Origin of the sequence: Enterobacter adelaidei, from assembly GCF_041937165.1 — a bacterium.
Classification (GTDB): domain Bacteria; phylum Pseudomonadota; class Gammaproteobacteria; order Enterobacterales; family Enterobacteriaceae; genus Enterobacter; species Enterobacter adelaidei.
This window is the reverse complement of sequence record NZ_CP154353.1, coordinates 4233971-4634956: the sequence shown is the minus strand read 5'-3', so window position 1 is coordinate 4634956 and position 400986 is coordinate 4233971. Positions and strand designations below refer to the sequence as shown.

General features: G+C 53.9%; 342 protein-coding genes, 11 tRNA genes, 9 rRNA genes, 4 pseudogenes and 1 riboswitch. Of the genes and pseudogenes, 224 read left to right on the top strand and 142 right to left on the bottom strand.

Going from position 1 to position 400986, the window contains the following annotated elements; genetic code table 11:
- Nucleotides 1-600: 600 nt before the first annotated feature.
- The 9 genes and pseudogenes from rpmH (at nucleotide 601) to AAHF05_RS22440 (ending at nucleotide 8119) form a co-directional block, all read left to right on the top strand.
- The gene (gene rpmH / locus AAHF05_RS22480; RefSeq protein ID WP_000831330.1) at nucleotides 601-741 is read left to right on the top strand and encodes a 50S ribosomal protein L34; all 141 of its coding nucleotides are present in this window, start codon (nucleotides 601-603) and stop codon (nucleotides 739-741) included.
- A 16-nt stretch (nucleotides 742-757) separates the two neighbouring features.
- Entirely contained in the window at nucleotides 758-1117 is a 360-nt protein-coding gene (gene rnpA / locus AAHF05_RS22475) for a ribonuclease P protein component (protein ID WP_024907873.1), read from the top strand.
- Nucleotides 1081-1338: a membrane protein insertion efficiency factor YidD gene (gene yidD / locus AAHF05_RS22470; RefSeq protein WP_001307474.1), complete on the top strand. Its 258-nt coding sequence runs from the start codon at nucleotides 1081-1083 to the stop codon at nucleotides 1336-1338. Before rnpA ends, yidD begins: the two co-directional genes overlap by 37 nt.
- A 2-nt stretch (nucleotides 1339-1340) precedes the next feature.
- Complete coding sequence (yidC, locus tag AAHF05_RS22465) at nucleotides 1341-2984, top strand: membrane protein insertase YidC (RefSeq protein ID WP_028017778.1); 1644 nt, start codon at nucleotides 1341-1343, stop codon at nucleotides 2982-2984.
- Between the two features lie 72 nt (nucleotides 2985-3056).
- Nucleotides 3057-4421 (top strand): tRNA uridine-5-carboxymethylaminomethyl(34) synthesis GTPase MnmE, encoded by a 1365-nt coding sequence (gene mnmE / locus AAHF05_RS22460; RefSeq protein WP_028017777.1) that lies wholly within the window; start codon nucleotides 3057-3059, stop codon nucleotides 4419-4421.
- A 111-nt stretch (nucleotides 4422-4532) separates the two neighbouring features.
- A pseudogene (locus AAHF05_RS22455) lies at nucleotides 4533-5707 on the top strand (MFS transporter).
- The gene (gene yidZ / locus AAHF05_RS22450) at nucleotides 5676-6647 is read left to right on the top strand and encodes an HTH-type transcriptional regulator YidZ (RefSeq protein WP_129324384.1); all 972 of its coding nucleotides are present in this window, start codon (nucleotides 5676-5678) and stop codon (nucleotides 6645-6647) included. The pseudogene AAHF05_RS22455 and the gene yidZ overlap by 32 nt, the downstream one beginning before the upstream one ends.
- 122 nt (nucleotides 6648-6769) lie before the next feature.
- Entirely contained in the window at nucleotides 6770-7516 is a 747-nt protein-coding gene (locus AAHF05_RS22445) for a 4'-phosphopantetheinyl transferase superfamily protein (protein WP_028017774.1), read from the top strand.
- A 36-nt stretch (nucleotides 7517-7552) separates the two neighbouring features.
- Nucleotides 7553-8119 (top strand): NADPH-dependent FMN reductase, encoded by a 567-nt coding sequence (locus AAHF05_RS22440; protein WP_028017773.1) that lies wholly within the window; start codon nucleotides 7553-7555, stop codon nucleotides 8117-8119.
- A gap of 62 nt (nucleotides 8120-8181) precedes the next feature.
- Here AAHF05_RS22440 and adeP read toward each other — a convergent pair whose 3' ends face one another.
- Nucleotides 8182-9519, bottom strand: coding sequence for an adenine permease AdeP (gene adeP, locus AAHF05_RS22435; RefSeq protein WP_028017772.1), 1338 nt, complete (start codon nucleotides 9517-9519; stop codon nucleotides 8182-8184).
- 166 nt (nucleotides 9520-9685) lie between these two features.
- On the opposite strand from adeP, the gene yieH reads away from it, so the two are divergent.
- Nucleotides 9686-10351 (top strand): 6-phosphogluconate phosphatase, encoded by a 666-nt coding sequence (yieH, locus tag AAHF05_RS22430; protein ID WP_129324385.1) that lies wholly within the window; start codon nucleotides 9686-9688, stop codon nucleotides 10349-10351.
- Nucleotides 10352-10395: 44 nt separating this feature from the next.
- Here yieH and phoU read toward each other — a convergent pair whose 3' ends face one another.
- The 20 genes from phoU to asnC form a co-directional block, all read right to left on the bottom strand.
- Nucleotides 10396-11121 carry a phosphate signaling complex protein PhoU gene (phoU, locus tag AAHF05_RS22425; RefSeq protein ID WP_008500182.1) on the bottom strand — a complete coding sequence of 242 codons (726 nt, stop codon included), beginning with the start codon at nucleotides 11119-11121 and terminating at the stop codon, nucleotides 10396-10398.
- A 13-nt stretch (nucleotides 11122-11134) separates the two neighbouring features.
- On the bottom strand, nucleotides 11135-11908 hold the full coding sequence (gene pstB / locus AAHF05_RS22420; RefSeq protein WP_049007093.1) for a phosphate ABC transporter ATP-binding protein PstB: 774 nt from the start codon (nucleotides 11906-11908) through the stop codon (nucleotides 11135-11137).
- Nucleotides 11909-11955: 47 nt separating this feature from the next.
- On the bottom strand, nucleotides 11956-12846 hold the full coding sequence (gene pstA / locus AAHF05_RS22415; RefSeq protein ID WP_028017769.1) for a phosphate ABC transporter permease PstA: 891 nt from the start codon (nucleotides 12844-12846) through the stop codon (nucleotides 11956-11958).
- Entirely contained in the window at nucleotides 12846-13805 is a 960-nt protein-coding gene (gene pstC / locus AAHF05_RS22410; RefSeq protein ID WP_028017768.1) for a phosphate ABC transporter permease PstC, read from the bottom strand. Before pstC ends, pstA begins: the two co-directional genes overlap by 1 nt.
- Nucleotides 13806-13886: 81 nt before the next feature.
- Entirely contained in the window at nucleotides 13887-14927 is a 1041-nt protein-coding gene (pstS, locus tag AAHF05_RS22405; RefSeq protein WP_028017767.1) for a phosphate ABC transporter substrate-binding protein PstS, read from the bottom strand.
- Between the two features lie 321 nt (nucleotides 14928-15248).
- Nucleotides 15249-17078 (bottom strand): glutamine--fructose-6-phosphate transaminase (isomerizing), encoded by a 1830-nt coding sequence (gene glmS, locus AAHF05_RS22400; RefSeq protein ID WP_048990817.1) that lies wholly within the window; start codon nucleotides 17076-17078, stop codon nucleotides 15249-15251.
- Between the two features lie 178 nt (nucleotides 17079-17256).
- A complete protein-coding gene (gene glmU, locus AAHF05_RS22395; RefSeq protein ID WP_049006041.1) occupies nucleotides 17257-18627 on the bottom strand; it encodes a bifunctional UDP-N-acetylglucosamine diphosphorylase/glucosamine-1-phosphate N-acetyltransferase GlmU in 1371 nt (456 codons plus the stop codon).
- 138 nt (nucleotides 18628-18765) lie between these two features.
- Nucleotides 18766-19185: a F0F1 ATP synthase subunit epsilon gene (locus tag AAHF05_RS22390; protein ID WP_006177560.1), complete on the bottom strand. Its 420-nt coding sequence runs from the start codon at nucleotides 19183-19185 to the stop codon at nucleotides 18766-18768.
- Nucleotides 19186-19205: 20 nt separating this feature from the next.
- Nucleotides 19206-20588: a F0F1 ATP synthase subunit beta gene (gene atpD / locus AAHF05_RS22385; protein ID WP_003862362.1), complete on the bottom strand. Its 1383-nt coding sequence runs from the start codon at nucleotides 20586-20588 to the stop codon at nucleotides 19206-19208.
- A gap of 31 nt (nucleotides 20589-20619) precedes the next feature.
- Nucleotides 20620-21483 carry a F0F1 ATP synthase subunit gamma gene (gene atpG / locus AAHF05_RS22380; RefSeq protein WP_023333921.1) on the bottom strand — a complete coding sequence of 288 codons (864 nt, stop codon included), beginning with the start codon at nucleotides 21481-21483 and terminating at the stop codon, nucleotides 20620-20622.
- 51 nt (nucleotides 21484-21534) lie between these two features.
- Nucleotides 21535-23076 carry a F0F1 ATP synthase subunit alpha gene (atpA, locus tag AAHF05_RS22375; RefSeq protein WP_028017764.1) on the bottom strand — a complete coding sequence of 514 codons (1542 nt, stop codon included), beginning with the start codon at nucleotides 23074-23076 and terminating at the stop codon, nucleotides 21535-21537.
- A gap of 12 nt (nucleotides 23077-23088) precedes the next feature.
- Complete coding sequence (gene atpH, locus AAHF05_RS22370; protein WP_028017763.1) at nucleotides 23089-23622, bottom strand: F0F1 ATP synthase subunit delta; 534 nt, start codon at nucleotides 23620-23622, stop codon at nucleotides 23089-23091.
- 14 nt (nucleotides 23623-23636) lie between these two features.
- Complete coding sequence (atpF, locus tag AAHF05_RS22365; RefSeq protein ID WP_003862370.1) at nucleotides 23637-24107, bottom strand: F0F1 ATP synthase subunit B; 471 nt, start codon at nucleotides 24105-24107, stop codon at nucleotides 23637-23639.
- Nucleotides 24108-24155: 48 nt separating this feature from the next.
- Complete coding sequence (gene atpE / locus AAHF05_RS22360) at nucleotides 24156-24395, bottom strand: F0F1 ATP synthase subunit C (protein WP_000429386.1); 240 nt, start codon at nucleotides 24393-24395, stop codon at nucleotides 24156-24158.
- 49 nt (nucleotides 24396-24444) lie between these two features.
- The gene (gene atpB / locus AAHF05_RS22355; protein WP_023309789.1) at nucleotides 24445-25260 is read right to left on the bottom strand and encodes a F0F1 ATP synthase subunit A; all 816 of its coding nucleotides are present in this window, start codon (nucleotides 25258-25260) and stop codon (nucleotides 24445-24447) included.
- A gap of 8 nt (nucleotides 25261-25268) precedes the next feature.
- A complete protein-coding gene (atpI, locus tag AAHF05_RS22350; protein WP_008500194.1) occupies nucleotides 25269-25649 on the bottom strand; it encodes a F0F1 ATP synthase subunit I in 381 nt (126 codons plus the stop codon).
- Nucleotides 25650-26265: 616 nt separating this feature from the next.
- The gene (gene rsmG, locus AAHF05_RS22345; protein ID WP_049006043.1) at nucleotides 26266-26889 is read right to left on the bottom strand and encodes a 16S rRNA (guanine(527)-N(7))-methyltransferase RsmG; all 624 of its coding nucleotides are present in this window, start codon (nucleotides 26887-26889) and stop codon (nucleotides 26266-26268) included.
- A 108-nt stretch (nucleotides 26890-26997) separates the two neighbouring features.
- Complete coding sequence (gene mnmG / locus AAHF05_RS22340) at nucleotides 26998-28887, bottom strand: tRNA uridine-5-carboxymethylaminomethyl(34) synthesis enzyme MnmG (RefSeq protein WP_014072433.1); 1890 nt, start codon at nucleotides 28885-28887, stop codon at nucleotides 26998-27000.
- 374 nt (nucleotides 28888-29261) lie between these two features.
- A complete protein-coding gene (mioC, locus tag AAHF05_RS22335; protein WP_049006045.1) occupies nucleotides 29262-29711 on the bottom strand; it encodes an FMN-binding protein MioC in 450 nt (149 codons plus the stop codon).
- Nucleotides 29712-29801: 90 nt separating this feature from the next.
- Nucleotides 29802-30260, bottom strand: coding sequence for a transcriptional regulator AsnC (asnC, locus tag AAHF05_RS22330; protein WP_008500198.1), 459 nt, complete (start codon nucleotides 30258-30260; stop codon nucleotides 29802-29804).
- 151 nt (nucleotides 30261-30411) lie between these two features.
- Here asnC and asnA point away from each other — a divergent pair, with 151 nt between their 5' ends.
- Nucleotides 30412-31404, top strand: coding sequence for an aspartate--ammonia ligase (gene asnA / locus AAHF05_RS22325; protein WP_049006047.1), 993 nt, complete (start codon nucleotides 30412-30414; stop codon nucleotides 31402-31404).
- On the opposite strand, the gene viaA is transcribed toward asnA, so the two are convergent.
- Both viaA and ravA read right to left on the bottom strand, forming a co-directional pair.
- Nucleotides 31405-32856, bottom strand: a complete 1452-nt coding sequence (viaA, locus tag AAHF05_RS22320; RefSeq protein WP_129324386.1) for an ATPase RavA stimulator ViaA — start codon at nucleotides 32854-32856, stop codon at nucleotides 31405-31407.
- Nucleotides 32850-34346, bottom strand: coding sequence for an ATPase RavA (gene ravA, locus AAHF05_RS22315; protein ID WP_028017757.1), 1497 nt, complete (start codon nucleotides 34344-34346; stop codon nucleotides 32850-32852). The genes viaA and ravA overlap by 7 nt, the downstream gene beginning before the upstream one ends.
- Nucleotides 34347-34568: 222 nt before the next feature.
- Between ravA and kup the strand changes: the two genes are divergently transcribed.
- The 7 genes from kup to rbsR all read left to right on the top strand — a co-directional run bounded on the left by kup (nucleotide 34569) and on the right by rbsR (nucleotide 42486).
- Nucleotides 34569-36437 (top strand): low affinity potassium transporter Kup, encoded by a 1869-nt coding sequence (gene kup, locus AAHF05_RS22310; protein ID WP_028017756.1) that lies wholly within the window; start codon nucleotides 34569-34571, stop codon nucleotides 36435-36437.
- 196 nt (nucleotides 36438-36633) lie between these two features.
- The gene (gene rbsD, locus AAHF05_RS22305; RefSeq protein WP_003862392.1) at nucleotides 36634-37053 is read left to right on the top strand and encodes a D-ribose pyranase; all 420 of its coding nucleotides are present in this window, start codon (nucleotides 36634-36636) and stop codon (nucleotides 37051-37053) included.
- 7 nt (nucleotides 37054-37060) lie between these two features.
- Nucleotides 37061-38566 carry a ribose ABC transporter ATP-binding protein RbsA gene (rbsA, locus tag AAHF05_RS22300; RefSeq protein WP_129324393.1) on the top strand — a complete coding sequence of 502 codons (1506 nt, stop codon included), beginning with the start codon at nucleotides 37061-37063 and terminating at the stop codon, nucleotides 38564-38566.
- 4 nt (nucleotides 38567-38570) lie between these two features.
- The gene (gene rbsC / locus AAHF05_RS22295) at nucleotides 38571-39536 is read left to right on the top strand and encodes a ribose ABC transporter permease (RefSeq protein WP_047347401.1); all 966 of its coding nucleotides are present in this window, start codon (nucleotides 38571-38573) and stop codon (nucleotides 39534-39536) included.
- Nucleotides 39537-39563: 27 nt separating this feature from the next.
- The gene (gene rbsB / locus AAHF05_RS22290) at nucleotides 39564-40454 is read left to right on the top strand and encodes a ribose ABC transporter substrate-binding protein RbsB (protein ID WP_374936422.1); all 891 of its coding nucleotides are present in this window, start codon (nucleotides 39564-39566) and stop codon (nucleotides 40452-40454) included.
- A 106-nt stretch (nucleotides 40455-40560) separates the two neighbouring features.
- The gene (gene rbsK / locus AAHF05_RS22285; protein ID WP_129324394.1) at nucleotides 40561-41490 is read left to right on the top strand and encodes a ribokinase; all 930 of its coding nucleotides are present in this window, start codon (nucleotides 40561-40563) and stop codon (nucleotides 41488-41490) included.
- 3 nt (nucleotides 41491-41493) lie between these two features.
- Nucleotides 41494-42486, top strand: a complete 993-nt coding sequence (rbsR, locus tag AAHF05_RS22280; protein WP_075204538.1) for a ribose operon transcriptional repressor RbsR — start codon at nucleotides 41494-41496, stop codon at nucleotides 42484-42486.
- Here the strand turns inward: rbsR and mdtD are convergent.
- Nucleotides 42452-43885 carry a multidrug transporter subunit MdtD gene (gene mdtD, locus AAHF05_RS22275; protein WP_129324387.1) on the bottom strand — a complete coding sequence of 478 codons (1434 nt, stop codon included), beginning with the start codon at nucleotides 43883-43885 and terminating at the stop codon, nucleotides 42452-42454. The genes rbsR and mdtD overlap by 35 nt on opposite strands.
- Complete coding sequence (locus tag AAHF05_RS22270; RefSeq protein WP_028017749.1) at nucleotides 43882-44589, bottom strand: FadR/GntR family transcriptional regulator; 708 nt, start codon at nucleotides 44587-44589, stop codon at nucleotides 43882-43884. The genes mdtD and AAHF05_RS22270 overlap by 4 nt, the downstream gene beginning before the upstream one ends.
- Nucleotides 44590-45061: 472 nt before the next feature.
- On the opposite strand from AAHF05_RS22270, the gene AAHF05_RS22265 reads away from it, so the two are divergent.
- The 4 genes from AAHF05_RS22265 (at nucleotide 45062) to rrf (AAHF05_RS22250) (ending at nucleotide 50046) form a co-directional block, all read left to right on the top strand.
- Nucleotides 45062-46601: ribosomal RNA gene (locus AAHF05_RS22265) — 16S ribosomal RNA — on the top strand.
- A gap of 85 nt (nucleotides 46602-46686) precedes the next feature.
- A tRNA-Glu gene (locus AAHF05_RS22260) sits at nucleotides 46687-46762 on the top strand.
- A 192-nt stretch (nucleotides 46763-46954) separates the two neighbouring features.
- Nucleotides 46955-49858, top strand: a 23S ribosomal RNA gene (locus AAHF05_RS22255).
- A gap of 72 nt (nucleotides 49859-49930) precedes the next feature.
- Nucleotides 49931-50046, top strand: a 5S ribosomal RNA gene (gene rrf, locus AAHF05_RS22250).
- The 16S, 23S and 5S rRNA genes sit together here with 1 tRNA gene alongside, the layout of an rRNA operon.
- A gap of 86 nt (nucleotides 50047-50132) precedes the next feature.
- Here rrf (AAHF05_RS22250) and mobB read toward each other — a convergent pair.
- Nucleotides 50133-50636 (bottom strand): molybdopterin-guanine dinucleotide biosynthesis protein MobB, encoded by a 504-nt coding sequence (mobB, locus tag AAHF05_RS22245; RefSeq protein ID WP_129324971.1) that lies wholly within the window; start codon nucleotides 50634-50636, stop codon nucleotides 50133-50135.
- Nucleotides 50636-51217 (bottom strand): annotated as a pseudogene (gene mobA, locus AAHF05_RS22240) (molybdenum cofactor guanylyltransferase MobA). Before mobA ends, mobB begins: the two are co-directional and overlap by 1 nt.
- Before the next feature lie 68 nt (nucleotides 51218-51285).
- Between mobA and AAHF05_RS22235 the strand changes: the two are divergent.
- From AAHF05_RS22235 to dsbA, 3 genes are all read left to right on the top strand, one after another.
- Nucleotides 51286-51555 (top strand): YihD family protein, encoded by a 270-nt coding sequence (locus AAHF05_RS22235; RefSeq protein ID WP_003861904.1) that lies wholly within the window; start codon nucleotides 51286-51288, stop codon nucleotides 51553-51555.
- Nucleotides 51556-51630: 75 nt separating this feature from the next.
- Nucleotides 51631-52617 carry a serine/threonine protein kinase gene (locus tag AAHF05_RS22230; RefSeq protein ID WP_129324938.1) on the top strand — a complete coding sequence of 329 codons (987 nt, stop codon included), beginning with the start codon at nucleotides 51631-51633 and terminating at the stop codon, nucleotides 52615-52617.
- A 27-nt stretch (nucleotides 52618-52644) separates the two neighbouring features.
- Complete coding sequence (gene dsbA, locus AAHF05_RS22225; RefSeq protein WP_028018158.1) at nucleotides 52645-53268, top strand: thiol:disulfide interchange protein DsbA; 624 nt, start codon at nucleotides 52645-52647, stop codon at nucleotides 53266-53268.
- 23 nt (nucleotides 53269-53291) lie between these two features.
- Here the strand turns inward: dsbA and AAHF05_RS22220 are convergent, their stop codons facing one another.
- Nucleotides 53292-54200 carry an acyltransferase gene (locus tag AAHF05_RS22220; protein ID WP_028018157.1) on the bottom strand — a complete coding sequence of 303 codons (909 nt, stop codon included), beginning with the start codon at nucleotides 54198-54200 and terminating at the stop codon, nucleotides 53292-53294.
- 440 nt (nucleotides 54201-54640) lie between these two features.
- Between AAHF05_RS22220 and polA the strand changes: the two genes are divergently transcribed.
- On the top strand, nucleotides 54641-57433 hold the full coding sequence (polA, locus tag AAHF05_RS22215) for a DNA polymerase I (protein ID WP_129324939.1): 2793 nt from the start codon (nucleotides 54641-54643) through the stop codon (nucleotides 57431-57433).
- Nucleotides 57434-57743: 310 nt separating this feature from the next.
- Here the strand turns inward: polA and yihA are convergent, their stop codons facing one another.
- Entirely contained in the window at nucleotides 57744-58373 is a 630-nt protein-coding gene (gene yihA / locus AAHF05_RS22210; protein WP_129324940.1) for a ribosome biogenesis GTP-binding protein YihA/YsxC, read from the bottom strand.
- Nucleotides 58374-58950: 577 nt separating this feature from the next.
- Between yihA and yihI the strand changes: the two genes are divergently transcribed.
- Complete coding sequence (gene yihI / locus AAHF05_RS22205) at nucleotides 58951-59463, top strand: Der GTPase-activating protein YihI (protein ID WP_028018154.1); 513 nt, start codon at nucleotides 58951-58953, stop codon at nucleotides 59461-59463.
- A 188-nt stretch (nucleotides 59464-59651) separates the two neighbouring features.
- Nucleotides 59652-61025, top strand: coding sequence for an oxygen-independent coproporphyrinogen III oxidase (gene hemN, locus AAHF05_RS22200; RefSeq protein WP_129324941.1), 1374 nt, complete (start codon nucleotides 59652-59654; stop codon nucleotides 61023-61025).
- 73 nt (nucleotides 61026-61098) lie between these two features.
- Here hemN and AAHF05_RS22195 read toward each other — a convergent pair whose 3' ends face one another.
- The 4 genes from AAHF05_RS22195 to glnA form a co-directional block, all read right to left on the bottom strand.
- Nucleotides 61099-61209 (bottom strand): YshB family small membrane protein, encoded by a 111-nt coding sequence (locus AAHF05_RS22195; protein ID WP_125358805.1) that lies wholly within the window; start codon nucleotides 61207-61209, stop codon nucleotides 61099-61101.
- A 109-nt stretch (nucleotides 61210-61318) separates the two neighbouring features.
- Nucleotides 61319-62731 (bottom strand): nitrogen regulation protein NR(I), encoded by a 1413-nt coding sequence (gene glnG, locus AAHF05_RS22190; RefSeq protein ID WP_020883985.1) that lies wholly within the window; start codon nucleotides 62729-62731, stop codon nucleotides 61319-61321.
- Between the two features lie 11 nt (nucleotides 62732-62742).
- Nucleotides 62743-63792 carry a nitrogen regulation protein NR(II) gene (glnL, locus tag AAHF05_RS22185; RefSeq protein WP_028018152.1) on the bottom strand — a complete coding sequence of 350 codons (1050 nt, stop codon included), beginning with the start codon at nucleotides 63790-63792 and terminating at the stop codon, nucleotides 62743-62745.
- A gap of 170 nt (nucleotides 63793-63962) precedes the next feature.
- Entirely contained in the window at nucleotides 63963-65372 is a 1410-nt protein-coding gene (gene glnA, locus AAHF05_RS22180; RefSeq protein ID WP_008501856.1) for a glutamate--ammonia ligase, read from the bottom strand.
- A 378-nt stretch (nucleotides 65373-65750) separates the two neighbouring features.
- On the opposite strand from glnA, the gene typA reads away from it, so the two are divergent.
- The gene (gene typA, locus AAHF05_RS22175; RefSeq protein WP_023331638.1) at nucleotides 65751-67574 is read left to right on the top strand and encodes a ribosome-dependent GTPase TypA; all 1824 of its coding nucleotides are present in this window, start codon (nucleotides 65751-65753) and stop codon (nucleotides 67572-67574) included.
- Between the two features lie 157 nt (nucleotides 67575-67731).
- On the opposite strand, the pseudogene AAHF05_RS22170 reads toward typA, so the two are convergent.
- The 5 genes and pseudogenes from AAHF05_RS22170 to AAHF05_RS22150 all read right to left on the bottom strand — a co-directional run bounded on the left by AAHF05_RS22170 (nucleotide 67732) and on the right by AAHF05_RS22150 (nucleotide 72009).
- Nucleotides 67732-69849: pseudogene (locus tag AAHF05_RS22170) on the bottom strand (peptidase domain-containing ABC transporter).
- Nucleotides 69842-70534, bottom strand: coding sequence for an efflux RND transporter periplasmic adaptor subunit (locus AAHF05_RS22165; RefSeq protein WP_129324942.1), 693 nt, complete (start codon nucleotides 70532-70534; stop codon nucleotides 69842-69844). The pseudogene AAHF05_RS22170 and the gene AAHF05_RS22165 overlap by 8 nt, the downstream one beginning before the upstream one ends.
- 14 nt (nucleotides 70535-70548) lie before the next feature.
- Nucleotides 70549-70905, bottom strand: a complete 357-nt coding sequence (locus AAHF05_RS22160; protein WP_129324943.1) for a biotin/lipoyl-binding protein — start codon at nucleotides 70903-70905, stop codon at nucleotides 70549-70551.
- A gap of 40 nt (nucleotides 70906-70945) precedes the next feature.
- On the bottom strand, nucleotides 70946-71230 hold the full coding sequence (locus AAHF05_RS22155; protein ID WP_129324944.1) for a hypothetical protein: 285 nt from the start codon (nucleotides 71228-71230) through the stop codon (nucleotides 70946-70948).
- A 2-nt stretch (nucleotides 71231-71232) separates the two neighbouring features.
- A complete protein-coding gene (locus AAHF05_RS22150; RefSeq protein ID WP_108091217.1) occupies nucleotides 71233-72009 on the bottom strand; it encodes a hypothetical protein in 777 nt (258 codons plus the stop codon).
- Nucleotides 72010-72420: 411 nt separating this feature from the next.
- Between AAHF05_RS22150 and yihX the strand changes: the two genes are divergently transcribed.
- The 4 genes from yihX to fabY are packed head-to-tail and all read left to right on the top strand — an operon-like array spanning nucleotide 72421 to nucleotide 75315.
- Nucleotides 72421-73020, top strand: coding sequence for a glucose-1-phosphatase (gene yihX / locus AAHF05_RS22145; RefSeq protein WP_028018147.1), 600 nt, complete (start codon nucleotides 72421-72423; stop codon nucleotides 73018-73020).
- Nucleotides 73014-73895 carry a virulence factor BrkB family protein gene (locus tag AAHF05_RS22140; RefSeq protein ID WP_028018146.1) on the top strand — a complete coding sequence of 294 codons (882 nt, stop codon included), beginning with the start codon at nucleotides 73014-73016 and terminating at the stop codon, nucleotides 73893-73895. The genes yihX and AAHF05_RS22140 overlap by 7 nt, the downstream gene beginning before the upstream one ends.
- Nucleotides 73892-74329, top strand: a complete 438-nt coding sequence (dtd, locus tag AAHF05_RS22135) for a D-aminoacyl-tRNA deacylase (RefSeq protein ID WP_047345532.1) — start codon at nucleotides 73892-73894, stop codon at nucleotides 74327-74329. The genes AAHF05_RS22140 and dtd overlap by 4 nt, the downstream gene beginning before the upstream one ends.
- Before the next feature lie 44 nt (nucleotides 74330-74373).
- Nucleotides 74374-75315 carry a fatty acid biosynthesis protein FabY gene (fabY, locus tag AAHF05_RS22130; RefSeq protein ID WP_028018144.1) on the top strand — a complete coding sequence of 314 codons (942 nt, stop codon included), beginning with the start codon at nucleotides 74374-74376 and terminating at the stop codon, nucleotides 75313-75315.
- 11 nt (nucleotides 75316-75326) lie between these two features.
- Here fabY and AAHF05_RS22125 read toward each other — a convergent pair whose 3' ends face one another.
- The 5 genes from AAHF05_RS22125 to fdnG form a co-directional block, all read right to left on the bottom strand.
- Nucleotides 75327-76244, bottom strand: a complete 918-nt coding sequence (locus AAHF05_RS22125) for an alpha/beta hydrolase (RefSeq protein WP_129324945.1) — start codon at nucleotides 76242-76244, stop codon at nucleotides 75327-75329.
- Between the two features lie 159 nt (nucleotides 76245-76403).
- A complete protein-coding gene (gene fdhE, locus AAHF05_RS22120) occupies nucleotides 76404-77333 on the bottom strand; it encodes a formate dehydrogenase accessory protein FdhE (RefSeq protein WP_028018140.1) in 930 nt (309 codons plus the stop codon).
- Entirely contained in the window at nucleotides 77330-77965 is a 636-nt protein-coding gene (fdoI, locus tag AAHF05_RS22115) for a formate dehydrogenase cytochrome b556 subunit (protein ID WP_008501832.1), read from the bottom strand. The genes fdhE and fdoI overlap by 4 nt, the downstream gene beginning before the upstream one ends.
- A complete protein-coding gene (gene fdxH / locus AAHF05_RS22110) occupies nucleotides 77962-78864 on the bottom strand; it encodes a formate dehydrogenase subunit beta (RefSeq protein ID WP_028018139.1) in 903 nt (300 codons plus the stop codon). Before fdxH ends, fdoI begins: the two co-directional genes overlap by 4 nt.
- A gap of 12 nt (nucleotides 78865-78876) precedes the next feature.
- Nucleotides 78877-81927: a formate dehydrogenase-N subunit alpha gene (fdnG, locus tag AAHF05_RS22105; RefSeq protein ID WP_129324946.1), complete on the bottom strand. Its 3051-nt coding sequence runs from the start codon at nucleotides 81925-81927 to the stop codon at nucleotides 78877-78879.
- Between the two features lie 611 nt (nucleotides 81928-82538).
- Between fdnG and AAHF05_RS22100 the strand changes: the two genes are divergently transcribed.
- From AAHF05_RS22100 to AAHF05_RS22075, 6 genes are all read left to right on the top strand, one after another.
- Entirely contained in the window at nucleotides 82539-83243 is a 705-nt protein-coding gene (locus AAHF05_RS22100) for a DUF1120 domain-containing protein (protein WP_129324947.1), read from the top strand.
- A gap of 65 nt (nucleotides 83244-83308) precedes the next feature.
- Entirely contained in the window at nucleotides 83309-83992 is a 684-nt protein-coding gene (locus AAHF05_RS22095; RefSeq protein ID WP_129324948.1) for a fimbria/pilus chaperone family protein, read from the top strand.
- An 18-nt stretch (nucleotides 83993-84010) separates the two neighbouring features.
- Nucleotides 84011-86434: a fimbrial biogenesis usher protein gene (locus tag AAHF05_RS22090; protein WP_129324949.1), complete on the top strand. Its 2424-nt coding sequence runs from the start codon at nucleotides 84011-84013 to the stop codon at nucleotides 86432-86434.
- A 22-nt stretch (nucleotides 86435-86456) separates the two neighbouring features.
- A complete protein-coding gene (locus AAHF05_RS22085) occupies nucleotides 86457-87047 on the top strand; it encodes a hypothetical protein (protein ID WP_129324950.1) in 591 nt (196 codons plus the stop codon).
- A 114-nt stretch (nucleotides 87048-87161) separates the two neighbouring features.
- Nucleotides 87162-88010: a formate dehydrogenase accessory sulfurtransferase FdhD gene (gene fdhD, locus AAHF05_RS22080; protein ID WP_241697899.1), complete on the top strand. Its 849-nt coding sequence runs from the start codon at nucleotides 87162-87164 to the stop codon at nucleotides 88008-88010.
- Between the two features lie 114 nt (nucleotides 88011-88124).
- Nucleotides 88125-88337 (top strand): DUF1471 domain-containing protein, encoded by a 213-nt coding sequence (locus tag AAHF05_RS22075; RefSeq protein WP_014072382.1) that lies wholly within the window; start codon nucleotides 88125-88127, stop codon nucleotides 88335-88337.
- 41 nt (nucleotides 88338-88378) lie between these two features.
- Here the strand turns inward: AAHF05_RS22075 and AAHF05_RS22070 are convergent, their stop codons facing one another.
- Both AAHF05_RS22070 and AAHF05_RS22065 read right to left on the bottom strand, forming a co-directional pair.
- Nucleotides 88379-88702 carry an AzlD domain-containing protein gene (locus tag AAHF05_RS22070; RefSeq protein WP_028018135.1) on the bottom strand — a complete coding sequence of 108 codons (324 nt, stop codon included), beginning with the start codon at nucleotides 88700-88702 and terminating at the stop codon, nucleotides 88379-88381.
- The gene (locus AAHF05_RS22065; protein ID WP_129324951.1) at nucleotides 88702-89361 is read right to left on the bottom strand and encodes an AzlC family ABC transporter permease; all 660 of its coding nucleotides are present in this window, start codon (nucleotides 89359-89361) and stop codon (nucleotides 88702-88704) included. The genes AAHF05_RS22070 and AAHF05_RS22065 overlap by 1 nt, the downstream gene beginning before the upstream one ends.
- 102 nt (nucleotides 89362-89463) lie before the next feature.
- Between AAHF05_RS22065 and AAHF05_RS22060 the strand changes: the two genes are divergently transcribed.
- The 7 genes from AAHF05_RS22060 (at nucleotide 89464) to AAHF05_RS22030 (ending at nucleotide 100453) form a co-directional block, all read left to right on the top strand.
- Nucleotides 89464-90012 (top strand): helix-turn-helix domain-containing protein, encoded by a 549-nt coding sequence (locus tag AAHF05_RS22060; protein WP_049004916.1) that lies wholly within the window; start codon nucleotides 89464-89466, stop codon nucleotides 90010-90012.
- A gap of 184 nt (nucleotides 90013-90196) precedes the next feature.
- Nucleotides 90197-90817, top strand: a complete 621-nt coding sequence (gene sodA / locus AAHF05_RS22055) for a superoxide dismutase [Mn] (protein WP_004203668.1) — start codon at nucleotides 90197-90199, stop codon at nucleotides 90815-90817.
- A gap of 226 nt (nucleotides 90818-91043) precedes the next feature.
- Nucleotides 91044-96488 (top strand): Ig-like domain-containing protein, encoded by a 5445-nt coding sequence (locus AAHF05_RS22050; protein WP_129324952.1) that lies wholly within the window; start codon nucleotides 91044-91046, stop codon nucleotides 96486-96488.
- A gap of 79 nt (nucleotides 96489-96567) precedes the next feature.
- Nucleotides 96568-97242 (top strand): 6-hydroxyaminopurine reductase, encoded by a 675-nt coding sequence (yiiM, locus tag AAHF05_RS22045; protein WP_129324953.1) that lies wholly within the window; start codon nucleotides 96568-96570, stop codon nucleotides 97240-97242.
- Between the two features lie 173 nt (nucleotides 97243-97415).
- A complete protein-coding gene (locus AAHF05_RS22040) occupies nucleotides 97416-98120 on the top strand; it encodes a UTRA domain-containing protein (RefSeq protein WP_129324954.1) in 705 nt (234 codons plus the stop codon).
- Between the two features lie 8 nt (nucleotides 98121-98128).
- Entirely contained in the window at nucleotides 98129-99094 is a 966-nt protein-coding gene (locus tag AAHF05_RS22035; RefSeq protein ID WP_129324955.1) for a sugar phosphate isomerase/epimerase, read from the top strand.
- A 108-nt stretch (nucleotides 99095-99202) separates the two neighbouring features.
- Entirely contained in the window at nucleotides 99203-100453 is a 1251-nt protein-coding gene (locus tag AAHF05_RS22030) for an MFS transporter (protein ID WP_129324973.1), read from the top strand.
- Between the two features lie 44 nt (nucleotides 100454-100497).
- Here AAHF05_RS22030 and cpxA read toward each other — a convergent pair whose 3' ends face one another.
- A complete protein-coding gene (gene cpxA / locus AAHF05_RS22025) occupies nucleotides 100498-101871 on the bottom strand; it encodes an envelope stress sensor histidine kinase CpxA (protein ID WP_028018127.1) in 1374 nt (457 codons plus the stop codon).
- Nucleotides 101868-102566, bottom strand: a complete 699-nt coding sequence (gene cpxR, locus AAHF05_RS22020) for an envelope stress response regulator transcription factor CpxR (RefSeq protein ID WP_028018126.1) — start codon at nucleotides 102564-102566, stop codon at nucleotides 101868-101870. Before cpxR ends, cpxA begins: the two co-directional genes overlap by 4 nt.
- 150 nt (nucleotides 102567-102716) lie before the next feature.
- Between cpxR and cpxP the strand changes: the two genes are divergently transcribed.
- The 6 genes from cpxP to AAHF05_RS21990 all read left to right on the top strand — a co-directional run bounded on the left by cpxP (nucleotide 102717) and on the right by AAHF05_RS21990 (nucleotide 108763).
- Nucleotides 102717-103223, top strand: coding sequence for a cell-envelope stress modulator CpxP (cpxP, locus tag AAHF05_RS22015; RefSeq protein ID WP_114980026.1), 507 nt, complete (start codon nucleotides 102717-102719; stop codon nucleotides 103221-103223).
- Between the two features lie 152 nt (nucleotides 103224-103375).
- Nucleotides 103376-104269 (top strand): CDF family cation-efflux transporter FieF, encoded by an 894-nt coding sequence (fieF, locus tag AAHF05_RS22010; RefSeq protein ID WP_028018124.1) that lies wholly within the window; start codon nucleotides 103376-103378, stop codon nucleotides 104267-104269.
- A gap of 174 nt (nucleotides 104270-104443) precedes the next feature.
- Complete coding sequence (gene pfkA / locus AAHF05_RS22005) at nucleotides 104444-105406, top strand: 6-phosphofructokinase (protein WP_028018123.1); 963 nt, start codon at nucleotides 104444-104446, stop codon at nucleotides 105404-105406.
- 134 nt (nucleotides 105407-105540) lie between these two features.
- Nucleotides 105541-106530: a sulfate ABC transporter substrate-binding protein gene (locus tag AAHF05_RS22000; protein ID WP_114980024.1), complete on the top strand. Its 990-nt coding sequence runs from the start codon at nucleotides 105541-105543 to the stop codon at nucleotides 106528-106530.
- Nucleotides 106531-106641: 111 nt separating this feature from the next.
- Entirely contained in the window at nucleotides 106642-107385 is a 744-nt protein-coding gene (locus AAHF05_RS21995; protein ID WP_129324956.1) for a CDP-diacylglycerol diphosphatase, read from the top strand.
- A gap of 73 nt (nucleotides 107386-107458) precedes the next feature.
- Nucleotides 107459-108763 carry an SLC13 family permease gene (locus tag AAHF05_RS21990; RefSeq protein WP_028018120.1) on the top strand — a complete coding sequence of 435 codons (1305 nt, stop codon included), beginning with the start codon at nucleotides 107459-107461 and terminating at the stop codon, nucleotides 108761-108763.
- 44 nt (nucleotides 108764-108807) lie between these two features.
- On the opposite strand, the gene tpiA is transcribed toward AAHF05_RS21990, so the two are convergent.
- Together tpiA and AAHF05_RS21980 are read right to left on the bottom strand one after the other, a co-directional pair.
- A complete protein-coding gene (gene tpiA, locus AAHF05_RS21985) occupies nucleotides 108808-109575 on the bottom strand; it encodes a triose-phosphate isomerase (protein ID WP_014172206.1) in 768 nt (255 codons plus the stop codon).
- 111 nt (nucleotides 109576-109686) lie between these two features.
- A complete protein-coding gene (locus AAHF05_RS21980) occupies nucleotides 109687-110283 on the bottom strand; it encodes a DUF1454 family protein (RefSeq protein ID WP_049004908.1) in 597 nt (198 codons plus the stop codon).
- A gap of 112 nt (nucleotides 110284-110395) precedes the next feature.
- On the opposite strand from AAHF05_RS21980, the gene AAHF05_RS21975 reads away from it, so the two are divergent.
- A complete protein-coding gene (locus AAHF05_RS21975) occupies nucleotides 110396-110815 on the top strand; it encodes a DUF805 domain-containing protein (protein ID WP_129324957.1) in 420 nt (139 codons plus the stop codon).
- On the opposite strand, the gene fpr is transcribed toward AAHF05_RS21975, so the two are convergent.
- The 4 genes from fpr to AAHF05_RS21955 form a co-directional block, all read right to left on the bottom strand.
- Complete coding sequence (fpr, locus tag AAHF05_RS21970; RefSeq protein ID WP_128348437.1) at nucleotides 110816-111562, bottom strand: ferredoxin--NADP(+) reductase; 747 nt, start codon at nucleotides 111560-111562, stop codon at nucleotides 110816-110818.
- A 96-nt stretch (nucleotides 111563-111658) separates the two neighbouring features.
- Nucleotides 111659-112669: a class II fructose-bisphosphatase gene (gene glpX, locus AAHF05_RS21965; RefSeq protein WP_028018116.1), complete on the bottom strand. Its 1011-nt coding sequence runs from the start codon at nucleotides 112667-112669 to the stop codon at nucleotides 111659-111661.
- Nucleotides 112670-112768: 99 nt separating this feature from the next.
- Nucleotides 112769-114277 (bottom strand): glycerol kinase GlpK, encoded by a 1509-nt coding sequence (gene glpK / locus AAHF05_RS21960; protein ID WP_028018115.1) that lies wholly within the window; start codon nucleotides 114275-114277, stop codon nucleotides 112769-112771.
- A 21-nt stretch (nucleotides 114278-114298) separates the two neighbouring features.
- Nucleotides 114299-115144 (bottom strand): MIP/aquaporin family protein, encoded by an 846-nt coding sequence (locus AAHF05_RS21955; RefSeq protein WP_028018114.1) that lies wholly within the window; start codon nucleotides 115142-115144, stop codon nucleotides 114299-114301.
- 398 nt (nucleotides 115145-115542) lie between these two features.
- On the opposite strand from AAHF05_RS21955, the gene zapB reads away from it, so the two are divergent.
- Nucleotides 115543-115782, top strand: a complete 240-nt coding sequence (gene zapB, locus AAHF05_RS21950) for a septal ring assembly protein ZapB (protein ID WP_010436935.1) — start codon at nucleotides 115543-115545, stop codon at nucleotides 115780-115782.
- 566 nt (nucleotides 115783-116348) lie between these two features.
- On the opposite strand, the gene rraA is transcribed toward zapB, so the two are convergent.
- The 7 genes from rraA to priA all read right to left on the bottom strand — a co-directional run bounded on the left by rraA (nucleotide 116349) and on the right by priA (nucleotide 124320).
- A complete protein-coding gene (rraA, locus tag AAHF05_RS21945) occupies nucleotides 116349-116834 on the bottom strand; it encodes a ribonuclease E activity regulator RraA (protein WP_014172197.1) in 486 nt (161 codons plus the stop codon).
- A 92-nt stretch (nucleotides 116835-116926) separates the two neighbouring features.
- Nucleotides 116927-117853 carry a 1,4-dihydroxy-2-naphthoate polyprenyltransferase gene (gene menA / locus AAHF05_RS21940; RefSeq protein ID WP_164989120.1) on the bottom strand — a complete coding sequence of 309 codons (927 nt, stop codon included), beginning with the start codon at nucleotides 117851-117853 and terminating at the stop codon, nucleotides 116927-116929.
- Between the two features lie 62 nt (nucleotides 117854-117915).
- Nucleotides 117916-119250: an HslU--HslV peptidase ATPase subunit gene (gene hslU, locus AAHF05_RS21935; protein ID WP_049004905.1), complete on the bottom strand. Its 1335-nt coding sequence runs from the start codon at nucleotides 119248-119250 to the stop codon at nucleotides 117916-117918.
- 9 nt (nucleotides 119251-119259) lie between these two features.
- Complete coding sequence (gene hslV / locus AAHF05_RS21930) at nucleotides 119260-119790, bottom strand: ATP-dependent protease subunit HslV (RefSeq protein WP_014172194.1); 531 nt, start codon at nucleotides 119788-119790, stop codon at nucleotides 119260-119262.
- Between the two features lie 94 nt (nucleotides 119791-119884).
- Nucleotides 119885-120886, bottom strand: a complete 1002-nt coding sequence (ftsN, locus tag AAHF05_RS21925; RefSeq protein ID WP_028018111.1) for a cell division protein FtsN — start codon at nucleotides 120884-120886, stop codon at nucleotides 119885-119887.
- Between the two features lie 93 nt (nucleotides 120887-120979).
- The gene (gene cytR / locus AAHF05_RS21920; protein ID WP_049004903.1) at nucleotides 120980-122005 is read right to left on the bottom strand and encodes a DNA-binding transcriptional regulator CytR; all 1026 of its coding nucleotides are present in this window, start codon (nucleotides 122003-122005) and stop codon (nucleotides 120980-120982) included.
- Between the two features lie 119 nt (nucleotides 122006-122124).
- On the bottom strand, nucleotides 122125-124320 hold the full coding sequence (priA, locus tag AAHF05_RS21915; protein WP_108091201.1) for a primosomal protein N': 2196 nt from the start codon (nucleotides 124318-124320) through the stop codon (nucleotides 122125-122127).
- Nucleotides 124321-124520: 200 nt separating this feature from the next.
- Between priA and rpmE the strand changes: the two genes are divergently transcribed.
- Nucleotides 124521-124733, top strand: a complete 213-nt coding sequence (gene rpmE / locus AAHF05_RS21910; RefSeq protein ID WP_003862040.1) for a 50S ribosomal protein L31 — start codon at nucleotides 124521-124523, stop codon at nucleotides 124731-124733.
- A gap of 48 nt (nucleotides 124734-124781) precedes the next feature.
- Here the strand turns inward: rpmE and metJ are convergent, their stop codons facing one another.
- Nucleotides 124782-125099: a met regulon transcriptional regulator MetJ gene (gene metJ / locus AAHF05_RS21905; protein ID WP_003862042.1), complete on the bottom strand. Its 318-nt coding sequence runs from the start codon at nucleotides 125097-125099 to the stop codon at nucleotides 124782-124784.
- 276 nt (nucleotides 125100-125375) lie between these two features.
- Here metJ and metB point away from each other — a divergent pair, with 276 nt between their 5' ends.
- From metB to katG, 4 genes are all read left to right on the top strand, one after another.
- Entirely contained in the window at nucleotides 125376-126536 is a 1161-nt protein-coding gene (gene metB, locus AAHF05_RS21900) for a cystathionine gamma-synthase (RefSeq protein WP_129324959.1), read from the top strand.
- 2 nt (nucleotides 126537-126538) lie between these two features.
- On the top strand, nucleotides 126539-128971 hold the full coding sequence (locus tag AAHF05_RS21895) for a bifunctional aspartate kinase/homoserine dehydrogenase II (RefSeq protein ID WP_028018107.1): 2433 nt from the start codon (nucleotides 126539-126541) through the stop codon (nucleotides 128969-128971).
- A 203-nt stretch (nucleotides 128972-129174) separates the two neighbouring features.
- Nucleotides 129175-130065, top strand: a complete 891-nt coding sequence (gene metF / locus AAHF05_RS21890) for a methylenetetrahydrofolate reductase (RefSeq protein WP_028018106.1) — start codon at nucleotides 129175-129177, stop codon at nucleotides 130063-130065.
- A gap of 207 nt (nucleotides 130066-130272) precedes the next feature.
- Nucleotides 130273-132444, top strand: coding sequence for a catalase/peroxidase HPI (katG, locus tag AAHF05_RS21885; protein WP_332618376.1), 2172 nt, complete (start codon nucleotides 130273-130275; stop codon nucleotides 132442-132444).
- 50 nt (nucleotides 132445-132494) lie between these two features.
- Here the strand turns inward: katG and AAHF05_RS21880 are convergent, their stop codons facing one another.
- Genes AAHF05_RS21880 through ptsP form a run of 3 tightly spaced genes read right to left on the bottom strand, consistent with a single transcriptional unit; the run spans nucleotide 132495 to nucleotide 136789 of the window.
- Nucleotides 132495-133598, bottom strand: a complete 1104-nt coding sequence (locus tag AAHF05_RS21880) for a glycerol dehydrogenase (RefSeq protein WP_129324961.1) — start codon at nucleotides 133596-133598, stop codon at nucleotides 132495-132497.
- A gap of 12 nt (nucleotides 133599-133610) precedes the next feature.
- A complete protein-coding gene (gene fsa / locus AAHF05_RS21875; RefSeq protein WP_129324962.1) occupies nucleotides 133611-134273 on the bottom strand; it encodes a fructose-6-phosphate aldolase in 663 nt (220 codons plus the stop codon).
- 14 nt (nucleotides 134274-134287) lie between these two features.
- Nucleotides 134288-136789 carry a phosphoenolpyruvate--protein phosphotransferase gene (gene ptsP / locus AAHF05_RS21870; protein WP_129324963.1) on the bottom strand — a complete coding sequence of 834 codons (2502 nt, stop codon included), beginning with the start codon at nucleotides 136787-136789 and terminating at the stop codon, nucleotides 134288-134290.
- 306 nt (nucleotides 136790-137095) lie between these two features.
- On the opposite strand from ptsP, the gene AAHF05_RS21865 reads away from it, so the two are divergent.
- The 5 genes from AAHF05_RS21865 to AAHF05_RS21845 are packed head-to-tail and all read left to right on the top strand — an operon-like array spanning nucleotide 137096 to nucleotide 142057.
- Nucleotides 137096-138175 (top strand): PTS fructose transporter subunit EIIC, encoded by a 1080-nt coding sequence (locus AAHF05_RS21865; RefSeq protein ID WP_028018101.1) that lies wholly within the window; start codon nucleotides 137096-137098, stop codon nucleotides 138173-138175.
- A 14-nt stretch (nucleotides 138176-138189) separates the two neighbouring features.
- Nucleotides 138190-138510, top strand: a complete 321-nt coding sequence (locus AAHF05_RS21860; RefSeq protein ID WP_129324964.1) for a PTS fructose-like transporter subunit IIB — start codon at nucleotides 138190-138192, stop codon at nucleotides 138508-138510.
- Nucleotides 138511-138562: 52 nt separating this feature from the next.
- Nucleotides 138563-140857: a formate C-acetyltransferase gene (locus AAHF05_RS21855; RefSeq protein ID WP_129324965.1), complete on the top strand. Its 2295-nt coding sequence runs from the start codon at nucleotides 138563-138565 to the stop codon at nucleotides 140855-140857.
- Nucleotides 140823-141698: a [formate-C-acetyltransferase]-activating enzyme gene (locus AAHF05_RS21850; RefSeq protein ID WP_374936421.1), complete on the top strand. Its 876-nt coding sequence runs from the start codon at nucleotides 140823-140825 to the stop codon at nucleotides 141696-141698. Before AAHF05_RS21855 ends, AAHF05_RS21850 begins: the two co-directional genes overlap by 35 nt.
- Before the next feature lie 2 nt (nucleotides 141699-141700).
- Complete coding sequence (locus tag AAHF05_RS21845) at nucleotides 141701-142057, top strand: PTS fructose-like transporter subunit IIB (protein WP_108091193.1); 357 nt, start codon at nucleotides 141701-141703, stop codon at nucleotides 142055-142057.
- Here the strand turns inward: AAHF05_RS21845 and AAHF05_RS21840 are convergent.
- The 3 genes from AAHF05_RS21840 to argE all read right to left on the bottom strand — a co-directional run bounded on the left by AAHF05_RS21840 (nucleotide 142044) and on the right by argE (nucleotide 146997).
- The gene (locus AAHF05_RS21840; protein ID WP_129324974.1) at nucleotides 142044-142892 is read right to left on the bottom strand and encodes an AraC family transcriptional regulator; all 849 of its coding nucleotides are present in this window, start codon (nucleotides 142890-142892) and stop codon (nucleotides 142044-142046) included. The genes AAHF05_RS21845 and AAHF05_RS21840 overlap by 14 nt on opposite strands.
- Before the next feature lie 54 nt (nucleotides 142893-142946).
- Nucleotides 142947-145598 carry a phosphoenolpyruvate carboxylase gene (gene ppc / locus AAHF05_RS21835; RefSeq protein ID WP_129324966.1) on the bottom strand — a complete coding sequence of 884 codons (2652 nt, stop codon included), beginning with the start codon at nucleotides 145596-145598 and terminating at the stop codon, nucleotides 142947-142949.
- Between the two features lie 247 nt (nucleotides 145599-145845).
- Nucleotides 145846-146997 (bottom strand): acetylornithine deacetylase, encoded by a 1152-nt coding sequence (argE, locus tag AAHF05_RS21830; RefSeq protein ID WP_028018094.1) that lies wholly within the window; start codon nucleotides 146995-146997, stop codon nucleotides 145846-145848.
- Between the two features lie 88 nt (nucleotides 146998-147085).
- On the opposite strand from argE, the gene argC reads away from it, so the two are divergent.
- From argC to oxyR, 4 genes are all read left to right on the top strand, one after another.
- Nucleotides 147086-148090: an N-acetyl-gamma-glutamyl-phosphate reductase gene (gene argC, locus AAHF05_RS21825; RefSeq protein ID WP_108091192.1), complete on the top strand. Its 1005-nt coding sequence runs from the start codon at nucleotides 147086-147088 to the stop codon at nucleotides 148088-148090.
- A 6-nt stretch (nucleotides 148091-148096) separates the two neighbouring features.
- Nucleotides 148097-148873: an acetylglutamate kinase gene (gene argB / locus AAHF05_RS21820; protein ID WP_108091191.1), complete on the top strand. Its 777-nt coding sequence runs from the start codon at nucleotides 148097-148099 to the stop codon at nucleotides 148871-148873.
- A gap of 74 nt (nucleotides 148874-148947) precedes the next feature.
- Nucleotides 148948-150321, top strand: coding sequence for an argininosuccinate lyase (gene argH, locus AAHF05_RS21815; protein ID WP_129324967.1), 1374 nt, complete (start codon nucleotides 148948-148950; stop codon nucleotides 150319-150321).
- Between the two features lie 304 nt (nucleotides 150322-150625).
- The gene (gene oxyR, locus AAHF05_RS21810; RefSeq protein ID WP_028018090.1) at nucleotides 150626-151552 is read left to right on the top strand and encodes a DNA-binding transcriptional regulator OxyR; all 927 of its coding nucleotides are present in this window, start codon (nucleotides 150626-150628) and stop codon (nucleotides 151550-151552) included.
- Here the strand turns inward: oxyR and sthA are convergent.
- Nucleotides 151526-152926 (bottom strand): Si-specific NAD(P)(+) transhydrogenase, encoded by a 1401-nt coding sequence (gene sthA, locus AAHF05_RS21805; protein ID WP_129324968.1) that lies wholly within the window; start codon nucleotides 152924-152926, stop codon nucleotides 151526-151528. The two genes, oxyR and sthA, sit on opposite strands and share 27 nt — an antisense overlap.
- A 196-nt stretch (nucleotides 152927-153122) precedes the next feature.
- Between sthA and fabR the strand changes: the two genes are divergently transcribed.
- Together fabR and AAHF05_RS21795 are read left to right on the top strand one after the other, a co-directional pair.
- Nucleotides 153123-153761, top strand: coding sequence for an HTH-type transcriptional repressor FabR (fabR, locus tag AAHF05_RS21800; protein ID WP_028018088.1), 639 nt, complete (start codon nucleotides 153123-153125; stop codon nucleotides 153759-153761).
- A 9-nt stretch (nucleotides 153762-153770) separates the two neighbouring features.
- Nucleotides 153771-154130, top strand: a complete 360-nt coding sequence (locus AAHF05_RS21795; protein WP_008501783.1) for a YijD family membrane protein — start codon at nucleotides 153771-153773, stop codon at nucleotides 154128-154130.
- A 55-nt stretch (nucleotides 154131-154185) separates the two neighbouring features.
- On the opposite strand, the gene trmA is transcribed toward AAHF05_RS21795, so the two are convergent.
- Nucleotides 154186-155286 (bottom strand): tRNA (uridine(54)-C5)-methyltransferase TrmA, encoded by a 1101-nt coding sequence (trmA, locus tag AAHF05_RS21790; protein WP_129324969.1) that lies wholly within the window; start codon nucleotides 155284-155286, stop codon nucleotides 154186-154188.
- A 104-nt stretch (nucleotides 155287-155390) separates the two neighbouring features.
- A riboswitch (cobalamin riboswitch) is annotated at nucleotides 155391-155567 on the top strand.
- A gap of 65 nt (nucleotides 155568-155632) precedes the next feature.
- Here trmA and btuB point away from each other — a divergent pair.
- The 9 genes from btuB (at nucleotide 155633) to AAHF05_RS21745 (ending at nucleotide 164006) form a co-directional block, all read left to right on the top strand.
- The gene (btuB, locus tag AAHF05_RS21785; RefSeq protein WP_028018085.1) at nucleotides 155633-157486 is read left to right on the top strand and encodes a TonB-dependent vitamin B12 receptor BtuB; all 1854 of its coding nucleotides are present in this window, start codon (nucleotides 155633-155635) and stop codon (nucleotides 157484-157486) included.
- Entirely contained in the window at nucleotides 157431-158282 is an 852-nt protein-coding gene (murI, locus tag AAHF05_RS21780) for a glutamate racemase (RefSeq protein WP_028018084.1), read from the top strand. The genes btuB and murI overlap by 56 nt, the downstream gene beginning before the upstream one ends.
- Nucleotides 158283-158668: 386 nt before the next feature.
- A 16S ribosomal RNA gene (locus tag AAHF05_RS21775) occupies nucleotides 158669-160208 on the top strand.
- 69 nt (nucleotides 160209-160277) lie between these two features.
- A tRNA-Ile gene (locus tag AAHF05_RS21770) sits at nucleotides 160278-160354 on the top strand.
- Between the two features lie 42 nt (nucleotides 160355-160396).
- A tRNA-Ala gene (locus tag AAHF05_RS21765) sits at nucleotides 160397-160472 on the top strand.
- 180 nt (nucleotides 160473-160652) lie between these two features.
- Nucleotides 160653-163557, top strand: a 23S ribosomal RNA gene (locus AAHF05_RS21760).
- Between the two features lie 72 nt (nucleotides 163558-163629).
- Nucleotides 163630-163745, top strand: a 5S ribosomal RNA gene (gene rrf / locus AAHF05_RS21755).
- A gap of 55 nt (nucleotides 163746-163800) precedes the next feature.
- Nucleotides 163801-163877: transfer RNA gene (locus tag AAHF05_RS21750), tRNA-Asp, on the top strand.
- A gap of 53 nt (nucleotides 163878-163930) precedes the next feature.
- Nucleotides 163931-164006: transfer RNA gene (locus AAHF05_RS21745), tRNA-Trp, on the top strand.
- Between the two features lie 99 nt (nucleotides 164007-164105).
- On the opposite strand, the gene hdfR is transcribed toward AAHF05_RS21745, so the two are convergent.
- Nucleotides 164106-164927 carry an HTH-type transcriptional regulator HdfR gene (hdfR, locus tag AAHF05_RS21740; RefSeq protein WP_129325071.1) on the bottom strand — a complete coding sequence of 274 codons (822 nt, stop codon included), beginning with the start codon at nucleotides 164925-164927 and terminating at the stop codon, nucleotides 164106-164108.
- Between the two features lie 118 nt (nucleotides 164928-165045).
- On the opposite strand from hdfR, the gene AAHF05_RS21735 reads away from it, so the two are divergent.
- Nucleotides 165046-165384 carry a DUF413 domain-containing protein gene (locus AAHF05_RS21735; RefSeq protein ID WP_008501577.1) on the top strand — a complete coding sequence of 113 codons (339 nt, stop codon included), beginning with the start codon at nucleotides 165046-165048 and terminating at the stop codon, nucleotides 165382-165384.
- Nucleotides 165385-165409: 25 nt separating this feature from the next.
- On the opposite strand, the gene AAHF05_RS21730 is transcribed toward AAHF05_RS21735, so the two are convergent.
- Nucleotides 165410-166930: a YifB family Mg chelatase-like AAA ATPase gene (locus AAHF05_RS21730; protein ID WP_129325072.1), complete on the bottom strand. Its 1521-nt coding sequence runs from the start codon at nucleotides 166928-166930 to the stop codon at nucleotides 165410-165412.
- A gap of 340 nt (nucleotides 166931-167270) precedes the next feature.
- Between AAHF05_RS21730 and ilvL the strand changes: the two genes are divergently transcribed.
- The 7 genes from ilvL to ilvA all read left to right on the top strand — a co-directional run bounded on the left by ilvL (nucleotide 167271) and on the right by ilvA (nucleotide 173822).
- On the top strand, nucleotides 167271-167369 hold the full coding sequence (gene ilvL / locus AAHF05_RS21725; protein WP_001311244.1) for an ilv operon leader peptide: 99 nt from the start codon (nucleotides 167271-167273) through the stop codon (nucleotides 167367-167369).
- Between the two features lie 86 nt (nucleotides 167370-167455).
- A complete protein-coding gene (ilvX, locus tag AAHF05_RS21720; RefSeq protein WP_108091188.1) occupies nucleotides 167456-167506 on the top strand; it encodes a peptide IlvX in 51 nt (16 codons plus the stop codon).
- Nucleotides 167507-167508: 2 nt separating this feature from the next.
- Nucleotides 167509-169155: an acetolactate synthase 2 catalytic subunit gene (ilvG, locus tag AAHF05_RS21715; protein ID WP_129325073.1), complete on the top strand. Its 1647-nt coding sequence runs from the start codon at nucleotides 167509-167511 to the stop codon at nucleotides 169153-169155.
- Nucleotides 169152-169415 carry an acetolactate synthase 2 small subunit gene (gene ilvM / locus AAHF05_RS21710; RefSeq protein WP_129325074.1) on the top strand — a complete coding sequence of 88 codons (264 nt, stop codon included), beginning with the start codon at nucleotides 169152-169154 and terminating at the stop codon, nucleotides 169413-169415. The genes ilvG and ilvM overlap by 4 nt, the downstream gene beginning before the upstream one ends.
- 18 nt (nucleotides 169416-169433) lie before the next feature.
- Nucleotides 169434-170363: a branched-chain-amino-acid transaminase gene (gene ilvE, locus AAHF05_RS21705; protein WP_023309654.1), complete on the top strand. Its 930-nt coding sequence runs from the start codon at nucleotides 169434-169436 to the stop codon at nucleotides 170361-170363.
- A gap of 61 nt (nucleotides 170364-170424) precedes the next feature.
- A complete protein-coding gene (gene ilvD / locus AAHF05_RS21700; RefSeq protein WP_049008151.1) occupies nucleotides 170425-172275 on the top strand; it encodes a dihydroxy-acid dehydratase in 1851 nt (616 codons plus the stop codon).
- A gap of 2 nt (nucleotides 172276-172277) precedes the next feature.
- The gene (gene ilvA, locus AAHF05_RS21695) at nucleotides 172278-173822 is read left to right on the top strand and encodes a threonine ammonia-lyase, biosynthetic (RefSeq protein WP_108091187.1); all 1545 of its coding nucleotides are present in this window, start codon (nucleotides 172278-172280) and stop codon (nucleotides 173820-173822) included.
- On the opposite strand, the gene ilvY is transcribed toward ilvA, so the two are convergent.
- Nucleotides 173819-174709 carry an HTH-type transcriptional activator IlvY gene (gene ilvY / locus AAHF05_RS21690; protein ID WP_028018214.1) on the bottom strand — a complete coding sequence of 297 codons (891 nt, stop codon included), beginning with the start codon at nucleotides 174707-174709 and terminating at the stop codon, nucleotides 173819-173821. The two genes, ilvA and ilvY, sit on opposite strands and share 4 nt — an antisense overlap.
- Before the next feature lie 152 nt (nucleotides 174710-174861).
- Here ilvY and ilvC point away from each other — a divergent pair, with 152 nt between their 5' ends.
- The gene (gene ilvC, locus AAHF05_RS21685) at nucleotides 174862-176337 is read left to right on the top strand and encodes a ketol-acid reductoisomerase (protein WP_021242831.1); all 1476 of its coding nucleotides are present in this window, start codon (nucleotides 174862-174864) and stop codon (nucleotides 176335-176337) included.
- An 85-nt stretch (nucleotides 176338-176422) separates the two neighbouring features.
- Here ilvC and ppiC (AAHF05_RS21680) read toward each other — a convergent pair whose 3' ends face one another.
- Both ppiC (AAHF05_RS21680) and ppiC (AAHF05_RS21675) read right to left on the bottom strand, forming a co-directional pair.
- Nucleotides 176423-176704, bottom strand: coding sequence for a peptidylprolyl isomerase PpiC (gene ppiC / locus AAHF05_RS21680; RefSeq protein ID WP_023309650.1), 282 nt, complete (start codon nucleotides 176702-176704; stop codon nucleotides 176423-176425).
- 50 nt (nucleotides 176705-176754) lie between these two features.
- Nucleotides 176755-177036, bottom strand: a complete 282-nt coding sequence (gene ppiC / locus AAHF05_RS21675) for a peptidylprolyl isomerase PpiC (protein WP_049008154.1) — start codon at nucleotides 177034-177036, stop codon at nucleotides 176755-176757.
- Nucleotides 177037-177148: 112 nt separating this feature from the next.
- Here ppiC (AAHF05_RS21675) and rep point away from each other — a divergent pair, with 112 nt between their 5' ends.
- Complete coding sequence (gene rep / locus AAHF05_RS21670) at nucleotides 177149-179173, top strand: DNA helicase Rep (RefSeq protein ID WP_028018212.1); 2025 nt, start codon at nucleotides 177149-177151, stop codon at nucleotides 179171-179173.
- Between the two features lie 51 nt (nucleotides 179174-179224).
- Here the strand turns inward: rep and gppA are convergent, their stop codons facing one another.
- Together gppA and rhlB are read right to left on the bottom strand one after the other, a co-directional pair.
- Nucleotides 179225-180709: a guanosine-5'-triphosphate,3'-diphosphate diphosphatase gene (gene gppA, locus AAHF05_RS21665; protein WP_108091182.1), complete on the bottom strand. Its 1485-nt coding sequence runs from the start codon at nucleotides 180707-180709 to the stop codon at nucleotides 179225-179227.
- Between the two features lie 6 nt (nucleotides 180710-180715).
- Complete coding sequence (rhlB, locus tag AAHF05_RS21660) at nucleotides 180716-181981, bottom strand: ATP-dependent RNA helicase RhlB (RefSeq protein WP_028018210.1); 1266 nt, start codon at nucleotides 181979-181981, stop codon at nucleotides 180716-180718.
- A 143-nt stretch (nucleotides 181982-182124) separates the two neighbouring features.
- Between rhlB and trxA the strand changes: the two genes are divergently transcribed.
- The 17 genes from trxA to AAHF05_RS21575 all read left to right on the top strand — a co-directional run bounded on the left by trxA (nucleotide 182125) and on the right by AAHF05_RS21575 (nucleotide 197283).
- On the top strand, nucleotides 182125-182454 hold the full coding sequence (gene trxA, locus AAHF05_RS21655; RefSeq protein ID WP_006179218.1) for a thioredoxin TrxA: 330 nt from the start codon (nucleotides 182125-182127) through the stop codon (nucleotides 182452-182454).
- 345 nt (nucleotides 182455-182799) lie between these two features.
- Entirely contained in the window at nucleotides 182800-184059 is a 1260-nt protein-coding gene (gene rho, locus AAHF05_RS21650) for a transcription termination factor Rho (protein WP_001054528.1), read from the top strand.
- A gap of 241 nt (nucleotides 184060-184300) precedes the next feature.
- Complete coding sequence (gene wecA / locus AAHF05_RS21645; RefSeq protein ID WP_049008158.1) at nucleotides 184301-185404, top strand: UDP-N-acetylglucosamine--undecaprenyl-phosphate N-acetylglucosaminephosphotransferase; 1104 nt, start codon at nucleotides 184301-184303, stop codon at nucleotides 185402-185404.
- Nucleotides 185405-185417: 13 nt separating this feature from the next.
- Nucleotides 185418-186464: an ECA polysaccharide chain length modulation protein gene (wzzE, locus tag AAHF05_RS21640; protein WP_049008159.1), complete on the top strand. Its 1047-nt coding sequence runs from the start codon at nucleotides 185418-185420 to the stop codon at nucleotides 186462-186464.
- Nucleotides 186465-186520: 56 nt separating this feature from the next.
- Entirely contained in the window at nucleotides 186521-187651 is a 1131-nt protein-coding gene (wecB, locus tag AAHF05_RS21635) for a non-hydrolyzing UDP-N-acetylglucosamine 2-epimerase (RefSeq protein ID WP_049008161.1), read from the top strand.
- Nucleotides 187648-188910 carry a UDP-N-acetyl-D-mannosamine dehydrogenase gene (gene wecC, locus AAHF05_RS21630; RefSeq protein WP_049008163.1) on the top strand — a complete coding sequence of 421 codons (1263 nt, stop codon included), beginning with the start codon at nucleotides 187648-187650 and terminating at the stop codon, nucleotides 188908-188910. Before wecB ends, wecC begins: the two co-directional genes overlap by 4 nt.
- Nucleotides 188907-189584, top strand: coding sequence for a dTDP-4-amino-4,6-dideoxy-D-galactose acyltransferase (gene rffC / locus AAHF05_RS21625; RefSeq protein WP_332618397.1), 678 nt, complete (start codon nucleotides 188907-188909; stop codon nucleotides 189582-189584). The genes wecC and rffC overlap by 4 nt, the downstream gene beginning before the upstream one ends.
- A gap of 4 nt (nucleotides 189585-189588) precedes the next feature.
- Nucleotides 189589-190719 (top strand): dTDP-4-amino-4,6-dideoxygalactose transaminase, encoded by a 1131-nt coding sequence (gene rffA, locus AAHF05_RS21620; RefSeq protein ID WP_028018204.1) that lies wholly within the window; start codon nucleotides 189589-189591, stop codon nucleotides 190717-190719.
- Nucleotide 190720: 1 nt separating this feature from the next.
- Nucleotides 190721-191971 carry a lipid III flippase WzxE gene (gene wzxE, locus AAHF05_RS21615; RefSeq protein ID WP_129325076.1) on the top strand — a complete coding sequence of 417 codons (1251 nt, stop codon included), beginning with the start codon at nucleotides 190721-190723 and terminating at the stop codon, nucleotides 191969-191971.
- A complete protein-coding gene (locus tag AAHF05_RS21610) occupies nucleotides 191968-193047 on the top strand; it encodes a TDP-N-acetylfucosamine:lipid II N-acetylfucosaminyltransferase (RefSeq protein WP_129325077.1) in 1080 nt (359 codons plus the stop codon). The genes wzxE and AAHF05_RS21610 overlap by 4 nt, the downstream gene beginning before the upstream one ends.
- Entirely contained in the window at nucleotides 193044-194396 is a 1353-nt protein-coding gene (gene wzyE, locus AAHF05_RS21605; protein ID WP_129325078.1) for an ECA oligosaccharide polymerase, read from the top strand. Before AAHF05_RS21610 ends, wzyE begins: the two co-directional genes overlap by 4 nt.
- A 12-nt stretch (nucleotides 194397-194408) precedes the next feature.
- Complete coding sequence (wecG, locus tag AAHF05_RS21600; protein ID WP_028018200.1) at nucleotides 194409-195149, top strand: lipopolysaccharide N-acetylmannosaminouronosyltransferase; 741 nt, start codon at nucleotides 194409-194411, stop codon at nucleotides 195147-195149.
- Between the two features lie 197 nt (nucleotides 195150-195346).
- Nucleotides 195347-196732 (top strand): amino acid permease, encoded by a 1386-nt coding sequence (locus tag AAHF05_RS21595; RefSeq protein ID WP_028018199.1) that lies wholly within the window; start codon nucleotides 195347-195349, stop codon nucleotides 196730-196732.
- Between the two features lie 102 nt (nucleotides 196733-196834).
- Nucleotides 196835-196911, top strand: a tRNA-Arg gene (locus tag AAHF05_RS21590).
- 67 nt (nucleotides 196912-196978) lie between these two features.
- Nucleotides 196979-197054, top strand: a tRNA-His gene (locus AAHF05_RS21585).
- 21 nt (nucleotides 197055-197075) lie between these two features.
- Nucleotides 197076-197161 (top strand) — tRNA-Leu (locus AAHF05_RS21580).
- Between the two features lie 45 nt (nucleotides 197162-197206).
- Nucleotides 197207-197283, top strand: a tRNA-Pro gene (locus tag AAHF05_RS21575).
- 506 nt (nucleotides 197284-197789) lie between these two features.
- Here the strand turns inward: AAHF05_RS21575 and AAHF05_RS21570 are convergent.
- From AAHF05_RS21570 to hemC, 5 genes are all read right to left on the bottom strand, one after another.
- Complete coding sequence (locus AAHF05_RS21570) at nucleotides 197790-199001, bottom strand: MFS transporter (RefSeq protein WP_129325080.1); 1212 nt, start codon at nucleotides 198999-199001, stop codon at nucleotides 197790-197792.
- A gap of 171 nt (nucleotides 199002-199172) precedes the next feature.
- Nucleotides 199173-200372 carry a protoheme IX biogenesis protein HemY gene (gene hemY, locus AAHF05_RS21565; protein WP_129325094.1) on the bottom strand — a complete coding sequence of 400 codons (1200 nt, stop codon included), beginning with the start codon at nucleotides 200370-200372 and terminating at the stop codon, nucleotides 199173-199175.
- A gap of 2 nt (nucleotides 200373-200374) precedes the next feature.
- A complete protein-coding gene (gene hemX / locus AAHF05_RS21560; protein WP_129325081.1) occupies nucleotides 200375-201571 on the bottom strand; it encodes a uroporphyrinogen-III C-methyltransferase in 1197 nt (398 codons plus the stop codon).
- A 20-nt stretch (nucleotides 201572-201591) separates the two neighbouring features.
- Complete coding sequence (gene hemD, locus AAHF05_RS21555) at nucleotides 201592-202332, bottom strand: uroporphyrinogen-III synthase (protein WP_129325082.1); 741 nt, start codon at nucleotides 202330-202332, stop codon at nucleotides 201592-201594.
- The gene (gene hemC, locus AAHF05_RS21550; protein WP_164989121.1) at nucleotides 202329-203270 is read right to left on the bottom strand and encodes a hydroxymethylbilane synthase; all 942 of its coding nucleotides are present in this window, start codon (nucleotides 203268-203270) and stop codon (nucleotides 202329-202331) included. The genes hemD and hemC overlap by 4 nt, the downstream gene beginning before the upstream one ends.
- A gap of 350 nt (nucleotides 203271-203620) precedes the next feature.
- Between hemC and cyaA the strand changes: the two genes are divergently transcribed.
- On the top strand, nucleotides 203621-206164 hold the full coding sequence (cyaA, locus tag AAHF05_RS21545) for a class I adenylate cyclase (RefSeq protein WP_028018193.1): 2544 nt from the start codon (nucleotides 203621-203623) through the stop codon (nucleotides 206162-206164).
- A gap of 42 nt (nucleotides 206165-206206) precedes the next feature.
- Here cyaA and cyaY read toward each other — a convergent pair whose 3' ends face one another.
- On the bottom strand, nucleotides 206207-206527 hold the full coding sequence (gene cyaY, locus AAHF05_RS21540) for an iron donor protein CyaY (protein WP_129325084.1): 321 nt from the start codon (nucleotides 206525-206527) through the stop codon (nucleotides 206207-206209).
- 135 nt (nucleotides 206528-206662) lie between these two features.
- Here cyaY and AAHF05_RS21535 point away from each other — a divergent pair, with 135 nt between their 5' ends.
- The 8 genes from AAHF05_RS21535 (at nucleotide 206663) to corA (ending at nucleotide 213595) form a co-directional block, all read left to right on the top strand.
- Nucleotides 206663-206866 carry a lipoprotein gene (locus tag AAHF05_RS21535; RefSeq protein WP_028018191.1) on the top strand — a complete coding sequence of 68 codons (204 nt, stop codon included), beginning with the start codon at nucleotides 206663-206665 and terminating at the stop codon, nucleotides 206864-206866.
- Between the two features lie 35 nt (nucleotides 206867-206901).
- Entirely contained in the window at nucleotides 206902-207726 is an 825-nt protein-coding gene (dapF, locus tag AAHF05_RS21530; RefSeq protein WP_108091171.1) for a diaminopimelate epimerase, read from the top strand.
- On the top strand, nucleotides 207723-208430 hold the full coding sequence (locus AAHF05_RS21525; protein WP_129325085.1) for a DUF484 domain-containing protein: 708 nt from the start codon (nucleotides 207723-207725) through the stop codon (nucleotides 208428-208430). Before dapF ends, AAHF05_RS21525 begins: the two co-directional genes overlap by 4 nt.
- Nucleotides 208427-209329 (top strand): tyrosine recombinase XerC, encoded by a 903-nt coding sequence (gene xerC, locus AAHF05_RS21520; protein WP_028018188.1) that lies wholly within the window; start codon nucleotides 208427-208429, stop codon nucleotides 209327-209329. The genes AAHF05_RS21525 and xerC overlap by 4 nt, the downstream gene beginning before the upstream one ends.
- Entirely contained in the window at nucleotides 209329-210045 is a 717-nt protein-coding gene (yigB, locus tag AAHF05_RS21515; RefSeq protein ID WP_028018187.1) for a 5-amino-6-(5-phospho-D-ribitylamino)uracil phosphatase YigB, read from the top strand. The genes xerC and yigB overlap by 1 nt, the downstream gene beginning before the upstream one ends.
- A 79-nt stretch (nucleotides 210046-210124) precedes the next feature.
- On the top strand, nucleotides 210125-212287 hold the full coding sequence (uvrD, locus tag AAHF05_RS21510) for a DNA helicase II (protein ID WP_114979873.1): 2163 nt from the start codon (nucleotides 210125-210127) through the stop codon (nucleotides 212285-212287).
- Between the two features lie 149 nt (nucleotides 212288-212436).
- Nucleotides 212437-212493, top strand: coding sequence for a YsgD/CorL family protein (gene ysgD / locus AAHF05_RS21505; RefSeq protein WP_212743980.1), 57 nt, complete (start codon nucleotides 212437-212439; stop codon nucleotides 212491-212493).
- A 151-nt stretch (nucleotides 212494-212644) separates the two neighbouring features.
- On the top strand, nucleotides 212645-213595 hold the full coding sequence (gene corA / locus AAHF05_RS21500; RefSeq protein ID WP_008501540.1) for a magnesium/cobalt transporter CorA: 951 nt from the start codon (nucleotides 212645-212647) through the stop codon (nucleotides 213593-213595).
- Nucleotides 213596-213638: 43 nt separating this feature from the next.
- Here the strand turns inward: corA and rarD are convergent, their stop codons facing one another.
- Both rarD and yigI read right to left on the bottom strand, forming a co-directional pair.
- Nucleotides 213639-214535 (bottom strand): EamA family transporter RarD, encoded by an 897-nt coding sequence (rarD, locus tag AAHF05_RS21495; RefSeq protein WP_028018185.1) that lies wholly within the window; start codon nucleotides 214533-214535, stop codon nucleotides 213639-213641.
- Nucleotides 214536-214586: 51 nt separating this feature from the next.
- A complete protein-coding gene (yigI, locus tag AAHF05_RS21490) occupies nucleotides 214587-215054 on the bottom strand; it encodes an acyl-CoA thioesterase YigI (RefSeq protein WP_028018184.1) in 468 nt (155 codons plus the stop codon).
- 163 nt (nucleotides 215055-215217) lie between these two features.
- Here yigI and pldA point away from each other — a divergent pair, with 163 nt between their 5' ends.
- The 3 genes from pldA (at nucleotide 215218) to rhtC (ending at nucleotide 218689) form a co-directional block, all read left to right on the top strand.
- On the top strand, nucleotides 215218-216087 hold the full coding sequence (pldA, locus tag AAHF05_RS21485) for a phospholipase A (protein ID WP_028018183.1): 870 nt from the start codon (nucleotides 215218-215220) through the stop codon (nucleotides 216085-216087).
- Between the two features lie 90 nt (nucleotides 216088-216177).
- Nucleotides 216178-218007 carry an ATP-dependent DNA helicase RecQ gene (gene recQ, locus AAHF05_RS21480; protein WP_129325087.1) on the top strand — a complete coding sequence of 610 codons (1830 nt, stop codon included), beginning with the start codon at nucleotides 216178-216180 and terminating at the stop codon, nucleotides 218005-218007.
- 61 nt (nucleotides 218008-218068) lie between these two features.
- Nucleotides 218069-218689: a threonine export protein RhtC gene (rhtC, locus tag AAHF05_RS21475; protein ID WP_010426287.1), complete on the top strand. Its 621-nt coding sequence runs from the start codon at nucleotides 218069-218071 to the stop codon at nucleotides 218687-218689.
- Here rhtC and rhtB read toward each other — a convergent pair.
- Nucleotides 218686-219306: a homoserine/homoserine lactone efflux protein gene (rhtB, locus tag AAHF05_RS21470; RefSeq protein ID WP_028018181.1), complete on the bottom strand. Its 621-nt coding sequence runs from the start codon at nucleotides 219304-219306 to the stop codon at nucleotides 218686-218688. The genes rhtC and rhtB overlap by 4 nt on opposite strands.
- A 109-nt stretch (nucleotides 219307-219415) precedes the next feature.
- On the opposite strand from rhtB, the gene pldB reads away from it, so the two are divergent.
- The 3 genes from pldB to AAHF05_RS21455 all read left to right on the top strand — a co-directional run bounded on the left by pldB (nucleotide 219416) and on the right by AAHF05_RS21455 (nucleotide 222217).
- Nucleotides 219416-220408: a lysophospholipase L2 gene (gene pldB, locus AAHF05_RS21465; protein WP_028018180.1), complete on the top strand. Its 993-nt coding sequence runs from the start codon at nucleotides 219416-219418 to the stop codon at nucleotides 220406-220408.
- A gap of 26 nt (nucleotides 220409-220434) precedes the next feature.
- Nucleotides 220435-221235: a sugar/pyridoxal phosphate phosphatase YigL gene (gene yigL / locus AAHF05_RS21460; RefSeq protein ID WP_028018179.1), complete on the top strand. Its 801-nt coding sequence runs from the start codon at nucleotides 220435-220437 to the stop codon at nucleotides 221233-221235.
- A gap of 82 nt (nucleotides 221236-221317) precedes the next feature.
- On the top strand, nucleotides 221318-222217 hold the full coding sequence (locus AAHF05_RS21455) for a carboxylate/amino acid/amine transporter (RefSeq protein ID WP_032666884.1): 900 nt from the start codon (nucleotides 221318-221320) through the stop codon (nucleotides 222215-222217).
- Here the strand turns inward: AAHF05_RS21455 and metR are convergent.
- A complete protein-coding gene (metR, locus tag AAHF05_RS21450; RefSeq protein WP_028018178.1) occupies nucleotides 222105-223058 on the bottom strand; it encodes an HTH-type transcriptional regulator MetR in 954 nt (317 codons plus the stop codon). The genes AAHF05_RS21455 and metR overlap by 113 nt on opposite strands.
- 116 nt (nucleotides 223059-223174) lie before the next feature.
- On the opposite strand from metR, the gene metE reads away from it, so the two are divergent.
- The gene (gene metE, locus AAHF05_RS21445; RefSeq protein ID WP_129325088.1) at nucleotides 223175-225436 is read left to right on the top strand and encodes a 5-methyltetrahydropteroyltriglutamate--homocysteine S-methyltransferase; all 2262 of its coding nucleotides are present in this window, start codon (nucleotides 223175-223177) and stop codon (nucleotides 225434-225436) included.
- Nucleotides 225437-225483: 47 nt separating this feature from the next.
- Here the strand turns inward: metE and AAHF05_RS21440 are convergent, their stop codons facing one another.
- Entirely contained in the window at nucleotides 225484-226290 is an 807-nt protein-coding gene (locus AAHF05_RS21440) for a dienelactone hydrolase family protein (RefSeq protein ID WP_129325089.1), read from the bottom strand.
- A gap of 255 nt (nucleotides 226291-226545) precedes the next feature.
- Between AAHF05_RS21440 and udp the strand changes: the two genes are divergently transcribed.
- The 9 genes from udp (at nucleotide 226546) to tatD (ending at nucleotide 234460) form a co-directional block, all read left to right on the top strand.
- Entirely contained in the window at nucleotides 226546-227307 is a 762-nt protein-coding gene (gene udp, locus AAHF05_RS21435) for a uridine phosphorylase (RefSeq protein ID WP_003860792.1), read from the top strand.
- A gap of 143 nt (nucleotides 227308-227450) precedes the next feature.
- Complete coding sequence (gene rmuC / locus AAHF05_RS21430; RefSeq protein WP_128348549.1) at nucleotides 227451-228908, top strand: DNA recombination protein RmuC; 1458 nt, start codon at nucleotides 227451-227453, stop codon at nucleotides 228906-228908.
- 66 nt (nucleotides 228909-228974) lie between these two features.
- Nucleotides 228975-229730, top strand: a complete 756-nt coding sequence (gene ubiE, locus AAHF05_RS21425) for a bifunctional demethylmenaquinone methyltransferase/2-methoxy-6-polyprenyl-1,4-benzoquinol methylase UbiE (protein WP_129325090.1) — start codon at nucleotides 228975-228977, stop codon at nucleotides 229728-229730.
- Between the two features lie 13 nt (nucleotides 229731-229743).
- Nucleotides 229744-230349, top strand: a complete 606-nt coding sequence (ubiJ, locus tag AAHF05_RS21420) for a ubiquinone biosynthesis protein UbiJ (protein ID WP_128348548.1) — start codon at nucleotides 229744-229746, stop codon at nucleotides 230347-230349.
- Nucleotides 230346-231986, top strand: coding sequence for a ubiquinone biosynthesis regulatory protein kinase UbiB (ubiB, locus tag AAHF05_RS21415; RefSeq protein WP_128348547.1), 1641 nt, complete (start codon nucleotides 230346-230348; stop codon nucleotides 231984-231986). Before ubiJ ends, ubiB begins: the two co-directional genes overlap by 4 nt.
- Nucleotides 231987-232062: 76 nt before the next feature.
- Nucleotides 232063-232317: a Sec-independent protein translocase subunit TatA gene (tatA, locus tag AAHF05_RS21410; RefSeq protein ID WP_028018172.1), complete on the top strand. Its 255-nt coding sequence runs from the start codon at nucleotides 232063-232065 to the stop codon at nucleotides 232315-232317.
- A 3-nt stretch (nucleotides 232318-232320) separates the two neighbouring features.
- Nucleotides 232321-232863 carry a Sec-independent protein translocase protein TatB gene (gene tatB / locus AAHF05_RS21405; protein ID WP_129325091.1) on the top strand — a complete coding sequence of 181 codons (543 nt, stop codon included), beginning with the start codon at nucleotides 232321-232323 and terminating at the stop codon, nucleotides 232861-232863.
- A gap of 2 nt (nucleotides 232864-232865) precedes the next feature.
- Nucleotides 232866-233636, top strand: a complete 771-nt coding sequence (tatC, locus tag AAHF05_RS21400) for a Sec-independent protein translocase subunit TatC (RefSeq protein WP_028018170.1) — start codon at nucleotides 232866-232868, stop codon at nucleotides 233634-233636.
- Nucleotides 233637-233677: 41 nt separating this feature from the next.
- Nucleotides 233678-234460 carry a 3'-5' ssDNA/RNA exonuclease TatD gene (tatD, locus tag AAHF05_RS21395; protein WP_129325092.1) on the top strand — a complete coding sequence of 261 codons (783 nt, stop codon included), beginning with the start codon at nucleotides 233678-233680 and terminating at the stop codon, nucleotides 234458-234460.
- On the opposite strand, the gene rfaH is transcribed toward tatD, so the two are convergent.
- Nucleotides 234457-234948 (bottom strand): transcription/translation regulatory transformer protein RfaH, encoded by a 492-nt coding sequence (gene rfaH / locus AAHF05_RS21390; protein WP_028018168.1) that lies wholly within the window; start codon nucleotides 234946-234948, stop codon nucleotides 234457-234459. The two genes, tatD and rfaH, sit on opposite strands and share 4 nt — an antisense overlap.
- 170 nt (nucleotides 234949-235118) lie before the next feature.
- On the opposite strand from rfaH, the gene ubiD reads away from it, so the two are divergent.
- Both ubiD and fre read left to right on the top strand, forming a co-directional pair.
- On the top strand, nucleotides 235119-236612 hold the full coding sequence (gene ubiD / locus AAHF05_RS21385; RefSeq protein ID WP_028018167.1) for a 4-hydroxy-3-polyprenylbenzoate decarboxylase: 1494 nt from the start codon (nucleotides 235119-235121) through the stop codon (nucleotides 236610-236612).
- Between the two features lie 43 nt (nucleotides 236613-236655).
- Nucleotides 236656-237357 carry an NAD(P)H-flavin reductase gene (gene fre, locus AAHF05_RS21380; RefSeq protein ID WP_008501516.1) on the top strand — a complete coding sequence of 234 codons (702 nt, stop codon included), beginning with the start codon at nucleotides 236656-236658 and terminating at the stop codon, nucleotides 237355-237357.
- Nucleotides 237358-237539: 182 nt separating this feature from the next.
- On the opposite strand, the gene fadA is transcribed toward fre, so the two are convergent.
- Both fadA and fadB read right to left on the bottom strand, forming a co-directional pair.
- Nucleotides 237540-238703 (bottom strand): acetyl-CoA C-acyltransferase FadA, encoded by a 1164-nt coding sequence (fadA, locus tag AAHF05_RS21375; protein ID WP_028018166.1) that lies wholly within the window; start codon nucleotides 238701-238703, stop codon nucleotides 237540-237542.
- 9 nt (nucleotides 238704-238712) lie between these two features.
- Entirely contained in the window at nucleotides 238713-240902 is a 2190-nt protein-coding gene (gene fadB / locus AAHF05_RS21370) for a fatty acid oxidation complex subunit alpha FadB (RefSeq protein ID WP_129325093.1), read from the bottom strand.
- A 190-nt stretch (nucleotides 240903-241092) separates the two neighbouring features.
- Here fadB and pepQ point away from each other — a divergent pair, with 190 nt between their 5' ends.
- The 12 genes from pepQ to AAHF05_RS21310 all read left to right on the top strand — a co-directional run bounded on the left by pepQ (nucleotide 241093) and on the right by AAHF05_RS21310 (nucleotide 253640).
- Nucleotides 241093-242424, top strand: a complete 1332-nt coding sequence (pepQ, locus tag AAHF05_RS21365) for a Xaa-Pro dipeptidase (protein ID WP_028018164.1) — start codon at nucleotides 241093-241095, stop codon at nucleotides 242422-242424.
- Nucleotides 242424-243038, top strand: a complete 615-nt coding sequence (locus AAHF05_RS21360; protein WP_028018163.1) for an IMPACT family protein — start codon at nucleotides 242424-242426, stop codon at nucleotides 243036-243038. Before pepQ ends, AAHF05_RS21360 begins: the two co-directional genes overlap by 1 nt.
- A gap of 41 nt (nucleotides 243039-243079) precedes the next feature.
- Nucleotides 243080-244531: a Trk system potassium transporter TrkH gene (trkH, locus tag AAHF05_RS21355; RefSeq protein WP_023309600.1), complete on the top strand. Its 1452-nt coding sequence runs from the start codon at nucleotides 243080-243082 to the stop codon at nucleotides 244529-244531.
- A 10-nt stretch (nucleotides 244532-244541) separates the two neighbouring features.
- Entirely contained in the window at nucleotides 244542-245087 is a 546-nt protein-coding gene (hemG, locus tag AAHF05_RS21350) for a menaquinone-dependent protoporphyrinogen IX dehydrogenase (RefSeq protein ID WP_028018162.1), read from the top strand.
- Between the two features lie 355 nt (nucleotides 245088-245442).
- Nucleotides 245443-246982, top strand: a 16S ribosomal RNA gene (locus tag AAHF05_RS21345).
- A gap of 69 nt (nucleotides 246983-247051) precedes the next feature.
- Nucleotides 247052-247128: transfer RNA gene (locus tag AAHF05_RS21340), tRNA-Ile, on the top strand.
- Between the two features lie 42 nt (nucleotides 247129-247170).
- A tRNA-Ala gene (locus AAHF05_RS21335) sits at nucleotides 247171-247246 on the top strand.
- Nucleotides 247247-247426: 180 nt separating this feature from the next.
- A 23S ribosomal RNA gene (locus AAHF05_RS21330) occupies nucleotides 247427-250331 on the top strand.
- A gap of 72 nt (nucleotides 250332-250403) precedes the next feature.
- A 5S ribosomal RNA gene (gene rrf, locus AAHF05_RS21325) occupies nucleotides 250404-250519 on the top strand.
- Nucleotides 250520-250643: 124 nt separating this feature from the next.
- Nucleotides 250644-251672: a UDP-N-acetylmuramate dehydrogenase gene (murB, locus tag AAHF05_RS21320; protein WP_129324559.1), complete on the top strand. Its 1029-nt coding sequence runs from the start codon at nucleotides 250644-250646 to the stop codon at nucleotides 251670-251672.
- The gene (gene birA, locus AAHF05_RS21315; RefSeq protein ID WP_108091158.1) at nucleotides 251669-252640 is read left to right on the top strand and encodes a bifunctional biotin--[acetyl-CoA-carboxylase] ligase/biotin operon repressor BirA; all 972 of its coding nucleotides are present in this window, start codon (nucleotides 251669-251671) and stop codon (nucleotides 252638-252640) included. The genes murB and birA overlap by 4 nt, the downstream gene beginning before the upstream one ends.
- Before the next feature lie 7 nt (nucleotides 252641-252647).
- A complete protein-coding gene (locus tag AAHF05_RS21310; protein WP_129324560.1) occupies nucleotides 252648-253640 on the top strand; it encodes a glycosyl hydrolase family 8 in 993 nt (330 codons plus the stop codon).
- Nucleotides 253641-253684: 44 nt separating this feature from the next.
- Here AAHF05_RS21310 and bcsG read toward each other — a convergent pair whose 3' ends face one another.
- The 3 genes from bcsG to bcsE are packed head-to-tail and all read right to left on the bottom strand — an operon-like array spanning nucleotide 253685 to nucleotide 257110.
- Nucleotides 253685-255364: a cellulose biosynthesis protein BcsG gene (gene bcsG, locus AAHF05_RS21305; RefSeq protein ID WP_129324561.1), complete on the bottom strand. Its 1680-nt coding sequence runs from the start codon at nucleotides 255362-255364 to the stop codon at nucleotides 253685-253687.
- Nucleotides 255357-255554, bottom strand: coding sequence for a cellulose biosynthesis protein BcsF (gene bcsF, locus AAHF05_RS21300; protein ID WP_028018362.1), 198 nt, complete (start codon nucleotides 255552-255554; stop codon nucleotides 255357-255359). Before bcsF ends, bcsG begins: the two co-directional genes overlap by 8 nt.
- The gene (gene bcsE, locus AAHF05_RS21295; RefSeq protein ID WP_129324562.1) at nucleotides 255548-257110 is read right to left on the bottom strand and encodes a cellulose biosynthesis c-di-GMP-binding protein BcsE; all 1563 of its coding nucleotides are present in this window, start codon (nucleotides 257108-257110) and stop codon (nucleotides 255548-255550) included. Before bcsE ends, bcsF begins: the two co-directional genes overlap by 7 nt.
- A 172-nt stretch (nucleotides 257111-257282) precedes the next feature.
- On the opposite strand from bcsE, the gene bcsR reads away from it, so the two are divergent.
- From bcsR to AAHF05_RS21250, 9 genes are all read left to right on the top strand, one after another.
- Entirely contained in the window at nucleotides 257283-257471 is a 189-nt protein-coding gene (gene bcsR, locus AAHF05_RS21290) for a cellulose biosynthesis protein BcsR (protein WP_008503237.1), read from the top strand.
- A gap of 11 nt (nucleotides 257472-257482) precedes the next feature.
- Nucleotides 257483-258235, top strand: coding sequence for a cellulose biosynthesis protein BcsQ (gene bcsQ / locus AAHF05_RS21285; protein WP_129324563.1), 753 nt, complete (start codon nucleotides 257483-257485; stop codon nucleotides 258233-258235).
- Nucleotides 258232-260847 carry a UDP-forming cellulose synthase catalytic subunit gene (bcsA, locus tag AAHF05_RS21280; protein ID WP_129324564.1) on the top strand — a complete coding sequence of 872 codons (2616 nt, stop codon included), beginning with the start codon at nucleotides 258232-258234 and terminating at the stop codon, nucleotides 260845-260847. The genes bcsQ and bcsA overlap by 4 nt, the downstream gene beginning before the upstream one ends.
- Before the next feature lie 10 nt (nucleotides 260848-260857).
- Nucleotides 260858-263278 carry a cellulose biosynthesis cyclic di-GMP-binding regulatory protein BcsB gene (gene bcsB / locus AAHF05_RS21275; protein WP_108091155.1) on the top strand — a complete coding sequence of 807 codons (2421 nt, stop codon included), beginning with the start codon at nucleotides 260858-260860 and terminating at the stop codon, nucleotides 263276-263278.
- A gap of 6 nt (nucleotides 263279-263284) precedes the next feature.
- Entirely contained in the window at nucleotides 263285-264391 is a 1107-nt protein-coding gene (bcsZ, locus tag AAHF05_RS21270; RefSeq protein WP_129324615.1) for a cellulose synthase complex periplasmic endoglucanase BcsZ, read from the top strand.
- Nucleotides 264373-267870, top strand: coding sequence for a cellulose synthase complex outer membrane protein BcsC (bcsC, locus tag AAHF05_RS21265; protein WP_129324565.1), 3498 nt, complete (start codon nucleotides 264373-264375; stop codon nucleotides 267868-267870). Before bcsZ ends, bcsC begins: the two co-directional genes overlap by 19 nt.
- Before the next feature lie 119 nt (nucleotides 267871-267989).
- Nucleotides 267990-269996, top strand: coding sequence for a biofilm formation regulator HmsP (gene hmsP, locus AAHF05_RS21260; protein WP_028018355.1), 2007 nt, complete (start codon nucleotides 267990-267992; stop codon nucleotides 269994-269996).
- 159 nt (nucleotides 269997-270155) lie between these two features.
- Complete coding sequence (locus AAHF05_RS21255; RefSeq protein ID WP_028018354.1) at nucleotides 270156-271442, top strand: dicarboxylate/amino acid:cation symporter; 1287 nt, start codon at nucleotides 270156-270158, stop codon at nucleotides 271440-271442.
- 227 nt (nucleotides 271443-271669) lie between these two features.
- Entirely contained in the window at nucleotides 271670-273163 is a 1494-nt protein-coding gene (locus tag AAHF05_RS21250) for a pitrilysin family protein (protein ID WP_129324566.1), read from the top strand.
- A gap of 54 nt (nucleotides 273164-273217) precedes the next feature.
- Here AAHF05_RS21250 and AAHF05_RS21245 read toward each other — a convergent pair whose 3' ends face one another.
- Entirely contained in the window at nucleotides 273218-274147 is a 930-nt protein-coding gene (locus tag AAHF05_RS21245) for a sugar kinase (protein WP_129324567.1), read from the bottom strand.
- A gap of 229 nt (nucleotides 274148-274376) precedes the next feature.
- On the opposite strand from AAHF05_RS21245, the gene pdeH reads away from it, so the two are divergent.
- Together pdeH and AAHF05_RS21235 are read left to right on the top strand one after the other, a co-directional pair.
- Entirely contained in the window at nucleotides 274377-275150 is a 774-nt protein-coding gene (gene pdeH / locus AAHF05_RS21240) for a cyclic-guanylate-specific phosphodiesterase (RefSeq protein WP_028018351.1), read from the top strand.
- A 65-nt stretch (nucleotides 275151-275215) separates the two neighbouring features.
- Nucleotides 275216-277258, top strand: a complete 2043-nt coding sequence (locus AAHF05_RS21235; protein WP_129324568.1) for an AsmA family protein — start codon at nucleotides 275216-275218, stop codon at nucleotides 277256-277258.
- A 93-nt stretch (nucleotides 277259-277351) separates the two neighbouring features.
- Here the strand turns inward: AAHF05_RS21235 and AAHF05_RS21230 are convergent, their stop codons facing one another.
- The 3 genes from AAHF05_RS21230 to AAHF05_RS21220 all read right to left on the bottom strand — a co-directional run bounded on the left by AAHF05_RS21230 (nucleotide 277352) and on the right by AAHF05_RS21220 (nucleotide 280911).
- On the bottom strand, nucleotides 277352-278674 hold the full coding sequence (locus tag AAHF05_RS21230) for an MFS transporter (RefSeq protein ID WP_028018349.1): 1323 nt from the start codon (nucleotides 278672-278674) through the stop codon (nucleotides 277352-277354).
- A gap of 261 nt (nucleotides 278675-278935) precedes the next feature.
- Complete coding sequence (gene yhjD, locus AAHF05_RS21225) at nucleotides 278936-279961, bottom strand: inner membrane protein YhjD (protein ID WP_129324569.1); 1026 nt, start codon at nucleotides 279959-279961, stop codon at nucleotides 278936-278938.
- Between the two features lie 50 nt (nucleotides 279962-280011).
- Nucleotides 280012-280911, bottom strand: coding sequence for a LysR family transcriptional regulator (locus AAHF05_RS21220; protein WP_129324570.1), 900 nt, complete (start codon nucleotides 280909-280911; stop codon nucleotides 280012-280014).
- Nucleotides 280912-281030: 119 nt separating this feature from the next.
- Here AAHF05_RS21220 and AAHF05_RS21215 point away from each other — a divergent pair, with 119 nt between their 5' ends.
- Nucleotides 281031-281789, top strand: coding sequence for an SDR family NAD(P)-dependent oxidoreductase (locus AAHF05_RS21215; protein ID WP_129324616.1), 759 nt, complete (start codon nucleotides 281031-281033; stop codon nucleotides 281787-281789).
- 172 nt (nucleotides 281790-281961) lie between these two features.
- Nucleotides 281962-282564, top strand: coding sequence for a response regulator transcription factor (locus AAHF05_RS21210; protein ID WP_129324571.1), 603 nt, complete (start codon nucleotides 281962-281964; stop codon nucleotides 282562-282564).
- Here AAHF05_RS21210 and AAHF05_RS21205 read toward each other — a convergent pair.
- A complete protein-coding gene (locus AAHF05_RS21205) occupies nucleotides 282543-282881 on the bottom strand; it encodes a lysozyme (protein ID WP_129324572.1) in 339 nt (112 codons plus the stop codon). The genes AAHF05_RS21210 and AAHF05_RS21205 overlap by 22 nt on opposite strands.
- Before the next feature lie 71 nt (nucleotides 282882-282952).
- A complete protein-coding gene (locus AAHF05_RS21200) occupies nucleotides 282953-283492 on the bottom strand; it encodes a GNAT family N-acetyltransferase (RefSeq protein WP_129324573.1) in 540 nt (179 codons plus the stop codon).
- Nucleotides 283493-283640: 148 nt separating this feature from the next.
- Here AAHF05_RS21200 and AAHF05_RS21195 point away from each other — a divergent pair, with 148 nt between their 5' ends.
- On the top strand, nucleotides 283641-285230 hold the full coding sequence (locus AAHF05_RS21195; protein ID WP_129324574.1) for an STY4199 family HEPN domain-containing protein: 1590 nt from the start codon (nucleotides 283641-283643) through the stop codon (nucleotides 285228-285230).
- Here the strand turns inward: AAHF05_RS21195 and AAHF05_RS21190 are convergent, their stop codons facing one another.
- From AAHF05_RS21190 to AAHF05_RS21180, 3 genes are all read right to left on the bottom strand, one after another.
- Nucleotides 285231-286880 (bottom strand): alpha,alpha-trehalase, encoded by a 1650-nt coding sequence (locus AAHF05_RS21190; protein WP_028018341.1) that lies wholly within the window; start codon nucleotides 286878-286880, stop codon nucleotides 285231-285233.
- Between the two features lie 181 nt (nucleotides 286881-287061).
- The gene (gorA, locus tag AAHF05_RS21185) at nucleotides 287062-288414 is read right to left on the bottom strand and encodes a glutathione-disulfide reductase (protein ID WP_108091145.1); all 1353 of its coding nucleotides are present in this window, start codon (nucleotides 288412-288414) and stop codon (nucleotides 287062-287064) included.
- Between the two features lie 71 nt (nucleotides 288415-288485).
- Complete coding sequence (locus tag AAHF05_RS21180; protein ID WP_028018339.1) at nucleotides 288486-289328, bottom strand: 23S rRNA (adenine(2030)-N(6))-methyltransferase RlmJ; 843 nt, start codon at nucleotides 289326-289328, stop codon at nucleotides 288486-288488.
- 177 nt (nucleotides 289329-289505) lie between these two features.
- On the opposite strand from AAHF05_RS21180, the gene prlC reads away from it, so the two are divergent.
- Together prlC and rsmJ are read left to right on the top strand one after the other, a co-directional pair.
- Complete coding sequence (gene prlC / locus AAHF05_RS21175; protein ID WP_129324575.1) at nucleotides 289506-291548, top strand: oligopeptidase A; 2043 nt, start codon at nucleotides 289506-289508, stop codon at nucleotides 291546-291548.
- Nucleotides 291549-291555: 7 nt separating this feature from the next.
- The gene (gene rsmJ, locus AAHF05_RS21170) at nucleotides 291556-292308 is read left to right on the top strand and encodes a 16S rRNA (guanine(1516)-N(2))-methyltransferase RsmJ (RefSeq protein WP_049005596.1); all 753 of its coding nucleotides are present in this window, start codon (nucleotides 291556-291558) and stop codon (nucleotides 292306-292308) included.
- 97 nt (nucleotides 292309-292405) lie between these two features.
- On the opposite strand, the gene uspA is transcribed toward rsmJ, so the two are convergent.
- Nucleotides 292406-292843 carry a universal stress protein UspA gene (uspA, locus tag AAHF05_RS21165; protein WP_003861223.1) on the bottom strand — a complete coding sequence of 146 codons (438 nt, stop codon included), beginning with the start codon at nucleotides 292841-292843 and terminating at the stop codon, nucleotides 292406-292408.
- Nucleotides 292844-293125: 282 nt separating this feature from the next.
- On the opposite strand from uspA, the gene uspB reads away from it, so the two are divergent.
- Nucleotides 293126-293461: a universal stress protein UspB gene (uspB, locus tag AAHF05_RS21160; protein ID WP_028018336.1), complete on the top strand. Its 336-nt coding sequence runs from the start codon at nucleotides 293126-293128 to the stop codon at nucleotides 293459-293461.
- Nucleotides 293462-293504: 43 nt separating this feature from the next.
- On the opposite strand, the gene AAHF05_RS21155 is transcribed toward uspB, so the two are convergent.
- The 3 genes from AAHF05_RS21155 to pitA form a co-directional block, all read right to left on the bottom strand.
- Complete coding sequence (locus tag AAHF05_RS21155) at nucleotides 293505-293912, bottom strand: hypothetical protein (protein ID WP_129324576.1); 408 nt, start codon at nucleotides 293910-293912, stop codon at nucleotides 293505-293507.
- Entirely contained in the window at nucleotides 293890-294279 is a 390-nt protein-coding gene (locus AAHF05_RS21150; RefSeq protein ID WP_206737111.1) for a polymorphic toxin type 44 domain-containing protein, read from the bottom strand. The genes AAHF05_RS21155 and AAHF05_RS21150 overlap by 23 nt, the downstream gene beginning before the upstream one ends.
- Before the next feature lie 175 nt (nucleotides 294280-294454).
- Nucleotides 294455-295954 (bottom strand): inorganic phosphate transporter PitA, encoded by a 1500-nt coding sequence (gene pitA, locus AAHF05_RS21145; RefSeq protein ID WP_028018333.1) that lies wholly within the window; start codon nucleotides 295952-295954, stop codon nucleotides 294455-294457.
- Nucleotides 295955-296182: 228 nt separating this feature from the next.
- Between pitA and AAHF05_RS21140 the strand changes: the two genes are divergently transcribed.
- The 3 genes from AAHF05_RS21140 to AAHF05_RS21130 all read left to right on the top strand — a co-directional run bounded on the left by AAHF05_RS21140 (nucleotide 296183) and on the right by AAHF05_RS21130 (nucleotide 298978).
- On the top strand, nucleotides 296183-297376 hold the full coding sequence (locus tag AAHF05_RS21140) for an NAD(P)/FAD-dependent oxidoreductase (protein WP_129324577.1): 1194 nt from the start codon (nucleotides 296183-296185) through the stop codon (nucleotides 297374-297376).
- A 109-nt stretch (nucleotides 297377-297485) separates the two neighbouring features.
- Nucleotides 297486-297884 (top strand): potassium channel family protein, encoded by a 399-nt coding sequence (locus tag AAHF05_RS21135; protein WP_108091141.1) that lies wholly within the window; start codon nucleotides 297486-297488, stop codon nucleotides 297882-297884.
- 68 nt (nucleotides 297885-297952) lie between these two features.
- Nucleotides 297953-298978, top strand: coding sequence for a TerC/Alx family metal homeostasis membrane protein (locus AAHF05_RS21130; protein ID WP_028018065.1), 1026 nt, complete (start codon nucleotides 297953-297955; stop codon nucleotides 298976-298978).
- A 44-nt stretch (nucleotides 298979-299022) separates the two neighbouring features.
- Here the strand turns inward: AAHF05_RS21130 and AAHF05_RS21125 are convergent, their stop codons facing one another.
- The gene (locus AAHF05_RS21125; RefSeq protein WP_028018064.1) at nucleotides 299023-299682 is read right to left on the bottom strand and encodes an HAD family hydrolase; all 660 of its coding nucleotides are present in this window, start codon (nucleotides 299680-299682) and stop codon (nucleotides 299023-299025) included.
- 239 nt (nucleotides 299683-299921) lie between these two features.
- Between AAHF05_RS21125 and AAHF05_RS21120 the strand changes: the two genes are divergently transcribed.
- Nucleotides 299922-300449: an NlpC/P60 family protein gene (locus AAHF05_RS21120; protein ID WP_129324578.1), complete on the top strand. Its 528-nt coding sequence runs from the start codon at nucleotides 299922-299924 to the stop codon at nucleotides 300447-300449.
- Between the two features lie 5 nt (nucleotides 300450-300454).
- Here AAHF05_RS21120 and AAHF05_RS21115 read toward each other — a convergent pair whose 3' ends face one another.
- Together AAHF05_RS21115 and AAHF05_RS21110 are read right to left on the bottom strand one after the other, a co-directional pair.
- On the bottom strand, nucleotides 300455-301249 hold the full coding sequence (locus tag AAHF05_RS21115) for an SDR family NAD(P)-dependent oxidoreductase (protein WP_129324618.1): 795 nt from the start codon (nucleotides 301247-301249) through the stop codon (nucleotides 300455-300457).
- Nucleotides 301250-301281: 32 nt separating this feature from the next.
- Nucleotides 301282-302163 (bottom strand): LysR family transcriptional regulator, encoded by an 882-nt coding sequence (locus AAHF05_RS21110; protein ID WP_332617858.1) that lies wholly within the window; start codon nucleotides 302161-302163, stop codon nucleotides 301282-301284.
- A 99-nt stretch (nucleotides 302164-302262) separates the two neighbouring features.
- Between AAHF05_RS21110 and AAHF05_RS21105 the strand changes: the two genes are divergently transcribed.
- From AAHF05_RS21105 to arnF, 8 genes are all read left to right on the top strand, one after another.
- Nucleotides 302263-302769 carry a phenolic acid decarboxylase gene (locus AAHF05_RS21105; RefSeq protein ID WP_028018060.1) on the top strand — a complete coding sequence of 169 codons (507 nt, stop codon included), beginning with the start codon at nucleotides 302263-302265 and terminating at the stop codon, nucleotides 302767-302769.
- Nucleotides 302770-303219: 450 nt separating this feature from the next.
- Nucleotides 303220-304359, top strand: a complete 1140-nt coding sequence (arnB, locus tag AAHF05_RS21100; protein ID WP_028018059.1) for a UDP-4-amino-4-deoxy-L-arabinose aminotransferase — start codon at nucleotides 303220-303222, stop codon at nucleotides 304357-304359.
- A 1-nt stretch (nucleotide 304360) separates the two neighbouring features.
- Nucleotides 304361-305344, top strand: coding sequence for an undecaprenyl-phosphate 4-deoxy-4-formamido-L-arabinose transferase (arnC, locus tag AAHF05_RS21095; RefSeq protein WP_028018058.1), 984 nt, complete (start codon nucleotides 304361-304363; stop codon nucleotides 305342-305344).
- Entirely contained in the window at nucleotides 305341-307323 is a 1983-nt protein-coding gene (gene arnA, locus AAHF05_RS21090; RefSeq protein ID WP_134708531.1) for a bifunctional UDP-4-amino-4-deoxy-L-arabinose formyltransferase/UDP-glucuronic acid oxidase ArnA, read from the top strand. Before arnC ends, arnA begins: the two co-directional genes overlap by 4 nt.
- Entirely contained in the window at nucleotides 307320-308222 is a 903-nt protein-coding gene (gene arnD / locus AAHF05_RS21085; protein WP_028018056.1) for a 4-deoxy-4-formamido-L-arabinose-phosphoundecaprenol deformylase, read from the top strand. Before arnA ends, arnD begins: the two co-directional genes overlap by 4 nt.
- Nucleotides 308219-309874 (top strand): lipid IV(A) 4-amino-4-deoxy-L-arabinosyltransferase, encoded by a 1656-nt coding sequence (gene arnT, locus AAHF05_RS21080; protein ID WP_129324581.1) that lies wholly within the window; start codon nucleotides 308219-308221, stop codon nucleotides 309872-309874. Before arnD ends, arnT begins: the two co-directional genes overlap by 4 nt.
- Nucleotides 309874-310209 carry a 4-amino-4-deoxy-L-arabinose-phosphoundecaprenol flippase subunit ArnE gene (gene arnE / locus AAHF05_RS21075; protein WP_049005370.1) on the top strand — a complete coding sequence of 112 codons (336 nt, stop codon included), beginning with the start codon at nucleotides 309874-309876 and terminating at the stop codon, nucleotides 310207-310209. The genes arnT and arnE overlap by 1 nt, the downstream gene beginning before the upstream one ends.
- Nucleotides 310206-310610, top strand: coding sequence for a 4-amino-4-deoxy-L-arabinose-phosphoundecaprenol flippase subunit ArnF (arnF, locus tag AAHF05_RS21070; protein WP_129324582.1), 405 nt, complete (start codon nucleotides 310206-310208; stop codon nucleotides 310608-310610). The genes arnE and arnF overlap by 4 nt, the downstream gene beginning before the upstream one ends.
- Here arnF and acpT read toward each other — a convergent pair.
- Complete coding sequence (gene acpT, locus AAHF05_RS21065; RefSeq protein WP_129324583.1) at nucleotides 310561-311163, bottom strand: 4'-phosphopantetheinyl transferase AcpT; 603 nt, start codon at nucleotides 311161-311163, stop codon at nucleotides 310561-310563. The two genes, arnF and acpT, sit on opposite strands and share 50 nt — an antisense overlap.
- Nucleotides 311164-311267: 104 nt before the next feature.
- A complete protein-coding gene (locus tag AAHF05_RS21060; RefSeq protein WP_108091139.1) occupies nucleotides 311268-312317 on the bottom strand; it encodes an AI-2E family transporter in 1050 nt (349 codons plus the stop codon).
- Nucleotides 312318-312426: 109 nt separating this feature from the next.
- Here AAHF05_RS21060 and AAHF05_RS21055 point away from each other — a divergent pair.
- Nucleotides 312427-313679, top strand: a pseudogene (locus AAHF05_RS21055) (MFS transporter).
- A gap of 4 nt (nucleotides 313680-313683) precedes the next feature.
- On the opposite strand, the gene AAHF05_RS21050 reads toward AAHF05_RS21055, so the two are convergent.
- On the bottom strand, nucleotides 313684-314241 hold the full coding sequence (locus tag AAHF05_RS21050; protein ID WP_049005375.1) for a DcrB family lipoprotein: 558 nt from the start codon (nucleotides 314239-314241) through the stop codon (nucleotides 313684-313686).
- A 72-nt stretch (nucleotides 314242-314313) separates the two neighbouring features.
- On the bottom strand, nucleotides 314314-314979 hold the full coding sequence (locus AAHF05_RS21045; RefSeq protein WP_129324585.1) for a 7-cyano-7-deazaguanine/7-aminomethyl-7-deazaguanine transporter: 666 nt from the start codon (nucleotides 314977-314979) through the stop codon (nucleotides 314314-314316).
- A gap of 167 nt (nucleotides 314980-315146) precedes the next feature.
- Here AAHF05_RS21045 and tusA point away from each other — a divergent pair, with 167 nt between their 5' ends.
- Complete coding sequence (tusA, locus tag AAHF05_RS21040) at nucleotides 315147-315389, top strand: sulfurtransferase TusA (RefSeq protein WP_028018047.1); 243 nt, start codon at nucleotides 315147-315149, stop codon at nucleotides 315387-315389.
- 63 nt (nucleotides 315390-315452) lie between these two features.
- Here the strand turns inward: tusA and yhgN are convergent, their stop codons facing one another.
- Nucleotides 315453-316046 carry an NAAT family transporter YhgN gene (gene yhgN, locus AAHF05_RS21035; RefSeq protein WP_129324586.1) on the bottom strand — a complete coding sequence of 198 codons (594 nt, stop codon included), beginning with the start codon at nucleotides 316044-316046 and terminating at the stop codon, nucleotides 315453-315455.
- 177 nt (nucleotides 316047-316223) lie between these two features.
- Between yhgN and asd the strand changes: the two genes are divergently transcribed.
- The 6 genes from asd to glgP all read left to right on the top strand — a co-directional run bounded on the left by asd (nucleotide 316224) and on the right by glgP (nucleotide 326926).
- Nucleotides 316224-317327: an aspartate-semialdehyde dehydrogenase gene (gene asd, locus AAHF05_RS21030; RefSeq protein ID WP_129324587.1), complete on the top strand. Its 1104-nt coding sequence runs from the start codon at nucleotides 316224-316226 to the stop codon at nucleotides 317325-317327.
- 230 nt (nucleotides 317328-317557) lie between these two features.
- The gene (gene glgB / locus AAHF05_RS21025) at nucleotides 317558-319744 is read left to right on the top strand and encodes a 1,4-alpha-glucan branching enzyme (RefSeq protein WP_129324588.1); all 2187 of its coding nucleotides are present in this window, start codon (nucleotides 317558-317560) and stop codon (nucleotides 319742-319744) included.
- Nucleotides 319741-321714, top strand: a complete 1974-nt coding sequence (gene glgX, locus AAHF05_RS21020) for a glycogen debranching protein GlgX (RefSeq protein ID WP_129324589.1) — start codon at nucleotides 319741-319743, stop codon at nucleotides 321712-321714. Before glgB ends, glgX begins: the two co-directional genes overlap by 4 nt.
- A gap of 17 nt (nucleotides 321715-321731) precedes the next feature.
- Nucleotides 321732-323027, top strand: a complete 1296-nt coding sequence (gene glgC / locus AAHF05_RS21015) for a glucose-1-phosphate adenylyltransferase (RefSeq protein WP_374936420.1) — start codon at nucleotides 321732-321734, stop codon at nucleotides 323025-323027.
- Nucleotides 323027-324460 carry a glycogen synthase GlgA gene (glgA, locus tag AAHF05_RS21010; RefSeq protein WP_028018042.1) on the top strand — a complete coding sequence of 478 codons (1434 nt, stop codon included), beginning with the start codon at nucleotides 323027-323029 and terminating at the stop codon, nucleotides 324458-324460. The genes glgC and glgA overlap by 1 nt, the downstream gene beginning before the upstream one ends.
- Nucleotides 324461-324478: 18 nt before the next feature.
- Complete coding sequence (gene glgP / locus AAHF05_RS21005) at nucleotides 324479-326926, top strand: glycogen phosphorylase (RefSeq protein WP_049005380.1); 2448 nt, start codon at nucleotides 324479-324481, stop codon at nucleotides 326924-326926.
- 89 nt (nucleotides 326927-327015) lie between these two features.
- Here glgP and glpD read toward each other — a convergent pair whose 3' ends face one another.
- On the bottom strand, nucleotides 327016-328524 hold the full coding sequence (glpD, locus tag AAHF05_RS21000) for a glycerol-3-phosphate dehydrogenase (protein ID WP_028018040.1): 1509 nt from the start codon (nucleotides 328522-328524) through the stop codon (nucleotides 327016-327018).
- Nucleotides 328525-328712: 188 nt separating this feature from the next.
- Between glpD and glpE the strand changes: the two genes are divergently transcribed.
- Genes glpE through AAHF05_RS20985 form a run of 3 tightly spaced genes read left to right on the top strand, consistent with a single transcriptional unit; the run spans nucleotide 328713 to nucleotide 330698 of the window.
- Nucleotides 328713-329045, top strand: a complete 333-nt coding sequence (gene glpE / locus AAHF05_RS20995) for a thiosulfate sulfurtransferase GlpE (RefSeq protein ID WP_014885552.1) — start codon at nucleotides 328713-328715, stop codon at nucleotides 329043-329045.
- A 47-nt stretch (nucleotides 329046-329092) separates the two neighbouring features.
- The gene (gene glpG / locus AAHF05_RS20990; protein ID WP_028018039.1) at nucleotides 329093-329923 is read left to right on the top strand and encodes a rhomboid family intramembrane serine protease GlpG; all 831 of its coding nucleotides are present in this window, start codon (nucleotides 329093-329095) and stop codon (nucleotides 329921-329923) included.
- A 16-nt stretch (nucleotides 329924-329939) separates the two neighbouring features.
- Nucleotides 329940-330698, top strand: coding sequence for a DeoR/GlpR family transcriptional regulator (locus tag AAHF05_RS20985; RefSeq protein ID WP_008503060.1), 759 nt, complete (start codon nucleotides 329940-329942; stop codon nucleotides 330696-330698).
- An 82-nt stretch (nucleotides 330699-330780) separates the two neighbouring features.
- Here the strand turns inward: AAHF05_RS20985 and malT are convergent, their stop codons facing one another.
- Nucleotides 330781-333486: an HTH-type transcriptional regulator MalT gene (gene malT, locus AAHF05_RS20980; protein ID WP_129324590.1), complete on the bottom strand. Its 2706-nt coding sequence runs from the start codon at nucleotides 333484-333486 to the stop codon at nucleotides 330781-330783.
- A gap of 587 nt (nucleotides 333487-334073) precedes the next feature.
- On the opposite strand from malT, the gene malP reads away from it, so the two are divergent.
- Entirely contained in the window at nucleotides 334074-336467 is a 2394-nt protein-coding gene (malP, locus tag AAHF05_RS20975; protein ID WP_129324591.1) for a maltodextrin phosphorylase, read from the top strand.
- Between the two features lie 9 nt (nucleotides 336468-336476).
- A complete protein-coding gene (malQ, locus tag AAHF05_RS20970) occupies nucleotides 336477-338558 on the top strand; it encodes a 4-alpha-glucanotransferase (RefSeq protein WP_129324592.1) in 2082 nt (693 codons plus the stop codon).
- A 36-nt stretch (nucleotides 338559-338594) separates the two neighbouring features.
- Here malQ and gntT read toward each other — a convergent pair whose 3' ends face one another.
- From gntT to gntX, 3 genes are all read right to left on the bottom strand, one after another.
- Nucleotides 338595-339911 (bottom strand): gluconate transporter, encoded by a 1317-nt coding sequence (gene gntT / locus AAHF05_RS20965; protein ID WP_129324593.1) that lies wholly within the window; start codon nucleotides 339909-339911, stop codon nucleotides 338595-338597.
- Nucleotides 339912-340218: 307 nt separating this feature from the next.
- Nucleotides 340219-340794, bottom strand: coding sequence for a Fe-S biogenesis protein NfuA (gene nfuA / locus AAHF05_RS20960; protein ID WP_028018035.1), 576 nt, complete (start codon nucleotides 340792-340794; stop codon nucleotides 340219-340221).
- Between the two features lie 61 nt (nucleotides 340795-340855).
- On the bottom strand, nucleotides 340856-341539 hold the full coding sequence (gene gntX, locus AAHF05_RS20955; protein WP_128348361.1) for a DNA utilization protein GntX: 684 nt from the start codon (nucleotides 341537-341539) through the stop codon (nucleotides 340856-340858).
- Nucleotides 341540-341576: 37 nt separating this feature from the next.
- Between gntX and bioH the strand changes: the two genes are divergently transcribed.
- The gene (gene bioH, locus AAHF05_RS20950) at nucleotides 341577-342350 is read left to right on the top strand and encodes a pimeloyl-ACP methyl ester esterase BioH (RefSeq protein WP_129324594.1); all 774 of its coding nucleotides are present in this window, start codon (nucleotides 341577-341579) and stop codon (nucleotides 342348-342350) included.
- A 111-nt stretch (nucleotides 342351-342461) separates the two neighbouring features.
- The gene (locus tag AAHF05_RS20945) at nucleotides 342462-342731 is read left to right on the top strand and encodes a YdgH/BhsA/McbA-like domain containing protein (protein ID WP_129324595.1); all 270 of its coding nucleotides are present in this window, start codon (nucleotides 342462-342464) and stop codon (nucleotides 342729-342731) included.
- 33 nt (nucleotides 342732-342764) lie between these two features.
- On the opposite strand, the gene feoC is transcribed toward AAHF05_RS20945, so the two are convergent.
- The 5 genes from feoC to greB all read right to left on the bottom strand — a co-directional run bounded on the left by feoC (nucleotide 342765) and on the right by greB (nucleotide 348744).
- Nucleotides 342765-343001: a [Fe-S]-dependent transcriptional repressor FeoC gene (gene feoC, locus AAHF05_RS20940; protein ID WP_028018031.1), complete on the bottom strand. Its 237-nt coding sequence runs from the start codon at nucleotides 342999-343001 to the stop codon at nucleotides 342765-342767.
- A 10-nt stretch (nucleotides 343002-343011) separates the two neighbouring features.
- Nucleotides 343012-345330 (bottom strand): Fe(2+) transporter permease subunit FeoB, encoded by a 2319-nt coding sequence (feoB, locus tag AAHF05_RS20935; RefSeq protein ID WP_129324596.1) that lies wholly within the window; start codon nucleotides 345328-345330, stop codon nucleotides 343012-343014.
- Nucleotides 345331-345360: 30 nt separating this feature from the next.
- On the bottom strand, nucleotides 345361-345588 hold the full coding sequence (gene feoA / locus AAHF05_RS20930; protein WP_010436417.1) for a ferrous iron transporter A: 228 nt from the start codon (nucleotides 345586-345588) through the stop codon (nucleotides 345361-345363).
- Between the two features lie 265 nt (nucleotides 345589-345853).
- The gene (locus AAHF05_RS20925; RefSeq protein ID WP_028018029.1) at nucleotides 345854-348184 is read right to left on the bottom strand and encodes a Tex family protein; all 2331 of its coding nucleotides are present in this window, start codon (nucleotides 348182-348184) and stop codon (nucleotides 345854-345856) included.
- Between the two features lie 86 nt (nucleotides 348185-348270).
- A complete protein-coding gene (gene greB, locus AAHF05_RS20920) occupies nucleotides 348271-348744 on the bottom strand; it encodes a transcription elongation factor GreB (RefSeq protein WP_028018028.1) in 474 nt (157 codons plus the stop codon).
- 228 nt (nucleotides 348745-348972) lie between these two features.
- On the opposite strand from greB, the gene ompR reads away from it, so the two are divergent.
- A complete protein-coding gene (gene ompR, locus AAHF05_RS20915) occupies nucleotides 348973-349692 on the top strand; it encodes a two-component system response regulator OmpR (RefSeq protein ID WP_001157751.1) in 720 nt (239 codons plus the stop codon).
- Complete coding sequence (gene envZ, locus AAHF05_RS20910) at nucleotides 349689-351035, top strand: two-component system sensor histidine kinase EnvZ (protein WP_023309494.1); 1347 nt, start codon at nucleotides 349689-349691, stop codon at nucleotides 351033-351035. The genes ompR and envZ overlap by 4 nt, the downstream gene beginning before the upstream one ends.
- A 98-nt stretch (nucleotides 351036-351133) precedes the next feature.
- Here the strand turns inward: envZ and pckA are convergent, their stop codons facing one another.
- The 5 genes from pckA to AAHF05_RS20885 all read right to left on the bottom strand — a co-directional run bounded on the left by pckA (nucleotide 351134) and on the right by AAHF05_RS20885 (nucleotide 357270).
- Complete coding sequence (pckA, locus tag AAHF05_RS20905; RefSeq protein WP_114979347.1) at nucleotides 351134-352753, bottom strand: phosphoenolpyruvate carboxykinase (ATP); 1620 nt, start codon at nucleotides 352751-352753, stop codon at nucleotides 351134-351136.
- Between the two features lie 331 nt (nucleotides 352754-353084).
- Nucleotides 353085-353963 (bottom strand): Hsp33 family molecular chaperone HslO, encoded by an 879-nt coding sequence (gene hslO, locus AAHF05_RS20900; RefSeq protein WP_023309492.1) that lies wholly within the window; start codon nucleotides 353961-353963, stop codon nucleotides 353085-353087.
- Nucleotides 353964-353986: 23 nt separating this feature from the next.
- Nucleotides 353987-354388: a ribosome-associated heat shock protein Hsp15 gene (gene hslR / locus AAHF05_RS20895; protein WP_023333710.1), complete on the bottom strand. Its 402-nt coding sequence runs from the start codon at nucleotides 354386-354388 to the stop codon at nucleotides 353987-353989.
- The gene (gene yrfG, locus AAHF05_RS20890) at nucleotides 354385-355068 is read right to left on the bottom strand and encodes a GMP/IMP nucleotidase (RefSeq protein WP_049007368.1); all 684 of its coding nucleotides are present in this window, start codon (nucleotides 355066-355068) and stop codon (nucleotides 354385-354387) included. The genes hslR and yrfG overlap by 4 nt, the downstream gene beginning before the upstream one ends.
- A gap of 66 nt (nucleotides 355069-355134) precedes the next feature.
- Nucleotides 355135-357270, bottom strand: coding sequence for an intracellular growth attenuator family protein (locus AAHF05_RS20885; protein WP_129324597.1), 2136 nt, complete (start codon nucleotides 357268-357270; stop codon nucleotides 355135-355137).
- Between the two features lie 325 nt (nucleotides 357271-357595).
- Between AAHF05_RS20885 and nudE the strand changes: the two genes are divergently transcribed.
- Nucleotides 357596-358156 carry an ADP compounds hydrolase NudE gene (nudE, locus tag AAHF05_RS20880; protein WP_108091125.1) on the top strand — a complete coding sequence of 187 codons (561 nt, stop codon included), beginning with the start codon at nucleotides 357596-357598 and terminating at the stop codon, nucleotides 358154-358156.
- Nucleotides 358157-358233: 77 nt separating this feature from the next.
- Here nudE and mrcA read toward each other — a convergent pair whose 3' ends face one another.
- Entirely contained in the window at nucleotides 358234-360786 is a 2553-nt protein-coding gene (mrcA, locus tag AAHF05_RS20875; RefSeq protein ID WP_164989107.1) for a peptidoglycan glycosyltransferase/peptidoglycan DD-transpeptidase MrcA, read from the bottom strand.
- A gap of 120 nt (nucleotides 360787-360906) precedes the next feature.
- Here mrcA and AAHF05_RS20870 point away from each other — a divergent pair, with 120 nt between their 5' ends.
- From AAHF05_RS20870 to trpS, 12 genes are all read left to right on the top strand, one after another.
- Entirely contained in the window at nucleotides 360907-361683 is a 777-nt protein-coding gene (locus AAHF05_RS20870) for a DNA utilization protein HofM (RefSeq protein WP_129324599.1), read from the top strand.
- Complete coding sequence (locus AAHF05_RS20865) at nucleotides 361680-362174, top strand: PilN domain-containing protein (RefSeq protein ID WP_129324600.1); 495 nt, start codon at nucleotides 361680-361682, stop codon at nucleotides 362172-362174. The genes AAHF05_RS20870 and AAHF05_RS20865 overlap by 4 nt, the downstream gene beginning before the upstream one ends.
- 3 nt (nucleotides 362175-362177) lie before the next feature.
- Nucleotides 362178-362639, top strand: coding sequence for a HofO (locus tag AAHF05_RS20860; RefSeq protein ID WP_129324601.1), 462 nt, complete (start codon nucleotides 362178-362180; stop codon nucleotides 362637-362639).
- The gene (locus AAHF05_RS20855; RefSeq protein ID WP_129324602.1) at nucleotides 362629-363033 is read left to right on the top strand and encodes a HofP DNA utilization family protein; all 405 of its coding nucleotides are present in this window, start codon (nucleotides 362629-362631) and stop codon (nucleotides 363031-363033) included. The genes AAHF05_RS20860 and AAHF05_RS20855 overlap by 11 nt, the downstream gene beginning before the upstream one ends.
- Entirely contained in the window at nucleotides 362960-364183 is a 1224-nt protein-coding gene (gene hofQ / locus AAHF05_RS20850) for a DNA uptake porin HofQ (protein ID WP_374936475.1), read from the top strand. Before AAHF05_RS20855 ends, hofQ begins: the two co-directional genes overlap by 74 nt.
- Before the next feature lie 286 nt (nucleotides 364184-364469).
- The gene (gene aroK / locus AAHF05_RS20845) at nucleotides 364470-364991 is read left to right on the top strand and encodes a shikimate kinase AroK (RefSeq protein ID WP_003861630.1); all 522 of its coding nucleotides are present in this window, start codon (nucleotides 364470-364472) and stop codon (nucleotides 364989-364991) included.
- Between the two features lie 57 nt (nucleotides 364992-365048).
- Complete coding sequence (aroB, locus tag AAHF05_RS20840) at nucleotides 365049-366137, top strand: 3-dehydroquinate synthase (protein ID WP_129324604.1); 1089 nt, start codon at nucleotides 365049-365051, stop codon at nucleotides 366135-366137.
- A 92-nt stretch (nucleotides 366138-366229) separates the two neighbouring features.
- Nucleotides 366230-367531, top strand: a complete 1302-nt coding sequence (gene damX, locus AAHF05_RS20835; RefSeq protein WP_129324605.1) for a cell division protein DamX — start codon at nucleotides 366230-366232, stop codon at nucleotides 367529-367531.
- 67 nt (nucleotides 367532-367598) lie between these two features.
- Entirely contained in the window at nucleotides 367599-368411 is an 813-nt protein-coding gene (gene dam / locus AAHF05_RS20830; protein ID WP_028018014.1) for an adenine-specific DNA-methyltransferase, read from the top strand.
- A 41-nt stretch (nucleotides 368412-368452) separates the two neighbouring features.
- Complete coding sequence (gene rpe, locus AAHF05_RS20825) at nucleotides 368453-369130, top strand: ribulose-phosphate 3-epimerase (RefSeq protein ID WP_008503032.1); 678 nt, start codon at nucleotides 368453-368455, stop codon at nucleotides 369128-369130.
- Nucleotides 369123-369884, top strand: a complete 762-nt coding sequence (gph, locus tag AAHF05_RS20820; RefSeq protein WP_114979359.1) for a phosphoglycolate phosphatase — start codon at nucleotides 369123-369125, stop codon at nucleotides 369882-369884. The genes rpe and gph overlap by 8 nt, the downstream gene beginning before the upstream one ends.
- Entirely contained in the window at nucleotides 369877-370881 is a 1005-nt protein-coding gene (trpS, locus tag AAHF05_RS20815) for a tryptophan--tRNA ligase (RefSeq protein WP_129324606.1), read from the top strand. The genes gph and trpS overlap by 8 nt, the downstream gene beginning before the upstream one ends.
- 81 nt (nucleotides 370882-370962) lie before the next feature.
- On the opposite strand, the gene AAHF05_RS20810 is transcribed toward trpS, so the two are convergent.
- From AAHF05_RS20810 to nirB, 4 genes are all read right to left on the bottom strand, one after another.
- Nucleotides 370963-371133 carry a YhfL family protein gene (locus tag AAHF05_RS20810; protein WP_028018011.1) on the bottom strand — a complete coding sequence of 57 codons (171 nt, stop codon included), beginning with the start codon at nucleotides 371131-371133 and terminating at the stop codon, nucleotides 370963-370965.
- Nucleotides 371134-371275: 142 nt separating this feature from the next.
- A complete protein-coding gene (cysG, locus tag AAHF05_RS20805; protein ID WP_129324607.1) occupies nucleotides 371276-372649 on the bottom strand; it encodes a siroheme synthase CysG in 1374 nt (457 codons plus the stop codon).
- 109 nt (nucleotides 372650-372758) lie between these two features.
- Nucleotides 372759-373085 (bottom strand): nitrite reductase small subunit NirD, encoded by a 327-nt coding sequence (nirD, locus tag AAHF05_RS20800; RefSeq protein WP_028018009.1) that lies wholly within the window; start codon nucleotides 373083-373085, stop codon nucleotides 372759-372761.
- Complete coding sequence (nirB, locus tag AAHF05_RS20795) at nucleotides 373082-375625, bottom strand: nitrite reductase large subunit NirB (protein WP_129324608.1); 2544 nt, start codon at nucleotides 375623-375625, stop codon at nucleotides 373082-373084. Before nirB ends, nirD begins: the two co-directional genes overlap by 4 nt.
- Nucleotides 375626-375864: 239 nt before the next feature.
- On the opposite strand from nirB, the gene AAHF05_RS20790 reads away from it, so the two are divergent.
- The gene (locus tag AAHF05_RS20790) at nucleotides 375865-377166 is read left to right on the top strand and encodes a cytosine deaminase (protein WP_049007356.1); all 1302 of its coding nucleotides are present in this window, start codon (nucleotides 375865-375867) and stop codon (nucleotides 377164-377166) included.
- A 17-nt stretch (nucleotides 377167-377183) separates the two neighbouring features.
- On the opposite strand, the gene tsgA is transcribed toward AAHF05_RS20790, so the two are convergent.
- Entirely contained in the window at nucleotides 377184-378368 is a 1185-nt protein-coding gene (gene tsgA, locus AAHF05_RS20785) for an MFS transporter TsgA (RefSeq protein WP_129324609.1), read from the bottom strand.
- A 277-nt stretch (nucleotides 378369-378645) separates the two neighbouring features.
- Between tsgA and ppiA the strand changes: the two genes are divergently transcribed.
- The 4 genes from ppiA (at nucleotide 378646) to AAHF05_RS20765 (ending at nucleotide 381808) form a co-directional block, all read left to right on the top strand.
- Nucleotides 378646-379218, top strand: coding sequence for a peptidylprolyl isomerase A (gene ppiA, locus AAHF05_RS20780; RefSeq protein WP_023309471.1), 573 nt, complete (start codon nucleotides 378646-378648; stop codon nucleotides 379216-379218).
- 104 nt (nucleotides 379219-379322) lie between these two features.
- Entirely contained in the window at nucleotides 379323-379907 is a 585-nt protein-coding gene (locus AAHF05_RS20775; RefSeq protein WP_129324610.1) for a putative adenosine monophosphate-protein transferase Fic, read from the top strand.
- Nucleotides 379908-379937: 30 nt separating this feature from the next.
- Complete coding sequence (gene pabA, locus AAHF05_RS20770) at nucleotides 379938-380501, top strand: aminodeoxychorismate synthase component 2 (protein ID WP_129324611.1); 564 nt, start codon at nucleotides 379938-379940, stop codon at nucleotides 380499-380501.
- A gap of 86 nt (nucleotides 380502-380587) precedes the next feature.
- Nucleotides 380588-381808, top strand: a complete 1221-nt coding sequence (locus tag AAHF05_RS20765; RefSeq protein ID WP_028018003.1) for an aspartate aminotransferase family protein — start codon at nucleotides 380588-380590, stop codon at nucleotides 381806-381808.
- Here the strand turns inward: AAHF05_RS20765 and AAHF05_RS20760 are convergent.
- Nucleotides 381805-383886, bottom strand: a complete 2082-nt coding sequence (locus AAHF05_RS20760; RefSeq protein WP_129324619.1) for a YccS/YhfK family putative transporter — start codon at nucleotides 383884-383886, stop codon at nucleotides 381805-381807. The genes AAHF05_RS20765 and AAHF05_RS20760 overlap by 4 nt on opposite strands.
- A 57-nt stretch (nucleotides 383887-383943) precedes the next feature.
- Nucleotides 383944-384576, bottom strand: coding sequence for a cAMP-activated global transcriptional regulator CRP (crp, locus tag AAHF05_RS20755; protein ID WP_000242758.1), 633 nt, complete (start codon nucleotides 384574-384576; stop codon nucleotides 383944-383946).
- A 311-nt stretch (nucleotides 384577-384887) separates the two neighbouring features.
- Between crp and AAHF05_RS20750 the strand changes: the two genes are divergently transcribed.
- Nucleotides 384888-385292, top strand: a complete 405-nt coding sequence (locus tag AAHF05_RS20750) for an OsmC family protein (protein WP_049007351.1) — start codon at nucleotides 384888-384890, stop codon at nucleotides 385290-385292.
- 66 nt (nucleotides 385293-385358) lie between these two features.
- On the opposite strand, the gene AAHF05_RS20745 is transcribed toward AAHF05_RS20750, so the two are convergent.
- The 4 genes from AAHF05_RS20745 to AAHF05_RS20730 are packed head-to-tail and all read right to left on the bottom strand — an operon-like array spanning nucleotide 385359 to nucleotide 389423.
- The gene (locus AAHF05_RS20745; protein WP_028018000.1) at nucleotides 385359-386228 is read right to left on the bottom strand and encodes a phosphoribulokinase; all 870 of its coding nucleotides are present in this window, start codon (nucleotides 386226-386228) and stop codon (nucleotides 385359-385361) included.
- A 30-nt stretch (nucleotides 386229-386258) separates the two neighbouring features.
- Nucleotides 386259-386477: a YheU family protein gene (locus AAHF05_RS20740; protein WP_008503016.1), complete on the bottom strand. Its 219-nt coding sequence runs from the start codon at nucleotides 386475-386477 to the stop codon at nucleotides 386259-386261.
- A complete protein-coding gene (locus tag AAHF05_RS20735) occupies nucleotides 386474-387496 on the bottom strand; it encodes a hydrolase (protein ID WP_129324612.1) in 1023 nt (340 codons plus the stop codon). Before AAHF05_RS20735 ends, AAHF05_RS20740 begins: the two co-directional genes overlap by 4 nt.
- A gap of 22 nt (nucleotides 387497-387518) precedes the next feature.
- The gene (locus tag AAHF05_RS20730) at nucleotides 387519-389423 is read right to left on the bottom strand and encodes an ABC transporter ATP-binding protein (RefSeq protein ID WP_028017998.1); all 1905 of its coding nucleotides are present in this window, start codon (nucleotides 389421-389423) and stop codon (nucleotides 387519-387521) included.
- A gap of 135 nt (nucleotides 389424-389558) precedes the next feature.
- Here AAHF05_RS20730 and kefG point away from each other — a divergent pair, with 135 nt between their 5' ends.
- The 4 genes from kefG (at nucleotide 389559) to slyD (ending at nucleotide 392817) form a co-directional block, all read left to right on the top strand.
- Nucleotides 389559-390113, top strand: a complete 555-nt coding sequence (kefG, locus tag AAHF05_RS20725; RefSeq protein WP_065422678.1) for a glutathione-regulated potassium-efflux system ancillary protein KefG — start codon at nucleotides 389559-389561, stop codon at nucleotides 390111-390113.
- Entirely contained in the window at nucleotides 390113-391918 is a 1806-nt protein-coding gene (gene kefB / locus AAHF05_RS20720; RefSeq protein ID WP_129324613.1) for a glutathione-regulated potassium-efflux system protein KefB, read from the top strand. The genes kefG and kefB overlap by 1 nt, the downstream gene beginning before the upstream one ends.
- A gap of 13 nt (nucleotides 391919-391931) precedes the next feature.
- Nucleotides 391932-392132 (top strand): YheV family putative zinc ribbon protein, encoded by a 201-nt coding sequence (locus tag AAHF05_RS20715; protein ID WP_010436300.1) that lies wholly within the window; start codon nucleotides 391932-391934, stop codon nucleotides 392130-392132.
- 94 nt (nucleotides 392133-392226) lie between these two features.
- On the top strand, nucleotides 392227-392817 hold the full coding sequence (gene slyD / locus AAHF05_RS20710; protein ID WP_014833521.1) for a peptidylprolyl isomerase: 591 nt from the start codon (nucleotides 392227-392229) through the stop codon (nucleotides 392815-392817).
- Between the two features lie 51 nt (nucleotides 392818-392868).
- On the opposite strand, the gene AAHF05_RS20705 is transcribed toward slyD, so the two are convergent.
- Nucleotides 392869-393087 carry a protein SlyX gene (locus AAHF05_RS20705; RefSeq protein ID WP_008503009.1) on the bottom strand — a complete coding sequence of 73 codons (219 nt, stop codon included), beginning with the start codon at nucleotides 393085-393087 and terminating at the stop codon, nucleotides 392869-392871.
- Between the two features lie 238 nt (nucleotides 393088-393325).
- On the opposite strand from AAHF05_RS20705, the gene fkpA reads away from it, so the two are divergent.
- The 10 genes from fkpA to bfd all read left to right on the top strand — a co-directional run bounded on the left by fkpA (nucleotide 393326) and on the right by bfd (nucleotide 400978).
- Nucleotides 393326-394144 (top strand): FKBP-type peptidyl-prolyl cis-trans isomerase, encoded by an 819-nt coding sequence (gene fkpA / locus AAHF05_RS20700; protein WP_049007346.1) that lies wholly within the window; start codon nucleotides 393326-393328, stop codon nucleotides 394142-394144.
- A gap of 167 nt (nucleotides 394145-394311) precedes the next feature.
- Nucleotides 394312-395034 carry a transcriptional regulator gene (locus AAHF05_RS20695; protein ID WP_003861697.1) on the top strand — a complete coding sequence of 241 codons (723 nt, stop codon included), beginning with the start codon at nucleotides 394312-394314 and terminating at the stop codon, nucleotides 395032-395034.
- Complete coding sequence (gene tusD / locus AAHF05_RS20690; protein WP_028017995.1) at nucleotides 395034-395420, top strand: sulfurtransferase complex subunit TusD; 387 nt, start codon at nucleotides 395034-395036, stop codon at nucleotides 395418-395420. The genes AAHF05_RS20695 and tusD overlap by 1 nt, the downstream gene beginning before the upstream one ends.
- Nucleotides 395420-395779 carry a sulfurtransferase complex subunit TusC gene (gene tusC, locus AAHF05_RS20685; protein WP_028017994.1) on the top strand — a complete coding sequence of 120 codons (360 nt, stop codon included), beginning with the start codon at nucleotides 395420-395422 and terminating at the stop codon, nucleotides 395777-395779. Before tusD ends, tusC begins: the two co-directional genes overlap by 1 nt.
- A 7-nt stretch (nucleotides 395780-395786) precedes the next feature.
- Nucleotides 395787-396074, top strand: coding sequence for a sulfurtransferase complex subunit TusB (gene tusB / locus AAHF05_RS20680; protein ID WP_129324614.1), 288 nt, complete (start codon nucleotides 395787-395789; stop codon nucleotides 396072-396074).
- A 124-nt stretch (nucleotides 396075-396198) separates the two neighbouring features.
- Nucleotides 396199-396573 (top strand): 30S ribosomal protein S12, encoded by a 375-nt coding sequence (gene rpsL, locus AAHF05_RS20675; protein WP_000246815.1) that lies wholly within the window; start codon nucleotides 396199-396201, stop codon nucleotides 396571-396573.
- A 96-nt stretch (nucleotides 396574-396669) separates the two neighbouring features.
- On the top strand, nucleotides 396670-397140 hold the full coding sequence (gene rpsG / locus AAHF05_RS20670) for a 30S ribosomal protein S7 (protein ID WP_004106370.1): 471 nt from the start codon (nucleotides 396670-396672) through the stop codon (nucleotides 397138-397140).
- A gap of 95 nt (nucleotides 397141-397235) precedes the next feature.
- A complete protein-coding gene (gene fusA / locus AAHF05_RS20665; protein ID WP_114979380.1) occupies nucleotides 397236-399350 on the top strand; it encodes an elongation factor G in 2115 nt (704 codons plus the stop codon).
- Between the two features lie 69 nt (nucleotides 399351-399419).
- A complete protein-coding gene (gene tuf, locus AAHF05_RS20660; RefSeq protein ID WP_023326212.1) occupies nucleotides 399420-400604 on the top strand; it encodes an elongation factor Tu in 1185 nt (394 codons plus the stop codon).
- A 179-nt stretch (nucleotides 400605-400783) separates the two neighbouring features.
- Nucleotides 400784-400978 carry a bacterioferritin-associated ferredoxin gene (bfd, locus tag AAHF05_RS20655; protein WP_008503493.1) on the top strand — a complete coding sequence of 65 codons (195 nt, stop codon included), beginning with the start codon at nucleotides 400784-400786 and terminating at the stop codon, nucleotides 400976-400978.
- Nucleotides 400979-400986: the final 8 nt, after the last annotated feature.

The window sequence follows — 400986 nt, the reverse complement described above, 5'->3', positions numbered from 1 at the left end:
GGCGGACTCCACTCGAACAATAAAAGAAAACTATTGAATATTCATGATTGTTGGCGCACATCGACATGACCCTGTGCATAGGGGGATGTGCGAATTGCTATCTGCAATTTAATCCTGACCAGGATCCTGGGATCCCGATCGGGACCGCGGATCATAGCCTAAACTGAGCCAGAGATCTTCTGTTTCTCACAGATTCTTCCCGATTTATCCACAGGACGATCCGAAACCGGGTAAGTGTAAACGATCCTGGCACAAGTGCCCCACGATTTAGCCCGCATATTGGAAAAATTAATGAGCACAGACAATTTATTGCTTAAATGATCTAACGAAGATCCGGGACGATCCTTGCGCTTTGTCGACGAGCCCGTATAATCCTCGACCCGGCGCGTGATGCTCATCTTCCTGCGTCGTCCGTTGCTCATTTTCCACGCGAAAACGTGCGGAAATACGCGGGAAATAAGGAAAGAGAATTGACTCCGGAGTGTACAATTATTACAATCCGGCCTCTTTAATCACCCACGCTGAGGCGTTAGTCGTTCGAAATTCGTTCGGGTATACGCAAAAGTCAGTGAATTTATTCAAGTTTAGGTAGAAATCGCCATGAAACGCACTTTTCAACCGTCTGTACTGAAGCGCAACCGTTCTCACGGCTTCCGTGCTCGTATGGCTACTAAAAATGGTCGTCAGGTTCTGGCACGTCGTCGTGCTAAAGGCCGCGCTCGTCTGACCGTTTCCAAGTAATAAAGCTAACCCCTGAGTGGTTAAGCTAGCATTTCCCAGGGAGTTACGTTTGTTAACTCCCGCTCATTTCACTTTCGTCTTCCAGCAGCCACAACGGGCTGGCACGCCGCAAATCACCATCCTCGGCCGCCAAAATTCGCTGGGGCATCCCCGCATCGGTCTCACAGTCGCCAAGAAAAATGTTAAGCGAGCGCATGAACGCAATCGGATTAAACGTCTGACGCGTGAAAGCTTCCGTTTACGTCAGCACGAACTGCCTTCGATGGATTTCGTGGTGGTGGCTAAAAAGGGGGTTGCCGACCTCGATAACCGTGCTCTCTCGGAAGCGTTGGAAAAATTATGGCGCCGCCACTGTCGCCTGGCTCACGGGTCCTGATAGCCCTCATTCGGGTCTATCAACGCCTGATTAGTCCGCTACTCGGGCCACATTGCCGTTTCACACCAACGTGCTCAAGCTACGGAATTGAGGCATTGCGCAGGTTTGGAGTGATAAAAGGCAGTTGGTTGACGGTGAAACGCGTATTAAAATGCCACCCTTTACACCCCGGTGGAGACGACCCCGTCCCTCCAGGACCCTTTGATACCAGAGAACACTAACGATGGATTCGCAACGCAATCTTCTTATCATCGCTTTGTTGTTCGTGTCTTTCATGATCTGGCAGGCATGGGAGCAGGATAAAAATCCTCAACCCCAGCAGCAGACCACGCAGACCACGACCACCGCAGCGGGTAGCGCCGCCGACCAGGGCGTACCGGCCAGTGGCCAGGGGAAACAGATTACGGTTAAGACCGATGTGCTTGAGCTGACTATTAACACCCGTGGTGGTGATGTTGAGCAGGCGCTGCTGTTGACCTACCCGAAAGAGCTGAAGTCTAACGAACCGTTCCAGTTACTGGAAACCACGCCTGAGTTTATCTACCAGGCGCAGAGCGGCCTGACCGGTCGTGATGGCCCGGATAACCCGGCTAACGGTGCGCGTCCACTGTATAACGTCGAGAACGACACCTTTGTACTGGCTGATGGTCAGAACGAACTCGTTATCCCGATGACGTATACCGACGCTGCAGGCAACACCTTCACTAAAACCTTCACCCTGAAACGCGGTGAGTATGCGGTGAACGTGGGCTACACCGTACAGAACGCCAGTGCGAAACCACTGGAACTGTCGACCTTTGGCCAGCTGAAGCAGTCCATCAATCTGCCGTCTCACCGTGACACCGGAAGCAGCAACTTTGCGCTGCATACCTTCCGTGGCGCGGCGTACTCCACGCCTGACGCGAAGTATGAGAAATACAAATTCGACACCATTGCCGATAACGAAAACCTGAACGTCAGCGCTAAAGGCGGTTGGGTGGCAATGCTGCAGCAGTATTTCGCCACTGCATGGGTGCCTAATAACGACGGTACCAACAACTTCTACACCGCGAACCTGGGTAACGGTCTTGCAGCCATCGGCTACAAATCTCAGCCAGTTCTGGTTCAGCCGGGTCAAACCGGTAAAATGGCAAGCACCCTGTGGGTCGGCCCGGAAATCCAGGACAAAATGGCCGCCGTTGCGCCACACCTGGACCTGACCGTAGATTACGGTTGGTTGTGGTTCATCTCCCAGCCGCTGTTTAAGCTGCTGAAGTTCATCCACAGCTTCCTGGGTAACTGGGGCTTCTCCATCATCGTTATCACCTTCATCGTTCGTGGCATCATGTACCCGCTGACTAAAGCGCAGTACACCTCCATGGCGAAGATGCGCATGCTGCAGCCGAAGATTCAGGCCATGCGTGAGCGTCTGGGCGATGACAAACAGCGTCAGAGCCAGGAGATGATGGCCCTGTATAAAGCAGAGAAAGTAAACCCACTGGGTGGTTGCTTCCCACTGCTGATTCAGATGCCAATCTTCCTTGCGCTGTACTACATGCTGATGGGTTCCGTTGAGCTGCGCCATGCGCCGTTCGCGCTGTGGATCCATGACCTGTCTGCACAGGACCCGTACTACATCCTGCCGATCCTGATGGGCGTGACGATGTTCTTCATCCAGAAGATGTCGCCGACCACGGTAACCGACCCGATGCAGCAGAAGATCATGACCTTTATGCCGGTCATCTTCACCGTGTTCTTCCTGTGGTTCCCGTCAGGTCTGGTGCTGTACTATATCGTCAGCAACCTGGTGACCATCATCCAGCAGCAGCTGATTTACCGTGGTCTGGAAAAACGTGGCCTGCATAGCCGCGAAAAGAAAAAGTCCTGATTCGGTAAGTTAACGCTAAAATAAGGGCGGTCGATTGACCGCCTTTTTTATTTGTATTGAACGAGACCAACCATGAGCCATAACGACACTATCGTCGCCCAGGCAACCCCACCGGGACGCGGTGGTGTAGGCATTCTGCGTATCTCCGGCCTGAAGGCGCGCGAGGTCGCCGAAGCGGTACTGGGTAAACTGCCAAAACCCCGCTACGCTGATTACCTGCCGTTTAAAGATACCGACGGCACGCCGCTGGACCAGGGCATTGCGCTGTGGTTTCCTGGCCCAAACTCTTTTACCGGTGAAGACGTGCTGGAACTACAGGGTCACGGTGGCCCGGTTATCCTCGATTTGCTGTTAAAACGCATTCTGACCCTGCCTGGCCTGCGTATCGCAAAACCGGGTGAGTTTTCCGAGCGCGCGTTCCTGAACGACAAGCTCGACCTGGCGCAAGCCGAGGCAATTGCTGACCTGATCGACGCCAGTTCTGAACAGGCAGCCCGCTCCGCCCTGAACTCGCTGCAAGGGGCATTCTCCGCGCGCGTGAATCACCTTGTGGAAGCACTTACTCACCTCAGGATCTACGTCGAAGCCGCTATCGACTTCCCTGACGAAGAGATCGACTTCCTCTCTGACGGTAAAATCGAAGCCCAGCTCAACCAAGTGATGGCCGACCTCGACGCAGTGCGCGCCGAAGCGCGCCAGGGTAGCCTGCTGCGGGAAGGGATGAAGGTGGTGATCGCCGGGCGTCCTAATGCCGGGAAATCGAGCCTTTTGAACGCTCTGGCGGGCCGTGAAGCGGCGATCGTGACCGACATTGCCGGCACCACCCGCGACGTACTGCGCGAGCATATCCATATCGACGGTATGCCGCTGCATATCATTGATACCGCCGGTCTGCGCGATGCCAGCGACGAAGTCGAGCGCATCGGTATCGAACGCGCCTGGCAGGAGATCGAGCAGGCCGACCGCGTGCTGTTTATGGTGGATGGCACAACCACCGACGCTGTAGACCCGGCTGAGATCTGGCCAGACTTTATTGCCCGTCTGCCGGCGAAGCTGCCTATCACCGTGGTGCGAAATAAAGCAGACGTGACTGGCGAAACGCTGGGCATCAGCGATGTGAATGGTCACTCACTGATCCGCCTGTCGGCGCGTACCGGTGAAGGCGTTGACGACCTGCGTAACCATCTCAAGCAGAGCATGGGCTTTGACACCAGCATGGAAGGTGGCTTCCTGGCGCGTCGTCGTCACCTGCAGGCGCTGGAAGAGGCGGCACGCCATCTTGACCAGGGCAAAGCGCAGCTGATTGGTGCGTGGGCGGGTGAACTGCTGGCGGAAGAGCTGCGTCTGGCACAGCAGAATCTGAGTGAGATCACCGGGGAGTTTACGTCGGACGATCTGCTGGGAAGGATCTTCTCAAGCTTCTGTATTGGTAAGTAACACCCACGAAAACATGGTGATTTCCTTCCAGGAAATCACCTTTGTCCAAATGGCAACTCGCCTAATCCCTTCTCACCCCCTATCCTGCATGCCTGCATCTATGGGGGTTTTATGGCGCGTTTTCTGTTTTGTAGTTTCGCATTAGTTCTGCTTTATCCGTCTGGCATTGATATGTATCTGGTGGGATTACCGCACATCGCCCGCGATCTGGGTGCCAGTGAAGCTCAGCTGCACATCGCGTTTTCGGCCTACCTCGCGGGAATGGCGTCATCAATGGTGTTTGCCGGGAAGGTCGCAGATAAGGCTGGTCGTCAGCCCGTCGCCATAACGGGAGCCATCATCTTTGCGTTGGCTTCCGTGCTCTGTTCACTGGCGCAGGATAGTGCCCTGTTCCTGGCAGGCCGTTTTATCCAGGGCATCGGGGCGGGCGGCTGCTACGTGGTGGCTTTCGCAATTTTACGCGACACATTAAGCGCCCAACGCCGCGCCAAAGTGCTCTCTATGCTCAACGGCATCACCTGTATTATTCCGGTGTTGGCTCCGGTTGTTGGTTATCTGATCATGTTGAAATTCCCGTGGCAGAGCCTTTTCTGGACGATGGCAGCAATGGGGGGCTGGTCTTTGTGTTGTCCATTTCCGTGCTAAGAGAAACTCACCCAGGTTCGCAAAGTACGGCACACTCAGCAACGATTCACCCAGCAGAGAAGCTGCTTAACCGCTTTTTCCTCAGTCGTCTGGCCGTAACCACGTTAAGCGTGGCGGTGATCCTGACCTATGTAAACGTTTCCCCGGTTTTACTGATGGAGACCATGGGCTTCGATCGGGGTGAGTATTCAACAGTGATGGCATTAACCGCGATGGTCAGTATGGCCGTCTCGTTTTCCACCCCCTTTGCGCTAAATATTTTCAGCCAGCGCACGTTGATGCTGACCTCACAGGTGTTATTTCTTGCAGCAGGCGTGATTCTGGCAACCACCAGCTCACATGTGGTGATGCTGGTAGGCATTACCCTCATTTGCGCCGGATTCTCGGTTGGCTTTGGCGTGGCGATGAGCCAGGCGCTCGGCCCGTTCTCACTACGGGCAGGCGTGGCCAGCTCCGTGCTGGGTATCGCTCAGGTCTGTGGCTCGTCCCTGTGGATTTGGCTGGCAGCGGTAATCGGACTTAATGCGCTCAATATGCTGATCGGGATTCTGATTGGCTGTAGCATGGTCTGTATTACCTTACTTATGCTCATACAGCCCGCGGCAAATTATGAAGAAGCCCATCAGCAGTCTCGATCTTAACCTGTTGCTGTGCCTGCAGCTGTTGCTGCAGGAGCGCAGCGTCACCAAAGCGGCGAAGCGGATGAACGTGACGCCGTCTGCGGTGAGTAAATCACTGGCCAAGCTGCGCGACTGGTTCGACGACCCGCTGTTTGTCAAAACACCGTTAGGGTTACTGCCGACGCCACTGACGGTAAGCCTGGAGCAGGATCTGGCAGACTGGATGCAAATCGGCAACCAGATCCTCGATAAATTCCACCATGACGCGCCAGGCGGGCTGACGTTCGTGCTGGCCGCCGAAACGCCGTTGATGCTGATCCGCTTTAACGCCCTGCTGGAGCAGGTGAACCAGCGCTATCCGCAGGCTACGGTGAAGATACGTCACTGGGATTACGACTCTCTGGACGCCATTACGCGTGGGGAAGTGGATCTTGGTTTCACCGGTCGCGAAACACATCCACGTTCCCGCGAACTGCTGAAGCTGTTGCCGTGGTTTATCGACTACGAAATCCTGTTTAGTGACCGTCCGTGCGTCTATCTGCGTGAGGATCACCCGGCACTTCAGGAAGAGTGGAACCTGGAGACCTTCCTGCGCTACCCGCATATCAGTATCTTCTGGGAGCGCAGCGACACCTGGGCGCTTGATGAGGTGCTAAAGGAGATGGGACGTGAGCGTAATATCGCCATGTGCCTGCCGGGTTTCGAACAGGCGATGTTTATGGCGGCGCAGCCCGGCCATAATTATATCGCTACGGCTCCCCACTACTGCCACCACTACAATGAACTCCACCAGCGGAAGCTGATCGCGCTTCCTATTCCGATTGACGAAGCGCAGGCTGAAAAGTTGACCGTCCCCTTCACCCTGATCTGGCATAAACGGAACAGCCATAATCCGAAAATTCTCTGGTTGAGAGAGACTATTAAGGCGTTGTACGGTGGCAGCGATCCAATTTTTACCTAAGAAAATGTAAAGTTCGGTCCTCAGGCTTCTCTTACTCCCATTTACTGATTAAAACAGGAGTGAAGTTAAGCGATAATCATGTAACCGTTTAACCGATTACGACCATTATCAAGGAGCGAAAAATGGCAACGCACTTTGCAAGAGGGATACTTACAGAAGGACGCCTCGTATCGGCACGAATTTCTTCAGCCTGTCACAGTGAAGCACGCAAACTCCCGGAACACCGCAGGACGCGTTTTTTAGCGTCCAGAGCGCTTCTCGCAGAGCTGTTGTTTATGTTGTACGGCACCAGTGAACTGCCGGATATCATCACCCAACCTGAAGGCCGCCCGGTTTTTGCTAACCCGGATCTCCCCCGTTTTTCCATTGCCTATACGGGCAATATCATTGGGGTAGCACTCACCACCGAAGGGAATTGTGGGCTGGATATGGAACTTCAGCGCGCAACCCGGGGCATCCACGGCGCGAACCCACACGATGATTACCCGCTCTCCAGCAATGAAAAGCTGTGGGTGCGTAACCAGAACGATCCCAACGAGGCCAGAGCTCAGCTCATCACCCTACGCCAGAGCATTCGAAAGCTCTGTGGATGCGCCTCAGACGACGCCAGTATGCTGCAGCTGCTGCCAGGTTCCGGACGTCTTCGAGCCACCCAAGCTACGCTGGTAGAAGCGCTCAGTGACGCAGAGGATGTCCTCATTTGGTCCATTGCGGTTACCCCCGCTATCGAACGCATGAAAATCTGGGAATTTGACAGTCAACAGGGATGGCGTAGCCTTCCTGATGTGCCCGAACGCGCCAACGAGCCCGCCGCACGCCTGATGCGTTTAACCAGTTTACCGGCAGAAAAAGCATACACTCTTAGCTGATCCATTCAGGGTCATCATGATGAAACAGGAGTAATCATGTCTGATACGTTAAAAGTCGTTACGTTACTGGGAAGCCTGCGCAAAGGTTCATTTAATGGGATGGTTGCCCGCACGCTGCCACAGCTGGCACCGGCAGGTATGGAGATTAGTGCCCTTCCATCTATTGGTGACATCCCGCTCTATGATGCAGATGTCCAGCAGGAAGAAGGGTTCCCGCAGAGCGTTGAGGCGCTGGCGGCGCAAATCCGTCAGGCCGATGGTGTGGTTATTGTCACACCAGAGTATAACTACTCCGTCCCTGGCGGTCTGAAAAACGCCATTGACTGGTTATCCCGCCTCCCTGAGCAGCCTCTTTCAGGTAAACCCGTGCTGATCCAGACCAGTTCTATGGGTGCCATTGGCGGCGCGCGCTGCCAGTATCACCTGCGCCAGATTCTGGTGTTCCTGGATGCGATGGTGATGAACAAGCCGGAGTTTATGGGCGGAGTCATTCAGAACAAGGTCGACCCGCAGACGGGTGAAGTGGTGGATCAGAGCACGCGTGACCATCTGTCTGGTCAGCTGACTGCGTTTGGCGATTATATTAAGCGGGTGAAGGCTTAAGCTTATTGCGGCCTGATGCCCTCACCCTAGCCCTCTCCCACAGGGAGAGGGTACAAATATGTTTATTTGGCGTCAATAAACACAATCTTCAGCACAAACAGCAGCGCGACAACGATGACGCATGGGCTGAGGTCGCGGAAGCGACCCGTACCGATCTTCATTACGCAGTAAGAGATAAAGCCCAGCGCGATACCTTCGGTAATCGAGAAGCTGAACGGCATCATCACGGCGGTAATAAACGCTGGCACCGCTTCGGTTAAGTCATCCCACTTCACGCGTGACAGGCTGGAGGTCATCAGCACACCTACGTAGATCAGCGCGCCGGCTGCCGCATACGGTGGAACCATTCCCGCCAGCGGCGAAAGGAAGATCACCAGCAGGAACAGGATACCCACCACGACCGCCGTCAGACCAGTACGGCCTCCCACAGAAACACCGGAAGAGGATTCAATATAAGCGGTAACAGAAGAGGTACCGATAAAGGAGCCCGCAACAGACGAGATGCTGTCAACGAACAGCGCCTGCTTCATGCGTGGGAACTTCCCTTTCTCATCGGCCAGACCTGCTTTGTCGGTCACGCCAATCAGGGTACCGGAGGAGTCGAACAGGTTGACCAGCATAAAGGAGAAAATTACGCCCGCCAGACCCAGGTTCAGGGAACCCGCCAAATCAACATGACCAATAACGGTGGAAACACTCGGTGGCGCAGAAACGATACCGTTGTAGTGAACGTCACCCAGCAGCCAGCCCAGCAGCGTGGTCACCACGATGGATACCAGCACCGCCGCATGAATATTGCGGGAAGCCAGGATCGCGATGATAAAGAAGCCCAGCACGCCCAGCAGCACGTTGTGAGAGGTCAGGTGACCGATGCTTACCAGCGTATCCGGGTTAGCCACGATAACGCCGGCGTTTTTCAGCCCCATCATACCGATGAACAGACCAATACCGCTGGTAATGCCCACGCGCAGGCTCACAGGAATGTTGGCAATCATCCAGTAACGTACGCGGAAAATAGTGAGCAACAGCAGACCAATAGCGCCCCAGAAGATAGCGCCCATGCCCACTTGCCACGGCAGGCCCATCGCCTGAACGACCACGAACGCAAAGAATGCGTTCAGACCCATCGCCGGTGCCAGTGCAACCGGCAGGTTAGCGAACACGCCCATCAGGATGCTGCCAAGAGCCGCGATCAGACAGGTGGTCACGAAGACGGCGCTGGTATCCATGCCAGCAACGCCCAGAATTTGTGGGTTAACAAAAACGATATAGACCATCGTCAGGAAGGTGGTGAAACCGGCGATCACTTCGGTGCGTGCCGTTGTGCCGTGCTCGCGCAGTTTAAACACGCGCTCAAGCAGACCCTGACCAGATGCCTGGGTAGTGTGTTGTTGACTCATCATCAATTTCCGAACAAGGAGGGAAAATTCGTCGCTATCCTATACCAAAATGCGACAATAAGGGCGGTTGTAGGGTACTTTTTTTCATTGAATTTGCTTATACGGCAACGATTGCGTGTCGTAAAACCACATCACGTAAACGTTAAACTTGTTAAAAGGGAAAGACATGTCCGGAATTGAGGCGGTATTTTTCGACTGCGACGGTACGCTTGTCGACAGTGAGGTCATTTGTTCCCGTGCGTATGTCGCCATGTTCCAGGAATTTGGTATTACGCTCGATCTCGAAGAGGTGTTCAAACGCTTTAAGGGCGTAAAACTGTACGAGATTATCGACATCATTAACGACGAGCACGGTGTGGATCTGGCAAAAGGGGATCTCGAGCCGGTTTACCGCGCCGAGGTCGCACGCCTGTTTGATTCCGAACTGGAGGTCATCGCCGGGGCGAATACGCTTCTGGATGCGATGACGGTGCCAATCTGTGTGGTCTCTAATGGTCCGGTCAGCAAAATGCAGCACTCGCTGGGGAAACTGGAGATGTTGCATCATTTCCCGGAAAAACTGTTCAGCGGCTACGATATTCAACGCTGGAAGCCCGATCCGGCGCTGATGTTCCATGCGGCCAACGCAATGAACGTTAACGTAGAAAACTGCATTCTGGTGGATGACTCGTCTGCGGGCGCGCAGTCAGGGATTGATGCGGGAATGGAAGTGTTTTACTTCTGCGCCGATCCGCACAACAAACCGATCGATCATCCAAAAGTGACGACCTTTACCGATCTGGCGCAGTTGCCAGTACTGTGGAAGGCGCGTGGGTGGGATATTACGCGTTAAGTTAACGTAGGGCGGGTAAGCGCTAGCGCCACCCGCCTCAGGTATTACTCTTTCGGATCTTTACCCGCCAGCAGCTTATCCAGTTCATCGCCGCCCACGTGACGGAAGTCCTGACCCTTCACGAAGTAGAAGATGTATTCGCAAATATTCTGGCAGCGGTCACCGATACGCTCAATGGAGCGCGCGCAGAACAGGGCAGTCAGTACGCTTGGGATCGTACGTGAATCTTCCATCATGTAGGTCATCAGCTGACGCACGATGCCTTCGTATTCCTGGTCGACTTTCTTGTCTTCACGGTAAATACGTACTGCTTCGTCCAGATCCATACGCGCAAAGGCATCCAGCACGTCATGCAGCATCTGCACGGTGTGGCGACCCAGCGACTCCAGGCTCACCAGCAGTGGCTGGTGCTGCTGAGAGAATTTCTCCAGCGCGGTGCGGCAGATTTTATCCGCCACGTCTCCAATACGTTCCAGCTCGGCGATGGTTTTGATAATCGCCATCACCAGGCGCAGGTCGCTCGCTGTTGGCTGACGCTTGGCGATAATTCGAACGCAAGCTTCATCAATAGCGACTTCCATCATGTTGACGTTTTTGTCGCCTTCAATGACGCGCTTCGCCAGCTCGCTGTCCTGGTTGTGCATTGCCGTGATCGCATCGGAAAGCTGCTGCTCAACCATGCCACCCATGGTCATGACCTGCGTGCGAATGCTTTCCAGCTCTGCGTTGAACTGGCCTGAAATGTGTTTATTAAGATTAAGGTTGTCCATGGTTCACTCCAAATCAACCGTAGCGGCCAGTAATATAATCTTCAGTTTGCTTTTTAGCGGGTCTGGTGAACAGCGCATCCGTATCGCTGAACTCAATCAACTCGCCCAGGTACATAAACGCCGTGTAATCGGAACAACGTGCAGCCTGCTGCATGTTGTGGGTCACGATAACCACGGTGTAATCCTGCTTCAGTTCGGTGATCAGCTCTTCAATACGACCGGTTGAGATTGGGTCCAGCGCAGAACACGGTTCATCCAGCAGCAACACTTCCGGGCGAATGGCGATACCGCGCGCAATGCACAGACGCTGCTGCTGACCACCGGAGAGAGAGTACCCGCTCTGGTGCAACTTATCTTTGGTTTCGTTCCATAATGCGGCCTTGGTCAAAGCCCACTGCACACGCTCGTCCATATCGGCACGAGAGAGCTTTTCAAACAGGCGAACACCAAACGCAATGTTGTCATAAATGGACATCGGGAACGGCGTGGGTTTCTGGAACACCATCCCCACTTTGGCACGCAGCAGGGCGATATCCTGAGCCTGGGTCAGAATGTTTTCGCCGTCCAGGATGATTTCACCTTCAGCGCGCTGCTCCGGATAGAGCGAATACATCTTGTTAAAGGTACGCAGCAGCGTGGATTTACCACAGCCAGACGGACCGATGAATGCCGTAACCTGGTTCTTCGCGATATCCAGGTTGATATTCTTCAGGGCATGGAATTTGCCGTAGTAGAAGTTCAAATCACGAACCTGAATCTTACCCGGGGCAGTATCAACCATACTCATTGACTCATTTCCTCATTCGGCGCCGCGAGCTGCCGCGCCGTAAAAAATTAACCGTGTTTCTTCTTCGCGAAAATGACGCGCGCCAGAATGTTCAGCAACAGTACGCAAAGGGTAATGATCAGCACCCCGGCCCAGGCCAGCTGCTGCCATTCCGCGAATGGGCTCATCGCAAATTTAAAGATCGTCACCGGCAGGTTAGCGATCGGCTGCATCATGTCCGTGCTCCAGAACTGGTTGGAGAGAGAGGTAAACAGCAGCGGAGCCGTTTCACCCGCAATACGCGCAACCGCCAGCAGAATACCGGTCATGATCCCGGACACAGACGCTTTCAGCGTAATCGCAGAGATCATCTTCCATTTCGGCGTGCCCAGTGCATAAGCCGCTTCACGCAGGCTGTCCGGCACCAGTTTCAGCATGTTCTCGGTAGTACGAATGACGATAGGCACCTGCAGCAGCGCCAGCGCAATCACACCCGCCCAGCCGGAGAAGTGTTCCATCTGTGCCACCACGACGGTGTAAACAAACAGACCCACCACGATAGACGGGGCTGAAAGCAGGATGTCATTGATGAAGCGAATAACTTCCGCGAGCCAGGATTTACGGCCATATTCCGCCAGGTAGATCCCCGCCATAATGCCCAGCGGCGTACCAAATACCGTTGCCCACAGGATCAGCAACCCGCTGCCCGCCAGGGCATTCGCCAGACCACCACCCGCCGTATTTGGCGGTGGCGTCATTTCGGTAAATAGCGCCAGCGACATCCCGTCAATCCCGCGCACAACCGTCGAGAAGAGGATCCAGACCAGCCAGAACAGGCCAAATGCCATGGTTCCCATTGAGAGCGTCAGCGCGATACGGTTTTTAAAACGGCGTCGGGCCTGCATTTTGCGGCGGGATTCCGCCAGTTCAGCGGTAGCTTGCATTTCGAGAGTTGCCATTAGCGTGCCCCCTCATTTTTAGCGAGGCGCATAATCATCAGCTTGGAGATCGCCAGAACAATGAAGGTGATCACGAACAGAATCAGACCCAGCTCCATCAACGCCGCGACGTGCAGACCGGATTCCGCCTCAGCAAATTCATTCGCCAGTGCAGAGGTAATACTGTTACCCGGCATGAAGAGTGATGCGCTGTCGAGCTGGTAGGTGTTACCGATGATAAAGGTCACCGCCATGGTCTCACCCAGCGCACGTCCCAGACCCAGCATCACGCCGCCAATCACCCCATTTTTGGTGAACGGAAGGACAATGCGCCAGATAACTTCCCAGGTGGTACAGCCGATACCGTAGGCCGACTCTTTCATCATCACCGGCGTTTGTTCGAAGACATCGCGCATGACCGCCGCAATGTACGGAATAATCATGATGGCGAGGATCACACCAGCCGCCAGAATACCGATACCGAAAGCAGGGCCAGAGAACAGGGCACCCACAAACGGGATGGCAGAAAGTACATTACCCACGGGTTCCTGGAAGTACGTTGCGAACAGCGGCGCAAAGATAAACAGGCCCCACATGCCGTAAACGATACTCGGAATGGCCGCCAGCAGCTCGATGGCAATACCCAGTGGGCGACGCAGCCAGCCCGGTGCCAGTTCCGTCAGGAACAGGGCAATACCAAAACTGACGGGAACCGCGATTAGCAGGGCGATGAACGAGGTCACCAGCGTGCCGTAAATCGGCACCAGCGCACCGTAGATATCGTTCGGCGCGTCCCACTCTTTGGTCCACAGGAAGGAGAAACCGAATTTCTGGATGCTCGGCCAGGAGGAGAAAATCAGAGACACGATAATGCCGCCCAGCAGCAATAGCACAATCAGCGCAGCCAGTTTTACCAGCGCGCTGAAAATCATGTCACCTTTTTTACCCGGAGGGTTAAATGCAGGCTTGGTTGCAGCCATAAATCACTCTTCTGTTAAACGCGTTTACGAAATCGGCGGGTAAGCGCAAGCGCCACCCGCCATTTTCGTCAGAATGCTAAATTAATACAATGCTTTACCGCTGCTGTCTTTTACGTTGGTTTTCCATGCAGCACGAATCTGCTCAACCACGTTTTCTGGCAGGGTAGCGTAATCCAGTGCATTAGCCTGTTTGCCGCCGTTTTTGTACGCCCAGTCGAAGAACTTCAGCACTTCGGCGCCCTGCTCAGGTTTCTTCTGCTCTTTGTGAACCAGGATGAAGGTGGTAGAGGTGATTGGCCATGCACCTTCGCCTTTCTGGTTAGTCAGATCCTGAGCGAAAGATTTGCTCCAGTCAGCGCCTTTTGCCGCGTTGGCAAAGTTCTCTTCGGTCGGGCTGACAGGTTTACCATCAGCAGAAACCAGTTTGGTGTAGGACAGATTGTTCTGTTTAGCGTAGGCGTATTCTACGTAACCGATAGAGCCCGGCAGACGCTGTACGAAAGCGGCGATGCCGTCGTTGCCTTTACCACCCAGACCGGTTGGCCAGTTAACGGTAGAGCCAGAACCGACTTTAGATTTCCACTCTTCGTTCACTTTCGCCAGATAGCTGGTGAACACGAAAGAGGTACCAGAACCATCAGCGCGGCGAACCACAGCGATGTTCTGAGATGGCAGTTTCAGGCCAGGGTTGAGTTTGGCAATCGCCTCGTCATCCCATTTTTTGATTTTACCCAGGTAGATGTCACCCAGGGTTTTGCCGTCCAGCACCAGTTCACCAGACTTCACGCCCGGCAGGTTGATGGCCAGAACCACACCGCCGATCACGGTCGGGAACTGGAACAGACCTTCCTGAGCCAGTTTGTCATCAGACAGCGGAGCGTCTGATGCGCCGAAATCAACGGTATTAGCGGTAATTTGTTTAACGCCACCGGAGGAGCCGATACCCTGATAGTTAACCTTGTTACCGGTTTCTTTCTGGTAGGTATCCGCCCATTTGGCATACACCGGCGCAGGGAAGGTTGCACCAGCGCCAGTCAGGCTTGCTTCTGCAAATACAGAGAACGCGCTCAGAGATAAGGTCGCGGCGACAACAGTTGCGACAGTGGTACGCATAACTTTCATAATGTCTCCTGCAAGATTTTCGTAAATCGTTGTTTAGTGGCTACGATGAGCAAAATAGGACAAACAGGTGACAGATAAATGTACGAATTATGACAGTTTTATGACAATGGAAATTTCACTTAAAAACCAGCAGAAGAAAGCTTAATTTTCATCGTGTTAGCCACTTTTATGACAAGACGTTTTCAGAAATATTTTCTTTATGTGACACTGAAAAAAGTAGCTGAAGATGACAGATTGTCATAAATAAAAACGCAAAAGAGTTGATTAAAAACAAGCCAGGCGGGATAGAAAAGCTCCACCCGAAGGTGGAGCCTGAAGGGATTATTCTACGGTGACAGACTTCGCCAGGTTACGCGGCTGGTCAACGTCGGTGCCTTTGATCAGCGCAACATGATAAGCCAGCAACTGCAGCGGAACGGTGTAGAAGATCGGCGCAATCACCTCTTCCACATGCGGCATCTCGATGATGTGCATGTTGTCATTGCTGACAAAACCGGCATCTTTGTCGGCGAAGACGTACAGAACACCACCGCGGGCGCGCACTTCTTCAATGTTAGATTTCAGTTTTTCCAGCAGTTCGTTGTTAGGAGCCACAACGATGACCGGCATATCGGCGTCAATCAGCGCCAGTGGGCCGTGTTTCAGCTCGCCTGCCGCATAGGCTTCCGCGTGAATGTAGGAGATCTCTTTCAGCTTCAGCGCGCCTTCCAGCGCAATCGGATACTGATCGCCACGGCCAAGGAACAGCGCGTGGTGTTTGTCAGAGAAATCTTCCGCCAGCGCTTCAATGCGTTTGTCCTGAGACAGCATCTGCTCAATGCGGCTCGGCAGTGCCTGCAGGCCATGAACGATGTCATGCTCAACAGAGGCATCTTCGCCTTTCAGACGCGCCAGTTTCGCCACCAGCATCAACAGAACGGTCAGTTGAGTGGTAAACGCTTTAGTGGAGGCCACGCCAATTTCGGTACCCGCTTTGGTCATCAGCGCCAGATCGGATTCACGCACCAGCGATGAGCCAGGGACGTTACAGATGGCCAGAGAGCCAAGGTAGCCCAGCTCTTTAGACAAACGCAGCGCCGCCAGCGTATCCGCCGTTTCACCAGACTGGGAAAGGGTGATCATCAGGCTGTTACGACGCACAGCGGATTTGCGATAGCGGAATTCAGACGCGATTTCCACATCGCACGGCACGCCCGCCAGGGATTCAAACCAGTAGCGAGAAACCATACCGGAGTTGTAGGAGGTACCGCAGGCCACGATCTGAATATGCTCAACCTTGCTGAGCAGTTCGTTCGCGTTTGCACCCAACTCGCTCAGATCCACCTCACCGTGGCTGATGCGCCCGGTAAGAGTGTTTTTGATGGCGTTTGGCTGCTCGTAAATCTCTTTCTGCATGTAGTGACGGTAAGCGCCTTTGTCGCCCGCGTCGTACTGCAGGTTAGATTCGATCTCCTGGCGTTTCACCTGCTCGCCTTTGGTATCGAATACGGTCACGCTGCGACGAGTCACTTCCGCAATATCACCCTCTTCCAGGAAGATAAAGCGACGGGTAACTGGCAGGAGCGCAAGCTGGTCAGAGGCGATAAAGTTTTCACCCATGCCCAGACCGATAACCATCGGGCTACCGGAACGTGCGGCCAGCAGCGTGGACGGATCGCGTGAGTCCATGATCACCGTGCCGTATGCACCGCGCAGCTGAGGGATAGCACGCAGAACTGCGTCACGCAGTGTACCGCCCTGCTCCAGCTCCCAGTGCACCAGGTGAGCAATCACTTCGGTGTCAGTTTCAGAGACGAAGGTATAGCCGCGCGCTTTCAGTTCTTCGCGCAGCGGTTCGTGGTTTTCGATAATGCCGTTGTGCACGACCACGATGTGTTCAGACACATGCGGGTGCGCGTTGCCTTCAGACGGTTCGCCGTGCGTCGCCCAGCGGGTGTGCGCAATACCGGTACCACCATGCAGCGGATGTTCTTCCGCAGCCTGGGCCAGCATCTGCACTTTACCGAGACGACGCAGACGGGTCATATGACCTTCTGCATCGACCACGGCCAGACCAGCAGAGTCATAGCCACGGTATTCCAGACGACGTAAACCTTCGAGAAGGATTTCAGCAATATCACGCTGCGCAACTGCGCCAACAATTCCACACATAGTTTTAGATTCCGAATTTAGGCATAACGCCTGCGTTGTCGCTGACCTGTATTTGCCCTTTCCGGGCGCCCCGAGCCTTGTAGAGAGTGGGGTTATTTTTATGGGTACTGCTTGTGGGGGGAGGATTATGTTATCCCCTCACCCCGGCCCTCTCCCCAAAGGGGCGAGGGTAAATCTGTTACTTTTTCTTCACCGGGCGTTTCCAGCCCTGCTTGTGCACCTGTGGCACACGACTTAATACCAGCTCGTTATCGGCGATATCGCGCGTAACGGTTGTCCCGGCGGCAATCGTTACCCCGTTGCCCACGGTAACCGGTGCCACCAGCTGTGTATCGGAACCGACAAACACATCATCACCGATAATGGTTTTAAACTTGTTGGCACCGTCATAGTTGCAGGTGATTGTGCCTGCACCAATATTGACGTTATCGCCAATTTCCGCATCGCCCAGATAGGTCAAATGACCGGCTTTAGAGCCTTTACCCAGACGCGCTTTTTTCATCTCAACGAAGTTGCCCACGTGAGCCCCTTCCATCAGCTCAGCGCCCGGGCGCAGACGCGCAAACGGTCCAATGGTGCACGCCGCTTCAAGATGCGCATCTTCCACCACGCTGTAAGGGCTGATTTCGCAATCGTCACCGATGACGCTGTTTTTGATCACGCAGCCAGCGCCAATTTTGACGCGATTGCCCAGAGTGACTTTGCCTTCAAAGATAACGTTAGTATCAATTTCAACGTCACGACCGTGAGACAGGGAACCACGCAGATCGAAACGCGCCGGATCGCGCAGCATCACGCCTGCCAGCAGCAGTTTTTCGGCCTGTTCAGACTGATAAACTCGCTCCAGACGGGAAAGCTGAAGGCGGTTATTCACCCCTTCGGTTTCGCTAATGCGTGCCGGATGTACCGCCGCAATCTCACGTCCTTCCTGATATGCCATCGCAATGATGTCGGTGATGTAGTATTCACCCTGCGCATTGTTGTTGTTGAGCTTCGACAACCAGCGCTTCATATCCGCGCCATTGGCAATCAGGATACCGGTGTTGATCTCCTGAATCTGGCGCTGTTCGTCGCTGGCGTCTTTATGTTCAACAATCCCCGTTACGTTGCCGTTTTCACGGGTGATGCGGCCATAACCGGTTGGATCATCCAGCACGACGGTTAACAAACCGATGCCGCCCTGCGGTTTGGCTTCACGCAGGCGAGTTAGTGTTTCAACGGAGATCAGCGGAACATCGCCGTAGAGCATCAGAATATCTTCGTCATCGGCAAAGAACGGTGCTGCCTGCTGCATCGCGTGACCTGTACCCAGTTGCTCAGCCTGAAGCACCCAGTTGAGCTTGTCATCGCTCAGCGTCTTTTTAAGCAGATCGCCACCGTGGCCGTAGACCAGATGAACCTGACGGGCACCCAGTTCATTTGCTGCATCAATGACATGCTGCACCATCGGCTTTCCTGCCAGCGTGTGAAGCACTTTAGGCAGATCGGAATACATGCGGGTACCTTTGCCAGCGGCAAGGATCACCACGCTCATCGCACTGTTTGACATACGCATCCTGACGGTAGTTTGAGTGAGAAGTAAAAACGTTTGATGCCTAAAATTCTACATCTTTTTCATCATGAATTAAGGCCGAAAAAAAAAGCCAGCCTGGAACCCAGACTGGCTTTTGTGCTTTTCAAGCCGGTGTTACATCGCTTTTTTGGTCAACTCGATAACGCGCAGTTTCGCGATCGCTTTGGCCAGCTCCGCAGACGCCTGAGCGTAATCCACGTCACCATGAGAGCTGCTAATGTGCTCTTCAGCCTTACGCTTCGATTCCAGGGCTCGCGCTTCGTCGAGATCCTGGCCACGAATAGCGGTATCGGCCAGAACGGTCACACTGCCAGGCTGCACTTCAAGAATGCCGCCGGACAGATAGATAAACTCTTCGTGACCGAACTGTTTAACGATGCGGATCATACCAGGCTTAATGGCGGTGAGCAGCGGTGCGTGACCCGGGAAAATACCCAGCTCACCTTCACTACCCGTTACCTGGATTTTCTCGACCAGACCAGAGAACATTTGTTGCTCTGCGCTGACGACGTCCAGGTGGTAAGTCATTGCCATATCACCCTCCGATTAAGGCGTTAAAGTTTTTTGGCTTTTTCCACTGCTTCTTCGATGGAACCAACCATGTAGAACGCCTGCTCTGGCAGGTGATCGTATTCGCCTTCCATGATGCCTTTAAAGCCACGGATGGTGTCTTTCAGGGAAACGTATTTACCTGGAGAACCGGTGAATACTTCCGCAACGAAGAACGGCTGGGACAGGAAGCGCTGGATCTTACGCGCACGTGCTACCACCAGTTTGTCTTCTTCAGACAGTTCATCCATACCCAGGATGGCGATGATGTCTTTCAGTTCCTGGTAACGTTGCAGCAGGGACTGTACGCCACGCGCGGTGTCGTAGTGTTCCTGACCAACAACCAGTGGATCCAGCTGACGGCTGGTGGAGTCCAGCGGGTCAACGGCTGGGTAGATACCCAGAGACGCGATCTGACGGCTCAGTACCACGGTTGCATCAAGGTGCGCAAAGGTGGTTGCTGGTGATGGGTCAGTCAAGTCATCCGCAGGTACGTATACCGCCTGAACGGAGGTGATAGAACCGGTTTTGGTAGAGGTGATACGTTCCTGAAGAACACCCATCTCTTCCGCCAGAGTCGGCTGATAACCTACCGCTGAAGGCATACGACCCAGCAGTGCAGATACTTCCGTACCGGCCAGGGTGTAACGGTAGATGTTATCGACAAACAGCAGAACATCACGGCCTTCGTCACGGAATTTCTCAGCCATAGTCAGACCGGTCAGCGCAACGCGCAGACGGTTTCCTGGTGGCTCGTTCATCTGGCCGTAAACCAGGGATACTTTGTCCAGAACGTTGGAGTCGGTCATTTCGTGGTAGAAGTCGTTACCTTCACGAGTACGTTCACCTACGCCCGCAAATACGGAGTAACCGGAGTGCTCGATCGCGATGTTACGGATCAGCTCCATCATGTTTACGGTTTTACCTACACCCGCACCACCGAACAGACCAACTTTACCGCCCTTCGCAAATGGACACATCAGGTCGATAACTTTGATGCCGGTTTCCAGCAGTTCCTGAGAGCTGGACAGCTCTTCGTAGGAAGGTGCCGCGCGGTGGATAGCCCAACGCTCTTCTTCACCGATGTCGCCTTTCATGTCGATTGGTTGACCCAATACGTTCATGATACGACCCAGAGTTGCTTTACCTACCGGGACTTCGATCGGATGCTCAAGGTCTTTAACTTCCAGACCACGACGCAGACCGTCGGAAGAACCCATCGCGATGGTACGCACGATACCGCCGCCGAGCTGCTGCTGAACTTCCAGCACCAGGCTCTCGTTACCATTCTGTACCTCAAGCGCGTCGTACACGCGTGGTACGGCGTCCTGAGGGAACTCGACGTCCACCACGGCGCCGATTACCTGGACAATCTTTCCAGTAGCCATCTTGAATCCTCTACGTAATTCGTAAACCTGGTTAAACCGCGGCGGCCCCCGAGACGATCTCGGTGAGTTCCTGAGTAATGCTGGCCTGACGAGCTTTGTTGTAAACCAACTGCAGCTCTTTAATCAGGCTGCCGCCATTATCGGTCGCGGCTTTCATCGCCACCATTCGTGCGGCCTGCTCGCTGGCCAGGTTTTCTACAACGCCCTGATAAACCTGAGATTCAACGTAACGACGCAGCAGGGTATCCAGCAGCGGTTTCGGATCGGGTTCATACAGGTAATCCCAGGCTTTGTGCTTCAGCTCATCATCTTCTGATGCCGGTAAAGGCAGCATCTGAGTGAGCGTTGGAACCTGAGACATGGTGTTAATGAATTTGTTGCTGACAACGTACAGTCTGTCCAGACGGCCTTCATCATAAGCCTGCAACATCACTTTAACCGGGCCGATCAGTTCGGACAGGGACGGGTTATCACCCATACCGGTCACCTGAGCGACAATATTGCCACCAACGGAGTTAAAGAAAGAGACGCCTTTAGAGCCGATCATTGCGATATCGCACTGAACGCCTTTTTCAGACCATGCTTTCATATCCGCCAGCAGTTTTTTGAACAGGTTAATGTTCAAGCCGCCACACAGACCACGGTCGGTCGACACCACCAGGTAGCCCACGCGCTTAACGTCGCGTTCTTCCAGGTAAGGGTGCTTATATTCCAGATTACCGTTTGCAAGGTGACCAATCACTTTGCGCATGGTTTCTGCATAAGGACGGCTGGCCGCCATGCGATCCTGCGATTTACGCATTTTGGAAGCGGCGACCATCTCCATCGCTTTAGTGATCTTTTGCGTGTTCTGGACGCTTGCGATCTTACTACGTATCTCTTTTGCGCCGGCCATGAGCTTCTCCTCAATGCCAGGCGGCTTGTCCTGAGACAAGCCGCCGGACGATTACCAGGATTGGGTTGCTTTGAAGGAATCGAGGATAGCTTTCAGCTTGCCTTCGATTTCGTCGTTATAGCCACCGGTCTGGTTGATCTCTTGCATCAGCGGAGCGTGATCACGGTCGACGTAAGCCAGCAGAGCGGCTTCGAAGCTACCGATTTTCGCCAGTTCCACATCTTCGAGGTAACCGCGTTCAGCCGCGAACAGTACCAGGCCCTGCTGAGCAACAGACATTGGTGCGTACTGTTTCTGCTTCAGCAGCTCGGTCACTTTCTGACCGTGGCTCAGCTGTTTACGGGTTGCTTCGTCCAGATCGGATGCGAACTGAGAGAACGCAGCCAGTTCACGATACTGTGCCAGCGCGGTACGGATACCACCGGACAGTTTCTTGATGATCTTGGTCTGAGCAGCACCACCAACACGGGATACGGAGATACCCGGGTTAACCGCCGGACGAATACCGGAGTTAAACAGGTTGGTTTCCAGGAAGATCTGACCATCGGTAATGGAAATTACGTTGGTCGGAACGAACGCAGAAACGTCACCCGCCTGGGTTTCAATGATCGGCAGTGCGGTCAGAGAGCCCGTTTTACCCTTCACTTCACCTTTGGTGAAGTTCTCGACGTATTCCGCGTTAACGCGGGAAGCACGCTCCAGCAGACGAGAGTGGAGGTAGAATACGTCGCCAGGGAACGCTTCACGTCCAGGTGGACGACGGAGCAGCAGGGAAACCTGACGATAAGCAACAGCCTGTTTAGACAGGTCATCGTATACGATCAGTGCATCTTCACCGCGGTCACGGAAGTATTCGCCCATTGCGCAACCCGCGTATGGCGCCAGGTATTGCAGTGCAGCAGATTCGGAAGCAGTTGCAACAACAACAATGGTGTTAGCCAGTGCGCCGTGCTCTTCCAGTTTACGAACCACGTTAGAAATGGTGGACGCTTTCTGGCCGATAGCCACGTACACGCATTTGATGCCGGAATCACGCTGGTTGATGATGGCGTCGATAGCCATCGCGGTTTTACCGGTCTGACGGTCACCGATGATCAGTTCACGCTGACCACGACCGATTGGGATCATGGCATCAACGGACTTATAACCTGTCTGAACAGGCTGATCTACGGACTGACGATCGATAACGCCTGGTGCGATAACTTCGATTGGGGAGAAGCCATCGTGCTCAACCGGACCTTTACCGTCGATTGGCGCACCCAGGGTGTTAACTACGCGACCCAGCAGGCCACGGCCAACCGGCACTTCCAGAATACGGCCAGTACACTTAACCTTCATGCCTTCGGCGAGGTCAGCGTATGGACCCATCACAACTGCACCTACGGAGTCGCGCTCCAGGTTCAGTGCGATAGCGTAACGGTTACCCGGCAGGGAAATCATCTCACCCTGCATACAATCGGCCAGGCCGTGAATGCGGATAACACCGTCACTTACAGAAACAATAGTACCTTCATTGTGAGCTTCGCTCACAACATTGAACTGAGCAATGCGCTGCTTGATCAGTTCGCTGATTTCGGTGGAATTCAGTTGCATGCTCCAGTCCCCTTAAGACTGCAAGACGTCTGCAAGGCGCTCAAGACGGCCGCGTACGCTGCCATCAATGACCATATCACCCGAACGGATGATTACGCCTGCCATTACAGACTTATCGATTTTGCAATTCAGCTTAACTTTGCGTGACAGACGTTTTTCCATCGCGGCGGTAATTTTCGCAAGCTGTTCATTACTCAGTTCAGTCGCAGAAGTTACTTCAACTTCAGCAGTAGCTTCACTAAGGGCACGTAAGTGCTCAAACTGCTCGAGAACATCCGGGAGCACACGGAGACGACCATTTTCTGCCATTACCTTAATCAGGTTCTGGCCGTTGGCATCCAGTTGCTCTCCGCACACGGCGATAAACGACGCGGCGAGAGTTTCAGGTGCTAACGCACCGGAAAGCAACTCGGCCATTTGTTCGTTTTTCGTCACCTCAGCGGCAAACGCCAGCATATTCTGCCAGCGATCGACATTTTGGTGTTCGATAGCAAAGTCAAAAGCTGCTTTGGCGTAGGGGCGAGCTACCGTAACAAATTCAGACATCAGCCCCTCCCTCCTTACAGTTCAGCGACAAGTTTGTCCACGATGTCGCTGTTAGCAGCTTCATCCACGGAACGTTCGATGATCTTCTCGGCGCCAGCAACAGCCAGAATCGCAACCTGCTTACGCAGTTCTTCACGAGCACGTTTACGCTCAGCTTCAATTTCAGCCTGAGCCTGTGTCACGATCTTAGTACGTTCCTGTTCTGCTTCAGCTTTGGCTTCGTCCAGGATCTGCGAACGGCGTTTGTTAGCCTGTTCGATGATAACCTGAGCTTCCGCTTTCGCTTTTTTCAGCTGGTCTGTCGCGTTGGCCTGTGCAAGGTCCAAATCTTTCTTAGCGCGTTCTGCAGAAGCCAGACCGTCAGCAATTTCTTTCTGACGTTTTTCGATGGCAGCCATTAATGGCGGCCATACATACTTCATGCAGAACCAGACAAAGAGAATAAACGCGATGGCCTGGCCGAGGATTGTTGCGTTCATGTTCACAGCACAATACCTCTTTAATTTCTGTGGCTTAGGGTTTTAAAACAACTACTACGCGACAGCAAACATCACGTACAGACCCAGACCTACAGCGATCATTGGGATAGCATCCACCAGACCCATAACGATAAAGAACTGAGTACGCAGCAGAGGAATCAGATCAGGTTGACGCGCAGCGCCTTCCAGGAATTTGCCCCCGAGGATGCCGATACCGATCGCAGCACCGATAGCCGCCAGACCCATCATCACAGCGGCAGCCATGTACAGCAGATCCATATTCAGGTTTTCCATGACAGTCTCCAGTTTGTTTCAATTAAAACGTAGTAGTGTTGGTAAAAAATCAGTGCTCTTCAGACGCCATCGACAGATAGACGATCGTCAGAACCATGAAGATAAAGGCTTGCAGCGTAATGATCAGGATGTGGAAAATGGCCCATGGCACATTAAGAATCCACTGTGACCACCACGGCAGAAGACCCGCGATCAGAATGAAAATCAGCTCACCCGCATACATGTTGCCGAACAGTCGCAGACCCAGTGATACAGGTTTGGACAGCAGGCTAACGCCTTCCAGGATCAGGTTGACCGGAATAAACGCCCAGTGGTTGAACGGCTGCAAGGTAAGCTCTTTCACAAAGCCGCTTACGCCTTTCATTTTGATGCTGTAGAAAAGAATCAGGATAAACACGCCCAGCGCCATCGACAGGGTGATGTTCACGTCTGCGGACGGAACCACGCGCAGTGCAGGCAGGCCGAAGATGTGCTCGCCGATAAACGGCAGCAGATCGATAGGCAGCAGGTCCATCAGGTTCATCAGGAAGACCCAAACGAACACGGTCAGGGCCAGCGGAGCAATCAGCTTGCTCTTGCCATGGTACATGTCTTTGACGCTGCCATGGACGAAGCCGATGATCATTTCGATGAACGTCTGGAATTTCCCTGGAACACCGCTGGTCGCTCTTTTAGCAACACCGCGGAACATGGCCAGGAACAGAAGACCCAAAACCACCGAGAAGAACATGGAGTCGATGTTGATCGTCCAGAAGGTGGCCGGGGGGTTATGTGGATCCACCAGCGAGAATGTACGCAGGTCCAGCTGAAGGTTATTCAGATGGTGACCTATGTAATCCTGCGGCGTCATATTTTCTGAAGCCATGATGCCTTTTACCCTTTGTTATTGATTACAGCTGGAGCCAGAACTTGTACCACCAGCACCAAAACCCACGTAGCTATCAGCGGCATGAAGACCACTTTCAAAACCGCCAGCGCCATCACCAGTAGAGCAAAGGTCAGCAACACCTTACACACTTCGCCGAGGGCGAAGGACCAGGCCACGCGGCCTTTGGCGGGTGTATGCGCCTGATGACGCCAGGCAAAAATCATAAACAACACGTTTGGCAGTACAACCGCCAAACCCCCGCACACGGCGGAGATGCCCCAGAAGGGGTCTTTGAGGCTAAACAGCAGTCCACTTGCTATCACAGCCAGAAACTGAATGAACAGAAGCTTACGAGCAACGTTTCTACTCAAGAGCGACACAGACATCACGTTTTTACTCCTGCTCCCTTCGAGGTATGCCGCGTGTCGTATAAAACGTCCTTTAAGGCTCAGAGTCAAGCATCAAAAAGCGGTCAAATTATACGGTGCGCACCCGTGATTTCAAACATTAAGTAGCGAAAAGGTGAATAAATGTTTAAATATTTTTCCCCACCGCTATTTTTTAACTTTCTCAGAAAGCATCGACCTTCGACCAAAAGTGCAAACAGCGCGAAAACGTTGACAACAAAGCGTGCACGAGATCACAAAACACACATTTGCGATAAGGTTGTATTAATCAAAGACGCAAATCGCTTAAATATATCTTTATGAAATCAAACACAAAATGTCGTAACTATTTTCAAAACAGCCCCGTACACAATAAAAACCTTTCATTGACATTCTTAATAAATAATTAACATTGCGTTCTGGTTTCTGCCTTCCATTTTTAGCAGACTTATATTTTCGCCATTGACTATCTTCATAGTGAAGAATAACTGTCAAGTTAAACGTAAGAAAAACCTTAGTGAAAAAGAGGTTAAAAGCTGTCTGGTAAAACCCAAGTAGTTGTGCTGTTTTTTAACATGGTAAGAACAGCACAAATTCCACATTTTTTATTAATTTTTTAAAAATTGTTTGGCTTAATTATCACCAGGTGACGTTCCCCATCGAGTTGAGGAACATTTAATTTCTCGATGCATTCAACAGCAAAACCATCCGGAAGCTGTTCAATCTCATCACCAGGCAACTGCCCTTTCAGCGCATAAAAACGGCCATTATCTGCAGGCAAGTGCTTACACCAGCTCACCATATCATTGAGCGAAGCAAACGCGCGGCTGATAACACCATCAAACGGTGGCTCCGCCGGGAACTCCTCTACCCTGCTCTGCACGGGCGTGATGTTCTCAAGCTTCAGCTCATGCTGTACCTGACGTAAAAAGCGTACGCGCTTGCCAAGGCTGTCCAGCAACGTGAACTGGCTCTCAGGACGAACAATCGACAGCGGAACGCCCGGTAGACCAGGGCCTGTCCCCACATCAATAAAGCGTTCACCTTTCAGATAAGGCGCAACCACAATGCTATCGAGAATATGGCGTACCAGCATCTCGTTGGGGTCTCGTACTGAGGTTAGGTTGTACGCTTTATTCCATTTGTTCAGCATATCGACGTAGGCCACCAGCTGATTTTTCTGGTGATCGGTGAGCGAAATACCTGCCTGATCCAGCAGACGAGAGAGTTTGTTGAGCACGGTGAATACCTGTTGAGAAACTTAAGTGACGGGTGGCGCTTCGCTTACCCGCCCTATGGAATTCTGTAGGCCCGGTAAGCGCAGCGCCACCGGGCAATGTTCAGAGCATTACGCGCTGCGGCGCAGCATGCCCTGTTTTTTTAACCACACCAGCAGAATCGAAATCGCGGCCGGAGTAACGCCCGATATGCGGGATGCCTGGCCAATCGACACAGGTTTATGATCGTTCAGCTTGGCGATCACTTCGTTGGAAAGACCAGTGACCTGACGATAGTCCAGCATCTCCGGCAGCAGCGTGTTTTCGTTGCGCTGCTGTTTTTCAATCTCATCCTGCTGGCGCGCGATATAACCTTCGTATTTAACCTGGATTTCAACCTGCTCTGCCGCTTCAGCGTCTTCCAGGCCCGGTGCGAACGCGGTCAGTTTGACCAGGTTCTCATAGGTGACTTCAGGGCGACGCAGCAAATCTTCGCCGCTGGCTTCGCGCGACAGCGGTGCAGTCAAGTGAGCGTTCACTTCGGCTGCAGTTTCCGCCTGCGGATTCACCCAGGTGGTTTTCAGCCGCTGACGTTCCTGTTCAATACGCTCCAGCTTCTCGTTGAAACGCGCCCAGCGTTCGTCATCTACCAGACCCAGCTCGCGACCCATTTCGGTCAGACGCAGGTCGGCGTTGTCTTCGCGCAACATCAGGCGGTATTCCGCGCGCGAGGTAAACATACGGTACGGTTCTTTTGTGCCCAGCGTGCAGAGATCGTCGACCAGCACACCCAGATACGCCTGAGAACGGCCTGGTGCCCAGCCTTCTTTCTCAGCAGAGAAGCGCGCAGCGTTCAGACCGGCAAGCAGACCCTGTGCAGCCGCTTCTTCGTAGCCGGTGGTGCCGTTAATCTGCCCTGCGAAGAACAGACCGTGGATGAATTTACTTTCCAGGGTTGGCTTCAGGTCACGAGGATCGAAGAAATCGTACTCAATAGCGTAGCCAGGACGAACGATTTTCGCATTCTCCATCCCCTGCATTGAGCGAACAATTTGCATCTGCACATCGAACGGCAGGCTGGTGGAGATGCCATTCGGGTAAATTTCGTTTGAGGTCAGTCCTTCCGGCTCCAGGAAGATCTGATGCTGGTTGCGATCGGCAAAACGCATCACTTTGTCTTCGATCGACGGGCAGTAGCGTGGGCCGATCCCTTCAATCACGCCTGCGTACATTGGGCTGCGATCGAGGTTATTGCGGATCACGTCATGGGTTTTCTCGTTGGTATGCGTGATGTAGCACGGTACCTGCTGCGGATGTTGCGCCGCATTGCCCATGAACGAAAACACGGGCATTGGGTTATCACCGTGCTGTTGCGCCAGCACGCTGAAATCAATGGTGCGCGCATCAATACGTGGAGGTGTGCCTGTTTTCAGGCGGCTGACGCGTAGCGGCAGTTCACGCAGACGGCGAGACAGTGGAATCGACGGCGGATCGCCAGCACGGCCACCGCTGTAGTTATCCAGACCGATATGAATTTTACCGTCCAGGAATGTGCCCACGGTCAGCACCACAGCTTTCGCGCGGAACTTGAGGCCCATCTGGGTTACGGCACCCACGACACGATCATTCTCAACGATAAGATCTTCAACCGCCTGCTGGAAGATCATCAGGTTTGGCTGATTCTCCAGTGCAGTACGTACCGCCTGACGGTAAAGCACGCGGTCAGCCTGGGCACGGGTTGCTCGTACCGCAGGGCCTTTACTCGCGTTTAGTATCCTAAACTGAATGCCAGCATGATCGATCGCTTTCGCCATCAGGCCGCCAAGTGCATCCACTTCTTTTACCAGGTGTCCTTTCCCAATGCCGCCAATCGCCGGGTTACAGGACATCTGTCCAAGCGTGTCGATATTGTGTGTCAAAAGCAGGGTCTGCTGACCCATTCGCGCTGCGGCCATTGCGGCCTCAGTGCCTGCATGACCCCCGCCAATGATAATGACGTCAAAAGGATCCTGATAAAACATGGTGGTCTGCCTCGCGTAAAGCGGTATGAAAATGGATTGAAGCCCGGGCCGTGGATTCTACTCAACTTTAGTCTTTCGAGAAAGCATTGGGATCCTGGGCTATTAAAAAGAAGATCTTTTTATTTAGAGATCTGTTCTATTGTGATCTCTTATTAGGATCGCCGACCTTTGTGGATAAGTCCGATCCGGCAAATAAGATCATGCGGTTAGGAAGGATCGTTTGCTGTGAATGATCGGTGATCCTGGACCGTATAAGCTGGGATCAGATCGCCACTTTATGCACAGGTCAAAAACCATACCAGAGTTGTTATTTGGATAACTACGGCTTAATACGAGCTTTTAACCAGAGTTATCCACATCTGTTCGCGCGATCTTTAATCGTTTTTGAGTAAATTTTTCCATTCTGCCAGCCAGATCTCGGCTGGATCTTCCGGAATGTCATGATCGAGGATGTTGATCTTCAGCGTTTCACCCAGCTGTTTTGCACCACAGGTGGTAACAGCGGCCTCAACTTTCTCTATTGCGCCACAGAAGGTGTCATATTCACGACTTCCGATACCTACCGCACCAAAACGGACGTTGGACAGGTCTGGTTGTTGTTCCTGCAGTTCGTCATATAAAGGTTGCAGGTTATCCGGCAGGTCGCCTGCGCCATGTGTGGAGGTGATCAGCAGCCAGATCCCATCAGTCGGGAGATCTTCAAGCAGCGGTCCGTGCAGTGTCTCTGTGGAAAAACCTGCTTCTTCCAGCTTCTCAGCCAGATGTTCCGCAACGTATTCCGCACCGCCCAGGGTGCTGCCACTGATAAGAGTAATGTCAGCCATTGATCGCTCGCTCAGATAAAGAGGCGGCCATTGTACGCTGTGAACGAGCTGGGATCTACCTGTGGAAAATGTGGGAATGAATTTGACCGATCACGGGCGGATGGTACGCATGATCGGGTTTTGCAGAGAGATCAGGGTCTCAGTGGACTGAATTTCATCGATTGTTTGGATCTTGTTGATAAGTACCTGCTGGAGGGCGTCTATGGATCGACACATAACTTTTATAAAGATGCTGTAATGCCCGGTGGTGTAATAGGCTTCTGTGACTTCATCGAGTGCGTTCAGCTTTGCCAGGGCAGAAGGGTAGTCTTTTGCGCTTTTAAGAATGATGCCGATAAAGCAGCAAACGTCATAACCCAGCTGTTTGGGGCTGACGTCAATGCGTGCGCCGGTAATGATCCCCGCCTGCTTCATCTTCTCTACGCGAACATGGATTGTTCCCGGGCTGACACCAAACTGTTTTGCCAGTTCGGCGTAGGCGGTACGGGCATTAGCCATTAAGGCCTCCAGGATGCCGCGGTCGAGATTGTCGATCTGATAATTTTCCATAGCTTTTTCTTATGAAGATTAATGAATCACTCTATTCTAGCGGTTTATTTTATCGAATCAAAAGTGAAGGAGGCTTTTTGTTGATTGGTTATTGAATAAGGTGCCATTTCTGTTGCTTAATCAATAGCAACAGGACGCAGGAGTATAAATAATGAAAACCGCTTATATCGCAAAACAACGCCAGATCAGTTTCGTAAAATCCCATTTTTCACGCCAGCTGGAAGATAAACTTGGACTGATTGAAGTCCAGGCTCCCATTCTGAGCCGCGTGGGTGACGGGACGCAAGATAACTTATCTGGAAGCGAAAAAGCGGTGCAGGTGAAAGTGAAAACACTGCCAGATGCCCAGTTCGAAGTGGTTCACTCCCTTGCGAAATGGAAGCGTCAAACCCTGGGACAACACGACTTCAGCGCGGGCGAAGGGCTTTACACGCACATGAAAGCCCTTCGCCCCGATGAAGACCGCCTTACTCCAATTCACTCTGTCTACGTTGATCAGTGGGACTGGGAGCGCGTAATGGGTGATGGCGAGCGCCATGTCGGTACGCTGAAATCCACCGTTGAGGCGATCTACGCCGGGATCAAAGCGACCGAAGCGGCTGTAAGCAAAGAGTTTGGTCTGGCACCGTTCCTGCCGGATACGATCCACTTTGTGCACAGCCAGGAGCTGCTGAGCCGTTTCCCGGATCTGGATGCTAAAGGCCGTGAACGCGCAATCGCCAAAGAATTAGGTGCTGTGTTTCTGATGGGGATCGGCGGCAAACTGTCTGACGGCAAACGCCACGACGTTCGTGCGCCGGATTATGATGACTGGAGCACACGCGGTGAGAGCGAATACGCGGGTCTGAATGGCGATATCCTGGTCTGGAACCCGGTGCTGGAAGATGCGTTTGAGCTTTCTTCTATGGGGATCCGCGTGGATGCTGATGCGCTGAAGCGTCAGCTGGCCGTTACTGGCGACGAAGATCGTCTCAAATTAGAGTGGCACCAGTCGCTGCTACGCGGGGAAATGCCGCAGACCATCGGTGGCGGTATCGGCCAGTCCCGTCTGACCATGTTACTGCTTCAGTTGCCACATATCGGTCAGGTTCAGTGTGGCGTCTGGCCGCAGCAAGTACGCGAAAGCGTTGGCTCCCTTCTGTGATTAACGCCGCCAGCGTCTGAGCAGGCGGCTACGCAACCCGGTATCGAAGCGCCAGATATGATCGAAGATGCGCATGATGCCGGGTTTTCCATGGGCGGACATCGCCACCGCGTGGAAACGGTGCTGATGCACCCGCTGTAACTCCTTCACTTTATTCACCACATCATCCGGCAGACGCTGGGCAATAAAATCGGAAATTACCACCGCGTCAGCGTCGTACCAGTCGCCGCCCTGCATTCTCTCCACAATGCTACGAAAACAGCTGGCTAAATCCGTGCCGCCGCGAAAACGCTGGCTTAAAAAGCGGATCGCCTGTTCGATACCCTGCTGGTTCGTCAGCTCATAACCCACCACCTCGCTGGAGAAGAGCATGATGAAGCAGCGACGGCGATCGGCAAGCGCCACGCGCATCAAGGCCAGACAGAACGCCTTTGCACATTGCTCATTAAACCCGCCCATCGATCCGGACGTATCCACGCAAACAATAAAAGGTCCGCGCGGCTGCTCATCAAAATCCTGGTGGACGACTGGCCTCTGGCTGAGCTTCTCGCGCCAGGCTTCGCCGTGTAGCCGGTAAGTAAGAAGCTGCTTTTCCACCAGCCGACGGTAAAACTCATACTCTAGTTCAGTCATTCCCAGCGTGCTGAGTTCGGTGGGCAGCAGGCGCAAAATATCATCGCTTTGCTGAAGCCCGTCGACCTGCTCGGGAACGGTTGCCGGTTCGCGTACCAGGGTGCGGAAGGTTTCCATCGGGGCATCTTTCTTTGGGACTGACTTTGCCTCCCTTGAACGGCCCAGCTGTTCTGCGAGTTTCATCAGCTCGGGCTGCTGCGCCAGAAAATCGCCGTACTTAACGATCAGCTGATAATCCCCGCGCCGAAGCTGACCGGCGCTCATATCCCAGAGACGCCCGGCGGCGTTTTCATTTTCCACCAGTACCTGCTCGAGCTGACCGCTTAAGGTCATGCGTTCCTGAACTTCACTGAGCAGTTGTTCACGCTCCTCATCCAGCAGTTGCTGGTTCAATGTTGTGGCCTGAACGACAAGGCTGAGGCGCCAGCGCTGTAAAAAGAGAGTGTGCAACGCGGGCGTGAAGGTGGCGTTATCCGTGACCAGCGCCCGGGCCTGGCTGGCAAACGGGGAGTGGACGTTGTCGAGCAATGTCAGGGTTTGCGGAAGCTGAACGATAAACTGTGGCGTTGAGAGCCGCTGGCACTGCTGATAACAGGCCACCTCTTCCGTTAACTCAGGGGGGAGCTCGGTCTCTTTGAACCGCTGACGCAAGCTTTCACGCCAGCGTGGGAGATCGTCCGTCATCGCTTTTTTAAGCTTCGGAAATTTTTCAAAGAATGCGGCCAGCTGCGGCGACGCCAGAAGGGTAATGACCACCTCTTCGATCAACCCTTCTTCGCTGACGGCCAGCATGATGTTAAGCGTATCCAGCGTTAGCATTGACGCGCCTGTTTAATCTGTGTGCTCACATCCTGCAGGCTGGCTTCAATGCGACCTAACCAGTCGCTATGTATAAAGAGGCATTTTTGCTGCTCGCTAAAGCGGGTGTGTTGCTGGTGCCATTCGGTATCCAGCGCTTCCAGCTGCTGCTTAATCTCTTCAGGAACGCTGTCAGAGGCGGTGCCAGGCAGTGCAAGACGCGATCCCTGCAGGCTCACATCGCGGATCACCAGATGCTGGCTACTGTCCACTTCCATATTTAGCGGCTGCGCGAAACCGATGCCGTTGAGTTTTCCGCGGATTTCTCCACCTTTATCCAGCCATTGCGATAGCGGCTCGCGCTCAATCGTAACGTGTACAACCTGCATATCATGGAGCTTTAGCGGTTGCTGGAGCAGCAGGGTAAGCGTCGAGCTGGTCAGCTCGGCGGGTAATTCGTAGTGAGGTTTGCGGGCGAACATTCCACCCAGCCGGTTCACTTTCAGCGCCGTTTTATCACTTTGTTGCTGCTGTAACTGGATGCGTCGTTGGGCAATAGCACCAAGCTGGTTGAGCATCGCCTGTTGTCCCCAGGCGTGTCCGGTCATCAATATTTCAAGCTGTTGCTGCATCAGGTTCATGCCTTCTGCGTCGTGCCAGAGGCAATCTTTCAGCAGGATCAGATCGATTGGCGCAACGGCATCACGGCCGCTGAACAGGGCACTGGCCTGCAGCAGGCGGATTGCTTTTTTCCAGCGACGATCGGAGACATAGGGCGCTGAAGGGAGTAAATCGAGCTGCTGGCGCAGCATGAAGATCAGCTCGAAGACGGCATCTGGCAGTTTGATTTTGCCGATCTCCTGCTGCCACAGCTGATATTCCTCATCGGTAACCTGAAGCGAAGCAGAGACCGGGTTTTCATTCTCATCCTGCTGGCTCACCAGCATAGAGCGGAAGTTGGATTTATCCTGCACTTTGTCCAGCCACAGGCGGATCAACATGCGGTCATACAGCGCTTCCAGACTGCTGTCGGCTTCGGGTAGTTCGTTGGAGGCGGCCACCAGCAGGCGCATCGGGATTTTCTCTTCACTGGCGCCGTTGCGGAACCGACGTTCGTTTATCGCCGTGAGCAGGGTGTTCAGAATAGCCGGGCCTGCTTTCCAGATTTCATCGAGAAAAACAATTTCCGCTTCCGGAAGATAACCCTCCGTCAAGCGCTGATAACGTCCCTCATCTTTCAGCGCCTGAATGGACAGCGGGCCGAAAACTTCTTCCGGAGTGGAAAAGCGGGTCATCAGGTATTCAAACGCGCGGGCGTTCTGAAAGGCAAATTTCAGTCGGCGGGCAATCAGGCTTTTGGCGATGCCCGGTGGACCCAGCAGAAATACGCTTTCGCCGCTCAACGCCGCCAGTAAACAGAGGCGGATGGCGTGGCTACGCTCGAAAAGGCCTTTCTCCAGCGCGCTGCTGAGGCGGGAAATTCTTTCTGCTAATAAATGTGAGTGAGCCATAATAGTTTTGCATCCTTTCGCCGTCGTGGCGGCCAATTGAAGCGAGTATAGACGTTTCAGTCAGGGCTGGTAATAGACTGAAGTGCGGCGCAATTTTCTTTGCGCTACATTAATGCGGTTGCATTTAGGGGTACGATTTTGCAACGAATCAGGCATACTGTGCGCTTTTTGTGGACCAAGGGACCAGGAACACATTTGTTATTTAAACGAAAAGACTAGTCTATGAGCACTGACAATAAGCAATCATTACCCGCAATTACGCTTGCGGCGATCGGGGTTGTCTACGGTGATATCGGCACCAGCCCGCTTTATACGCTTCGAGAATGTCTGTCCGGCCAGTTTGGCTTTGGTGTTGAACGCGATGCCGTATTTGGCTTCCTGTCCCTCATCTTCTGGCTGCTGATCCTGGTAGTTTCTGTTAAATATCTCTCCTTTGTTATGCGCGCTGATAACGCAGGCGAAGGCGGTATCCTGACCCTGATGTCCCTTGCCGGGCGTAACACGTCAGCCAGAATGACGTCGGTGCTGGTCATCATCGGCCTGATTGGCGGCAGTTTCTTCTATGGGGAAGTCGTCATCACGCCTGCTATCTCAGTGCTTTCGGCGATAGAGGGGCTGGAGATTATTGCCCCGCAGCTTGATTCCTGGGTTGTTCCTCTGGCCATTATTGTCCTGACGCTGCTGTTTATGATCCAGAAGCACGGTACCGGGCTGGTGGGGAAACTGTTCGCGCCAATTATGCTGGCCTGGTTCCTGATCCTGGCGGCGCTTGGTTTACGCAGCATTATTGCTAACCCGGAAGTGCTGCAAGCGCTAAACCCCTACTGGGCCGTGAATTTCTTCCTCGAATACAAAGTGGTTTCCTTCGTGGCGCTGGGGGCGGTTGTGCTCTCCATCACCGGCGTTGAAGCGCTGTATGCTGACATGGGGCACTTCGGGAAACTGCCTATCCGCGTGGCCTGGTTTATTGTGGTACTGCCGTCTCTGGTGCTGAACTACTTCGGCCAGGGCGCGCTGTTGCTCAAAAATCCGGAAGCGATAAAGAACCCATTCTTCCTGCTGGCCCCTGACTGGGCACTGGTACCGATGCTGATTCTGGCGACGCTGGCGACCGTCATTGCCTCTCAGGCGGTGATTTCAGGCGTGTTTTCTCTGACGCGCCAGGCCGTGCGTCTGGGGTATCTCTCACCTATGCGCATCATCCATACCTCAGAGATGGAGTCGGGCCAGATCTACATTCCGTTCGTTAACTGGCTGCTCTATTTCGCTGTGGTGATCGTCATCGTCAGCTTCGAGCATTCCAGCAACCTGGCGGCGGCGTACGGTATTGCGGTCACCGGTACCATGGTGCTGACGTCGATCCTCTCCACAACGGTCGCGTACCGAAACTGGCACTGGAATAAATTCCTCGTGGCGATGATTCTGGTGGGCTTCCTGTGTATCGACGTGCCGCTGTTCTCCGCGAACCTCGACAAGATTGTTTCCGGTGGCTGGCTACCGCTGACGCTGGGTCTGGTGATGTTTATTGTCATGACCACATGGAAAAGCGAGCGCTTCCGTCTGCTGCGTCGTATGCACGAACACGGGAATTCTCTGGAGGCGATGATTGCGTCGCTGGAGAAATCCCCGCCAGTGCGTGTACCGGGAACTGCGGTGTACATGTCTCGTGCCTTGAACGTGATCCCGTTTGCGTTGATGCATAATCTTAAGCACAACAAGGTATTGCACGAGCGTGTGATTCTGCTGACGTTGCGCACCGAAGATGCACCGTATGTTCACAATGTGCGTCGTGTTCAGATTGAGCAATTGTCGCCTACCTTCTGGCGCGTGGTGGCAAGCTACGGCTGGCGTGAAACGCCAAACGTGGAAGAGGTCTTCCACCGCTGCGGCCTGGAAGGGCTGAGCTGCCGGATGATGGAGACGTCATTCTTCATGTCACACGAGTCACTGATTATTGGCAAGCGTCCGTGGTATCTGCGCCTGCGCGGCAAGTTGTACCTTATCCTGCAACGTAACGCCCTGCGTGCGCCTGACCAGTTTGAGATCCCGCCTAACCGAGTGATTGAGCTGGGTACACAGGTCGAGATTTAAGCCTGCATTAAATGCCGGGTGGCGCAGCGCTTACCCGGCTTACAACCCCCCCTGCCTACCCTCCATAATTGTCTCTACATTTCACTTAGCGAAACGTTTCGACGTCGATCACAAATCTGTTACGTCATGGTGGTTTTCTGAACACCGTTGAGACTAAACTGATTTTAGCGAAACGTTTCGCTAGTGGAGCAAGAAAATGAAGAAAGGCACTGTACTCAACTCAGAAATCTCGTCGGTTATTTCCCGTCTTGGGCATACCGATACGCTGGTGGTTTGCGATGCAGGCTTACCGGTTCCGCGTAGCACAACCCGTATTGATATGGCGTTAACGCAGGGTGTTCCTTCGTTTATGCAGGTACTGGAAGTCGTGACGGCGGAGATGCAGGTTGAGGCGGCCATTCTCGCGGCGGAAATCAAACAACATAATCCGCAACTCCACGAAACGTTGCTCAGCCATATTGAGCAACTGCAACAACACCAGGGAAACACCATAGAAATTCGTTACACAACGCACGAGCAGTTCAAACAACAAACCGCAGACAGTCAGGCGGTGATTCGCAGCGGGGAGTGTTCCCCGTATGCGAATATCATTCTCTGTGCTGGCGTCACCTTCTGAGGCCATCATGGACGCATTACTGCAACTCAAAGGGATCGATAAGTCGTTCCCGGGCGTAAAAGCCCTCTCCGGTGCGGCGCTGAACGTCTACCCCGGGCGCGTGATGGCGCTGGTGGGCGAAAACGGCGCTGGCAAATCCACCATGATGAAAGTGCTGACCGGGATCTACCAACGTGATGCCGGTTCACTCGTCTGGCTGGGTAAAGAGACCACCTTCAATGGCCCGAAATCCTCTCAGGAAGCGGGTATCGGTATTATTCACCAGGAGCTGAACCTGATCCCGCAGCTTACCATTGCGGAGAACATCTTCCTGGGCCGCGAGTTCGTAAACCGGTTCGGTAAAATCGACTGGAAAACCATGTATGCCGAAGCGGATAAACTGCTGGCGAAGCTGAACCTGCGCTTTAAGAGCGACCGACTGGTGGGTGAACTTTCCATTGGCGATCAGCAGATGGTGGAAATCGCGAAAGTGCTGAGTTTTGAGTCGAAGGTCATCATTATGGATGAACCGACTGATGCCCTGACCGATACCGAAACCGAATCCCTGTTCCGCGTTATCCGCGAGCTGAAATTTCAGGGGCGCGGGATTGTCTATATCTCTCACCGCATGAAAGAGATCTTCGAAATCTGCGATGACGTCACCGTTTTCCGCGACGGACAGTTTATTGCCGAACGTGAAGTCGCCACGCTGACCGAAGATACGCTCATCGAAATGATGGTGGGACGTAAGCTCGAAGATCAATACCCGCATCTGGATAAAGCGCCGGGTGAGATCCGCCTGAAGGTGGACAACCTCTGCGGTCCAGGTGTGAACGATGTGACCTTTACCCTGCGTCAGGGGGAAATCCTCGGTGTGGCGGGCCTGATGGGCGCTGGGCGTACCGAGCTGATGAAAGTGTTGTACGGCGCACTGCCGCGCACCAGCGGTTATGTCACCCTCGACGGTCATGAAGTGGTTACCCGCTCTCCGCAAGATGGTCTGGCGAATGGCATTGTCTATATTTCTGAAGACCGTAAGCGCGATGGCTTAGTGCTGGGCATGTCGGTGAAAGAGAACATGTCGCTTACCGCACTGCGCTATTTCAGTCACAGCGGCGGTACGCTGAAACACAAAGACGAACAGCAGGCGGTCAGCGATTTTATCCGTCTGTTTAACGTCAAAACACCGTCGATGGAGCAGGCAATTGGCCTGTTGTCCGGTGGTAATCAGCAGAAAGTGGCGATTGCGCGTGGTCTGATGACGCGCCCGAAAGTGCTGATCCTCGATGAACCCACTCGCGGTGTAGACGTCGGCGCGAAGAAAGAGATCTATCAGCTGATTAACCAGTTCAAGGCCGACGGTCTGAGCATCATTCTGGTCTCTTCCGAGATGCCAGAAGTATTAGGCATGAGCGATCGCATTATCGTCATGCATGAAGGGCATCTCGGCGGTGAATTCACTCGCGAGCAGGCCACCCAGGAAGTTCTGATGGCTGCCGCTGTGGGCAAGCTTAATCGCGTGAATCAGGAGTAAGAAGATGACTACCCAGGCTGTTTCTGGTCGCCGTTATTTCACAAAGGCATGGCTGATGGAGCAAAAATCACTGATTGCCCTGCTGGTGCTGATCGCGATTGTGTCGACCATGAGTCCGAACTTTTTTACCGTTAATAACCTGTTCAATATCCTTCAGCAGACTTCTGTAAACGCCATTATGGCGGTCGGGATGACGCTGGTGATTTTGACCTCAGGGATCGATCTGTCCGTCGGTTCTCTGCTGGCGCTCACCGGTGCGATCGCCGCTTCCCTTGTCGGTGTAGAAGTTAACGCGCTGGTGGCCGTGGCTGCTGCGCTGGCCGCTGGGGCGGCAATCGGTGCTGTGACCGGCGTGATTGTGGCGAAAGGCCGCGTTCAGGCGTTCATCGCGACGCTGGTGATGATGCTGCTGCTGCGCGGTGTGACCATGGTTTACACCAACGGCAGCCCGGTTAACACCGGCTTTACCGATAACGCCGATCTGTTTGGCTGGTTCGGTATCGGCCGCCCGCTGGGTGTCCCGACCCCGGTCTGGATCATGGCTATCGTCTTCCTGGCGGCGTGGTACATGCTGCACCACACCCGCCTGGGTCGTTATATCTATGCACTGGGCGGTAACGAAGCGGCAACGCGTCTGTCCGGTATCAGCGTCAATAAAGTTAAAATTATCGTTTATTCCCTGTGCGGCCTGCTGGCTTCTCTGGCAGGCATCATCGAAGTGGCGCGCCTCTCCTCCGCGCAGCCAACGGCGGGCACGGGTTATGAGCTGGATGCCATTGCGGCAGTGGTTCTGGGCGGTACGAGTCTTGCGGGTGGTAAAGGTCGCATTGTTGGGACATTGATCGGCGCACTGATTCTCGGTTTCCTGAATAATGGTTTGAATTTGTTAGGTGTTTCCTCCTATTACCAGATGATCGTTAAGGCAGTGGTGATTTTGCTGGCGGTACTGGTAGACAACAAAAAACAGTAACTGACGACACTACAGGACATCTTAGATATGAACATGAAAAAACTGGCTACCCTGGTTTCTGCTGTCGCGCTGAGCGCAACCGTAAGTGCAAACGCTATGGCGAAAGACACCATCGCGCTGGTTATCTCCACGCTGAACAACCCGTTCTTCGTCTCTCTGAAGGATGGCGCGCAGAAAGAAGCGGACAAACTGGGCTACAACCTGGTGGTGCTGGATTCCCAGAACAACCCGGCGAAAGAGCTGGCTAACGTTCAGGACTTAACCGTTCGTGGTACCAAAATTCTGCTGATCAACCCAACTGATTCTGATGCCGTAGGTAACGCCGTTAAAATGGCAAACCAGGCGAAGATCCCGGTGATCACCCTGGACCGTCAGGCCTCTAAAGGTGACGTGGTCAGCCACATTGCGTCTGATAACGTGCTGGGCGGTAAAATCGCGGGTGATTACATCGCGAAGAAAGCAGGTGAAGGCGCGAAAGTTATCGAATTGCAGGGTATCGCGGGTACCTCTGCTGCCCGTGAACGTGGCGAAGGCTTCCAGCAGGCCGTTGCTGCACACAAATTTAACGTCCTGGCCAGCCAGCCTGCCGATTTCGACCGTACTAAAGGTCTGAACGTGATGCAGAACCTGCTGACCGCACATCCTGACGTGCAGGCAGTATTCGCGCAGAACGACGAAATGGCACTGGGCGCGCTGCGAGCCCTGCAGACTGCAGGTAAATCAGATGTGATGGTTGTCGGATTTGACGGTACGCCGGATGGTGAAAAAGCAGTAAATGATGGCAAACTGGCTGCGACCATCGCTCAGCTGCCGGAGCAGATTGGCGCGACTGGCGTTGAAACTGCCGACAAAGTGCTGAAGGGCGAAAAAGTTCAGGGCAAATACCCTGTTGACCTGAAACTGGTCATCAAGCAGTAAAAGGCGAATCAGGCAGCCGCTGGCTGCCTGAGGGACACCAATAAAGAAAAGTGTGGCATACGCCACCGGGTAACACCGGTGGCGCTCTCAGATGGACAACCCAACCATGAAAACCGCAGGCAACCTCGTCGTCCTTGGCAGTATCAATGCCGATCACATTCTTAACCTTGAATCATTCCCAACACCGGGCGAAACGGTCACGGGTAACCAGTATCAGGTGGCATTTGGCGGTAAAGGTGCAAACCAGGCCGTCGCCGCCGGTCGCAGTGGGGCGAAAATTGCGTTTATCGCCTGCACGGGTGATGACGATACCGGTGAGCGCGTACGCAAACAGCTGGCGAGCGACAATATCGATATCGCACCGGTCAGCGTGGTTGCAGGGGAATCTACCGGCGTGGCGCTGATTTTCGTCAACGCAGAAGGTGAGAATGTCATCGGTATTCATGCTGGTGCCAACGCTGCTCTGACAACGGATCGCGTAGAAGCGCAACGTGAGATCATTGCGAATGCCGAAGCGTTGCTGATGCAACTGGAGTCACCGGTTGAAAGCGTGCTGGCCGCCGCCAAAATTGCGCATGAAAATCATACCACTGTCGTACTTAATCCCGCTCCTGCCCGTGTATTATCAGACGAGCTGCTGGCGCTGGTGGACATCATTACGCCAAACGAAACCGAAGCGGAAAAGCTGACGGGCATTCGTGTCGAAAATGATGACGATGCCGCGCTAGCTGCACGTGCATTGCATGATAAAGGCATCGGTACCGTGATTATCACCCTTGGTAGCCGTGGGGTGTGGGCAAGCGTCAATGGCGAAGGCCGTCGAGTGCCGGGCTTTAAGGTGAAAGCGATTGACACCATCGCTGCGGGAGACACCTTCAATGGTGCGCTGGTGACCGCGCTACTGGAAGGCAAGCGAATGGATGATGCGATCCGTTTTGCACATGCTGCTGCCGCGATTGCCGTGACGCGCAAAGGGGCCCAACCCTCCGTTCCGTGGCGTAAAGAGATCGATGAATTCTTAAGTCAGCAGGGGTAACGCTTGGCAACAATGAAAGATGTCGCCCGCATGGCGGGTGTTTCTACCTCGACGGTCTCTCACGTTATAAACAACGATCGCTTCGTCAGCGAGGCGATTCGGGAGAAAGTCGAAGCTGCGGTAAAAGAACTCAACTATGCGCCATCTGCGCTGGCGCGTAGTCTTAAGCTCAACCAGACGCGCACTATTGGTATGCTGATTACGGCCAGTACCAACCCTTTCTATTCTGAGCTTGTGCGAGGTGTAGAGCGTAGTTGCTTCGAGCGTGGCTACAGCCTGGTGCTGTGCAATACCGAAGGTGACGAGCAGAGAATGAACCGCAACCTGGAGACGCTGATGCAAAAACGCGTCGACGGGCTACTGCTGCTCTGTACCGAAACACACCAGCCCTCGAAAGAGATTATCCAGCGTTATCCCTCTATTCCCACGGTGATGATGGACTGGGCACCGTTCGACGGTACCAGCGATCTGATTCAGGATAACTCCCTGCTGGGGGGCGACATGGCCACCCAGTATCTGATCGATAAAGGTTACACCCGCATTGCCTGTATTACCGGTCCGCTGGATAAAACCCCGGCGCGTTTGCGTCTGGAAGGGTATCTCTCTGCTATGGCCCGGGCGGGGCTTTCTGTGCCCGAAGGCTACCGTATTACCGGTGATTTTGAGTTTCACGGTGGCTTTGAAGCGATGCAGACCTTGCTGGCGCAGCCGCAGCGTCCGCAGGCCGTCTTTATCGGTAACGATGCCATGGCATTTGGCGCCTATCAGGCGTTATATCAGGCAGGCTTGCACGTTCCGGATGATATGGCGGTAATTGGTTACGATGATATCGAACTGGCTAGCTACATGACCCCACCGCTGACCACGATTCATCAGCCGAAGGATGAACTGGGCGAGCTGGCCATCGATGTGTTGATCCACCGTATGGCGCAGCCCACGCTGCAACAGCAACGCCTGCAGCTTACTCCTGTTCTGATGGAACGCGGTTCGGTTTAGACTTTGCTTTATGGCGTTCTTTGATCAGGTTGCGTCCATCTTTCGGTTTTAACAGCATAAAGACCAGCGCCGAAACCACGGTGAGCGCACCCATGGTGATAAAGGTATAGTGGAACTGCTCAACGGTATTCGCGCTGTCAAAACCCTCATAAAACCGCAGCACCGCTGCACTCACGGCAACCCCTAAACTGATCGACAGCTGTTGCGTCACCGCCAGCACGCTGTTGCCGCTGCTGGCGTTCTCGTCCGTCAGGTCTGCCAGCGTGATGGTATTCATCGACGTAAACTGCGTTGACATCGCCATGCCCAGCACAAATAACGGCAGGATCAACATCCATACGGGAAGGGCGGCGGATTGCAAAGAGAACTGCGCAATCATCAGACCGATAAAGACCGTTACGCCAACCAGCGTCTTACGATAGCCAAACCAGCGCAGCACTTGTGTAACCGTTGATTTTGCCAGAATCGAGCCCATTGCCGTGGGCGCCATCATGCAGCCAGCAATCAGTGCCGGGTAGCCGAAACCGACCTGCAGCATCAATGGCATCAGAAACGGTACGCAACCCGTCCCCAGACGTGACGCAATGTTGCCTGCAATCCCTACGGAAAACGTTCGGGTGTTAAAGAGTCCGAGTGAGATTAACGGTGTCGGGTGACGGTGCGCGTGACGTATATAAAGAAGGAACAGCAGAATACCGCTGAGGATGACGGAGAGGGCAATCCATGTTGCTACGATCTTCTCACCAAACAGTTCCATCCCGCTTGAGAAGAGCACCAGGCTCAGGCCAAACAGGAAAAAGCCTCCCATGTCGAAGCTGCGTCTTGGCGTGGTGAAGTTCGGCATATATTTGCGGGCATACAGCAGCCCGGCAACGCCAATAGGAATATTAATCAGGAAGATCCAGTGCCAGCTTGCCCAGGTGACAAACACACCACCAAGTACCGGGCCAAGTATCGGACCAACCAGGCCTGGCATGGTGACGAAGTTGAGCACGGGAAGCAGTTCGCTTCGAGGATAGGCTCGCAGCAAGGCAAGGCGTGCCACGGGCATCATCATCGCTCCGCCAATACCTTGTAATACGCGGAAGATAACCAGCTCCGTTAAGGATGAGGAGAGCGCACAAGCCAGCGAGCCGAGCGTAAAGAGCGTCACGGCCAACATGAAAACTCTGCGGGTGCCGAAGCGGTCGGCCAGCCAGCCGCTGACCGGAATTAACATCGCGACCGTCAGGGTGTAGCTGATGATGGCGGACTGCATCGCCAGCGGGGAGCGGTTAAGGCTTTGCGCAATAGCGGGAAGCGCTGTGTTGAGGATGGTGGCATCCAGTGCCTGCATAAAAAACGCCATGGCTGCAATCCACGGCAATCCGGCCATGCTGCGCGCTTTTTTCTTTGTCATTTATTTACCTGCTGGTGGGTTGGCGCGGCCAGCAATGCCTGGCACGCACTCAGGGCTCGCTGCCCGTCGCTTTCCTGAATGGCATCGACTATCGCCTGATGCAAATCCAGTTTAACCACTTCGTCTTGTGTAATAGAGGTAAAGTAAGTGTGGTACACCGAATGAAATAAAGAAGCAAAAGAGGTGAGGAACGGATTGGCACTCATCATATAGATATGTTCATGCCAGGCCATATCGACCTCAACCCAGCGTTCCCGGTTGAAGTGCTTTTTCAGGAACACCATCTCTTCCATTAACGCGTTGAGCTGTGCTTTCTGTTCTGCCGTTCCAAGCGTGGCGGCAAGCAGGCACGCCTGTGGTTCAAGACTGCTGCGCATCACCAGAAAGTGATCGACAACCTGATGAAAGTTATCTTCCGTCATCCACCAGGAGAGCAGCTCCTGATCGAGAAAATTCCAGTTACTCTGTGGCATGACACGTGTGCCAATGCGGGGACGTGGAAGCACCATACCTTTTGCCGTTAGGGTTTTCACCGCTTCACGAACTGCTGTACGACTCACTCCAAACTGCTCACCCAGCTCCATTTCACCCGGCAGGATGCTGCCTGGGGCATATTTACCCGCTAAAATCCGCTGAGCCAGCTTCTCTGCCAGCACATACGACAGGTTTTTTTGGGCGGCCAGCTGTTGTGCGCTTAATGGCATCGCTTTTATTCCTTAAAGATTCATGCTGATAATTATGCCACCTCGAGTGTGATTGTGGTTGCAGATACATCAAATAGAACAATTTGTAGCTTGATTTCATCGCTGTTGGTGAAAAAAGACACGGATGAAAACTTTTTTTAAATTTCCTCTTGTCACGTCGGAATAACTCCCTATAATGCGCCTCCACTGACACGGAACAACGGCACACACGCCGCCGGGTCAGCAGAGAAAAGCAAAATAAACGCTTGACTCTGTAGCGGGAAAGCGTAATATGCACACCCCGCGCCGCAGCGAAAACGAAGCGGCACTGCTCTTTAACAATTTATCAGACAATCTGTGTGGGCACTCAAAGTGACATGGATTCTTAACGTCTTCGGACGAAAAATGAATACCAAGTCTCAACGAGTGAACACGTAATTCATTACGAAGTTCTTTTCTTTAGAAATAAAGAAACATTGAGCATCAAACTTTTAAATTGAAGAGTTTGATCATGGCTCAGATTGAACGCTGGCGGCAGGCCTAACACATGCAAGTCGAGCGGTAGCACAGAGAGCTTGCTCTCGGGTGACGAGCGGCGGACGGGTGAGTAATGTCTGGGAAACTGCCTGATGGAGGGGGATAACTACTGGAAACGGTAGCTAATACCGCATAACGTCGCAAGACCAAAGAGGGGGACCTTCGGGCCTCTTGCCATCAGATGTGCCCAGATGGGATTAGCTAGTAGGTGGGGTAACGGCTCACCTAGGCGACGATCCCTAGCTGGTCTGAGAGGATGACCAGCCACACTGGAACTGAGACACGGTCCAGACTCCTACGGGAGGCAGCAGTGGGGAATATTGCACAATGGGCGCAAGCCTGATGCAGCCATGCCGCGTGTATGAAGAAGGCCTTCGGGTTGTAAAGTACTTTCAGCGGGGAGGAAGGTGCTGAGGTTAATAACCTCAGCAATTGACGTTACCCGCAGAAGAAGCACCGGCTAACTCCGTGCCAGCAGCCGCGGTAATACGGAGGGTGCAAGCGTTAATCGGAATTACTGGGCGTAAAGCGCACGCAGGCGGTCTGTCAAGTCGGATGTGAAATCCCCGGGCTCAACCTGGGAACTGCATTCGAAACTGGCAGGCTAGAGTCTTGTAGAGGGGGGTAGAATTCCAGGTGTAGCGGTGAAATGCGTAGAGATCTGGAGGAATACCGGTGGCGAAGGCGGCCCCCTGGACAAAGACTGACGCTCAGGTGCGAAAGCGTGGGGAGCAAACAGGATTAGATACCCTGGTAGTCCACGCCGTAAACGATGTCGACTTGGAGGTTGTGCCCTTGAGGCGTGGCTTCCGGAGCTAACGCGTTAAGTCGACCGCCTGGGGAGTACGGCCGCAAGGTTAAAACTCAAATGAATTGACGGGGGCCCGCACAAGCGGTGGAGCATGTGGTTTAATTCGATGCAACGCGAAGAACCTTACCTACTCTTGACATCCAGAGAACTTTCCAGAGATGGATTGGTGCCTTCGGGAACTCTGAGACAGGTGCTGCATGGCTGTCGTCAGCTCGTGTTGTGAAATGTTGGGTTAAGTCCCGCAACGAGCGCAACCCTTATCCTTTGTTGCCAGCGGTCCGGCCGGGAACTCAAAGGAGACTGCCAGTGATAAACTGGAGGAAGGTGGGGATGACGTCAAGTCATCATGGCCCTTACGAGTAGGGCTACACACGTGCTACAATGGCGCATACAAAGAGAAGCGACCTCGCGAGAGCAAGCGGACCTCATAAAGTGCGTCGTAGTCCGGATTGGAGTCTGCAACTCGACTCCATGAAGTCGGAATCGCTAGTAATCGTAGATCAGAATGCTACGGTGAATACGTTCCCGGGCCTTGTACACACCGCCCGTCACACCATGGGAGTGGGTTGCAAAAGAAGTAGGTAGCTTAACCTTCGGGAGGGCGCTTACCACTTTGTGATTCATGACTGGGGTGAAGTCGTAACAAGGTAACCGTAGGGGAACCTGCGGTTGGATCACCTCCTTACCTTAAAGAACCTGCCTTTGTAGTGCTCACACAGATTGTCTGATGAAAAGTAAATAGCAAGGCGTCTTGCGATTGAGACTTATACGTCCCCTTCGTCTAGAGGCCCAGGACACCGCCCTTTCACGGCGGTAACAGGGGTTCGAATCCCCTAGGGGACGCCACTTGCTGGTTCGTGAGTGAAAGTCACCTGCCGTCATATCTCAAAACTGACTTACGAGTCATGTTTGAGATATTTGCTCTTTAAAAATCTGGATCAAGCTGAAAATTGAAACGACACATCTTAATGGTGTGTTCGAGTCTCTCAAATTTTCGCAAGTCGATGATGAATCGAAAGAAACATCTTCGGGTTGTGAGGTTAAGCGACTAAGCGTACACGGTGGATGCCCTGGCAGTCAGAGGCGATGAAGGACGTGCTAATCTGCGAAAAGCGCCGGCGAGGTGATATGAACCTTTGACCCGGCGATGTCCGAATGGGGAAACCCAGTGTGATTCGTCACACTATCGTTAACTGAATACATAGGTTAACGAGGCGAACCGGGGGAACTGAAACATCTAAGTACCCCGAGGAAAAGAAATCAACCGAGATTCCCCCAGTAGCGGCGAGCGAACGGGGAGCAGCCCAGAGTCTGAATCAGCTTGTGTGTTAGTGGAACGGTCTGGAAAGTCCGACGATACAGGGTGATAGTCCCGTACACGAAAATGCACAGGTTGTGAACTCGAAGAGTAGGGCGGGACACGTGGTATCCTGTCTGAATATGGGGGGACCATCCTCCAAGGCTAAATACTCCTGACTGACCGATAGTGAACCAGTACCGTGAGGGAAAGGCGAAAAGAACCCCGGCGAGGGGAGTGAAAAAGAACCTGAAACCGTGTACGTACAAGCAGTGGGAGCACCTTCGGGTGTGACTGCGTACCTTTTGTATAATGGGTCAGCGACTTATATTCTGTAGCAAGGTTAACCGTATAGGGGAGCCGAAGGGAAACCGAGTCTTAACTGGGCGTTAAGTTGCAGGGTATAGACCCGAAACCCGGTGATCTAGCCATGGGCAGGTTGAAGGTTGGGTAACACTAACTGGAGGACCGAACCGACTAATGTTGAAAAATTAGCGGATGACTTGTGGCTGGGGGTGAAAGGCCAATCAAACCGGGAGATAGCTGGTTCTCCCCGAAAGCTATTTAGGTAGCGCCTCGTGAACTCATCTTCGGGGGTAGAGCACTGTTTCGGCTAGGGGGCCATCCCGGCTTACCAACCCGATGCAAACTACGAATACCGAAGAATGTTATCACGGGAGACACACGGCGGGTGCTAACGTCCGTCGTGAAGAGGGAAACAACCCAGACCGCCAGCTAAGGTCCCAAAGTCATGGTTAAGTGGGAAACGATGTGGGAAGGCACAGACAGCCAGGATGTTGGCTTAGAAGCAGCCATCATTTAAAGAAAGCGTAATAGCTCACTGGTCGAGTCGGCCTGCGCGGAAGATGTAACGGGGCTAAACCATGCACCGAAGCTGCGGCAGCGACACTATGTGTTGTTGGGTAGGGGAGCGTTCTGTAAGCCGTTGAAGGTGTCCTGTGAGGGGTGCTGGAGGTATCAGAAGTGCGAATGCTGACATAAGTAACGATAATGCGGGTGAAAAGCCCGCACGCCGGAAGACCAAGGGTTCCTGTCCAACGTTAATCGGGGCAGGGTGAGTCGACCCCTAAGGCGAGGCCGAAAGGCGTAGTCGATGGGAAACAGGTTAATATTCCTGTACTTGGTGTTACTGCGAAGGGGGGACGGAGAAGGCTATGTTAGCCGGGCGACGGTTGTCCCGGTTTAAGCATGTAGGCGGAGGTTCCAGGTAAATCCGGTACCTTATTAACGCTGAGGTGTGATGACGAGGCACTACGGTGCTGAAGTAACAAATGCCCTGCTTCCAGGAAAAGCCTCTAAGCATCAGGTAACATCAAATCGTACCCCAAACCGACACAGGTGGTCAGGTAGAGAATACCAAGGCGCTTGAGAGAACTCGGGTGAAGGAACTAGGCAAAATGGTGCCGTAACTTCGGGAGAAGGCACGCTGATATGTAGGTGAAGCCCCTGCGGGTGGAGCTGAAATCAGTCGAAGATACCAGCTGGCTGCAACTGTTTATTAAAAACACAGCACTGTGCAAACACGAAAGTGGACGTATACGGTGTGACGCCTGCCCGGTGCCGGAAGGTTAATTGATGGGGTTAGCGGCAACGCGAAGCTCTTGATCGAAGCCCCGGTAAACGGCGGCCGTAACTATAACGGTCCTAAGGTAGCGAAATTCCTTGTCGGGTAAGTTCCGACCTGCACGAATGGCGTAATGATGGCCAGGCTGTCTCCACCCGAGACTCAGTGAAATTGAACTCGCTGTGAAGATGCAGTGTACCCGCGGCAAGACGGAAAGACCCCGTGAACCTTTACTATAGCTTGACACTGAACACTGGTCCTTGATGTGTAGGATAGGTGGGAGGCTTTGAAGCGTGGACGCCAGTCTGCGTGGAGCCGACCTTGAAATACCACCCTTTAATGGCTGGTGTTCTAACGTAGACCCGTAATCCGGGTTGCGGACAGTGTCTGGTGGGTAGTTTGACTGGGGCGGTCTCCTCCCAAAGAGTAACGGAGGAGCACGAAGGTTAGCTAATCCTGGTCGGACATCAGGAGGTTAGTGCAATGGCATAAGCTAGCTTGACTGCGAGAGTGACGGCTCGAGCAGGTGCGAAAGCAGGTCATAGTGATCCGGTGGTTCTGAATGGAAGGGCCATCGCTCAACGGATAAAAGGTACTCCGGGGATAACAGGCTGATACCGCCCAAGAGTTCATATCGACGGCGGTGTTTGGCACCTCGATGTCGGCTCATCACATCCTGGGGCTGAAGTAGGTCCCAAGGGTATGGCTGTTCGCCATTTAAAGTGGTACGCGAGCTGGGTTTAGAACGTCGTGAGACAGTTCGGTCCCTATCTGCCGTGGGCGCTGGAGAATTGAGGGGGGCTGCTCCTAGTACGAGAGGACCGGAGTGGACGCATCACTGGTGTTCGGGTTGTCATGCCAATGGCATTGCCCGGTAGCTAAATGCGGAAGAGATAAGTGCTGAAAGCATCTAAGCACGAAACTTGCCCCGAGATGAGTTCTCCCTGACCCTTTAAGGGTCCTGAAGGAACGTTGAAGACTACGACGTTGATAGGTCGGGTGTGTAAGCGCAGCGATGCGTTGAGCTAACCGATACTAATGAACCGTGAGGCTTAACCTTACAACGCCGAAGCTGTTTCGGCGAAGAGACAGACAATCAAATTTCAGCTCTGATACAGATTAACAGAATTTGCCTGGCGGCTTTAGCGCGGTGGTCCCACCTGACCCCATGCCGAACTCAGAAGTGAAACGCCGTAGCGCCGATGGTAGTGTGGGGTCTCCCCATGTGAGAGTAGGGAACTGCCAGGCATCAAACAAGTGAAGAGGCCATCCGGAAGGATGGCCTTTTTGCGTTTATATGCAAAAAAACAGGCGAAGTGCAGCCCGGCAAGTCGTCAGATCGCACTCCACTCCACAATAAACTCCGCAATCCTATCCACGTCATTTAAATCGAGCACCGGAACCTCAAGCGGCAACACAATATCACTGGCTACGGCAATCACATGCTCATCAAGCGTTAACTCGCTGACATCATGCCCGGCATCGCTTCGGAACAGCAGGATCTTAGGCACGGCCTCATGCTTAAAACCCTCAACCAGCACCAGATCCAGCGTGGAATGATCCATTCGACTGACCAGGTAAGCGAGATCCAGCGGTGCCTCATCTGGTGTTTCTGTCATCAGCGCCCAGCGCTGACTACTTGCTACCATCGTTTGCGCTGCACCCGCTTTACGCAACTCATAGCTGTCTTTGCCTGGTTTATCGACATCCGTATTATGGTGGGTATGCTTGATCAATCCTGGGCGTATACCTCTGACACAAAGGGCAGGTATGAGTTTTTTCAACAGCGTGGTTTTCCCGGTCCCACTCCAGGCGGAAATGGCCAGAACAGGTATCATCATTTCTCCTGCATCATCTGCAAATCTTCAGTTGTATTCACGTTCACAAACGCAGACTTCATATCACTGAAATCAATGGAATGGCCGCCAGACTGACGCATAAAGACCATCACCCTACGCTCTCCCGCCATCAGGTACTCCTGAAGAGCAGGTACTAATGATCTGTGCATCAACGCGATAGCAGGATGATCACGCTCACCGTCATGTACCCAGACCACGGGGGCTGCACCACGAAGTCGCACCAGACGCTCGACAAGACAGGACGGAATCAACGGGGTATCGCAAGGACAGAAAATAAACTACTCTCCGGGCGACTGCTGCATAACCGAAAGCATACCAGCCAGCGGTCCTGGGTAATTTGCCTGGTTATCCTGATAAACGGCGTAGCCGCTGCGCTGGTATGTCTCAATATGCCTGTTAGCACTGATGACCATTGTCGTCACCTGGCCTTTAAGCGCATCAGCGACACATTGCCACAAGGGTTTACCGTTCAAAAGCTGAAGCCCCTTATCTTTTCCCCCCATTCGCGTCGCTCTGCCACCCGCCAGAACGACCCCAGTGATTTCCTGGTTAAGATTCACGAATATCGCCTCTTTTATTGTGGGATTGACCCTGCTAACGTGTCACTCTAAATGAAAGGAGCACCACCATGAAATGTAAACGTCTTAATGAAGTCATTGAACTCCTCCAGCCAGCCTGGCAAAAAGAGCCAGAGCTGAATCTGATGCAATTTTTACAGAAACTGGCGAAAGAGTCAGGTTTTGACGGCGAACTGGCAGACCTTTCTGATGATATCCTGATCTACCATCTTAAAATGCGTGACTCAGCTAAAGATGCTGTTATTCCTGGTATTCAGAAAGATTATGAGGAAGATTTTAAAACCGCATTACTGCGCGCCAGAGGCGTAATTAAAGAGTAAAAGCTTGTAAGCGGCGGCACCGAAATCGCCACAAGATGATATCCTGAATCATTCGTATAATTTCCGGATGATCGGATGAACGACCAGGCTTTTACTTTCCAGACATTACACCCGGATACCATTATGGATGCCCTGTTTGAACAGGGTATCCGGGTGGATTCCGGGCTAACGCCGTTAAATAGCTACGAAAACCGCGTTTATCAATTTCAGGATGAGGAGCGTCAGCGCTTCGTCGTGAAGTTCTATCGCCCTAAACGTTGGTCAGCAGAACAAATTCAGGAAGAGCATCAATTTGCTCATGATCTGCTGGATGACGATGTACCTGTTGCCGCCCCGCTAAAATTCAATAACCAAACGCTCCTTATGCACGAAGGGTTCTACTACGCTGTCTTCCCAAGCCTGGGGGGTCGCCAGTTTGAAGCGGATAATATTGATCAAATGGAGTGGGTGGCCCGCTATCTGGGACGTATACATCAGACGGGACGTAAAAAATCCTTTATTGCTCGTCCGATTATCGGCATTCAGGAATACCTTCTTGAACCTCGCGAAGTATTCGAAACCTCTGCGCTGATCCCCACAGCGCTAAAGGATAGTTTCCTCAGCGCCACCGATAAACTTATTGGGGCAGTTAAAGCCATCTGGCGCGATGATATTTCCGTCCTGCGTTTGCATGGTGATTGTCACGCAGGAAATATTCTCTGGCGTGATGGCCCGCTGTTTGTCGATCTCGATGATGCGCGTATGGGGCCAGCGGTTCAGGACCTGTGGATGCTGCTCAATGGCGACAAAGCCGAGCAACGCATGCAGCTTGAAACCATTATTGAAGCTTATGAAGAATTTAGCCCGTTTAATTCAGATGAAATTGTCTTGATTGAACCTTTACGCGCGATGCGTTTTGTTTATTATCTCGCATGGTTAATCAGGCGTTGGGATGATCCCGCGTTTCCTAGAAATTTCCCGTGGCTTACCGGAGAGGATTACTGGCGCAGCCAGATATCTACATTTACTGAGCAGGTTAAGGTTCTTCAGGAGCCCCCTCTGCAATTAACGCCGATGTATTAATTGGACACACCCAGGAGAGAGTTAATCATGAAAAAAATTTGGCTGGCGCTGGCAGGTATGATTCTGGCATTTAGCGCTTCTGCTGCGCAGTTTACCGATGGCAAACAGTACATCACGCTGGACAAGCCTGTTGCTGGCGAGCCACAGGTTCTGGAGTTCTTCTCGTTCTATTGTCCACACTGCTATCAGTTCGAGCAGGTCTTGCATGTTTCCGATAACGTGAAGAAAAAGCTGCCAGAAGGCACCAAAATGACCAAGTACCACGTTGAGTTCCTGGGGCCATTGGGTAAAGACCTGACTCAGGCGTGGGCAGTTGCTATCGCGCTGGGCGTGGAAGATAAGATCACTTCCCCAATGTTTGAAGGCGTACAGAAAACCCAGACCGTTCAGACCACTGCGGATATCCGTAAAGTATTCGTTGATGCGGGTGTGAAAGGTGAAGACTATGACGCGGCATGGAACAGCTTTGTCGTGAAATCTCTGGTGGCCCAGCAGGAAAAAGCTGCTGCCGACCTGCAGCTTCAGGGTGTTCCGGCGATGTTTGTTAATGGCAAGTATCAGCTGAATATGCAGGGCATGGACACCAGCAGCATGGATATCTTCGTACAGCAGTACGCAGATACTGTGAAATACCTGGTTGAGAAGAAGTAAGATTGTTGATGTAAAAACGCCGGTCACTGACCGGCGTTTTTGTATGAAGATTTAATGTTGTCTATCTGTTCGTCTTTCTCTTTCCAGAGAGTATTAAGCCATAACTGGAAACGACGTTTAAAATTCTTATCGTTAACGTAGTCACCGTGTAATTCGGCCTCGATCGGTACCAGATCAACACGCACAACAATGCGCGTCAGCTTGCCGCTGAGCATATCGAAGAACGGCGTTTTATCGTTTTCCGGGTAGCAGAGGGTGACGTTAAGTAATTTATCGAACTGAGCACCCAGCACGTTAAGCGCCATCGCAATACCTGCGGCTTTTGGCGGCAGCAGGTTCTGAAAAGGAGAACGTGTTTGTTGACGCTTCTCTTCAGTAAACCTGGAGCCTTCAACAAAGTTCACGATGGTTGTTGGGTGCGCGCGAAACTTTTCACAGGAACGGCGCGTGGTCTCCACGTCCTTACCGCGATGTTCCGGATGACGGATCAAATAGCTGCGCGAGTAGCGTTTCATAAACGGCATATCAAGCGCCCAGCAGGCCAGACCGATGAAAGGAACCCAGGCGAGCTGCTGTTTCAGGAAGTATTTGTTCATCGGGATGTGCTTACGGAAAAGCACACATAACACCACGATGTCAGCCCAACTGTGGTGATTGCAAATTAGCAGGTACCAGTTCTTTTTGTTGAGGCTCTCTAGCCCTTCAACATCCCACTTCAGTTGCGGATTCAGGTACAACAGGATCGCCAGCCCTTCACACCAGCAATACATCATGAAATTACAAAATGTGGACACGGCTCGCCACACCACAGGCACAGGCAGCAACAGTTTAATCATTCCTGCGACAATGATCGGCACAGAACAGGCGATAGTCACCAGAATCGTTAAAATAATGCTTAACAGTAATGTTATTGCAGCGAGCAATCTCGACATGGTTAGCTTTTTCAAATAGTTAGCTGTAATTGAGCGACCGGCTATTCGGCGCTGGGCGCTGATTTTACCAGAAAACAGATGAAGTAATGGCGCTTTCACACGGAGAGTTGGTGGCTTTTTCCCAACTGCAGAAGATTTCGCTACGCTTCTGCACGAATCAGGGCTTATATCCACATAGACTAAATTGTCATCAGTGGGTAATACAGATGAGATCTAACAAAATAACATTATGATAATTAAGATCTAAATTATATCTCGTATGTATTTTTTGCGTCTGTTATTCATATGAAGTGAAAATATACACAAACTTATCCACAGTTTGTTTTTTGCGAGAGATCTTCACGATCGTAAAATCTTTTCCTGTATCTGGCGCTAATAACTGATGTTTTCATCCTTCTGTGGCATCCTTTAGCCATAAATTGATTAAAGGCACGGACATTATGGTTCAGATCCCAGAAAACCCTCTTATTCTCGTCGACGGCTCTTCTTACCTGTATCGGGCGTATCATGCGTTTCCTCCTCTGACCAATAGCGCAGGGGAACCTACCGGCGCGATGTACGGCGTGCTTAACATGCTGCGTAGCCTGATACTCCAGTATCAGCCAACCCATGCGGCGGTGGTCTTTGATGCCAAAGGCAAAACCTTCCGCGACGAGTTGTTTGAGCATTACAAATCTCACCGTCCGCCAATGCCTGACGATCTGCGTGCGCAGATTGAACCGCTGCACGCCATGGTGAAAGCGATGGGCCTGCCGCTGCTGGCGGTCTCTGGTGTTGAAGCCGATGACGTCATCGGCACGCTGGCGCGTGAAGCTGAAAAAATGGGCCGTCCGGTGCTGATCAGCACCGGTGATAAAGATATGGCGCAGCTGGTAACGCCAGGTATCACCCTGATTAACACCATGACCAACACCATTCTGGGGCCTGAAGAGGTTGTCACAAAATATGGCGTACCGCCTGAGCTGATTATCGACTTCCTCGCGTTGATGGGCGACTCGTCGGATAACATCCCAGGAGTCCCTGGTGTCGGTGAAAAAACGGCACAGGCGCTGCTTCAGGGGCTGGGCGGGCTGGATACGCTGTACGCGGAATCGGATAAAATCGCCGGGCTCTCCTTCCGTGGTGCAAAAACCATGGCCGGAAAACTTCAAGATAACAAAGAGGTGGCTTACCTCTCTTATAAGCTGGCAACGATTAAAACCGATGTCGAACTGGAACTGGGTTGTGAGCAACTGGAAGTGCAGCAGCCTTCTGCTGACGATCTGCTGAACTTGTTTAAGCAATACGAATTCAAGCGCTGGATCACCGACGTCGAAAGCGGCAAGTGGTTACAGGCAAAAGGGGCTAAGCCAGCAGCAAAACCGAAAGAGACGATAGTGGTTGATGCTGAAGAACAAGCCGAAGAAGAAGCCGTAACCTTGTCCTTCGACAACTACGAAACGATTCTTGAAGAGTCGCAGCTGATCGCCTGGATTGAGAAACTGAAAAAAGCGCCGGTCTTTGCCTTTGACACGGAAACCGACAGCCTCGACAACATCTCTGCCAATATGGTGGGCCTGTCATTTGCCACTGAACCGGGGATGGCGGCTTATGTCCCTGTTGCACACGATTACCTGGATGCGCCGGCGCAGATCTCCCGTGAACGCGTGCTTGAGCTGCTGAAGCCGATTCTGGAAGACGACAAGGCGCTCAAAGTCGGACAAAACCTGAAGTACGATCGCGGTATTCTGCAAAACTACGATATTGAGCTGCGCGGTATTGCATTCGACACCATGCTGGAATCCTACATTCTGGACAGTGTTGCAGGTCGCCATGATATGGATTCCTTATCAGACCGTTGGCTGAAACATAAAACCATCACTTTCGAAGAGATTGCCGGTAAAGGGAAAAATCAACTTACCTTCAACCAGATTGCACTCGAAGAGGCGGGTCGCTATGCGGCGGAAGACGCGGATGTCACCCTGCAATTGCACCTGAAGATGTGGCCAAAACTTCAGAAAGAAGCAGAGCCGCTGAACGTATTCCAGCATATTGAGATGCCACTGGTGCCTGTGCTTTCACGTATTGAGCGCAATGGCGTTAAAATCGATCCAACCGTATTGCATAACCACTCCGGGGAGCTCGCGCAGCGTCTGACCGAGCTTGAGCAAAAAGCGCATGAGCTTGCTGGAGAACCGTTTAACCTCTCGTCGCCGAAACAGCTACAAACCATCCTGTTTGAAAAGCAAGGCATCAAGCCGCTGAAGAAAACGCCTGGTGGTGCGCCGTCGACGTCTGAAGAGGTGCTTGAAGAGCTGGCACTGGATTACCCCCTGCCAAAAGTGATTCTGGAGTATCGGGGTCTCGCGAAGCTGAAGTCCACTTACACTGATAAGCTCCCGCTGATGATCAACCCGAAAACAGGCCGTGTGCATACGTCGTATCATCAGGCTGTGGCGGCGACGGGTCGACTCTCTTCAACCGATCCAAACCTGCAGAACATTCCGGTACGTAATGAAGAAGGCCGCCGAATCCGTCAGGCTTTTATTGCTCCAGATGACTACCTGATCGTCTCTGCTGACTACTCGCAAATTGAGCTACGTATTATGGCGCATCTGTCCCGCGACAAAGGCTTGCTAACCGCTTTTGCCGAAGGGAAGGATATCCACCGTGCAACCGCGGCGGAAGTCTTCGGTTTGCCGCTGGATAGCGTAACCAACGAACAGCGCCGTAGCGCCAAAGCGATCAACTTTGGTTTGATCTACGGTATGAGCGCATTTGGTCTGTCACGCCAGCTCAACATTCCACGCAAAGAGTCGCAGAAGTATATGGATCTCTACTTCGAGCGTTATCCGGGCGTGCTGGAATATATGGAACGTACCCGCGCACAGGCGAAAGAGAAAGGTTACGTTGAAACTCTGGATGGCCGCCGTCTCTACTTACCGGACATCAAATCCAGCAATGCCGCGCGCCGCGCGGGTGCAGAACGTGCGGCAATCAACGCCCCTATGCAAGGTACCGCGGCGGACATCATTAAGCGTGCGATGATCGCCGTTGATGCCTGGCTGGAAAAAGAGAAGCCCCGCGTGAAAATGATCATGCAGGTTCACGATGAACTGGTATTCGAAGTGCACAAAGACGACCTCGACGCCGTATCGAAGAAGATCCACGAACTGATGGAAAGCAGCATGACACTTGACGTGCCGTTGCTGGTGGAAGTCGGAAGTGGTGAAAATTGGGATCAGGCTCACTAAAGGTTCTGCGAATAACGCGCTTTTTATGTAAGTTAGCAACATAACAAAGTGCGTTTTGTGACGATCATTAGAATTCCCTATGTAAATAATGAAAAAAAACTACAAAAAGTGCTTTTTCTGCAGCAGAAAAAGGGGTAGAGTTATCGGCGTAGGGTACAGAGGTAAGATGTTCTATCTTTCAGACCTTTTACTTCACGTAATCGGATTTGGCTGAATATTTTAGCCGCCCCAGTCAGTAATGACTGGGGCGTTTTTTATTGCGGCAAAGAAAAAATCAGGCAAAAAAACGCGGACATCGCCGCGCTCGGTATTACTCTTCTTCCGCTTCCGTCGCGGGTTCCTGCTTGCTAAACCAGGTGTCGAGCTTCTGACGCAGTTTGTCCACGCCCTGCTTTTTCAGCGAGGAGAACGGCTCAACCTGCACATCGCCGTTGAAAGCCAGCACCGCTTCGCGAACCATATTCACCTGCGCTTTGCGCGCACCGCTTGCCAGCTTATCGGCTTTCGTCAGCAGTACCAGTACGGCAATATCGCTTGCTACAGCCCAGTCGATCATCTGCTGATCCAGATCTTTCAGGGGGTGACGGATATCCATCAGCACCACCAGGCCTTTCAGGCACATGCGTTTTTCCAGGTATTCACCCAGCGCACGCTGCCACTTGATTTTCATCTCTTCGGGGACCTGAGCGTAACCGTAGCCCGGTAAGTCGACCAGGCGTTTGCCCTCTGCGACTTCAAACAGGTTAATCAACTGGGTACGGCCAGGTGTTTTTGAGGTACGCGCCAGGCTTTTCTGATTTGTCAGCGTGTTCAGGGCGCTGGATTTCCCCGCATTGGAGCGGCCAGCAAATGCCACTTCAATACCGGTATCAGAAGGAAGGTGGCGAATATCGGGCGCACTGGTGACAAAATGCGTCTGTTGGTAGTTCCAGGTAGTCACGTGGTCGTCTCCAAAATCGTAATCTGAAGGGGATTATACCCGAATGCAGGCAAAAGGCTTTTCTGATTGCATAGGTCTGTAGGTGAAAGCCCCGGCCGTTGTGAGAGATCGGCTAATCATGCTTTGGGATATTTCAGAGAAATCGCAGGCGTCAAAAAAGCCAAACTGTTTTAAATCATTAGCTTATTTCCAGGTAATTATCTGAAAATCCCTTTTTGTACCGTTTCGTTGCTTGTTAGTTTAACGGAACAAGGTAAAGTGTGCGTCAGGGCGAGGAAGCCAACAGGATATCGACTTAAGGATTAGGGTCAGGAGCGCCAGGAGGCGAAGACGCAGGATTGTCAGGATGACCAGCGCCTGGAGGCGTTTTAACAGGAAATGGAACCGTATCACGGACGGTATAAGCCAAGGGATAAACAGGGTTTGTTGTTGGCAAACATGGAATGTCTGACCCGCTAAGGGTTGTGAGTCAGGAAAAAAGGCGACAGATTGCTCTGTCGCCTTTTTTCTTTGCTTGCTTTCTGCTAGATTTCGCCGCAATTCTATACTGAAGAAAACGACTTAAAGATAAAACATCATGAAAAAACCAACCTCCGCTGCGGGTGCTAAACGCCCTGCAAAAGCACGCCGCAAAACGCGCGAAGAACTGAACCAGGAAGCGCGCGACCGTAAACGCGACAAAAAGCATCGCGGTCATGCTGCGGGTAGCCGTGCAAACGGTGGTGGTACTGCGGGCGCTTCTGCAAAAGGTAAGCAGCAGAAAGATCCTCGTATCGGCAGTAAAACTCCCATTCCACTGGGCGTGACAGACACCCCGGTCACTAAGCAGCACAAACCAAAGAGCGAGAAACCTATGCTTTCACCGCAGGCTGAGCTGGATATGCTGGAGAACGATGAGCGCCTGGACGCGCTGCTGGAACGTCTTGAAGAGGGTGAAACCCTGACTGCTGAAGAGCAGTCATGGGTGGATGCCAAACTGGATCGCATTGATGAACTGATGCAGAAGCTGGGCCTGTCATACGACGATGACGAAGATGAAGAAGACGAGAAACAGGAAGATATGATGCGTCTTCTGAAGGGCGGAAACTAACATTTGCACCCGGCAGGCACGATAGTCCTGCTTATAACCCTTCCGATTATATGTTATCTGGTGTGGTTATTCGTTAAACTACGGCGGTTGTCGCGGCGACAGAAGTGGCTGCGCACCCGAATGATGGCCCGCAACGGGGCCAGGTCGGGCCGCCGTGTACGAACGCGACACCAACGGAAGGAGTGAGCATGTCTGTACCAACTATCGACTGGGATTTGGCCCTAATCCAGAAATATAACTATTCCGGGCCGCGTTATACGTCATACCCCACCGCGCTGGAGTTCTCCGATGCCTTCGGAGAGCGTGATTTCCAGCAGGCTGTCGCGCGCTATCCTGAGCGTCCGTTGTCGCTTTACGTCCATATTCCGTTCTGCCACAAGCTTTGCTACTTCTGCGGCTGCAATAAAATTGTGACCCGCCAGCAGCATAAAGCTGATCAGTATCTTGACGCGCTCGAACAAGAAATTGTCCATCGTGCACCGCTTTTTGCTGGCCGTCACGTTAGCCAGCTTCACTGGGGCGGCGGCACGCCAACCTATCTTAATAAAGCGCAAATTAGCCGCCTGATGAACCTGCTGCGCGGCAATTTCAGTTTTAACGCCGACGCTGAAATCTCGATCGAAGTCGATCCGCGTGAAATTGAGCTGGATGTACTGGATCACTTACGCGCTGAAGGTTTTAACCGCCTGAGTATGGGCGTGCAAGATTTCAATAAAGAAGTACAGCGTCTGGTGAACCGTGAGCAGGACGAAGAGTTTATCTTCGCCTTGCTCAATCACGCGCGTGAGATTGGTTTCACCTCGACCAACATTGATCTGATTTACGGCCTGCCAAAGCAGACGCCGGAAAGTTTTGCCTTCACGCTGAAACGTGTGGCCGAACTCAGCCCGGACCGTCTGAGTGTCTTTAACTATGCGCATCTGCCGACGCTGTTTGCTGCCCAGCGCAAAATTAAAGATGCCGATCTCCCTTCTGCCCAACAGAAGCTGGATATTTTACAAGAAACTATTACTTCGCTGACCGAAACCGGTTATCAGTTCATTGGCATGGATCACTTTGCCCGTCCGGACGACGAACTGGCGATTGCTCAGCGCGAAGGGGTCCTGCACCGCAATTTCCAGGGCTACACGACCCAGGGCGATACCGATTTGCTGGGGATGGGCGTCTCTGCCATTAGCATGATTGGCGACTGCTATGCACAAAACCAGAAAGAGCTGAAGGCGTACTACCAGCAGGTTGATGACACCGGCAACGCGCTGTGGCGCGGCATTGCGTTAACGCGCGACGACTGTATTCGCCGTGATGTCATTAAGGCGCTTATCTGCAACTTCCGTCTCGATTTCAGCGACGTGGAAGCGCAGTGGGAGCTGAACTTCAGCGATTATTTTGCGGAAAACCTGAAGCTGATTGCCCCGCTGGCGAAAGATGGGCTGGTGGATGTATCGGAGAGTATGATTGAGGTCACGCCGAAAGGGCGTCTGTTGATCCGTAATATTTGCATGTGCTTTGACGCGTATCTGCGTCAGAAAGCGCGTATGCAGCAGTTCTCGCGAGTGATTTAAGGCGCATAGCCAAAAGTACGAAACGTAGGCCGGGTAAGGCGAAGCTGCCACCCGGCTTTTACGTTCAAACCCGCTAGCTAAACAGCCCAACCAGCGCCGCGCACAGCACCGCCGCAACGGCTGTTTGCGGTGTATGGCTTTCGGCTGCACCGCTAGAGAGCAAATTCACTAATGATTCCAGCATGATGGTCTCCCCAATTTCCGGGCACGATCATACAAAACTCATCGAAACAGTAAAGCGCAAAATAACGGCAATTTGCGCTCAATTAATAACCTTTACACAAGAGCGGATATTACTCCATTCCCAGCTCTTTCAGCTTGCGCGTCAGGGTATTACGTCCCCATCCCAACAGGCGAGCGGCTTCCTGCTTATGCCCTTGTGTATGGCGGAGCGCAGTGGTCAATAACGTACGTTCCATCTCTGGCTGAGCCTCTGAGAGTAAGTTTTGATGACCGGAACGCAGTGCGCGGTCGGCCCACTGCGCCAGCAGCGTCGCCCAGCTGTCCGGCAGTGCGTGCCCGGTACTGCTCTCTGGTGCGGTTGCTTCAAACAGCTCGGCCGGTAAATCCTGAATCAGCACTTCCTGCCCGGCAGCCATCACGGTTAACCAGCGGCAGGTGTTTTCCAGCTGGCGCACGTTACCTGGCCACGCGAGACGCGTGAGGGCTGCGTCGGTTTCTGGATGAAGCTGCTTTGCTTCCACACCCAGTTCCCGAGCTGCCACCTGCAGGAAGTGACGTGCCAGGCGAGGAATATCTTCCCGGCGTTCACGCAGCGGTGGCAAATGGACGCGAATGACGTTCAGGCGATGGAATAAGTCCTCACGGAATTTTCCTTCCTGCACGCGTTGCTCCAGGTTCTGGTGAGTCGCGGCGATAATGCGCACGTCCACCTTCACCGGCGCATAGCCACCCACGCGATAAAACTGCCCGTCGGCCAGTACGCGCAGCAGGCGGGTCTGGACATCCAGCGGCATATCGCCGATCTCATCCAGGAACAGTGTTCCACCGTCAGCTTGTTCAAAGCGCCCCTGACGAATTGTGTTCGCGCCGGTAAATGCCCCTTTTTCGTGGCCGAACAGTTCGGATTCAATCAAATCCTTCGGGATTGCTGCCATATTCAGGGCGATAAACGGGGCTTTTGCCCGCGGGCTGTGGCGATGTAATGCATGCGCCACGAGCTCTTTACCGGTTCCCGATTCGCCGTTAATTAATACGCTGATGGACGAGCGGGACAAACGGCCAATAATACGAAACACATCCTGCATCGCCGGCGCTTCGCCGATAATGTCAGTTGTTGGCCCAAAATCGGGTGTGTGGCGAGGCTGTTGCTGTTCCTGATAGTGGCTAATCGCACGCTCAACCAGCGCTACCGCTTCGTCGATATCAAACGGTTTTGGCAGGTAATCGAACGCCCCTTGCTGATAGGCGCTCACTGCGGCATCAAGATCGGAGTGCGCCGTCATTATGATGACCGGAAGCATAGGGTGGCGTTGTTTGATCTGTTTTAAAAGCGCCAGCCCGTCCATTCCCGGCATGCGAATATCTGAGAGCAGAACATCGGGCGTTTTGGTGGTGAGTGCGTCGAGCACTTCGCTGCCGCTCTCAAACGTCGTGCAGCTTAATCCTGCCCCTGTGAGCGCGCGTTCAAGCACCCAACGGATGGAGCTATCGTCATCGACTACCCAGACTATCCCTCGTTGCATAAACGTCACCTTTATTTTTTAATCGGCAGGAAAACCGAAAACTCGGTGTGTCCCGGCCAACTGTTAAATTCAATTTTTCCAGAGTGTTGATCGATCAAACTGCGTGCAATGGATAAGCCCAGGCCAGTCCCGCCTTCGCGACCACTTACCATCGGGTAGAACAGGGTGTCCTGTAGATGCGATGGAATACCAGGTCCGTTATCCTCAACGTCGATTCGTGCTGCCAGTCGATAGCGTACGCCGTGTAACGTGAGCTGGAAGGCGGTGCGGGTACGTAAAATAATCTCTCCCCCTTCAGGCCCCAGAGCCTGCAGGGCATTGCGTACGATATTCAACAGTACCTGCTCAATCTGATCCGGGTCATGTGCCAGTTCTGGCAGGCTTGGGTCGTAATCACGCACCAGCGTGACGTTTTCTGGTAATTCCATCGAAACCAGTTTCACCACCCGCTCAGCCACTTTATGAATACTTTCTGATACGTGCATACCCGGTTGCTGTGGCCCGAGAAGACGGTCAACCAGATTGCGCAGGCGGTCTGCCTGTTCGATGATGACGTTGGTGTACTCCGCCAGCGCGGGGTCGGGCAACGCCTTTGTCAGGAGTTGTGCTGCGCCGCGTAACCCACCCAGCGGGTTTTTGATTTCATGCGCCAGACCTCGCACCAGGTCGCGGGCGGCAATTTGCTGGGCATGCTGAAGCTGCTCCTGGCTCAGTCGGCGCTGATTATCCATTGGCGCCATTTCCAGCAGGATCAGTCCTTCAGGAAGGCGTTGGGCAGTCAGTGACAGAATATGCGAGCGCCCGTCGATAACCAGCGTGACTTCGTTATCCGTGAATCCTTGACCGGCCTGCAAACTTTCCTGCATCAGGCCAATATTCAGCGAAAAATAACTCAGTAATTCCGGAAGCGGGGTGCCAAACAGTTTACGTGCGCTTTGGGCGAGCAGCTGCTGTGCCGCCGGGTTGGCATAATGTACGGCCAGCTCGTCGTCGACCAGCAAGATACTGTTAATCAAAGAATTGAGGATCTGCCCAGCATCGGGCAGCGTGCCAGTTGCCATTCAGCAGTCTCCTGGAGTTGTTTGCACTAATTTAGTGCAGTATAGCTTTTTCGTCGTAAAAAGCGCGCGAGATCAGGTTGTTGGTGGAGAAAAAAGCCCATCCGGAGATGGGCTAAAAGTTTCCACGGCAACTACCCCCGGCGTTTGTGACGCCGGGTAAAACAACTTAATTAAACGCTGTAGTACAGCTCGAACTCTACCGGATGCGGAGTCATACGCACGCGGTCGTTCTCTTCAGTACGCAGGGCGATGTAAGCATCGATAGCGTCGTCAGTGAATACGCCACCTGCAGTCAGGAACTCGCGGTCTGCGTCCAGCGCCTGCAGGGCTTCTTCCAGAGAACCAGCAACCTGTGGGATCTCTTTCGCTTCTTCTGGCGGCAGGTCGTACAGGTTTTTGTCCATTGCTTCGCCTGGGTGGATCTTGTTCTTGATACCATCCAGACCAGCCATCAGCAGTGCTGCGAAGCACAGGTATGGGTTAGCCGCTGGGTCCGGGAAGCGCACTTCGATACGACGCGCTTTAGGAGAAGCAACAACCGGGATACGGATAGAAGCAGAACGGTTACGCGCAGAGTAGGCCAGCATTACTGGTGCTTCGTAGCCCGGGACCAGACGCTTGTAGGAGTTAGTGGTTGGGTTAGCCAGGGCGTTGATCGCTTTAGCGTGTTTGATTACGCCGCCGATGTAATACAGCGCCTGCTCAGACAGACCAGCATATTTGTCACCAGAGAACAGGTTGGTACCATTCTTGGACAGAGACATGTGGCAGTGCATACCGGAACCGTTGTCGCCAAACATAGGTTTTGGCATGAAGGTAGCGGTTTTACCGAAACGGTGCGCAACGTTGTGCACAACGTATTTGTAGATCTGAATTTCGTCTGCTTTTTTGGTCATGGTGTTGAAGCGGGTAGCCACTTCGTTCTGACCAGCAGTCGCCACTTCGTGGTGGTGAGCTTCAACTACCAGGCCCATCTCTTCCATCACCAGACACATGGTGGAACGAATGTCCTGTGCTGAGTCGACCGGAGGAACCGGGAAGTAACCGCCTTTAACGCCTGGACGGTGACCTTTGTTACCACCTTCGTATTTGGTGGAAGAGTTCCATGCGCCTTCGATATCGTCGATAGCAACGTGGGAACCAGAAATAGACGCACCGAAACGGATGTCGTCGAACAGGAAGAATTCTGGCTCTGGCCCGAACAGAACGGTGTCTGCGATGCCGGTAGAACGCAGGTACTCTTCAGCGCGTTTTGCGATAGAACGTGGGTCGCGGTCGTAGCCCTGCAGCGTGCCTGGCTCGAGGATGTCGCAACGGATGATCAGGGTTGGTTCTTCGAAGAACGGATCAATGACCGCAGTGGTCGCATCTGGCATCAGAACCATGTCGGATTCGTTAATGCCTTTCCAGCCACCAATGGAGGAGCCGTCAAACATTTTGCCTTCTTCGAAGAATTCGGCGTTTACCTGATGAGCAGGAATTGTGACGTGCTGTTCTTTACCTTTGGTATCGGTGAAGCGCAGATCAACAAACTTCACTTCATGTTCGTTCAGCATCGTCAAAACGTGTTCAGCGGACATACTTAACTCTCCAGATTGGTCATTGTCGTCGTGGTAACGAGGTCTTCAATTTCTGTTTGTACTGGCTGGTGCCATGTATTTTTTATAAAGCGAAATCTGTGCCAACTTTTAAAACACCCCAAAAAGGCGTTATCATGCGCACCATAGTGCAAAAGGGCTGCACCACAATGGATTTGTTGCACCAGTATAGTGCTTCAATGTGAACATTGAGCACCATATTGGTGCTATTTACGTTAAAGTGCCCTTTTACCGCTCCGTGAAAGCGATCACAAAGCATCTCTGCAATACTTGTTTGCGGGGGATGTTTGTGATCCTGTTTTGTAGTGCGATTAATCCGTGTACAATAACGCGCTATTTCTAAATGCCTGAGGCAAAGTTGTGATCGAAAATTTGCGTAACATCGCCATCATCGCGCACGTTGACCATGGTAAAACTACCCTGGTTGACAAGCTGCTGCAGCAATCCGGTACGTTTGATGCGCGTGCCGAAACCCAAGAACGCGTGATGGACTCCAACGATTTGGAGAAAGAGCGTGGGATTACCATCCTCGCGAAAAACACCGCGATTAAATGGAATGACTACCGTATCAACATCGTTGATACCCCAGGGCACGCCGACTTCGGTGGTGAAGTTGAACGTGTAATGTCCATGGTAGACTCCGTTCTGCTGGTCGTTGACGCAATGGATGGCCCAATGCCACAGACGCGCTTCGTGACCAAAAAAGCATTTGCCCATGGTCTGAAGCCAATCGTTGTTATCAACAAAGTTGACCGTCCTGGCGCGCGTCCTGACTGGGTTGTTGACCAGGTATTCGACCTGTTCGTTAACCTCGACGCGACCGACGAGCAGCTGGACTTCCCTATCGTTTACGCTTCTGCGCTGAACGGTATTGCGGGTCTGGATCACGAAGACATGGCTGAAGACATGACTCCGCTGTACCAGGCGATTGTTGACCGTGTTCCTGCGCCAAACGTCGATCTCGACGGCACCCTGCAGATGCAGATCTCTCAGCTCGACTACAACAACTATGTTGGTGTAATCGGCATTGGTCGTATCAAGCGCGGTAAAGTGAAGCCTAACCAGCAGGTCACTATCATTGATAGCGAAGGCAAAACCCGTAACGGTAAAGTCGGTAAAGTACTGACTCACCTGGGCCTTGAGCGTATCGAGAGCGACATCGCGGAAGCGGGCGACATCATCGCCATCACCGGTTTGGGTGAACTGAACATCTCCGACACCATCTGCGACCCGCAGAACGTCGAAGCGCTGCCAGCCCTGTCCGTTGATGAACCAACCGTATCCATGTTCTTCAACGTCAACACCTCTCCGTTCTGCGGTAAAGAAGGTAAATTTGTTACCTCTCGTCAGATCCTTGACCGCCTGAACAAAGAGCTGGTGCACAACGTTGCGCTGCGCGTTGAAGAAACCGAAGACGCTGATGCATTCCGCGTTTCAGGTCGTGGTGAGCTGCACCTGTCTGTTCTGATCGAAAACATGCGTCGTGAAGGTTTCGAAATGGCGGTTTCCCGTCCGAAAGTTATCTTCCGCGAAATCGATGGCCGTAAACAAGAGCCGTTCGAAAACGTGACGCTGGACGTTGAAGAGCAGCACCAGGGTTCTGTGATGCAGGCTCTGGGTGAGCGTAAAGGCGACCTGAAAAACATGAATCCAGATGGCAAAGGCCGCGTACGTCTTGACTACGTGATCCCAAGCCGTGGTCTGATCGGCTTCCGTTCTGAATTCATGACCATGACTTCCGGTACTGGTCTGCTGTACTCCACCTTCAGCCACTACGACGATGTTCGTCCGGGCGAAGTTGGCCAGCGTAACAACGGCGTGCTGATCTCCAACGGTCAGGGTAAAGCGGTTGCGTTTGCGCTGTTCGGTCTGCAGGATCGCGGTAAGCTGTTCCTGGGTCACGGTGCTGAAGTTTATGAAGGCCAGATCATCGGTATTCACAGTCGTTCTAACGACCTGACTGTAAACTGCCTGACCGGTAAGAAACTGACCAACATGCGTGCGTCCGGTACTGACGAAGCAACGGTTCTGGTTCCACCTATCAAAATGACTCTGGAGCAAGCTCTGGAATTCATCGATGACGACGAACTGGTAGAAGTGACTCCACAGTCAATTCGTATCCGTAAACGTCACCTGACCGAGAACGATCGTAAACGTGCTATGCGCGGTGCGAAAGAAGACTAATACGGTTATGCCGTAGGCCGGGTAAGCGTTCTCATTACCCGGAACGTAAAAAGCCGCTGAGCGTTCAGCGGCTTTTTATTTGATAATGATCAGACTTCCTTTATTACCCGGAATTGACATGTCCTGAGTCAATCTCTGTTCCGCGAAATTCAACAGATTAGGGTAGCTCTTCTCCATTAATCACGAACACCCGATCTGCCGATGAAATCGTGGTTTCGCGATGTGCGATAATGATCCTGGTAATATTCATCGCTTGTATAGACTGATTGACCTGGCTCTCACTGGTTTTATCCAGGTGGCTGGTCGCCTCGTCCATGAATAGAATACCCGGTTTGCGGTATAATGCCCTGGCAATATAAAGCCGCTGTTTTTGACCACCGGATAACCCTTCCCCGAGTTCACCAATCAGTGTCTCATAACCCATCGGTAATTTTAAAATGTCATTATGAATATGGCTGGCGATGGTGCATTCCACCATCCATTGCTCGTCAATGTCAGGCCGGAAACCGGCGATGTTTTCTTTGATTGAGCCCGAAAACAGCTTATCTTCCTGCATAATACAGGCAATGCGTTCAGCATAATGCTCAAAACCAAGTTGCTTAATATCAATGCCATTAATTCGGACACAGCCGTTCGCGGGTTCGAATAATCCGCATAACACTTTCATTAGGGTGCTTTTACCGGCACCCGACACGCCCGTAATAGCAATACTCTCTCCGGCATGAATGGTCAGATTCAGTTTACTGAAGATGGGGTCTGCATGGTTATCATAACGGTAGGCCAGATCCTGGGTTTCAAGCGTTAAGGCTCCCTGTGGTAAACGCAGCGGGCTGGTGGCCGTTAAAGACGTTGCTTCCTGTAGCGCAATATCGGCAACGCGTTCATTATGTAAGTTGATGATGTTCAGCTGAATGATAAAGTTGATGAGGGTATTTATTCGATCATAGAACTGGCTCCTGAAGGTGTTAAACGCGATAAACATGCCGATGGTTAAATGACTATCAATCATCAGTTTGCCGCTTACCCACAGGATAACAATTTGGTCGCAGGCGGCGATAAAAGATACAACGCCACCAAAGAAAAGATCCATTCGCGTCAAACGAATACCAGTATTGACCCTATCTGAAAAAAGGTTAAACCAATTATTGATTCTCAGGTCAGTCATCCCCTGAATCTTAATCGTCGCAATACCGTACAGGGTTTCCATAAAATAAGAATTAAGACGTGCCTCCTTGATTAATTCTTCTTCGGATAACTGGCGGTAGTATCGATAGGTTGCAAACCGAATGAAGGTATATATTGCGGTAAAAGAGACCACGATCATGCTGAGTTGCAGGTTGTATAAAAACATCATTATCAGCAAACCCATGAGCATTAGCGTATCAATAATGCTACCAGTCAAACCGGTGGTAAATGTGGCGCGTATAACATCAAGTTAGTGGAAACGAGACTGAATATCCCCCAGTTTGCGCCTTTCAAAATAGGTCGTCGGTAGCTTAATAAGGTGCGAAAAGAGGCTAAAGCTCCACTGGACGTCGATGAGTGTTCCCAGTATCAGCGTGGTCCAGGAGCGTATGACACTGACCGCCAAACGCAACAGAATCAGAATGAACAGCCCAAGACAGATGAGATTGAGTAAACCGTAATCTCCGGATGCAATGACATTATCCGTGACTAATTGTGTACCCACTGGCAACAGCAGGCTGATCAACTCAATCACCAGCGATAAGAAAAATATCTTTGTCAGTGATGCCGTCAGACCATTGATATTCTTTAATAACGTGGCGGTTTTTAACCTCTTTTGCTTCTTTTGACCTGAGAAGGCCGTTCCCGGCCATACCTCAAGCACGACACCGGTAAAATGCCTGGACAATTCGGGCATGCTAATTACCCGTCGTCCAAACGCAGGATCGTGGATCACCACGCTGTTCTTATCGACCTTAATCAGTACGACAAAATGGTTAAAATCCCAGTGCAAAATGCAGGGCTTACGCACATCACGTAATTCCTGAAGCTCCACGGACAATGCGCGTGACGACATCTCCAGTTCACTGGCAATTGCTTTTATCGCATTGAGGTTGACCCCACGCGATGACAAATTGAATTGTTGCCGGAGTTGTAGAAGGTCAACCTGCTTGCCATAAAAACTGCATATCATTGAAAGACAGGCTAGGCCACATTCGGATGCTTCAGTTTGAAAGACAACCGGGATGCGTTTAAATAACCTCAAATCAAGTTTGCGCATCAGCGTCTCAGGGGTATAAAAATTATTCATTTCCCGCATCCGTTACGCTCATTTTCATTTCGTAAAATGGCGATAATAACCATTCGTAGATACGTCTCTTTTCAAGGAAAAGAGAAATCTGCGCTTTTGCTCCCTGGCTCAGTGAGAGTTGCTTGCCATGAACCTGCACAGACTGTAGGTCAGGTTTGATCATGATTTTGTACCAGGATTTTTTATCGTCATAGAATTCGTGTGCAATGGTCTGCTTTGACAGGAGTTCAGGTTTCGATGCCGGAACCCTGGATATTGCTGATATTGATGCCCTGAACTGACCAAATTTCTCATAAGGAAAGGCGTCGTAACTGACATTAACGCGCTGGCCAATCGCAAGATAGGGGAGAACTTCATCCGGAACCCAGGTTTCGATATAGCATGGCGAATGTATATTCTGTTGAACACGCGCGAGTACATCGCCGGAGCCGATCATCTTACCTTGCGTCGTATTAATGGAGTCGATTAAGCCATCGGCTGTCGCCTCGATGACATAATTTCCTTCTGCTTCTGTGTTTAACTTTTCTTTTTCCAGCTCGTACTTTTGTTGCTCAATCTGATGCAGTTCCCGCTCAGCCTGCACAAGCAATTCAGATGAGGTGTTAAAACTGGCCTGATAATGTACTTTCTGAATTATCAGTGCGTTGAGCGTACGTTTTTTCGAAGAGATCAAATTTGCCATCATTACACTGATACTGTTTATCTGTAGCGTGATCTCCTTTTTTTGTTCTCATCAACCAGACCTGATTGCGTCGATACACCCGAATGAATGAGGAAGAGTGCGTCACCTTTTTTTATACGATCGCCTTCGCTAACAAAACTCTTCACTACCGTACCCTGCATTGATGCAGAGATATTCACTGCACCGGGGAAAGTCGTTATCTCACCGTGAACAATGACGCGCCGGGTATAGGAACCTTTGGCAATAAAAATAGAAATAGAGGCAATAAAAAACAGGCTGAGCAATACGATAAAAGCAAAAGTTATCCCTGGCAGAAGTACGGCCTTTCCTTCCCATCGGGTACTCTGATATTCAATAGCTTCCTTGCGAAACATATCTGGCCTCTTACGGCTATGAGTGATAACGATTCAGGAATTAATGTCTACCGTGATCATTATCCTGGCGGCCACCACCATTTTTCGAACCTCCATTACCTTTTGACGAACCACCGCTTTTACCACCAACGTTAACTGAGCAACCACCGCTAAAGGAGGTGCTTTCAGAGTGAGAACCATCCTTGTTGGTGGTACTGGTGTGGGAATAGCTGCCGTTACAACCAGCACTACCACCACCGAACATCCCACCAATCGCACTACCGATAGAACCCCACATTCCTGCACCGCTTACATTGCTTAATTCATTTTCATTGAGTTCACGCATTATTAATTTTCCTTGCAATAGTGAGCAAAAGGTATACCCATAATATCCATAGACTTTTTCCATACCATTTCACCATCCGTGAATGAAATGTTTTTTACGCCAAAACGCGTAAAATCCTTTTCGCTGTACGTCGACAGACCTGTGTCTGGATCACCAATATTTTCTTTTTGCCCGCAAAGTGGCATCATCCATGACACATTTATATCTTTGTAAAATGCTTTATCCGTTTTTCTTATTTCTGAGAAAATGCGATCTGTTATCGTTGTGTCTGTATTGATTTCACCGTTAACCGTGGTCGTTAACTTACTGTCATCAGAATTAGGTGAGCCATGGAAACCAATAATGGAACCATAATTGATGATTTTGTTTTTTGCCGCAGGGAAAAGATAGTTAGCACAGGAAGAAAGACATAATCGCCTGACCTCAATGTTAATTTCTTTGTTATGAATAATGCGTGCTATTTTTATTGCAGCTTCGACATCACCGCCACCACTGTTTATCGATATTGTTCTTACAGGAATAAGGTTTTTTTTGATAATTGAAGAAATTATTTTGTCATCATCTTTTGATATATTTCCGTCGATATATAACGTATCAAAAACGAGGTGGGTTGAAAGTTTTGGTTCAAGCCCTTGCCTCACAATAAGTTGGCTAGAGAGTTGATATAAAATATCTCTGCTGGCTTTTTTATATCGGTAGGCGTTGTATGAGTAAATAGCGAAAGTGCAGAGTATCGCTATTAAAACGGCACAGAGGATGTATCCCTTTTTAATCTTCACGAAAAGTGCTGCTCCATGTGTAAAGTAATGTAAACCTACCATTATAAAAAAGAAGATAAATGCAGTATTTGTATCTAAATGTAAATTTGAGTAAAGTGAATTTGTATCAATCTCGAGCAAAGCCGCGTGAAATGGGATTCCCGTGGAGTAAGTAGTGGTAATGTGGTGATGAAAAGAAACTGTACGGAAGCGTTTTTCTGTAGTGTTTTACAGATTGAATTGATACGAATACCTCTGCAAAAACGCACTTAAATAAAACTCGTCTCACTGACTATTGTCCCGAAACTCAATAGCATCTCCGAATGCTAAATTTTCGTTCTTTAGATCAATCCCCCTAAGCTGAATCTGGCGCATAGCCAAAGCTTATCTTTCCCGCTACAGTTACTTTTCCACGGCGAGCAGGAGATAAACATGCTTTATATCTTTGACTTAGGAAATGTAATCGTCGATATCGATTTTAATCGGGTGCTGGGCGCATGGAGCGATTTTAGCCGTGTCCCACTGGCGACATTGAAGCAGAGTTTCGTGATGAGCGAGACCTTCCATCAACACGAACGCGGCGAAATCAGCGATGAAGAGTTCGCCGAACGTTTCTGCCATGAGCTGGATCTGCCGTTAAGCTACGAGCAGTTTTCTCACGGCTGGCAGGCGGTATTTGTGGCGATACGTCCGGAAGTTACGAACATCATGCACAAACTGCGAGAGCAAGGACATCGTGTGGTGGTGTTGTCAAATACCAACCGTCTGCACACCACATTCTGGCCTGAGGAGTACCCTGAAGTTAAGGCAGCGGCAGATAAGATTTATCTTTCGCAGGAAATGGGGATGCGTAAACCTGAGGCACGAATTTATCAGGCTGTTCTTCAGGCAGAAGGATTTACCGCGGCCGATGCGGTCTTTTTCGACGACAACGCCGATAATATAGAGGGAGCTAACCAGTTGGGTATTACGTCAATTCTGGTGACCGGAAAAGAGACGATACCAAACTACTTTGCGAAGCAGTTATGCTAAAAACCGTTCATCAAAAAGCCACCCATCATACTCGCCCGCTGAGAGCCTGGCTAAAACTGCTCTGGCATCGCATTGATGAGGACAACATGACCACGCTGGCGGGTAATCTCGCGTACGTGTCGTTGCTCTCATTAGTGCCGCTGGTGGCGGTTATCTTTGCGCTTTTTTCCGCTTTTCCAATGTTTGCAGACGTTAGTTTGCAGCTTCGCCATTTTGTCTTCGCAAATTTTATTCCTGCAACCGGGGATGTCATCCAGAACTACATTGAGCAGTTCGTTGCTAACTCCAACAAGATGACGGCAGTGGGGGCATGCGGTCTTATCGTCACTGCGCTGCTGTTGATGTACGCCATTGATAACGCGCTGAACACCATCTGGCGGAGTAAAAAGGCACGACCGAAGGTGTACTCCTTTGCCGTTTACTGGATGATCCTGACGCTGGGTCCGTTGCTGGCCGGGGCGAGTCTGGCAATCAGCTCGTATCTTCTTTCATTACGCTGGGCGAGTGATTTAAACGGCGTTATTGATAATGTGCTTCGCATCTTCCCGCTTATCCTGTCGTGGCTCTCATTCTGGCTGCTCTATAGCGTCGTGCCGACCACGCGCGTGCCTAACCGTGATGCGGTCGTGGGGGCGCTAGTGGCGGCGTTGCTCTTTGAGCTCGGGAAGAAAGGGTTTGCCCTCTACATCACCATGTTTCCGTCCTATCAGCTGATTTACGGCGTGCTGGCGGTGATCCCGATTTTGTTTGTCTGGGTCTACTGGACCTGGTGTATCGTCTTGCTTGGTGCCGAAATAACTGTCACTCTCGGTGTCTATCGCGAACTCAAAAAAGCAGCAGCAGCTGAAAAACAACAAGAAGCAGACCAACCATGATTGCATTGATACAGCGCGTAACCCGTGCCAGCGTCACCGTGGAGGGAGAGGTGACGGGTGAAATTGGCCCAGGACTTTTGGTGTTGTTAGGTGTCGAAAAGGATGATGACGAACAAAAAGCCAACCGCTTGTGCGAGCGTGTGTTGGGCTACCGTATTTTCAGCGATGCGGAAGGTAAGATGAACCTTAACGTTCAGCAGGCGGGCGGCAGCGTGCTGGTGGTTTCCCAGTTCACGCTGGCGGCGGATACCGAGCGCGGCATGCGTCCGAGTTTTTCTAAAGGCGCCGCACCTGATCGTGCTGAAGAACTTTATGAGTATTTTGTTGAGCGCTGTCGCCAGCAGGAAATGAATACGCAAACCGGACGATTCGCTGCTGATATGCAGGTTTCGCTGGTGAACGATGGCCCCGTCACATTCTGGCTCCAGGTATGAGCCAACTGGCGGCGTGGCCGCGGGTAACAAGAGAGAGTACAGCTATGTATCACCTTCGAGTACCGCAAACGGAAGAAGAGTTAGAAGCCTATTACCAGTTCCGCTGGGAAATGCTGCGCAAGCCATTACATCAGCCAAAAGGGTCTGAACGCGACGCCTGGGACGCGATGGCCCACCATCAGATGGTGATGGATGAAGAGGGCAACCTCGTAGCCGTCGGGCGTTTGTATATCAACGCCGATAACGAAGCGTCTATTCGCTTTATGGCGGTTCATCCCTCCGTGCAGGACAAAGGCCTGGGGACGCTGATGGCGATGACCCTGGAATCTGTCGCCCGTCAGGAAGGCGTTAAGCGCGTCACCTGTAGTGCCCGCGAAGATGCCGTGGAGTTCTTCGCGAAACTTGGTTTTGTTAATCAGGGGGAAATCACGACCCCGCAAACCACACCGATTCGTCACTTTTTGATGATTAAACCTATCGCCACGCTGGATGATATTTTGCATCGCGCCGACTGGTGCGGGCAGCTACAGCAAGCCTGGTATCAGCACATTCCGCTGAGTGAAAAAATGGGTGTCCGTATTCAGCAGTACACAGGACAAAAATTTATCACCACCATGCCGGAGATCGGCAATCAAAACCCACACCACACCCTGTTTGCCGGAAGTCTGTTCTCGCTGGCTACGCTGACCGGCTGGGGGCTTATCTGGCTGATGCTGCGTGAGCGCCATCTGGGGGGGACGATCATTCTGGCCGACGCCCATATCCGCTATAGCGCACCGATCAGCGGTAAACCGAGCGCCGTGGCAGATCTGGGTTCACTGGGTGGCGACCTCGATCGCCTGGCCCGAGGTCGCAAAGCCCGCGTACAAATGCAGGTTGAACTGTTTGGTGACAAAACATCTGGCGCGGTGTTTGAAGGCACCTATATTGTTCTTCCGGCGAAGCCATTCGGCGCGTATGAAGAGGGTGGGAACGAAGAGGAATAATCCCTTCGTTGTTATTGCCTGGCTGAGCTAATTCGCCAGGCGATGTCTCGCATAACGTCTCGAGCTGACTGACTAACACCGCCAAGCTGAAAGAAGCCATGGATAACGCCCAGCCAGCGCTGAGCAGTACACTTCACACCCTGCTCAGTCAGATGCTGGAACAGCATTTCTCCCTCATCACATAGCGGATCGTATTCAGCGGTAACAATGTGCACAGGCGGAAGGCCGTGAAAATCATCGCGCCACAGTGGGCTGGCTTCCGGATGCTGAAGGTCAGTCTCTGCGAGATACATTTCATACCCGCTGAGCAGGGTATCGCGAGTGATAATATAATCCGTGCCATTCAGGGCATAACTTTCAAAGCTGGCTGTGGCATCAAGCATGGGATAGATCAGGATGAGCTGTGCTGGATTCCACAGGCCTTTATCTTTGAGCCGCAGTGATGTCACCAGCGCAAGATGTCCACCTGCACTGTCGCCGCAAAGGGTGATTCGGTTTTTATCTACACCCAGTTTGTCTGCATTCTGCCAGACAAGCTCTGCAGCGTGTTCTGCGTCGTCATGTGCTGCGGGGAATTGATGCTCGGGTGCCAGTCTGTACTGAACCGCAATCACCCGGCAGTTACCGTAAAATGCCAACTGGCGGAGCTGATTATCGTGCGTATCAAACCCACCGCTGATAAAGCACCCGCCGTGGTAGTAGATGGCTGCAGGCAATAATTCAGACGCATTGAGAGGTGAAAACACCCGGATGGTAAGTCCATCAAGGACAAGCGTCTCCACCTGAACGCGCGTTTCTATCTTCCCGGCAAGCCCCGTGCTGGCAACATACCCTGCTCGTCGTACCTCAATGGTCTGTCGACGCGACGATGGCCGACCTGCAGCGATAAATCCCTGAACCAGCTGCGCAATACCCTTTTCCAGTGCCATGAAAATGCCCTTTAACTGTATGGATATACAGCTTTATAGCCTGGTTTAATTCAAAAGAAAACAAGAATGTTGTCGAGGATAAAAATCTGGAAAGCGGTGTGTATTGCTGTCGAGCTGTAGGCCGGGCAAGCTGATGTCGCCCGGCACGGTTACGGGAGATTATTCCCCTTCACCCGGGAACAGGAACGGATTGATCGAGCTGCGGGCAAAGCCCTCCTGCTCCATCTTTGCGTCCAGAATCAGCGAGGCGAGATCGTCGGCTACCGCTTCGACTTTTGGGTCTTTTTCCTGATACAGAATCTTGAGGTAAGTCCCGCAGTCGCCGCAGCTTTCGGCTTTTACCGCTGCTTCTTCGTTTTCCAGCGACCAGTAGTTGAGATCGCGAGTCTGTTCACAGTTGCTGCACTTCACGCGCACTACATGCCATTCGGTTTCACACAGGTTGCAGTGCAGGTAGCGCAGCCCCTGAGTGGTACCAATCTGCACCATACTGGATACCGGCATAGAGCCGCATACCGGGCAAAACTGGCGTGCTTCACCATATTCTGCACGGGCTTTACCGGGGATCAGGCTCGCCATTTGCGCCCAGTAGAGCGACAGCGCAGCCCAGATAAACGGGGCTTTATCACTGCTGACCAGCGTAAAATCGGAAGCAAACAGCGCGCTCGCCATCTCTTCCAGCTCCTGATCGGAGGCTTTTTCCAGATTTTCGATAACGGCCAGCGCGGTGCCGCTCATCTCTGGCTTCAGCTCGGCAATCAGCGAATGCAGCAGCTTGTGCCAGTGTTTATCGCGCGGCAGCACGTGAATATCCAGCGGTGGTTTGCCTTGCTCACTGGCTTCTTTGATGCGCGCAGTCAGGTCCATTTGCAGAGGGTGGTCGTACAGCACCACTTCCTGCGCGTGGGCAATCAGCGCGGCGAAGCGCAGAAAATCGCCCAGCGGGTTGTTCTCTGCCAGCTCGCGCAGACGCTCTGCGCGGCGGTTGTAGAGGTTCTTGAGCCTGGGGAATAACAACGGCGGAATATATTCCGCCGTGCGTTTCTCGCTCGACCCCAGCTCATCTTGCGGGATTATGCGAATACTCATTCAGATGACTTTTCCTGTTTCTGGCGGACTTCACGGTACCAGCGCGGGTGATGTTTCTTTGCCCACGTACTGGTTACCCATCCTTCCACCATCGCGGTAATGGTGCCTTTCACCCAAAGGGCGGCGTAGATATGCACCATGATAACCACAATTAACGCCACTGCGGCAAATGAATGCAGCATCAGCGCGAATCGGATCACCGGGATTGAGAAAGCAGGCGCAAAGTACGGACGCCAGATGATCACGCCGCTCACCAGCAACAGGACCAGGAAGATAATCGCCGCCCAGAATACGCATTTCTGGCCGAAGTTATAGCGTCCGGTGTCACCTACTTCCTCGTTGACGACAATCTTACGAATATTCTTCGCCCAAAAGATATCATCCCGATTGATTAGGTTATGGTGCCAGTAGCGGAAGAACATGATGATGAACGACGCGAACATGATGACGCCAACAAACGGGTGCAGTATACGCGCCAGTTGTGGTGTCCCCATGATCTGCATCAGCCAGTTGAAGGACGGGAAGAAGAACCCCAGCCCGCTTATCGCCGCCAGCATGAAGCAGAAGGCGGTGACCCAATGGTTGATACGTTCCGGCGCGGTATAGCGCACGATGGTGTCACGTTTTCTCATTTGCGCACCTCGTCTTTCTCTTCATGCAGGTTGTCATCTTCCTCTTCCGCGCGGTTCGGGCCGACACCAACGTAGTGGAAAATGCTCGCTGCGAAGGTAGCAGCAAAACCAACCGCTGCCAGTGGTTTCCAGATGCCTTTCCAGAACTTCACGGTGGCGCTGATTTCCGGGTTTTCCGGCAGGCCGTGATACAGATTCGGCTTGTCGGCGTGGTGCAGCACATACATCACGTGCGTACCGCCAACCCCGGCCGGATCGTACAATCCTGCGTTGTCGTAACCACGGGTTTTCAGCTCGCCTACGCGCTCTGCCGCCAGCGTTTTCATATCCTCTTTCGAACCAAAGTGGATAGCACCGGTCGGGCAGGTCTTCACGCAAGCCGGTTCCTGGCCGACGTTTACACGGTCAACACACAGCGTACATTTGTAGACGCGGTTGTCTTCCGGGTTCAGGCGCGGCACGTTGAATGGACAGCCGGCAATGCAGTAGCCGCAGCCAATGCACTGCTCAGACTGGAAGTCGACGATACCATTGGCATACTGAATGATAGCCCCTTCTGACGGGCACGCCTTCAGGCAACCCGGATCCGCACAGTGCATACAGCCGTCTTTGCGGATAAGCCATTCCAGTTTGTCGTTCTGCTCCACTTCAGAGAAACGCATCACCGTCCAGGACTTGGCGGTCAGGTCCGCCGGGTTGTCATAGACCCCAACGTTGTGACCCACTTCGTCACGGATGTCGTTCCACTCTGAACAGGCCACCTGGCAGGCTTTACAGCCGATACAGGTGGTCACGTCGATAAGCTTCGCCACTTCCTGCTGGTGGTCCCGCGCCTGAGGCGCGGGCGTGAAACCGTTAGTCGCGGAACGACGGATAATGTCCTGAGATTGATAAGCCATAAGTCGTCTCCGTTACACCTTTTCCACGTTCACGAGGAAGGCCTTAAACTCCGGCGTCTGCGTGTTCGCATCGCCGACGAACGGCGTCAGGGTATTAGCAATAAACCCTTTCTTCGCCACGCCCTCATACCCCCAGTGAATAGGAATACCGATGGTATCCACCTGCTGACCGTGAACGTTCAGCGTGCGAATACGCTTGGTCACCACCGCCTTGGCTTTGATGTAGCCACGGTTAGAGGAGACCTTCACGGTATCGCCATGGGCAATGCCGAGCTTGTTCGCCAGCTTTTCACCGATCTCCACAAACTGTTCCGGCTGCGCGATGGCGTTAAGCAGCGCGTGCTTGGTCCAGTAGTGGAAGTGCTCAGTCAGACGGTAAGTGGTGCCCACGTACGGGAACTTGTCCTTTTTACCCAGCGCTTCGAAATCGCCCTTGAAGATACGGGCTGCCGGGTTAGAGACCACGTTCGGGTGCAGCGGGTTGGTGCCCAGCGGCGTCTCAAACGGCTCGTAGTGTTCCGGGAACGGCCCTTCCGCCATCTTATCAATAGCAAACAGACGTCCCATCCCTTCAGGCTGCATGATAAACGGCCCGACATCGCTGCCTGGTGCAGCAGTGCTGTAGTCCGGAATATCTACACCGCCCCATTTCGCACCGTCCCACTTCAGAAGCTGACGCTTCGGATCCCACGGGTTACCCTGCGGGTCAGCGGAGGCGCGGTTATAGAGAATGCGACGGTTCAGCGGCCATGCCCATGCCCAGCCCAGCGTATTGCCAAGACCTGACGGGTCGGCGTTATCGCGGTTGGCCATCTGGTTGCCTTTCGGCGTCCAGCTACCGGCAAAGATCCAGCAGCCGCTTGAGGTGGTGCCGTCATCACGCAGATGCGCGAAGGTGCTCAGCTGCTCGCCTTTCTTCGCCAGCACGGTACCGGTGGCTGGATCGATAACATCCGCCAGCGCTTTGCCATTGCTTTCCATGGCCACTTCTTCCGGCGCTGGGTTTTCCGGCGTCGAGTAGTTCCAGCTCATGTTCAGCACCGGTTCCGGGTTCGCGCCGCCTTCAGCCGCATACATCTTACGCAGGCGTAAGAAGATACCGGCCAGGATCTCGCCGTCGTTCATGGCGATGCCCGGGGCGTCCGCGCCTTTCCAGTGCCACTGCAGCCAGCGTCCGGAGTTGACGATAGAACCGTTCTCTTCCGCGAAGCAAGTCGATGGCAGACGGAACACTTCGGTCTGAATCTTCGAAGGATCGACATCGTTCGATTCACCGTGGTTCTGCCAGAAGGTCGAGGTCTCGGTATTGAGCGGGTCAATCGTCACCAGGAACTTCAGCTTCGACAGAGACTCAACAACCTTGTTCTTGTTCGGGAACGAGGCAACCGGGTTAAAGCCCTGGCACAGATAGCCGTTCACTTTGCCCTGGTGCATCATCTCGAAATACTGCAGAACGTCGTAACCTTTGTCCCACTTCGGCAGCCAGTCAAAGCCCCAGCTGTTTTCCGCCGTCGCTTTGTCGCCGAAGAACGCTTTCATCATGGAGACGAAGAACTTCGGATAGTTGCCCCAGTAGTTCACCTGGCCTTCAAGCAGCGGTTTAGGCGTGCTGGCCGTCAGGTAGGTTTGCAGGTCCGGCTGTTTCTCGCTTGGCAGACTCATATAGCCTGGCAGGCTTTGAGACAGGAGACCGAGGTCGGTCAGGCCCTGAATGTTGGAGTGACCGCGCAGGGCGTTCACGCCGCCGCCTGCCATCCCCATGTTGCCGAGCAGGAGCTGAACCATCGCCATGGTACGGATGTTCTGCGCACCGATGGAGTGCTGCGTCCATCCGAGGGCGTACAGGAACGATGCTGTTTTGTCTTTCGCGCTGGTTTCGGCGATAAGCTCGCACACCTTCAGGAAGTCCGCCTTCGGCGTACCACAGATGTTTTCGACAACGTCTGGCGTATAGCGGGAAACGTGTTCTTTCAGCAGGTTCCACACGCAGCGCGGATGTTGCAGGGTGGTATCGCGCTTCGCAAAGCCTTTCTCATCCAGCTCGTAGTTCCAGCTGGTTTTATCGTACTTGCGTTTTTCGGCGTCGTAACCGCTGAACAGGCCATCTTCGAAGTGGTAATCCTCACGCACGATCAGGCTGGCGTTGGTATAGGCTTCGGTGTATTCGCGGTTATATTTTTCGTTGGTCATCAGGTACAGCAATACGCCTGACAGGAAAGTGATGTCAGTACCTGAACGAATAGGGGTGTAGAAATCCGCCACTGACGCAGTACGCGTAAAGCGGGGATCGATCACAATCAGTTTCGCACCGTTGTGGATTTTGGCTTCCATCGCCCAGCGGAACCCGACAGGGTGCGCTTCAGCGGCGTTACCGCCCATCACCACAATGAGGTTGGCGTTCTTGATGTCGACCCAGTGGTTGGTCATCGCACCGCGACCAAATGTTGGAGCAAGACTTGCTACCGTTGGTCCGTGTCAGACACGCGCCTGGTTGTCGACCGCGAGCATACCGAGTGCACGCGTAAATTTCTGGGTTAAATAACCGGTTTCGTTGCTGGAAGCAGAGGCACACAGCATCCCGGTGGAGAGCCAGCGGTTGACCGTGACGCCGTCGGCGTTTTTCTCAACAAAGTTGGCATCGCGATCTTCTTTAATATGTTTTGCGATGCGGTCAAACGCTTCTTCCCAGCTAATTTGCTGCCATTTGTCGGAGCCAGGCGCACGATATTCAGGGAATTTGAGGCGGCTTTCGGAGTGGATAAAGTCCACCAGACCGGCCCCTTTCGGGCACAACGCGCCGCGGTTGACCGGATGATCCGGGTCACCTTCGATATGGAAAATAGACGCTTTGGCGTTTTTAGCACCGTCGCCGAGGCTATACATTAACAGCCCGCAACCGACAGAGCAGTACGTACAGGTATTACGGGTTTCACGGGTGCGCAGCAGCTTATACTGCCGCGTTTCCGCCAGCGCTACGCCGGGCGCAAAGCCCAGTGCCGCTGCCGTGGTGCCTGCCATACCGCCAGCGCAGATCTTAAAGAACTGCCTTCTGCTGACCTGCATGGGTCACTCCTTGTTTCGACATTGCTTACATATGGTGTTTTTAACTTCACGGTTTTCGGGAACCGCAAAGAGGAAATTTGGGTTAAACCCCCATTCCTCCGAGGGATATCATCAGGATACCACAATGTCGTTATCTGTGTTCCGGTATCGTTAACAAGAAGTGAACGGAATACTGAATTTAAGGTTGAAAGGTGAACAGTCTCACATCAGGTTTTGCCTGTAACCGTCAACGAGCGTCACAACATTCTGGAATGACCTTAAGGGAAATTCTGGATATCAACGATGGAATTTGTAAAAAGAAGTTAAAGTTTGAATATATAAATTACGGTGATAAGAGGTCTAACCAGATTGGTTTGTTCTTGAGTTATATATATTTATTTTTTATTTATTGGCGTTTATTCGTTTCCTGTTAACTTCAATAAATATGCCGCGTGAATGTTTGTCCGTATGTCATGAGAATTTCCTCAGGCTGTATTCCTAAAGAATACCTGGTGATATTGATCAGAATTATTTCAGATGATAATTTAAAAATGCAAAGTTTCTTTTTGTGTTTGTCATTTTTCTAACAATGATTAAACAATAATACGCAACCCAAGATATAAGGAAATAAAATGAACGCATCTTTTAAAAAAGGATTGCTTGCCTCCGTATTGGCTATTACTGCTACGTCTGCTTTGGCTGCAGGGAGCGTCGATATTAAAGTGGCGGGTAAAATTCAGCCTTCCTCCTGTACACCCTCTTTCCCAAGCGGCGGCGGCGTTGCGGATTTCGGCACAATCAAGGTTTCATCGTTAAATTCGACAAGTGCAACGACCTTACCCGATATTAAAACCGTGCCAGTGGCTATTACCTGTGAAGAAGCAACTCGCGTAGGGGTAACATTTACCGACACGCGTGCATCTTCATCTACAACCACAAATTATAATAAGGTCTTTGCCTCCACCGGATTTGGGTCTACGCCAGAGTTTTATTTTGGTTTAGGGATGTATAACGACAAGAAAATTGGTGTGTATGCATTGGGGATTGCAATGATTGGGGCAACCGATCAGGATGGTGGGATACTTGATCCCATCTTCTCTAATGATTCTGGTACGACCTGGACTGGACGTGGTCAGGAATATTTACAGATCAAGAATAACAATAGTGAAATCTATAGCTTTAGTGCGCACGGTGATGCATCACTGGCTCCTAAGCCAAGTTCAAAAATTAATTTTGATGTAGCCGTTTCCGCCATTATTAACCCAACCAACGACCTGAATGTAACGGATGAAGCTAGTCTGGATGGTTTAACCACCGTAGAGCTGGTTTACCTGTAATCACCCGCTGGTATTCCCCGTTATCACACGGGGAATATTGCTTAAAATATTAAAGGATTAATATTATGCTTCATCTGAAAAAGATGCTGGCAAGCGTATGCTTGCTCACGTCGTTTCACGCTCTCGCCGTCGGCATGGTTCCCGATACTTCCTTACTTTTGGTTAATGAAGACGAGCAAGGGAGCAGCATGGATGTCAAGAATACCGATGCTAATGCGCAGCTGCTCTATACCAAAATTATCGATCTGCCTGATGATTTGCAGCCCGGCCTGATAGTGACGCAGCCTGTCGTGCGCGTCGATGCGGGTAAAGTGCAGCGTGTACGATTTGTGCTTAAAAATAGTGGGGATAAACTCAACGTTGAACACTTAAAACGCGTTATCTTCAGGACAATCCCGCAACGTGAAAAGAACAAAGTTAAAGTGGTGTTCAGCCAAAACTTACCCGTTATTATCCGTCCCGCAGGACTTGCGGTTAATTATGAACCGTGGAAAGAACTTCAGTGGCATTATAAAAGCGGGAATCTGATTGTTGAGAATAAATCCCCCTATGTGGTTCGCCTGGAGCAAAAGGTTAATTCACTCCCCTCCGGTAATAGCTTCCAGCTACCAAAAACCTATATTCTACCTGGTCAATCTATTATTGCCACCCCAAAAGATAAGGTTTCTGGCACAGATAAACAGGTGAAGATTTTTCCCGCGACCCGTTTTGGATATAAAGCGGATGAATTTGTTGCGGATATAAAATAATAATAAGGAGAGACCGCATTGAAAAAGGCTGTCAATAAAGGATTATTTGTCTTTTGTCTGAGCGCAATTGCATTTAGCATTCGTGCTGAAATCGTCCCAACGTCATCACAACCAATCGAATTAGCACGTGCAATATTTGACACTGATGCATTGCGCTCAGATGGTCTCGATCCTGAAATAGCAAACTATTATGCTGAAGCACCTCGCTTTACGTCCGGCACGCATGACGTCACAGTTTTGATTAATGGGAAAAAGCAGGGTGTTTTTCCCGTTAAATTTAATGAGAAAGGAATGCCGTGTATTGATAAGGCGTTCTTAGAAAATGCAGGGTTATTTAAAAGTATCAAACGTGAAACCTGCCCATGGATCCAACAATATTGGGCGGGAGCCACGCTAGAAACCCAGCCGGATTCGGAGCAAATATCGTTGGTCGTTCCGCCTGAGGCGATCGATCTCGAAAGCGGAAGACAAGTGGCTGATGTGCGCGGCGGCGTTGCCGGAATGCTTAATTATTCCATGTTCGGCAGTCATTACGATTATTCCAGCGACAACTCCGATCGTTTTCAGTCTACGTTTGAACTGGGCTTTAACGCCGGTGACTGGATTGTGCGTAGTACGCAAATGGTCAGTGATGGCAGCGATCAAAAATTCAGTGCTGACTCGTTATACACATACGCCCAGAGAACCTTTACCGATTATGGGGTGATGGTTCAGGGCGGACAGATTAACATCGCAAACAGTCGCTTCAGTATTCCGACGATCTACGGTGTGCAGATGATGCCTGATAACGCGATGGCATCTCAAAACAACAGCGGCATTGAGGTCTCGGGGATTGCCCGAAACCCGCAGGCGCGCGTAGACATTCGCCAGAGCGGGCAGCTCATCTTCTCTACGCTGGTGCCGGCGGGGCCGTTCACCCTGAAAGATGTTCCCGTTGCTAACCTCAACTCAGATTTAAACGTCACGGTCACTGAAAGTGACGGGAGTGAAAATCGTTTCACCGTTGCGGCCAGTTCGTTTCGTAGCAATCATGTCGGCAGGGCTTCGGGCTTTTCTATTGCGATCGGTCGTGCCGAAAATATTGAAGACAGCCGGTTTGAGCAGCCCTGGATTTTCTCAATGTCTAATGGGTGGTCGATTAACAATCGCGTTAATGTCATGGCGGGTATGGTCTCGGCTGATAACCATTACTATGGCTTCTCGGGCAATATTGACACAGTGCCCTTTCAAAACTTCTACGCCTCAATGGGTTTCCTCGGGTCTATTGATAATCTTTCTCAAACTGATGGTACCAAAACGACGCTCGATCTGGGGTATTCACTGCCCTGGGGAATTGGCGTATCGCTGGGGGGGAGTTACGGCACGCCTGACTACCGCGAAATGCAGGAGCTTTACAGCAATGACGACGATTTCTCGACCACAAAATATGATACGAATGTCGGTGTAAGCTGGTCGAGTAACCTGTTGGGACGTTTCTCCTTGAGCTACTACCGCAATCAAACCTGGAACAGCGATTACGATAGCCGCAGCATCCTTTCGTCCTGGTCAAAATCCTTCCGCTATTTCAGCGTAAGTCTCAACTGGCAGTCTGATGTCAGCCATGATCGGGAGGGTGATAACGATATGTTCTATGTGAATGTGTCCGTCCCACTGGGCCGCTCCGGCGTAACAACTAACAGCTGGTATCGTGAGAATGAAGGCAGAGGATCTTACGGCACCCGGGCGATGGGCTCGCTCAACGCTGAAAATAGCTATACCGTCGGGGTATCGCAGGATCATGACGATAATGTTACTAGCTGGGACAGTTCTCTTAACAGTAACTTGCATTACACCACGCTTGCGCTTGCTGCCGGGGGAGATAGTGACAGTAATATGAGCTACTCCGCAGCACTGAGCGGCGGTATTGTTGCCCATAATGAAGGGATCACGTTCTCGCCTTATCAGGTGACGGATACCTATGCCATTACGAAGCTTGATAAGCCAGTCTCTGGCGTTGAAATTGGCACCCTTCGTGGCCCAGTCTGGACCGATAAATGGGGCCGTGCCGTAGTACCAGCGCTGGCACCTTTCCAGGAAACGTCTGTTGAGGTCAATACTCAAAGCTTGCCGGGCAATCTGGATGTGAATAATGGTCGTGCTGACTTTAAGGCGTCTCACGGGGCGGTGGTAAGTTGGCAATTCACCACGTTGAGCCAGCGTCGCGTCTTACTTGCCATCGCGCGTCCTGATGGTTCGATGCTGCCAAAAGGCACGTCAATCGTCGATCAGGCTGGGGAATACGTGACGTCGGCTCCGGAAGATGGGGTGATTTTCCTGAACGATATTTCCGCCAGTCAACCACTGTATGCCAGCATTGACGGCGGACGCTGCAAGCTCAGCTACACGCTGCCTGAAGCCGATCCACAGAAATTCTATGAAGAGATTAACGGAAAATGTCTCTAACCAAACAGGGAGTAAAGTTTAAATGAAATATTGTCATCTTTTGCTGCCTGTCATCCTGGTGGGTAGCGTATTCGGGAGCATACCTTGCGCGTCAGCGGATGATGGTGACTGCGATATCCTGTCGTCGACAAAGTTAGTGGATTATGGACGCTTTCGTCAGGGGGAAATGCGGCGCGTTAGCGCTGAGAGCGAAAGCAAAATTTATCGCGGCTATGCGTCTGTTAGCCGTGAAGTTCAGGTGTCGGTCATATGTCCTGATGATCGTAAAATCCGATTGTACGTGGATGGCCCGGTCAGACAGAGTAAGGTCTGGCAGTTTTCAGATAAGGGTGTCGCGGTCATTAAAGTCAGGAATGCGCGTGTCGACGGAACGTTAGTTCAACTGACCTCATCCCCGCGAGGAAATGGTCCCACACAGGGTGGGACATCTGAGGTAACGCTCTCGCCTGAAAGCGCTATTTCATTCGTGAACGGTCAGGAGGTTATCGGGAAGCAGTGGGTCGCGACCCTAATGATTACCACTTATCTCTCTGACAACGCCTTTAAAATCGGCAATTCGCAAGACCTGGAAGAGACGCTGACGGTCTCGTTTGATGCTGTTGCAACTCAATAATTAGCTGTGGGGCTGAAATGCCCCACTTTGATCTTACAAAATAAATGGAGGACAATAAGAGGGCTGAAACAGCAAAGGGCGATGCCCGTCCTGACGGGCGTGACGATGAGTGAAATGAGTAAGTCCCAACAGGTAATAGTTTTGTCTGATCCCAATACCCCGCTTCCTGACGGCATAGTCTCCCGTACCATCTGGACACCTAAAACGCTCCATTCTCCCGGGACCGATTTTCTGGCCGAGGAAGTTCCCGTTGCCCTGGTTTACAACGGTATTTCGCATGTGGTGATGATGGCCTCTCCGAAAGATCTCGAGCTTTTTGCCATTGGTTTTTCTCTTTCGGAGGGCATCATTGAGCACCCGCAGGAGATCTACGGCATGGATGTGGTTCAGGCCTGCAACGGCCTGGAAGTGCAAATTGAACTCTCGAGCCGCCGTTTTATGGGGCTGAAAGAGCGTCGACGTGCGCTAGCAGGACGCACCGGTTGCGGTGTCTGCGGCGTTGAGCAACTCAACGATATTGGTAAACCCGTTACGCCTCTGCCGTTTACTCAGACCTTTAATCTGGCGTATCTCGACCATGCGCTTGAACACCTCAACGACGTTCAGCCGATAGGTCAACTGAGCGGTTGTACACACGCCGCAGCCTGGGTGCTGCCATCAGGTGACATTGCCGGTGGGCATGAGGATGTGGGTCGCCACGTGGCGCTGGATAAGCTGCTCGGTCGCCGGGCGCGTGAAAATGACGTCTGGAAGCAGGGGGCGGCACTCGTTTCCAGCCGCGCCAGCTATGAGATGGTGCAGAAATCCGCGATGTGTGGCGTTGAAATTTTGTTTGCCGTGTCGGCGGCGACCACGCTGGCGGTGGAAGTGGCCGAGCGCTGTAACCTGACGCTGGTAGGGTTCTGCAAGCCGGGAAGGGCGACAATTTATACCCATTCTCAGCGCTTAATTGTTGATCAGTAATTTTGAATGATATTAGCAAATCCTTCCGCTTTTAGTTGTTGGTGATGAGGTCTAGTATTTATCTCATCAAGGCACAGCGCCTTATCTAAACAACTTAACGAAAGGGTTTATATCATGAAAAGCATCAAAACTTTTGTCGCTGTAATCGCTCTGGCTACTTCTTTCGGTTCTTTCGCAGCACAGACTGTGACCGCAACTGCCTCTACCATTGACGGCGCAGAAGCGAAAATCGCTGCACAGGCTCAGGAAGCAGGCGCGTCATCTTACAAAATTACCCAGGCATTCTCCGGTAACCGTGTACACATGACGGCTGAACTGAACAAATAATCTCGCTTTACCGTCGAAAGAGCGCCCCCGGGGCGCTTTTTTTATTGTATACCCGCCAGGCGCAGTAGCGCCGTTACCACCGCCGCCGCAACGATCACCACAATTAACGGCATCTTCCGCCAGGCCAGAAACACCGCAAACGCCACGCCCAGCACGCGCGCCATACCCGCAAAATGTTCCCCTTCATAAAAGGTTGTCGCCAGCGCCACGGAAAAGAGTAAAACCGTTGCCGCGTCAGAAAGCAGCGACTGTGAACGCTCCGACAGTGCCAGCCTGCTGCCGAGCTTTGCACCACCCAGACGCATCAGATACGTCCCTGCCGATAAGATGGCAATCCCCAGAATAAAGAATGTCATGTTTCCCATTATTTTTTCCTCGCCGCCAGGCCCAGTAAAGACAGCAGAACCGGCAAACCGACCGGAGCAAACGGTACGGCAGACAGTGACAACACTGCGCCGCTACAGGCACGGATCAGCGTGGTACGGTTTTTAAATGCGGGAACCACTAAGGCCAGTAATATGGCCGGGAACACCGCATCCAGCCCGATGGTTTCTGGATCTGGCAGAAGTTTACCGACCATGGCACCCAGCAGCGCTCCCAGCGGCCAGATAATCGCCACACCTAAACCACATAACCAGTAGGCAGCTTTACGCTGTTCGGGCGTTTTTTGCGACAGGCCAAACACCACGCTTTCATCGTTCATGATGTGACAGCCCAAAAAACTCAAACCACGTTTGCCGACCAGTTCACGCACCGTGACGCCAAACGGCACATGGCGGGCGTTCACCAGCAACCCGGCAGCCGCAGCCGCCAGAGGGTTACCCCCGCTCGCGACAATGCCGATAAACATAAATTCGGACGCGCCCGCGAGTACGGTAATGGAAAGCACAAACGGTACCCAAACAGGAAAACCGTAGGCTATCGCCAGCGAGCCGTATGACATCCCGACCACACCAACGGCGAGACAAACCAGGATGATTGCTTTTATCGTGTCGCCTTTCAGGCAAGAGAGATGATGCTTCATACAATTTTAGCCATATCGAACGTGTATCCATTATAATGAACGCAACAGAGTAGCTTTTCAAGACGAACGATTCGTTCGATTTAAAGAACAAGAGGCCGTTATATGACGCAGCCAATTAGCGTTATCGCCAAAAGTCTGGTGCGAGAACGCCAGCGAACCGGACTTTCACTGGCGGAAATTGCCCGCCGTGCCGGGATCGCTAAATCCACGCTGTCCCAGCTGGAGTCTGGCAATGGCAACCCTAGCCTGGAAACGCTGTGGTCGCTTTGCGTGGCGCTGGATATTCCTTTCGCCCGTTTACTGGAACCACAACAGCCGACCACGCAGGTGATTCGCCGCGGTGAAGGGACCAAAGTGGTTGCCGGACAGGCTAACTATGAAGCCATTTTACTGGCGGCGTGTCCACCGGGCGCGCGTCGCGATGTTTACCTTCTGATGACTCAACCGGGTGCAGACCGACTCTCTCAGCCGCATCCGCCGGGCTCGGTAGAGCATATTATCGTGACCCAGGGGCGGGCACTGGTCGGCCTGATTGACGCGGCGGAAGAGCTGAATGCGGGGGATTACATTTGCTATCCTGCCGATCGTCCGCACATCTTTAAAGCCCTGGAGCCAGACACGTATGCGCTGCTGGTGGCAGAACAAAACTAAACCGTCGGGTAATTTTGTGTTAACTCAATGATAAAAATAACAATTCCTCCATCTCTCAAAAGCAAATAACCTTATAAAAATTACGGCATTGATAATCATTTTCAATATCATTTAATTAACTATAATGAACCAACTGCTTACGCGGCATTAACAGCTGTGCCGCCCGACAATAATGGAGAGGATTATGAGTTATACACTGCCATCCCTGCCGTATGCCTACGACGCACTGGAACCGCATTTCGACAAGCAGACGATGGAAATCCATCACACTAAACACCACCAGACCTATGTGAACAACGCGAACGCCGCGCTGGAAAGCCTGCCTGAGTTCGCTAACCTGTCTGCTGAAGAGCTGATCACCAAACTGGACCAGCTGCCAGCGGACAAGAAAACCGTACTGCGTAACAACGCAGGTGGTCATGCTAACCACAGCCTGTTCTGGAAAGGCCTGAAAACCGGCACTACCCTGCAGGGTGACCTGAAAGCGGCGATCGAGCGCGACTTCGGTTCCGTTGACAACTTCAAAGCGGAATTCGAAAAAGCGGCTGCAACGCGTTTCGGTTCTGGCTGGGCGTGGCTGGTACTGAAAGGTGACAAACTGGCGGTCGTTTCCACGGCCAACCAGGATTCCCCGCTGATGGGTGAAGCCATTTCTGGCGCATCCGGTTTCCCAATCCTGGGTCTGGACGTGTGGGAACATGCTTACTACCTGAAATTCCAGAACCGTCGTCCGGACTACATCAAAGCGTTCTGGGACGTTGTTAACTGGGACGAAGCCGCTGCACGTTTTGCTGCTAAAAAATAATCCCTGATATCGGTATCACCGGTTAATTCATAAATGAAGCCTGGTTAATTCCCCCAGGCTTTTTTCATTTTTCCCTTCTCAGCGTATCAGATTATTTTTACTTAAATTCTAATTAAGAAAATATCAGCGTCTGAGGTTTATCTGCATGAATATAATTTGACCTGAAAAAATATTCTGGCTGACAGTTGCTAACGCTTTTGTTTCCACCCTTCTCAGGTCAATACCCATGCATGTTAATAAAAAGATAACGATATGTTTGCAGGTGTTCTTTTACCTGCACTTCACGTTTTGTAATGCATTCTTGTTCTCGTTTCCCGCGCATGCAGAATCAAACCGGAACGTAGAAATCAATACAAAAAGTGGTGAAAATAATACTGCAAAAGTAAAAAATACGCCTTCAGATACCCGCGATAGCGAGAAAGATATTGCCGGGATGCTTTCTGGTGCTGGCTCCTTATTAAGTCAGGATAATAAAAACGACGCTATTATAAACTCATTGATTAATAGCGGTTCAAGTAAAGCCACGAATGAAATTCAACAGTGGTTGCAACAATTTGGTACGGCCAGAGTGAATATTGGTCTTGATCAGAACTTTTCGCTGGAAAGTGCGAATCTGGATCTGCTGCTCCCGCTGTATGATGATAAAGGGGCTAATTTATTGTTCACGCAGCTGGGCGGGCGACGTGAGGACGATCGTAACATCGTCAATGCGGGCCTTGGCTATCGCTACTTTGCTGATAGCTGGATGTGGGGTGTTAACACCTTCTATGACCAGCAAATATCCGGCAATACGCACCAGCGAGTGGGTGTCGGTGGCGAACTGGGTTGGGACTATTTTAAGGTCAGTGCCAACGGTTATAAGCGCCTTTCAGGGTGGAAAACATCTTCAGCGCATCAGGATTACGAGGAGCGCGTAGCAGATGGCTATGATGTGCGTACGGAGGGATATTTACCCGTTTATCCTCAGCTCGGCGCAAAACTGGTCTGGGAACAATATTATGGTGACGATGTTGCATTGTTTGGTGACGACGATGATGATCGCCAAAAAAATCCTTATGCTGTTACTGCTGGAATTAACTTTACCCCATTCCCCCTTATTTCATTTGGACTTAACCAAAAAATGGGTAAGGGTGATCACAATGATACTCAGGTCGAATTTAATGTTAACTGGATGCCGGGTGTACCCATTGCAACACAGCTAGACTCCGAAAAAGTCAAAGAGCGTCGTACATTACTCGGCAGTCGAATGGATCTGGTTAATCGTAACAATAACATCGTGCTGGAATACCGTAAGCAGGATCTTATTTCGCTCTCGCTTCCTGAGCATATTGAAGGCGTTGAATCAAAAACAGTGCCTGTTACTGTGAACGTTAAGACAAAATACCCTGTCGATCGTATTGTCTGGCAAGACGATAATCTGGTTAAAAATGGCGGCAAAATTAGCGAGAAAAATGGAGCCTGGTTTGTTGTATTACCGCATTATGTGCAAAATGGCGCTGAGAAAAATAGTTATGTGGTCGCCGCAACGGCTTATGATAATCGAGGGAATAAATCTGATACCGCGCATATGACCGTGGCGGTGAATGGATTTGACGTCACTCAGGTCACTTCTGATACCACGTCCGAAAATACGCATTTGCCAGCCGATGGCGTGAGCACCACACAGGTGATGGTGACGATAACATCCGGTGGCGGGCAGAAAATTACGGGGCTTGCCAGTCATCTCAGCAGCCAGTTGATTCGTACATCGGCACGGAAAAAGACCGTGGGTGCAGGCCCGGTTAGCGAGAAAATGACAGCGTTCCAGGAACAGTCCGCGGGGGTATATGTCAGTACATTCACCAGTGGAACCGTGCCTGGGGATGTGACAGTCCAGCCGTTGTACGATACGACGAAGCTGAATAAAACCGTGGTTACGCTTGATGCAACAGACGCCTCTCAACACGTTGACCGCCTGGAGGCATCAAAAAATACGGCACTGGCGAACGGTCAGGATGCGATTACGCTGACGGCGCATGTGGTGAATGCGGGGAATGAGCCGGTACAAGGTGCACAGGTTAAATGGCTGGGGGATAACTCGCACGCGGTTTTCTCCGCCGCGCAAAGCACCAGCGATGCACAAGGCAATGCGACGGTACAAATCACCAGTCACGATGTACTCAGTCTGACGGTCAACGCACAGCTGGAAAATGGCGAATCGATGGCAGGTCCTGTGCTGCAATTTACCGCGGATGCCGATTCCGCCGTCGTGACGCATCTTGAAGCGGATAAGACCGTCGCCAAAGCGGATAATCAGGATACGATAACGCTTAACGCGGTGGTGACAGATGCCAGCCAGCACCCGCTGGTTAATCAGCCTGTGCAATGGGCGATAGACTCTGCAAATACGTCGGTACATCTCGCCGATAAACAGAGCAATACCAATGAACAAGGGGTGGCGACGATCTCGATCGCCTCGGCAAAAGCCGGGCAGGGCGTTGTTTCCGCCACTGCCGGTAATAGCGAGACCGTCACCTCTGAAAAACTCACCTTTGTTGCCGATAGCGAAAGCGCAACCCTTGGAACCATCACGGCCAGTAAAACCAGCGCGCTGGCGAACGGGCAGGATGCGATCTCCCTTGAAGTCAAAGTGGAAGATGCCAACAAGAATCCGGTGAAGGGTGCGACAGTCGACTGGTCTGCGGGCAGCGCCACCGCCAACTTATCCGGGACATCCACTGAAACTAACGCGCTCGGGATAGCGACCATTGAGGTTACTTCAGCAAACATTGAAACGCTTGACGTGACGGCGACGATGGGCTGGCAAACGCAGACATCTCCTGCACTTAACTTTACCGTGGATAGCACAACGGCAGTGGTGAAAACGCTGAATGTCGATAAATCTCAGGCGACAGCCAATAACAACGACCGTATTACGCTAACGGCGGAAGTCGTCGATGCTAGCGATCATCCGGTTCCTTCATCAGCGTTGCAGTGGTCCATTGTTCAGGGGCAAGGCACGTTGAGCGCAACACAGAATGCGACAAATGAATCAGGTAGGGGGGCCGTGACACTCACCGCCACGCAGCAAGGAACGGTTGTTGTCTCGGTGAATACGGCGACGGGAACAGCGGTGAATTCGCCTGAGTTGATGTTTATAGCCGATACGGCCACTGGCAAGGTTTCACAGGTGACCACGGATAAAACAACCGCGGTGGCTGACGGTAAAGACAAAGTGACTTACACCGCGACCGTGACGGATGCGAATGGCAATCCGCTACAGGGGATAGATGTAAACTGGAACGTCACGCCTTCTTCCGCGAAACCTTCCTCCACAACGTCCCGGACAGGCGTTGACGGTACGGCGTCAGTCAGTGTGACAACGCTGAAAGCTGGGGACGTCAGCCTTACCGCGCAGGCCGGAGCAGGAACCGCCTGGAATGCGCCGGTGGTGACATTCACTGCTGATAGTACGACAGCACAGATTGGCGATCTGTCGGCGAGCAAAGCGACCGCAGTGGCTAACGGCGTGGACAGTATTACGTTCACTGGCGTGGTAACGGATAAAAACGGAAACCCAGTAAGCGGCGAGGCGGCGGCCTGGTCGGTGGTGCCAGCGACAGGTGTGCTTTCCGCGACGACAAGTGAATCTGATGCCCAGGGAAATGTCTCAGTTACCCTGAAATCAGATCAGGTCGCGGACTATCGTGTGAAAGCGACTGTTAACGGGCATGAAGAGACATCTGACAGCGTGTCGTTTACCGCGGATACCACAACTGCCGCGATACGTACGCTGGTCGCGGATAGAACCAGCGAAATTGCTGCCGGTTCAGACACAGTCACCTTAACGGCAACGGTGCTGGATGACAGTAACCATCCGGTGCCTGGAGCCACCGTATCCTGGTCAAGCAACAATGCTGAGGGGGTGTTTAACGAAAGCAGTACAACGACGGACGCCGGGGGGATAACCTCTGTGACGTATAGCAGCATACTGGCGATGCCTACCGTTGTAACGGCAAAAAGCAGTCATAACAGCGAGAAAACGCTGGAATTAACCATCGTGCCAGACTTGCAAAGCGCAATTCCGGTATTTATTACGGCAAGTAAATACAGCGCGGTGGCGAATGGTGATGACAACATCACTTTAGCGGCAACGGTGAAAGACAAATACGGTAATGTGGTCACTCAGGGGAGCGTCGGCTGGCAAGTCACGCCTGCAGGTAATTATCAGTTATCTGCGACAGAACAACCGACGGATGACACGGGAAAATCCACGGTAACGCTGGCGAGTACCGATGTCGTGACCTGCCGGGCGGTGGCAACGTTTAATGGCTTCAGCAAAGCGTCGCAAACAATGCGTTTTGCACCGGATCAGGCAACAGAAAAAGTTACCCAGATTACGGCCAATAAAACGACGGGCGTCATTGCGGGTAAAGACATCGTCACGCTTCAGGCGACAGTGATGGATGAGTACGATCATCCGATTGATAATGCAGTCGTCCACTGGGGGACTGACAACGACACCGGTGTGTTCGCACCAGGTGACAGCAGTACGACAAACAGCGAAGGTGTTGCCGAAATATCGTTTACGGCGACAAAAGCGCAAGCCACGTTGGTCGGCGCCGGGATTAACCATTCTCAGCAGACAATGACGATAAATTATATCGGCAACGCCGATACCGCGACGTTGTCTGCCATCAAAGCTGATAAGTCGAAAGCCGTGGCGGATAACGCAGAGCGCGTAACCTGGTCGGCGACGGTGAAAGACGTCAATGGCAACCTTCTGCCAGGTGTAACGGTGAACTGGCGCAGTAACGATGCCGCCATGACGTTATCAGGCGACGATAGCGTGACGGATGCGAACGGTATTGCGACGGTCAGTGGCACGACGACAAAAGCGGGTGATGTTGTGTTGACGGCAACGCTGGCGGCAGGCGGTCAGTCGCTTACAGCAGCCAAAGTCAGTTTTATCGGCGATGCTAAAACGGCGGAACTGGTGTCGTTAAATGTGGATAAATCGGTCGTTCTCAGCAACGGCGTGGATGCGGCAACATATGCTGTTGAGGTAAAAGACGCTAATCAGAACCTTGTTCCGGATGCGTTGATAAACTGGCAAACCACGATGAACACGCTGTCTGCTGCCAGTACCAAAACGGATGCTTCGGGTGTCGCCACGGCCAAACTCTCAGGACATGATATTGGGATGGCAACGGTGACGGCTTCCATTAATAACTCGACGTTGTCTAACCCTAACGTGAAGTTTATTAATACCATTGAAGATACCTGGGTTATTAACTCAGATTCATCAAATTATTCGTCAGCAGTGATCAAGGGATTCCCGTCATTAGGTTTTGTTACGGTTGATCCAACAAATGGCCCGACTCAGCTGGAATGGGCACCAGGCGGATATTCTGACGTTTCTACACCGGTCATGTTGACCGACGGAAGTGGCCAACAGTATATGGTGAATTTGAAAGGATACAGAGAATCCGACTGTTCTCTGCGTCCGCTTAATGCGGCAGTGAGCTGTAGCACCAATGGTGGGATGCGTGCGAAATTCACTTATGCGCGTACAGATAACCCTGATTTACCCGCCGGACATTACACCGGGCTGGTTCACTTCCTGGGTAAAGACTGGCACACCAGCTATGCCTTTGAGTACAAGCTAACGCTGGATCTTACCGTGAACTAACCGCTAAAAAACTTGCGAAAGGAATAAGGAAAAGCGAGTCTGATGGCTCGCTTTTTTGTCTCTGCAAAAAGGAGCAGCAATGCATTACCCGGTGAATGTATTTACAGGCAAGGTCAGGGAGTACGACGGCAGCCGCCCGAGTGCTATCGCTAAGGTACAGGTTGACGGGGAGTTGACGTTAACCGAGGTTGGCCTGGCGGGTGACGAGCAGGCCGAAAAGAAGATCCACGGCGGACCCGAACGCGCGCTTTGCCACTATCCTCGCGAGCACTATCAGCACTGGAAAGCCGAATTTCCCGAGCAGGCAGACCTCTTTGTCGCCCCCGCTTTTGGCGAGAACCTCTCCACCGAAGGGCTGACTGAGAGAAATGTTTTTATCGGCGATATCTACCGCTGGGGCGACGCCCTGATTCAGGTGACGCAGCCGCGCTCACCGTGCTTCAAACTTAACTACCATTTTGGCATCAGCGATATGTCTGCCCAACTGCAAACGGCAGGCAAAACCGGCTGGCTATACCGCGTGGTGCTGGCCGGGCAAGTCTCTGCGGACGCGCCGCTGGAGCTGGCATCACGCCTGAGCGATGTCTCGGTATATGACGCCTGCGCGATAGCCTGGCATATGCCGTTTGATGACGACCAGTATCATCGCCTTCTGTCAGCGGCGGGGTTATCAACCAGCTGGACAAGAACGATGCAGAAGCGACGAATTAGCGGGAAGATCGAGGATAATTCGCGGCGGTTGTGGGGGAAATAGGGATTCCTGCAAAAACGACAGTACCTCAGGACCGCGCCTTTCTGGCGCTGTCCTCGCTAATCCTGAACTTGATACCTGGCCCACAAAAATAGCGTCAGCCTGCCGAAAAAACTTGAGAATTTTCTCCGCTCAAATATTGTGTCTTCAAATTGGTTTAAACCAGATGGCGAGACATGAAAGAAAAAAACTATGTTGACCTCCTGAGAGACCGCTTCGAAAGCTGGCTGGCGGCTAATGATTTTCCGCCGGGATCCAGACTTCCTTCCGAGCGCGAAATGTGCGAGTTGCTGGATGCGAAACGCATGACCTTAAGGCAGGTTTTAATTGAACTTGAGGTCGCGTCGCGTATTTTCCGCAAGAACCGCAGCGGGTGGTTCATCTCTCCCCGGCGATTCATCTACAACCCAAAATCGCTCTCCAGTTTTAACGCGGAGGCGCGTGCACAGGGACGAAAACCTTCCTGGGGTTATTTGACCAAAGATGTTGTTGATACCGTCCCTCGTCATATTGAGAAAGTTTTTTCGTCTTCCAGGGCTCCCTACCTGATTACCGGCTGGTGCGGACTGGACGATCATAAAGTTTTTTACCATGAGTCCTGGATTGATGCCGAAGCCGCCCCGGAGTTTATGGCGAAGCTGGAAAATCACGCTTTTTCTAAAGTCTGGGAAGAGCAGTTTGGGCTTGCCTTAACCATCAAAGAGATGATTTTCAAACCCGTCAATATGCCTGAGCTTGCCTGCAAAGAGTTGGGGGTAGCACCCAATACGTACGGTATTTTGGTCGAGAAGCATCGTGCCACCGCTGAAAAAAAAGTGGTTCAGGTTGATCTGGAGTACTGGAGACTTGAATCCGTCGAACTGGTTATTCGTGATGAGTGAGAAAAATTATGGAAAACGTTATCAGAGAAAAATTGGCTGAGCGTGCAAAAAATATTCGTCTTTATTTGCACGCCTATGCCTTTCATTTAAACATGCGCTACGAGAGAATTCTTCCTGAAGATTTACTGGATATTGCACATCAGCATCATTTATCGGGTGTGAAAGTACATGTTGAAGACGGTGAATCCTTTTCACTGAGAAATATGCGGCCAGAGCAGCTGGTCTCTTTTAAAAAGAAAGCCGAGCAATACGGGCTGGATATTCATATAGAGACCAGCGCATCAGATAAAAAGACCCTGGATGAGGCTATTGCTATTGCGCAGGCTACGGATGCGACCTCCGTCAGGTTTTATCCACGTTATGAAGGGCATTTAAATTCAGTACTGGAAAAAATCACGCAGGACATCGCTTATCTGGCGCAGTTTGATAATAGCGGTATCCAGTTTACGATTGAACAGCATGAAGATCTCAAAGGACATGAACTGGTTACGCTAGTAAAAAACAGTGGTATGAAAAACCTCTCAATACTCTTTGATTTTGGCAATATGATCAATGCTAATGAAGAGCCAATGGCTGCGCTACGGACAATGTCGCCTTACATCACTCAGGTGCATATCAAGGATGCCAAAGTGATAAAAGAGGGTAAAGGATGGGGGCATGAAGCCTGCCGTACAGGGTTGGGCGATCTCCCTGTAGAGCAGATGTTGCGTGAACTTTTACTGTTAGGTGACGACCAGCCCCAGGTCACTTCTTTTGGCCTGGAAGAGGAGGTTGATTATTACGCGCCCGCATTTCGTTTTGATGATGAAGGCGATAACCCATGGATACCATGGCGTGATGCAAGTTTTACGCCGCTTCCTGATAATGAACTGGTTGATGCTCGTCTGGCTCAGGAAAAAGAGCATGCTATTTCTCAAGTCGAGTTTATTCGTAACTTATGCGCTAAATTTATAAATATAAAACAACCTGCTTAATTAATTTAACAGTGTCTTACGGCTTCCTTTTTCAGGGATGGCCAAGATTCTTATATATTACAGAACGGTTTTCTCTCAAAATTTGCAGTGAGGGTGTCGAATATGTTCATGAATAAATGGGCTCGTCTGTGTTTTTTGGTATTAGGTGGTGGGACGATATTTAAGCTTTCCAGCATGAAGGATGTTTTTTATGTCCCAATGCAAAATGACTGGGGACTGACAAACACACAAATAGGGCTCAGTTTTACGGTATATACGATTGTGCAAACCACGGGGCTTTTCCTCTCTTTATATATTGCCGACCGCTATTCTAAGAAGATCCTTCTGCCCTTCGGGTTAATTGGTGTGGGGCTGTGCGGTCTCTATTTATCCACGCTGCCGTCTTTCACTGGCTATCTCATTTGCTTTGCGGCGATGGCCTTCTTTGCTGATGTCGTTTACTGGCCGGTGTTATTAAAAGCTGTACGCCTGTTAGGGACACAAGAAGAACAGGGGCGGTTGTTCGGGCTTCTGGAGGCTGGACGTGGTGTGGTGGACGTTATTGTGGCTTCTGGTGCGCTGTTCGTCTTTGTGCACTTTGGTGAAGGGAAAGCAGGGATGCAGGCTGGTTTGCTCTACTACACGTTCATCACCCTGATGGCCGGTGTTATCACCTACTTCATCGTTGATGATGACCATGTCAAAAACGCTAAAGGAAGCAGCGCAAACATTGAAACCCTGAAAGGTATTAAGCATGTTCTGACCTGCCCGAACGTCTGGTTAGCATCATTTGGCATCTTCTTTGTGTATGCGGCTTACTGCGGTTTAACCTATTTCATCCCGTTCCTGAAAGACATCTACATGCTTCCGGTTGCGCTGGTAGGGGCGTACGGGATCATTAACCAGTATGCCCTTAAAATGGTGGGTGGACCGGTGGGCGGTTTCCTGGCAGATAAAGTGGCCAGGTCTCCCACGGTCTACCTGAAATGGACGTTCTTGATTTCTGCCGTTGCGATGATGTTGTTTATGCAACTCCCTCATCAGTCGATGAACGTTTATATCGGGATGGTTGCAACGTTAGGGTTTGGCGCCATCATCTTCTCACAGCGCGCCATCTTCTTTGCACCGATGGATGAAATTGGAACCCCACGGCAGTATGCCGGTTCGGCAATGGCATTTGGTTGTATTATCGGCTATATGCCCGCGATGTTTGCGTACACACTCTACGGATGGATTCTGGATAACTTTAAAGGGATCACCGGATACAACTATGTGTTCAGCGTGATGATTGCCTTTAGTCTTTCAGGATTTATTTGCTCGACATTGCTGGTGAAGCGCATCAAAAAACAGAAAGTTATGTCGGTCAGTGAGGCGGCATAAGATCGTGAACAGCGTCCCCCGATGCAACATCGGGGGACGTGGGGTCAGGAACGTTTATACAGTGGCAGCCACAGCGTTAACCGTAATCCGCCCAGTGGGCTGTCGTCAGCTTTCACCCAACCGCGGTGCTGCTGCATGGCGGTTTCAACAATCGCCAGACCCAGCCCCGTACCGCCAGATTCGCGGTCACGCGCCTCGTCGGTACGGTAGAACGGTCGGAAAATCTGCTCGCGGTCTTCCGGACTCACGCCAGGACCGTCGTCGTCGACAATGACGGTGATCCCGTCTTTATCCACCGAGAACGCAACCTCAATCTTCGTATGCGAGTAGCGCAGGGCGTTACGTACGATGTTCTCCAGCGCGCTTTCCAGCGTGTTGGGGTTACCGTACAGCGGCCATGGCCCCGGCGGGAAGTTGACGGTAAACGACTTGCCCATCTGTTCTGCTTCAAAGGCCGCGTTATCCAGCACTTCATGCCACAGATGATTGGCTTTCACCGTTTCGCTGACCAGCGCGTTTTTCTGCTGATTGCGCGACATCACCAGCAGGTCGTTGATCATGCTGTCCAGACGATGCGCTTCCGTTTCAATACGTTCCAGCTCTTTGCTCTCTCCACTGCGACGACGCAGCAGGGCGGTGCCAAGCTGAAGCCGCGTGAGTGGGGTGCGCAGTTCGTGCGAGATATCCGAGAGCAGCCGTTGCTGAGCCGTCATCATGCGTTCAAGCGCGCTGACCATCTGGTTAAAACTGGCACCTGCGGCAAGGAACTCTTGTGGTCCGGATTCCAGCTCAGGATGCTGTCTCAGGTTGCCCTGCGCCACTTCGTCGGCGGCATTTTTTAACTTACGCGCCGGTTTTGCCAGACTCCACGCCAGCCATAGCAGCAGCGGCGAGCTAACCAACATGGTGACAATCAGCAGCAGGAGCGGACGGTCAAACAGCAGATTGATAAAATCAGACTGAGAACTGCTCGCCGGTCGAATCAGGTAGAGCTGATAATTATCCTCCCCGTCCCTGACAGAAAAAGGCCCCACCATCTCAACGCGGCCATATTTCTTCTTCTGGGGGTGATCGGCGTTATCTGCCTGACCGATAAAGTTACGGATAATCTGCATTTCATTGCGATCGGCACCAATCACACGTCCTTCACTGGTGACCAGCAGCAGGCGCTGCCCGGGTGGTGCCCACTTGTCGATAGCGCGAAACAGCCTGCGCCACCACATCAAATCGTTTGGCGGGTCATTTGCCAGCTCGGCTTCGACGTGCTGCTCGATCATCACGCCCTGACGTTGCTCGCTGTCGAGAAGCTCCGTCATCTGGCGTGAGTCGAGTTTTGGCAACATCAGTACGAGCATTAAAACAAGTGCCAGCGTCAGCCAGAAAATGGCGAAGATGCGGGCGGTTAAGCTTCCTATCATGAAGCGGAGACCATCAGATAACCGCGACCACGCAGGGTTTTAAACCATGGGTGACCGTCTTTACGCTCCGGCAGCTTACGGCGCAGGTTAGAGATGTGCATGTCGATGGCGCGGTCAAACGGCGTGAGACGCTTGCCCAGCACTTCCTGGCTCAGATGTTCACGCGATACCACCTGGCCGAGATGTTGCGCCAGCAGATAAAGCAGGGTGAACTCCGTGCCGGTCAATTCCAGCGCCTGGCCGTCGAAGCTGGCTTCCTGGCGGCCCGGGTTCAGGCTCAGGGAGTCCACTTCCAGCGTCGGTGAACTGTTGTCGGTATTCTGCTGCTGCTCGCTCCAGTGCGAACGACGCAGGATAGCGCGAATACGGGCGACCAGTTCACGGTCGTTGAACGGTTTCGGTAAATAGTCATCCGCACCCAGCTCAAGGCCAAGTACGCGGTCAAGTTCGCTGCCGCGTGCGGTCAGCATGATTACGGGTGTCTGGTGTGTCTGGCGAAGCTCTTTCAGCGTATCAATGCCGTTTTTCTTCGGCATCATGACGTCGAGCAAAAGTAAATCGATGCTGTCGTCAAGGAGACTCAGCGCCTGCTCGCCATCATGGGCAACCAGAACGTTGAAACCTTCCATGTCGAGCAACTCCTTTAAAAGGGATGTGAGCTCTCGGTCATCATCAACTAACAGGATTTTATTCATTGTTTAAATACCTCCGAGGCAGAAATTACGACATCAAGGCTGTCTAATCCATGACTTTACGTTGTTTTACACCCCCTGACGCATGTTTGCAGCCTGAATCGTAGACTGTCTCTCGTTGAATCGCGACACGAAAGATTTTGGGAGCAAGTGATGCGCAAAGTTACCGCTGCCGTCATGGCCTCAACGCTGGCGTTCAGTGCGTTTAGCCAGGCTGCTGTAGCTATCATCAGCGATAACGGTTCCTCACAAGAGGACACAACGCAGCACAGTAGCCAAAGCCATATGTTTGACGGCATAAGTTTAACCGAACATCAGCGTCAACAGATGCGAGATCTGATGCAGAGGGCAAGACATGACCAGCCCCCTGTTAATGTTAGCGAAATGGAGACAATGCATCGCCTTGTCACCGCAGAAAATTTTGACGAAAGCGCTGTACGCGCTCAGGCCGAGAAAATGGCACAGGAACAGGTTGCCCGCCAGGTAGAGATGGCGAAGGTCCGCAACCAAATGTTCCACCTGCTAACGCCCGAGCAGCAAGCGGTTTTGAACACCAAACATCAGCAGCGTATGGACCAGTTGCGTGAGGTTGCACGGATGCAGCGAAACTCGGAAACGACGTTTTTCAGTAGCAATAGCAGTACCCGTAGTAACCAGTAAACCCTGTTTTCCTTGCCATAGACACCATCCCTGTCTTCCCCCACATGATGTGGGGGTTTTTTTTGCCTTCATTCTAATTTGTTAACCGTTTATTCATCCTTTGACTCCTCACGCTTCCGTTATACTAGCGGCATGACATGACAGGAGTGTTTATGAATCAATCCTATGGAAGGCTGGTAAGCCGGGCTGCCATTGCGGCAACCGTCATGGCCTCTAGCCTGCTACTGATCAAAATCTTTGCCTGGTGGTATACCGGTTCGGTCAGTATTCTGGCGGCGCTGGTAGACTCATTGATGGATATTGCAGCCTCACTGACCAACCTGCTGGTAGTGCGTTACTCGCTGCAACCGGCGGATGAAGAGCACACGTTTGGGCACGGCAAGGCGGAGTCGCTGGCCGCGCTGGCGCAAAGTATGTTCATTTCCGGGTCTGCACTGTTCCTGTTTTTAACCGGCATTCAGCATCTCGTCTCGCCGACCCCGATGAACGATCCCGGCGTGGGCGTCGTTGTGACAGTCGTTGCACTTATATGCACACTTGTTCTGGTAACGTTCCAGCGCTGGGTCGTTCGCAAAACGCAAAGTCAGGCAGTACGGGCGGATATGCTTCATTATCAATCTGATGTTATGATGAATGGGGCTATTCTTATTGCGCTCGGTCTGGCCTGGTACGGCTGGCATCGGGCCGATGCGTTGTTCGCGTTAGGGATTGGTATCTATATTTTATATAGTGCCTTACGGATGGGGTATGAAGCGGTGCAATCGCTGCTTGATCGCGCTCTCCCGGACTCAGAACGTAATGAAATTTTTACTATTGTGACCTCCTGGCCTGGTGTCAGTGGTGCGCACGATCTTCGAACGCGGCAGTCAGGGCCGACCCGCTTTATTCAGATTCACATTGAAATGGAAGACAACCTGCCACTGGTTCAGGCTCACGTTATCGCTGAGCAGGTCGAGCAGGCGATTTTGCAGCGTTTTCCTGGTTCAGACGTCATTATTCACCAGGATCCCTGCTCGGTTGTACCTGGACATGTTGGGCTTTCGTAATTCGTTGTAAAAAAGTGAGCCAGGCCAGCATTTTGTGTATAAATTACCGCCATTTGGTCTGACCTGAATCAATTCAGCTGGAAGTGATTGATATACTATTTGCAGTATTCGTTGGTCGATAAGTTTCTTCCGGCAACAGATTTCAATTTTGCATTCCTAAGTTCAGAGGTAGTCATGATTAAGAAAATCGGTGTGTTGACAAGCGGCGGTGATGCGCCGGGCATGAACGCGGCAATTCGTGGGGTTGTCCGTGCAGCGCTGACGGAAGGTCTGGAAGTTTTTGGTATCTATGATGGTTACCTGGGTCTGTACGAAGACCGTATGGTTCAGCTCGACCGTTACAGCGTGTCTGACATGATCAACCGTGGCGGTACCTTCCTTGGGTCTGCACGCTTCCCGGAATTCCGTGATGAACACGTCCGTGAAGTGGCTATCGAGAACATGAAAAAACGTGGCCTGGATGCCCTGGTGGTTATCGGTGGTGACGGCTCTTATATGGGTGCAAAACGTCTGACTGAAATGGGCTTCCCGTGCATCGGTCTGCCAGGCACTATCGACAACGACATCAAAGGCACTGACTACACCATCGGTTACTTCACCGCGCTGGGTACCGTTGTGGAAGCGATTGACCGTCTGCGTGACACCTCTTCTTCTCACCAGCGTATCTCCATCGTTGAAGTGATGGGTCGTTACTGTGGTGACCTGACCCTGGCTGCCGCGATTGCGGGTGGTTGTGAGTTCGTGGTTGTGCCGGAAGTGGAATTCAGCCGTGAAGATCTGGTGGCTGAAATCAAAGCAGGTATCGCGAAAGGTAAAAAACACGCGATTGTTGCCATCACCGAGCACATCTGTGATGTTGACGAGCTGGCGAAGTACATCGAAACCGAAACCAAACGTGAAACCCGTGCAACCGTACTGGGACACATCCAGCGTGGCGGTTCCCCTGGACCGTACGACCGTATTCTGGCGTCCCGTATGGGGGCATACGCTATTGAACTGCTGCTGCAGGGTCACGGCGGCCGCTGCGTCGGTATTCAGAACGAGCAGCTGGTGCACCATGACATCATCGACGCCATTGAAAACATGAAACGTCCATTCAAAGGTGACTGGCTGGACTGCGCGAAAAAACTGTACTGATCCCTCAAGCCCTCTCCGTTGCGGAGAGGGCTTTTATTCCTCTACGTTATAGCCAATCTTTTTTTATTCTTTAATCATCGCATCTCTTTCTGGCACGCTGCATTCATCAAAACACTACACACGAGAGCTGGGCGATGAATAAATGGGGCGTGGGTTTAACATTATTGCTGGCATCGACCAGCGTTCTGGCTAAGGACATCCAGTTACTGAACGTGTCATACGACCCGACGCGTGAACTTTACGAGCAGTACAACAAAGCGTTTGCTGCACACTGGAAGCAGCAAACCGGTGACAACGTTGTGGTTCGTCAGTCTCACGGTGGTTCCGGCAAGCAGGCGACGTCTGTGATCAACGGTATTGAAGCCGATGTGGTCACTCTGGCACTGGCCTACGATGTCGACGCCATCGCCGAACGTGGTCGTATAGATAAAAACTGGATCAAACGCCTGCCGGATAACTCCGCGCCTTACACCTCGACCATTGTTTTCCTGGTGCGTAAAGGCAACCCAAAACAAATCCATGACTGGAATGATCTGATTAAACCCGGTGTGTCAGTCATCACGCCTAACCCAAAAAGCTCTGGCGGCGCTCGCTGGAACTACCTGGGGGCGTGGGGTTACGCGCTGCACCACAACAACGGTGACCAGGCCAAAGCTCAGGAATTCGTGAAAGCGCTGTATAAAAACGTTGAGGTACTGGACTCTGGCGCGCGTGGCGCAACCAACACTTTCGTCGAGCGTGGTATTGGTGACGTGCTGATCGCATGGGAAAACGAAGCCCTGCTGGCCACCAACGAACTGGGTAAAGACAAATTCGAGATTGTGACCCCAAGCGAATCTATCCTCGCGGAACCAACCGTTTCTGTGGTCGACAAAGTGGTAGAGAAGAAAGAGACCAAAGCAGTGGCGGAAGCCTACCTGAAGTATCTCTACTCGCCAGAAGGCCAGGAAATTGCGGCGAAAAACTTCTATCGCCCTCGTGACCCGGCGGTTGCGAAGAAATACGAGAATGTCTTCCCGAAACTGAAGCTCTTCACCATTGATGACGAGTTTGGTGGCTGGACCAAAGCCCAGAAAGATCACTTCTCTAACGGCGGTACCTTCGACCAGATCAGCAAACGCTAAGTATTTCGCAAAGAACGACACGGTGACCCGGTGTGAGAAATCCACCGGGTTTTTTATTTGGTCATCATTTTGCGTTACTCTTTCACTTCAAATGGATACGGGGAACGCGCTGTGAAAAAAATTATCTTATTAATCCTGATTGTCATCGCCCTTGCCGCAGGCGGCTGGTACTGGATGAAAGCGGGTAATCCGGATGCGCTGCGACATATCGTTCTCGACCAGTGTGTGCCGAATCAGATCCAGAACCGTAACCCGGCGCCGTGTGCGCAGGTGAAAACAGATGCAGGTTATGTGGTGTTTAAAGACCGCAATGGACCGCTGCAGTATCTGCTGATGCCAACCTACCGTATCAACGGCACAGAAAGTCCGCTTTTGACCGAGCCTCACACGCCGAACTTTTTCTGGCTGGCGTGGCAGTCACGCAGTTTTATGACGCTGAAACGGGGAACCGAGGTGCCTGACAGCGCCATTTCACTGACGATTAACTCCCCGACAGGCCGTACGCAGAACCATTTTCATATTCATATCTCCTGCCTGCGCCCGGATGTGCGCGAGAAGCTGAACGCGGCTCAGGGCGAAATTAGCACCCAGTGGCTGCCTCTTCCGGGTGGGCTGGAAGGGCATGAGTATCTTGCCCGTCGGGTAACGGAGAATGAGCTGGTGCAGCGCAGTCCGTTTATGATGTTGGCGGAAGAGCTGCCGGAAGCACGCGACCATATGGGACGCTTTGCGCTGGCGATGGCGCAGCAGTCAGATGGCTCTTTTGTTTTACTGGCAACGGAACGTAACCTGCTTACCCTTAATCGCGCATCGGCTGAGGAACTGCAGGATCATCAATGCACTATCCTGAATTGACCCCACTATAAATCGCGTTTACTCCGGCTGCCTGTCACCGTAGACTTGCTGAAAAAATCTACAGGAGACAGGTATGTCGCTCTGGTTAGCTCACCCTCTACTGCTGCCCTCACTGATCGTTGGCGTCACCATTGTGCTGTGGGCGACGTCGCTATTACCGGAATTTATCACCGCGCTGTTGTTCTTCACGGCCGCGATGACCGCCAGAATCGCCCCGCCGGAGGTGATTTTCGGTGGTTTTGCCTCGTCGGCGTTCTGGCTGGTGTTTAGCGGTTTTGTGCTCGGCGTGGCGATCCGTAAAACCGGCCTGGCGGACAGGGCTGCGCGTGCGCTGTCGGCAAAGCTCACCGACTCCTGGGTGTTGATGGTGGCGAGCGTGGTGCTGCTGAGCTATGCGCTGGCGTTTGTGATGCCGTCGAATATGGGACGTATTGCGCTCCTGATGCCTATCGTTGCTGCGATGGCGAAAAGGGCGAGTATCGCAGACGGTTCGCGGGCGTGGTTTGGCCTGGCGCTGGCTGTGGGGTTCGGTACATTCCAGCTCTCGGCAACTATTTTGCCTGCAAACGTTCCTAACCTGGTGATGAGCGGTGCGGCGGAAGGTTCGTACGGCATCCACCTGAGTTACGTCCCGTATCTGCTGCTGCACACCCCCGTGCTGGGTATTCTCAAAGGTCTGATTCTGATTGGCCTGATCTGCTGGCTCTTTCCCGGTAATCCAAAACCACCGAAGGATCTGGCACCGTCTGAACCGATGGGGCGGGATGAAAAGCGTCTCGCCTGGCTGCTGGCGGTGGTGCTGGGGATGTGGGTGACGGAGAGCTGGCACGGTGTGGGGCCCGCGTGGACGGGGCTTGCGGCCTCGGTCATCGTCATGCTACCGCGCATTGGTTTTATCACCGGAGAAGAGTTTTCTGCGGGGGTGAATATGCGTACCTGTATTTATGTTGCGGGCATTCTTGGTCTGGCGATTGTGGTGACGCAGACCGGGATTGGTGCAGCCGTAGGTGAAGCATTGCTGCGGATAATGCCGCTGGACGCTGATAACCCCTTCACCAGTTTCCTGGCGCTGACCGGTATTACCACCGCGCTCAACTTCATTATGACCGCCAACGGTGTTCCTGCGCTGTATACCACGCTGGCACAGAGTTTTTCCGACGCGACGGGTTTCCCGCTGCTGTCGGTGATCATGATCCAGGTGTTGGGTTATTCCACACCGCTGCTGCCGTATCAGGCGTCGCCAATTGTGGTCGCAATGGGGCTCGGGAAGGTGCCTGCAAAGGCGGGGATGGTGCTCTGTCTGGCGCTGGCGATAGCAACGTATCTGGTGCTGCTGCCGCTGGATTACTTGTGGTTTAGCGTATTGGGTCGTTTGTAGCGGAGTATGGCGGGTAAGCGCAAGCGCCACCCGCCACAACAGCATTACGCCTGTTTGGCCGCTTCTGCTGCTTTAACGATCACCGCGAAAGCGTCAGCCTTCAGGGATGCACCGCCAACCAGCGCGCCATCGATGTCTGGCTGGGTGAACAGCTCAGCAGCGTTGGATGCGTTTACGGAACCGCCGTACTGGATAATGACTTGTTCAGCCACTTTCGCGTCGGCTTTAGCAATGTGATCGCGGATGAACTTGTGAACTGCCTGAGCCTGCGCAGGGGTTGCTGATTTGCCGGTACCGATCGCCCAGACTGGCTCGTAAGCAATGACCGCGCCTTCGAATGCTGCTGCACCCTGAGTTTTCAGCACTGCGTCGATCTGGCGAGCACACACTTCTTCCGTTTTGCCTGCTTCGTTTTCAGCTTCGGTTTCACCGATGCACAGAACTGGGATCAGACCTTGCTCTTTCAGCACAGCGAATTTCTTCGCGATGAACTCGTCGGATTCTTTGTGATAGGTACGACGCTCAGAGTGGCCGATGATGATGTATTTCGCGCCGATATCTTTCAGCATTTCAGCGGAGGTTTCACCGGTGAATGCGCCAGACAGGTTAACGTCAACGTTCTGTGCACCCAGAATGATGTGGCTGCCGTCAGCGGCGTGTTTAGCCAGATCCAGGTACATATCCGGCGGAGCGATAGCAACCGCACAGCCCGTCACGCCAGCCAGCTCTTTACGCAGGTTCGCAACCAGTTCGTTTACCATGTGGCGGCTGCCGTTCAGTTTCCAGTTACCCATCACTAAAGGATGTCGCATTTCAATTCTCCACGCTAAATAAGCGAATTAAGGAATATGGCCACCCTGTCGGGCAGCATGGTCTGTGAATCAGTATAGAGATTTTCCCTCGAAAGGCTTTGCTTTTTGTCATTAATTCGCCCCTCCGAGAGTGTCAGATAGTGCCAGCTTAATCGGTTCAACTGCGAAGGTCAGTCCTTTTTCGCCGTTGTCTGCGACAACATAGCGAATCGCACCTTCGGTATCGGCGTAATAGCGCTTGTTTTTACCGGCGGCGAGGAGTTTTTGCAGCTTTTGCTGGCTTTGCTTTTTCGTCAGTGCCGGGGTAAAGGCCTGCAACACCGCGCTCATGTACTCAAGCGCCTTCGCCTTCGCAGCTTTCTGCTCTGGCCCCTGAATTGGCAGCCAGGTGATTTGCATGCTTTTGATTTTTAGCGTGCCGCGTTCCAGCGCCGTTGAGGCATACAAGTTCTCGTTAATCTTGCTTGCCGCACGGGTCAGCGTAGGGGTATCGCGAGAACCATCAATGGCGCGAAATTCATCCAGCGGCAGCGTTGGGTTGGCCTGATTGAAGGCTTCACGAAACTGGCTGATGGACTGATCGAAAGACGGGGAGCCCGCAAGCAGATACGGCGCCGTTGTCGGGGCGGTGGTTTCGGCTGCATGCAGGGGAAAGCCCGCGCTAAGCAGCGTTAAACACAGGAAAAGAGAACGCGCCGAAATTTTCATCAACATTGCCCCTGGCCGTAAGTGCTCATGATTAAAACGATATCTGGTCGGCTTGTCAAAAGGTCACAACTCCAGGGTAAAATGCGCGCTATACGATAATAAGGAACCTTACATGACCATACAGCAGTGGCTGTTTTCATTCAAAGGGCGTATTGGACGCCGTGATTTCTGGATCTGGATGGTGACGTGGGTCGTCGCCATGCTGGTTCTGTTTTTTGTTGCTTACAACGCGTGGCTGAGTACGCAAACGGCGGCCTTTGCGCTGGTCTGTCTGCTATGGCCAACAGCGGCCGTGGTGGTAAAACGTCTGCACGATCGCGGCCGTTCCGGGGCGTGGGCATTTCTGATTATTCTGGCGTGGATGCTGGTGGCAGGGAACTGGGCGATGCTTCCGTCCATTCTTCCCTGGGTCGTCGGCAGGCTGCTACCGTCAGTTATCTTCGTGATGATGATTGTCGATCTGGGCGCGTTTATTGGCACCCAGAGCGAAAACAAATACGGTAAAGACACCCTTGAGGTGAAGTACCGCTGATTACCAGTAGTGTTCGGCGGTCATATGGCCCGGCCGGCGGCGAAGATGTTTCGTCATCTGCCGGGTATCTTTCAGAAGCTGCTGCGTGTCGCGAACCATCTGCGGATTACCACACAGCATGACGTGGCTGGTTTCCGCCGTCATCGGCAAACCCACTGCCTTTTCCAGAATTCCACTTTCAATTAATGCCGGCACACGGCCCGTCAGCGCACCTTCTGCCGTTTCACGACTGACCACCGTTTGAATTTTGAGCTTACCGTCATACTTCTGTTCCAGATCGCGCATTTGCGGCAAATAGCTTAAGTCTGCAGCGTAGCGCGCGGCATGAACCAACACGATGTTTTTAAAGCGTTCAAGGTCTTTGCCATATTGCAAAATGGAGAGATACGGACCGATGGCCGTACCGGTTGCCAGCATCCATAGCGTGTCACAGTCAGGAATTTCGTCGAGCACAAAGAAGCCGGCAGCGTCACTCACAATTTGCACATCATCACCGGGCTTAAGAGCGGCGAGACGCGGGCTGAGTTTGCCGTCCGGAACGGTAACCAGATAGAACTCGAGATCCGGGTTATCTGGCGCGTTAACGTAAGAGTAAGCGCGCTGTACGCGTTCACCGTCGACATCCAGCCCCAGCTTCGCAAATTGCCCGGCCGTAAACGGGTGAACGGGAGCATGCAGGGTGAGACTAAATAGCGTATCGGTCCAGAACTGTATCTTTGTGACTTTACCTGTTACCCAGTCCGCCATGATCTTCTCCTGTGCTGTTTCTCTGGTCTATCTTCCTGTCTTGTCGTGAAGATTTCCAGCCCATTTGGGCCGGAAAGCTCTATCGATCAAACGGTTTTACAGAATGTGCGTCTGTACGTCCGGGTCTTTACGGTCGAGATAGTGGATAGACTGAATGCGACGAATGGTGCGTGATTTACCGCGGATCAGCAGCGTTTCAGTGGTTGCCATGTTGCCCTTACGGGTAATGCCGTCCAGCAGATCGCCTTTCGTGATGCCGGTTGCCGAGAAGATAACATTATCGCTGCGGGCCATTTCGTCCAGAGCGAGAACTTTATGAGCTTCGATGCCCATTGCTTCGCAGCGTGCCAGCTCCTCTTCGCCAATCCGACGGTTCTCTTCGCTGTCGCCTTTGACATCATGACGTGGCAGCAGGCGCGCCTGCATGTCGCCGTCCAGGGCGCGGATCACTGCTGCGGATACGACTCCTTCCGGCGCGCCACCGATGCCATAAAGCACATCGACTTCGCTGTCCGGCATACAGGTCAGAATCGAGGCCGCAACGTCACCATCCGGAATGGCAAACACGCGCACACCGAGTTTTTGCATCTGCGCAATCGTGGCATCGTGGCGCGGTTTCGCCAGAATGGTGACGGTCAGCTCGCTGAGCGGTTTACCCAATGCTTTGGCGATATTATGCAGGTTCTCTTCCAGCGGCAGGCTGAGGTCGATTGCGCCTTTGGCACCCGGGCCGACAATCAGTTTTTCCATGTACATATCTGGCGCATTGAGGAAGCAGCCTTTATCGCCCACTGCCAGCACCGCAAGGGCGTTGGCCTGACCCATCGCCGTCATGCGTGTGCCTTCGATCGGATCGACGGCGATATCCACCGCATCGCCTTTGCCGGTGCCGACTTTCTCACCAATATAGAGCATTGGCGCTTCGTCGATCTCGCCTTCGCCGATCACGATGGTGCCGTCGATGTTGACCTGGTTAAGGACGATGCGCATGGCATGGACAGCCGCACCGTCTGCGGTATTTTTGTCGCCACGACCCAGCCATTTATAGCCTGCGAGGGCGGCCGCTTCGGTGACGCGGGAAAACTCGATAGCAAGTTCACGTTTCATGAGGTACTCGTGCAATCAAAAGGAATTGCACGAAGTTTATCACAGAGTGGGGAGACGAGTTCCCTCTCCCCTGTGGGGAGAGGGTTAGGGTGAGGGGAATTACTCTTCGTGATCTTCCCATGCCAGGGCGCGTTTCACCGCTTTTTTCCAGCCGCTGTAGCGGAAGTTACGTTCGGTGGTTTCAATACCTGGGCGGAATTCGCGTTCGATCACAGCTTTCTCCTGCAGCTCGTCCAGGTTCTGCCAGAAACCTACTGCCAGACCGGCGAGGTATGCTGCACCCAGCGCCGTGACTTCACGCACTTCTGGGCGCTCAACGCGGGTGCCCAGAATGTCTGACTGGAACTGCATCAGGAAGTTGTTCGCAACCGCACCGCCGTCCACGCGCAGGGCGTGAAGACGAATGCCGGAGTCAGCCTGCATCGCTTCCAGCACGTCGCGCGTCTGGTAGGCGATGGATTCCAGCGTGGCGCGGATAATGTGGTTTGAGTTCACACCACGCGTCAGGCCGAAAATCGCGCCGCGTGCATACGGGTCCCAGTACGGTGCGCCCAGACCGGTGAATGCAGGCACCACGTACACGCCGTTGGTGTCTTTCACTTTGGTCGCGAAGTACTCGGAGTCGAACGCATCGCTGATCAGTTTCATCTCATCACGCAACCACTGAATAGACGCACCCGCCATGAACACTGCACCTTCCAGCGCGTAGTTCACTTCGCCGCGTGGGCCGCAGGCAATGGTGGTCAGCAGGCCGTTTTCTGATTTCACCGCTTTCTCGCCGGTGTTCATCAGCATGAAGCAGCCAGTGCCATAGGTGTTCTTCGCCATCCCTTCCTTGACGCACAGCTGGCCGAACAGCGCCGCCTGCTGGTCACCCGCGATACCGGCGATAGGAATACGCGTACCGCCTTTACCGCCGATGTTGGTCTGGCCGTATACCTCAGAAGACTTGCGTACTTCAGGCAGCATCGCGCGTGGGATATCCAGCGCGTCCAGCATCTTGTCATCCCACTCCAGGGTGTTGATGTTGAACAACATGGTACGTGAGGCGTTGGTATAGTCGGTGACGTGGACACGTCCCTGGGTCATCTTCCAGATAAGCCAGGTATCGACGGTACCGAACAGCAGCTCGCCACGTTTTGCACGCTCGCGCGACCCTTCCACGTGGTCGAGGATCCACTTCACCTTGGTACCGGAGAAATACGGGTCAACAACCAGACCGGTGGCGCTGCGCACATACTCTTCCATGCCATCGCGCTTCAGCTGTTCGCAGATTTCTGATGTGCGGCGGCACTGCCAGACGATGGCGTTGTAAATAGGTTTACCAGTTTCGCGCTCCCAGACAATCGTCGTTTCACGCTGGTTAGTAATACCAATCGCGGCAATCTCGTCGGAACTGATATCGGCTTTCGCCAGCACTTCGACCAGCGTGGAGCTTTGTGATGCCCAGATCTCCATCGGGTCGTGCTCTACCCAGCCTGGACGAGGATAAATTTGCTCAAATTCGCGCTGTGACACGCTGACGATGTTCGCGTCATGATCCATTACGACAGCGCGGGAGCTGGTAGTGCCCTGGTCGAGCGCAACGATATATTTTTTTTCGGTCATGGTATGTGTCCCGTAGTCAGATTACAGCGAAGCTTTTTGTTGTGCGGTAGAAGTCGTTTCCTTCTCCTCTTCCACACAGGTGTCGCACGGTAAGTGGCGACCAATTAATTTGCGGTAGCTAAATGCACCCAACGCAGCCCCGACAACCGGCGCAAACAGCGGAACCAGGAAGTAAGGAATGTCTTTACCACCGGTGAAGGCGACGTCGCCCCAGCCTGCGATAAAGGCGAACGCTTTTGGTCCGATATCACGTGCCGGGTTCATCGCAAACCCAGTCAGCGGGCCCATTGATGCGCCAATCACCGCAATCAGCAGGCCAATCAGCAGGGGTGCCAGCGGGCCGCGCGGAATGCCGTTTCCGTCGTCAGTCAGCGCCAGGATAACGCCCATCAGGATAGCGGTAATCACCATTTCAACTGCGAACGCCTGCACAAAATTGATATGCGGGTTAGGGTAGGTTGAGAAGATGCCTGCCAGGTCCAGACTTTCGACACTGCCGCGCACCATATGATGCGTCTGTTCGAAGTCGATGAAAAGATTGTAATAAAGCCCGTAAACTAACGCCGCTGCGCAAAACGCGCCGGCAAACTGAGAAAGAATGAATGGAACAACTTTGCGTCCTTCGAAGCACGCGAACAGCCACAGTGCGATAGTCACCGCCGGGTTAAGATGTGCACCAGAAACACCTGCAGTCAGGTAGATGGCCATCGCCACGCCCAGACCCCAGATAATACTGATTTCCCACTGACCAAAACTGGCACCCGCCACTTTCAGTGCAGCGACACAGCCCACTCCGAAGAATATCAACAACCCGGTACCAAGGAACTCGGCAATGCACTGGCCTTTTAAGGTTGATGTCTGACTCATAATCGGAATCCTGAAGAAATTGATGTTTATTGTTAGCATGGCCGCCCGTGACAGCCACGATGCCCTGTAGACATAGTGTTAATTTATCGTTAACGAGCAAAAACGAGAAATATCGAAATCAAAATGTGTGGTCTTCGTCATAAAATGAGCGTTTTCGCGCCATAAAGCACATTTTTGCATCAGTGGCGGAATGTGAGCTGAATCATTTCATTAACGAATGAGTTAACAATTTAGGGTGATATGACGCGAACGCACCAGGACCAGACCTAAAAGTGTTGCAAACCGCGATCTGCGCGGTGTGTCGCTGGACACAGAGCGCCGTGCTCCATACAATCGATGGTATATGTCGTGCGCGTTTACGTTAAAGCGTCGCCTTGCAATTCAGGAGAGGTAGCATCATGTCTTTAGAAGTGTTTGAGAAACTGGAATCGAAAGTACAGCAGGCGATTGACACCATCACCCTGCTGCAGATGGAAATTGAAGAGCTGAAAGAGAAGAACAACAGCCTGGCGCAGGAAGTTCAGAACGCTCAGCACGGCCGCGAAGAACTGGAGCGCGAAAACAACCAGCTGCGCGAACAGCAGAACGGTTGGCAGGATCGCCTGCAGGCGCTGCTGGGACGTATGGAAGAAGTCTGATTCCCATTGGAATGAACTGAACAGGCCGGGTAAGGCGATGCCGCTACCCGGCTTTTTTATGCCAATTATAAAAAAGGCCGCCAGAGGCGGCCTTAACGCTACTTGTCCTGCGCTGTCATAGCAAAAGCAACGAACACATTCGGTTCATCACTCTTTACAACGAGTACGCTGGCGACAATGAACGCGATACATAAATAGCGTTTCATTATTCGGTCCCTGCAGCTAACCGCTCCACCGTTCACCACCGGTGATAAGTCGGTGGACACAAGCCCGGTTAAAGGTTGCTTTACGGTTGTGAATACACCTTTCCCTGGACCGATGCCCATGTGCGAGATGGCGGAAAGGGACGGTGCATCATAATGAGCAACAGTAGCGTAGTTAAGGCCTTCAGAGGACATTAGGAATTTATAAAGGGTCGACGGGGGTTACCAGAGGAATGAACCAGGGTAAGATAAAAATCCTGGTTAAAGGTTGCAAGATAACCCAACGGACCGCGAATCCCGAGGGACAAAAAAACCGCCACATTGCTGTTGGCGGTTTTTTTATGGCCCACGCTTACGGTTTTATTACTCGATATCCAGCGGATCTTCGGAAAGGATTATGCCGGTGTTATCGGCGTACAGATGGTCACCGGAGAAGAAGGTCACGCCGCCGAAATTCACGCGCACGTCGCTTTCGCCAATGCCTTCACCCGCCGCACCGACCGGAATGGCGGCGATGGCCTGAATACCAATATCCAGATCTTCAAGATCGTCCACCTGGCGCACGGAACCGTAAACCACAATCCCTTCCCACTCGTTTTGCACGGCAAGGCGAGCCAGCTCAGCATCAATAAGCGCGCGACGCACGGAACCCCCGCCGTCAACTAACAGAACGCGGCCACGGCCATTCTGTTCGAGCAGATCGTACAGCAACCCGTTGTCCTCGAAACATTTCACCGTGACGATTTGTCCGCCAAACGACGACCGCCCACCAAAGTTGGAGAACAGCGGTTCAACGACGTTGACATCTTCCTGGTAGATGTCACAAAGCTCGGAGGTATCGTATTTCATAGGTTTAACGCTCAGTTGCTGCGAATGTGTTCAGTATATCGTGCGAAATGCGTTGTTGGCAAAATCATCAATTGTTAATTGATATTTGTCAGCTAACGAAGTGTCTGGCTTAAGACAATCCCGATGACGAACAACAGGTTAGTTAGGAGTGCGCCTTTTACCGTGCGTTCCAGCATCGGTGGCATGGCTGCAGGGCTCAGTTCGCGCATGACAAATCGCGCCTGCTTAATCAGCAGGGGTGCGGCAAGTACAAACAGCCAACCCCATACGCTGTGCAGCGAGATCAGGTTAAACAGTGCCAGGCAGACCAGCGCACCCATCAGCAGGCAGGCGTGGTAGCGGCGCGCGTTAACCGGACCCAGACGTACCGCCAGCGTGTTCTTACCGTTCTCACGATCGCTGTCGATATCGCGCAGGTTGTTGATGTTGAGCACCGCCGTTGCCAGCAGTCCGCAGGCGGTTGCAGGCAGGAACAGAGCAGGGATAAGGGTATGCGCCTGTAAGTACCAGCTTCCCATCACGCTCAGCCAGCCGAAGAACACCAGCACGGAAATATCACCCAGACCAATATAACCATAAGGACGCGTGCCGACGGTGTAGGTGATGGCCGCGACAATGGCCAATAAACCTAACACCAGGAAGCCAATAAAATCGCTGGTGGTTTTAGACGCCACCGTCACCAGTGCCAGACCCGATAAACAAATCAGCACCACGGTGATAATCAATGCGCGTTTCATCTGCGCCTGAGTAATCACCCCTTTCTGCATCCCGCGCAGTGGCCCGATACGGTCAGGTTTATCGCTGCCTTTTACCGCGTCACCGTAATCGTTGGCGAGATTGGAGAGAATTTGCAGCAGGCCGGCGGTAATCAATGCCAGTGCCGCGACCAACGGGTCAAAATAACCTTGCCACCAGGCAAGAGCCGTACCGACGACAATCGCAGCAAAGGCCAGAGGAAGTGTTTTAGGGCGCAGACTTTCGAGCCACGCCTGAGTACGGCTGATATCAGTCATAGTTATTTAGCCAATAAAAATGGGGGCATTAGCCCCCATTAAACGTGATGAGAATCCAGTAACCGCGATTATAGGATAAAACGGCTCAGATCTTCATCTGCCACTAACGCATCCAGATGTTTACTCACATATTCTGCGTCAATGGTGATGGTTTGACCGTTAAGGTCGCTCGCATCATAAGAGATATCTTCCACCAGGCGTTCCAGAACGGTATGGAGACGACGCGCACCGATGTTCTCGGTGGTTTCGTTCACCTGCCATGCGGCCTGGGCGATACGTTTGATACCATCTTGGGTGAACTCGAGGTTCACACCTTCGGTCGCCATCAGCGCTTTGTACTGTACGGTAGCAGAGGCATTTGGCTCGGTCAGGATACGTTCGAAATCTTCAGTGGTCAGCGCCTGCAGCTCAACGCGGATGGGCAGACGACCCTGCAGTTCCGGGATCAGGTCAGACGGGCTGGCAACCTGGAATGCACCGGAGGCGATAAACAGAATGTGGTCCGTTTTTACCATGCCGTGCTTAGTGGAAACGGTGCAGCCTTCGACCAGCGGCAGCAGGTCGCGCTGAACGCCTTCACGGGACACATCCGGGCCGGAGCTGTTGCCGCCACGTTTACAGATTTTATCGATTTCGTCGATAAACACGATACCGTGCTGCTCAACCGCTTCGATAGCATCCTGTTTCAGCTCTTCCGGGTTCACCAGTTTTGCCGCTTCTTCTTCGATAAGCAGCTTCATCGCGTCCTTGATTTTCAGCTTACGCGCTTTTTGCTTTTGGCCGCCCAGGTTCTGGAACATGGACTGCAGCTGGCTGGTCATCTCTTCCATGCCTGGAGGCGCCATGATTTCCACGCCCATCGGTGCGGCCGCGAGATCGATCTCAATCTCTTTATCATCCAGCTGGCCTTCACGCAGTTTTTTGCGGAACGCCTGACGTGCAGCTGAAGGTTCAGACTGTTGTTCAGCCTGGCCCCAGTTGTTTTTTGCCGGTGGGATCAGCACGTCGAGAATGCGCTCTTCGGCCATCTCTTCCGCGCGGTAGCGGTTTTTCTCAATCGCCTGAACGCGCACCATTTTGATAGCAGAATCGGTCAGATCGCGGATGATAGAATCCACTTCTTTACCGACATAACCTACTTCGGTGAACTTGGTGGCTTCAACTTTGATGAACGGTGCGTTAGCCAGCTTCGCCAGACGACGGGCGATCTCGGTTTTACCGACGCCGGTTGGGCCGATCATCAGAATGTTTTTCGGCGTCACTTCATGGCGCAGCTCTTCGTCAAGCTGCATACGACGCCAGCGGTTACGCAGGGCGATCGCCACGGAGCGCTTGGCGTTATCCTGGCCGATAATATGTTTGTTTAGTTCGCTAACAATTTCGCGTGGGGTCATTTCAGACATGGGAGATCCTTACGCTTTAGACGGTAATTCTTCGATGGTGTGGTTGTGGTTGGTATAAATGCAGATATCACCTGCAATATCCAACGCCTTCACCGCGATATCTCGCGCGTTCATGTCGGTATTTTCCAACAGCGCGCGGGCTGCAGCCTGGGCATAAGGGCCGCCAGAGCCGATGGCAATCAGGTCGTTTTCCGGCTGAATGACGTCACCGTTACCGGTGATAATCAGCGAAGCGGTTTCGTCGGCTACGGCCAGCAGCGCTTCGAGCTTGCGCAGCATGCGGTCGGTACGCCAGTCTTTCGCCAGCTCAACGGCGGCTTTCACCAGATGACCCTGGTGCATTTCCAGTTTGCGTTCAAACAGTTCAAACAGCGTGAAGGCATCAGCGGTGCCGCCAGCAAAACCGGCGATCACTTTGTCGTTATAGAGACGACGTACTTTCTTCACGTTGCCTTTCATGACGGTATTACCCAGTGTGGCCTGGCCATCACCGGCGATTACCACATGGCCGTTACGGCGTACACTTACTATTGTTGTCACGAGCAGACCCCCTGGTTACAGAATCGGGAAACAGAAGCCCTGAGCCTGTGCTCAGGGCTGAATAGAATGATAGATGGGGGGGAAATTGGGGGTTTCAACCCCCGGATGCGAGTCGAATACAGTTTGTGTGACCGGCGACTTTCAAACGTGAAATGGTGCCATCAGCATTTTCTTTGCCTTTCACCGGGCCAATCACCACGCGATTCCAGCCATTGTTGGTGGTAATACGTGAATCAAACCCTTCAAAGGCCAGCTGCGCGCGCACCGTTTCCGCCTGCTCTGCACCTTTAAACGAACCGCACTGAACCATCCAGCGGCGCTCGTCTTTTTTCTCTGCCGTCTGCTTCGGTGCCTCGGTCTCTTTAGTGATCGGCGCGGCCTGCTGCGTTTTCGGCTGCTGAGCGGTGGTATGCGCTGGCGTCTGCAAGAGATCCTGATACGGCTGAGCCGTTTGCTTCTGCGGCTGAGTCTTCGGCTGTTGCTGAACCGGCTGGGACTGCACCGTACGCGTCTGCTGCTGGTAAGGCTGTTCCGTTACCCGCGGCTGTGCTTTCGGCTGCTGCACCGGCTGGGTTTGCGCCCACTGTTGTTGCTGCTGTTGCTGTTGCTGAATTTGCTGTTGCGCCTGACGTCGCTGTAACGTTTGCTGACGCTGTGCCGGAGTCTGTTCATTCCACGGGACTTCATTCAGCTGCGTGGGTTGCTGGCGCATATCAGCCTGCATTTGTGCCAACAACTGACGCTGTTCATCCGTCAGCTGATTCGCATTCTGCACTTCTCCACCTGCGGAAGGCTCGGTTGGCGCACGTACGCCAGGCTGACGGCTTTCCAGCTCTTTGATATAGCGCCAGCGTTCTTCAGGCTTCGGAGGAAGACCATTTCCGGCCACTTTACTGGCCTGAAGCGCCTCAGACTCTTCTTTTTTATGGTGCGTAATAAAGTACAGTCCACCAATAAAGGCGACGACTACAGCCGCAGCAATAGCGACCATTGCTGGCGAGACAGCAGGCAGGTTACTCTGCTTTTTCCTTGAGCTACTCTTTTTGCGTCGCGAAGGTGCCGGCTGGCCGCGACGTACATAATCTCGTTGTGCCACTATCGTTTCGCTGTATTTATTCGTTCGTCAGTCCGCCATGTTACTTAAGCGGCGGGGCTTTGACCAGATAAGGGTATCCGAAAGACGTTTACTTTAAGTCAATGCCTGGGTAGTGCCGCGAACAATCAGTTCGCAGTCCAGCAACCGCGAGCCGCTGCTAACTGTTTGACCGTGAAGCTGATCCAGCAGAAGAAGCATCGCTTCGCGGCCGATTTGATAGCGCGGCTGAGCGACCGTTGAGAGCGGCGGATCGCAAAATTCTGAAAGCGAAATATTATCGAATCCGATGATCGATAAATCTTTCGGTATGCGCAGGCCACGACGTTTGGCATACGACAATGCGCCCAGCGCCATTACATCGCTGTGACAGAATACGGCGGTGGGCGGCTCAGGCAGGTCCAGAAGTTTTTCCAGCGCCTGTCCACCCGCAGCGAAGGTGAAGTCACCACGAGCAATATAGTGCGGATCGACAGTGACGCCGGTACGGCGCAGCGCCTGAACGTAGCCCTGTAAGCGGTAGTGACACAGCGGCATCTCTTCCGGTCCGGCAATGCAGCCAATACGTTTATGCCCCAGTTCCTGGAGATAGTTGACGGCGTTGAATGCGGCGGTGAGGTTATCGATATGGACCGTCGGCAGCTCCAGCTCTGGCGCAAACTCGTTGGCCATGACCATCGGCGGTAAATTACGCTGCTCTTCAATGCTGGCATCAAACGGCAGGCGAGAGCCAAGCAGCAACATACCGTCGATCTGCTTGGTGATAATGAGGTCGATAAAGGTTTTTTCCTGCTGGTTCTGGTGCGCACAGTCGCCAATCAGTACCAGATAACCCTGTTCAGCCGCTGTCACTTCAATACCGCGGATAATCTCGCTGAAAAAGGGATCGCAGATGTCCGGCACAATCACCAGGATGGTGCGCGACTCATTGCGCTTGACGTTACGGCCCATCGCCTGTGGAAAATAGCCCACTTCCAGCGCAGCCTGTTCAACCCTGTTACGGGTCGCCTGGGAGACTTTATCCGGATTCATTAATGCGCGGGATACCGTTGCCGTAGAGACCTGTGCTTTCTGGGCAACGTCTTTCATGGTCGCCGGTGCAACCTCTTTGCTGGACTTCAACGTCTTCTCCTCGCCTGAACACCGAACTTCTGACATCACCATTTTTACAGATAGTTAATGGAATCGGTTACAGAATTTTCATAAAAAGTGTGAGGAACGTTAAATTTTTCGATCCGTCTTCAGCCTTCGATGGGATCGACGTCCAGTACCCACTTCACTTTTCGCGCTTCCGGAAGGGTGTTAATCAGTACCAGCGCGCCGCTGACGATATGCTGGAGACGAATTCTCGAAGGGTGCTGGAGCAAAATTTGCCAGCGAAAACGTCCGCCGCGCTTTGGTGCCAGTGCCGGAACCGGGCCCAAAATCCACAGTTGGTTATCCACCAGTGGACTGGCCTGCAGGAGGTTTCTCAGCTGCTGCAGGAAAAGTGGGGCCTGCTGGTTGTTATGATCTTCTGCACGAACGATCACGTGGCTGGTCCACGGCGGTAGCTGCAGGGTCTGGCGTTCTGCCAGCGCCTGTTCGGCAAAGGCGTCATAGCCTTTGTGTAGCAGGGTCTGGAGTAACGGGTGTTCAGGGTGGTGCGTTTGCAGAACCACTTCGCCCTGTTTGCCCGCGCGTCCGGCACGACCGGCGACCTGGGTATAAAGCTGGGCAAAACGTTCCGCGGAACGGAAGTCTGCTGAGAAGAGTGCGCCGTCGACATCCAGCAGGGCAACCAGCGTTACATCCGGGAAATGGTGTCCTTTCGCCAGCATCTGGGTACCAATCAAAATGCGTGCACCGCCGCGATGCACTTCCGCCAGTTGTTGTTCCAGCGCACCTTTACGGCTGGTGGTATCCCGGTCGATGCGGGAGAGAGGAACGTCAGGGAAGAAGGGCGCAAGAGCCTGTTCCAGCTGTTCCGTCCCCAGACCCACCGGCACAATGTGCGTTGAACCACACGATGGGCACTGGCGCGGAACTGGGCGCTGACTGTCGCAGTGGTGGCAGCGCAAATGACGCTGGGCCTGATGGAAGGTGTAGTAATGATCGCAGCGCGGGCATTCGGCAATCCAGCCGCAGTCGTGGCACAGCAGAGCTGGCGCAAATCCGCGCCGGTTGAGAAACAGAATGACCTGGTTCCCGGCCTGCAAATGCTGGCGCATCCGGGTGATAAGCGCGGGTGCTAACCCCGCCTGAACCTGCTGTCCTTTCAGATCCAGTACGTGCTGAATGGCCGGGCGCGCATTTCCCGCGCGACGGGTCAGGCGCAGCATATGGTATTTACGCTGACGCACGTTGTGCAGCGTTTCGAGCGCCGGCGTGGCGGAGCCGAGAATAATAGGGATTTGCTCGCTGTGCGCGCGATAGACCGCCAGATCGCGGGCATGGTAGCGCCAGCCTTCCTGCTGTTTATAGGAGCTGTCGTGCTCTTCGTCGATCACGATAACGCCGAGATTTTTAAACGGCGTAAACAGCGACGAGCGGGTGCCGATCACAATCGCCGCTTCACCGTTTTTCGCTTTCAGCCAGGCGTTGAGGCGCTCGCTGTCGTTCAGGCCGGAGTGCAGCACCTCAACCGGCGCGTTAAAGCGCTCGCGGAATCGGGCGATGGTTTGCGGCGTCAGGCCAATTTCCGGCACCATCACCAGCGCCTGTTTACCCTGTGCGAGCACGTTTTCCAGCACGCTCAGGTAGACTTCGGTCTTGCCGGAACCGGTGACCCCCGCCAGCAGCCAGGCAGAGAAATGATCGGAGGCGCTATGAATCGCGCCGACGGCGGTGGCCTGCTCGGTATTCAGACGCAGTCTGTCGCCTGATACGGAAAAATTTGTTCGCCAGTCGTAAAGTGCAGGCGCTTCGCTGCCCAGTTCACTCAACCCTTTCTTTCTCAGGGCCTGTAGCGCCGTTTCGCTGATCTCAAGTTCGTCGACCTGATGACGCCAGATTTTCCCTTGGCGCAGCGCCGCCAGCGCCTGCTGCTGTTTCTGCGAGCGTTTGAGGCTGTTGATGTCGACAGCCTGACCTTCTTCGGTGGCAAACCAGTACCACATCGGCGCATGGCTGGCGCTCTTACCCTGACGCAGCATAATGGGCAGGGCGTGGAACAGGACGTCGCCGATGGGATGGTGGTAGTAATCCGCCGCCCACAGCAGAAGTCGCCAGGTGCTGCTGGAGTAAACCGGCTCACTGTCCAGCACCTCAACAACCGATTTCAGTTCATTAAGCGGTAACTCGCTCTTATCGCTGACCGAAACCACAATCCCCACGCGCTGCTGCTTGCCAAAGGGCACGGTCACGCGACAGCCCGCTTTGGCGCTCATGCTGTCAGGCAGCAGATAGTCAAAGGTGCGGGAAAGCGGAACGGGCAGGGCAACGTGAGCGACGGGCATCTAATCTTCCTGACTTGAAAAGTGGCGCGTTAGTATACACATTAGTAAAAGCGGCGTGCGGATCAGATTGCATACGTTGGTCAAATTCTGTATGATTCGCCGCCTTTGGTGTACTTTACGCCAAAGAACTTACAATCAACATCGCGTGGTGTCTGGCGTTAGGGCTGGAAGAGCGACGCGGCCTTAACTGAGGTTCTCCCATGAAAAAAGATATTCACCCGAAATACGAAATGATTACTGCAAACTGTTCTTGCGGTAACTCTATCCAGATCCGCTCTACCGTGGGTCACGATCTGAACCTGGACGTGTGCGGCAAATGCCACCCGTTCTACACTGGTAAGCAGCGTGATGTTGCAACCGGTGGCCGTGTTGACCGCTTCAACAAGCGTTTCAGCATCCCGGGCGCTAAATAAGTTTCCCGAAAAAAAGGCACCGCAAGGTGCCTTTTTTGTATCCGCTTTTCAGTATTCCCACGTCTCCGGGTCAATACCCAGTTCACGCATGATCACCTTCGCCTCTTCCGGGATTTCGTCGCTACGCTCTTTGCGCAGATCGTCATCGTTCGGCAACGGTTGACCGGTAAACGCATGCAGAAACGCTTCGCACAGCAGTTCGCTGTTGGTTGCGTGGCGCAGGTTGTTCACCTGACGACGCGTACGTTCATCGGTGAGGATCTTCAACACCTTCAGAGGAATGGAAACCGTAATTTTCTTTACTTGCTCACTCTTCTTACCGTGCTCAGCGTATGGGCTGATATATTCGCCGCTCCATTCAGCCATGAGATACCTTTAATCCTCTCAGTCATTTATCTAAGGGTGCAAAACCTGTAACTCTGGGTTTTGAACCGTAATCTTGCCTAGTTTACCGTAGAGACGATACCGTGGCACGGATATTGCCGCTGCAGCGTGCACTAAAGCATATAATTTTAACGGCTATTTGAGCATTGCTCAATCTATACGCAAAGAAGTTTAGATGTCCAGATGTATTGACGTCCATACATTCAGTGTTTACTCTGGTGCCTGACTTTTCACCTCATTCGCCAGGAAGCCTTCACCATGACGCGTAAACAGGCCACTATTGCAGTGCGTAGCGGATTAAATGATGACGAGCAGTACGGCTGCGTTGTCCCGCCGATTCATCTTTCCAGTACCTATAATTTCACCGGATTTAATGAACCCCGCGCGCATGATTACTCGCGTCGTGGCAACCCTACGCGTGACGTGACCCAGCGCGCGCTGGCTGAGCTGGAAGGTGGCGCAGGTGCAGTATTAACCAATACGGGTATGTCCGCCATTCACCTGGTGACCACGGTGTTCCTGAAACCGGGTGATCTGCTGGTTGCGCCGCACGACTGCTACGGCGGCAGCTATCGTCTGTTTGATAGTCTGGCAAAGCGCGGCTGTTATCGCGTGCTGTTTGTCGATCAAAACGACGAAAAGGCGTTGAAACAGGCGCTGGCAGAGAAACCGAAGCTGGTACTGGTGGAAAGTCCAAGCAACCCATTGTTGCGCGTTGTCGACATTGCGAAAATTTGTCAGCTCGCAAGGGATGCGGGAGCGATAAGTGTAGTGGATAATACGTTCCTCAGTCCGGCCCTTCAGAACCCATTAGCACTGGGTGCTGATCTGGTATTGCATTCATGCACTAAATATCTGAACGGCCATTCTGACGTGGTCGCGGGTGTGGTGATTGCAAAAGATCCCGAGGTTGTCACGGAACTGGCATGGTGGGCCAATAACATTGGCGTCACCGCGGGTGCCTTCGACAGCTACTTGCTGTTACGTGGCATTCGTACGCTGTCGCCGCGCATGGAAGTGGCGCAGCGCAATGCTCAGGCGATTGTCGATTTCCTGAAAACGCAGCCGCTGGTGAAGAAGCTCTATCACCCGTCGCTGCCGGAAAACCAGGGGCACGAGATCGCCGCGCGCCAGCAGAAGGGATTTGGCGCGATGTTAAGTTTTGAACTGGACGGTGACGAGCAAACGCTGCGTCGCTTCCTGAGCGGGCTGTCATTGTTTACGCTGGCGGAATCCTTAGGTGGGGTTGAAAGCTTAATCTCCCACGCCGCGACCATGACGCACGCAGGTATGGCACCTGAAGCACGTGCCGCCGCCGGTATTTCCGAGACGCTGCTGCGAATCTCAACCGGTATTGAAGATTCTGAAGATTTAATTGCCGATCTGGAAAATGGCTTCCGGGTCGCAGCCAAGGGGTAATCATGAGTGTGATAGCGCAGGCAGGGGCGAAGGGTCGTCAGCTGCACAAGTTTGGTGGTAGTAGTCTTGCTGATGTGAAATGTTATCTGCGTGTCGCAGGGATCATGACAGAGTATTCGCAGCCGGGGGACATGATGGTTGTCTCTGCGGCGGGCAGCACCACCAACCAGTTGATTAGCTGGCTGAAATTGAGCCAGACCGATCGCCTTTCTGCGCATCAGGTGCAACAGTCCTTACGTCGTTATCAGAGCGAGCTGATTGCCGGCCTGCTGCCTGCAGACGTAGCGGACGGGTTGATCAGTGCCTTCACCCATGACCTTGAGCGTCTGGCTGCCCTGCTGGACAGCGGCATTACCGAAGCGGTGTATGCCGAAGTGGTCGGCCACGGGGAAGTGTGGTCTGCGCGTCTGATGGCTGCCGTATTGCAACATCTTGGTGTTGAAGCCGCCTGGCTCGACGCGCGCGATTTCCTGCGCGCTGAGCGTGCTGCACAGCCGCAGGTCGACGAAGGATTGTCTTACCCGTTACTGCAACAGCTGCTGGTGCAACATCCAGGTAAACGCATTGTCGTCACCGGCTTTATCAGCCGCAGCAACGCGGGCGAAACGGTGCTGCTGGGGCGTAACGGCTCCGACTACTCTGCAACGCAAATCGGTGCTCTGGCGGGCGTGTCCCGCGTCACCATCTGGAGTGATGTGGCTGGTGTTTACAGCGCCGACCCGCGCAAAGTGAAAGATGCCTGTTTACTGCCACTGCTGCGTCTCGACGAAGCCAGCGAACTGGCACGTCTGGCGGCACCGGTACTGCACGCGCGCACGCTGCAGCCAGTCTCCGGCAGCGATATTGACCTGCAGCTACGCTGCAGTTACACCCCGGATCAGGGCTCCACGCGCATTGAGCGCGTGCTGGCTTCCGGTACCGGGGCGCGTATTGTTACCAGCCACGACGACATCTGCCTGATTGAGTTCCAGGTTCCGGCAGGACAGGATTTCAAACTGGCACATAAGGACATCGACCTGGTGTTAAAGCGTGCTCAGGTGCGTCCGCTGGCCGTTGGCGTGCATAACGACCGCCAGCTGCTGCAGTTCTGCTATACCGCTGAAGTGGCGGACAGCGCGCTGAAAATTCTGGATGAAGCAGGTCTGCCGGGTGAACTTCGCCTGCGTCAGGGGCTGGCGCTGGTGGCGATGGTGGGGGCGGGCGTCACCCGTAACCCTCTGCACTGCCACCGTTTCTGGCAGCAACTGAAGGGACAGCCGGTGGAGTTTACCTGGCAGTCCGAAGAGGGCATCAGCCTGGTCGCCGTGCTGCGTAAAGGGCCTACCGAGAGCCTGATTCAGGGTCTGCATACCTCTCTGTTCCGCGCGGAAAAACGCATTGGCCTGGTGCTGTTCGGTAAAGGCAACATCGGTTCCCGCTGGCTGGAGCTGTTTGCCCGCGAACAGGTCACTCTCTCTGCACGTACCGGGTTTGAATTTATTCTCGCTGGCGTGGTGGACAGCCGCCGCAGCCTGCTGAACTACGAAGGGCTGGACGCCAGCCGTGCGCTTGCCTTCTTTAATGATGAAGCCGTCGAGCAGGATGAAGAGTCGCTGTTCCTGTGGATGCGTGCGCACCCGTATGACGATCTGGTTGTGCTGGACGTCACCGCCAGCGAACAACTGGCCGATCAGTATCTTGATTTCGCCAGCCATGGGTTCCACGTCATTAGCGCCAATAAGCTGGCGGGGGCAAGCAGCACCGATAAATACCGTCAGATCCACGACGCGTTTGAAAAAACAGGTCGTCACTGGCTCTATAACGCCACCGTGGGAGCGGGCCTGCCGGTTAACCACACCGTGCGTGATCTGATTGAAAGCGGCGACAGTATTCTGGCGCTGAGCGGTATCTTCTCCGGCACGCTCTCCTGGTTGTTCCTGCAGTTTGACGGCACCGTACCGTTCACCGACCTGGTGGATCAGGCGTGGCAGCAGGGCTTAACCGAGCCCGATCCGCGCGTTGACCTCTCCGGTAAAGATGTAATGCGTAAGCTGGTGATCCTCGCGCGTGAAGCCGGTTACGACATCGAACCGGATTCCGTGCGCGTCGAATCACTGGTGACTGCTGGCTGTGAAGAAGGTTCTATAGACCATTTCTTTGAAAATGGCGAAGAGCTTAACGAGCAGATGGTACAGCGTCTGGAAGCGGCGAACGAGATGGGGCTGGTACTGCGCTATGTGGCGCGTTTTGAGGCCAACGGAAAAGCGCGTGTGGGTGTTGAGGCGGTGCGTCCTGAACATCCGCTGGCAGCACTTTTGCCGTGCGATAACGTCTTCGCGATCGAAAGCCGCTGGTATCGTGATAACCCACTGGTGATCCGCGGTCCGGGGGCGGGGCGCGATGTGACCGCCGGCGCGATCCAGTCCGACATCAACCGCCTGGCTAAGTTACTGTAACGCCTGAATTTCCCTCTCTCTCCGGGAGAGGGAATTACCCTCATCATGAATTTTCCTCATATTCCCTGAGCAAACCTCACCGTTATTGTTGATTATTTCTGTTGACGTCCCCCCGCTTTTCCGTCATTTTTACATCTGGACGTCTAAACGTATAGAAGTTCACAAAACAACACACAACGACACGCGATTGATAGAGGTACGGTATGAGCTTTTTTCACGCCAACCAGCGGGAAGCCCTGAATCAGAGCCTGGCCGAAGTAAACGGCCAGATTAACGTCTCTTTTGAATTTTTCCCGCCGCGCACCAGTGAAATGGAGCAAACCCTGTGGAGCTCTATCGATCGCCTGAGCAGCCTGAAACCGAAGTTTGTCTCCGTCACCTACGGTGCAAACTCCGGCGAGCGTGACCGTACGCACAGCATCATTAAAGGCATTAAAGATCGCACCGGTCTGGAAGCGGCCCCACATCTCACCTGTATTGACGCAACCCGTGATGAACTGCGTGCTATCGCCCAGGATTACTGGAACAACGGCATTCGTCATATTGTTGCCCTGCGCGGTGACCTGCCGCCGGGTAGCGGTAAGCCGGAAATGTATGCTGCCGACCTGGTCGCGCTGCTGAAAGACGTGGCCGATTTTGATATCTCCGTTGCCGCTTATCCTGAAGTTCACCCGGAAGCGAAAAGCGCCCAGGCCGATCTGCTTAACCTGAAGCGTAAAGTGGAAGCCGGTGCAAACCGCGCGATTACCCAGTTCTTCTTTGATGTGGAAAGCTACCTGCGCTTCCGTGACCGTTGTGTTTCCGCAGGCATCGACGTTGAAATCATCCCAGGTATTCTGCCGGTCTCTAACTTCAAACAGGCGAAGAAATTTGCTGACATGACGAATGTGCGCATTCCGCTTTGGATGTCTAAAATGTACGAAGGGCTGGACGATGACCCGGAAACACGCAAGCTGGTGGGCGCAAATATCGCGATGGACATGGTGAAGATTTTAAGTCGTGAAGGGGTGAAGGATTTCCACTTCTACACGCTGAACCGTGCGGAGATGAGTTACGCCATATGCCACACGCTCGGTGTTAGACCAGGCGTGTAACAAAAAAGCCCTCTTCGGAGGGTTTTTTGATTTATAAGGGTTTTATTTTCCTGTCATATCGGCAATTCTGCCAAAGACGTACAAAAGTCACAAATTTTCAAAGTGTAATTAAACGGAATTAACTATCGAATCTGTGGGTTATCCCAACTGTACCTTATCAATAAGGGCGTATATCGTAACGGTAACACTGTAAAAGGGAGCATAGCGATGAGCACGTCAGACGATACCAATAAAGTCGGCAAATGCCCGTTCCATCAGGGCGGTCACGATCAGAGCGCGGGGGCAGGTACCAGCAGCCGTGACTGGTGGCCAAAACAACTCCGTGTCGACCTTCTTAACCAACATTCCAACCGTTCGAACCCTTTGGGCGAAGACTTCGACTACCGCAAAGAATTCAGCAAACTTGATTACTCCGCGCTTAAAGGCGACCTCAAAGCACTTTTAACCGACTCTCAACCGTGGTGGCCAGCCGACTGGGGCAGCTATGCCGGTCTGTTTATTCGTATGGCCTGGCACGGTGCTGGCACCTATCGCTCCGTTGACGGGCGCGGTGGTGCAGGACGCGGTCAACAGCGCTTTGCGCCGCTGAACTCCTGGCCTGATAACGTCAGCCTGGATAAAGCACGTCGCCTGCTGTGGCCAATTAAGCAAAAATACGGGCAAAAAATCTCCTGGGCTGACCTGTTTATCCTCGCGGGTAACGTGGCGCTGGAAAACTCGGGCTTCCGCACCTTTGGTTTTGGTGCCGGGCGTGAAGACGTCTGGGAACCAGATATGGACGTTAACTGGGGCGATGAAACGACCTGGCTGAAGCACCGCGATCCGGAAGAACTGGCGAAGCGTCCACTGGCCGCAACCGAAATGGGCCTGATTTACGTTAACCCGGAAGGGCCAAATGCCAGCGGTGAACCGCTGTCAGCGGCAGCGGCGATTCGCGCCACCTTCGGTAACATGGGTATGAATGACGAAGAGACCGTCGCGTTGATTGCGGGGGGACATACTCTCGGTAAAACCCACGGCGCAGGAGAAGCGACCCATGTAGGTGCTGACCCGGAAGCCGCACCGATAGAGGCGCAGGGTCTTGGCTGGCACAGCACACACGGCTCTGGCGTTGGCGAAGATGCTATCACCTCTGGTCTGGAAGTCATCTGGTCACAGACCCCGACCCAGTGGAGTAACTATTTCTTCGAGAACCTGTTCAAATACGAGTGGGTGCAGACACGTAGCCCGGCTGGTGCCATTCAGTTTGAAGCCGTAAATGCGCCGGAGATTATGCCCGATCCGTTCGACCCGTCGAAAAAACGCAAACCAACCATGCTGGTCACCGACCTGACGCTGCGTTTTGACCCGGAATTCGAGAAAATTTCCCGTCGTTTCCTGAACGATCCGCAGGCCTTCAACGAAGCCTTCGCACGTGCATGGTTCAAACTGACCCACCGTGATATGGGGCCAAAAGCGCGGTACATTGGTCCAGAAGTGCCGAAAGAAGATCTGATTTGGCAGGATCCGCTGCCGCAGGCGGTGTTCAACCCTTCGAAAGAAGACATTGAGAGCCTGAAAGCGGAAATCGCGGCATCCGGACTTTCCATCAGCGAACTGGTTTCTGTTGCCTGGGCGTCTGCTTCAACCTTCCGCGGCGGCGATAAGCGTGGCGGTGCGAACGGTGCACGTCTGGCGCTTGCGCCTCAGCGTGACTGGGATGTGAATGCCGCAGCGGTTCGTGCACTTCCTGCTCTGGAAGCTATTCAGCGCACCACCAACAAAGCTTCCCTGGCAGATATCATCGTGCTGGCGGGTGTAGTGGGTGTTGAGCAGGCTGCGAAAGCGGCAGGCGTTTACGTCACCGTACCGTTCACGCCGGGCCGTGTGGATGCTCGTCAGGACCAAACGGATATCGAGATGTTTAACCTGCTCGAACCGATTGCCGATGGCTTCCGCAACTACCGTGCCCAGGTTAATGCCTCGACCACGGAATCACTCCTGATTGATAAGGCCCAACAGCTGACGCTGACCGCGCCTGAACTGACGGTGCTGGTGGGTGGCTTGCGTGCATTGGGTGCTAACTTCGATGGCAGCAAGAATGGCGTGTTCACCGACCGCGAGGGTGTGCTGAGTAATGACTTCTTCGTCAATCTGCTGGATATGAATACCCAGTGGAAAGCGACCGATGAGTCAAACGAACTCTTTGCCGGTAGCGATCGTGCCAGTGGTGAAGTGAAATATACCGCGACCCGCGCCGACCTGGTCTTCGGTTCCAACGCCGTCCTGCGCGCGCTGGCAGAAGTTTATGCCAGCAGCGATGCCAGCGAGAAGTTTGTCCGTGACTTCGTTGCCGCATGGGCGAAAGTGATGGATTTGGATCGTTTCGACCTGCAGTAATAAAAATCCCCGCTTCGGCGGGGATTTTTTTAACACCATGTGGGCTGCGACTATTCCCACTCCTGTAAGAACCGCTGTCCGTACTGATCGGCAACCAACAGTGCCGCGTAAACCTGGTCCGGCGACACGCCGCCCGGCATGTTATGAATGGTTTCGCCTTCCGCGCAGGAGGCTTCCGCAATCAGACGCATTTTAGCCGGGATATCCTCTTTGATGTTCAGCTGTGCCAGCGTGATGGGCAAACCGACGCTGTGACAAAGCGCCGCGACGGTCTCTATTTCTTCTACCGGGGCGTTTTCCAGTACCAGCTGCGTCAGCGTACCGAATGCGACTTTTTCACCATGATAGAAGTGATGTGCATCCGGCACTGCCGTCATGCCGTTGTGAATGGCGTGTGCTGCAGCCAGCCCGCCGCTTTCAAAACCGACGCCGCTGAGATACGTATTGGCTTCAATGATGCGTTCCAGCGCCGGTGTTACGACGTGCTGTTCCGCCGCCAGCATCGCTTTTTCACCCTCTTCAATCAGCGTGTTGTAGCACAGCTCGGCGAGCGCTAACGCAGCCTGCGTACATTTGCCCCCTGCCATGGTGGTTGCGCCACTGCGGGAACAGGCGCGTGCTTCAAACCAGGTGGCCAGTGCATCGCCAATCCCCGCAGCCAGCAGACGCGGCGGTGCTCCTGCAACCACATTGGTGTCGACGATAACCATGTTCGGGTTGTGCGGTAGCATCAGGTAGCGATCGAACTCGCCGTTGTCGGTGTAAATCACGGAAAGCGCGCTGCACGGCGCATCAGTGGAGGCGATAGTCGGGGCAATGGCGACCGGCACGTTCATAAAGTGGGCCAGCGCTTTGGCGGTATCCAGCGTTTTACCGCCGCCGATCCCCAGTACCGCCATGCAGTCGGCACTGTCTGCCCGTTTTTTCAGTCTATCGATTTCATTTTGCGAACATTCGCCGCCAAACGGTGCGATTTCAGCATGCAGTTCTGCGTTTTTAAAACTCCGGCGTAAAGTCTCTTCAGCAAAGCCCAGCACAAATTTATCGCCAACCACCAGCCAGCGCTGTGCAAGAGGCTTCAGATAGTCGCCGAGACGGGTAAGCACATTAGCGCCCTGGATGTATTTCCCCGGCGATTGAATGATACGGTCCATAACAGTTCTCCCTTAGAGGTTGAGGTTACCAAACGCGTTTTTCCAGTCTTGCTCGAACTTCTCTATGGCTGACTCTACCGCCGGGGTGCCGAGCATTTGTTGCGCTACATCTAAAGGAAGCGTGATTGCCTCACATCCGGCAAGCAGGCACTCCAGCGCCTGTCGCGGAGTTTTAAAGCTGGCGGCAAGTACCTTGCTCTCTGGCACATGCATTTCAAGCAGGGATTGCAGTTCTTGCACCATGCGAATACCGTCACCGCCCTGAGCGTCGACGCGGTTCACATACGGGGCCACATACTTTGCTCCTGCCAGTGCGGCGAGTAACCCCTGTGCTGCGCTGTATACGGCGGTACCCAGCGTGGTAATGCCCTCTTTTTTCAGAGCCTGAATCGCGATAAGCCCCTGAGCCGTCACCGGGATTTTGACCACGATGTCCGGTATGACATTACTCAGGCGTTTAGCCTCCGCCACCATGCCCTCTGCATCACGACTCATGGTTTGGGCAAACAACGTGCCGTCCGGACCGATGGCCTTTTGCAGGCGCGGCAGCACGTCCCAGATGGATTCACGGCTGGCAGCGATAATGCTTGGGTTAGTGGTCACGCCCGCAATGGGAAAAATGCGTGCAAGGCGTTCGACTTCCGCCACGTTGGCGGTATCCAGATACAGTTCCATCACTCTTCCTCGTATTAAAGTTCTAATTCGTGTTGCAGCAGAGAAGCAATAGCCTCCCCGGAGCTGGCGTTCACCAGCGCGTTGCGGAAATCTTCATGCATGATGCGACGTGCCAGGCGTGAGAAAATTCGCATGTGCTGGTCGCCTGCGGCGTGTTTGTTCAGCGTCAGCATGATGATGAATTGCGCTTCCTCATCTCCCCACATGACTGGGGCTTTCAGGCGTGCAACGCTGATGGTGGATTGCTCAATGTGCTCCGATTTGCTGTGTGGGATGGCAAAACTAAAACCCAGCCCGGTAGAAAATACGGCTTCGCGCGCCCACAGATCGGCTTCCAGCTTGCGCGGATAGCGGCAGCGCCCAGCGAGCAAAAGGTTATCGGTCATGCCTTTCATGACCTCTTCTTTGCTGTTCCAGTCGTTATCCAGAGAAATGCAGCGTGGCGTCACCAGCGGCGTATCCTGCTGATTCATGCGGAACTGGGCGAGCAGGTGTTCCACTTCAAGCGAGGTGCGACACGCCATGGCCTGGTTCAACAACTGGCGGCAGGCGCGGCTATCAAGCTGTGCCAGGCGCGCTTTGGTCGCCGGGATAGCAGGCGACCCCATACTGAGTTCGTCCAGGCCCAAACCTACCAGCAATGGCAACACAGAACCTTTTGCACCCAGCTCACCGCACAGGCCAATCCATTTTCCCTGGCGATGGACGGCCTGTACCGCGTAATCCAGTGCGCGCAGGAAAGCCGGGTTCAGGCTGTTGTAATGGCGCGTGACTTTGGCGTTGTCACGGTCGACGGCCAGGAGATACTGCGTCAGGTCATTGCTGCCGATACTAAAGAAATCAATTTCTTCGCAGCATTGATCGATGATGAACATCACCGAGGGCACTTCCAGCATGATGCCGAGCGGGATTTTTTCATCAAATGGAATATGTTCAGTACGAAGCTGCTGCTTCGCTTCGGCAAGCTTTTCTTTAACCCACAGGATCTCTTCCATGGAGGAGATCATCGGGATCATGATCTTCAGGTTGCCGTGAGCAGAGGCGCGCAGGATCGCCCGAAGCTGGGTGGTGAAAAGCGTTGCATACTCTTCGTAGATACGTACTGCGCGGTAGCCGAGGAAGGGGTTGTTTTCTGCCGGTATGTTCAGGTACTCCACCGGTTTATCGCCGCCGATATCCATAGTACGCACGATAATGCTGCGCTCATTTGCACTTTCAAGTGCCTGGCAGAAAATGTTGTACAGCTCGTTTTCACCGGGGGCGCTGGTGCGATCCATATACAGCATTTCGGTGCGGAACAGGCCAACGCCTTCGGCACCGTTACCAAATGCCGCCACGGCTTCCACTGCATGAGCGATGTTCGCGGCAATCTCAATGCGCAGGCCATCTGATGTTCTGGCTTCCCGATCAAGCCAGATGCGTTGCTGCTCGTGGATTGCCTGTTGTACTCGTGCTTCCTGCTGATAGTAGCGCACCACCGCATCACTGGCATTGACCACAACCGCGCCCGCATTGCCATCTACGAAGACAGGCTGGTTGCGCCATTGAAGAAGACCTTCGCTATCGACGCCGACCAGCGTGGGAATATTGAAGGAGCGCGCAAGAATAACGGTGTGCGAAGTGGTTCCGCCGCTCTTTAACAGCAGCCCTTTGAGTAATGTTTTATCCAGTTCCAGGAACTGACCGGGAGTGAGGTCGTCTGCAAGGCAGACGGTCGGCTGCGTCAACTGGCCTGGCGCCGGGAAGCGTTGTTCTCCATAAATGTGTTGTAAAAGTTGATAGCAGACATCGCGCACATCCAGTACCCGCTCCTGCAGGTAGCTGCTACTGGAACGAGAAAACGCATCACAGAAATGCTTTGCAGTAGCGATGATTGCTTGCGCGCAGCTCAGTCCCTGGCTCACGCCTGCAAGAAGATGCTGGCGCAGTGAGGTATCCGTCGCCAGCGATCGATGTGCATCGAGAATGGCGCTGGCGGTACTCTCGCTGTCCATCGCACGTAACTCAATGTTTTTCACCAGCAGGGTGAGACCGTTATCCAGCGCTGACTGCTCTTCTTCCACGTTTTTCGCGTCGGGTAAATCTGTTAATGCATTGAGATCCAGCGAGGTCAGCAAGGTCAACACGCCCTGGGCGCTACCGCTGCAAACGGGCAAGGCGCGAAACAGGGTGGGATTGAGGCGCGTGAGAGATTCTGGCAACGGATCAAGCTCGGTATTGAGAGCTTCCGCCAGCGGTGCGTCGCAGTGGGGAAACTCTTCCCGGAGCCATTGTTCCAGTTGTTGGTGGGCGCTCTGCTCATCTTCACCGTGGATCACCAGACGACAGGCGTCGCCTGCTAGCGTGTCGGTGCCAATAAGTGCCAGTGCGCTCTTGGCATTCCCTTTGCGGTCTGTGCGCAGGTTATGCCATTCGATTTGCGAGATAAACGTATTGCACAGTGCTTCTACATGACTTGCCGGACGCGCGTGAACCCCGTTGGGTAATTCACAGGTAAATTCCACTACCAGAGCCATACACACACTCCTCAAACCAATCATCATTAATTGGGGAACAGCATACGAGTGCGGTGATGACGCGCGCCATGTGACAAATCTGCCAAAAACTGGACAAATGTAATATCACTCGAAAAATGAGATTTGACTCACAGGTTGTGATGGTTTGTCTTACGCTTCCGTCTGTGCGAAATGTCGAGGCGGATCGCATTTTCATTTCGATATTACAAAAATCCAGTAAATGGCCTTTTTGTCTCCTGTCCGTCGACTTTCTGATTGCCTATTGTTTGCCACAACACCTTTAGGGTTTTAGGCCAGGAGCGACATATGAAAGAGTTGGTGCATATTCTCAAGAACACGCGGCAGCATCTGATGACAGGTGTGTCGCACATGATTCCGTTCGTGGTTGCAGGCGGAATTTTGCTGGCGGTTTCAGTCATGTTGTACGGCAAAGGCGCGGTACCGGATGCAGCAACCGATCCCAACCTGAAAAAGCTGTTCGATATCGGCGTGGCCGGGTTAACGCTGATGGTCCCCTTCCTCGCCGCCTATATTGGCTATTCCATTGCTGAGCGTGCCGCGCTGGCACCTTGCGCCATTGCGGCCTGGGTCGGTAATAGCTTCGGTGCGGGTTTCTTCGGCGCCATTATTGCCGGGATACTCGGTGGGATAGTCGTCTGGTATCTGAAGAAACTGCCGGTTCCGAAAGTGCTGCGCTCAGTCATGCCTATCTTCATCATCCCTATCATCGGCACTTTTCTTACCGCGGGCATCATGATGTGGGGCCTGGGTGAGCCTGTCGGGGCGTTGACCACGGGGTTAACTCAGTGGCTGCAAGGCATGCAGCAGGGCAGCATCGTTGTGCTGGCCGTCATCATGGGGCTGATGCTGGCCTTCGATATGGGGGGGCCAATTAACAAAGTGGCCTATGCCTTTATGTTGATTTGTGTTGCCCAGGGCGTCTACACCGTTGTGGCAATCGCAGCGGTGGGTATCTGTGTGCCTCCGCTGGGGTTAGGCCTGGCGACGCTCATTAATCGCAAGAATTTTACTGGTGAAGAGCGTGAAGCGGGTAAAGCGGCACTGGTGATGGGCTGCGTGGGGGTCACCGAAGGAGCGATTCCATTTGCTGCAGCCGATCCTCTGCGCGTGATTCCTTCCATCATGTTGGGCTCGGCGTGCGGTGCAGTGACGGCTGCCGTGATGGGCGCACAATGTTATGCCGGATGGGGCGGGCTTATCGTTCTCCCTGTGGTGGAGGGCAAACTGGGCTACATCGCGGCAGTAGCCGTGGGTGCGGTGGTTACCGCCATCAGCGTTAACGTGCTGAAAAGTATTGCCCGCAAGAATGCAAAACAGGTCGAAGAAAAAGAGGACGACCTGGATCTGGACTTCGAAATTAACTGAATGAGGAAGAGAACATGGCCCGAATTATCGCAGTAACGGCATGCCCGTCAGGCGTTGCGCATACCTATATGGCGGCTGAAGCGCTGGAAAGTGCCGCTAAAGTCAAAGGCTGGGAAGTGAAAGTTGAAACGCAGGGGTCGATAGGCCTTGAGAACGAACTGACGGCTGAGGATATCGCCGCAGCGGATATGGTGATCCTGACTAAAGATATCGGCATCAAATTCGAAGAGCGTTTTGCCGGGAAAACCATCGTGCGCGTCAACATAAGCGACGCGGTAAAGCGTGCTGACGCCATCATGAACAAAATTGATGCCCACCTGACACAAACCGCCTGATGTTCTCCCGCCCTTCGGGGCGGGCTCGTTTTTCCGTTACAGGAGTTACCTCATGACGAATCGTACCCAGCGTCTGAAAGACGCACTCTTTGCTAACCCGCGCGAAATCTCACTTGAGCGTGCTTTGCTCTATACCGCCAGTTATCAGCAGACGGAAGGCGAGCCGGTTATGCTCAGGCGCGCGAAAGCCACGGCGTACATTCTCGACCATGTGAACATCGCCATTCGTGATGAGGAACTGATTGCCGGAAACCGCACTGTTAAACCGCGCGCAGGAATTATGTCCCCTGAGATGGACCCGTACTGGCTGCTTAAGGAGTTGGATCAGTTTGCCACACGACCCCAGGATCGCTTCGACATTAGCGACGAGGATAAGCGGATCTACCGTGAAGTGCTGTATCCCTGGTGGGAAAAACGGTCGATGAAAGATTTCATCAACAGCCAGATGACGGATGAAGTGAAAGCCGCCGTGGGGACACAGATTTTTAGCGTCAATCAGACGGATAAAGGGCAGGGGCATATCATCATTGATTACCCACGCCTGCTGAATAATGGTCTGGGTGCGCTGGTAGAGGAAATGCGTGAACACTGCACCCGCGATACGGAGAACACCTTCTATGCTGCGGCGCTGATTCTGCTTGAAGCCTCGCAGCGCCACATTCTGCGCTATGCAGTGCTGGCTGAAGACGTCGCTGCCATCAGCCATGGCTCTCGACGCGAGGAATTACTCAAGATTGCGGAAAACTCTCGTCATAACGTTCAGCATAAACCGCAAACGTTCTGGCAGGCGTGTCAGTTATTCTGGTACATGAACGTTATTTTACAGTACGAATCTAACGCCAGCTCGCTCTCCATCGGGCGCTTTGATCAGTATATGTTGCCGTTTTATCAGGCTTCGCTCTCGCAAGGTGACGATCCTTCGTTTCTGAAAGAACTTCTGGAATCACTGTGGGTGAAGTGCAATGACGTGGTGTTATTACGTTCGACCAGCAGCGCACGTTATTTTGCCGGATTTCCGACGGGATATACTGCACTGCTGGGCGGCCTGACGGAGAGTGGTCGCAGTGCGGTGAATGTGCTTTCCTTCCTGTGCCTGGATGCCTACCAGAGCGTTCAGCTTCCGCAGCCCAACCTTGGCGTGCGAGTGAACGAACTTATTGACCGACCTTTCCTGCTCAAAACTGCAGAGACGATCCGCCTGGGAACCGGTATTCCGCAGATATTTAACGATGAAGTGGTGGTGCCAGTTTTCCTGAATCGTGGTGTGTCACTTGAAGATGCACGTGATTACGCTGTTGTCGGCTGCGTTGAACTATCCATTCCGGGTAAAACCTACGGCCTTCACGATATCGCGATGTTTAACCTGCTGAAAGTCATGGAAATCGCGATGCAGGAGAACGAAGGTAATGCGGATCTCAGTTATGAAGAGTTGCTGAGGCATATTCGCGCCAAAATTAATCACTACATTGCGCTGATGGTCGAGGGGAGCAATATCTGCGATATCGGCCACCGCGACTGGGCGCCCGTGCCGCTTCTCTCTTCGTTTATCAGTGATTGCCTGGTTACGGGGAGAGATATTACCGACGGCGGTGCACGCTATAACTTCTCTGGCGTGCAGGGGATAGGGATAGCGAATCTGAGTGACTCATTGCATGCTCTGAAAGGGCTGGTTTTTGAACAGCAACGCTTAAGTTTTGATGAGCTATTAGCCGTGTTAAAAGCCAATTTTGCCACCCCTGAAGGCGAGAAAGTGCGTGCAAGGCTGATCAACCGCTTCGAAAAATACGGCAATGATATTGATGATGTCGACAATATCAGCGCTGAATTGCTGCGCCATTACTGTAAAGAGGTCGAAAAATACCGCAACCCGCGTGGTGGGCAATTTACCCCCGGTTCATATACCGTGTCGGCACACGTACCGCTGGGCGCAGTCGTGGGTGCCACACCGGATGGTCGCCTGGCAGGTGAGCAGCTGGCAGACGGTGGGCTCTCTCCTATGCTCGGGCAAGATATGCAGGGCCCGACGGCGGTACTGAAATCGGTGAGTAAGCTGGATAACTATTTATTATCTAACGGTACACTTCTGAACGTTAAATTCACGCCTGCGACGCTGGAAGGCGATGCCGGGCTGCAAAAGCTGGCTGATTTTCTGCGCGCGTTCACCCAGCTTAAACTGCAACATATCCAGTTCAACGTCGTTAACGCGGACACGCTACGCGAAGCACAGCAGCGCCCACAGGATTTTGCCGGGTTGGTCGTCCGGGTTGCCGGATACAGCGCCTTCTTTGTTGAGTTATCGAAGGAGATCCAGGATGACATTATCCGTCGCACAGCACATCAGCTGTGACGAGGTTGAAACGCGCGCCAATGCGGCGCGTATTTTCAACATTCAGCGCTATTCGTTGAATGATGGGCGTGGCATTCGTACGGTAGTGTTTTTTAAAGGTTGTCCTCACCGCTGCCCCTGGTGTGCTAATCCTGAGTCGATCTCACCGAAAATCGAGACAGTGCGCCGCGTGAGCAAATGTTTGCACTGTAGCCCCTGTCTGCGGGATGCTAATGAGTGCCCTTCTGGCGCGTTCGAGCATATTGGAAGAGACGTTACGCTCGATGTGCTCGAACGTGAGGTAATGAAAGACGATGTGTTCTTCCGTTCTTCGGGTGGTGGCGTCACCCTCTCCGGAGGGGAAGTGTTGATGCAGGCACCTTTTGCGACACTGCTTTTGCAGAGGCTGCGTCGATATGGCGTGCATACAGCCATCGAAACGGCAGGAGATGCGCCTTTATCTCGCTTACTGCCACTGGCGCACCAGCGTGATGAAGTGCTGTTTGATTTGAAAATAATGGATACGGAGCAGGCGCGTTCAGTGGTAGCAATGAATCTGCCCAGAGTGCTCGATAATTTTATGCAACTGGTGGCTGACGGAGTAAATGTGATCCCTCGCGTACCGCTTATTCCGGGTTTTACGCTCAATGAAACGAACATGGCTCGCGTGCTGGCGTTTCTGTTACCTTCTGGAATACGGCAACTGCATTTACTGCCGTTCCATCAGTACGGGGAACCAAAGTATCGTCTCCTTGGTCAGGAGTGGGGGATGCGGCAAGTGGTTCCGCCAACAGAAAGTGAGGTTGCGGCGATGCGTCAAATGGCTGAGCGTGAAGGTTTCCATGTCACCGTAGGAGGTTAAGTATGGCAGTGATAACGGAACGTCATCTGGTGGCGGTGACCGCTTGTGTCAGTGGCGTTGCACATACCTATATGGCGGCGGAACGGCTTGAAAAACTCTGCCAGCACGAGAAGTGGAGCGTTCACATTGAGACGCAGGGAGCTCTGGGCGTTGAAAACGAGCTCACAGATGACGATATTCGTCGCGCCGATGTTGTTCTACTGATCGCGGATATCGAACTGGCTGGCAGTGAACGCTTCGAACATACCCGCTATGTGAAGTGCGGGATTAACGCTTTTTTACGTGACCCGCAAAGGGTGATGGGAGCGGTGCGTAAAATGTTTTCCGCACCGCAGCATACTCAGCTCATTCTGGACTAGCCACTTTCCCTGTTAGCTGGCTGTGATACTGGCGACGGTATTCTGACGGGGAACGCTCTGTGTTTTTACGGAACAACCGGCAGAAATAGTTACTGTCAACAAACCCGCAGGCATGTGCCACCTCTTTCACTTTTAAATCATACCCTTTCAGCAACTGACGCGCGTGTTCCAGCCGGGTATGCGTCAGGTATTCATTGAAACCCACTGCACCTGTTTTCTGGAAGAGATGCGACAGATAGTTGGGGGAGATATAAAACGCCTGCGCCACGGATTCACGGGTTAGCGGCGCGGCGTAGTGCTCGTCAATATAGACCCGAATCGCTTCAAACAGAGCCTGACTACGCGAGGCGGTTTGGATCTGGCTGCCCAGCAGGTCGACGCAGTGGCTAAGCAGGCTGGCGATAATCAGCCGCGCGGTTTGCTGCTCATGCGGCTGCATCTGCATTTCATGGAGCGTTTGCAGCAGGAATGAGCCAATACGAGGACCTCTGCGGGCAACATGCCGTTTTGCCAGGTTACGGACTTCAACGCCATCCCAGTGCAGGAGGCTAAAACCAAGTTGTTGTTTGCCAAACAGAATGCTCAACGTCGTTGCGGGCTTTTGCCATTGCGGATCATTCCAGCCGCCAGCAGGAACGTATAAAACATCACCCTGCTGTAAAACGGAAGCAGCCAGGTCTTTCACCGAACCTTCGAGCACGATCTCCAGACGAGGAAAATCGACCTGCAAGGCAAGTGCGGGAACGGAGGATGTTGAGTTTGCAAAATGCACCTGACGTAGCGGCAACGTGCCGTTTATCAGGTCAGCCAGGATGTGGGTGATATCGTGGTGCATGATGTGAATACCGAGGTATTGCCCGGCAAGCGCAGCGCTGCCGGGCATAAAGCATTAGCCGGTGTTACGCATACCTGCCGCAACGCCTGCAATCGTCACCATCAGCGCCTGTTCAACGCGTGGATCCGGCTCTTTACCTTCTTCTTCCGCCAGACGCGAACGGTGCAGCAGTTCTGCCTGCAGGACGTTCAACGGGTCGGTATAGATGTTACGTAGCTGAATAGACTCGGCAATCCACGGCAGGTCCGCCATCAGGTGTGAGTCGTTGGCGATATCCAGCACCACTTTGATGTCACCTTCCAGCAGTTCGCGCAGCTCTTTACCCAGTGCCCACAGCTCAGGTTTCACCAGGCGCTGATCGTAGTATTCCGCCAGCCACAGGTCAGCTTTCGAGAAGACCATCTCCAGCATACCCAGGCGGGTTGAGAAGAATGGCCAGTCGCGACACATAGCTTCCAGCTCGCTCTGTTTGCCATCTTCTACCACTTTCTGCAGCGCGGCACCGGCACCCAGCCAGGCTGGCAGCATCAAACGGTTCTGCGTCCAGGCGAAGATCCACGGGATAGCACGCAGGGATTCTACGCCACCGGTTGGGCGACGCTTCGCAGGACGTGAGCCCAGCGGCAGTTTACCCAGTTCCTGCTCAGGCGTCGCTGAACGGAAGTAAGGTACGAAGTCTTTGTTTTCACGCACGTAGCCGCGGTACAGATCGCAGGAGATATCTGACAGCTCGTCCATAATATGACACCAGGACGCTTTTGGCTCCGGCGGCGGTAGCAAGTTCGCTTCCAGAATAGCGCTGGTGTAAAGCGACAGGCTGCTGATAGTGACTTCTGGCAGACCGTACTTGAAGCGGATCATCTCGCCCTGTTCGGTCACGCGCAGGCCGCCTTTCAGACTTCCCGGCGGTTGTGACAGCAGTGCGGCATGAGCAGGTGCACCGCCACGGCCAATGGAACCGCCGCGTCCGTGGAACAGGGTCAGCTCAATACCGGCTTTCTCACAGGTTTTAATCAGTGCATCTTGCGCCTGGTACTGGGCCCAGGATGCTGCCATTACGCCCGCATCTTTTGCGGAGTCGGAATAGCCGATCATGACCATCTGTTTACCCTGAATAAAGCCACGATACCAGTCGATGTTCAGCAACTGGGTCATGACATCATTGGCATTGTTCAGGTCATCGAGGGTTTCAAACAGCGGCGCGACCGGCAGGGCGTAGTCGATACCGGCTTCTTTCAGCAGGAGATGAACGGCCAGCACGTCGGACGGCGTTTTTGCCATGGAGATCACATAGGCCGCCACCGATCCTTTCGGCGCATCAACGATCGCTTTACAGGTGTTGAGAACTTCGCGGGTGTCGTTGCTTGGCTCCCAGTTGCGAGGCAGCAGAGGACGTTTGGAGTTCAGTTCGCGGATCAGGAAGGCTTGCTTGTCGGCTTCGGACCAGCTTTCATAGTCGCCGATGCCGAGATAACGGGTCAGTTCGCCCAGAGCTTCGGTATGACGGGTGCTCTCCTGACGCACATCGATACGCACCAGCGGTACGCCAAAACACTTCACGCGGCGCAGGGTATCAAGCAACTCACCGTTCGCGATGATGCCCATCCCACAGGCCTGCAGAGATTTATAACAGGCGTACAGCGGGTCCCAGAGCTGTTCGTTCTGGCTCAGAAGACCTTCGGGTTTTGGCAGGCGCTGGCCTTTAAGTCGTGCTTCCAGCCAGGCCTGAGTAGCCATCAGCTGACTGCGCAGTTTTTTCATCAGGAAACGATACGGCTCGCTGGCACCTTCTTCACCAGCCAGCTCGCGCAGTTCCGGTGTTGCTTCAACCATCGACAGTTCGGAGATCAGCACCTGAATGTCTTTCAGGAACAGGTCGGTGGCCTTCCAGCGGCTCAGCAACAGGACATGACGGGTGATCTCTGCGGTCACGTTCGGGTTGCCGTCGCGGTCTCCGCCCATCCAGGAGGTGAAGCGCACTGGCACAAAATCCACCGGCAGGCGGTAACCCAGGTTCTCTTCCAGCTGTTCGTTCAGCTCGCGCAGGTAGTTAGGAACCCCTTCCCACAGGCTGTTTTCTACCACCGCAAAGCCCCATTTGGCTTCATCAACCGGGCTTGGGCGATGCTTACGAATTTCATCGGTGTGCCAGGATTGGGCAATCAGCTGGCGCAGGCGGCGCATCAGCTGGTTGCGCTCGTAGTCAGCGATGTCTTTGTTATCCAACTGCTTCAGGCAGTTGTTCACTTCCACCATTTTGTGGATCAGGGTACGACGGGTGATTTCGGTTGGGTGCGCGGTCAGTACCAGCTCCAGCGAAAGGGACTCCACCGCTTTTTTGATGGTGTCTTCGTTGAGGCCTGGCTGATCTTTAAGTTTACGAAGCGTACGGGCAATGACTTCCGGGTTGCTGGCAGCTTCGCCATTTGGCGAAATGCTGTGGTATTGCTCAGCGGTGTTTGCCAGGTTAAGGAACTGGCTGAATGCGCGTGCAACGGGTAACAGCTCATCGTTAGAGAGGTTCTGCAACGTGGTTAGCAGCTCCTGACGATTGGCCTCATTACCTGCACGAGAAGATTTCGATAGCTTGCGGATGGTTTCAACACGGTCGAGGATGTTCTCCCCCAACGCATCTTTGATGGTATCTCCAAGCACTTTGCCGAGCATACTGACATTACTACGCAACGCGGAATATTGTTCGTTCATAAAAACCCAGTCACCCCATCATTTTTGTTTATGCCCAGTCGAAAATCTTCTGGACATTATTTTGTCATCTCCCTTTATAAAGCCACGTAAAACCCCCGTCGTCAATTGCTGCGAAAACGGTTCAGCAAACGAATAAATGTGGGTAATTTACGAAATTTAATTCGCTTCGCGTCAGATAAGTGATGCTTATGGGAATGTGACGGAGATCGCGGGATTTTCCCCTCCCTGAAGGGAGGGGGGAACGTCATTAATGCCAGCAGAAGTGATGCACAACCTGAGTAATCAGTTCGCGGGTTGGCTTGATAAAGCGAGTTTCCAGATACTCATCCGGCTGGTGGGCCTGGTTGATGGAGCCAGGGCCAAGGACCAGCGTCGGGCAGAGCGTTTGAATAAACGGCGCTTCGGTGCAGTAGTTCACCACATCGGTTTTCTCGCCGAGCAGTTTTTCCACCACGTCGACCAACTGGTGATCCGGCGGGCACTCATAGCCCGGAATTGGCGGATGAAGATCGGAAACCGTCAGACGACCAGGCCAGCGTTCACTCACCGGTGCCAAAGCTTCTGTCAGTAATCCGTTCAGATCGCTCAGCGTCATACCCGGCAGCGGGCGGATATCCATGTGCAGCTCGCAACAGGCGCAGATACGGTTGGAGGCATCGCCGCCGTGAAGGCTGCCGAGGTTCAGCGTCGGATAAGGAACGGTGAACGAATCATGGTGATAGCGCTCTTTCAGGGAATCACGCAGCTGCATGATGTGGCCGATGGCATCGTGCATCAGCTCAATGGCGTTCACCCCACGCGCGGGATCGCTGGAGTGGCCGGACTGGCCCAGCACACGTACTGCCGTCGAGATATGGCCTTTGTGCGCGCGAATCGGTTGCAGAGACGTTGGCTCGCCGATAATGGCGCAATCCGGGCGAATCGACGTGTTTTCAGAAAAGTAGCGAGCGCCCGCCATGCTGGTTTCTTCATCGGCGGTCGCCAGAATGTAGAGCGGTTTTTTCAGTTTCGTCACGTCGACGTCACGCAGCGCGTCGAGGATAAAGGCGAAGAATCCTTTCATGTCGGCGGTGCCCAGACCGTAGAGCTTGTTGTCATGTTCGGTCAGGGTGAACGGATCGCGCGTCCAGCGGCCGTCGTCAAACGGTACGGTGTCAGTATGACCGGCCAGCAGCAGGCCGCCCGCACCGGTTCCGGTGCTGGCGAGCAGGTTAAATTTGTGGCGGGTTCCGGGGACGGGCTGAACCTCAACGTTAAACCCAAGATCGCTAAACCAACCCGCCAGCAGATTGATTAAAGACTCATTGCTCTGATCCAGCGCTTCTTCGGTTGCACTGATGGACGGTGTGGCAATCAGGGCGCGGTAGATCTCGATAAATGGCGGTAAGTTCATTTTCATTGTTGACACACCTTAGGTCGTGATAGTATCAATATTCATGCAATAAATGTGAATAAAAATACATTAACGTTGAGCATAAAGGAACCCGATGTTGAATACGCTGATTGTAGGCGCTAGCGGTTATGCGGGCGCAGAGCTTGTAAGCTACGTGAATCGCCATCCACATATGACCATAACCGCTTTGACCGTGTCAGCGCAAAGCAATGATGCAGGAAAGTTAATTTCTGATTTGCATCCGCAACTTAAGGGCATTGTTGATCTGCCGTTGCAGCCAATGTCTGACATCAGTGAGTTCACCGAAGGCGTCGACGTGGTGTTTTTGGCCACTGCGCACGAAGTCAGCCACGACCTGGCACCGCAATTTCTGGCGGCCGGTTGTGTGGTGTTCGACCTCTCTGGCGCGTTCCGTGTTAACGATGGCGCGTTCTATGAAAAATATTACGGTTTTACCCATCAGCACCCGGATCTGCTTGAAAAAGCGGTGTATGGCCTGGCAGAGTGGAGCGCAGATAAACTGAAAGAAGCGGATCTGATTGCCGTACCGGGCTGCTATCCAACGGCGGCGCAGCTTTCTCTTAAGCCTTTGATCGACGCGGGCCTGCTGGATCTGAACCAGTGGCCGGTGATCAATGCCACCAGCGGCGTGAGCGGTGCAGGGCGCAAGGCCGCAATCTCCAACAGCTTCTGCGAAGTGAGCCTTCAGCCGTATGGCGTGTTTAATCACCGTCATCACCCTGAAATTACCACCCATCTGGGCGCGGAGGTGATTTTCACCCCGCACCTGGGCAGCTTCCCGCGTGGGATCCTCGAAACTATTACCTGCCGCCTGAAACCGGGCGTAACCAAAGAACAGGTGAACGAGGTCTTCACTCAGGCATACGCGGATAAACCGCTGGTGCGTTTGTACGATAAAGGCGTCCCGGCGCTGAAAAACGTGGTCGGTCTGCCGTTCTGCGATATCGGCTTTGCTGTGCAGGGCGAACACCTGATTGTGGTCGCCGCAGAAGATAACTTACTCAAAGGCGCTGCCGCTCAGGCCATGCAGTGCGCAAATATTCGTTTCGGCTTCCCTGAAACGCAGGCTCTTATTTAAGGTGTGATGATGAACCCATTAATTATCAAACTCGGTGGTGTACTGCTGGACAGCGAAGAAGCGCTGGAGCGTCTTTTTACCGCGCTGGTTAACTATCGCGAATCGCACCAACGTCCGCTGGTGATTGTTCACGGTGGCGGCTGCGTGGTGGATGAGCTGATGAAAGGGCTCAACCTGCCGGTGAAAAAGAAAAATGGTCTGCGCGTTACACCTGCCGATCAGATTGACATCATCACCGGTGCGCTGGCGGGGACGGCGAACAAAACGCTACTGGCATGGGCGAAGAAACACCATATTGCTTCCGTTGGCCTCTACCTGGGCGATGGCGATAGCGTAAAAGTGACTCAGCTCGACGAAGAACTCGGTCATGTTGGACTGGCGCAGCCAGGTTCGCCTAAGCTGATTAACACGTTGCTGGACGGTGGTTTCCTGCCGGTGGTCAGTTCTATCGGTGTCACCGAAGAGGGTGAGCTGATGAACGTGAATGCGGACCAGGCGGCAACGGCACTGGCGGCAACGCTGGGCGCAGACCTGATCCTGCTTTCCGACGTGAGCGGTATTCTGGACGGCAAAGGTCAGCGCATTGCGGAAATGACGGCGGCGAAAGCCGAGCAGCTGATTGCGCAGGGCATTATTACCGACGGTATGATCGTCAAAGTGAATGCCGCACTGGATGCTGCGCGCACGCTCGGTCGTCCGGTCGATATCGCCTCCTGGCGTCACGCGGAGCAACTCCCGGCGCTGTTTAACGGCACGCCGATTGGCACGCGTATTTTAGCGTAAGTTTTTATTGAATGACCGTAGGCCGGGTAAGCGTAGCGCCACCCGGCGGAACTAACGAATAAAGGAACGATGTTATGGCACTTTGGGGTGGGCGTTTTACACAGGCAGCGGATCAGCGGTTCAAACAGTTCAACGACTCTTTGCGCTTCGACTACCGCCTGGCCGAACAGGATATTGTCGGCTCTGTGGCCTGGTCCAAAGCGCTGGTGACAGTTGGCGTACTGACCGCAGAGGAACAGCAGCAGCTGGAAGAAGCGCTGAACAACCTGCTGGAAGAAGTGCGCCTGAACCCGGATCAAATTCTCCAGAGTGATGCCGAAGACATTCACAGCTGGGTAGAAGGCAAACTGATCGATAAAGTCGGTCAGTTGGGTAAGAAGCTGCACACTGGCCGTAGCCGTAACGACCAGGTCGCAACCGATCTGAAGCTGTGGTGTAAAGATACCGTTGGCGAACTGCTGGCCGCTAACCGTCAACTGCAGAGTGCGCTGGTGGAAACCGCTCAGAATAACCAGGACGCGGTCATGCCGGGTTACACCCATCTGCAGCGTGCGCAGCCAGTGACGTTTGCGCACTGGTGCCTGGCCTATGTCGAGATGCTGGCGCGTGATGAAAGCCGTCTGCAGGATACTCTGAAACGTCTGGACGTGAGTCCGCTGGGTAGCGGCGCGCTGGCCGGTACGGCGTATGAAATTGACCGTGAACAGCTGGCAGGCTGGTTGGGCTTTGCCTCTGCCACCCGTAACAGCCTGGACAGCGTGTCTGACCGTGACCACGTGCTGGAACTGCTCTCAAATGCTTCTATCGGCATGGTTCACCTGTCGCGTTTCGCAGAAGACCTGATCTTCTTCAACTCCGGTGAGGCCGGGTTTGTCGAGTTGTCTGACCGTGTGACTTCAGGTTCTTCCCTGATGCCGCAGAAGAAAAACCCGGATGCGCTGGAGCTTATCCGCGGCAAGTGTGGCCGCGTCCAGGGCGCGCTGACCGGCATGATGATGACCCTGAAAGGGCTGCCGCTGGCGTATAACAAAGATATGCAGGAAGACAAAGAAGGGCTGTTCGACGCGCTCGACACCTGGCTGGACTGTCTGCATATGGGCGCACTGGTGCTGGATGGTATTCAGGTGAAACGCCCGCGTTGCCAGGAAGCGGCGCAGCAGGGGTATGCAAACTCCACTGAGCTGGCGGATTACCTCGTTGCGAAAGGCGTACCGTTCCGTGAAGCGCACCATATTGTGGGCGAAGCGGTAGTGGAAGCGATTCGCCAGGGTAAACCGCTGGAAGATCTGGCGCTTGCCGAGCTGCAGAAGTTCAGTGCGGTTATCGGGGATGATGTTTATCCGATTCTGGCATTACAGTCTTGCCTGGATAAGCGTGCGGCGAAAGGCGGCGTGTCACCTAAGCAGGTCGCGCAGGCGATTGCGGATGCGAAAAACCGCTTAGTTTAAACTGTGCGGGCGGGTGCCCTCACCCCGGCCCTCTCCCACGGGGAGTGGGAGAAAAACGGAGCCTGGCTTAACGCCAGGCTTTTTTACGCAAAAAAAAAGCGGACCACGGGGTCCGCAAAAGTTCACGTTGGCTTTAGTTGTTCGAGTTTTGAGAGAAACTCGCTGACGGAGCGGGGTCGTTTTGGGTCAAACACGTGCCGCCTCGTCTATGTGGTGTATTATTCAACAGAATGCTTGATAGGGATAATCGTTCGTTGCTATGCTATCTATCGCCATGAACTATCGTGGCGACGGAGGATGAATAATGAATATTCGTGATCTTGAATACCTGGTAGCGTTAGCCGAGCACCGTCATTTTCGCCGCGCGGCAGATTCCTGCCACGTCAGCCAGCCTACACTGAGCGGTCAGATCCGCAAGCTGGAGGATGAGCTGGGTGTGATGCTGCTGGAGCGCACCAGTCGTAAGGTACTGTTCACCCAGGCAGGTCTTTTGCTGGTTGATCAGGCGCGCACCGTGCTGCGCGAGGTCAAAGTGCTCAAGGAAATGGCAAGCCAGCAGGGGGAAACGATGTCAGGCCCACTGCATATTGGCCTGATCCCAACCGTTGGCCCGTACCTGTTGCCGCACATCATTCCGATGCTGCACCAGACGTTCCCGAAACTTGAAATGTACCTGCATGAAGCGCAGACCCATCAGCTGCTGGCGCAGTTAGATAGCGGTAAGCTCGACTGTGCCATTCTGGCGCTGGTCAAAGAGAGCGAAGCCTTTATTGAGGTGCCGCTATTTGATGAGCCGATGATGCTGGCGATCTATCAAGATCACCCGTGGGCGAACCGCGATCGCGTGCCGATGGCCGATCTGGCCGGCGAGAAGCTGCTGATGCTGGAAGATGGCCACTGCCTGCGCGATCAGGCGATGGGTTTTTGCTTTGAAGCGGGTGCTGATGAAGATACCCATTTCCGCGCAACCAGCCTGGAAACGCTGCGTAATATGGTGGCTGCGGGAAGTGGTATTACACTGCTGCCTGCGCTGGCCGTACCTCGTGAACGCACGCGAGATGGCGTGGTGTACCTGCCGTGCATTAAGCCAGAGCCGCGCCGTACGATTGGCCTGGTTTATCGCCCTGGTTCGCCGCTGCGCAGCCGCTATGAGCAGCTGGCAGAGGCCATCCGGAGTTCAATGGATGGCCATTTTGACAGCGCGTTAAAACAGGCGGTTCAGACCGTTTAGTGCCGCTACCCGATAGGCTTCTGCCATGGTCGGGTAGTTAAAGGTGGTGTTAACGAAGTACTCGATGGTGTTACCACCCCCTTTTTGCTCCATTATCGCCTGGCCGATATGAATGATTTCCGCCGCGCGTTCACCAAAGCAGTGAATACCGAGGATCTCTTTGGTCTCGCGATGGAAAAGGATCTTCAGCGTTCCCACGCTCATCCCCACGATTTGCGCCCGCGCCAGATGTTTAAACTGGGCGCGACCCACCTCGTAAGGCACCTTCATTGACGTCAGCTGCTGCTCGGTTTTCCCGACAGAACTGATTTCCGGGATGGTATAGATGCCCGTCGGAATATCTTCGATCAGGTGCGCCGTCGCTTCGCCTTTTACCAGCGCCTGTGCGGCAATGCGTCCCTGGTCGTAAGCGGCTGAGGCCAGGCTTGGGTAGCCAATCACGTCGCCGACCGCGTAAACGTGCGGCAGGGCGGTCTGGTACATACTGTTGACCTTCAGCTGACCACGGCTGTCGGTTTCAAGCCCGATATTTTCCAGCTGCAGTGAATCGGTGTTGCCGGTACGACCGTTGGCGTACAGCAGGCAGTCTGCTTTCAGCTTCTTACCTGACTTCAGGTGCATGATCACCCCGTCGTCACAGCCCTCAATCTTCTCGTACTCTTCGTTGTGGCGAATCACCACGCCGCTGTTCCAGAAGTGGTAGGAGAGGGAGTCCGACATCTCCTGATCGAGGAATGCCAGGAGGCGGTCACGGGTGTTGATCAGGTCAACTTTGACGTCCATTCCACGGAAGATCGACGCATATTCGCAGCCAATCACCCCAGCGCCATAGATAATCACGTGGCGTGGTTCGTGGTGCAGGCTGAGGATGGAGTCACTGTCGTAGATGCGTGGGTGCGAGAAATCTACATCGGCCGGGTGGTACGGGCGTGAGCCGCAGGCAATAACGAATTTTTCAGCGGTGATGGTTTCAACCGAACCGTCGTGGCATTCGAGCGCCAGGGTGTGCTCATCAACAAAATGCGCGTTACCCTGCAAAATTTCACAGTGGTTACGCTCATAAAACCCCTGACGCATACGTGTCTGCTGGTTAATGACGGTATCCGCGTGATTCAGGATGTCGGCAAAGGATGAACGAAGAAGTCGGGAGTGGTCGCTGTAGAGAGGGTTCTGGTTAAATTCGATAATGCGGCTAACGGCGTGGCGGAGGGCTTTCGAAGGGATGGTGCCCCAGTGGGTGCAACCGCCGCCAACATTATGGTAGCGCTCAATGACCGCTACTCGGGCTCCCTGTTTCACCAGACCCATAGCAGCACCTTCGCCGCCGGGGCCGGAACCAATAACTATTGCGTCGTAATCGTAGGAATGTGGCATGGCAAGGCTTACCTGTTCTTATACATAAAAGCAACAGAATCATAACATCATTGCCAGAGTAACCCAATTATCGTTGTGCTTTTTTCGGGCAGTGAAGCACAAACCGCGCGTAAACAATCATTCACAAAGCCAGGCAAACAGATTAATTTTATTCTCTGGTATAGTGCCATCAGGCCTTTGGAAGGATTCAACTATCGTGATGGGCGTAAGAGCACAACAAAAAGAGAAAACCCGGCGTTCGCTGGTGGAAGCCGCATTCAGTCAACTGAGTGCCGAGCGTAGTTTTGCCAGTTTGAGCCTGCGTGAAGTTGCGCGCGAGGCCGGGATTGCGCCAACGTCCTTCTATCGTCACTTCCGTGATGTGGATGAACTGGGTCTGACCATGGTCGACGAAAGTGGTCTGATGCTGCGCCAGCTCATGCGCCAGGCGCGTCAGCGTATCGCAAAAGGCGGCAGCGTGATCCGCACCTCCGTGTCGACCTTTATGGAATTTATCGGCAATAACCCCAACGCGTTTCGTCTGCTTCTGCGCGAGCGTTCCGGAACCTCTGCGGCGTTTCGTGCTGCCGTCGCGCGTGAAATTCAGCATTTCATCGCGGAACTTGCCGACTATCTTGAACTCGAAAACCATATGCCGCGTGCGTTTACTGAAGCACAGGCTGAGGCGATGGTGACGATTGTTTTCAGCGCGGGTGCCGAAGCGCTGGATATCAGCATTGAACAACGCAAGCAGCTCGAAGAGCGACTGGTATTACAGCTTCGCATGATTTCTAAAGGTGCGTACTACTGGTATCGCCGTGAACAAGAGAAACTGGCACATCAAACCGAAGAGTGAAGGTGAGTAATGAAACAGTCAGGTCAGGATAAAGGGACGCTGTTGCTGGCATTGATCGCTGGCTTATCCATAAATGGTACGTTTGCCGCTATTTTTAGCTCAATCGTACCCTTTTCGATTTTCCCGCTAATTGCACTGGTGCTGACGGTTTACTGTCTGCATCAACGTTACCTGAACCGCACCATGCCGGTCGGGTTACCGGGGCTGGCTGCTGCCTGCTTTATTCTGGGTGTGTTGCTGTATAGCACGGTAGTGCGTGCCGAGTACCCGGATATCGGCTCTAACTTCTTCCCTGCGGTACTGTCTGTGGCGCTGGTGTTCTGGATTGGCTCGCGCATGCGTAGCCGTAAAAGCCAGTTACCAGAGTAATGAATTATGTGTTGGGCAGGTAAGCGAAGCGCCACCTGCCAAAAACGCCAGATAATTACTTCGCCGTGAGCAGTACACCGCACTCCATATGGTGCGTATACGGGAACTGATCGAACAGTGCCAGACGTTCAACGTTGTGCGTCTGGCTTAATGTTTCGAGGTTCTTGCACAGCGTCTCCGGATTACAGGAGATGTACAAAATACGCGGGTACGTCTGCACCATCTTCTCCGTTTCGCTGTCCAGGCCACTGCGCGGCGGATCGACAAAAATCGTCTCGCACTGGTAGCTCTTCAGATCGATCCCTTCCAGGCGGTTAAACTGACGTACGCCGTTCATGGCCTGCGTGAACTCTTCTGCGGCCATACGAACGATCTGCACGTTGTCGATATGATTAGCCGCGATGTTGTACTGTGCCGCAGCAACCGATGGTTTGGCGATTTCTGTGGCCAGCACGCGCTCGAAGTTACGCGCCAGCGCCAGCGAGAAGTTGCCGTTACCGCAGTACAGCTCAAGCAGATCGCCCGTCGACCCTTCCGTCGCCTTCAGCGCCCACTCCAGCATCTGCACGTTCATCGCGGCGTTCGGCTGGGTGAAGCTGTTCTCTACCTGACGATACACCATCTCTTTACCCGCCACCGGCAGACGCTCGTCGATGTAATCCTGATCCAGCATGATTTTGGTTTTGGTAGCACGGCCAATCAGATGAACATTGATGTTCTGCGCGCGCAGCGCATCGCGCAGGGCTTCTGCCTGCTCGCGCCACTCGTCATTCAGCGCTTTGTGATACAGCAGAGAGACAATCGCCTGGTTACTTTGGGTAGTCAGGTAGTCAATCTGGAACAGCTTATTGCGCAGCACTGGGTTGGTGCGCACACCGTCCATAATGAGGGTCATGAGCTGGTTAATCAGCTCGCTTGCCGCCGGAAAACTGTCTACGCGGATACGGGATTTTGTCTGCTGATCAAAAATGATGTGGTACAGGTCGTCACCGTCGTGCCAGATGCGGAACTCGGCGCGCATGCGGTAGTGGCTGACAGGAGAGCGGAACACCTCGGGAACGGGCGCGTTGAAAGGCGTCATCATACTTTGCAGGCGGACAACTTTCTCTGCCAGCTGCGCGTCGTACTGTTCTGTCGGGAGGTGTTCTGGGGTCATGATGCGTCCTGAGTGATAAAGAATTACGCGGGGATTGTAGGCATTGTTCAGGGGATGTCCAGATTTAATGGCCAATAGCTGTCTGGACATCTATACGTGTCTAATTGTAGCATTCTGTTTCCGGTCTCCTGAGAGTGAAAAGGGAATCCAGTGTAAATCTGGAGCTGACGCGCAGCGGTAAAGACTGGCGGGATGAGCGTTGTAGACACTGTGAAAATGGGAAGTCTTCATCCTTCTAAAGCCACCTAGCCCGAAGACCTGCCGGGATCACGTCGCATTTGGTTTCATCATCGCGTGCTATAGATGAATCCTGCGGCATCCTTCTTATATTGTGGATGCTTTAACAATGATTAAAAAAGTATCGCTGCTGACGGCGTTGTCCGTCACGGCATTTTCGGGCTGGGCGCAGGATAGCGCAGACTCGTTGGTGGTGACTGCAAACCGTTTTGAACAACCGGCAAAAACCGTTCTGGCTCCGACATCTGTTGTGACGCGTGAAGATATTGAACGCTGGCAGGCAAAGAGTGTGGTGGAAATCATGTCACGTCTGCCTGGCGTGGATATCGCGCAAAGCGGTGGAATGGGCTCGAACTCTTCGACTTTTATTCGCGGAACGGAATCTCGCCATGTGCTGGTGCTGATTGACGGTATTCCTTTGAATAACGCCGGGATCAGCAACGTTCCCGACCTGAGCCAGATCCCGACTTCCCTGATTCAGCGTATTGAATACATTCGTGGCCCACGTTCGGCCCTGTATGGTTCTGACGCGATTGGCGGTGTGATCAACATCATTACCGGACGCGATAAACCGGGCGCGGAAATTTCTGCAGGTGTGGGGTCTAAGGGTTACCAAACCTATGATGGCTCTTTCCAGCAGGTTCTTGATAAAACCAGGATCACGATGGCGGGTAACTATACCTATACCCGTGGTTTTGATATTGCAGCCCAGGACGCACCGCGTCAGCCTGACCGCGATGGCTTTATGAGCAAGTCACTGTACGGCTCTGTGGAACAGCAGATTACCGACAGCGTGAGCGGCTTCTTCCGTGGTTTTGGTTATGACAACCGCACTGCGTATGACGGTTACGATCACTATGACGCCAACTTTATGGTGGATGGGCGACCGGATACTCGCCAGCTCTACAGCCAGAACTGGGATACGGGACTACGTTACAACCAGGGGATTTTCCAGTCGCAACTGGTGGCAGGTTATGGGCGCAGTAAAGATCAGAACTATGACCCGAAGAAAGGGCGCTATGCTGATTCCGCAACGATGGATGATGTGAAGCAGTACACCACCCAGTGGCTCAATACTGTTGAAGTCGGTCATGGCAACATTGGTGCTGGTCTGGACTGGCAAAAGCAGAAGACGCAGGCCGGAACGGGCTACCTGGATAAAGGTTACGAGCAGCGTAATACCGGCGTGTTCGTTTCAGCGATGCAGCAGTTCAACAGCGTGACGCTGGAAGCGGCGGCGCGTAATGACGACAACTCCAACTTTGGTAACCATGGAACATGGCAAACCAGCGCAGCGTGGGAGTTTGTGGATGGTTATCGCGTGATAGCCTCCTACGGTACCGCATTTAAAGCGCCTACGATGAGTCAGATCCACAGTGCGAACTATGGTAATCCGGACCTTAAACCGGAAGAGAGTAAGCAGTGGGAAGGAGGTTTTGAAGGCCTGACGGGACCGGTTAACTGGCGTATTACAGGTTATCGTAATGATATTGATAATCTGATCAGCAGCGACCCGCATACGTACCGCTACTACAACGTTGATGAAGCGCGTATCAAAGGCGTGGAAGCCACGGCGCAGTTTGACACTGGCCCGGTAGGCCATCAGATTTCTTACGATTATGTTGACCCACGTAATGCGAAAACCAACGAAGTCCTGGCTCGCCGCTCTAAGCAGCAGGTTAAGTATCAGCTTGACTGGCAGGTCTGGGATCTCGACTGGAATCTGGCGTACCGTTATCTGGGAACTCGTTACGACGTTGCGATCGATCCGAATACCTATGCGTCAGAACGTGTGAAAATGGGTGGCGTAAGTTTGTGGGATATCGCAGTTTCATATCCTGTCACCTCTCACCTCACAGTTCGTGGTAAAATAGCCAATCTGTTCGATAAAGATTACGAGACAGTTTATGGCTATCAAACTGCAGGACGGGAATACACCTTGTCTGGCAGCTACACCTTCTGATCCGCGTCCCACTGTACTGGTGTTTGATTCCGGCGTTGGTGGGCTTTCGGTCTATGATGAGATTCGGCATCTCCTGCCGAATCTCCATTACATCTACGCTTTTGATAACGTCGCTTTTCCGTACGGGGAAAAAAGCGAAGAGTTTATTGTTGAGCGTGTGGTTGAAATTGTTACCGCGGTACAAAAGCGTTACCCCCTTGCGCTGGCGGTCATCGCCTGCAATACGGCGAGTACGGTTTCCCTTCCTGCCTTGCGTGAAAAATTCCAGTTCCCGGTTGTGGGCGTCGTTCCTGCAATAAAGCCAGCCGCGCGTCTGACGGCGAACGGTATCGTTGGTTTGCTGGCAACACGTGGCACCGTGAAGCGTCCTTATACGCGTGAACTGATCGACCGCTTTGCTAATGAATGCCAGATAGCAATGCTCGGATCGGCGGAGCTTGTCGAAATGGCTGAAGCGAAGTTGCATGGACACGCTGTTTCGCTGGAAGAGCTGCGCCGCATTTTGCGCCCGTGGTTGCGGATGCCGGAGCCACCAGACACCGTTGTTCTGGGATGTACCCATTTCCCTCTTTTACAGGAAGAGCTTCTGGCTGTTCTGCCAGAGGGGACACGTCTGGTGGATTCCGGTGCGGCCATTGCGCGTCGTACTGCCTGGCTGTTGGAACATGAAGCGCCAGATGCAAAATCTACCGATGCAAATATCGCTTTTTGTATGGCGATCACAAAAGAAACTGAACAACTTTTGCCCGTTTTACATCGTTACGGCTTTGAAACGCTCGAAAAACTGGCGTTGTAGCACGGTTTTGAGCAAAAAAGAGGCGGTTGAAAGTTTTTTTCAAAAGAGGGGTTGTCAACGTCTGAGAACTCCCTATAATGCGCCTCCACTGACACGGAACAACGGCTTACAAGCCGCCGGGTTAGCGGGGTTCAGAGATGAACACCAACAGAGAAAAGTGAAAATAATCGCTTGACTCTGAATGAGGAAAACGTAATATACGGGACCTCGCAACGGTGAGCTGAAAGCCGCGTTGCAACTGCTCTTTAACAATTTATCAGACAATCTGTGTGGGCACTCAAAGTGACATGGATTCTTAACGTCCTCGGACGATAAATGAATACCAAGTCTCAACGAGTGAACACGTAATTCATTACGAAGTTTAATTCATTGAGCATCAAACTTTTAAATTGAAGAGTTTGATCATGGCTCAGATTGAACGCTGGCGGCAGGCCTAACACATGCAAGTCGAGCGGTAGCACAGAGAGCTTGCTCTCGGGTGACGAGCGGCGGACGGGTGAGTAATGTCTGGGAAACTGCCTGATGGAGGGGGATAACTACTGGAAACGGTAGCTAATACCGCATAACGTCGCAAGACCAAAGAGGGGGACCTTCGGGCCTCTTGCCATCAGATGTGCCCAGATGGGATTAGCTAGTAGGTGGGGTAACGGCTCACCTAGGCGACGATCCCTAGCTGGTCTGAGAGGATGACCAGCCACACTGGAACTGAGACACGGTCCAGACTCCTACGGGAGGCAGCAGTGGGGAATATTGCACAATGGGCGCAAGCCTGATGCAGCCATGCCGCGTGTATGAAGAAGGCCTTCGGGTTGTAAAGTACTTTCAGCGGGGAGGAAGGTGCTGAGGTTAATAACCTCAGCAATTGACGTTACCCGCAGAAGAAGCACCGGCTAACTCCGTGCCAGCAGCCGCGGTAATACGGAGGGTGCAAGCGTTAATCGGAATTACTGGGCGTAAAGCGCACGCAGGCGGTCTGTCAAGTCGGATGTGAAATCCCCGGGCTCAACCTGGGAACTGCATTCGAAACTGGCAGGCTAGAGTCTTGTAGAGGGGGGTAGAATTCCAGGTGTAGCGGTGAAATGCGTAGAGATCTGGAGGAATACCGGTGGCGAAGGCGGCCCCCTGGACAAAGACTGACGCTCAGGTGCGAAAGCGTGGGGAGCAAACAGGATTAGATACCCTGGTAGTCCACGCCGTAAACGATGTCGATTTGGAGGTTGTTCCCTTGAGGAGTGGCTTCCGGAGCTAACGCGTTAAATCGACCGCCTGGGGAGTACGGCCGCAAGGTTAAAACTCAAATGAATTGACGGGGGCCCGCACAAGCGGTGGAGCATGTGGTTTAATTCGATGCAACGCGAAGAACCTTACCTACTCTTGACATCCAGAGAACTTTCCAGAGATGGATTGGTGCCTTCGGGAGCTCTGAGACAGGTGCTGCATGGCTGTCGTCAGCTCGTGTTGTGAAATGTTGGGTTAAGTCCCGCAACGAGCGCAACCCTTATCCTTTGTTGCCAGCGGTCCGGCCGGGAACTCAAAGGAGACTGCCAGTGATAAACTGGAGGAAGGTGGGGATGACGTCAAGTCATCATGGCCCTTACGAGTAGGGCTACACACGTGCTACAATGGCGCATACAAAGAGAAGCGACCTCGCGAGAGCAAGCGGACCTCATAAAGTGCGTCGTAGTCCGGATTGGAGTCTGCAACTCGACTCCATGAAGTCGGAATCGCTAGTAATCGTAGATCAGAATGCTACGGTGAATACGTTCCCGGGCCTTGTACACACCGCCCGTCACACCATGGGAGTGGGTTGCAAAAGAAGTAGGTAGCTTAACCTTCGGGAGGGCGCTTACCACTTTGTGATTCATGACTGGGGTGAAGTCGTAACAAGGTAACCGTAGGGGAACCTGCGGTTGGATCACCTCCTTACCTTAAAGAACCTGCCTTTGCAGTGCTCACACAGATTGTCTGATGAAAAACAGCAGTAAAAATCTCTGCAGGCTTGTAGCTCAGGTGGTTAGAGCGCACCCCTGATAAGGGTGAGGTCGGTGGTTCAAGTCCACTCAGGCCTACCAAACTCCTTTTAAAGGATGAGCGGTACAGAGATTGCAAACGATGGGGCTATAGCTCAGCTGGGAGAGCGCCTGCTTTGCACGCAGGAGGTCTGCGGTTCGATCCCGCATAGCTCCACCATCCTTTACTGCGAACCCAAGAAAACTTCAGAGTGAACCTGAAAAGGTGCACTGCGAAGTTTTGCTCTTTAAAAATCTGGATCAAGCTGAAAATTGAAACGACACACAGTTAATGTGTGTTCGAGTCTCTCAAATTTTCGCAAGTCGATGATGAATCGAAAGAAACATCTTCGGGTTGTGAGGTTAAGCGACTAAGCGTACACGGTGGATGCCCTGGCAGTCAGAGGCGATGAAGGACGTGCTAATCTGCGAAAAGCGCCGGCGAGGTGATATGAACCTTTGACCCGGCGATGTCCGAATGGGGAAACCCAGTGTGATTCGTCACACTATCGTTAACTGAATACATAGGTTAACGAGGCGAACCGGGGGAACTGAAACATCTAAGTACCCCGAGGAAAAGAAATCAACCGAGATTCCCCCAGTAGCGGCGAGCGAACGGGGAGCAGCCCAGAGTCTGAATCAGCTTGTGTGTTAGTGGAACGGTCTGGAAAGTCCGACGATACAGGGTGATAGTCCCGTACACGAAAATGCACAGGTTGTGAACTCGAAGAGTAGGGCGGGACACGTGGTATCCTGTCTGAATATGGGGGGACCATCCTCCAAGGCTAAATACTCCTGACTGACCGATAGTGAACCAGTACCGTGAGGGAAAGGCGAAAAGAACCCCGGCGAGGGGAGTGAAAAAGAACCTGAAACCGTGTACGTACAAGCAGTGGGAGCACCTTCGTGGTGTGACTGCGTACCTTTTGTATAATGGGTCAGCGACTTATATTCTGTAGCAAGGTTAACCGTATAGGGGAGCCGAAGGGAAACCGAGTCTTAACTGGGCGTTAAGTTGCAGGGTATAGACCCGAAACCCGGTGATCTAGCCATGGGCAGGTTGAAGGTTGGGTAACACTAACTGGAGGACCGAACCGACTAATGTTGAAAAATTAGCGGATGACTTGTGGCTGGGGGTGAAAGGCCAATCAAACCGGGAGATAGCTGGTTCTCCCCGAAAGCTATTTAGGTAGCGCCTCGTGAACTCATCTTCGGGGGTAGAGCACTGTTTCGGCTAGGGGGCCATCCCGGCTTACCAACCCGATGCAAACTACGAATACCGAAGAATGTTATCACGGGAGACACACGGCGGGTGCTAACGTCCGTCGTGAAGAGGGAAACAACCCAGACCGCCAGCTAAGGTCCCAAAGTCATGGTTAAGTGGGAAACGATGTGGGAAGGCACAGACAGCCAGGATGTTGGCTTAGAAGCAGCCATCATTTAAAGAAAGCGTAATAGCTCACTGGTCGAGTCGGCCTGCGCGGAAGATGTAACGGGGCTAAACCATGCACCGAAGCTGCGGCAGCGACACTATGTGTTGTTGGGTAGGGGAGCGTTCTGTAAGCCGTTGAAGGTGTCCTGTGAGGGGTGCTGGAGGTATCAGAAGTGCGAATGCTGACATAAGTAACGATAATGCGGGTGAAAAGCCCGCACGCCGGAAGACCAAGGGTTCCTGTCCAACGTTAATCGGGGCAGGGTGAGTCGACCCCTAAGGCGAGGCCGAAAGGCGTAGTCGATGGGAAACAGGTTAATATTCCTGTACTTGGTGTTACTGCGAAGGGGGGACGGAGAAGGCTATGTTAGCCGGGCGACGGTTGTCCCGGTTTAAGCATGTAGGCGGAGGTTCCAGGTAAATCCGGTACCTTATTAACGCTGAGGTGTGATGACGAGGCACTACGGTGCTGAAGTAACAAATGCCCTGCTTCCAGGAAAAGCCTCTAAGCATCAGGTAACATCAAATCGTACCCCAAACCGACACAGGTGGTCAGGTAGAGAATACCAAGGCGCTTGAGAGAACTCGGGTGAAGGAACTAGGCAAAATGGTGCCGTAACTTCGGGAGAAGGCACGCTGATATGTAGGTGAAGCCCCTGCGGGTGGAGCTGAAATCAGTCGAAGATACCAGCTGGCTGCAACTGTTTATTAAAAACACAGCACTGTGCAAACACGAAAGTGGACGTATACGGTGTGACGCCTGCCCGGTGCCGGAAGGTTAATTGATGGGGTTAGCGGCAACGCGAAGCTCTTGATCGAAGCCCCGGTAAACGGCGGCCGTAACTATAACGGTCCTAAGGTAGCGAAATTCCTTGTCGGGTAAGTTCCGACCTGCACGAATGGCGTAATGATGGCCAGGCTGTCTCCACCCGAGACTCAGTGAAATTGAACTCGCTGTGAAGATGCAGTGTACCCGCGGCAAGACGGAAAGACCCCGTGAACCTTTACTATAGCTTGACACTGAACACTGGTCCTTGATGTGTAGGATAGGTGGGAGGCTTTGAAGCGTGGACGCCAGTCTGCGTGGAGCCGACCTTGAAATACCACCCTTTAATGGCTGGTGTTCTAACGTAGACCCGTAATCCGGGTTGCGGACAGTGTCTGGTGGGTAGTTTGACTGGGGCGGTCTCCTCCCAAAGAGTAACGGAGGAGCACGAAGGTTAGCTAATCCTGGTCGGACATCAGGAGGTTAGTGCAATGGCATAAGCTAGCTTGACTGCGAGAGTGACGGCTCGAGCAGGTGCGAAAGCAGGTCATAGTGATCCGGTGGTTCTGAATGGAAGGGCCATCGCTCAACGGATAAAAGGTACTCCGGGGATAACAGGCTGATACCGCCCAAGAGTTCATATCGACGGCGGTGTTTGGCACCTCGATGTCGGCTCATCACATCCTGGGGCTGAAGTAGGTCCCAAGGGTATGGCTGTTCGCCATTTAAAGTGGTACGCGAGCTGGGTTTAGAACGTCGTGAGACAGTTCGGTCCCTATCTGCCGTGGGCGCTGGAGAATTGAGGGGGGCTGCTCCTAGTACGAGAGGACCGGAGTGGACGCATCACTGGTGTTCGGGTTGTCATGCCAATGGCATTGCCCGGTAGCTAAATGCGGAAGAGATAAGTGCTGAAAGCATCTAAGCACGAAACTTGCCCCGAGATGAGTTCTCCCTGACCCTTTAAGGGTCCTGAAGGAACGTTGAAGACTACGACGTTGATAGGTCGGGTGTGTAAGCGCAGCGATGCGTTGAGCTAACCGATACTAATGAACCGTGAGGCTTAACCTTACAACGCCGAAGCTGTTTCGGCGAAGAGACAGACAATCAAATTTCAGCTCTGATACAGATTAACAGAATTTGCCTGGCGGCTTTAGCGCGGTGGTCCCACCTGACCCCATGCCGAACTCAGAAGTGAAACGCCGTAGCGCCGATGGTAGTGTGGGGTCTCCCCATGTGAGAGTAGGGAACTGCCAGGCATCAAATTAAGTAGTAAGCCGGTGCATAAATCCGGTGGTTACAGCAGTCTTCGGTGGAGCGGTAGTTCAGTCGGTTAGAATACCTGCCTGTCACGCAGGGGGTCGCGGGTTCGAGTCCCGTCCGTTCCGCCACTTATTAAGACATTAAGCCTGCCTTATTGGCAGGCTTAATGGCAAAAAACTTTAGGGGCGTAGCTCAGTTGGTAGAGCACCGGTCTCCAAAACCGGGTGTCGCGAGTTCGAGTCTCTCCGCCCCTGCCATATATAATCCTTTGCTCCGGCAAAGGATTTTTTTTTGCCTGATACACTACAGAAAACTCTCTTCTTAATTTTCAGCCAGCATTCCTGCTGGCTGATGTATCAATCTATTACATTGATTTTTAATAGATCTTTTATCTGTGATTGTTTATCACTGTTTTGCAGCCAAATCGCATACAGCGGCCTGGTAAGCGTTGTGGAATCCAATACAGTGTGAAGCCCGGCTTTAGCATCAGCCCAGCGGACAGGTAACCAGGTGCAACCCTTCAGCAAGGAAAGTTGCTGGCAGGCGATCTCTGCAGAGCTGGTTGTTAACTGCGGAACATCATCAACTGCAATCAACCCCGTCTCGTGCTGCTGAAAATCAGGCCCCCACTCCAGTCGCAAATAGGTCAAGTCTGCCTTCATCATTGAAGGTTCAGAAGCATAAAGCGCCAGGCCAAACTGACCCACAATCTGGCTGCTAAATTCGTCCATCTTGGGGGCTTCGGTTGTGATCAGAAGATCAAGCTGGCGTTCATGAAGTTGCTTAACCAGCGACTGCCGTTGTGCAATCCTGGCTTCAAATTGCAAATGCCCATGAGAATGATATAGCCGGGTAAGCCATTGACTTAGCATGCATTCCCACAGTGAAGCACTGGCCCCTATTGAAAACTCATTATGCCTGGAAGTATGTGCAACCTCTTTGCGGGCAGCCTGCCAGGTATTCATCAGCGTTTCTGCGTACGGGAGCAGTTTCTCTCCGGCAGGGGTTAAACGTATGTTGTTGCGATGGCGGGTAAAAAGATTCACGCCCAGTTGGTTTTCCAGCTGTCGAATACGAAAACTGACTGCTGACTGCGTCAGGTAAAGGGCTTCAGCTGCTCGCCCAAAGTGGCGCGTTCTGCTCACTTCAAGGAAAGTTTTTAGCAATTCCGTATCCACATCTTTCTCCGCAAAATTATTTGTCGTTATGATTTAAATGTTTTGTTTTACACTCTGTCAAGCGTAACTAATACTCCGCGCCATAAATAGCTCGGCCAAAGAATTAGGAGCGTGTAGGATGGCGGAAAGCTTTACGACGACTAATCGTTTTTTCGACAATAAACATTATCCGCGCGGGTTCTCTCGTCACGGCGATTTCACCATCAAAGAAGCTCAACTGCTTGAGCGCCATGGTTATGCCTTTAACGAGCTGGATCTGGGTAAGCGTGAACCTGCAACTGAAGACGAAAAACAGTTTGTTTCTGTTTGTCGTGGCGAGCGTGAGCCGCAGTCTGAAGCGGAACGTGTATGGATCAAGTACATGGCGCGCATTAAGCGTCCAAAGCGCTTCCATACGCTGTCTGGCGGTAAGCCACAGATGGAAGGTGCAGAAGACTACACCGAGTCTGACGACTAATAAGAAAGGGGCTACGGCCCCTTTTTTACGCCAGTAACTTTTGCAGGTGCAAAAGCAGACGATCGATTGCACGATAGCTCAACGCTTCCTGCAGATGTTGTCTCTCAATTTCATTACACCTTTCCACATCGGCGATAGTTCGGGCGACTTTTAAGAGACGCTGCCACGCACGAATTGAGAGCCCAAATCGCGTCAATGTTTCTTCCAGCCAGTTTGCGTCCTCAGCCTTTAGCTGGCAAAACTGCCGAATCTCAGCATTATCCAGACGGGCATTCAGTTTATTTTGACGTATATACTGTCGGGCCTGAGCGGCGATAACCCGCTCGCGAACCTCTACCGTGCTCTCCCCTCTGACGCTACTCTGGCTGAGCAGGCCAGGAGGAGGCAAAGGGATCTCCAGGGATAAATCGAAACGATCCAGAAAAGGGCCAGAGAGTTTCCCCAGATATCGCAGCGTCTGCTCAGGCGTACAGCGATTATGATTACCCTGATAATGTCCTGACGGGCTGGGGTTCATTGCTGCAACCAGCTGGAACTGCGCGGGGTAGCTTATTTTGGCACGTGTACGGGAGATATGAATTTCACCCGATTCGATAGGCTCCCTCAGAGCATCCAGCACTCGCCTTTCAAACTCAGGCAGCTCATCAAGAAACAGAATGCCATTGTGGGCCAGTGAGATCTCTCCCGGCCCCGGTATAGAACCTCCCCCTACCATGGCTGTTAGTGAGGCACTGTGATGCGGAGAGCGGAAGGGGCGACGTCGCCACTGTTTTTGTAACGACACAGAACTCACCAGGCTAAATATCGCAGCGCTTTCAAGTGCCTCATGGTTATTGAGTGGGGGAAGCAGACCATTCAATCTGCTTGCCAGCATCGTTTTCCCCGTACCCGGCGGACCAATCAACAGCAGGTTATGCCCTCCGGCAGCGGTAATCTCCAGTGCCCGTTTCCCCTGCTCCTGACCGATAATATCGCTGAGATCGTCCAGGCTTTCAGGTAGGAGATCCCCTGTTTCTTCAGGCTCTGCTAACTCATGTCGCCCCTCAAGATATGCACAGACCTCCTGCAAGTGCCCTGCTATCAGGCATCCTTTTTCGGCTATTAGGCTCACCTCGGAACCATTTTCATTGGCAACAATGATTTGTCGACCAGCACGAATGGCTTCCAGTGCACCTGAGATTGCACCAGGAACGCCCCTCAATGCGCCTGTAAGCGCCAGTTCACCGATGAACTCATACGAGCCTAGCCTGGACGCATTAAGCTGTTCAGAGGCTGCGAGAAGCGCTATAGCGATAGGTAAATCATATCGTCCCCCTTCTTTGGGCAGGTCCGCAGGCGCCAGGTTGATAGTGATCTTTTTTGCGGGGAAGGTATAACCGCTATTGATGATTGCGCTGCGTACCCGATCTCTGGCTTCTTTCACCGTTGTTTCCGGCAAGCCGACGAGCGTTAATCCGGGAAGCCCATTGCTCAGATGGACCTCTACGGAAATCAGCGGTGCTTTGACTCCAATAGCCGCACGCGTATAAACAACTGACAGTGACATAAGCACCTCCTTGAGGGTCGACTATGCCAGTATCTCGATCACACCTTTAGTGTCAGTTCTGTGTTTTACGACGCTTGTTCCAGGCTTTTGGCGACAAAATGCAACCATTACTTCTTGGCGGAAGCCTTCTCGCAGAAAAAGAGCGGTTCGTTTTGATGACCTGAGTACGCTTGAAATTATGAAAAATATTCACACTCTGTTTTTCTCATATAAAACAATGATTTTTCGGAATATGATTTGTGTGCTAATCAAAATGGTCATAAATAAATCTTGTGTTTTATTTAAAAACTGTGATAACTCTTTAGGTATTCCTTCGAACAAGATGCAAAAAGAACTGAAAATGACAGCCCTTCTACGAGTGATTAGCCTGGTCGTGATTAGCGTGGTGGTGATTATTATCCCACCGTGCGGGGCTGCACTTGGACGAGGAAAGGCTTAGAAATCAAGCCTTAACGAACTAAGACCCCCGCACCGAAAGGTCCGGGGGTTTTTTTATGACTAAAAAACTTAAGCGAGGAGCAGAGAATGAACACTAGCACAAAATTCTGTTTCTCCCGATTTATGACGGGGAACTAACTATGAATGGGGCACAGTGGGTAGTACATGCGTTGCGCGCGCAGGGAGTCGAGACAGTATTCGGTTATCCGGGTGGCGCAATTATGCCGATTTACGATGCATTGTATGACGGCGGCGTGGAACACCTGTTGTGCCGACACGAGCAGGGCGCAGCAATGGCAGCCATTGGTTATGCGCGCGCTACCGGCAAAACTGGGGTTTGCATGGCAACCTCAGGACCGGGTGCAACCAACCTGATCACCGGTCTGGCTGATGCACTGCTCGACTCTGTTCCTGTCGTGGCAATCACTGGTCAAGTCGCTTCTCCGTTTATCGGTACCGATGCCTTCCAGGAAGTGGATGTACTTGGTTTATCGCTGGCTTGCACCAAACACAGTTTCCTCGTCCAGTCTCTGGAAGAGTTGCCGCGTGTGATGGCTGAAGCATTTGCTGTTGCCAGTTCTGGCCGTCCTGGCCCGGTTCTTGTGGATATCCCAAAAGATATCCAGGTGGCTCTCGGCGATCTGGAACCGCACTTCTCCACCGTTGAAAGCGACGATGTGTTTCCACATGAGGACGTTGCAGAGGCGCGCCAGATGCTGGCGCAGGCAAAACAGCCGATGCTGTACGTCGGCGGTGGCGTAGGCATGGCACAGGCCGTTCCAGCCCTGCGCGAATTTATCGCAACAACGCAGATGCCAGCGACCTGCACGCTGAAAGGTCTGGGCGCGGTAGATGCTGACTATCCGTACTACCTCGGTATGCTGGGGATGCACGGCACCAAAGCCGCAAACCTGGCGGTGCAGGAGTGCGATCTGCTCATCGCCGTAGGGGCACGTTTCGATGACCGCGTCACCGGCAAGCTGAACACCTTCGCGCCGAATGCCAAAGTTATCCATATGGATATCGACCCGGCGGAGATGAACAAGCTGCGTCAGGCGCATGTCGCCTTGCAGGGCGATCTCAATGCGCTGTTACCGGCATTACAGCAGCCGCTGAACATTAACGCATGGCGTCAGCACACCGCCGATATGCGCGCTGAGCATGCCTGGCGTTACGACCACCCCGGTGAGGCCATCTACGCACCGCTGCTGTTGAAACAGTTGTCCGATCGTAAACCCGCAGACAGCGTCGTTACCACCGACGTGGGCCAGCATCAGATGTGGTCAGCCCAGCACATGACCTACACTCGCCCGGAAAATTTCATCACTTCCAGCGGGTTAGGGACGATGGGCTTCGGTTTGCCAGCAGCAGTGGGCGCGCAGGTTGCCCGACCAAACGATACCGTTATCTGTATCTCCGGTGACGGCTCCTTCATGATGAATGTTCAGGAGCTGGGCACCGTGAAGCGTAAGCAGTTGCCGCTGAAAATCGTGTTACTCGATAACCAGCGTTTAGGGATGGTTCGTCAGTGGCAACAGTTGTTCTTCCAGGAGCGTTACAGCGAAACCACCCTGACCGATAACCCCGATTTCCTCACTCTGGCCAGCGCCTTTGGCATCCCTGGCCAGCACATTACCCGTAAAGACCAGGTTGAAGCGGCACTCGACACCATGCTGTCAAGCGAAGGGCCTTACCTGCTTCATGTCTCAATCGACGAGCTTGAGAATGTCTGGCCGTTGGTACCGCCAGGTGCCAGTAACTCACAAATGTTGGAGAAATTATCATGATGCAACATCAGGTTGCCGTGCAGGCTCGCTTCAACCCGGAAACATTAGAACGCGTTTTGCGCGTGGTCCGTCATCGTGGCTTTCAGATTTGCTCTATGAATATGGAGACGACCACCGATGCGCAAAACATCAGTATTGAATTAACCGTTGCCAGCCCGCGGCCGGTCGACTTACTGTTTAGTCAGTTATCAAAGCTGGTAGACGTTGCCCATGTTGCCATCTGCCAGAGCACAACCACATCACAACAAATCCGCGCTTGAGCGTGACAGGAAGAGAAAATGACGACAAAAAAAGCTGATTACATTTGGTTCAACGGTGAGATGGTTCGCTGGGAGGACGCGAAGGTCCACGTGATGTCCCACGCGCTGCACTACGGTACTTCAGTCTTTGAAGGGATCCGTTGCTACGATTCTCACAAAGGGCCAGTGGTGTTCCGTCATCGTGAACATATGCAGCGTCTGCATGACTCAGCCAAAATTTATCGTTTCCCGGTTTCTCAGAGCGTTGATGAGCTGATGGAAGCCTGCCGTGACGTGATCCGTAAAAACAACCTGACCAGCGCGTATATTCGTCCGCTGGTGTTTGTGGGTGATGTGGGCATGGGCGTTAACCCACCAGCAGGCTATACCACCGATGTGATCATTGCCGCGTTCCCATGGGGTGCTTACCTGGGAGCGGAAGCCCTGGAGCAGGGGATCGACGCAATGGTCTCTTCCTGGAACCGCGTGGCGCCAAACACCATCCCGACCGCGGCTAAAGCGGGTGGTAACTACCTCTCCTCACTGCTGGTCGGTAGCGAAGCGCGCCGTCACGGTTATCAGGAAGGTATTGCCCTCGACGTGAATGGCTACATCTCAGAAGGTGCGGGCGAAAACTTGTTTGAAGTAAAAGATGGCATTCTGTTCACGCCACCATTTACCTCGTCCGCGCTGCCGGGCATCACCCGTGACGCCATCATCAAGCTGGCGAAAGATCTGGGTATCGAAGTGCGCGAGCAGGTACTGTCCCGCGAATCTCTCTACCTGGCGGATGAAGTCTTTATGTCTGGTACTGCGGCTGAAATTACGCCGGTACGCAGCGTAGACGGTATTCAGGTGGGTGAAGGCCGCTGCGGCCCGGTCACCAAACGTATTCAGCAAGCCTTCTTTGGCCTCTTCACCGGTGAAACAGAAGATAAATACGGCTGGTTGGATCAGGTTAATCACTAAGCATAAATATGGGACGGCACGCACCGTCCCATTTAAATAGTCAGACGGGAGTAAATAAAGCATGCCTAAGTATCGTTCAGCCACCACCACCCACGGCCGTAACATGGCGGGTGCTCGCGCACTGTGGCGCGCCACCGGAATGACCGACGCCGATTTCGGCAAGCCAATTATCGCCGTGGTGAACTCCTTTACCCAGTTTGTGCCGGGTCACGTGCACCTGCGCGATCTCGGTAAACTGGTTGCCGAGCAAATCGAAGCCTCTGGCGGTGTGGCGAAAGAGTTCAACACCATTGCGGTGGATGACGGTATTGCGATGGGTCACGGGGGCATGCTCTATTCACTGCCATCTCGCGAACTGATCGCCGACTCAGTGGAATACATGGTTAACGCCCACTGCGCGGATGCAATGGTCTGTATCTCCAACTGCGACAAAATCACCCCAGGGATGCTGATGGCTTCCCTGCGTCTGAACATTCCGGTGATCTTCGTCTCCGGCGGTCCTATGGAAGCTGGAAAAACCAAGCTTTCCGACAAAATCATCAAGCTCGACCTGGTTGATGCGATGATTCAGGGTGCGGACCCGAAAGTCTCTGATGAGCAGAGTGAGCAGGTGGAACGCTCCGCGTGCCCGACCTGTGGCTCCTGTTCCGGGATGTTCACCGCCAACTCCATGAACTGCCTGACCGAAGCGCTCGGCCTGTCGCAGCCGGGTAACGGCTCGCTGCTGGCGACCCACGCCGATCGTAAACAGTTGTTCCTCAACGCCGGTAAACGCATTGTTGAGCTGACGAAACGCTACTACGAGCAGGACGACGCCAGCGCGCTGCCGCGCAATATCGCCAGCAAAGCGGCGTTCGAAAACGCTATGACGCTGGATATCGCCATGGGCGGTTCCACCAACACTGTGCTGCACCTGCTGGCCGCCGCGCAGGAAGCCGAAATCGACTTCACCATGAGCGACATCGACAAGCTGTCCCGCAAAGTGCCTCAGCTGTGTAAAGTCGCGCCGAGTACCCAGAAGTACCACATGGAAGACGTGCACCGTGCCGGTGGCGTAATCGGTATTTTGGGCGAGCTGGATCGCGCCGGGCTGCTGAACCGTGACGTGAAAAACGTGCTTGGCCTGTCGCTGCCGGAGTCGCTGGACCAGTACGACGTGATGCTGACCAAAGACGACGCGGTGAAAAAGATGTTCCGCGCGGGTCCAGCGGGTATTCGCACCACCCAGGCGTTCTCGCAGGACTGCCGCTGGGACACTCTGGATGACGATCGTGCCGAAGGCTGCATCCGCTCGCTGGAACACGCCTACAGCAAAGACGGTGGTCTGGCCGTGCTGTACGGTAACTTTGCGGAAAACGGCTGCATCGTGAAAACCGCAGGCGTGGACGACAGCATCCTGAAATTCACCGGCCCAGCAAAAGTGTATGAAAGCCAGGACGAGGCGGTAGAGGCGATTCTCGGTGGCAAAGTGGTGGAAGGTGATGTGGTGGTGATCCGCTACGAAGGTCCGAAAGGCGGGCCGGGTATGCAGGAGATGCTCTACCCAACCACCTTCCTGAAATCCATGGGACTCGGTAAGGCGTGTGCGCTGATCACTGATGGTCGATTCTCTGGCGGTACGTCCGGCTTGTCTATCGGCCACGTTTCCCCTGAAGCAGCGAGTGGCGGCAACATCGCCATTATCGAAGATGGCGACCTGATCGAAATCGATATTCCAAATCGCGGTATTCAGCTGAAGCTCAGCGACCAGGAAATTGCGGCTCGTCGTGAGGCGCAAGAAGCGCGAGGCGACAAAGCCTGGACGCCGAAAGATCGTCAGCGTGAAGTCTCCTTCGCCCTGCGTGCTTACGCGAGCCTTGCCACCAGTGCAGATAAAGGCGCGGTGCGCGATAAATCGAAACTTGGGGGCTAATGATGGCCGAATCACAACCCTTATCTGCCGCCCCTGAGGGGGCGGAATATTTAAGAGCGGTGCTACGCGCGCCGGTCTATGAAGCGGTGCAGGTCACCCCGCTGCAGAAAATGGAAAAACTCTCTTCGCGCCTTGATAACGTGATCCTGGTGAAGCGCGAAGACCGTCAGCCAGTACACAGTTTTAAGCTGCGCGGGGCCTACGCGATGATGGCCGGGTTAACCGACGAGCAAAAAGCACGCGGCGTAATTACCGCCTCTGCAGGTAACCACGCTCAGGGCGTCGCATTCTCCTCTGCTCGCTTAGGGTTGAAAGCGCTGATCGTGATGCCGGTCGCTACCGCAGACATCAAAGTCGATGCGGTGCGAGGTTTTGGCGGTGAAGTGCTGCTCCACGGGGCTAACTTCGACGAAGCCAAAGCCAAAGCGATTGAGCTGGCGCAGCAGCAGGGGTTTACCTGGGTACCGCCGTTCGATCACCCGATGGTGATTGCCGGGCAGGGCACGCTGGCGCTGGAGCTGCTGCAACAGGATGCCCATCTTGACCGCGTGTTTGTACCGGTCGGCGGCGGCGGGCTGGCGGCGGGCGTGGCGGTGCTGATCAAACAGCTGATGCCGCAGATCAAAGTCATTGCCGTTGAAGCGGAAGATTCTGCCTGCCTGAAAGCGGCGCTGGATGCCGGTCATCCGGTAGACCTGCCGCGCGTCGGGCTGTTTGCGGAAGGTGTGGCGGTTAAGCGCATCGGCGATGAGACCTTCCGCCTGTGCCAGGAGTATCTTGACGATATTGTCACGGTTGATAGCGACGCGATCTGCGCGGCGATGAAAGATCTGTTCGAGGATGTTCGCGCGGTGGCGGAACCGTCCGGCGCGCTGGCGCTGGCGGGGATGAAAAAATACATCGCGCAGCACAACATTCGCGGCGAACGCCTGGCGCATGTGCTCTCCGGTGCTAACGTTAATTTCCACGGTCTGCGCTATGTTTCAGAGCGCTGCGAGCTGGGTGAACAGCGGGAAGCACTGTTGGCAGTGACCATCCCGGAAGAGAAGGGCAGCTTCCTGAAATTCTGCCAGCTGCTCGGCGGCCGCTCAGTGACGGAATTTAACTACCGTTTTGCTGACGCCAAAGATGCGTGCATTTTTGTCGGTGTGCGCCTGAGTCGCGGTCTGGAAGAACGCAAAGAGATCCTCAACCTGCTGCACGAAGGTGGCTACAGCGTTGTTGACCTCTCTGATGATGAAATGGCGAAACTGCATGTGCGCTATATGGTTGGCGGACGTCCATCGAAACCGCTCAAGGAACGTCTGTTCAGCTTTGAGTTTCCGGAATCTCCGGGCGCACTGCTTAAGTTCCTGCATACGCTGGGTACGCACTGGAACATCTCTTTGTTCCACTACCGCAGCCACGGCACGGACTATGGTCGCGTGCTGGCAGCGTTTGAACTGGGCGAACATGAGCCTGATTTCGAAACGCGGCTGAACGAACTGGGCTATGACTGTCACGATGAGACGCATAACCCGGCGTTCAGGTTCTTCCTCGCGGGTTAATGGTTTGGCAGGATCTGCCAGAACGCATCAATAAGCGGCTCATGCAGCCGCTTTTTTTGTGCACACACACCAAGTTCAAACGGTGTTTTTTCGTCGCTGCGTTCCAGAATCATCACGCGGTTACGTACCGGCTCCGGGCTGTTTTCCAGCACCACTTCCGGCAGCAGCGCCACGCCGCAGCCGAGCGCCACCATTGAGACCATCGCCTCATGTCCACCGACTGTTGCGTAAATCGACGGATTGCTGATCTTCTGGCGGCGGAACCAGAGCTCAATACGGCGGCGTACCGGTCCCTGATCGGCCATGATAAACGGCACCGTTGACCAGTCCGGTTTCTCCACCGATACCTGATTACGCACCGGGCAGGGCAGTGCCGGGGCAATCAGCACTACCGCCAGGTTCTCCAGCATTGAAAATGCCACCGCACCCGGCAAGGTTTCGGGTTTCCCGGCAATGGCGAGATCCGCTTCGCCAGTCACCACTTTTTCCATTGCATCGGCGGCGTCGCCGGTGGTGAGCTTAATTTCAACCGACGGATGCGCCGCGCGGAAGCGGTCGAGAATGGGCGGCAGATGGCTATAGGCGGCGGTCACGGAGCAGAAAATATGCAGCTCGCCGGAAAGTGACGGCCCCTGCTGGTCAATCGAGTGCCGCAGCTGCTGGTACTGCAACAGCGTCTGCTGGGCAAAAATGCGCAGTTCTTCACCCGCTTCCGTGAGGGTAACGGTACGGTTATCACGCACAAACAGCGGCTGGCCGAGATCTTCCTCAAGGCGCTGGATTTGCCGCGAAAGCGTAGAGGGGCTGACGTGCATCGCCCGGGCGCTGCGGCCAAAGTGGCGGCTTTCCGCAAGATGCAGGAACATTTTCAGATCGCGTAAATCCACTGATGTCACTCCCCTTTTTTACATTGCAGATATTGCAACGTGACGTTGTGAATATATCAATTTCCGCAATGAATTTCCTGTTGTAATGTGGGTACATTCTCGCTGAACAGCGAACCGAACAATAAGACACACAACATCACGAGGTATCACCCATGGCTAACTACTTTAATACACTGAACTTGCGCCAGCAGCTGGCGCAGCTGGGCAAATGCCGCTTCATGGCGCGCGACGAATTTGCCGATGGCGCGAGCTACCTTCAGGGTAAAAAAGTGGTCATCGTCGGCTGTGGCGCACAGGGTCTGAACCAGGGCCTGAACATGCGTGACTCCGGTCTGGATATCTCCTACGCCCTGCGTAAAGAAGCGATTGCCGAGAAGCGTGCTTCCTGGCGTAAAGCGACCGAAAACGGCTTTAAAGTGGGTACCTACGAAGAGCTGATCCCGCAGGCGGATCTGGTGGTTAACCTGACGCCAGACAAACAGCACTCTGACGTTGTGCGTTCCGTACAGCCGCTGATGAAAGATGGCGCGGCGCTGGGTTATTCCCACGGTTTCAACATCGTTGAAGTGGGCGAGCAGATCCGTAAAGACATCACCGTTGTGATGGTGGCTCCGAAGTGCCCGGGTACGGAAGTCCGTGAAGAGTACAAACGTGGCTTCGGCGTGCCAACCCTGATCGCGGTTCACCCGGAAAACGATCCAAAAGGCGAAGGTATGGCGATTGCCAAAGCATGGGCTGCCGCAACCGGTGGTCACCGTGCGGGCGTGCTGGAATCTTCCTTCGTTGCAGAAGTGAAATCTGACCTGATGGGTGAGCAGACCATTCTGTGCGGCATGTTGCAGGCTGGCTCTCTGCTGTGCTTCGACAAGCTGGTGGAAGAGGGTACTGACCCTGCATACGCTGAAAAACTGATTCAATTCGGCTGGGAAACCATCACTGAAGCCCTGAAGCAGGGCGGTATTACGCTGATGATGGACCGTCTGTCTAACCCGGCGAAACTGCGTGCTTACGCATTGTCTGAACAGCTGAAAACCATCATGGCGCCGCTGTTCCAGAAACATATGGACGACATCATCTCCGGGGAGTTCTCTTCCGGCATGATGGCTGACTGGGCGAATGACGATAAGAAACTGCTGACCTGGCGTGAAGAGACCGGTAAAACCGCGTTTGAAACCGCGCCACAGTATGAAGGTAAAATCGGCGAGCAGGAGTACTTCGATAAAGGCGTACTGATGATTGCCATGGTGAAAGCAGGCGTTGAGCTGGCGTTCGAAACCATGGTGGATTCCGGCATCATCGAAGAGTCTGCGTACTACGAATCACTGCACGAGCTGCCGCTGATTGCGAACACCATCGCCCGTAAGCGTCTGTACGAAATGAACGTAGTGATCTCTGATACCGCTGAGTATGGTAACTACCTGTTCTCTTACGCTTGCGTACCGCTGCTGAAAGAGTTCATGACTACGCTGCAGACAGGCGATCTGGGTAAAGCGATTGCAGAAGGAGCCGTGGATAACGCGCAGCTGCGCGATGTAAACGAAGCGATTCGCAGCCATCAGATCGAGAAAGTGGGTCACAAACTGCGTGGCTACATGACCGATATGAAACGTATCGCGGTAGCGGGTTAACAACCTTGTCGGGTGGCGCTTCGCTTACCCGACTTACAAAACGCTAAGACGTAAGCCGGGTAAGGCGCAGCCGCTACCCGGCTTTTTATTTGCGATACAGAACCTTAATAATGTGATAACCGAACTGCGTGTGCAGCGGGCCGGTTGGCTCCAGTACCGGGCAAGAGAAGACCACTTTGTCGAACGCCGGAACCATCTGACCCTGACGGAATTCACCTAAGTCACCACCGCGTTTGCCTGATGGGCAGATGGAGTGCTTCTTCGCCAGCTTACCGAAGTCGGCACCGTTCTTAATTTGCTCCAGAAGATCCAGAGCCAGTTTCTCTTCTTTAACGAGGATGTGCACTGCTGCTGCTGTTTTTGCCATGATCGTGCCTTGAATTGGTTGAAATAAATCGGGGCGCAATATACCACGCGTCAGCGGCGATACAGCACCTTAATGATATGGTAGCCAAATTTGGTTTTTACCGGGCCGTAGGGCTTCAGGAGCGGGCAGCTAAAGACTGCCTGATCGAACGGGCCGACCATCGCACCTTGTTGAAATTCCCCGAGATCCCCGCCATTGCGTCCGGACGGACATTTAGAGTAGCGCTTTGCCAGATGATCAAAGCTGATGCCGCGCTCCAGCTTGGCAAGGATCTCCTGGGCCAGTTTCTCTTCTTTTACCAGAATATGCAGGGCTGCTGCGCTCTTTTTCATGGTTCTGCTCTACGGGTTAAACGCGATTTCTCCACTTTATCATTAGCCGGTAAATCTGCGCCCGGCTTTCTGCTACAATCCACACCCCGTTCGAAGATTGAGCAATATTCCCATGCGTTTAAACCCTGGACAACAACAAGCGGTCGAATTCGTTACTGGACCATGTCTGGTGCTGGCAGGGGCGGGTTCCGGTAAAACCCGCGTGATCACGAATAAAATCGCCCACTTAATTCGTGGGTGTGGCTATCAGGCACGCCACATTGCGGCGGTGACATTTACCAATAAAGCAGCGCGCGAGATGAAAGAGCGTGTTGGCCAGACGCTGGGGCGCAAAGAGGCGCGCGGGCTGATGATCTCCACCTTCCATACCCTGGGGCTGGATATCATTAAACGCGAATACGCCGCACTGGGGATGAAGTCTAACTTCTCTCTTTTCGATGACACTGACCAGGTGGCGTTGCTCAAAGAGCTCACCGAAGGCCTGATCGAAGACGACAAAGTTCTGCTGCAACAGCTGATCTCGACGATCTCAAACTGGAAAAACGATCTGATGACGCCTGCACAGGCGGCAGCGAGTGCGAAGGGCGAACGGGATCGGATCTTCGCGCACTGTTATGGTCTGTACGACGCGCATATGAAAGCGTGCAACGTATTGGATTTCGACGATCTGATCCTCCTGCCAACGCTGCTGCTTCAGCGTAATGAAGAGGTACGTGAACGCTGGCAGAACAAGATCCGCTACCTGCTGGTGGATGAATATCAGGATACCAACACCAGCCAGTACGAACTGGTGAAGCTGCTGGTGGGGCAGCGCGCGCGTTTCACCGTGGTGGGTGACGATGACCAGTCAATTTACTCCTGGCGCGGTGCGCGTCCACAAAACCTGGTGTTGTTAAGCAAAGATTTTCCTGCGTTGCAGGTGATTAAGCTGGAGCAAAACTACCGTTCTTCCGGGCGTATCCTCAAGTCGGCGAATATCCTGATCGCCAATAACCCGCATGTGTTTGAGAAGCGTCTGTTCTCCGAACTGGGTTACGGCACCGAGCTGAAAGTGCTCAGTGCCAATAATGAAGAGCATGAGGCTGAACGCGTTACCGGCGAGCTCATTGCCCACCACTTCGTGAATAAAACCGAGTACAAGGATTACGCCATCCTGTATCGCGGTAACCACCAGTCGCGCGTCTTTGAAAAGATGCTGATGCAAAACCGCATCCCCTACAAAATTTCGGGTGGTACGTCGTTCTTCTCGCGTCCTGAAATCAAGGATCTGCTGGCCTATCTGCGCGTGCTCACCAACCCGGATGATGACAGCGCGTTTCTGCGCATCGTGAACACCCCGAAACGTGAGATCGGCCCGGCGACACTACAAAAGCTTGGCGAATGGGCGATGACCCGCAACAAAAGCCTGTTTACCGCCAGCTTTGATATGGGGCTGAGTCAGACGCTGACCGGACGTGGTTACGATTCGTTAACCCGTTTCACCCACTGGCTGGGTGAAGTGCAGCGCCTTGCGGAACGTGAACCTGTCGCGGCAGTGCGCGATCTCATTCACGGTATTGATTACGAATCCTGGTTGTACGAAACCTCCGCCAGCCCGAAGGCGGCTGAGATGCGGATGAAAAACGTTAACCAGCTCTTCAGCTGGATGACCGAAATGCTGGAAGGCTCGGAGATAGATGAGCCAATGACCCTGACTCAGGTGGTCACCCGCTTTACCCTTCGCGACATGATGGAGCGTGGCGAGAGCGAGGAAGAGGCTGACCAGGTTCAGCTGATGACGTTACACGCGTCAAAAGGACTGGAGTTCCCGTATGTATATCTGGTCGGTATGGAAGAAGGTTTGCTGCCGCACCAGAGCAGCATTGATGAAGATAACGTCGACGAGGAACGCCGTCTGGCCTATGTCGGGATCACCCGTGCGCAGAAGGAGCTGACATTCACGCTGTGCAAAGAGCGCCGTCAGTATGGCGAACTGGTGCGTCCGGAACCGAGTCGTTTTCTGCTGGAGCTACCGCAGGACGATCTGATCTGGGAGCAGGAGCGCAAAGTGATTACGGCAGAAGAGCGGATGCACAAGGGGCAGGCTAACGTGGCGAACATTCGCGCGATGCTCGCGAAAGCCAAAGAGAAAGGATAATTATTCGAAGGCCGGGTATGGCGAAACCGCCACCCGGCAATGCTCAGGGTATTACTTCACTTCAAGAACCCAGTGTACATAACTCTGCCACTGGCACTCCTGTTCGATCATCTCTGCCCCAAGTGGATGATTATCAATCCAATTTTCCGGTAACGTCAGCGAAAGCTTCTCGCCATCAGCGACCAGATTGATGGCAGGTAGCAAATCATCGCGGCGGCGGCTGGCAAACAAAATCGCCAGACGTAGCAGTCGGCAAAGATGCTCGGCCACGCGTGGCGGTACGGCGTTTTGTTGATGTAAAGAGGAGAGGTCAACGGCGTTGGTCTGGTTCAGCAGCAGGGTTGCCAGCAACTTTTTCTGTGCAGGCGTGTAGCCCGGTAAATCGAGGTTACGTACCAGATAGGCCGCATGAACAGGGGCCTGTTTGAAATCAATGCTCAGCCCCACTTCATGTAGCGCGCAGGCGCTCAGCAATAAATCACGGCTCAAAGGGTCAAGATCCCAGCCGGTGGCAACCTGATCGGCGAAGCGTGATGCCAGTTGCGCCACACGACCCGCCTGGTCGATATCAACCAGAAAACGACGCTGCACGTTGCGCAGAGTACGGCTGCGAATGTCCTGATCAACCGACAGATGCAACATCCCATAGACCAGGCCTTCTCGCAGTGCGCCGCCAGCCAGCGTCATACACTGAATGTTTAGCTCGGTGAAAATCGCAATCAGAATGGCCAGCCCGCTCGGGAAAACCAGCGCACGTTCAAGCGTCAGGCCTTCAATTTCAAGCTCTTCCAGCCGCCCACACTGAATAGCGCGCTGTTTAAGCTGCTGGAGCTTGGCAAGCGTGATCCGCTCATCCATTCCCTGCGCCATCATGATTTCCTGCAAGGCCTGCACAGTGCCAGAAGCACCCACGCAGACTTTCCAGCCGTGATAACGAAGTTCATTCATGACCGGACGCAACACCTCGCGTGCGGCATTCTCCGCCTCGTCGAAGTTTTCTTTCCCCAGATTCCGGTCAGTGAAGTAGCGCTCAAGCCAGGTCACGCAGCCCATCGACAGGCTGAACAGTGACGTTGCTTGGGCGCCGGTGCCGGTCACGAGTTCGGTGCTGGCACCGCCGATATCCACGACCAGACGGCGATCGTCACCTCCTGTCGTATGGGCAACGCCCTGATAGATCAGGCGGGCTTCTTCTTCACCGCTGATAACCTGAACCGGACACCCCAGAATTTCCTGCGCTTTAGCAATAAAATCTACGGCGTTAACTGCCAGGCGGAGCGTCGCCGTGGCGACAACGGTAATTTGGGAATGCGGGATATCCTGCAGACGCTCAGCAAAGAGCCGCAGACACTGCCAGCCACGTTCCATGGCTTCATGGGATAGGTGGTTATCGCTGCTCAGGCCCGCCGCGAGGCGGACCTTGCGCTTAATACGCGTCAGCGTTTGTATGCTTCCCGCCACCTCGCGCACAACCAGCATATGAAAACTATTCGAACCGAGATCAATTGCCGCATAAAGCGAGGTGGAACTGAGCATATTTTCTTAACCTGAACGACGACGATTACGCGGTGCGCCAGAGCGACGCGGGCCATTGCCGGAGCGGGCGCGGGTAAGGCGCTTAGGCGGCGGCAGTTCGCTTAGCAGCGCTTCCGGATTGTATTTGCTCTGCGGAATAGAGTGACCGATGTAGGTCTCAATGGCTGGAAGATTCAGCGCATACTCTTCACACGCAAGGCTAATAGAGTGACCGCTTGCGCCCGCACGACCGGTACGACCGATACGGTGAACATAGTCTTCGCAGTCATCTGGCAGGTCATAGTTAAAGACGTGCGTCACGGCTGGAATGTGTAAACCACGTGCTGCCACGTCGGTTGCGACCAGAATATCGAGATCGCCACGGGTAAATTCTTCAAGAATACGCAGGCGTTTTTTCTGCGCCACATCGCCAGTCAGCAGGCCAACACGGTGACCGTCTGCAGCCAGATGACCCCAGATGTCTTCGCAGCGGTGTTTGGTGTTCGCGAAGATAATGGCGCGGTCTGGCCACTCTTCTTCGATCAGCGTTTGCAGCAGACGCATTTTCTCTTCATTGGATGGATAGAAGAGCTCTTCTTTAATACGGTGACCTGTTTTCTGCTCTGGCTCCACTTCCACGTATTCGGCGTTGTTCATCTGCTCGAACGCCAGCTCACGTACGCGATAAGAAAGGGTCGCGGAGAACAGCATGTTCAGACGCTGATTTGCCGGAGGCATGCGACGGAACAGCCAGCGGATGTCTTTAATGAAGCCCAGATCGTACATACGGTCAGCTTCATCCAGCACCACAACCTGGATGGCACCGAGGTTAATGTGGTTCTGTTTAGCGTAATCAATGAGGCGGCCCGTGGTACCGATCAGGATATCCACACCGCTTTCCAGCACTTTAAGCTGTTTATCGTAGCCGTCGCCGCCATAGGCCAGGCCAAGCTTCAGGCCGGTAGCCTGCGCCAGGGGCTCAGCGTCTGCATGGATCTGTACCGCCAGTTCTCGCGTTGGGGCCATAATTAGCGCACGCGGCTGGTTAACTTTGCGGTCTGCAATCGCTGGATGAGAAAGTAAATAATGAAACGTTGACGTTAAGAACGCCATCGTTTTGCCAGTACCGGTTTGCGCCTGCCCTGCAACATCGCGACCGGCCAGCGTTAGCGGCAGCGCGAGGGCCTGAATGGGCGTGCAGTTATGAAACCCTTTTTTTTCAAGGGCTTCCGTCACCTTTGGGTGCAGGGCGAAGTCGGAAAACTTCTGTTCTGTTAAATGTGTTTTGCTCATAGTGTGGTAGAATATCAGCTTACTATTGCTTTACGAAAGCGTATCCGGTGAAATAAAGTCAACCTTTAGTTGGTTAATGCGACATCAACACGTCGTTGGTGGAGACAAACCAACGTACCAGGCTTATTCCTGTGGAGTTATATATGAGCGATAAAATTATTCACCTGACTGACGACAGTTTTGACACGGACGTACTTAAGGCTGACGGGCTGATCCTCGTCGATTTCTGGGCTGAATGGTGTGGTCCTTGCAAAATGATCGCCCCGATTCTGGATGAGATCGCCGACGAATATCAGGGCAAACTGACCGTTGCCAAGCTGAACATCGACCAGAACCCGGGCACCGCACCAAAATACGGTATCCGTGGCATTCCGACCCTGCTGCTGTTCAAAAACGGCGAAGTGGCGGCGACCAAAGTGGGCGCGCTGTCCAAAGGTCAACTGAAAGAGTTCCTCGACGCTAACCTGGCGTAAGGTTTCTCCGCTGTGCGTTCAGAGCTCCCGGCTAAATGATGAGGAACTCTGGACGCCCGGCTGAAGTCGTGCTAAGTTAGCTATGACTTCGTTTTAAACATATCTTGTTGTTTGAATCTTGTTTTACCCGATACTTCCCGTTGTTGACTTATACAGTGCGTGAAGTGGCTAAATTCCGGGCTTGTCACTCAATCCGTCTTGTCGTTTCAGTTCTGCGTTCTTTCCCTGTGACCAGACAGCGAACAGACATGAGTTGATGGCCGCTAAACAGGCATGGATGACCCTGCCATACCATTCACAACATTAAGTTCGAGAATCACCCCGAGTTTAAGAACCCACACCATTATGAATCTTACCGAATTAAAGAATACGCCGGTTTCTGAGCTGATCACTCTCGGCGAAAATATGGGGCTGGAAAACCAGGCTCGTATGCGCAAGCAGGACATCATTTTCGCCATCCTGAAGCAGCACGCGAAGAGTGGCGAAGATATCTTTGGCGACGGTGTGCTGGAGATATTGCAAGACGGATTTGGTTTCCTCCGCTCTGCAGACAGCTCCTACCTCGCCGGCCCTGACGACATCTACGTATCCCCTAGCCAAATCCGCCGTTTCAACCTCCGCACTGGTGACACCATTTCAGGTAAGATTCGTCCTCCTAAAGAGGGTGAACGCTACTTTGCGCTGTTGAAAGTTAATGAAGTTAACTACGACAAACCAGAAAACTCACGTAACAAGATCCTCTTTGAGAACTTAACGCCGCTGCACGCGAATTCTCGCCTGCGCATGGAGCGTGGTAACGGTTCCACCGAAGACTTAACTGCGCGTGTTCTGGACCTGGCATCACCAATTGGTCGTGGTCAGCGTGGTCTGATTGTGGCACCGCCAAAAGCGGGTAAAACCATGCTGCTGCAGAACATCGCGCAGAGCATCGCCTATAACCACCCAGACTGTGTGCTGATGGTGCTGCTGATTGACGAACGTCCGGAAGAAGTAACGGAGATGCAGCGTCTGGTTAAAGGTGAAGTTGTGGCTTCTACCTTTGACGAACCTGCATCTCGTCACGTTCAGGTTGCGGAAATGGTTATCGAGAAGGCGAAACGCCTGGTTGAGCACAAGAAAGACGTGATCATCCTGCTCGACTCCATTACGCGTCTGGCCCGTGCGTACAACACCGTGGTTCCGGCTTCCGGTAAAGTATTGACCGGTGGTGTGGATGCCAACGCCCTGCATCGTCCGAAGCGTTTCTTCGGTGCTGCACGTAACGTGGAAGAGGGCGGCAGCCTGACCATCATCGCGACGGCGCTGATCGATACCGGCTCCAAAATGGACGAAGTTATCTACGAAGAGTTTAAAGGTACAGGCAACATGGAACTGCACCTCTCTCGTAAGATTGCAGAAAAACGCGTCTTCCCGGCTATCGATTACAACCGTTCCGGTACCCGTAAAGAAGAGCTGCTCACCACACAGGAAGAGCTGCAGAAAATGTGGATCCTGCGCAAAATCATCCATCCAATGGGTGAAATCGATGCAATGGAGTTCCTCATTAATAAACTGGCGATGACCAAAACCAACGACGATTTCTTCGACATGATGAAACGCTCGTAACGCAAATAAAGCCAGTGAACGCCACGTTTTTACGTGGCGTTTTTCTTTTATGGACTATACGCTAGTACCACCTACTCCCAATTTTGACGTGTAGGTGCAACAATAAGATAATTCGCACAGTAAAAACATTAATAGCTTGAATAATAAACAAATGGAACTGTAAGAGGTTTGCTTTATAACTTCAGGCTAAGCGCCTTGATGGTTATACTTCCTTGACTAACATTTGTTGAGAACATCCATTGTGAACCTACTTGATACGTTTACTGAACTAACCAGTATTTTCTTGTTTACCACCTGTTTTTTGTTTTTTGCGCGTAAGGTGGCGAAATATCTGGGATTAGTGGATAAACCCAACTTCCGTAAACGTCATCAAGGTATGATCCCCTTGGTCGGGGGTATCTCTGTTTTCGCGGGGATTGGCTTCACGTTTGCTATCGCAGATTACTATATCCCGCATGCCAGGTTGTATCTCTCTTGTGCCGCCGTCCTTGTAGTGATTGGTGCTCTTGATGATAGATACGACATTAGTGTCAAAATTCGCGCCTTCGTTCAGGCAGCGGTCGCGATTACAATGATGGTGTTCGCAAAATTGCACTTGAGTAGCCTGGGCTATATTTTTGGCTCATGGGAGATGGAGCTTGGTCCATTTGGCTATTTCTTGACCCTATTCGCAGTGTGGGTTGCGATCAACGCGTTTAATATGGTTGATGGTATTGATGGTTTGCTGGGAGGGTTGTCCTGCGTCTCATTTGCCGCAATCGGTTTCATTTTATGGTTCGATGGACAATATAGCCTCGCTATGTGGTGTTTTGCCATGATTGTGGCCATCTTGCCTTATATCTTGTTAAACCTTGGCGCACTGGGGCGACGCTATAAAGTTTTCATGGGGGATGCGGGCAGCACGCTTATCGGCTTTACTATCATTTGGATCTTACTGGAAACCACTCAGGGTGATGTTCATCCTATTAGTCCGGTAACGGCATTATGGATTATTGCTATCCCATTAATGGATATGGTTGCGATTATGTATCGCCGCCTGCGTAAAGGGATGAGTCCTTTCTCTGCTGACCGTCAACACATTCATCATTTGATCATGCGAGCCGGATTCACTTCCCGACAGGCATTTGTGCTTATTACTCTGGCGGCTGCTATTCTAGCAGGGATTGGCGTGACGGCGGAATATACACATTTTGTGCCTGAGTGGGCTATGTTGGTATTGTTCTTGCTAGCTTTTTCTTTCTACGGCTACTGCATTAAGCGCGCATGGAAAGTAGCGCGATTCATTAAACGTATTAAACGCAGGATGCGTCGTAACAATGACAAAAACACAACATTAACTAAGTAAAACCGGGACTATGATGACTCAACCGTTGGCGGGAGCGAAATCAGTGGTAACTGAGAATGAACTGGATATTCGGGGTTTGTTTCGCGTGTTATGGGCAGGCAAACTTTGGATTGCGGGGATCGCGCTGGTGTTCGCACTGTTAGCGCTGGCCTACACTTTCTTTGCAAAACAAGAGTGGAGCGCCACGGCAATTACAGACAGACCAACGGTTAACATGCTCGGCGGGTTTTATTCCCAGCAGCAGTTCTTGCGTAATCTGGATATCAAGGCGAATCTGGCGGCACCCGATCAGGCTTCCGTCATGGATGAGGCATACAAAGAGTTTGTGATGCAACTGGCCTCGTGGGATACACGCCGCGATTTCTGGAGTCAGACGGATTATTACAAGCAGCGTATGGTGGGCAACAGCAAAGCGGATGCCGCGTTTTTGGATGACCTGATAAACAACATCCAGTTCACGCCGGGTGATGCGCTGCGTAACGTTAATGACAGCGTCAAACTGGTTGCGGAAACGGCACCGGATGCTAATAACCTGTTGCGTCAGTATGTTGCTTTTGCCAGCCAGCGTGCTGCAAGCCATCTCAATGAAGAGCTTAAAGGTGCCTGGGCGGCCCGTACCATCCAGATGAAAGCCCAGGTAAAACGTCAGGAAGAGGTGGCACAAGCCATTTTCTCTCGCCGCGTACACAATATTGAGCAGGCGCTGAAAATTGCGGAGCAGCGTAATATTTCCCGCAGCGAAACGGATGTCCCGGCGGATGAACTGCCTGATTCTGAAATGTTCCTGCTTGGTCGCCCAATGTTGCAGGCTCGTCTGGAAAACCTCCAGGCCGTTGGCCCTGATTTTGACCTCGACTACGATCAAAACCGCGCGATGCTCACTACGCTGAATGTTGGTCCAACGCTGGACCCGCGTTTTCAGACCTATCGTTATTTGCGAACGCCTGAAGAACCTGTAAAACGCGATAGTCCGCGTCGTGCATTCCTGATGATTATGTGGGGGATTGTAGGAGCACTAACGGGCGCTGGCGTGGCGTTAACGCGTCGTCGCACAAACTAAGAACGCCGTCTACGATGAAGGCTAAGGCCTTCATCGTCTAATCGAAGAGAATCGATGTGAAAGTACTTACCGTATTTGGCACCAGGCCGGAGGCCATTAAGATGGCACCTCTGGTTCACGCGCTGGCCAATGATCCTGATATTGAAGCGAAAGTGTGCGTCACAGCCCAACACCGTGAGATGCTCGATCAGGTCTTAACGCTCTTTTCCATCGTCCCGGATTATGACCTCAATATTATGAAGCCGGGGCAAGGGTTGACCGAGATAACCTGCCGGATTCTGCAAGAGCTCAAGCCGATTCTGGAGTCATTCAAACCTGACGTTGTCCTGGTTCACGGTGACACCACCACCACCGTGGCGACAAGTCTGGCTGCGTTTTACCAGCGTATTCCCGTCGGTCATGTTGAGGCGGGTCTGCGTACCGGAAACCTATATTCCCCATGGCCGGAAGAGGCCAACCGCACGCTCACCGGTCATCTGGCCATGTACCACTTTGCGCCAACCGAAAACTCGCGTCAGAACTTGCTGCGTGAAAATATCGCTGATAACAAAATCTTTGTAACCGGCAATACGGTCATTGATGCGTTGATCTGGGTACGCGATCGCGTACTGGCAAACAGCGATCTGCAGAAGGACCTCGATGCCCGCTATCCGTTCCTGAATAATGGCAAGAAAACCATCCTGGTCACTGGGCACCGTCGAGAAAGCTTTGGCCGGGGCTTTGAGCAAATCTGTCATGCACTGGCTGAAATCGCCGCGCAGAACGACGATGTACAGATTGTTTATCCGGTGCATCTCAACCCAAATGTTAGCGAGCCCGTCAACCGCATCCTGGGTCATGTCGAAAATGTCCTTCTCATTGAACCTCAGGATTACATGCCGTTTGTCTGGTTGATGAATCATGCCTGGTTGATCCTCACCGATTCTGGTGGCATTCAGGAAGAAGCACCGTCCCTTGGCAAGCCCGTTCTGGTGATGCGTGAAACGACCGAGCGTCCGGAAGCCGTCAAAGCGGGAACGGTACGCCTGGTCGGCACCGACACACAGTTGATCGTCGAAGAGGTCACGCGCCTGCTGCACGACGATGAAGAGTATCAGGCGATGAGCCGGGCCCATAATCCGTACGGAGACGGGCAGGCTTGTGGTCGTATTTTGCATGCACTTAAACACAATCGGATATCGCTATGAGTTTTACTACCATCTCTGTCATTGGTCTTGGCTATATTGGCTTGCCTACTGCGGCAGCGTTTGCCTCCCGTCAAAAGCAGGTTGTCGGTGTGGATATCAACGCGCGTGCGGTAGAAACCATTAACCGTGGCGAAATTCATATTGTGGAGCCCGATCTTGATCGCGTGGTGAAAGAGGCGGTAGAGGGGGGCTTCCTGCGTGCCAGCACGACGCCTGTTGAAGCTGATGCGTACCTGATTGCTGTTCCAACGCCATTTAAAGGCGACCACGAGCCCGACATGGCCTTCGTCGAGTCGGCGGCGAAATCCATTGCTCCTGTGCTGAAGAAAGGGGCGCTGGTGATCCTGGAATCAACTTCTCCGGTTGGGGCAACCGAGCTGATGGCGCAGTGGCTGGCTGAAGCTCGTCCCGATCTCAGCTTCCCGCAGCAGGCGGGTGAGCAGGCCGATGTCAATATTGCCTACTGTCCGGAGCGCGTGCTGCCGGGGCAGGTCATGGTCGAACTGATTAAAAACGACCGCGTGATTGGCGGTATGACGCCAGTCTGTTCCGAACGTGCCAGCGCGCTGTACAAGATTTTCCTGGAAGGTGAGTGTGTGGTGACTAACTCCCGCACCGCCGAGATGTGCAAGCTGACGGAAAACAGCTTCCGTGACGTCAATATCGCGTTTGCGAATGAGTTGTCGCTGATCTGCGCCGATCAGGGGATTAACGTCTGGGAGTTAATCAGCCTGGCGAATCGCCATCCGCGCGTCAACATTCTGCAGCCAGGCCCTGGCGTGGGCGGTCACTGTATCGCCGTCGATCCGTGGTTTATCGTGGCGCAAAACCCGGCGCAGGCACGTCTGATTCGCACCGCGCGTGAAGTGAACGACAGCAAACCTCACTGGGTTCTCAATCAGGTTAAAACCACGGTAGCGGATTGTCTGGCAGAGAGCGGCAAGCGCGCCAGTGAACTGAAAATTGCCTGCTTTGGTCTGGCATTTAAACCGAACATTGATGATTTGCGTGAAAGCCCGGCAATGGAAATTGCTGAGATGATTGCCGGATGGCACAAGGGCGAAACGCTGGTGGTCGAACCGAATATTCATGAGCTTCCGGCAAAACTGGCGGGGCACTGTACGCTGACCGCGCTGGAGGATGCGCTGGCGACGGCGGATGTGCTGGTGCTGCTGGTGGATCATAAAGAATTTAAAGCAACGTCCGGCGCAGCTGTTCGTCAGCAGTATATTGTTGATACCAAAGGTGTCTGGCGTTGAGTAGCCTGAATGGGGTGCTTGAACCCCTGAACTGGGAGAGTACCTTTTTCGGTCTACCTTCGGCTATTGTGCGTCTGCGCGATAATGCGCCGGCACTGACGGAATCTGACTTTACTGCCTGGCAGAGGGTTCAGGCTAAGATCCCAGCAGACCGTACTGACCTGCTTGATGCGCTCCAGCAACACGGCTTTAAGCTGGTTGAATGTGAGGTCGATCTTTCTATAACGCTCACCCGGCATGATGCGTCAGGCGCGGAATTTGCAACCGAACAGGATATTCCCGTGCTGCGTCAGATGGCGGTTCGGGCGTTTGCTCAGAGCCGTTTTCGCACGCCCTGGTACGCGCCTGACGACAGCGGTCGTTTCTACGCGCAGTGGGTGGAGAATGCGGTCAAAGGCACCTTTGACCACGTCTGCCTGGTTTTTCGTGCTGGAGACGGTCAAATCCAGGGGTTCGTCTCTCTGCGTAAGCTCAACGAGCGTGAGGCGCGTATTGGCTTATTAGCCGGGCGTGGCATGGGTGAAAAACTCATGCAGGCGGCGCAGCACTGGGCGCAGGAGCAGCAGCTTGTGACGCTGCGAGTGGCGACCCAACTGGGCAATACCGCCGCGCTAAAACGTTATATTGCGAGTGGTGCCAACATCGACGCCACCGCCTACTGGTTATACAGGTGACAAGATGATTCCATTTAACGCACCACCCGTCGTCGGAACGGAACTCGACTATATGCAGTCTGCCATGGGCAGCGGCAAACTTTGTGGTGACGGCGGCTTTACCCGCCGCTGTCAGCAGTGGATGGAACAGCGTTTTCGCAGCGCCAAAGTGCTGCTGACCCCGTCCTGTACGGCATCGCTGGAAATGGCGGCGCTGCTGCTGGATATCCAGCCCGGCGATGAAGTGATCATGCCGAGCTATACCTTCGTTTCCACTGCGAACGCGTTTGTCCTGCGCGGGGCGAAAATCGTCTTTGTGGATATCCGCCCGGATACCATGAACATTGACGAGACGTTGATTGAAGCGGCTATCACCGACAAAACGCGCGCGATCGTGCCGGTTCACTACGCGGGAGTGGCCTGTGAAATGGACACCATCATGGCGCTCGCCAAAAAACATAATCTGTTCGTGGTGGAAGATGCCGCCCAGGGCGTGATGTCGACCTACAAGGGACGGGCGCTGGGCACGATCGGCCATATTGGCTGCTTTAGTTTCCACGAAACCAAAAACTACACCGCGGGTGGAGAAGGCGGTGCGACGCTGATTAACGACCGGGCGCTGGTGGAGCGTGCGGAAGTGATCCGCGAAAAAGGCACCAACCGTAGCCAGTTCTTCCGTGGCCAGGTCGACAAATATACCTGGCGCGATATTGGCTCAAGCTATCTGATGGCGGATCTGCAGGCGGCCTATCTGTGGGCGCAGCTTGAAGCGGCGGAACGCATCAACCTTCAGCGTCTCTCCCTGTGGCAAACCTATTACGATGCGCTTGAACCTCTGGCAAAAGCCGGGCGTATTGAGCTGCCGACCATCCCGGCAGATTGCGTCCACAACGCGCATATGTTCTACATCAAGCTACGCGATAACGACGATCGCAGCCAGCTTATTGCCTGGCTGAAAGAAGCCGAAATTATGGCGGTGTTCCACTACATTCCGCTGCACTCCAGCCCGGCGGGCGAGGAGTTTGGGGTATTCTCAGGTGAAGACCGTTACACTACCAAAGAAAGTGAGCGTCTGCTTCGCCTGCCACTGTTCTACAACCTCGCGCCGGTTAACCAGCGTACGGTGATTAATACCCTTCTGAGTTATTTCGGCTGATATGTCTCTGGCAAAAGCATCGGTGTGGACCGCCGCGTCCACGCTTGTAAAAATTGGCGCCGGGCTGCTGGTCGTCAAGCTGCTGGCCGTCTCATTTGGCCCCTCGGGTGTGGGGCTGGCGGGTAATTTCCGTCAGCTTGTTACCGTTCTTGGGGTGCTGGCCGGTGCCGGCATCTTTAACGGCGTGACCAAATACGTTGCGCAATATCACGATGATGCGGCTCAGCTTCGCAGGGTGGTGGGCACCTCCTCGGCGATGGTCACGGGGTTTTCAACCCTGATGGCGATTATCTTTCTGCTGGCGGCGGCGCCCATCAGCCAGGGGTTGTTCGGGCACACCCATTACCAGGGGCTGGTGCGTCTGGTTGCGCTGGTTCAGATGGGGATTGCCTGGGCTAACCTGCTGCTGGCGCTGATGAAAGGCTTTCGTGATGCTGCCGGGAATGCCCTTGCGCTAATTCTCGGGAGCGTCATCGGCGTTATTGCCTATTACTTCTGCTATCGCCTTGGAGGGTATGAAGGCGCACTGCTGGGGCTGGCGCTCGTCCCGGCGCTGGTTGTTGTTCCTGCCGCCTTTATGCTGATGCGTCGTGGCGTCATCCCTCTGAGCTACCTGAAACCTCAGTGGGACAAGATTCTTGCCAGCCAGCTGGGTAAATTTACCCTGATGGCGCTCATCACCTCCGTCACGCTACCCGTGGCCTACGTGATGATGCGAAACCTGCTGGCGGCGCATTATAGCTGGGATGAGGTCGGTATCTGGCAGGGCGTAAGTAGCATTTCCGACGCCTACCTCCAGTTTATAACGGCTTCCTTTAGCGTTTATTTACTGCCAACCTTATCGCGCCTGACGTCCAGACAGGATATTACCCGTGAGATTTTTCGATCTCTGCGCTTTGTGTTGCCGGCTGTTGCGGCTGCGAGTTTTACCGTCTGGTTATTGCGCGATGTTGCCATCTGGCTGCTTTTCTCGGCGAAGTTTACCGCCATGCGCGATCTCTTTGCCTGGCAGCTGGTGGGGGATGTACTGAAAGTGGGGGCTTACGTTTTTGGCTATCTGGTGATTGCGAAAGCCTCGCTGCGTTTGTATATCCTGGCGGAAATTAGCCAGTTTATGCTCCTGACGGCGTTCTCGCACTGGCTGATCCCCGCACACGGGGCGCTGGGAGCGGCTCAGGCCTACATGGCAACCTATATCGTTTATTTTGCTGCCTGTTGCGGCGTATTTTTACTTTGGCGTAAACGCGCATGACTGCACTGATTCACATCCTGGGATCGGATATCCCACACCATAACCAGACCGTATTGCGGTTCTTTAACGATGAGCTGGCATCGGACGATCCTGATGCGCGTGAGTTTATGGTTGCAGGTCAGGATAAGGGCCTGAGCGAGGCGTTTCCGGCGCTGAGGATCGCATTCTGGCCGGATAAGGCTACGCTGGCGAAGGCGGTCGTTGCCAAAGCCAAAGCGGATCGTGAGCAACGTTTCTTCTTTCACGGACAGTTTAATACCGGTCTGTGGCTGGCATTGTTAAGCGGCGGAATTAAACCCTCCCAGTGCAGCTGGCATATCTGGGGGGCCGATCTTTACGAGGTTTCCCGCGGCTGGAAATTCCGGCTTTTCTACCCGCTGCGTCGCATGGCGCAGGGACGCGTGGGCTGTGTTTTTGCCACCCGTGGCGATCTGAATTATTTTGCGAAACAGCATTCTGATGTGCGCGGCGAATTGCTCTATTTCCCGACCCGAATGAACCCGGCGCTGAACACTATGGGGACCGACACGCCACGGGAGGGGAAACTGACGATTCTGGTCGGTAACTCTGGCGATCGCAGCAACGAACATGCTGCCGCGCTCAGGGCTGTTCATCAGCAATTTGGCGATACCGTCAATGTGGTTGTCCCGATGGGTTACCCCCTCAACAACGACGCCTATATCGACGAGGTTCGCCAGCAGGGGCTGGCGTTATTCAGCGCCGGGAATTTGCAAATTCTCGATAATAAGCTGGAATTTGATGAGTACCTTGCGCTGCTGAGGAAATGCGATCTCGGGTATTTTATCTTTGCCCGCCAGCAGGGGATTGGCACACTGTGTCTACTGATTCAGGCCGGGATCCCCTGTGTACTTAATCGCGATAATCCGTTCTGGCAAGATATGGTCGAGCAGAATCTGCCGGTGCTGTTTACCACCGATGTGCTTAATGAAGAAGTTGTTCGGGAAGCACAGCGACAACTGGCGCTGGTGGATAAGAATTCCATCGACTTCTTTAGCCCGAATTACCTCTCGCCGTGGCACCGTGCGCTGCGTATCGCTGCAGGAGACAAAGCATGAGCCAGTTGCAATTCAGCGGTTTGCTGGTCGTTTGGCTCCTGAGCACGCTGTTTATCGCTACGCTCACCTGGTTTGAATTCCGCCGCGTGCGTTTCAACTTTAACGTGTTCTTCTCGTTACTGTTTTTGCTGACGTTCTTTTTTGGCTTCCCACTGACCAGCATTCTGGTCTTCCGCTTCGACGTGAGCGTCGCGCCACCAGAAATTTTGCTCCAGGCACTTCTGGCCGCAACCTGTTTCTATGCGGTTTACTACGTCACCTATAAAACGCGGCTGCGTTCGACGCAGGCAACCGCACCACGCCGGGCGCTTTTTACCATGAACAGGGTGGAGACCCACCTGACATGGGTGATGCTAATGACCATCGCCCTGGTCAGTGTCGGCATTTTCTTCATGCATAACGGCTTCCTGCTGTTTAAGCTCCACTCCTACAGCCAGATTTTTTCGGCCGAAGTCTCAGGCGTGGCGCTTAAGCGTTTCTTCTACTTCTTCATCCCGGCAATGCTGGTGATCTTCTTCCTGCGCCAGGACAGCAAAGCGTGGCTGTTCTTCCTGGTCAGCACCGTCGCGTTCGGCATTCTGACCTACATGATTGTGGGCGGTACGCGCGCGAACATCATTATCGCCTTCGCCATCTTCCTGTTTATCGGCATCATTCGCGGTTGGATCTCGCTGTGGATGCTGGTGGCGGCTGGGGTGTTTGGCATTGTGGGGATGTTCTGGCTGGCACTGAAGCGCTACGGAATGAATGTGGCGGGTGATGAAGCGTTTTACACGTTCCTCTATCTGACGCGTGATACCTTCTCGCCGTGGGAAAACCTGGCATTACTTCTGCAAAACTACGACAAGATTGATTTCCAGGGCCTGGCGCCAATCGTTCGCGACTTCTACGTCTTTATCCCTTCCTGGCTATGGCCGGAGCGTCCTGGCGTGGTGCTCAATACCGCGAACTATTTTACCTGGGAAGTACTGAACAACCATTCCGGACTGGCCATCTCGCCAACGCTGATTGGCTCTCTGGTCGTGATGGGTGGGGCGTGGTTCATTCTGCCCGGGGCCGTTGCCGTAGGGTTGATTATTAAGTGGTTCGACTGGCTTTACGTGCGTGGTAACGAAGAGACCAACCGCTATAAAGCGGCCATTTTGCACAGTTTCTGCTTTGGTGCCATTTTCAATATGATCGTTCTGGCGCGCGAAGGGCTGGACTCATTCGTTTCGCGCGTGGTGTTCTTCATGGTCATTTTCGGCGTCTGCCTGTTACTGGCCAAATTGTTGTACTGGCTGTTTGACAGTGCAGGGCTTGTGCACAAGCGCGAGCCGCAGGGCAGCACAACGCTGTCGCAAGTCTGAGTAAGGATAGTAATGACTGATAAAACGTCTGCACCGCGCTATGCGCTACGTGGTTTGCAGCTTATTGGCTGGCGCGACATGCAGCACGCACTGGATTTTCTTTTTGCCGACGGCCAAATGAAATCCGGGACGCTGGTGGCCATCAATGCGGAAAAAATGCTGGCAGTTGAGGATAATGCGGAAGTCAAAAGTCTGATTGAAGCTGCTGAGTTTAAATACGCGGACGGTATCAGCGTGGTTCGCTCAATCCGTAAAAAGTATCCTGACGCTAATGTTTCCCGCGTGGCGGGTGCCGATCTCTGGGAGCAGCTTATGGCCCGCGCAGGTGCGCAGGGCACGCCCGTGTTCCTGATTGGCGGGAAGCCGGAGATACTGGTCCAGACAGAGGAGAAACTGCGTCGTCAATGGAATGTTAATATTGTCGGCAGCCAGGATGGGTACTTCAAACCGGAAGATCGGCAGGCGCTGTTTGCGCGCGTTCGCGACAGCGGGGCGAAAATTGTCACCGTGGCGATGGGTTCCCCGCGCCAGGAGATCCTGATGCGTGACTGCCGTCTGGTCTGCCCGGATGCCCTGTACATGGGCGTCGGCGGCACGTACGACGTCTTTACTGGCCACGTTAAGCGTGCGCCCAAGGTCTGGCAAAATCTGGGCCTTGAGTGGCTGTACCGCCTGCTATCGCAACCGACGCGCATTAAACGACAGATTCGCCTGCTTCGCTACCTCGCCTGGCATTACACCGGGAAAATGTAATCAAAATGTAGCGCGATATGCTATTCGCGCTGCAACTCCCCTGCAAAACTGCTGATAATCTGTGCAATGCATTCATTTTTTTAATGCATCGTTTGCCATTTGGCAGATTTTAAGAAACCATTCGCTCCGTATTTTAGTACCCCTAAAAAACAATACCCGGTCTTAAGTCGGGAAACAGCAAACACAATCGAGGATCTATGGCAGAGAAAAAACCGGAGCTACAGCGTGGGCTGGAAGCTCGTCATATTGAACTGATAGCGCTGGGCGGCACTATCGGCGTCGGCCTGTTTATGGGCTCCGCAAGTACGCTCAAATGGGCAGGCCCTTCCGTATTACTGGCGTATATTATCGCCGGGCTGTTTGTTTTCTTCATTATGCGTTCGATGGGCGAAATGCTCTTCCTGGAGCCAGTGACCGGTTCTTTCGCCGTTTACGCGCATCGCTATATGAGCCCGTTCTTCGGCTACCTGACGGCCTGGTCATACTGGTTTATGTGGATGGCGGTGGGTATCTCAGAGATCACCGCGATAGGGGTCTACGTCCAGTTCTGGTTCCCGGACATGGTTCAGTGGATACCCGCGCTCATTGCCGTAGGGTTGGTGGCGCTGGCAAATCTGGCCGCCGTGCGCCTTTACGGTGAAATTGAGTTCTGGTTCGCAATGATTAAAGTCACCACGATTATCGTGATGATTGTCGTTGGCCTGGGCGTGATTTTCTTCGGCTTTGGCAACGGCGGACACGCTATCGGCTTTGGTAACCTGACTGAAAACGGCGGTTTCTTCGCTGGCGGCTGGAAGGGCTTCCTGACGGCGCTGTGTATCGTTGTGGCCTCGTATCAGGGCGTGGAGCTTATCGGTATTACCGCCGGTGAAGCGAAAAACCCGCAAGTCACGCTGCGTAGTGCGGTGGGTAAGGTGCTGTGGCGTATCCTGATTTTCTATGTGGGCGCGATCTTCGTCATCGTGACCATCTTCCCGTGGAACGAAATTGGCACGACCGGTAGCCCGTTTGTTTTAACCTTCGCGAAAATTGGCATCACGGCGGCGGCAGGTATCATCAACTTTGTGGTACTGACGGCGGCATTGTCAGGCTGTAACAGTGGAATGTACAGCTGTGGTCGTATGCTTTATGCACTCTCGAAGAATAACCAGCTGCCTGCGGCGATGAGTAAAGTCTCACGTGCTGGCGTTCCGGTTGCGGGCGTGGCGGTCTCCATTGCGATACTGCTGGTTGGCTCTTGTCTGAATTACATCATTCCTAACCCGCAGCGCGTATTTGTTTACGTCTATAGCGCCAGCGTGCTGCCAGGCATGGTGCCGTGGTTTGTTATTCTGATAAGCCAGCTGCGTTTCCGCCATGCGCATAAAAAGGCGATTGAAAGCCATCCGTTCCGCTCAATTCTGTTCCCGTATGCGAACTATTTAACGATGGCGTTCCTGGTTTGCGTATTAATTGGAATGTACTTTAATGAAGATACCCGCATGTCGCTGTTTGTCGGGGTGATCTTCCTGGCGGCAGTGACAGCTGCGTATAAGCTTTTTGGCCTGGGTAGCCGTGCCACCACGCAGAAAGTGGAGGAATAAGCGGCAAAATGTGCAAACCATAACCAAACGCGCATTTTTTTCAAAAAAGCACTAGACAGCGGGGACGGAGGTACGTAATATCCAGCCCCGCAACGGCGCTAAGCGCCCGTAGCTCAGCTGGATAGAGCGCTGCCCTCCGGAGGCAGAGGTCTCAGGTTCGAATCCTGTCGGGCGCACCATTTACCCGGTGCTGGAGCTGCGGTGGTCTGAGAAGTAGTCAGTACCGCGTGAGTTAAGAATACAGTGGTGGCTATAGCTCAGTTGGTAGAGCCCTGGATTGTGATTCCAGTTGTCGTGGGTTCGAATCCCATTAGCCACCCCATTATTGAAAGAGTTGTGAATTGCGAAGGTGGCGGAATTGGTAGACGCGCTAGCTTCAGGTGTTAGTGTCCTTAGGATGTGGGGGTTCGAGTCCCCCCCCTCGCACCACGACTTTTTAATTGAATTGAACTAAAAATTCAAAAAGCAGTACATCGGCGAGTAGCGCAGCTTGGTAGCGCAACTGGTTTGGGACCAGTGGGTCGGAGGTTCGAATCCTCTCTCGCCGACCAATTTTGAACCCCGCTTCGGCGGGGTTTTTTGTTTTCTGCGCCTTTTCATCCTTGTAGCAATCCCCCGACAGCACCTGTATTTATTGTCGCGATTTAGCGACATGCAATTCCCTGAAAAAGAAGAAAAAAATCCTTAGCTGATTTTACTGTCTCCTCCAGGAGACATATTGTTGTGTTTACCGGATTATTGTCGGGCTTCAGAGGGTGCTTACTAGCATAATTTCCTTTTATCTTAAAATGTTGCGCGGTGTAAAAGTTGGGAGTGTTATGTTGGCACGTTCCGTGCAATAATATGCGTGTAGATGCTCATTCCATCTCTTATGTTCGCCTTAGTGCCTCATAAACTCAGGAATGACGCAGAGCCATTTACGGTGCTTATCGTCCACTGACAGATGTCGCTTCGGCCTCATCAGACACCATGGACACAACGTTGAGTGAAGCACCAAATATGTTGTCTTACAGACCTGTTTTAACGCCTGCTTTTATAGCAGGCGTTTTTTTATGTCTTACTCCCGATAAAAGCACATGATCAGCGCAACGGTCAGCAGAGCCACTGACGAGACGGTATAGAGTGCCTGCACTGAGCCAAACCCGGTTGCCACCATCGCTGCGATGCCGGTGAAAAGAGAGGCGCTGAGCGTTTGCCAGCGCCAGGCTTTACCGCTGGCTGACGCGGTTTGCGTGTCATCAAAGCTACTGAGAACAGCAAACGTGCCGGCCGCAAAGAGAACATTCGAAGCCAGATGGGCGAGAAAGATCATCCCCAGCGCACAGGCCACCCATCCGGATAAAAACGGAAGCATGCCATAAGCGGCCAGAAAGATACCGAGACAAACGATGATTCGCGGTGTGCGGGCAGCAAAGCGCGCCAGGCTGTCTCTTTTTAGCAGCATGGGGCCGCAAAGTTGCCCCATACTCCTCGCGAGAAGCAGAGGCAGAGCAAGACCCGCCGCATTCTGAGGATGGATCTGTTGCGCGAGTGCCGGAAGGAGTGCCATCGCCGGTGAACCGACGGCTGCCAGCGCCGGGAGGATGAGCAGGCTGCGTTTTTGCCGACGGGTCAACGTCCGCCAGCGTAGCGCCGCAGGCGCTGTCTCTTCAACAGGGAACGGGAGTGATGGTGCTGAAAACTGGCGCTCAGCCAGCCATAGCATTAACAGTGACCCGAGAAAGCTGGCGGCATCAATAGCCAGCAGTGTAAACACGGATGTCCTCTGGAACAGCACTACGCCCAGTCCGGTTCCTAACAACACCTGAGAAGCAAAAATCACAGTTTCCAGACAGGTTGCCGCAGGTAACTCCGCTTCACTGAGACCGCGCTTAAAGAGCAACGTCAGCGCGGGCCAACTCATCCCGCTGAGCAGCGCTTCGGTGGATTGCACGGCGAGTAAAGCGGCAATGCTGTGATAACCCACGCCAAACAAGGGAAAAAGCAGGGCGAGCAAGCCCAGTCCTTCGGTCAGTATCAGCAGAGATATTGGAGAAAAGCTCGAGCACAGCTTTTCACCGATCAGGCTACCGACAAATCCTGGTACCGTAGCGAAAAGAAAAGCGAGGGTTAGCAGTGCTGGCGAGGCTGACCACGCTAACAGCAAACCGAAGACCACAACCTGGGTTAAACCATTTCCCAGCGAAGTAAAGATAAAAGCACAGGCAAGCAGGCGCAGCCAGCGGTGGCCGCGCAGCGCTTCAATAAGCGCATACAAAAGCGAGTTCATGAAGATTTCCTTTCAAAAACAATTTAGTCCACGCTGCAGAATGTGCGCGTGTGTGAAAAAGGTTAATGAAAAGACATCGTTACATTGGCGGGTGCGTTTGCAGATATGGGTACAAAGAATGTAGCAGGATATGGGCGATAAAAAAAGGAGGCCATTTGGCCTCCTGTTTATTTACTGCTGGGTACCGTTGTTTTGCAGCGTCAACAGCAACCCATCACGTCGCATGGCGGCTGCCTCTTCGGGCTTATGCTGTTTGTCCAGCGTATCGGCAAGCCATGCGTAGTCAAACGCATCCGGACGCTGTTTCAGTGCCGCGCGGAAGGCGAGGCTCGCTTCCTGCCATTCGCCATGTTTCATCAACGACTGACCCAGCGTGCTCCACAGCAGCGGACGGTCACCGACGGTTTTAATCTGCTGACGCAGCACTTTTTCAATTTGTTCTGGATTGTTGGTTTTCAGGCGTGGGATCACCATCACCAGCCGATCGTCATACTGGCGTTTGAGACCGTCGAGAAGGATCTCCTGCGCGGTGTCCTGATCGTCACATTCAATAAGATGTTCTGCCATTGCCACCTGCAGTGGGATCTGCTGACGCGTTTTCCGGCTCTGATTCTTCCACCAGGTTTTCAGACCGTCGCTGCCCAAATCGGCGCGAGCCTGATCCATCAGGCCAATCCATGCCAGGCGCTGAAGCTCATCACGATGTTCATCATCACCCACTTCGGCCTTCGCCATTGATGGAATGATGTCCAGCAGTGAACCCCATGCACCGGTCCGAATATACGCCTGCTCAGCCAGACGCAGAACTTCCGGGTGACGTGGCGCAATTTCCAGCAGGCGGTCGATACCGTGGCGTGCAGCGTGATTTTCATTGCGTGCCAGTTGCAGACGAACACGCGTAATTTCCACCGGAATCGGGTCGTTAGACGCCAGTTCAGACGCACGTTCCAGGTGTTGATTAGCGCGGACTTCGTCACCCCGCTGTTGCGCGGCTTCCGCGGCCAGCAAATAGTTCACTACTGGCTGTTCGGCATGATCGGCGTTTTTTGACATCAGCTTTTCAACCTGCTGATAGTCACCTTCCGCAAGTTTCAGCAGTGCCTGTTCGGTTTGCTTACGGGCGCGGCGGCGCTTACGACCCACGAACCAGCCACGCGTATGCGCGCCGGTGCGGAAAATACGGCGCAGGATCCACTCGACAGCAAACAGCACTACCACACCGAGGATCAGAATGATCGCCAGACCCGTTACGCTGGTTTCGATGTTGTAGTTATCTGTCTGGATCAGGACGTAACCCTGATGACCGGCAAGCATCGGACCCAACACGATCCCGGCGATCAGCAGGATGAAGAGTAAGAGGACTTTTAGCATCATTACTCTCCTTGCGGTGCGCTTTCAGGCGCGGGTGCAGGAGCTGGGGCGGCTCCGCCAGTTTGCTCAGCCGGAACACCTGGCTGTGCCAGCAAATTACGCACTCGCGTCTGCATCAGCTTCTCCAGAATCGGCTGGCTTTCCAGCTTATCTGGCACGTTCATGGTGATGTTCTGCTGGCTCAGTTTATCAATGTCTTCGAGGAAGGCGGTGGTGGTCGCATCATCGGTATTGTAGTAAGCGCGTACCCACGTAGAGACGTTATCCAGCGCCTGTTTGTAGGTCTCTTCCTGATGACGCGGCACGGCCTGGGCGGCAACCAGCAGGCGGGAACGAATGTTTTCGCGCAGATAAATATCCTGATTCGGCGCTAACAGCGGAACGGCGGTTTCGTCGCGACGGCGGATAGTGATAAAGCTGTCCATAAAGTTCTGCCAGCTTTTTTGCAGGTTCACACGCCATTCGCTCAGGGAGCTGGAAAGCTCGGTGCCGTCGGAATCCATCGGGGAGTCGTCGTCGTTGTTATCTGCCAGCTGCAGGTTATCAATCTGATTCGAAAGCTGGTTCACTTTGAGGATAATGCCATCGTAATCCACCTGTGAGACGGCAGAGAGGCTGGCGATGTCTTCGGTGATCGCGCGACGTGCGGTGATGAGGCTTGGATCGTTCATGTCCGCCAGGCTCGCATCGGCGCTTTTCAGCAGTGCGGCGGCAGTGGTGACATCCTGATCGCTCCAGAGCTTACGCCCGGCGAGCTTCACCAGGAAGTCAGCCTGGGAGAGCAGCCAGGTTTTAGCATCGGTGCCGGAGATCGTCGCCACTTTCTGCTGCACGTCGCCCAGCTGTTTGGTCAACTCTTCTTGTTTACTGTTCGCATCGGCCAGTGCGGTTGCCTGCTGTTTAATCACCGCTTCCAGTTCGGTTTTCTGTGTCTCTTGCGCTTTTTGCAGAGCCGTAAGCTGATTCACCAGTGCGTCGCTGGTGGCCGTCTGGTTAGCACTCTGTTGTTTCACCAAACCGTACAGGCCAACGCCGGCCGCCAGCGCAATAGTGATGGCAATCGCGCTCAGCGCGAGGCTTTTTTTGTTGCTGCCGTTTTTCTTCTCAGCGATGTTCTCTTTCGTCTCTGGCTGTGGCGTCGCGTCCACAGTCTCCCTGGTCTCTTCAACCACGGCGGAGGATTTATCGTGTTCCGTCATTATGGCTTCCCATTTGAGAGTTATTGTAATGCGCGCAGCAGCGCATCGTTGTCGGCGTTATCAGCGATCCGAATATCCTGCCAGCCCAGTTCCCGGGCCTTGTTCGCCAGACGCTCACTGACGACCAGAAGTCGACAGCGGAGTAACCAGTTTTCGCGATACCAAAGCGGTATCAGTGCCCAAAGCTGTTGTAACATTTCACCGCTGGTCACCACCAGCGTATTGATGCCTCGCGCGTGCCAGCGCATCGCCTCTTCCGCGCCATCGTAGGGTTTTGCACAGCGCTGATAACACTCAACGAACGTGACATCAGCTCCACGCTCCAGCAGCGTTTCACCCAACAGTTCACGTCCGCCGTTACCGCGTAAAATCAGCGCACGCTTGCCGGCAATAGTTTGTAATTCAGGTAATTGTAGCAAGACTTCGCTGATTTCCCGATCTAACGGGTAACGCACATTCGCACCGCTGATGGTATGTAAAGCCAGCGCCGTCGAGCGGCCAATCGCGAAATAGCGGGGGGCGGTTGGCCAGGTCAGACCTTGCTGTTGCAACTGTGCGTGGGCATATTCCACGGCATGTTGCGACAGCGCGAACAGCAGATCGCCTTCCTGAAGGGTATTCATCTGGTCGGCGAGCACAGACAGTTCCCGACCCGGGGAGAATTCAATAAGCGGAAAACTCCAGGCCACCTGCCCCAGTGCGCGCAGACGGCTCACTAATTGCTCTCCTGCGGGAGAAGGGCGGGTGACAAGAATACTCATGCAGGGGGTTCTCCATTATAAACGTCAGCCAGAATCTCGCGGGCGCCGTTATCCAGTAACTCTTCTGCCAGCGACACGCCAAGCTGCTCGGCATCCTGTGCTTTGCCGAGACGCTCACCGCGTACCATCTGCGAACCGTCCGGGGCGCCAACCAGTGCACGCAACCACAGCTCACCGTTAATTAATTCAGCATAGCTGCCAATCGGCACCTGGCATCCCCCTTCGAGGCGGGTATTCATCGCACGTTCGGCTTTTACGCGAATAGCGGTCTCGTCATGGTTCAGAGGGGCAAGGAGTGCGCGGGTTCGCGCATCGTCCAGACGGCACTCAATGCCGACCGCACCCTGACCCACGGCGGGCAGCGACAGCTCCGGTGGCAACGCCACACGAATGCGCGACTCCAGCCCCAGACGCTTCAGACCCGCCACCGCAAGAATAATGGCATCGTAATCGCCGTTATCCAGCTTGCTCAGACGCGTGCCGACGTTACCGCGCAGCGAGCGGATGATCAGGTCCGGACGACGCTCTGCCAACTGACACTGACGGCGTAAACTGGACGTGCCAACCACACTGCCCTCAGGCAGCGCATCAAGCGAGTCATAGTGGTTAGAGACAAACGCGTCACGCGGGTCTTCGCGCTCGCAGATTGTCACCAGACCCAGCCCTTCCGGAAACTCGACGGGCACGTCTTTCATCGAATGTACGGCAATATCAGCGCGGTTCTCAAGCAATGCCAGTTCCAGTTCTTTGACAAACAGGCCTTTGCCGCCCACTTTCGCCAGCGGCGTATCAAGGATCACGTCACCGCGCGTGACCATCGGCACCAGCTCGACGCGCAATCCAATGTGGCAGGCTTCAAGGCGCTGCTTCACATAATGTGCCTGCCAGAGCGCAAGAGGGCTTTGGCGTGTGGCAATTCTCAAAACATTGTCTAACATGCTTGTTACCGTCATTATCAATCGCTAACCATCCTAACATTGTTGACTCTGGGATGGCAGTTTTACGGTTGATGAAGAGTGAGAGGGACAAGGCGGCGTATTCGTCAGCCATAGCCGTATTCAGGAATTTACACGTACAGAACGGTGCTACACTTGTATGTAGCGCATCTTTCTTTACGGTCAATCGGCAAGGTGTTAAATTGATCACGTTTTAGACCATTTTTTCGTCGGTACCACCAAAAATGATAAGGGCGAAAAAGGGTAACGGTTATCTTTTTGAAATACTGCGGGTCCGCTGTTATTCGTGTTTTGAATAGTTTGCGACACCCGGAAACATCAGGCGATACGTCTTGTACCTCTATATTGAGACTCTGAAACAGAGACTGGATGCCATAAATCAACTGCGTGTGGATCGCGCGCTTGCTGCTATGGGCCCTGCTTTCCAGCAGGTATACAGTCTGCTGCCGACATTATTGCACTATCACCATCCGCTGATGCCGGGTTACCTCGACGGTAACGTTCCCCAGGGCATTTGCCTTTTCACGCCTGATGAAACCCAACAGCATTATCTGAATGAGCTGGAACTCTACCGTGGCATGCCGCCGCAGGAGTCCCCGAAAGGTGAACTGCCGATTACCGGCGTTTACTCTATGGGAAGTACCTCATCGGTAGGGCAAAGCTGTTCTTCTGACCTGGACATCTGGGTCTGCCATCAGTCCTGGCTCGATAACGAAGAGCGTCAGCTGCTGCAGCGTAAATGCAGCCTGCTGGAGAGCTGGGCTGCGTCGCTCGGCGTGGAAGTGAGTTTCTTCCTGATTGATGAAAACCGTTTCCGTCATAACGAAAGCGGCAGTCTGGGTGGTGAGGACTGCGGCTCGACCCAGCACATTTTGTTGCTGGATGAATTTTACCGTACTGCCGTTCGTCTGGCCGGTAAGCGTATTCTTTGGAATATGGTGCCGTGCGAAGAAGAAGAGCATTACGACGATTACGTCATGTCGCTGTATGCGCAGGGCGTGCTGACGCCAAACGAATGGCTGGACCTGGGCGGCCTGAGCTCTCTCTCGGCCGAAGAGTACTTTGGCGCGAGCCTCTGGCAGCTCTATAAGAGCATTGACTCCCCGTATAAAGCGGTGCTGAAAACGCTGCTGCTCGAAGCCTACTCCTGGGAATACCCTACGCCACGCCTGCTGGCGAAAGACATCAAACAGCGTCTGCACGATGGCGAGATTGTCTCCTTCGGGCTTGATGCCTACTGCATGATGCTCGAACGCGTCACCGAATACCTGAATGCCATTGAAGACACCACGCGTCTTGACCTGGTGCGTCGATGTTTCTATCTCAAAGTCTGTGAAAAATTGAGCCGCGAACGCGCCTGCGTTGGCTGGCGTCGTGAAGTAGTTAGTCAGTTAGTCAAAGAGTGGGGATGGGACGAAGAGCGTCTGTCCATGCTCGACAACCGCGCCAACTGGAAAATCGACCAGGTGCGTGAAGCACACAACGAACTGCTCGATGCGATGATGCAGAGCTACCGTAACCTGATCCGCTTTGCGCGCCGCAATAATCTCAGCGTCTCCGCCAGCCCGCAGGATATCGGGGTGTTGACCCGTAAACTGTACGCTGCGTTTGAAGCGCTGCCAGGTAAAGTCACGCTGGTTAACCCGCAGATTTCGCCTGACCTGTCTGAACCGAATCTGACGTTTATCTATGTGCCGCCGGGACGCGCGAATCGCACCGGGTGGTATCTGTACAACCGTGCGCCAAGCATGGATTCGATCATCAGCCATCAGCCGCTGGAGTATAACCGCTACCTGAACAAGCTGGTGGCCTGGGCCTGGTTTAACGGCCTGCTGACTTCACGTACCCGTTTGTTCATCAAGGGTAACGAGGTCGTCGACTTAGCCAAACTGCAGGAGATGGTAGCGGATGTGTCCCATCACTTCCCGCTGCGCCTGCCTGCGCCAACGCCAAAAGCGCTCTACAGCCCGTGTGAAATCCGCCATCTGGCGATTATCGTCAACCTGGAATACGACCCGACGGCGGCTTTCCGCAATCAGGTGGTTCATTTTGATTTCCGCAAGCTGGACGTCTTTAGCTTTGGCGAGCAGCAAAACTGCCTGGTGGGCAGCGTTGACTTGCTTTATCGCAACTCGTGGAACGAAGTGCGTACCCTGCATTTCAACGGCGAGCAGGCTATGATCGAAGCGCTGAAAACCATTCTCGGCAAGATGCACCAGGATGCCGCGCCGCCGGACAGCGTAGAAGTGTTCTGCTACAGCCAGCACCTGCGCGGGTTGATTCGTACTCGTGTGCAGCAACTGGTCTCTGAATGTATTGAACTGCGCCTCTCCAGTACTCGCCAGGAAACCGGGCGCTTTAAAGCGCTGCGCGTCTCCGGCCAGACCTGGGGCCTGTTCTTTGAACGTCTGAATGTGTCGGTACAGAAACTGGAAAACGCCATCGAATTTTATGGCGCAATTTCGCACAACAAGCTGCATGGCCTGTCCGTGCAGGTGGAAACCAACCACGTCAAACTGCCGCAGGTGGTGGATGGTTTTGCCAGCGAAGGGATTATTCAGTTCTTCTTTGAAGAGTCGGGCGACGATGCCGGTTTCAACATCTACATTCTGGATGAGACCAACCGCGCCGAGGTCTATCACCACTGTGAAGGCAGTAAAGAGGAGCTGGTGCGCGACGTCAGCCGCTTCTATTCCTCTTCACATGACCGCTTCACCTATGGCTCAAGCTTTATCAACTTCAACCTGCCGCAGTTCTACCAGATTGTGAACGTCGATGGCCGCGTGCAGGTGATCCCGTTCCGGACCCAGGCCGTCACGCCTGCGGTGCCTGCAAATCAGGACACCACGCCACTGTTGCAGCAGTATTTCTCCTGAGTCTTTTCGCCCGGTAAGCGTAAGCACCACCGGGCAACAAAACTACCTGAAACTCACGACCTCACCCGCCTGCGCGGTCGCCGCCTGCTCCAGCAGATCCCAGAACGTGATGCCGCTACGGTCACAAACCCATTCACCGTCTTTCAGGTCGAAATGGTAGCCACCCTGTTTGGCTGCCAGCCATACCTGGTGAAGCGGCTCCTGACGGTTAATAATAATTTTGCTGCCGTTTTCGAAGCTCAGGGTCAGGATACCGCCGTTGATTTCACAATCGATATCGCTGTCGCCGTCCCAGTCGTCAAGACGTTCTTCAATGGTCATCCACAGGTTGTCGGCAAGGCGATGGAATTCACTGTCGTTCATAGTTTTGTTCCTGTTTTTCGTGATGGCGGCAGTATAACGCTAAATAATTCCCGTTGCAGGAAAGCGGCAAACTCTTGCTTTTGTGTCTTCTCCTGCGATGATAGAACCAGATTTGAACTTACGGGCAATTTTATAATGAAAAACGCTTTTCGAACGCTTGCCGTTCTCATCACGCTGTTTAGCCTGACTGGCTGTGGACTGAAAGGACCACTGTATTTCCCGCCAGCGGATAAAACCGCACCGCCGCCGACGAAACCTGTGCAAAGCGGCATTGAGTCTTCTACGCCAGATACTAACGATCGTGGCGACAACGGTGGCCCGACTCAGGTTAATCTCTGACGACAACGTTCTGTACCCGCGCAATGGAGCAAATGATGCAGTTCTCTAAAATGCATGGCCTTGGCAACGATTTTATGGTCGTCGACGCGGTAACGCAGAATGTGTTTTTCTCCCCGGAACTGATCCGTCGCCTGGCGGATCGGCATCTGGGCGTGGGGTTCGATCAGCTGCTGGTTGTTGAGCCTCCGTACGATCCCGACCTCGATTTTCACTACCGTATTTTTAACGCGGACGGCAGTGAGGTTAACCAGTGCGGCAATGGCGCGCGCTGTTTTGCCCGCTTTGTTCGCCTGAAAGGGCTAACCAACAAACGTGATATCCGCGTCAGCACCGCCAATGGTCGCATGGTGCTCAGCGTGACTGATGACGAACTGGTTCGCGTTAACATGGGTGAACCTAACTTCGAGCCTTCGGCAGTACCGTTCCGCGCAAACAAAGCGGAAAAGACCTATATTATGCGTGCGGCCGAGCAGACAGTATTGTGCGGCGTCGTCTCGATGGGTAACCCACACTGCGTGATTCAGGTTGATGATGTGGAAACCGCCGCCGTCGAAACGCTCGGCCCGGTGCTGGAAAGCCACGAGCGTTTTCCGGAGCGCGCGAACATCGGTTTTATGCAGGTGGTGAAGCGTGAGCACATCCGTCTGCGGGTTTACGAGCGCGGCGCGGGCGAAACTCAGGCCTGCGGAAGCGGTGCCTGTGCTGCTGTGGCCGTTGGCATCTCGCAAGGGTTACTGGCAGAAGAAGTTCGCGTGGAGTTACCAGGTGGTCGGCTTGATATCGCCTGGAAAGGACCGGGTCATCCACTGTATATGACTGGCCCGGCGGCACATGTCTATGACGGGTTTATCCATCTATGAAACAACCAGGGGAAGAACTGCAGGAAACAGCGATGGAACTGGACGACAGAGCTGTTGTTGATTATCTGCTGCGCAATCCTGAGTTTTTTATTCGCAATGCACGCGTCGTCGAACAGATGCGCGTGCCGCATCCGGTTCGTGAGACCGTGTCGTTGGTCGAATGGCACATGGCACGCTCGCGCAACCACATCAATCAGCTCGAAGAGAACATGACGCTGCTGATGGAACAGGCCAGCACCAACGAAAGTCTGTTCTATCGTCTGCTGCATCTGCAGGCGCGTCTGGCGTCGGCGCACAGCCTTGAAGAGTTCCTGAGTCGCTTCCACCGCTGGGCGCGCGAGCTTGGGCTGGCGGGCGCAACGATTCGTCTTTTCCCTGACCGCTGGCGTATTGGTGCGCCGTCCGGTTTTACCCATCTGGCTCTCAGCCGTCAGGCGTTTGAGCCGCTGCGTATTCAGCGTCTGGGCCACGAACATCACTACCTGGGGCCGCTAAACGGACCTGAGCTGCTGGTGGTATTACCGGAAGCCAAAGCGATTGGCTCGGTGGCGATGTCGCTGATGGGGCGCGATGGAGATTTGGGCGTGATGTTATTTACCAGCCGCGATGCGCATCATTATGAGCAGGGGCAAGCTACGCACCTGTTACAAGAGATCGCTCTGATGCTGCCTGAGCTGCTGGAGCGCTGGATTGAGCGCGTATGACGGACGGACTGCTCACCACTGACGTCACGCGCTTTCTGCGCTATCTGGGCGTGGAGCGTCAGCTTAGCCCGATTACGCTACTGAACTATCAGCGTCAGCTTGATGCCATCATGCAGATTGCCGAAGAGATCGGTCTGAAAAGCTGGCAACAATGTGACGCTGCAACCGTGCGAGCCTTTGTGGTGCGTAGTCGCCGCAAGGGACTCGGCCCGGCGAGTCTGGCACTCAGGCTCTCTGCATTACGCAGTTTCTTCGACTGGCTTGTCAGCCAGGGTGGGTTAAAAGCCAACCCGGCAAAAGGAATTGCCACACCAAAAGCGCCGCGCCATTTACCTAAAAATATCGACGTTGACGATGTGAATCGCCTGCTGGATATTGATCTTAACGATCCGCTGGCCGTGCGTGACCGCGCAATGCTGGAGGTGATGTACGGCGCCGGTCTGCGTCTATCTGAGCTGGTCAATCTTGATTTAAAACATCTCGACCTGGACACCGGCGAAGTGTGGGTGATGGGTAAGGGCAGCAAAGAGCGCCGTCTGCCGATTGGCCGCAATGCGGTCTCCTGGATTGAGCACTGGCTGGATCTGCGCGGGCTGTTTGGCGCGGAAGAAGATGCGCTGTTTCTGTCGAAACTCGGTAAGCGGATCTCAGCGCGTAACGTGCAGAAGCGCTTTGCGGAGTGGGGCATTAAGCAGGGGTTGAACAGCCACGTTCACCCGCACAAGCTGCGTCACTCCTTTGCGACACACATGCTTGAGTCGAGCGGTGATCTGCGCGGCGTGCAGGAATTGCTCGGCCACGCGAATCTGTCGACCACTCAGATCTATACCCACTTAGACTTCCAACACCTTGCCTCGGTGTATGACGCGGCGCATCCACGCGCCAAACGGGGGAAATAATGCGTTTTTACCGCCCTCTCGGGCAGATCTCAGCTCTGACCTTTGACCTGGATGACACCCTTTATGACAACCGCGAGGTAATTCTGCGTACTGAGCAGGAGTCACTGGCGTTTGTGCAGAACTACCATCCGGCGTTGAAGACGATGCAGAACAAGGATTTCCAGAAGCTGCGTCAATCCCTGCGGGAGACCGAACCCGACATTTACCACGACGTGACCGAATGGCGTCGCCGTGCGGTAGAGCAAGCCATGCTCAACGTCGGCATGAGTGCGCGTGATGCCGCGATTGGCGCTGAAGCGTCGATGGAAAACTTTGCCAAATGGCGTAGCCGTATCGACGTGCCACAGGAAACCCACGACACGCTGGCTGCTCTGGCCGAAAAATGGCCGCTGGTGGCGATCACCAATGGTAATGCCCAGCCGGAGCTGTTTGGCCTTGGCGATTACTTCAAATTTGTGCTGCGTGCCGGCCCGCATGGGCGCTCCAAACCATTCAGCGATATGTATCATCTGGCGGCAGAAAAACTGAATCTGTCGCTGGGTGAAATTCTGCACGTAGGTGATGACCTGACCACTGACGTGGCCGGTGCAATCCGCTGCGGCATGCAGGCCTGCTGGATCAAGCCGGAAAACGCTGATCTGATGATCGCCTCCGATAGCCGTCTTCTGCCGCACGTGGAAATTTCGCGGTTGGCATCCCTCACGACGCTGATATAATCATCAATTGTTCTGTATAAATTAACAGGGTTTTGGCGAGTAGAAATATTCGCCTGCCCGACACGACGTGACGGTGCCAATGGACGTTTCTTACCTGCTCGACAGCCTTAATGACAAACAGCGTGAAGCCGTAGCGGCCTCGCGGACTAACCTGCTGGTGCTGGCTGGGGCGGGCAGTGGTAAGACGCGCGTGCTGGTTCACCGTATCGCCTGGTTACAGAGCGTGGAGAACTGTTCGCCATACTCCATCATGGCGGTAACCTTTACCAACAAGGCGGCGGCAGAGATGCGCCACCGTATCGCACAGCTGATGGGCACCAGCCAGGGCGGCATGTGGGTGGGGACTTTCCACGGCCTGGCGCACCGTCTGCTGCGCGCGCACCATATGGATGCCAACCTGCCGCAGGATTTCCAGATCCTCGACAGCGAAGATCAGCTCCGTTTGCTGAAGCGCCTGATCAAGGCGATGAACCTCGACGAGAAGCAGTGGCCGCCGCGTCAGGCGATGTGGTACATCAACGGTCAGAAAGACGAGGGGCTGCGCCCGCACCATATTCAGAGCTTCGGCAACCCGGTCGAGCAGACCTGGCAGAACGTCTACAAGGCCTATCAGGAAGCGTGCGATCGCGCAGGTCTGGTGGACTTCGCCGAGCTGCTGCTGCGCGCTCACGAGCTGTGGCTTAACAAACCACACATCCTGCAGCACTACCGTGAACGCTTTACCAATATCCTGGTGGACGAATTCCAGGATACCAACAACATCCAGTATGCGTGGATCCGCCTGCTGGCCGGTGATACGGGTAAGGTGATGATCGTTGGCGATGACGACCAGTCCATCTACGGCTGGCGTGGGGCGCAAGTGGAGAACATCCAGCGCTTCCTCAACGATTTCCCCGGTGCACAGACCATCCGTCTGGAACAGAACTACCGCTCAACCAGCAACATTCTGAGCGCGGCCAACGCCCTGATTGAAAACAACAACGGGCGTCTGGGTAAAAAGCTGTGGACCGATGGCGTCGACGGCGAACCGATTTCCATTTACTGCGCCTTCAACGAGCTCGACGAAGCCCGCTTCGTGGTGAATCGCATCAAAACCTGGCAGGACAACGGCGGTGCGCTGGAGCAGTGCGCTATTCTTTACCGCAGCAACGCCCAGTCGCGCGTGCTGGAAGAGGCGCTGCTGCAGGTGGGCATGCCGTACCGTATTTACGGCGGTATGCGATTCTTCGAACGCCAGGAGATCAAAGATGCGCTCTCGTATCTGCGCCTGATCGCGAACCGTAACGACGACGCGGCCTTTGAGCGTGTGGTGAATACGCCAACCCGTGGTATCGGTGACCGTACGCTGGACGTCGTACGTCAGGCCTCTCGCGATCGTCAGCTGACGCTGTGGCAGGCGTGCCGCGAGCTGCTGCAGGAAAAAGCGCTCGCCGGCCGTGCCGCCAGTGCGTTGCAGCGTTTCCTCGAACTGATTGATGCTCTGGCGCAGGAAACCGCCGATATGCCGCTGCACGTGCAGACCGACCGGGTGATTAAAGACTCCGGCCTGAGAACCATGTACGAGCAGGAAAAGGGCGAGAAGGGCCAGACCCGTATTGAGAACTTAGAGGAACTGGTCACGGCGACGCGCCAGTTCAGCTACAACGAAGAAGACGAAGACCTGATGCCGCTGCAGGCGTTCCTCTCCCACGCCGCGCTGGAAGCGGGCGAAGGGCAGGCGGATACCTGGCAGGATGCGGTTCAACTGATGACCCTGCACTCCGCCAAAGGTCTGGAATTCCCGCAGGTGTTTATCGTCGGTATGGAAGAGGGGATGTTCCCGAGCCAGATGTCGCTGGATGAAGGCGGCCGTCTGGAAGAGGAACGTCGTCTGGCCTATGTGGGCGTCACCCGTGCGATGCAAAAGCTGACGCTGACCTACGCCGAAACCCGACGTCTGTACGGTAAAGAGGTGTATCACCGTCCATCGCGCTTTATTGGCGAGTTGCCGGAAGAGTGTGTGGAAGAGGTGCGTCTGCGTGCGAGCATCAGCCGTCCGGTCAGCCATCAGCGTATGGGCTCGCCGATTGCGGAAACCGACACCGGCTACAAGCTGGGCCAGCGCGTGCGCCATTCGAAGTTTGGCGAAGGTACCATTGTGAATCTGGAAGGCAGCGGCGAGCATAGCCGCCTGCAGGTGGCGTTCCAGGGGCAGGGGATCAAATGGCTGGTGGCGGCCTATGCGAAGCTGGAAACAGTCTAACATTCAGAAAAATATAATTTTTTTGTAATAATCTGCTAGCCTTATACATTGGAGGTCAATTAATGCCCTTCAGCGTCCCGTTGCGTGTTGACGCCACAGTTATTGCTGGCGTAACATGCGCGCACGATTACGCTAAGAGGACATTCGCCTTGGACACACCCAGTAGATACTGGCTCAATTCCCTGTCATCCAGGAACAACTCCTAAGGCTATCTCCTCTTGCTGATGGCCTTAGTGGTTGTCAGCGACCTGTATTATTCCCGTCGCGCTGAGTCAGGCTGTTTAATGGTCTGAAACCCAATTTGTTTCTGTGTGCCCACCGAACTGTCCGATATTTTTTGCATTGGGAGTCCCGGTCATGTTGAGCGCATTTCAACTCGAAAATAACCGACTGACTCGGCTTGAAGCCGAAGAGTCACAGCCCCTCATTGATGCCGTATGGGTGGATCTGGTCGAGCCGGACGACGATGAACGCCTTCGCGTACAATCTGAGCTGGGACAAAGCCTGGCGACTCGCCCGGAACTGGAAGATATCGAAGCATCTGCGCGTTTTTTTGAAGATGAAGACGGTCTGCACATCCACTCCTTCTTCTTCTTTGAAGACGCCGAAGACCACGCGGGCAACTCCACCGTGGCATTTACCATCCGCGATGGTCGCTTGTTTACGCTGCGTGAACGCGAACTGCCTGCGTTTCGTCTCTATCGCATGCGCGCCCGTAGCCAGGCGATGGTGGACGGCAATGCCTATGAGCTGCTGCTTGACCTGTTCGAAACCAAAATTGAACAGCTGGCGGATGAGATTGAAAACATCTACAGCGATCTGGAAAAGCTGAGCCGCGTGATCATGGAAGGCCATCAGGGTGATGAGTACGACGAAGCACTCTCCACGCTGGCGGAGCTGGAAGATATCGGCTGGAAGGTGCGTTTGTGTTTGATGGATACCCAGCGTGCGCTGAACTTCCTGGTGCGTAAAGCGCGTCTGCCGGGTGGTCAGCTGGAGCAGGCGCGTGAGATTTTACGCGATATCGAATCCCTGCTGCCACACAACGAATCCCTGTTCCAGAAGGTGAACTTCCTGATGCAGGCGGCGATGGGCTTTATCAACATCGAGCAGAACCGCATTATCAAGATCTTCTCGGTGGTTTCCGTGGTGTTCCTGCCACCGACGCTGGTGGCGTCGAGCTACGGGATGAACTTTGAGTTTATGCCAGAGCTGAAGTGGAGTTTTGGTTACCCTGGCGCGATTATCTTTATGATCCTCGCCGGGCTGGCGCCGTATCTGTACTTTAAGCGTCGTAACTGGCTGTAAAAATCTGGCGGGTAGCGTTACGCTTACCCGCCCTACAAAACACCTACATTCCTCTGCGGGTCCTGCGCTGGGTATAAATGGCATCGGCAACGAAAATCGCCAGCGCCACCCAGATAAAGGCGAACGTCACCATCTTATCCGCACCCGGCACTTCGCCGTAAAACACCACTGCCAGCAGGAACATCAGCGTCGGGCCAATGTACTGGAAGAAGCCCAGCGTGGAGAGACGCAGGCGCGTTGCCGCTCCGGTAAAGCACAGCAATGGAATGGTGGTCACCACGCCTGCTGCCATCAGCATCAGGTTCAACGACCATGGGTTGCTACCCATGTGGCTGGTGGCGCTGTCAGCGATACCAAACAGGTAAATTGCCGCGACCGGCAGCAGCCACAGGGTTTCAAACAGCATCCCGGTTTGTGCTTCCACCGCGATTTTCTTACGCACCAGACCGTAGAACGCAAAGCTGAACGCCAGCCCCAGCGCGATGATCGGCAGTGAACCGAAGGTCCATAGCTGCACCAGTACGCCGCAGAATGCAAGGATCACCGCCAGCCACTGCATACGTCGGAAGCGTTCACCGAGGAAAATCATCCCCAGCACAATGTTCACCAGTGGGTTAATAAAGTAACCGAGGCTCGCTTCAAGCATATGGTGGTTATTCACGGCCCAGATAAACAGCAGCCAGTTACCGCCAATCAGCACCGCAGAGAGCGCCAGCAGGAAAATTTTCTTCGGTGTTTGCAGCAGCGTTTTGACACCCGACCACTGACGGCTGAGGCTCATCAGCGCGATCATAAAGAAGAACGACCAGATGACGCGGTGAGTGAGGATCTCATCAGCCGGAACGTAGGCAATAAGCTTGAAATACGCCGGGGCGATACCCCAAATAAAATAAGCGGCAAGAGCGAGTAAAACGCCCTGCCGCGTCTGTTTAGCATCCATCGGGAAAATCCGTTACAAAAAAGTGAATTAATTTTACCCGATTTTATCGTCTCAACCCACCATATAAGTGGCGGTTGCGCTGGCAATGTAAACCTGTTCTTCGTTATGTAATTCAACGCGCGCCACGGCAACTTTATTCCCCGCGCGCAGCAGGCTGCTGGTGCAGGTAAAACGATTTCCGCGCCCAGGACGAAGATAGTCGACACGTAAATCAATAGTGCCCATGCGCGACAGGCGCTGGCGCAGTTCATCTTCATTGATGGTGTCATGACGCGTCAGCGTACTGCCCACGCAGACCAGGCCTGCCGCCACGTCGAGCGCGGAGGCAATCACCCCGCCGTGCAAAATACTTTGTGCCCAGTTGCCCACCATCATCGGCTGGTTGTTGAAACTCAGCTGGGCAAAGTCTTTCTCGTAACGCTCCAGTTCCAGCCCCAGCGCACGGTTAAACGGCATATGGTAGACAAAAATCTCGCCCACGAGTTTTAAAACTTCTTCGGCGGTAAGCATGGCTGACATGAGACATCACATCCTTATTGTTAACGAAATGTTGATTTTATGCCGTGGCAATAAGGAATTCCACTTTCAGAAACGAGGATGCAGCAGTTGTCGCAGAAGTCTGTAGAATGTCCGCCACATAACTATTCAAGTCATCTTAATTTTTTGCAGGAGAACACCACCGATGCGGACGTATCTGGCCTGGTTACTGGTGGCAGTTGCGCTGCCCTTCACAGCAATTGCGCAGGAAGCGACGATTAAAGAGGTGCATGATCAACCTGCCGTTCACGGCAGCATTATCGCGAACCTTCTTCAGGAGCATGACAATCCGTTCACGCTCTATCCTTATGACACCAACTACGTGATTTACACTCAGACCAGCGATCTCAATAAAGAGGCGATAAGCTCCTATAACTGGGCTGATAATGCGCGTAAAGATGAAGTGAAGTATCAGCTCAGCCTCGCATTCCCGTTCTGGCGCGGCATTCTGGGGCCAAACTCGGTATTCGGCGCGTCTTATACGCAGAAATCCTGGTGGCAGTTATCTAACAGCGGGGAGTCATCGCCGTTCCGTGAAACTAACTATGAGCCGCAGCTGTTCCTTGGTTTTGCAACGGATTACGAGTTCGCCGGCTGGACGTTGCGTGACGTCGAGGTAGGTTTCAACCACGATTCAAACGGTCGTTCTGACCCAACGTCACGTAGCTGGAACCGCGCCTATACACGCCTGATGGCGCAGAATGGCAATTTGATGGTGGAAGTGAAGCCGTGGTACGTGGTGGGGAGCACCGATGACAACCCGGATATCACCAAATATATGGGCTACTATCAGCTCAAGATTGGTTATCAACTGGGTGATGCGGTACTGAGCGCCAAAGGTCAGTACAACTGGAATACCGGCTACGGCGGCGCAGAACTGGGCTTAAGCTACCCGATGACCAAACATGTGCGTATTTATACCCAGGTCTACAGCGGTTACGGCGAGTCGCTCATCGACTATAACTTCAACCAGACCCGCGTGGGTGTGGGCGTGATGCTGAACGATATTTTCTAGACTGCTCGAATGTTTTTGCGTTAAACGTTGAAGTTTCTCTCTCAGGCGCTGAAAATAGCGCCTGTTTCATTTCTGGCATATGGGGTTAATGTGGCGCAGGCGGAAGTATTGAATCAGGAGTCGCTGGCTAAACAGGTTTTGCATGAAACCTTTGGCTACCAGCAGTTCCGCCCTGGCCAGGAAACCATCATTGAAACCGTGCTGGAAGGTCGTGATTGCCTGGTGGTGATGCCGACCGGTGGCGGTAAATCACTCTGTTATCAGGTGCCCGCGCTGGTGCTTAACGGCCTGACGGTCGTGGTATCGCCACTTATTTCTCTGATGAAAGACCAGGTTGACCAGCTGCTTGCCAACGGCGTGGCGGCGGCCTGTCTTAACTCCACGCAGACCCGCGAGCAGCAGCAAGAGGTGATGGCCGGGTGCCGCACCGGGCAGATCCGCCTGCTGTATATCGCGCCGGAACGCCTGATGCTGGATAACTTCCTCGACCATCTCGCGCACTGGAATCCGGTGCTGCTGGCGGTAGATGAAGCACACTGTATTTCCCAGTGGGGACACGATTTCCGCCCGGAATACGCGGCCCTCGGCCAGCTCCGTCAGCGCTTCCCCGAGCTTCCGTTTATGGCGCTTACCGCCACGGCGGACGACACCACGCGGCTGGATATTGTCCGTCTGCTGGGGCTGAACGACCCGTTGATTCAGGTCAGCAGTTTCGATCGCCCGAATATCCGCTACATGCTGATGGAAAAATTCAAGCCGCTGGATCAGCTCTTGCGCTATGTGCAGGAGCAGCGCGGCAAGTCAGGCATTATTTACTGCAACAGCCGCGCAAAAGTGGAAGACACGGCTGCGCGTCTGCAAAACCGTGGCTTTAGCGCTGCGGCTTATCATGCCGGGTTAGAAAACCACATCCGCGCCGACGTGCAGGAGAAATTCCAGCGTGATGACCTGCAAATTGTGGTCGCGACGGTGGCATTTGGGATGGGGATTAATAAACCCAACGTGCGCTTTGTTGTGCACTTCGACATCCCGCGAAATATTGAATCCTACTATCAGGAAACCGGCCGCGCCGGGCGTGACGGCCTGCCTGCGGAAGCAATGCTGTTTTACGATCCGGCCGATATGGCATGGCTGCGCCGCTGTCTGGAAGAGAAACCGCAGGGACAGCTGCAGGATATCGAGCGCCATAAGCTCAACGCGATGGGGGCCTTTGCCGAAGCGCAAACCTGCCGCCGTCTGGTGCTGCTCAACTATTTTGGTGAAGGGCGTCAGGAGTCGTGCGGTAATTGCGATATCTGTCTTGATCCTCCTAAACAGTACGATGGTCTGATGGATGCGCGTAAGGCGCTCTCGACCATTTACCGTGTCAATCAACGCTTCGGCATGGGCTACGTGGTTGAAGTGCTGCGCGGCGCCAATAACCAGCGTATCCGCGACATGGGCCACGACAAGTTGCCAGTGTACGGTATTGGCAAAGACCAGAGCCACGAGCACTGGGTCAGTATTATTCGTCAGCTAATTCACCTTGGCTTTGCCACACAGAATATCGCCCAGCACTCCGCACTGCAGCTTACCGAAGCCGCGCGTCCGGTGCTGCGCGGTGATATCGAACTCAAGCTTGCCGTACCACGCGTCATCGCCCTCAAACCGCGCGTGATGCAGAAATCCTACGGTGGCAATTACGACCGTAAGCTGTTCGCCAAACTGCGCAAGCTGCGAAAAGCCATTGCCGATGAAGAGAATATCCCGCCTTATGTCGTCTTCAACGACGCGACGCTAATTGAGATGGCCGAACAGATGCCGCTGAGCGCCAGCGAAATGCTCAGCGTCAACGGTGTCGGCACGCGTAAGCTCGAACGTTTTGGCAAAGAGTTTATGGCGCTCATCCGTTCTCACGCCGACGGTGATGATGAGGAGTAGTCAGCCGGGCGAAAAAGTGCCAGGATGATGACTCACTGAATTATTTCCCCGCGAGCGAATTATGTTAATGCTATTTCTCACCGTGGCGTTAGTGCACATCGTTGCGCTGATGAGCCCGGGTCCTGACTTTTTCTTCGTATCACAAACGGCCGTCAGCCGCTCCCGCAAAGAGGCGATGATGGGGGTACTGGGTATCACCATGGGCGTGATGGTCTGGGCGGCGGTGGCACTGCTCGGTCTGAACCTGATCCTGGCAAAGATGGCCTGGCTGCATAACATCATTATGGTTGGCGGCGGGCTGTACCTGTGCTGGATGGGCTACCAGATGCTGCGCGGGGCGCTGAAGAAAGAAGAGAAAAAACCAGAAGAGCCAAAGGTTGAGCTGGCAACGGGCGGCCGCAGCTTTGTGAAGGGGCTGCTGACCAATCTGGCAAACCCAAAAGCGATTATCTATTTCGGCTCCGTGTTCTCGCTGTTTGTGGGTGATAGCGTTGGTGCGGGCGCACGCTGGGGTATTTTCCTGCTGATCGTCGTTGAGACGTTTGCGTGGTTCACCATTGTTGCAAGCCTGTTTGCCTTACCGGCGATGCGCCGTGGCTATCAGCGCATCGCGAAGTGGATCGACGGCTTTGCCGGCGCGCTGTTCGCCGGCTTTGGTATTCATCTCATCATTTCTCGCTAAGCGTGACGCGCTGATGCAAGCAACGCGCCCACCAGCATAAACAGCGAACCAAACACTTTATTCAGGGCCTTCATCTGTTTAGGCCCTTTAATCCACGCCGCAATTCGCTGTGCCAGCGTCGCATAACCAATCATCACGATGATATCGACGATAATGGTGGTCGCGCCCAGCACCACATACTGCATCACCTGTGGTTGATGTGGAGCGATAAACTGCGGGAACAGGGCAGCCAGGAAAACAATGCTTTTCGGGTTGGTCAGGTTTACAAATACTGCACGTTTGAACAGACGACCACGGGTTTGCGACTGGGCAAGCGTGTTGAGATTAATCGAACCTGCCGCGCGCCACTGCTGAATACCCAGCCAAATCAGGTACGCTGCACCGGCCCATTTCAGTACTTCGAACGCCAGCACAGAGCGGGAGAACAGCGTCCCCAGACCAATCCCGACCAGCACAATATGAATGCCCAGCCCGGTCTGCAAACCGGCAATCGACGCCGCCGCACCGCGATAGCCGTGGTTGATGGAGGTGGTCATTGTGTTAATAGCACCTGAGCCCGGTGAAAGGCTGAGGATAATGGATGTCAGCAGGTAGGCGAACCACCACTCGAAGGTCATTTGAAGCTCCCGAACCGTCTATTTTTATGCCACAATACGCTATTGTTGAGTCATTTTGTGACCTGCTACGAAAAAACGATATTCCTTGGCTTACGTGAGTGGAAACCCGATGTTTCAGCAGAAAAAGGACTGGGAAACACGAGAAAACGCATTTGCTGCTTTCTCTATGGGGCCGCTGACCGATTTCTGGCGGCAGCGTGAGGAAGATGAGTTTACGGGCGTCGGTGATATTCCGGTACGCTTCGTGCGTTTCCGCAATGTGAAGAACGATCGGGTGATCGTCGTCTGCCCTGGGCGCATTGAGAGCTACATCAAATACGCCGAGCTGGCTTATGATCTTGTCCATCTTGGCTTTGATGTGTTGATTATCGACCATCGCGGGCAAGGGCTTTCTGGTCGTCTGTTATCGGACACGCACCGCGGTCATGTGGATAACTTCAGCGATTATGTCGACGATCTTGCCGCGTTCTGGCAGCAGGAAGTTGAACCTGGTCCATGGCGTAAGCGCTATATTCTGGCGCACTCTATGGGTGGGGCAATCTCTACGCTATTTTTACAGCGCTATGAGCACCAGTGTGATGCCATTGCGCTCACCGCGCCGATGTATGGCATCGTCATGCGTTTTCCTGACTGGATGGTGCGCCATATTCTCGACTGGGCTGAGGGCCATCAGCGCATTCGTGAAGGCTATGCCATCGGGACGGGGCGCTGGCGTGCATTGCCGTTTGCGATGAACGTGTTAACCCACAGCAGACAGCGTTATCGTCGTAACCTGCGTTTTTATGCCGACGAACCGCGCCTGCGGGTTGGCGGTCCGACCTATCACTGGGTGCGGGAAGGTATTCTTGCCGGGGAACAGGTGCTTGCTGGCGCGGGTGATGATGACACGCCAACACTTCTGATTCAGGCTGAAGAAGAGCGTGTGGTGGATAACCGCATGCACGATCGTTTTTGTGAACTCCGCGCTGCCGCCGGTCACCCCTGTGAAGGGGGAAAACCGCTGGTCATCAACGGCGCGTACCATGAGATCCTTTTTGAAAAGGACGCTATGCGCTCAGTCGCGCTCAACGCTATTGTTGAATTTTTCAACAGGCATAACTGATTTTTTTATTGAGGTTAAATTTCCCTATGTACCAGGTTGTTGCATCTGATTTAGATGGCACGCTGCTTTCCCCCGACCATACCCTGTCGCCTTACGCGAAAGAGACCCTAAAGCTTCTGACTGCCCGTGGCGTGAACTTTGTATTTGCCACCGGCCGCCACCACGTAGACGTGGGGCAGATCCGCGATAATCTGGAAATCAAATCGTACATGATCACCTCTAACGGTGCGCGCGTACACGATACGGACGGCAACCTGATTTTCGCGCATAACCTTGACCGCGATATCGCCGCCGATCTGTTCGGCGTGGTGCACAATAACCCGGATATCGTGACTAACGTCTATCGTGATGATGAGTGGTTTATGAACCGCCACCGCCCTGACGAAATGCGTTTCTTCAAGGAAGCGGTATTCAACTATACCCTGTACGAGCCAGCCCTGCTTGAACCTGAAGGTATCAGCAAGGTGTTCTTCACCTGCGAAAGCCACGAAGAATTGCTGCCGCTGGAGCAGGCGATCAACGCTCGCTGGGGCGACCGTGTTAACGTGAGTTTCTCAACGCTGACCTGTCTGGAAGTGATGGCCGGGGGCGTATCCAAAGGCCACGCGCTGGAAGCGGTTGCGAAGCGTCTGGGCTTCGAGCTGAAAGACTGTATCGCCTTTGGTGACGGTATGAACGATGCCGAAATGCTTTCGATGGCAGGCAAGGGCTGCATTATGGAGAACGCGCACCAGCGTCTGAAAGACCTGCACCCGGAGCTGGAAGTGATCGGCACTAACGGTGACAACGCGGTACCGAAATATCTGCGCAAGCTGTTCCTTGAATAATCTTCATTTGGTTATTTATTGCTCAGTTGTCAACTAAAGAGTTCGCTACAATGTCTGTCCTTCTTTCTGAGAGACAAGCATTGTGGCGCTACTCATTATCACCACTATCCTGTGGGCCTTCTCCTTTAGCCTGATTGGCGAATATCTTGCTGGTTCGGTCGACAGTTATTTCTCGGTGCTGATGCGTGTTGGGTTGGCGGCGCTGGTATTCCTGCCGTTTCTGCGTACGCGCGGGCAATCGCTGAAAACCATTGTGCTGTATATGCTGGTGGGGGCGATGCAGCTCGGCATCATGTATCTGTTCAGCTTTCGGGCCTACGTCTACCTGTCTGTTTCGGAGTTTCTGCTTTTTACCGTACTCACGCCGCTCTATATCACGCTGATTTACGATCTGCTCAGCAAGCGCCGTTTACGCTGGGGATACCTGCTGAGCGCGGCACTGGCAGTTATTGGGGCGGCGATTATTCGCTATGACAAAGTCAGCGACCACTTCTGGACTGGGCTGATGTTCGTCCAGCTCGCCAACATCAGTTTCGCCATCGGTATGGTGGGTTACAAACGTCTGATGGAAACCCGTCCGATGCCGCAGCATAACGCGTTCGCCTGGTTCTATATGGGGGCCGCGATTGTCGCGGTAGCGGCGTGGTTCATGCTCGGTAACCCGCAAAAACTGCCGACCACTACGGTGCAATGGAGCGTTCTGGTCTGGCTGGGGGTGGTGGCCTCAGGGCTGGGATACTTCATGTGGAACTACGGCGCGACCCAGGTCGACGCCGGTACGCTGGGGATCATGAACAACGTGCATGTGCCCGCGGGTCTGCTGGTTAACCTTGCAATCTGGCAGCAGCAACCCCACTGGCCGAGTTTCCTTATTGGGGGAACGGTGATCCTGGCTTCACTGTGGGTCCATCGCCGCTGGGTCGCTCCGCGCTCCGCACAAACGGAAGATGGTCGCACGCGTGGTTCCGCGTTGAGCGAATAAACGCCTCCGTAATCGGCTGGCGCTGCTCGCCATCGCGCACGGCGGCGTACAGCCGGCTCCACAGTCCTTCGCCCAGGGTTTTGGTCACCACCAGGCCCTGGCGTTCAAAACTCTCTACCACCCAGTGCGGCAGTGCCGCGATACCCATTCTGGCCGCCACCATCTGAATCAACAGCAGAGTGTTATCCACGCTTTTCAGCTGCGGGCTAATGCCTGCCGGTTGCAGGAAGTGACGCCAGATATCCAGACGACTGCGCTGAACCGGGTAAATCAGCAGCGTTTCCGTCGCCAGGTCTTCCGGTGTGATGCGCGTTTTGGCCGCCAGCGGATGATCCGGCGCCAGCACCAGACGCACTTCATAATCAAACATTGGGGAGTAGTGCAGGCCGCTGCGCGGCAGAATATCAGAGGTCATGACCAGATCCAGCTCGCCCTGCTGGAGCGAGGGCTGCGGGTCAAACGTCACACCGGATGTAAAGTCCATCTCCACCTGCGGCCACTTCTGGCGGAAATTCTCAAGTGCGGGGGTCAACCACTGAATGCAGCTATGACATTCAATGGCGATACGCAGTTTGGTCTGTTGCGGCTCGTTACAGGACTGCAGGGCGCTGGCAATTTGCGGCAGCACCTGATTTGCCAGCTGCAGCAAAATCTCACCCTGAGGCGTAAAGCGTAGCGGCTGGCTCTTACGCACAAAAAGACGAAAGCCGAGGCGTTGTTCCAGATCGCTGAACTGGTGAGAAAGGGCGGACTGGGTCTGGTGCAGCGAGGCTGCCGCCGCCGCAAGAGAACCGCAGTTCCGCAACGCTTGTAGCGTTTTCAGGTGTTTTATCTCGATCATGAAAGTCCTTCACTTCGCCATGAACATTTTGCGCTTGAGGAATATACAGTAACCGCCAATTATGGATGTGTAAACATCTGGACGTCTAAATACCGAAAATTGACAAGGGGCATGACATGACAATCCGCAATCACACTCTCGGTTTCCCTCGCGTTGGCCTGCGTCGCGAGCTGAAAAAAGCGCAAGAAAGCTACTGGGCGGGTAGTACCACCCGTGAAGAACTGCTGGCCGTTGGACGCGAACTGCGTGCGCGTCACTGGGATCAGCAAAAACAGGCGGGCATTGACCTGCTGCCGGTGGGCGATTTTGCCTGGTACGACCATGTTCTGACGACAAGCCTGCTGCTTGGCAATGTGCCGGCTCGTCATCAGAACAAAGATGGATCGGTAGATATCGACACCCTGTTCCGCATCGGCCGTGGTCGCGCGCCAACAGGTGAGCCAGCGGCAGCGGCTGAAATGACCAAGTGGTTTAATACCAACTATCACTACATGGTGCCGGAGTTCGTTAAAGGTCAGCAGTTCAAACTGACCTGGACGCAATTACTGGATGAGGTGGACGAAGCGCTGGCGCTGGGTCACCAGGTGAAGCCTGTGCTGCTGGGGCCGGTTACGTACCTGTGGCTTGGCAAAGTGAAGGGTGAGCAGTTTGATCGCCTCAGCCTGCTGAACGACATTCTTCCGGTCTACAAACAGGTGCTGATTGAGCTGGGCAAACGCGGTATCCAGTGGGTGCAAATCGACGAACCTGCTCTGGTGCTCGAGTTGCCGCAGGAATGGCTCGATGCCTTCAAACCGGCGTATGACGCACTTGCCGGACAGGTGAAGTTGCTGCTGACTACCTATTTCGAAGGCGTGACGCCAAACCTGAAGACCATCACCGCGCTGCCAGTGCAGGGTCTGCACGTTGACTTTGTACACGGTAAAGATGATGTCGCGGAGCTGCACAAACGCCTGCCTGCGGACTGGCTGCTCTCGGCCGGTGTGGTGAATGGCCGTAACGTCTGGCGTGCCGATCTCACTGAGAAATACGCTCAGGTTAAAGACATCGTCGGCAAACGTGAGTTGTGGGTGGCATCGTCTTGTTCACTGTTGCACAGCCCAATCGATCTCAGCGCTGAAACCCGTCTGGACGCAGAAGTGAAGAGCTGGTTTGCCTTTGCCTTGCAGAAATGTGAGGAGCTGACGCTGCTGCGTGACGCATTGAACACGGGAGACACGGCAGCGATTATCGAATGGAGCGCACCGATCCAGGCCCGCCGCGACTCGGCTCGCGTACACAACCCGGCAGTCGAAAAACGTCTGGCAGCCATCACGGCTCAGGACAGTCAGCGCCAGAGCGCCTATGAAGTGCGCGCTGAAGCCCAGCGCGCTCGCTTTAATCTGCCTGCGTGGCCAACCACGACGATCGGTTCTTTCCCGCAGACTACCGAGATCCGCGGCCTGCGTCTGGACTTCAAAAAGGGCAATCTGGATGCGAATCATTACCGCACCGGTATCGCTGAACACATTAAACAGGCGATTATCGAGCAGGAACGTTTAGGTCTGGATGTGCTGGTGCACGGTGAAGCCGAGCGTAACGACATGGTGGAATACTTTGGTGAACACCTGGACGGTTTCGTGTTTACCCAAAATGGCTGGGTGCAGAGTTACGGTTCCCGCTGCGTGAAGCCGCCGGTGGTGATTGGTGATATCAGCCGTCCAGAAGCGATTACCGTTGAATGGGCGAAGTATGCCCAGTCTCTGACAGATAAACCGGTGAAAGGAATGCTCACGGGTCCGGTAACGATTCTCTGCTGGTCCTTCCCGCGTGAAGACGTGAGCCGCGAAACCATCGCCAAACAGATCGCGCTGGCACTGCGTGATGAAGTGGCGGATCTGGAAGCCGCAGGCATTGGCATTATTCAGATCGACGAACCGGCGCTGCGCGAAGGTCTGCCGCTGCGTCGTAGCGACTGGGATGCCTATCTGAAATGGGGCGTGGAGGCTTTCCGCATCAACGCCGCGGTCGCGAAGGATGACACCCAGATCCACACCCACATGTGTTACTGCGAATTTAACGACATCATGGATTCGATAGCCGCGCTGGATGCCGACGTGATCACCATCGAGACATCGCGTTCAGACATGGAACTGCTGGAGTCATTTGAAGAGTTCGACTACCCGAACGAAATAGGACCGGGGGTGTACGACATTCACTCTCCGAACGTGCCGAGCGTGGAGTGGATCGAAGCTCTGCTGAAAAAAGCGGCCCAGCGCATTCCGGCAGAGCGTCTGTGGGTGAACCCGGACTGCGGACTGAAAACCCGCGGCTGGCCGGAAACCCGCGCTGCACTGGCGAACATGGTGCAGGCGGCGCAGAATTTGCGTCAGGCGTAATAAGTTGTAGGCCCGGTAAGGCGTCATCGCCGCCGGGCTTTTTGCTTTTACCCTTTTTTACCGCCGTACTGGCTGAACCACGCCAGCATTCGCTGCCATCCGTCTTTTGCAGATTCCTCGTGATAACTCGGACGATAGTCGGCATTAAATGCATGCCCGGCATCCGGGTATACCACGATCTCCGCCTTCGCATTTGCCGCGCGGAGCGCATGGCGCATGGTTTCTACCGAATCCAGCGAAATACCGGTGTCCTGACCGCCGTAAAGCCCTAACACGGGGGCATTCAACTCGGTGGCGATATCAACCGGATGTTTCGGTGAATTCAGCGTTTTTTCACCCACCAGTTTGCCGTACCAGGCGACAGCGGCTTTGAGCTGCGGGTTATGGGCGGCATACAGCCAGCTGATACGCCCTCCCCAGCAGAAACCCGTCACCATCAGACGATGTGCATCACCGCCGTTACGTGCTGCCCAACTGGCAACGTGGTCGAGATCGGCCATGACCTGCGCGTCAGGGACTTTGCTGACCAGGTTGCTGAGCAATGTTGGAATATCGCTGTAGTCGTTCGGATCGCCCTGACGGAAGTAGAGCTCTGGCGCAACGGCCAGATACCCTTCCAGCGCCAGTCGGCGGCAGAGGTCGCGGATATGTTCGTGACCACCAAAAATTTCCTGAACCACAATGACGATGGGCAGCGGACCCTCTGCCGATTTTGGCCGCGCGTGGTAAGCCGGCATATTATCCCCCTGCGAGGGGATGGAGGTCTCACCCGCCGTTATGGCCTCTTCGGGCGTTGAAACGATGGTTGAAGCATGCGGGGCTGCAGCAGGTGCAAAACCGATTTTTTCAGTCATGGCATTCTCCGTACCAATGAGTTAGCGCAAAGGTAAATATAGACACCAGGTTAACAACCCACAGTGCCTTAAACGGTCTATCTTTTGTGCAGCACACCACGATATAACTTGTTAATGTGATGTAAATCACTTTTTCATGGAAATTTACTGCAATCATTTTCATTCATGGTGAAGTGCATCACGAAATTATGCGTATTGCTTCTGTAAAGTACCATTTTACTTCTTCTGACTAACCGACCCACAGAGGAGTCACCTATGTCTAAGTCTGATGTTTTTCATCTCGGCCTCACCAAAAACGATTTACAAGGGGCTACGCTCGCTATCGTCCCGGGTGATCCTGAGCGTGTGGAAAAGATCGCCGCGCTGATGGATAAGCCGGTTAAGCTGGCAGCCCATCGTGAATTCACCACCTGGCGTGCAGAGCTGGATGGCAAAGCCGTGATCGTGTGTTCTACCGGTATCGGTGGCCCGTCGACCTCCATTGCTGTTGAAGAGCTGGCGCAACTGGGCATTCGTACTTTCCTGCGTATCGGTACCACCGGCGCTATTCAGCCGCATATCAATGTCGGTGACGTGCTGGTCACCACCGCATCTGTGCGTCTGGACGGGGCAAGCCTGCACTTCGCGCCAATGGAATTCCCGGCAGTGGCAGACTTCGAATGTACCACTGCGCTGGTTGAAGCGGCGAAATCTGTGGGCGCGACCACGCACGTGGGTGTAACTGCCTCTTCCGATACTTTCTACCCAGGCCAGGAGCGCTATGACACCTTCTCTGGTCGCGTGGTGAGCCGTTTCAAAGGTTCTATGGAAGAGTGGCAGTCCATGGGCGTGATGAACTACGAAATGGAATCCGCCACGCTGCTGACCATGTGCGCAAGCCAGGGTCTGCGTGCCGGTATGGTGGCGGGCGTTATCGTCAACCGTACGCAGCAGGAGATCCCGAATGCCGAAACCATGAAGCAGACTGAAAGTCATGCTGTGAAAATCGTGGTTGAAGCGGCGCGTCGCCTGATCTAGTCCTCTCTTCTGCATACAATAAAAGGCCGACACGTTCGGCCTTTATTTTTTGCGTAGCGCCTCGCAGGAAAACCCTTTCAAACTGGACGTTTATACAGCACAATTCTATTTTGTGCGGGTAATACGTTGATGCAGGGGGCATTGTGGATATCTCGATCCTGATTTACGCGGTGATTGCGCTGGTGGGCTTAGGGATTGGCTGGCTCATTTCCAGCTACCAGCATGCACAGCAGAAGGCCGACCAACTGGCCGAGCGAGAAGAGATAGTCGCCGATTTAAGCGCGGCAAAACAGCAACTTGCTCTGAGCGAGCACTGGCGCGATGAGTGCGAGTTGCTCAACAACGAACTACGCAACCTGCGGGATATCAACACCTCGCTGGAAGCTGATCTCCGCGAAGTGACCACCCGTCTCGAATCCACCCAGCTGCATGCGGAAGACAAAATCCGCCAGATGATCAACAGCGAGCAACGCCTCAGCGAACAGTTTGAAAACCTCGCCAACCGCATTTTCGAGCACAGCAACCGCCGCGTTGATGAACAGAATCGCCAGAGCCTGAACAGCCTTCTGACGCCCCTGCGTGAACAGCTGGACGGTTTTCGTCGTCAGGTGCAGGACAGTTTTGGTCAGGAGGCTCGCGAGCGGCACACGCTGGCGCATGAGATTCGCAATCTTCAGCAACTGAATGCACAGATGGCACAGGAGGCGGTCAACCTGACTCGCGCGCTGAAAGGGGATAACAAAACCCAGGGAAACTGGGGGGAAGTGGTCCTGACCCGCGTGCTCGAGGCCTCAGGCCTGCGTGAAGGTTATGAGTATGAGACTCAGGTCAGCATCGAAAATGATGCTCGCTCGCGCATGCAGCCCGATGTCATAGTGCGTCTGCCTCAGGGCAAAGACGTTGTCATCGACGCCAAAATGACGCTGGTGGCATATGAGCGCTACTTTAATGCGGAAGATGATTACACCCGAGAGTCGGCATTGCAGGAGCATATTGCTTCCGTGCGTAACCATATCCGTCTGCTCGGCAGAAAAGACTACCAGCAACTGCCGGGCCTGCGCTCACTGGATTACGTGCTGATGTTCATTCCGGTTGAACCGGCCTTCCTGCTGGCACTCGACAGGCAGCCTGAACTGATCACCGAAGCGTTGAAAAATAACATTATGCTGGTCAGCCCGACCACGTTGCTGGTGGCCTTGCGAACCATTGCGAACCTGTGGCGCTATGAACACCAGAGCCGCAATGCGCAACAGATTGCCGATCGAGCCAGCAAGCTGTACGACAAAATGCGTCTGTTCGTGGACGATATGTCCTCGGTCGGGCAAAGCCTTGACCGCGCGCAGGATAACTACCGTCAGGCAATGAAAAAACTCTCCTCCGGACGTGGCAACTTACTGGCACAAGCTGAGGCATTCCGTAGTCTGGGCGTCGAAGTAAAACGCGAGATTAATCCGGAACTGGTTGAACAGGCCACGTCGCAGGACGAGGAGTTCCGCCTGCGTGAAGGCAGTGCTGAACAAATGACAAACAGTGAAGACAACGATTTAGCAGCGGAATTATCGCCAGATGAGCAGCCGACGCGTTTGTTTCGCGGTGGTTGAATCGTAGGGCAAACGCGTCCAATCTGGTACACTTCACAAACATTTTACTGATAAGCAGGCTCTGAGATGGTTGACGATTCACAAGACACGACGCACTTTGGTTTTCAGACTGTTGCCAAAGCGCAGAAAGCTGACATGGTGGCCCACGTATTTCACTCTGTGGCGGCGAAGTACGATGTGATGAATGACTTGATGTCATTCAGTATTCATCGCTTGTGGAAGCGCTTCACCATCGACTGCAGCGGTGTGCGTCGTGGACAAACGGTGCTTGATTTAGCTGGCGGTACGGGCGATTTAACCGCGAAATTCTCTCGCCTGGTAGGCGAAACTGGCCGTGTCGTTCTGGCAGATATTAATGATTCAATGCTGAAAATGGGACGCGAAAAGCTGCGTAACATCGGCGTGGTGGGGAATGTGGAATATGTGCAGGCGAACGCCGAAGCGCTGCCATTCCCGGACAACACTTTTGACTGCATTACCATCTCCTTCGGTCTGCGTAACGTCACTGATAAAGAGAAAGCGCTGCGTTCTATGTACCGCGTGCTGAAGCCGGGTGGACGTCTGCTGGTGCTTGAGTTCTCTAAACCGATTATTGAACCACTGAGCAAAGCTTACGACGCTTATTCATTCCACGTACTCCCTCGCATTGGTGAGCTGGTGGCAAACGACGCGGAAAGCTACCGTTATCTGGCTGAATCTATTCGTATGCACCCGGATCAGGACACATTAAAAGCCATGATGCAGGATGCGGAATTTGAGAATGTTGAATATTTCAACCTGACGGCGGGTGTCGTCGCGCTGCATCGCGGTTACAAATTCTGAGTGGAGGTGTCTTGTGCCCTTTAAACCCCTGGTCACTGCTGGCATCGAGAATGTACTGAATGCCTTTCTGTATCGCGCCCCGGCGCTGAAAGCTGCACGTCAGCGGCTTAACGGGAAGGTATTACGCATTGTTTTAAAAGAGTTCTCGACGCCGCTGGTGCTGGTTTTCAGCGAACGCCAGCTTGACGTTCTGGGTGAGTGGGAGGGTGAAGCCGACTGCTCTGTTATCACGCACATGAGCGTGTTGCCAAAATTACGCGACCGCCAGCAATTAACTGCACTGATCCGCAGCGGTGAGCTGGAAGTGGAAGGCGACATTCAGGTTGTACAGAATTTCGTTGCGCTCAGTGACCTTGCCGAGTTCGACCCCGCAGAGCTGCTTTCACCTTTTGTTGGTGACATTGCCGCCGAAGGGATCGGTAAAGCTATTCATGGTGGGGCGGCATTTTTGCGTAAAAACCTGCAACGGCAACAACGCTATGCGGCGGAAGTGCTGACGGAAGAGTGGCGTATGGCCCCTGGACCACTGGAAGTGGCGTGGTTTGCGGAAGAGACCGCTGCTGTTGAACGTGCGGTTGATGCGTTAACCAAACGGCTGGAAAAACTGGAGGGCAAATGACGCCTGGTGAAATTCGGCGCCTCTATTTCATTATTCGCATCTTTTTGAGCTACGGGCTCGACGAGCTTATCCCCAAAATGCGTATCACGCTGCCGCTTCGTATCTGGCGGCGGATGCTGTTCTGGATGCCTAATCGACATAAGGGACAGCCGCTGGGTGAACGTCTGCGTCTGGCGCTGCAGGAGCTCGGTCCGGTCTGGATTAAATTCGGTCAGATGCTTTCGACTCGCCGCGATCTCTTCCCGCCTCTGATTGCGGATGAGCTGGCGATGCTGCAGGATCGCGTTGCACCGTTTGACGGCGCACGCGCGAAAAAGCAGATCGAAGAGGCGATGGGCAACATTCCCGTCGAAACCTGGTTTGACGATTTCGACATCCAGCCTCTGGCGTCGGCCTCTATCGCACAAGTCCACACAGCACGTCTGAAAGAAAACGGTAAAGAAGTTGTCATTAAGGTTATTCGCCCGGACATCCTGCCGATCATCAAAGCGGACATGAAGCTGATTTACCGGTTGGCCCGTTGGGTGCCCCGTTTGCTGCCTGATGGACGTCGTCTGCGCCCGATGGAAGTGGTGCGGGAATATGAAAAAACTCTGATTGATGAGCTTAATCTGCTGCGTGAATCGGCAAACGCCATTCAGCTGCGTCGCAACTTTGAAAACAGCCCGATGCTCTACGTACCCGAAGTCTATTCTGACTACTGTAGCCAGAATATGATGGTGATGGAGCGTATTTACGGTATTCCCGTCTCGGATGTGACGGCCCTGGAGAAACAGGGAACGAACATGAAGTTGCTGGCCGAACGTGGCGTACAGGTCTTCTTTACCCAGGTGTTCCGCGATAGCTTCTTCCATGCGGACATGCACCCGGGCAATATCTTCGTGAGCTACGAACATCCTGAGAATCCGAAGTATATCGGTATCGACTGTGGGATTGTGGGGTCGTTGAACAAAGAAGATAAACGCTATCTTGCTGAGAATTTCATCGCTTTCTTCAACCGCGACTACCGTAAGGTGGCCGAGCTGCACGTCGATTCCGGATGGGTCCCGCCGGATACCAACGTCGAAGAGTTTGAGTTTGCCATTCGAACCGTCTGCGAACCGATTTTTGAAAAACCGCTGGCGGAAATTTCCTTCGGGCATGTGCTGTTAAACCTGTTCAACACGGCTCGCCGTTTTAATATGGAAGTTCAGCCACAGCTAGTTTTACTTCAGAAAACATTACTTTACGTTGAGGGTGTAGGCCGACAGCTCTATCCTCAGTTAGACTTGTGGAAGACTGCGAAACCTTTCCTTGAATCCTGGATTAAAGATCAGGTTGGCATTCCGGCGCTGGTGCGTTCACTGAAAGAGAAAGGCCCGTTCTGGATCGAAAAAATGCCTGAAATTCCTGAACTGGTTTACGACAGTTTGCGTCAGAGCAAGAACCTTCAGCACAGCATGGATAAAATCGCCCGCGAACTTCAGTCCAGCCGTGCTCGCCAGGGTCAGTCACGCTATCTTTTTGGGATTGGAGCAACGCTGCTGCTAAGTGGTACGCTGCTTCTGATCAACCGTCCGGACTGGCAGATGATGCCCGCCTGGTTGATGGCTGGCGGCGTGGTTGTCTGGCTCGTTGGCTGGAGAAAGACGCGCTGATTTTGCGTCGCTATCGACAGGTTGCATACGTATAATGCGACCTGACTAATTAATCATCTATCCCTGAGGAACATGTATGGGTGGTATCAGTATCTGGCAATTGTTGATCATTGCCGTCATCGTCGTGCTGCTGTTCGGCACCAAAAAGCTCGGTTCTATCGGTTCCGATCTGGGCGCGTCTATCAAAGGCTTCAAGAAAGCGATGAGCGATGATGAGAGCAAGCAGGATAAAACCAGCCAGGACGCTGACTTTACTGCTAAATCCATCTCCGACAAGCAAGACGAAACCAAAAAGGAAGACGCTAAACGCCACGATAAAGAGCAGGTGTAAGTCGTGTTCGACATTGGTTTTAGTGAGTTGCTGCTGGTCTTTGTGATTGGCCTGATCGTTTTGGGACCACAGCGTCTGCCGGTGGCGGTGAAAACTGTTGCGGGCTGGGTTCGTGCGCTGAGATCGCTGGCATCGACCGTTCAGAATGAGCTGGCACAGGAACTTAAGTTGCAGGAGTTTCAGGAAAGCCTGAAAAAGGTAGAGAAGGCGAGCATGGATAACCTGACGCCGGAACTGAAAGCTTCAATGGATGAGCTGCGCGAAGCGGCGGAATCAATGAAGCGCTCCTATAGCATTAACGATCCTGAAAAAGCGAGTGATGAAGCGAACACCATCCATAACCCGGTGGTGAAGGGCAGCGAGGAGCAGCGCGAGGGCGTAACGCCTGCCAGCGCTGAACATCAGGCTGTAGCGCCTGAACAAACGCCGCAGGAACCTGAACCGAAAAAACAGGCGCAGCCGGAAGAGCCAGCGGTAAAAACGGCTGAAGTTAAGCCCGTCGCGCCTGTTTCCGAATCATCCCCATCGTCGAGTGATAAAGCGTAAACATGGCAGTAGATGATACTCAACCGCTTATTACGCACCTTATAGAGCTGCGTAAGCGACTGTTAAACTGCATTATTGCAGTTTTACTCATATTCCTGTGTCTGGTCTACTTCGCAAATGACATCTATCAAGTGGTCTCTGCGCCGCTGATCAAGCAGATGCCGCTGGGGGCAACGATGATTGCAACAGATGTTGCATCACCGTTTTTCACCCCTATTAAGCTTACTTTCTGGGTATCGTTGATTGCGTCTGCGCCGATCATTCTTTACCAGGTGTGGGCGTTTGTGGCGCCGGCACTGTACAAACACGAACGCAAGCTGGTGATCCCGCTGCTGGTATCCAGCTCGCTGCTGTTCTATATCGGCATGGCGTTTGCCTATTTCGTTGTCTTCCCGCTGGCCTTTGGCTTCCTGACGCATACCGCGCCGGAAGGTGTCCAGGTGTCGACGGATATCGCTAGCTACCTCAGCTTTGTGATGGCACTGTTTATGGCCTTTGGCGTGGCATTCGAAGTGCCGGTGGCCATTGTGTTGCTTTGCTGGGTAGGGGTGACTACCCCTGATGATCTGCGTAAGAAGCGTCCGTATATCCTGGTCGGTGCATTTGTGGTTGGCATGCTGCTGACACCGCCGGATGTGTTCTCCCAGACGCTGCTGGCCATACCGATGTATTGCCTGTTCGAGGTCGGTGTCTTCTTCTCGCGTTTCTACGTGGGTAAAGGACGTCGAACGGATGACGAAGACGATACGTCAGACAAGACCACTGAAGAGTAAAATCAACCGCCCGTCAGGGCGGTTGTTATATGGAGATTCGCATGTTTGATATTGGACTCAACCTGACCAGCTCGCAGTTTGCGAAAGATCGTGATGAGGTCGTTGCACGTGCGTTTGCTGCCGGAGTGAAAGGACTGTTGCTGACAGGAACCAACTTGCATGAAAGCGAGCAGGCGCAGCTGTTGGCGCAACGCTACGAGCGCTGCTGGTCGACCGCTGGTGTACATCCTCATGACAGCAGCCAGTGGACTGCGGAAAGTGGCGATACCCTGTACAAGCTGGCGAAGATGCCAGAAGTGGTGGCGATCGGCGAATGCGGTCTCGATTTCAACCGTAACTTTTCCACGCCTGAAGAGCAGGAAAAAGCGTTCACGGCACAACTTGCGCTGGCAGCTGAGCTTGGAATGCCGGTGTTTATGCACTGCCGCGATGCTCATGAGCGTTTTCTTGCCCTTCTGAACCCGTGGCTGGATAAAATACCCGGTGCGGTGCTGCACTGTTTTACCGGTTCACGACAGGAGGCGCTGGATTGCCTGGAACGTGGGCTCTTTCTGGGGATCACTGGCTGGGTTTGTGATGAGCGCCGCGGGCTTGAGCTTCGCGAGCTGTTGCCGGTAATCCCGGCTGATCATTTGCTCCTGGAAACGGATGCGCCTTATCTGCTGCCGAGAGACATGCAACCCAAACCGACATCGCGGCGAAATGAACCTGCACATCTTGGGCACATCGTTGAAAGCGTGGCGAAATGGCGCGGAGAAGATCCCCACTGGCTTTCCGCGCAGACGGATGACAACGTGCGTCACCTGTTTGGGATCGATTTTTAAACTTTGCGGAAGTCGGTGTTTTTAACGCTTTGCAGAACCTGTTTGTTCAGCAGGTTGAGCAACAGCATGGAGCGTGCTTCGCCGTCCGGTTCAGCGAAAATCGCCTGCAACCCTTCGAAAGCACCTTCCGTGATGACGACGCAGTCCCCTGAGTAAGGAGTTTCCGGGTCGGTGATACCTTCGGGTTGTTGATAAACCGAAAGTTGATGGATCACCGTTGACGGAACCATCGCCGGGCTGGTACCAAAGCGTACAAAGTGGCTGACACCGCGTGTGGCGCTAATGGTCGTGGTGTGGATCACTTCCGGGTCGAACTCCACGAACAGATAGTTCGGAAATAAGGGTTCACTGACGGTTGTGCGCTTCCCGCGCTGCATTTTTTCAAGCGTGATCACGGGTGTCAGGCAATTTACAGACTGACGTTCAAGATGTTCCTGCGCGCGCTGAAGCTGCCCGCGTTTGCAATAAAGTAAATACCAGGCCTGCATAATCACTCTTTCCCTTAGTTCGGGGCGCAAGCATATCAAAACCCTGGCGGGATCGCTAAGTTGATTATAATGGGGGAAAATGGAACAGAACGCATAAGTTCACGCTAATTTAACAAAATTACAGCATCAAGCAGGCTTACGCCGTATAATGAAGCGCTTACAGAGAGGCCATGACTAACTGCATGAAATACCACGATCTCCGCGACTTCCTGACGCTGCTGGAAAAGCAGGGTGAACTCAAACGCATTACACTTCCTGTTGATCCTTATCTGGAGATGACAGAAATTGCTGACCGCACCCTGCGTGCCGGTGGCCCCGCATTACTGTTTGAAAATCCGAAAGGGTACGCCATGCCGGTGTTGTGCAACCTGTTTGGTACTCCACGTCGTGTTGCATTGGGGATGGGGCAGGAAGACGTTACGGCGCTGCGTGAAGTGGGTAAACTGCTGGCGTTTCTGAAAGAGCCAGAGCCGCCGAAAGGCTTCCGCGATCTGTTCGACAAACTGCCACAGTTTAAGCAAGTATTGAACATGCCAACTAAACGCCTGCGCGGCGCGCCGTGCCAGCAGAAAGTGCTGGAAGGCGATGCGGTTGATCTGACCAAAATCCCTATTATGCAGTGCTGGCCTGAAGATGCTGCTCCGCTGATCACCTGGGGGTTGACGGTTACGCGCGGCCCTCACAAAGAGCGGCAAAATCTCGGTATTTACCGTCAGCAATTAATTGGCAAGAATAAACTCATCATGCGCTGGCTGTCGCATCGCGGCGGCGCGCTGGATTTCCAGGAGTGGTGTGCTGAGCATCCGGGTGAACGTTTCCCTGTCTCTGTCGCGTTAGGTGCCGATCCGGCCACCATTCTGGGTGCGGTGACCCCCGTGCCGGATACACTCTCTGAATACGCGTTTGCAGGCCTGCTGCGCGGAACCAAAACCGAAGTCGTGAAGTGTATTTCTAACGATCTCGAAGTTCCGGCCAGTGCGGAAATTGTGCTGGAAGGTTACATTGAGCAGGGTGAAATGGCGCCAGAAGGCCCTTACGGCGACCATACCGGCTATTACAACGAAGTGGATAACTTCCCGGTGTTTACCGTTACGCACATTACACAGCGTGAAGATGCGATCTATCACTCCACCTATACCGGACGTCCACCGGACGAACCGGCGGTACTGGGAGTGGCGCTGAATGAAGTGTTTGTGCCGATCCTGCAAAAGCAGTTCCCGGAAATTGTTGATTTTTATCTGCCGCCTGAAGGATGCTCATATCGTATGGCGGTGGTCACGATGAAGAAACAGTATCCTGGTCACGCGAAACGCGTGATGATGGGCGTATGGTCTTTCCTGCGCCAGTTTATGTATACCAAGTTTGTTATTGTCTGCGATGATGATGTTAACGCCCGCGACTGGAATGACGTAATCTGGGCCATTACCACGCGAATGGACCCGGCGCGCGATACGGTGTTAGTCGAAAACACGCCGATAGATTACCTGGATTTTGCCTCGCCGGTTTCCGGTCTTGGCTCAAAAATGGGACTGGATGCCACCAATAAATGGCCTGGCGAAACCGATCGTGAATGGGGTCGCCCGATCAAAAAAGATCCTGCAGTGACCGCGCGAATTGACGCGATCTGGGACGAGCTGGCCATAATGAATAACGGTAAACCCTGAGCTTGACCGTTAAGCCCTATAGACTTCCCGACAGAGAGAGCGAATGACAACCTTAAGCTGTAAAGTGACCTCGGTAGATGCCATCACCGACACCGTATATCGCGTCCGTTTAGTGCCAGAAGCGCCATTCTCTTTCCGCGCGGGTCAGTACCTGATGGTCGTGATGGATGAGCGTGATAAGCGTCCTTTCTCTATGGCCTCAACGCCAGCGGAGCAGGAATTTATTGAGCTTCATATTGGTGCGTCAGAGCTTAACCTGTATGCGATGGCCGTCATGGACCGCATTCTTAAAGAGCGTGAGATTGTGGTCGACATTCCTCATGGTGATGCATGGCTGCGCGATGACGAAGACCGTCCGCTGATCCTGATCGCGGGCGGTACGGGCTTCTCTTATGTGCGCTCTATTCTGCTGACCGCACTGGCGCGTAACCCGGACCGTGACATCACCATTTACTGGGGTGGCCGTGAAGAGAAACATCTCTATGACCTGTCTGAACTGGAAGCGCTGAGCGTAACCCATCCTAACCTGCGCATAGAGCCGGTGGTTGAGCAGCCGGAAGAAGGCTGGCGTGGACGCAGCGGTACGGTACTGACGGCGGTGCTACAGGATCATGGCACACTGGCAGGGCACGATATCTATATCGCTGGCCGTTTTGAGATGGCGAAAATTGCCCGTGACTTGTTCTGTAACGAACGTGATGCGCGTGAAGACCGTCTCTTCGGCGATGCTTTTGCCTTCATCTAAATAAAAAACCCGCCCCTGACAGGCGGGAAGAACGGCAACTAAACTGTCTCTCTTCGCCAATGACGCCATAACTGCGTTGGCTGCGCTCGTTCACCCGAATCACTTACTTGAGTAAGCTCATCGGGATTCGCTCGCTTGCCGCCTTGTTCTGACGGCATTGGCTTTGAGATACTTTTCCTGATTTACACTCTCTCAAACACCGTCGCGATACCCTGACCCAGCCCGATACACATCGTTGCCAGGCCAAACTGGGCATCTTTGCGCTCCATCAGGTTAATCAGCGTGGTGCTGATGCGCGCTCCGGAGCAGCCCAGCGGGTGACCGAGGGCGATCGCACCGCCGTTGAGGTTAATCTTCTCGTCGATCTGATCCATGAGCCCCAGATCTTTAATGCACGGCAGGATCTGCGCGGCGAAGGCTTCGTTCATCTCAAACAGGTCGATATCACTGGCGGTTAATCCTGCTTTTTTCAGCGCTAGCTTCGAAGCTGGAACCGGGCCGTAACCCATGATGGAAGGATCGCAACCCACGACCGCCATTGAACGTACCCGGGCGCGAGGGGTTAAACCTAACTCGCGGGCACGGCTTTCGCTCATCACCAGCATTGCAGCAGCCCCGTCGGACAGCGCGGACGAAGTTCCTGCCGTTACTGTTCCTGTGACAGGATCAAATGCCGGACGCAGCGTGGAAAGAGCTTCGACCGTGGTTTCCGGGCGGATCACTTCGTCGTAGCTGAACTGCTTCAGAACGCCGTCTGCATCATGACCACCGGTTGGGATGATCTCATTCTTAAACGCACCGGACTGTGTCGCCGCCCATGCGCGAGCGTGAGAGCGTGCGGCAAAGGTATCCTGCATTTCACGGCTAATACCGTGCAGGCGGGAGAGCATCTCTGCGGTCAGGCCCATCATCCCCGCCGCTTTTGCTACGTTGCGGCTCATACCCGGGTGGAAATCGACCCCATGGCTCATCGGCACGTGCCCCATGTGCTCCACGCCGCCGACCAGGCAAGCCTGAGCATCACCGGTCATGATCATACGTGCTGCATCATGTAACGCCTGCATTGACGAACCGCAAAGACGGTTGACGGTGACCGCCGGAACAGAATGTGGGATCTCCGCCAGCAGCGAGGCGTTACGGGCGATGTTGAAGCCTTGCTCCAGGGTCTGCTGTACGCAGCCCCAGTAGATATCGTCGAGCGCGGTTGGGTCCAGCGCCGGGTTACGCGCCAGCAGGCTACGCATCAGGTGCGCGGAGAGGTCTTCCGCACGCACGTTACGGAACGCGCCGCCTTTTGAACGGCCCATCGGGGTGCGAATCGCATCAACAATGACAACCTTTTCCATTGTGACTCCTTAAGCCGTTTTCAGCTCGCCAACCGGACGGGCTGGCTCAACTGCTGGATAGTAGGGTTCGTTATGGCGCGCTTTGTTACGCAGACCTTCCGGCACTTCATACAATGGACCGAGGTGCTGATACTGCTGGGCCATATCGAGATAGCGGGCGCTGCCGAGCGTGTCCAGCCAGCGGAACGCACCGCCGTGGAACGGAGGGAAGCCCAGTCCGTACACCAGCGCCATGTCGGCTTCTGCCGGGCTGGCGATGATGCCTTCTTCCAGGCAACGCACCACTTCGTTGATCATCGGTATCATCATCCGGGCGATGATCTCATCGTCAGTGAAGTCACGCTTTGGCTGACTCACTTCGGCCAGCAGGCTGTCCACTGCGGCGTCTTCTTCTTTCTTCGGTTTGCCTTTGCTGTCTTCTTTATAGCGCCAGAAGCCCAGACCGTTTTTCTGACCGAAGCGGTTAGCGTCGAACAGCGCGTCAATCGCGTCGCGATAGTCTTTCTGCATGCGCTGCGGGAAGCCTGCCGCCATGACTGCCTGAGCGTGATGCGCGGTATCAATGCCGACTACATCCAGCAGATACGCTGGGCCCATCGGCCAGCCGAACTGTTTTTCCATCACTTTGTCGATTTTGCGGAAGTCGGCACCGTCGCGCAGCAGCTGGCTGAAACCGGCGAAGTAAGGGAACAGGACGCGGTTGACGAAGAAGCCCGGGCAGTCGTTAACGACGATTGGCGTTTTGCCCATCTTGCTTGCCCATGCCACCACTTTGGCGATGGTGTCGTCAGAGGTTTTTTCCCCACGGATCACTTCGACCAGCGGCATACGGTGTACCGGGTTGAAGAAGTGCATCCCGCAGAAGTTTTCCGGACGCTTCAGCACGCTTGCCAGTTCGCTGATAGGAATGGTAGAGGTGTTAGAGGCCAGCACGGTATCCAGGCGAACCTTGTCTTCCGTTTCCGCCAGCACCGCTTTTTTAACTTTCGGATTTTCAACGACGGCTTCGACTACCACGTCGACGCGATCAAAACCGCTGTATTCCAGCACGGGCTGAATGGTTGAGATCACGCCCGCGAGCTTCAGCCCGTCAATTTTTCCGCGTTCCAGCTGTTTATTCAGCAGCTTGGCCGCTTCGGTCATGCCCAGCGTCAGGGATTTCTCGCTGATGTCCTTCATTACCACCGGAACGCCTTTCCAGGCTGACTGATAAGCGATGCCGCCACCCATAATGCCGGCACCGAGTACCGCCGCATGTTTCGGCGTTTCCACATTTTTGGTGAGCTGTTTCGCTTTACCTTTCACGAACTGATCGTTGAGGAAGATGCCAACGAGCGCGCGGGCTTCATTGGTGTGCGCCAGCGGGACAAAGCTCTGGTTTTCCAGTTTCAGGGCTTCGTCGCGGCCAAAGCGGGCCGCCGCTTCAATGGTTTTTACCGCGGTGATGGGGGCCGGATAGTGTTTACCCGCCGTCTGCATCACCATGCCTTTGGCAATGGTGAAGCTCATCGCGGCTTCAATTTTGCTGAGTTTTAACGGCTCCAGCTTCGGCTGGCGTTTGGCTTTCCAGTCGAGATCGCCGTTAATCGCCTGACGCAGAATGGCCAGTGCGCCTTCAACAAGCTTCTCAGGTTTCACAACGCCGTCGACCAGACCGATTTTCTGCGCCTGGTCTGCGCCAACATCTTTGCCTGCGGCAATGATCTCAAGTGCACTGTCGGCACCCAGCATACGCGGCATACGCACTGAACCCCCAAAGCCCGGCATGATACCCAGCTTGGTTTCCGGCAGGCCGATGCGCAGGTCCGGCGTCGCCAGACGGTAATCAGTTGCTAATACGCATTCGCAGCCACCGCCCAGCGCGTAGCCATTAACGGCGGAAATGGTCGGGACAGGCAGATCTTCCAGACGATTAAAGACGCTGTTAGCAAAGTGCAGCCATTGGCTCAGCTGTTCCTCCGGGACCAGGAACAGAGAAAGGAATTCGGTGATATCGGCACCGACAATAAAGGCCGCTTTGTTCGAACGCAGCAGAAGCCCTTTTAATTCAGGTTGTTTTTCAAGTACATCCAGCGCCTGGCCAAGACTGGCCACCGTCGCGGTATCAAGCTTATTCACTGAGCCGGGGGCATCGAACACCAGTTCGGCAATGCCATCTTCCAGCCAGTTGAGGTACAGGGTGTCGCCTTTGTAGAGCATGTCAGTCTCCTGAATCCAGCAATTGGATCTGGTCATACCAGATGAATCGGAGTGTGGAATTTATGTTAATAAAATGCAAATTACTCATTAAGAAATTGCTGCATTGATCACGGTCGGTGTAAATCACGCAGCCGGAGTGAGGTGTGCTAAGATGCGATGACTTGAGGTCAATAAAACGAAAGGAAGAATGATGGACTCACTGGCTTCGCTTTATAAAAATCATATCGTTACCCTACAGGAACGTACCCGCGATGTACTGGCCCGCTTTAAGCTGGATGCGCTGTTAATCCACTCTGGCGAACTTTTGAATACTTTTCTGGATGACCATGCTTATCCGTTTAAGGTCAACCCGCAGTTTAAGGCCTGGGTGCCGGTAACCCAGGTTCCAAATTGCTGGCTGCTGGTGGATGGCGTGAATAAGCCAAAATTGTGGTTCTATCTGCCTGTCGATTACTGGCACAACGTGGAACCGCTGCCGACCAGCTTCTGGACGGAAGAAGTGGATATCATTGCATTACCAAAAGCCGATGGCATTGGCAGTCAACTGCCCGCCGCACGCGGCAACATCGCCTATATTGGCCCTGTTCCGGAGCGTGCATTGGGCCTGGATATTCCGGCTGACAAGCTTAACCCGAAAGGGGTGCTGGATTACCTGCATTACTATCGCGCATATAAAACCGACTACGAACTTTACTGCATGCGTGAAGCGCAAAAAACGGCAGTGAACGGCCACCGCGCCGCGCATGAAGCATTCCAGTCTGGTATGAGCGAGTTCGATATCAACCAGGCCTACCTGACCGCGACCGGGCACCGTGATACGGACGTGCCGTACAGCAACATCGTCGCGCTGAATGAACACGCTTCCGTGTTGCACTACACCAAACTCGATCACCATGTGCCGTCGGAGATGCGCAGCTTCCTGCTGGATGCGGGTGCGGAGTACAACGGTTATGCGGCTGACCTGACCCGTACATGGGCGGCAAACGCGGATACTGACTTTGCGCACCTGATCAAAGACGTCAATGACGAACAGCTGGCCCTTATCAGTACCATGAAAGCGGGAACCAGTTACGTGGATTACCACATCCAGTTCCATCAGCGCATCGCGAAGCTGTTGCGTAAGCACCAGATTGTGAAAGACATGAGCGAAGAGGCGATGGTCGAGAACGATCTGACCGGGCCATTCATGCCGCACGGGATCGGTCACCCGTTGGGTCTGCAGGTTCACGATGTTGCAGGTTTTATGCAGGATGATACCGGCACGCACCTGGCGGCACCGTCTAAATATCCTTACCTGCGCTGCACCCGCATTCTTGAACCACGCATGGTGCTGACGATTGAACCGGGGATCTACTTTATCGAATCGCTGTTAGCACCCTGGCGTGAAGGTCAGTTCAGCAAACACTTCAACTGGGAAAAAATTGAAGCGCTGAAACCGTTTGGTGGCATTCGTATTGAAGATAACGTGGTTGTTCACGAAAACGGTATCGAGAATATGACGCGAGATCTGAAGCTGGCCTGATGGAAAGCTGGCTGATACCGGCTGAACCGGTCACCTTTGTTGAGGAAATCAAGAAAAGCCGCTTTATTACGCTGCTGGCACATACCGATGGCGTAGAGGCGGCAAAGGCGTTTGTTGAATCTGTTCGGGCGGAGCATCCTGACGCACGTCACCACTGTGTGGCGTGGGTCGCGGGGCCTCCGGACGATTCGCAGCAGTTGGGCTTTTCCGACGACGGTGAACCGGCTGGCACAGCCGGAAAACCCATGCTTTCGCAGCTGATGGGCAGCGGTGTGGGTGAAATTACCGCCGTGGTGGTGCGCTACTACGGCGGGATCCTGTTAGGCACGGGTGGGCTGGTTAAAGCGTATGGCGGCGGAGTTCAGCAGGCACTGAATTTGCTGATAACTACCCGCAAAACACCACTCACAGAATATACTTTACTGTGCGATTACGGACAGTTATCCGGTATCGAAGCGTTGCTGAAGCAGTTTAACGGCGTTATCGCGCACAGTGAATATCAGGCAATGGTGCAATTACGCGTGGCGCTTCCTCAGGCGGAACTGGCTGCTTTTTCAGCAAAACTGGCTGATTTTAGTCGTGGTTCGTTGCAATTGCTGCCGATTGAAGAATAATCCCCACCTCACTTTTTTGAATACCAAAGGAAGCGGCAGAGATGCATTTTCGTGCCATAACCCGAATCGTTGGACTGCTGGTCATACTCTTTTCCGGGACGATGATTCTCCCTGGACTGGTGGCGCTTATCTACCGGGACGGCGCGGGGCGGGCATTTACCCAGACTTTCTTTGTTGCGCTGGCGATCGGCTCTCTGTTGTGGTGGCCTAACCGTCGTCAGAAGGGCGAGCTGAAATCACGCGAAGGATTTTTGATTGTCGTCCTGTTCTGGACGGTACTGGGAAGTGTCGGTTCTTTGCCCTTTATCTTCTCTGAACAACCGAATCTGAGCATCACGGACGCATTTTTTGAATCGTTCTCTGGTTTAACAACAACCGGAGCGACGACGCTGGTGGGACTGGATTCGTTACCGCACGCTATTCTCTTTTATCGCCAGATGCTGCAATGGTTCGGCGGTATGGGGATCATCGTCCTGGCGGTGGCTATCCTGCCTATACTGGGCGTCGGTGGGATGCAGCTCTATCGCGCCGAAATGCCCGGACCGCTGAAAGATAACAAGATGCGCCCGCGTATTGCCGAGACGGCGAAAACCCTGTGGCTGATTTATGTCCTGCTTACTGTGGCCTGTGCGCTGGCATTATGGTTTGCCGGGATGCCTGCATTTGATGCTATCGGACACAGCTTTGCGACGATTGCTATCGGCGGGTTTTCCACCCACGATGCCAGCGTGGGCTACTTTGACAGTCCTACGATTAACACCATCATTGCTATTTTCCTGCTGATTTCCGGCTGTAACTACGGTTTGCACTTCTCTTTACTCAGCGGGCGCAGCCTGAAAGTGTACTGGCGTGACCCCGAGTTCCGCATGTTCATTGGCGTTCAGCTTACGCTGGTTATCATCTGTACCCTGGTGCTGTGGTTCCATGATGTCTATAACTCCGCGTTGACCACGTTAAACCAGGCGTTTTTCCAGGTGGTGTCGATGGCGACGACGGCCGGATTCACCACGGACAGCATTGCACGCTGGCCGCTATTCTTGCCGGTGTTACTGTTATGCTCCGCCTTTATTGGCGGCTGCGCGGGATCCACGGGCGGTGGCCTGAAGGTGATTCGTATTCTTCTGCTGTTCAAGCAGGGCAACCGTGAGTTGAAGCGTCTGGTCCACCCGAACGCGGTCTACAGTATCAAACTGGGAAACCGGGCACTGCCGGAACGTATCCTCGAAGCGGTGTGGGGTTTCTTCTCGGCGTATGCGCTGGTCTTTATCGTCAGTATGCTGGCGATCATCGCGACGGGGGTGGATGATTTCTCTGCTTTTGCATCCGTCGTAGCAACATTAAATAACCTTGGGCCAGGCCTGGGGGTTGTGGCGGATAACTTTGCCAGCATGAACCCGGTCGCGAAATGGATCCTCATCGCCAATATGCTGTTTGGTCGTCTTGAGGTCTTTACGCTGCTGGTGCTGTTCACCCCAACGTTCTGGCGTGAATAAGGAGCCATTGATGAAAACACTTATTCTTTTCTCTACGCGAGACGGACAAACGCGTGAGATTGCCGCGTATCTGGCGTCGGAATTAAAAGAGCTGGGAATTTATTCTGATGTGGTGAACCTGAATCGTGTCGGACAGATTACCTGGCAGGATTACGATCGCGTGGTGATTGGCGCGTCAATTCGTTACGGTCATTTTCATCCGGCACTCGATCGCTTCGTGAAAAAGCACACCGCGGTGCTCAACAAATTGCCTGGCGCGTTCTACTCGGTCAATCTGGTTGCTCGTAAAGCAGAGAAGCGTACGCCGCAGACCAACAGCTACACGCGCAAGTTCTTGCTGAACTCTCCATGGCAGCCAGACCTTTGCGCCGTCTTTGCTGGTGCGCTGCGCTACCCTCGCTATCGCTGGTATGACCGCTTCATGATCCGCCTGATCATGAAGATGACCGGCGGCGAAACCGATACACGTAAAGAAGTGGTTTATACCGACTGGTCGCAGGTGGCCAGTTTTGCGCGGGAAATCGCGCATTTATCGGGCGATTCGCGGGTTAAATAAGCGTTGAGTCTGAAAAGTGAGCGAACGAAAAGTTTTTTTAAATTTCCTCTTGTCACGTCGGAATAACTCCCTATAATGCGCCTCCACTGACACGGAACAACGGCACGCACGCCGCCGGGTCAGCAGAGAAAAGCAAAATAAACGCTTGACTCTGTAGCGGGAAAGCGTAATATGCACACCCCGCGCCGCAGCGAAAACGAAGCGGCACTGCTCTTTAACAATTTATCAGACAATCTGTGTGGGCACTCAAAGTGACATGGATTCTTAACGTCCTCGGACGATAAATGAATACCAAGTCTCAACGAGTGAACACGTAATTCATTACGAAGTTTAATTCATTGAGCATCAAACTTTTAAATTGAAGAGTTTGATCATGGCTCAGATTGAACGCTGGCGGCAGGCCTAACACATGCAAGTCGAGCGGTAGCACAGAGAGCTTGCTCTCGGGTGACGAGCGGCGGACGGGTGAGTAATGTCTGGGAAACTGCCTGATGGAGGGGGATAACTACTGGAAACGGTAGCTAATACCGCATAACGTCGCAAGACCAAAGAGGGGGACCTTCGGGCCTCTTGCCATCAGATGTGCCCAGATGGGATTAGCTAGTAGGTGGGGTAACGGCTCACCTAGGCGACGATCCCTAGCTGGTCTGAGAGGATGACCAGCCACACTGGAACTGAGACACGGTCCAGACTCCTACGGGAGGCAGCAGTGGGGAATATTGCACAATGGGCGCAAGCCTGATGCAGCCATGCCGCGTGTATGAAGAAGGCCTTCGGGTTGTAAAGTACTTTCAGCGGGGAGGAAGGTGCTGAGGTTAATAACCTCAGCAATTGACGTTACCCGCAGAAGAAGCACCGGCTAACTCCGTGCCAGCAGCCGCGGTAATACGGAGGGTGCAAGCGTTAATCGGAATTACTGGGCGTAAAGCGCACGCAGGCGGTCTGTCAAGTCGGATGTGAAATCCCCGGGCTCAACCTGGGAACTGCATTCGAAACTGGCAGGCTAGAGTCTTGTAGAGGGGGGTAGAATTCCAGGTGTAGCGGTGAAATGCGTAGAGATCTGGAGGAATACCGGTGGCGAAGGCGGCCCCCTGGACAAAGACTGACGCTCAGGTGCGAAAGCGTGGGGAGCAAACAGGATTAGATACCCTGGTAGTCCACGCCGTAAACGATGTCGATTTGGAGGTTGTTCCCTTGAGGAGTGGCTTCCGGAGCTAACGCGTTAAATCGACCGCCTGGGGAGTACGGCCGCAAGGTTAAAACTCAAATGAATTGACGGGGGCCCGCACAAGCGGTGGAGCATGTGGTTTAATTCGATGCAACGCGAAGAACCTTACCTACTCTTGACATCCAGAGAACTTTCCAGAGATGGATTGGTGCCTTCGGGAGCTCTGAGACAGGTGCTGCATGGCTGTCGTCAGCTCGTGTTGTGAAATGTTGGGTTAAGTCCCGCAACGAGCGCAACCCTTATCCTTTGTTGCCAGCGGTCCGGCCGGGAACTCAAAGGAGACTGCCAGTGATAAACTGGAGGAAGGTGGGGATGACGTCAAGTCATCATGGCCCTTACGAGTAGGGCTACACACGTGCTACAATGGCGCATACAAAGAGAAGCGACCTCGCGAGAGCAAGCGGACCTCATAAAGTGCGTCGTAGTCCGGATTGGAGTCTGCAACTCGACTCCATGAAGTCGGAATCGCTAGTAATCGTAGATCAGAATGCTACGGTGAATACGTTCCCGGGCCTTGTACACACCGCCCGTCACACCATGGGAGTGGGTTGCAAAAGAAGTAGGTAGCTTAACCTTCGGGAGGGCGCTTACCACTTTGTGATTCATGACTGGGGTGAAGTCGTAACAAGGTAACCGTAGGGGAACCTGCGGTTGGATCACCTCCTTACCTTAAAGAACCTGCCTTTGCAGTGCTCACACAGATTGTCTGATGAAAAACAGCAGTAAAAATCTCTGCAGGCTTGTAGCTCAGGTGGTTAGAGCGCACCCCTGATAAGGGTGAGGTCGGTGGTTCAAGTCCACTCAGGCCTACCAAACTCCTTTTAAAGGATGAGCGGTACAGAGATTGCAAACGATGGGGCTATAGCTCAGCTGGGAGAGCGCCTGCTTTGCACGCAGGAGGTCTGCGGTTCGATCCCGCATAGCTCCACCATCCTTTACTGCGAACCCAAGAAAACTTCAGAGTGAACCTGAAAAGGTGCACTGCGAAGTTTTGCTCTTTAAAAATCTGGATCAAGCTGAAAATTGAAACGACACACAGTTAATGTGTGTTCGAGTCTCTCAAATTTTCGCAAGTCGATGATGAATCGAAAGAAACATCTTCGGGTTGTGAGGTTAAGCGACTAAGCGTACACGGTGGATGCCCTGGCAGTCAGAGGCGATGAAGGACGTGCTAATCTGCGAAAAGCGCCGGCGAGGTGATATGAACCTTTGACCCGGCGATGTCCGAATGGGGAAACCCAGTGTGATTCGTCACACTATCGTTAACTGAATACATAGGTTAACGAGGCGAACCGGGGGAACTGAAACATCTAAGTACCCCGAGGAAAAGAAATCAACCGAGATTCCCCCAGTAGCGGCGAGCGAACGGGGAGCAGCCCAGAGTCTGAATCAGCTTGTGTGTTAGTGGAACGGTCTGGAAAGTCCGACGATACAGGGTGATAGTCCCGTACACGAAAATGCACAGGTTGTGAACTCGAAGAGTAGGGCGGGACACGTGGTATCCTGTCTGAATATGGGGGGACCATCCTCCAAGGCTAAATACTCCTGACTGACCGATAGTGAACCAGTACCGTGAGGGAAAGGCGAAAAGAACCCCGGCGAGGGGAGTGAAAAAGAACCTGAAACCGTGTACGTACAAGCAGTGGGAGCACCTTCGTGGTGTGACTGCGTACCTTTTGTATAATGGGTCAGCGACTTATATTCTGTAGCAAGGTTAACCGTATAGGGGAGCCGAAGGGAAACCGAGTCTTAACTGGGCGTTAAGTTGCAGGGTATAGACCCGAAACCCGGTGATCTAGCCATGGGCAGGTTGAAGGTTGGGTAACACTAACTGGAGGACCGAACCGACTAATGTTGAAAAATTAGCGGATGACTTGTGGCTGGGGGTGAAAGGCCAATCAAACCGGGAGATAGCTGGTTCTCCCCGAAAGCTATTTAGGTAGCGCCTCGTGAACTCATCTTCGGGGGTAGAGCACTGTTTCGGCTAGGGGGCCATCCCGGCTTACCAACCCGATGCAAACTACGAATACCGAAGAATGTTATCACGGGAGACACACGGCGGGTGCTAACGTCCGTCGTGAAGAGGGAAACAACCCAGACCGCCAGCTAAGGTCCCAAAGTCATGGTTAAGTGGGAAACGATGTGGGAAGGCACAGACAGCCAGGATGTTGGCTTAGAAGCAGCCATCATTTAAAGAAAGCGTAATAGCTCACTGGTCGAGTCGGCCTGCGCGGAAGATGTAACGGGGCTAAACCATGCACCGAAGCTGCGGCAGCGACACTATGTGTTGTTGGGTAGGGGAGCGTTCTGTAAGCCGTTGAAGGTGTCCTGTGAGGGGTGCTGGAGGTATCAGAAGTGCGAATGCTGACATAAGTAACGATAATGCGGGTGAAAAGCCCGCACGCCGGAAGACCAAGGGTTCCTGTCCAACGTTAATCGGGGCAGGGTGAGTCGACCCCTAAGGCGAGGCCGAAAGGCGTAGTCGATGGGAAACAGGTTAATATTCCTGTACTTGGTGTTACTGCGAAGGGGGGACGGAGAAGGCTATGTTAGCCGGGCGACGGTTGTCCCGGTTTAAGCATGTAGGCGGAGGTTCCAGGTAAATCCGGTACCTTATTAACGCTGAGGTGTGATGACGAGGCACTACGGTGCTGAAGTAACAAATGCCCTGCTTCCAGGAAAAGCCTCTAAGCATCAGGTAACATCAAATCGTACCCCAAACCGACACAGGTGGTCAGGTAGAGAATACCAAGGCGCTTGAGAGAACTCGGGTGAAGGAACTAGGCAAAATGGTGCCGTAACTTCGGGAGAAGGCACGCTGATATGTAGGTGAAGCCCCTGCGGGTGGAGCTGAAATCAGTCGAAGATACCAGCTGGCTGCAACTGTTTATTAAAAACACAGCACTGTGCAAACACGAAAGTGGACGTATACGGTGTGACGCCTGCCCGGTGCCGGAAGGTTAATTGATGGGGTTAGCGGCAACGCGAAGCTCTTGATCGAAGCCCCGGTAAACGGCGGCCGTAACTATAACGGTCCTAAGGTAGCGAAATTCCTTGTCGGGTAAGTTCCGACCTGCACGAATGGCGTAATGATGGCCAGGCTGTCTCCACCCGAGACTCAGTGAAATTGAACTCGCTGTGAAGATGCAGTGTACCCGCGGCAAGACGGAAAGACCCCGTGAACCTTTACTATAGCTTGACACTGAACACTGGTCCTTGATGTGTAGGATAGGTGGGAGGCTTTGAAGCGTGGACGCCAGTCTGCGTGGAGCCGACCTTGAAATACCACCCTTTAATGGCTGGTGTTCTAACGTAGACCCGTAATCCGGGTTGCGGACAGTGTCTGGTGGGTAGTTTGACTGGGGCGGTCTCCTCCCAAAGAGTAACGGAGGAGCACGAAGGTTAGCTAATCCTGGTCGGACATCAGGAGGTTAGTGCAATGGCATAAGCTAGCTTGACTGCGAGAGTGACGGCTCGAGCAGGTGCGAAAGCAGGTCATAGTGATCCGGTGGTTCTGAATGGAAGGGCCATCGCTCAACGGATAAAAGGTACTCCGGGGATAACAGGCTGATACCGCCCAAGAGTTCATATCGACGGCGGTGTTTGGCACCTCGATGTCGGCTCATCACATCCTGGGGCTGAAGTAGGTCCCAAGGGTATGGCTGTTCGCCATTTAAAGTGGTACGCGAGCTGGGTTTAGAACGTCGTGAGACAGTTCGGTCCCTATCTGCCGTGGGCGCTGGAGAATTGAGGGGGGCTGCTCCTAGTACGAGAGGACCGGAGTGGACGCATCACTGGTGTTCGGGTTGTCATGCCAATGGCATTGCCCGGTAGCTAAATGCGGAAGAGATAAGTGCTGAAAGCATCTAAGCACGAAACTTGCCCCGAGATGAGTTCTCCCTGACCCTTTAAGGGTCCTGAAGGAACGTTGAAGACTACGACGTTGATAGGTCGGGTGTGTAAGCGCAGCGATGCGTTGAGCTAACCGATACTAATGAACCGTGAGGCTTAACCTTACAACGCCGAAGCTGTTTCGGCGAAGAGACAGACAATCAAATTTCAGCTCTGATACAGATTAACAGAATTTGCCTGGCGGCTTTAGCGCGGTGGTCCCACCTGACCCCATGCCGAACTCAGAAGTGAAACGCCGTAGCGCCGATGGTAGTGTGGGGTCTCCCCATGTGAGAGTAGGGAACTGCCAGGCATCAAACAAGTGAAGAGGCCATCCGGAAGGATGGCCTTTTTGCGTTTCTACGGCGCACAAACAAATCCCCCAACTCCTTGCTTATACGGTAAACTACCTCCGTTTTTGCATCAGGATAGCGTCTATGAACCACTCCCTTAAACCCTGGAATACCTTTGGCATTCAACGGAATGCTAAAAAAATTGTACGTGCCGATACTGCACAGCAATTGCTGAGTGCATGGCAAAGCGCAACAGAAAATAACGAACCCGTACTGATTCTGGGCGAAGGAAGTAATGTCCTGTTTCTCGACGATTTTGCCGGAACGGTGATCGTCAACCGCATCATGGGAATTGATGTGGAAGAGCGCGCTGATAGCTGGCATTTGCACGTAGGGGCCGGAGAAAATTGGCATCATCTGGTGCAATTTACCCTTGAGAAGGGGATGCCAGGCCTCGAAAATCTTGCACTGATCCCAGGTTGTGCCGGATCGTCACCCATTCAAAATATCGGTGCCTACGGCATCGAGCTAAAACACGTCTGCGAATATGTCGATTGTATTGAACTGGAGACCGGAACGGCTCAGCGCTTGACGGCCGAACAGTGCCGTTTTGGCTACCGCGACAGTATTTTCAAACATGAATACCAGGATCGCTATGTGATTGTGGCCGTTGGTCTGCGTCTGGCGAAAAACTGGAAACCTATCCTCACCTATGGTGATTTAACACGTCTTGACCCAGCCACTGCAACCGCACGTGAGGTGTTTGAGTCTGTTTGCCATATGCGAATGACCAAACTTCCCGATCCAAAAGTGAATGGAAATGCCGGGAGTTTCTTCAAAAACCCAGTCATTAGTGGTGAAAATGCAAAAGCATTTCTCGCTGGATGGCCTGCTGCACCACATTATCCGCAAGCTGATGGCAGCGTGAAGCTGGCAGCGGGCTGGCTCATCGATCAGTGCCAGTTAAAAGGTGCCACGAAGGGCGGGGCTGCAGTGCATCGCCAGCAGGCTCTGGTTCTGATCAACCAGGGCAATGCGACTGGCAGCGATGTTGTGCAGCTGGCACACCATGTCCGTCAGTGCGTGGGCGAAAAATTTAACGTCTGGCTGGAGCCAGAAGTCCGCTTCATTGGCCGCACTGGTGAAGTGAATGCCGTGGAGACCATCGCGTGAAGGATAATACCATCCCGTTAACACTGATTGGCATTCTTGCCGACGGTGAGTTTCATTCTGGCGAGCAGCTGGGTGAGCAACTCGGCATGAGCCGTGCCGCCATTAACAAGCACATCCAGACCCTCCGTGACTGGGGTGTGGATGTCTTCACGGTTCCCGGAAAAGGATATAGCCTGCCGGAGCCAATCCAATTGCTGAATGAAGAAGCGATCCGTAACCAGATTGGATATGGCAATGTTGCAGTGCTGCCAGTGATTGATTCGACGAACCAGTATCTGCTGGATCGTCTGCCTGAGCTGAAATCTGGAGATGCCTGTGTTGCGGAGTATCAGCAGGCCGGTCGTGGTCGTCGTGGCCGCAAATGGTTCTCGCCATTTGGCGCCAATCTCTATCTGTCCATGTACTGGCGTCTTGAGCAGGGGCCTGCTGCCGCTATTGGCCTGAGTCTGGTTATTGGCATTGTCATGGCAGAAGTTCTGCACGATCTGGGTGCTGATAAAGTACGCGTTAAATGGCCTAATGATCTGTATCTGAACGATCGTAAGCTTGCAGGTATCCTGGTCGAACTGACAGGAAAAACAGGCGATGCTGCGCAGATCGTTATTGGCGCAGGCCTCAACATGGTGATGCGCAATGTACAAAATGATGTGGTGAATCAGGCCTGGACTAATCTTCAGGAAGCGGGGATCGTCATCGATCGTAACACCCTCGCCGTGCGTATGATTAAGGAATTGCGCAGCTCACTCATCCTCTTTGAACAGGAGGGGCTGGCACCCTTCCTGTCTCGTTGGGAAAAGCTGGATAACTTTATCAACCGCCCGGTGAAATTACTGATTGGTGATAAAGAGATCTACGGAACATCCCGTGGCATTGACGCACAGGGGGCGTTGCTCCTGGAGCAGGATGGTGTGATCAAGCCGTGGGTGGGCGGTGAAATTTCACTGCGAAGTGCTGAACAACCGGAATGAGTTAATTATGCGAAAACCCGTCTGCGCTACGCTGGCTGTGATGATGAGTTTGCTCTTCTCTCCTCTCTCTCAGGCGGGTCAGGCCTGGGAAAGTTATAAGGCACGCTTTTTCAAACCGGAAGGCCGCATTGTCGATACCGGCAATGGTGACGTTTCGCATACGGAAGGCCAGGGTTTCGCCATGCTGATGGCGGTGGCCAACAACGATAAACCCACGTTCGATAAGCTCTGGCAATGGACAGACAGTCAGCTTAAAAACAAAGAGAACGGCCTGTTTTACTGGCGTTATAACCCCGCAGAATCCAACCCGGTCACCGACAAGAACAACGCCTCAGATGGCGATGTCCTGATTGCCTGGGCACTGTTAAAAGCCGACGCGCGCTGGCATGACAAACGCTACAGCGCTGCATCGGATGCAATTACAAAAGCACTGATCGAGCACAACGTGATCCGCTATGCGGGTTACCGGGTGATGCTACCCGGTGTCCAGGGGTTTAACCTTGATGGTGAAGTGGTACTGAACCCTTCCTATTTCGTGTTTCCGGCATGGCAGGCTTTTGCCGGGCGTAGTCATTTAGCGGTCTGGCGTGAATTGATTAAGGATGGAGAACGCCTGCTGGGGAAAATGGGCTCGGGTAAAGCGAATCTGCCCCCTGATTGGGTCTCTCTGGCGTCGGGTGGCAAGCTGGCTCCGGCCAAAGGTTGGGCACCGAGGATGAGCTACGATGCGATTCGTATTCCGCTGTATGTGGCCTGGGTTGATAAGCAAAGCCCACTGCTGACACCGTGGCGAGCCTGGTTCGGTCAATTTCCCCGGGAACAAACTCCCGCCTGGGTTAACGTCACTACTAACGAGTATGCACCCTACATGATGGAAGGGGGCCTGCTGGCAGTACGTGATTTAACTATGGGACAGTCTTCCACAGAACCCGAAATCACCTCAAAAGATGATTACTATTCAGCAAGCCTGAAAATGCTGGTGTGGATCGCCCAACAATAATCTGAGCATTCCCTCTCCCACAGGGAGAGGGAAACAATGCCATTTTACTGCGGATAAGGTACCCAATCACCGCCGTTCAGGCGAACGTAAGGTTTGTTCTGATACTGAATCACCACTGCGTTGGCGTTCTCAGAGACTTCTGCCGTTTGCGGTAGATTGCTGGTGAGCTGATCCCAGTTCACGTTATCTTCTACAAACAGCTTCCCGTCAACGGCACGGGCAACCAGTTCTGAGATAGCCAAATAGCTGGTCGGCTGGGTGATTTCAATCGGTGCGCCCTGATGGGGGGCTTTCATACCAAAGAACTTAATGCCAGCAGGCACATTGGTAATCGACGGGCTTGGGATATCACGCAGACCTGACACCTGCATCCTGTCGCCTTTCAGCGCGCCACCGTGTTCAGGTACCACAACCACCATCACTTTACGGCCTGATTTTTCCAGCTCCGTAAAGAATGCGTCCAGCTCGTCGAAGAGTTTCTGCGCACGCACCTTATAGTCTGCCGTTTTGCTCACGCCCGGGAAATGGTTACCGTCGTGAAGCGGCAGGGTGTTAAAGAATGTCGCACTGCGAGGATTATTATCCTTTTCGATGGTCTGCAGCCAGCGTTGCAGCACGGCGGTATCGTCATAAACAGGTGAACCGTCGAAGCCCAACAGAGAAACCGGCAGACCCGTTTGATCCATCAGCGGAGCCTGCATTCCTCCTTCCTGACGTACCTCTTTCAGGAAATCACCAAACACACCGTTATGACCCAGCATCAGATGCTGTGTAAAGCCCAGTTTTGCCAGGTTATCGAACAGATAGCACTGGTTTCCGGCCGGTTGATACAGGTTTTTATGTGATGGCTGGCCACAGCTTGCGCGCAGCAGACGAATTGCCGCCGGGCCGCTGTACGAGGTTGCAGAGTTGAAATCTTTAAACTGAATGTCGAAATGTGACCACAGCGGATGCGACATCAAACCTGCAGCATCCACATCTGCCCAGGAGAGTGAACAGATGTTGATCACCAGCAGTTCAAAGGGCTGAGCATCTGCCGGTAGCGCATCCGGGAACTTAGTCTGTCGCTTATCTTCCGCGGTATAGAAGCTGGAAAGCCAGGCATTCAGGTTAGTGGAGGTCGGCGGTGCGGTCTGGGTAGGGATATCCCCCACCACAGGCGTCTCGCTCGCCGTCGCGACGGTTGCCGCCGCACTGCCGCCGGTGGTGGTGACGGTTGTTGTCGGTTGACCCGCAGGCCACAGAGAAAAACCGGGGCCTGCAAGCGTCAGCACGTTAAGCCAGATCATAATGGCGACGACAAACACCGTGACGCGGATCCACTGTGACAGAAATAGCCATGCAACCAACAGCACAAAGACAGCACCAATCATCTGCCAGTTAATAAAGCGCTCGGTCAGGTCAAGGACATAGCTGGCGCTAAACCCGGCCACCTGCGATCCCTGGCTCATAATGCTGTCTGGCCCCGGTAGCCAGGTATCATGCCAGAACAGTGCAAAGCCGACAGGAATGGCCACCCAGTGGCGTAAGCGATGCAGCCTGATATTTGGCAGAGGCATCAGCAGGAAGGCCATAAACACCAGGTTGAGAAGAGGATGGAAATTCAGATAGCCTGCCCAAAGCAGACCAAACTTCACCAGAAAGTAGAAGTTCCAGCCAGAAAGGCCGCGCCAGTATTGCCACAGCGGCGAGGGTGACGAAGCGGTATAGGTAGAATTAGTCATGTTTTCGGTCTGCCTTGACGTGTGATGCCCGTGTCAGTGTTCCGGCTGGTTTTACATAGCGAGGTTTTACAAACAGTATTCTGGCCGTATCGCGGATACGACGCAGTGAATGGCGCGCGTAGTAGCCAAGCGGGAAAAAGATCAGCGCGCAGAATACGACCAGTTGAATGATATCGCTGATACTCATGATGGCGCGTTCTCCCCATTCTCAGTTAATAAGCGAAGGGGTTCCGGAACCCGACGCCAGACGTGTCCATCATGTCTGGCATTGAGAATCGGTTTAACCTCACTCTTGATAACGAGCGGTTTAACCCATTGTTCAGGCTTGAGGGCGCGCATCTGCACCAGTTCTGCACTGATAGAGTTATCTTCGAACCAGATCATACGGTTAGAGAAAATATCCCCGGTTGGCAGGGGGAAGATGTGGTTAAGCGCGGTATCGAGATCGTTTACCCGACAGAAGGATAAAAACAGTACCAGACGATTGTCGCCAATGGTCATGATGTCCCCAGTGCGGTTCGGGCGGCATAACGTGAGAGCCTGTTCAACGCGAATACCCGGTACAGGGCGCAGGGCAACCATGACCCCTTTTCCGTCTGCCGGAAGCAGCGTGTTGTTCATCATGTTGCTGACGGCGTCGCAGAAGGTATCCCATTTTTGGTATCCACGCAGTTTCATCGGCTGCGTCATTGAGAGCAATGTGGCTACATCTTCCGGGACATGGCGGCTGAACTGCTGGCCCTGAACGCTTTCGATAAGCGTCAGGCAGCGCGACAACGGCGCATTCCATGGAATGACCATATTTGCACCACAGCCCAAAAGCAGACGCTCATCGGTGGCGCGCAGGCTGGTATTGTTTTCACGCACGATTATTTTTAATGCGCTTCCGCGCTGGCGGCGTAAGGTGTGGATTTGCCTGGCCAGCGTCTCAATCTGGTTATTCTGCATCAACGAGAACACAATCGTTGCTGCCTGCGTTGTGCGGGCTTCATGAAAAAGCGCTTCGTTAGATTCAAACAGTGACCAGTTTTCTGACAGAGCAGGTGCTCCCTCTAAAACCGCAATATGGCTCAAAATACGTTTTTCATCACTACGTGGTTGCACCACGGTTTCTTCCTGCTTTGCCAGGAGCCACTTACCCTCGATATGTTTAAGGGTCAGCTGTTGTCTGGCGCTCACGCCTTTTTCATTACACCAGAATGCAATGTCGTAGAGATAGCTGCCCACCTGATCGCGCACACTTGCCAGACCGAACAGGGAACGATATTCACCCATTAAAAGTGAGAAGAGCTTGTCATTATTACTGCCAGGATTGATTATCAATAGCGTGCAATTTTGAAATTTTGTCCATTTATTGATTTTTTCCAGCCAGGCCAGCAGTTTTTCTGCGGGGATATTTTGCAGGACGTTATTTGCACATTTAAGAATCACTAAATGGTGATCCGGATCAATAGTGCACTGAACGTCGCGGGACAAAAAGTATAGACTATCGACTTCCGATGACATGGAAAATAATCGCACAGACTGCGGTCCGCGGTCACTTTCGAGTGAAATAATTTTCTTCGGGTCTTCGCCCATGCTAATGACGGCTACGCGGGAATCCTTATCCTGCGCGGCAATTGTCTGGTTTACCAGACTGATAGCATCTTCATTTCGGTCCGTATTAATCCACCAGACTCCTCCGACTGGCATGTGGCTCAATTCGTCCCATAATGACTGGATGCCAATAGAAAATATGGAGTCCACGGTGTCCCTCTTTTCGTCTAATTTATCTGTATCTCAGTTTACTAGCGAAAGCGTAGAAATAAACCTAACATTGAAATTAAAGAACATCAGATTTAGCATGTAAATGAAATTTGATAGGCAGGATGCCTCGCGACTTCTGAACATGCGATTTTACTCAAAGGGATGGAAGAGAATGGATAATAATGAACCCGGTACCCCAGTCGACTCAACCCTGGGTTACACATTCCAGAATGATTTTCTGGCGCTTACGCAGGCCTTTTCTTTACCTGAAATAGATTACACCGATATTTCCCAGCGGGAACAGTTGGCTGCGGCTATTAAACGTTGGCCGTTATTAGCTGAATTTGCCCATCAACAATAAGGGAGCCATTGATGGCCATACTCGGATTACAAGGCATCCGTGGCGGGGTGGGTACCACATCCGTGACTGCGGCGCTGGCGTGGTCATTACAGCTTTTAGGTGAGTCGGTGCTGGTTATTGATGCTTGCGCCGATAATTTGCTGCGTATGTCGTTTAACGTCGACTTTACACGTGAGGAGGGGTGGGCCCGCGCGCTGCTCGATGATAAAGACTGGCGGGATGCGGGTATGCGTTATACCTCCCAGCTTGATTTACTGCCTTTTGGTCAATTGACCACTGCGGAACGCGAAAATGAGGCAGCTTATCAGCGTCTTTTTTCGCAATTCACGCTTGCGCTGCAGAGCCTGAAAGAAAAAGGGCACTATAAATGGATCCTGCTGGATCTGCCGCATGGCTCCGGCACGCTGACCCGACAGCTTATCGCGCAGTGCGATCATGTCCTCTCGATCGTGAACGTCGATGCGAATTGCCATATCCGTTTGCATCAGCAAGGGCTGCCTCAGAATGGACATATTCTGATTAACGATTTACGCATTGGCAGCCAGATCCAGGACGATCTGTATCAGGTGTGGCTGCAAAGCCAGCGCCGCTTGCTTCCGATTGTCATCCATCGTGATGAGGGAATGGCAGAATGCCTCGCCTCTAAGCAACCGCTCGGGGAATACCGCAGCGATTCACTGGCGGCAGAAGAAATTCTGACACTGGCTAACTGGTGTCTGTTGAACTTCGCCAACGCGGCGGACCCTGCGGGGAATTCGGTATGAGTCGTCTCGCCAGCTGGTTACTCATCCCGCCGGTCAGTTCGCGTTTGAGCGAACATTACCGGCATTTTCGCCGGCATGGCGCTTCGTCATTTAGCGCGGCGCTCGGCTGTTTCTGGATGATTCTGGCCTGGATGTTCATTCCACTCGAACACCCGCGCTGGCAGCGCATACGTGCACGGCACAGTGAGTTATATCCGCATATTAACCCGGACCGGCCACGGCCTTTGGATCCGGCGCGATATCTTATTCAGGCCATCTGGCTGGTGGCAACGTCCCCCCGGTCGGAGAAAAAAGTGCCGCACTGGCGCAGCTTCTCTCGCGTTCAGCAGTTACGTGAGCGGTACCATCAGTGGCTGGATAGATTGCCCGATAGCGTTACCGATAAGACCAGCCATCTGGACAACCATAAAGAGCTCGGGCATCTTCACCCGGGCTTGCGGCGTTTTATTCTCGGCGTGATCGTCGTCTTCTCGCTCATCCTGGCGCTGGTCTGTATTACGCAACCCTTTAACCCGCTGGCACAGTTCACCTTCCTGATCCTGCTGTGGGGCGTGGCATTGCTGGTTCGCCGTATTCCGGGGCGTTTCTCAGCCCTGATGCTGATTGTATTGTCGTTGACCGTCTCCTGCCGTTACATCTGGTGGCGTTATACCTCAACGTTGAACTGGGACGATCCGGTCAGCCTGGTGTGCGGCCTGGTGCTGCTGTTTGCAGAAACCTACGCGTGGATTGTACTGGTGCTGGGCTATTTCCAGGTGATCTGGCCGCTCAACCGCCAGCCGGTTCCGCTGCCAAAAGATACCGCGCAGTGGCCGTCGGTTGATCTCTTTGTGCCCACCTACAACGAAGATCTGAGCGTGGTGAAAAACACCATTTATGCCGCGCTGGGTATCGACTGGCCAAAAGATAAACTCAAAGTCTGGATCCTCGATGACGGCAACCGTCCGGCGTTCCGCCAGTTTGCGGAAGAGGTGGGCGTAGAGTACATCGCCCGTCCAACTCACGAGCATGCTAAAGCCGGGAACATCAACAACGCGCTGAAGTATGCCACTGGCGAGTTTGTCTCGATCTTTGACTGCGACCACGTGCCGACGCGCTCGTTCCTGCAGATGACCATGGGCTGGTTCCTGAAAGAGAAAGAGCTGGCGATGATGCAGACGCCGCACCACTTCTTCTCGCCAGATCCGTTTGAACGTAACCTCGGCCGTTTCCGTAAAACCCCGAACGAAGGCACGCTGTTCTATGGCCTTGTACAGGATGGGAACGACATGTGGGATGCCACCTTCTTCTGCGGCTCCTGTGCGGTTATCCGCCGCAAACCGCTGGATGAAATTGGGGGTATTGCGGTTGAAACGGTCACCGAAGATGCGCATACCTCGCTGCGTCTGCATCGTCGTGGTTATACCTCTGCCTATATGCGTATTCCCCAGGCCGCCGGTCTGGCAACGGAGTCACTGTCGGCGCACATTGGCCAGCGTATTCGCTGGGCACGCGGCATGGTGCAGATTTTCCGTCTCGATAACCCCCTGATTGGGAAAGGGCTCAAGCTGGCGCAGCGTCTTTGCTACGTCAACGCCATGTTCCACTTCTTGTCCGGTATCCCGCGGCTGATTTTCCTGACTGCGCCACTGGCCTTTCTGCTTCTTCACGCTTATATCATCTACGCCCCGGCGCTGATGATTGCGCTGTTTGTTTTGCCGCACATGATCCACGCGAGCCTGACAAACTCGAAGATTCAGGGTAAATACCGCCATTCATTCTGGAGTGAAATCTACGAAACGGTGCTGGCCTGGTATATCGCCCCGCCAACGATGGTGGCGCTGATTAACCCGCACAAAGGTAAATTTAACGTCACCGCGAAGGGTGGTCTGGTGGAAGAGGAGTATGTCGACTGGGTGATCTCCCGTCCGTATATCTTCCTGGTTTTGCTGAACATCGTTGGCGTTATCGCGGGTATCTGGCGCTACTTCTATGGCCCGGAAAACGAGATCCTGACCGTGTTCGTGAGTATGGCATGGGTGTTCTATAACCTGATTATCCTCGGTGGCGCAGTTGCCGTGTCGGTAGAGAGCAAGCAGGTACGTCGTGCGCATCGTGTTGAAATCTGTATGCCTGCAGCGCTTGCCCGTGAAGATGGACATCTCTTCTCCTGTACCGTGCACGACTTCTCTGACGGTGGTCTTGGGATCAAAATCAACGGTCAGGCGAAAGTGCTGGAAGGGCAAAAAGTTAACCTGCTGCTTAAACGCGGCCAGCAGGAGTATGTCTTCCCGACGCAAGTTGTTCGTGTGGCCGGGGATGAAGTCGGTCTGCAGCTGATGCCGTTGACCAAAAAGCAGCATATTGATTTTGTGCAGTGTACGTTTGCCCGCGCGGATACGTGGGCTCTCTGGCAGGACAGCTTCCCGGAAGATAAACCTCTGGAAAGCCTGCTGGATATTCTGAAGCTGGGGTTCCGTGGCTATCGTCACCTTGCAGAATTTGCCCCGTCGTCGGTGAAAATAATTTTCCGGTCACTTACTTCGCTGGTTTCCTGGGTCGTGTCGTTCATTCCTCGTCGTCCTGAGCGGGATGAGGCGAAGCAGGCGGACCCGGTTATGGCTCAACAATGATGATAACGCGATGAAAACAAAACTTTCCTGGTTATGTGCAGTGGCAATGGGGATGAGTGCAATCCCCGCAACAATGGCTAATGCAGCACCTGATAACGCAGCGGCAACGCCTGCGCCAACGGTGCCTGTCGTCGCGCAAGCAACCGATGCGGTTGTCACTGCGGCACCCGGTCAAACAGAAAATATCACTCCTAACCAGCCAACGGAGGGGAACACCCTGCCGGCAGACAGCCAGGTCATCGGGCAGGTGATGCCGGGCGTTCGGGGAGCGAATGCGCCCGTTGTTGCGGACAATGCCCCGTCACGTGACGTGAAGCTGACCTTTGCGCAAATTGCGCCCCCTCCGGGAAGTATGGTGCTGCGCGGCATCAACCCTAACGGCGGTATTGAATTTGGTATGCGCAGCGATGAGGTCATCTCTAATGCGGTGCTGAACCTGGAATACACCCCATCGCCGTCGCTGTTGCCGGTGCAGTCTCAGCTGAAGGTTTACCTGAATGATGAGCTGATGGACGTTCTGCCCGTCACGAAAGAGCAATTGGGTAAAAAAACACAGGCTCAGGTGCCGATCAATCCGCTGTTTATCACCGACTTTAACCGTATCCGTCTGGAGTTTGTCGGTCATTACCGTGATGTCTGTGAAAACCCGGCCAGCAACACGCTGTGGATGGATGTGGGACGCAACTCCTCGCTGCAGATGACCTACCAGTCACTGGCGCTGAAAAACGATCTCTCAGCGTTCCCCATTCCATTCTTTGACCCGCGCGACAACCGTCCGCTAACCCTGCCGATGGTCTTCGCCTCGTCTCCGGATGTGACCGAGCAACTCGCGGCCACGATTGTGGCATCCTGGTTTGGTTCGCGTTCCGGCTGGCGCGGGCAGAGCTTCCCGGTGATGTACGATAAAATGCCGGACAGAAACGCCATCGTCTTTGCGACCAATGCCAAACGACCCGCTTTCCTGCGCGAGCATCCAGACGTCAAAGCGCCAACCATTGAAATGGTAAGCCACCCGGATAACCCGTACGTGAAGCTGCTGGTGGTCTTTGGTCGTGATGATAAAGATCTGGTACAGGCTGCAAAAGCGATTGCCCAGGGCAATGTCCTGTTCCGCGGTAACAGTGTTGTTGTGGATGAAGTTAAACCACTGCTGGCGCGTAAACCTTATGATGCGCCAAATTGGGTACGTACCGACCGCGCAGTGACATTTGGTGAGCTGAAAACGTATGAAGAGCAGTTGCAGGCGACCGGTCTTGAGCCTGCGCCAATTAGCCTGTCACTGAATCTGCCGCCGGATCTGTACCTGCTGCGTACCAACGGGATTGATATCAATCTGAACTACCGTTACACCGCGCCGGTAACGAAAGACAGCTCGCGCATGGACATCAGCCTGAACAACCAGTTCCTGCAATCTTTCAGCCTGCAAAGTACGCAGGATACAAACCGACTGATGCTTCGCCTGCCGGTGTTGCAGGGGCTGCTGGACGGTAAAACGGATGTCTCTATCCCGGCGCTGAAGCTGGGTGCGGTAAACCAGCTGCGCTTTGATTTCCAGTACATGAACCCGATGCCAGGCGGTTCGATAGATAACTGCGTGACCTTCCAGCCTGTACAGAACCACGTCGTGATTGGTGATGAGTCGACCATCGACTTCTCGAAGTATTATCACTTCCTGGCGATGCCGGATCTGCGTGCATTTGCTAATGCGGGCTTCCCGTTCAGCCGTATGGCCGATCTCTCTGAATCCATTGTCGTTATGCCAAAAGCGCCAAATGAAGGGCAGGTGACAACGCTGCTGGATACCATGGCGACCGTCGGCGCACAGACGGGCTTACCGGCAATTAACGTCACGTTGACTGATGATGGTAGCCAGATCCAAAACAAAGATGCTGACATCATGCTGATCGGTACCATCCCGGATAAGCTGAAGGATGACAAACGTATCGATCTGCTGGTGAAAGCGGCTCAGTCGTGGGTTAACACCCCGATGCGCCAGACCGAGTTCCCGAGCATCATGCCGGATGTTAACGATCGCCAGGCCAGCGTGCAGACGGCCGTAACGTCTCAGGGAGCCATGGCCGCAGTTGTGGGCTTCCAGTCACCTTACAACGAGCAGCGTAGCGTTGTGGCTCTCCTCGCGGACAGCCCGCGTGGGTATGAACTGCTCAATACCGCGATGAACGACAGCGGTAAACGTGCCGCGATGTTTGGTTCGGTATCGGTAATACGTGAGTCTGGCGTCAATAGCCTGCGCGTAGGTGATGTGTATTACGTCGGTCATCTGCCATGGTTCGAACGTCTGTGGTATGCGCTGGCTAACCATCCGGTTCTGCTCGCCATCCTGGCCGCGGTCAGTGTGGTTCTGCTGGCGTGGGTGCTGTGGCGTCTGCTGCGTATCATTAGCCGTCGTCGCCTGAACCCGGATGAGTAAGATGTGATGAAAGCCTTTCGCTGGTGTGCATTAGCAGCGTTGATGCTGGCGGCGCTTCCTCTTCGCGCCGCCTGTACCTGGCCTGCCTGGGAGCAGTTTAAAAAGGATTACATCAGTGAGGGCGGGCGTGTCATTGATCCCAGTGACACGCGCAAAATTACGACGTCGGAAGGGCAAAGCTACGCCTTGTTCTTTGCCCTGGCCGCTAACGATCGCAAAGCGTTTGACCTGTTGCTAACGTGGACGCGCGATAACCTTGCCAGTGGCACTCTCAATGACCACCTGCCGGCCTGGCTATGGGGGCAGAAAGACAAAGAAAACTGGGCCGTCATTGATACCAATTCCGCCTCAGATGCCGATGTCTGGATAGCATGGTCACTGCTCGAAGCGGGCCGGTTGTGGAAACATCCGGAGTATACCCGCACGGGTAAAGCACTACTTAAACGCATTGCCAGCGAGGAAGTGGTAAACGTGCCCGGTCTCGGCGCGATGTTGCTTCCCGGCAAAGTGGGTTTTGCCGAAGAGAAAAGCTGGCGCTTCAACCCCAGTTATTTACCTCCGCAGTTAGCGAGCTATTTCACGCGCTTCGGTGCTCCGTGGACGACCCTTCGTGAAACCAATCTCCGTTTGCTGCTGGAGAGTGCGCCGAAAGGTTTTTCGCCGGACTGGGTGCAGTATCAGAAAAACAAAGGCTGGCGGTTACAGCAGGATAAGACGCTGGTAGGAGGCTACGACGCTATTCGCGTCTACCTCTGGGTGGGGATGATGAGTGATAACGATCCCCAGAAGGCCCGGCTCCTGACGCGCTTCCAGCCAATGGCGGCAATGACAACGAAACACGGTGTGCCGCCGGAGAAAATGGATGTGGCGAGTGGAAAACGCACGGGTAAAGGCCCGGTCGGTTTCTCTGCCGCTATGCTACCTTTTTTACAACAGCGTGATGCCCAGGCGGTTCAGCGCCAGCGCGTTGCAGACCATTTTCCCGATAATAATGCCTATTACAGTTACGTACTGACCCTCTTTGGGCAAGGATGGGATCAGCATCGTTTTCGCTTCACCGCTAAAGGTGAATTAATACCGGATTGGGGCCAGGAATGCGCAAGTTCACAGTAAATCTACTCAGTTTATCGCTTGGCCTGGCATTGATGCCGTTGGCTCAGGCCGCTAACTCTCCGCAGCAGAGACAACTGCTGGAACAGGTTCGGCTGGGTGAATCGACTCAGCGTGAGGATTTGGTTCGACAGTCACTCTATCGCCTTGAGCTGATTGACCCGAACAACCCTGACGTCATCGCCGCACGCTTTCGTTACCTGCTTCGTCAGGGTGATACCGCTGGTGCGCAAAAAGAGCTTGATCGTCTGAAAGGGATCGCGCCGGGCTCCAGTGTTTATCAGTCATCACGTAATACGATGTTGCTCTCCACCCCTGATGGCCGCCAGCAGCTACAGCAGGCCAGATTGCTTGCTACGACGGGGCACACTCAGGAGGCGATTGCCGCCTATGACAAGCTGTTTGACGGCAACCCACCGAGTGGCGATCTGGCGACGGAATACTGGAATGTCGTGGCGAAAGATCCTGCCCGCCGCAATGCAGCGATTAACCAGCTCAAGAAAATAAATACCAGCAGCCCCGGAAATACGCAGCTGCAGGCGACGCTGTCTCAGCTTCTGTTCCAGAGCGGACGGCGCGATGAAGGCTTTGCGGTGTTGCAGGAAATGGCCAAATCCACCAATGGCCGCAATCAGGCGTCAGATTTGTGGTATGAGCAGATAAAAGGCCAGCCTGCCAGCAGCGCCAGTGTGAGCGCGTTGCAAAAATATCTGAGCGTGTTCAGCGACGGGGATAATGTCACGGCGGCACGCTCACAGCTTGAAGCACAACAAAAACAGCTTGCTGACCCGGCGTTCCGTGCGAAAGCGGAAGGGCTGGCCGCGGTGGATGCCGGACAGAGCGGTAAGGCGGTAGCTGAGCTGCAAAAAGCCGTCAGCGCCAACCATGCCGACAGTGAGGCGGTGGGGGCCCTGGGGCAGGCTTATTCCCAGAAAGGCGATCGCGCCCGCGCAGTGGCACAGTTTGAAAAGGCGATTGCCCTCGATCCGCAGAGTGATAACCGGGGTAAATGGGACAGTTTGCTGAAGGTCAACCGTTACTGGCTGCTGATCCAGCAGGGGGATGCGGCGCTGAAGGCGAATAACCCGGCGCAGGCAGAGCGTTACTATCAGCAGGCACGTAATATAGACAATACCGACAGTTATGCCGTGCTGGGGCTGGGAGATGCCGCAGCCGTGCGTAAAGATAACGACGCGGCAGAACGTTATTATCGCCAGGCGTTACGTATGGATAGCGGCAACAGCAATGCGGTTCGCGGACTGGCCAATATTTACCGCGCGCAGTCGCCGGAGAAAGCTTCGCAGTTTATCCAGTCGCTGTCTGCCAGCCAGCGCCGGAGCATTGATGATATTGAACGTAGTCTGACCAACCAGCAGCTTTCAGCCCAGGCAGAACAGCTGGAGAATCAGGGTAAATACGCTCAGGCAGCAGAAATTCAGCGCCGCCGTCTGGCACTCTCTCCTGGCGACGTGTGGATAACATACCGACTGTCGCGCGATCTCTACAGCGCGGGCCAGCGTAGCCAGGCGGATACCCTGATGCGTCAGCTTGCCAGCCAGAAACCGTCTGACCCGGATCAGGTGTATGCCAGCGGGCTGTATCTTTCCGGAAACGATCAGGACCGGGCTGCCCTGGCGCATCTGGACACGCTTCCGCGTAACCAGTGGAATAGCAACATTCAGGAACTGGCCGACCGCCTGCAAAGCAACCAGGTGCTGGAAACCGCCAACCGCCTGCGCGACAGCGGCAAAGAGAAAGAGGCAGAAAATCTCCTTCGCCAGCAACCGACCTCCACTCGAATTGACTTAACCCTGGCAGACTGGGCACAGCAGCGCGGCGATCTTAATGAGGCAAAAACGGCTTACAGTGCCGTGTTGCAGCGTGAGCCGCAGAACGAGGATGCGCTTCTCGGTCTGACTGAAATTTACAGTGCGCAAGGTGACAAGGATGCCGCGCGCGCCGAACTGGCAAAATTGCCAGCCGCACAAAATGGTCAGCCGTTATCGCTCAATATGCAACGCCGGATTGCGATGGCGCAGGCCGGTCTGGGCGATTCCGCTGCCGCAGAACAAACATTCAACAAAATCATCCCGCAGGCCAAATCGCAACCCGGTTCCATGGAAAACGCGCTGGTATTACGTGATGCTGCGCGTTTCCAGGCACAAAACGGCCAACCTCAGCAGGCGCTGGATACCTATAAAGATGCGATGGTCTCGTCTGGCATCACGACGACGCGCCCGACCGACAACGACAGCTTCACCCGTTTGACGCGTAATGACGAAAAAGATGACTGGCTGAAGCGCGGCGTGCGTAGTGACGCCGGTGATTTGTACCGTCAGCAGGACGTTAACGTCACGCTGCAACATGATTACTGGGGCTCCAGCGGTACGGGCGGTTATTCCGATCTGAAAGCGCACACCACCATGCTGCAGGTTGATGCCCCGCTCTCTGATGGGCGTATGTTCTTCCGCAGCGATCTGGTCAATATGGACGCCGGATCGTTTGAGACGAAGGACGGGAAGTACGATCCGACCTGGGGTACCTGTTCTGCAACACCGTGTAGTGGCAACACCCATCAGTCAGACAATGGCGCGAGCGTCGCCGTTGGCTGGCAGAATAAAACCTGGGCGATGGATATTGGTACCACGCCAATGGGCTTTGATGTCGTCGACGTGGTGGGCGGTGTCAGTTACAGCAGCGATCTGGGGCCTATCGGCTATACCGTTAACGCCCATCGCCGGCCAATTTCCAGCTCTCTGCTGGCCTTTGGTGGGCAAAAGGACACAAATACCGGCACCACGTGGGGTGGCGTACGCGCTACGGGTGGTGGTGTGAGTATCAGCTATGACAAAGGTGAGGCGAACGGCGTCTGGTCGAGCCTGAATGCGGAAACGCTGACGGGGAAAAATGTGGAAGATAACTGGCGCGTCCGCTGGATGACGGGTTACTACTACAAGCTGATTAATCAAAACAATGAGCGCCTGACGGTCGGTGTCTCCAACATGCTGTGGCACTACGATAAAGATCTGAGCGGATACTCTCTGGGTCAGGGCGGCTACTACAGCCCGCAGGAGTATGTCTCCTTCGCCTTGCCGGTGACCTGGCGTAAACGCACGGAAAACTGGTCCTGGGAGTTGGGTGGCTCGGTATCCTGGTCCCACTCAAAAACCAAAGACGGCATGCGTTATCCTATCCAGAGTCTCATCCCGGATAACCAGGTGGATGCCAATGGTGACCCGATGTATACCGATAAGCATAATCCCGAAACGGGCAGCAGCTCTTCGGGTACGGGTTATACCGCACGAGCCATTATCGAACGCCGGGTGACCTCCAACTGGTTTGTAGGCATGGGCGTGGATATTCAGCAAGCGAAAGACTATACCCCAAGCCATGCGTTGCTGTATGTACGCTACTCTGCTGCAGGCTGGCAGGGCGATATGGACTTACCGCCGCAGCCGCTTATCCCTTACGCGGACTGGTAATCGGATTTTCCTTAATCCATTTGTAAGTCTCTCTTAATAGCGTAGCAATCGGGTATACTCAGGCGCGCCAGGTTTACACCCTGGTGCGCCCTGCGCTTCGAGTTTTGTGGAGAGTCATTTTGCGTGTCAGCCGTTCTTTAACGATCAAACAGATGGCGATGGTGTCTGCCGTCACCATGCTGTTTGTCCTGCTCTTTTGCGTAATTTTGCTGTTTCATTCTGTACAGCAGAATCGCTATAACACGGCTTCGCAGTTAGAAAGTATCGCCCGCTCGGTGCGAGGCCCACTCTCCGCCTCTATTCTGAAAGGGGATATTCCCGAAGCGGAAACCATTCTGAAACGCATTCAGCCGGCCGGTATTGTGAGCCGGGCCGATGTTGTATTGCCCAACCAGTTCCAGGCGCTGCGGATGAGCTTTATCCCGGAACGCCCAGTCCCAATGATGGTGATGCGCCTGTTTGAACTACCGGTGCAGATTTCACTGCCGGTCTATTCGCTTGAGCGTCCTGCTAATCCGCAGCCGTTGGCCTATCTGGTCTTACAGGCGGACTCATACCGCATGTATAAGTTCGTCATGAGCTGGGTAGTTACGTTAGTGACCACTTGCTTACTTATGACGCTCATTCTGAGCGTCGCGCTGACCTGGTGTATCAACCGGCTGATCGTCCATCCGTTGCGCCATATTGCCCGGGAGCTGAACACGCTCTCTCCGCAGGACCAGATGGGTCATCAACTGAAAGTACCGCGTCTTCATCATGACGATGAAATTGGTATGCTGGTGCGCAGTTATAACCTCAATCAGCAGCGAATCCAGCGCCAACAGGATGAGTTAAGCAACAGCGCCACCCGCTTCCCGGTGTCCGAGCTTCCCAATAAAGCCTTTTTGATGGCGATGCTGGAGCAGACCGTTGCGCGTCAGCAAACCACGGCGCTGATGGTCGTCGCTTGCGAGACCCTGCAGGACACGGCTGGCGTGCTCAAGGAGAGCCAGCGCGAAATACTGCTCCTGACGCTGGTGGAAAAAGTGAAGTCTGTTATTGCTCCTCGCATGGTACTGACCCAGGTCAGCGGTTATGACCTGGTCATTATTGCCAACGGTGTGAAAGAGCCCTGGCATGCGATCACATTAGGTCAGCAAGTACTCACTGTCATTAATGAACGGTTGCCTGTTCAGGGTATCCAGCTTCGTCCAAGCGCCAGCATCGGCATCGCGATGTACTATGGCGACTTGACCGCAGAACAGCTATATCGTCGCGCGTTCTCGGCGGCGTTTACCGCCCGGCGCAAAGGGAAAAATCAGATCCAGTTCTTCGACCCGGAACAGATGGAAAAGGCGCAACAGCGCCTGACCGAAGAGAGCGACATTCTGACCGCGCTGGATAACCGCCAGTTTGCCCTCTGGTTACAGCCGCAGGTGAACTTGCTGACGGGAGAAGTGAAAAGCGCTGAGGCGTTACTGCGTGTGCAGCAGCCGGATGGCTCATGGGAGCTACCGGAGGGGCTGATTGAGCGGATCGAATCCTGTGGTCTGATGGTCACCGTCGGTTACTGGGTGCTTGAGGAGTCCTGCCGTCAGCTAGCTGCCTGGCAGGAGCGCGGGGTAACGCTGCCGCTGTCGGTCAATTTGTCAGCCCTGCAGCTTATGCACCCGACCATGGTTTCAGAGATGCTGGAGCTGATCCATCGTTACCGAATCAAGCCTGATACGTTAACCCTGGAAGTCACTGAGAGCCGACGCATTGACGACCCTAATGAGGCGGTCGCGATCCTGAAGCCGCTGCGCAATGCCGGCATTCGCATTGCGCTGGACGATTTTGGCATGGGATACGCCGGGCTACGCCAGCTTCAGCACATGAAGACCCTCCCGGTGGATGTGCTAAAAATTGACAAAGCGTTTGTCGACGGCCTGCCGGGCGACAGCAGCATGGTGCAGGCCATTATCCAGATGGCGCGCAGCCTGAATCTGCATCTTATTGCCGAAGGAATTGAAACCGAAGCGCAACGCGTCTGGCTGGCAGAGGCGGGCGTGGAGAGCGGACAAGGCTTCCTTTTTGCCCCTGCTGTTCCTTCGGATGTCTTTGAACAACGATACCTTTCTGGCCCTGACAATAACGCAAAAGTGTAATTTTGTTGCTGGCTTGTGCGAGTCAGCTCAAAGTTCTTAACATTTGTGTTTCAAATTTGAACTGAGTTTATTTCTGTCCTGTTATGTGGGTGTTATTTTAAAGCCGCAGGTTAACCATAACCTTACAAAGCCTGTGGTTTTTCTTCCCAAGGACACCTTATGAAAACCTCTCTCTTTAAAAGTCTTTATTTCCAGGTCCTGACAGCCATCGCCATCGGTATTCTGCTGGGTCACTATTACCCTGAACTGGGCGCACAAATGAAACCGCTTGGCGACGCGTTCGTTAAGCTCATCAAAATGGTCATCGCCCCGGTGATCTTCTGTACGGTAGTGACGGGCATCGCTGGCATGGAAAGCATGAAGGCGGTGGGGCGTACCGGCGCTGTGGCACTTCTGTATTTCGAGGTGGTCAGTACCCTCGCGCTGATTATCGGTCTTATTATTGTTAACGTGGTGCAGCCAGGCGCGGGAATGAACGTTGACCCCTCAACGCTGGATGCCAAAGCAGTCGCGGTTTATGCCGAGCAGGCGAAGGATCAGGGCGTCGTCGCCTTCCTGCTGGACGTAATACCTGGCAGCGTCATCGGCGCGTTCGCCAGCGGAAACATCCTGCAGGTGCTGCTGTTTGCGGTCATGTTTGGCTTCGCCCTGCACCGTCTTGGCAGCAAAGGTCAGCTTATTTTCAATGTGATTGAAAGCTTCTCGCAGGTGATCTTCGGCATCATCAATATGATCATGCGCCTGGCGCCGATTGGTGCTTTCGGTGCGATGGCCTTTACCATCGGTAAATATGGCGTCGGTACGCTGGTGCAGCTGGGTCAGCTGATTATCTGCTTCTATATCACCTGTATCCTTTTCGTGGTCGTGGTACTGGGTTCTATCGCTCGCGCGACAGGCTTCAGTATTTTCAAATTCATCCGCTACATCCGTGAAGAGCTGCTGATTGTTCTGGGGACTTCTTCTTCAGAATCGGCGCTGCCGCGTATGCTCGATAAGATGGAGAAACTGGGGTGCCGGAAATCGGTGGTCGGTCTGGTGATCCCGACGGGTTACTCCTTCAACCTTGATGGAACCTCGATATACCTGACGATGGCGGCTGTGTTTATCGCTCAGGCGACCAACAGTCACATGGATATTTTCCATCAGATTACCCTGCTGGTGGTGCTCCTGCTCTCTTCTAAAGGTGCGGCGGGCGTGACAGGCAGTGGCTTTATCGTGCTGGCGGCCACCATTTCCGCAGTGGGCCACCTGCCGGTGGCGGGTCTGGCATTGATTCTGGGTATTGACCGCTTCATGTCCGAGGCGCGTGCGTTAACCAACCTGGTGGGTAACGGCGTAGCCACGGTGGTCGTGGCGAAATGGGTGAAAGAGCTGGATCACAAAAAGCTCGACGACACTCTGAATAACCGTTCAACCGACAGCAAAAATCCTGGCTTAACCTCTTAAACTTGTCACAAATGCCCGTATTCCCTTGTCGGAATGCGGGCTCCTGCGCATAATAACTGTTCATACCTGTCATAATTCGACAAGATTTTTTTTGGGTATATTTCACTTCTGACCGTGACGTTTTGCCGAACGCGCGGTCTAATTGACGTATTTTCATCGTCATCTTTAAGAGTGAGGCGCGTCGCGAGGCACTCTTTTTTAACCAGGAATGTTGATCAGGGGTTCACATGCAGGGCACAAAAATTCGACTCTTAACCGGCGGTTTGCTGATGATGGCAGCAGCCAGTTATGTGCAGGCAGATGCGCTCCAGCCAGACCCGGCCTGGCAACAAGGGACATTAGCGAACGGTTTTCAGTGGCAGGTTTTAGCCACCCCACAACGTCCCAGCGACCGTATTGAAATCCGTCTGTCCGTCAATACCGGCTCTCTCGCGGAGAGCACCCAGCAAACTGGGTTTAGCCACTTTATTCCCCGGCTGGCGCTCACTCAGAGCGGCAGTCTGCAAGCGGTTCAGGTGCGTTCTCTTTGGCAACAGGCCATCGATCCGAAACGCCCACTTCCTCCGGCTGTTGTCTCGTATGACTACACCATGTTTAACCTGAGCCTGCCAAATAACCGCAACGATTTGCTCAAAGAAGCCCTGACGTATCTCTCCGATGCCTCTGGCAATCTGGCGATTACGCCGGATACCGTTAACTATGCCCTGAGCAACAGTGACATGGTGGCGACCTGGCCTGTGGATACCAAAGAGGGCTGGTGGCGTTATCGCCTGAAAGGCTCCACGTTGCTTGGGCATGATCCGGCCGAACCATTGAAACAACCGGTGGATGCTGAACAGGTAAAATCGTTCTACCAGAAATGGTATACCCCGGATGCGATGACGCTGATCGTAGTGGGTAACGTGGACAGCCGCGCGGTGGTTGAGCAGATCAACAAAGCGTTTGGTGATTTGAAAGGCAAACGTGAAACGCCAGCACCTGTCCCGACGCTCTCTCCACTGCGCACAGAACCCGTCAGCATTATGACGGACACCGTCCGTCAGGACCGACTTTCCGTCATGTGGGATAACGCCTGGCAGCCAATTCGTGAGTCCGCGGCGCTGTTGCGCTACTGGCGTGCCGATCTGGCGCGTGAAGCGTTGTTCTGGCACGTTCAGCAGACGCTCAGTAAGAACAGCGTGAAGAATATCGGTCTTGGTTTTGACTGTCGTGTGCTGTTCCAGCGTGCACAGTGTGCCATTAACGTTGAATCGCCGGGCGATAAGCTGAATGCGAATCTGGGTGTGGTTGCGAAAGAGCTGGCGAAAGTGCGCAAAGAGGGTCTCTCTGAAGACGAGTTCAATGCTCTCGTGGCGCAGAAAAAAATCGAGCTGCAGAAGCTGTTTGCAACCTACGCTCGCGCCGATACCGATATCCTGATCAGTCAGCGTATTCGCTCCCTGCAAAATCAGGTGGTGGATATTGCACCAGAACAGTACCAGAAACTTCGCCAGGATTTCCTTAACGGTCTGACCGTCGATATGTTAAATCAGGACTTGCGTCAGCAGCTGTCGCAGGAAATGGCGTTGGTCCTGCTGCAGCCAAAAGGCGAGCCGGAATATGACATGAAGGAACTTCAGACGACCTGGGATTCCATTATGGCTACCGCGCCGCAGCCGGTGCAGGCCACCACGACTGATGATTTACATCAGGATGCGACGGATATACCGCAGGGGCAGTAATTAATACGTTAACACACCCTCTCCCTGTGGAGAGGGTGTCAGCCCGCGCCTTACTTAAACAGGCATCGCCTCACGCGGAATAATCGCCCCGCGATACTGAATCACGGTGCTGGCCGTCAGATGCCCACGCTGTGCCGCCGCTTCCGGGCTTCCGCCCGTCAAACGTACCGCCAGATAGCCCGCGCTGAATGAGTCTCCCGCCGCCGTGGTATCAATCACTTTCTCTTTGGCAAGCTTCACCGCCGGGACGTCAATCACCGCTTCACCCGCAACTGCGACCAGGCATGAATCTGCGCCGCGCTTGATCACCACTTCGCTTACGCCAGCCGCCTGCGTGCGCGCAATCACGTCTTCTATCGGTTTCTCACCCCAGAGGGCGTCTTCATCGTCGAGCGTCAGGAACGCGATGTCGGTGCACTGCAGCATCTGCTGATAGACCTGCTGCGTCTCTTCGCGGCTGGCCCACAGGCGCGGACGGTAGTTGTTATCGAAAATGACCTTCCCGCCGTTGGCGCGGCATTCGCGCAGCAGCGAAAGCAGCTTTTCACGGCTGGTGGGGCTCAGGATCGCCAGGCTGATCCCGCTCAGATAGAGATAATCAAACGTGGCCAGTTTTTCACAGATGGCCGCGGCGGCATCGCTCTCAAGCCAGAATTTGGCCGCGGCTTCGTTACGCCAGTAATAGAACGTACGCTCGCCGGTGCTGTCGGTTTCGATGTAGTAGAGCCCCGGGAGGCGGTTCTCCATACGCTGGATCAGCGAGGTTTCAACGTGTTCACTCTGCCAGGCGTCCAGCATTTGCTGGCTGAAATTATCCGTGCCCAGTGCGGTGACGTAGTTCACGGCGAGTGCCTCAGGTGCAACCTGACGGGCAATATAAACGGACGTGTTTAACGTATCGCCACCAAATCCGCGGCTGACTTCCGCGCCTTTTTGTGACAGCTCAATCATGCATTCGCCAATCACGGCAATTTTTTTGGACATAGTCGTGAACCTGAACAGAGTAATTATCGGTAGTTTGCGCTGAGTGAATTAACTGGTCAACTATATTAAAACAACGTTCCATTATTTTGTTTGAGCCAGCGCGTGTTCCTGTTCATTTCTGTCATCTTAATTTCATTTTCCCCGTGAATTGAACATAAAGTTCTCAATTGTTGCGCCGATAATCCTGTGACGAGTCCAGAAAGGCTATCCCAACAACAGGACATCTGAAATGAAGTCAGAGCAGGTTATCCAGCGGCTGAGCACTACGCCTGAGGCAAGTATTGAGAACTTGCAGGAGCATCGCTACTGGCTGCAATGTGAGCGCGCGTACACCTATCAGCCGATCTACCGGACTGATGGTCGGCTGATGGCAATTGAAATTTTGACCGTCGTCACGCATCCATCAAACCCTTCTCAGCGTATCGCACCGGATCGCTATTTTGCCGAAGTTGCCGTTCGCCAGCGCCTGGATGTGCTGGAAGAACAGCTCCGTATGCTGGCAACGAAGCAGGCCTTTTTCGAGCAGAATGATATCCTCGCCTCGGTGAACGTTGATGGCCCAACTCTGCTGGCGTTGCGTCAGAATGCGAAATTGCAGGAATTGATCGCCACCCTGCCATGGATGCGCTTTGAGCTGGTCGAGCATGTCCGGCTGCCGCAGGACTCTTCGTTTGCTTCAATATGTGAGTATGGCCCGTTGTGGCTGGATGATTTTGGCACTGGCATGGCGAACTTCTCTGCCCTGAGTGAAGTGCATTATGACTACATTAAAGTGGCCCGCGAGCTGTTCATAATGCTGCGCCAGACCTCTGAAGGGCGGAATCTGTTTACGCTGTTATTACAGCTGATGAACCGCTATTGCCAGGGGGTGATTGTTGAAGGCGTGGAAACGCTGGAAGAGTGGCGTGATGTGCAAAACTCTCCTGCAGCGGCGGCGCAAGGCTATTTCCTCTCTCGCCCGGTCCCCATGGATCACCTCGATAACGTGATAACGACCCTCTGATAAGCCCGCTTCCCTTTGTCTGAACTATAGTTTTACAGGACAGGTCATCAGGAAAGGGGAAAACAATGACAAAAACAGCCAGGGTAATCTCCTGGGTAGCAGGGATTTTCTTGTTGTTGATCGTGGTTTTCGTCGTCATTGTTGCGACGTTTGACTGGAACCGTCTTAAGCCGACCATCAACCAGAAAGTCTCAACCGAGCTGAACCGCCCCTTCGCCATACGCGGTGATTTAGGGGTGGTTTGGGAACGTCAGAAAGAGGATACCGGCTGGCGAAGCTGGATCCCCTGGCCACATGTTCACGCCGACGACATCATCCTCGGCAACCCGCCAGATATCCCGGATGTCACCATGGTGCATCTGCCCCGCGTTGAAGCCACACTGGCCCCGTTAGCGCTATTGTCCAAAACGGTCTATCTGCCGTGGATCAAGCTTCAGCAGCCCGACGCGCGGCTGATTCGCCTCTCTGAAAAAAACAACAACTGGACGTTCAACCTTGCCAGCGACAGCGAAAAAGATCCGAATGCTCAGCCTTCTTCCTGGTCATTCCGTCTCGACAATATTCTTTTCGATCGCGGGCGGATCGCCATCGACGATAAGGTCAGCAGGGCGGAGGTGGAGATCCTGGTTGATCCGCTGGGCAAACCATTACCGTTTAGCGAAGTGACTGGCAGCAAAGCGAAAGGCGACAACGCCAACGTCGGTGATTACGTATTTGGCCTGACGGCAAAGGGACGCTACAACGATCAGCCTCTCAGCGGTAAAGGGAAAATAGGCGGCATGCTGGCGCTCAGGAGCGAAGGCACGCCGTTCCCGGTGCAGGCGGATTTCCGTTCCGGAAATACCCGTGTGGCGTTCGTGGGGACGGTCAACGATCCGATGAACATGGGGGGTGTCGATCTACAGCTGAAATTTGCCGGCGATTCGCTGGGCGAATTGTATCAGCTCACTGGCGTGCTACTGCCGGATACGCCTCCGTTTGAGACCGACGGCCATCTGGTGGCGAAAATCAATGCAGAAAAATCGTCGGTATTTGATTACCGGGGTTTCAACGGTCGTATTGGCGACAGTGATATCCACGGCTCACTGACTTACACCACCGGAAAACCGCGCCCGAAACTGGAAGGGGATGTTGAGTCCCGCCAGCTGCGTCTGGCCGACTTAGGCCCGCTGATAGGTATTGATTCCGGTAAAGGTACGAAGTCAAAAGAGGTGAAGAAAGACCTCCAGCCCGCGGGGAAAGTGCTGCCCTACGAACGCTTTGAGACCGACAAGTGGAATGCAATGGATGCGGATGTACGCTTCAAAGGCGGCAAAATTGAACACGGCAGCACGCTGCCGATCAGCAATCTTTCGACCCATATTCTCCTCCAGAATGCCGACCTGCGCCTGCAGCCGCTGAAGTTTGGCATGGCAGGCGGGACAATTTCCTCGAACATTCACCTGGAAGGCGATAAAAAGCCGATGCAGGGACGAGCCGATATTCAGGCCCGCAGGCTTAAGCTGAAAGCGCTGATGCCGAACGTGGAGTTAATGCAGAAAACCCTCGGCGAAATGAACGGTGATGCCGACATTCGCGGGGTAGGGAATTCCGTGGCGGCGCTGCTGGGAAGCAGTAATGGCAATCTGAAGCTTCTGATGAACGACGGGCTGGTGAGCCGCAACCTGATGGAGATCCTGGGATTGAACGTCGGTAACTACGTTATCGGGCAAATCTTCGGTGACGACGAGGTGCGGGTGAACTGCGCGGCGGCCAATCTGGATCTGGTTAACGGCGTGGCACGCCCGCAGATTTTTGCCTTCGACACGGAAAATGCAGTCATTAACGTGACCGGTACCGCCAGCATGGCCTCCGAGCAGCTTGATTTGACGATCGATCCGGAAAGTAAGGGGATTCGTATCATCACCCTGCGCTCGCCGCTTTATGTGCGCGGCACCTTCAAAAACCCCCAGGCGGGTGTGAAGCCAGGGCCGTTGATTGCGCGTGGTGCGGTGGCTGCAGCCCTCGCGACGCTGGTTACCCCGGCTGCAGCGCTGCTGGCGTTGATTTCGCCTTCAGAAGGCGAAGCGAATCAGTGCCGGACGATTTTGTCACAGATGAAGAAGTAAGGTGCGGCCTGTTATTGCCGGGTGGCGCTGCGCTTACCCGGCCTACATTTGAATCGTAGGCCGGGTAAGGCGTAGCCGCCACCCGGCATTAGCTTACAGAGCCTGGTGCTTCGTCTCGTGCGTCAGCAGCAGCGCAATCAGCGTCAGCGCTGCCATAGCTGCCAGATAGACACCGACATAGAACAGACCATAGTTTGCCTGTAACCAGGTCGCGATGTACGGCGCAACGGACGCGCCCAGAATGGAGGAGACGTTGTAAGAGAACGACGCGCCGGTATAACGCACTTCCGTCGGAAACAGCTCCGGCAGCAGCGCGCCCATCGGGCCGAAGGTCAGCCCCATCAGGCTCAGGCCAATCAGCAGGTAGGCCATCACCAGCGCCGGACTACCGGAACCCAGCAGCGGCGGGAAGACGAACAGCGCAAACAGAATGATCAGCGTGGTGATCACAATCATGCTTGCGCGGCGACCAAATTTATCCGCCAGCAGACCCGCAATCGGTACCATCACACCAAACCCAATCACCGCCATCATCAGCATCCACAGCACTTCGTTACGCGGCAGGCCCAGCCCAACCGGCGCGGCGGCGGTACTGAACGTCATGGAGTAAACGGTCATGATGTAGAACAGGGTATAAGTCGCCAGCATAATAAACGTGCCCAGCACGGTCACGCGGACGTGTTTGGTCAGCAGCGTGCCCAGCGGTACTTTCACCTGTTTTTTCTCGGCGGCAACTTTCGCGAAAACAGGGGTTTCATGCAAAGAAACGCGGACATACAGACCAATCAGCACCAGCACGGCAGAGAACACAAACGGGATACGCCAGCCCCAGCTCATGAACTGTTCATCTGTCAGCAGCCAGGAGAGCAGCAGGAACGTCCCGTTGGCAAAGAAGAAGCCAATGGGTGCGCCAAGCTGCGGGAATGAACCATACAGCGCACGCTTACGCGCCGGTGCGTTCTCGGTCGCCAGCAGCGCAGCGCCACCCCATTCACCCCCCAGCCCCAGACCCTGACCAAAACGCGCCAGCGCCAGCAGAACCGGGGCCAGAATGCCGATAGTTTCGTAAGTTGGCAGCAGACCGATGGCCACGGTGGAGATCCCCATCGTCAGCAATGAGGCCACCAGGGTGACTTTACGCCCAATGCGATCGCCAAAATGCCCAAACAGGGCAGAGCCAATCGGACGGGCTACAAACGCGATAGCAAAGGTAGCCAGAGATTGTAGCGTGGCTGCCGTCGGGTCTCCCTGCGGGAAGAAAATATGCGGGAAGACGATGACCGCAGCAGTGGCATAAATGTAAAAGTCGAAGAACTCGATGGCGGTGCCAATCAGCGATGCGACGACAACTTTATTGCGCGAATTTACCGGAACGTTTTCTGCACCAGAGTCGAGTGTTGTGGCTGTTGCTTGCATAATATTTTCTTATTTTTTGTCGAACGAAAGGCCATATTACGCACAGCAAAAGCGACATTTCAATCTGTAACAAAGCTGTTGGCTGGTGATAAAAGCAACAAAAAGCGGATAATTTTCAGACCAGCCAAAACACGTCTATGAAATGCTTCACAGATTTTAAATATCAGTCAATTAAACTGGTTTTCGGTTAAATAAAAGTTACGGACTGGATTTATATGCTGAAATGATGAATCGGGCTGAGATTTCAGCCCGGGAGAGGGATTACCGATGCGTTTTCCCCGGCATCCTTGGGTCATCTTTGTACTGGGCGGTGGCAATCCACGCTGCGCAGAACAGCGTCAGGCGGGCGAAGAAGTAGAAGAACGCCATCAACCCCAGTACTGAACCAAACGCCGCGCCAGAAGGGGATTTAACCAGCGCCGGCAGGGTCCAGGTCATCACAATTTTGATCACCTCAAAGCCTATCGCCGCAATCAATGTTCCACGGATCAGCGCCTTCTTGCGCGGACGATGACGCGGCAGGCGCCAGAAGATCCAGAAGAACAGCAGGTAGTTAGCGAAGATGGAAATCGCCAGACCAATGCCGCGCCAGGCGGGTTTCAGCCACTCGATATAATCGAGATAAAGCGCGGAGATAATCATCTGCTGCGCGGAGCCTGCAACAGAAGTAATCGAGAGCGTGACGATGAGTGCGACAAGCAGGCCAATCAGCGAAACAAAGTCACGAATATACTTAATCCAAATTTTTTCCTGATCCTGAGGCTTACGCTCCCACACCTCGCGCGACTGGGCGCGAATGGCCTCGCGCAGGTTGCCCATCCAGTTAACGCCGGAGTAAAGGGCAATCAGCAAACCGACGATGCCGACCGTGGTACGCTGTTGGACGGCGGTATTGATGGTGCTTTTGAGCGTGCTGGCAAGGGTCGGGTCGCTGACATTATTCAGGATCTTAGCGAAGATATCCTGAAGCAGCGTTGGGTGCGACGCGAGCACAAAACCGGCCGCCGCAAACGACACCATCAGGATCGGGATCATCGACAGGAAGGAAAAATAGGTGATGGCGGCACCAAACTGGTTTCCCATGCGGTCATTGAAGCGTTCGGCCGCACGTATCAGATGCGCCACCATGGGAAACTGCTGAATTCTTGCGGCGATACCGGTGACGGTTCCCAGCGCTTTGCTGGCGGAGCCTGGCGATTTGGCCTCTTCGGGCCCGGTTTCCATCTTTTTGATGGGATCATAATCTAACTGTTGGGTGGGTCGTTGCGGGTTGTTTTCCGGCGTCACGCTTCTTTTCCTTTTCGTTTGGCTGGATGTAATTGAATTATAGCTTGCGGCTAATCCACATAAGCTTTTGTAAGTTCGGTAAGCCACTCCATAAACAGATGTACCCGGCGGGAGAGGTTACGGCGATGGGGATAAATAAGAGAGACAGGCATCGGTTCGGCCTTGTATTGCGGGAGGATCTCAATCAGTTTCTTCGCGCGCAGTAAATCACGCACCCCAACCCGCGGAACCTGAATAATGCCCAACCCGGCGAGGCAGGCAGCCTGGTAAGTTTCCGTGCTATTGACGGTTAACACCCCGCCCGTTTTTATCCACTGCGTCGCACTGCCGCTATAAAACTCAAAGCCCTGCGGGCGGGTACCCAGCATGGCGGCATAATGAATGACGGCATGTGAGCCTAAATCGTCCAGCGTTTCCGGGTAGCCAAAACGCGCCAGATAATCCGGGCTGGCGCAGTTAATCACCGACAGTTTGCCCAGCGGACGCGCGATAAGCCCTGAATCCTTCAGTGTGCCGACGCGGACGACACAATCAAACCCTTCACGGATCACATCCACAAGACGATCGCTGCTGCTGAGTTCCAGTTCGATACCGGGATAGTGCTGCAGAAAAACAGGCAGTTTGGGGATGACTAAATTTCGCGCAACGGCGACGGGCATATCCACGCGTAACCGCCCGCTGATGCTGGAGGGGTCGTGCTGAAACATTCCGTCGAGTTCATCAAGGTTTGCCAGCAGATCTTTTGCCCGCTCGTAATAGACCATGCCGTCCTGCGTCAGGCTGACGCGACGCGTGGTGCGGTGCAACAGCTGGGTGCCAAGCCGGTTTTCCAGCGCCTGAATTTGCCGAGAAACGCTGCCTTTTGGCAGCGTTAATGTTTCTGCCGCGCGGGAAAAACTCTCCAGTTCCGCGACGCGGACAAACAACTGCATTGCGTGAATTTTATCCATAGACGAAGCTCATTGTTGTTGCGGTTGAAACAGTGAAGCGTTTTATCCCATCTTTATTGATTTTCTATCACCTAATAAGCTCTTTCTCAATCTCCATAACAGCCAAAACGAGGTTTATGATGACTGAACGTATCGCATTAGTGACGGGTGGTAGCCGTGGACTGGGTAAAAACGCGGCTTTAAAGCTGGCGGCAGAGGGGACGGGAATTATCCTGACATATCACCGCAGTGAGCAGGAAGCACAGGATGTTGTACGCGAAATTCAGGGAAAAGGTGTCAGAGCGGCAGCATTACAGCTCAACGTCGGGGATATCGCCAGTTTCGACCATTTTGCCCGGCAGCTTCAGGAAACCCTTAACACCGTCTGGCAGCGTGACACCTTTGATTGTTTATTAAACAATGCCGGAACGGGGTTATACGCGCCCTATACCGACACAACGGAAGCTCAGTTTGATGAGGCGTTAAACATCCATTTCAAAGGGCCGTTTTTCCTGACACAGCGCCTGCTGCCATTGCTTAATGACGGGGGACGGATCCTCAATGTTTCCAGTGGACTGGCTCGTTTTACTCAGCCAGGTTCAGGGACCTATGCTGCCATGAAAGGGGCGATGGAAGTGCTGACCCGTTATCAGGCGAAAGAGCTGGGCGCGCGCGGGATCACCGTCAACATCATTGCTCCCGGCGCGATAGAAACGGACTTTGGCGGTGGACGCGTGCGTGACAACGCGCAGTTGAATCAGATGCTGGCTTCACAGACCGCCCTGGGTCGGGTGGGGCTACCGGATGATATTGGCGATTCCATTGCGGCCCTGCTTAGCGATAAACTGGGCTGGATGAACGCACAACGTATTGAAGTATCAGGTGGAATGTTCCTGTGATGTCTATTCTTAAGGGGAAGGAACCTCTTAAGGAAATCCTCAACATTAATGTGTCCAAATACTGACAGATATAAAGAACACGGGGGGATTTGTAACGTCCCCATTCATTGAGTTTTTTCTTAAATAACGCCTCTGTAGAATCCCCCTTCGCTATTCTCAGAGGGGAAAAACGATGCGAGTGATCATGTTTGACAGGCAGTCAATATTTATTCATGGAGTGATACACAGTCTTCAGACGTTAATTCCAGAAATAAATATAACAGGAACCTGTCAGGCAGAAGATTTATGGGCTCAGGTATCAGCGTCACCGTCTGCTATCGTCATGATTGACGGAAATTTAATTCAGGATGACGAGATCGCGTGGCTGGAAGCGCTCATGACTCGCTTCCCGGCGATATCCGTGGTCATGGTGTTATCGAAAAAAGAGGCCCGATGGGTTGAGCAGTTGTTGCAGCGAAACGTCATGGCCATTATTCCCCGCAAGGCGAGCCCCGAACGGTTTTCCGCCGTGCTGGATTCGGTGTCAAGAGGGATGGTCTGTTTTCCCGGAGAGTGGGTTAAACAGCCGTCGTCATCTCAGGCCTTATTATCTCTGAGCGAACGCCAGCGTGAAGTTCTGAAATTGCTGGCCGCGGGGGAATCTAATAAAGAGATTGGACGCAATCTCAACATCAGTGCGGCCACGGTAAAAGCGCATCTGGAAGCGCTTTTCCGTCGGCTGGATGTTAAAAACAGAACGCAGGCAGCCATGTACTATACGCGGGCGACGGTCTGAAGAACCGCTTTCGGAAGCGAGGACATCTCACCGAAGCTGAATAGCATCAGCACCATTGCGTCATGCTGCTGTTGGGTTAATGGCTGTGCCATATTTTCCTGCAGCAGCCTCTCACATAGCTGAATGTCCTTATGAAGCAAATATTCTGCCTCAGAAGGGGTGATCAGACTGTTAAACGTTTCCCGATCGCGGATAACGTGGCCATAACCAATAACCCATAAACCGTTTTCGTCACGATATTTCGCCAGTGAAAGCCCCTGATGATTTTTTATTAACGCAATAGCGGCAGCCGATATTTTCAGTGCATGACCTTTCATATTTGTGTCCTCTTAATAGCGACACTGTAGAGGAATCAACGTCAGAGAAATATCCGCCAAATGGCTGTTGATCAGGCGTTATTGCTCAGGTATTCCTGCCTCAATAAACCGAACAACCAGTCATTATGCCAGCGCCCGGCAAGGTAATAGCTCTCGCGTAACTCACCTTCCAGACGAAAATGGGCTTTTTCCAGCAGGCGTCTTGAGGCGACATTCCCCGCAGTGACGGTAGCGGTCAGCCGGCGTATCCCTCCCTGATGAAAGGCATAGTCACAAAGTGCCTGCAGGGATTCGAAGCCGTAACCTTTCCCCTGCGCCGCGGGCGCAAAAAGAAAACCCACTTCAGCACAATCCTCTTCCCGATGAATATACCCGGTGACGCCCAGCGCCGTTCGGGTGGTGGCATCACGCACGACGAGACAAAGCCAGTGTGTGCTGCCAGGTGTCCATGGCGTCAGACGAGCGTCAAAAGCCTCGCGGATCTCTGCTACAGGGCGATCTTGCGCAACAAAGCGCATGACATCAGGATGTTGCTGTAATGCCAGAAAAAAGGGCCAGTCATGTTCCTGCAGGGGCGAGCAGCTAAGGCGTGGGGTGTTTAAAACAGGCATTCAGATTCTCCTGACACTTTTTAAATGATTTTAGGGTTGTCACTTTATTTCAATAGAAAGTCAGGTATGGTTAACCTCGTATAAATAAAAAGAAAAACGGCAGTTACGTGCCCATTCCGGATGTCTTCGTTGGCGCTTAAGGAAAACAATGGCTCTCAGTACATCACATCACGTTCGCGAACAGTTCGAACACTGTCTGGCGGTCATTCGCCAGGCGTCTGTGGAAATTTTGCTTCTTCTGAATGTACATGCTTCTGAGGGCAAAGATCCACGCTGGTTTCTTGAACAACTGGACAGCGCGCGATTAGCTCTGGGGGGCTGGGGAGCCGTTGCGAAGAAGCTCAATCTGAATGATGCCGAGATGTCGGAATTTACGCTGCAGCTGCGCCTGCTGCAGCAGCGCGTACCGCAGTATGAAAGCGGACAGGATGTGAGTGAAAACCAGCTGATTGCGGCAATGCGGTTTGTGACTGCACTGGAACACCTTCGTCTGCAGCAGCCGCTTCTGACCTACAGCACTGAACTGGCTCCGGGCAGTGAACTCCAGCAGCAACAGGCGCACAAACAGGTGCGTGCGATCGAGCTGATGTTAAAAGGGCTCATCCAGCAGGCCTGGCCCGATCAGGTGCGGTTGAATAACCATCTTAAGACGCTTTTTAACGCCGACCGGGTAAGACGCTGGTTGAAGCTTGGCGAGATTAACGATGTCCTGAGCGGCATGATGTTCAGTGAACTGGCGCAGATGCTGGTGGATAAAAAAGAGTTCAGCCGCTATTACGCTTCGCTATTCAGTGACCCGTCCATGCTGACGCTGCTGGTGGAACCGCGTAAAACGCTGCAAACCTTCCTCGATGACATTCGGCAAATCCGCAACAACATCACGGTTCAGAAAACATTAAGTTCGGCGCAAATTCAGCTGCTGGATAACTATTACACGCAGATCAGCCGACCGGTTCAGCGTGCGTTTGAAGAGGGGAGAACCCGCGTTAATCCGACGGGGTTAATGGCGGTAGATGCCAGCGAATTGCATACCTTCTGGGAAAAGGCGCAGAAAATGGATCGGGTCACTGGCGGTGATCTGTTTGAAGTTCGTGACACCATTGAAAAGCCGACCCAGCGCGCACCGCGCACCCCAGAACAACGCGAGCAGCTTATTTCCGGTGCGTTATGGGGGGCGGTTGGCGTCATGGTAATTGCAATCCTGGTGGGAGGCTTCTGGCTGGTGACCGGTAGCAAACCGCAGCCTGCGACTGCAAGTGCTGCTGAAGCGGCTCCTCCACAGGAAATGCGCGAGACGCCTTCCTCGCGCGAAACGCTGACGCGCATGGGCGTAACCTGGGACGAAAATAATTTCCGTTCGGCCATTAACCGCAACGATACCCGCGTGACCCAGCTGTTTTTGCAGGGCGGTATGGACTGGAAGCTGTCATGGACCGAAGAGGCGATGTCGGCAGGTTATGACGACGTGCTGGAGCTGATGTTACGCTACCGGCAGAACATGGTCGAAGAGAAGCCGTGCCGTCGCTTTATCAACACCCTCAGCCACGCCATGTCGAATGGCGAGCCTTTAACGTCAAAACGTAAAGAGTATCTGAAAGCATTCTGTACCGTGCCAGCCGTGGTGAAACGCCAGCAGCACGATCTCGATATGGCGACCCGTCGCGCGCAATCACAACCGGATGCCACCACGAAAAAATGGCAGTCCATCCAGACCGCCATTTATGAGGTGATTCGCTGATTAAGGTTCCCCATACAACCCAATCAGCCGTCGCACCACGCCGTTCGTCCAGCCAAAGCCATCCTGCAGGGGGTATTCACCACCGCCCCCTTCGCGTGGTGTACTGCTGGCGATGTGGTACTTCTCAATGAGCTTATGGTGGTGATTATAAAAATGGTTCACCGTCTGCAACCAGCTCCAGGCGATCTCATCCCCTAGCGAATCATTTCCGTACTGCTTGAACCCCTGAATTGCCATCCATTGCAGCGGGGCCCAGCCGTTGGGTTTATCCCACTGTTCACCGGTTTCATACTCGGTGGCGAGAATACCGCCAGGGGTCAGGAGCCGCGCTTTGACCGCATCAGACAGGCGTTCGGCCTGCTCATGGGTTGCCATACCCACATACAGAGGCACAATGCTGGCTGCTGAGAACAGCGCCTTTTCCTCGCGTCTCCAGTCATAATCGCGGAAACAGCCGCTCTCCTCATCCCATAGATAGCGGTTCACTGCCTCGCGGCGATCGCTGGCTTTCTGGCGGAACAGGTCGGCGGTTTCTTTATCTCCTTTCGATGCTGAGATATTGGCAATTGCACTTTCCAGCTTGAACAGGAAGGCGTTCAGATCGATGGGGATAAACTGCGTCGTGCGGATGCTGGCGAGCCGTGACGGATCGCGCAGCCAGCGGGAGGAATAATCCCAACCTGACGCCGCTCCCGCACGCAGATCGCGATACACCTCATTGGGCGGACGACCCGAGTGGCGGGCCGTTTCCACATCCTCAATCCATGATTCGTCACGCGGTGTGTCACGGTCGTCCCAGTAGCGGTTGAGCAGCGAACCGTCCGGCATACGTACCGCACTCCGATAGGCCTGATTAAGCAGCAATGACTCAGCGCCGTCCATCCAGAAGGCGTGCTCCATTTTGAGGTGTTCAAGGTAACGCTTCGCCCCGCGCACGCCGTCCTCCTCGAACAGCTCAACCATCAGGGCAAAAACGGGGGGCTGGGAGCGGCTGAGATAATAGGTGCGGTTGCCGTTCGGAATATGACCGTAGCGTTCGATTAGCCAGGCGAAGTTATCCGCCATACATTTCAGCAGATCGTTCCGGCCACTCTCGGCCAACCCCAGCATGGAGAAATAAGAGTCCCAGTAATAGGTCTCGCTGAATCGGCCGCCAGGTACGATATACGCTTGCGGCAGCGCCAGCAGGGATGACCAGGGAATATGATCCTGCGGCTCGCGCGTTAGCACTGGCCACAGGCTGTCGATGTGCTCTTTTAACGAAAGGCCGGGGTCGGAGACATATTCTGTGCTGTAAGTCTCAGGCAACCAGAAGTGGTTCTCCACAAACTGGCGCAGGTCGAAATCCCGGTGGCGTTTGACCTTGCGGTAGCGGATCAGAATATCCAGTGGGTCCATCTTCGGCGCGCAGTCGGGGAAGGTTTTGCTGTCTGCAAACAGCCGTGAAGACTGCACGTGTTCGAACAGTTCAAGATAGCGATCGGCGGGCGTCAGGGCATCAGAGGCGGGTAGCCCTTCGATCATCTCGGGCTCCGGCTCCGCTTCAATCATTTCATCCAGTTTCAACTCACAGGGATCGGTCTCGTAGCGCAGCTCTTCTTCAATCCCGAATTCGATGTTCTCGGTAGCCTGTGTCTTCTGGTTGAACATGGTGATAAGGACCTCCGGTTGTGTGTTCAAAGAGATTGTTCTTCCGGGTGTCTTTAAAGCGTAGACATTCGCTTCGGTAGATGGGGAGGAATATGTGCGCTAGATCACTATTTTCGGAGCATTCGTTTTGCAACGGTGTATGAATGTTAAAAAAAAGCCCCTCCGGAGAGGGGCTTCAGGATTATCGCATGGTAACGAACTCTTCCGCAGCCGTCGGGTGGATCGCCACGGTGTTGTCGAAGTCTTTCTTCGTTGCACCCATCTTCAGCGCCACCGCAAAGCCCTGCAGGATCTCATCCATGCCAAAGCCAATGCCGTGAATACCGACAATCTTCTCGTCTGGCCCAACGCACACCAGCTTCATACGGCACGGCTGACGGTGAGAGGTAACAGCGGTATACATCGCGGTAAACGCCGATTTATACACTTTCACCTGATCGTCGCCATACTGCTCGCGCGCCTGCGGCTCGGTTAAGCCGACGGTGCCGATTGGCGGGTGGCTGAAGACCACGGTCGGGATATTACTGTAGTCCAGATGCTCTTCCGGCTTGTTGTTAAACAGACGCTCGGAGAGACGGCGACCCGCTGCAACGGCAACCGGGGTCAGCTCAACCGCACCGGTGTTATCACCGACAGCATAAATGCCCGGTACGCTGGTGTTCTGGAACTTATCAACGACGATATAGCCTTTATCATTGGTTTTCACGCCCGTGACGGCCAGGTTGAAGTTATCGTTCGCTGGTTCACGGCCAATCGCCCAGATCAGGCAATCGACGGTCTGGCTGCGGCCATCTTCCAGCTCCAGGGTCAGGCTGCCGTCTGCATTTTTCACTACCGCTTTTGGTACGGCGTTGGTGTGCAGGGTTGGGCCTTCGGCGTTCATCACTTCTACCAGCGTGTCGACGATCAGCGGGTCAAAGCTACGCAGCGGTGCGTGTTTACGCACGAACAGATGCGCTTCGGCACCCAGACCATTAATCACGCCGGCAAGCTCAACCGCAATGTAACCCGCGCCCACCACGGCAACGCGTTTTGGCAGGGCTGGCAGTTCGAAGAAGCCGTCGGAGTCGATACCGTATTCCACACCCGGGATATTCGGGTGGCTCGGACGGCCGCCGGTGGCGATCAGGATGTGATCGGCAGTGATCGTCTCGCCGTTCACTTCGATCGTTTTCGCGTCCACAAAGCGGGCAAAACCACGGATCACGTCGACGTTATTTTTACCCAGTACGTTGTCGTACGAGGTGTGAATACGGTCGATGTAGGCGGTACGGCTGGCGATCAGTTTGTCCCAGTCGAAGTGGTTGATGGTGGTGTCAAAGCCGTAGTCCGGGCCATACATATGGATAGCTTCACGGATCTGCGCCGCATGCCACATCACTTTCTTCGGTACACAACCCACGTTCACGCAGGTGCCGCCAAGTTCTTTGGCTTCAATCAGCGCACATTTCTGGCCATACATGGCCGCACGGTTGATGGAGGCGATGCCGCCGCTGCCGCCGCCGATTGCGATGTAGTCATAATGCTTAGTCATAGATTTTATCCTTAATCGTGAATTGCCGCGATTGTATACCTGAAATCAATAGGTTCCACCGATGGCTGTGATTACTCAGGCACGATCCAACTGACGGTGGCGTGGCCTGTACCCGCTGGCACCAGCGTTTTGTGCAGCCACGGCAGCACGTTATTCATCTGCGCTTCGAGCTTCCACGGCGGGTTGATGACAATCATACCGGAGGCGGTCATGCCGCGCTGGTCGCTATCCGGGCGTACCGCCAGTTCAATCTGCAGAATTTTACGGATGCCGGTCGCTTCCAGGTCTTTGATCATGCGTTTGATTTGCGCGCGCAGCACTACCGGGTACCACAGAGCATAGGTACCGGTCGCAAAGCGCTTGTAACCTTCGTGGATGCCGGTCACCACCGCCTGATAGTCGGTTTTGATTTCGTACGGCGGGTCGATCAGCACCAGGCCGCGACGGGAAACCGGCGGCAATTTGGCTTTCAGCTGCTGATAGCCATCGGCTTTATCCACGCGAGCGCGGTTATCTTTCTGGAATTCAGCGCGCAACAGTGGGAAATCACTTGGGTGCAGCTCGGTCAACTGGATGCTGTCCTGTTCGCGCAACAGCTGACGGGCAATCAGCGGAGAACCTGGGTAGTAACGCAGCTGGCCGTTGCGGTTGAAATGGTTCACTACACCGATGTAGGGTTCCAGTTCTGCTGGCAGGTCATCCTGCTGCCAGATGCGTGCGATCCCTTCCAGATATTCACCGGTACGCTCGGCGTGTTCGCCGCTCAGCTGATAGCGCCCCGCGCCCGCGTGGGTGTCCAGATAGAGAAACGGCTTCTCTTTCTCTTTGAGTGATTCGATGATCAGACTCTGAACGGTGTGTTTGAGGACATCGGCGTGGTTGCCTGCGTGAAAGCTGTGGCGATAACTGAGCATGAGTAATGAAATTCCGCTGAAATGACGATTTGCCACAGTTTACAGCAGAACGGCACAGATTACCCGTCAGCCCGGTAAGCGCAGGCATTGAAATCCTCTACACTTAACCCCATTACTGGACCATATGCACAGCGCCGGATGCGCGCTTCATTCATCTTATTCAACAGGACAGCGTTTATGACCAATCCATTACTGACGCCTTTTTCGTTGCCACCATTTTCTAAAATCCTCCCTGAGCATGTGGTTCCAGCCGTTACGCAATCGCTGGACAACTGCCGCGCGGCGGTAGAAAGCGTGGTAGCGCAGGGCGCGCCGTACAGCTGGGAAAATCTGTGTCAGCCGCTGGCCGAAGTGGACGACGTGCTGGGACGTATCTTCTCACCGGTGAGCCATCTGAACTCGGTTAAAAACAGTCCGGAACTGCGTGAAGCCTACGAACAGACTCTGCCGCTGCTCTCTGAGTACAGCACCTGGGTCGGCCAGCACGAAGGGCTCTACAAAGCGTATCGCGACCTGCGCGACGGCGACTACTATGCTGAACTGAACACGGCGCAGAAAAAATCGGTCGATAACGCCCTGCGTGATTTTGAGCTGTCCGGGATTGGTCTGCCAAAAGAGAAGCAGACCCGCTACGGTGAAATTGCCGCGCGCCTGTCTGAACTGGGTAATCAGTACAGCAACAACGTGCTCGACGCCACCATGGGCTGGACGAAGCTGATTACCGACGAAGCGCAGTTGGCCGGGATGCCGGAAAGCGCGCTGGCGGCGGCAAAAGCGCAGGCCGAAGCGAAAGAGCAGGAAGGTTTCCTGTTAACCCTGGATATCCCGAGCTACCTGCCGGTGATGACCTACTGCGACAACCAGGCGTTGCGCGAAGAGATGTACCGCGCTTACAGCACCCGCGCCTCCGACCAGGGGCCGAATGCCGGTAAATGGGACAACAGCCCGGTGATGGCTGAAATTCTGGCTCTGCGTCACGAGCTGGCGCAACTGCTGGGCTTTGAAAACTATGCTGATAAATCCCTCGCTACCAAAATGGCGGAAAATCCACAGCAGGTACTCGATTTCCTGACCGACCTGGCCAAACGCGCCCGTCCTCAGGGTGAGAAAGAGCTGGCTCAGTTGCGTGCTTTCGCGAAGGCGGAGTTCGGCGTGGACGAGTTGCAGCCGTGGGACATCGCTTACTACAGCGAAAAACAGAAGCAGCACCTCTACAGCATCAGCGACGAGCAGTTGCGCCCGTACTTCCCGGAAAACAAAGCCGTTAACGGTCTGTTCGAAGTGGTTAAACGCATCTATGGCATCACCGCAAAAGAACGTACCGACATTGACGTCTGGCATCCGGACGTACGTTTCTTCGAGCTGTATGACGAGAAGAACGAGCTGCGTGGCAGTTTTTACCTCGATCTCTACGCGCGTGAGAACAAACGCGGCGGGGCGTGGATGGACGACTGCGTGGGCCAGATGCGTAAAGCCGACGGTTCTCTGCAGAAGCCGGTCGCTTATCTGACCTGTAACTTCAACCGTCCAGTGAATGGCAAACCTGCGCTGTTTACCCACGACGAAGTGATCACCCTGTTCCACGAGTTCGGCCACGGTCTGCACCATATGCTGACCCGCATCGAAACCGCTGGCGTGGCCGGGATCAGCGGTGTGCCGTGGGATGCGGTCGAACTGCCAAGCCAGTTTATGGAAAACTGGTGCTGGGAGCCGGACGCACTGGCGTTTATCTCTGGTCACTATGAGACCGGCGAACCGCTGCCGAAAGAACTGCTGGATAAAATGCTGGCAGCGAAAAATTACCAGGCGGCGATGTTTATCCTGCGTCAGCTGGAGTTCGGCCTGTTCGATTTCCGCCTGCACGCCGAGTTCAGCCCGGAGCAAGGGGCTAAAATCCTCGAGACCCTGGCTGAGATTAAAAAGCAGGTTGCCGTCATTCCTGGGCCAACCTGGGGCCGCTTCCCGCACGCGTTCAGCCACATCTTCGCAGGCGGCTACGCGGCAGGTTACTATAGCTACCTGTGGGCCGACGTGCTGGCGGCAGATGCCTTCTCTCGTTTCGAAGAGGAAGGGATTTTTAACCGCGAAACTGGCCAGTCGTTCCTCGATAACATCCTGACCCGCGGGGGTTCAGAAGAGCCGATGGAGCTGTTCAAACGCTTCCGTGGCCGCGAGCCGCAGCTGGATGCGATGCTGGAGCATTACGGGATCAAAGGCTGATTGCTACGTGAAGATCTGCTTAGTCGATGAAACAGGCGCCGGAGACGGCGCCTTATCTGTTCTGGCCGCCCGCTGGGGGCTGGAGCATGATGATGAAAACCTGATGGCGCTGGTGATGACGCCAGAGCATCTCGAATTACGTAAGCGCGACGAACCAAAACTCGGCGGTATTTTTGTCGACTTTGTTGGCGGTGCAATGGCACACCGACGTAAGTTTGGTGGCGGTCGTGGTGAAGCGGTTGCTAAAGCGGTCGGCATCAAGGGAAGCTATCTGCCGGATGTGGTGGATGCCACGGCGGGGTTAGGGCGTGATGCGTTTGTGCTGGCATCCGTGGGTTGTCATGTGCGGATGCTGGAACGGAATCCTGTGGTGGCCGCACTGCTCGACGACGGTCTGGTGCGTGGCTATGCAGATCCGGAAATCGGCCCGTGGTTGCAGGAGCGTTTGCAGCTGATCCACGCCTCCAGCCTGACGGCGCTGACCGATATTACCCCGCGCCCGCAGGTGGTCTATCTTGATCCGATGTTCCCGCATAAGCAGAAAAGTGCGCTGGTGAAGAAAGAGATGCGTGTGTTTCAGTCGCTGGTGGGACCGGACCTGGATGCAGATGGTTTGCTGGGGCCTGCTCGCCAGTTAGCGACGAAGCGTGTGGTAGTGAAACGCCCGGACTATGCGCCGCCGCTTGCGGACGTTGCGACGACCAATGCGGTGACCACCAAAGGGCACCGGTTTGATATTTATGCCGGTACGCCGGAATAAAAAAAGCCGGGTGGCGGCTTCGCCTTACCCGGCCTACGTCCTCGATCTATTCCCTCTCCCTGTGGGAGAGGGTTAGGCTGAGGGGAATTTAACGCACTTACTCGTCTTCTTCGTCACGCAGTGGAACAATCAGCATATCCACGTGAACGGTGTTAATCAGCTGGCGCGCTGAAGACATCAGCTTGCTCCAGAAGTCCTGATGGTGACCGCATACCACCAGATCCATATCGTATTTCTTAATTGCATCGACCAGCACCTGGCCCAGGTCGCCGCTACCGCTTAAGGTTTCGGTGATCGGATAACCTGCGTTAGTCGACAGTTCGCTCAGAGCATGGTGAGTCTCTTCGGAGATGCGTTTCTGCATATCGCCGAGATTGACGTCGATCAGACCGGTATAGAGGTCGGAGTAATTCACATCAACGTGAATCAGAGATACTTTCGCGTTGTAGGGACGTGCCATGGATACTGCTTTATCAACCAGTACTTTGCTCTCCGGGGAGAGGTCTACCGCGATGAGAATGTGTTTGTAAGCCATAGTGTTACTCCTTCCTTAAGTTATCGATGACTAATACGAGAATGCCGCCGTCTGATACTTTATTACGGCCCAGTTAAACATATTTTTCAAGCTTTGGTGTTGATAACGATTAACCTTGTGGCAAAAAAATTAACGGATCTCCTACACTATTTAATGAGCCGTTCGGATTTTAAAATGCGAACCGGATCGATTTTGGTCATTCTTTCACTGAACTGTCTGTCAGGGCATTGGGGTGCGGTAGCTCAGAAGCCTTGCTTCGTGGGCGGACGCCGGGGAGGATGTATGATTAGCACCGTCGCATTGTTTTGGGCGCTATGTGTGGTTTGCATAGTGAATATGGCGCGCTACTTCTCATCGTTACGTGCGCTGTTGGTGGTACTTCGTGGTTGCGATCCGTTGCTTTATCAGTATGTGGACGGTGGAGGTTTCTTCACCTCGCATGGACAGCCCAGCAAACAGATGCGTCTGGTGGGATACATCTACTACCAGCGCTACCGCGATCATCACGATGAAGAGTTTATCCGTCGTTGCGAGCGCCTGCGTCGTCAGTTCATTTTGACCAGCGCCTTATGTGGTCTGGTCGTGGTCAGTATGGTTGCATTGATGATTTGGCATTGAGCTTCACAGCAGGCGGGGTAAGCCCCGCCTGATTTCATCTGGTTCAGGGCGTAACTGAGAACCGGAGATTTGAGATATTGTCCTGAATTGAGATAACTTTCCCGCTATAGGTAATTTTCACTTCCCCGTTTGTATCCATACTGGCAGTGGTAATCGTGCCTGTACCTTCAATAACAGGATGCTTCATAGCAAGCTGATGGATAACGTCAGCATCATTCCCTGATATTTCCCCCGAGAGGTAGTAACGGTAGATTGTTGGCACGGTTGCGCCACCCTGATTGTTCACTGTCATATAGAGCCAGACGCTATCAGATAATTTATAAACGCGCTGTAGCTCATCGCTCTTTTGCTGACTGGGCTGGTGGTTTAGCCAGAGAAAACCAATGACCAGCGCCAGAAGCGAAACGGTAACAAGGCGATGAATCCATTTAATAGCCGTTTTGAATGGCATAGTCTATTCCTTCTCTGATATTGCGTTGGTCGGTTGGGTCGTCTCCGTAAGGCGGCTTTTCGTACCATTGTCCCCATTCAGGTTTTGAGGTGCCTGCACGGCCTTGAGCCCAGCCAGCTCCCATAAGAAGGATGTTTGCAGGGATACCCGCCGCAGTGCCAGCGGCTCCGAAGTTGAAATTACCAAATGCAGCAAAATAGGGATCGAATTTTTTATAATCCCAGGGACCGCCATTTCGAACTTTTTGGTAGAACCAATAATACGTTGAGGGGGTGGCCATATTACGCGACATACCGTGCAGACGTGCTTCACGCATGTTGTTCACTATAACAATTGAGCCGGGACCTGGAATAGGGACAGAAGCCATACATTCTCCTTTGTCTGGTTTTTTTCTGACCGCTATCATAGTTTTATCTTTGCAATTGGTTTGAGCAAAAAATGTTCAGGAAATCCTTATGGTTTTCAAACCTTTCAAGACAGTTATCTACGCATAAAAAAAGCGGGTCAGTTTCCTGACCCGCTTTTTTGTCGCCTTCAACTGATTAAATCAGCTTCAGCGAAATCCAGTACAGGCCACCAGACAACAGGATAGAGGCCGGAAGGGTGAATACCCAGGCCATCAGAATGTTGGTCACGGTTTTGCGCTGCAGACCGCCACCGTCAACAATCATGGTACCTGCCACCGATGAAGAAAGTACGTGAGTGGTAGACACTGGCATACCGGTATAGCTCGCCAGACCGATAGACACGGCCGCCGTCATCTGCGCGGACATACCCTGCGCATAGGTCATGCCTTTCTTACCGATCTTCTCGCCGATGGTGGTCGCCACACGACGCCAGCCAATCATCGTACCGATACCGAGCGCCAGCGCGACCGCCATGATGATCCAGATTGGCGCGTACTCGATGGTGTTGAGCATATCGCCTTTCAGTTTCTTCAGAAGACGCTGGTCATCAGCATTCACGTCAGGTAGCTTCGCCACTTTATCCGTCACATCAGAGATGCACAGCATAATGCGACGCAGCTGACCACGCTGTTCAACGGTCAGTTTGTCATAACTCTCGATAGTGCCCAGCATGCCTTTCGCACGTTCCAGCGCGTTAATCGCGTTTGCCGGATGGCAGTGGAACTCGCCTGGTACGGTGGTAGCGCCTGCTTCCGGAGAAGGAATCAACTGGTCAACGCCGGTCGCTTTCTTGAGAAGATCAGGATGCTGCTGGAAATAGATCTCGACGTTATTCACCGCATCACGGGTACGGGTGATTTCGTATCCGGAGGCATTCATGTTAACCACGAAACCTGCTGGCGCAACGCCAATCAGAACCAACATCACCAGACCAATGCCTTTCTGACCATCGTTCGCACCGTGTGAGAAAGCCACGCCGATTGCAGAAATGATCAGAGCGATACGTGTCCAGAATGGCGGTTTTTTCTTACCGTCTTTCTTCTCACGTTCTGCCGGAGTCAGGTGAATACGGGAGCGCTTTTTCGTGTTGCTCCAGTAACGACGCAGGATGAAAATTAATCCACCTGCAACCACCAGACCCACAATTGGGGAGACGATAAGCGAGGCAAAAATCCCCAGCACTTTCGGGATGTTTAACGCATCAACAACCGATGTACCGGTCATCAGGGCGTTAGTTAACCCGATACCGATAATCGCGCCGATGAGAGTGTGAGAACTGGATGCAGGCAGGCCGAAATACCAGGTACCGAGGTTCCAGATAATTGCAGCAAGCAGCATTGAGAACACCATAGCGAGGCCATGGCCAGAACTTACGTTAAGCAGCAGATCCGTTGGCAACATATGCACAATGGCATACGCAACGCTCAGTCCGCCCAGGAGGACACCAAAAAAGTTAAATACCGCCGCCATAACAACCGCCAGTTGCGATCGCATTGCGCGAGTGTAAATAACCGTTGCTACTGCGTTTGCAGTGTCGTGGAAGCCGTTGATCGCTTCGTAAAACAGTACAAAAACCAGAGCAAGCAATAATAAAAGCCCGGTATGTAAATCCAGGCCGGCAAACAAATGTAGCATAGGACGTTACGCCATTTTGAGGACATGAACGCGGCGCATTATCCAGGACAAATGCACGGCGGGCAAAGTGAAATATAGACTTTTTTTGACATACCACCTGATTTGGGAAAAGTGCCTGAAAGGATATTCTTTAAATTTCAATGAAATGGCTTTGTAATATCTTTTTACGCTGGTGTGACCACAGAGGAAACTTTACAATCCGCGGCAGTGAACAAAGAGGGTTTTGACGTGGAAAGGTTTGATGCCGTGGTCATTGGCGCCGGTGCGGCGGGTATGTTTTGTGCGGCGATGGCCGGACAAGCGGGTCGTCGCGTGCTGTTACTGGATAACGGTAAAAAACCAGGCCGTAAGATCCTGATGTCTGGCGGTGGGCGCTGCAACTTTACTAATCTGTATGTTGAACCCGCGGCCTATTTGAGCCAAAACCGTCATTTTTGCAAATCTGCGCTGGCGCGTTACACCCAGTGGGACTTTATCGACCTCGTGGGTAAACACGGTATTGCGTGGCATGAGAAGACGTTGGGTCAGCTGTTCTGCGACGATTCCGCGCAGCAGATTGTCGATATGCTGGTGGCCGAGTGCGAGAAGGGCGGTGTAACGATGCGCCTGCGCACGGAAGTGCTGGACGTTGCGCGTGATGAGCAAGGTTACACGCTGCAACTCAACGGTGAAACCGTCAGCACCGACAGCCTGGTGATCGCCAGCGGCGGTCTTTCGATGCCGGGACTGGGCGCCTCGCCGTTTGGCTACAAGATTGCCGAGCAGTTCGGCCTGAAGGTGCTGCCAACGCGTGCGGGCCTGGTGCCGTTTACGCTGCATAAACCACTGCTGGAACAGCTCCAGACGCTCTCCGGGGTATCTGTTCCGTCAGTGATTACCGCTGAAGACGGTACGGTGTTCCGCGAAAACCTGCTCTTCACTCACCGCGGCCTCTCCGGACCGGCGGTACTGCAGATCTCCAGCTACTGGCTGCCGGGGGAGTTTGTCACGGTTAACCTGCTTCCCGATTGCGATCTGGATGCCTTCCTCAACGAGCAGCGTGCGGCACACCCGAATCAGAGCCTGAAAAATACCCTGGCAATGCAGCTGCCGAAGCGTCTGGTGGAATGTTTGCAGGTGCTGGGGCAGATCCCGGATGTTTCGCTCAAGCAGCTTAACAGCCGCGAGCAGGAGACGCTGGTGGAGACGCTGACAAACTGGCGCGTGCAGCCAAACGGCACGGAAGGCTACCGCACCGCAGAAGTCACGCTGGGCGGGGTCGACACGAATGAACTCTCTTCCCGCTCCATGGAAGCGCGCAACGTGCCGGGGCTCTATTTTATTGGCGAAGTGATGGACGTCACAGGCTGGCTTGGCGGGTACAACTTCCAGTGGGCATGGGCAAGTGCCTGGGCATGTGCTCAGGCGCTGGCAGAGAAATAATCACGCCCCGCAATTATTGCACCAACTTTTTCTCTCCATTCAACTAAGCTTCGACCAGATGCCCCGCTGCGTTCGCGGGGCCATACTCTTTTTGGTCAGAGCACACGTCATGCAACTACTCAGTATTATTATTTTGCTTACCCTAACCGTGGTGATCCATTCACTGTGGATGTTTGGCGTTTTAAAATTCATTAAATTAGAAGTCGATTCTGCGGTACGTATTGTTTTACGTAATGTCGGCATCGTTATCTCCATGATTTTCGCCCATCTTCTTGAAGCCGGGCTATTTGCGGCGTTTTATTTCGTCATTGATGCATTTAATGACTGGAACACCAGTTTCTACTTTTCACTGGTCAGTTATGCCACTGTCGGGTACGGCGACGTCACGTTACCCGAGAATTGGCGGCTCATCGGCGGTGTGGAAGGGCTCGTGGGCGCGCTAATGGTGGGCTGGTCTGTGGCGGTTCTGGTGGCGGTACTGCAGCGTTTGCGTGGCATGAGCGCCTGAACGACGGGTGTGCTAAAGTAACGATCTTTTTCTGTTACTGGCTTATGTCAGTTTGTATGGTGTTGTGTATGTCTGCTGCTCATCTCGGTTTCCCGACGGAAACCGTTGTTGTCTTTGTTGTGATGGCCGTAGGGGCGATGTTTATCGACCTCTTTATGCACCGTCACGATAAACCGATCTCGCTCAAAAGTGCCGCCATGTGGTCCCTGTTCTGGGTCATGATGGCAATGGCGTTCGCCGGATTCCTGTATGTTCACCACGGCGCCGAGATGGCAAGTCTGTTCCTCACGGGTTACGCGCTTGAAGAGGTGCTTTCTGTCGATAACCTGTTTGTAATGATGGCCATTTTTGCCTGGTTTGGTGTGCCGGATAAGTATCGTCACCGCGTACTTTACTGGGGCGTGCTCGGCGCGATTGTATTCCGTGGCATCTTCGTGGCTATTGGGACAAGCCTGCTCAGTCTGGGGCCTTACGTCGAAGTGATTTTCGCGCTGGTCGTTGGCTGGACAGCGGTGATGATGCTCAAACGCAATGAAGAGAGTGACGAAGTGGAAGATTACTCTGGTCATCTCGCTTATCGCCTGGTGAAACGTTTCTATCCTGTCTGGCCGAAAATCAGCAGCAATGCCTTTATTCTGACCCAGAAAGAGGTCGATGCTGAGCTTGAAAAACCGGAAAACCAGGACGTGATGGTTGGACGCGTGAAGAAGGCGAAGCGCTACGCAACACCACTGCTGCTCTGCGTGGCGGTTGTGGAGCTTTCTGACGTGATGTTCGCGTTTGACTCGGTCCCGGCGATTATTGCCGTGAGTCGCGAACCGCTGATTATCTATAGCGCCATGATGTTCGCCATTCTCGGCCTGCGTACGCTCTATTTCGTACTGGAAGCGCTGAAACAGTATCTGGTGCACCTTGAGAAAGCCGTGGTGTTGTTACTGTTCTTCGTGGCCTTCAAGCTGGGTCTGAATGCAACCGACCACTTCTGGCATCATGGTTACAGCATTGGCGCGACGGCCAGCCTGTTTGTGGTATTAGGCGTGCTGGCGCTAGGCATTATTGCGAGTGTGATGTTTCCTGGAAAACGTGAGGCCTGATGCACCGCTTTTCACCCTCGCCCCGTGGGGTGAGGGTGAAAAGGCTATTTAATCGGTGAATTCCGACGCTTACGCGGGTGATGGAAATGCCGCCAGTGTGGATCCTGCGCGGCTGCCAGCAGTTCGTGATCGCCGCGAGTGTCTCCCCAGGCGCGCAGGTGATACGCGTTGAGATCGCCATACACCTTTTCCAGCCTTGCCACTTTCTGAGCACAGCGGCAGTTATTGCCCGTGATACGTCCTGTCAGTTTACCGTTTTTCACTTCCAGCTGTGTGCCAATCAGCTTAATGCCGAGTTTGTCAGCCCACGGCTGTAGCACCAGGGCAGGAGAAGCGGAACAGATTGTCACTTCCGCGCCGGAGTTCACCTCTGCAGCAACGGCCAGCACGCCAGCCGGACGCATCAGCTTATCCCAGTACTTTTCGCAAAAGGCTTCCGCCTGCTGGCGTAACCAGTGTTCATCCACGCCTGTCAGGAACGTTTTAATCAGCACTTCTTTCAGCTCATCGCGCGTCAGCTTGCGGCGCACGCAGTGGAGCGTTGGCAGCGCCATACGCACCAGGCGGCCCGCGAAGTAACGTTTACCAAAGGCAAAACGCAGGAAAGGGATAAAGCTGTCGTGGTGCGTTAATGTTCCATCAAAGTCAAAGACAGAGAGCACGTTGGATTTTGCCACCGTCTCGTCGGCAATCATATTGGTCATAAATACGTCTTAGCTGAAATACACATTCTGTTGATTAGTTTACCTGCTTTACCTGGACAGTCCTTACATCACAACCATTTTTTTATCGATCTTGCGATCTGAAAGTGAGTCCATTTTTGGCCTCGATAAAGATTGGTTAAAAAATACCCTGTCTATATTATCGCCGCATTGAAAGATTTTTCGGGGGAACATTGGCCCCCACAGGTAAGGAATAATTCACTCTCAGATCCTTTTTTGATATGACGTTCAGATCGCTTATTTCAATCCTCACGTTAAGTTTTGCTTCATTTTCCGCATTCAGTTTTGAGCTGCCTGCATCCATGATCTCGATGAACAGCGCATTTGCAGTATCGCCAGCGAAATCGGCTCTGTTTCACCACGAAACAGGCCCGCTACGCTCGCGCATCCTCGATCAATACCAGAAATGGAAGGGGACCCAGTATCAGTGGGGCGGAACCACGCATCGCGGGGTGGATTGCTCGGCACTGATGCAACATCTGTTCAGCGATGCGGTACACCTTAATTTACTGCGCACGACGAGCGAACAGATCCATCGCGGCGTGCAGGTGGCGCAATATCGCCTGAAGGCAGGAGACCTGGTGTTCTTCCAGACGGGACCGAACCGCAAGCACGTAGGCGTTTATATTGGCAATAGCCAGTTTATTCATGCTTCAAGTAGCCAGGGGGTAACGGTCTCAACCCTGACGGACGACTACTGGCAAGAGCACTACATTACTGCCCGTCGGGTCGCGGGCAGTGCAGCCTGACGATATCAAATGATGTCATCCACGACGCCGCCATCGACGCGCAATGCCGCGCCCGAGGTGGCGGAGGCCTGGGTCGAACAGACATAAATCACCATATTGGCCACCTCTTCAACCGTGGCCGCGCGCTGGATAACCGAGCTGGGACGGTTGGCCATCACAAACTCTTTCGCCAGCTGTTCCAGCGACTTACCGGTTTTTTCGATTTCATCCTTCATCATTTCGGCGAAACCATCAGACATCGTCGGTCCTGGCAACACGCTGTTGACCGTCACACCACTTCCCGCCACGAACTTCGCCAGGCCGCGTGCGAGCGAAAGCTGCGCCGTTTTGGTCACGCCGTAGTGGATCATATCCGCCGGGATATTGCAGGCCGACTCGGAGGAAATAAACACCACGCGTCCCCAGCCTTTCTGCACCATGCCCGGCAGCAAGGCGCGGGAGAGGCGTACGCCGGACATCACGTTGGTCTGCCAGTAACGCTCCCAGGTGTCATCGTCGGTGGCATAGAAATCCTGCGGTCCGTAAATTCCAGCGTTGTTAACCAGGATATCAACGTGGCCCGCGACCTTCACAAGCGACTCGACCCCTTCTGCCGTACTGAGATCGGCGATCGCGGCACGCACCTGCACGCCTGGCACTACCTGCTGAAGCTGTTGAATACCTTTATTCACCGATTCCGTGCTGCGGCCATTGACGATTACTTCCGCACCACTTTCCGCCAGACCTCTGGCAATAGCGAACCCGATCCCGCCGGTTGAGGCGGTCACCAGCGCCACTTTCCCCGCAAAGTCGATTTTCATCATCCACTCCTTATCGTTTTAACGTTCGGACCTTAAAGCGTAGCAGGTGGTGATGATGGCTCATGGCTAAAAAGGCGCACCAGCGTCTCAACCTGCTCATCAAGCGGGGTGAGGGAGCGTTTAACAATCAGGTGAAGCGGCGTTGCTCTGCGCGCGCCGTGGCTCAGCGGCAGACGTTTCAGTACACCTTGATCCAGCTGGGTCTGGATGCGTTCTTCTGGCAGCCAGCCGTAGCCAACCTGAGAGACAACGGCTTCAATGGCGGCATCAATGGTGGAAAACGTCCACGACTCGCCGGCAGCGCGTGCGGTAGTCTGGTTGTCCGCAATCTGGATGAGCGGCCACGGGCGCAGCATGTCATCGTTAAGCGGTACGTCGAGGGTGAAAAGGGGATGCTGATGATGCGCCACGGCGACAAAGTCGATATTCATCAGCCATTCGCCGAGCCCTGTCATGTCCTGGCGGCGCGTCAGAACCATGATATCGGCTTCGTCATTTATGGCATCGGCACGGGACGTTTCAAGCACTTCGGTGAGGCGTACGTGGGTTTGTGGATACTGCTGCTGGAACTGACGCAGAATGGCGAACAGGCGGCGACGCGGGAAAACCGTGTCTACGACCAGATCCAACCGTGTGCGCATCCCGTTGCGAAGGGTACCTGCGCGCGTCTCAACATACGAAAACGCTTTCAGCAACGGTTTCACCTGGTTGAGAAGAAGTTCTCCGGCTGGGGTTAGCACCGCTCGTCGTCCTTCCGGCGCCAGCAGCGCCACGCCCAGCCTCTCCTGCAACAACGCCAGGTTATAGCTGACGGAGGACTGGCTGCGATGGGTTTCTTCCGCTGCTTTGGCAAAGCTACCGGCCTCAACCACTTTCACCAGTAAAGACCATTGTTCCAGCGTCGTCTTGTGCATGACATATCTAAATTTTGGATGAGTTTGATTAAAACATAGCGTTATTCATCCATTTTTTGAAGGGGTACGATCGTCTCATCAAAACAAAGGAGACATCTTATGAACACCTTCGACAAACACGACTTAAGCGGCTTCGTTGGCAAACACCTTGTTTATACCTATGACAATGGCTGGAACTACGAGATTTACGTAAAAAATGAGACCACCCTTGATTACCGTATTCATAGCGGTCTTGTGGCAAACCGTTGGGTAAAAGATCAGCAGGCCTATATCGTACGGGTAGGGGAGAGTATCTATAAAATTTCCTGGACAGAGCCAACCGGGACGGATGTGAGCCTGATTGTAAACCTGGGCGATAAACTGTTTCACGGCACCATCTTCTTCCCGCGCTGGGTCATGAACAATCCGGAAAAAACCGTCTGCTTCCAGAACGATCATATTCCTCTTATGAATAGCTATCGCGATGCAGGTCCGGCCTATCCAACTGAAGTGATTGATGAGTTTGCTACGATCACCTTTGTACGCGATTGCGGTGCGGATAATGAAAGCGTTATTGCCTGCGCAGCCAGTGAATTACCAAATGATTTTCCTGCTAATCTTAACTAAGCGCGACAGTTGATTCCGCGACAATTCATATTAATAAAAAGTTCCCGGAGGACGGTCTATTTCCGCCGAAACCGCCGGGGTTTTAATTTTGGTTGAGTATTCATTTACTTTTCTTATAATCTCAATGTAAAAGAAATGAAATATTGTCGTAAGTGCTGTGAGGCTTCCCACAAAAACGTGAAAAATTTAACATAATAGCTATCTTGCTGTTGTAAAAAGACTTCTTGTCATTCTTAATGTGCTGTCCCCCTTCTGCTTCTCGCCTGTCTTAATTTTTTCCTAAGAAAACACCGCTACTTTGTTTCAGTTGATGGTTTGTTGACATAACTGTTATAGCGACTTAATTTTATTTGGTCTTTATTTAATAACCATCTTGCATGATCCCATTGAGCTGCCCATTACGACAGCGCAGTAAAAGATGACGCCTTTAATACAGCAAGGAAATTAATAATGAGTGATTTTCTGCCTTTTTCGCGACCGTCGATGGGCGCTGAGGAAATTGCGGCGCTTCAGGACGTTTTGATGTCGGGCTGGATCACCACGGGGCCTAAGAATCAGGAACTTGAAGAGGCATTCTGTCAACTTACCGGGAACCAGCATGCAATTGCCGTTTGTTCTGCAACAGCAGGAATGCATGTCACGCTGATGGCGCTGGATATTGGCCCGGGCGATGAAGTCATTACCCCCTCCCAGACCTGGGTCTCCACTCTGAATATGATCGTTTTACTGGGCGCAACGCCGGTAATGATTGATGTGGACAAAGATACCTTGATGGTGACACCCGAAGCGGTTGAAGCTGCCATCACCCCGCGTACCAAAGCGATTATCCCCGTTCATTATGCCGGCGCACCATGTGAAATCGACGCCATCCACGCCATTGGTGAACGCCACGGTATTCCGGTGATTGAAGATGCGGCGCATGCTGCCGGTACTTACTATAAAGACCGTCATGTCGGCTGGAAGGGAACGGCGATTTTCTCTTTCCACGCCATTAAAAATATGACCTGTGCAGAAGGCGGTCTCGTGGTGACGGATAACGCGCAACTTGCTGCGCGGATCCGCAGCCTGAAATTCCACGGCCTGGGTGTCGACGCGTATGACCGCCAGACGCACGGTCGTGCGCCGCAGGCAGAAGTGATTTCCCCGGGCTATAAATACAACCTGGCGGATATCAACGCCGCGCTGGCGCTGGTGCAGTTGGGCAAACTGAAAGAAGCCAACAAACGACGCCAGGAAATTGCTGAACGCTACCTGCGGGAGCTTGCCGATACGCCGTTCCAGCCGCTCACCATTCCGTCATGGCCGCATGTGCACGCCTGGCACCTGTTTATCATTCGCGTTGATGAAGCGCGCTGCGGGATTTCACGCGACAACCTGATGGCAGCGCTGAAAGAGAAAGGCATCGGTACTGGCCTGCACTTCCGCGCGGCGCATACGCAAAAATACTACCGCGAGCGTTTTCCTGATGTATCGCTCCCGAATTCAGAATGGAATAGCGCGCGTATTTGTTCTCTCCCTCTTTTCCCGGACATGACTCATGACGACACAACCCGCGTCATTACCGCGCTCCATCAGCTTGCAGGAAATTGATATGTTCAGTGCACCGCCTGTACAAAAAGTTTCTGTGGTGATCCCTGTTTATAACGAGCAGGAGAGCCTGCCTGAACTGATCCGCCGCACAACCGCCGCCTGCGACACCATGGGCAAAGCGTATGAAATTCTGCTGGTGGATGATGGCAGCAGTGATAATTCCGCTCTGATGCTGACCGAAGCCGCACAGGTAGAAGGCAGCCATGTTGTGGCCGTGTTGCTCAACCGTAATTACGGCCAGCACTCCGCCATTATGGCCGGGTTCAGCCACGTCACGGGCGATCTGATCATCACCCTGGACGCTGACCTGCAAAACCCGCCGGAAGAGATCCCGCGCCTGGTGGCGAAAGCCGATGAAGGCTATGACGTCGTCGGCACGGTGCGTCAAAACCGTCAGGACAGTATGTTCCGTAAGCTGGCCTCACGCACCATCAACCGCCTTATCCAGCGCACCACCGGTAAAGCGATGGGCGATTATGGCTGCATGCTGCGCGCCTACCGCCGCCATATTGTCGACGCCATGCTTCATTGCCATGAGCGCAGCACCTTTATTCCGATTCTCGCTAACACCTTTGCCCGCAAGGCCACGGAAATCCCGGTTATGCATGCCGAGCGCGAGCATGGGGAGTCGAAGTACAGCTTTATGCGCCTCATCAACCTGATGTACGACCTCATCACCTGCCTGACCACCACACCGCTGCGCCTGCTGAGCGTTTTCGGCAGCATCATCGCCGTGGCCGGGTTTGCGCTGTCCGTACTGTTGGTCGTGCTGCGCCTGGTCTTTGGCCCGCAGTGGGCGGCGGAAGGGGTCTTCATGCTCTTTGCCGTACTGTTTATGTTCATCGGCGCCCAGTTTGTCGGAATGGGCCTGCTGGGTGAATACATTGGCCGTATCTATAACGATGTTCGCGCACGTCCGCGCTACTTTATTCAACGTGTTGTCCGTCAGGAACACAAAGCATCTCAAGAGGAAATCCACCCATGAAAGCTGTTGTATTTGCCTATCACGATATGGGGTGCACGGGCACGCTGGCCCTGCTGGAAGCGGGCTACGACATTGCTGCAATCTTTACTCATCCGGACACGGCGGGAGAGAACAACTTTTTCGGCTCTGTAGCGCGTATCGCCGCTGAGCGTGGTATTCCGGTTTATGCACCGGACGATGTAAACCACCCGCTGTGGGTGGATCGCATCCGCGCGCTCGCGCCTGATGTTATCTTCTCGTTCTACTACCGTAACCTGATTTCCGACGAGATCTTAGGTCTGGCCGCCAAAGGGGCATTCAACCTTCACGGCTCCCTGCTGCCGGCCTACCGTGGCCGCGCGCCGCTGAACTGGGTACTGGTCAATGGTGAAACCGAAACCGGCGTGACCCTGCACCGTATGGTGCATCGTGCGGATGCGGGCGCTATCGTGGCACAGCAGAAAGTGGCTATTGATGCCGACGAGACGGCGCTGCAGCTGCATCAAAAGCTGAATGCAACCGCGCAGACGCTGCTGCGTGATGCACTGCCAGCGATCCTTGGCGGTACGTTCAGCGAGACTGCGCAGGATGAGAGCAAAGCGAGCACCTTTGGCCGCCGCGCACCGGAAGATGGTCGTCTGGACTGGAACAAACCCGCTCGCCAGCTGCACAACCTGGTGCGTGCGGTGACCGATCCATGGCCGGGCGCTTACAGTTTTGCGGGTGTCAGCAAATTTATCGTCTGGAAATCCCGCGTGCGCGACGACATTCCAGCGGCAAAACCGGGTACCGTTATCTCTGTCTCCCCGCTGATCGTGAGCTGTGGTGAGCAAGCTCTGGAGATCGTCACCGGACAAACCGATAACGGTCTGTATGTTCAGGGTACTCAGCTGGCACAGTCTTTAGGTCTGGTGACCGGGGCGCTGATCACCAGTGCGCCAGTTGTTGCCATCAAACGCCGCACTCGCGTGTTGATCCTCGGCGTGAACGGCTTTATCGGGAACCACCTGACCGAACGTCTGCTCAAAGACGATAACTACGAAATCTATGGTCTGGATATCGGCTCTGATGCGATCAGCCGTTTCCTTGATAACCCGCGTTTCCACTTCGTGGAAGGGGATATCAGCATCCATTCCGAATGGATCGAATATCACATTAAAAAATGCGACGTGGTGCTGCCGCTGGTTGCCATTGCTACGCCGATTGAGTACACCCGTAACCCGCTGCGCGTGTTCGAGCTGGACTTCGAAGAGAACCTGAAGATCATCCGCGATTGCGTAAAATACGACAAACGCATCATCTTCCCGTCCACCTCTGAAGTGTACGGCATGTGTACCGACAAAAACTTCGATGAAGACACCTCCAATCTGGTGGTCGGGCCGATCAACAAACAGCGCTGGATTTATTCCGTCTCCAAACAACTGCTGGACCGCGTGATTTGGGCCTACGGTGAGAAAGAAGGCCTGCGCTTTACCCTGTTCCGTCCGTTTAACTGGATGGGCCCACGTCTGGATAACCTGAACGCGGCGCGTATCGGTAGCTCACGTGCGATCACGCAGCTGATCCTGAACCTGGTTGAGGGCTCCCCAATCAAGCTTATCGAAGGCGGCAAACAGAAACGCTGCTTTACTGATATCAGCGATGGTATCGAAGCGCTGTTCCGCATCATCGAAAACAAAGATAACCGCTGCAACGGTGAGATCATCAACATCGGTAACCCGGACAACGAAGCGAGCATTCGTGAACTGGCAGAGATGTTGCTGGCAAGCTTTGAGCGCCATCCACTGCGCGATAAATTCCCGCCGTTTGCCGGTTTCCGTGAAGTGGAAAGCAGCAGCTACTACGGTAAAGGGTATCAGGACGTTGAGCACCGTAAGCCAAGCATTCGCAATGCGAAACGCTGCCTGAACTGGACGCCGACGGTGAAAATGGAGCTGACTATTGATGAGACGCTCGATTTCTTCCTGCGCACTGTGGAGCTGTCGGAACAGGACTCATGAAAAAAGTCGGTTTACGCATTGATGTCGACACCTTCAGGGGGACGCGTGACGGCGTACCCAAACTGCTGGAACTGCTGAGCAAGCACGATGTGCGTTCAAGCATTTTCTTCAGCGTGGGGCCTGACAACATGGGACGCCATTTATGGCGTCTGATTAAACCGGCGTTTCTGTTCAAAATGCTGCGCTCACGCGCAGCATCCCTCTATGGCTGGGATATTTTGCTGGCCGGGACCGCATGGCCCGGCAGGCGTATCGGCGCGGGTAATGAAGCGATTATCCGTGAAGCGACACGGCAACACGAGGTCGGCCTGCATGCCTGGGATCACCATGCCTGGCAAGCGTGGGCTGGCGTCTGGGACATATCGCGCCTGACCCGTGAAGTCGAGCGCGGTATGTTGGAGCTGGAGGCGATTACCTGCCAGCCTGTGCGCTGCTCCGCCGTGGCGGGATGGCGTGCGGACCAACGTGTTGTGAAAGCTAAAGAATCCTTCGCATTCCGCTACAACAGCGACTGTCGCGGGACCGGGCCATTTTTACCGCTGTTAGGGGAAAATCGCTACGGGACGGTGCAGATCCCGGTCACGCTTCCCACCTGGGATGAAGTGGTTGGCCGCGAGGTGAAGGCAGAGGATTTCAATCGCTACATTCTGGACCGCATGCATCGCGATACCGGTACGCCGGTGTATACCATCCACGCAGAAGTGGAAGGGATTGCGTATCAGCATGATTTCGATGAGCTGCTGACGATGGCTGCTCAGGAGGGGATTCAGTTCTGTCCCTTGAGTGAACTGCTGCCAGACGATCTCAGCGTCCTGCCCGTGGGCAAAATAGTACGTAATGAACTGGCTGGCCGGGAAGGCTGGCTTGGCTATCAACAAACCGTGAGTCCGGCCCCATGAAAACAGCCCGTTATGGCTTAGCGCTTCTCGCACTGTTTATCGTTTACTACCTCATCCCTGTCGATATCCGCCTGCTGTGGCAGCCTGATGAAACGCGCTATGCGGAAATTAGCCGCGAAATGCTGGCATCAGGAGACTGGGTTGTCCCGCATTTCCTGGGGCTGCGTTACTTTGAAAAACCGATTGCGGGCTACTGGATCAACAGTATCGGGCAACTGCTGTTTGGGGATACAAACCTTGCCGTGCGCGCCGGGGCCATATTCTCCACCGGGTTTGCGGCGCTGCTGGTTATCTGGATGGCCTGGCGTCTGTGGCGGGATAAACGCGTTGCCATATTCTCCGGCCTTATCTTCCTGACGTTGTTCCTGGTGTACGGCATCGGTACGTATGCCGTACTGGACCCCATCATCACCCTGTGGCTGGTGGCGGCGATGTGCAGCTTCTGGCTGGCTTCCCAGGCTGAAACGGTTGCCGGAAAAGCAGGGGGGTATGTGCTGCTTGGGCTGGCCTGCGGTATGGGGGTGATGACCAAAGGCTTCCTGGCGCTGGCAGTACCGGTGATTGGCGTGCTGCCGTGGGTTATCGCCCAAAAGCGCTGGAAAGAGGTGCTGATTTTTGGCTGGCTGGCAATCCTGAGCTGTGTGCTGATTGTCCTGCCCTGGGCACTGGCGATTGCTCATCGTGAGCCTGATTTCTGGCGTTACTTCTTCTGGGTTGAGCATATTCAGCGTTTTGCCCAGAGCGATGCCCAGCACAAAGCGCCATTCTGGTATTACCTGCCGTTCCTGGTCGCGGGTAGCCTGCCGTGGTTAGCGTTGCTGCCCGGCGCGTTCCGTCTTGGCTGGAATGACAGGCAAAACGCGGCTGGCGGGTTCTATCTGTTGGGCTGGGTGGTTATGCCGTTGCTGTTCTTCAGCATTGCCAAAGGCAAGCTGCCGACCTATATCCTGCCGTGCTTCGCCCCGCTGGCGATTCTGATGGCGCGCTATGCCTGCCTCGCGGCGGAAAAAGGTGCTCGCGTGCTGCGCATTAACGGGGGGATCAACCTGGCATTTGGCGCCATTGGCGTGGTGGCCGCTCTGGTCGTCTCGCCGTGGGGACTGTCTAAACACCCGGTCTGGACGTCGGTTGAGCTGTATAAAGTCTTCTGCGCGGTGGTCGCGTTCCTGATTTGGGCCGTGGTGGGCTGGTTTACGCTCAGGCAGAGTCAGCAGCGCTGGTGGTTAGCGGCGTTGTGTCCTGCCGGGCTGGCGTTGTTGATTGGTTTTGCCATTCCTAACCTGGTGGTGGATTCCAAACAGCCGCAGTCGCTGGTCGACACCGTGCGCGATCCGCTGCAGGACAGTCGGTTTGTGCTGGCCAATAACGTCGGTGTGGCCTCTGGCCTGGCGTGGGAGCTTAAGCGTAATGACATCATTCTGTTTGGTCAGAGTGGGGAACTGCGCTATGGCCTGGATTACCCTGATGTGAAAGACCGTTTTGTGGGTAAAGCTGATTTCGCAGAGTGGCTGGCGGAACATCGACAGCAGGGGCGCATATCGCTGGTGATTCTGCTGTCAAAAAGCGACGATCTTAAGCGGGCTAATTTGCCAGAACCGGACAGCGTGTATATCCAGGGTCGTCTGGCCTACCTTCAGTATCTACCGAAGTGATGACCTGGCTCTGGCTGATACTGGCAAGCTTGCTCAGCTGTGCGGGACAACTTTGCCAGAAACAAGCCACCCGTCCGGCGAAAGCCGGGCGGCGTGGTGTACATATCGCGCTGTGGCTTGGCCTGGCCCTGTTGGCATTGGGCTGCGGGATGCTGGTCTGGCTGGTGGTCTTACAACGTATGCCTGTGGGCATTGCTTACCCTATGTTAAGCCTCAATTTTGTCTGGGTGACGCTGGCGGCGAAGACCGTCTGGCGTGAGAACGTTGCTTCGCATCACTGGCTGGGTGTTGGGTTTATCATCATTGGCATTATTGTACTGGGAGGAAGCCTGTGAAAGGAACGTTCTGGGCCCTATGCAGCGTACTGTTAGTCAGCGCCGCGCAGCTCCTGCTGCGAAGCGCCATGCAGGCGCTTCCCCCCGTCAGTGATGTCCTGGCGTTAATTTCTGCCCTCTGGCATTTCTCATCCGGTACCGGTGCGCTGCTGCTGGGGTTAACGGGGTATGTAGCCTCTATGGGCTGCTGGTATCTGGCCTTGCATCGTATGGCGCTCAGCAAAGCGTATGCCTTGCTGAGCCTCAGTTATATCCTGGTGTGGGGCGCCGCAATCCTGTTGCCAGGCTGGGAGGAACGTTTCTCCTGGCACGGGCTGGTGGGGGTTGGGTTTATTATTCTGGGCGTGTTGACTATTTTCCGACCAGTGCGTCGTCAATCGAATGAATCCGCGCGGCAGTGAGTTCGTAGGGTGTTGCGGTGCAAACGGCAAGGCTGAGTAAACCGACCTGGCACTGGCTTGATGAATGGAGCGCGCGGGCTGAACTGTCAATGCTGACCATCTGCCAGGCATGACCGTCGCGTTGTTTAAGAATCGCCTTTTTTCGCGTCCAGATGCGCCAGAATGCAGTAAGCTGGCCTTCTGGCGTTTCCTTTTCCAGCTCATCATGCTCGGCATTGCTGAACACGGCATTGGCAAGCGTACGCCAGTTATCCTGCTGGCGAATGTGTTCCAGTGAACAGCCAACATCGCCTTCATCACTGATAATTAACGCAATATCGTCGCCCGAGTGGCTACTGCTGAACCACAGTGGATAGTCGCCAGCAAAAATGGCTTTCCCTTGTTCGCTGTAGATAATCTCCGGGAGTTGTTCTGGAGCCAACAGCCGAGAAAGCAACCCGTGATCGGCCAGCCAGCGAGCACGCTGAGCGCCTTCCGGTGCGTTTCGGGAGAGTGCTTCAGCCCAGCCGTTTGTGCTCAGCGAGGAAATTTTTCCCAGAAAAACCTGGTACATATAGCGTCTGGCCTTCAGTTAAAACGATGATAGCCGTAAAGTTGAGCGGCGAAACTATTACTATAATCCATTGCCCCCTTGAATTGCTAACCAGACAGGGATGCTCACCCTGGTAATCGGCTTTTCGGTCGCCCTGGCCCGAGCAGGATCGCCAGCTTGCTTCCGCCTTTGGTGGTTTCCATCCAGATCTTACACACGCTGGTTAGCGGGACCGACAGTAGCATCCCGACCGGGCCCAGCAGCCATCCCCAGATCAGTAACGATAAGAATACCACCAGCGTCGACATGCCCAGCCGGTGCCCCATCATGCGCGGTTCGAGAATATTCCCCAGCACCATATGCACGACGAGGAAAAGTGCCCCGACCAACATGCATTCATAGAAACCATTAAACAGGAATGCCTGAATCATCGGTGGTACGGCGGAGAGTACCGCGCCAATATTGGGCACATAGTTGAGCAAAAACGCCAGTACGCCCCACATCAACGCAAACTGCACGCCCATCAACATCAACCCCAGCCAGACAATCACGCCGGTCCAGACGCTCAACAGCGTTTTCAGCGCCAGATATTTGGAGACGCCCTTTAACGCGCGGTGTAATCCGGCGATGTGAATTTGTGGATTATTCAGCGCAAAGCGCAGCTTATAGGGGACGTGGCGCACTTCGAACAGCATAAACACCACCGTCATGACCAGCAGAAGAATACTGGCCATCGCGCCGGAAAGTCCCGTCATCAGGGTGGTGGCGTAGGTCATGACTTTCTCTGAATCCATCCGGCGCAGCATCCGCTCTGGCGAGATATGCAGATTAAGGAAAGGCACCATTTCCTGCAGCGCCACGATCTTCCGCGTCAGCGCTTTGTTGTACTGTGGCAACATCGTGGAGAATTCGCTCAGCGAAGCCGCCAGCACGCCGAAAAGCGCCGTCAGGGCAATTAGCATCACGATGACGACGATGGTGATGGCCACCGGGCGACTGACGCCCCGACGTAAAAACCAGCTCACCAGTGGATTAAGCACAATGGCAAAAAAGAGCGCCAGCAGGAGCTGCACAATAATGTCAGCCGCGGCATGGATACCCGCAAGGATAACCACCAGGCAGGCGAGTTTTAATAAGATGTGGAGCCCAGCTTTGTCGGACGGGTTAGCGATCATACGCGTTCCTTAAAATGATGACCCGGTAAGTTTAGTGTCCGCGGTTCGCTTCGTCTGGGGCTGTTAATCTGAAAGTCGGTGCTGATTTTCTTATTGTGTCGTGGTAATAGTGAAACACTGTTGTAAAAATCCAGGTAGAACCTCATGCCCGAACCTGCCGCTGAACCGGCGCTGAGCGGACTGCGCCTCAATCTGCGCATCGTCTCCGTTGTTATTTTCAATTTCGCCAGTTATCTGACCATTGGCCTGCCGCTGGCGGTTTTGCCTGGCTATGTCCATGACGTGATGGGCTTTAGCGCCTTCTGGGCGGGGCTGGTGATTAGCCTGCAGTATTTCGCCACGCTTCTGAGCCGTCCGCATGCCGGGCATTACGCGGACCTTTTCGGCCCAAAAAGCATCGTGGTTGTAGGGTTGTGCGGCTGCTTTCTGAGTGGCCTGAGCTATTTTCTGGCCGCCACCACCAGCCACTGGCCCCTGGTTAGCCTGGTACTGCTCTGCCTGGGTCGCGTGATCCTGGGTATCGGTCAAAGTCTGGCGGGAACCGGTTCGACACTGTGGGGCGTGGGGGTGGTAGGCGCGCCGCACATTGGTCGGGTGATTTCGTGGAATGGCATTGTCACCTACGGCGCAATGGCGCTGGGTGCGCCGCTTGGTGTGGCCTGTTATGCGTTTGGTGGTCTGTATGGGCTGGCGACTACCATTATGGCGGTTGCGGCTCTGGCGATCCTCTTTGCGCTGCCGCGCCCGAAAGTGAAGGCCAGCAAAGGCAAGCCACTGCCGTTTCGGGCGGTGCTCGGGCGCGTCTGGCCGTATGGTATGGCCCTGGCGCTGGCGACAACGGGGTTCGGTGTGATTGCGACCTTCATTACCCTTTTCTATGACGCCAAAGGGTGGGACGGCGCAGCTTTCGCGTTAACCCTGTTTAGCTGCGCGTTTGTTGGCGCGCGTTTGCTTTTCCCGAACGGTATCAACCGTCTGGGCGGGCTGAACGTGGCAATGATCTGCTTTGCGGTAGAGATAGTCGGGCTGCTGTTGACCGGCATAGCGATGGTGCCATGGGTCGCAAAAGTGGGCGTCTTCCTTGCGGGTGCAGGTTTTTCACTGGTCTTCCCGGCGCTGGGGGTGGTGGCGGTAAAAGCCGTGCCGCAGCAGAACCAGGGGGCGGCGCTGGCAACCTACACGGTATTTATGGATATGTCTTTGGGCATTACCGGCCCGCTGGCAGGGCTGGTGATGACCTGGGCAGGAGTACCGGTTATTTATCTTGCTGCGGCGGGTCTGGTGGTTATCGCCTTGATGCTGACATGGCGGCTAAAAAAATGGCCCCCGGTGCAGGCACCGGAGGCCACGTCATCCTCGTGAAGGATTACTGGATCACGAGGGTGTTAATGATGTTTTCAGCCGCAGTCTGCGCTTTCTGCTGATCGTCCGCTGGCAGGGTGATCTGCATAGTCAGCAGTTTGTTATCGACCTTACCCAGCACCACAGACGAGTACGCGGTCTGGCCTTTCGCGGAGATGATGCTGTCCAGCTGCTGCAGCGTGTGGCCTTTCAGTTCGATGGATTTATTGGTCACCACCTGCAGCTGCGGGTCGCGGCTGCGCTGCTGATCTTCCAGACGTTTTGACAGCACGCCCAGATCTTCGCTTGTGTCGTCACCCACAATCACAATGACGGCTTTCTGCCCGGTTGCGTCGGAATAAACGTGCATATTGTTCGCCTGAGTGCCCAGCTTACCGCTCTGGTCAGTCATATCGGCTGGCAGAGAGAAACTGAGTTTGCCATCCAGCAGATTCACCGGCTGACCGGTCGCATTGCTCTCTGCAGATGCACCCTGAGCAGGCGTTTTCGTGTCGCTGTTATCACAGGCAGCAAGACCCACAACCAGCAGGCCAATCCCGACATATTTAACCAGATTGCGCATTGACTTCTTCCTTTCGATAAACGGCCATAACGGCTCATTCGCTCATCTTATCACAACTGATAAAGCGAACCCTTAACCAGCCTGCAATGCCGTGATTTCAGATTTATCTGCCAGCCTTTTCAGCAGCATATTCAGCAGCACACCATACATTGGCAGGAAGAAGACAATACTGATGAGCACCTTGAAGCAGTAGTCCACCAGGGCGATCTCCATCCAGTGCTCGGCCATGAACGCATCCGGGCTGTGCCAGAAGGCGATGAAGAAGAAGGCCAGCGTATCGCTCACGTTACCGAACAGCGTCGAGGCGGTCGGGGCCATCCACCAGCGGTGATTCTGGCGCAGGCGGTTAAACACATGCACGTCGAGGATCTGCCCCAGCGCATAGGCCATAAAGCTTGCGGTGGCGATTCGGGCGACAAACAGGTTGAAGTGGGTTAGCGCCTCAAAACCCTGCCAACTGCCCATATAGAACAGGGACGAAATCACGTAAGACACGAACAGCGCCGGGAGCATGACCGCAAAAATAATGCGGCGAGCCAGCGGTGCGCCAAAAATTCGCACGGTCAAATCGGTGGCGAGGAAAATAAACGGAAAACTGAACGCCCCCCAGGTGGTATGAAAACCAAAAATGGAGATGGGAAGCTGTACCAGATAGTTGCTGGAGGTGATCACCAGCAAATGGAAAAACGAAAGCCAGAACAACGCTTTTACGCGCTGCGATTCAGAAAACTGCGTCATATTGTGACCTTTTTATACGTTGGGGTGAGGGAACCCAATAAAAACCGCAGCATGATACTGCTTTGGGCAGACATTGCAATGGTTAGTTTTTACGCAATCGTTAACCTGGTTTGCATTGATCGCTACGGGGCGTAAACTACAGCCGTTTTTACCTGACCGAGAAAATCATGACCGACCTGTTTTCCAGCCCGGACCACACTCTTGATGCCCAGGGCCTTCGCTGCCCGGAGCCGGTAATGATGGTGCGCAAAACCGTGCGTAACATGCAATCCGGCGAAACGCTGCTGATCATCGCCGACGACCCGGCGACCACCCGCGATATCCCCGGATTTTGTACCTTTATGGAGCATGAGCTGGTGGCTCAGCAGACTGAAGCGCTGCCGTACCGGTATTTGATTCGTAAAGGGTAGATGGGCAGCCCCTGCGGCCTGATGCCCTCACTCCGACCCTCTCCTTTCGGGAGAGGGAGAACGTCACCCCTTCATCCACGTCCGTATCCCGTCCAGGAACATCTGCGTCGCCATCATCACCAGAATCAGCCCCATCAGGCGCTCCAGCGCGTTGACCCCTTTTTCTCCCAGCAGGCGCAGGAACAGGGACGACTGCAGCAGGATGATAAATGTCCCGCCCCAGGCGATCAGTAAGGCAATCACCAGATGGCTCATCTGGTTCGGATACTGATGTGACAGCAGCATCAGCGTCGCCAGAATGGTCGGCCCGGCGACGAGAGGAATCGCCAGCGGCACAATAAATGGCTCTTCACCCGCAGGCAGGCCGCTGCTGCTGCCTTCCGCGCTCGGGAAAATCATCTTTATGGCAATCAGGAACAGGATAATCCCGCCGGAAATCGACACGGTTTCGGCACGCAGGTTCAGGAAGGCGAGGATTTTTTCGCCCGCAAACAGGAAGATAAACATCACCAGCAGCGCGATAAGCAGCTCGCGGACCATGATCGCCCGACGACGCTTTGGCTCGGTGTGCTTCAGCACCGACATGAAGATCGGCAGGTTTCCGAGTGGATCCATTATCAGGATCAATAAAACCGCCGCGGAAATGATTTCACTCATGTAAATTATCCCTGAAACTCTCTATGGTTATTATGATGATTAGCTCTTTTTCTGATTGCCGGGCAATCATCGATTAATTTCGCTTGCGACTTTGGCAGCATTTTGTAATGTGAAGCATATCCCAGTTCAATACTGGCTTGCACAAACAGCACACACCCTCTGCAGGAAAAAAATGCTATGAAAAACGTTGGTTTTATCGGCTGGCGCGGTATGGTCGGCTCTGTACTCATGCAACGCATGGTTGAAGAGCGCGATTTCGACGCTATCCGCCCGGTCTTCTTCTCCACTTCCCAGCTCGGCCAGGCTGCTCCGTCCTTTGGTGGTACCACAGGCACGTTGCAGGATGCTTACGATCTGGAAGCGCTGAAGGCACTCGACATTATTGTCACGTGCCAGGGCGGCGATTATACCAACGAAATCTATCCAAAGCTGCGTGAAAGCGGCTGGCAGGGCTACTGGATTGACGCGGCCTCTTCGCTTCGCATGAAAGACGATGCCATCATCATTCTTGACCCGGTTAACCAGGGCGTGATCACCGACGGCCTGAACAACGGCGTGAAAACCTTTGTTGGCGGTAACTGCACCGTCAGCCTGATGCTGATGTCTCTGGGCGGCCTGTTCGCGCAAGATCTGGTGGAGTGGGTCTCCGTGGCGACGTACCAGGCAGCTTCCGGCGGCGGTGCGCGTCATATGCGCGAGCTGCTGACCCAGATGGGCCAGTTGCACCACAGCGTCGCGACCGAGCTGGCAGACCCGGCGTCCGCGATTCTGGATATCGAGCGTAAAGTCACCCAGCTGACCCGCAGCGGCGAGCTGCCGGTGGATAACTTCGGCGTACCGCTGGCCGGTGGCCTGATCCCGTGGATCGACAAACAGCTGGATAACGGCCAGACCCGCGAAGAGTGGAAGGGCCAGGCCGAGACCAACAAAATCCTCAATACCGCGAATACCATTCCGGTAGACGGTCTGTGCGTGCGCATTGGCGCACTGCGCTGCCACAGCCAGGCCTTCACCATTAAACTGAAAAAAGATGTGTCTATTCCAACCGTGGAAGAGCTGCTGGCTGCACACAACCCGTGGGCGAAAGTGGTACCAAACGATCGCGATATCACCATGCGTGAACTGACCCCTGCAGCCGTGACCGGCACGCTGACCACGCCTGTTGGCCGTCTGCGTAAGCTGAACATGGGGCCGGAGTACCTCTCCGCGTTCACCGTTGGCGACCAGCTCTTATGGGGTGCCGCCGAGCCGCTGCGCCGCATGCTGCGCCAGCTGGCGTAATAATTTGTTAACGACCGGGGGTGATTTTCACCCCCTTTTTTTGCGTACTACATGGAGTAAAACGCGTATGTCTTATTTTTTATCAGGAGTCATTTAGAGCGTTGGCTATGCTTTAAGGAAGAGTCATTTCTTACCTGAGGTTAGGACGGGCTGTGAGGATGCTCGTTCAGGTCACATTAAAGTCGTCCCAGGCGCTAAAAAAGGACGACATAAAAAACAGGATGAATACCATGTCCGATCGTGTGGATAGAGACGTGATTAATGCGCTTATTGCGGGTCATTTTGCCGACCCCTTTTCCGTGCTGGGGATGCACCGTACAGAGGCCGGGCTGGAAGTCCGGGCGTTGTTACCGGATGCGACAGAAGTGTGGGTTATCGAACCCAAAACCGGCCGCAAAGTGGGCAATCTGGAATGCCTGGACTCGCGCGGTTTCTTCTCTGGCGTGATGCCCCGTCGTAAAAACCCTTTCCGTTATCAGCTCGCCGTCATCTGGCACGGCCAGCAAAATCTCATTGATGATCCCTACAGCTTTGGCCCTCTTTTGCAGGAGATGGACGCATGGCTGCTGTCTGAAGGAACCCATTTGCGGCCTTATGAAACGCTGGGTGCCCATGCAGACACGATGGATGGTATCACCGGCACGCGGTTTGCCGTGTGGGCACCCAACGCCCAACGCGTCTCCGTTGTCGGACAATTCAACTACTGGGACGGTCGTCGTCACCCGATGCGCCTGCGCCGGGAAACGGGGATCTGGGAACTGTTTATCCCAGGGGCACACAACGGACAGCTCTACAAATTCGAGATGATCGATGCCCACGGCAAGCTGCGCATTAAAGCCGACCCGTACGCCTTTGAAGCCCAGATGCGCCCGGATACGGCATCGCTGATTTGTGGCCTGCCAGAGAAGATCACTCAGACGGAAGAGCGCAAACAGGCCAACCGCTTCGATGCACCTATCTCCGTCTATGAAGTGCATCTTGGCTCCTGGCGCCGCCACACCGATAACAACTTCTGGCTCAGCTACCGGGAGCTTGCCGACCAGCTGGTGCCGTATGCCAAATGGATGGGCTTTACTCACCTTGAGCTGCTGCCGGTTAACGAACACCCGTTCGACGGTAGCTGGGGTTATCAGCCAACCGGGCTGTATGCGCCTACGCGCCGCTTCGGCACGCGCGATGACTTCCGCTATTTCATCCATGCCGCGCATGCCGCCGGGCTGAATGTGATCCTCGACTGGGTGCCAGGCCATTTCCCGTCGGATGACTTTGGCTTGTCAGAGTTTGATGGTACGAATCTGTACGAGCACAGTGACCCGCGAGAAGGTTATCACCAGGACTGGAATACGCTGATCTACAACTACGGTCGCCGTGAAGTCGCGAACTACCTGGTCGGAAATGCCCTGTACTGGATTGAGCGCTTTGGCATTGATGCTCTGCGTGTTGATGCGGTGGCTTCCATGATCTATCGCGACTACAGCCGCAAAGAGGGAGAGTGGATCCCGAACGAGTTTGGCGGCCGTGAAAACCTGGAAGCGATTGAGTTCCTGCGCAGCACCAACCGCATTATCGGTGAGCAGGTGGACGGCGCGGTCACAATGGCAGAAGAGTCGACCGACTTTGCGGGCGTCTCCCGTCCGCCGTCATTAGGTGGCCTGGGGTTCTGGTACAAGTGGAACCTGGGCTGGATGCATGACACGCTCGACTACATGAAGCTGGATCCGGTTCACCGCAAGTACCATCACAATAAGCTGACGTTCGGGATGCTCTACAATTACACCGAAAACTTCATGCTGCCGCTGTCGCACGATGAAGTGGTGCACGGCAAGAAATCCATTCTCGACCGCATGCCGGGCGATGCATGGCAGAAATTTGCCAACCTGCGCGCCTACTACGGCTGGATGTTTGCGTTCCCGGGCAAAAAACTGCTGTTTATGGGCAATGAGTTCGCTCAGGGACGCGAATGGAACCACGACGCCAGCCTCGACTGGCATCTGCTGGAAGGCGGTGACAACTGGCACCACGGCGTGCAGCGTCTGGTGCGTGATCTGAACCTGACCTATCGTCATCACAAAGCGCTGCATGAGCTCGACTTTGACCCGTACGGCTTTGAGTGGCTGGTGGTGGATGACCATGAGCGCTCGGTGTTTGTCTTTGTGCGGCGAGATAAAGCGGGTAACGAGATCATCGTCGCCAGCAACTTCACGCCTGTGCCGCGTCAACACTATCGCTTTGGCATTAATCAACCGGGTAAATGGCGCGAAATCCTGAATACCGACTCCATGCACTACCACGGCAGCAACACCGGCAATGGTGGTCTGGTGCAAAGCGATGCCATCGAAAGTCACGGGCGGCCAAACTCCCTGAGTCTCACGCTACCGCCGCTTGGCACTATCTGGCTGATGAGGGAGGGTGAATGACGCAGCTTACGGCAGGTCAACCCGAACCGCTCGGGGCGAGTTTTGACGGAAAGGGTGTGAATTTCACCCTCTTTTCTGCTCACGCTGAGCGGGTAGAACTGTGTGTTTTTGACGGTGAGGGTAACGAGCACCGTTACGATTTGCCGTCGCGCACGGGGGATACCTGGCACGGTTACCTGGCCGGAGGACGGCCAGGTATGCACTATGGTTTTCGCGTTCATGGTCCGTGGGAACCTGCGCAAGGGCACTGGTTTAACCCTGCAAAGCTGTTGATTGATCCGTGTGGGCACCGCGTGGACGGTGAGTTTAAAGACGACCCGATTTTCCATGTTGGTTATGGTGAGCCTGACCATCGCGACAGTGCCCATGTGGTGCCAAAAAGCGTGGTAGTGCACGATCTCTATGACTGGGAGGACGATGCGCCACCGGCCACGCCGTGGGGCAACACCGTCATTTACGAGGCCCATGTCAAAGGGCTGACGTATTTGCATCCGTCCATCCCCAAAGAGATGCGCGGCACCTACAAGGCGCTCGGGCATCCGACGATGATCGCCTACCTGAAACACCTCGGCATCACCGCTCTTGAACTGTTACCCGTTGCCCATTTTGCCAGCGAGCCGCGTCTGCAGCGGCTGGGGTTGAGCAACTACTGGGGCTACAACCCGCTGGCGATGTTCGCGCTCGAACCCCGCTATGCCGTCCATCCGGAAAAAGCGCGGGACGAGTTCCGCGATGCGGTGAAAGCGCTCCATGCCGCGGGAATTGAAGTCATTCTGGATGTGGTGTTGAACCACAGCGCAGAAAGCGATCTCGATGGTCCAACGCTCTCCATGCGCGGAATTGATAACCGTAGCTATTATTGGATCAGGCAGGATGGCGATTACGAGAACTGGACCGGCTGCGGTAACACGCTCAATCTCAGCCATCCGGCGGTCACGCATTTTGCTTATGAATGCCTGAAATACTGGGTGGAAACGTTCCACGTGGACGGTTTTCGTTTCGACCTGGCGCCCGTGATGGGACGCACGCCGGCGTTCAGCCAGCAGGCGCCGCTGTTTGAGGCGATAAAAAACTGCCCGGTGCTCTCGCAGGTGAAGCTCATCGCGGAGCCGTGGGACATCGGCGAAGGCGGTTATCAGGTCGGGAATTTCCCTCCGCTGTTTGCCGAGTGGAACGATCACTATCGCGATGCCGCGCGCCGCTTCTGGCTGGAGCGAAATCTCTCGCTGGGGGAATTTGCCGGGCGCTTTGCCGCGTCAAGCGATCTCTTTAAGCGCGACGGTAAACGACCGTCGGCAACCGTCAACCTGTTGACGGCGCACGACGGTTTTACGCTCAGGGACTGCGTTTGTTTCAATCAGAAACACAATGAGGCGAACGGCGAAGAGAATCGCGATGGCACTAACAATAACCATAGCTTCAATCATGGTATAGAAGGGTTAGGCGGAAGCCTTGACGTTATCGAGCGGCGGCGCGCCAGCGTTCATGCGCTGCTGACAACGCTTCTGTTGTCGCAGGGGACGCCGATGCTGCTGGCGGGCGATGAGCACGGCCACAGCCAGCACGGTAACAACAATGCGTATTGCCAGGACAACACCTTAACCTGGCTTGACTGGGGGGAGGCGAACAGCGGGCTGATCCATTTTACCGCTGCGCTGATCCACCTTCGCCAGCAAATCCCGGCCCTGACCACCGACCGCTGGTGGGAAGAGGGGGACGGAAACGTTCGCTGGTTGAATAAAGACGCGCAACCACTAAGCGCGCAAGAGTGGCAACACGGTGTACCACGGCTGCAAATCCTGCTTTCGGATAAATGGCTGGTTACGCTGAACGCGACGGATGATGTCGCAGAGATTGTTTTACCTGAAGGGGAATGGCGCGCCGTTCCCCCCTTTGCCGGAGCGGATAATCCGGTAGTAATGGCTGTCTGGCACGGGCCTGCGCACGGAGTGTGTGTATTCCAAAGATGATAAAAAAGGAGTTAGTCATGGTTAGATTAGAGAAGAACGATCCCTTAATGTTGGCACGCCAGCTACCATTAAAAACGGTTGCCCTGATACTCGCTGGTGGGCGTGGTACCCGTCTGAAAGATTTGACCATCAAACGCGCCAAGCCGGCTGTTCACTTTGGTGGTAAGTTCCGTATCATTGATTTCGCACTCTCCAATTGCCTCAACTCTGGCATCCGCCGCATTGGCGTCATTACGCAGTATCAATCACACACGCTGGTGCAGCATATCCAGCGCGGCTGGTTCTTCTTCAGCGAAGAGATGAATGAGTTTGTCGATCTCCTCCCGGCCCAGCAGCGCGTTCACGGCGAAAACTGGTACCGGGGCACGGCGGATGCGGTGACGCAAAACCTCGATATCATTCGTCGTTATAACGCGGAATACATCGTGATCCTCGCCGGGGATCATATTTACAAGCAAGACTACTCCCACATGCTCATCGACCATGTCGAAAAAGGGGCGCGTTGCACCGTGGCGTGTCTGCCGGTGCCCGTTGCTGAAGCGACGGCGTTTGGCGTAATGCACGTGGATGCGGACGACAAAATTATCGACTTCGTCGAAAAACCTGCAAACCCGCCGACCATGCCGGGAGATGATACGAAATCACTCGCCAGTATGGGGATCTATGTCTTTGATGCAGATTACCTTTATGAACTGCTCGAAGAAGACGACAAAGACGAAAACTCCAGCCATGACTTTGGCAAAGATATCATCCCGAAAATTACGCAAGCTGGCATGGCGTATGCACATCCCTTCCCGTTGTCCTGCGTGCAATCCGACCCAAATGCGGAACCTTACTGGCGCGATGTGGGAACGCTGGAGGCGTACTGGAAGGCGAACCTCGACCTGGCTTCGGTGACCCCTGAGCTGGATATGTACGATCAGAACTGGCCGATTCGTACTCATATGGAATCGCTGCCGCCAGCCAAATTCGTTCAGGACCGTTCGGGTAGCCACGGTATGACACTGAACTCGCTGGTTTCTGGCGGATGCATTATTTCAGGGTCGGTGGTGGTGCAGTCAGTGCTGTTCCCCCGCGTGCGGATAAATTCATTCTGTAATATTGATTCGGCAGTCTTATTGCCGGATGTCTGGGTAGGACGTTCGTGTCGCCTGCGTCGCTGCGTTATCGACCGCGCCTGTGTCATTCCTGAGGGGATGGTCATTGGTGAAAATGCGGAAGAAGACGCGCGTCGCTTCTACCGTTCGGAAGAGGGAATCGTGTTAGTAACACGGGAAATGTTGCGGAAGCTGCAGATCAAACAGGAGCGATGATGCAGGTTTTACACGTATGTTCTGAGATGTTTCCGTTGTTAAAAACGGGCGGCCTGGCGGATGTTCTTGGTGCATTACCGGCGGCGCAAATCGCCGGAGGGGTGGATACCCGAGTCCTGCTGCCCGCATTTCCGGATATCCGGCGTGGTATCCCTGATGCAAAAGTGGTGACGCGTCGTGAGACTTTTGCCGGGCGCATCACCCTGCTGTTTGGACATTACAACGGCGTTGGGATCTACCTGATTGACGCGCCGCACTTATACGACAGGCCCGGGAGTCCGTATCACGACACCAACCTGTTTGCTTACCCGGACAACGTGCTGCGCTTTGCGTTGCTCGGCTGGGTCGGTGCAGAAATGGCGACGGGGCTGGATCCGTTCTGGCGTCCGGATGTGGTGCACGCGCACGACTGGCACGCCGGGCTTGCCCCGGCGTATCTGGCCGCGCGCGGCCACCCGGCCAGGTCAGTCTTTACCGTGCATAACCTGGCATATCAGGGGATGTACTATGCCCATCACATGCATGAAATCGATCTGCCACTGTCGTTCTATAACATGCACGGGCTGGAGTTTAACGGGCAGATCTCGTTCCTGAAAGCCGGGCTTTACTATGCCGATCATATTACCGCCGTGAGCCCGACTTACGCCCGGGAAATTACCCAGCCGGAGTTTGGTTATGGCCTGGAAGGGCTACTGCGACAGCGGCATCGTGAAGGGCGCCTGTCGGGTATTCTGAACGGTGTGGATGAAAAGATCTGGAGCCCGGAAACCGATCTCCTGCTGGCGTCGCGCTATGGCCGTGATTCGGTCGAGGACAAAGCCGAAAACAAGCGCCAGCTGCAAATTGCCATGGGTCTGAAGGTGAACGACAAAGTACCGTTGTTCGCCGTGGTCAGCCGTCTGACCAGCCAGAAAGGGCTGGATCTGGTGCTGGAAGCGCTGCCTGGTTTACTGGAGCAGGGAGGGCAACTGGCGCTGCTTGGCGCGGGTGATCCGGTGCTGCAGGAGGGTTTTCTGGCTGCGGCGGCGGAACATCCCGGTCAGGTTGGGGTGCAGATTGGCTATCACGAGGCGTTTTCGCACCGCATTATGGGCGGCGCGGACGTCATCCTGGTGCCAAGCCGTTTCGAACCCTGCGGCCTGACGCAACTCTACGGCCTGAAATACGGCACGTTACCGCTGGTGCGTCGCACGGGTGGGCTGGCTGACACGGTTTCCGACAGCTCTCTGGAAAACCTGGCGGACGGTATCGCCAGCGGGTTTGTGTTTGAAGACAGTAATGCCTGGTCGTTGTTACGGGCGATTCGGCGTGCTTTCGTTTTATGGTCCCGGCCTTCCTTGTGGCGTTATGTTCAGCGCCAGGCGATGAGCATGGACTTTAGCTGGCACGTTGCGGCGCAGTCATACCGCGATCTTTATCAACGCTTGATGTAACAAGGCGGAGTCACTGATATGAATGCACCTTTTAGCTACTCTTCACCCACACTCAGCGTTGAGGCGTTAAAGCACTCTATCGCCTACAAGCTGATGTTTACCATCGGGAAAGATCCGGTCATCGCGAACAAACACGAGTGGCTGAACGCCACCCTGTTTGCCGTGCGTGACCGTTTAGTTGAACGCTGGCTGCGCTCCAACCGTGCCCAGCTCTCACAGGAAACGCGTCAGGTTTATTACCTGTCGATGGAATTTTTGATTGGCCGCACACTTTCCAATGCGCTGTTGTCGCTCGGTATTTATGACGACGTCAAAAACGCCCTGGAAGAGATGGGGTTAGATTTAGAAGAACTGATTGACGAAGAGAATGACCCGGGTCTCGGTAACGGCGGCCTGGGACGCCTTGCTGCCTGCTTCCTGGATTCGCTGGCGACGCTGGCGCTGCCGGGGCGTGGTTACGGTATTCGCTATGACTACGGCATGTTCAAACAGAACATTGTCGACGGACGTCAGAAAGAGTCGCCGGACTACTGGCTGGAGTATGGCAACCCGTGGGAGTTCAAGCGTCACAATACGCGTTACAAAGTGCGCTTCGGTGGACGTATCCAACAGGAAGGGAAAAAATCCCGCTGGGTGGAAACCGAAGAGATCCTGGCCGTGGCCTATGACCAGATCATCCCGGGCTACGACACTGACGCAACCAACACGCTGCGCCTGTGGAGCGCCCAGGCCAGTAGCGAAATTAACCTCGGTAAATTCAACCAGGGTGACTACTTCGCGGCGGTGGAAGATAAAAACCACTCCGAGAACGTGTCCCGTGTCCTTTACCCGGATGACTCAACCTACTCCGGGCGTGAGCTGCGCCTGCGCCAGGAGTATTTCCTGGTGTCCTCGACGATTCAGGATATCCTGAGCCGTCACTACCAGCTGCACAAAACCTACGCCAACCTGGCGGAGAAAACCGCGATTCACCTCAACGACACCCACCCGGTGCTCTCCATTCCTGAGCTGATGCGCCTGCTGATCGACGAACATAAGTTCAGCTGGGATGATGCGTTTGAAGTGACCTGTCAGGTGTTCTCATACACCAACCACACGCTGATGAGCGAAGCGCTGGAAACCTGGCCGGTGGATATGCTCGGCAAAATCCTGCCGCGCCATCTGCAGATCATCTTTGAGATTAACGATTACTTCCTCAAGACGTTGCAGGAGCAGTACCCGAACGATACCGGCCTGCTGAGTCGTACGTCGATCATTGATGAGTCGAACGGCCGCCGTGTGCGCATGGCCTGGCTGGCGGTGGTGATCAGCCACAAGGTTAACGGAGTGTCCGAGTTGCACTCAAACCTGATGGTACAGTCGCTGTTTGCTGACTTTGCGAAGATCTTCCCGACACGTTTTTGCAACGTGACCAACGGCGTGACGCCACGACGTTGGCTGGCGCTGGCCAATCAGCCGCTCTCTGAGGTGCTGGATGAGAATATCGGTCGCACCTGGCGTACCGATTTGAGCCAGCTGAGCGAGCTGGAACAGCACATTGATTTCCCGACGGTCAACAAAGCCGTGCGTGAAGCCAAGCTGCTGAACAAAAAGCGTTTGTCAGTATATCTTGCATTACACCTGAACGTAGTCGCCAACCCGAAAGCGCTGTTCGATGTGCAGATCAAGCGCATCCATGAGTACAAACGTCAGCTCATGAACGTGCTGCATGTGATCACCCATTACAACCGCATCAAGGCCGACCCTACGGCTGAGTGGGTGCCACGGGTGAAGATCTTTGCCGGCAAGGCAGCTTCCGCCTACTACATGGCCAAGCATATCATTCACCTCATCAATGATGTGGCGAAGGTGGTCAACCTGGATCCGGAAATTGGTGACAAGCTGAAGGTGGTTTTCATCCCGAACTACAGCGTCAGTCTGGCGCAGCTGATCATCCCGGCGGCGGATCTCTCTGAGCAGATTTCCACGGCAGGTACCGAAGCGTCCGGTACCAGTAACATGAAGTTTGCCCTTAACGGCGCGCTGACCATTGGTACGCTGGACGGGGCGAATGTCGAGATGCTGGAGCATGTCGGTGCAGATAACATCTTTATCTTCGGTAACACAACGGAAGAGGTCGAAGCGCTGCGTAAGCAGGGTTACTCGCCGCGTAAATATTACGAAGAGGATGAAGAGCTACGCCAGGTATTGACGCAAATCGCCACCGGCGTGTTTAGCCCTGACGAGCCTGGCCGCTATCGTGACCTGGTAGATTCGCTGATTAACTTTGGCGATCACTATCAGGTGCTGGCGGATTATCGCAGCTACGTGGATTGTCAGGATAAAGTGGACGAACTGTACCGGCAGCAGGAGAAATGGACCATTGCCGCGATGCACAACATCGCCAATATGGGGTATTTCTCGTCAGACAGGACCATCAAAGAGTATGCCGAGACGATCTGGCATATTGATCCGGTGAGGTTGTAAAAACAAAGCCGGGTGGCGGCTTCGCCTTACCCGGCCTACTTGATCCCGTAGGCCCGGTAAGCCGTAGCGCCACCGGGCATTTTTTCACATCAGGACGCCAGCGACAGCTCACGCTTCCCCGCATTTTGCAGTAACCACTGCGCCACGCGAGACTGCTGCTCGGCATCCAGCCACATCCCTTCTTTAGTACGACGCCAGATGGCGTCATCCAGGCGGCGCACCCACTCATGTTCAACCAGATAACGCAACTCGGCTTCATACAGTTCATGGCCGAAATGTTCGCCCAGATCGGCAATCTCTTTGGCTTCACCCAGGATCCACTCCGTGTTGCTACCGTAAGTACGGGCATAATGGCGTGCCATCCCTTCGGTGATGAACGGATAGCGGCGACGCAGCTTCGCGGCATAATCATCGCGGTTATCCCCGATATCTCCGCCAGGCAGCACGGCACCTTTGGTCCATGCCGGGCCAATGCCTTTATAATACGGCACCAGTTTTTCCAGCGCGTGCTCGGCCAGCTTACGATAAGTGGTGAGTTTGCCGCCAAACACCGACAGCAGCGGTGCCTGCCCATCTACGTCGTGAATATCAAGCGTATAGTCGCGGGTGATGGCCTGCGGTGAATCCGATTCGTCATCGCACAGCGGACGCACGCCGGAGTAAGTCCAGACCACATCATTACGAGACAGCTGTTTCTTAAAGTGCGCGTTGTACACTTTCAGCAGGTAGTTGACCTCGCTCTCGTCGATCTCAACGTTTTTCGGATCGCCTTTGTACTCCACGTCGGTGGTGCCAATAATCGAAAACTCGTCCATCCACGGGATCACAAACACGATGCGCTTATCTTCGTTCTGCAGAATATAAGCCTGCTTCTGGGTATGTACGCGCGGCACCACAATATGGCTGCCTTTGATCAGGCGAATACCGTATGGCGAAGGCAGGTGCATGCCTTCGTCAAAGAACTGTTTCACCCACGGACCGGTGGCGTTGACCAGGCCGCGTGCTTTCCAGCTGAATTTCTCGCCGGTATCGATGTCTTCCGCGTCGACAATCCACAGACCGTTTTCACGACGAGCAGAGGTCGCGCGGGTGCGGGTTTTCACCTCGCCGCCTTTCTTCACCACCATCTGTGCGTTCGCCAGAACCAGACGTGCATCGTCTACCCAGCAATCGGAATATTCGAATCCGCGCACGATTTCAGGTTTAAGGACCGATTCTGAACCAAAACGCAAACCGTTCGAACCCGGCAGACTGGTGCGTTTACCCAGGTGATCGTACATAAACAGACCGATTCGGATCATCCAGGCCGGACGCAGATGCGGGCGATGGGGCAGGCGGAAACGCATCGGAATCGCCAGATGCGGTGCCATTTTCAACAATACTTCACGTTCAGCCAGCGCTTCGCTGACCAGGCGGAATTCGTAGTGTTCCAGGTAGCGCAGGCCACCGTGAATCAGTTTGGAGCTGGCGGACGACGTCGCACAGGCGAGATCGTTAGCTTCCAGCATCAGTACGGATAATCCGCGTCCTGCGGCATCGACCGCAATACCGGCACCGTTGATGCCACCGCCTATCACAATCAGATCTTTGGTTTCCATAACACCCTCATGCACTTTCGTTAAAGCTCAGAAATGTTCGATATCGCTCATAATAGCAAAGGAACGCGCTTTTGGTAACATCAAAAAAACAATTTAGAGTGATATGGATAACATAATGGCGTTTACCCGCCGCCAGGACGTACACTACGGGGTAAAATAGTGCCGTTGACCAATGTAAAGAGAACACCATGGATCAGTTTGAATGTATTAACGTAGAAGAAGCCCATCAGAAGATGCACCAGGGAACGGCGGTGCTGGTGGACATCCGCGATCCGCAGAGTTTTGCGATGGGCCACACGCCGGGCGCGTTCCATCTTACCAACGACACGCTGGGCGCGTTTATGCGCGATAACGACTTCGACACACCGGTGATGGTCATGTGCTACCACGGCAACAGCAGTAAAGGTGCGGCGCAGTACCTGCTTCAGCAGGGTTATGATGCGGTATACAGCGTCGACGGCGGATTCGATGCATGGCATCGCCATTTCCCGGCAGAAGTTGAGTACGCGTTTGAGCGCTGATCCCGCTATACTGTCCCCTTTTGTGTGGAAATAAGCGACCGCTACCCATGTTGATGATCACCTCTTTTACCAACCCGCGTGTCGCCCAGGCGTTTGTCGACTACATGGCGACGCAGGGTGTTATTCTGACCATCCAGCAACATACTCAGACCGATGTCTGGCTGGCCGACGAGAGCCAGGCAGGGCGGGTAAACGAGGAGCTGGCGCGTTTTCTTGAGAACCCCGGCGACCCGCGCTATCTGGCTGCCAGCTGGCAATCTGGCCAGACGGGCAGTGGGTTGCATTATCGTCGTTTTCCTTTCTTTGCCACCGTGCGTGAACGTGCAGGGCCGTTTACGCTACTGCTGATGGCGGCCTGTATTGTCGTCTTTATCATTATGAACGTGGTAGGTGACCAGAGCGTGATGATCGCTCTGGCGTGGCCGTACGACCCCTCTCTGGAGTTTGATGTCTGGCGCTACTTTACCCACGCGCTGATGCACTTCTCGGTGATGCACATCCTCTTTAACCTGCTGTGGTGGTGGTATCTCGGCGGTATCGTTGAGAAGCGGCTCGGCAGCGGCAAGCTGATCGTTATCACCATTATTAGCGCCCTGCTGAGCGGCTATGTGCAGCATAAATTTAGCGGTCCGTGGTTCGGTGGGCTGTCTGGCGTGGTATACGCCCTGATGGGCTACGTCTGGCTTCGCGGGGAGCGCGACCCGGAAAGCGGCATCTATTTGCAACGCGGGCTCATAACCTTTGCGTTAATATGGCTAATTGCCGGATGGTTTGATCTGTTTGGTATGTCTATCGCCAATGGTGCACACGTCACTGGCCTGGTTGTCGGGTTGGCAATGGCCTTTGCCGATACGCTCCATGCGCGAAAACGAACATAATTCTCAGGGATAATTGATGAAACAAACACAACGTCATGACGCCATTATCGAACTGGTAAAAAAACAGGGATACGTCAGTACTGAAGAGTTGGTTGAGCAGTTTGCCGTCAGCCCGCAAACCATCCGTCGTGATCTGAACGATCTGGCCGATCAGAACCGTATTCTGCGCCACCACGGCGGGGCGGCGCTGCCGTCCAGCTCGGTCAACACCTCCTGGCACGATCGTAAAGCCACGCAGACGGCAGAGAAAGAACGCATTGCCCGTAAGGTCGCCAGCCAGATCCCGAACGGGGCGACGCTGTTTATTGATATCGGCACCACGCCGGAAGCGGTCGCCCATGCGCTGCTGGATCATGAGAACCTGCGCGTGGTCACCAACAACCTGAACGTCGCCAACACCCTGATGCAGAAAGACGATTTCCGCATTATTCTCGCGGGCGGCGAACTGCGAAGCCGCGACGGCGGGATTATCGGCGAAGCGACCCTCGACTTTATCTCTCAGTTCCGCCTCGATTTTGGCATTCTCGGGATCAGCGGCATCGACAGCGACGGCTCGCTGCTGGAGTTTGATTATCACGAGGTGCGTACTAAGCGCGCGATTATTGAAAACTCACGTCATGTGATGCTGGTGGTAGACCATTCGAAGTTTGGCCGTAATGCGATGGTAAACATGGGCAGCATCAGCATGGTGGATGCGGTGTATACAGACGTGATGCCGCCGGCGGGCGTCATGCAGGTGATTAAAGATAATAATTTGCAGCTGGAATTGTGCTAGGAATTGTGTCGGGTGGCGCTGCGCTTACCCGACCTACAAAACTCCGTATGCCCGTGCAAGCGTAGCGCCGCCGGGCAATGAATTACACTCCGTACCCCATCATCTTCAACAATCGCTGCGCATGCTGCACCGCATCCTGACGATGCGCCACGCCCAGCTTTTGATACAGGTTGCGGATATGCGTTTTGATGGTGGTCGCAGCAACCGCCAGTTCACCCGCAATTTGTTCATTGCTATAGCCGGAGTAGATCAGCCCCAGTACCTGCCATTCACGCTGGGTGAGCGGGCTGGTGCGGATAAGCTCCGGTACTTCCGGGTGGTTCAACAGACGTTCGACAAAGTTCTCATCGAAATGCGCAAACTTATGGCGATGGTGCTGGTTGATTTCGCGCAAAATACGTTGAGCGCGATGCTGATCGAGTTCCGGCAGCGTATTAAGCTGAATCAACTGACGCAGCTGCTGCGCCATCACTTCACCTTCAATCACAAAGTGGCTGATAAACCCGGTGCGGTTCGCGAGTTGCAGCGCTTCCAGCAGTACACGCTGAGCATCATTTTTACGACCCGCCTGCCAGTAGAGCTGGTTCAGCAGCAGCAGGTTGCGGTTCAGATCGCTCATCAGACGCAGGCCGCGCGCGTTCTCGTTCAGCTCTTCCAGCACAATCTCCGCGGGCTCTAATTCACCGAGCAGGATCTGCGCGCGGGCAATGTTGCGCCACTGGCTCTGCAGGAAGTGGTTGTTAGCAAATTCCGGTTTTGGCGTCTGACGCAGCCAGTTGGCGGCGGATTTTTTATCGCCTGTCATTTGCCAGTAAATCACCCGGACCTTATCGGCGTTCGATACCCAGTCGCTATGATACTGACCGTTGCCCAGCAGGTTTTCGAGACGGTTAAGATGATTACGGGCGTTATCGAGATCGCCGCGCGCCAGCGAGCACTGCACCAGCAGCGCCAGACACTGCAACTGTTGCTGTGGCTGGAAGCCAGAAAGCACGTCCACACCCTGGCGGGCGCAACTTTCAGCTTCATCCAGACGTGACCATGCCCACAGGAGCTGAGCGCGAATACGCAACAGGAACTCGTGCATCGGCAACTGTTCCAGATGCTGTTCCCGAATCAGCTGGAAGGCTTTTTCCTGATTTTCCCAGGCAGCCTGCAGGAACCCCTGAGCGAACAGAATTTCGCTTTGCTGGATCAGGCTCCACAATGCGTAGTGCCAGACATCATGGCGCCGTGCCATTTGTTCCGTTTGCTGCATCAGCGAAAGGGAGCGCGTCAGCTCGCCTTTGCAGTGCAGCACTTCACCGTGTACCGACGTGGCAACGATCCGGCTGTAGAAGTTGGCCAGCGGCAGTTCATCCAGTGCGACCATCGCCAGGCGCTCGGCTTCATCCGGGTCGCCGTCGTTAATCGCGACCTGGGCCCGCAGGGCGTTAAATTCACCGTGCAGGGGCGTGTCCATGTTGCTTTCCATCTCCTGCTCCGCACGTGCCAGCAGGGTATTCACTTCGCTATAGCGATGTTGGCTCTGCATCAGCCAGGCCTGCAGCAACACCAGACGCGGGTTCTCCAGTAGACTTTCCCACGGCAGCGCTTTGAGGGACTCTTCAAGCAACGTCAGTTCGCTGTGGTTGAACAAGCCCCACGCATGGTTGAGGAGAATATCACGCAGCATGTTGGCATCACCTGCGGCCAGCGCATGATGGATCGCCTCGCTCGGGAAGCCTTGTGCCATCCAGCTTTCGGCGGCAGCGCGATGAATTTCCGGCAGTTCAACCGCAAGCTCCCACTGGCAACGCTGGCGCAGGAAACTGCCAAACAGCGGATGGTAGCTGAACCATTCGCCGGGATCGTCCATACGCGTCAGGAACAGGCCCTGACGTTCAATTTCTTCAAGCTGTAGCTGGCCGTTTTCGCAGCCCGTCACGCGCACAATCAGCGCGTCGTTCATGGAACGCAGCAGGGAGCTTTTCAGCAGGAAGTTACGGGTAGACGGATCGACGCTGTCCAGCACCTCATCCACAAGATAATCAGAAAGATGGCTGGCATTGATCCCTGCCAGTCGACGCGCTGACTGATGCGCCGGGCTGTTGTTTTGCCGGGCAGAGAGGGCAATTAACTGCAGTGCAGTGGCCCAGCCTGCGACATCGTCACACATCCGGCTGCTTTCTGATGCCTCAATGGGGGAGGTCAGACGGCAGTCAAAGAACTGTTTCGCTTCCTGATGAGTAAAAGCCAGCTGCTGGCTGCCCACTTCCAGAAGTTGATCGCGCACGCGCAGGTTGGCAATACCCAACTGCGGCAGGTTTCGTGACAGTACCACCAGAGTCAGGTTTTCCGGTTGATGGCGCAGGAAGAAACGCATCGACTCATGAATTACCGGGTTAGTGATGAGATGGTAATCATCAATCACCACATACAGTGGGCGATGCCATTCGGCCAGTTCAATAAACAACTGAGAGAAAAGGGAGGACAGGCTGGCGTACTGGCGCTTTTGCACCATCACCTCACTGGCGACGCAGTGTCCATTGGTTGCCTGTTGAATAGCGGCAATCAAATAGCTGGCAAAATGCTCTTGCTGGTTATCGCCCTCATCAAGGGAGTACCAGCCAAGATCGCTCTTACCTGCTGCCCATTGAGAAATGAGCGTTGTTTTTCCATAACCTGCAGGGCTCGTAACCAGCGCCAGTCGGAAATTATGCGCGCCGGAAAGTTTAGCCAACAGGCGCTCGCGGACCACTGTATGGTCAAGGCGAACCGGGCGACTTAATTTAGACGGAATCAACATAGGTTTCACTTCACTGTGGGGAACGAGAGATTTTATTTTTTTTGCGCTTCGTAATTAATACGATATAAGGTCGGCCAGAAAGAGAACTATTGCAAGTTATGTCTGGATTTGGTGGCTCTGAATTTGCACTCTGTCACAAAACATTCAGACAGATGATGGAACTTTCTGGAATGGGCTTTAACACCGCGTCAATGCTGGCTTGTATGGTTCTGGTACGGCTGCGCTGAAACTGGTTTCAGAAAGGGATAGTGACGTCAAATGTAATAAAGTTCGGGTAAAATTATAAGTGATTAATAATCTCCTTAGTTATTACCCGATTGCAGAAATATTATTCTACGTAAGTAATCATTTCAGAGGGGTTTAATTAACCCCCGAAACTGCATTTCATTTCTTTGACATTCTCCCCGGTTACTTTTTTATCTTCAGGGCACACTCGAACTATGCTCTGAGAGTGGCCTCGATCACATTTTCATGCTCATCCCCGCTACTCATCCCTGTCTAATCCCCCACAGGAGGAGGAAGAGGTGAAATGAGCCAGGCACACTAGCGCCAACTTGTGTTTTCTTTCTAAAGGATGCCGATCCCCTATGTCACAGCCTACCTTCAACAAAGCTCAATTCCAGGCTGCCCTGACGCGTCAGTGGCAGCGTTTTGGCCTTCATGCGGCAAACGAAATGACGCCTCACCAGTGGTGGCAGGCGGTGAGTGGTGCGCTCGCGGAACAGCTGGATGCTCAGCCTTTGGCAAAGCCGGTGAAAAACCAGCGACACGTGAACTACATCTCGATGGAATTCCTGATTGGCCGTCTGACGGGCAACAACCTGCTGAACCTTGGCTGGTATCAGGACGTTGGTGATGTGCTCAAAGAGCATGACATTAATCTGACCGACCTGCTTGAAGAAGAGATTGACCCCGCGCTGGGTAACGGTGGACTGGGACGTCTGGCTGCCTGCTTCCTTGACTCCATGGCGACCGTTGGCCAGTCAGCAATTGGCTATGGTCTCAACTACCAGTACGGCCTGTTCCGTCAGTCATTTGCCGATGGTCATCAGATGGAAGCGCCGGACGACTGGCACCGCAATACTTACCCGTGGTTCCGCCACAACGCGCAGCTGGATGTGCAGGTCGGGATTGGCGGGAAAGTGACGAAGCAAGGTCTCTGGGAACCGGCATTCACCATTACTGGCGAAGCCTGGGACCTGCCGGTGCTGGGTTACCGTAACGGCGTGGCGCAGCCTCTGCGTCTGTGGCAGGCGAAGCACGCGCATCCGTTCAACCTGACCAAATTCAACGACGGCGATTTCCTGCGCGCTGAACAGCAAGGTATCGACGCCGAAAAACTGACAAAAGTCCTCTACCCGAACGACAACCATCTGGCGGGTAAAAAACTGCGTCTGATGCAGCAGTACTTCCAGTGTGCCTGTTCCGTGGCGGATATCCTGCGTCGTCATCATCTGGCAGGCCGCAAGCTGGCGCAGCTGCCTGATTTCGAAGTGATTCAGCTCAACGATACACACCCGACGATCGCAATCCCGGAACTGCTGCGCGTGCTGATCGACGAGCATCAGCTGAGCTGGGATGACGCATGGGCCATCACCAGCCGCACATTCGCTTACACCAACCACACCCTGATGCCAGAAGCGCTGGAGTGCTGGGACGAGAAGCTGGTGAAAGCCCTGCTGCCGCGTCATATGCAGATCATCAACAAGATTAACGACAGCTTTAAAGTGCTGGTGAAAAAGACCTGGCCTGGCGACAAAGAAGTCTGGGCGAAGCTGGCAGTGGTTCATGACAAACAGGTGCGCATGGCGAACATGTGCGTGGTAAGCGGCTTTGCCGTAAACGGTGTGGCAGCGCTGCACTCGGATCTGGTGGTAAAAGATCTGTTCCCGGAATATCACCAGCTGTGGCCGACTAAATTCCACAACGTGACCAACGGCATCACGCCGCGTCGCTGGATCAAGCAGTGCAACCCACTGCTGGCAGGGCTGCTGGACAAAACCCTGAAGAAAGAGTGGGCCAACGATCTGGACCAGCTCATCAACCTGGAAAAATACGCCGACGACGCGAAATTCCGCGAGCAGTACCGTGCGATCAAGCGGGAAAACAAAGTTCGCCTGGCAGCGTTTGTCAAAGCGCGTACCGGAATTGAGATCAACCCGAATGCCATTTTTGACATTCAGATCAAACGCCTGCACGAGTACAAACGTCAGCACCTGAATCTGCTGCACATTCTGGCGCTGTACAAAGAGATCCGCGAGAACCCACAGGCTGACCGCGTACCACGCGTGTTCCTGTTCGGTGCGAAAGCGGCGCCGGGCTACTACCTGGCGAAAAACATTATTCTGGCCATCAACAAGGTTGCTGAAGCTATAAACAACGACCCGAAAGTGGGCGACAAGCTTAAGGTCGTATTCCTGCCAGATTACTGCGTCTCGGCGGCTGAAATGCTGATCCCAGCGGCGGACATCTCTGAGCAGATTTCTACGGCGGGTAAAGAAGCATCCGGTACCGGCAACATGAAGCTGGCGCTTAACGGCGCGCTGACGGTTGGCACACTGGACGGTGCAAACGTTGAAATCGCAGAGAAAGTGGGTGAAGAGAATATCTTCATCTTCGGTCATACCGTGGAAGAGGTGAAAGCCATCAAGGCCAAAGGCTATGACCCGGTGAAATGGCGTAAGAAAGACAAAGTGCTTGATGCGGTGCTGAAGGAACTGGAAAGCGGTAAATACAGCGACGGCGACAAGCACGCGTTTGACCAGATGCTGCACAGCATGGACAAGCATGGCGGTGACCCGTATCTGGTGATGGCGGACTTCACAGCCTATGTCGACGCACAAAAACAGGTTGATGTTCTGTATCGCGACCAGGAAGCCTGGACCCGGGCGTGCATTCTGAATACCGCCCGCTGCGGTATGTTCAGCTCTGACCGCTCAATTCGTGATTATCAGGCCCGTATCTGGCAGGCAAAACGCTAAGGAAGCGCGATGGAGAGTAAACGTCTGGACAGTGCCGCACAGGCGGCGGGAATTAGCCTCAGTTACATCAATGCGCACGGCAAACCGCAGTCTATTGGTGCGGACACCAAAAGACGTTTGCTGGATGCCATGCACAAAACCGACGCGAAAGCGTCGGTTGCTCCGGTGCCGAATGTGAATGTTTTCACTTCAGGCAAAAAGATGTCGCTGGCGGTGGAGGGGCGCGGTGAATTTAGCTGGCTGCTCACCACCGAAGAGGGGCATCAGCACAAAGGCCATGCCACCGGCGGCAAAATGCTAAACCTTCCGGCAAAACTGCCGGAGGGCTATCATACCTTAACGCTCACCCAGGACGACCAGCGATACCCTTGTCGGGTGATTGTGGCACCAAAACGTTGCTATGAACCGCAGGCGTTGCTTGAAGGTAAAAAGCTGTGGGGCGCCTGTGTGCAGCTCTATACGTTGCGTTCCGACAGCAACTGGGGCATCGGTGATTTTGGCGACCTGAAAAAAATGCTGGCATCGGTGGGGGAGCGCGGCGGCGCATTTATTGGTCTTAACCCTATTCACGCACTCTATCCGGCCAACCCGGAAAGTGCCAGCCCGTATAGCCCGTCGTCCCGTCGCTGGCTGAATGTCATCTATATCGACGTTAACGCGTTAGATGACTTCAAAAACAACAAAGAAGCGCAGGCATGGTGGAAGCTTCCGACCACCCAGCAGATGCTGAAGCAGGCTCGTGACGCAGAATGGGTTGATTACTCGACGGTTACCTCGCTGAAGATGGCGGCTTTACGCCTGGCGTGGAAAGGTTTTGCCCGGCGCGATGATGGGCAGATGGCGGCTTTTCGTCAGTTTGTTATCCAGGAGGGCGAAAGCCTTTACTGGCAGGCGGCATTTGATGCTTTACACGCGTATCAGGTGAAAGAGGATGAAATGCGCTGGGGCTGGCCGGTATGGCCGCAAGCGTATCAATCTGTTGATACCCCGGAAGTGAAAGCGTTCTGTAAGAAACATGCAGACGAGGTGGATTTCTACCTGTGGCTGCAGTGGCTGGCGTACAGCCAGTTTGCTGCCTGCTGGCAGGTAAGCCAGGGCTACAAGATGCCGATTGGCCTGTATCGTGACCTGGCCGTGGGTGTAGCTGAAGGCGGGGCGGAAACCTGGTGTGACCGTGAGCTTTACTGCCTGAAGGCCTCTGTGGGCGCACCGCCTGATATCCTTGGCCCGCTCGGTCAGAACTGGGGATTACCGCCGATGGATCCGCACGTGATGGCGGCGCGTGCTTACGAGCCGTTTATCGACCTGCTGCGCGCTAACATGCAGAACTGCGGGGCGTTGCGTATCGACCATGTGATGTCCGTGCTGCGTCTGTGGTGGATCCCATACGGTGAAACGGCGGATCACGGTGCGTATGTGCAGTATCCGGTTGACGATCTCCTGTCAATTCTGGCGCTGGAAAGTAAGCGCCATCAGTGCATGGTGATCGGTGAAGATCTGGGTACTGTGCCAGTGGAGATTGTCAGTAAACTGCGTGATAGCGGTGTGTATTCCTATAAAGTGCTCTATTTTGAAAACGACCATGAGAAAACCTTCCGCGCGCCGAAAGCGTACCCTGAACAGTCAATGGCAGTCGCGACGACGCATGATCTTCCTACGCTGCGTGGCTATTGGGAAAGCGGTGACCTGACGCTTGGCAAAACGCTGGGGCTGTATCCAGATGAAGAGGTATTACGCGGTCTGTATCAGGATCGTGAGCTGGCGAAACAGGGCTTGCTGGATGCGTTGCATAAGCATGGCTGTTTGCCGAAACGTGCCGGGCATAAAGCGTCGCTGATGGCGATGACCCCGACGCTCAACCGTGGCTTGCAGCGCTATATCGCTGACAGCAACAGCGCTCTGCTGGGTCTGCAGCCGGAAGACTGGATTGATATGGCCGGGCCGGTGAACATTCCGGGAACCAGCTATCAGTACAAGAACTGGCGTCGCAAGTTGTCCGTGAGCCTTGAGAAGATGTTTGCTGATGATGGGGTGAACAAGCTGATTAAGGATTTGGATAAGCGCAGACGAGCAGTAGTGAAGAAGAAATAAAAAAGAACCCGCCAGTTGGCGGGTTCTTTTTTTACATCAGATAACCATATTCAACAGCAGAACCCCGACCAGACCACACACTGAAATAATGGTTTCCAGCGCAGACCAGGACTTGATGGTTTCACCGATAGTCAGGTTGAAGTACTCCTTGAACAGCCAGAAGCCCGGATCGTTTACGTGAGAGAAAATCACGCTACCGGAACCGACTGCGATAACCATCAGCTCAGGGCTAACACCCGTCGTGGCAATCAGCGGCGCAACGATACCACCGGCGGTGATGGCGGCCACGGTCGCAGAACCGAGTGCAATACGCAGAACCGCGGCGATAGACCAGGCCATCAGGAGCGGTGACACGTTAGTTTCATGCATCATGGCCGCGATGTATTTATCCACGCCGCTGTCGACCAGTACCTGCTTGAACGCACCGCCACCGCCGATGATCAGGAGCATCATGGCAATGATTTTGATGGAGGAGGTCAGCGTGTCGTTGATCTGATCCATTGAACGACCACGGTTCAGACCAAAGGTGAACATCGCGATCAATACCGCAATCAGGGTTGCCATCACCGGGTCACCCAGGAACTCCGCAACGGACAGGAACGGGTGACCTTTCGGCAGGATCATCTCTGCCACGGCACGCATCGCCATCAGGATAACCGGCACCAGAGAGGTCCAGACGCTGACGCCAAAGCCAGGCATCTCTTCTTCGGTGAAGGTTTTTGCGCTGTACAGACCTTCCGGGATTGGCTTATCAATGCCTTTCAGGAAGCGGGCATACACCGGGCCTGCCAGGATCACTGTTGGGATAGCGAGAATTGTGCCGAACAGCAGCGTTTTACCCATATCGGCGTGGAAGATGGTCGCGATAGCGGTTGGACCCGGGTGCGGTGGCAGGAAGCCGTGTGTGACGGACAACGCCGCAGCCATTGGTACACCGACATACAGCAGAGGGATGTTTGCCGCCGCCGCAATGGTGAACACCAGTGGCAGCATCAGCACAAAGCCCACTTCATAGAACAGCGCGAAACCGACGGTAAAACCGGTTAAAACCACCGCCCACTGGATGTTCTTCTTACCAAATTTGGCAATGAGCGTGGTGGCAATACGTTGAGCACCACCGCAGTCCGCCAGCATTTTGCCGAGCATGGCACCGAAGCCCATGATCAACGCCAGGCTGCCGAGCGTCCCGCCGACACCGGCTTTAATGGAGCTGATGACTTTCACCAGCGGCATCCCTTGCATCAGACCGACTGCAAGTGCCACCAGAACCAGAGCGATAAATCCGTTCATTTTGAAACGGATCATCAAGAGCAGTAATAACATAACACCGATAGCAACGATGACTAATGGCATGATTTACCTGGCCTTTGAATTGTTATGGGTAACGTCATTGTTTCAACGACAAATTCCGATTGTCCCAACTGGGAACAGAGTGATTACGGCACTAGTACTGATACCTTGGAAACCAATAAGTTTAGTCGGCTGTTATGAGAGTGCTTAGTGCCCACGAGAATGATACGGGTAACATGATGTGATTGAGAATCACCCTGGGAGGCTAAATTTGAATTATGAGACGCAGGTCAACATATGGAGGGAATGAAGGGGGAGAAGCGAAGCCCGGTAAGCGCAGCGCCACCGGGCGATACAGACGGGCACTGAATCAGTAGTAAGAGTGCTCGCCGCGCTGGTGCTCGGTCAGATCACGCACGCCTTTCAGTTCCGGGAATTCGTTCAGCAGCTGCTTTTCGATCCCTTCTTTCAGGGTCACATCGACCATGGAACACCCGTTACAGCCGCCGCCAAACTGCAGAATGGCGAAGCCTTCGTCGGTGATTTCCATCAGGGAAACACGCCCACCGTGGCCTGCCAGCTGTGGGTTGATTTGGGACTGCAGAAGATACTCTACGCGCTCCATTAGCGGCGCATCGTCTGCCACTTTACGCATTTTCGCGTTCGGCGCTTTCAGAGTCAGCTGAGAACCCAGCTGGTCGGTGACGAAGTCGATCTCCGCATCTTCAAGATACGGTGCGCTCAGCTCATCAACGTAGGCGGTGAGCTGTTCAAATTTAAGGGCTGTGTCAGTTGCTTCTACCGCATCCGGCGGACAATAAGAGACACCACATTCTGCATTCGGAGTGCCTGGATTGATCACAAACACGCGGATCTGCGTCCCTTCTTCCTGATTTGCCAGCAGTTTGGCAAAGTGCGCTTGTGCAGAATCGGAAATACGGATCATAGCTTTGGCCTAATAGTTGACTAAATTACCTGGGTATAATCATACGCCCATTGAAGAAGGGCTACAAGGTACGGCACAGACACCATACCTGAACCGACGCGGCGCCGCTTCGCAAAAGCAGTCGGGAAAGTTCAGCAACGGTACTGCCTGTGGTGACGACATCATCCACAATCGCGATATGGAGGCCTTTGACCGCTAATTCAAGGCGAAAGGCATTTTTGAGGTTTCTTTTGCGAAGCCGGGCGTTGAGCTGATGCTGGATGGCGGTGGCATGGACACGCGTGAGCGCAGAGGCATCATACTCACAGCCGAGCCAGCGGGCGAGTGGGCGACAGAGCAGGTCACTCTGGTTGTAGCCGCGCCGCCAGTGTCGGCGTCGGTATAAGGGGACATTCACCACCCTGTCGATTTTCGGCAGGGTGCGGCTACGACGAGCCTGTAACACCGCCAGCAATAACAGGCGGGCGAGAGGTTGCGCCAGCGAACTCTGACCGGAAAACTTCAGGGCGTGAATGAGCCTGTTCAACGGTGGAACATAATCATCCACCGCCACCAGCGCGCTCCAGGGCGGGGATTTTTTCAGGCAGCGTCCGCAGGGTATATGTCGGCTCGTGGCCGGTAAACCACATTGTGGGCAGACCGTGAGACGTCCTTCCAGCGACCGCGTGCAGACGGAACAGATCCCCCACCCACTGAGTGTAAGTGGCATTTGGCATAGCCAGCACAAGCCAGGCACTGTTAGCATGTGCAACCTCCATGTGAAATAAAGAGAACAGTAACTGATGAAGACGCTGTGGTGGCAGACTGTAGGGACAGGAAATTGCCATCTTGTGCTGCTGCACGGATGGGGCCTGAATGCGGAAGTATGGAATTGCATAAACGAGGAATTGGCCTCGCATTTCACGCTGCATCTGGTGGATTTACCGGGTTTTGGTCGCAGCCGTGGTTTTGGCCCTATGTCGCTTGATGAGATGGCGCAGCAGGTTCTTGCCGCCGCGCCACAAAACGCTATCTGGCTGGGCTGGAGCCTGGGCGGGCTGGTAGCAAGCCAGATTGCGCTCTCCCGACCAGAACGCGTGAGCGCGCTGGTGACCGTGGCCTCGTCGCCATGCTTTAGTGCGCAAGCGTCGTGGCCGGGTATAAAACCGGATGTGCTGGCGGGCTTCCAGCAACAGCTGAGTGAAGATTTTCAGCGGACCGTTGAACGGTTCCTCGCATTGCAAACGATGGGGACCGAAACCGCACGTCAGGATGCGAGAGCATTGAAGCAGACCGTGCTTTCCCTGCCGATGCCGGACGTGGCGGTGCTTAACGGTGGTCTTGAGATCCTGAAAACGGTTGACCTGCGTGAACCGCTGTCTGCGCTGACGATGCCGCATCTGCGTATCTATGGCTACCTCGACGGACTGGTTCCACGGAAAGTGGTTCCATTGCTGGATTCGCTCTGGCCGGAAAGTGAATCGCAGATCATTGCCAAAGCGGCGCATGCCCCGTTTATCTCTCATCCGGCGGAGTTTTGCTCAGCGCTCATTGCGTTAAGTCAACGTTTAGACTGATTAATTTCTATCCAGCCTGGAAAAAGTCTTACACCGCAACCATACTCCAGATGTCGTTGCGGTGGTTCTGCCTACGACAATCAAAACAACAATCCTAAGGAGAGTCAGGCTATGAAACTTGTTACAGGTATTGTCACTTCTCTGGTTATTGGGTCACTTTCATTTGGCGTCTTTGCGGCAAAAGAGCTGGAAAAAGATAAAGTTGCCGGGATGAATCTGACCAAAATTGGTGAGATTTCTACGTCTGACACCACCGCGCCGATGGACGCTCGCAGAGAGTTGTCGAAAAAGGCGGATGAACTGGGCGGGACGTACTACGTGGTGACCAGTGCGAATAAAGATACAAAAAACGTGCGCGCAACGGCGGAAGTCTATAAGTAATACGATAAAGCCGGGCATCTCTGCCCGGCTTTATTAACGCAAGGCCCACCACTCCTTGAGGCAGGCTTTACCTTCCGGGCAGCTTTTACAACTGCCGGAGAGACAGCCGTCCGCGTCTTCCTGAATCCGCACGGCTTTCCCCATGGCTTCCAGCCTTTCCAGCATGGCATCGATCATCGGCTGCGGCGTATGCAGGCTGAGGCTCAGTTGTTTCGCCTCCATCCGCCCTTGTAATGCCAGCAGATCACGAACCTGAATCAACGATGCCATGGCTTACTCCTTAGTGACAGTCACCCGCCGGGCTGCTGCAACAAGTGGCGGCGGTTTTACGGTTTGCCAGCAGGTCGATATCGACGCGGCTTCGTGCCCGGCGTAGCAGACTGATAACTAACACGTTAAAGAGGACAACTGCCAGAATACAGACCAGGCTATAACGTGGGTGCTGGCTAAAGTTAACGGTCTGGTAAAAGAGCGTCGCCAGCGAGTAAGCAATGTTTAACCCCCACAGAATGGAGAATCCCATCCAGCCACGGCTGGACTCACGGGAAATCGCCCCCATCACGGAGATGCACGGAATATAGAGCAGGACAAAGATGAGGTAGCTGTAAGCTGCAGACTCGCTGCCAAACTTCTCACTCATCACGCCCATAGCCCCCGTCGCCATTTCACCGTCGCCTTTGCTGGCTTCAATAGGGTTTGCCAGCACGCTCAGGCTGAAGGTGTCTTTCAGGCTCTGCCAGGTTTCCTCTACTGCACCCAACAGTTCGTTACCGAGGTGAAACTCTGCCGGATTAAATTCCTGCTCCTGAATGTTCTCAGCGGTGTAAAGCGTGTTCAGGGTGCCGACAACCACTTCTTTTGCCATCGCACCCGTGAACAGGCCAACCGTCGCCTGCCAGTTATCCTCATGCACGCCAATCGGTTTGAAGACTGGCGTGATGACGCGGCTGACGGAGGCAAGAGCAGAATCGTTGATGTTATCTGCCGCCTGTCCGCTGAGGGTGAAGCTGTTCAACGCGCTCAGGAAAATGCTGACGATGACAATTACCTTACCGGCGCGCAGCACAAAGCCTTTCAGGCGCTGCCAGGTCTGGATCGCCAGGCTTTTTAGATGCGGCACGTGATACACCGGCAGCTCCATCACAAACGGCGACGCTTCACCGCGCATGATGGTGTGCTTCAGCATCAGACCGGTGAGGATCGCCATCACAATACCCAGCACATACAGCGAAAAGACCGCCAGCGCGCCCTGTTGGCCAAAGAAGGCTGCCGCAAAAACCGCAAAGATGGCCAGGCGCGCACCGCAGGACATAAACGGCGCCATCATGATGGTCATCAGACGTTCACGCGGCGCATCAAGGGTGCGCGCGCCCATCACCGACGGCACGTTACAGCCGAAGCCAACAATTAGCGGGACGAAGGATTTGCCCGGCAGACCAAGAGCCTGCATCAGACGGTCCATGACAAACGCCGCGCGCGCCATGTAACCGGAATCCTCCAGGAAGGAGAGGAACAGATACATCATGCCGATTTGCGGCACCAGTGGCAGAACGGTGTTGATACCGCCACCGATCCCCTGGGCCAGGAAAATGGTTAGCCATTCCGGGAAGTGCAGGGTGTAACCCACCCACTGAATACCGTGTACGAAGACCGCGACGGAGCCCGCATCGAAAATAGGCTGCAGCGCGCCACCGATGTTAATGGCAAGCAGGAACATTATGTACATCACCAGCAGGAAGATCGGCAAACCCAGGAAACGGTTAAGCACAATCTTGTCTACCGCAGCGGTAAAACGGCTCGGTTCCGCCGTAAGGGCGTTACTGACAACGTCGCAAATCGAGGCAATTGTCTGGTAACGTGCATCGGCGATGTGCAGGGCTGGGTCATCCAGCTCGTCGCTAAGACGGGCGATTGTGACATCCAGTTTATCTGCCGCATGCCCGGCGTATGCACGGCTGTAGATATCCCCTTCCAGCATCTGCAGGCCGAGCCACAGACGCTGTTTTGCGGGCATGCTTTTGTCCATTTCCTCTGCCAGCAGACCGGCTTCGTGCAGAAGTGGTTGCGCGTAATGCACCAGCTCAACGTCGCGATTCCCCGCATGACGGTCAATCGCCAACTTCAGGGCATCAATGCCGCGAGCACGCGTCGACACCAGCGGAACCACCGGGCAACCCAGGCGTGCGGAGAGGGCATCGACGTCGATACGCAGCTTTTGTTTCTCCGCAATGTCGAGCATGTTAAGCGCCACGATGCAGGGAATACCCAGTTCCAGCAGTTGCAGCGTCAGATAGAGGTTACGCTCAAGATTGGAAGCATCGACCACGTTGATCAGGAGATCCGCGTCGCCGCCAAGAATATAGTGGCAGGCAATTTGCTCATCGAGCGAGGTTTGCGACGAAATGGTGGTTAAGGAGTAGGTGCCGGGAAGGTCAACCAGCGTCACCTGGTTGTCTGTCGTCGTGAACTGGCCTTCTTTACGCTCAACCGTCACACCTGCCCAGTTACCCACGCGCTGACGCGCTCCGGTTAACTGGTTAAATAACGTGGTCTTGCCGGAATTTGGATTACCAATTAAGCCAATAGTTAATTTTTTCATTTTAGTAGACTCACTGAAACCGCTGGCTTGTTATTGAGATAAGGCTTCGACTTCTATTAATGCGAGGTCTTTCTTACGCAGCACCAAATTCACGCGGCGGGTTTCGATATGAACGGGATCACCTAACGGGGCAACGCGCACGACCTGGAAAGACGAGCCGGGTAGCATGCCCAGTGACAGCAGCTTTTGCCGATAGGCCGGGCTAATTTCACGGGTAAAACCGGTAATTTTCCATGCACTGTCTGGAGTGAATTGCATAATGCCTGATCCCACGAAGGTTAAATAATCTACTATGCGATGATAATGAGAATAGTTTGTATCAGCAATAATAAAACTGTGACGGAATGTTGTTTGCGGGATTAATTTACGGCCTGTTTGACCTTGCTCAATATTTGCTGAATATGCGGCGACGAGAGAAGCGGCCTATTTGTTAATGGCGTGCTAATTATTGGTTTAAATAAAGGAGTGAGAGAATATACCGTACTGCGCGATCCCCTCTCCCCTGTGGGGAGAGGGTGAGAGGTTAGCGTTTTTTACCCATCGCGGCCGCCAGCGCATCCATCATCGCGCTGTTGCCTGCAGGCTGAGTATCACGCCCACGCGGTTTCGCGGCTTTAGCGGCCGGGCGCTGCTGCTCGCGGCCACCACCATTGCCGCTACGGCGCGCGTTGGTTTCGCCGGGTTGTTCATCCAGACGCATGGTCAGGGCAATTCGTTTGCGCTGTAAATCCACTTCCAGCACTTTGACCTTCACGATATCGCCCGCTTTGACCACGGTGTGCGGGTCTTCAACGAACTTGTCGGCAAGGGATGAGATATGGACCAGGCCATCCTGATGCACGCCGATATCCACAAATGCGCCAAAGTTGGTGACGTTGGTCACCGCGCCTTCCAGCACCATGCCTGGCAGCAGGTCGTTCATGGTCTCGATGCCGTCGGCAAAGGTCGCGGTTTTGAACTCAGGACGTGGATCGCGGCCCGGTTTTTCCAGCTCTTTGATGATGTCAGTGACGGTTGGCACACCAAATTTATCGTCGGTGAAATCCGCGGCTTTCAGGTTGCGCAGCGCACTGTTATCACCCATCAGGTCTTTCAGTGCCTGTTGAGTGGCAGCCAGAATGCGTTCTACCACCGGGTACGCTTCCGGGTGAACGGTTGAGGCATCCAGCGGGTTATCACCGTGGTTGATGCGCAGGAAGCCCGCACACTGCTCAAAGGCTTTCGGTCCCAGACGGCTCACCTTCAGCAGTTGCTGACGGTTCTGGAACTGACCGTTCTCATCACGCCAGGCGACGATGTTCTGCGCCATCATGCGGGTTAAGCCTGCAACACGGGTCAACAGGGGAACTGAGGCGGTATTCAGGTCTACACCGACGGCGTTTACGCAGTCTTCCACCACCGCATCCAGCTTACGGGCGAGCTGAGTCTGGCTCACGTCGTGCTGATACTGGCCCACACCGATGGATTTCGGGTCAATCTTCACCAGTTCTGCCAGCGGATCCTGCAGACGACGAGCGATAGAGACCGCGCCGCGCAGAGAAACGTCCAGGTCCGGGAACTCCTGCGCCGCCAGTTCAGATGCGGAATAGACGGATGCCCCCGCTTCACTGACGATCACTTTCTGCGCCGTTACTTTCGGGAATTGTTTCTGCACGTCGAGGTAGAAACGTTCGGTTTCGCGGGACGCCGTACCGTTGCCGATAGCAACCAGCTCCACGTTGTATTTCTCGCACAGTGCCGCCACTGCGACAGCCGCTTTCGCTGCCTGGCCAGTGTGTGGATAGATGGTGTCGGTTGCCACCAGCTTACCGGTGCCGTCAACTACCGCCACTTTTACGCCCGTACGCAGACCCGGATCGAGCCCCATGGTGGCGCGAAGGCCCGCCGGGGCGGCCATCAGCAGGTCGTGCAGGTTGCGGGCAAACACATTGATCGCTTCATCTTCGGCGCGCTCGCGCACGGTGCCCATCAGCTCGGTTTCGAGGTGCATCAGCACTTTGATACGCCACGTCCAGCTCACCACGCCTTTACGCCAGCTGTCCGCCGGGGCGTTGTTCAGACGCAGGCCGAGGTGATCGATGATGATCTGCTCGCAGTGGCTCTCTTTCGGCGGCTCGTCAAATTGAGGGTCGGCATTCAGGGAAAGCTGCAGCACGCCTTCGTTGCGGCCGCGGAACATTGCCAGCGCACGGTGAGACGGGGTCGTTGAAATCGGTTCGTGGTGATCGAAGTAGTCGCGGAATTTCGCGCCTTCGTCCTCTTTACCCGCGACGACGGTCGAGACGATGTGGGCATTCTTCCACAGGTAATCACGTACTTTGGCGAGCAGGGCGGCGTCTTCGGCAAAGCGTTCCATCAGAATATAACGCGCGCCGTCGAGGGCGGCCTTGGTGTCCGCTACGCCTTTGTCAGCGTCGATGAATTTCGCCGCTTCGGTATCTGGATCGTGGGAAGGTTCGTTCCACAGCAGGTCGGCCAGCGGCTCAAGACCCGCTTCAATCGCAATCTGCCCGCGCGTGCGGCGCTTTGGTTTGTACGGCAGATAGAGGTCTTCGAGTTCGGTTTTGCTCAGGGTACCGTTAATAGCGTTTTCCAGCTCGCTGGTCAGTTTACCCTGTTCGCCGATGGATTTGAGGATCGCCTGGCGACGTTCTTCCAGTTCGCGCAGATAACCCAGACGGGTCTCCAGGTTACGCAGCTGTGTGTCATCCAGACCGCCGGTGACTTCCTTACGATAACGTGCAATAAACGGCACGGTGTTCCCTTCATCAAGCAGGCGAACGGCAGCTTCTACCTGTTCGGCTCTGGCCTGAAGTTCACCCGCAATAATGCGGCAGAGCGAATCTTTCATCATGGCTTTATCATCTTGTGGGTCAAAAATCAGGGGATAGTTATACGGGCTGACACGGCAAAATGCCAGCCGGGGAGGGCGCTCTCGGACTATTTTACGTACTCGATCTCATTGACGTACCAGCTGGCTTCACCGCCGGGTGTCTGAACGACGGCTAAATCGCCCACTTCCTTTTTCAACAGCGCACGGGCCATCGGGGAGTCGATGGAGATGTAATCCTTTCGACCAAAAATTTCATCGTAGCCGACGATGCGAAAACGCAGGGTATCGCCGTTATCGTTTTCAATCTCCACCCATGCGCCGAAGAACACTTTGCCTTCCTGCTGCGGGGAGTAATCGACAATTTTAAGGTTCTCAAGGCATTTCGTCAGATAGCGTACCCGACGGTCGATCTCACGCAGCCGCTTCTTGTTGTACTGATAATCAGCATTTTCGCTGCGATCGCCGAGGCTCGCAGCCCAGGTGACTTTTTTCGTCACTTCAGGACGCTCTTCGCGCCACAGGTAATCCATCTCTTTTTTGAGTTTTTCGTACCCTTCGCGGGTGATCAGGGGCGTTTTCATGGTAAAGCCTTTGCTGCCGGTTTTCTGTCTTGCGCACAATACGTACCGCACAGTGTAACAGACAGGATTAATAATGATTTATGTGATGAAATGAGCAGATAAGCTGCTGTTAAATATGCTTTGTAACAATTTCGACTAGAATTTATACCAGAATTAGCTGGTCGAACACGTGCACTTTTTTAGAATACGCTGTTACAAAGACTATCCGAACCTTTGGGAGTAAATACAATGCAAGAGAACTACAAAATTCTGGTCGTGGATGACGACATGCGCCTGCGTGCGCTGCTGGAACGTTATCTGACCGAGCAGGGCTTCCAGGTTCGTAGCGTCGCGAACGCTGAGCAGATGGATCGTCTGCTGACCCGTGAATCTTTCCACCTGATGGTGCTCGACCTGATGCTGCCTGGCGAAGACGGGCTCTCTATCTGTCGCCGTCTGCGTAGCCAGAGCAACCCGATGCCGATCATCATGGTGACGGCGAAGGGCGAGGAAGTTGATCGTATCGTGGGCCTCGAAATTGGTGCTGACGACTACATTCCAAAACCGTTTAACCCGCGTGAACTGCTGGCGCGTATTCGCGCTGTGCTGCGTCGTCAGGCGAACGAACTGCCTGGCGCACCGTCGCAGGAAGAGGCCGTCATTGCCTTCGGCAAGTTCAAACTGAACCTCGGCACGCGCGAGATGTTCCGTGAAGACGAACCTATGCCACTCACCAGCGGCGAGTTTGCCGTTCTCAAAGCACTGGTTAGCCACCCACGTGAGCCGCTGTCCCGTGACAAGCTGATGAACCTGGCGCGTGGCCGCGAATACTCCGCAATGGAACGCTCCATCGATGTGCAGATCTCTCGTCTGCGCCGCATGGTGGAAGAAGATCCGGCGCATCCTCGTTATATTCAGACCGTTTGGGGTCTGGGCTACGTGTTCGTTCCGGACGGTTCTAAAGCATGAGGCGAATGCGCTTCTCGCCGCGAAGCTCGTTTGCCCGCACCCTGTTACTGATCGTCACCCTGCTGTTCGTCAGCCTGGTGACGACCTATCTGGTGGTGCTGAACTTTGCGATCCTGCCGAGCCTCCAGCAGTTTAATAAGGTCCTGGCCTACGAAGTCCGTATGCTGATGACCGATAAACTGCAGCTGGAGGATGGCACGCAGCTGGTTGTCCCCCCTGCCTTCCGTCGTGAAATTTACCGTGAGCTGGGTATTTCTCTCTACTCAAACGAAGCGGCGGAAGACGCGGGCCTGCGCTGGGCTCAGCATTATGAATTCCTTAGCCAGCAGATGGCGCAGCAGCTCGGCGGCCCGACGGAAGTGCGCGTCGAGGTCAACAAAAGCTCGCCTGTTGTCTGGCTGAAAACCTGGCTGTCACCCAATATCTGGGTGCGCGTTCCGCTGACCGAAATCCATCAGGGCGACTTCTCACCGCTATTCCGCTACACCCTGGCGATTATGCTGCTGGCGATAGGCGGAGCCTGGCTGTTTATTCGTATACAGAACCGACCGCTGGTCGACCTGGAGCACGCTGCGCTGCAGGTCGGTAAAGGGATTATTCCTCCTCCATTGCGTGAGTATGGTGCCTCTGAGGTCCGTTCGGTGACGCGTGCGTTTAACCATATGGCGGCCGGTGTGAAACAACTGGCAGATGACCGTACGCTGCTGATGGCCGGTGTGAGCCATGACCTGCGCACGCCGCTAACGCGTATCCGTCTGGCGACGGAGATGATGGGGGAAGAGGACGGCTATCTTGCCGAGTCCATCAACAAGGACATCGAAGAGTGTAATGCCATCATTGAGCAGTTCATCGACTACCTGCGTACCGGCCAGGAGATGCCAATGGAGATGGCGGATCTGAACGCGGTGCTGGGCGAAGTGGTGGCGGCGGAAAGCGGCTACGAGCGCGAGATTGATACCGACCTTCAGGCGGGGGAGATCCAGGTCCGGATGCATCCGCTTTCTATCAAACGTGCGGTTGCCAACATGGTGGTCAATGCGGCGCGTTACGGCAATGGCTGGATTAAAGTCAGCAGCGGGTCTGAACTTAACCGCGCCTGGTTCCAGGTGGAAGACGATGGTCCGGGCATCAAGCCTGAGCAGCGTAAGCATCTGTTCCAGCCGTTTGTGCGTGGCGACAGCGCGCGCAGCACCAGCGGTACAGGTTTAGGTCTGGCGATTGTACAGCGTATCATCGATAACCATAACGGACTGCTGGAGATTGGTACCAGCGAGCGGGGCGGGTTGAGCATTCGCGCCTGGTTGCCGGTACCGGTGACGCGCGGGCAGGTGAAAGAGAGTTAACAAAAGGGTGCGGCCTGATGCCCTCACCCCGGCCCTCTCCCACGGGGAGAGGGAGAAAACATTAAAAAAGGCAACTTTCGTTGCCTTTTTGCTTTTACCTACAGCTTCGGTCCCGCGCTCACCAGCGCTTCACCCGCCGGGGTATCGGTGTACTTCTCGAAGTTCTCAATAAACAGCTTCGCCAGCGATTCCGCTTTCTCGCGCCACTGTTCCGGCGAACCGTAAGTGTTGCGGGGGTCGAGGATATGCGTATCCACACCCGGCAGCTCAGTTGGGATCGCCAGATCAAACATTGGCAGCGTGAAGGTTTCAGCGTTATCCAGAGAACCATCCAGAATGGCGTCGATAATGGCGCGCGTATCTTTGATGGAGATACGCTTGCCGGTCCCGTTCCAGCCCGTGTTCACCAGGTAAGCCTGCGCGCCGGAAGCCTGCATGCGTTTTACCAGCACTTCAGCGTACTGCGTCGGGTGCAGCGACAGGAATGCCGCGCCGAAGCAGGCTGAGAAGGTTGGAGTGGGTTCTGTCACGCCGCGCTCGGTACCCGCCAGCTTAGCGGTGAAACCAGAGAGGAAGTGGTACTGTGTCTGGCTGGCGGTCAGGCGAGACACCGGAGGCAGCACGCCGAACGCATCTGCCGTCAGGAAAATGACCTTCGTGGCATGACCCGCTTTTGACACCGGCTTCACGATATTGTCGATGTGGTAGATCGGGTAAGAGACGCGGGTGTTTTCCGTTTTCGACGCATCGTCGAAGTCGATGGAGCCATCGGCACGCACGGTGACGTTTTCCAGCAGCGCATCGCGACGAATAGCGTGGAAGATATCCGGCTCGGCCTCTTCAGACAGGCGAATGGTCTTCGCGTAGCAACCGCCTTCAAAGTTGAATACACCGTCGTCATCCCAGCCGTGTTCGTCATCGCCAATCAGACGACGTTTCGGATCGGTGGACAGGGTGGTTTTCCCGGTACCGGAAAGACCAAAGAACACTGCCACGTCGCCTTTTTCACCGACGTTAGCCGAGCAGTGCATGGAGGCGATGCCCCGCAGCGGCAGCAGGTAGTTCATGACGGAGAACATCCCTTTCTTCATTTCGCCGCCGTACCAGGTACCGCCGATCAGTTGGATACGCTCGGTCAGGTTGAAGGCAACAAAGTTTTCGGAGTTCAGACCCTGCTCTTTCCACTGTGGGTTAGTGCATTTCGCACCGTTCATCACGATGAAATCCGGGGTGAAATTCTTCAGCTCTTCGTCGGTTGGACGAATAAACATGTTTTTCACGAAATGCGCCTGCCAGGCCACTTCGGTAATAAAACGCACGGAGAGACGGGTGTCGGCGTTAGCGCCACAGAAAGCATCGACAATGAACAGACGCTTGCCGGAAAGTTGATGGGTGACGAGCCCTTTCAGATGCTGCCAGGTTTCCGGGGAGAGCGGTTTGTTATCGTTCTTCCCTTTGCCCTTGTCAGCCCACCACAGCGTATCGCGGGTGGTTTCGTCGCGGACGATATACTTATCTTTCGGCGAACGACCGGTAAAGATACCGGTATCGACGGCGATAGCACCAAGATTCGTCAACACACCGCGCTCGTATCCTTCCAGGGCTGGATTGAGCTCTTCCTGATACAGCGTATCGTAGTCGGGGTTGTAGACGATTTCCTGGACGTCGTTAATACCATAAGCCTTGAGATCTTGCGGGGTTAAACCAGTAACACGCATATCACTGCTCCTTAGCCAATATGTACTGCCTGAAATTGTAGGGTTTTTCTGAGGTTGTTAACCGCGACGGGGCTCATAGATTTACGCATCTGGACAAAACCCTTACTAACGGAAAACGCTGCGACTCCAGTCACAGGGCAGGCGGATTATCGCAGGAATCGCTTTTTGGTTGGGGAAAATGTTCCGAAAAGGTTAAAGGCTGGTGATATTATCGGAAGGAATGTGAATGTAATCGCATACACGTAAGAAAATTACGTAAGAGTTACATTATGAAAACGATTCAGCATGGGCGGGGATTTTCCCCCTCCCCCAAAGGGGAGAGGGGAAAGTATTAGTGAACCTGTGGGTCTGCCGGGGAGGCGTTATTGCGGATCTCAGCGATATCCATCGAATTGAACACATAGTGCGTACCGCAGTAGTCACAGTGCATATCAATTTCGCCGTCTTCCGCCATGATGCTGTCGATCTCTTCATCCGGCAGCGTCTTCAGTGCGCCGGCACAGCGTTCACGTGAACAGGTGCACTTAAACTCTACTGACTGCGGGTCGTAAACGGTCACTTCTTCTTCGTGATACAGACGCCACAGCACGTCGGTCGCCGACAGGTTGAACAGCTCTTCCGCTTTGATGGTTTCGGTCAGCGTCGCCAGGTGCTCGAAATCATTGGTCTGTGCGTCCTGCGCAGGCAGAACCTGCAGCAACATACCGCCCGCAGCAGGCTGGCCGTCCACTTCACCGGTGCGAATGAACAGGCGGGTTGGCAGCTGTTCAGAACGCATGAAGTAATCTTCCAGGCAGGCCGCCAGCGTATCGCCTTCCAGACCGACCACGCCCTGATAGCGTTCACCTTCCTCAGGGGAGATGGTGATCACCAGGTAGCCATTACCCACCAGCGTTTTCAAATCTGCATTTTCAGGTACATCGCCCTGAACGCGTGCCACGCCGCGCATCTGCTGCTGGTTATTGCCGTTGATCACCGCCAGCGTCATCGGGCCATCACCCTGTAATTGTACGGTGATATCACCCGCGAATTTCAGCGTCGCCGTCAGCAAGCTGGTGGCAACCAGCAGTTCGCCCAACAGGGTCTTCACCGGCAGCGGGTAGTTGTGGTTTTCCAGAATCTGTTTCCAGGTTTCGGATACGGTGACCAGCTCGCCGCGCACGGCGAATTGTTCAAACAGATAGCGGTGTAATTGGTCGTGTTGGGCCATTTTAGTCTCTCGTGCGGGTGAGGTTACTCAGTCTCACCGTGTTTAAATTTCATCAGATCGCGGCGCTCTTTTTTATCCGGCCGCCGGTCCGGGTGTGGCATAGTCAGCGCGTTCATTTTGCGCGCCAGCGCGGTTTTCTCTCGCTTTTCAATGCTTTCAGCCGTCTCTTCATAAAGCAGTACGGCTTCGGTCGCAGGCCGCCGTTGTTCGGTAATGGCTTTAATCACCACCGTTCGTTCATCGTTGCCCTGACGCAGCGTCAGGGTGGCATTCAACTCAACCAGCTTGCTCGGTTTGCTGCGCTGGCCGTTGTAATGCACTTTTCCGCCGTCAACCATCTCGCGGGCAAGGGCGCGTGTTTTATAAAAACGCGCTGCCCACAGCCATTTATCCAGTCTTACCCCATCAGAGGGTTTTTCTTTCATGGCGTCTCCTTCACGGTGAGTGAGGGGATCATCTGGCGGTAGTCGTTCAGCCCCGGATGGCGCAAATAGCTTTTTTCAGCCAGGCCAGAGTCAGGATTAGTGACCCCCAGACAATAGCGAATGCCAAAGGTGGCTGCGGAATCCAGAATGGGCTCGCTGTCGTCAATAAACAGCGTACGTTCAGGCTGCAAACCCGTCTCTTCCTTCACCGCGTGCCACAACCGCTGATCCTCTTTCGGATAACCAAATGTGTGGGTAGAAAGTAATAAATCAAGGTGTGAAGCCAGACCCGTATGTTCCAGCTTTACCGCCAGATTATGAGGATGCGCATTGGTCAGCAAAATACGGCGCTTGCCGCTGGCTTTCAGCGCATCCAGAAAAGGTACAGTATCTTCACGCAGCACGGCGCGTGGACCCTGAGCGGTAGTCATGGCACAAATATCCAGACCGAGGCGTTCGCTCCAGTAGTCAAGACAGTACCAGTTTAGCGTATGCTGCACCGCGCTATATTGCGAACGAATGAATGCCTGCGCTTCTGCCGGGGAGATCCCCTGCTGTTCGCCATAGGTTTCCGGAACCAGCTTTTGCCAGAAATAGTTATCAAAGGCGAGATCGAGCAGTGTGCCGTCCATATCCAGCAGAACGGTATCAACCTCCTGCCAGGCGATATCAAGATGCATAAGGGGTACTCCAGCCAGAAGAAACGTGCGCGACAGGGTAGCACATCTTGTCGCGCAAGGACGTTATCAGATCAGGCTCTCAGAGGAGGGGAGCAGCTTAGGATTGAGGCAATTTTCGTAATATTGCTGGATGTCAGCCAGCCGGGTGCGTGAGCGCTGGTAGCGACGCAGGGCCATAAAACCGTTCCAGAAGATGGAGAACAGCATGGCTAGCATCAGCAGCGAGGTACCAATGTAGCGCCACAAACCTGCGCTATCCGGCATCCGGTGCAGAACGATATGACGGGTACCGTTGGCATCAGTATAAATACTCGTGACGATCCCTTCGGCACTGAACGGCGTTTGCATCAGCATCTGCGCCAGGCGCTGAAATTGGCTCCACTGCTCTTGTGCCGGGTAATCATAAAGCGCAACCTGCGGATAAGGTTGATCGACCAGGTCGCTACCTTCATCACTGACAATGACAAAGCCACCCGGTGCCGGGCTGTTCAGCGCCTGAGCCGCACGGGTGGTTTCGCGCATCATGAACGGTGCCGTCGAAGTGGCCACCAGGTTGTCCAGCGATTCCGCGCTAACCGGACGCAGCAGCACGTTGACGCCATCCAGCCGACCCGCTTCGGCACGTTTCACCAGCGCGTCCCAGTCTTTACTGTTCCCCAGGTTTACCAGGGCGTTTTTGAGACGCACACACTCATCCTGCGAGGAGCATAAATCCTTCGTTTTTAGAACGATGTCGCCAAAATCATCCAGCAGAACCATGCCTGATTTCTGAATGGCTGAGCGCAGCGCAGGGCTGACGCGCGAATCATCATCCGGCTTCGGATGTAACTGGCGGTTGACCGTCTGAGTGAGGGCGGTAGCTTTATTCACCACTTCGGATTCCGGCAACGGCAGCGGCGGCGCGTCGTTCCAGATGATTTGCGAGCAATCGAACGGCATGAACGGTGAGTTCTGGCGCGTATTCCACGCCCCTGGGGTATGAATATTACACATCCCGGTTCCCTTCAGGCGCAGCGTGTCTCCTACGCGCACACCGGCTTCATCCAGTTTGTTGACGCTGGTCGCTTCGATGGTTTGCGCCCCTTTGATCCACGAAAGGGTGAATTTGATGGGCATATCCAGCGGCACGAAAAGCAGCAGCATGACAAAGACCAGCGCGGCGCCTCCGGCAATAACCGTGCTACGTAACCAGTGCTGGAGCGGGAAATTTTTCACTTCATCATGTAGAGATAAAAATCGGCCCTGACGCACAACGTGGCGGTCAAGGTAGATATCAATATCGGTTTTCTGTCCTAAATCCTGCGCAATCCATGGTTGCCAGTGGCGCGGGTAGATAAGGTCGATAATGCCGAGTGAGATATTGTTGAGATGCTCCTGATCGTTTTCACCAAACAGACCCCAGCGCTTCGGCGTACCGCGCAGGCAGTGGATCTCACGCAACGAGGTTTTTGCTGGTGGGGCAAAAAGCCCCCAAAGCCCGGCAGCCAACAGTAACACCGCTCCGCCAGCCAGCCAGGGCACAAACACATCCGGCGTCAGCAGACAGCAGAAAAAGAGCAGGAAAGCGGCAACGATCAGGATGGCTTCACGAATGCCATCCGGGCGGCTCAGGGCATATTCTTCATGCGTCTCCTGGCGGATATTCAGCAGTTCGATCTGCTCTGACTCTTCGCCACGGATGGAAGCCTGGGTTGAACTTGCACGCTCCAGCGCAAAGCGCGGTGCTTCCTGAAGGTATTCACTCAGCGTGTGACCGTTAAGCGAGATGACCAGAGGTAATGAATCGGTGTGGATCAGTTCAACGCTGTTTTCGTCAGTAATGTATTGCTCCCAGGATGGGGGCAGATGCACTTCGACAGAATCAAGGTAATAGCGCCATTTGTTGGGATCATCGGTGGTGATGCCATAGCGCGTGATGGAGCGCGTCAGGCACAGCACGGTATCACTTTGCGCATTAAGCTTAAGTGAGACTGGCGCAGTAGTGGCTCCCGTCGGCCCAGGGGTTAACTGAGAACGGTTCAGCGTTTCGAGATAGTTTTCAACTGCATCGCGCTCGTCCTGCGTGAGTTTACGCGTCGTTGCGCCAGCGAACGCATTTAAAAAAGGCAACCGGTAACGGCGTTGTATGCGACGCCTGTATACCCATCCTGCAAACAATGCGCCGGCCAGCATAGCAGCGAGAACAATCAAAATGGTGCTCATGCTTTCCCCATCTTACTTATCTTCTTACAGGTGTAGTCTGTAGCACCTTTAATATTGAATGAGAGTCTGTGGTTGGCTATCGGCAAGTATGGAGTCGAACTTGAGCATTCTGAAGCGCATCCCAGTGACCGATGATGATAGCAAAGCCTGTTATGGCGCGATATCAGCAAATTCCTGGAAACATTTCAACCTCTTGACATTTGTTTTGAATTGAGGATTGATCTTTATTACGTTGCATAAATGTAAATAAAGAACGATTGACATTGCCGAAACCGTGCGGCATATCGCACAATAAAGCCCGTTCTCACTGCTAAGACCCATCAAGATGAGCAAACCACTACAAAAACCCACCATTCTGAATGTTGAAACTGTCGCAAAATCGCGCCTGTTTAATGTCGAAAGCGTGGACCTGGAGTTCAGCAACGGTGTGCGTCGCGTTTATGAGCGTATGCGCCCCTCTGCGCGCGAAGCGGTGATGATTGTTCCTATTGTCGACGATCATCTGATTTTGATCCGCGAATACGCTGTGGGAACGGAGTCTTACGAGCTTGGGTTCTCGAAAGGGCTTATCGACCCGGGTGAAACTGTCTTTGAAGCGGCAAACCGCGAGCTAAAAGAAGAGGTGGGGTTTGGCGCGAATGAGCTGTCGTTCCTGAAAAAACTGAGCATGGCACCCTCTTATTTTTCCAGCAAAATGAATATCGTGGTAGCCGAAGATCTCTATCCAGAATCGCTGGAAGGAGACGAGCCGGAGCCGTTGCCGCAGGTTCGCTGGCCGCTAGCACACCTGATGGATTTGCTGGAAGACCCGGACTTTAACGAAGCGCGTAATGTGAGTGCACTGTTCCTGGTACGGGAGTGGTTGAAGGGGCAGGGGCGACTGTAGGCCACAAAAAAGCCGGGTGGCGGCTTCGCCTTACCCGGCCTGCGATGCTTTGCCCGATTTTTATCGGGCATTTTTATTTAGAACAGCTCGTGCGTTTCGCCGTTATCAATAATCTCAGTACCCACCTCATGCACCGCCTGTGTGGTTGGCTGCGTGCCCTCGATGAAATACTCTTCGCGACTATTCCCGCCGTTGGCGAGCTGGCCCGTACTGCGGTCGATATTGACTGTCACCACGCCTGGTGGTGGCGTCAGCGGCTGCTCTGGAACACCTTCAAGAACAGATTTCATATAGGCATCCCAGGCAGGTTGCGCACTTTTCGCACCACCTTCATAGCCGGAAATCTGATCTTTAATCGCACCAGATGCCGTTGTACGGCCTAAGTCGCGACGATGATCGTCGAAACCGATCCAGACTGAGGTCACCACACCCGGGCCGTAGCCGGAGAACCACGCATCTTTCGAGCTGTTGGTTGTCCCTGTCTTACCGCCGATGTCATGACGCTGCAAATCACGTCCTGCACGCCAGCCGGTACCTTGCCAGCCTGGTTCACCGAAGATGTTAGTGTTCAGCGCGCTTTTGATCAGGAATGACAGCGGCGTGTTGATCACATGCGGGGCATACTCCTGTGCACCTGTCTGCGCCACCAGCGCCTGGTTCGCCTGTTCCAGTTGCGGCTGTGGCACAACGCCATTCTGCTGCTCCTGAGACACGGCAACGTCTTCCATGTCCTTGTTCTCAAGCACGTCAGATTTCGGCGTATTGCCGTAAATGACCGGAATATCGCAGTCAGGACAGGCAATTTTCGGCTTCGCTTCAAACAGTACGCCGCCCTGATCGTTCTCGATTTTACTGATAAAATACGGATCAATCAGGAAGCCACCGTTGGCCATTACCGAGTATCCGCGTGCAACCTGAAGCGGCGTAAAGGAGGCTGAGCCTAACGCCAGCGATTCGGTGCGAACGATGTTCTGCGCCGGGAAACCGAAGCGTTGCAGATACTCGGCAGCATAGTCGACGCCCATGGCGCGCATGGCACGCACCATTACCACGTTTTTCGATTGTCCCAGACCCTGACGAAGACGAATAGGGCCGGCATATTCCGCCGGGGAGTTCTTCGGCTGCCAGTCGGAACCGGCACCGGCATCCCAGCGAGAGATGGGAACGTCGTTAAGGATGCTGGCAAGGGTCAGGCCCTTATCCATCGCGGCAGTGTAGAGGAACGGCTTGATATTGGAACCGACCTGACGCAGTGCCTGGGTAGCACGGTTAAATTTGCTCTGGTTAAAATCGAACCCACCGACCAGGGCCATTACAGCACCGTTCTGAGGATTAATGGAGACCAGAGCCGAGTTAACGTCCGGAACTTGCGCCAGCCACCAGGCCTCACCTACCTTGCGCACCCAGATTTGCTGTCCGGTTTGTACCGCATCGGTCACTTTACGCGGCGTTGCACCTTGCAGGGTATCTGAACGGTACGGACGCGCCCAACGGATGCCATCCATACGCAGGGACACTGAGGTTCCGTCCGCGAGCATTGCAACGGCTTCCTGAGGATCGGCTTGAGTGACCACGGCAGGAAGGAGCGGACCATAGGTTGGCAGTGCTTTCAGCGTACCGGTGATTTTTTTGCTGTCCCACGCGCTTTCGCCCACTTTCCAGAGCACGTTTGACGGGCCGCGATAGCCGTGACGCATATCGTAATCCATCACGTTATTACGCACCGCTTCCTGTGCTGCCTGCTGAACCTTGCGGGTAACAGTAGTGTAAACGCGATAACCATCTTCGTAGGCCTTATCACCATAACGATTCACCATCTCCTGGCGAACCATTTCGGTCAGATAAGGGGCAGAGAAGGCGATCTCAGGGGCGTGATAGTTGGCATCAATGACATCGTTGCGCGCCTGGTCGTACTCGCTCTGGCTGATATAGCCTTCGCTTAACATACGGGACAGAACGACGTTACGACGCGCGGTGGCGCGATCGAGCGAGTAGAGCGGGTTAAACGTAGAAGGCGCTTTCGGCAGACCCGCGATGGTTGCCATTTCGCTTAAGGTGAGTTGCTCAACTGGTTTACCGAAGTACACCTGTGCGGCAGCCCCCACACCATAGGCGCGGTACCCCAAATAGATTTTATTGAGGTACAGCTCAAGGATCTCGTCTTTGCTCAACAGCTGCTCGATACGGATCGCAAGGAAGACCTCTTTGATCTTACGGATCAGCGTCTTTTCCGGACTGAGGAAGAAGTTACGTGCCAGCTGTTGCGTAATGGTACTCGCCCCCTGAGAGGCATGACCGGAGAACAACGCAATGCTTGCGGCACGGAAAATTCCCACCGGATCGACACCATGGTGCTCGTAAAAACGGCTGTCCTCAGTGGCGATAAAGGCTTTCACCATAACAGGTGGAATTTGGTTTAAGGTCAGCGGAATACGGCGCTTCTCGCCATACTGCGCCATCAACTCGCCATCGGCGCTATAGACTTGCATCGGGATCTGGAGTCGCACATCGCGAAGCGTAGCGACATCAGGTAGCTGTGGCTCAATATATTTGTACAAACCGTAAATCGAGCCTGCTCCCAGCAGAATGCAACAGACTGCAAGGATGAATAAATACTTTACGAACTTCACCGGAGATTTCCCATTTGGTTTCACTTGGGCAGTTTCTAAACAATCGCGCGGTAGTATAAAGGCAAGCCTGATTCATTGATATAGCCGTCACGGTGACGGGCGATAAGGAGATCGTGAAGCATGGCTTTCAAAACATGGCAAACGGGCGTTCATATTCAACAGGATAGGGTGCTCATCGTCGCATTGGCCCGGGAGAGAACGGGCTGGTGCTTGCGTCGCTGGTGGGCAATCCCTCTGACCGAAAGCGTCATTCGGGAAGGTAAAATATGCCAGCCTGAACAGCTGGTTGACGCGTTGCGCGACTGGCGTAAGACGTTGCCACTCCAGCACCGTGTGTTCCTCTCTTTCCCGGCAGCACGCACCCTGCAACGCTCACTTCCCCGCCCGACCGTTGCGCTGCGCGACAGCGAGCAACTTTCATGGCTGGGCGCGGCACTCTCGCGCGAACTGGAGATGCCGGCAGAAACGCTCTGTTTCGATTACGTGCAGGACACGTTCAGCAACACATTTCATGTTACCGCCGCACAAAACAAAGAGGTTGAAACTCTCCTGGCGCTGGCGAAAACGCTTCGTTTGCGGCTGGTGACGATTACCCCGGATGCCAGCGCACTGGCGAACCTTCTTCCCGCAGTTGCCCCGGCGCATTGCGTCGCCTGGCGAGATGAACATCAGTGGCTTTGGGCTATGCGTCATCAGTGGGGACGCCGCTTTACCACAGAAGCTGCAAACGTGACGGAGCTGGCGGCGCTACTGGCCCTGAGTCCGGGCGATATCGCTCTGTTTGATAGCCGACGTGACCCATGGGAAACCCTGGAGCGCTGCCATGCCCCGCTACCGGAATGCGGTGCTGATTACACCGTCGCGCTGGCGTTGGCCATGAGCGAGGTCCCTGAGTGAACATGACGAACTTTATACCGTGGCGACAGCAACGGCGGGCGCGTTGTCTGCGTTTCTGGGGCGCGATGTTCGTCGGCGCATGGCTGGTGATGCTGATGGTCATTTTCTGCCTGAGGATAAACCACCTGGTGAGGCTGCACGCTCTGCGAGCTGAACTGGCGGGAATACAGTCCGTGCGTCACGCGCTTATGTCTCGCCAGACGCTGACCACAGAGGTGCCGATGCCTGCACTGAAACGTCAACGACACGCATGGCAACCGGTGCTGGAATCACTTGCCAGCGTCATTCCTTCGCAGGTCTGGCTGACTGAACTGCGTTACCAGCCTCCTGCTCTGATGCTTATCGGGTATGCCACTACCCTGCCAGCTCTTTCTGCGCTGCGTGATGTACCTGGACAACTCGACGGGTTCACGACAGGACCCGCAGGGGAGATCCGCCAGGATAGCCAGGGACACTGGATGTTCACATTTAATCTGAAAAGTGAGAGGTAACGTGTGGACACCCTGTTGGAACGCTGGTGCGAAAACCGTCCATCGCATCGGGTGCTTTGCTGGTGTCTGAGTATTCTCTTTGCCGGGCTGGCCGCATGGAGCATGTTGCTCCGCCCAGTAGACAGGCTGTGTGCTGAGCTCCAGCGGCAATTGATGCAGGATGCGGGGGCTAATGCATCGCTATGGCCCGTAGCCAGTAAGATACCTTTTAGCCCTGCCTCTCCGAAAGTGCAGGAGATGCAGCCCTTTTCACCGCTCGATTTTCAGGGGGACGGTATGAAATTGGTTCACTGGAAGCCGTCGCAAAGGGGAGGAGAACTGACGCTGGATGCTGAATGGCCGGCGATCCCGACCATTTTTTCCCTGCTGGCACAGCGGGATGTGCAGGTCGCGGCTTTCGCTATTGCGCCACAGGATGCGTTGTTACGCCTGCGGCTGGAGCTGGAGTCAGATCATGCGAAATAGTGTGCGTTGCTTGCTGGTTTGTTCGGTGCTGACATTGACCGGTATGCGCGATCCGTTTCGCCCGCCGGACGATCCTTGCAGTCGTGGTCAACTGGTGCAGTGGCACTACCGCGGTATGGTGGCGGGTCATGAAACGGTTGGCATCTTACAGGATGGGCAAAAGCGCTGGTATCGCCTGAAAACGCATCAGCGCTTCCCGGTGGGCTGGCAGGTAAAAGCCATCAATGAGTCAGCACTGGTTGTTGATGTGGGTGACACATGTGAACCTGGACAATGGACGTGGCAACGAGAAGGAACGATTAAAAATGAACTTAAGGATAATGCTGTTGCTGCTGGCGTTCTGCCAACCGCTGTGGGCCACCGTACCAAAACCCGTCACGCTGGTGGTGGATGATGTTCCTGTGGTTCAGGTGCTACAGGCACTGGTCGCGCAGGAGAACCGTAATCTGGTGGTATCACCGGATGTTAGCGGCTCGCTTTCACTTAACCTGACGCGCGTCCCCTGGCGACAAGCGCTACAGACGGTGGTCACCAGCGCCGGACTTGTTATACGGGAGGAGGGTGGCATTTTTTATGTCCATACTACGGCCTGGCAGCGCGAACAGCGGGAGCGTTCAGAGCAGGAGCGGACGCGCCGGCAGCTGGATGCCCCGCTGGTCTCACAAAGTCTCTCATTTTCTTACGCCGATGCCGGGGAGCTACAAAAAGCCGCCGAAAAACTCCTGAGCCCAAAGGGAAGTTTATCACTCGACAAGCGCACTAACCGCCTGTTGGTTCGGGATAATAAGACGGTGGTGGATACGCTGCAGCGCTGGGCCGCTCAGATGGATATTCCCGTCGAGCAGGTAGAGCTTGCGGCGCATATTGTGACCATCAATGAAAAAAGCCTGCGTGAGCTAGGGGTGAAGTGGAATCTCGCCGATGCCACCGACGCGGGCAAAGTTGGTCAGCTCACCACTCTTGGCAGCGATCTTTCCGTAGCAAGCGCCACCAGCCACGTGGGTTTTAATATCGGGCGAATTAATGGTCGGCTGCTGGATCTGGAGTTGTCAGCACTGGAGCAAAAACAGCAGGTTGATATCATCGCCAGCCCGCGACTGCTGGCTTCGCACATGCAACCGGCCAGCATCAAACAGGGGAGTGAGATCCCGTATCAGGTCTCAAGCGGTGAAAGCGGGGCGACCTCCGTTGAGTTTAAAGAGGCGGTATTAGGGATGGAGGTGACGCCCGTGGTATTGCCGGGGGGACGCGTGCGTCTGAAATTACACATCAGTGAAAATATGCCGGGGCAGGTGCTTCAGCAGGCTGACGGTGAAACGCTGGCGATCGACAAACAGGAGATCGAAACGCAGGTGGAGGTAAAAAGCGGAGAAACACTGGCGCTGGGTGGAATTTTTTCGCAGAAGAACAAAACCGGCAGCGACAGCGTGCCGGGGCTGGGGAAAATCCCCTGGCTTGGACAGCTTTTTCGTCATGATGGAAAAGACAACGAACGGCGTGAGTTAGTGGTGTTTATTACACCACGTCTGGTCGGTATTCACTGACGGGTAACGATCCCCGCAATGATTTTGCATTCAGTTTGTTGCAGATGTTTGACGTGGGGCATGAATTAGCATACAAGGAGTACCGATTTGAGTTGGACTTACGTCTTATTACCTTATGCGCCCGGCGCGGTGATTTAATCAGTTGCCAAACAAGCCGGAGTATTGAGATAATTTTTAGTCTGACTCTCGCTCTATTGCATATGAGGTTTCAGTTCATGTCCTGCTACGCTGGGTGTCTGCGAAGCGGGGATTACCATTAACGAATAGTCTTAGTAGTACCGATAAAATGGCAGAGAAACGCAATATCTTTCTGGTTGGGCCTATGGGTGCCGGCAAAAGCACTATTGGGCGTCAGTTAGCTCAACAACTCAATATGGAATTTTACGATTCTGATCAAGAGATTGAGAAACGAACCGGAGCTGATGTGGGCTGGGTTTTCGACGTAGAAGGCGAAGAAGGTTTCCGTGACCGAGAAGAAAAAGTGATCAACGAACTCACGGAAAAACAGGGCATTGTGCTGGCAACAGGCGGCGGCTCTGTAAAATCTCGCGAAACCCGCAACCGTCTCTCCGCCCGTGGCGTAGTGGTCTATCTTGAAACGACCATCGAGAAACAGCTGGCACGTACGCAGCGTGATAAAAAGCGCCCGCTGCTGCAGGTTGAAACGCCACCACGCGAAGTTCTGGAAGCGTTGGCCGATGAACGCAATCCGCTGTACGAAGAGATTGCTGATGTGACCATTCGTACTGACGATCAGAGCGCTAAAGTGGTTGCAAACCAGATTATTCATATGCTGGAAAGCAACTGATTCTGGCTTTATATACACTCGCCTGCGGGTAAAAGCATTAAAGGTGGATGTCGCGTCATGGAGAGGATTACAGTTACTCTCGGGGAACGTAGTTACCCTATCACCATCGCGGCTGGTTTGTTTAACGACCCAGCTTCCTTTTTACCACTGAAAGCGGGTGATCAGGCGATGCTGGTCACCAACGAGACGCTGGCTCCGCTTTATCTTGACCGTGTACGCCACCTGCTAGAGCAGGCGGGCGTAAAAGTCGACAGTGTCATTCTGCCCGATGGCGAGCAGTATAAAAGTCTGACGGTACTGGATACCGTCTTTACCGCATTGCTGCAAAAACCGCATGGTCGCGATACAACATTGCTTGCCCTGGGCGGCGGTGTTGTGGGCGATCTCACCGGCTTTGCGGCTGCAAGCTATCAACGTGGTGTCCGTTTTATTCAGATTCCGACTACGTTGCTGTCTCAGGTCGATTCTTCTGTTGGCGGCAAAACTGCGGTCAACCATCCGCTTGGCAAAAACATGATTGGCGCATTCTACCAGCCTGTATCGGTGGTGGTGGATCTCGACTGTCTGAAAACGCTGCCGAAGCGCGAGCTGGCTTCGGGTCTTGCTGAAGTGATCAAATACGGCATTATTCTGGATGGCGAGTTCTTTGACTGGCTTGAAGAGAATATGGATGCATTGCTGCGACTGGATGAGGCTAAACTGGCATATTGCATCCGTCGTTGTTGTGAGCTGAAAGCGGAAGTTGTCGCAGCAGACGAGCGTGAAACGGGCTTACGTGCTTTACTGAATCTTGGGCATACGTTTGGTCACGCGATTGAAGCCGAAATGGGTTACGGTAACTGGCTTCACGGTGAAGCGGTTGCTGCCGGAATGGTGATGGCTGCTCGCACCTCTGAACGTCTGGGGCAGTTTAAACCGGATGAAACGGCGCGCATCATCGCGCTGCTTGAGCGTGCAGGCTTGCCGGTGACTGGGCCGCAAGAGATGTCGGCACAAGCGTATTTACCCCACATGATGCGCGATAAAAAAGTATTGGCAGGTGAGATGCGTCTTGTACTCCCGCTTGCAATAGGGAAGAGTGAAGTGCGCGGCGGAGTGCCGCACGATGTCGTTCTTGGCGCTATCGCTGATTGTCAGCAGGCGTAACAACTAGAAAGGTCAGGCCACTGTTGCAGGTGGTCGTTTAGCTTCAGGTGAAATGCAAAGTCGTTGGCATAAGCCTTTGAGTGGGGTGTTAAATGGATGAATTCAAACCAGAAGACGAGCTGAAACCCGATCCCAGCGATCGTCGTACTGGTCGTTCTCGTCAATCTTCAGAACGTGATAACGAGCCGCAGATCAATTTTGACGATGTTGATCTGGATGCAGACGATCGTCGCCCCTCGCGCAGCCGCAACGCGCACGATGAGCGAGCAGAAGAGGATTATGAGTCCGAAGAAGATTCAATGGACGAAGAGCCTGTAGAGCGTCGCCCGCGTAAACGTAAGAAAGCCGCTGCACCAAAACCGGCTTCCCGCCAGTATCTTATGATGGGGCTTGGCGTGTTGGTACTTGTGCTGCTGATTGTCGGCATTGGTTCTGCACTTAAAGCACCATCAACGAACTCAACCGAGCAAACCGCTTCCGCTGAGAAGAGCATCAACCTCTCCGGTAACGATGCGGCTAATCAGGCAAATGGCGCGCAGCCTGCACCGGGTACTACCCCTGCAGAGCAGACCGCAGGAAACACCACAGCACCACAGGATGTTTCTCTGCCGCCCGTTTCCTCAAACCCAGCTCAGAGTCAGGCACCTGTTACGCCTGAAGGCCAGCAGCGTGTAGAAGTTCAGGGAGACCTGAATAATGCACTGACGCAGCCGCAAAACCAGCAGCAGATGGATAACGCCGTGGTTAACTCTACGCTGCCAACTGAACCTGCAACCGTTGCCCCGGTTCGCGGTGGTAACGCTCAGCCGCAAACTGCTGCGACCGAAACCAAGCCGCGCCAGACGCAGACTGCAACACGTCCTGAACGCAAGCAGGCGGTGATTGAGCCTAAACGCGAAACTAAACCTCAGGCAGTGGTGAAAGCGCCTGAAGTGAAAGCTGTTCCGGCGCAGCCGAAACATACTGAAACGGCTGCGGTGAGCGAGCCAGCAAAAGCGCCAGTTACACAGACTGCACCGAAAGCAACGGCGAGCACGACAGCACCGACGACGACAGCTGCACCTGCAGCGTCTGCTACAGCTTCCAGCACCGCAGCGGGCAAAACAGCAGGTAACGTAGGTTCGCTGAAATCTGCACCTTCCAGCAACTACACGCTGCAGCTGAGCAGTTCGTCTAACTATGACAACCTCAACAGTTGGGCGAAGAAATCCAATCTGAAAAACTACGTGGTTTATCAGACGACCCGTAACGGTCAGCCATGGTATGTGTTGGTCAGCGGCGTTTATACGTCTAAAGATGAAGCGAAGCGTGCCGTAGCGACGTTGCCTGCAGATGTTCAGGCGAAAAACCCGTGGGCGAAGCCGATTCATCAGGTTCAGGCCGATCTGAAGTAATGTTTAAAGCGCAGGATGCTGTCGGAGCTTTCTCCACAGCCGGAGAAGGTGTAATCAGTTAGTCAGCATGAAAAAAAATCGCGCTTTTCTGAAATGGGCAGGGGGGAAATACCCCCTGCTCGATGATATTAAAAAGCACCTGCCGAAAGGTGAGTGTCTTATCGAGCCCTTCGTGGGCGCGGGATCGGTGTTCCTGAACACCGATTTTTCTCGTTATATCCTGGCGGATATCAACAGCGACCTTATCAGCCTCTATAACATCGTCAAACTGCGTACCGATGAGTATGTCGCAGAGGCGCGTAAACTGTTTACGCCTGAGAACAATAACCCGGACATTTACTACCAGTTCCGCGCGGAGTTCAATCAGAGTGAGGATTCGTTCCGCCGGGCCTTGTTGTTCCTCTATCTTAACCGACATGGCTACAACGGCCTGTGTCGGTATAATCTTCGTGGTGAATTTAACGTGCCTTTTGGACGCTATAAGCGGCCGTATTTCCCACAGGACGAGCTGTATCACTTTGCTGAAAAAGCACAGAATGCTGAGTTTCACTGCCTCTCCTATGAAGAGTGTATGGAACTGGCAGGCGTAAATTCGGTGGTTTACTGTGACCCCCCTTACGCGCCGCTGTCTGCGACGGCGAATTTCACTGCCTATCACACCAACAGCTTCAGCCCTGCCGAGCAGGCGCGCCTGGCTGAGATGGCGGAAAAGCTGGTCAGCAAAAGAATTCCGGTGTTAATTTCGAATCACGACACGCCTGATACGCGCGAATGGTACAAAGCCGCGAAGCATTTTCAGGTTAAGGTGCGGCGTAGCATCAGCAGCAACGGCGGCACACGTAAAAAGGTGGACGAACTCCTGGCTCTTTATCGCCCCTGAGCCGTTTTGCCCGCCGGTAAACACATTTCAAGGAGAAGCGGATGAAACAGTTTTTGATTGCTCCCTCAATTCTGTCGGCCGATTTTGCCCGCCTGGGTGAAGACACTGCCAACGCACTGGCGGCAGGCGCGGATGTCGTCCATTTCGACGTGATGGATAACCACTACGTTCCTAACCTGACCATCGGTCCGATGGTGCTCAAGGCGCTGCGTAACTATGGCATTACCGCCCCGATCGACGTACACCTGATGGTGAAACCTGTTGACCGCATCGTGCCGGATTTTGCCGCAGCGGGAGCCAGCATCATCACCTTCCACCCGGAAGCCTCTGAACATGTGGATCGTACGTTGCAGCTGATCAAAGAGAACGGCTGTAAGGCGGGTCTGGTGTTTAACCCGGCAACGCCGCTGAGCTATCTTGATTATGTGATGGATAAGCTGGACGTAATTTTGCTGATGTCCGTTAACCCAGGCTTTGGCGGCCAGTCGTTCATTCCTCACACGCTGGATAAGCTGCGTGAAGTGCGTCGTCGTATTGATGAATCAGGCTACGACATTCGTCTGGAAGTGGATGGCGGTGTGAAAGTGAATAACATTGGTGAAATTGCGGCAGCGGGCGCGGATATGTTCGTTGCAGGTTCGGCAATTTTCGACCAACCGGATTACAAAAAAGTCATTGATGAAATGCGCCGTGAACTGGCGAAGGTAAGTCATGGATAAATTGCAGACAATTCGGGGTGTGGCATTCGACCTCGACGGCACGCTGGTCGACAGCGCGCCGGGCTTAACAAGCGCTGTTGACCAGGCGCTGTATGCGCTTGAACTCCCGGTTGCGGGTGAAGAGCGTGTGGTAACGTGGATCGGCAACGGTGCTGACGTGCTGATGGAGCGTGCGTTGACGTGGGCTCGCCAGGAGCGTGCGTCGCAGCGTTCGGCGCAGGGTAAACCGAGCGTCGATCATGCCGACATCCCGAAGGACGAGCAACTGCGTATTCTGCGCAAACTGTTCGATCGTTTCTATGAAGAGACTGTCGAGGAGGGGAGTTTCCTGTTCCCGGACGTCCTGGAAACGCTGAGCACACTGCATGCGAAAGGCATCCCGCTGGGGCTGGTAACCAATAAGCCAACGCCATTCGTTGCACCTCTGCTTGAAGCGCTGGATATCGCGAAGTATTTCACCGTCATTGTGGGCGGTGATGACGTACAAAACAAAAAGCCGCATCCGGAACCGCTTCTGCTGGTGGCAGGAAAATTATCCTTAACGCCTGCGGAGCTGCTCTTTGTTGGCGATTCACGCAATGATATTCTGGCTGCCCGAGCGGCTGGGTGTCCTTCCGTCGGGTTAACCTACGGCTACAACTACGGTGAGGCCATCACGCTAAGTGAGCCGGACGTCGTGTTTGACCACTTCAAAGATTTGTTGCCCGTACTCGGGCTTTCACACAGTGAACATCAGGAATTGAATAATGACTAAGCCCATCGTTTTTAGTGGCGCACAGCCTTCAGGTGAATTGACCATTGGTAACTACATGGGTGCGTTACGTCAGTGGGTCAGCATGCAGGATGACTACCATTGCATTTATTGCATCGTCGATCTCCATGCGATTACCGCGCGTCAGGATCCTGAGAAACTGCGTAAAGCCACGCTGGATACCCTGGCGCTGTATCTGGCCTGTGGCATCGATCCTGAGAAGAGCACCATTTTCGTTCAGTCTCACGTGCCAGAGCACGCACAGCTGGGCTGGGCGCTGAACTGCTACACCTACTTCGGCGAGCTGAGCCGCATGACCCAGTTCAAGGATAAATCCGCGCGCTACTCTGAAAACATCAACGCCGGTCTGTTCGACTATCCGGTACTGATGGCTGCAGACATTCTGCTGTATCAGACTAACCAGGTTCCTGTTGGTGAAGACCAGAAGCAGCACCTGGAGCTGAGCCGTGATATTGCCCAGCGCTTTAATGCGATTTATGGCGATGTGTTCAAGGTACCAGAGCCATTCATTCCGAAATCCGGCGCACGCGTGATGTCACTGCTGGAACCGAACAAAAAGATGTCTAAGTCTGACGATAACCGCAACAACGTTATCGGCCTGCTGGAAGATCCGAAATCAGTCGTCAAAAAGCTCAAGCGCGCGGTCACCGATTCCGACGAGCCGCCTGTCGTGCGCTACGACGTGCAGAACAAAGCGGGTGTCTCCAACCTGCTGGATATTCTTTCCGGGGTTACCGGTCAGAGCATCCCTGAGCTGGAACAGCATTTTGAAGGCAAGATGTACGGCCACCTGAAAGGTGAAGTGGCGGATGCCGTTTCTGGCATGCTGACTGAGCTGCAGGAGCGCTATAACCGCTATCGTAATGACGAAGCTTTCCTGCAGAAGGTGATGAAAGACGGCGCGGAAAAAGCCAGTGCGCGCGCATCTGAAACCCTGAAAGCGGTGTATGAAGCGATTGGGTTTGTGGGTAAGCCTTAAGCTTGCTTTGTCGCCACCTGAAAAAAAATCGACTAAATAAAAAACCGGGAGATTCCCGGTTTTTTTACGCCTGAAAAACGCTTACTGCTGTGCCGCCGGGCCGCAACCACCGATGATCTTCGAAATGGAGATCGCCGGGTGCAGCAGATAATCGTAGCTGCAGTTATTTTTCGTGTTTTCTACACGACCGGTGCAAGCCGTCAGAGTCGATAACAGGCCGACCAGAACGGCGGCTTTTGCCAGTTTAAACATACGCATTCCTTGTCTGAAAACGAAAATGAGATGTAACTCAAGGGAATAAAGGGGAAAGTTCCACTTCGGGGCGGTATGTTATCGACAGCTGTAAGAGGGGAGTAGTCCGCTTAAAGACTACTCAGGGAAGGAATAATATGCGTCAGTGGTTGGAGAACCAGTTGAGTTTACCGCGCAGTTCCACCACGCGACCCACTACAATCAGTGCCGGGCTTTCAACCTGTTGCGCCAGTTCACCAAGCTGCGTCAGCACGCCATTTACCACGCGCTGCGTAATGGCGGTACCGTTTTCCACCAGTGCGACGGGCATATCTGCATCCATGCCGTGCTCCAGCAGTTTCGCCTGAATTGTGGCGGCCTGGTTCAGCCCCATATAGAACACCAGCGTCTGTTTTTCTGCGGCCAGGTTATGCCAGTCCAGCTCGCTGCCGGTTTTCAGGTGGCCCGTCACCAGACGCACGCTCTGAGCGTAGTCCCGGTGTGTCAGCGGAATGCCTGAGTAGGCTGAGCAACCGGATGCCGCCGTAATGCCGGGCACGACAGAGAACGGAATACCCGCGTCACACAGGGTTTCCAGCTCTTCACCGCCACGGCCAAAGATAAACGGATCACCACCTTTCAGACGCACCACGCGTTTTCCCTTTTGCGCCTCGCGCAGCAGGATCTGGTTAATCTCTTCCTGCGGCACGCAATGGTAGCCCGCGCGTTTGCCCACGAAAACACGGTCGGCGTCGCGGCGAACCAGGTTCATGATGTCATCGGAGACCAGGCGATCGTAAACCACAGTATCGGCCTGCTGGAGCTGCTGGAGACCTTTCAGCGTCAGCAAGCCTGCATCTCCCGGCCCTGCACCCACCAGCACCACTTCACCGCGGTGATCAAGCGGTTCGGCCAGCAACTGTTCGGTCGTCTCTTCAACGGCTTTCGTGTCCTGATTCGCCAGCGACTGCGCCAGCCTGTCGTTGACAAAGAATTTTTCCCAGAACCGACGTCGCTCAGCTACGGTTGCGAAGGTTTGCTTCACGCGTGAACGCAGCTGCCCGGCATAATGCGCAATCTGACCAAGATGCTGTGGCAGCACAGCCTCCAGTTTTTCCCGCAGCAGGCGAGCAAGTACCGGGGAGCGGCCACCGGACGACACCGCAATCATCAGCGGGGAACGGTCGATAATCGACGGCATGATGAAGCTGGCTTCTTTCGGCGCATCCACCACGTTGCAGAAGATACGGCGTACCTCACAGGCATCGCTCACGCGTTGGTTCACTTCATCGTCGTCCGTTGCGGCAATCGTCAGCCAGCAGGTATCCAGCAGGGATTCATTAAACTCACCCTGCTGCAGCGTGAGCATTCCTGCCTGGGCCCAGACCTCAAACTGTGGGGCAAAGTCGAGGGCGTTGACGGTCAAACGGGCACCCGCTTCTAACAGCAGGCGCGCTTTGCGTTCGGCCACATCGCCGCCGCCCACGAGCAGGCAGTCGCGGTTGCGTAATTGACAAAAAATCGGCAAGTGATCCACGACGTTACCTCGTAGCATTTATGGAAGGGGTAAGAATTGACGTCAGGATAACAGCAGGGATCGTAAGGAACATACGAATTTCCTGCCGTTATCCCTAAAAGGGCGGAGGTTAGCCTTTCAGCTGCACCATGCCGTCCTTCACGCGGGCGTCGTAGTGCTTCACAGAGCGGCTCTCATCTTCCATGCAATAGCCATCGCTTAAGCGGAAACGCTGCTTTTTCAACGGGCTTGCGACCCACAGCTCGCCCTGATGCTCCGCAATCAACCCGCGGGACAGCACGCTGGCCTCGAAGAACGGATCGATATTGCTGATGGCAAAAACCTGTTCATCATGGCGAGGACGGAAAATCGCGACCTGCTCTTTACCCAGCAGCGCGCAAACGCCGGTGGCAGGCAGGATGTCGTTAATATTGCAGATGTTTACCCACTGGCTCATGCGTTTTCCTCCACCAGAGTCACCGGAATACGTTCATAAGGCGTCGCCGGACGATGTTGTTCGCGCTCTGCCACAACCTGCACGTTCGGGTCGCGCTGGGTGCTGTTGATAAAGTGTTTGAAGCGCGTCTGTGCCGCCGGGGTGTTCACGGTTTCAGTCCATTCGCAAATCACCGCGTCGCGCAGGCGAGCCATCTCGGCTTCAAGCTGTTCGTTTAGGCCCAGTTTGTCGTCGATGATGACTGACTTCAGGTAGTCGATGCCGCCTTCCAGGTTGTCCAGCCAGGAAGCGGTACGGGTCAGCTTGTCGGCGGTACGGATGTAGAACATCATGAAGCGGTCGAGATACTGAATCAGCGTATCGTGGTCGAGATCCGCTGCCAGCAGGTCTGCGTGGCGTGGTTTCATCCCGCCGTTACCGCACACGTACAGGTTCCAGCCTTTCTCGGTGGCGATAATGCCCACGTCTTTACCCTGCGCTTCCGCACATTCGCGGGTACAGCCAGAGACGCCGAACTTCATTTTGTGCGGCGTGCGGATGCCTTTGTAGCGATTTTCCAACTCCACGCCGAAGCCCACGCTGTCGCCCACGCCGTAGCGGCACCAGGTGCTACCCACGCAGGTTTTGGCCATACGCAGCGCTTTGGCATACGCGTGGCCGGTTTCGAAGCCCGCTTCAATCAGCTGACGCCAGATTTCTGGTAGATCGTCCTTCTGCGCACCAAACAGGCCGATACGCTGGGAACCGGTGATTTTGGTGTACAGGTTAAATTCACGTGCGATGCGACCTACGGCGACCAGCCCTTCCGGGGTGATTTCACCACCGGCAGAGCGTGGGATAACGGAATAGGTCCCGTCTTTCTGGATGTTTGCCAGGAAGTTGTCGTTGGTGTCCTGAAGCGGCGTATGTTCTGGTTTGAGAACGTACTCATTCCAGCAGGAGGCCAGCAGAGAACCGACGGTCGGTTTACACACTTCGCAGCCATAACCCTGGCCGTGTTTTGCCAGCAGTTCGTCGAAGGATTTGATGCCCTCCACGCGGATCAGATGGTAAAGCTCCTGGCGAGAGTAAGAGAAGTGTTCGCACAGATTGTTGTTCACTTCGATGCCCTGTTTCGCCAGTTCGGCGTTCAGCACCTGGGTGACCAGTGGAATACAACCGCCGCAGCCGGTACCGGCTTTGGTTTCTGCTTTCAGCGCCGCCACGGTGTGGCAACCTTTGTTGATAGCGGAAATCAACATGCCTTTGGTGACGTCGAAGCAGGAGCAAATTTGCGCGCTGTCCGGCAGTTTATCGACACCGATAGACGGCTTGCCGCTGGAGGCATGAGCCGGCAGGATCAGGGCGTCCGGGTTTTCCGGCAGTTCGATGGCATTCAGCACCAGTTGCAGCAGGTTGCCGTAATCGCTGGTGTCACCCACCAGCACCGCGCCGAGAAGAGTTTTATTATCCTGGCTGACGATGAGTCGTTTGTAGACCTCTTTGCTTTCGTCGAGGTAGACGTAGCTGCGCGAGTTCGGGGTACGACCGTGCGCATCGCCAATACCGCCAACGTCTACGCCCAGCAGCTTCAGCTTGGCGCTCATGTCTGCGCCTTCGAAGGCGTTCTCCGTTCCAAGGATATGGTCAACGGCAACCTGCGCCATTTTGTAGCCGGGGGCGACCAGCCCGTACACGCGGTTGTTCCAGCTGGCGCACTCGCCAATTGCGTAGATGTCCGGGTCAGAGGTCTGGCAGGTATCGTTAATCATGATACCACCGCGCTGAGCAACGGCCAGTCCACACTGGTTAGCCAGCTTGTCGCGCGGACGAATACCGGTGGAGAAGACGATAAAGTCCACTTCAAGCTCGCTGCCGTCGGCAAAACGCATGGTTTTGCGCGCTTCAGTGCCTTCCTGGACGATCTCTTTGGTGTTTTTGCTGGTGTGAACCTTCACGCCCATGCTTTCGATTTTACGACGTAACTGGTCACCACCCATGTGGTCCAGCTGCTCGGCCATCAGCATCGGGGCAAATTCGATGACGTGAGTTTCAACGCCGAGGTTTTTCAGTGCGCCTGCGGCTTCCAGACCCAGCAGGCCGCCACCAACTACTGCACCGCGTTTGCTGCGACGTGCACAGTTTTCAATGGCTTTGAGGTCTTCAATGGTACGGTAGACGAAGCAATCCTGGGTTTCCGAGCCTTTGATTGGCGGGATCCACGGATAGGAGCCCGTCGCCATGATCAGCTTGTCGTAAAAAACCGTGCGTCCGGCGCTGGAGTGGATCACTTTTTCCTGGCGGTTGATGGTGATAGCGCGTTCTCCCACCAGTACTTTTACGCCATGCTTCTCGTAGAAACCCTCACGCACCAGAGAGAGCTCTTCAGCGGTATGATGTGAGAAGTAGGAAGACAGGTGCACACGGTCGTACGCCTTGCGGGGTTCTTCACAGAACACGGTAATGTCGAACTGGGCAGCGTCAGCTTTATCGAGAAGATCCTCAATAAAGCGGTGGCCGACCATGCCGTTACCGATGATAGCGAGTCTGACTTTGCTCATTATTGCCTCGATTTCTTTTCTATTACTGCCTACCTTAACGATTCAGCTATGGCGATTATTGATGCAAATCAAATACGTCTTCGCCTACTCCTTAGGTGGTATGCGACTGATTTGTCAGGGTTTTTATAAGTGGCGGAAATCGAAGGCTTTTCGTTGTCGTTGAATTTGTGTACAACTCAGGGACGATCGTTGAAAAATCGGTACGCCTGAATATCAGCTGCGTTTTTTAGGGGAAAGGTATGTCTACAACACCGTTATGGCTTGTTCAGAATGTTCGTTTACCGGGTCGGGAAGGGCTGTGGCAACTCGCCATTGAGAACGGGCGATTTGGTGACATTACCCCAATGGACGATACCCACGCCGAAAGTTATGAAGTCTTAAATGCCCGTGGAGGGCTGGCGATCCCGCCGTTTATTGAGCCGCATATTCATCTTGATACAACCCAGACGGCAGGCGAGCCGAACTGGAACCAGTCCGGCACGCTGTTTGAAGGGATTGAGCGCTGGGCGGAGCGTAAGGCGTTGCTCAGCCATGACGATGTCAAAGCGCGTGCCTGGAAAACGCTGAAGTGGCAAATTGCCAACGGAATTCAGTTTGTCCGCACCCATGTAGATGTCTCCGACCCGACGCTTACCGCTCTTAAGGCGATGCTGGAGGTGAAACAGGAGGTTGCCCCGTGGGTGACGCTGCAAATTGTCGCGTTCCCGCAGGAAGGTATTCTTTCGTACCCGAACGGCGCGGCGCTGCTGGAAGAGGCGTTAAAACTGGGGGCTGACGTGGTAGGGGCGATCCCGCACTTCGAATTCACCCGGGAATATGGCGTGCAGTCTCTGCATATCGCCTTCGAGCTGGCGAAGAAATATGACCGCCCGCTGGATATCCACTGTGATGAAATCGACGACGAGCAGTCCCGCTTTGTGGAGACGGTCGCCACGCTGGCGTATGAGGCCGGTATTGGTGCGCAGGTAACGGCCAGCCATACCACCGCCATGCACTCTTACAACGGTGCATACACCTCGCGGCTGTTCCGACTGCTGAAGATGTCGGGCATTAACTTTGTGGCGAATCCGCTGGTGAACATTCATCTGCAGGGACGCTTTGACGACTATCCGAAGCGTCGCGGCATCACCAGGGTGAAGGAGCTGCAGGAAGCGGGCATCAACGTCTGCTTCGGCCATGATGATGTGTTTGACCCGTGGTACCCGCTCGGCACCGGCAACATGCTGCAGGTGCTGCATATGGGACTGCATGTTTGCCAGATGATGGGCTATCCGCAAATCGACAGCGGGCTGAACTTGATTACACACAACAGTGCCAGAACCTTTGGTCTGAGTGATTACGGTATCGCAACGGGGAACCCGGCAAACCTGATAATCCTGCCGGCAGAGAGCGGATTTGAAGCGGTGCGCTGCCAGGTGCCGGTGCGCTGGTCTATTCGTCAGGGGCGGATTATTGCCACCACGCAGCTGGCGCAGACGTGGATCCAGATGGACAGCGGTGGGGAAGAGGTGAGCTTTGCCAGAAACAGCCCCTCTGATTAAGCAAAGGGGCAAGGCGATTAGTGAGAAGCTGCTGCCACGTTATGCTGGCGGTGGCGGGTCACGAAGCCCAGGACGAGGCACATGATAAACACCACGGCATACAGACCGTTCGCGGTGTGCAGCGCTGCCAGAGGACCGCTGTGCGCTACAATCGGGCCCGTGACGACGAAGGTCAGCATGGTGCCGATGGTGCCGCAGGTCAGCACGAAGTTTACCAGTTTTGGCGAGGCCACTTTCGTCTGCAGCGAGCCCAGGGTAATGATGGACGTGTAAATCGCGCTGGAGAAGAAGCCCAGGGTCAGAATGAACCACGGCATATGTTCCGGCGACCCGTTAATGAACAGGTACATCAGCACGGTTGCCATGCCTGCCAGCACGGTCAGAATGCGCTGCAGGTCGAAGAAGCGCAGGATGAAGCTAAACGCCCACATGCCGAACATGTAAGACATCCAGAAATCGCTCACCAGTTTGCCCGCATCGTTCAGGCTCATGCCCAGACCTTTAGCGTATTCCGGTACCCAGGAGATAAAGCCCAACTGACCCAGGATGTAGCACAGGGCGGCAATAGAGAGGAACAGCACGCCGATACCCCATTTCTCTTTCGCGACAGGTTCTGCCGTGGTCTGCGCTTTTTTACCCAGCACCGGGAATTCACAGCCGAAGGTCAGAATAAAGATCGCCACGTAGACCAGCCCGATGCAGGCATAGACCCAGTACCACTCAATGCTGCGTGCCAGCAGAATGGCGGCAACCATCGGGAAAATCATCCCGGCCATGCTGAAGAAGGAGTCAGTAAACAGCAGACGCGCGCCGCGCTGACGGCCTTCATACATGTGGGTAATGAGGAACGTACCGATCGACATGGTGATCCCGCTGACCAGACCGAGCACAAACATGGCGGCGGAGAACAGGGCGATGCTGTGGCTCAACATCAGACCCGCCACGGCGGCGACCATCAGCACAAAGCCAAAACGCAGCTGCGTTTTCAGCGGAACAATTTCCATCAGCCAGGCATTCAGGAAGATAGAAATCAGGATCCCCGCGTTGAGGAAGGTGAAAGTGTTACTCATGCTGGATACGGGCAGCTGGAAGTAGTCTGCGATATTCCCCATCACCATCCCGGTGACGATCACCAACGCGCCGGTCAGGGCGTAGGAGAAGAAGCTGATCCATGTGAGCTTGATGCGATTGCTGTTAGTCATGTCTGGCCTGTTCAAAAAAGAAAAGCGCCCAGGGGGCGCTGAGAGCGGGCAGATTTTAGACATTAAAGTGATCCATTCATATCTTTTAAGAGAAAATAGAACTTCATTGCATGATTTTGTGTGATATCGATCACAAAATATGGCGCTAAAGCCAACCGTTTGCGTGGTTACAACTGTTTCAAATTCGTAAAATTAGGTAAAAGGCTGGTCTCCGTTCATACTGCTCTTTAGAATCATGCCATTCGCTTTTTATACTGCGCTTTGTTAAGGAATTCTCATGCTCAAATCAACACTGGCGGCTGTCGCAGCTGTGTTTGCTCTTTCTGCCGTTTCCCCTGCTGCGCTGGCAGCAAAAGGAGATCCTCACGTCCTGCTGACCACCTCCGCCGGGAACATTGAGCTGGAGCTGAATAGCCAGAAAGCCCCTGTTTCCGTGAAAAACTTCCTCGACTACGTGAACAGTGGTTTCTATAACAACACCACTTTCCACCGCGTGATCCCGGGCTTTATGGTTCAGGGTGGCGGCTTCAATGAGCAAATGCAGCAGAAGCAGCCGAACCCGCCTATTAAAAACGAAGCGGACAACGGTCTGCTGAACAAGCGCGGTACCATTTCCATGGCGCGTACAGCAGATAAAGACAGCGCGACCAGCCAGTTCTTCCTCAACGTGGCGGATAACGCCTTCCTCGACCACGGCCAGCGTGACTTCGGTTATGCCGTCTTCGGTAAAATTGTGAAAGGGATGGATGTGGCGGACAAGATCTCTCAGGTGCCTACACATGATGTCGGCCCATACCAGAATGTGCCGTCAAAGCCTGTCGTTATCCTCTCCGCAAAAGTTCTGCCATAACGTTTTTTGACACGGGCGTCCCCCGCCCGTGTTTTGCCCCTCCCTGCGAAAGCGCGTTTTGCTGCTTATACTTGTGGCAAACGGACTATTCAGGGAGGCGTTAAGTGAAAAAACTCACCGATAAGCGAAAATCCCGTCTCTGGGAACAGCAGCGTAACGTCAATTTTCAGGCCAGTTGCCTCCTTGAAAAAGGTAATGGTCCTTCAGAGCCCCACATTGAGACGCTGGAACTGGGGCCTTCTGCCCCCGGTTTGCCCCATCTGTGCCATATTCACCGCCATTTGTACCGCAGAGAGATGAAGCGGGCAGGCGAGTTACGTACCGACGATATTTTTAAGGGTGACATTCCTTTCTGCCATTTCGAATACATCGAGAAGATGGGTAACGAGCTGATGGCGGCGCTGGAAAGCGAAAAGTATCTTGTGGGTCTTGAGAAAGCGGCGTTTGTTGACAGAGTTAGCCACTATTACTGCGAAATCAACATGCTGCATCCGTTTATGCGCGGCAACGGTATTGCCCAACGCGTTTTCTTCGAGCAGCTGGCGCTCCACGCGGGCTACTCGCTGGACTGGCGCGATATCGATCCCGACCAGTGGGTGGCGGCTAACCGAAGTGGCGCAACGGGAGATTTAACCGCGCTAAACGCTATCTTTGCCAAAGTAGTGAGCGAAGCACGGGAAACTGAGTAGAATAGGGCGGCATTTTTTTCGGGAGCCGCCATGATTCTGCTGATTGATAACTACGATTCCTTCACCTGGAACCTTTACCAGTATTTTTGTGAGCTGGGTGCAGAGGTGGTTGTCCGCCGCAACGACGACATTAGCCTGGCGGATATTGAAACACTGGCTCCGCATAAAATCGTGATTTCACCCGGCCCCTGCACCCCGTCGGAGTCGGGTATTTCGCTGGAGGTTATCCAGCACTATGCCGGCAAGCTGCCGATCCTCGGCGTCTGTCTTGGCCATCAGGCCATTGCGCAGGTGTTTGGTGCCACTATCGTGCGCACCGCGAAAGTGATGCACGGTAAAACCTCTCCGGTCACCCACACTGGCGTTGGGGTATTCACCGGGCTCAATAATCCGTTAACCGTGACGCGCTACCATTCACTGGTGATTGACCCGTCGACGCTGCCTGACTGCTTTGAGGTGACCGCCTGGAGCGATACGCAGGAGATCATGGGGATTCGTCACCGCGAATGGGATCTCGAAGGCGTACAGTTCCACCCGGAAAGCATCCTCAGCGAGCAGGGCCACGCGCTGCTGGCAAATTTCCTTAAACGCTGAATATTGATTGCCTTGTCGTGATTTTTTATGCATATTTTGTGATTATATTTTCACAATCAATGTGACATAAAATGGATGGGCATGACATGGCAACTGAACAACCTGCAATTACCCGCGCAACATTTGATGAAGTGATTCTGCCGATTTATGCACCGGCTGAGTTTATCCCGGTAAAAGGAAAAGGCAGCCGCGTCTGGGATCAGCAAGGCAAAGAGTATGTTGATTTCGCGGGCGGTATTGCAGTGACGGCGCTGGGCCATTGCCATCCTGCCCTGGTTGAGGCGCTGAAAACCCAGGGCGAAACGCTCTGGCACACCAGCAACGTTTTTACCAACGAGCCGGCGTTACGCCTCGGCCGCAAGATTATTGATGCGACGTTTGCCGAGCGCGTGCTGTTCATGAACTCGGGCACCGAAGCAAACGAAACCGCCTTCAAGCTGGCGCGCTACTACGCAACCACGCGCCACAGCCCGTACAAAACCAAAATCATTGCCTTCCACAATGCCTTCCACGGACGCTCCTTCTTTACCGTCTCCGTCGGCGGCCAGCCGAAGTATTCCGACGGATTTGGCCCGAAACCGGCCGACATCGTCCATGTGCCGTTTAACGATCTGCATGCGGTGAAAGCGGTGATGGACGACCACACCTGCGCGGTTGTTGTCGAGCCGATCCAGGGTGAAGGCGGCGTGACGGCGGCGACGCCGGAATTCCTGAAAGGCCTGCGTGCGCTGTGCGATGAGCATCAGGCGCTGCTGGTGTTTGATGAAGTGCAATGCGGGATGGGACGTACCGGCGATCTGTTTGCCTATATGCACTACGGCGTGACGCCGGATATTCTCACCAGCGCCAAAGCGCTCGGCGGTGGTTTCCCGGTGAGTGCGGTACTGACGACTCAGGAGATTGCCTCCGCGTTCCACGTTGGTTCTCACGGTTCCACCTATGGCGGGAACCCGCTGGCGAGTGCCGTGGCGGGCGCGGCATTTGATATTATCAATACACCTGAGGTTCTGAACGGCGTCAGCGCCAAGCGCGAGCTGTTTGTGAAACACCTGCAGCAGATTGACGATCGGTTTGACGTGTTCAGCGAGATCCGCGGGATGGGGCTGCTGATCGGTGCCGAGCTGAAACCGCAGTACAAAGGTCGCGCGCGCGATTTCCTGCATGCCGCCGCCCGCGAAGGGGTGATGGTGCTGAACGCGGGACCGGATGTGATGCGTTTTGCACCGTCGCTGGTGGTAGAAGACAAAGACATTGAAGATGGATTAACCCGTTTTGCCGCGGCAGTCGAGAAAATCGTAAAAGGTTAATACTCCGTCCGCTTTAATATCCGCGTTAACCAAATCCCGTGATGCGGGCGCTGACGCCATGCCACCGACGAAATGGTGTGCATGGTGTTCAGATGCCCCAGAATGCGCTGTAAATGCTGCTCCAGCGTGCTCATTGGCCCGTGGGTTAACGTCTCCGGCGCTTCCAGAATATTCGAGTCGCCCGACTCGCCCGGCGCGTCATACTCCAGACGCTGCTGACACCGCTGTAAGGCAATTTCACACGACTGCAAATAGCGCTGCGCCAGATCCGGCGTCAGCATCGTGTGCTCGCGCGCCAGCGTGGTCATGGCGTTAATGTGCTCGACGATAAACTGGCTGTGCGTCACCCAGAGCTTCATATCCGCCAGATAGTGCGAGTTAAAGCCCGGTTCCTGCATTGCCTGGTTGAGCGAGTTAAACAGGGCGTTGTGCGCCTGGTTTACCTTCATCCGCTGATACGCCAGCGGGGAGGGTTGCGGATCGTCGCTCAGGATCAGACGAATGGCCTGCTGGTCGGCCTCCAGCGCGTCATGGGCGTTCTGGCGCAACAGTCCGCTTTGCCATTGCGGCCACAGCCAGACCATGCCGCCAAAGGCAATCAGACAGCCAATCAGGGTATCGATCAGTCTGGCGACAATAAATTGTTCGCCATTGAGCGTGAGCAGTTGCAGGGTGTATACCGCCGTTACCGTAAAGCCCACCATCGCCCAGCCATAGTTTTTGCGGATAATCAGGTAGCTCACTAGCGTAATTATCAGCATTCCCGCCAGGGTATAACCTTCCGGCACGTGAAAGTGCAGCGTGACGCCCGCAATAATCAGCCCGGCCATCGTTCCGCCCGCCCGGTGCAGTATACGCACGCGCGTGGCGCCATAGCCGTTCTGGGTGACAAACAGCACGGTCATTAAGATCCAGTAGGGTTTAGGTAGATGCAGCGCCATGCCCATCAGGCTGGCGGTACTGAGCATGACGCTAATCCGTGCGGCGTTGCGCAGAGCGGACGATTTAAGAGACAGATAGCTTCTGAGCGCCGGCAATAACGGCAGACGTTTTTGTTTATCCGCCATGAGATCGCGGGGATAAAGCGGGCGTTGGGTGCGCAACACGCGGGCGATACGGCTGAAATGCCAGGCGGCAAACTGGCCCACCGGGTTGTCCTCATGCTGGCGGGCGATTTTCTCCAGCGCGCCGAGTTGTTTGTCCATGTTAAAACGCGTGGGATAGCGGTGATATAAAATGTCATCAGCCAGCACCCGCAGACGCGCAGAGACGGTTTGCGCATTCCAGCGGATCACCGCTTCGGCATGGCTGCGCTCGACCAGATTTTGCACCTCCTGAGGATGATGCAGGCTCACGGAGATATGTTCTTGCAGATCCAGCCCCACCTGGAAGATACGCAGCAGCCGTTTGTATTCGTGATTCTTGTTGGCGGCGAGCATGTGTAGTTGCTGATAACACTGGCTTATCAGATCCACCACCTTTTGCTGGCGCGTCAGCAGCGGCGGTAACGATTTTTCCGGATCGGTATGCTGGGTGAGCAGGGTGTATTTGGCCTCGCAGTAATCCGCAAGTTGCACATAGAGCAGGCTCAATGATTCACGCAGGGGCTGTTCCCGCCACAGCCAGAACCAGTTAAACAGCCCATACCACAGCGTACCCAGGGCGTAGATCAGTAGCGGCTCCCACACCGGCATGTTACCCGCGAGGCTCAGCGTGAAGATGGCCGCTATCAGTGAGGCGGGAAGCAGGCGCGCATGAAGGGAACTGATTTCGGCGGTGACGCCGAGCGTCATCGCCAGCACGGTCAGGATTAACGGCAGCGGAATATCGCGGGCGAGTAAGAGCTGCACGGCGAGGCTACAGCCAGCAAACAGCGAGCCGCCAATAATCAGACGTTTAAAAAAGCGCTTATGCGGTGTGTCCAGGCCAGCAATGTTGCAGCAGGCGGGCACGAGAGAAAACAGCAGACCTTGCTGAAGATGTCCGAGGATCAGGCCGATGGCTACAGGAAGACACAACACCAGCGTTTGTCGCAGTGCATAGTTAACTTCCGGGTGATAAATCAGCCTACGCCACATGGGGAAGAGAGACAAAAACGGCGTGACACCTTGCGATGGCACGCCGTTTGAGTGGAATTAACGCGTTCCGTAGACCACGATGGTTTTACCGTGGGCGGAGATCAGGTTCTGATCTTCCAGCATTTTCAGAATACGGCCCACTGTTTCACGGGAGCAGCCGACGATCTGGCCGATCTCCTGACGGGTAATTTTAATCTGCATGCCGTCAGGGTGGGTCATCGCATCAGGTTGTTTTGCCAGGTTAAGCAGAGTCTGCGCGATACGACCGGTAACGTCCAGGAAGGCGAGGTTACCCACTTTCTCAGATGTAACCTGCAGACGGCGAGCCATCTGGGAAGAAAGACGCATCAGGATATCAGGGTTAACCTGAATCAACTGACGGAATTTCTTGTAAGAAATTTCAGCCACTTCACATGCTGTCTTTGCACGAACCCAGGCACTACGTTCCTGGCCTTCTTCAAACAGGCCCAGTTCACCGATGAAATCGCCCTGGTTCAGATAAGAAAGGATCATCTCTTTCCCTTCTTCATCTTTGATCAGCACTGCCACCGAGCCTTTTACGATGTAATACAACGTTTCCGCTTTTTCACCCTGGTGAATCAGCGTGCTCTTCGATGGGTACTTATGAATGTGGCAATGAGACAAGAACCATTCGAGAGTCGGGTCTGTTTGCGGTTTGCCAAGCACCATGCGCTGTTATCCTCTGTTATAAGCTGTCACCAGAGTCATCAGATGCATCCGGACTCTGGGGTTGCAATCGAATTCTTACCCATACCCTGGGAAGTCGGCTATCGTAACGTTTCGCAGCCAGTAAAGTTTGATGTCCTCTGCATACATGTGTAACGTCAATGTATTACTGTAGCATCCTGAGTGTTTTAGCATAGCTTTCGCCGCGTGTCTCCTGGTGTCTCGCTTCAGCATGATGCAGGTCGCCTTCCATTGCGAGAAATGTAACGCACGCGTAATCTGTCACCAAAAATGCAACGTTGGAGTTAATGAATATGCAAGCGCGCGTGAAATGGGTTGAAGGTTTAACGTTCCTGGGCGAGTCCGCTTCAGGGCACCAGGTTTTGATGGATGGTAACTCCGGCGATAAAGCACCAAGCCCGATGGAGATGGTATTGATGGCTGCCGGTGGATGCAGCGCGATTGATGTGGTCTCGATTCTGCAAAAAGGCCGTCATGATGTAACGGATTGCGAAGTTAAACTCACGTCGGAACGCCGTGAAGAGGCACCACGCCTGTTCACCCATATTAACCTGCACTTTGTAGTCACCGGTAAAGAACTGAAAGACGCGGCCGTTTCACGCGCGGTGGACCTGTCTGCGGAGAAATACTGCTCTGTGGCGTTAATGCTGGAGAAAGCAGTAAAAATCACACATTCGTATGAAGTGATCGAGGCGTGATTGATGGGGCATCGTGCGTGTTGATGCCCTCACCCTAACCCTCTCCCACCGGGAGAGGGAATATGATCACGCGATCTGCTTCCCTTCCATCAACCGCTGTACCAGCGGCGTCATGATGAGCTCCATCGCCAGCCCCATTTTTCCGCCCGGCACCACTAATGTATTCATGTGCGAAATAAACGAGCCCTGCAGCATGGCCAGCAGCCAGGGGTAATCAATGCCTTCGAGGTTGCGGAAATGGATCACCACAAAGCTCTCATCCAGCGACGGGATGCTTTTGGCCGCGAATGGGTTGGAGGTGTCGACTGTCGGTACTCGCTGGAAGTTAATATGGGTACGGGAGAATTGTGGCGTCAGGAAGTTGATGTAATCCTCCATGGAGCGCACCACGGAGTCCATGACCGCTTCTCGTGAATGGCCGCGCTCGCTCATGTCACGCGTCAGCTTCTGGATCCACTCCAGGTTAACGATCGGTACCACGCCAACCAGCAGATCCACATGGCGCGCCACGTCGTGATGGGGAGTTACCACGCCGCCATGCAGCCCTTCATAAAACAGCACGTCAGTGGGTTCCGGCAGGGGTTGCCAGGGGGTAAAGGTACCCGGCACCTGGTTCCATGGCACGGCTTCATCGTAAGTATGCAGATACTTGCGGGATTGCCCTGTGCCGCTCTTGCCATATTCGACGAAGGTTTGCTCCAGCAGGCCGAAGTCATTGGCTTCCGGGCCAAAGTAGCTGATGTGTTTACCCAGATCGCGCGCTTTACGGATGGCCATGTCCATCTCCGGGCGCGTATAGCGGTGAAAGCTGTCGCCTTCGACCTCCGCCGCACGGAGATTCAGCTGGGCGAAAATCTTGCGAAATGCGAGGCTGGTGGTGGTGGTTCCCGCACCACTCGACCCCGTAACGGCAATAACCGGATGTCTGGCAGACATAGCAACTCCCTGACTGGAAAGGTTTAAAGATCAGCCGTGAAACGCGTTGCGGGGCATGATATTGACCGTCTCATGCAGTTCTGACCATACCAGCACCACGTCGCCGCTTTTGAGCTGGCGCTTTACATCGTTGACCTTTTGCTCGAGCGAGCGTTCTTGTTCACCATAATCTGTGCCTTCGCGTAATACAAAGCTTTCAATCAGATTATCGAGCGTTTCGGGAGCCAGATCCTGCCAGGGAATGATCATTTTGCACCGTCCAGATACGGGGTTAACCAGTCAGGAATACGCGTCTCAAGCCACATTTTCGGGCGACGCAGTGTGCCACCGATAAACCCGACGTGGCCGCCATGCTCCGTCAACTGATAGTGAACGTTGTCGGGCAGGAATTCCTGAGCGGGAATCGAATGATGATCCATAAACGGGTCATCTTTGGCATGAATGATCAGCGTCGGCTGCGTAATCTTGCTGAGCAGCGGCATGGCGCTGCACTGACGATAGTAGTCAATCGCGTCGGCAAAGCCGTGGATTTTTGCGGTGATCAGATCGTCGAACTCGCGAATGCGACGCACCTTTTTTAACTGACGCAGACTTATCGGAAGCGTCTCCGGGTAGGCTTTCAGTTTGCGCGCCGCGTTTGCTTTCAGCAGGTTAAGCAGGTAGCGCTGATAGACGCGGGAAAAACCTTTATCCATATGGTAGCTACACTGCTCCAGCATAAATGGTGCAGAGACAATGACGGCGGCATCCAGCGGGACGCTTTCGCCCTCTTTGGCCAGCAGACAAGCCAGCATATTCCCGCCCAACGAGTAGCCCACGGCTGCCGTTGGCACGGTGCCATAGTTTTCCCGCAGCCAGTGTAAAAACCACGTACCGTCCTCGGTTTCACCCGAGTGATAAATGCGTTTCTGGCGATTTGGCTCGCCGCTACAGCCGCGAAAATGCATCACCACACCGAGCCAGTCACGCGCTTTTGCCGCCTCAATTAACCCGTGTGCATACGGACTGTGCAGGCTGCCTTCCAGACCGTGAAAGACCACCAGACGCGGCTTATGGCGAGCCTGTTCCGGTTCCTCGCTCCAGGCGAGATCCAGAAAGTCTCCGTCCGGTAAATCCAGCCGTTGCCAGTGCGGGGTGAACTGAACCTTGCGACGGATAAGCCGTGGCAGCATGGTCTGCAGGTGGCGATTGGACACGCCGCGCATGGGCACGAACTCAGCGCTCTCTTCAGTAGCTATGTCGAAGTCTGATGGAATGATTTGGGTCATAACGATGCGATGCTAATTCTTGTCAGTTATTTACTATAATCGCTTCCAGCTGTTCCTGAGCGTCCAGCCACGCCATCTCGCACTCTTCGAGGCTGGATTTCGTTTTGGCCTGAGTTTGCAGACAGTCAGTCAGCTCAGCTTTGCGGCTCTGGTCATACAGACCGCTATCGCCCAGCTTCTCTTCAACGGTAGCGAGTGTCGCATTAAGTTTTTCCATCTCTTTTTCGAGACGGGCGATCTCTTTGCGTAGCGGCTGTGTCTGGGTGCGAAGTTCCGCGTCGCGGCGCTTTTGGTCTTTACGCGCCTGCGCGCTGTTGGCGTTCTCTTTCGCGGACTCTTCCGGCTGGTTTTCCAGCTTCTGCACGTCGGTCAGCCACTGCTGGTAGTCTTCCAGGTCACCGTCGAATGGTTCAACTTTGCCGTCATGCACTAAGTAGAGATCGTCCGTGGTGGAGCGGATCAGGTGGCGATCGTGCGAGACGACAACCAGCGCGCCTTCAAACTCAATCAGCGCTTCAGTTAGCGCCTGACGCATATCGAGATCCAGGTGGTTAGTCGGTTCATCAAGAAGCAGCAGGTTCGGACGTTGCCAGACGATCAGTGCCAGCACCAGACGGGCCTTTTCGCCACCGGAGAAGCGCTCGGTGTTTTCGGTGACTTTATCACCCTGGAAGCCAAAACCGCCGAGGTAGTCACGTAGCTTCTGCTCCATCTCCTGCGGCGCCAGACGCGCGAGGTGCTGAATCGGGGACTCATCCGCGCGCAAAAATTCCAGCTGATGCTGGGCGAAGTAACCCAGCTTAATGCCCTTCGCGAGGCCGATTTCACCGCTGACCGGGTTAAGCTCGCCCGCCAGCAGTTTGATCAACGTTGATTTACCTGCACCGTTGCGTCCCAGCAGGCCAATGCGCGAACCCGGCACCAGGTTGAGCTTGATGGAGTCGAGAATAGTGCGTTCGCCGTAGCCCGCGCTGACTTTTTCCATCTTCAGCAGTGGGTTTGGCAGGCTTTCCGGCGCGCGGAAGCTGAAGTGGAACGGGTTATCCACGTGCGCCGGGGCAATCATCTCCATGCGTTCCAGCATTTTGATGCGGCTCTGGGCCTGTTTCGCTTTTGACGCTTTGGCCTTGAAGCGATCCACAAAGCTTTGCAGATGCGCCACGCGCTGCTGCTGGCTTTCATACATGGACTGCTGCTGGGCAAGACGCGTCGCGCGCTGGCGCTCGAAGGAGCTGTAGTTGCCGGTGTACTCGAACATCGTTTGCTGTTCGATATGAATGATTTTATCCACCACCGGGTCGAGAAAGTCACGGTCGTGGGAGATCAGAATCAGAGTGCCCTGATAGCTCTTGAGCCACTTCTCCAGCCAAATAACCGCATCGAGATCCAGGTGGTTCGTCGGTTCATCGAGCAACAACAGATCGGAGCGGCAGATCAGCGCCTGCGCCAGGTTGAGGCGCATACGCCAGCCGCCCGAGAAGTCGCTGACCGGGCGTTCCAGCTGTTCATTGCTGAAGCCCAGGCCGTGCAGCAGGCTGGAGGCGCGGGAGCGAATGGTCCATGCATCGATGGCGTCCAGCTTGCCGTGAACGGTGGCGATGGCGTGACCGTCGTTGCGCTCGTTAGCGGCGTTAAGTTCCGCTTCCAGCTTACGGTATTCACGGTCACCGTCGATAACATAGTCGAGAGCCGGTTCGCTCAGGGCGGGCGTCTCCTGGTTCACCCAAGCGAGCTGCCAGTTCCCCGGGAAGGTAAAGTTACCGCCATCCGCGCTAATCTCGTTTTTCAGCAGCGCCAGCAGAGTGGATTTACCACAGCCGTTTTTGCCGACCAGACCCACTTTTTGGCCAGGGTTGATGGTTGCAGTGGCGTTATCCAGCAGGACGCGCACGCCGCGACGAATTTGTAACGAGGAGAAAACAATCATAGAAGCGCCGTATGTTCCGACTATGTTAATTTGTCATTATGATAATGTAAGGTGTGGGCTATTTTCCGCACCGGGCCGCCATGGTAGCCCAAAACAACGACGATACACAAAAACAGAAACAAGACCGGGAGGGGAATGATGTCTCAGACAGCAAAAGTGCTGCTGCTGTATGCCCATCCGGAATCTCAGGACTCGGTGGCAAACCGGGTGCTGCTTAAGCCGGCCACACAGCTCAGTAACGTGACGGTGCACGATCTTTACGCGCACTATCCTGATTTCTTTATTGATATCCCTTACGAGCAGGAACTGCTGCGTCAGCACGACGTCATTGTGTTCCAGCATCCGCTTTATACCTACAGCTGCCCGGCGCTGCTAAAAGAGTGGCTGGACCGCGTGCTGAGCAGGGGATTCTCCAGTGGGGTAGGGGGCAACCAACTGGCGGGAAAGTACTGGCGTAGCGTTATTACTACCGGTGAACCGGAAAGCGCATACCGTTATGACGGGCTGAACCGCTATCCGATGAGTGACATCCTGCGTCCATTCGAACTGACGGCAGCGATGTGTCGTATGCACTGGATGAGCCCGATTATTATCTACTGGGCACGTCGTCAGGATCCGAAAGAACTGGCAAGCCACGCCAGAGCGTATGGTGAATGGCTGGCGTCACCGATTCCGGCAGGAGGACGTTAATGGAAGGATCGAATCTGCTCCTTGCCGGAGTGCTGTTTTTATTTGCGGCCGTCGTCGCGGTTCCGCTGGCTGCACGTATTGGAATAGGTGCAGTGCTGGGCTATCTGCTGGCAGGGATCGCGATTGGCCCCTGGGGACTCGGATTCATCAGCGATGTGGATGAAATTCTCCATTTCTCCGAGCTGGGCGTGGTGTTCCTGATGTTCATCATCGGCCTTGAGCTGAACCCCTCTAAATTGTGGCAACTCAGACGCTCTATCTTCGGTGTGGGTGCTGCGCAGGTGCTGTTCAGCGCCGCGATTCTGGGTGGCCTGTTAATGCTGACCAACTTCTCCTGGCAGGCGGCGGTGATCGGTGGGATAGGTCTTGCGATGTCGTCGACGGCAATGGCGCTTCAGTTAATGCGCGACAAAGGGATGAACCGCAACGAAGCAGGGCAACTGGGTTTTTCGGTGCTGCTGTTTCAGGATCTGGCGGTGATCCCCGCGCTGGCACTGGTGCCGCTATTGGCAGGCTCTGGCGACGATCACTTTGACTGGGCAAAAATCGCCATGAAGGTGCTGGCCTTCGCCGGTATGCTGATTGGCGGACGTTTCCTGTTACGCCCTGTATTCCGCTTTATTGCCGCGTCGGGCGTACGGGAGGTGTTCACCGCTGCGACGCTGCTGCTGGTGCTGGGGTCAGCGTTGTTTATGGATGCGCTGGGGCTGTCGATGGCGCTCGGGACCTTTATCGCCGGGGTGCTCCTGGCGGAAAGTGAATACCGTCACGAGCTGGAAATTGCCATCGATCCCTTCAAAGGGCTGCTGTTAGGGTTGTTCTTTATTTCGGTGGGTATGGCACTGAATCTGGGCGTTCTTTATACCCATCTGCTGTGGGTGGTGGTGAGCGTTGCCATCCTGGTGGCAGTGAAAACACTGGTGCTCTACGTCATGGCGCGCATTTATGGCTTGCGCAGTTCGGAACGCATGCAGTTTGCCAGCGTATTAAGCCAGGGGGGCGAGTTTGCGTTTGTACTGTTTTCTACCGCCTCCTCCCAGAAGCTGTTTAAAGACGATCAGATGGCACTTCTGCTGGTGACGGTCACGCTGTCCATGATGACCACGCCGCTGCTGATGAAGCTGGTGGATAAACTTTTGTCACGCCGCCTGAACCCGACGGACGATGAAGACGAAGCGCCGTGGGTGGAAGACGATAAGCCGCAGGTGATTGTGGTGGGCTTTGGCCGTTTCGGACAGGTTATCGGACGTTTGCTGATGGCGAACAAAATGCGCATTACGGTGCTGGAGCGTGATATCAGCGCGGTTAATCTGATGCGCAAATATGGCTACAAGGTTTACTACGGCGATGCGACCCAGCTTGAGCTGCTGCGTTCGGCTGGGGCGGAAGCGGCAGAGTCCATCGTGATTACCTGTAACGATCCGGAAGACACGATGAAGCTGGTGGAGCTGTGTCAGCAGCATTTCCCGCATCTGCATATTCTGGCGCGTGCGCGGGGACGTGTTGAAGCTCACGAACTGTTGCAGGCGGGTGTGAAACACTTCTCCCGTGAGACGTTCTCCAGTGCGCTGGAGCTGGGACGCAAGGCGTTGATCTCGCTCGGTATGCATCCACATCAGGCGCAGCGTGCGCAAATGCACTTCCGCCGGCTGGATATGCGAATGCTGCGTGAGCTGATGCCGGTACATACGGATACCGCGCAGATCTCACGCGTGCGGGAAGCGCGTCGCGAGCTGGAGGAGATTTTCCAGCGAGAGATGCAACTGGAACGACGCCAGCTTGATGGCTGGGATGAATTTGAATAAAGGGTAACGAAAGATGGCTGTACGTAAACGCTTTATTGCGGGTGCAAAATGCCCGACCTGCCAGGCGCAAGATACTCTGGCGATGTGGCGGGAAAATAATATTGATGTTGTTGAGTGTGTTAAGTGCGGTCACCAGATGCGTGAGGCTGATAAAGAGGCCCGCGATCACGTTCGCAAAGAAGAGCAAGTGATCGGGATTTTTCATCCGGACTAGCGATATGTCCTGAGTTTTTTTAAGCTAAAGGGTACACAGGTGCAGATTTCCGCTACAATCTGCGCCAGCAATTTTCCCACGCTCAGGAGATATCATGAAAGTAGCAAAAGACCTGGTGGTCAGCCTGGCCTATCAGGTACGTACAGAAGACGGTGTGTTGGTTGATGAGTCTCCGGTGAGTGCGCCGCTTGACTACCTGCATGGTCACGGTTCCCTGATTTCCGGCCTGGAAAACGCGCTGGAAGGTCATGAAGTTGGCGACAAATTTGATGTTGCTGTAGGCGCGAACGATGCTTACGGTCAGTATGATGACAACCTGGTTCAGCGCGTTCCTAAAGACGTGTTCATGGGCGTTGACGAACTGCAGGTTGGCATGCGCTTCCTGGCGGAAACCGACCAGGGTCCGGTTCCTGTCGAAATCACTGAAGTGGAAGACGACCACGTTGTGGTTGACGGTAACCACATGCTGGCTGGTCAGAACCTGAAGTTCAACGTAGAAGTTGTTGCGATCCGTGAAGCAACCGAAGAAGAGCTGGCTCATGGCCACGTTCACGGTGCGCACGGTCACGACCATGACCACGATCACGGCCACGACGGCTGCTGTGGTGGTCACGGCCACGATCACGACCATGGTCACGACCACGGTAAAGGTGGTTGCGGTAACGGTGGCTGCGGTTGCCACTAATTCCGCCATGCGGAAAATAAAAAAGCGGGATTATCCCGCTTTTTTTACGCCTCAATAATGAGGTGGTGGCGTCTCTTCTGACTGAGAGGCAATATTCGACGGCTGCGTGGCCTTCAGCTTTTCTGTCAGCAGGCGCATATGATCCCGCAGTTTTGCCATTTCGAGTTCATGTGCAGTCACGGTCTGGTTTAGCTCTTCGATGGTGATGTCCTGAAAAGCCAGGCGGCTTTCCAGCTCAGCCATTCTCGCTTCTATTGTTGTATCCTTCATCATTCACCTCGTTTATTTCAGATTCACCATAATGGCCCAGCGGCGGCGCAGTTTAACTGAGTTTATCCTGAAGTACAGTCTGCATCCCTTTGGCAGGAAACTTATTTAAACAAAAATAGTCTGAAAAGTGGCGAGAATTGGAAGTGTCTGTCTGTAGATTTCTTCCGCAACGTTTTATAGTACGTAACTCATTTACGTTTAACGCTGGGGTGAGAGTCCCCAGGCCCTGGAGATATGGATGAAATCACTGTTTAAAGTAACGCTGCTGGCGACGACGATGGCTGTTGCGCTGAACGCGCCACTGTCATTCGCTGCTGATACTGCTGCGAAGCCTGCTGCCACTGCAGACAGCAAAGCGGCGTTCAAAAATGACGACCAGAAATCTGCCTACGCACTCGGCGCATCTCTGGGTCGTTACATGGAAAACTCTCTGAAAGAACAAGAGAAACTGGGCATCAAACTGGATAAAGCTCAGCTGATCGCGGGTGTTCAGGACGCATTTGCTGATAAGAGCAAGCTGTCTGACCAGGAGATCGAACAGACTCTGCAGGCGTTCGAAGCGCGTGTGAAAGGTGCCGCTCAGACTAAGATGGACGCGGACGCTAAAGAAAACGAAGCCAAAGGCAAAGCCTATCGCGATACCTTTGCTAAAGAGAAAGGTGTGAAAACCTCCTCTACTGGCCTGGTGTACAAAGTTGAGAAAGAAGGCACCGGCGATGCACCTAAAGACAGCGACACTGTAGTCGTGAACTACAAAGGTACGCTGATCGACGGTAAAGAGTTCGATAACTCTTACACCCGCGGTGAGCCGCTCTCCTTCCGTCTGGATGGTGTGATCCCTGGCTGGACTGAGGGCCTGAAAAACATCAAGAAAGGCGGCAAGATCAAGATGGTTATCCCACCAGATCTGGCGTACGGCAAAACTGGCGTCCCGGGTATCCCTGCAAACTCTACACTGGTCTTTGACGTAGAGCTGCTGGATATCAAACCGGCACCGAAAGCGGACGCTAAAGCAGACGCACCGGCTGACGATAAAGCCGCTTCTGCTAAGAAGTAATCCTGAAAATAAACCGCCGCCTTTAAGGCGGCGGTTTTTTTATTATGGGGCAGATATAATTAACACTGGAAAGCGTTATACCCGCTGTATTAATTTAGTTGTCCGTGTAGATAATGAGCCTGCCCTGAAAACCTAACGACAGGCTCCTGAAAAGGAGTGTTTTTTTCATGTCCAGGTCGCTTTTAACCAACGAAACCAGTGAACTTGATTTGCTGGATCAACGTCCTTTTGACCAGACCGACTTCGATATTCTGAAATCGTATGAAGCGGTGGTGGACGGGTTAGCGATGCTCATTGGCTCCCACTGCGAAATCGTATTGCACTCCCTGCAAGATCTGAAGTGTTCCGCCATCCGCATTGCTAATGGTGAGCATACTGGCCGTAAAATTGGTTCGCCAATCACCGACCTTGCATTGCGTATGTTGCATGACATGACCGGCGCGGACAGCAGCGTCTCCAAATGCTATTTCACCCGCGCCAAAAGTGGCGTGCTGATGAAATCAGAAACCATCGCGATTCGAAACCGCGAGCATCGTGTGATTGGATTGCTGTGCATCAACATGAACCTTGATGTGCCATTCTCGCAAATCATGAGCACCTTTATTCCACCAGAAACGCCAGATGTTGGCTCTTCCGTTAACTTTGCCTCTTCTGTTGAAGATCTTGTGACTCAGACGCTTGAGTTCACCATTGAAGAGGTGAACGCCGACCGCAACGTATCGAACAACGCCAAGAATCGCCAGATAGTGCTGAATCTCTATGAGAAAGGGATTTTTGATATTAAAGACGCCATCAACCAGGTTGCCGATCGTCTGAATATCTCCAAGCACACGGTTTACCTCTATATTCGCCAGTTCAAGAGCGGTGATTTCCTGGGGCAAGACAAGTAATGCGTTTTGCGTTAATGGTGACAGGCCCGGCGTACGGTACTCAGCAGGCCAGCAGTGCGTTGCAGTTTGCGCATGCGCTACTGGCGGCCGGACATGAACTGGCGAGCGTCTTCTTTTATCGGGAAGGGGTATATAACGCGAACCAGTTTACGTCACCGGCGAGTGATGAGTTTGATCTGGTGCGCGCATGGCAGGCATTAAACGAAAAGCAGGGCGTAGAACTGCATATCTGCGTGGCGGCGGCCCTGCGCCGCGGCGTGACTGATGCAACCGAAGCTGAGCGCCTGGGTTTATCGGGTTCTAACTTGCAGCCCGGTTTTTCGTTGAGTGGTCTGGGTGCACTGGCACAGGCAGCATTAACCTGCGACAGAGTGGTGCAATTCTGATGAAGCGTATCGCGTTTGTTTTTTCTTCAGCGCCGCACGGTAGTGCGTCTGGCAGAGAAGGGCTGGATGCGTTGCTCGCGACATCAGCATTGAGCGAAGATATTGGCGTCTTTTTTTTGGGAGATGGGGTGTTCCAGCTTCTGGCGGGGCAACAGCCGCAAACCATTCTGGCGCGCGATTACATCGCGACGTTCAAAGTGTTACCGCTGTACGATATAGAAACGTTCTATGTCTGTGCCGACTCTCTGGCCGCGCGTGGTTTAAACGAGGCAACGCCTTTCGTGCTGGATGTGACGTGCTTGTCTTCCACCGCACTGCGCGAGCACCTTTCCCACTACGACACCGTTCTGACTTTCTGAGGCTGCCATGCTCCATACTCTGAGCCATTCACCGTGGCAATGTGATATCGACGCGTTACTGAGTATGCTGCGCGAAGGTGATGACCTGCTGCTGATTCAGGATGGCGTACTTGCCGCACTGGAAGGCAGTCGTTTCGTTGAAATTCTCACGAATGCCCCCATAACAGTCTTTGCGCTGAAAGACGATCTGGATGCGCGGGGTCTTTCTGGTCAAATTTCAGCCAAAATTGACGTGGTTGGCTATACTGATTTCGTCAATCTTACTGTGAAGCATGCCAGTCAAATGAACTGGTGATTTGAGATCGCTGTATATTTCTTGACACCTTTTCGACGTAGCCCTAAAATTTCGCGTCCTCATATTGTATGAGGTCGATTTATTACGTGTTTACGAAGCAAAAGCTAAAACCAGGAGCTATTTAATGGCAACAGTTAACCAGCTGGTACGCAAACCACGTGCACGCAAAGTTGCGAAAAGCAACGTGCCTGCGCTGGAAGCCTGCCCGCAGAAACGTGGCGTATGTACTCGTGTATATACCACCACTCCTAAAAAACCAAACTCCGCACTGCGTAAAGTATGCCGTGTGCGTTTGACTAACGGTTTCGAAGTGACTTCCTACATCGGTGGTGAAGGTCACAATCTGCAGGAACACTCCGTGATCCTGATCCGTGGCGGTCGTGTTAAAGACCTTCCGGGTGTTCGTTACCACACCGTTCGTGGTGCGCTGGACTGCTCAGGTGTTAAAGACCGTAAGCAGGCTCGCTCCAAGTACGGCGTGAAGCGTCCTAAGGCTTAATGGTTCTCCGTTAAGTAAGGCCAAACTGATTTATCTTAATGTCACACTAAACTCTTTGAGTTTTGGACAATCCTGAATTAACAACGGAGTATTCCCATGCCACGTCGTCGCGTCATTGGTCAGCGTAAAATTCTTCCAGATCCGAAATTCGGATCAGAACTGCTGGCAAAATTTGTAAATATCCTGATGGTAGATGGTAAAAAATCTACTGCAGAAGCAATCGTATACAGCGCGCTTGAGACCCTGGCTCAGCGTTCTGGTAAAAATGAACTGGAAGCTTTCGAAGTCGCTCTCGACAACGTTCGCCCGACTGTAGAAGTTAAGTCCCGCCGCGTTGGTGGTTCTACTTATCAGGTTCCAGTTGAAGTTCGTCCGGTTCGTCGTAATGCTCTGGCAATGCGTTGGATCGTTGAAGCTGCTCGTAAACGCGGTGATAAATCCATGGCTCTGCGTCTGGCGAACGAACTTTCTGATGCTGCAGACAACAAAGGTACTGCAGTTAAGAAACGTGAAGACGTTCACCGTATGGCAGAAGCCAACAAGGCGTTCGCACACTACCGTTGGTAATCCCTTCGGAGTATTAGTCACCAGGCGGGCGCTTCAGAGAAGCCGCCCGCTCTGGGTAACTTAACTGAACGCCTAAAGATATAACGAGGAATCAAATGGCTCGTACAACACCCATCGCACGCTACCGTAACATCGGTATCAGTGCGCACATCGACGCCGGTAAAACCACTACTACCGAACGTATTCTGTTCTACACCGGTGTAAACCATAAAATCGGTGAAGTTCATGACGGCGCTGCCACCATGGACTGGATGGAACAGGAGCAGGAGCGTGGTATTACTATCACCTCCGCAGCGACTACTGCATTCTGGTCAGGTATGGCTAAGCAGTACGAACCGCATCGCGTAAACATCATCGACACCCCAGGGCACGTTGACTTCACCATCGAAGTAGAACGTTCCATGCGTGTTCTTGACGGCGCGGTAATGGTTTATTGCGCAGTTGGTGGTGTTCAGCCACAGTCTGAAACCGTATGGCGTCAGGCGAACAAATATAAAGTTCCACGCATCGCGTTCGTTAACAAAATGGACCGTATGGGTGCTAACTTCCTGAAAGTTGTTGGTCAGATCAAAACCCGTCTGGGCGCGAACCCTGTTCCGCTGCAGCTGGCAATTGGTGCTGAAGAAGGTTTCACCGGCGTAATCGACCTGGTGAAAATGAAAGCCATCAACTGGAACGATGCAGACCAGGGCGTTACCTTCGAATACGAAGATATCCCGGCTGAAATGCAGGACCTGGCTGACGAATGGCACCAGAACCTGATCGAATCCGCTGCTGAAGCTTCTGAAGAGCTGATGGAGAAATACCTGGGTGGTGAAGAACTGACTGAAGAAGAGATCAAAAAAGCTCTGCGTCAGCGTGTTCTGAACAACGAAATCATCCTGGTAACCTGTGGTTCTGCGTTCAAGAACAAAGGTGTGCAGGCGATGCTGGATGCGGTAGTTGACTACCTGCCATCCCCGGTTGACGTTCCTGCGATCAACGGCATCCTGGACGACGGTAAAGATACTCCGGCTGAGCGTCACGCAAGCGACGAAGAGCCATTCTCTGCACTGGCGTTCAAAATTGCTACCGACCCATTCGTGGGTAACCTGACCTTCTTCCGCGTTTACTCTGGTGTGGTTAACTCCGGTGACACCATCCTGAACTCCGTGAAAGCGGCGCGTGAACGTTTTGGCCGTATCGTACAGATGCACGCTAACAAACGTGAAGAGATCAAAGAAGTTCGTGCGGGCGACATCGCTGCAGCTATCGGTCTGAAAGACGTGACCACTGGTGACACCCTGTGTGACCCAGATCACCCAATCATTCTGGAGCGTATGGAATTCCCTGAGCCGGTAATCTCCATCGCAGTTGAACCAAAAACCAAAGCTGACCAGGAAAAAATGGGTCTGGCTCTGGGCCGTCTGGCGAAAGAAGACCCATCATTCCGCGTATGGACTGATGAAGAATCTAACCAGACCATCATCGCTGGTATGGGTGAACTGCACCTGGACATCATCGTTGACCGTATGAAGCGTGAATTCAACGTTGAAGCGAACGTGGGTAAACCTCAGGTTGCTTACCGCGAAGCGATTCGCGCGAAAGTTACCGATGTTGAAGGTAAACACGCTAAGCAGTCTGGTGGTCGCGGTCAGTACGGTCACGTTGTGATCGACATGTACCCACTGGAGCCGGGCTCTAACCCGAAAGGTTACGAGTTCATCAACGACATCAAAGGTGGTGTAATTCCTGGTGAATACATCCCAGCCGTTGATAAAGGCATCCAGGAACAGCTGAAAGCGGGCCCTCTGGCTGGCTATCCGGTTGTTGACATGGGTATCCGTCTGCACTTCGGTTCTTACCACGACGTTGACTCCTCTGAACTGGCGTTTAAACTGGCTGCGTCTATTGCCTTTAAAGAAGGCTTTAAGAAAGCAAAACCAGTTCTGCTTGAGCCAATCATGAAGGTTGAAGTAGAAACTCCTGAAGAGAACACCGGTGACGTTATCGGTGACTTGAGCCGTCGTCGCGGTATGCTGCGTGGTCAGGAATCCGAAGTAACTGGCGTTAAGATCCACGCTGAAGTTCCACTGTCTGAAATGTTCGGATATGCAACTCAGCTGCGTTCTCTGACCAAAGGTCGTGCATCATACACCATGGAATTCCTGAAGTATGATGATGCGCCTAACAACGTTGCTCAGGCCGTTATTGAAGCCCGTGGTAAGTAATCCACAGGATTAAAACCTAAGTCCCGTGCTCTCTCCAAAGGGGAGAGCACTATAGTAAGGAATATAGCCGTGTCTAAAGAAAAATTTGAACGTACAAAACCGCACGTTAACGTCGGTACTATCGGCCACGTTGACCATGGTAAAACAACGCTGACCGCTGCAATCACTACCGTTCTGGCAAAAACCTACGGTGGTTCTGCTCGCGCATTCGACCAGATCGATAACGCACCAGAAGAAAAAGCTCGTGGTATCACCATCAACACCTCTCACGTTGAGTACGACACCCCGACTCGCCACTACGCACACGTAGACTGCCCAGGCCACGCCGACTATGTTAAAAACATGATCACCGGTGCTGCGCAGATGGACGGCGCGATCCTGGTTGTTGCTGCGACTGACGGCCCAATGCCTCAGACCCGTGAGCACATCCTGCTGGGTCGTCAGGTAGGCGTTCCTTACATCATCGTGTTCCTGAACAAGTGCGACATGGTTGATGACGAAGAGCTGCTGGAACTGGTAGAGATGGAAGTTCGTGAACTGCTGTCTCAGTACGATTTCCCAGGTGACGATACCCCAATCGTTCGTGGTTCTGCTCTGAAAGCGCTGGAAGGCGAAGCTGAGTGGGAAGCGAAAATCATCGAACTGGCTGGCTTCCTGGATTCTTACATCCCAGAACCAGAGCGTGCGATTGACAAGCCATTCCTGCTGCCAATCGAAGACGTATTCTCCATCTCCGGTCGTGGTACCGTTGTTACCGGTCGTGTAGAGCGCGGTATCATCAAAGTTGGTGAAGAAGTTGAAATCGTTGGTATCAAAGAGACTGCGAAGTCTACCTGTACTGGCGTTGAAATGTTCCGCAAACTGCTGGACGAAGGCCGTGCTGGTGAGAACGTTGGTGTTCTGCTGCGTGGTATCAAACGTGAAGAAATCGAACGTGGTCAGGTTCTGGCGAAGCCAGGCTCAATCAAGCCACACACCAAGTTCGAATCTGAAGTGTACATTCTGTCCAAAGACGAAGGCGGCCGTCATACTCCGTTCTTCAAAGGCTACCGTCCACAGTTCTACTTCCGTACTACTGACGTGACCGGTACCATCGAACTGCCAGAAGGCGTAGAGATGGTAATGCCAGGCGACAACATCAAGATGGTTGTGACTCTGATCCACCCAATCGCGATGGACGACGGTCTGCGTTTCGCAATCCGTGAAGGCGGCCGTACCGTTGGCGCGGGCGTTGTTGCTAAAGTTCTGGGCTAATTAATTATCCCCGAATAAAAAAAGGACGCTTCGGCGTCCTTTTTTGTTTTCTGCCATTCATGCACTGTCACAAAATTTCGCATTTTTTGCCTGCTCCCGCCCCGTATTGTGGCGTTTGTGCTATTGTAATCATAACCATTCTCACTTACACTTTGCGCATAATTTGAACGGGAGTCTCTATGTACGTTTGTTTATGTAATGGTGTAAGCGACAAGAAAATACGTCAGGCCGTTCGTCAGTTTCAGCCTCAGTCATTCCAGCAGCTTCGCAAATTTGTTCCGGTGGGAAATCAATGCGGTAAATGTGTACGTGCTGCGCGAGAGATCATGCAGGATGAACTGATGCAGATCCCGGAATACAAAGAGATCGCGTAAGCGCCCAT

Excerpts from the sequence above, each read along its gene's own strand:
- rpmH (WP_000831330.1), top strand. The coding sequence starts at position 601 with ATGAAACGCACTTTTCAACCGTCTGTACTGAAGCGCAACCGTTCTCAC.
- yidD (WP_001307474.1), top strand. The coding sequence starts at position 1,081 with ATGGCGCCGCCACTGTCGCCTGGCTCACGGGTCCTGATAGCCCTCATT.
- yidC (WP_028017778.1), top strand. The coding sequence starts at position 1,341 with ATGGATTCGCAACGCAATCTTCTTATCATCGCTTTGTTGTTCGTGTCT.
- mnmE (WP_028017777.1), top strand. The coding sequence starts at position 3,057 with ATGAGCCATAACGACACTATCGTCGCCCAGGCAACCCCACCGGGACGC.
- yidZ (WP_129324384.1), top strand. The coding sequence starts at position 5,676 with ATGAAGAAGCCCATCAGCAGTCTCGATCTTAACCTGTTGCTGTGCCTG.
- AAHF05_RS22445 (WP_028017774.1), top strand. The coding sequence starts at position 6,770 with ATGGCAACGCACTTTGCAAGAGGGATACTTACAGAAGGACGCCTCGTA.
- AAHF05_RS22440 (WP_028017773.1), top strand. The coding sequence starts at position 7,553 with ATGTCTGATACGTTAAAAGTCGTTACGTTACTGGGAAGCCTGCGCAAA.
- adeP (WP_028017772.1), bottom strand. The coding sequence starts at position 9,519 with ATGAGTCAACAACACACTACCCAGGCATCTGGTCAGGGTCTGCTTGAG.
- yieH (WP_129324385.1), top strand. The coding sequence starts at position 9,686 with ATGTCCGGAATTGAGGCGGTATTTTTCGACTGCGACGGTACGCTTGTC.
- phoU (WP_008500182.1), bottom strand. The coding sequence starts at position 11,121 with ATGGACAACCTTAATCTTAATAAACACATTTCAGGCCAGTTCAACGCA.
- pstB (WP_049007093.1), bottom strand. The coding sequence starts at position 11,908 with ATGAGTATGGTTGATACTGCCCCGGGTAAGATTCAGGTTCGTGATTTG.
- pstA (WP_028017769.1), bottom strand. The coding sequence starts at position 12,846 with ATGGCAACTCTCGAAATGCAAGCTACCGCTGAACTGGCGGAATCCCGC.
- pstC (WP_028017768.1), bottom strand. The coding sequence starts at position 13,805 with ATGGCTGCAACCAAGCCTGCATTTAACCCTCCGGGTAAAAAAGGTGAC.
- pstS (WP_028017767.1), bottom strand. The coding sequence starts at position 14,927 with ATGAAAGTTATGCGTACCACTGTCGCAACTGTTGTCGCCGCGACCTTA.
- glmS (WP_048990817.1), bottom strand. The coding sequence starts at position 17,078 with ATGTGTGGAATTGTTGGCGCAGTTGCGCAGCGTGATATTGCTGAAATC.
- glmU (WP_049006041.1), bottom strand. The coding sequence starts at position 18,627 with ATGTCAAACAGTGCGATGAGCGTGGTGATCCTTGCCGCTGGCAAAGGT.
- AAHF05_RS22390 (WP_006177560.1), bottom strand. The coding sequence starts at position 19,185 with ATGGCAATGACTTACCACCTGGACGTCGTCAGCGCAGAGCAACAAATG.
- atpD (WP_003862362.1), bottom strand. The coding sequence starts at position 20,588 with ATGGCTACTGGAAAGATTGTCCAGGTAATCGGCGCCGTGGTGGACGTC.
- atpG (WP_023333921.1), bottom strand. The coding sequence starts at position 21,483 with ATGGCCGGCGCAAAAGAGATACGTAGTAAGATCGCAAGCGTCCAGAAC.
- atpA (WP_028017764.1), bottom strand. The coding sequence starts at position 23,076 with ATGCAACTGAATTCCACCGAAATCAGCGAACTGATCAAGCAGCGCATT.
- atpH (WP_028017763.1), bottom strand. The coding sequence starts at position 23,622 with ATGTCTGAATTTGTTACGGTAGCTCGCCCCTACGCCAAAGCAGCTTTT.
- atpE (WP_000429386.1), bottom strand. The coding sequence starts at position 24,395 with ATGGAAAACCTGAATATGGATCTGCTGTACATGGCTGCCGCTGTGATG.
- atpB (WP_023309789.1), bottom strand. The coding sequence starts at position 25,260 with ATGGCTTCAGAAAATATGACGCCGCAGGATTACATAGGTCACCATCTG.
- atpI (WP_008500194.1), bottom strand. The coding sequence starts at position 25,649 with ATGTCTGTGTCGCTCTTGAGTAGAAACGTTGCTCGTAAGCTTCTGTTC.
- mnmG (WP_014072433.1), bottom strand. The coding sequence starts at position 28,887 with ATGTTTTATCAGGATCCTTTTGACGTCATTATCATTGGCGGGGGTCAT.
- mioC (WP_049006045.1), bottom strand. The coding sequence starts at position 29,711 with ATGGCTGACATTACTCTTATCAGTGGCAGCACCCTGGGCGGTGCGGAA.
- asnC (WP_008500198.1), bottom strand. The coding sequence starts at position 30,260 with ATGGAAAATTATCAGATCGACAATCTCGACCGCGGCATCCTGGAGGCC.
- asnA (WP_049006047.1), top strand. The coding sequence starts at position 30,412 with ATGAAAACCGCTTATATCGCAAAACAACGCCAGATCAGTTTCGTAAAA.
- viaA (WP_129324386.1), bottom strand. The coding sequence starts at position 32,856 with ATGCTAACGCTGGATACGCTTAACATCATGCTGGCCGTCAGCGAAGAA.
- ravA (WP_028017757.1), bottom strand. The coding sequence starts at position 34,346 with ATGGCTCACTCACATTTATTAGCAGAAAGAATTTCCCGCCTCAGCAGC.
- kup (WP_028017756.1), top strand. The coding sequence starts at position 34,569 with ATGAGCACTGACAATAAGCAATCATTACCCGCAATTACGCTTGCGGCG.
- rbsD (WP_003862392.1), top strand. The coding sequence starts at position 36,634 with ATGAAGAAAGGCACTGTACTCAACTCAGAAATCTCGTCGGTTATTTCC.
- rbsA (WP_129324393.1), top strand. The coding sequence starts at position 37,061 with ATGGACGCATTACTGCAACTCAAAGGGATCGATAAGTCGTTCCCGGGC.
- rbsC (WP_047347401.1), top strand. The coding sequence starts at position 38,571 with ATGACTACCCAGGCTGTTTCTGGTCGCCGTTATTTCACAAAGGCATGG.
- rbsB (WP_374936422.1), top strand. The coding sequence starts at position 39,564 with ATGAACATGAAAAAACTGGCTACCCTGGTTTCTGCTGTCGCGCTGAGC.
- rbsK (WP_129324394.1), top strand. The coding sequence starts at position 40,561 with ATGAAAACCGCAGGCAACCTCGTCGTCCTTGGCAGTATCAATGCCGAT.
- mdtD (WP_129324387.1), bottom strand. The coding sequence starts at position 43,885 with ATGACAAAGAAAAAAGCGCGCAGCATGGCCGGATTGCCGTGGATTGCA.
- AAHF05_RS22270 (WP_028017749.1), bottom strand. The coding sequence starts at position 44,589 with ATGCCATTAAGCGCACAACAGCTGGCCGCCCAAAAAAACCTGTCGTAT.
- mobB (WP_129324971.1), bottom strand. The coding sequence starts at position 50,636 with ATGATACCTGTTCTGGCCATTTCCGCCTGGAGTGGGACCGGGAAAACC.
- AAHF05_RS22235 (WP_003861904.1), top strand. The coding sequence starts at position 51,286 with ATGAAATGTAAACGTCTTAATGAAGTCATTGAACTCCTCCAGCCAGCC.
- AAHF05_RS22230 (WP_129324938.1), top strand. The coding sequence starts at position 51,631 with ATGAACGACCAGGCTTTTACTTTCCAGACATTACACCCGGATACCATT.
- dsbA (WP_028018158.1), top strand. The coding sequence starts at position 52,645 with ATGAAAAAAATTTGGCTGGCGCTGGCAGGTATGATTCTGGCATTTAGC.
- AAHF05_RS22220 (WP_028018157.1), bottom strand. The coding sequence starts at position 54,200 with ATGTCGAGATTGCTCGCTGCAATAACATTACTGTTAAGCATTATTTTA.
- polA (WP_129324939.1), top strand. The coding sequence starts at position 54,641 with ATGGTTCAGATCCCAGAAAACCCTCTTATTCTCGTCGACGGCTCTTCT.
- yihI (WP_028018154.1), top strand. The coding sequence starts at position 58,951 with ATGAAAAAACCAACCTCCGCTGCGGGTGCTAAACGCCCTGCAAAAGCA.
- hemN (WP_129324941.1), top strand. The coding sequence starts at position 59,652 with ATGTCTGTACCAACTATCGACTGGGATTTGGCCCTAATCCAGAAATAT.
- AAHF05_RS22195 (WP_125358805.1), bottom strand. The coding sequence starts at position 61,209 with ATGCTGGAATCATTAGTGAATTTGCTCTCTAGCGGTGCAGCCGAAAGC.
- glnG (WP_020883985.1), bottom strand. The coding sequence starts at position 62,731 with ATGCAACGAGGGATAGTCTGGGTAGTCGATGACGATAGCTCCATCCGT.
- glnL (WP_028018152.1), bottom strand. The coding sequence starts at position 63,792 with ATGGCAACTGGCACGCTGCCCGATGCTGGGCAGATCCTCAATTCTTTG.
- glnA (WP_008501856.1), bottom strand. The coding sequence starts at position 65,372 with ATGTCCGCTGAACACGTTTTGACGATGCTGAACGAACATGAAGTGAAG.
- AAHF05_RS22165 (WP_129324942.1), bottom strand. The coding sequence starts at position 70,534 with ATGATGGCAAATTTGATCTCTTCGAAAAAACGTACGCTCAACGCACTG.
- AAHF05_RS22160 (WP_129324943.1), bottom strand. The coding sequence starts at position 70,905 with ATGTTTCGCAAGGAAGCTATTGAATATCAGAGTACCCGATGGGAAGGA.
- AAHF05_RS22155 (WP_129324944.1), bottom strand. The coding sequence starts at position 71,230 with ATGCGTGAACTCAATGAAAATGAATTAAGCAATGTAAGCGGTGCAGGA.
- yihX (WP_028018147.1), top strand. The coding sequence starts at position 72,421 with ATGCTTTATATCTTTGACTTAGGAAATGTAATCGTCGATATCGATTTT.
- AAHF05_RS22140 (WP_028018146.1), top strand. The coding sequence starts at position 73,014 with ATGCTAAAAACCGTTCATCAAAAAGCCACCCATCATACTCGCCCGCTG.
- dtd (WP_047345532.1), top strand. The coding sequence starts at position 73,892 with ATGATTGCATTGATACAGCGCGTAACCCGTGCCAGCGTCACCGTGGAG.
- fabY (WP_028018144.1), top strand. The coding sequence starts at position 74,374 with ATGTATCACCTTCGAGTACCGCAAACGGAAGAAGAGTTAGAAGCCTAT.
- AAHF05_RS22125 (WP_129324945.1), bottom strand. The coding sequence starts at position 76,244 with ATGGCACTGGAAAAGGGTATTGCGCAGCTGGTTCAGGGATTTATCGCT.
- fdhE (WP_028018140.1), bottom strand. The coding sequence starts at position 77,333 with ATGAGTATTCGCATAATCCCGCAAGATGAGCTGGGGTCGAGCGAGAAA.
- fdoI (WP_008501832.1), bottom strand. The coding sequence starts at position 77,965 with ATGAGAAAACGTGACACCATCGTGCGCTATACCGCGCCGGAACGTATC.
- fdxH (WP_028018139.1), bottom strand. The coding sequence starts at position 78,864 with ATGGCTTATCAATCTCAGGACATTATCCGTCGTTCCGCGACTAACGGT.
- AAHF05_RS22100 (WP_129324947.1), top strand. The coding sequence starts at position 82,539 with ATGAACGCATCTTTTAAAAAAGGATTGCTTGCCTCCGTATTGGCTATT.
- AAHF05_RS22095 (WP_129324948.1), top strand. The coding sequence starts at position 83,309 with ATGCTTCATCTGAAAAAGATGCTGGCAAGCGTATGCTTGCTCACGTCG.
- AAHF05_RS22085 (WP_129324950.1), top strand. The coding sequence starts at position 86,457 with ATGAAATATTGTCATCTTTTGCTGCCTGTCATCCTGGTGGGTAGCGTA.
- fdhD (WP_241697899.1), top strand. The coding sequence starts at position 87,162 with ATGAGTAAGTCCCAACAGGTAATAGTTTTGTCTGATCCCAATACCCCG.
- AAHF05_RS22075 (WP_014072382.1), top strand. The coding sequence starts at position 88,125 with ATGAAAAGCATCAAAACTTTTGTCGCTGTAATCGCTCTGGCTACTTCT.
- AAHF05_RS22070 (WP_028018135.1), bottom strand. The coding sequence starts at position 88,702 with ATGGGAAACATGACATTCTTTATTCTGGGGATTGCCATCTTATCGGCA.
- AAHF05_RS22065 (WP_129324951.1), bottom strand. The coding sequence starts at position 89,361 with ATGAAGCATCATCTCTCTTGCCTGAAAGGCGACACGATAAAAGCAATC.
- AAHF05_RS22060 (WP_049004916.1), top strand. The coding sequence starts at position 89,464 with ATGACGCAGCCAATTAGCGTTATCGCCAAAAGTCTGGTGCGAGAACGC.
- sodA (WP_004203668.1), top strand. The coding sequence starts at position 90,197 with ATGAGTTATACACTGCCATCCCTGCCGTATGCCTACGACGCACTGGAA.
- AAHF05_RS22050 (WP_129324952.1), top strand. The coding sequence starts at position 91,044 with ATGCATGTTAATAAAAAGATAACGATATGTTTGCAGGTGTTCTTTTAC.
- yiiM (WP_129324953.1), top strand. The coding sequence starts at position 96,568 with ATGCATTACCCGGTGAATGTATTTACAGGCAAGGTCAGGGAGTACGAC.
- AAHF05_RS22040 (WP_129324954.1), top strand. The coding sequence starts at position 97,416 with ATGAAAGAAAAAAACTATGTTGACCTCCTGAGAGACCGCTTCGAAAGC.
- AAHF05_RS22035 (WP_129324955.1), top strand. The coding sequence starts at position 98,129 with ATGGAAAACGTTATCAGAGAAAAATTGGCTGAGCGTGCAAAAAATATT.
- AAHF05_RS22030 (WP_129324973.1), top strand. The coding sequence starts at position 99,203 with ATGAATAAATGGGCTCGTCTGTGTTTTTTGGTATTAGGTGGTGGGACG.
- cpxA (WP_028018127.1), bottom strand. The coding sequence starts at position 101,871 with ATGATAGGAAGCTTAACCGCCCGCATCTTCGCCATTTTCTGGCTGACG.
- cpxR (WP_028018126.1), bottom strand. The coding sequence starts at position 102,566 with ATGAATAAAATCCTGTTAGTTGATGATGACCGAGAGCTCACATCCCTT.
- cpxP (WP_114980026.1), top strand. The coding sequence starts at position 102,717 with ATGCGCAAAGTTACCGCTGCCGTCATGGCCTCAACGCTGGCGTTCAGT.
- fieF (WP_028018124.1), top strand. The coding sequence starts at position 103,376 with ATGAATCAATCCTATGGAAGGCTGGTAAGCCGGGCTGCCATTGCGGCA.
- pfkA (WP_028018123.1), top strand. The coding sequence starts at position 104,444 with ATGATTAAGAAAATCGGTGTGTTGACAAGCGGCGGTGATGCGCCGGGC.
- AAHF05_RS22000 (WP_114980024.1), top strand. The coding sequence starts at position 105,541 with ATGAATAAATGGGGCGTGGGTTTAACATTATTGCTGGCATCGACCAGC.
- AAHF05_RS21990 (WP_028018120.1), top strand. The coding sequence starts at position 107,459 with ATGTCGCTCTGGTTAGCTCACCCTCTACTGCTGCCCTCACTGATCGTT.
- tpiA (WP_014172206.1), bottom strand. The coding sequence starts at position 109,575 with ATGCGACATCCTTTAGTGATGGGTAACTGGAAACTGAACGGCAGCCGC.
- AAHF05_RS21980 (WP_049004908.1), bottom strand. The coding sequence starts at position 110,283 with ATGAAAATTTCGGCGCGTTCTCTTTTCCTGTGTTTAACGCTGCTTAGC.
- AAHF05_RS21975 (WP_129324957.1), top strand. The coding sequence starts at position 110,396 with ATGACCATACAGCAGTGGCTGTTTTCATTCAAAGGGCGTATTGGACGC.
- fpr (WP_128348437.1), bottom strand. The coding sequence starts at position 111,562 with ATGGCGGACTGGGTAACAGGTAAAGTCACAAAGATACAGTTCTGGACC.
- glpX (WP_028018116.1), bottom strand. The coding sequence starts at position 112,669 with ATGAAACGTGAACTTGCTATCGAGTTTTCCCGCGTCACCGAAGCGGCC.
- glpK (WP_028018115.1), bottom strand. The coding sequence starts at position 114,277 with ATGACCGAAAAAAAATATATCGTTGCGCTCGACCAGGGCACTACCAGC.
- AAHF05_RS21955 (WP_028018114.1), bottom strand. The coding sequence starts at position 115,144 with ATGAGTCAGACATCAACCTTAAAAGGCCAGTGCATTGCCGAGTTCCTT.
- zapB (WP_010436935.1), top strand. The coding sequence starts at position 115,543 with ATGTCTTTAGAAGTGTTTGAGAAACTGGAATCGAAAGTACAGCAGGCG.
- rraA (WP_014172197.1), bottom strand. The coding sequence starts at position 116,834 with ATGAAATACGATACCTCCGAGCTTTGTGACATCTACCAGGAAGATGTC.
- hslU (WP_049004905.1), bottom strand. The coding sequence starts at position 119,250 with ATGTCTGAAATGACCCCACGCGAAATTGTTAGCGAACTAAACAAACAT.
- priA (WP_108091201.1), bottom strand. The coding sequence starts at position 124,320 with ATGCCCGTCGCTCACGTTGCCCTGCCCGTTCCGCTTTCCCGCACCTTT.
- rpmE (WP_003862040.1), top strand. The coding sequence starts at position 124,521 with ATGAAAAAAGATATTCACCCGAAATACGAAATGATTACTGCAAACTGT.
- metJ (WP_003862042.1), bottom strand. The coding sequence starts at position 125,099 with ATGGCTGAATGGAGCGGCGAATATATCAGCCCATACGCTGAGCACGGT.
- metB (WP_129324959.1), top strand. The coding sequence starts at position 125,376 with ATGACGCGTAAACAGGCCACTATTGCAGTGCGTAGCGGATTAAATGAT.
- AAHF05_RS21895 (WP_028018107.1), top strand. The coding sequence starts at position 126,539 with ATGAGTGTGATAGCGCAGGCAGGGGCGAAGGGTCGTCAGCTGCACAAG.
- metF (WP_028018106.1), top strand. The coding sequence starts at position 129,175 with ATGAGCTTTTTTCACGCCAACCAGCGGGAAGCCCTGAATCAGAGCCTG.
- katG (WP_332618376.1), top strand. The coding sequence starts at position 130,273 with ATGAGCACGTCAGACGATACCAATAAAGTCGGCAAATGCCCGTTCCAT.
- AAHF05_RS21880 (WP_129324961.1), bottom strand. The coding sequence starts at position 133,598 with ATGGACCGTATCATTCAATCGCCGGGGAAATACATCCAGGGCGCTAAT.
- fsa (WP_129324962.1), bottom strand. The coding sequence starts at position 134,273 with ATGGAACTGTATCTGGATACCGCCAACGTGGCGGAAGTCGAACGCCTT.
- ptsP (WP_129324963.1), bottom strand. The coding sequence starts at position 136,789 with ATGGCTCTGGTAGTGGAATTTACCTGTGAATTACCCAACGGGGTTCAC.
- AAHF05_RS21865 (WP_028018101.1), top strand. The coding sequence starts at position 137,096 with ATGAAAGAGTTGGTGCATATTCTCAAGAACACGCGGCAGCATCTGATG.
- AAHF05_RS21860 (WP_129324964.1), top strand. The coding sequence starts at position 138,190 with ATGGCCCGAATTATCGCAGTAACGGCATGCCCGTCAGGCGTTGCGCAT.
- AAHF05_RS21855 (WP_129324965.1), top strand. The coding sequence starts at position 138,563 with ATGACGAATCGTACCCAGCGTCTGAAAGACGCACTCTTTGCTAACCCG.
- AAHF05_RS21850 (WP_374936421.1), top strand. The coding sequence starts at position 140,823 with ATGACATTATCCGTCGCACAGCACATCAGCTGTGACGAGGTTGAAACG.
- AAHF05_RS21845 (WP_108091193.1), top strand. The coding sequence starts at position 141,701 with ATGGCAGTGATAACGGAACGTCATCTGGTGGCGGTGACCGCTTGTGTC.
- AAHF05_RS21840 (WP_129324974.1), bottom strand. The coding sequence starts at position 142,892 with ATGCACCACGATATCACCCACATCCTGGCTGACCTGATAAACGGCACG.
- ppc (WP_129324966.1), bottom strand. The coding sequence starts at position 145,598 with ATGAACGAACAATATTCCGCGTTGCGTAGTAATGTCAGTATGCTCGGC.
- argE (WP_028018094.1), bottom strand. The coding sequence starts at position 146,997 with ATGAAAATGAACTTACCGCCATTTATCGAGATCTACCGCGCCCTGATT.
- argC (WP_108091192.1), top strand. The coding sequence starts at position 147,086 with ATGTTGAATACGCTGATTGTAGGCGCTAGCGGTTATGCGGGCGCAGAG.
- argB (WP_108091191.1), top strand. The coding sequence starts at position 148,097 with ATGATGAACCCATTAATTATCAAACTCGGTGGTGTACTGCTGGACAGC.
- argH (WP_129324967.1), top strand. The coding sequence starts at position 148,948 with ATGGCACTTTGGGGTGGGCGTTTTACACAGGCAGCGGATCAGCGGTTC.
- oxyR (WP_028018090.1), top strand. The coding sequence starts at position 150,626 with ATGAATATTCGTGATCTTGAATACCTGGTAGCGTTAGCCGAGCACCGT.
- sthA (WP_129324968.1), bottom strand. The coding sequence starts at position 152,926 with ATGCCACATTCCTACGATTACGACGCAATAGTTATTGGTTCCGGCCCC.
- AAHF05_RS21795 (WP_008501783.1), top strand. The coding sequence starts at position 153,771 with ATGAAACAGTCAGGTCAGGATAAAGGGACGCTGTTGCTGGCATTGATC.
- trmA (WP_129324969.1), bottom strand. The coding sequence starts at position 155,286 with ATGACCCCAGAACACCTCCCGACAGAACAGTACGACGCGCAGCTGGCA.
- btuB (WP_028018085.1), top strand. The coding sequence starts at position 155,633 with ATGATTAAAAAAGTATCGCTGCTGACGGCGTTGTCCGTCACGGCATTT.
- murI (WP_028018084.1), top strand. The coding sequence starts at position 157,431 with ATGGCTATCAAACTGCAGGACGGGAATACACCTTGTCTGGCAGCTACA.
- AAHF05_RS21735 (WP_008501577.1), top strand. The coding sequence starts at position 165,046 with ATGGCGGAAAGCTTTACGACGACTAATCGTTTTTTCGACAATAAACAT.
- AAHF05_RS21730 (WP_129325072.1), bottom strand. The coding sequence starts at position 166,930 with ATGTCACTGTCAGTTGTTTATACGCGTGCGGCTATTGGAGTCAAAGCA.
- ilvL (WP_001311244.1), top strand. The coding sequence starts at position 167,271 with ATGACAGCCCTTCTACGAGTGATTAGCCTGGTCGTGATTAGCGTGGTG.
- ilvG (WP_129325073.1), top strand. The coding sequence starts at position 167,509 with ATGAATGGGGCACAGTGGGTAGTACATGCGTTGCGCGCGCAGGGAGTC.
- ilvM (WP_129325074.1), top strand. The coding sequence starts at position 169,152 with ATGATGCAACATCAGGTTGCCGTGCAGGCTCGCTTCAACCCGGAAACA.
- ilvE (WP_023309654.1), top strand. The coding sequence starts at position 169,434 with ATGACGACAAAAAAAGCTGATTACATTTGGTTCAACGGTGAGATGGTT.
- ilvD (WP_049008151.1), top strand. The coding sequence starts at position 170,425 with ATGCCTAAGTATCGTTCAGCCACCACCACCCACGGCCGTAACATGGCG.
- ilvA (WP_108091187.1), top strand. The coding sequence starts at position 172,278 with ATGGCCGAATCACAACCCTTATCTGCCGCCCCTGAGGGGGCGGAATAT.
- ilvC (WP_021242831.1), top strand. The coding sequence starts at position 174,862 with ATGGCTAACTACTTTAATACACTGAACTTGCGCCAGCAGCTGGCGCAG.
- ppiC (WP_023309650.1), bottom strand. The coding sequence starts at position 176,704 with ATGGCAAAAACAGCAGCAGCAGTGCACATCCTCGTTAAAGAAGAGAAA.
- ppiC (WP_049008154.1), bottom strand. The coding sequence starts at position 177,036 with ATGAAAAAGAGCGCAGCAGCCCTGCATATTCTGGTAAAAGAAGAGAAA.
- rep (WP_028018212.1), top strand. The coding sequence starts at position 177,149 with ATGCGTTTAAACCCTGGACAACAACAAGCGGTCGAATTCGTTACTGGA.
- gppA (WP_108091182.1), bottom strand. The coding sequence starts at position 180,709 with ATGCTCAGTTCCACCTCGCTTTATGCGGCAATTGATCTCGGTTCGAAT.
- rhlB (WP_028018210.1), bottom strand. The coding sequence starts at position 181,981 with ATGAGCAAAACACATTTAACAGAACAGAAGTTTTCCGACTTCGCCCTG.
- trxA (WP_006179218.1), top strand. The coding sequence starts at position 182,125 with ATGAGCGATAAAATTATTCACCTGACTGACGACAGTTTTGACACGGAC.
- rho (WP_001054528.1), top strand. The coding sequence starts at position 182,800 with ATGAATCTTACCGAATTAAAGAATACGCCGGTTTCTGAGCTGATCACT.
- wzzE (WP_049008159.1), top strand. The coding sequence starts at position 185,418 with ATGACTCAACCGTTGGCGGGAGCGAAATCAGTGGTAACTGAGAATGAA.
- wecC (WP_049008163.1), top strand. The coding sequence starts at position 187,648 with ATGAGTTTTACTACCATCTCTGTCATTGGTCTTGGCTATATTGGCTTG.
- rffA (WP_028018204.1), top strand. The coding sequence starts at position 189,589 with ATGATTCCATTTAACGCACCACCCGTCGTCGGAACGGAACTCGACTAT.
- wzxE (WP_129325076.1), top strand. The coding sequence starts at position 190,721 with ATGTCTCTGGCAAAAGCATCGGTGTGGACCGCCGCGTCCACGCTTGTA.
- AAHF05_RS21610 (WP_129325077.1), top strand. The coding sequence starts at position 191,968 with ATGACTGCACTGATTCACATCCTGGGATCGGATATCCCACACCATAAC.
- wzyE (WP_129325078.1), top strand. The coding sequence starts at position 193,044 with ATGAGCCAGTTGCAATTCAGCGGTTTGCTGGTCGTTTGGCTCCTGAGC.
- wecG (WP_028018200.1), top strand. The coding sequence starts at position 194,409 with ATGACTGATAAAACGTCTGCACCGCGCTATGCGCTACGTGGTTTGCAG.
- AAHF05_RS21595 (WP_028018199.1), top strand. The coding sequence starts at position 195,347 with ATGGCAGAGAAAAAACCGGAGCTACAGCGTGGGCTGGAAGCTCGTCAT.
- AAHF05_RS21570 (WP_129325080.1), bottom strand. The coding sequence starts at position 199,001 with ATGAACTCGCTTTTGTATGCGCTTATTGAAGCGCTGCGCGGCCACCGC.
- hemY (WP_129325094.1), bottom strand. The coding sequence starts at position 200,372 with ATGCTAAAAGTCCTCTTACTCTTCATCCTGCTGATCGCCGGGATCGTG.
- hemX (WP_129325081.1), bottom strand. The coding sequence starts at position 201,571 with ATGACGGAACACGATAAATCCTCCGCCGTGGTTGAAGAGACCAGGGAG.
- hemD (WP_129325082.1), bottom strand. The coding sequence starts at position 202,332 with ATGAGTATTCTTGTCACCCGCCCTTCTCCCGCAGGAGAGCAATTAGTG.
- hemC (WP_164989121.1), bottom strand. The coding sequence starts at position 203,270 with ATGTTAGACAATGTTTTGAGAATTGCCACACGCCAAAGCCCTCTTGCG.
- cyaY (WP_129325084.1), bottom strand. The coding sequence starts at position 206,527 with ATGAACGACAGTGAATTCCATCGCCTTGCCGACAACCTGTGGATGACC.
- AAHF05_RS21535 (WP_028018191.1), top strand. The coding sequence starts at position 206,663 with ATGAAAAACGCTTTTCGAACGCTTGCCGTTCTCATCACGCTGTTTAGC.
- dapF (WP_108091171.1), top strand. The coding sequence starts at position 206,902 with ATGCAGTTCTCTAAAATGCATGGCCTTGGCAACGATTTTATGGTCGTC.
- AAHF05_RS21525 (WP_129325085.1), top strand. The coding sequence starts at position 207,723 with ATGAAACAACCAGGGGAAGAACTGCAGGAAACAGCGATGGAACTGGAC.
- xerC (WP_028018188.1), top strand. The coding sequence starts at position 208,427 with ATGACGGACGGACTGCTCACCACTGACGTCACGCGCTTTCTGCGCTAT.
- yigB (WP_028018187.1), top strand. The coding sequence starts at position 209,329 with ATGCGTTTTTACCGCCCTCTCGGGCAGATCTCAGCTCTGACCTTTGAC.
- uvrD (WP_114979873.1), top strand. The coding sequence starts at position 210,125 with ATGGACGTTTCTTACCTGCTCGACAGCCTTAATGACAAACAGCGTGAA.
- corA (WP_008501540.1), top strand. The coding sequence starts at position 212,645 with ATGTTGAGCGCATTTCAACTCGAAAATAACCGACTGACTCGGCTTGAA.
- rarD (WP_028018185.1), bottom strand. The coding sequence starts at position 214,535 with ATGGATGCTAAACAGACGCGGCAGGGCGTTTTACTCGCTCTTGCCGCT.
- yigI (WP_028018184.1), bottom strand. The coding sequence starts at position 215,054 with ATGTCAGCCATGCTTACCGCCGAAGAAGTTTTAAAACTCGTGGGCGAG.
- pldA (WP_028018183.1), top strand. The coding sequence starts at position 215,218 with ATGCGGACGTATCTGGCCTGGTTACTGGTGGCAGTTGCGCTGCCCTTC.
- rhtC (WP_010426287.1), top strand. The coding sequence starts at position 218,069 with ATGTTAATGCTATTTCTCACCGTGGCGTTAGTGCACATCGTTGCGCTG.
- rhtB (WP_028018181.1), bottom strand. The coding sequence starts at position 219,306 with ATGACCTTCGAGTGGTGGTTCGCCTACCTGCTGACATCCATTATCCTC.
- pldB (WP_028018180.1), top strand. The coding sequence starts at position 219,416 with ATGTTTCAGCAGAAAAAGGACTGGGAAACACGAGAAAACGCATTTGCT.
- yigL (WP_028018179.1), top strand. The coding sequence starts at position 220,435 with ATGTACCAGGTTGTTGCATCTGATTTAGATGGCACGCTGCTTTCCCCC.
- metR (WP_028018178.1), bottom strand. The coding sequence starts at position 223,058 with ATGATCGAGATAAAACACCTGAAAACGCTACAAGCGTTGCGGAACTGC.
- metE (WP_129325088.1), top strand. The coding sequence starts at position 223,175 with ATGACAATCCGCAATCACACTCTCGGTTTCCCTCGCGTTGGCCTGCGT.
- AAHF05_RS21440 (WP_129325089.1), bottom strand. The coding sequence starts at position 226,290 with ATGACTGAAAAAATCGGTTTTGCACCTGCTGCAGCCCCGCATGCTTCA.
- udp (WP_003860792.1), top strand. The coding sequence starts at position 226,546 with ATGTCTAAGTCTGATGTTTTTCATCTCGGCCTCACCAAAAACGATTTA.
- ubiE (WP_129325090.1), top strand. The coding sequence starts at position 228,975 with ATGGTTGACGATTCACAAGACACGACGCACTTTGGTTTTCAGACTGTT.
- ubiB (WP_128348547.1), top strand. The coding sequence starts at position 230,346 with ATGACGCCTGGTGAAATTCGGCGCCTCTATTTCATTATTCGCATCTTT.
- tatA (WP_028018172.1), top strand. The coding sequence starts at position 232,063 with ATGGGTGGTATCAGTATCTGGCAATTGTTGATCATTGCCGTCATCGTC.
- tatC (WP_028018170.1), top strand. The coding sequence starts at position 232,866 with ATGGCAGTAGATGATACTCAACCGCTTATTACGCACCTTATAGAGCTG.
- tatD (WP_129325092.1), top strand. The coding sequence starts at position 233,678 with ATGTTTGATATTGGACTCAACCTGACCAGCTCGCAGTTTGCGAAAGAT.
- rfaH (WP_028018168.1), bottom strand. The coding sequence starts at position 234,948 with ATGCAGGCCTGGTATTTACTTTATTGCAAACGCGGGCAGCTTCAGCGC.
- ubiD (WP_028018167.1), top strand. The coding sequence starts at position 235,119 with ATGACTAACTGCATGAAATACCACGATCTCCGCGACTTCCTGACGCTG.
- fre (WP_008501516.1), top strand. The coding sequence starts at position 236,656 with ATGACAACCTTAAGCTGTAAAGTGACCTCGGTAGATGCCATCACCGAC.
- fadA (WP_028018166.1), bottom strand. The coding sequence starts at position 238,703 with ATGGAAAAGGTTGTCATTGTTGATGCGATTCGCACCCCGATGGGCCGT.
- fadB (WP_129325093.1), bottom strand. The coding sequence starts at position 240,902 with ATGCTCTACAAAGGCGACACCCTGTACCTCAACTGGCTGGAAGATGGC.
- pepQ (WP_028018164.1), top strand. The coding sequence starts at position 241,093 with ATGGACTCACTGGCTTCGCTTTATAAAAATCATATCGTTACCCTACAG.
- AAHF05_RS21360 (WP_028018163.1), top strand. The coding sequence starts at position 242,424 with ATGGAAAGCTGGCTGATACCGGCTGAACCGGTCACCTTTGTTGAGGAA.
- trkH (WP_023309600.1), top strand. The coding sequence starts at position 243,080 with ATGCATTTTCGTGCCATAACCCGAATCGTTGGACTGCTGGTCATACTC.
- hemG (WP_028018162.1), top strand. The coding sequence starts at position 244,542 with ATGAAAACACTTATTCTTTTCTCTACGCGAGACGGACAAACGCGTGAG.
- murB (WP_129324559.1), top strand. The coding sequence starts at position 250,644 with ATGAACCACTCCCTTAAACCCTGGAATACCTTTGGCATTCAACGGAAT.
- AAHF05_RS21310 (WP_129324560.1), top strand. The coding sequence starts at position 252,648 with ATGCGAAAACCCGTCTGCGCTACGCTGGCTGTGATGATGAGTTTGCTC.
- bcsG (WP_129324561.1), bottom strand. The coding sequence starts at position 255,364 with ATGACTAATTCTACCTATACCGCTTCGTCACCCTCGCCGCTGTGGCAA.
- bcsR (WP_008503237.1), top strand. The coding sequence starts at position 257,283 with ATGGATAATAATGAACCCGGTACCCCAGTCGACTCAACCCTGGGTTAC.
- bcsQ (WP_129324563.1), top strand. The coding sequence starts at position 257,483 with ATGGCCATACTCGGATTACAAGGCATCCGTGGCGGGGTGGGTACCACA.
- bcsA (WP_129324564.1), top strand. The coding sequence starts at position 258,232 with ATGAGTCGTCTCGCCAGCTGGTTACTCATCCCGCCGGTCAGTTCGCGT.
- bcsB (WP_108091155.1), top strand. The coding sequence starts at position 260,858 with ATGAAAACAAAACTTTCCTGGTTATGTGCAGTGGCAATGGGGATGAGT.
- bcsZ (WP_129324615.1), top strand. The coding sequence starts at position 263,285 with ATGAAAGCCTTTCGCTGGTGTGCATTAGCAGCGTTGATGCTGGCGGCG.
- bcsC (WP_129324565.1), top strand. The coding sequence starts at position 264,373 with ATGCGCAAGTTCACAGTAAATCTACTCAGTTTATCGCTTGGCCTGGCA.
- AAHF05_RS21255 (WP_028018354.1), top strand. The coding sequence starts at position 270,156 with ATGAAAACCTCTCTCTTTAAAAGTCTTTATTTCCAGGTCCTGACAGCC.
- AAHF05_RS21250 (WP_129324566.1), top strand. The coding sequence starts at position 271,670 with ATGCAGGGCACAAAAATTCGACTCTTAACCGGCGGTTTGCTGATGATG.
- AAHF05_RS21245 (WP_129324567.1), bottom strand. The coding sequence starts at position 274,147 with ATGTCCAAAAAAATTGCCGTGATTGGCGAATGCATGATTGAGCTGTCA.
- pdeH (WP_028018351.1), top strand. The coding sequence starts at position 274,377 with ATGAAGTCAGAGCAGGTTATCCAGCGGCTGAGCACTACGCCTGAGGCA.
- AAHF05_RS21235 (WP_129324568.1), top strand. The coding sequence starts at position 275,216 with ATGACAAAAACAGCCAGGGTAATCTCCTGGGTAGCAGGGATTTTCTTG.
- AAHF05_RS21230 (WP_028018349.1), bottom strand. The coding sequence starts at position 278,674 with ATGCAAGCAACAGCCACAACACTCGACTCTGGTGCAGAAAACGTTCCG.
- AAHF05_RS21220 (WP_129324570.1), bottom strand. The coding sequence starts at position 280,911 with ATGGATAAAATTCACGCAATGCAGTTGTTTGTCCGCGTCGCGGAACTG.
- AAHF05_RS21215 (WP_129324616.1), top strand. The coding sequence starts at position 281,031 with ATGACTGAACGTATCGCATTAGTGACGGGTGGTAGCCGTGGACTGGGT.
- AAHF05_RS21210 (WP_129324571.1), top strand. The coding sequence starts at position 281,962 with ATGCGAGTGATCATGTTTGACAGGCAGTCAATATTTATTCATGGAGTG.
- AAHF05_RS21205 (WP_129324572.1), bottom strand. The coding sequence starts at position 282,881 with ATGAAAGGTCATGCACTGAAAATATCGGCTGCCGCTATTGCGTTAATA.
- AAHF05_RS21200 (WP_129324573.1), bottom strand. The coding sequence starts at position 283,492 with ATGCCTGTTTTAAACACCCCACGCCTTAGCTGCTCGCCCCTGCAGGAA.
- AAHF05_RS21195 (WP_129324574.1), top strand. The coding sequence starts at position 283,641 with ATGGCTCTCAGTACATCACATCACGTTCGCGAACAGTTCGAACACTGT.
- AAHF05_RS21190 (WP_028018341.1), bottom strand. The coding sequence starts at position 286,880 with ATGTTCAACCAGAAGACACAGGCTACCGAGAACATCGAATTCGGGATT.
- gorA (WP_108091145.1), bottom strand. The coding sequence starts at position 288,414 with ATGACTAAGCATTATGACTACATCGCAATCGGCGGCGGCAGCGGCGGC.
- AAHF05_RS21180 (WP_028018339.1), bottom strand. The coding sequence starts at position 289,328 with ATGCTCAGTTATCGCCACAGCTTTCACGCAGGCAACCACGCCGATGTC.
- prlC (WP_129324575.1), top strand. The coding sequence starts at position 289,506 with ATGACCAATCCATTACTGACGCCTTTTTCGTTGCCACCATTTTCTAAA.
- uspA (WP_003861223.1), bottom strand. The coding sequence starts at position 292,843 with ATGGCTTACAAACACATTCTCATCGCGGTAGACCTCTCCCCGGAGAGC.
- uspB (WP_028018336.1), top strand. The coding sequence starts at position 293,126 with ATGATTAGCACCGTCGCATTGTTTTGGGCGCTATGTGTGGTTTGCATA.
- AAHF05_RS21155 (WP_129324576.1), bottom strand. The coding sequence starts at position 293,912 with ATGCCATTCAAAACGGCTATTAAATGGATTCATCGCCTTGTTACCGTT.
- AAHF05_RS21150 (WP_206737111.1), bottom strand. The coding sequence starts at position 294,279 with ATGGCTTCTGTCCCTATTCCAGGTCCCGGCTCAATTGTTATAGTGAAC.
- pitA (WP_028018333.1), bottom strand. The coding sequence starts at position 295,954 with ATGCTACATTTGTTTGCCGGCCTGGATTTACATACCGGGCTTTTATTA.
- AAHF05_RS21135 (WP_108091141.1), top strand. The coding sequence starts at position 297,486 with ATGCAACTACTCAGTATTATTATTTTGCTTACCCTAACCGTGGTGATC.
- AAHF05_RS21130 (WP_028018065.1), top strand. The coding sequence starts at position 297,953 with ATGTCTGCTGCTCATCTCGGTTTCCCGACGGAAACCGTTGTTGTCTTT.
- AAHF05_RS21125 (WP_028018064.1), bottom strand. The coding sequence starts at position 299,682 with ATGACCAATATGATTGCCGACGAGACGGTGGCAAAATCCAACGTGCTC.
- AAHF05_RS21120 (WP_129324578.1), top strand. The coding sequence starts at position 299,922 with ATGACGTTCAGATCGCTTATTTCAATCCTCACGTTAAGTTTTGCTTCA.
- AAHF05_RS21115 (WP_129324618.1), bottom strand. The coding sequence starts at position 301,249 with ATGAAAATCGACTTTGCGGGGAAAGTGGCGCTGGTGACCGCCTCAACC.
- AAHF05_RS21110 (WP_332617858.1), bottom strand. The coding sequence starts at position 302,163 with ATGCACAAGACGACGCTGGAACAATGGTCTTTACTGGTGAAAGTGGTT.
- AAHF05_RS21105 (WP_028018060.1), top strand. The coding sequence starts at position 302,263 with ATGAACACCTTCGACAAACACGACTTAAGCGGCTTCGTTGGCAAACAC.
- arnB (WP_028018059.1), top strand. The coding sequence starts at position 303,220 with ATGAGTGATTTTCTGCCTTTTTCGCGACCGTCGATGGGCGCTGAGGAA.
- arnC (WP_028018058.1), top strand. The coding sequence starts at position 304,361 with ATGTTCAGTGCACCGCCTGTACAAAAAGTTTCTGTGGTGATCCCTGTT.
- arnA (WP_134708531.1), top strand. The coding sequence starts at position 305,341 with ATGAAAGCTGTTGTATTTGCCTATCACGATATGGGGTGCACGGGCACG.
- arnD (WP_028018056.1), top strand. The coding sequence starts at position 307,320 with ATGAAAAAAGTCGGTTTACGCATTGATGTCGACACCTTCAGGGGGACG.
- arnT (WP_129324581.1), top strand. The coding sequence starts at position 308,219 with ATGAAAACAGCCCGTTATGGCTTAGCGCTTCTCGCACTGTTTATCGTT.
- arnE (WP_049005370.1), top strand. The coding sequence starts at position 309,874 with ATGACCTGGCTCTGGCTGATACTGGCAAGCTTGCTCAGCTGTGCGGGA.
- acpT (WP_129324583.1), bottom strand. The coding sequence starts at position 311,163 with ATGTACCAGGTTTTTCTGGGAAAAATTTCCTCGCTGAGCACAAACGGC.
- AAHF05_RS21060 (WP_108091139.1), bottom strand. The coding sequence starts at position 312,317 with ATGATCGCTAACCCGTCCGACAAAGCTGGGCTCCACATCTTATTAAAA.
- AAHF05_RS21050 (WP_049005375.1), bottom strand. The coding sequence starts at position 314,241 with ATGCGCAATCTGGTTAAATATGTCGGGATTGGCCTGCTGGTTGTGGGT.
- AAHF05_RS21045 (WP_129324585.1), bottom strand. The coding sequence starts at position 314,979 with ATGACGCAGTTTTCTGAATCGCAGCGCGTAAAAGCGTTGTTCTGGCTT.
- tusA (WP_028018047.1), top strand. The coding sequence starts at position 315,147 with ATGACCGACCTGTTTTCCAGCCCGGACCACACTCTTGATGCCCAGGGC.
- yhgN (WP_129324586.1), bottom strand. The coding sequence starts at position 316,046 with ATGAGTGAAATCATTTCCGCGGCGGTTTTATTGATCCTGATAATGGAT.
- asd (WP_129324587.1), top strand. The coding sequence starts at position 316,224 with ATGAAAAACGTTGGTTTTATCGGCTGGCGCGGTATGGTCGGCTCTGTA.
- glgB (WP_129324588.1), top strand. The coding sequence starts at position 317,558 with ATGTCCGATCGTGTGGATAGAGACGTGATTAATGCGCTTATTGCGGGT.
- glgX (WP_129324589.1), top strand. The coding sequence starts at position 319,741 with ATGACGCAGCTTACGGCAGGTCAACCCGAACCGCTCGGGGCGAGTTTT.
- glgC (WP_374936420.1), top strand. The coding sequence starts at position 321,732 with ATGGTTAGATTAGAGAAGAACGATCCCTTAATGTTGGCACGCCAGCTA.
- glgA (WP_028018042.1), top strand. The coding sequence starts at position 323,027 with ATGCAGGTTTTACACGTATGTTCTGAGATGTTTCCGTTGTTAAAAACG.
- glgP (WP_049005380.1), top strand. The coding sequence starts at position 324,479 with ATGAATGCACCTTTTAGCTACTCTTCACCCACACTCAGCGTTGAGGCG.
- glpD (WP_028018040.1), bottom strand. The coding sequence starts at position 328,524 with ATGGAAACCAAAGATCTGATTGTGATAGGCGGTGGCATCAACGGTGCC.
- glpE (WP_014885552.1), top strand. The coding sequence starts at position 328,713 with ATGGATCAGTTTGAATGTATTAACGTAGAAGAAGCCCATCAGAAGATG.
- glpG (WP_028018039.1), top strand. The coding sequence starts at position 329,093 with ATGTTGATGATCACCTCTTTTACCAACCCGCGTGTCGCCCAGGCGTTT.
- AAHF05_RS20985 (WP_008503060.1), top strand. The coding sequence starts at position 329,940 with ATGAAACAAACACAACGTCATGACGCCATTATCGAACTGGTAAAAAAA.
- malT (WP_129324590.1), bottom strand. The coding sequence starts at position 333,486 with ATGTTGATTCCGTCTAAATTAAGTCGCCCGGTTCGCCTTGACCATACA.
- malP (WP_129324591.1), top strand. The coding sequence starts at position 334,074 with ATGTCACAGCCTACCTTCAACAAAGCTCAATTCCAGGCTGCCCTGACG.
- malQ (WP_129324592.1), top strand. The coding sequence starts at position 336,477 with ATGGAGAGTAAACGTCTGGACAGTGCCGCACAGGCGGCGGGAATTAGC.
- gntT (WP_129324593.1), bottom strand. The coding sequence starts at position 339,911 with ATGCCATTAGTCATCGTTGCTATCGGTGTTATGTTATTACTGCTCTTG.
- nfuA (WP_028018035.1), bottom strand. The coding sequence starts at position 340,794 with ATGATCCGTATTTCCGATTCTGCACAAGCGCACTTTGCCAAACTGCTG.
- gntX (WP_128348361.1), bottom strand. The coding sequence starts at position 341,539 with ATGCTAACAGTGCCTGGCTTGTGCTGGCTATGCCAAATGCCACTTACA.
- bioH (WP_129324594.1), top strand. The coding sequence starts at position 341,577 with ATGAAGACGCTGTGGTGGCAGACTGTAGGGACAGGAAATTGCCATCTT.
- AAHF05_RS20945 (WP_129324595.1), top strand. The coding sequence starts at position 342,462 with ATGAAACTTGTTACAGGTATTGTCACTTCTCTGGTTATTGGGTCACTT.
- feoC (WP_028018031.1), bottom strand. The coding sequence starts at position 343,001 with ATGGCATCGTTGATTCAGGTTCGTGATCTGCTGGCATTACAAGGGCGG.
- feoB (WP_129324596.1), bottom strand. The coding sequence starts at position 345,330 with ATGAAAAAATTAACTATTGGCTTAATTGGTAATCCAAATTCCGGCAAG.
- feoA (WP_010436417.1), bottom strand. The coding sequence starts at position 345,588 with ATGCAATTCACTCCAGACAGTGCATGGAAAATTACCGGTTTTACCCGT.
- AAHF05_RS20925 (WP_028018029.1), bottom strand. The coding sequence starts at position 348,184 with ATGATGAAAGATTCGCTCTGCCGCATTATTGCGGGTGAACTTCAGGCC.
- greB (WP_028018028.1), bottom strand. The coding sequence starts at position 348,744 with ATGAAAACGCCCCTGATCACCCGCGAAGGGTACGAAAAACTCAAAAAA.
- ompR (WP_001157751.1), top strand. The coding sequence starts at position 348,973 with ATGCAAGAGAACTACAAAATTCTGGTCGTGGATGACGACATGCGCCTG.
- envZ (WP_023309494.1), top strand. The coding sequence starts at position 349,689 with ATGAGGCGAATGCGCTTCTCGCCGCGAAGCTCGTTTGCCCGCACCCTG.
- pckA (WP_114979347.1), bottom strand. The coding sequence starts at position 352,753 with ATGCGTGTTACTGGTTTAACCCCGCAAGATCTCAAGGCTTATGGTATT.
- hslO (WP_023309492.1), bottom strand. The coding sequence starts at position 353,963 with ATGGCCCAACACGACCAATTACACCGCTATCTGTTTGAACAATTCGCC.
- hslR (WP_023333710.1), bottom strand. The coding sequence starts at position 354,388 with ATGAAAGAAAAACCCTCTGATGGGGTAAGACTGGATAAATGGCTGTGG.
- yrfG (WP_049007368.1), bottom strand. The coding sequence starts at position 355,068 with ATGCATCTTGATATCGCCTGGCAGGAGGTTGATACCGTTCTGCTGGAT.
- AAHF05_RS20885 (WP_129324597.1), bottom strand. The coding sequence starts at position 357,270 with ATGAGCACCATTTTGATTGTTCTCGCTGCTATGCTGGCCGGCGCATTG.
- nudE (WP_108091125.1), top strand. The coding sequence starts at position 357,596 with ATGAGCAAACCACTACAAAAACCCACCATTCTGAATGTTGAAACTGTC.
- AAHF05_RS20870 (WP_129324599.1), top strand. The coding sequence starts at position 360,907 with ATGGCTTTCAAAACATGGCAAACGGGCGTTCATATTCAACAGGATAGG.
- AAHF05_RS20855 (WP_129324602.1), top strand. The coding sequence starts at position 362,629 with ATGCGAAATAGTGTGCGTTGCTTGCTGGTTTGTTCGGTGCTGACATTG.
- hofQ (WP_374936475.1), top strand. The coding sequence starts at position 362,960 with ATGCTGTTGCTGCTGGCGTTCTGCCAACCGCTGTGGGCCACCGTACCA.
- aroK (WP_003861630.1), top strand. The coding sequence starts at position 364,470 with ATGGCAGAGAAACGCAATATCTTTCTGGTTGGGCCTATGGGTGCCGGC.
- aroB (WP_129324604.1), top strand. The coding sequence starts at position 365,049 with ATGGAGAGGATTACAGTTACTCTCGGGGAACGTAGTTACCCTATCACC.
- damX (WP_129324605.1), top strand. The coding sequence starts at position 366,230 with ATGGATGAATTCAAACCAGAAGACGAGCTGAAACCCGATCCCAGCGAT.
- dam (WP_028018014.1), top strand. The coding sequence starts at position 367,599 with ATGAAAAAAAATCGCGCTTTTCTGAAATGGGCAGGGGGGAAATACCCC.
- rpe (WP_008503032.1), top strand. The coding sequence starts at position 368,453 with ATGAAACAGTTTTTGATTGCTCCCTCAATTCTGTCGGCCGATTTTGCC.
- gph (WP_114979359.1), top strand. The coding sequence starts at position 369,123 with ATGGATAAATTGCAGACAATTCGGGGTGTGGCATTCGACCTCGACGGC.
- trpS (WP_129324606.1), top strand. The coding sequence starts at position 369,877 with ATGACTAAGCCCATCGTTTTTAGTGGCGCACAGCCTTCAGGTGAATTG.
- AAHF05_RS20810 (WP_028018011.1), bottom strand. The coding sequence starts at position 371,133 with ATGTTTAAACTGGCAAAAGCCGCCGTTCTGGTCGGCCTGTTATCGACT.
- nirD (WP_028018009.1), bottom strand. The coding sequence starts at position 373,085 with ATGAGCCAGTGGGTAAACATCTGCAATATTAACGACATCCTGCCTGCC.
- nirB (WP_129324608.1), bottom strand. The coding sequence starts at position 375,625 with ATGAGCAAAGTCAGACTCGCTATCATCGGTAACGGCATGGTCGGCCAC.
- AAHF05_RS20790 (WP_049007356.1), top strand. The coding sequence starts at position 375,865 with ATGTCTACAACACCGTTATGGCTTGTTCAGAATGTTCGTTTACCGGGT.
- tsgA (WP_129324609.1), bottom strand. The coding sequence starts at position 378,368 with ATGACTAACAGCAATCGCATCAAGCTCACATGGATCAGCTTCTTCTCC.
- ppiA (WP_023309471.1), top strand. The coding sequence starts at position 378,646 with ATGCTCAAATCAACACTGGCGGCTGTCGCAGCTGTGTTTGCTCTTTCT.
- pabA (WP_129324611.1), top strand. The coding sequence starts at position 379,938 with ATGATTCTGCTGATTGATAACTACGATTCCTTCACCTGGAACCTTTAC.
- AAHF05_RS20765 (WP_028018003.1), top strand. The coding sequence starts at position 380,588 with ATGGCAACTGAACAACCTGCAATTACCCGCGCAACATTTGATGAAGTG.
- AAHF05_RS20760 (WP_129324619.1), bottom strand. The coding sequence starts at position 383,886 with ATGTGGCGTAGGCTGATTTATCACCCGGAAGTTAACTATGCACTGCGA.
- crp (WP_000242758.1), bottom strand. The coding sequence starts at position 384,576 with ATGGTGCTTGGCAAACCGCAAACAGACCCGACTCTCGAATGGTTCTTG.
- AAHF05_RS20750 (WP_049007351.1), top strand. The coding sequence starts at position 384,888 with ATGCAAGCGCGCGTGAAATGGGTTGAAGGTTTAACGTTCCTGGGCGAG.
- AAHF05_RS20745 (WP_028018000.1), bottom strand. The coding sequence starts at position 386,228 with ATGTCTGCCAGACATCCGGTTATTGCCGTTACGGGGTCGAGTGGTGCG.
- AAHF05_RS20740 (WP_008503016.1), bottom strand. The coding sequence starts at position 386,477 with ATGATCATTCCCTGGCAGGATCTGGCTCCCGAAACGCTCGATAATCTG.
- AAHF05_RS20735 (WP_129324612.1), bottom strand. The coding sequence starts at position 387,496 with ATGACCCAAATCATTCCATCAGACTTCGACATAGCTACTGAAGAGAGC.
- AAHF05_RS20730 (WP_028017998.1), bottom strand. The coding sequence starts at position 389,423 with ATGATTGTTTTCTCCTCGTTACAAATTCGTCGCGGCGTGCGCGTCCTG.
- kefG (WP_065422678.1), top strand. The coding sequence starts at position 389,559 with ATGATGTCTCAGACAGCAAAAGTGCTGCTGCTGTATGCCCATCCGGAA.
- kefB (WP_129324613.1), top strand. The coding sequence starts at position 390,113 with ATGGAAGGATCGAATCTGCTCCTTGCCGGAGTGCTGTTTTTATTTGCG.
- AAHF05_RS20715 (WP_010436300.1), top strand. The coding sequence starts at position 391,932 with ATGGCTGTACGTAAACGCTTTATTGCGGGTGCAAAATGCCCGACCTGC.
- slyD (WP_014833521.1), top strand. The coding sequence starts at position 392,227 with ATGAAAGTAGCAAAAGACCTGGTGGTCAGCCTGGCCTATCAGGTACGT.
- AAHF05_RS20705 (WP_008503009.1), bottom strand. The coding sequence starts at position 393,087 with ATGAAGGATACAACAATAGAAGCGAGAATGGCTGAGCTGGAAAGCCGC.
- fkpA (WP_049007346.1), top strand. The coding sequence starts at position 393,326 with ATGAAATCACTGTTTAAAGTAACGCTGCTGGCGACGACGATGGCTGTT.
- AAHF05_RS20695 (WP_003861697.1), top strand. The coding sequence starts at position 394,312 with ATGTCCAGGTCGCTTTTAACCAACGAAACCAGTGAACTTGATTTGCTG.
- tusD (WP_028017995.1), top strand. The coding sequence starts at position 395,034 with ATGCGTTTTGCGTTAATGGTGACAGGCCCGGCGTACGGTACTCAGCAG.
- tusC (WP_028017994.1), top strand. The coding sequence starts at position 395,420 with ATGAAGCGTATCGCGTTTGTTTTTTCTTCAGCGCCGCACGGTAGTGCG.
- tusB (WP_129324614.1), top strand. The coding sequence starts at position 395,787 with ATGCTCCATACTCTGAGCCATTCACCGTGGCAATGTGATATCGACGCG.
- rpsL (WP_000246815.1), top strand. The coding sequence starts at position 396,199 with ATGGCAACAGTTAACCAGCTGGTACGCAAACCACGTGCACGCAAAGTT.
- rpsG (WP_004106370.1), top strand. The coding sequence starts at position 396,670 with ATGCCACGTCGTCGCGTCATTGGTCAGCGTAAAATTCTTCCAGATCCG.
- fusA (WP_114979380.1), top strand. The coding sequence starts at position 397,236 with ATGGCTCGTACAACACCCATCGCACGCTACCGTAACATCGGTATCAGT.
- bfd (WP_008503493.1), top strand. The coding sequence starts at position 400,784 with ATGTACGTTTGTTTATGTAATGGTGTAAGCGACAAGAAAATACGTCAG.